Source organism: Pseudomonas sp. LB3P14, from assembly GCF_054898045.1.
The window spans coordinates 3,783,001-4,244,373 of the sequence record NZ_CM142714.1 but is presented as its reverse complement, the minus strand read 5'-3'; the positions used below and the strand labels follow the sequence as shown (position 1 = coordinate 4,244,373).

At 59.0% G+C, this 461,373-nt stretch carries 395 protein-coding genes, 2 tRNA genes and 7 pseudogenes (2 of these 404 cut by a window edge); 220 read left to right on the top strand and 184 right to left on the bottom strand.

The window, feature by feature from the left end; translation table 11 throughout:
- Nucleotides 1-769, top strand: partial view of a thioredoxin-disulfide reductase gene (gene trxB / locus ACYZT5_RS19610; RefSeq protein ID WP_462047015.1) — the 3' portion only. 194 nt of this gene lie to the left of the window's left edge; 769 of the gene's 963 nt are visible here — the last part of the coding sequence; its start codon lies off the left edge, out of view; it ends in the stop codon at nucleotides 767-769.
- 172 nt (nucleotides 770-941) lie between these two features.
- Here trxB and ACYZT5_RS19605 read toward each other — a convergent pair whose 3' ends face one another.
- From ACYZT5_RS19605 to ACYZT5_RS19555, 11 genes are all read right to left on the bottom strand, one after another.
- Complete coding sequence (locus ACYZT5_RS19605) at nucleotides 942-2,225, bottom strand: NAD(P)/FAD-dependent oxidoreductase (protein ID WP_462047014.1); 1,284 nt, start codon at nucleotides 2,223-2,225, stop codon at nucleotides 942-944.
- A gap of 149 nt (nucleotides 2,226-2,374) precedes the next feature.
- The gene (locus ACYZT5_RS19600; protein ID WP_462047013.1) at nucleotides 2,375-3,208 is read right to left on the bottom strand and encodes a transporter substrate-binding domain-containing protein; all 834 of its coding nucleotides are present in this window, start codon (nucleotides 3,206-3,208) and stop codon (nucleotides 2,375-2,377) included.
- Between the two features lie 46 nt (nucleotides 3,209-3,254).
- On the bottom strand, nucleotides 3,255-3,983 hold the full coding sequence (locus ACYZT5_RS19595) for an amino acid ABC transporter ATP-binding protein (protein WP_462052284.1): 729 nt from the start codon (nucleotides 3,981-3,983) through the stop codon (nucleotides 3,255-3,257).
- 69 nt (nucleotides 3,984-4,052) lie between these two features.
- Nucleotides 4,053-5,027 (bottom strand): amino acid ABC transporter permease, encoded by a 975-nt coding sequence (locus ACYZT5_RS19590; RefSeq protein WP_462047012.1) that lies wholly within the window; start codon nucleotides 5,025-5,027, stop codon nucleotides 4,053-4,055.
- 132 nt (nucleotides 5,028-5,159) lie between these two features.
- A complete protein-coding gene (locus tag ACYZT5_RS19585) occupies nucleotides 5,160-6,410 on the bottom strand; it encodes a 2-aminoadipate transaminase (RefSeq protein WP_462047011.1) in 1,251 nt (416 codons plus the stop codon).
- A 123-nt stretch (nucleotides 6,411-6,533) separates the two neighbouring features.
- Complete coding sequence (locus ACYZT5_RS19580; protein ID WP_462047010.1) at nucleotides 6,534-6,872, bottom strand: HopJ type III effector protein; 339 nt, start codon at nucleotides 6,870-6,872, stop codon at nucleotides 6,534-6,536.
- Entirely contained in the window at nucleotides 6,865-7,161 is a 297-nt protein-coding gene (locus ACYZT5_RS19575; RefSeq protein WP_008150700.1) for a DUF1244 domain-containing protein, read from the bottom strand. Before ACYZT5_RS19575 ends, ACYZT5_RS19580 begins: the two co-directional genes overlap by 8 nt.
- Before the next feature lie 68 nt (nucleotides 7,162-7,229).
- The gene (gene folX / locus ACYZT5_RS19570; protein WP_462047009.1) at nucleotides 7,230-7,601 is read right to left on the bottom strand and encodes a dihydroneopterin triphosphate 2'-epimerase; all 372 of its coding nucleotides are present in this window, start codon (nucleotides 7,599-7,601) and stop codon (nucleotides 7,230-7,232) included.
- Nucleotides 7,602-7,603: 2 nt separating this feature from the next.
- Nucleotides 7,604-8,179, bottom strand: coding sequence for a GTP cyclohydrolase I FolE (gene folE, locus ACYZT5_RS19565; protein WP_462047008.1), 576 nt, complete (start codon nucleotides 8,177-8,179; stop codon nucleotides 7,604-7,606).
- A gap of 21 nt (nucleotides 8,180-8,200) precedes the next feature.
- Entirely contained in the window at nucleotides 8,201-8,911 is a 711-nt protein-coding gene (gene folM, locus ACYZT5_RS19560; protein WP_462047007.1) for a dihydromonapterin reductase, read from the bottom strand.
- Nucleotides 8,912-8,983: 72 nt separating this feature from the next.
- Nucleotides 8,984-9,553 (bottom strand): antibiotic biosynthesis monooxygenase, encoded by a 570-nt coding sequence (locus tag ACYZT5_RS19555; RefSeq protein ID WP_462047006.1) that lies wholly within the window; start codon nucleotides 9,551-9,553, stop codon nucleotides 8,984-8,986.
- Between the two features lie 212 nt (nucleotides 9,554-9,765).
- On the opposite strand from ACYZT5_RS19555, the gene ACYZT5_RS19550 reads away from it, so the two are divergent.
- The gene (locus ACYZT5_RS19550) at nucleotides 9,766-10,725 is read left to right on the top strand and encodes a MerR family transcriptional regulator (RefSeq protein ID WP_462047005.1); all 960 of its coding nucleotides are present in this window, start codon (nucleotides 9,766-9,768) and stop codon (nucleotides 10,723-10,725) included.
- 1 nt (nucleotide 10,726) lies between these two features.
- Here the strand turns inward: ACYZT5_RS19550 and ACYZT5_RS19545 are convergent, their stop codons facing one another.
- Nucleotides 10,727-11,332, bottom strand: coding sequence for a hypothetical protein (locus tag ACYZT5_RS19545; RefSeq protein WP_462047004.1), 606 nt, complete (start codon nucleotides 11,330-11,332; stop codon nucleotides 10,727-10,729).
- Between the two features lie 54 nt (nucleotides 11,333-11,386).
- Nucleotides 11,387-11,863 (bottom strand): PAS domain-containing protein, encoded by a 477-nt coding sequence (locus tag ACYZT5_RS19540; protein ID WP_462047003.1) that lies wholly within the window; start codon nucleotides 11,861-11,863, stop codon nucleotides 11,387-11,389.
- 154 nt (nucleotides 11,864-12,017) lie between these two features.
- On the opposite strand from ACYZT5_RS19540, the gene ACYZT5_RS19535 reads away from it, so the two are divergent.
- The 5 genes and pseudogenes from ACYZT5_RS19535 to ACYZT5_RS19515 all read left to right on the top strand — a co-directional run bounded on the left by ACYZT5_RS19535 (nucleotide 12,018) and on the right by ACYZT5_RS19515 (nucleotide 15,667).
- Nucleotides 12,018-12,473: a flavodoxin gene (locus ACYZT5_RS19535; protein WP_462047002.1), complete on the top strand. Its 456-nt coding sequence runs from the start codon at nucleotides 12,018-12,020 to the stop codon at nucleotides 12,471-12,473.
- A gap of 165 nt (nucleotides 12,474-12,638) precedes the next feature.
- Nucleotides 12,639-12,812, top strand: a pseudogene (locus ACYZT5_RS19530) (LrgB family protein); the annotation flags it as partial.
- A gap of 147 nt (nucleotides 12,813-12,959) precedes the next feature.
- Nucleotides 12,960-13,742 (top strand): class II aldolase/adducin family protein, encoded by a 783-nt coding sequence (locus tag ACYZT5_RS19525; RefSeq protein WP_462047001.1) that lies wholly within the window; start codon nucleotides 12,960-12,962, stop codon nucleotides 13,740-13,742.
- Entirely contained in the window at nucleotides 13,742-14,644 is a 903-nt protein-coding gene (locus tag ACYZT5_RS19520) for an alpha/beta fold hydrolase (RefSeq protein ID WP_462047000.1), read from the top strand. Before ACYZT5_RS19525 ends, ACYZT5_RS19520 begins: the two co-directional genes overlap by 1 nt.
- 111 nt (nucleotides 14,645-14,755) lie before the next feature.
- Nucleotides 14,756-15,667 carry an SDR family oxidoreductase gene (locus ACYZT5_RS19515; RefSeq protein WP_462046999.1) on the top strand — a complete coding sequence of 304 codons (912 nt, stop codon included), beginning with the start codon at nucleotides 14,756-14,758 and terminating at the stop codon, nucleotides 15,665-15,667.
- Nucleotides 15,668-15,744: 77 nt separating this feature from the next.
- Here ACYZT5_RS19515 and ACYZT5_RS19510 read toward each other — a convergent pair whose 3' ends face one another.
- Nucleotides 15,745-16,512, bottom strand: coding sequence for an N-acetylmuramoyl-L-alanine amidase (locus ACYZT5_RS19510; protein WP_462046998.1), 768 nt, complete (start codon nucleotides 16,510-16,512; stop codon nucleotides 15,745-15,747).
- 676 nt (nucleotides 16,513-17,188) lie between these two features.
- On the opposite strand from ACYZT5_RS19510, the gene ACYZT5_RS19505 reads away from it, so the two are divergent.
- From ACYZT5_RS19505 to ACYZT5_RS19490, 4 genes are all read left to right on the top strand, one after another.
- Nucleotides 17,189-18,982: a DUF1302 domain-containing protein gene (locus ACYZT5_RS19505; RefSeq protein ID WP_462046997.1), complete on the top strand. Its 1,794-nt coding sequence runs from the start codon at nucleotides 17,189-17,191 to the stop codon at nucleotides 18,980-18,982.
- Between the two features lie 23 nt (nucleotides 18,983-19,005).
- A complete protein-coding gene (locus tag ACYZT5_RS19500; protein ID WP_462046996.1) occupies nucleotides 19,006-20,373 on the top strand; it encodes a DUF1329 domain-containing protein in 1,368 nt (455 codons plus the stop codon).
- Between the two features lie 140 nt (nucleotides 20,374-20,513).
- Nucleotides 20,514-23,060: a LuxR C-terminal-related transcriptional regulator gene (locus ACYZT5_RS19495; RefSeq protein WP_462046995.1), complete on the top strand. Its 2,547-nt coding sequence runs from the start codon at nucleotides 20,514-20,516 to the stop codon at nucleotides 23,058-23,060.
- Between the two features lie 163 nt (nucleotides 23,061-23,223).
- Complete coding sequence (locus ACYZT5_RS19490; protein ID WP_462046994.1) at nucleotides 23,224-26,670, top strand: dermonecrotic toxin domain-containing protein; 3,447 nt, start codon at nucleotides 23,224-23,226, stop codon at nucleotides 26,668-26,670.
- Between the two features lie 17 nt (nucleotides 26,671-26,687).
- Here ACYZT5_RS19490 and ACYZT5_RS19485 read toward each other — a convergent pair whose 3' ends face one another.
- Nucleotides 26,688-27,470, bottom strand: coding sequence for an IclR family transcriptional regulator (locus ACYZT5_RS19485; protein WP_462046993.1), 783 nt, complete (start codon nucleotides 27,468-27,470; stop codon nucleotides 26,688-26,690).
- A gap of 165 nt (nucleotides 27,471-27,635) precedes the next feature.
- Here ACYZT5_RS19485 and hmgA point away from each other — a divergent pair, with 165 nt between their 5' ends.
- Genes hmgA through maiA form a run of 3 tightly spaced genes read left to right on the top strand, consistent with a single transcriptional unit; the run spans nucleotide 27,636 to nucleotide 30,896 of the window.
- Entirely contained in the window at nucleotides 27,636-28,940 is a 1,305-nt protein-coding gene (gene hmgA / locus ACYZT5_RS19480; protein ID WP_462046992.1) for a homogentisate 1,2-dioxygenase, read from the top strand.
- Nucleotides 28,941-28,943: 3 nt separating this feature from the next.
- Nucleotides 28,944-30,248, top strand: a complete 1,305-nt coding sequence (gene fahA, locus ACYZT5_RS19475) for a fumarylacetoacetase (protein WP_462046991.1) — start codon at nucleotides 28,944-28,946, stop codon at nucleotides 30,246-30,248.
- A 12-nt stretch (nucleotides 30,249-30,260) separates the two neighbouring features.
- Nucleotides 30,261-30,896, top strand: a complete 636-nt coding sequence (gene maiA / locus ACYZT5_RS19470; RefSeq protein ID WP_462046990.1) for a maleylacetoacetate isomerase — start codon at nucleotides 30,261-30,263, stop codon at nucleotides 30,894-30,896.
- A gap of 117 nt (nucleotides 30,897-31,013) precedes the next feature.
- Here the strand turns inward: maiA and ACYZT5_RS19465 are convergent, their stop codons facing one another.
- Nucleotides 31,014-31,817, bottom strand: a complete 804-nt coding sequence (locus ACYZT5_RS19465; RefSeq protein WP_462046989.1) for a SirB1 family protein — start codon at nucleotides 31,815-31,817, stop codon at nucleotides 31,014-31,016.
- A gap of 183 nt (nucleotides 31,818-32,000) precedes the next feature.
- Here ACYZT5_RS19465 and ACYZT5_RS19460 point away from each other — a divergent pair, with 183 nt between their 5' ends.
- The 4 genes from ACYZT5_RS19460 (at nucleotide 32,001) to ACYZT5_RS19445 (ending at nucleotide 36,349) form a co-directional block, all read left to right on the top strand.
- Complete coding sequence (locus ACYZT5_RS19460; protein ID WP_462046988.1) at nucleotides 32,001-33,020, top strand: Glu/Leu/Phe/Val dehydrogenase family protein; 1,020 nt, start codon at nucleotides 32,001-32,003, stop codon at nucleotides 33,018-33,020.
- A 114-nt stretch (nucleotides 33,021-33,134) separates the two neighbouring features.
- Nucleotides 33,135-34,229, top strand: a complete 1,095-nt coding sequence (pdhA, locus tag ACYZT5_RS19455) for a pyruvate dehydrogenase (acetyl-transferring) E1 component subunit alpha (protein WP_462046987.1) — start codon at nucleotides 33,135-33,137, stop codon at nucleotides 34,227-34,229.
- Entirely contained in the window at nucleotides 34,222-35,211 is a 990-nt protein-coding gene (locus ACYZT5_RS19450; RefSeq protein ID WP_462046986.1) for an alpha-ketoacid dehydrogenase subunit beta, read from the top strand. The genes pdhA and ACYZT5_RS19450 overlap by 8 nt, the downstream gene beginning before the upstream one ends.
- A 28-nt stretch (nucleotides 35,212-35,239) precedes the next feature.
- On the top strand, nucleotides 35,240-36,349 hold the full coding sequence (locus ACYZT5_RS19445; protein WP_462046985.1) for a dihydrolipoamide acetyltransferase family protein: 1,110 nt from the start codon (nucleotides 35,240-35,242) through the stop codon (nucleotides 36,347-36,349).
- A 168-nt stretch (nucleotides 36,350-36,517) separates the two neighbouring features.
- Here the strand turns inward: ACYZT5_RS19445 and ACYZT5_RS19440 are convergent.
- Nucleotides 36,518-36,772, bottom strand: a pseudogene (locus tag ACYZT5_RS19440) (YebG family protein); the annotation flags it as partial.
- A gap of 309 nt (nucleotides 36,773-37,081) precedes the next feature.
- On the opposite strand from ACYZT5_RS19440, the gene ACYZT5_RS19435 reads away from it, so the two are divergent.
- Entirely contained in the window at nucleotides 37,082-37,582 is a 501-nt protein-coding gene (locus tag ACYZT5_RS19435) for a phosphate-starvation-inducible protein PsiE (protein ID WP_462046984.1), read from the top strand.
- Here the strand turns inward: ACYZT5_RS19435 and ACYZT5_RS19430 are convergent.
- From ACYZT5_RS19430 to ACYZT5_RS19420, 3 genes are all read right to left on the bottom strand, one after another.
- Nucleotides 37,579-37,896: a DUF3509 domain-containing protein gene (locus ACYZT5_RS19430; RefSeq protein ID WP_462046983.1), complete on the bottom strand. Its 318-nt coding sequence runs from the start codon at nucleotides 37,894-37,896 to the stop codon at nucleotides 37,579-37,581. The two genes, ACYZT5_RS19435 and ACYZT5_RS19430, sit on opposite strands and share 4 nt — an antisense overlap.
- Nucleotides 37,897-38,111: 215 nt before the next feature.
- Complete coding sequence (locus ACYZT5_RS19425; protein ID WP_462046982.1) at nucleotides 38,112-39,413, bottom strand: serine/threonine transporter; 1,302 nt, start codon at nucleotides 39,411-39,413, stop codon at nucleotides 38,112-38,114.
- Nucleotides 39,414-39,472: 59 nt separating this feature from the next.
- Nucleotides 39,473-40,849, bottom strand: coding sequence for an L-serine ammonia-lyase (locus tag ACYZT5_RS19420; RefSeq protein WP_462046981.1), 1,377 nt, complete (start codon nucleotides 40,847-40,849; stop codon nucleotides 39,473-39,475).
- A gap of 136 nt (nucleotides 40,850-40,985) precedes the next feature.
- Here ACYZT5_RS19420 and ACYZT5_RS19415 point away from each other — a divergent pair, with 136 nt between their 5' ends.
- The 8 genes from ACYZT5_RS19415 to ACYZT5_RS19380 all read left to right on the top strand — a co-directional run bounded on the left by ACYZT5_RS19415 (nucleotide 40,986) and on the right by ACYZT5_RS19380 (nucleotide 49,311).
- The gene (locus tag ACYZT5_RS19415) at nucleotides 40,986-41,933 is read left to right on the top strand and encodes a LysR substrate-binding domain-containing protein (RefSeq protein WP_462046980.1); all 948 of its coding nucleotides are present in this window, start codon (nucleotides 40,986-40,988) and stop codon (nucleotides 41,931-41,933) included.
- A 213-nt stretch (nucleotides 41,934-42,146) separates the two neighbouring features.
- Nucleotides 42,147-42,557: an HPF/RaiA family ribosome-associated protein gene (locus ACYZT5_RS19410; protein WP_462046979.1), complete on the top strand. Its 411-nt coding sequence runs from the start codon at nucleotides 42,147-42,149 to the stop codon at nucleotides 42,555-42,557.
- Between the two features lie 342 nt (nucleotides 42,558-42,899).
- Nucleotides 42,900-43,205, top strand: a complete 306-nt coding sequence (locus ACYZT5_RS19405; protein WP_462046978.1) for a DUF3649 domain-containing protein — start codon at nucleotides 42,900-42,902, stop codon at nucleotides 43,203-43,205.
- Nucleotides 43,202-44,782 (top strand): PepSY-associated TM helix domain-containing protein, encoded by a 1,581-nt coding sequence (locus ACYZT5_RS19400; protein ID WP_462046977.1) that lies wholly within the window; start codon nucleotides 43,202-43,204, stop codon nucleotides 44,780-44,782. The genes ACYZT5_RS19405 and ACYZT5_RS19400 overlap by 4 nt, the downstream gene beginning before the upstream one ends.
- On the top strand, nucleotides 44,783-45,109 hold the full coding sequence (locus ACYZT5_RS19395) for a DUF3325 domain-containing protein (protein ID WP_462042820.1): 327 nt from the start codon (nucleotides 44,783-44,785) through the stop codon (nucleotides 45,107-45,109). It begins immediately after the preceding gene.
- A 4-nt stretch (nucleotides 45,110-45,113) separates the two neighbouring features.
- On the top strand, nucleotides 45,114-45,677 hold the full coding sequence (locus tag ACYZT5_RS19390) for an RNA polymerase sigma factor (RefSeq protein WP_462046976.1): 564 nt from the start codon (nucleotides 45,114-45,116) through the stop codon (nucleotides 45,675-45,677).
- Nucleotides 45,674-46,663, top strand: coding sequence for a FecR family protein (locus tag ACYZT5_RS19385; protein WP_462046975.1), 990 nt, complete (start codon nucleotides 45,674-45,676; stop codon nucleotides 46,661-46,663). The genes ACYZT5_RS19390 and ACYZT5_RS19385 overlap by 4 nt, the downstream gene beginning before the upstream one ends.
- 218 nt (nucleotides 46,664-46,881) lie before the next feature.
- Complete coding sequence (locus tag ACYZT5_RS19380; protein WP_462046974.1) at nucleotides 46,882-49,311, top strand: TonB-dependent siderophore receptor; 2,430 nt, start codon at nucleotides 46,882-46,884, stop codon at nucleotides 49,309-49,311.
- Between the two features lie 118 nt (nucleotides 49,312-49,429).
- Here the strand turns inward: ACYZT5_RS19380 and ACYZT5_RS19375 are convergent, their stop codons facing one another.
- Nucleotides 49,430-50,305, bottom strand: a complete 876-nt coding sequence (locus ACYZT5_RS19375) for a helix-turn-helix domain-containing protein (protein ID WP_462046973.1) — start codon at nucleotides 50,303-50,305, stop codon at nucleotides 49,430-49,432.
- A 138-nt stretch (nucleotides 50,306-50,443) separates the two neighbouring features.
- Between ACYZT5_RS19375 and ACYZT5_RS19370 the strand changes: the two genes are divergently transcribed.
- On the top strand, nucleotides 50,444-51,346 hold the full coding sequence (locus ACYZT5_RS19370; protein WP_462046972.1) for a DMT family transporter: 903 nt from the start codon (nucleotides 50,444-50,446) through the stop codon (nucleotides 51,344-51,346).
- A 27-nt stretch (nucleotides 51,347-51,373) separates the two neighbouring features.
- Here the strand turns inward: ACYZT5_RS19370 and ACYZT5_RS19365 are convergent, their stop codons facing one another.
- The 4 genes from ACYZT5_RS19365 to ACYZT5_RS19350 all read right to left on the bottom strand — a co-directional run bounded on the left by ACYZT5_RS19365 (nucleotide 51,374) and on the right by ACYZT5_RS19350 (nucleotide 54,792).
- Nucleotides 51,374-51,883 carry a DUF2165 family protein gene (locus tag ACYZT5_RS19365; protein ID WP_462046971.1) on the bottom strand — a complete coding sequence of 170 codons (510 nt, stop codon included), beginning with the start codon at nucleotides 51,881-51,883 and terminating at the stop codon, nucleotides 51,374-51,376.
- 141 nt (nucleotides 51,884-52,024) lie between these two features.
- Nucleotides 52,025-52,999 carry a 2-hydroxyacid dehydrogenase gene (locus tag ACYZT5_RS19360; protein ID WP_462046970.1) on the bottom strand — a complete coding sequence of 325 codons (975 nt, stop codon included), beginning with the start codon at nucleotides 52,997-52,999 and terminating at the stop codon, nucleotides 52,025-52,027.
- Nucleotides 53,000-53,220: 221 nt separating this feature from the next.
- The gene (locus ACYZT5_RS19355; protein ID WP_462046969.1) at nucleotides 53,221-53,673 is read right to left on the bottom strand and encodes a hypothetical protein; all 453 of its coding nucleotides are present in this window, start codon (nucleotides 53,671-53,673) and stop codon (nucleotides 53,221-53,223) included.
- Nucleotides 53,674-53,823: 150 nt separating this feature from the next.
- Nucleotides 53,824-54,792: a LysR family transcriptional regulator gene (locus tag ACYZT5_RS19350; RefSeq protein WP_462046968.1), complete on the bottom strand. Its 969-nt coding sequence runs from the start codon at nucleotides 54,790-54,792 to the stop codon at nucleotides 53,824-53,826.
- Nucleotides 54,793-54,973: 181 nt separating this feature from the next.
- Between ACYZT5_RS19350 and ACYZT5_RS19345 the strand changes: the two genes are divergently transcribed.
- The 4 genes from ACYZT5_RS19345 to ACYZT5_RS19330 are packed head-to-tail and all read left to right on the top strand — an operon-like array spanning nucleotide 54,974 to nucleotide 59,778.
- Nucleotides 54,974-56,485: an efflux transporter outer membrane subunit gene (locus ACYZT5_RS19345; protein ID WP_462046967.1), complete on the top strand. Its 1,512-nt coding sequence runs from the start codon at nucleotides 54,974-54,976 to the stop codon at nucleotides 56,483-56,485.
- A 10-nt stretch (nucleotides 56,486-56,495) separates the two neighbouring features.
- Nucleotides 56,496-58,700 carry an FUSC family protein gene (locus tag ACYZT5_RS19340; protein WP_462046966.1) on the top strand — a complete coding sequence of 735 codons (2,205 nt, stop codon included), beginning with the start codon at nucleotides 56,496-56,498 and terminating at the stop codon, nucleotides 58,698-58,700.
- Nucleotides 58,690-58,890 (top strand): DUF1656 domain-containing protein, encoded by a 201-nt coding sequence (locus tag ACYZT5_RS19335; RefSeq protein WP_007896379.1) that lies wholly within the window; start codon nucleotides 58,690-58,692, stop codon nucleotides 58,888-58,890. The genes ACYZT5_RS19340 and ACYZT5_RS19335 overlap by 11 nt, the downstream gene beginning before the upstream one ends.
- A gap of 39 nt (nucleotides 58,891-58,929) precedes the next feature.
- Entirely contained in the window at nucleotides 58,930-59,778 is an 849-nt protein-coding gene (locus ACYZT5_RS19330; protein ID WP_462046965.1) for an efflux RND transporter periplasmic adaptor subunit, read from the top strand.
- 41 nt (nucleotides 59,779-59,819) lie between these two features.
- On the opposite strand, the gene ACYZT5_RS19325 is transcribed toward ACYZT5_RS19330, so the two are convergent.
- From ACYZT5_RS19325 to yaaA, 16 genes are all read right to left on the bottom strand, one after another.
- Complete coding sequence (locus ACYZT5_RS19325) at nucleotides 59,820-60,218, bottom strand: DUF4440 domain-containing protein (protein ID WP_462046964.1); 399 nt, start codon at nucleotides 60,216-60,218, stop codon at nucleotides 59,820-59,822.
- Nucleotides 60,215-61,042, bottom strand: a complete 828-nt coding sequence (locus tag ACYZT5_RS19320; RefSeq protein WP_462046963.1) for an SDR family oxidoreductase — start codon at nucleotides 61,040-61,042, stop codon at nucleotides 60,215-60,217. The genes ACYZT5_RS19325 and ACYZT5_RS19320 overlap by 4 nt, the downstream gene beginning before the upstream one ends.
- A 34-nt stretch (nucleotides 61,043-61,076) precedes the next feature.
- Nucleotides 61,077-61,541 carry a multidrug transporter gene (locus ACYZT5_RS19315; RefSeq protein WP_462046962.1) on the bottom strand — a complete coding sequence of 155 codons (465 nt, stop codon included), beginning with the start codon at nucleotides 61,539-61,541 and terminating at the stop codon, nucleotides 61,077-61,079.
- A 261-nt stretch (nucleotides 61,542-61,802) separates the two neighbouring features.
- The gene (locus tag ACYZT5_RS19310; protein ID WP_462046961.1) at nucleotides 61,803-63,254 is read right to left on the bottom strand and encodes a mannose-1-phosphate guanylyltransferase/mannose-6-phosphate isomerase; all 1,452 of its coding nucleotides are present in this window, start codon (nucleotides 63,252-63,254) and stop codon (nucleotides 61,803-61,805) included.
- A 106-nt stretch (nucleotides 63,255-63,360) separates the two neighbouring features.
- Nucleotides 63,361-64,014 (bottom strand): alginate O-acetyltransferase AlgF, encoded by a 654-nt coding sequence (locus tag ACYZT5_RS19305; RefSeq protein WP_462046960.1) that lies wholly within the window; start codon nucleotides 64,012-64,014, stop codon nucleotides 63,361-63,363.
- A 14-nt stretch (nucleotides 64,015-64,028) separates the two neighbouring features.
- The gene (locus ACYZT5_RS19300) at nucleotides 64,029-65,204 is read right to left on the bottom strand and encodes an alginate O-acetyltransferase (RefSeq protein ID WP_462046959.1); all 1,176 of its coding nucleotides are present in this window, start codon (nucleotides 65,202-65,204) and stop codon (nucleotides 64,029-64,031) included.
- 11 nt (nucleotides 65,205-65,215) lie between these two features.
- Complete coding sequence (locus ACYZT5_RS19295) at nucleotides 65,216-66,781, bottom strand: MBOAT family O-acyltransferase (RefSeq protein WP_462046958.1); 1,566 nt, start codon at nucleotides 66,779-66,781, stop codon at nucleotides 65,216-65,218.
- Between the two features lie 198 nt (nucleotides 66,782-66,979).
- Nucleotides 66,980-68,104: a mannuronate-specific alginate lyase gene (locus ACYZT5_RS19290; RefSeq protein WP_462046957.1), complete on the bottom strand. Its 1,125-nt coding sequence runs from the start codon at nucleotides 68,102-68,104 to the stop codon at nucleotides 66,980-66,982.
- Nucleotides 68,105-68,111: 7 nt separating this feature from the next.
- Nucleotides 68,112-69,572, bottom strand: coding sequence for an alginate O-acetyltransferase (locus ACYZT5_RS19285; protein ID WP_462046956.1), 1,461 nt, complete (start codon nucleotides 69,570-69,572; stop codon nucleotides 68,112-68,114).
- Nucleotides 69,573-69,582: 10 nt separating this feature from the next.
- A complete protein-coding gene (gene algG / locus ACYZT5_RS19280; protein WP_462046955.1) occupies nucleotides 69,583-71,172 on the bottom strand; it encodes a mannuronan 5-epimerase AlgG in 1,590 nt (529 codons plus the stop codon).
- Nucleotides 71,173-71,198: 26 nt separating this feature from the next.
- Nucleotides 71,199-72,686 carry an alginate export family protein gene (locus ACYZT5_RS19275; RefSeq protein ID WP_462046954.1) on the bottom strand — a complete coding sequence of 496 codons (1,488 nt, stop codon included), beginning with the start codon at nucleotides 72,684-72,686 and terminating at the stop codon, nucleotides 71,199-71,201.
- On the bottom strand, nucleotides 72,683-74,089 hold the full coding sequence (gene algK / locus ACYZT5_RS19270; protein WP_462046953.1) for an alginate biosynthesis TPR repeat lipoprotein AlgK: 1,407 nt from the start codon (nucleotides 74,087-74,089) through the stop codon (nucleotides 72,683-72,685). Before algK ends, ACYZT5_RS19275 begins: the two co-directional genes overlap by 4 nt.
- 11 nt (nucleotides 74,090-74,100) lie before the next feature.
- Complete coding sequence (locus ACYZT5_RS19265) at nucleotides 74,101-75,270, bottom strand: PilZ domain-containing protein (protein ID WP_462046952.1); 1,170 nt, start codon at nucleotides 75,268-75,270, stop codon at nucleotides 74,101-74,103.
- A 35-nt stretch (nucleotides 75,271-75,305) separates the two neighbouring features.
- Nucleotides 75,306-76,787 carry a mannuronan synthase gene (alg8, locus tag ACYZT5_RS19260; RefSeq protein ID WP_462046951.1) on the bottom strand — a complete coding sequence of 494 codons (1,482 nt, stop codon included), beginning with the start codon at nucleotides 76,785-76,787 and terminating at the stop codon, nucleotides 75,306-75,308.
- A gap of 122 nt (nucleotides 76,788-76,909) precedes the next feature.
- Complete coding sequence (locus ACYZT5_RS19255; RefSeq protein ID WP_462046950.1) at nucleotides 76,910-78,226, bottom strand: nucleotide sugar dehydrogenase; 1,317 nt, start codon at nucleotides 78,224-78,226, stop codon at nucleotides 76,910-76,912.
- 806 nt (nucleotides 78,227-79,032) lie between these two features.
- A complete protein-coding gene (yaaA, locus tag ACYZT5_RS19250; RefSeq protein ID WP_462046949.1) occupies nucleotides 79,033-79,812 on the bottom strand; it encodes a peroxide stress protein YaaA in 780 nt (259 codons plus the stop codon).
- Nucleotides 79,813-80,060: 248 nt separating this feature from the next.
- On the opposite strand from yaaA, the gene ACYZT5_RS19245 reads away from it, so the two are divergent.
- The 12 genes from ACYZT5_RS19245 to cyoE all read left to right on the top strand — a co-directional run bounded on the left by ACYZT5_RS19245 (nucleotide 80,061) and on the right by cyoE (nucleotide 91,619).
- Nucleotides 80,061-81,185, top strand: a complete 1,125-nt coding sequence (locus tag ACYZT5_RS19245) for a polysaccharide deacetylase family protein (protein WP_462046948.1) — start codon at nucleotides 80,061-80,063, stop codon at nucleotides 81,183-81,185.
- Between the two features lie 351 nt (nucleotides 81,186-81,536).
- Complete coding sequence (locus tag ACYZT5_RS19240; protein WP_462046947.1) at nucleotides 81,537-82,931, top strand: PhoH family protein; 1,395 nt, start codon at nucleotides 81,537-81,539, stop codon at nucleotides 82,929-82,931.
- A gap of 103 nt (nucleotides 82,932-83,034) precedes the next feature.
- Nucleotides 83,035-83,508 carry a cyclic pyranopterin monophosphate synthase MoaC gene (moaC, locus tag ACYZT5_RS19235; RefSeq protein ID WP_033061025.1) on the top strand — a complete coding sequence of 158 codons (474 nt, stop codon included), beginning with the start codon at nucleotides 83,035-83,037 and terminating at the stop codon, nucleotides 83,506-83,508.
- Entirely contained in the window at nucleotides 83,505-83,747 is a 243-nt protein-coding gene (moaD, locus tag ACYZT5_RS19230; protein WP_462046946.1) for a molybdopterin converting factor subunit 1, read from the top strand. Before moaC ends, moaD begins: the two co-directional genes overlap by 4 nt.
- A gap of 3 nt (nucleotides 83,748-83,750) precedes the next feature.
- Nucleotides 83,751-84,203, top strand: coding sequence for a molybdopterin synthase catalytic subunit MoaE (gene moaE / locus ACYZT5_RS19225; RefSeq protein WP_462046945.1), 453 nt, complete (start codon nucleotides 83,751-83,753; stop codon nucleotides 84,201-84,203).
- Between the two features lie 282 nt (nucleotides 84,204-84,485).
- Nucleotides 84,486-85,262 (top strand): ABC transporter substrate-binding protein, encoded by a 777-nt coding sequence (locus tag ACYZT5_RS19220; RefSeq protein ID WP_462046944.1) that lies wholly within the window; start codon nucleotides 84,486-84,488, stop codon nucleotides 85,260-85,262.
- Nucleotides 85,263-85,448: 186 nt separating this feature from the next.
- Nucleotides 85,449-85,958: a disulfide bond formation protein B gene (locus tag ACYZT5_RS19215; protein ID WP_462046943.1), complete on the top strand. Its 510-nt coding sequence runs from the start codon at nucleotides 85,449-85,451 to the stop codon at nucleotides 85,956-85,958.
- Nucleotides 85,959-86,775: 817 nt separating this feature from the next.
- The gene (gene cyoA, locus ACYZT5_RS19210; RefSeq protein WP_462046942.1) at nucleotides 86,776-87,720 is read left to right on the top strand and encodes a ubiquinol oxidase subunit II; all 945 of its coding nucleotides are present in this window, start codon (nucleotides 86,776-86,778) and stop codon (nucleotides 87,718-87,720) included.
- Nucleotides 87,721-87,723: 3 nt separating this feature from the next.
- Entirely contained in the window at nucleotides 87,724-89,754 is a 2,031-nt protein-coding gene (cyoB, locus tag ACYZT5_RS19205) for a cytochrome o ubiquinol oxidase subunit I (protein ID WP_462046941.1), read from the top strand.
- Between the two features lie 3 nt (nucleotides 89,755-89,757).
- On the top strand, nucleotides 89,758-90,384 hold the full coding sequence (locus ACYZT5_RS19200; protein WP_462046940.1) for a cytochrome o ubiquinol oxidase subunit III: 627 nt from the start codon (nucleotides 89,758-89,760) through the stop codon (nucleotides 90,382-90,384).
- Nucleotides 90,385-90,720 (top strand): cytochrome o ubiquinol oxidase subunit IV, encoded by a 336-nt coding sequence (cyoD, locus tag ACYZT5_RS19195; protein ID WP_462046939.1) that lies wholly within the window; start codon nucleotides 90,385-90,387, stop codon nucleotides 90,718-90,720.
- A gap of 11 nt (nucleotides 90,721-90,731) precedes the next feature.
- On the top strand, nucleotides 90,732-91,619 hold the full coding sequence (gene cyoE / locus ACYZT5_RS19190) for a heme o synthase (protein ID WP_462046938.1): 888 nt from the start codon (nucleotides 90,732-90,734) through the stop codon (nucleotides 91,617-91,619).
- Nucleotides 91,620-91,862: 243 nt separating this feature from the next.
- Here the strand turns inward: cyoE and ACYZT5_RS19185 are convergent, their stop codons facing one another.
- Nucleotides 91,863-93,281: an aminotransferase-like domain-containing protein gene (locus ACYZT5_RS19185; RefSeq protein WP_462046937.1), complete on the bottom strand. Its 1,419-nt coding sequence runs from the start codon at nucleotides 93,279-93,281 to the stop codon at nucleotides 91,863-91,865.
- 149 nt (nucleotides 93,282-93,430) lie between these two features.
- Here ACYZT5_RS19185 and ACYZT5_RS19180 point away from each other — a divergent pair, with 149 nt between their 5' ends.
- The 10 genes from ACYZT5_RS19180 (at nucleotide 93,431) to ACYZT5_RS19135 (ending at nucleotide 102,714) form a co-directional block, all read left to right on the top strand.
- Entirely contained in the window at nucleotides 93,431-94,531 is a 1,101-nt protein-coding gene (locus tag ACYZT5_RS19180; protein ID WP_462004106.1) for a hypothetical protein, read from the top strand.
- 42 nt (nucleotides 94,532-94,573) lie between these two features.
- Nucleotides 94,574-95,854: a biotin carboxylase gene (locus ACYZT5_RS19175; protein ID WP_462046936.1), complete on the top strand. Its 1,281-nt coding sequence runs from the start codon at nucleotides 94,574-94,576 to the stop codon at nucleotides 95,852-95,854.
- A gap of 48 nt (nucleotides 95,855-95,902) precedes the next feature.
- The gene (locus ACYZT5_RS19170) at nucleotides 95,903-96,397 is read left to right on the top strand and encodes a RidA family protein (protein ID WP_462046935.1); all 495 of its coding nucleotides are present in this window, start codon (nucleotides 95,903-95,905) and stop codon (nucleotides 96,395-96,397) included.
- An 84-nt stretch (nucleotides 96,398-96,481) separates the two neighbouring features.
- Nucleotides 96,482-96,967 carry a cupin domain-containing protein gene (locus tag ACYZT5_RS19165; protein ID WP_462046934.1) on the top strand — a complete coding sequence of 162 codons (486 nt, stop codon included), beginning with the start codon at nucleotides 96,482-96,484 and terminating at the stop codon, nucleotides 96,965-96,967.
- A gap of 205 nt (nucleotides 96,968-97,172) precedes the next feature.
- Nucleotides 97,173-97,817 (top strand): glutathione transferase, encoded by a 645-nt coding sequence (gene yfcF, locus ACYZT5_RS19160; RefSeq protein WP_462046933.1) that lies wholly within the window; start codon nucleotides 97,173-97,175, stop codon nucleotides 97,815-97,817.
- 31 nt (nucleotides 97,818-97,848) lie between these two features.
- Complete coding sequence (locus ACYZT5_RS19155; protein ID WP_462046932.1) at nucleotides 97,849-99,189, top strand: KamA family radical SAM protein; 1,341 nt, start codon at nucleotides 97,849-97,851, stop codon at nucleotides 99,187-99,189.
- Between the two features lie 31 nt (nucleotides 99,190-99,220).
- Entirely contained in the window at nucleotides 99,221-100,093 is an 873-nt protein-coding gene (locus ACYZT5_RS19150) for a branched-chain amino acid aminotransferase (protein ID WP_462046931.1), read from the top strand.
- A 21-nt stretch (nucleotides 100,094-100,114) separates the two neighbouring features.
- Nucleotides 100,115-100,873 (top strand): TauD/TfdA family dioxygenase, encoded by a 759-nt coding sequence (locus ACYZT5_RS19145; RefSeq protein WP_462046930.1) that lies wholly within the window; start codon nucleotides 100,115-100,117, stop codon nucleotides 100,871-100,873.
- 67 nt (nucleotides 100,874-100,940) lie between these two features.
- Nucleotides 100,941-101,900, top strand: a complete 960-nt coding sequence (locus ACYZT5_RS19140; protein ID WP_462046929.1) for a diiron oxygenase — start codon at nucleotides 100,941-100,943, stop codon at nucleotides 101,898-101,900.
- A 13-nt stretch (nucleotides 101,901-101,913) separates the two neighbouring features.
- Nucleotides 101,914-102,714, top strand: coding sequence for an N-acyl homoserine lactonase family protein (locus ACYZT5_RS19135; protein WP_462046928.1), 801 nt, complete (start codon nucleotides 101,914-101,916; stop codon nucleotides 102,712-102,714).
- A 126-nt stretch (nucleotides 102,715-102,840) separates the two neighbouring features.
- Here ACYZT5_RS19135 and ACYZT5_RS19130 read toward each other — a convergent pair whose 3' ends face one another.
- From ACYZT5_RS19130 to ACYZT5_RS19115, 4 genes are all read right to left on the bottom strand, one after another.
- Entirely contained in the window at nucleotides 102,841-104,271 is a 1,431-nt protein-coding gene (locus ACYZT5_RS19130) for an aminotransferase-like domain-containing protein (protein ID WP_462046927.1), read from the bottom strand.
- Between the two features lie 300 nt (nucleotides 104,272-104,571).
- Nucleotides 104,572-105,276 carry a hypothetical protein gene (locus tag ACYZT5_RS19125; protein WP_462046926.1) on the bottom strand — a complete coding sequence of 235 codons (705 nt, stop codon included), beginning with the start codon at nucleotides 105,274-105,276 and terminating at the stop codon, nucleotides 104,572-104,574.
- A 189-nt stretch (nucleotides 105,277-105,465) separates the two neighbouring features.
- Nucleotides 105,466-106,983, bottom strand: coding sequence for a sensor histidine kinase (locus tag ACYZT5_RS19120; RefSeq protein WP_462046925.1), 1,518 nt, complete (start codon nucleotides 106,981-106,983; stop codon nucleotides 105,466-105,468).
- A complete protein-coding gene (locus tag ACYZT5_RS19115; RefSeq protein ID WP_462046924.1) occupies nucleotides 106,980-107,696 on the bottom strand; it encodes a response regulator transcription factor in 717 nt (238 codons plus the stop codon). Before ACYZT5_RS19115 ends, ACYZT5_RS19120 begins: the two co-directional genes overlap by 4 nt.
- 151 nt (nucleotides 107,697-107,847) lie before the next feature.
- On the opposite strand from ACYZT5_RS19115, the gene msrB reads away from it, so the two are divergent.
- The 3 genes from msrB to msrA are packed head-to-tail and all read left to right on the top strand — an operon-like array spanning nucleotide 107,848 to nucleotide 110,921.
- Complete coding sequence (msrB, locus tag ACYZT5_RS19110; protein WP_462046923.1) at nucleotides 107,848-108,366, top strand: peptide-methionine (R)-S-oxide reductase MsrB; 519 nt, start codon at nucleotides 107,848-107,850, stop codon at nucleotides 108,364-108,366.
- Nucleotides 108,367-108,409: 43 nt separating this feature from the next.
- On the top strand, nucleotides 108,410-110,185 hold the full coding sequence (locus ACYZT5_RS19105) for a cytochrome c biogenesis protein DipZ (RefSeq protein WP_462046922.1): 1,776 nt from the start codon (nucleotides 108,410-108,412) through the stop codon (nucleotides 110,183-110,185).
- 31 nt (nucleotides 110,186-110,216) lie between these two features.
- Entirely contained in the window at nucleotides 110,217-110,921 is a 705-nt protein-coding gene (gene msrA / locus ACYZT5_RS19100; RefSeq protein WP_462046921.1) for a peptide-methionine (S)-S-oxide reductase MsrA, read from the top strand.
- A 107-nt stretch (nucleotides 110,922-111,028) separates the two neighbouring features.
- Here the strand turns inward: msrA and ACYZT5_RS19095 are convergent, their stop codons facing one another.
- Nucleotides 111,029-111,934 carry a LysR family transcriptional regulator gene (locus ACYZT5_RS19095; RefSeq protein ID WP_462046920.1) on the bottom strand — a complete coding sequence of 302 codons (906 nt, stop codon included), beginning with the start codon at nucleotides 111,932-111,934 and terminating at the stop codon, nucleotides 111,029-111,031.
- A gap of 102 nt (nucleotides 111,935-112,036) precedes the next feature.
- Here ACYZT5_RS19095 and ACYZT5_RS19090 point away from each other — a divergent pair, with 102 nt between their 5' ends.
- A complete protein-coding gene (locus tag ACYZT5_RS19090) occupies nucleotides 112,037-113,212 on the top strand; it encodes an acetylornithine/succinylornithine family transaminase (RefSeq protein WP_462046919.1) in 1,176 nt (391 codons plus the stop codon).
- A gap of 151 nt (nucleotides 113,213-113,363) precedes the next feature.
- On the opposite strand, the gene ACYZT5_RS19085 is transcribed toward ACYZT5_RS19090, so the two are convergent.
- The 9 genes from ACYZT5_RS19085 to ACYZT5_RS19045 all read right to left on the bottom strand — a co-directional run bounded on the left by ACYZT5_RS19085 (nucleotide 113,364) and on the right by ACYZT5_RS19045 (nucleotide 122,909).
- Nucleotides 113,364-113,783: a bleomycin resistance protein gene (locus tag ACYZT5_RS19085; RefSeq protein WP_462046918.1), complete on the bottom strand. Its 420-nt coding sequence runs from the start codon at nucleotides 113,781-113,783 to the stop codon at nucleotides 113,364-113,366.
- A 24-nt stretch (nucleotides 113,784-113,807) separates the two neighbouring features.
- The gene (locus ACYZT5_RS19080) at nucleotides 113,808-114,308 is read right to left on the bottom strand and encodes a P-loop NTPase family protein (protein ID WP_462046917.1); all 501 of its coding nucleotides are present in this window, start codon (nucleotides 114,306-114,308) and stop codon (nucleotides 113,808-113,810) included.
- Nucleotides 114,309-114,465: 157 nt separating this feature from the next.
- Nucleotides 114,466-116,388, bottom strand: a complete 1,923-nt coding sequence (locus tag ACYZT5_RS19075; protein ID WP_462046916.1) for an alkaline phosphatase D family protein — start codon at nucleotides 116,386-116,388, stop codon at nucleotides 114,466-114,468.
- 170 nt (nucleotides 116,389-116,558) lie between these two features.
- Entirely contained in the window at nucleotides 116,559-116,780 is a 222-nt protein-coding gene (locus tag ACYZT5_RS19070) for a formate dehydrogenase subunit delta (protein WP_462046915.1), read from the bottom strand.
- On the bottom strand, nucleotides 116,777-119,659 hold the full coding sequence (gene fdhF / locus ACYZT5_RS19065; protein ID WP_462046914.1) for a formate dehydrogenase subunit alpha: 2,883 nt from the start codon (nucleotides 119,657-119,659) through the stop codon (nucleotides 116,777-116,779). Before fdhF ends, ACYZT5_RS19070 begins: the two co-directional genes overlap by 4 nt.
- Entirely contained in the window at nucleotides 119,656-121,218 is a 1,563-nt protein-coding gene (locus tag ACYZT5_RS19060) for a formate dehydrogenase beta subunit (RefSeq protein ID WP_462046913.1), read from the bottom strand. Before ACYZT5_RS19060 ends, fdhF begins: the two co-directional genes overlap by 4 nt.
- Nucleotides 121,215-121,691, bottom strand: coding sequence for a formate dehydrogenase subunit gamma (locus ACYZT5_RS19055; protein WP_462046912.1), 477 nt, complete (start codon nucleotides 121,689-121,691; stop codon nucleotides 121,215-121,217). Before ACYZT5_RS19055 ends, ACYZT5_RS19060 begins: the two co-directional genes overlap by 4 nt.
- A gap of 328 nt (nucleotides 121,692-122,019) precedes the next feature.
- A complete protein-coding gene (locus ACYZT5_RS19050; protein WP_462046911.1) occupies nucleotides 122,020-122,244 on the bottom strand; it encodes a DUF7683 domain-containing protein in 225 nt (74 codons plus the stop codon).
- A gap of 353 nt (nucleotides 122,245-122,597) precedes the next feature.
- On the bottom strand, nucleotides 122,598-122,909 hold the full coding sequence (locus tag ACYZT5_RS19045; RefSeq protein ID WP_462046910.1) for a DUF3077 domain-containing protein: 312 nt from the start codon (nucleotides 122,907-122,909) through the stop codon (nucleotides 122,598-122,600).
- A gap of 36 nt (nucleotides 122,910-122,945) precedes the next feature.
- Between ACYZT5_RS19045 and ACYZT5_RS19040 the strand changes: the two genes are divergently transcribed.
- From ACYZT5_RS19040 to ACYZT5_RS19030, 3 genes are all read left to right on the top strand, one after another.
- Nucleotides 122,946-123,422: a hypothetical protein gene (locus tag ACYZT5_RS19040; protein ID WP_462046909.1), complete on the top strand. Its 477-nt coding sequence runs from the start codon at nucleotides 122,946-122,948 to the stop codon at nucleotides 123,420-123,422.
- 338 nt (nucleotides 123,423-123,760) lie between these two features.
- Nucleotides 123,761-124,828, top strand: a complete 1,068-nt coding sequence (locus ACYZT5_RS19035; protein ID WP_462046908.1) for a colicin-like pore-forming protein — start codon at nucleotides 123,761-123,763, stop codon at nucleotides 124,826-124,828.
- Nucleotides 124,829-124,953: 125 nt separating this feature from the next.
- On the top strand, nucleotides 124,954-125,514 hold the full coding sequence (locus ACYZT5_RS19030) for a hypothetical protein (RefSeq protein ID WP_462046907.1): 561 nt from the start codon (nucleotides 124,954-124,956) through the stop codon (nucleotides 125,512-125,514).
- A 112-nt stretch (nucleotides 125,515-125,626) separates the two neighbouring features.
- Here the strand turns inward: ACYZT5_RS19030 and ACYZT5_RS19025 are convergent, their stop codons facing one another.
- Together ACYZT5_RS19025 and ACYZT5_RS19020 are read right to left on the bottom strand one after the other, a co-directional pair.
- On the bottom strand, nucleotides 125,627-125,956 hold the full coding sequence (locus ACYZT5_RS19025) for a hypothetical protein (RefSeq protein WP_462046906.1): 330 nt from the start codon (nucleotides 125,954-125,956) through the stop codon (nucleotides 125,627-125,629).
- A 150-nt stretch (nucleotides 125,957-126,106) separates the two neighbouring features.
- Nucleotides 126,107-126,191, bottom strand: a tRNA-Leu gene (locus tag ACYZT5_RS19020).
- A gap of 107 nt (nucleotides 126,192-126,298) precedes the next feature.
- On the opposite strand from ACYZT5_RS19020, the gene queA reads away from it, so the two are divergent.
- From queA to ACYZT5_RS18985, 7 genes are all read left to right on the top strand, one after another.
- Nucleotides 126,299-127,348 carry a tRNA preQ1(34) S-adenosylmethionine ribosyltransferase-isomerase QueA gene (queA, locus tag ACYZT5_RS19015; protein WP_462046905.1) on the top strand — a complete coding sequence of 350 codons (1,050 nt, stop codon included), beginning with the start codon at nucleotides 126,299-126,301 and terminating at the stop codon, nucleotides 127,346-127,348.
- 14 nt (nucleotides 127,349-127,362) lie between these two features.
- Nucleotides 127,363-128,478 (top strand): tRNA guanosine(34) transglycosylase Tgt, encoded by a 1,116-nt coding sequence (gene tgt / locus ACYZT5_RS19010; RefSeq protein WP_462052283.1) that lies wholly within the window; start codon nucleotides 127,363-127,365, stop codon nucleotides 128,476-128,478.
- 43 nt (nucleotides 128,479-128,521) lie between these two features.
- A complete protein-coding gene (gene yajC / locus ACYZT5_RS19005) occupies nucleotides 128,522-128,857 on the top strand; it encodes a preprotein translocase subunit YajC (RefSeq protein ID WP_008147715.1) in 336 nt (111 codons plus the stop codon).
- A 63-nt stretch (nucleotides 128,858-128,920) separates the two neighbouring features.
- Nucleotides 128,921-130,789: a protein translocase subunit SecD gene (secD, locus tag ACYZT5_RS19000; protein WP_462046904.1), complete on the top strand. Its 1,869-nt coding sequence runs from the start codon at nucleotides 128,921-128,923 to the stop codon at nucleotides 130,787-130,789.
- 9 nt (nucleotides 130,790-130,798) lie between these two features.
- Nucleotides 130,799-131,713, top strand: coding sequence for a protein translocase subunit SecF (gene secF, locus ACYZT5_RS18995; RefSeq protein ID WP_462046903.1), 915 nt, complete (start codon nucleotides 130,799-130,801; stop codon nucleotides 131,711-131,713).
- A 119-nt stretch (nucleotides 131,714-131,832) separates the two neighbouring features.
- On the top strand, nucleotides 131,833-132,381 hold the full coding sequence (locus ACYZT5_RS18990; RefSeq protein ID WP_462046902.1) for a glycine zipper 2TM domain-containing protein: 549 nt from the start codon (nucleotides 131,833-131,835) through the stop codon (nucleotides 132,379-132,381).
- 125 nt (nucleotides 132,382-132,506) lie between these two features.
- A complete protein-coding gene (locus tag ACYZT5_RS18985; RefSeq protein WP_462046901.1) occupies nucleotides 132,507-133,838 on the top strand; it encodes an IS4 family transposase in 1,332 nt (443 codons plus the stop codon).
- Nucleotides 133,839-134,069: 231 nt separating this feature from the next.
- Here the strand turns inward: ACYZT5_RS18985 and suhB are convergent, their stop codons facing one another.
- Entirely contained in the window at nucleotides 134,070-134,885 is an 816-nt protein-coding gene (suhB, locus tag ACYZT5_RS18980) for a type III secretion system regulator SuhB (protein WP_008147729.1), read from the bottom strand.
- Nucleotides 134,886-135,031: 146 nt separating this feature from the next.
- On the opposite strand from suhB, the gene trmJ reads away from it, so the two are divergent.
- The 21 genes from trmJ (at nucleotide 135,032) to ACYZT5_RS18875 (ending at nucleotide 153,909) form a co-directional block, all read left to right on the top strand.
- On the top strand, nucleotides 135,032-135,802 hold the full coding sequence (gene trmJ / locus ACYZT5_RS18975) for a tRNA (cytosine(32)/uridine(32)-2'-O)-methyltransferase TrmJ (protein WP_461977264.1): 771 nt from the start codon (nucleotides 135,032-135,034) through the stop codon (nucleotides 135,800-135,802).
- A gap of 2 nt (nucleotides 135,803-135,804) precedes the next feature.
- The gene (gene cysE / locus ACYZT5_RS18970) at nucleotides 135,805-136,581 is read left to right on the top strand and encodes a serine O-acetyltransferase (RefSeq protein ID WP_462046900.1); all 777 of its coding nucleotides are present in this window, start codon (nucleotides 135,805-135,807) and stop codon (nucleotides 136,579-136,581) included.
- Nucleotides 136,582-136,749: 168 nt separating this feature from the next.
- Nucleotides 136,750-137,241 carry a Fe-S cluster assembly transcriptional regulator IscR gene (iscR, locus tag ACYZT5_RS18965; RefSeq protein ID WP_007941394.1) on the top strand — a complete coding sequence of 164 codons (492 nt, stop codon included), beginning with the start codon at nucleotides 136,750-136,752 and terminating at the stop codon, nucleotides 137,239-137,241.
- Between the two features lie 50 nt (nucleotides 137,242-137,291).
- On the top strand, nucleotides 137,292-138,506 hold the full coding sequence (locus ACYZT5_RS18960; RefSeq protein WP_462046899.1) for an IscS subfamily cysteine desulfurase: 1,215 nt from the start codon (nucleotides 137,292-137,294) through the stop codon (nucleotides 138,504-138,506).
- A gap of 84 nt (nucleotides 138,507-138,590) precedes the next feature.
- On the top strand, nucleotides 138,591-138,977 hold the full coding sequence (iscU, locus tag ACYZT5_RS18955) for a Fe-S cluster assembly scaffold IscU (protein WP_003443374.1): 387 nt from the start codon (nucleotides 138,591-138,593) through the stop codon (nucleotides 138,975-138,977).
- A 34-nt stretch (nucleotides 138,978-139,011) separates the two neighbouring features.
- Nucleotides 139,012-139,335 carry an iron-sulfur cluster assembly protein IscA gene (gene iscA, locus ACYZT5_RS18950; protein WP_007903589.1) on the top strand — a complete coding sequence of 108 codons (324 nt, stop codon included), beginning with the start codon at nucleotides 139,012-139,014 and terminating at the stop codon, nucleotides 139,333-139,335.
- A gap of 8 nt (nucleotides 139,336-139,343) precedes the next feature.
- Nucleotides 139,344-139,865, top strand: a complete 522-nt coding sequence (gene hscB, locus ACYZT5_RS18945) for a co-chaperone HscB (protein WP_462052282.1) — start codon at nucleotides 139,344-139,346, stop codon at nucleotides 139,863-139,865.
- A 51-nt stretch (nucleotides 139,866-139,916) separates the two neighbouring features.
- Nucleotides 139,917-141,779, top strand: a complete 1,863-nt coding sequence (hscA, locus tag ACYZT5_RS18940) for a Fe-S protein assembly chaperone HscA (protein ID WP_462046898.1) — start codon at nucleotides 139,917-139,919, stop codon at nucleotides 141,777-141,779.
- 2 nt (nucleotides 141,780-141,781) lie between these two features.
- Nucleotides 141,782-142,123, top strand: coding sequence for an ISC system 2Fe-2S type ferredoxin (fdx, locus tag ACYZT5_RS18935; RefSeq protein WP_449644200.1), 342 nt, complete (start codon nucleotides 141,782-141,784; stop codon nucleotides 142,121-142,123).
- Nucleotides 142,124-142,137: 14 nt separating this feature from the next.
- Nucleotides 142,138-142,338 carry a Fe-S cluster assembly protein IscX gene (gene iscX / locus ACYZT5_RS18930; protein WP_462046897.1) on the top strand — a complete coding sequence of 67 codons (201 nt, stop codon included), beginning with the start codon at nucleotides 142,138-142,140 and terminating at the stop codon, nucleotides 142,336-142,338.
- Between the two features lie 92 nt (nucleotides 142,339-142,430).
- Nucleotides 142,431-142,856, top strand: a complete 426-nt coding sequence (gene ndk / locus ACYZT5_RS18925; protein WP_007916882.1) for a nucleoside-diphosphate kinase — start codon at nucleotides 142,431-142,433, stop codon at nucleotides 142,854-142,856.
- 28 nt (nucleotides 142,857-142,884) lie between these two features.
- Entirely contained in the window at nucleotides 142,885-144,033 is a 1,149-nt protein-coding gene (rlmN, locus tag ACYZT5_RS18920; protein ID WP_059403385.1) for a dual-specificity RNA methyltransferase RlmN, read from the top strand.
- A 12-nt stretch (nucleotides 144,034-144,045) separates the two neighbouring features.
- A complete protein-coding gene (gene pilW / locus ACYZT5_RS18915) occupies nucleotides 144,046-144,804 on the top strand; it encodes a type IV pilus biogenesis/stability protein PilW (RefSeq protein WP_462046896.1) in 759 nt (252 codons plus the stop codon).
- Nucleotides 144,804-145,829 (top strand): RodZ domain-containing protein, encoded by a 1,026-nt coding sequence (locus tag ACYZT5_RS18910; RefSeq protein WP_462046895.1) that lies wholly within the window; start codon nucleotides 144,804-144,806, stop codon nucleotides 145,827-145,829. Before pilW ends, ACYZT5_RS18910 begins: the two co-directional genes overlap by 1 nt.
- 3 nt (nucleotides 145,830-145,832) lie before the next feature.
- On the top strand, nucleotides 145,833-146,942 hold the full coding sequence (gene ispG / locus ACYZT5_RS18905; protein WP_149418278.1) for a flavodoxin-dependent (E)-4-hydroxy-3-methylbut-2-enyl-diphosphate synthase: 1,110 nt from the start codon (nucleotides 145,833-145,835) through the stop codon (nucleotides 146,940-146,942).
- Between the two features lie 37 nt (nucleotides 146,943-146,979).
- Nucleotides 146,980-148,269: a histidine--tRNA ligase gene (gene hisS, locus ACYZT5_RS18900; RefSeq protein WP_462046894.1), complete on the top strand. Its 1,290-nt coding sequence runs from the start codon at nucleotides 146,980-146,982 to the stop codon at nucleotides 148,267-148,269.
- 40 nt (nucleotides 148,270-148,309) lie between these two features.
- A complete protein-coding gene (locus ACYZT5_RS18895; protein ID WP_129438184.1) occupies nucleotides 148,310-148,951 on the top strand; it encodes a tetratricopeptide repeat protein in 642 nt (213 codons plus the stop codon).
- On the top strand, nucleotides 148,944-150,095 hold the full coding sequence (bamB, locus tag ACYZT5_RS18890) for an outer membrane protein assembly factor BamB (RefSeq protein ID WP_462046893.1): 1,152 nt from the start codon (nucleotides 148,944-148,946) through the stop codon (nucleotides 150,093-150,095). The genes ACYZT5_RS18895 and bamB overlap by 8 nt, the downstream gene beginning before the upstream one ends.
- 260 nt (nucleotides 150,096-150,355) lie before the next feature.
- On the top strand, nucleotides 150,356-151,825 hold the full coding sequence (der, locus tag ACYZT5_RS18885; RefSeq protein ID WP_046046039.1) for a ribosome biogenesis GTPase Der: 1,470 nt from the start codon (nucleotides 150,356-150,358) through the stop codon (nucleotides 151,823-151,825).
- A gap of 156 nt (nucleotides 151,826-151,981) precedes the next feature.
- The gene (locus tag ACYZT5_RS18880) at nucleotides 151,982-153,130 is read left to right on the top strand and encodes a pyridoxal phosphate-dependent aminotransferase (protein WP_462046892.1); all 1,149 of its coding nucleotides are present in this window, start codon (nucleotides 151,982-151,984) and stop codon (nucleotides 153,128-153,130) included.
- Nucleotides 153,118-153,909 (top strand): amidohydrolase, encoded by a 792-nt coding sequence (locus tag ACYZT5_RS18875; protein ID WP_462046891.1) that lies wholly within the window; start codon nucleotides 153,118-153,120, stop codon nucleotides 153,907-153,909. The genes ACYZT5_RS18880 and ACYZT5_RS18875 overlap by 13 nt, the downstream gene beginning before the upstream one ends.
- A 158-nt stretch (nucleotides 153,910-154,067) precedes the next feature.
- Here the strand turns inward: ACYZT5_RS18875 and leuA are convergent, their stop codons facing one another.
- Nucleotides 154,068-155,747: a 2-isopropylmalate synthase gene (gene leuA, locus ACYZT5_RS18870; RefSeq protein WP_033061480.1), complete on the bottom strand. Its 1,680-nt coding sequence runs from the start codon at nucleotides 155,745-155,747 to the stop codon at nucleotides 154,068-154,070.
- On the opposite strand from leuA, the gene ACYZT5_RS18865 reads away from it, so the two are divergent.
- Nucleotides 155,740-155,970: a hypothetical protein gene (locus tag ACYZT5_RS18865; protein ID WP_462052281.1), complete on the top strand. Its 231-nt coding sequence runs from the start codon at nucleotides 155,740-155,742 to the stop codon at nucleotides 155,968-155,970. The two genes, leuA and ACYZT5_RS18865, sit on opposite strands and share 8 nt — an antisense overlap.
- 174 nt (nucleotides 155,971-156,144) lie before the next feature.
- Nucleotides 156,145-156,501: a hypothetical protein gene (locus ACYZT5_RS18860; protein WP_462046890.1), complete on the top strand. Its 357-nt coding sequence runs from the start codon at nucleotides 156,145-156,147 to the stop codon at nucleotides 156,499-156,501.
- A gap of 120 nt (nucleotides 156,502-156,621) precedes the next feature.
- Here the strand turns inward: ACYZT5_RS18860 and ACYZT5_RS18855 are convergent, their stop codons facing one another.
- Together ACYZT5_RS18855 and xseA are read right to left on the bottom strand one after the other, a co-directional pair.
- On the bottom strand, nucleotides 156,622-157,443 hold the full coding sequence (locus tag ACYZT5_RS18855; RefSeq protein ID WP_462046889.1) for a peptidoglycan DD-metalloendopeptidase family protein: 822 nt from the start codon (nucleotides 157,441-157,443) through the stop codon (nucleotides 156,622-156,624).
- A gap of 3 nt (nucleotides 157,444-157,446) precedes the next feature.
- The gene (gene xseA, locus ACYZT5_RS18850) at nucleotides 157,447-158,826 is read right to left on the bottom strand and encodes an exodeoxyribonuclease VII large subunit (protein ID WP_462052280.1); all 1,380 of its coding nucleotides are present in this window, start codon (nucleotides 158,824-158,826) and stop codon (nucleotides 157,447-157,449) included.
- Nucleotides 158,827-158,980: 154 nt separating this feature from the next.
- On the opposite strand from xseA, the gene ACYZT5_RS18845 reads away from it, so the two are divergent.
- From ACYZT5_RS18845 to guaA, 4 genes are all read left to right on the top strand, one after another.
- Nucleotides 158,981-159,748, top strand: a complete 768-nt coding sequence (locus ACYZT5_RS18845; protein ID WP_462046888.1) for a sulfite exporter TauE/SafE family protein — start codon at nucleotides 158,981-158,983, stop codon at nucleotides 159,746-159,748.
- Between the two features lie 61 nt (nucleotides 159,749-159,809).
- The gene (locus ACYZT5_RS18840) at nucleotides 159,810-160,358 is read left to right on the top strand and encodes a sugar ABC transporter ATPase (protein ID WP_462046887.1); all 549 of its coding nucleotides are present in this window, start codon (nucleotides 159,810-159,812) and stop codon (nucleotides 160,356-160,358) included.
- Between the two features lie 198 nt (nucleotides 160,359-160,556).
- Entirely contained in the window at nucleotides 160,557-162,026 is a 1,470-nt protein-coding gene (guaB, locus tag ACYZT5_RS18835) for an IMP dehydrogenase (protein WP_462046886.1), read from the top strand.
- Nucleotides 162,027-162,125: 99 nt separating this feature from the next.
- Nucleotides 162,126-163,703 carry a glutamine-hydrolyzing GMP synthase gene (gene guaA / locus ACYZT5_RS18830; protein WP_266016673.1) on the top strand — a complete coding sequence of 526 codons (1,578 nt, stop codon included), beginning with the start codon at nucleotides 162,126-162,128 and terminating at the stop codon, nucleotides 163,701-163,703.
- Between the two features lie 98 nt (nucleotides 163,704-163,801).
- Here guaA and ACYZT5_RS18825 read toward each other — a convergent pair whose 3' ends face one another.
- The 3 genes from ACYZT5_RS18825 to treR all read right to left on the bottom strand — a co-directional run bounded on the left by ACYZT5_RS18825 (nucleotide 163,802) and on the right by treR (nucleotide 172,193).
- Nucleotides 163,802-168,115, bottom strand: coding sequence for a membrane-targeted effector domain-containing toxin (locus ACYZT5_RS18825; RefSeq protein WP_462046885.1), 4,314 nt, complete (start codon nucleotides 168,113-168,115; stop codon nucleotides 163,802-163,804).
- Between the two features lie 192 nt (nucleotides 168,116-168,307).
- Nucleotides 168,308-171,328, bottom strand: a complete 3,021-nt coding sequence (locus tag ACYZT5_RS18820) for a membrane-targeted effector domain-containing toxin (RefSeq protein ID WP_462052279.1) — start codon at nucleotides 171,326-171,328, stop codon at nucleotides 168,308-168,310.
- A 160-nt stretch (nucleotides 171,329-171,488) separates the two neighbouring features.
- Nucleotides 171,489-172,193, bottom strand: a complete 705-nt coding sequence (treR, locus tag ACYZT5_RS18815; protein ID WP_462046884.1) for a trehalose operon repressor — start codon at nucleotides 172,191-172,193, stop codon at nucleotides 171,489-171,491.
- 237 nt (nucleotides 172,194-172,430) lie between these two features.
- On the opposite strand from treR, the gene treP reads away from it, so the two are divergent.
- The 7 genes from treP to tadA all read left to right on the top strand — a co-directional run bounded on the left by treP (nucleotide 172,431) and on the right by tadA (nucleotide 181,942).
- Entirely contained in the window at nucleotides 172,431-173,873 is a 1,443-nt protein-coding gene (treP, locus tag ACYZT5_RS18810; RefSeq protein WP_462046883.1) for a PTS system trehalose-specific EIIBC component, read from the top strand.
- Between the two features lie 115 nt (nucleotides 173,874-173,988).
- Nucleotides 173,989-175,635, top strand: coding sequence for an alpha,alpha-phosphotrehalase (gene treC, locus ACYZT5_RS18805; protein WP_462046882.1), 1,647 nt, complete (start codon nucleotides 173,989-173,991; stop codon nucleotides 175,633-175,635).
- A 105-nt stretch (nucleotides 175,636-175,740) separates the two neighbouring features.
- A complete protein-coding gene (locus ACYZT5_RS18800; RefSeq protein ID WP_462046881.1) occupies nucleotides 175,741-176,964 on the top strand; it encodes a carbohydrate porin in 1,224 nt (407 codons plus the stop codon).
- A 62-nt stretch (nucleotides 176,965-177,026) separates the two neighbouring features.
- Entirely contained in the window at nucleotides 177,027-179,555 is a 2,529-nt protein-coding gene (ptsP, locus tag ACYZT5_RS18795; RefSeq protein ID WP_462046880.1) for a phosphoenolpyruvate--protein phosphotransferase, read from the top strand.
- Between the two features lie 2 nt (nucleotides 179,556-179,557).
- A complete protein-coding gene (locus ACYZT5_RS18790) occupies nucleotides 179,558-179,848 on the top strand; it encodes a PTS transporter subunit EIIB (protein WP_462046879.1) in 291 nt (96 codons plus the stop codon).
- A 223-nt stretch (nucleotides 179,849-180,071) separates the two neighbouring features.
- On the top strand, nucleotides 180,072-181,448 hold the full coding sequence (locus ACYZT5_RS18785; RefSeq protein ID WP_462046878.1) for a multicopper oxidase family protein: 1,377 nt from the start codon (nucleotides 180,072-180,074) through the stop codon (nucleotides 181,446-181,448).
- Nucleotides 181,448-181,942: a tRNA adenosine(34) deaminase TadA gene (gene tadA, locus ACYZT5_RS18780; protein ID WP_462046877.1), complete on the top strand. Its 495-nt coding sequence runs from the start codon at nucleotides 181,448-181,450 to the stop codon at nucleotides 181,940-181,942. Before ACYZT5_RS18785 ends, tadA begins: the two co-directional genes overlap by 1 nt.
- Nucleotides 181,943-182,057: 115 nt before the next feature.
- On the opposite strand, the gene cmoB is transcribed toward tadA, so the two are convergent.
- The 5 genes from cmoB to lon form a co-directional block, all read right to left on the bottom strand.
- Nucleotides 182,058-183,014 (bottom strand): tRNA 5-methoxyuridine(34)/uridine 5-oxyacetic acid(34) synthase CmoB, encoded by a 957-nt coding sequence (cmoB, locus tag ACYZT5_RS18775; protein WP_462046876.1) that lies wholly within the window; start codon nucleotides 183,012-183,014, stop codon nucleotides 182,058-182,060.
- Nucleotides 183,011-183,790 (bottom strand): carboxy-S-adenosyl-L-methionine synthase CmoA, encoded by a 780-nt coding sequence (gene cmoA, locus ACYZT5_RS18770; protein WP_462046875.1) that lies wholly within the window; start codon nucleotides 183,788-183,790, stop codon nucleotides 183,011-183,013. Before cmoA ends, cmoB begins: the two co-directional genes overlap by 4 nt.
- A 114-nt stretch (nucleotides 183,791-183,904) precedes the next feature.
- Nucleotides 183,905-184,549: a lysoplasmalogenase gene (locus tag ACYZT5_RS18765; RefSeq protein ID WP_462046874.1), complete on the bottom strand. Its 645-nt coding sequence runs from the start codon at nucleotides 184,547-184,549 to the stop codon at nucleotides 183,905-183,907.
- Nucleotides 184,550-184,551: 2 nt separating this feature from the next.
- A complete protein-coding gene (locus ACYZT5_RS18760) occupies nucleotides 184,552-184,944 on the bottom strand; it encodes a protease inhibitor I42 family protein (RefSeq protein WP_462046873.1) in 393 nt (130 codons plus the stop codon).
- Nucleotides 184,945-185,156: 212 nt separating this feature from the next.
- Nucleotides 185,157-187,574 carry an endopeptidase La gene (gene lon, locus ACYZT5_RS18755; RefSeq protein ID WP_462046872.1) on the bottom strand — a complete coding sequence of 806 codons (2,418 nt, stop codon included), beginning with the start codon at nucleotides 187,572-187,574 and terminating at the stop codon, nucleotides 185,157-185,159.
- 466 nt (nucleotides 187,575-188,040) lie between these two features.
- Here lon and ACYZT5_RS18750 point away from each other — a divergent pair, with 466 nt between their 5' ends.
- Nucleotides 188,041-188,232 (top strand): hypothetical protein, encoded by a 192-nt coding sequence (locus ACYZT5_RS18750; RefSeq protein ID WP_462046871.1) that lies wholly within the window; start codon nucleotides 188,041-188,043, stop codon nucleotides 188,230-188,232.
- A 123-nt stretch (nucleotides 188,233-188,355) separates the two neighbouring features.
- Here ACYZT5_RS18750 and ACYZT5_RS18745 read toward each other — a convergent pair whose 3' ends face one another.
- Together ACYZT5_RS18745 and ACYZT5_RS18740 are read right to left on the bottom strand one after the other, a co-directional pair.
- Nucleotides 188,356-190,767 carry a glucose/quinate/shikimate family membrane-bound PQQ-dependent dehydrogenase gene (locus tag ACYZT5_RS18745; protein ID WP_462046870.1) on the bottom strand — a complete coding sequence of 804 codons (2,412 nt, stop codon included), beginning with the start codon at nucleotides 190,765-190,767 and terminating at the stop codon, nucleotides 188,356-188,358.
- Between the two features lie 217 nt (nucleotides 190,768-190,984).
- The gene (locus ACYZT5_RS18740; protein WP_462046869.1) at nucleotides 190,985-192,367 is read right to left on the bottom strand and encodes a carbohydrate porin; all 1,383 of its coding nucleotides are present in this window, start codon (nucleotides 192,365-192,367) and stop codon (nucleotides 190,985-190,987) included.
- A 364-nt stretch (nucleotides 192,368-192,731) separates the two neighbouring features.
- Between ACYZT5_RS18740 and ACYZT5_RS18735 the strand changes: the two genes are divergently transcribed.
- Together ACYZT5_RS18735 and ACYZT5_RS18730 are read left to right on the top strand one after the other, a co-directional pair.
- Nucleotides 192,732-192,962 carry a VF530 family protein gene (locus ACYZT5_RS18735; RefSeq protein WP_462046868.1) on the top strand — a complete coding sequence of 77 codons (231 nt, stop codon included), beginning with the start codon at nucleotides 192,732-192,734 and terminating at the stop codon, nucleotides 192,960-192,962.
- 2 nt (nucleotides 192,963-192,964) lie between these two features.
- On the top strand, nucleotides 192,965-193,636 hold the full coding sequence (locus tag ACYZT5_RS18730) for a Pr6Pr family membrane protein (protein WP_462046867.1): 672 nt from the start codon (nucleotides 192,965-192,967) through the stop codon (nucleotides 193,634-193,636).
- A gap of 119 nt (nucleotides 193,637-193,755) precedes the next feature.
- On the opposite strand, the gene ACYZT5_RS18725 is transcribed toward ACYZT5_RS18730, so the two are convergent.
- Entirely contained in the window at nucleotides 193,756-194,541 is a 786-nt protein-coding gene (locus ACYZT5_RS18725; RefSeq protein WP_462046866.1) for a siderophore-interacting protein, read from the bottom strand.
- Nucleotides 194,538-195,113 carry a PadR family transcriptional regulator gene (locus ACYZT5_RS18720; RefSeq protein WP_462046865.1) on the bottom strand — a complete coding sequence of 192 codons (576 nt, stop codon included), beginning with the start codon at nucleotides 195,111-195,113 and terminating at the stop codon, nucleotides 194,538-194,540. The genes ACYZT5_RS18725 and ACYZT5_RS18720 overlap by 4 nt, the downstream gene beginning before the upstream one ends.
- Before the next feature lie 506 nt (nucleotides 195,114-195,619).
- Here ACYZT5_RS18720 and ACYZT5_RS18715 point away from each other — a divergent pair.
- The 7 genes from ACYZT5_RS18715 (at nucleotide 195,620) to ACYZT5_RS18685 (ending at nucleotide 203,152) form a co-directional block, all read left to right on the top strand.
- Nucleotides 195,620-196,111 (top strand): CS1 type fimbrial major subunit, encoded by a 492-nt coding sequence (locus ACYZT5_RS18715; RefSeq protein ID WP_462046864.1) that lies wholly within the window; start codon nucleotides 195,620-195,622, stop codon nucleotides 196,109-196,111.
- A gap of 109 nt (nucleotides 196,112-196,220) precedes the next feature.
- Nucleotides 196,221-198,743: a CS1-pili formation C-terminal domain-containing protein gene (locus ACYZT5_RS18710; protein ID WP_462046863.1), complete on the top strand. Its 2,523-nt coding sequence runs from the start codon at nucleotides 196,221-196,223 to the stop codon at nucleotides 198,741-198,743.
- Nucleotides 198,744-198,745: 2 nt separating this feature from the next.
- Nucleotides 198,746-199,969: a hypothetical protein gene (locus tag ACYZT5_RS18705; RefSeq protein WP_462046862.1), complete on the top strand. Its 1,224-nt coding sequence runs from the start codon at nucleotides 198,746-198,748 to the stop codon at nucleotides 199,967-199,969.
- A gap of 43 nt (nucleotides 199,970-200,012) precedes the next feature.
- Complete coding sequence (locus ACYZT5_RS18700; RefSeq protein ID WP_462046861.1) at nucleotides 200,013-200,756, top strand: molecular chaperone; 744 nt, start codon at nucleotides 200,013-200,015, stop codon at nucleotides 200,754-200,756.
- A 32-nt stretch (nucleotides 200,757-200,788) separates the two neighbouring features.
- Nucleotides 200,789-201,289, top strand: coding sequence for a CS1 type fimbrial major subunit (locus ACYZT5_RS18695; RefSeq protein WP_462046860.1), 501 nt, complete (start codon nucleotides 200,789-200,791; stop codon nucleotides 201,287-201,289).
- 45 nt (nucleotides 201,290-201,334) lie between these two features.
- Entirely contained in the window at nucleotides 201,335-201,838 is a 504-nt protein-coding gene (locus ACYZT5_RS18690) for a CS1 type fimbrial major subunit (RefSeq protein ID WP_462046859.1), read from the top strand.
- A 51-nt stretch (nucleotides 201,839-201,889) separates the two neighbouring features.
- Nucleotides 201,890-203,152, top strand: a complete 1,263-nt coding sequence (locus tag ACYZT5_RS18685; RefSeq protein WP_462046858.1) for a hypothetical protein — start codon at nucleotides 201,890-201,892, stop codon at nucleotides 203,150-203,152.
- A 79-nt stretch (nucleotides 203,153-203,231) separates the two neighbouring features.
- Here ACYZT5_RS18685 and ACYZT5_RS18680 read toward each other — a convergent pair whose 3' ends face one another.
- Nucleotides 203,232-206,348 (bottom strand): transglycosylase domain-containing protein, encoded by a 3,117-nt coding sequence (locus ACYZT5_RS18680; RefSeq protein WP_462046857.1) that lies wholly within the window; start codon nucleotides 206,346-206,348, stop codon nucleotides 203,232-203,234.
- A gap of 639 nt (nucleotides 206,349-206,987) precedes the next feature.
- On the opposite strand from ACYZT5_RS18680, the gene ACYZT5_RS18675 reads away from it, so the two are divergent.
- Nucleotides 206,988-208,409 carry an amino acid permease gene (locus ACYZT5_RS18675; protein WP_462046856.1) on the top strand — a complete coding sequence of 474 codons (1,422 nt, stop codon included), beginning with the start codon at nucleotides 206,988-206,990 and terminating at the stop codon, nucleotides 208,407-208,409.
- A gap of 732 nt (nucleotides 208,410-209,141) precedes the next feature.
- Here ACYZT5_RS18675 and ACYZT5_RS18670 read toward each other — a convergent pair.
- The gene (locus ACYZT5_RS18670; RefSeq protein ID WP_462046855.1) at nucleotides 209,142-210,266 is read right to left on the bottom strand and encodes an OpgC family protein; all 1,125 of its coding nucleotides are present in this window, start codon (nucleotides 210,264-210,266) and stop codon (nucleotides 209,142-209,144) included.
- A gap of 255 nt (nucleotides 210,267-210,521) precedes the next feature.
- Between ACYZT5_RS18670 and ACYZT5_RS18665 the strand changes: the two genes are divergently transcribed.
- Genes ACYZT5_RS18665 through ACYZT5_RS18655 form a run of 3 tightly spaced genes read left to right on the top strand, consistent with a single transcriptional unit; the run spans nucleotide 210,522 to nucleotide 213,344 of the window.
- Nucleotides 210,522-210,896: a GtrA family protein gene (locus tag ACYZT5_RS18665; protein WP_462046854.1), complete on the top strand. Its 375-nt coding sequence runs from the start codon at nucleotides 210,522-210,524 to the stop codon at nucleotides 210,894-210,896.
- Nucleotides 210,893-211,834 (top strand): glycosyltransferase family 2 protein, encoded by a 942-nt coding sequence (locus tag ACYZT5_RS18660; RefSeq protein WP_462046853.1) that lies wholly within the window; start codon nucleotides 210,893-210,895, stop codon nucleotides 211,832-211,834. Before ACYZT5_RS18665 ends, ACYZT5_RS18660 begins: the two co-directional genes overlap by 4 nt.
- 1 nt (nucleotide 211,835) lies before the next feature.
- Nucleotides 211,836-213,344, top strand: a complete 1,509-nt coding sequence (locus tag ACYZT5_RS18655) for a glucosyltransferase domain-containing protein (protein WP_462046852.1) — start codon at nucleotides 211,836-211,838, stop codon at nucleotides 213,342-213,344.
- A gap of 25 nt (nucleotides 213,345-213,369) precedes the next feature.
- Here ACYZT5_RS18655 and ACYZT5_RS18650 read toward each other — a convergent pair whose 3' ends face one another.
- Nucleotides 213,370-214,989 (bottom strand): FMN-binding glutamate synthase family protein, encoded by a 1,620-nt coding sequence (locus tag ACYZT5_RS18650; protein WP_462046851.1) that lies wholly within the window; start codon nucleotides 214,987-214,989, stop codon nucleotides 213,370-213,372.
- Between the two features lie 135 nt (nucleotides 214,990-215,124).
- The gene (locus tag ACYZT5_RS18645) at nucleotides 215,125-215,925 is read right to left on the bottom strand and encodes a helix-turn-helix transcriptional regulator (RefSeq protein ID WP_462046850.1); all 801 of its coding nucleotides are present in this window, start codon (nucleotides 215,923-215,925) and stop codon (nucleotides 215,125-215,127) included.
- Here ACYZT5_RS18645 and ACYZT5_RS18640 point away from each other — a divergent pair.
- From ACYZT5_RS18640 to ACYZT5_RS18630, 3 genes are all read left to right on the top strand, one after another.
- On the top strand, nucleotides 215,924-216,052 hold the full coding sequence (locus tag ACYZT5_RS18640; RefSeq protein ID WP_449644250.1) for a hypothetical protein: 129 nt from the start codon (nucleotides 215,924-215,926) through the stop codon (nucleotides 216,050-216,052). The two genes, ACYZT5_RS18645 and ACYZT5_RS18640, sit on opposite strands and share 2 nt — an antisense overlap.
- Nucleotides 216,049-216,870, top strand: coding sequence for a carbon-nitrogen hydrolase family protein (locus ACYZT5_RS18635; protein WP_462046849.1), 822 nt, complete (start codon nucleotides 216,049-216,051; stop codon nucleotides 216,868-216,870). The genes ACYZT5_RS18640 and ACYZT5_RS18635 overlap by 4 nt, the downstream gene beginning before the upstream one ends.
- A 171-nt stretch (nucleotides 216,871-217,041) precedes the next feature.
- Nucleotides 217,042-218,367, top strand: a complete 1,326-nt coding sequence (locus ACYZT5_RS18630; protein WP_462046848.1) for an APC family permease — start codon at nucleotides 217,042-217,044, stop codon at nucleotides 218,365-218,367.
- Here the strand turns inward: ACYZT5_RS18630 and ACYZT5_RS18625 are convergent.
- From ACYZT5_RS18625 to ACYZT5_RS18600, 6 genes and pseudogenes are all read right to left on the bottom strand, one after another.
- Nucleotides 218,360-218,683, bottom strand: a complete 324-nt coding sequence (locus ACYZT5_RS18625) for a sensor histidine kinase (RefSeq protein WP_462052278.1) — start codon at nucleotides 218,681-218,683, stop codon at nucleotides 218,360-218,362. The two genes, ACYZT5_RS18630 and ACYZT5_RS18625, sit on opposite strands and share 8 nt — an antisense overlap.
- Before the next feature lie 408 nt (nucleotides 218,684-219,091).
- A pseudogene (locus ACYZT5_RS18620) lies at nucleotides 219,092-219,178 on the bottom strand (hypothetical protein); the annotation flags it as partial.
- A 590-nt stretch (nucleotides 219,179-219,768) separates the two neighbouring features.
- Nucleotides 219,769-221,577: a DAHL domain-containing protein gene (locus ACYZT5_RS18615; protein ID WP_462046847.1), complete on the bottom strand. Its 1,809-nt coding sequence runs from the start codon at nucleotides 221,575-221,577 to the stop codon at nucleotides 219,769-219,771.
- A complete protein-coding gene (locus ACYZT5_RS18610) occupies nucleotides 221,574-222,533 on the bottom strand; it encodes a cytochrome-c peroxidase (RefSeq protein ID WP_462046846.1) in 960 nt (319 codons plus the stop codon). The genes ACYZT5_RS18615 and ACYZT5_RS18610 overlap by 4 nt, the downstream gene beginning before the upstream one ends.
- 44 nt (nucleotides 222,534-222,577) lie before the next feature.
- Nucleotides 222,578-224,452, bottom strand: a complete 1,875-nt coding sequence (locus tag ACYZT5_RS18605) for a putative bifunctional diguanylate cyclase/phosphodiesterase (protein ID WP_462046845.1) — start codon at nucleotides 224,450-224,452, stop codon at nucleotides 222,578-222,580.
- On the bottom strand, nucleotides 224,449-226,755 hold the full coding sequence (locus ACYZT5_RS18600; protein ID WP_462046843.1) for a GGDEF/EAL domain-containing response regulator: 2,307 nt from the start codon (nucleotides 226,753-226,755) through the stop codon (nucleotides 224,449-224,451). The genes ACYZT5_RS18605 and ACYZT5_RS18600 overlap by 4 nt, the downstream gene beginning before the upstream one ends.
- Nucleotides 226,756-227,013: 258 nt before the next feature.
- Between ACYZT5_RS18600 and ACYZT5_RS18595 the strand changes: the two genes are divergently transcribed.
- The 4 genes from ACYZT5_RS18595 to ACYZT5_RS18580 all read left to right on the top strand — a co-directional run bounded on the left by ACYZT5_RS18595 (nucleotide 227,014) and on the right by ACYZT5_RS18580 (nucleotide 230,076).
- Entirely contained in the window at nucleotides 227,014-228,378 is a 1,365-nt protein-coding gene (locus ACYZT5_RS18595; protein WP_462046842.1) for an HD domain-containing phosphohydrolase, read from the top strand.
- 90 nt (nucleotides 228,379-228,468) lie between these two features.
- A complete protein-coding gene (locus ACYZT5_RS18590; protein WP_462046841.1) occupies nucleotides 228,469-228,903 on the top strand; it encodes an NUDIX hydrolase in 435 nt (144 codons plus the stop codon).
- A gap of 25 nt (nucleotides 228,904-228,928) precedes the next feature.
- A complete protein-coding gene (locus ACYZT5_RS18585; RefSeq protein ID WP_462046840.1) occupies nucleotides 228,929-229,567 on the top strand; it encodes a LysE family translocator in 639 nt (212 codons plus the stop codon).
- A gap of 2 nt (nucleotides 229,568-229,569) precedes the next feature.
- A complete protein-coding gene (locus tag ACYZT5_RS18580) occupies nucleotides 229,570-230,076 on the top strand; it encodes a GNAT family N-acetyltransferase (protein WP_462052277.1) in 507 nt (168 codons plus the stop codon).
- A 125-nt stretch (nucleotides 230,077-230,201) separates the two neighbouring features.
- On the opposite strand, the gene metR is transcribed toward ACYZT5_RS18580, so the two are convergent.
- Entirely contained in the window at nucleotides 230,202-231,119 is a 918-nt protein-coding gene (gene metR, locus ACYZT5_RS18575; RefSeq protein ID WP_076028480.1) for a transcriptional regulator MetR, read from the bottom strand.
- 107 nt (nucleotides 231,120-231,226) lie between these two features.
- Here metR and metE point away from each other — a divergent pair, with 107 nt between their 5' ends.
- Nucleotides 231,227-233,539 carry a 5-methyltetrahydropteroyltriglutamate--homocysteine S-methyltransferase gene (gene metE / locus ACYZT5_RS18570; protein ID WP_462046839.1) on the top strand — a complete coding sequence of 771 codons (2,313 nt, stop codon included), beginning with the start codon at nucleotides 231,227-231,229 and terminating at the stop codon, nucleotides 233,537-233,539.
- 75 nt (nucleotides 233,540-233,614) lie between these two features.
- Here metE and ACYZT5_RS18565 read toward each other — a convergent pair whose 3' ends face one another.
- Nucleotides 233,615-239,197 carry a dermonecrotic toxin domain-containing protein gene (locus ACYZT5_RS18565; RefSeq protein ID WP_462046838.1) on the bottom strand — a complete coding sequence of 1,861 codons (5,583 nt, stop codon included), beginning with the start codon at nucleotides 239,195-239,197 and terminating at the stop codon, nucleotides 233,615-233,617.
- Nucleotides 239,198-239,403: 206 nt separating this feature from the next.
- Here ACYZT5_RS18565 and ACYZT5_RS18560 point away from each other — a divergent pair, with 206 nt between their 5' ends.
- Both ACYZT5_RS18560 and ACYZT5_RS18555 read left to right on the top strand, forming a co-directional pair.
- Nucleotides 239,404-240,438, top strand: coding sequence for an alpha/beta fold hydrolase (locus ACYZT5_RS18560; RefSeq protein ID WP_462046837.1), 1,035 nt, complete (start codon nucleotides 239,404-239,406; stop codon nucleotides 240,436-240,438).
- A 99-nt stretch (nucleotides 240,439-240,537) separates the two neighbouring features.
- Nucleotides 240,538-241,203 (top strand): DsbA family oxidoreductase, encoded by a 666-nt coding sequence (locus tag ACYZT5_RS18555; RefSeq protein ID WP_462046836.1) that lies wholly within the window; start codon nucleotides 240,538-240,540, stop codon nucleotides 241,201-241,203.
- Between the two features lie 117 nt (nucleotides 241,204-241,320).
- Here the strand turns inward: ACYZT5_RS18555 and ACYZT5_RS18550 are convergent, their stop codons facing one another.
- The 15 genes and pseudogenes from ACYZT5_RS18550 to ACYZT5_RS18480 all read right to left on the bottom strand — a co-directional run bounded on the left by ACYZT5_RS18550 (nucleotide 241,321) and on the right by ACYZT5_RS18480 (nucleotide 257,718).
- The gene (locus ACYZT5_RS18550; RefSeq protein ID WP_462052276.1) at nucleotides 241,321-241,650 is read right to left on the bottom strand and encodes a GlpM family protein; all 330 of its coding nucleotides are present in this window, start codon (nucleotides 241,648-241,650) and stop codon (nucleotides 241,321-241,323) included.
- A gap of 8 nt (nucleotides 241,651-241,658) precedes the next feature.
- Nucleotides 241,659-242,939 carry a two-component response regulator AauR gene (gene aauR / locus ACYZT5_RS18545; RefSeq protein ID WP_462052275.1) on the bottom strand — a complete coding sequence of 427 codons (1,281 nt, stop codon included), beginning with the start codon at nucleotides 242,937-242,939 and terminating at the stop codon, nucleotides 241,659-241,661.
- 44 nt (nucleotides 242,940-242,983) lie between these two features.
- Entirely contained in the window at nucleotides 242,984-244,885 is a 1,902-nt protein-coding gene (aauS, locus tag ACYZT5_RS18540; protein ID WP_462046835.1) for a two-component sensor histidine kinase AauS, read from the bottom strand.
- A gap of 165 nt (nucleotides 244,886-245,050) precedes the next feature.
- Nucleotides 245,051-245,785 (bottom strand): amino acid ABC transporter ATP-binding protein, encoded by a 735-nt coding sequence (locus ACYZT5_RS18535; RefSeq protein WP_462046834.1) that lies wholly within the window; start codon nucleotides 245,783-245,785, stop codon nucleotides 245,051-245,053.
- The gene (locus tag ACYZT5_RS18530; RefSeq protein ID WP_462052274.1) at nucleotides 245,782-246,453 is read right to left on the bottom strand and encodes an amino acid ABC transporter permease; all 672 of its coding nucleotides are present in this window, start codon (nucleotides 246,451-246,453) and stop codon (nucleotides 245,782-245,784) included. Before ACYZT5_RS18530 ends, ACYZT5_RS18535 begins: the two co-directional genes overlap by 4 nt.
- Nucleotides 246,453-247,199 carry an amino acid ABC transporter permease gene (locus ACYZT5_RS18525; protein WP_462046833.1) on the bottom strand — a complete coding sequence of 249 codons (747 nt, stop codon included), beginning with the start codon at nucleotides 247,197-247,199 and terminating at the stop codon, nucleotides 246,453-246,455. Before ACYZT5_RS18525 ends, ACYZT5_RS18530 begins: the two co-directional genes overlap by 1 nt.
- 351 nt (nucleotides 247,200-247,550) lie before the next feature.
- Nucleotides 247,551-248,465, bottom strand: a complete 915-nt coding sequence (locus ACYZT5_RS18520) for a glutamate/aspartate ABC transporter substrate-binding protein (RefSeq protein ID WP_462046832.1) — start codon at nucleotides 248,463-248,465, stop codon at nucleotides 247,551-247,553.
- 268 nt (nucleotides 248,466-248,733) lie between these two features.
- Nucleotides 248,734-250,001 (bottom strand): annotated as a pseudogene (gene mtr, locus ACYZT5_RS18515) (tryptophan permease).
- 113 nt (nucleotides 250,002-250,114) lie between these two features.
- Nucleotides 250,115-251,452 carry an amidase family protein gene (locus ACYZT5_RS18510; protein WP_462046831.1) on the bottom strand — a complete coding sequence of 446 codons (1,338 nt, stop codon included), beginning with the start codon at nucleotides 251,450-251,452 and terminating at the stop codon, nucleotides 250,115-250,117.
- A 44-nt stretch (nucleotides 251,453-251,496) separates the two neighbouring features.
- Nucleotides 251,497-253,206, bottom strand: a complete 1,710-nt coding sequence (locus ACYZT5_RS18505) for an NAD(P)/FAD-dependent oxidoreductase (protein WP_462046830.1) — start codon at nucleotides 253,204-253,206, stop codon at nucleotides 251,497-251,499.
- 17 nt (nucleotides 253,207-253,223) lie between these two features.
- A complete protein-coding gene (locus ACYZT5_RS18500) occupies nucleotides 253,224-253,709 on the bottom strand; it encodes an aromatic-ring-hydroxylating dioxygenase subunit beta (RefSeq protein ID WP_462046829.1) in 486 nt (161 codons plus the stop codon).
- Nucleotides 253,687-254,991, bottom strand: a complete 1,305-nt coding sequence (locus tag ACYZT5_RS18495) for a Rieske 2Fe-2S domain-containing protein (RefSeq protein WP_462046828.1) — start codon at nucleotides 254,989-254,991, stop codon at nucleotides 253,687-253,689. Before ACYZT5_RS18495 ends, ACYZT5_RS18500 begins: the two co-directional genes overlap by 23 nt.
- Before the next feature lie 13 nt (nucleotides 254,992-255,004).
- Complete coding sequence (locus ACYZT5_RS18490) at nucleotides 255,005-255,952, bottom strand: flavin reductase family protein (RefSeq protein WP_462046827.1); 948 nt, start codon at nucleotides 255,950-255,952, stop codon at nucleotides 255,005-255,007.
- A 7-nt stretch (nucleotides 255,953-255,959) separates the two neighbouring features.
- Nucleotides 255,960-256,370 carry a DUF4440 domain-containing protein gene (locus tag ACYZT5_RS18485; protein WP_462046826.1) on the bottom strand — a complete coding sequence of 137 codons (411 nt, stop codon included), beginning with the start codon at nucleotides 256,368-256,370 and terminating at the stop codon, nucleotides 255,960-255,962.
- On the bottom strand, nucleotides 256,351-257,718 hold the full coding sequence (locus ACYZT5_RS18480) for an MFS transporter (protein WP_462046825.1): 1,368 nt from the start codon (nucleotides 257,716-257,718) through the stop codon (nucleotides 256,351-256,353). Before ACYZT5_RS18480 ends, ACYZT5_RS18485 begins: the two co-directional genes overlap by 20 nt.
- Nucleotides 257,719-257,823: 105 nt before the next feature.
- Here ACYZT5_RS18480 and ACYZT5_RS18475 point away from each other — a divergent pair, with 105 nt between their 5' ends.
- A complete protein-coding gene (locus ACYZT5_RS18475; protein WP_462052273.1) occupies nucleotides 257,824-258,711 on the top strand; it encodes a LysR family transcriptional regulator in 888 nt (295 codons plus the stop codon).
- Nucleotides 258,712-258,773: 62 nt separating this feature from the next.
- Here the strand turns inward: ACYZT5_RS18475 and glpD are convergent, their stop codons facing one another.
- The 4 genes from glpD to ACYZT5_RS18455 all read right to left on the bottom strand — a co-directional run bounded on the left by glpD (nucleotide 258,774) and on the right by ACYZT5_RS18455 (nucleotide 263,896).
- On the bottom strand, nucleotides 258,774-260,312 hold the full coding sequence (glpD, locus tag ACYZT5_RS18470; protein ID WP_462046824.1) for a glycerol-3-phosphate dehydrogenase: 1,539 nt from the start codon (nucleotides 260,310-260,312) through the stop codon (nucleotides 258,774-258,776).
- A gap of 299 nt (nucleotides 260,313-260,611) precedes the next feature.
- Nucleotides 260,612-261,367: a DeoR/GlpR family transcriptional regulator gene (locus ACYZT5_RS18465; RefSeq protein ID WP_007916700.1), complete on the bottom strand. Its 756-nt coding sequence runs from the start codon at nucleotides 261,365-261,367 to the stop codon at nucleotides 260,612-260,614.
- 95 nt (nucleotides 261,368-261,462) lie between these two features.
- Nucleotides 261,463-262,968: a glycerol kinase GlpK gene (glpK, locus tag ACYZT5_RS18460; protein ID WP_462046823.1), complete on the bottom strand. Its 1,506-nt coding sequence runs from the start codon at nucleotides 262,966-262,968 to the stop codon at nucleotides 261,463-261,465.
- 76 nt (nucleotides 262,969-263,044) lie between these two features.
- A complete protein-coding gene (locus tag ACYZT5_RS18455; protein ID WP_462052272.1) occupies nucleotides 263,045-263,896 on the bottom strand; it encodes an MIP/aquaporin family protein in 852 nt (283 codons plus the stop codon).
- A 368-nt stretch (nucleotides 263,897-264,264) separates the two neighbouring features.
- Between ACYZT5_RS18455 and ybaK the strand changes: the two genes are divergently transcribed.
- Both ybaK and ACYZT5_RS18445 read left to right on the top strand, forming a co-directional pair.
- Nucleotides 264,265-264,735 carry a Cys-tRNA(Pro) deacylase gene (gene ybaK, locus ACYZT5_RS18450; RefSeq protein ID WP_007971306.1) on the top strand — a complete coding sequence of 157 codons (471 nt, stop codon included), beginning with the start codon at nucleotides 264,265-264,267 and terminating at the stop codon, nucleotides 264,733-264,735.
- A gap of 106 nt (nucleotides 264,736-264,841) precedes the next feature.
- Nucleotides 264,842-265,624, top strand: coding sequence for a PhzF family phenazine biosynthesis protein (locus tag ACYZT5_RS18445; RefSeq protein ID WP_462046822.1), 783 nt, complete (start codon nucleotides 264,842-264,844; stop codon nucleotides 265,622-265,624).
- Between the two features lie 108 nt (nucleotides 265,625-265,732).
- Here ACYZT5_RS18445 and ACYZT5_RS18440 read toward each other — a convergent pair whose 3' ends face one another.
- Nucleotides 265,733-266,842 carry an ABC transporter ATP-binding protein gene (locus tag ACYZT5_RS18440; protein ID WP_462046821.1) on the bottom strand — a complete coding sequence of 370 codons (1,110 nt, stop codon included), beginning with the start codon at nucleotides 266,840-266,842 and terminating at the stop codon, nucleotides 265,733-265,735.
- Complete coding sequence (argF, locus tag ACYZT5_RS18435; RefSeq protein WP_462046820.1) at nucleotides 266,839-267,759, bottom strand: ornithine carbamoyltransferase; 921 nt, start codon at nucleotides 267,757-267,759, stop codon at nucleotides 266,839-266,841. Before argF ends, ACYZT5_RS18440 begins: the two co-directional genes overlap by 4 nt.
- 417 nt (nucleotides 267,760-268,176) lie before the next feature.
- On the opposite strand from argF, the gene ACYZT5_RS18430 reads away from it, so the two are divergent.
- From ACYZT5_RS18430 to grxD, 3 genes are all read left to right on the top strand, one after another.
- Entirely contained in the window at nucleotides 268,177-268,455 is a 279-nt protein-coding gene (locus ACYZT5_RS18430; protein WP_462046819.1) for a hypothetical protein, read from the top strand.
- Between the two features lie 134 nt (nucleotides 268,456-268,589).
- Nucleotides 268,590-270,695, top strand: a complete 2,106-nt coding sequence (locus ACYZT5_RS18425) for a molybdopterin oxidoreductase family protein (protein ID WP_462046818.1) — start codon at nucleotides 268,590-268,592, stop codon at nucleotides 270,693-270,695.
- A gap of 97 nt (nucleotides 270,696-270,792) precedes the next feature.
- The gene (gene grxD / locus ACYZT5_RS18420; RefSeq protein ID WP_462046817.1) at nucleotides 270,793-271,134 is read left to right on the top strand and encodes a Grx4 family monothiol glutaredoxin; all 342 of its coding nucleotides are present in this window, start codon (nucleotides 270,793-270,795) and stop codon (nucleotides 271,132-271,134) included.
- A gap of 176 nt (nucleotides 271,135-271,310) precedes the next feature.
- Here the strand turns inward: grxD and bfr are convergent, their stop codons facing one another.
- Nucleotides 271,311-271,784, bottom strand: a complete 474-nt coding sequence (bfr, locus tag ACYZT5_RS18415; RefSeq protein ID WP_008155586.1) for a bacterioferritin — start codon at nucleotides 271,782-271,784, stop codon at nucleotides 271,311-271,313.
- A gap of 198 nt (nucleotides 271,785-271,982) precedes the next feature.
- A complete protein-coding gene (locus ACYZT5_RS18410) occupies nucleotides 271,983-272,201 on the bottom strand; it encodes a bacterioferritin-associated ferredoxin (RefSeq protein ID WP_008155585.1) in 219 nt (72 codons plus the stop codon).
- A 302-nt stretch (nucleotides 272,202-272,503) separates the two neighbouring features.
- Here ACYZT5_RS18410 and ACYZT5_RS18405 point away from each other — a divergent pair, with 302 nt between their 5' ends.
- Nucleotides 272,504-273,106 carry a peroxiredoxin gene (locus ACYZT5_RS18405; protein WP_064679479.1) on the top strand — a complete coding sequence of 201 codons (603 nt, stop codon included), beginning with the start codon at nucleotides 272,504-272,506 and terminating at the stop codon, nucleotides 273,104-273,106.
- A 73-nt stretch (nucleotides 273,107-273,179) separates the two neighbouring features.
- On the opposite strand, the gene rnt is transcribed toward ACYZT5_RS18405, so the two are convergent.
- A complete protein-coding gene (gene rnt / locus ACYZT5_RS18400; protein WP_123368467.1) occupies nucleotides 273,180-273,857 on the bottom strand; it encodes a ribonuclease T in 678 nt (225 codons plus the stop codon).
- On the bottom strand, nucleotides 273,854-274,900 hold the full coding sequence (pyrC, locus tag ACYZT5_RS18395; protein ID WP_462046816.1) for a dihydroorotase: 1,047 nt from the start codon (nucleotides 274,898-274,900) through the stop codon (nucleotides 273,854-273,856). The genes rnt and pyrC overlap by 4 nt, the downstream gene beginning before the upstream one ends.
- Before the next feature lie 159 nt (nucleotides 274,901-275,059).
- Here pyrC and ACYZT5_RS18390 point away from each other — a divergent pair, with 159 nt between their 5' ends.
- Together ACYZT5_RS18390 and ACYZT5_RS18385 are read left to right on the top strand one after the other, a co-directional pair.
- Nucleotides 275,060-275,968 carry a flagellar protein MotY gene (locus ACYZT5_RS18390; protein WP_462046815.1) on the top strand — a complete coding sequence of 303 codons (909 nt, stop codon included), beginning with the start codon at nucleotides 275,060-275,062 and terminating at the stop codon, nucleotides 275,966-275,968.
- 129 nt (nucleotides 275,969-276,097) lie between these two features.
- Nucleotides 276,098-277,315 (top strand): argininosuccinate synthase, encoded by a 1,218-nt coding sequence (locus ACYZT5_RS18385; RefSeq protein WP_007898502.1) that lies wholly within the window; start codon nucleotides 276,098-276,100, stop codon nucleotides 277,313-277,315.
- Nucleotides 277,316-277,496: 181 nt separating this feature from the next.
- Here ACYZT5_RS18385 and ACYZT5_RS18380 read toward each other — a convergent pair whose 3' ends face one another.
- Nucleotides 277,497-278,129: a hypothetical protein gene (locus ACYZT5_RS18380; protein WP_462046814.1), complete on the bottom strand. Its 633-nt coding sequence runs from the start codon at nucleotides 278,127-278,129 to the stop codon at nucleotides 277,497-277,499.
- Nucleotides 278,130-278,705: 576 nt separating this feature from the next.
- Here ACYZT5_RS18380 and ACYZT5_RS18375 point away from each other — a divergent pair.
- On the top strand, nucleotides 278,706-279,332 hold the full coding sequence (locus ACYZT5_RS18375; RefSeq protein WP_008155570.1) for a response regulator transcription factor: 627 nt from the start codon (nucleotides 278,706-278,708) through the stop codon (nucleotides 279,330-279,332).
- 89 nt (nucleotides 279,333-279,421) lie between these two features.
- On the opposite strand, the gene ACYZT5_RS18370 is transcribed toward ACYZT5_RS18375, so the two are convergent.
- From ACYZT5_RS18370 to metG, 8 genes are all read right to left on the bottom strand, one after another.
- Nucleotides 279,422-279,601 (bottom strand): PA3496 family putative envelope integrity protein, encoded by a 180-nt coding sequence (locus ACYZT5_RS18370; protein ID WP_007898493.1) that lies wholly within the window; start codon nucleotides 279,599-279,601, stop codon nucleotides 279,422-279,424.
- Between the two features lie 106 nt (nucleotides 279,602-279,707).
- Complete coding sequence (gene nth, locus ACYZT5_RS18365) at nucleotides 279,708-280,346, bottom strand: endonuclease III (RefSeq protein ID WP_462046813.1); 639 nt, start codon at nucleotides 280,344-280,346, stop codon at nucleotides 279,708-279,710.
- A 25-nt stretch (nucleotides 280,347-280,371) separates the two neighbouring features.
- The gene (locus ACYZT5_RS18360; RefSeq protein WP_462046812.1) at nucleotides 280,372-280,959 is read right to left on the bottom strand and encodes an Rnf-Nqr domain containing protein; all 588 of its coding nucleotides are present in this window, start codon (nucleotides 280,957-280,959) and stop codon (nucleotides 280,372-280,374) included.
- A complete protein-coding gene (locus tag ACYZT5_RS18355) occupies nucleotides 280,952-281,563 on the bottom strand; it encodes an RnfABCDGE type electron transport complex subunit G (protein ID WP_462046811.1) in 612 nt (203 codons plus the stop codon). Before ACYZT5_RS18355 ends, ACYZT5_RS18360 begins: the two co-directional genes overlap by 8 nt.
- Complete coding sequence (locus tag ACYZT5_RS18350) at nucleotides 281,560-282,552, bottom strand: RnfABCDGE type electron transport complex subunit D (protein ID WP_462046810.1); 993 nt, start codon at nucleotides 282,550-282,552, stop codon at nucleotides 281,560-281,562. The genes ACYZT5_RS18355 and ACYZT5_RS18350 overlap by 4 nt, the downstream gene beginning before the upstream one ends.
- Nucleotides 282,539-283,549 (bottom strand): electron transport complex subunit RsxB, encoded by a 1,011-nt coding sequence (gene rsxB / locus ACYZT5_RS18345; protein ID WP_462046809.1) that lies wholly within the window; start codon nucleotides 283,547-283,549, stop codon nucleotides 282,539-282,541. The genes ACYZT5_RS18350 and rsxB overlap by 14 nt, the downstream gene beginning before the upstream one ends.
- Nucleotides 283,546-284,115, bottom strand: coding sequence for an electron transport complex protein RnfA (locus tag ACYZT5_RS18340; RefSeq protein ID WP_462046808.1), 570 nt, complete (start codon nucleotides 284,113-284,115; stop codon nucleotides 283,546-283,548). The genes rsxB and ACYZT5_RS18340 overlap by 4 nt, the downstream gene beginning before the upstream one ends.
- A 129-nt stretch (nucleotides 284,116-284,244) precedes the next feature.
- The gene (gene metG, locus ACYZT5_RS18335) at nucleotides 284,245-286,296 is read right to left on the bottom strand and encodes a methionine--tRNA ligase (protein ID WP_462046807.1); all 2,052 of its coding nucleotides are present in this window, start codon (nucleotides 286,294-286,296) and stop codon (nucleotides 284,245-284,247) included.
- Between the two features lie 195 nt (nucleotides 286,297-286,491).
- On the opposite strand from metG, the gene apbC reads away from it, so the two are divergent.
- A complete protein-coding gene (apbC, locus tag ACYZT5_RS18330; RefSeq protein WP_449646056.1) occupies nucleotides 286,492-287,586 on the top strand; it encodes an iron-sulfur cluster carrier protein ApbC in 1,095 nt (364 codons plus the stop codon).
- 93 nt (nucleotides 287,587-287,679) lie between these two features.
- On the opposite strand, the gene ACYZT5_RS18325 is transcribed toward apbC, so the two are convergent.
- The gene (locus ACYZT5_RS18325; RefSeq protein WP_462046806.1) at nucleotides 287,680-288,438 is read right to left on the bottom strand and encodes an SDR family oxidoreductase; all 759 of its coding nucleotides are present in this window, start codon (nucleotides 288,436-288,438) and stop codon (nucleotides 287,680-287,682) included.
- Between the two features lie 169 nt (nucleotides 288,439-288,607).
- Between ACYZT5_RS18325 and ACYZT5_RS18320 the strand changes: the two genes are divergently transcribed.
- From ACYZT5_RS18320 to groL, 4 genes are all read left to right on the top strand, one after another.
- Nucleotides 288,608-289,339, top strand: coding sequence for a HugZ family pyridoxamine 5'-phosphate oxidase (locus tag ACYZT5_RS18320; protein ID WP_462046805.1), 732 nt, complete (start codon nucleotides 288,608-288,610; stop codon nucleotides 289,337-289,339).
- Between the two features lie 66 nt (nucleotides 289,340-289,405).
- Nucleotides 289,406-289,885, top strand: a complete 480-nt coding sequence (locus tag ACYZT5_RS18315; protein ID WP_462004240.1) for an FxsA family protein — start codon at nucleotides 289,406-289,408, stop codon at nucleotides 289,883-289,885.
- Between the two features lie 248 nt (nucleotides 289,886-290,133).
- A complete protein-coding gene (locus ACYZT5_RS18310; RefSeq protein ID WP_047532658.1) occupies nucleotides 290,134-290,427 on the top strand; it encodes a co-chaperone GroES in 294 nt (97 codons plus the stop codon).
- A 49-nt stretch (nucleotides 290,428-290,476) separates the two neighbouring features.
- On the top strand, nucleotides 290,477-292,120 hold the full coding sequence (groL, locus tag ACYZT5_RS18305; protein WP_129438004.1) for a chaperonin GroEL: 1,644 nt from the start codon (nucleotides 290,477-290,479) through the stop codon (nucleotides 292,118-292,120).
- Between the two features lie 173 nt (nucleotides 292,121-292,293).
- Here groL and ACYZT5_RS18300 read toward each other — a convergent pair whose 3' ends face one another.
- Both ACYZT5_RS18300 and ACYZT5_RS18295 read right to left on the bottom strand, forming a co-directional pair.
- Nucleotides 292,294-293,037, bottom strand: a complete 744-nt coding sequence (locus ACYZT5_RS18300; RefSeq protein WP_462046804.1) for a phosphatase PAP2 family protein — start codon at nucleotides 293,035-293,037, stop codon at nucleotides 292,294-292,296.
- A 54-nt stretch (nucleotides 293,038-293,091) separates the two neighbouring features.
- Nucleotides 293,092-295,041, bottom strand: coding sequence for an LTA synthase family protein (locus ACYZT5_RS18295; RefSeq protein ID WP_462046803.1), 1,950 nt, complete (start codon nucleotides 295,039-295,041; stop codon nucleotides 293,092-293,094).
- A gap of 205 nt (nucleotides 295,042-295,246) precedes the next feature.
- On the opposite strand from ACYZT5_RS18295, the gene colR reads away from it, so the two are divergent.
- The 5 genes from colR to ACYZT5_RS18270 all read left to right on the top strand — a co-directional run bounded on the left by colR (nucleotide 295,247) and on the right by ACYZT5_RS18270 (nucleotide 298,982).
- Nucleotides 295,247-295,930: a two-component system response regulator ColR gene (colR, locus tag ACYZT5_RS18290; RefSeq protein WP_123368483.1), complete on the top strand. Its 684-nt coding sequence runs from the start codon at nucleotides 295,247-295,249 to the stop codon at nucleotides 295,928-295,930.
- Entirely contained in the window at nucleotides 295,920-297,203 is a 1,284-nt protein-coding gene (locus ACYZT5_RS18285) for a sensor histidine kinase (RefSeq protein WP_462046802.1), read from the top strand. The genes colR and ACYZT5_RS18285 overlap by 11 nt, the downstream gene beginning before the upstream one ends.
- A 162-nt stretch (nucleotides 297,204-297,365) precedes the next feature.
- The gene (locus ACYZT5_RS18280; RefSeq protein ID WP_462052271.1) at nucleotides 297,366-298,034 is read left to right on the top strand and encodes a class I SAM-dependent methyltransferase; all 669 of its coding nucleotides are present in this window, start codon (nucleotides 297,366-297,368) and stop codon (nucleotides 298,032-298,034) included.
- Between the two features lie 4 nt (nucleotides 298,035-298,038).
- Nucleotides 298,039-298,752: a lipopolysaccharide kinase InaA family protein gene (locus tag ACYZT5_RS18275; protein ID WP_462046801.1), complete on the top strand. Its 714-nt coding sequence runs from the start codon at nucleotides 298,039-298,041 to the stop codon at nucleotides 298,750-298,752.
- A 2-nt stretch (nucleotides 298,753-298,754) separates the two neighbouring features.
- The gene (locus tag ACYZT5_RS18270) at nucleotides 298,755-298,982 is read left to right on the top strand and encodes a hypothetical protein (protein ID WP_462046800.1); all 228 of its coding nucleotides are present in this window, start codon (nucleotides 298,755-298,757) and stop codon (nucleotides 298,980-298,982) included.
- A 172-nt stretch (nucleotides 298,983-299,154) separates the two neighbouring features.
- Here the strand turns inward: ACYZT5_RS18270 and ACYZT5_RS18265 are convergent, their stop codons facing one another.
- The 10 genes from ACYZT5_RS18265 to ACYZT5_RS18220 all read right to left on the bottom strand — a co-directional run bounded on the left by ACYZT5_RS18265 (nucleotide 299,155) and on the right by ACYZT5_RS18220 (nucleotide 313,825).
- On the bottom strand, nucleotides 299,155-302,187 hold the full coding sequence (locus ACYZT5_RS18265) for a multidrug efflux RND transporter permease subunit (RefSeq protein WP_462046799.1): 3,033 nt from the start codon (nucleotides 302,185-302,187) through the stop codon (nucleotides 299,155-299,157).
- 13 nt (nucleotides 302,188-302,200) lie between these two features.
- Nucleotides 302,201-303,349 (bottom strand): efflux RND transporter periplasmic adaptor subunit, encoded by a 1,149-nt coding sequence (locus ACYZT5_RS18260; protein ID WP_462046798.1) that lies wholly within the window; start codon nucleotides 303,347-303,349, stop codon nucleotides 302,201-302,203.
- A gap of 207 nt (nucleotides 303,350-303,556) precedes the next feature.
- The gene (locus ACYZT5_RS18255) at nucleotides 303,557-304,654 is read right to left on the bottom strand and encodes a DUF1513 domain-containing protein (protein WP_462046797.1); all 1,098 of its coding nucleotides are present in this window, start codon (nucleotides 304,652-304,654) and stop codon (nucleotides 303,557-303,559) included.
- 14 nt (nucleotides 304,655-304,668) lie between these two features.
- Nucleotides 304,669-305,733, bottom strand: coding sequence for an imelysin family protein (locus ACYZT5_RS18250; RefSeq protein WP_462046796.1), 1,065 nt, complete (start codon nucleotides 305,731-305,733; stop codon nucleotides 304,669-304,671).
- Between the two features lie 26 nt (nucleotides 305,734-305,759).
- Nucleotides 305,760-307,187, bottom strand: coding sequence for a di-heme oxidoreductase family protein (locus ACYZT5_RS18245; protein WP_462046795.1), 1,428 nt, complete (start codon nucleotides 307,185-307,187; stop codon nucleotides 305,760-305,762).
- A gap of 247 nt (nucleotides 307,188-307,434) precedes the next feature.
- Nucleotides 307,435-308,784, bottom strand: coding sequence for an imelysin family protein (locus ACYZT5_RS18240; protein ID WP_462046794.1), 1,350 nt, complete (start codon nucleotides 308,782-308,784; stop codon nucleotides 307,435-307,437).
- A gap of 209 nt (nucleotides 308,785-308,993) precedes the next feature.
- Nucleotides 308,994-311,042 (bottom strand): putative bifunctional diguanylate cyclase/phosphodiesterase, encoded by a 2,049-nt coding sequence (locus tag ACYZT5_RS18235; protein ID WP_462046793.1) that lies wholly within the window; start codon nucleotides 311,040-311,042, stop codon nucleotides 308,994-308,996.
- Between the two features lie 998 nt (nucleotides 311,043-312,040).
- The gene (locus ACYZT5_RS18230) at nucleotides 312,041-312,637 is read right to left on the bottom strand and encodes a superoxide dismutase (protein WP_462046792.1); all 597 of its coding nucleotides are present in this window, start codon (nucleotides 312,635-312,637) and stop codon (nucleotides 312,041-312,043) included.
- A gap of 176 nt (nucleotides 312,638-312,813) precedes the next feature.
- Nucleotides 312,814-313,416, bottom strand: coding sequence for a LysE/ArgO family amino acid transporter (locus tag ACYZT5_RS18225; protein ID WP_461999703.1), 603 nt, complete (start codon nucleotides 313,414-313,416; stop codon nucleotides 312,814-312,816).
- 7 nt (nucleotides 313,417-313,423) lie between these two features.
- A complete protein-coding gene (locus ACYZT5_RS18220; protein ID WP_033057513.1) occupies nucleotides 313,424-313,825 on the bottom strand; it encodes an ACT domain-containing protein in 402 nt (133 codons plus the stop codon).
- A gap of 96 nt (nucleotides 313,826-313,921) precedes the next feature.
- Here ACYZT5_RS18220 and ACYZT5_RS18215 point away from each other — a divergent pair, with 96 nt between their 5' ends.
- From ACYZT5_RS18215 to ACYZT5_RS18205, 3 genes are all read left to right on the top strand, one after another.
- A complete protein-coding gene (locus tag ACYZT5_RS18215; protein ID WP_462046791.1) occupies nucleotides 313,922-314,815 on the top strand; it encodes a LysR family transcriptional regulator ArgP in 894 nt (297 codons plus the stop codon).
- Nucleotides 314,816-314,884: 69 nt separating this feature from the next.
- A complete protein-coding gene (locus ACYZT5_RS18210) occupies nucleotides 314,885-315,877 on the top strand; it encodes an NAD-dependent epimerase/dehydratase family protein (RefSeq protein ID WP_462046790.1) in 993 nt (330 codons plus the stop codon).
- Nucleotides 315,878-315,995: 118 nt separating this feature from the next.
- On the top strand, nucleotides 315,996-316,868 hold the full coding sequence (locus ACYZT5_RS18205) for an ATPase (protein WP_462046789.1): 873 nt from the start codon (nucleotides 315,996-315,998) through the stop codon (nucleotides 316,866-316,868).
- A 130-nt stretch (nucleotides 316,869-316,998) separates the two neighbouring features.
- On the opposite strand, the gene ACYZT5_RS18200 is transcribed toward ACYZT5_RS18205, so the two are convergent.
- On the bottom strand, nucleotides 316,999-318,516 hold the full coding sequence (locus tag ACYZT5_RS18200) for an MDR family MFS transporter (protein ID WP_462046788.1): 1,518 nt from the start codon (nucleotides 318,514-318,516) through the stop codon (nucleotides 316,999-317,001).
- An 80-nt stretch (nucleotides 318,517-318,596) separates the two neighbouring features.
- Nucleotides 318,597-319,781, bottom strand: coding sequence for a 4-hydroxybenzoate 3-monooxygenase (pobA, locus tag ACYZT5_RS18195; protein WP_462052270.1), 1,185 nt, complete (start codon nucleotides 319,779-319,781; stop codon nucleotides 318,597-318,599).
- Between the two features lie 188 nt (nucleotides 319,782-319,969).
- On the opposite strand from pobA, the gene ACYZT5_RS18190 reads away from it, so the two are divergent.
- Complete coding sequence (locus ACYZT5_RS18190; RefSeq protein WP_462046787.1) at nucleotides 319,970-320,866, top strand: helix-turn-helix domain-containing protein; 897 nt, start codon at nucleotides 319,970-319,972, stop codon at nucleotides 320,864-320,866.
- 9 nt (nucleotides 320,867-320,875) lie between these two features.
- Here ACYZT5_RS18190 and ACYZT5_RS18185 read toward each other — a convergent pair whose 3' ends face one another.
- The gene (locus ACYZT5_RS18185; protein WP_462046786.1) at nucleotides 320,876-321,052 is read right to left on the bottom strand and encodes a hypothetical protein; all 177 of its coding nucleotides are present in this window, start codon (nucleotides 321,050-321,052) and stop codon (nucleotides 320,876-320,878) included.
- A gap of 209 nt (nucleotides 321,053-321,261) precedes the next feature.
- Nucleotides 321,262-322,167, bottom strand: a complete 906-nt coding sequence (locus ACYZT5_RS18180; protein WP_462052269.1) for a LysR family transcriptional regulator — start codon at nucleotides 322,165-322,167, stop codon at nucleotides 321,262-321,264.
- A 114-nt stretch (nucleotides 322,168-322,281) separates the two neighbouring features.
- Between ACYZT5_RS18180 and ACYZT5_RS18175 the strand changes: the two genes are divergently transcribed.
- Together ACYZT5_RS18175 and ACYZT5_RS18170 are read left to right on the top strand one after the other, a co-directional pair.
- Nucleotides 322,282-323,163, top strand: a complete 882-nt coding sequence (locus ACYZT5_RS18175) for an MBL fold metallo-hydrolase (protein WP_462046785.1) — start codon at nucleotides 322,282-322,284, stop codon at nucleotides 323,161-323,163.
- Nucleotides 323,164-323,313: 150 nt separating this feature from the next.
- Nucleotides 323,314-323,928, top strand: a complete 615-nt coding sequence (locus ACYZT5_RS18170) for an NAD(P)-dependent oxidoreductase (protein WP_462046784.1) — start codon at nucleotides 323,314-323,316, stop codon at nucleotides 323,926-323,928.
- A gap of 122 nt (nucleotides 323,929-324,050) precedes the next feature.
- On the opposite strand, the gene ACYZT5_RS18165 is transcribed toward ACYZT5_RS18170, so the two are convergent.
- Entirely contained in the window at nucleotides 324,051-324,932 is an 882-nt protein-coding gene (locus tag ACYZT5_RS18165; RefSeq protein ID WP_462046783.1) for a LysR substrate-binding domain-containing protein, read from the bottom strand.
- Nucleotides 324,933-325,091: 159 nt separating this feature from the next.
- Here ACYZT5_RS18165 and ACYZT5_RS18160 point away from each other — a divergent pair, with 159 nt between their 5' ends.
- The 6 genes from ACYZT5_RS18160 (at nucleotide 325,092) to ACYZT5_RS18135 (ending at nucleotide 332,476) form a co-directional block, all read left to right on the top strand.
- Nucleotides 325,092-326,729 (top strand): 5-guanidino-2-oxopentanoate decarboxylase, encoded by a 1,638-nt coding sequence (locus ACYZT5_RS18160; RefSeq protein WP_462046782.1) that lies wholly within the window; start codon nucleotides 325,092-325,094, stop codon nucleotides 326,727-326,729.
- Nucleotides 326,730-326,737: 8 nt separating this feature from the next.
- Nucleotides 326,738-328,186 carry an aldehyde dehydrogenase family protein gene (locus ACYZT5_RS18155; RefSeq protein WP_462046781.1) on the top strand — a complete coding sequence of 483 codons (1,449 nt, stop codon included), beginning with the start codon at nucleotides 326,738-326,740 and terminating at the stop codon, nucleotides 328,184-328,186.
- A gap of 218 nt (nucleotides 328,187-328,404) precedes the next feature.
- On the top strand, nucleotides 328,405-329,508 hold the full coding sequence (locus ACYZT5_RS18150; protein ID WP_462046780.1) for an ABC transporter substrate-binding protein: 1,104 nt from the start codon (nucleotides 328,405-328,407) through the stop codon (nucleotides 329,506-329,508).
- Nucleotides 329,509-329,651: 143 nt separating this feature from the next.
- Nucleotides 329,652-330,560 (top strand): ABC transporter permease, encoded by a 909-nt coding sequence (locus ACYZT5_RS18145; RefSeq protein WP_462046779.1) that lies wholly within the window; start codon nucleotides 329,652-329,654, stop codon nucleotides 330,558-330,560.
- A complete protein-coding gene (locus ACYZT5_RS18140; protein ID WP_462046778.1) occupies nucleotides 330,557-331,405 on the top strand; it encodes an ABC transporter permease in 849 nt (282 codons plus the stop codon). Before ACYZT5_RS18145 ends, ACYZT5_RS18140 begins: the two co-directional genes overlap by 4 nt.
- 15 nt (nucleotides 331,406-331,420) lie before the next feature.
- Nucleotides 331,421-332,476: an ABC transporter ATP-binding protein gene (locus tag ACYZT5_RS18135; protein ID WP_462046777.1), complete on the top strand. Its 1,056-nt coding sequence runs from the start codon at nucleotides 331,421-331,423 to the stop codon at nucleotides 332,474-332,476.
- Between the two features lie 153 nt (nucleotides 332,477-332,629).
- Here the strand turns inward: ACYZT5_RS18135 and ACYZT5_RS18130 are convergent, their stop codons facing one another.
- Nucleotides 332,630-333,559 (bottom strand): AraC family transcriptional regulator, encoded by a 930-nt coding sequence (locus tag ACYZT5_RS18130; RefSeq protein WP_462046776.1) that lies wholly within the window; start codon nucleotides 333,557-333,559, stop codon nucleotides 332,630-332,632.
- 334 nt (nucleotides 333,560-333,893) lie between these two features.
- Here ACYZT5_RS18130 and ACYZT5_RS18125 point away from each other — a divergent pair, with 334 nt between their 5' ends.
- Together ACYZT5_RS18125 and ACYZT5_RS18120 are read left to right on the top strand one after the other, a co-directional pair.
- Nucleotides 333,894-334,247, top strand: a complete 354-nt coding sequence (locus tag ACYZT5_RS18125; RefSeq protein ID WP_462046774.1) for a putative quinol monooxygenase — start codon at nucleotides 333,894-333,896, stop codon at nucleotides 334,245-334,247.
- 41 nt (nucleotides 334,248-334,288) lie between these two features.
- Nucleotides 334,289-334,519 carry a hypothetical protein gene (locus ACYZT5_RS18120; protein WP_462046773.1) on the top strand — a complete coding sequence of 77 codons (231 nt, stop codon included), beginning with the start codon at nucleotides 334,289-334,291 and terminating at the stop codon, nucleotides 334,517-334,519.
- Here ACYZT5_RS18120 and ACYZT5_RS18115 read toward each other — a convergent pair whose 3' ends face one another.
- Together ACYZT5_RS18115 and ACYZT5_RS18110 are read right to left on the bottom strand one after the other, a co-directional pair.
- Nucleotides 334,520-335,149 carry a flavin reductase family protein gene (locus ACYZT5_RS18115; RefSeq protein ID WP_462046772.1) on the bottom strand — a complete coding sequence of 210 codons (630 nt, stop codon included), beginning with the start codon at nucleotides 335,147-335,149 and terminating at the stop codon, nucleotides 334,520-334,522. It abuts the gene before it with no gap.
- A 215-nt stretch (nucleotides 335,150-335,364) separates the two neighbouring features.
- Nucleotides 335,365-335,556: a hypothetical protein gene (locus ACYZT5_RS18110; protein WP_462046771.1), complete on the bottom strand. Its 192-nt coding sequence runs from the start codon at nucleotides 335,554-335,556 to the stop codon at nucleotides 335,365-335,367.
- 209 nt (nucleotides 335,557-335,765) lie between these two features.
- Here ACYZT5_RS18110 and ACYZT5_RS18105 point away from each other — a divergent pair, with 209 nt between their 5' ends.
- Nucleotides 335,766-336,521, top strand: coding sequence for a COG4705 family protein (locus ACYZT5_RS18105; RefSeq protein ID WP_462046770.1), 756 nt, complete (start codon nucleotides 335,766-335,768; stop codon nucleotides 336,519-336,521).
- Between the two features lie 149 nt (nucleotides 336,522-336,670).
- On the opposite strand, the gene ACYZT5_RS18100 is transcribed toward ACYZT5_RS18105, so the two are convergent.
- The 7 genes from ACYZT5_RS18100 to ACYZT5_RS18070 all read right to left on the bottom strand — a co-directional run bounded on the left by ACYZT5_RS18100 (nucleotide 336,671) and on the right by ACYZT5_RS18070 (nucleotide 353,219).
- Complete coding sequence (locus ACYZT5_RS18100; protein WP_462046769.1) at nucleotides 336,671-337,993, bottom strand: MFS transporter; 1,323 nt, start codon at nucleotides 337,991-337,993, stop codon at nucleotides 336,671-336,673.
- A 276-nt stretch (nucleotides 337,994-338,269) separates the two neighbouring features.
- The gene (locus ACYZT5_RS18095; protein ID WP_462046768.1) at nucleotides 338,270-339,601 is read right to left on the bottom strand and encodes a sigma-54-dependent transcriptional regulator; all 1,332 of its coding nucleotides are present in this window, start codon (nucleotides 339,599-339,601) and stop codon (nucleotides 338,270-338,272) included.
- Nucleotides 339,595-341,361 (bottom strand): sensor histidine kinase, encoded by a 1,767-nt coding sequence (locus tag ACYZT5_RS18090; protein WP_462052268.1) that lies wholly within the window; start codon nucleotides 341,359-341,361, stop codon nucleotides 339,595-339,597. Before ACYZT5_RS18090 ends, ACYZT5_RS18095 begins: the two co-directional genes overlap by 7 nt.
- A gap of 85 nt (nucleotides 341,362-341,446) precedes the next feature.
- Nucleotides 341,447-344,275 (bottom strand): RHS repeat-associated core domain-containing protein, encoded by a 2,829-nt coding sequence (locus ACYZT5_RS18085; RefSeq protein ID WP_462046767.1) that lies wholly within the window; start codon nucleotides 344,273-344,275, stop codon nucleotides 341,447-341,449.
- A complete protein-coding gene (locus ACYZT5_RS18080) occupies nucleotides 344,268-347,072 on the bottom strand; it encodes an RHS repeat-associated core domain-containing protein (protein WP_462046766.1) in 2,805 nt (934 codons plus the stop codon). The genes ACYZT5_RS18085 and ACYZT5_RS18080 overlap by 8 nt, the downstream gene beginning before the upstream one ends.
- Complete coding sequence (locus tag ACYZT5_RS18075; protein ID WP_462046765.1) at nucleotides 347,069-351,511, bottom strand: SpvB/TcaC N-terminal domain-containing protein; 4,443 nt, start codon at nucleotides 351,509-351,511, stop codon at nucleotides 347,069-347,071. The genes ACYZT5_RS18080 and ACYZT5_RS18075 overlap by 4 nt, the downstream gene beginning before the upstream one ends.
- Before the next feature lie 184 nt (nucleotides 351,512-351,695).
- Entirely contained in the window at nucleotides 351,696-353,219 is a 1,524-nt protein-coding gene (locus tag ACYZT5_RS18070) for a fumarate hydratase (protein ID WP_462046764.1), read from the bottom strand.
- A gap of 513 nt (nucleotides 353,220-353,732) precedes the next feature.
- On the opposite strand from ACYZT5_RS18070, the gene ACYZT5_RS18065 reads away from it, so the two are divergent.
- From ACYZT5_RS18065 to ACYZT5_RS18055, 3 genes are read left to right on the top strand one after another with little or no spacing between them, the layout of a single operon-like run.
- Nucleotides 353,733-354,839: a GGDEF domain-containing protein gene (locus ACYZT5_RS18065; protein WP_462046763.1), complete on the top strand. Its 1,107-nt coding sequence runs from the start codon at nucleotides 353,733-353,735 to the stop codon at nucleotides 354,837-354,839.
- Nucleotides 354,832-355,767: an iron-sulfur-binding ferredoxin reductase gene (locus ACYZT5_RS18060; RefSeq protein ID WP_462046762.1), complete on the top strand. Its 936-nt coding sequence runs from the start codon at nucleotides 354,832-354,834 to the stop codon at nucleotides 355,765-355,767. Before ACYZT5_RS18065 ends, ACYZT5_RS18060 begins: the two co-directional genes overlap by 8 nt.
- Before the next feature lie 28 nt (nucleotides 355,768-355,795).
- Nucleotides 355,796-356,545 carry an enoyl-CoA hydratase-related protein gene (locus ACYZT5_RS18055; RefSeq protein ID WP_462046761.1) on the top strand — a complete coding sequence of 250 codons (750 nt, stop codon included), beginning with the start codon at nucleotides 355,796-355,798 and terminating at the stop codon, nucleotides 356,543-356,545.
- A 174-nt stretch (nucleotides 356,546-356,719) separates the two neighbouring features.
- Here ACYZT5_RS18055 and pyk read toward each other — a convergent pair whose 3' ends face one another.
- Nucleotides 356,720-358,171 (bottom strand): pyruvate kinase, encoded by a 1,452-nt coding sequence (gene pyk / locus ACYZT5_RS18050; protein ID WP_462046760.1) that lies wholly within the window; start codon nucleotides 358,169-358,171, stop codon nucleotides 356,720-356,722.
- Between the two features lie 231 nt (nucleotides 358,172-358,402).
- Here pyk and ACYZT5_RS18045 point away from each other — a divergent pair, with 231 nt between their 5' ends.
- The 3 genes from ACYZT5_RS18045 (at nucleotide 358,403) to ACYZT5_RS18035 (ending at nucleotide 359,834) form a co-directional block, all read left to right on the top strand.
- The gene (locus ACYZT5_RS18045; RefSeq protein WP_462046759.1) at nucleotides 358,403-358,681 is read left to right on the top strand and encodes a hypothetical protein; all 279 of its coding nucleotides are present in this window, start codon (nucleotides 358,403-358,405) and stop codon (nucleotides 358,679-358,681) included.
- 145 nt (nucleotides 358,682-358,826) lie between these two features.
- On the top strand, nucleotides 358,827-359,210 hold the full coding sequence (locus tag ACYZT5_RS18040) for a tetratricopeptide repeat protein (protein WP_462046758.1): 384 nt from the start codon (nucleotides 358,827-358,829) through the stop codon (nucleotides 359,208-359,210).
- Nucleotides 359,211-359,474: 264 nt separating this feature from the next.
- A complete protein-coding gene (locus ACYZT5_RS18035; RefSeq protein WP_462046757.1) occupies nucleotides 359,475-359,834 on the top strand; it encodes a PilZ domain-containing protein in 360 nt (119 codons plus the stop codon).
- Between the two features lie 146 nt (nucleotides 359,835-359,980).
- Here the strand turns inward: ACYZT5_RS18035 and ACYZT5_RS18030 are convergent, their stop codons facing one another.
- On the bottom strand, nucleotides 359,981-360,370 hold the full coding sequence (locus ACYZT5_RS18030) for a DUF6124 family protein (protein WP_462046756.1): 390 nt from the start codon (nucleotides 360,368-360,370) through the stop codon (nucleotides 359,981-359,983).
- A 448-nt stretch (nucleotides 360,371-360,818) separates the two neighbouring features.
- On the opposite strand from ACYZT5_RS18030, the gene ACYZT5_RS18025 reads away from it, so the two are divergent.
- The 6 genes from ACYZT5_RS18025 (at nucleotide 360,819) to ACYZT5_RS18000 (ending at nucleotide 376,662) form a co-directional block, all read left to right on the top strand.
- Nucleotides 360,819-364,067: a hypothetical protein gene (locus ACYZT5_RS18025; protein WP_462046755.1), complete on the top strand. Its 3,249-nt coding sequence runs from the start codon at nucleotides 360,819-360,821 to the stop codon at nucleotides 364,065-364,067.
- A gap of 132 nt (nucleotides 364,068-364,199) precedes the next feature.
- A complete protein-coding gene (locus ACYZT5_RS18020) occupies nucleotides 364,200-367,814 on the top strand; it encodes a Tc toxin subunit A (RefSeq protein WP_462046754.1) in 3,615 nt (1,204 codons plus the stop codon).
- A gap of 54 nt (nucleotides 367,815-367,868) precedes the next feature.
- Nucleotides 367,869-369,914 carry a neuraminidase-like domain-containing protein gene (locus ACYZT5_RS18015; RefSeq protein WP_462046753.1) on the top strand — a complete coding sequence of 682 codons (2,046 nt, stop codon included), beginning with the start codon at nucleotides 367,869-367,871 and terminating at the stop codon, nucleotides 369,912-369,914.
- Entirely contained in the window at nucleotides 369,896-371,962 is a 2,067-nt protein-coding gene (locus ACYZT5_RS18010; RefSeq protein WP_462046752.1) for a Tc toxin subunit A-related protein, read from the top strand. Before ACYZT5_RS18015 ends, ACYZT5_RS18010 begins: the two co-directional genes overlap by 19 nt.
- Complete coding sequence (locus ACYZT5_RS18005; RefSeq protein ID WP_462046751.1) at nucleotides 371,955-375,683, top strand: Ig-like domain-containing protein; 3,729 nt, start codon at nucleotides 371,955-371,957, stop codon at nucleotides 375,681-375,683. The genes ACYZT5_RS18010 and ACYZT5_RS18005 overlap by 8 nt, the downstream gene beginning before the upstream one ends.
- Entirely contained in the window at nucleotides 375,676-376,662 is a 987-nt protein-coding gene (locus tag ACYZT5_RS18000) for a hypothetical protein (protein WP_462046750.1), read from the top strand. The genes ACYZT5_RS18005 and ACYZT5_RS18000 overlap by 8 nt, the downstream gene beginning before the upstream one ends.
- A 168-nt stretch (nucleotides 376,663-376,830) precedes the next feature.
- On the opposite strand, the gene ACYZT5_RS17995 is transcribed toward ACYZT5_RS18000, so the two are convergent.
- Genes ACYZT5_RS17995 through ACYZT5_RS17970 form a run of 6 tightly spaced genes read right to left on the bottom strand, consistent with a single transcriptional unit; the run spans nucleotide 376,831 to nucleotide 383,547 of the window.
- Nucleotides 376,831-378,162: a DUF58 domain-containing protein gene (locus ACYZT5_RS17995; RefSeq protein WP_462046749.1), complete on the bottom strand. Its 1,332-nt coding sequence runs from the start codon at nucleotides 378,160-378,162 to the stop codon at nucleotides 376,831-376,833.
- Nucleotides 378,159-379,160: an AAA family ATPase gene (locus ACYZT5_RS17990; RefSeq protein ID WP_462046748.1), complete on the bottom strand. Its 1,002-nt coding sequence runs from the start codon at nucleotides 379,158-379,160 to the stop codon at nucleotides 378,159-378,161. The genes ACYZT5_RS17995 and ACYZT5_RS17990 overlap by 4 nt, the downstream gene beginning before the upstream one ends.
- On the bottom strand, nucleotides 379,157-380,320 hold the full coding sequence (locus ACYZT5_RS17985; protein ID WP_462046747.1) for a DUF4350 domain-containing protein: 1,164 nt from the start codon (nucleotides 380,318-380,320) through the stop codon (nucleotides 379,157-379,159). Before ACYZT5_RS17985 ends, ACYZT5_RS17990 begins: the two co-directional genes overlap by 4 nt.
- A complete protein-coding gene (locus ACYZT5_RS17980) occupies nucleotides 380,317-381,861 on the bottom strand; it encodes a DUF4129 domain-containing protein (RefSeq protein ID WP_462046746.1) in 1,545 nt (514 codons plus the stop codon). Before ACYZT5_RS17980 ends, ACYZT5_RS17985 begins: the two co-directional genes overlap by 4 nt.
- Complete coding sequence (locus ACYZT5_RS17975; RefSeq protein ID WP_462046745.1) at nucleotides 381,848-382,825, bottom strand: stage II sporulation protein M; 978 nt, start codon at nucleotides 382,823-382,825, stop codon at nucleotides 381,848-381,850. Before ACYZT5_RS17975 ends, ACYZT5_RS17980 begins: the two co-directional genes overlap by 14 nt.
- Entirely contained in the window at nucleotides 382,822-383,547 is a 726-nt protein-coding gene (locus ACYZT5_RS17970) for an RDD family protein (protein ID WP_462046744.1), read from the bottom strand. The genes ACYZT5_RS17975 and ACYZT5_RS17970 overlap by 4 nt, the downstream gene beginning before the upstream one ends.
- 183 nt (nucleotides 383,548-383,730) lie before the next feature.
- Here ACYZT5_RS17970 and sbcB point away from each other — a divergent pair, with 183 nt between their 5' ends.
- Nucleotides 383,731-385,161, top strand: a complete 1,431-nt coding sequence (sbcB, locus tag ACYZT5_RS17965; protein WP_462046743.1) for an exodeoxyribonuclease I — start codon at nucleotides 383,731-383,733, stop codon at nucleotides 385,159-385,161.
- 101 nt (nucleotides 385,162-385,262) lie between these two features.
- On the opposite strand, the gene mvaT is transcribed toward sbcB, so the two are convergent.
- Nucleotides 385,263-385,640 carry a histone-like nucleoid-structuring protein MvaT gene (gene mvaT / locus ACYZT5_RS17960; protein WP_007933316.1) on the bottom strand — a complete coding sequence of 126 codons (378 nt, stop codon included), beginning with the start codon at nucleotides 385,638-385,640 and terminating at the stop codon, nucleotides 385,263-385,265.
- A gap of 339 nt (nucleotides 385,641-385,979) precedes the next feature.
- On the opposite strand from mvaT, the gene purU reads away from it, so the two are divergent.
- Nucleotides 385,980-386,828 (top strand): formyltetrahydrofolate deformylase, encoded by an 849-nt coding sequence (purU, locus tag ACYZT5_RS17955; protein ID WP_074879520.1) that lies wholly within the window; start codon nucleotides 385,980-385,982, stop codon nucleotides 386,826-386,828.
- 56 nt (nucleotides 386,829-386,884) lie between these two features.
- On the opposite strand, the gene ACYZT5_RS17950 is transcribed toward purU, so the two are convergent.
- Nucleotides 386,885-388,054, bottom strand: coding sequence for an IS4 family transposase (locus ACYZT5_RS17950; RefSeq protein ID WP_462046742.1), 1,170 nt, complete (start codon nucleotides 388,052-388,054; stop codon nucleotides 386,885-386,887).
- A 235-nt stretch (nucleotides 388,055-388,289) separates the two neighbouring features.
- On the opposite strand from ACYZT5_RS17950, the gene ACYZT5_RS17945 reads away from it, so the two are divergent.
- A complete protein-coding gene (locus tag ACYZT5_RS17945; protein ID WP_462046741.1) occupies nucleotides 388,290-388,466 on the top strand; it encodes a hypothetical protein in 177 nt (58 codons plus the stop codon).
- On the opposite strand, the gene ACYZT5_RS17940 is transcribed toward ACYZT5_RS17945, so the two are convergent.
- The 5 genes and pseudogenes from ACYZT5_RS17940 to ACYZT5_RS17920 all read right to left on the bottom strand — a co-directional run.
- A complete protein-coding gene (locus tag ACYZT5_RS17940) occupies nucleotides 388,453-389,448 on the bottom strand; it encodes a lysylphosphatidylglycerol synthase transmembrane domain-containing protein (RefSeq protein ID WP_462046740.1) in 996 nt (331 codons plus the stop codon). The genes ACYZT5_RS17945 and ACYZT5_RS17940 overlap by 14 nt on opposite strands.
- Nucleotides 389,445-390,221 carry a DUF2334 domain-containing protein gene (locus tag ACYZT5_RS17935; RefSeq protein WP_462046739.1) on the bottom strand — a complete coding sequence of 259 codons (777 nt, stop codon included), beginning with the start codon at nucleotides 390,219-390,221 and terminating at the stop codon, nucleotides 389,445-389,447. Before ACYZT5_RS17935 ends, ACYZT5_RS17940 begins: the two co-directional genes overlap by 4 nt.
- Nucleotides 390,214-391,335 (bottom strand): glycosyltransferase family 4 protein, encoded by a 1,122-nt coding sequence (locus ACYZT5_RS17930; RefSeq protein WP_462046738.1) that lies wholly within the window; start codon nucleotides 391,333-391,335, stop codon nucleotides 390,214-390,216. Before ACYZT5_RS17930 ends, ACYZT5_RS17935 begins: the two co-directional genes overlap by 8 nt.
- A 190-nt stretch (nucleotides 391,336-391,525) precedes the next feature.
- Nucleotides 391,526-392,290 (bottom strand): methyl-accepting chemotaxis protein, encoded by a 765-nt coding sequence (locus tag ACYZT5_RS17925; RefSeq protein WP_462052267.1) that lies wholly within the window; start codon nucleotides 392,288-392,290, stop codon nucleotides 391,526-391,528.
- A 141-nt stretch (nucleotides 392,291-392,431) separates the two neighbouring features.
- Nucleotides 392,432-393,271: pseudogene (locus ACYZT5_RS17920) on the bottom strand (HAMP domain-containing protein); the annotation flags it as partial.
- A 332-nt stretch (nucleotides 393,272-393,603) separates the two neighbouring features.
- Here ACYZT5_RS17920 and ACYZT5_RS17915 point away from each other — a divergent pair.
- Nucleotides 393,604-395,091, top strand: coding sequence for a helicase HerA-like domain-containing protein (locus tag ACYZT5_RS17915; protein WP_462046737.1), 1,488 nt, complete (start codon nucleotides 393,604-393,606; stop codon nucleotides 395,089-395,091).
- A 123-nt stretch (nucleotides 395,092-395,214) separates the two neighbouring features.
- Here the strand turns inward: ACYZT5_RS17915 and ACYZT5_RS17910 are convergent, their stop codons facing one another.
- On the bottom strand, nucleotides 395,215-395,670 hold the full coding sequence (locus ACYZT5_RS17910; protein ID WP_008147416.1) for a DUF721 domain-containing protein: 456 nt from the start codon (nucleotides 395,668-395,670) through the stop codon (nucleotides 395,215-395,217).
- A 307-nt stretch (nucleotides 395,671-395,977) separates the two neighbouring features.
- Between ACYZT5_RS17910 and secA the strand changes: the two genes are divergently transcribed.
- The 4 genes from secA to ACYZT5_RS17890 all read left to right on the top strand — a co-directional run bounded on the left by secA (nucleotide 395,978) and on the right by ACYZT5_RS17890 (nucleotide 401,787).
- Nucleotides 395,978-398,710 carry a preprotein translocase subunit SecA gene (gene secA, locus ACYZT5_RS17905; RefSeq protein ID WP_462046736.1) on the top strand — a complete coding sequence of 911 codons (2,733 nt, stop codon included), beginning with the start codon at nucleotides 395,978-395,980 and terminating at the stop codon, nucleotides 398,708-398,710.
- A 122-nt stretch (nucleotides 398,711-398,832) separates the two neighbouring features.
- Nucleotides 398,833-400,050, top strand: coding sequence for a bifunctional glutamate N-acetyltransferase/amino-acid acetyltransferase ArgJ (gene argJ, locus ACYZT5_RS17900; RefSeq protein WP_462046735.1), 1,218 nt, complete (start codon nucleotides 398,833-398,835; stop codon nucleotides 400,048-400,050).
- A 157-nt stretch (nucleotides 400,051-400,207) separates the two neighbouring features.
- Nucleotides 400,208-400,840: a glutathione S-transferase family protein gene (locus tag ACYZT5_RS17895; protein ID WP_462046734.1), complete on the top strand. Its 633-nt coding sequence runs from the start codon at nucleotides 400,208-400,210 to the stop codon at nucleotides 400,838-400,840.
- A complete protein-coding gene (locus tag ACYZT5_RS17890) occupies nucleotides 400,837-401,787 on the top strand; it encodes a Nudix family hydrolase (RefSeq protein WP_462046733.1) in 951 nt (316 codons plus the stop codon). The genes ACYZT5_RS17895 and ACYZT5_RS17890 overlap by 4 nt, the downstream gene beginning before the upstream one ends.
- 113 nt (nucleotides 401,788-401,900) lie before the next feature.
- Here the strand turns inward: ACYZT5_RS17890 and ACYZT5_RS17885 are convergent, their stop codons facing one another.
- From ACYZT5_RS17885 to ACYZT5_RS17875, 3 genes are read right to left on the bottom strand one after another with little or no spacing between them, the layout of a single operon-like run.
- Entirely contained in the window at nucleotides 401,901-402,482 is a 582-nt protein-coding gene (locus ACYZT5_RS17885; RefSeq protein ID WP_462046732.1) for a cob(I)yrinic acid a,c-diamide adenosyltransferase, read from the bottom strand.
- Nucleotides 402,483-402,484: 2 nt separating this feature from the next.
- Nucleotides 402,485-404,521 carry a sensor histidine kinase gene (locus ACYZT5_RS17880; protein ID WP_462046731.1) on the bottom strand — a complete coding sequence of 679 codons (2,037 nt, stop codon included), beginning with the start codon at nucleotides 404,519-404,521 and terminating at the stop codon, nucleotides 402,485-402,487.
- Between the two features lie 45 nt (nucleotides 404,522-404,566).
- A complete protein-coding gene (locus tag ACYZT5_RS17875; RefSeq protein WP_462046730.1) occupies nucleotides 404,567-405,484 on the bottom strand; it encodes a putative 2-dehydropantoate 2-reductase in 918 nt (305 codons plus the stop codon).
- A 141-nt stretch (nucleotides 405,485-405,625) separates the two neighbouring features.
- On the opposite strand from ACYZT5_RS17875, the gene ACYZT5_RS17870 reads away from it, so the two are divergent.
- Nucleotides 405,626-406,111, top strand: coding sequence for a YajQ family cyclic di-GMP-binding protein (locus ACYZT5_RS17870; protein WP_048379301.1), 486 nt, complete (start codon nucleotides 405,626-405,628; stop codon nucleotides 406,109-406,111).
- A gap of 188 nt (nucleotides 406,112-406,299) precedes the next feature.
- On the top strand, nucleotides 406,300-407,142 hold the full coding sequence (locus tag ACYZT5_RS17865; RefSeq protein WP_462046729.1) for a mechanosensitive ion channel family protein: 843 nt from the start codon (nucleotides 406,300-406,302) through the stop codon (nucleotides 407,140-407,142).
- Between the two features lie 77 nt (nucleotides 407,143-407,219).
- Here ACYZT5_RS17865 and ACYZT5_RS17860 read toward each other — a convergent pair whose 3' ends face one another.
- On the bottom strand, nucleotides 407,220-408,581 hold the full coding sequence (locus ACYZT5_RS17860) for an OprD family porin (protein ID WP_462046728.1): 1,362 nt from the start codon (nucleotides 408,579-408,581) through the stop codon (nucleotides 407,220-407,222).
- Between the two features lie 915 nt (nucleotides 408,582-409,496).
- Between ACYZT5_RS17860 and ACYZT5_RS17855 the strand changes: the two genes are divergently transcribed.
- Together ACYZT5_RS17855 and ACYZT5_RS17850 are read left to right on the top strand one after the other, a co-directional pair.
- Nucleotides 409,497-409,922 carry an HIT domain-containing protein gene (locus ACYZT5_RS17855; protein WP_462046727.1) on the top strand — a complete coding sequence of 142 codons (426 nt, stop codon included), beginning with the start codon at nucleotides 409,497-409,499 and terminating at the stop codon, nucleotides 409,920-409,922.
- A 3-nt stretch (nucleotides 409,923-409,925) separates the two neighbouring features.
- Complete coding sequence (locus ACYZT5_RS17850; protein ID WP_056741397.1) at nucleotides 409,926-410,132, top strand: SlyX family protein; 207 nt, start codon at nucleotides 409,926-409,928, stop codon at nucleotides 410,130-410,132.
- Nucleotides 410,133-410,205: 73 nt separating this feature from the next.
- On the opposite strand, the gene ACYZT5_RS17845 is transcribed toward ACYZT5_RS17850, so the two are convergent.
- Nucleotides 410,206-410,808, bottom strand: coding sequence for a cold-shock protein (locus ACYZT5_RS17845; protein WP_008147390.1), 603 nt, complete (start codon nucleotides 410,806-410,808; stop codon nucleotides 410,206-410,208).
- Nucleotides 410,809-411,116: 308 nt separating this feature from the next.
- On the opposite strand from ACYZT5_RS17845, the gene ACYZT5_RS17840 reads away from it, so the two are divergent.
- The 19 genes from ACYZT5_RS17840 (at nucleotide 411,117) to nadA (ending at nucleotide 426,288) form a co-directional block, all read left to right on the top strand.
- Nucleotides 411,117-411,587, top strand: a complete 471-nt coding sequence (locus tag ACYZT5_RS17840; RefSeq protein WP_129437851.1) for a Dps family protein — start codon at nucleotides 411,117-411,119, stop codon at nucleotides 411,585-411,587.
- A 270-nt stretch (nucleotides 411,588-411,857) separates the two neighbouring features.
- A complete protein-coding gene (locus tag ACYZT5_RS17835; RefSeq protein WP_462046726.1) occupies nucleotides 411,858-412,196 on the top strand; it encodes a ribbon-helix-helix domain-containing protein in 339 nt (112 codons plus the stop codon).
- Between the two features lie 138 nt (nucleotides 412,197-412,334).
- Entirely contained in the window at nucleotides 412,335-412,556 is a 222-nt protein-coding gene (locus tag ACYZT5_RS17830; RefSeq protein WP_010457489.1) for an FmdB family zinc ribbon protein, read from the top strand.
- 122 nt (nucleotides 412,557-412,678) lie between these two features.
- Nucleotides 412,679-414,454: an aspartate--tRNA ligase gene (gene aspS, locus ACYZT5_RS17825; RefSeq protein ID WP_462046725.1), complete on the top strand. Its 1,776-nt coding sequence runs from the start codon at nucleotides 412,679-412,681 to the stop codon at nucleotides 414,452-414,454.
- A gap of 123 nt (nucleotides 414,455-414,577) precedes the next feature.
- A complete protein-coding gene (locus ACYZT5_RS17820; RefSeq protein WP_283181444.1) occupies nucleotides 414,578-415,324 on the top strand; it encodes a YebC/PmpR family DNA-binding transcriptional regulator in 747 nt (248 codons plus the stop codon).
- A 128-nt stretch (nucleotides 415,325-415,452) separates the two neighbouring features.
- On the top strand, nucleotides 415,453-415,977 hold the full coding sequence (gene ruvC, locus ACYZT5_RS17815; RefSeq protein ID WP_462046724.1) for a crossover junction endodeoxyribonuclease RuvC: 525 nt from the start codon (nucleotides 415,453-415,455) through the stop codon (nucleotides 415,975-415,977).
- 116 nt (nucleotides 415,978-416,093) lie between these two features.
- A complete protein-coding gene (ruvA, locus tag ACYZT5_RS17810) occupies nucleotides 416,094-416,708 on the top strand; it encodes a Holliday junction branch migration protein RuvA (protein ID WP_462046723.1) in 615 nt (204 codons plus the stop codon).
- Nucleotides 416,709-417,770: a Holliday junction branch migration DNA helicase RuvB gene (ruvB, locus tag ACYZT5_RS17805; RefSeq protein WP_462046722.1), complete on the top strand. Its 1,062-nt coding sequence runs from the start codon at nucleotides 416,709-416,711 to the stop codon at nucleotides 417,768-417,770. It abuts the gene before it with no gap.
- Nucleotides 417,771-417,897: 127 nt separating this feature from the next.
- Nucleotides 417,898-418,365 (top strand): tol-pal system-associated acyl-CoA thioesterase, encoded by a 468-nt coding sequence (gene ybgC / locus ACYZT5_RS17800; protein WP_462046721.1) that lies wholly within the window; start codon nucleotides 417,898-417,900, stop codon nucleotides 418,363-418,365.
- Complete coding sequence (tolQ, locus tag ACYZT5_RS17795; RefSeq protein WP_462046720.1) at nucleotides 418,355-419,050, top strand: protein TolQ; 696 nt, start codon at nucleotides 418,355-418,357, stop codon at nucleotides 419,048-419,050. The genes ybgC and tolQ overlap by 11 nt, the downstream gene beginning before the upstream one ends.
- A gap of 23 nt (nucleotides 419,051-419,073) precedes the next feature.
- The gene (gene tolR / locus ACYZT5_RS17790; protein WP_305506911.1) at nucleotides 419,074-419,526 is read left to right on the top strand and encodes a protein TolR; all 453 of its coding nucleotides are present in this window, start codon (nucleotides 419,074-419,076) and stop codon (nucleotides 419,524-419,526) included.
- Nucleotides 419,526-420,605 (top strand): cell envelope integrity protein TolA, encoded by a 1,080-nt coding sequence (gene tolA / locus ACYZT5_RS17785; protein ID WP_462046719.1) that lies wholly within the window; start codon nucleotides 419,526-419,528, stop codon nucleotides 420,603-420,605. The genes tolR and tolA overlap by 1 nt, the downstream gene beginning before the upstream one ends.
- 29 nt (nucleotides 420,606-420,634) lie before the next feature.
- Nucleotides 420,635-421,903 (top strand): Tol-Pal system beta propeller repeat protein TolB, encoded by a 1,269-nt coding sequence (gene tolB, locus ACYZT5_RS17780; RefSeq protein ID WP_462046718.1) that lies wholly within the window; start codon nucleotides 420,635-420,637, stop codon nucleotides 421,901-421,903.
- Nucleotides 421,904-421,955: 52 nt separating this feature from the next.
- Nucleotides 421,956-422,453: a peptidoglycan-associated lipoprotein Pal gene (pal, locus tag ACYZT5_RS17775; RefSeq protein WP_003178634.1), complete on the top strand. Its 498-nt coding sequence runs from the start codon at nucleotides 421,956-421,958 to the stop codon at nucleotides 422,451-422,453.
- A gap of 6 nt (nucleotides 422,454-422,459) precedes the next feature.
- Nucleotides 422,460-423,311, top strand: coding sequence for a tol-pal system protein YbgF (gene ybgF / locus ACYZT5_RS17770; RefSeq protein ID WP_462046717.1), 852 nt, complete (start codon nucleotides 422,460-422,462; stop codon nucleotides 423,309-423,311).
- Nucleotides 423,312-423,477: 166 nt separating this feature from the next.
- Nucleotides 423,478-424,125 (top strand): 7-carboxy-7-deazaguanine synthase QueE, encoded by a 648-nt coding sequence (gene queE, locus ACYZT5_RS17765; RefSeq protein ID WP_462046716.1) that lies wholly within the window; start codon nucleotides 423,478-423,480, stop codon nucleotides 424,123-424,125.
- 1 nt (nucleotide 424,126) lies between these two features.
- On the top strand, nucleotides 424,127-424,819 hold the full coding sequence (gene queC, locus ACYZT5_RS17760; protein WP_462046715.1) for a 7-cyano-7-deazaguanine synthase QueC: 693 nt from the start codon (nucleotides 424,127-424,129) through the stop codon (nucleotides 424,817-424,819).
- Nucleotides 424,820-424,882: 63 nt separating this feature from the next.
- Nucleotides 424,883-424,958: transfer RNA gene (locus ACYZT5_RS17755), tRNA-Lys, on the top strand.
- A gap of 271 nt (nucleotides 424,959-425,229) precedes the next feature.
- On the top strand, nucleotides 425,230-426,288 hold the full coding sequence (nadA, locus tag ACYZT5_RS17750) for a quinolinate synthase NadA (RefSeq protein WP_462046714.1): 1,059 nt from the start codon (nucleotides 425,230-425,232) through the stop codon (nucleotides 426,286-426,288).
- Between the two features lie 60 nt (nucleotides 426,289-426,348).
- On the opposite strand, the gene ACYZT5_RS17745 is transcribed toward nadA, so the two are convergent.
- From ACYZT5_RS17745 to ACYZT5_RS17710, 8 genes are all read right to left on the bottom strand, one after another.
- Nucleotides 426,349-426,837 (bottom strand): RDD family protein, encoded by a 489-nt coding sequence (locus tag ACYZT5_RS17745; RefSeq protein ID WP_462046713.1) that lies wholly within the window; start codon nucleotides 426,835-426,837, stop codon nucleotides 426,349-426,351.
- 96 nt (nucleotides 426,838-426,933) lie between these two features.
- The gene (locus ACYZT5_RS17740) at nucleotides 426,934-427,146 is read right to left on the bottom strand and encodes a cold-shock protein (protein WP_003227496.1); all 213 of its coding nucleotides are present in this window, start codon (nucleotides 427,144-427,146) and stop codon (nucleotides 426,934-426,936) included.
- Between the two features lie 401 nt (nucleotides 427,147-427,547).
- Entirely contained in the window at nucleotides 427,548-428,672 is a 1,125-nt protein-coding gene (gene gcvT / locus ACYZT5_RS17735) for a glycine cleavage system aminomethyltransferase GcvT (RefSeq protein ID WP_462046712.1), read from the bottom strand.
- Between the two features lie 42 nt (nucleotides 428,673-428,714).
- Nucleotides 428,715-430,091 (bottom strand): L-serine ammonia-lyase, encoded by a 1,377-nt coding sequence (locus ACYZT5_RS17730; protein WP_462046711.1) that lies wholly within the window; start codon nucleotides 430,089-430,091, stop codon nucleotides 428,715-428,717.
- A gap of 167 nt (nucleotides 430,092-430,258) precedes the next feature.
- Complete coding sequence (gene gcvP / locus ACYZT5_RS17725; protein ID WP_462046710.1) at nucleotides 430,259-433,111, bottom strand: aminomethyl-transferring glycine dehydrogenase; 2,853 nt, start codon at nucleotides 433,109-433,111, stop codon at nucleotides 430,259-430,261.
- A 12-nt stretch (nucleotides 433,112-433,123) separates the two neighbouring features.
- Nucleotides 433,124-433,507 (bottom strand): glycine cleavage system protein GcvH, encoded by a 384-nt coding sequence (gene gcvH, locus ACYZT5_RS17720; RefSeq protein ID WP_449643494.1) that lies wholly within the window; start codon nucleotides 433,505-433,507, stop codon nucleotides 433,124-433,126.
- A 429-nt stretch (nucleotides 433,508-433,936) separates the two neighbouring features.
- Nucleotides 433,937-435,445, bottom strand: a complete 1,509-nt coding sequence (locus tag ACYZT5_RS17715; RefSeq protein ID WP_462046709.1) for a sigma-54-dependent transcriptional regulator — start codon at nucleotides 435,443-435,445, stop codon at nucleotides 433,937-433,939.
- 191 nt (nucleotides 435,446-435,636) lie between these two features.
- Nucleotides 435,637-436,002, bottom strand: coding sequence for a DUF5064 family protein (locus ACYZT5_RS17710; protein WP_462046708.1), 366 nt, complete (start codon nucleotides 436,000-436,002; stop codon nucleotides 435,637-435,639).
- A 190-nt stretch (nucleotides 436,003-436,192) separates the two neighbouring features.
- On the opposite strand from ACYZT5_RS17710, the gene ACYZT5_RS17705 reads away from it, so the two are divergent.
- Nucleotides 436,193-437,056 carry a DNA-3-methyladenine glycosylase family protein gene (locus ACYZT5_RS17705; RefSeq protein ID WP_462046707.1) on the top strand — a complete coding sequence of 288 codons (864 nt, stop codon included), beginning with the start codon at nucleotides 436,193-436,195 and terminating at the stop codon, nucleotides 437,054-437,056.
- A 111-nt stretch (nucleotides 437,057-437,167) separates the two neighbouring features.
- On the opposite strand, the gene ACYZT5_RS17700 is transcribed toward ACYZT5_RS17705, so the two are convergent.
- From ACYZT5_RS17700 to gap, 5 genes and pseudogenes are all read right to left on the bottom strand, one after another.
- Nucleotides 437,168-438,496: a CoA transferase gene (locus tag ACYZT5_RS17700; RefSeq protein WP_462046705.1), complete on the bottom strand. Its 1,329-nt coding sequence runs from the start codon at nucleotides 438,494-438,496 to the stop codon at nucleotides 437,168-437,170.
- Between the two features lie 139 nt (nucleotides 438,497-438,635).
- Nucleotides 438,636-439,163: pseudogene (locus ACYZT5_RS17695) on the bottom strand (methyl-accepting chemotaxis protein); the annotation flags it as partial.
- Nucleotides 439,164-439,541: 378 nt separating this feature from the next.
- A pseudogene (locus tag ACYZT5_RS17690) lies at nucleotides 439,542-440,633 on the bottom strand (methyl-accepting chemotaxis protein); the annotation flags it as partial.
- 479 nt (nucleotides 440,634-441,112) lie between these two features.
- Nucleotides 441,113-441,577 carry a methylglyoxal synthase gene (locus tag ACYZT5_RS17685; protein ID WP_462046704.1) on the bottom strand — a complete coding sequence of 155 codons (465 nt, stop codon included), beginning with the start codon at nucleotides 441,575-441,577 and terminating at the stop codon, nucleotides 441,113-441,115.
- Nucleotides 441,578-441,607: 30 nt separating this feature from the next.
- Nucleotides 441,608-442,609 carry a type I glyceraldehyde-3-phosphate dehydrogenase gene (gap, locus tag ACYZT5_RS17680; RefSeq protein WP_140676771.1) on the bottom strand — a complete coding sequence of 334 codons (1,002 nt, stop codon included), beginning with the start codon at nucleotides 442,607-442,609 and terminating at the stop codon, nucleotides 441,608-441,610.
- Between the two features lie 220 nt (nucleotides 442,610-442,829).
- On the opposite strand from gap, the gene edd reads away from it, so the two are divergent.
- The 11 genes from edd (at nucleotide 442,830) to ACYZT5_RS17625 (ending at nucleotide 456,200) form a co-directional block, all read left to right on the top strand.
- On the top strand, nucleotides 442,830-444,656 hold the full coding sequence (edd, locus tag ACYZT5_RS17675) for a phosphogluconate dehydratase (protein WP_462030798.1): 1,827 nt from the start codon (nucleotides 442,830-442,832) through the stop codon (nucleotides 444,654-444,656).
- Entirely contained in the window at nucleotides 444,653-445,606 is a 954-nt protein-coding gene (locus tag ACYZT5_RS17670) for a glucokinase (RefSeq protein WP_462046703.1), read from the top strand. Before edd ends, ACYZT5_RS17670 begins: the two co-directional genes overlap by 4 nt.
- Before the next feature lie 154 nt (nucleotides 445,607-445,760).
- A complete protein-coding gene (locus ACYZT5_RS17665) occupies nucleotides 445,761-446,492 on the top strand; it encodes a response regulator (protein WP_008155851.1) in 732 nt (243 codons plus the stop codon).
- Nucleotides 446,482-447,951 (top strand): ATP-binding protein, encoded by a 1,470-nt coding sequence (locus tag ACYZT5_RS17660; RefSeq protein ID WP_462046702.1) that lies wholly within the window; start codon nucleotides 446,482-446,484, stop codon nucleotides 447,949-447,951. The genes ACYZT5_RS17665 and ACYZT5_RS17660 overlap by 11 nt, the downstream gene beginning before the upstream one ends.
- A gap of 111 nt (nucleotides 447,952-448,062) precedes the next feature.
- Nucleotides 448,063-449,322 (top strand): D-mannose isomerase, encoded by a 1,260-nt coding sequence (locus ACYZT5_RS17655; RefSeq protein ID WP_462046701.1) that lies wholly within the window; start codon nucleotides 448,063-448,065, stop codon nucleotides 449,320-449,322.
- Between the two features lie 116 nt (nucleotides 449,323-449,438).
- The gene (locus ACYZT5_RS17650) at nucleotides 449,439-450,740 is read left to right on the top strand and encodes an ABC transporter substrate-binding protein (protein ID WP_462046700.1); all 1,302 of its coding nucleotides are present in this window, start codon (nucleotides 449,439-449,441) and stop codon (nucleotides 450,738-450,740) included.
- A gap of 152 nt (nucleotides 450,741-450,892) precedes the next feature.
- Entirely contained in the window at nucleotides 450,893-451,801 is a 909-nt protein-coding gene (locus ACYZT5_RS17645; RefSeq protein ID WP_046056150.1) for a carbohydrate ABC transporter permease, read from the top strand.
- Entirely contained in the window at nucleotides 451,794-452,639 is an 846-nt protein-coding gene (locus ACYZT5_RS17640) for a carbohydrate ABC transporter permease (protein ID WP_462046699.1), read from the top strand. Before ACYZT5_RS17645 ends, ACYZT5_RS17640 begins: the two co-directional genes overlap by 8 nt.
- Before the next feature lie 2 nt (nucleotides 452,640-452,641).
- Nucleotides 452,642-453,802: an ABC transporter ATP-binding protein gene (locus ACYZT5_RS17635; RefSeq protein WP_046056152.1), complete on the top strand. Its 1,161-nt coding sequence runs from the start codon at nucleotides 452,642-452,644 to the stop codon at nucleotides 453,800-453,802.
- A gap of 88 nt (nucleotides 453,803-453,890) precedes the next feature.
- The gene (locus ACYZT5_RS17630; protein ID WP_462046698.1) at nucleotides 453,891-455,237 is read left to right on the top strand and encodes a carbohydrate porin; all 1,347 of its coding nucleotides are present in this window, start codon (nucleotides 453,891-453,893) and stop codon (nucleotides 455,235-455,237) included.
- 108 nt (nucleotides 455,238-455,345) lie between these two features.
- A complete protein-coding gene (locus ACYZT5_RS17625) occupies nucleotides 455,346-456,200 on the top strand; it encodes a D-hexose-6-phosphate mutarotase (RefSeq protein WP_462046697.1) in 855 nt (284 codons plus the stop codon).
- 114 nt (nucleotides 456,201-456,314) lie between these two features.
- On the opposite strand, the gene ACYZT5_RS17620 is transcribed toward ACYZT5_RS17625, so the two are convergent.
- The gene (locus ACYZT5_RS17620) at nucleotides 456,315-457,175 is read right to left on the bottom strand and encodes a MurR/RpiR family transcriptional regulator (RefSeq protein WP_177318169.1); all 861 of its coding nucleotides are present in this window, start codon (nucleotides 457,173-457,175) and stop codon (nucleotides 456,315-456,317) included.
- Between the two features lie 239 nt (nucleotides 457,176-457,414).
- Between ACYZT5_RS17620 and zwf the strand changes: the two genes are divergently transcribed.
- From zwf to ACYZT5_RS17600, 4 genes are all read left to right on the top strand, one after another.
- A complete protein-coding gene (gene zwf, locus ACYZT5_RS17615) occupies nucleotides 457,415-458,884 on the top strand; it encodes a glucose-6-phosphate dehydrogenase (protein WP_462046696.1) in 1,470 nt (489 codons plus the stop codon).
- On the top strand, nucleotides 458,871-459,584 hold the full coding sequence (gene pgl, locus ACYZT5_RS17610) for a 6-phosphogluconolactonase (protein WP_462046695.1): 714 nt from the start codon (nucleotides 458,871-458,873) through the stop codon (nucleotides 459,582-459,584). The genes zwf and pgl overlap by 14 nt, the downstream gene beginning before the upstream one ends.
- Nucleotides 459,585-459,601: 17 nt before the next feature.
- Complete coding sequence (locus ACYZT5_RS17605; RefSeq protein ID WP_462046694.1) at nucleotides 459,602-460,267, top strand: bifunctional 4-hydroxy-2-oxoglutarate aldolase/2-dehydro-3-deoxy-phosphogluconate aldolase; 666 nt, start codon at nucleotides 459,602-459,604, stop codon at nucleotides 460,265-460,267.
- Nucleotides 460,268-460,527: 260 nt separating this feature from the next.
- Nucleotides 460,528-461,253, top strand: a complete 726-nt coding sequence (locus ACYZT5_RS17600; protein ID WP_462046693.1) for an intradiol ring-cleavage dioxygenase — start codon at nucleotides 460,528-460,530, stop codon at nucleotides 461,251-461,253.
- A 2-nt stretch (nucleotides 461,254-461,255) separates the two neighbouring features.
- Here the strand turns inward: ACYZT5_RS17600 and ACYZT5_RS17595 are convergent, their stop codons facing one another.
- Nucleotides 461,256-461,373 carry the 3' portion of an aminotransferase class V-fold PLP-dependent enzyme gene (locus ACYZT5_RS17595; RefSeq protein WP_462046692.1) on the bottom strand. 1,064 nt of this gene lie beyond the right edge of the window, so 118 of the gene's 1,182 nt are visible here — the last part of the coding sequence; the start codon falls outside the window, past its right edge — the gene reads right to left on this strand; its stop codon occupies nucleotides 461,256-461,258.

Sequence of the window (461,373 nt, the reverse complement as noted above, 5' to 3'; positions counted from 1 at the left end):
GATGGAGCGCATGAAAGAGCACGCCGAGCGTTTTGAAACCGAAATCGTCTTCGATCACATCAATGCCGTGGACTTCGCTGCCAAGCCGTACACCCTGACCGGCGACAGCGCGACCTACACCTGCGACGCCCTGATCATCGCCACCGGCGCTAGCGCTCGTTACCTGGGCCTGCCGTCGGAAGAAACGTTCATGGGCAAAGGCGTTTCGGCCTGCGCCACCTGCGACGGTTTCTTCTACCGCAACAAGCCAGTGGCCGTGGTCGGTGGCGGCAACACCGCTGTCGAAGAAGCTCTGTACCTGGCCAACATCGCCAGCCAGGTCACCCTGATTCACCGTCGCGAAACCTTCCGCGCCGAAAAAATCCTGATCGACAAGCTGAATGCCCGGGTTGCCGAAGGCAAGATCGTCTTGAAGCTGAACTCGACTCTGGACGAAGTCCTGGGCGACAACATGGGCGTGACCGGTGCCCGCCTGAAGAACAACGACGGCAGCTTCGACGAGCTGACAGTCGACGGCGTGTTCATCGCCATCGGCCACACCCCGAACACGTCGTTGTTCGAAGGTCAGCTGACGCTGAAAGACGGTTACCTGGTGGTGCAGGGCGGCCGTGACGGCAACGCCACTGCCACCAGTCTGGAAGGCATCTTTGCTGCCGGTGACGTGGCTGACCACGTTTACCGTCAGGCCATCACCTCGGCCGGCGCCGGCTGCATGGCGGCACTGGACGCCGAGCGTTACCTCGACGACCTGCAGAACGCCTCGTTCTGATTGCGTAGCAATGAAAAAACCGGCCTCGGCCGGTTTTTTTTACTCGCAGAAAAGTCCGATCAACCCTGTGGGAGCGAGCCTGCTCGCGAAATCGGTGTGTCAGTCGACATCAATGTTGAGTGGTAAATCGCCTTCGCGAGCAGGCTCGCTCCCACAGGTTCGCCGGCGTTCATCAGCCTTTTAGCCGCTCCTGCACAAAGTCCATGACCTTCAACGATTGATAGATGGCATTGGCGGCAATCCGTCCGAACGGCCCACCATTCCAGTCCAGCAGGTACGGTTTGAACAACTGATACCGTGCACTTTCTCCGCACACCGCTTCAGCGATCACCCTGCCGCCAATGGACCCGGTATTCAAACCATGTCCACCAAACGAGGTGCAGGCCCAGACGCCCGGTTCCAGCAGCCCAAGGTTGGGCATTTTGTTGGTGGAGTAACCCATCAGGCCGGACCAGGCGAGTTCGATGTTGACCGGGGCCAGTTGCGGATAGACCGAAACCATATCCGCCTTGAGCATCGCCGCCAGGGCTTTCTCGTTCTGTTCGTTGCGGGTGGTGATGCGTCCGCCCCAGAGCAGGCGGTCACCTTCGACCACGCGGTAATAGTCCGAGGCGCGGCGGTCGTCGGAGAACGCGGCGCCGGAGTCGAGGACGTTTTTGATCGAGTCGCCCAAGTGTTCGGTCAGCACCACATAGGTAGCGATGGGCAGGTAGGCGCGGCTGAGTTTTTGCAGCTCCGGGCCGCCGTAACCGCCGGCGCAGAACACCAGGTCCTTGCAGCACACGGTGCCGTTGGCGGTCTGGACAATTTTGTCGGCGCCGTCGCGCCGCCAGGCCAGCATTTTTGAGTGTTCGAAAATCCGGCCTCCCGCCGCTTCGATGGCGAGGGCCAGACCCAGGCAATAATTCAGCGGGTGAAAGTGCAAGGCGTTCGGATCCTCGATGCCCTGGAAATAGCGCAGGGTGTGGGCCCGTTCGCGGACCTGGGCGGTGTCGAGGTAGTTGAGTTCATAGCTGAAGTCACGGCGCATCGTGTCGATGTGGTTTTTCACGCCAGCACTGTCGTCGTAGCGCTTGACCTGAATCGTGCCGGCGGACGGATCGCACCCGGTCAGAGCCAGTTCGGCAATGTTATGGCGGACAATCTCCACGCCCTCGACCGACATCTGGAATAGCGCCCTGGCCTGTTCCAGTCCAAGTTTTTTGCGGATCGCCCCCGACCCTTCAGCCCAGCCCGGCGAGACCACGCCGCCATTACGGCCGGACGCGCCCCAAGCGACTTGATGGGCTTCGAGGATGATTACGCGTTTGCCGCGTCGGGTCAGTTCCAGGGCGGCGGTGAGGCCAGCGATCCCGGCGCCGATGATGCAGACGTCGCAGGTTTCGTTAGTGCGCAGTTCGGGCCTGGCTGCTCGGGGTAGCGAGGTTTGGGAATACCAGGTGGTGGGGAAGGACATGGTCGATCCTTGAGAAATTGCCAGTTAATTAAGCGTACGTCGGACATTGTGGGAGCGAGCCTGCTCGCGAAGAAGCCGGCACATACAACATCAATGCAAGCTGACCCACCGCTTTCGCGAGCAGGCTCGCTCCTACAGGGTTCAGGTGTTTACTTGATGGTCGAATAGTCGATGCCATACCACTTGGTCGACAGCTTGGTCAGCGTGCCGTCCTTGTGCATGGCGGCGATGATTTCACCGAGCTTGGCCTTTAACTCCGGGTCACCCTTGTCGGTGGCAATGGCCAGCGGTTCGAAAAACACCACGCCGTTGTCGACGGCTCGCAACGGGTAGTTTTTCTTGATGGCTGCTTCCAGTGTGCTGCGCTGAGTGAGGATCGCGTCCAGACGGATACCGTCGCCCAGGCGCAGGTCATCCAGCGGCCCGAGGGAGCCGGCGTAGGTCTTCATTTTCTTGGTCTGTACGTCGTAGGCAACGGGAGGCAGGTCAGTGGCTTCGATGGCCAGCGCCTGGTTGAGGTAGTCCTCGGACGTGGTGCCACCTTCGACGCCGATGGTCTTGCCATTGAGGGCCTTGTGGTCGGTTACCGTGGATTTGTTGTGAACTGCAAACACGTAGGGCACGTAGTAATAGGTCCCTGGGAAATCGAGGATTCGTGCGCGACTCCTGGTCGCCGTCATTGAACCGACGGACACGTCCCAGCGCCCGTTCCATTTGCCCGCAGTGATCACATCCCATTCGGGCGTGATGAACTTGGCCTCGACGCCGAGACGCTTGGCGATCTCCTTGGAAACGTCGATATCAAAACCATCGATTTCATTTTTGTCGTTGATGAAACCCTGGGGTGGCCAGGTCGCCGAGGTAGCGACGGTCAATGTCTTGCTGCTCTGGATCTTGTCCAGCACGGCACCGGCATTGGCGGCACCGACGAACAACAGCGATATTGCGGCGGCGAGGGTGATTGCGCGTTTACTTCTGACCATGTCCATCTCCATGTCTCGTTATTGTTTTATGGGGGCAAAGCGGTCTTCAGTGACCGATGATCTGTGACAGGAATTTCTGCGCACGCTCGGTCTGTGGGTTGTTGAAAAACTCGGCAGGGGTGGCTTGTTCGATGACCTGGCCCTGGTCCATGAACAGCACACGGTCGGCGACCTTGCTGGCAAAACCCATCTCGTGGGTCACACAAATCATGGTCATGCCATCGGTGGCCAACTCGCCCATCACGTCCAGCACTTCGTGGACCATTTCCGGGTCCAGCGCCGAGGTCGGCTCATCGAACAGCATCACTTTGGGGTTCATGCACAGCGCCCGGGCAATCGCCACGCGCTGTTGCTGGCCACCGGACAATTGCGATGGGTACTTGTGCGCATGCTCGGCAATTCGCACCCGTTCCAGGTAAACCTGAGCGCGTTTTTTCGCCTCGGCGCTCGACACGCCTTGCACCAGTTGCGGCGCCAGGGTCAGGTTGTCCATCACGCTCAAATGCGGGAACAGGTTGAAGCTCTGGAACACCATGCCGATTTCCCGGCGCACGGCGCTGACACTTTCTGCCTCGCTGGTGAGGGTAATGCCGTTGACCTGGATGTGGCCTTTCTGGAAGTTTTCCAGGTGATTGATGCAGCGAATCATCGTCGATTTGCCCGAGCCCGACGGCCCGCACACCACCAGAATTTCGCCGGCGGCGACGTTCAGATCGACATCGCGCAAGGCGTGAAAATCGCCGTACCACTTGTTCAAACCGATGATGGAAATCATCGAAGGGCTGGCCTGCGCAACAGGTGCCAGGTCGAGTAGCTCAGCGGTATTAGTTCGAGTCATCACGCATCAACCCCTTGCGATGGATCGGTTGACCCGTTTTTCGATCCGCGCCTGCACCCGTTCGAGGATGAACGACAGGGCCCAGTAAATCATCGCGGCGGTGATCAGCATTTCCAGGTGGCGGAAGTCCGCACGACCCTGGGTCTTGGCCAGGTACATCAGTTCCCAGACGCCGATCACCGACACCAGCGAACTGTCCTTGAGCATGGCGATGAACTGGTTGCCGGTGGGCGGGATGATCACCCGTAAGGCTTGCGGCATGATCACCCGGCTCAGGGTCTTGAACGGGTTGATGCCCAACGCTCGTGAAGCTTCCCACTGGCCCACCGGAATGCTCTGGATACCTGCACGGAAAATCTCGGTCATGTAAGCGCCGTAACACAGGGATAACGCGAGGATGCCGGCGGGAACCGCGTCGACCACATAGCCCAGTTGCGGCAGCCCGAGGTAAATCAGGTAGACCTGGATCAACAGCGGAACACCGCGAAAGAACGAGGTGTAGAACGAGGCGATGGCATTGGCCAAGCCGTTGTTCGACAGCTTGGCCACCGCCCCGATCAACGCCAGCACGAAGGCAATCACAATCGCCACGGCGGAGATGTACAGCGTGGTTGCAGCGCCCTGGATGATCAGGAAGCCGATCTTGTCGAGGATGAAACTGTAGGAGAGGTCGAAAGTGTCGAAGAACGCCAGGAACAGGACCAGCAGTTCGATCCAGACCACGGTGGTCTGCACCTTGAACTTCAAGCGTCCGAGGGCGTGGAAGTTCAGCGTGCCCAGCGCGGCAATCGCCAGGCCGATGGCGACATTGCGAGCGGTAAGGCTGTCTGGGGCATTGCCCAGCAGCGGATGCAGGAAATGACTGAGGGCGCTGTTACCCAGGTTCATCAGGTAGGAGCCGAGAAACAGCACTACGGCTACGCCAAACAGGAATTGAGGATCATTGGACTTCTTTTTATAAATTATATTGTCGTGATACATGAATGCCTCAGGCTTGTAGGTAGTAGTGATCTCGCTTGGTAAAAAGGGGTATTTGGCCAGTATTGCGACGCAAAATCAGGGACTACAAGCGAACATAATTCGCTATGTCAGTCCCTGATCGTAGTTTGCTTTTCAGGATAGCTTCGCGAGGCATGCCTCAAGAATGTCCAGCCCTTCCTCCAGCACCGCCGCCTCGGTGGTCAACGGCGCCAATAGCCGAATAATGTGGCGCGCCTTGCCGCTGGGCATCAGCAACAAACCTACGTCGCGTGCCAACGCCAGTAGCTGCGTCACCTGCGCCGATGCCGGTGTGCCGTCGGCATTGATCAACTCGATGCCACGCATAGCGCCAACGCCGGTCAAGCGCCCCAGATACGGCGACAACTTACTGGTGCGCCAGGATTCGTAGCGGCTGACAATCGCTTCTTCCTGTTGTGCGCCCCAGGCTTGCAAGTGCGCGTCAGTCATTTCGTCCAGGGTCGCCAGCGCCGCGGCGCAGGCGATGGGATTGCCCGAATAGGTGCCGCCCAGTCCGCCCTTGGGCAAGGTGTCGAGCAATGACTTGCGCCCGACAACCGCACCCAGCGGCACGCCGCCGGCAATGCTTTTACCCAGCAGGATCAGGTCCGGCTCAATGCCCAATCGCGAGAACGCAAAGCGCTGGCCGGTGCGACCGAAGCCGGACTGGATTTCATCAGCGATCAGCAGGATGTTTTTTTCATCACAGAAGCGTCGCAGCGCCTGGGCGAACTCCACGTCCATCGCCAGGAAGCCTGCTTCACCCTGCACCGGTTCGACAATAAAACAGGCGACGTCGTCGACGTCGATCTCGACGCTGAACAGTCGCTCCATGGCTTTCAGAGCCTCTGCGCAGGTCACGCCGTTGTCCTTGCTCGGGAAGGGCAGGTGGTACACCGGACCAGGCAGCGCGCCGACTTTCTGTTTGTAGGGCGCGACTTTACCGTTGAGGTTGAGAGTGGCGAGTGTACGACCGTGGAAGGCCCCGTCGAAGGCGATGACGGCCGTGCGACCGGTCGCGCCACGGACGATCTTCAGGGCGTTTTCCGCCGCTTCCGCACCGCTGTTGGTGAGCATGCCACTGACCGGGTAATCCACCGGAATAAACGCGGTGAGACGATCCATCAGTTCGATGTAGGGCGCATGCGGGGCGGCGTTGAACGCGTAGTGGGTCAGGCGAGTGGCTTGTTCGCGAATGGCCTCGACGATGCGCGGATGGCAATGGCCGAGGTTCAGTACCCCGATGCCGCCGACGAAGTCGATGTAGCGTTTGCCATCGGTGTCCCAGACCTCGGCATTTTTGCCGTGGCTCAGCGTGACGGGATGAACGATGTTGATCGACCGGCTGATGGTTTCGCTGCTCATGGATACCTGACTCAGAAGAAGGGATGCTTCTTTTTATCTAAGCCGTGAGCAGCGGTGCCCGGCAAATGAAATAAAGTTGCCGGGTCAATCTTAAAAGTCGGGATGTGCCGGGTGGGCGTTGAATCAGCGACGAGTCAGCGGCTGCTGAGTGAACTTCACACCCGCCAGACCATGAGCAATCAACGCGCGGATATTGCCGTGGTCGCTGCCTTCAGGCGTGGCCACCACCGAGCGGTAGTGCTCGCCGAACGCCAACAGCGCTTCTTCATCGCTCAAGCCTTCCAGCAGCGCCAGACCCAGGGTCTTGCACGAGCCTTCGTTCTGCCCGGCTGCGTTTTCCACGCCGCCGTTATTGAAGGCCTGTGGCTGGTAGTCGTAGCCGGCGGCGATGAAGGCCAGGGTGTCGGCAAAAACGTGTTCACCGCTCTGGAGGCGGGTGCGCAGGGTGTTCAAATCACTCATTGGGTTTTCCTTTGGCGAACGCCGCTTGTTGTTCAGCGTTGGCTTCTTGCTGGTATTGGGCTTTCCACTCGGCGTACGGCATGCCGTAAACCACTTCGCGGGCGTCATCGAGGCTGACCTCGATCTGGCGTTCGTCAGCGGCGGCCTTGTACCACTTGGACAAGCAGTTGCGGCAGAAACCGGAGAGGTTCATCAGGTCGATGTTCTGCACATCCTTGCGGCTGTCCAGGTGGGCGACCAACCGGCGAAAGGCGGCGGCTTCGAGTTCCAGGCGTTGTTGATCGGTCATGGCGGGCTCTGTGCAATCGAATCGTGGCGGGGATGATAAAAGCCTGGCGCACAATGCGCCAGACGCGGTCAGCGGCTCGCGGCCAGGGTAATCGACACCGATTCGGCAAAACGCAGGGCGTGTGGCTTGTCGACTTCGACCTCGGCGTACAGCACCGATTCGTTGGACATGACCAGATCGAGAATTTCCTGAGTCAGGCGCTCAAGCAGAGCGAACCGATTGCCTTCCACGTGGGCGATGATCGCCTTGGTGATGGTGCGGTAATTCAGCGCGTGATCGATATCGTTGTCACGCACCGCTTCCTGAGCCGCATACAGGATGGTCAGGTTGATCAGCACATCCTGCTTGTTGAGGATTTCATCCTCGTTGATGCCGATGAAGGTCCGCAGGCACAGGTCCTTGACCCGGATGCGTGCCGTTCCTGGTTGAAGTTGTGGCATTGCTACTTGCTCCGTCCAATCAATTGCAGGAACTCCTGGCGGGTGTTGCTCGACTCGCGGAAGGCGCCGAGCATCACCGAGGTGTTCATGGTCGAATTCTGTTTCTCGACGCCGCGCATCATCATGCACATGTGCTTGGCTTCGATGACCACCGCGACGCCCGCCGCGCCGGTCACTTGCTGCACCGCGTCGGCGATTTGCCGGGTGAGGTTTTCCTGGATTTGCAGGCGACGGGCGAACATGTCCACCAGTCGCGCAATCTTCGACAGGCCCAGCACCTTGCCCGTTGGAATATAAGCCACATGCGCCTTGCCGATGAAGGGCAGCATGTGATGTTCGCAGAGCGAGTACAGCTCGATGTTGTCGACGATGATCATTTCATCGTTGTCGGAAGCGAACAGCGCGCCGTTGACGATCTCTTCGACGCTTTGCTCGTAACCATGGCAGAGGTACTGCATGGCTTTTGCCGCGCGGGCCGGGGTGTCTTGCAGGCCCTCGCGGTCGGGGTTTTCACCGAGGCCGATGAGGATCTCGCGGTAGCTTTGGGACATGGAGTTCTGGGGCAGGGATAACGTCATGGAACATCCTCGCGGGGCCGCTTATTTGATGTGCCGTCCGCCGTTGACGGTCAGGGTCGTGCCGGTGACATAAGGGTTGTCGAGCAAATAGCGCAAGCTCTGGTAGATCACTTCGCTGCCGGGTTCGATACCCAGCGCGGACTTGGCCAGTGCCTTGGCGCGGTACGCCGCGTCGTCGTCAGGATTGAACAGTAGCAGGGCTGGCGCGATGCCGTTGACCTTGATGCCCGGTGCGTATTTCGCCGCAAACGACAGCGTCAGGCTGTCGAGCCCGGCTTTGCTGGCACAGTAGCCAATGTGCTTGCTGCTGCCCTTGCGGGTCACGTCGTCGCCGATGTGCACGATGTCGGCGGGGGTTGAGCGTTGCAGCAAGTCGGCACAGTGCAGGTTGATCAGGTAGGGCGCCAGCATGTGTACGTTGAACATGCGGGTGAAGGCCGCAGCGTCGGTGTCCGGGGTTTCGGCCAACCATTCGGAGGCGTTATGGACGATCGCCCGCAGGCTGTCGGTGTGGTTTTTCAGTTCGCTGATGAACGCGAAGATCCCGGCTTCAGTGGAGAAGTCTGCAAAGACCGCGGTCGCCCCCAGGTCGCGCAGGATTTGCACGCCGGGGCGTTCACTGCGGTAGCTGAAGATCACCGGCTGGCCATCCTCGAGCAAACGCTGCGCACAGTGCAGGCCAACACGTTGGCCGGCACCGGTGATGAGGATCGGGGCTACGGAAGAGGTCATGAACGGCTCGCGTCGCGGTAAGAGCAAAACTATACCAGCGACGGGAGGCGTACACCTATTGTGGTGGCAGGCTTAGCGATTCTGCGTTGAAGGTTCGGCGGGCAGCGGCCGTTGCGGCGTGGTGTTCAGCCAGCTGGCCAGCAGGCGGGTCGACAGTGGAATGAAGAAGTAGACCATCAGCGGGGTCAGGCACAAGGTGCTGATGAACACACGACTCAGCAGGCTCGTTTCCGCCAGCAACGGTCCCAGGACAACGTTGAACAGCAGGGAAACCGGAAAGAACGCCAACCAGATCGCCACGGCCTGTTTCCAGCGTGGTGGGCGCTGGCCGGCCGCGCCGAACCAGCCTTCGATGCCGCTGACCCGATGTTCCGTTGGATGGGCGAACAAGTCGCTGCCGCGTCCGAGCCAAGCGGTGCGCGACACAGAATGCTCCCAGGCGTGCAGGGTCTGCTCGTCGGCGAAGCGGAAAATAATCTGGAATTCGTCATCATCGGGTGGCGGAGCGAGCACGCCAGAGCCGAGATAGCCGGGGAAATCGGTAGCCAGTTGTTCGCCTTCACGCAACCAGGCGATCAGGTCTTGATAACGCCCATCGGCGACGCGGCGCGCAACCATCAGCGTGACGGGTGAGGTAGACATTGTGTATCTCCATATGACTATCGCGTCGCTCCGGATAGGAGTTTCGCCAGGCGCAGCGCCGGGGTGGTGGGCTGCGTCTCAGAACAAGCAAGGATTATTCCTGATTCTGCCATGTACGTCAGTGACATTCGTCGCCATCAACGTCTTGAATGGTATGGGGGCAGGAGAGGTAGAATGGGATCCAATTTGCACATGGACGTAAAATTTTAAAGATGCCTGTCCTGACTGACGTTGTCCCTGGATTGCAGACTGGTCCTCCTCTCGAGCAGGAAGAACTGTTTCCGATTCGCGAAGTGGCGCGCCTGACCGGGGTCAACCCGGTCACGCTACGCGCATGGGAACGCCGCTATGGGCTGATACAGCCCGCGCGCACCGAAAGTGGGCACCGCCTGTATTCGATGACCGATATCGATCGGGTCCGCAGCATCCTTGGCTGGATCGAACGCGGCGTTGCTGTCAGTAAAGTCGGCAAGATACTGGCCAGGATTGCACCGCTTCAAACGCTGTCGCACATCATCCCGAATGAGCTCGTGCAAGCTGACTATACGCAATGGCAGCAGCAAGTTCAGGCGGTGGTGAGTGCCTTTGACGAGGTTCAATTGGAGCATGTCTATGGACAGATTTTTTCCACTTACCCTCTGACTGTCGTGTTTCAGGACATTCTGCTTCCACTCTGGAAGCAATTGCTGCAGCGCCATGAAGCATTCGGCCAGGCCAGCGAGTGGCTTTTCCTGGATGGGTTTCTGCGTTCTCGAGTGTTGCAGCGCCTGCTACTGGTGCGTGTCATGCAGCCGCGACGGGTAATTGTCTGCGCCCTGAACGATCAGTGTCGTGAACTCGAACTGCTGGTAACGGCGCTGTTACTGAGCAGTGTCGATTCGGCCATTCAAGTGCTGGCTATCGGTCAGCCATTCGATGAATTGACCCTGGTCTGTGAGAGAGTCAAGCCCCAGGCGCTGGTGCTGTTTTCCAATCAAGCGCCTGCGCTCGAGCTGCCACGGCGTTTGAATCGCCTGGCCTTGAGCCTGGATTGTCAGTTGATGCTGGCGGGGGATGCGTCCGATCTGGCGCAGGAGTACCTGGCTGGATCGTCGATTGGATGTCTGGGTAACGAGGGAGTGGTCATGCGTCAGCGTCTGAAACAGTTCCTGACAAGCAACCTGGATACTTGAATCAGAGATGCATGGCCGGATGCGTCAGCCGATGCTGCTGAAGGATGTATTGGCGCAGACGCTCGGTTTCGTCCTTGTCATCCTGATTCAACTGATAGGCATAGAAGCCGTTCTCGGTTTCTTTCTCGAAGGAGCCGCGCAACGCAATTCGCTCATAGCCTGACGGGCTGAACCACAAGGCGAAATGTTTGGGTGGTTTGGTCTTGTTGCGAACTTCCACCAAAACCCCTTTGAACGACACTTCGTGCACCCACATCGTACCGGGTTGGCCACTGGCATTCTCCAGTGCAACCGGTTCTTCGAGTACCAGGCGCCATGGCCGGATCATCGGTCCGTCTTCATAGATGCTGGGAACGCCGAGGCGCAAGTGCATCGCGTGAAACTCGTCTTCCACCAGGTGCAGCGGGAAGGTCATTTGCTGATTTTCGAAGTTGGCCTGGATGGTGACTTGCTCATGAGCGGCAAGGCGCGTGAGCAAATCACGGATCTGTGAACCACCGTTGACGAGCAGGCTCGACGTCGCATCCCGCACATTGAGTTGCGGGTTATGTTGCATGGTCTGGATAAAATCCAGCTCATCCTGGGTCAGGAGTGTGTCGCGTTGCATGATCTGCTCGACAGAATTAGTTACACAGTCATCGGTGATTGTAGTTAATGACAATTAATTCTTTGTTTTGTTTTCACCGTTCGTCGCTTTTAGTACGGCAAGCTCGGCCTGGACCTGAGCCAACTGCGCCTCAAGCTGCGCGACTCGCTGCTGCGCCTTGACCTGAACGGTGACGTCTTTCTGCACACCGACAAAATAAGTCTGCCCGTCGCTCGGGTTCTTCACCGTCGAAAGGGACAGCTCGTTCCAGAACGGCGTACCGTCCTTGCGGTAATTCCTGAGGATTTCCCGGCAGGAACCGCCACTGCTCAACGCCTCGCGAATCAACGGCAGAGCTTCCTGGTCGCGGTCTCCGGACTGAAGAAAACGGCAATCCTGGTAGAGGATTTCTTCGCTGGTGTAACCCGTCAGGCGTTCGAATGCCGGGTTGACGTAAATCAGGATGTTGTCCTGCTCGCCTTCCTTTTCGGCAATCACGATGCCGTCGTTGGAAGCGTTGATCACCAGTTGCAGCAGTTGGGCGTTAATCATCGGAGAGTCCTTTCCAATTTGATTGTGGAATGCATTTTAAAAGAACACGGAGCACTGTCTACTGGCCATCAGCGTTAATTGAGAGTCAATCGCAGCTTTTTCGCCATGGCTGTTAATATCCCCCGTCTTTTTACTCAGCTTCAGGATCAGATTGATGAAAGTCGCCATCCTTTCCGGCTCGGTGTACGGCACGGCTGAAGAAGTCGCCCGCCACGCCGCTAATATTTTGAAAGCCGCGGGTTTCGAAGCCTGGCACAACCCGCGTGCGAGCCTCGCCGATGTTCAGGCCTTTGGCCCCGAAGCCTTCCTGGCGGTGACCTCGACCACTGGCATGGGCGAGTTGCCGGACAACCTGCAGCCGTTGTATTTCACCATTCGTGACCAGTTACCGGCTGCCTGGCGTGGCTTGCCGGGTGCCGTGATTGGTCTGGGCGATGCGAGTTACGGCGACACGTTTTGCGGCGGCGGCGAGTTGATGCGCGAATTGTTCGGTGAACTGGGCATACGCGAAGTCCTGCCCATGTTGCGCCTGGACGCCAGTGAAAGCGTGACGCCGGAAACCGACGCCGAGCCTTGGCTGGCGGAGCTGGTCAGCGCTCTGCGGAGCTGACCGGACGCTCGCGCAGCAAGGCTGGAAGGCGAACTGCGGGTCCTTCCCTGAGTAAAACCACCCTGATGCATCACTTCGACGAAGCTGCGTAGCTGTTTGAATTCCATGCGCCTGATTCCATTTTGAATGTCGTCGAGTCTAACAATTCGCTTTGAGATAGCAGCGCGGCTGCGCAGTGCCTTGGCTCGAGGGGCGTTGTTTGGCGTCGGCGCGCATGGCGCCGGGGTCAGTCGAGCGCATGAAGTGGGAGGTGAGGAGGGCTCGGTGGCGGGGTTGGTCATGGTTCTGACGGGGCTGCTGAACCTGTTCGCCGCACCATTGTTGGCGGCAGTACTTTGACATGGATCCAGGTTCGTTGGCGTACTGACTCGCTAGGCCATCAAGCTGGCTGCCAATGCAACTACACGATTCCCGGGGCGTGACTAGACTGCTGTAACGTCGGTAAACAATAGAAACCCCAAAAATAAAAATTAGAGGTTCCTTGCCGTGAATGTAGCCCCCGCCCAATCACCACACAGTGTCAAAGACCAGGTCAGCGCCGCCGAATGGCAGACCCGCGTCGACCTCGCTGCCTGCTATCGCCTGGTCGCCCTGCATGGCTGGGATGATCTGATTTTTACCCACATCTCGGCCAAGGTGCCCGGCACCGAAGACTTTCTGATCAATCCGTTCGGGTTGATGTTCCACGAGATCACCGCGTCGAGCCTGGTCAAGGTCGATCAGGCTGGCAACAAGCTGATGGACAGCCCTTACGAGATCAACCCGGCGGGTTACACCATCCACAGCGCGGTGCACGAGGTTCGTCACGATGTCGTCTGCGTGCTGCACACCCATACCGCGGCGGGTGTTGCGGTATCGGCGCAGAAACAAGGCATTTTGCCGATCAGTCAACAGTCGTTGTTTGTCCTGTCCAGCCTGGCTTATCACGCCTACGAAGGTGTTGCGCTAAACCATGAAGAGAAGGCGCGACTGCAAGCCGACCTCGGCGAAAACAATTTCCTGATGCTGCACAACCATGGTCTGTTGACCTGTGGCGCTACCATCGCCGACACGTTCCTGATGATGTTTACCTTCCAGCGTGCCTGCGATATCCAGGTGCTGGCGCAGAACGGTGGCGCCGAACTGATCGCCATCGAACCGCAGATTCTGGCGGGCGCCAAGGCGATGATCGCCGGTGTCACCAAAAGCGCTCAAGGGATGGGCGGCGCACTGGCCTGGCCAGCGCTGCTGCGCAAACTCGATAAACAAGACCCGGGTTATAAACTCTAATGCCTCTCGCCGAGATCCCCCTGAGTGTCTGGCGCAAACGCGGCCAGACGTTTGTATTCCGTGGCCAGACCATCCGTTACTGGACGGCGGGGCAGGGTGAGCCATTGTTGCTCATTCATGGCTTCCCCACCGCCAGTTGGGACTGGCATTTCTTGTGGCAGCCGCTGACCCAGCGCTATCGAGTGATTGCCTGCGACATGCTCGGCTTCGGTGATTCCGCCAAACCGGTGGACCACGAATACAGCCTGCTGGAGCAGGCCGATCTGCAACAGGCCTTGCTGGCACACGTGAAAGTCGAGCAGCCGGTGCACCTGTTGGCCCACGATTATGGCGACAGCGTGGCCCAGGAACTGTTGGCCCGGCATTACGAAGCGCGCATTGATGTCGCCAGTTGTGTGTTCCTCAATGGCGGTCTCTTTCCCGAAACCCATCGCCCGATATTGATGCAAAAACTCCTGCTCAGCCCCTTGGGCTGGATGATCGGGCGAGCCTTTTCCCGTGGCGGTCTGGTGAAGAGTTTTCGGCAGATCTTCGGTCCGCAGAGCCGTCCCACCGAGAGCGAAATGGATGATTTCTGGAGCCTGATCGAGAGCAATCATGGGCCGCGGATCATGCACAAATTGATCGCCTACATCCCTGAGCGGCGTGCCCAGCGCGAGCGTTGGGTCGCAGCCATGCAGCGTGATGAAGTGCAGTTGCGGGTGATCGATGGTGAAGTCGATCCGATCTCCGGCGCGCACATGGTCGAGCGCTATCGGGAACTGATTCCGAATCCGGACACGGTCTCGTTGCCCGGCATTGGCCACTACCCTCAGACCGAGGCACCGGGGCAGGTGCTCAAGCATTATCTGGAGTTTCGCGATCAGCTGGTTTCACCGCCGCGCAGGGTCGCCTGCTCCTGATTATCCCCCTGCCTTATTGCGCACCATTCAGCCTCACCCCAGTTCATTGTGACCCGCATCGTCGTGCCTGACACTCGAACTTATAATCCCCTGGCCTGCTGGAGTCCCCCAATGAATGAGTCTGTGCGCTTCGAAGATAAAGTGGTGATCATCACGGGTGCAGGCGGTGGCCTGGGCCGGGCGCACGCGCTGCTGTTCGCCAAACAGGGCGCCAAAGTGTTGGTCAACGATCTCGGCGGCTCGGCTCAGGGCGAAGGCGCAAACGCTTCGGCGGCAGACCGGGTGGTGGCCGAAATTCGCGAGGCAGGTGGCATCGCCGAGTCCAACCATGACTCCGTCACCGACGGCGACAAAATCGTTCAGAACGCCCTCGACGCTTTTGGCCGTGTCGACGTGGTAGTCAACAACGCCGGGATTCTGCGGGACAAGACTTTCCACAAAATGGAAGACGGCGACTGGGACCTGGTTTATCGCGTCCACGTCGAAGGCGCTTACAAAGTCACCCGCGCCGCCTGGCCGCACCTGCGCGAGCAAAACTACGGCCGCATCATCTTCACCGCTTCGACCTCGGGCATTTACGGCAACTTCGGCCAGTCCAACTACGGCATGGCCAAACTCGGCCTCTACGGCCTGACCCGCACACTGGCCATCGAAGGTCGCAAGAACAACATCCTGGTCAACGCCATCGCCCCCACCGGCGGCACCCGCATGACCGAAGGCCTGATCCCGCCGCAAGTCTTCGAACAACTCAAACCGGAACTGGTCAGCCCGCTGGTGGTGTACCTCGCCAGCGAGAACTGCCAGGAAACCTCCGGGTTGTTTGAAGTTGGCGGCGGCTGGATGGGCAAGGTCCGCTGGGAACGAAGCCTGGGGGCCGGGTTCGATCCGCGGGTTGGTTTCTCCCCGGAAGAGGTAGCGGCGCATTGGCAGCAGATCTGCGATTTCGAAGGCGCGGTGCATCCGAAGGACAACATTGAAGCGCTGAAGGAAATGATGGGGAATTTGCAGAAGTACTCGGGTTAATGGAAATCAGCAAAGTCGCCGTTCTTGACCTTGCTGGTTCTTAACCTTCGGACCTGAAGCCTGGTTTGCAGCGGCTCTCAAGGAAAATACTTGTGAACCAATGCCGCCAGATTCGCTGTCGTTTGCGCATCCATGATCCCGTCGTACGTTTCCGGGCGAAAGTGCAGCTGAAATGCCCGAACAAGGTGTGTGAAGCCTTGTTCCGTTGACGCGCCGGAAACGTCATACCCATAAGTCTTGAACAGTTTGAGCAATTCGGTTCGGGCTGGAATGCCGGTCTCGTTGTATTGCTGCAGATAGGTGTCTCGGGTGGCATCGTCGAACCAGGCACCTACGCCTTTCAAGTAAAGGGCATGCCAGGGGAGTCTCGGCCCTGGGTCACTCTTTCGTCCAACCGCAATATCAGAGTGGCCCAGAACATGGGTCGGGGTGATATCCGGGTAGCGTTCAAGGATGTTCATTGCCAACTCTTCAATGGCGGCAATTTGTTCTGGCTGATACGGCGGGAAGTTGAAAACCCCTTGGCTAAACGTCGCAAGATTGACGATTTCAACGCCGATAGACGTGTCGTTCAGATTGCTTCGGTTGCCCCAGTGGCTGACGCCCGCATGCCACGCGCGCTTGGTTTCGTCGACGAGATTGAAGACTTCCTGCCCGGTATAACCTGCTTTCAAGTAGCTCGGATCGGTGATGTCGGGAACCAGATAGTGGGCGCTGACATTTGGGCCGGTCAGTGCATTGACCGAACTGGAGAAGTTACCGGCCGTGTAGTGAAAAATCAGAAAGCGTACTCGGCTGTTGAAACTTTTAGTGGCGCGGTACTTGTTGTAATCAATAGGTTTCATAAAAAGAATGCTCGCAGTGAATTAGGTTGAAGTCAGTACGTGATTACAAATGAATGTCTGACTTGTTATTAACCTTAATCGCCGGGGCGCTTCGCGTGATTACAGAACTGTGTAGTCGGTTTCCGAGAAGTGTGTAGGTGGTGGAAGGTCAGAGTTGGATTAAGTAATGGGCGCCAACTTTTGCTTCATGCAAGTCTTCGCCACCGTCACAAAACCAGCGCCCATAAAAAAGGCCGCTGCAAAAGCAGCGGCCAAAGTAAGACGATTGATCAGGAGCTATAAATCAACGTCAGTGAACACGGGGCGATGAGTCGAAAATTTTCAATTCATCTGAAATCTGTCGCCAATGGCGTGGACGGGGCGCTTGCCATCGCTTCGTGCTTTCTGGCCGTTTGCCGTGAAAGCCCGGCAAGAATAAGCGTTTGAGCCCAAAGGAAATATAGCCATTCATGACATGAACTGTTGCAGCATGAGTAACAGTGGCGGCGGGCTCCGCAAACACGCCATGCGTTGCGTTGATAATCCCCCATCCAGCCCGTCCATAACCCGCGAAAATCGCCGTCCCATGCGGGCATTCATCCTTTGGAGGTACATCGCGAATACCTCCTTGGTGCGCTTATCGCTCCCAACGTGTGGCAGTAGGGTGGGCCCTTCTGTCACTCACCGGGGAAGACGCATGACAAAAACAACAATGCGCGCCATCTTCACGCCGCAAGCGCTGGCCGCTGCGGTTGCCTTGGGTTGCTGTGCCCAGGCGCAGGCTGTTTCATTCAACATTGGCGAAATCGAGGGGACATTTGACTCTTCGCTGTCCATCGGTGCGAGCTGGGGCATGCGCGATGCCGACAAATCCCTGGTGGGCGTCGTCAATGGCGGGACCGGCCAGTCTTCGACCGGGGATGACGGGCGGCTGAACTTCAAGAAGGGCGAAACTTTCTCCAAGATCTTCAAAGGTATTCACGACCTCGAACTGAAGTACGGCGACACCGGGGTATTCGTGCGTGGCAAGTACTGGTACGACTTCGAACTCAAGGACGAGGACCGCGAGTTCAAGCCGATCAGTGACAGCGGTCGTAAAGAAGGCGCCAAGTCCTCCGGAGCGCAGCTTCTCGACGCCTTCGTCTATCACAACTATTCCATCGCCGATCTGCCAGGCACTGTGCGCGCCGGCAAGCAGGTGGTCAGCTGGGGTGAAAGTACCTTCATCGGCAACTCGATCAACAGCATCAACCCGATCGACGTTTCAGCGTTCCGCCGTCCTGGTGCCGAAATCAAGGAAGGCCTGATTCCGGTGAACATGCTGTTCGCCTCCCAAAGCCTGACCGACCAACTCTCGGTGGAAGGTTTCTATCAACTGGAATGGGATCAGACCGTTCTCGATAACTGCGGCACCTTCTTCGGCGTCGACGTGGCGGCCGATGGCTGCAACAAGAACTACACCGTTGCCAGCCCGGCGATCGCACCGTTGCAACCGATCGCTGCAGCGTTTGGCCAAGGCTTCGAGGTCAGCCAGGAAGGCGTGATCGTCCCGCGCGGTGGTGACCGCGATGCCCGCGATTCCGGGCAGTGGGGTACGGCGTTGCGCTGGCTCGGCGACGACACCGAGTACGGTCTGTACTTCATGAACTATCACAGCCGTACCCCGACGGTCGGCACCACCACTGCCGGCTTGACCACGCTGGCACGGATCCCGGCCATCGTCGCTGCCGCCAACAGAATCGCGCCCGGCACCGGTTCGGCCCTGGCCCAGAGCGTGATGCTCGGTCGCGGCCAGTATTACCTTGAGTATCCGGAAGACATTCGCCTCTACGGCGCGAGCTTTTCCACCACATTGCCTACCGGCACGGCGTGGACCGGCGAGATCAGCTATCGCCCTAACGCGCCGGTGCAAGTCAACACTAACGACCTGACCCTGGCGTTGCTCAACCCGATCGCAGGCGGCGCGGCATCGCCTATCGCGACCACGCCAGGTGCCGACAACAAAGGCTACCGCCGCAAGGAAATAACCCAGATCCAGAGCACCCTGACGCACTTCTTCGACCAAGTGCTGGGTGCCCAGCGGCTGACCCTGGTAGGCGAAGCGGCGGTGGTGCACGTCGGTGGCCTGGAGTCTCGAACCAAGCTGCGCTACGGCCGTGACTCGGTCTATGGCCAATACGGTTTTGGCGGCGATACCGACGGTTTCGTCACCTCGACCTCCTGGGGCTATCGTGCCCGGGCGATCCTCGATTACGCCAACGTGATCGGCGGGATCAACCTCAAGCCCAACCTGTCCTGGTCCCACGACGTCGCCGGCTACGGCCCCAACGGGCTGTTCAACGAAGGCGCCAAGGCGGTCAGCGTCGGCGTCGATGCCGACTACCGCAACACCTATACCGCGAGCCTCAGTTACACCGATTTCTTCGGCGGTGACTTCAACACCCTGGAAGACCGCGACTTCCTGGCGCTGAGCTTCGGCGTGAACTTCTGATCTGGCTGAGAAGGATGAATTTGATGCGCAAGATGATTCTGCAATGCGGCGCCCTGGCGCTGAGCCTGTTGGCTGCCAACGTGATGGCGGCGGTGTCGCCTGACGAAGCGAACAAACTGGGCACCAGCCTCACTCCGCTGGGCGCCGAGAAGGCCGGCAACGCCGACGGCTCGATCCCGGCCTGGACCGGCGGCATCCCGAAAAACGCCGGTGCGGTGGACAGCAAGGGTTTCCTGGCTGACCCGTTCGCCAGCGAAAAACCACTGTTCGTCATCACCCCCGCCAATGTCGACAAGTACAAAGACAAGTTGTCGGAAGGTCAGGTGGCGATGTTCAAGCGCTACCCGGAAACCTACAAGATCCCGGTCTACCCGACCCATCGCACCGTGGCCGTGCCGCCGGAGATTTACGAATCGGCCAAGCGTTCCGCGCTGAACGTGAACAGTATCAACGACGGTAACGGCCTGGCCAATTTCACCGGCAACCGCTACTACGCCTTCCCGATTCCGAAGACCGGCGTCGAGGTGCTGTGGAACCACATCACCCGCTATCACGGCGGTAATCTGCGACGCATCATCACTCAGGTGACCCCGCAAACGAACGGCAGCTACACGCCGATCCGCTTCGAGGAAGAGATCGCCGTACCGCAACTGATGAAGGAACTGGACCCGGAAAAAGCCGCCAACGTGCTGACCTTCTTCAAGCAATCGGTGACGGCACCTGCGCGTCTGGCGGGTAACGTGCTACTGGTGCACGAAACCCTCGATCAGGTGAAAGAGCCGCGTCTGGCGTGGATCTACAACGCCGGCCAACGCCGTGTGCGTCGCGCACCGCAAGTGGCCTATGACGGGCCGGGTACTGCCGCTGACGGCCTGCGCACTTCCGACAACTTCGACATGTTCTCCGGTGCACCGGATCGCTATGACTGGAAACTGGTCGGCAAGAAGGAAATGTACATTCCCTACAACAGCTACAAACTCGACTCGCCGAGCCTCAAGTACGATGACATCGTCAAGGCCGGGCACATCAACCAGGACCTGACCCGCTATGAATTGCACCGGGTCTGGGAAGTGATCGGTACGGTCAAGCCGAGCGAACGGCACATCTACGCCAAACGCCACATGTACCTCGACGAAGACAGCTGGCAAGTGGCGCTGGCGGACCACTACGACGGTCGCGGTCAACTGTGGCGGGTGGCCGAAGGTCACGCTCAGTACTACTACGATCACCAGACCCAGGCCTACACCCTCGAAGCGCTCTACGACATCATTGCTGGCCGATACATTGCCTTGGGAATGAAGAACGAAGAGAAGCACAGTTTCGAATTCGGCTTCGAAGCCAAGGCTGCCGACTACACGCCATCAGCGTTGCGTGCCGAGGGTGTTCGGTAAGGGTTTTGATACATCGACAGTACAAAAGGCGACCGGTTGGTCGCCTTTTTTATGGCTGCCAATCAGCGTGCTGAATACTTCTCAACAAGCGGGTTCGAGAGGACTAGGGTTGCCGGACAATTATAAAAAGGCACGCCGCAATGACCGCCATGATCCCGTGTCTCGACCGTTCTGGATTCTTGCCTCGTCTGTCCTCACATCACCTGTCGCGTGATCGCCTCAGTGCGCCGTTACTCGCATCCTCGGCGCGTGTGAAATTACTCTGCTCACCGGCCGGCAGTGGCAAGACTGCGCTGCTCGCCGAATGCCTGTTACAGGCACCGGCGCAGTGCCGGGTGTGCTGGTTGCCATTGTCTGGCGTGGTGTTGAGCGCGGTGGATTTTCGTCAGCGTCTGGCAGAGACATTCGGGTTGGCCTCCTCAGGCGAATCCGAGTTGCTGGGGTATCTGGCCCGATTGCAGAGGCCGACCTGGCTGTTTCTCGATGACTATTGCCGCGTCCCGAACCCCGAGTTGGACCTGTTGCTGGATCGCATGCTAACGGTCAGCAGCCCAATGTTGACCTGGTGGTTGGGCACTCGTCGTCGCCCGCAATGCAACTGGCCGCGTTTGCTGCTCGATGATGAGTTGTACGAGTGCGAGCGCGCCACGCTGGCTTTTACTTCAGGAGAAGTCGAGCAACTGTTGCAGCCCTGGGTACCGGATCAGGCGGGTAAGGTGGCCAGTCGGATCATCCAGCGCACCGGCGGCTGGTGTGCCGGTGTGCGGATAGCGCTGCTGCAGAAATGCGACTGGTCGCGTCAGGACAAACCCCAGGGGCGGGCGGACACCTTGCTCGATTACCTGGAGCACGAGTTGTTCAGCTCGCTGACGCCAGAGTTGAGCGAGGCCTGGCGTGTGCTGGCCCACTTCCCACGCTTCAATGCCCGACTGTGCGATCACCTGTTCGGGGCCGGGGAGGGCGCGCAGTACCTGCGGACCTTGCAAGCGCTGGGCTGTTTTATCGAACCCTGGCGGGACTCCACCGACTGGCTGCAGATTTTCACCCCTTTCACCCAGTTGTTGCGCGATGAGCAATGGCCGGCGGGACGCTCCTGGCATCGGCGTGCCTGTCAGTGGTTCTGTGCCGAGCAGGACTGGAAATCGGCCTTCGAACAGGCATTGCTCGCCGAGGAGTACGAAGTGGCGGTCAGCCTGTTGCAGCATTTCAGTTTCGAGCATTTGTTCGAGGAACAGACGGTGGTGCTCTTGTTGCGTTTGCATGAGCAGCAAGGCGAGGAACTGACATTGGGCAGCCCACAGTTGGTGGGATTGATTACCGCCGCGCTGTTATTTGCCGGCCGTTTCGAACAGGCGACCACCTGCATCGCCCGTTTGGCGCATTTCACGCCTCAACCCTCAGCGGCGCTTCAGCGTCGATTGATTGCACGCTGGCAGGCCCTGCAGGGTTGGTTACTGCATTTGCAGGGGCGAATGGACACTGCGCATGCACACTTTCTGGACGCGTTGAGCGCACTCGATCCCGAATGCTGGACGGCGCGGCTGATGTGTTTGTCCGGTCTGACGCAACAGGCGTTGCTAAGGGGCGAACTCGACATGGCGCAAGCCCATAACCGCGAGGCCTTGTGCCTGGCGCGGGCGCAAGGTTCGCTGGTGTTCGAGGGTTTGATGGAACTCGATCATGCGCAATTGCTGGAGCAGAGGGGCGCGGCGGCGCGGGCTGAAGGTGTGCTCGCCGGTCTGCACGAGTTGCTCTGCCAGTCTGTCGACCGACCGACGCCACTGCTCGGCCGCATTGCCCTGCGACGCGGGCGACTGGCGCTGAGCATGGGGCAGCAAGCGCGGGCCGCCGAGTTCTTTCAACGTGGTCTTGACGACTGTCTGCGCAGCCACGATAAACGCGTGCTCTACGGCTTTCTCGGCCTGGCGCGACTGGCCGCCGATCAGGGTGATTTCGCGCAGGCCTTCATGTGTTTGCGTGACGCCGAACGGTTGATGCAACAACGGCAGATTCCAGACACGGTTTACCGGGGGGCGCTCTTGCAACTGAGTAGTGATTTCTGGCTGCAACAAGGAAGGCCCGAACTGGCCTGTGAGGCGTTGGCCCGGGTACTCAAACACTATCGCGGGCCCCACGCGCGGCAGGCACCACCGGCTACCCTGGAGCTGATTCCGCGCATCGAATATTTGCTGATTCTGGCCGAGACCCGATTGCACCAGGCGCAGCAGCCGTTGGCGCGTTTGCACCTATTGCTCGAGCAAGCGCACGCAAGCCGGATGTTCAGCCTTGAAGCCGAGCTTCTGCTGGCGATGACCGAAGTGGCATCAATGCTGAACGAACGGGAATCTGCCCGGCAGTTTTTCGACAAGGGCAGAGCATTGGCAAGCTGTTTTGATTTGCAGCGGTTGCTGATGCAGTTTGATAAAAGTTGCCCGGATAACGTGTCTGAATCAGACGCCGTCAATCATTTTTCTGACAAGAGTGATAATGAAGGCTCGCTGAGTTCGAGAGAATCGCAAGTACTTGAGTTGATTGCATCGGGAAATTCCAATCAACAAATAGCCGATAAGTTGTTCATCTCATTGCATACGGTTAAAACTCATGTCAGACGAATTCATGCAAAGTTGGGCGTTGAACGGAGGACTCATGCAGTGGCAAGGGCGAGAATGCTGGGTTTGTGCGGTTAATTGTTTTTTAATAATGTTGTGAATCTGTTTTGATGTCCTGAGTTTTTAATTTTTTGCAAAGTGTGGAGTGTTTTTATTGGTTTTACTTGCGTTAAGTTAATTGCACTTGTTCAGGCGGTGTTTCGTTGTCTGATTTTTTAAAGTGCATTAATGGAATATATATATGAATGTTCAGGAAACTTTGTTGATACAGGAAGACCTAGGAAGGGTGGTTGAATGTTTTACCACGCTGGAAGAAACGCTGAAGAAAACCCCGCCGTTTAAATCAATCCTGCAAGACGTTTTGTTAAACGAACTTCAGCAGCTGTTGCCGGAGGTCTACATCAGCAAAACTTACATCAATGCCCAACGTCCAGGCATTGAGAATCAGGAGCCGACCGGTCTGTTCATGGACGTGTTCATGGAATGTCTGAATCGTGGGCGTGCCCCTGTTTATGACACGAGCGAGTACGGCGTCTATGACTGGCGCGACTCCACGGATGAGCAGGACCGGGTCGACGGCCTGGACGTGGTTGCCTTGGGGGCATTGATCGGCGATGTGCTCGATACGCTGGAGCAAAAATACACGCAAGTTCTGGATCGACATTGGGCAACGCCTCTGGGCAAGGATGCCAAAGGGCGTGAACTGGCCTCTCGCAGCAGTGAGCTGCGGGATTTGTATGCGGCGCTTTTCTGGCAAGAGTTGAAAGCAACGATACACGTGCAAGGGGTGATACCGGAGGTAGATCTCAGTCTAGAAGCTTTTCTCAGGGGCAAACCCCAGACGCCGGCTTACACTCTTTCATTGCAACTGGAAAGCGGACGATTCGCAACGCTGGCCTGTAGTTTCGTCATGCGTCTGGATGGCCAAACCAGCGACGAGCTTGTGCCAGCCAACGATCATTGGTTCATCCTTTACACCCCCGCAAAAGGGCTGGAAACGTTTCGGACGTCGGCAATGATGCACAGCTCGCTGGAGCAGCGCCTGAGCGACGCGAACAGCCGGGCGCAGTTGCTCAAAGGTCTTTCACTGGAGGATGCCGAGCACATCAGAAGTGCTCCTAATATCCGTTACTTGAAAATCCATGGCGAACTCTTCCAGGTGTTCATCGCCCATCTGCTTGATAAACAACGGCGTGACATTACTTACGGTCTTCGCCAATTACAGGAACCGGGCGCGGATCTGCATAGCATCGTCCGTTCAATTGAGTCGGCTCAACGTCTGGATGAGTTGATCGACGATGCCAAGGGGCGCACCGCCAGACTGCTCGCATTGATTTCAAAAAACGCCCGGCCGCAATGGCTGAAGGACACTGGCGAAACTAATCAGGAAGTATTTGCCTCTCTGGAACAGGAGTTGCTCAAAAGCCAGGTGGCATTGCATGAGGCGATGGGAGGGCTGTCCTCCTTTCAGGAGTATGTGCGGCGTGTCGTCGAAGAACATATCTCCCAGGGCGATGCCAATCGCGTTGATCCCGATACCGTTTGGGTGTCGGTAAAGCATTCGGTACGTATGGGCGCAAGGAACATTGAGCATGTCCAGCGTAAAACCTTGACGCAGTTGTTCATGTACGGTGTGCATGATGTCGCAGGGCGATACTCGATTCAGCTCGAAGCCTTCCACAATAATCCACGACTGACAGCTTCCAATATCGAATACGCCGTCCGGCAATTTGATCTTCGTTTGAAATACGCCAGTGAGCGACGTCATCGCCTCAGCGTTCCGCAAGTTAAAGAAGCCATGCGGGAAGTATTGGGTCAGCAGACCGCGCTTAGTAACTTCGCAGCGTTCCTTCAAAAACATATCAGCCCGAAAGCACAGGACATCGTGCAGCGCTATCTGTTTGGCGATCCGGGAATGGAGGCAAGCGGGGTTGCTTTTCGCAGCTATTACCGACCGTTCAAAGACATGATCGTTTATCGTGCCAGAGGCGCAATGCCTGATCGTTTGATGCATGTGCTCTACGCTCCTGGTGCACCGACGGGGCAGCAATGGTATGAGTTCTCCGATCTGACGGCATTGAAGAGACAGTTCATCAAGTGGGGTTTCGAGCAGCGCGATCGTGATTTCCTGATCGGGCAGGCTTTCAGCATGGATCGTGCGGAGTTCGTGAAGAACGATCTCTCCTATGTCGAGCCGGGGCCGGTGTTCCAGCAGTGGTGGTGGGACGGCGTCACTTTGGTGCAATGGGCGAGCGGGATGGAAGACGGGCCGTTGATGGGCGCCATCCATAACATTGTCGGCTGGGAAATTGCTGAAGAACAGGTGGTCACACCCGGCTGGTACAGGAAGGCCGCGGCGCAAGATCGCGAACTTTTCACAAGGCTGAACACAGATTTCAAAGCCATCTACCAAGTATCAAAAGAACCACTGCAGATCGAAACGCTTGCTGTCTTCTCACGAAAACTGGTCATGAAGGCGTTGAACGATTATCTGCGTCGATCCGGCCCGCATCCGGAAATCGACCCGGATCGGGTGAACGTCAAGTTGCGTGGACATGACTGGATGACGCTCACCCATCTATTTATTCAGTGGCAGATTTGGCGTGCTGATGATCCGGTGGCGTTCAGCTCCCTGGATAACTTGCCGCTGGGGCGCTTGAATGCGGCCGTTGTCACTGCGTTGATCAACTTATTGCCGGGCGAGAAATATGAGCAATATCTGCGGCAGGATTTCCTGGCAACGCCTTCTTACGATCTCAAGGCGAAGCTTTACTGCAAAATCGTGCAGAACCAAATGCTCAGGGCTGCATTGACGCAAAAAATGCAGGGTTCTCTTTCCGGTGAACGCTTCAATTGGCTGAAGGGGCTGATCGAGGATCTGGATCATGATCGTCCTCACAATCTGCTCCCGTTCCAGCCGGGTGTCGCGCCGGGCGAAGGCGTTTATACACTGGCGCTCGAGGGGCGACGGCTGGAGGGCGCCTATACGTTCGGGCGCAAGGTGGCAGGCAGGTTGGAATACCTGATCTACATTCCGAAAGCGCCGGACGGCCTGGCATTTCGTCCCATTGAGTCGTTGACTCAGGGATTGAAGGAGGCTGCACTGGGTCGCCATGTCGTCGGACTTGTCAGGTTGGCAGACAGAGGTGTGGTGCAACGTTATGTCGACAACTGCCGCAACGCTTCAGGTGCCTTGCCGACGCCAAGGTTGCAGGACAGTGACCCTGTGACTCACTTCAGGTTCGAATACGACAGGATGGTGTCGCGGCTTATCTACGATGTCGATCATCAGACGAGCACGCATGCGGAAATCTTCTGGCGTAACGTGTTGATTGGCGCGGAACTGGTGGTGGATGTCATCTCGCTGTTTGTCCCTCCAGTTGCTCTGGTGGCCAGCGTCCTGCGTATCACGCGTTCGATTGTTCAGGGTGTGATTGCTTACAGCCTGGGCGATGAAGAGGCCGGCAAAGCCTATCTCGCCTCGGCCTGGAGAGGCGCAATCCTCTTGTATGTGGGCATCGTCGCGGGGGTCGGCACATCGACTTCGGCGGTGGGCCTGTTATCGCGGATCAAGGACATCTCGGAAATCGTGTCGACCGCGACCGGCGTTCCGGTGGGCGTCGGCTATGTTACTGCGATGACGTCCACGTACCTGATCCAGGACAGTGAAACCCGAATCACAGGTTGATCCTGCGGGGTCAGCCGTTACTCGGGCTGATACCCCATCCGCCAACTCACGGCCCGCGTCGCCGCCAGTAATCGCTGCGCCGCCGGGCCGTTTTCGTCTGCGTGAAACAATGAGGCCGGGCCAACAATGGTCATGACCGCCGCTACATTCCCGACCGCATTGAAAACCGGAGCCGATAACGCATCGACCCCCGGCATCAGCAAACCATGCACGTGATGCAGACCGCGTTCGCGGATCTGTTCGCACAACGTTGCATAGGCTTGATCGTCCGCCAGCGCATGGGGCGAGCTGCTTTGCAATTCCTGCTCGCGCAAGTCCACGGTTTCGCGTTTGGGCAGGTATGCGCCGAACACCAGACCTGTTGATGAACTGAGCAATGGCAACACCGAGCCCAATTGCGTCACCACCGTCACCGCGCGGACCGCCGGTTCGATATGCACCACGGTTGCGCCCTTATTGCCCCACACCGCCAAAAAGCAGGTTTCGTTCAGTTCATCGCGCAGTTCGGCCAGGGGCAGGGCGCCGACTTTCAGCACGTCCATACTGTTGAGTGCGGCGAGACCGACGCGCAAGGCCTCGCGGCCCAGACCGTAATGGTTGGTGGCAGCATTCTGTTCAGCAAAACCACTGGCAATCAGTGCCTGTAAATAGCGATGAACCTTACTGGCCGGCATCTGTACGTGTTCGGCCAGGCGCGACAGTGAAGTCGATGGCGACAACTCGGCCAAAGCTTTGAGGATGTCGGTGCCGACCTCGGCCGAGCGGACTTTCTGTTTATCGTTGCTGCGCGGCGTTTCCATGGAGGCGGTCTGATCCCGGGACGAATGGGCGTCTTTATAGCTTGACGGTCAATACCAATCAAATTACGTTGTGCGTAATCGAATTACGATAAAAATAACCCGGGCGTGCCGAGACCTCTCAAGCGGAGTGACAGGCCATTGCCTACTCCCTGTTCAGGAGGCTCCATGAACCTCGATTCAACGGCGCCCGCGCTGGCTTATCAGTCCGGCTTCGGCAACGAATTCAGCAGCGAAGCGTTGCCCGGCGCACTGCCCGTCGGCCAGAACTCCCCGCAAAAAGCCCCTTACGGTCTCTACACCGAATTGTTCTCCGGCACGGCGTTCACCATGCCTCGCAGCGAAGCGCGGCGCACCTGGATGTACCGCATTCAGCCATCGGCCAATCACCCTGCGTTCGTCAAACTGGATCGGCAACTGGCCGGCGGTCCCTTGGGTGAAGTGACCCCCAATCGCCTGCGCTGGAACCCGCTGGATATTCCGAGCGAACCCACCGATTTCATCGACGGGTTGGTCAGCATGGCCGCCAACTCGGGTGCGGAAAAACCGGCCGGGATCAGCATCTATAGCTACCGCGCCAACCGCTCCATGGAGCGCGTGTTTTTCAACGCTGACGGCGAACTGTTGCTGGTGCCGGAACTGGGGCGCCTGCGCATCGCCACCGAATTGGGCGTGCTTGAATTGGAGCCGCTGGAAATCGCCGTGCTGCCACGCGGTCTGAAATTTCGCGTTGAACTGCTCGACCCACAAGCCCGCGGCTACATCGCCGAAAACCACGGTGCGCCGCTGCGCCTGCCGGACTTGGGACCTATCGGCAGCAACGGCCTGGCCAACGCACGGGACTTCCTGACGCCGGTCGCCCATTACGAAAACCTCAAACAACCGACCACCCTGGTGCAGAAGTTCCTCGGTCAGTTGTGGGGCTGCGAGCTCGATCATTCGCCGCTGAACGTGGTCGCCTGGCACGGCAATAACGTGCCGTACAAATATGACCTGCGTCGTTTCAACACCATCGGCACGGTCAGCTTCGATCACCCGGATCCGTCGATTTTCACCGTCCTGACCTCGCCAACCAGCGTCCACGGTCTGGCCAATCTGGACTTCGTGATCTTCCCGCCACGCTGGATGGTCGCCGAGAAAACCTTCCGTCCGCCGTGGTTCCACCGCAATCTGATGAACGAATTCATGGGCCTGATCAAGGGCGAGTACGACGCCAAGGCCGAAGGCTTCGTGCCCGGCGGCGCGTCCTTGCACAGCTGCATGAGCGCCCACGGCCCGGACGGCGAAACCTGTACCAAGGCGATCAACGCCGAACTTTCGCCAGCGAAAATCGACAACACCATGGCGTTCATGTTCGAGACCAGCCAGGTGCTGCGCCCGAGCCGTTTCGCCCTGGATTGCCCGCAACTGCAAAACAACTACGATGCCTGCTGGGCCACGCTGCCCGCCACTTTCGACCCGACCCGGAGATAACCCATGACTCAGACTTCCATCACTCGTAGCTGGGTTGCCTCCGCCAACGGCCATGCTGACTTCCCTCTGCAGAACCTGCCGCTGGGTGTGTTCAGCGTGAAGGGCTCCGCACCCCGTAGCGGTGTGGCCATCGGCGACCACATCTTTGACCTCGAAACAGCATTGGGCGCGGGTTTGTTCGACGGTGCGGCGAAAGCGGCAGTCGAGGCCACCCGTGGCGGTCAGCTGAATGCGTTTTTCGAGCTCGGCCGCGAGGCTCGCGTTGCCCTGCGCGAACGCTTGCTCGAACTGTTCAAAGAAGGCAGCACCCTTCACGGCAAGATCGAGGCCCAAGGCGCAAAACTGCTGCCACTGGCGGCGAATTGCGAGATGCACCTGCCGGCGAAAATCAACGACTACACCGACTTCTACGTCGGCATCGAGCACGCGCAGAACGTCGGCAAACTGTTCCGTCCAGACAACCCGCTGCTGCCGAACTACAAATACGTGCCGATCGGTTATCACGGTCGTGCCTCGACCATTCGCCCGTCCGGTACTGACGTTCGTCGTCCGAAAGGCCAGACCCTGCCAGCCGGCCAAACCGAGCCAACCTTTGGGCCGTGCGCACGTCTGGATTACGAACTGGAACTGGGCATCTGGATCGGCCAGGGCAACGACATGGGCGACTCGATCGCCATCGGTGACGCCGCCGATCACATCGCCGGTTTCTGCCTGCTCAACGACTGGTCCGCACGGGATATCCAGGCCTGGGAATACCAGCCGCTGGGGCCGTTCCTGTCGAAAAGCTTCATCACCAGCATCTCGCCGTGGGTGGTGACTGCCGAAGCGCTTGAGCCGTTCCGTCGTGCTCAACCGGCACGTCCGGACGGCGATCCGCAGCCGCTGCCGTACCTGCTCGACAAACGCGATCAGGCCGCTGGCGCCTTCGACATCGAACTGGAAGTGCTGCTGCTCACCGAAGCCATGCGCGAGCAGAACCTGCCGGCCCATCGCCTGACCCTGAGCAACACCCAACACATGTACTGGACCGTGGCGCAAATGGTCGCGCACCACAGCGTCAACGGCTGCCAGTTGCAGGCCGGCGACCTGTTCGGTTCGGGCACTTTATCTGGCCCGGAAAACGATCAGTTCGGCAGCCTGCTGGAAATCACCGAGGGCGGTAAAAAGCCGATCGAACTGGCGTCCGGCGAGGTGCGTAAGTTCCTTGAGGACGGCGACGAAATCATCCTGCGCGCCCGTTGCAGCCGCGACGGTTTTGCCTCCATCGGTTTCGGTGAATGCCGCGGTAAAGTGCTGCCGGCGCGCTAAGAGGATCGGGTCATGGAACTCTATACCTACTACCGTTCGACTTCGTCCTATCGGGTGCGTATCGCGCTGGCGCTCAAGGGGCTGGATTACCAGGCGCTGCCGATCAACCTGATCGCGCCGCAAGGTGGGGAGCATCGACAGCCGCCGTATCTCGCCGTCAACCCGCAAGGTCGAGTGCCGGCCTTGCGCACTGACGACGGTGAGCTGTTGATCCAGTCTCCGGCGATCATCGAGTACCTGGAGGAACGTTATCCACAGGTGCCGCTGCTGTCCAAAGACCTCGCCGCTCGCGCCCATGAGCGTGGCGTGGCGGCGGTGATTGGTTGCGATGTGCATCCGCTGCACAACGTCAGCGTGCTCAACAAGCTGCGGCAGTTGGGGCACGATGAACCGCACGTGGTGGAGTGGATCGGGCACTGGATCAGCCAAGGGTTGGCGACGGTTGAACAGTTGATTGGGGATGAGGGTTATTGCTTTGGGCCGCAGCCGGGCCTGGCGGATACCTATCTGATCCCGCAACTGTACGCCGCCGAGCGTTTCAACATCTCACTGGAGCCGTATCCACGGATTCGCCGGGTAGCGGCGTTGGCGGCCACACATCCGGCGTTCATCAAGGCGCATCCGGCGAATCAGCCAGACACCCCTTAACACCTCACACCGGCCCTGTAGGAGCGAGGCTTGCCCGCGAAGAACGATGATGCGGTATTGCTGATGGACCGAGGCGCCTGGTTCGCGGGCAAGCCTCGCTCCTACAAAAAGCCGGGGTTAGTGGACGATGGAGTTTGGCGGCAGGTGCCCTAATCGTTCCGTCAGGCGAATCCGCTGAATCGGGTCGTCGCTGAGCAGCAGCGCATGTTCGAGGTCAAAGCGCTCGGCGTTCGGGCAGTCCAGCCGTTGATAGAGGCTGGCCCGGGCCAGGTAGTCGGAGGCACTGGCGTTGCCCAGTTCCAGCACCCGTTCGGCGTCGATCAGGGCGCCGATGTAGTCATCGTGAGAAAGGTGTAACTGACGCAGATTGCGCGACAGTCGCTGCAGCATTTGCATCGGCTCGGCGGTGAGCAAATGCTCGGCGCTGAGCTTCATGTTCGGGCCGTACTGGCGTTGCAGCAACTCCCGGCAATCGTTGGGGTACAACCGGCGCCCGCCGCACGGGTCCAGCAGGTGATCGGCGCCCGGTACTCGCAGCAGGAAATGCCCGGGAAAGTTGACCCCGACCATGGGGATCTCCAGACCTTTGGCCAGCTCCAGGGCAATTAACCCCAGACTCAGCGGCTGCCCACGCCGGCGTTCCAGCACGTGATTGATCAGCGCGACGTGCGGTCGCAATGGCGTGAAGTCGTCCTGGGCAAATCCCAGGTCATTCATACGACGTAACAACGGTTGGGCCAGTTCGCTCACCGGCAACATCGGCAAGCCATAACTGACCCGCTGTTGCAGGCTCTTGAAATCCGCCAGCGACGCCTCTGGATTCACCTCGTTGTCGTGCTCGACGGCAATCCACAGCGCCGCCTCGAACAACGCGGGCGGAGTTCGTTGTAAACAGTCGAAAAAGCGTTGGCGCGGGGTCATCAAAATCTCCGGGGAATGCCTCGTTTTAGCCCCGTCTTCGGCATTCGTCCAGTGCCGCACATAGGCGGTTACAGGTTATGTCCGAAAGTCTGCATGGCGGCGTCGCTTATTCCCGTGCGCTTCTGCAATTTTTGGGCGCAAGCCTATACTGGCGACTACAAGAAGTCTTTCGGGAGCCCTACGATGTTCGCTCTCATGCAAAGCACTCGCCTTGAATCGCTGCATCTGAGCGTCGACTCGGTCACCGGGTTGAAGGCGGTGATTGCCATCCATAACAGCCGTCTGGGGCCTGCCCTGGGCGGGTGTCGTTACCTTGCCTATCCCAGCGACGAGTCCGCCGTCGAGGACGCGGTACGCCTTGCTCAAGGCATGAGTTACAAGGCGGCGCTGGCCGGCCTGGCTCAGGGTGGCGGCGTTGCGGTGATTGTCCGCCCGGTCCATGTGGAAAACCGCGCGGCACTGTTCGAAGCGTTCGGGCGCTGTATCAATCAGCTCGACGGCCGCTACATCACCGCCATCGACAGTGGCACCTCCGTGGCGGACATGGATTGCATCGCCCAGCAGACTCAACACGTCACCAGCACCACCTCGGCGGGCGACCCTGCGCCGCACGCGGCGATGGGGGTGTTCACCGGCATTCGTGCCACCGCCATGGCCCGTCTGGGCAGCGATAACCTCGAAGGCCTGCGAGTGGCGATTCAAGGGCTAGGCAATGTCGGCTTTGCCCTCGCCGAACAGCTGCATGCCGCCGGAGCCGAACTGCTGGTCAGTGACATCGATCACGGCAAGGTCCAACTGGCGATGGAGCAACTCGGCGCTCACCCGATTGCCAACGACGCGCTGCTCAGCACCCCTTGCGACATTCTCGCGCCCTGTGGACTCGGCGGCGTGCTCAACAGCCACAGCGTGACGCAATTGCGCTGCGCAGCGGTGGCCGGTTCGGCGAACAACCAATTGACCCATCTGGAAGTCGCCGATCAACTGGAGCGACGGGGCATTCTGTATGCGCCGGATTACGTGATCAATTCCGGCGGGCTGATCTACGTTTCGCTCAAACACCGTGGCGAAGAGCTAACGACCATCACCGCACACCTGTCGAAAATCAGCTCACGGCTGACCGAAGTCTTTGCCCATGCTCAGGCGGAAAAACGCTCGCCGGCCCGAGTGGCAGACGAATTGGCGGAGAAAGTGCTGTATCGATGAAGTGAACCGATGAAGGAGTGAGGGCCTACCCGGCAGACTTGCTCCCAAGGCCTGGCGCCACAAGCGTCAGGCTTGACTGACGCACGCTGACGAGGCGTGCCAGGAGCCCCTGGGATGCTTCACAAGGTTGAGCTGCCTTACACCCGATTTTTATCCCCTGACGGCCAATTGCTCGGCGAACTTCCTGCCTGGGCCGACGATTTCAATTTGCTGACGCGCCTCTATCGGCAGATGGTCCTGACCCGTCTTTTTGATCAGAAAGCCGTCGCCCTGCAACGCACCGGGCGCATTGGCACTTATGCGCCGACGTTGGGCCAGGAAGCTATCGGTGTCGCCGTCGGCAGCGTGATGCACGCCGAAGACGTGCTGGTGCCGTATTACCGTGACACCGCCGTGCAGTTGATGCGCGGGGTGCGCATGGAAGAAATCCTCCTGTACTGGGGTGGCGACGAGCGCGGCAGCGACTTTGCCGAACCGGCGGCGGCCCAGGACTTCCCGATCTGTGTGCCGATTGCCACCCAGGCCTTGCATGCCTGCGGCGTCGCCAGCGCCTTTAAAATCCGCGGCGAACATCGGGTCGCCGTCACCACCTGTGGCGACGGCGCCACCAGCAAAGGCGATTTCCTCGAAGCCCTCAACGTCGCCGGTGCCTGGCAGTTGCCGGTGGTGTTCGTGGTCAACAACAACCAATGGGCGATCTCGGTACCACGACGGATTCAGTGCGGTGCCCCGACCCTGGCGCAGAAAGCGATCGGCGCCGGGTTCCACGGTGAGCAGGTCGACGGCAATGACATGCTCGCGGTATACGACCGAGTACAAGCAGCCCTCGAACGGGCACGCCACGGTAAAGGCCCGGTGTTGCTGGAATGCCTGAGCTATCGCCTCGGCGACCACACCACCGCCGACGATGCCACACGCTACCGGCCGGCGGACGAGGTCAAGCAGGCCTGGCTGGAAGAACCGGTCAAACGCCTGCAACGTTTCATGGTCGGGCAGGGCGTCTGGGACGAAGGCCGCGAGCAGGCCCTGATCAGCGAATGCCAGGGCCTGGTGCAGCGTGCTGTGGATAACTTCGAAGCAGCGGGGACTCAGGCACCCGAATCGGTCATGGATTACGTCTACGCCCAATGGCCGGAGTCCCTCGCCGGGCAGCGTGAAGAGTTGCTCGAAAGGGCGGCGCGCCGCGCGGGAGATTCGAGCCATGAGTAACGGCAAAGTCACGTTGCTGGAGGCGGTGAACCTGGCGCTGCATCGGGCCATGAGCGAAGACGAAAACGTCATCGTCCTCGGTGAAGACGTCGGGGTGAACGGCGGCGTGTTTCGCGCGACTCAAGGGCTGCGCGACAGCTTTGGTTTCAAGCGAGTGATTGACTCGCCGCTGGCCGAAACCATGCTCGGCGGACTGGTGGTCGGCATGGCCGCTCAGGGCCTGAAACCGGTGGTGGAAATCCAGTTCATGGGCTTCATCTACGCGGCCATGGAGCACCTGGTGTCCCACGCCAGCCGCATGCGTAATCGCACTCGCGGGCGGATCACTTGCCCGATGGTCATGCGCACACCGATGGGCGCGGGGATTCGGGCGCCAGAACATCACAGCGAAAGCACTGAAGCACTGTTCGCGCACATTCCAGGTCTGCGGGTGGTGATTCCGTCATCGCCGGCCCGGGCCTATGGTTTGTTGCTGGCGGCCATCGATGACCCTGATCCGGTGGTGTTTCTCGAACCGACCCGGCTTTATCGCATGAACCCGCAACCTCTGTTGGACGATGGCAAGCGCCTGCCGCTGGACAGCTGTTTCACCCTGCGCGAAGGCAGCGACGTCACGCTGATCAGCTGGGGCGCCTGTGTGATGGAAACCCTGCAAGCCGCCACCGCATTGGCCGAACGGGGCGTCTCGGCGGAAGTGATCGATGTCGCGAGTATCAAGCCGCTGGACCTCGACACCCTGGAAGCCTCAGTGCGCAAGACCGGTCGCTGCGTGATCGTCCACGAGGCTCCGCGCTCCTGTGGCGTCGGTGCGGAAATCGCCGCGAGTCTCTACGAACGGGTGTTGCTGGACTTGCAGGCACCCATTCAACGAGTCACCGCGCCGGACATTCCGCCGCCGCTGTATCGACTGGAGTCGCTCTATATGCCCAACGTCGAGGACATTTTGCTGGCCTGCGACAATGTACTGCTGCACTACCTCTAAAAAGACGCCTGAACCCAAGGAGGCCGCAATGAAATATTTCAAACTGCCGGATCTGGGCGAAGGTTTGCAAGAGGCGGAAATCGTCCGCTGGCACGTCAACGTTGGCGATGCCGTCAAGGCCGATCAACTGCTGGTGTCGGTAGAAACCGCCAAGGCGCTGGTGGATATCCCTGCACCCTATGACGGCGTGGTGGCAAAACTCTACGGCGGCGAGGGCGACATTATTCACGTCGGTGAACCCCTGCTCGGTTACGAAGGCGAAGCAGACGCCGGCACCGTAGTGGGGCGACTCGAAGGTGGCGGCAGCAGTCACGAAGACTCGTTTTACATCGGGGCTGCCCCCTCGACCCGAGAGCACCTGGCGACTCGCGCCACGCCGGCCGTGCGGCAACTGGCTCGGCAACTCGGCGTGGAATTGAGCGGGTTGACGGGCTCCGGCCACGAGGGGTTGATCACCCGCACGGATGTGGAAAACGCGGCTCAAACTGAGCGCGAGCGCTTCGGCGGCGAACGGTTGCGCGGTGTGCGGCGCAGCATGGCGCTGAACATGGCCCGGTCCCATGCGGAAGTCGTGCCGGTGACGATTTTCGGTGACGCCGATCTGCACCGCTGGGGTCAGGCACGCGAACCGCTGATTCGTCTCGCCAAGGCGATGGCGGCAGCGTGCGCCGTGGAACCGGTGCTCAACAGCGCCTTCGATGGCAAAAGCCTGTCGCTCAAACAGCACGAACGGCTCGATCTGGGCATCGCCGTGGACACCCCGGACGGCCTGTTTGTACCCGTGCTGCGCGATGTCGGTCATCGCACCTCGGCTGATTTGAAGGAAGGGGTCATGCGATTAAGAGCCGATGTGCAGGCGCGATCGATTCCGCCCAAGGAAATGATGGGGGCGACCCTGACGTTGTCGAATTTCGGCACCTTGTTCGGCCGCTACGCCAACCCGGTGGTGGTGCCACCGCAAGTGGCAATCCTCGCCGCTGGCGCAATTCGTGACGAACCGGTGGCGGTCGACGGCGTGGTGGTGGTGCATCCGGTCCTGCCGCTTTCCCTGACCTTCGATCATCGCGTGGTGACGGGCGGCGAGGCGGCGCGTTTCTTCAAGGCGCTGGTCGAGGCGCTGGAACAACCCGACGCTTAGGTTTTTCGCAGACATGAAAAAGGCCCTGAGTCATTTGACTCAGGGCCTATTCAATTCGGGTGTTGCTTACTTGGCAGCCTTGGGGGCTTTAGCTGGCTTGGTCGGCTCAGCGTCTGCCACTTCAACAGGTGCAGGCGCTTCAACAGGTTCAGACTTTTCAACAACTTCAGCCGGTGCATTCAGCAATTCGGACAACGCGTCCGGCTGGCTCTTGAACGCCTTGGCGAACACATCGCGATTCTTCGCCATGTAGATCCCGGCTTCTTCCACTTGCTGTTCGGTCAGGGACGGAACGGCTTTTTGCAACACTTCGGCCAGCAACTCGGCCAGTTCGAGCATTTTGTCATGACGGTCAGCTTCGGCTTTATCCATGAACAAGCGCTCCAGATCTCGGCTGCTGCGGTATACCACTTCGACGGCCATTCACCACCTCACATGCCTTCACATTAAGTTGTCTTATTCGACCACTGTATTTATATACAGCGAAAAGGATAAGCGAATCCCTGCGCTTTGGGTAGTGGCTTTTTAATGTAGACCGAATTCAGGTGGTCTGCGCAAGACCTGTGGGAGCCGAGCTTGCTCGCGATGAGGCCCTCGAAATTCTCCACAAAAGTGTCCAGTGGCAGCCTATCGCCATCTCACCCAACAGCCCCTGGCCTTTTTACTGCATGCAGAACAACCGTCACGTCAAACCCGCATCATCCGCTCGAACCGAGCTAAGGAAGAATCATCGTGAAAATTAACTGGGCCGAGAACCTGCGGCAGAACGTGCACCAACTGGCCGAGTCCCTGGGCAACCTGTTCGTCGAGACCTTCCACTATCTGGCGCTGTTCGCCATCGGTGCAGTCACCGCGTGGGCGGCGGTGATGGAGTTTTTGCAGATGATCGAGGCGGGGCACATCAAGATCGATGACATCTTGCTGCTGTTCATCTACCTGGAACTGGGGGCGATGGTCGGGATTTACTTCAAGACCAACCACATGCCGGTGCGTTTCCTGATCTACGTGGCGATCACCGCGCTGACGCGGCTGCTGATCTCCAACGTCTCGCACCACAATCCGCCGGACGTGGGGATCATCTACCTGTGTGGCGGGATTCTGCTGCTGGCGTTTGCGATTCTGGTGGTGCGTTACGCCTCGTCGCAATTTCCTTCGGTGAAGATCGAACACCCGCAACGCAAGATCGGTGCGGGTTCCGGTGAGCATCCCGACGTCGAGAAGGGCGAGATTTAAAGCCCCATGGCTGGCCGGCTGTGGCCCTTGACGTGTGGCGGTGGCGGGGTGTGATTGTCGCCGTCGGTCATGGCTTCAAGGATGGCCACGGCGCTGTGGCCTTGTTCGATGGCGATGCCGAATTGAATGCTTTGCACCAGGCGTTTGAGGCGCTGGGGGTCGTTGCGTTGTTCGGCGCTGATCATCCGTTTGGCGACCACGCGGCCGCTGTTGGAGAGGCTCAGCATGATGCTGCCATCCAGACCCTGAATGCTCAGGTTGATCTGATAATCCGGTGCAAAGGCATCGGTAATGAGCTGAAAAGGGTTGTCCATGATGCGTCACCGCTTGATTGAACGTGCAGTTGTTGACCGGACTTGATCGGGTTGGTTCGCAATACCAGACCATCGGCAGGCCGTTCGCTGAGATGTAAAAGTCCTTTTTGCCTCAGCAGTGACGTAGCAAGTGGCATGCCGGAAAAATTGTCGAACAATAGACACGGAAAAAAAGAGGCGGGCACCGAGGCCCGCCTTCTTTTTTCCTGCCCGTTTCAGGGCATGAATGAATAGATGATCGCAGACAGTGCAATCAAACCGATCAGCACCACGAACACGTTCGAAGCCTGACCCGAGTACTGGCGCAAGGCCGGCACGCGGCGGATGGCGTACATCGGCATCAGGAACAACAGGCACGCGATGATCGGCCCGCCAAGGGTTTCGATCATGCCGAGGATGCTCGGGTTGAAGGTCGCCACGGTCCAGCAGCTAAGGATCATGAACAGCGCGGTCACGCGGTTCAGCGAACTGGAAGACATCACCCGGCCACGACCGCGCAGGCTTTTCACGATCAGGCCCTGAAAGCCTTCGCTGGCGCCGATGTAATGGCCGAGGAAGGATTTGGTGATCGCCACTAGCGCAATCAACGGCGCAGCGTAAGCGATGACCGGGGTCTGGAAGTGGTTGGCCAGGTACGACAGGATCGAGATGTTCTGCGCCTTCGCCGCCGCCAAATCAGCCGGGGACAGGGCCATCACGCAGCTGAAGCAGAAGAACATCACCGTCACCACCATCATCGCGTGGGCGATGGCGAGGATGCCGCTGCTCTTGGGTTCGGCCTGTTCGCCGTAGCGTTGTTTCTGATCGACGGCGAAGGCGGAAATGATCGGCGAATGGTTGAACGAGAACACCATCACCGGAATCGCCAGCCACAGCGTTTTGAAGAACAACGGCATCGGCATCCCTTCACTGGCGGTGGCGAAGAACGCGCCATTCCAGTTCGGGATCAGGCTGAAACCGAGCAACAGCAACGCCGCGACGAACGGATAAACCAGCACGCTCATGCATTTGACGATGACGCCCTGGCCGCAACGCACGATCGCCATCAGACCGAGGATTAAGCCCAGCGACAGAATCGCCCGCGGTGGCGGAGCGATGTGCAGCTGATGCTCCATGAAGCTGCTCAGGGTGTTGGTCAGCGCGACGCTGTACACCAGCAGAATCGGGAAGATCGCGAAGAAATACAGCAGCGTGATCAGCTTGCCGGCGCCGATGCCGAAGTGTTCTTCCACCACTTCGGTGATGTCGCCGGAACGCCCGGACAATACGAAACGGGTCAGGCCGCGGTGGGCGAAGAACGTCATCGGAAACGCCAGCACCGCCAGGATCAGTAATGGCCAGAAACCACCGACCCCGGCGTTGATTGGCAGGAACAGGGTGCCGGCACCGATCGCGGTGCCGTAAAGACCGAGCATCCAGGTGGTGTCGTGTTTGCTCCAGCCTTTGTGGGTTATTTCTTTATTGCGTGTCAGGTCTACAGCGGGATTATCGGCAGCAGGTGTACGTACATCGGTCATCGGTATCGCCTCGTTATTGTTCTTGCTCGGGCTCACGCGAAACGGTCAGGGAATGCTCCTCAGCACTCCACCCAGCTCACCGCCAGGCCGCCCCGTGAAGTCTCTTTGTATTTGTCATGCATGTCGGCGCCGGTATCGCGCATGGTGCGGATCACCCGGTCCAGGGAAATGAAGTGTTTGCCGTCGCCGCGCAGGGCCATTTGCGTGGCATTGATCGCCTTCACGGCGGCGATCGCGTTGCGTTCGATACACGGCACTTGCACCAGCCCGCCGACCGGGTCGCAGGTCAGGCCGAGGTTGTGTTCCAGGCCGATTTCGGCGGCGTTCTCCAGTTGCTCCGGCGTGGCGCCGAGCACGTCGGCCAGCCCGGCAGCGGCCATGGCGCAGGCCGAGCCGACTTCGCCCTGGCAACCGACTTCGGCACCGGAGATCGATGCGTTTTTCTTGCAGAGAATGCCTACGGCCGCCGCGCCCAAAAAGAACGCCACGACGTCATCGTCCGACGCGTCCGGGTTGAATTTCATGTAGTAGTGCAGCACCGCCGGAATGATCCCCGCCGCGCCGTTTGTAGGCGCGGTGACCATTCGTCCGCCCGCTGCGTTTTCTTCGTTCACGGCGAGGGCGAACAGGTTGACCCACTCCATGGCCGACAGCGTGGAGGTGATGACATTCGGCTTGCCGATTTCCAACAGGCTGCGGTGCAATTTCGCGGCGCGGCGCGGAACATTCAGACCGCCGGGCAGGATGCCTTCGTGGCGCAAGCCTTGCTCGACGCACTCGCGCATCACCGACCAGATGTGCAGCAGGCCCTGGCGGATTTCGGCTTCGCTGCGCCAGGCCAATTCATTCGCCATCATCAACTCGGAAACGCGCAGGCCGTGCTGGTTGCAGAGCTTGAGTAATTCGGCGGCGCTGGAGAAGTCGTACGGCAGCACCACCTCGCTGGTTGGCGCGATGCCGGACTCGGCTTCGGCCGCTTCGATGATGAAACCGCCGCCGATCGAGTAGTACGTTTGCTCCGACAACTCACCGGTTTCGCCAAAGGCTGTCAGGGACATGGCGTTGGGGTGGTAGGGGAGGCACTCGTCGAGCAACAGAAGATCGCTCTGCCAGTTGAAGGCAATGGTGGTTTTGCCTGCCAGAGACAGTTCGCCGGTTTCACGCAGGGTCTGGATTCGGCTGTCGATGGAAGTGGGATCGATGCTGTCCGGCCATTCGCCCATCAGGCCCATGACACAGGCGCGGTCGGTGGCGTGGCCGACGCCGGTGGCGGAAAGGGAACCGTAAAGACGGATTTCCACCCGACGTACGGCGTCCAGCAATTGCTGGTCAATCAGTGCCTGGGCGAAAGTCGCAGCGGCGCGCATCGGGCCGACGGTATGGGAACTGGACGGACCGATACCGACTTTGAAGAGATCGAAAACACTGATAGCCATGCTAAAGCCTATACAAGCAATGGAAGAGGAATCGCTGCCATGTTTTGTAGGACAAGCGCAATGTCGGCGATACTGCCTACCTCGGTCCTACGTGACCAACGAAACTTCCTAAGACAGCCTTTAGCAGGACTAAACGATGAGTCGTCAATTGCATGCCCAGACCTACGTCTGGCTGCACGTGTTTTCGTGTGCCGCGCGGCACTTGTCGTTCACCCGATGTGCCGAAGAGCTGCACATCACACCGGGTGCGGTCAGTCAGCAAATCCGACAACTGGAAGAACGTCTGGGGTTTCGACTTTTCCACCGTCGCGCTCGGGGTGTGGAATTGAGTGCCGAGGGCCAGCGACTGGCCATCACGGTCAACGAGGCTTACGGCAGCATCGACGCGGAATTGCGACGGCTGGATGCGGGGATGATCAGCGGGATTTTACGGCTGCGCTCGATTCCGTCGTTCCTGAGCAAGTGGCTGACGCCGCGCCTGCCGCGATTGCAGCAGCGCTTTCCGGACATTCAATTGCGCCTGGTGGCCGAGGACAGCAGCGTGCCATTGCATGAAGGCGACTTCGATTTGGCCATCGACCTGAATGACGGCAGCTATCCCGGACTTTTATCCACTGCCTTGCTCGACGAACAAATCTTCCCCGTCTGTGCCCCGAGCCTGTTGCGCGGCCGCCCGCCGCTGCATGGCCCGGCGGATCTGATGCACTTTCCGTTGTTGCACGACATCACTGCCTGGCGCGGCAGTTACGAGTACGCGGAATGGGAGTTTTACCTCAATGCCATTGGCTTCGAAGGTGCGGACGTGCGGCGCGGGCATACCTTCAATCGCAATCACCTGACCATCGAAGCGGCGATTGCCGGGATGGGCGTGGCGATTGCGCGGCGAACGTTGCTCAACGATGAGCTGGAGCGGGGGACGTTGATCGTGCCGTTTGGCCTGGCGGTGCCCAATCACAAGCGTTACGTGCTGCTCTATGCGCCGGGTGCGCTGAGCCATCCGGGCGTGCGAGCGGTGCATGACTGGCTGGTAGAGGAGGCGGGGATTTTCCGGAGTCTGCACCCACTGGCGGAGCGGCAAATGTGAGCAATTATGACAAAGAAGCGAGGCGACCCAACTCCCGACCTTAACAGCGCTTTTGCTCCTTGTCCGGCTTTTTTTGCGAATCAAAAATTATCTTTTTTTAGGGGTTGAATTGTTCTGCGAGCAGACCGATTGTGTAAGTAAGAGGTCACGGTGATGACGCCCAAGGGCCAGCCGATGCGCCTCTCGCGAGCTAGCTGAAATAAGGGATGAACTATGCAAATCCAAGTCAACAGCGATAACCATATTCAAGGCAGCATCCGACTGGAGGAGTGGGTACGTACTACCATTGAGAGCACGCTCGAACGTTATGAGGAGGACCTGACACGCGTCGAGGTTCATCTGCGGGACGAGAACGGCGACAAGCCCGGTCCCCATGACATGCGCTGTCAGCTGGAAGCGCGGCCAAAAGGCCACCAACCGATTTCTGTAACCCATAAAGCCGCAAACCTGGAACTGGCGATCGACGGGGCGGCCGAAAAACTCGAACATGCGCTGGAACATCTGTTCGGCAAACTGCGGGGCAAACCACGTGCCGCTGTGGTGCCGTTCGAGAGGGGCGCTCATGCTGATGTGCTGCTGGAAGAAGAGTTTCTCGAGAACGAACAGGCTGCGCAAAACGGCTGAAGCCTGATTAATTTTTCACCTTCCCACTGAAAACGGGCCTGCAAACGCAGGCCCGTTTTGGTTTGTGGGGTTGATCGTTCCCACGCTCTGCGTGGGAATGCATCCCGGGACGCTCCGCGTCCCAGCATCCACAGCGGACGCAGAGCGTCCATTGAGGCATTCCCACGCGGAGCATGGGAACGATCAGGTGGTGGTAGGAACGATCATCACCAGGCCCGTGTTTCGGCAGGTAGGCATCCCTCCCATCGCAACTATTTTGCATATGAGAATATTTATCATTAATATTGCGGCCTTGTTGGTCCTGTGACGTTCACGAGGCTTCACCCGTTTCAAGGTCGAAACATGAAAGGCAAAATCACCGCGCTCCCCGTTTCCTACCGGCTGGCTGTCACTTCCCGAGTACTGGCCGCCGTGCTGGGGGGGTACCTCGTCGCAGCATTGGCGAGTGTCAGCCTGACGATGTGGCTGCCGATGGCCCGCGCCGAAGCGGTGGTCACCGGGATGATGAGCTCGTTTCTGGTCTATCTGGTCGCCGTACTCTGGTGCTTTGCCTGTCGCAGTGCGTGGCAAGCCTGGTTCGGATTAATCGTGCCAAGCGCCGTTTTGGCGGCGGTGTCGGGGTTGGCGTACTGGATGGGCCACTCATGAAAGAGGGCTTTCGTCAGGCCATGGCCTGGCTGCACACCTGGGCCGGGCTGATCTTCGGCTGGCTGCTGTTCGCGATTTTCCTGACTGGCACACTCGCCTATTTCAAGGATGAGATCAGCCACTGGATGCAGCCGGAAATTCCCGCCCGTTCGGTGTCCCCCGAAGCCAGTCTGACCCTGGCCCAGCACTATCTTCAGCAGCACGCCGCCGGTGCCTCGCGATGGCTCATCGATTTGCCTGATTCTCGCGAACCCGCGCTGTCGGTGCGGTGGCAGCAAGCACCGGCCAAGCCCGGCACGCGGGGTCAATTCACAGAAAAACTCCTCGACCCGCAAACCGGCGCGCAAGTGCAGGGCCGGGACACACGCGGTGGCGAGTTCTTTTACCGCTTCCACTTTCAGTTGCAGATGCCCTATCCGTGGGGTCGCTGGCTGTCGACCCTCACAGCGATGGTGATGTTCGTCGCGCTGATCAGCGGGATCATCACCCACAAGAAAATCTTCAAGGACTTCTTCACCTTCCGCCCGCGAAAAGGCCAGCGCTCCTGGCTCGACGGGCACAACGCGGTGGGTGTGCTGGTGTTGCCGTTTCACCTGATGATCACTTACAGCAGCCTGGTGATTTTCATGTCGATGGTGATGCCGGCGAGCATCGTTGCCTCTTATGGCAGTGACATCGATACGTTTTACGATGAAGTGTTTCCTGTTTCCAATACCCCCGAACTTTCCGGTGAACCAGGCCAGTTGGCGCCGTTGGCACCGCTGCTGGAACGGGCTCGCGAGCAGTGGTCGGGCGGGCGAACCGGGCGGCTGACGGTGAACAATCCGGGCGATGCGAATGCCTCAGTCATTCTTGCGCGTGACGGCGCCGACCGAGTGGTCCACGACTTTGGCAGCGCGTTGACATTCAACGGGGTGACCGGGCAATTGCTTGGCGTCACGGCGGGACAACCCTTGCCAATGGCCATTGCCGGCAGTTTCTACGGCTTGCACATGGGCCATTTCGCCGGTCCGGTGCTGCGCTGGCTGTACTTTATATTTGGTTTGGCGGGCACCGCGATGATCGGTACCGGGCTGGTGGTCTGGCTCGGCAAGCGTCAGCTCAAACAGGCGAAGAGCGGTGTGATGCCGTTCGAGTTACGGCTGGTGGAAGTGCTGAACATCGCCGGCATGTCGGGGTTGATGGTCGCGGTGGTGGCGTTCTTCTGGGCCAATCGATTGTTGCCGGTCGGGATGGACGGGCGGGCAGATTGGGAAGTGAACGGCTTCTTCATCGTCTGGGGCTTGAGTGTGTTGCATGCCATGGTCCGCCGTGGTCGCGCCGCGTGGGTCGAGCAGTTGGCGCTGGCGGCGTTGCTGTTCTGTGCGGTGCCGCTGCTGAACGCGCTGACCACGCCTTATCACTTGGGCGTCACAGTGGCGCAGGGCGATTGGGCCATGGCCGGTTTCGATCTGGCGTGCCTGGGCAGTGGTCTGTTTTTCGCCTGGGCTGCGTGGAAAATGCAGCGCTCGGGGCAGGCTGGAATCGTCACCCGAGCGCGTGGGAAATCGATAATGCTTGAGCAAGAGGCGCACTGAATGTTTCTGGCCTTGCTGCTGTGCTACGGCGGTTTCACCGCGCTCTGTTTATCCATGGATCGGCATCACGCCGAACTGCTGGGGCGCAAGCCCTCGGCCCGTCGCCGCCAAGGAATGAAACTCAGTGGCTGGCTGTTGCTGGCGTTGTCGTTGTGGGCCGCGGTGTCGTCGACGGGGTGGGGACTTGGATTGGTGGAGTGGTTTGCGGTGTTGATGCTCAGCGCTCTGGTGCTGGTGCTGTTGATGCCATATCGCCCGCGCCTGGCCTTGGTGCTGGCGGGTTTGAGCCTGCTCGCCAGCCCCGTTGCCGCGTTTGCAAAGGGCTGAGCTGATGATCACCAGCCCCCCCGAACCCCATGACGATGAGCATCGCGGTGCGCGCGCGCATTTCCTGCAGGTGTTCCTTTCTCAGCGTTCACAAATGGAAGCACTGGTGAGTCGTCGTGTCGGGTGTCGGGCGACGGCCGCGGACTTGGTGCAGGACTTGTTCCTGCGCTTCTGGCGTCGGCCACTGGTGCAGGTCGAAGAGCTCAGCACTTACCTGTTGCGCTGCGCCGGCAACATCGCCATCGACCATTTGCGCAGCGAAGGCACGCGGGTGCGGGTCAATGAGTGCTGGATGCCGGATCAACCGGACAGCCACGGCAGCGAACCGCAAGCGGCGTTGGAGGCGGGCAACGATTTGCGTCACGTCGAAGCGGCGTTGCGCGCGTTGCCTGAGCGCACGCGACAGATCTTTTTGCTCAACCGTATCCACGGCCGCAAATACGCCGAGATCGCGAAGGCCATGGGTTTGTCCCAAAGCGCCGTGGAAAAACATATGATGCGCGCCCTCGAGGCTTGCAAGGCCAGCCTGCGGGAGCCCGAACCGCGCACGCCTGGGAAAGCACTGTGAACAACACCGAACGCGTCACCCCGACGCTCGCGCAGGAGCAGACGGCCTTCGCCTGGCTGAGCCTGTTGCATGATCAGCCCAGCAGCGGCGATCAACTCACGTTCAGTCGCTGGTTGCAGGCCGACCCCGCCCATGCCGAGGCTTACGCCCAGGCGCAAGTGGTGTGGGAGTTGAGCGAAGTACCGGCCCGAACGCTGGCCGATGAAGACGCGTTTGCCTTGCAGGGTTACCTCAATGCCATGAACCAGTCTCGGCGCAACAATGTGCGACGCTGGTCTGGCGCGTTGGCCATGGCCGCGTGCCTGTTGTTGATGATCGGACTTGGCACGGGTTGGCAGCCAACGCGCTGGGTCGATGATCTGGGCGCGGACTATGTGTCGGCGCCGGGGGAAATTCGCACTGTCACGCTGGCCGATCAGTCGCAAGTCACTTTGGATGCCGACAGCGCGATTGCGGTGGATTTCAGTCGTGGCGAACGGCACGTTCAGCTGCGTCGCGGAGCCGGATTTTTCAGTGTGACCCACAACGGCGAGCCGTTTATGGTGGACGCTGAACAGGGCCAGGCGAAGGTGCTGGGGACTCAGTTCGAAGTACGCCTGCAACCGCACGGTGCGCAGGTTACGGTGTTGTCCGGGCGCGTCGGTGTGACGGCGGACAAGAACGCCGCGCAGCAAATCCTGACGGCTGGCCAGCAAGTGGCTTATGGCGATGGTTTGGCGGAAAAACTCCACAGCGTCGACAGCGAAGCGCAATTGGCGTGGCGTCAGGGTTGGCTCAATTACTACAAGGCGACACTCGCCGAGGTGGTGCAAGACCTGGGACGTTATTACCCGGGGCGGATTGTGCTGCTCAACGATGAACTGGCGGCGCGGCGAGTCAGTGGCAGTTTTCCGAGCAAGGACCCGCAGGCGGTGTTGAGTTCGTTGCAAGGGGTGTTGGGGTTTGAACAGCACCAGGTTTTGGGGCATCTGATTATTTTGCGCTGAAGCTACCGGCCCCATCGCGAGCAGGCTCGCTCCCACAGGGGAATGCATTCCAAAATGTGGGAGCGAGCCTGCTCGCGATGACGGCCGATCAAACACCCCATCACTCGAAATAAAGATATTTTCAAAATTTCTGGTGAGGTAAACCCCGACGCCATCCGTGTAGTGACTGAAACTGCGAGTCATTCGCATCCGCAGCGGTTCTACACAGGTCATGAGCAATGAAGTCCAGGGCAAAATCGGGTTCGGTCAAACAGTGGTTGGGTACGTGCGCATTGAGCTTTTCGGCGTTGGCGTTGCTGCCGTTGAGTGTGGCGGTGGCCGCTGAGGCCGGCAGTGCCCGACAGAGTGCGCAGTTCAGCTTCGCAATGGCCGCCAAACCACTGCCCCAGGCCTTGAGTGACTTCAGCCGGATCACTGGCATCAGCGTGGTCTACACCGATGAGGCGCCGTACGGTCTAACCGCTCCGGCGATCAATGGTCAGTTCAACGCCGAGCAGGCAATGCAGCGTTTGCTCAGCGGTTCGGGGTTCACCTTCCGTCGTACCGACGGCCACACGCTGGTCCTGGAGCCGTTGCCCACCGAAGGCACCTTGAACCTGAGCGCGACCACCATCACCTCGGTGGCCGATCAATCCATGAGCTATCAACCGCCGCCCACCAGTTCGGTGATGCGCTCTTCAGCCTTACTCCAGGAAATCCCCCAGACCGTCAACGTGATCCCGGCCCAGGTCATTCGCGATCAGGCGCCGCGCAATCTGGACGATGCATTGGCCAACGTCAGCGGCATTACCCAGGGCAACACGCTGGCGAGCACCCAGGATTCGGTGATGACGCGCGGCTTCGGCGACAACCGTAACGGCTCGATCATGCGCGACGGCATGCCGCTAGTGCAGGGCCGTGGCCTCAATGCCACCGTGGATCGGGTCGAAGTCCTCAAAGGCCCGGCCTCTTTGCTTTACGGCATCCAGGACCCGGGCGGCGTGGTCAACATGGTCAGCAAGAAGCCTGAGCTTGAGCAGTACAATGCCTTGACCTTGCGCGGCTCGACCTACGGCGACGGCAAAAATGGCAGCGGTGGTGGCCTCGACAGCACCGGCGCACTCGGTACTTCCGGCCTCGCTTACCGCATGGTCCTGGACCACGAAGACGAAGATTACTGGCGCAACTTCGGCACTCACCGCGAGACGCTGGTGGCGCCGTCACTGGCATGGTTCGGCGAAAGCACCCAGTTGTTGTTCGCCTACGAACACCGCGAGTTCCTGACCCCGTTCGACCGTGGCACGATCATCGACCCGCGTGACAACCACCCGTTGGACATCTCCCGTGAGCGTCGTCTCGACGAACCCTTCAATAACATGGAAGGGCGCTCGGATCTGTATCACTTCGAGGCCGATCACGAACTCAACGACAACTGGAACGCCCACTTCGGCTACAGCTGGAACCGTGAAACCTACGACGCCAGCCAAGTGCGCATCACGGCCATCGACACCAAGAAAGGCACGCTGACCCGCAGCATGGATGGGACGCAGAACGCCATCAGCACCGACCGTTTCACCACCGCCAGCCTCGAAGGCAACGTCAACGTTCTGGGCCTGCAACATGACCTGGTGTTCGGCATCGATGACGAGTACCGCAAGATCTACCGCGAAGACCTGATCCGCCAGAAAAGCCTGAGCACCTTCAGCTACGTCAACCCGGTCTACGGCCGCGAAGTCGCCGGCACCACCGTCAGCCCTTCGGACAGCGCGCAGACGGATGAACTGCGCAGCGATTCGGTATTCCTCCAGGACTCGATCCACCTGACCGATAAATGGATTTTCGTCGCTGGCGGGCGTTTCCAGGAGTACGACCAGTACGCCGGCAAAGGCGTGCCGTTCCAGGCCAACACCGACAGTAACGGCCAGAAATGGGTGCCTCGCGCCGGTCTGGTGTATCGCTACACCGATGAACTGTCGTTCTACGGCAGCTACACCGAGTCGTTCAAACCCAACTCGACCATCGCGCCGTTGAGCGGCAGCAGCACCGTGCTTGACGGCAGCATCGCGCCGGAGGAAGCCAAGTCCTGGGAAATCGGCGCCAAGCTCGACATGCCGGGCCGCGTCACGGGTAACGTCGCGCTGTTCGACATCAAGAAACGCAATGTGCTGGTGGCCAACTCCGAAGGTCCGGTGACGATCTACAGCGCCGCCGGTGAAGTGCGTTCCCGTGGGCTGGAAGTGGACTTGACCGGTCAGCTGAGTGATCGCTGGAGCATGATCGGCAGCTATGCCTACACCGACGCCGAAGTCACTGAAGACCCGACCTACAAAGGCAAAAAACTGCAAAACGTCGCCAAGAACAGCGGCTCGCTGTCGGCGGTCTACGACTTCGGCACCCTCGTCGGTGGCGATCAGCTGCGGGTCGGCGCGGGGGCGCGGTATGTCGGTGAGCGAGCGGGTAACGCCGTGAATGATTTCGACCTGCCGAGCTACACCGTGGCCGATGCCTTTGCCACCTACGACACCAAAGTCGAAGGGCAGAAGGTCAAGTTCCAGCTCAACGTGAAGAACCTGTTTGATCGCACCTACTACACCTCGGCGGCGAGCCGGTTCTTTGTGTCGATGGGCGATTCGCGGCAGATTTCGTTGTCGAGCACGTTGGAGTTCTAACGGTCGACCGCGTCATCGTTCTTCGCGAGCAGGCTCGCTCCCACAGGGCTAACGCGCTCAAAATGTGGGAGCGAGCCTGCTCGCGAAGGCGTCTGCACAGACGCCGAATATCTCAGGACTAACGCAAAAACGCCTGGCGGTATTCGCCAGGCGTCCCACCCAAAGCCTGCCTGAACCGATTAGTAAAATGACTCGCACTGGCAAACCCGCACGCCAATGCGATCTCCCCCAACGGCTGCGACGTCGAGCGCAGTAACGCCCGTGCCCGGCTCAGTCGTCGCGACAGCACATACTGATGCGGCGGCAATCCGAAACTCTCACGAAACATCCGCGCAAAATGGTATTCCGACAGCGCACACAACCCCGCCAATTGCCCCAGGCTGATGGCTTCGGCCAACTGACTGTCGATGAACTCGATCAACTGCCGGCGTTGATGCGCTGCCAATCCCCCCTTGAGCCGCAGCCCCTCGCGCATACCGACCTGGCCAAGCAAAACGTGACTGAGCATTTCATGGGCCAGGCTGCTAGTGAGCAGGCGTTCGCCGGGCTCGTCCCAATTCAGCGTGATCAACTGTCGAAAGCGCCGAGCCTGTGTTGGGTCCTCCAGAAAGGTGCTTTCGCGCAACAGCAGTTCGCGAGGTTCGCGGTCCAGCAGCGTGACGCAACCGAGGGCGAACTGTTCGGGGCTGAAATAAACGTGGGCCAGGCGAATGTCGCCGTTGATCACCCAGGCTGACTGATGTTCAGCGGGCAGGATGCACAGCTTGTCGGGGCCGCCCTTGGTGCCGGGCTGGTCGCGGCGAAAAGTCCCGGTGCCGCCCGCGATGTAGCAGGACAGGGTGTGATGGCTCGGCGCTTCGTAGTCCTGAGCATCGTGATGATTGCTCCACAAGGCTGCAGCCATGCCGTCACCGAGCTCGGCGCTGTGCTCCAGACGAGCATTGGGCGAGCGGTTGAGGGCTTGAAAGACTTGCAGGGTTTCCAGTGCGGGCATGATCGCTTCTCTCCAACGCCTTGCATCCTACTCCGTAGACGTTGGCCTGCCAGCCCACCGGCTGACAAAAGCGCAAGTTTATGCAAGTGCGGCGAGGCTTGGCGCGGGACACTGAGCCCCTATTGAGGAGTGATTGCCATGAACCTGTCGTTGTACTTGCTGACCGTGCTGATCTGGGGCACAACCTGGATTGCCTTGAAATGGCAACTGGGCGTGGTGGCGATTCCGGTGTCGATCGTCTATCGCTTCGGCCTCGCGGCGTTGGTGCTGTTTGTCATGCTGCTGCTGAGTCGCCGCCTGCAAGTGATGAACCGTCGGGGGCATCTGATCTGCCTCGCGCAGGGTCTGTGCCTATTCTGCATCAACTTCATGTGCTTCCTGACCGCCAGCCAGTGGATCCCGAGTGGTCTGGTTGCTGTGGTGTTTTCCACCGCCACCCTGTGGAACGCCCTCAATGCGCGCGTGTTCTTCGGCCAGAAAATCGCGCGCAATGTGCTGATGGGCGGCGCGTTGGGCTTGCTCGGGCTTGGCCTATTGTTCTGGCCGGAGCTGGCCGGTCACACCGCCAGCCCGGAAACCTTGCTCGGGTTAGGTCTGGCATTGCTCGGAACCTTGTGCTTCTCGGCGGGCAACATGCTCTCGAGCCTGCAACAGAAGGCCGGTCTCAAACCCCTGACCACCAACGCCTGGGGCATGGCCTACGGCGCGGCGATGTTGTCGGTGTGGTGCCTGGTCAAAGGCATCCCGTTCGACATGGAATGGAATGCACGTTACATCGGCTCATTGTTGTATCTGGTCATTCCCGGCTCGGTGATTGGCTTCACCGCTTACCTGACGTTGGTGGGACGTATGGGCCCGGAGCGCGCCGCCTATTGCACGGTGTTGTTCCCAGTGGTGGCGCTGAACGTTTCGGCGTTTGCCGAAGGTTATCAATGGACGGCGCCGGCACTGGCTGGGTTGGTGCTGGTCATGCTGGGCAACGTGTTGGTGTTTCGTAAGCCCAAGGCGCCAATGGTGCAAGGGAGCGGCAAGCTGGCGTGAAGGTTTGGATAGTCGAACGCTGAAACTTCAGCGTTCGACGTTGAGCGTGATGTAAATCAGCAGCGGAAACATGACGTCCACGATGTGCCGAGCCCAATCCTTGGCGTTCCAGGTTGCAGATTCATCCATGTTGAACCATTCGGTACCGATCACTTGCAGGCAGATGTAATAGACAAAAATGCCGATCAATAGTCCCACGATTGCAAACTTCTTCGCTTCGTGAAAAACGGCTGCAGGTGTATTGATGTTTCGATAAAGATGGTAGGTGCCCAGCAAGCAGAAAGCCGTATAAACAACTTCCAGAGTGATGATGAGCCAATAGATGCGGTGGTGGAGCATGGGCGAAGTGATTGCTCTGTAGCTCAGGTTCAGGTTTTCTCGGGTGGTGTCCATGCTGAGAATGTGGCTGACGTATTCGTAATTGGATGCGTAGTCGGTAAAGTTACTGTACATCACCATCAAGCCAAAGAAGCTTATATAGGCCATTAGTATTACTTTGCTGTATCTAATAAGTTTGTCGGTCGTAAGGTAGTTCAATGTCAGTGCTCTCCATAACTAAAGTCCGTCAGTTCGACTAAGCAATGGCGAGTCTATAGTGAGTATCTTTTTTTTAGCAGTGAACTGAATTGCAAGGTGTGTATGTAACGGGCAGGCGGTTAAAACGCCTGCCCGTTGGAATCAACCTTTCCAAACTTGTGGGTTCACCAGATCCTGCGGTCGCTCACCCAGCAAAGCGCTGCGCAAGTTGGCCAAGGCACGGTTGGCCATGGCTTCGCGGGTTTCATGAGTGGCCGAGCCGATGTGCGGCAATGTCACCGCGTTTTTCAGCTGGAACAGGGGTGACTCGGCCAGCGGTTCTTTCTCGTAAACGTCCAGCCCGGCGCCGCGAATCTGGTTGTTTTGCAGCGCTTCGATCAGCGCCGGTTCGTCCACTACCGGGCCTCGGGCAATGTTCACCAGAATCGAGCTCGGCTTCATCAACGCCAGTTCACGGTGGCTGATCAGGTGTCTGGTTTTCTCGCTGAGCGGTACCACCAAGCAGACGAAATCGGCTTCGGCGAGCAGTTGATCAAGGCTGCGGAACTGCGCGCCGAGTTCTTGCTCCAGCTCGGTCTTGCGGCTGTTACCGCTGTAGATGATCGGCATGTTGAAGCCCAGCCGCCCGCGACGGGCGATGGCTGCGCCGATGTTGCCCATGCCGACGATGCCCAGGGTCTTGCCGTGCACATCGCAACCGAACAACGGTGCGCCGACGGTGGCTTGCCATTGGCCGGCCTTGGTCCAGGCGTCCAGTTCGGCCACGCGGCGGGCGCTGCTCATGATCAGGGCGAAGGCCAGGTCGGCGGTGCTTTCGGTGAGGACGTCGGGGGTGTTGGTGAGCATGATGCCGCGTTCGTTGAAGTAGGCGACGTCGTAGTTGTCGTAGCCGACCGAGACGCTGGAGACGACTTCCAGTTTGGCGGCGTTTTCAAGTTGAGCGCGACCGAGTTTGCGCCCGACGCCGATGAGGCCGTGGGCGTGGGGGAGGGCTTCGTTGAATTGGGCGTGGATGTCGCCGTTTTTTGGGTTTGGCACGATGACGTCGAAGTCTTGCTTGAGGCGTTCGATCATTGGAGGGGTGATGCGGCTGAAGGCGAGGACGGTTTTTTTCATGGGGTGAAGGCTCGTCGGGCGACTGGATTGCCAAGCAAGCTAACATTCTTTTTAGGTGATAGGCGAGTTGTGGGGGGCGCTCAAACCGGCTCTTATCCGGAAGGAGCAAGAGCCGGACAAAGGGCGTTTGACCCTGAATTGAACGCGTTCCATCCTTTCTTGAACGGGAGTGGTTGCCGTCCGCCAGTACCGTGCGGGTGAAATTTCCAGTCAATAGATTCCTACGGCACTAAGGCCATATTCGCCAAATCGATATTGAAAACGACTTGATGTTTAGTGTCGTTCTCGTGATCAGTGAATGAAAAATTCCCGTTTGCTTTCAGGGTTCCTTTATCGATGCTGAAGGTTTCGACAGCTATATGTCCTTCGTTTGCCTTGGATATGTAGCCGGTTAGGTTGCCGCCTTGGATGATTGAAATTTTTGGCGGGTTAGGGGAACCAGTTTGTCCGAAAAAGTAAGTCTTTTGCTCAATGCTCGCAGAAAATCTCATCAGGAACTCGATTTTTGAAGTTACCCCAGTTGGCCCGCTCACGCGCAAATAAACTTCCTTGCCGTTGCTGAGAAATTCCTCTGGCGTGCAGGGGAAGTTCTCATCCCTGAAGCCCAGAATTGATGCTGCCCAAGTACCTGTTCCCGATTGTTTATTACTCGCCGCCAGTGTGTTGACAGTCATGATGCTCATTCCTTGCAAATAGTTGAGGTGATGAACATGTCATGAAAAGGCACAAGCAACTACTGTCAAATCTGACAGGTTGTATAGAACAATTGGCTATTTCTGCATCTTGTTAGCGTATCTTCGCTATATGGGTTCTGCTCCCCTGTATCAATTCGCCACCCGAACCCCACCCAAACTCCCGCTCAACTCATAAGCCGCCAATTCCGCCTGATGCGCTGCCAATATCTCCGGCAATGACCCGCGTAAATACTCGACCCACGTCTTGATCTTCGCATCCAGATACTGCCGCGAAGGATAAATCGCATACAGATTCAGTTCCTGCGACCGGTAGTTCGGCATCACCCGCACTAGCGTACCGTTGCGCAACCCTTCAATCGCTGCATACACCGGCAAAACCCCAACCCCCATGCCGCTGGTGATCGCCGTCTTCATCGCATCGGCGGAGTTCACCAGAAACGGCGAGCTATTAATGGTGACCATTTCCTGGCCTTCCGGGCCGTCGAAGGTCCATTTCTCCAGCGGAATCACCGGGCTCACCAGCCGCAAACAGGCGTGGTTCAGCAAGTCGCTGGGCTTCTGCGCGCAGCCGTTGGCTTTTACATAGGCAGGCGAGGCGCAAACGATGCTGTAGGTGATGCCCAAACGTTGGGAGACGAACCCCGAGTCCGGCAGTTCGCTGGCGAGCACGATGGACACGTCGTAGCCCTCGTCCAGCAGGTCCGGCACGCGGTTGGCCATGGTCAGGTCGAAGGTGACGTCGGGGTGGGTCTTGCGGTAGCGGGCGATGGCGTCGATCACGAAGTGCTGACCGATGCCGGTCATGGTGTGCACCTTGAGCTGCCCGGCCGGGCGTGCGTGGGCGTCGCTGGCTTCGGCTTCGGCCTCTTCGACGTAGGCCAGGATCTGCTCGCAGCGCAATAGATAGCGCTTGCCGGCCTCGGTCAGGGCGATGCGTCGGGTGGTGCGGTTGAGCAGGCGGGTTTGCAGGTGGGCTTCCAGGTTGGAGACCGCGCGCGAGACGTTGGCCGTGGTGGTGTCGAGTTGCACGGCGGCGGCGGTGAAGCTGCCAGCCTCGGCCACGTAACTGAAGGCGCGCATGTTTTGCAAAGTGTCCATGGGGTGCTCTCGGGTTCGATGGCAAATTGTGACACGAAGTTTCAGAGTCTGAGACCCCGACCAACGGATTATCGCGCTAACGGTAACAAAGATTCACAGGATTCCCAGCTTATCGCCAACAAAGCCGCCCCCTAGAATTGCCTACCTCAGGAACAACTCCCCACCTCAGGAAATCGCAGCAGTGCCGCGTCGCATCAGCAGAGCGCTTCAGACGCTCAGTGTTTTGACTTTTACCCTGGCAATCAGCGGCTGCATCGGTACCGGAGGTATTGCCCCACAGGGCAAGGCACTCGAGGCCAATTCATTGGCCACCGACGAAGCTATTCAGAGCGCCGCACAGGACGCTCACTGGCCTACCGTCCAATGGTGGCAGGCGTATGGCGACCCGCAACTGAACCGCTGGATCGACCTCGCCCTGCAAGGCAGCCCGACCATGGCCATGGCCGCCGCGAGGGTGCGCCAGGCCAAGTCCATGGCCGGCATTGCCGAGTCCGCCGAGTCGTTACAGATAAGCGGCGAATCCACGCTCAAACGCCACAACTGGCCGACCGATCAGTTCTATGGGCCGGGCGAGTTGGCGAACACAACGACTTGGGACAACAACGCCGCGCTGGGTTTCAGCTACGCCCTCGACCTTTGGGGCCGCGAAAGCAACGCCACCGAGCGCGCCGTGGACATGGCCCACATGACGGCAGCCGAAGCACGGCTGGCGCAGCTCGAATTGCAGAACAACATCGTGCGCGCCTACATCGAGCTTTCGTTGCATTACGCGCAACGGGACATCGTCGCCGCGACCCTGAAACAGCAACAGCAAATTCTCGACCTGGCGCAAAAGCGTCTCAACGGCGGCATCGGCACCCATTTTGAAGTCAGCCAGGCTGAAACGCCGTTGCCGGAAACCCATCGTCAGATCGATGCGCTGGACGAAGAAATCGCCCTGAGCCGCAATCAACTCGCAGCCCTGGCAGGTTTTGGCCCGGGGGAGGGCGCGCAGTTGCAGCGGCCGACGCTGTCGTTGGGCGCGCCGCTGAAGTTGCCGTCGTCCTTGCCAGCGCAGTTGCTCGGGCAACGCCCGGACGTGGTCGCCAGTCGTTGGCAAGTGGCAGCCCAGGCGCGGGGCATTGATGTGGCCCACGCCGGGTTCTATCCCAACGTCGATCTGGTCGGCAGCCTCGGCTACATGGCCACCGGCGGTGGAGCGTTGGAGTTCCTGACCGGCAAGAAGCTCAACTACAGCGTCGGCCCGGCCATTTCGTTGCCGATCTTCGATGGCGGCCGTTTGCGCTCGGAGCTGGGCGAAGCCTCGGCCGGTTATGACATCGCCGTGGCCAAGTACAACCAGACGCTGGTCAACGCGCTGAAAAACATCTCCGACCAGCTGATCCGCCGCGAATCCATGGACAAGCAGCAAACCTTCGCCGCCGAGTCGGTGGCCACCGCGCAGAAGACTTACGACATCGCGATGATCGCCTACCAGCGCGGCCTCACCGATTACCTCAACGTGCTCAACGCCCAGACTTTGTTGTTCAAACAGCAGCAGGTCCAGCAGCAGGTTCAGGCCGCGCGTCTCAGTGCCCATGCCGAACTGGTGACCGCTTTGGGCGGTGGACTGGGTGCGGGCAACGATGCGCCGAAAGACAGTCGAACCCAGGCGCCGAAAACCCCGGCCATTCTCCAAGCCCTCAATCATTGAGCAGGACGCCATGACTCCCTTGCCCGCACCGTTGCGCTGGCTGTACTCCCTTGAATGGCGCAGGGGTTTCTTCGACTGGGCGCGCAGCGATGGCGTGACCTGGGTCTACATTTTCAAGGTGCTGTTCGCGGCGTTCCTGACCCTGTGGCTGGCCATGCGTCTGGAGTTGCCGCAACCGCGCACGGCGATGATCACCGTGTTCATTGTCATGCAACCGCAAAGCGGGCACGTGTTAGCCAAGAGTTTCTATCGCTTCCTCGGCACGTTGGCCGGCTCGGCGGTGATGGTCGCGCTGATTGCCTTGTTCGCGCAGAACACTGAATTGTTCCTCGGATCGCTGGCGATTTGGGTGGGCATCTGCTCGGCCGGCGCGGCGCGGTATCGCAACTTCCGCGCCTACGGTTTCGTGCTCGCCGGATACACCGCGGCGATGGTCGGTTTGCCCGCATTGGCCCACCCGGACGGTGCGTTCATGGCCGCCGTGTGGCGGGTGCTGGAAATCTCCTTGGGGATTATTTGCTCCACGCTGGTCAGCGCCGCAATCCTGCCGCAAACCGCCAGCGCCGCGATGCGCAACGCCTTGTATCAGCGCTTCGGCGTGTTCGCGCTGTTCGTCACGGATGGCTTGCGCGGTCGCAGCAAACGGGAGGCTTTCGAGGCGAGCAACGTGCGCTTCATCGCCGAGACCGTGGGACTGGAAGGGTTGCGCAGCGTGACCGTGTTCGAAGACCCGCACATGCGTCGGCGCAACGGTCGGCTCAGTCGACTGAACAGCGAGTTCATGGGCATCACTACGCGCTTCAACGCCCTGCACCAATTGCTTGAACGCTTGCGCAGCAGCGGCGCCGATCACGTGGTCGCGGCGATCAAACCGGGTTTGCAAGACCTCGCCGAATTGCTCGACGGCTTCAGCGGCCGTGCCCTGACCAACGCCGATGCGGGGCGTCTGGTCATCGCGCTGACCACTTATAAAGAAGGTTTGCCGGCGCGAGTTCGCAGCCTGCGAGCGACCTTTCAGGACAACAATCCGAGCGACGCCGAGCAGCTGGATTTTCATACCGCGTACGAGTTGCTTTATCGCTTCGTCGATGACCTGCACAGTTATGCACAGACCCACGCGTCCCTGGCTGATCACAGCCATGCGCGCGAGCGTTGGGATGAGCCGTTCACCCCGCAAACCAACTGGATGGCGTCGGCCGCGTCGGGGATTCGCGCGGCGTTCATTCTTGTCGTTCTGGGCAGCTATTGGGTCGCCACCGCGTGGCCGAGCGGCGCGACCATGACGCTGATCGCCGCCGCGACCGTGGGCCTTTCAGCGGCGACACCGAATCCAAAACGCATGGCGTTTCAGATGGCTTGCGGGACGTTCCTCGGGGCACTGATCGGCTTCGTCGAGATGTTTTTCATCTTCCCCTGGATCGACGGTTTTCCGTTGCTCTGCGTGATGCTTGCGCCGGTGATCGTGCTCGGTTCGTTCCTGACTTCACGGCCGCAATATGCGGGCGTAGGGCTCGGCTTGCTGATCTTCTTCAGCACCGGCTCGGTGCCGGACAACCTCACCGTTTACAACCCTTACGCCTTTATCAACGACTACGTCGCCATGGTGCTCGGCATGCTGGTCTGCGCAGCCGCCGGGGCGATCATTCTGCCGCCCAACAGCCGCTGGTTGTGGCGTCGGCTGGAGCAGGATTTGCGCGGGCAGGTGGTGTATGCCATCAGCGGCAAACTCAAGGGTTTGGCGTCGAGTTTCGAAAGCAGCACCCGCGACCTGCTGCATCAGGCCTACGGTCTCGCCGCAGGACAACCGCAGGTACAACGAGACTTGCTGCGCTGGATGTTTGTGGTGCTGGAAGTCGGTCACGCAATCATCGAGTTACGCAAGGAACAGGCGATCCTGCCGGTGCATCCGGCCTATGCCGAATCTCAACCCTGGCGTCAGTCAATCAGGGTGATGGGCCGCTCGTTGGTGCGGCTGTTTCTGCAACCGAGCCAGAACAATCTGGAGCGTGGACTGATCGCCGTCGATCACGCGATCAGCCGCGTGCAAGCCACCGACGAGCCTTTCGCACCGCACTTCGACACCTCGGCCCTGCGCCGGGTGAAGAGCTACCTGCACTTCATCCGCACCTCGTTGCTGGACCCGCAATCACCGCTCGCCGTCTACATAAATGCCAACGCCACCGCCAAGCCCCAAGGACTTGAACATGCCTCGTGAAATCGCCTTCCACGGCGTGTACATGCCGACCATGACCCTGATGTTTTTCATCGCGGCGGCGCTGGCCTGGGCACTCGATCGGTTCCTGTCCGGGTTCGATCTGTACCGCTTCTTCTGGCACCCGGCGCTGTTGCGCCTGAGTTTGTTTACCTGTCTGTTCGGCGCCTTGGCGCTGACTGTTTACCGTTGACTCTCTATCACTGACTCTCTATCACTGAAGAAGGCCCTGATGAAAAAGCTTTTCAGCCTGCTCGCCACTCTGTTGGTGCTGGCCCTTGCGATATGGATCGGCCGGACCCTCTGGGTGCATTACATGGACACGCCGTGGACCCGCGACGGCCGGGTGCGCGCCGACATCATCAACGTCGCCGCCGACGTTACCGGTGAAGTGGTGGACGTGCCGGTGCGCGACAACCAACGGGTGAAGAAGGGCGATTTGCTGATGCAGATCGACCCCGAGCACTACCGCATTGCGGTCAAACAGGCACAGTCGCTGGTAGCGTCTCGCAAGTCGACGTGGGAGATGCGCAAGGTCAATGCCCACCGCCGCGCCGACATGGACAACCTGGTGATCTCCAAGGAAAACCGCGACGACGCCAGCAACATCGCTGACTCCGCACTGGCCGATTACCAATATGCACAAGCGCAACTTGAAGCCGCCGAACTGAACCTCAAACGCACCGAGGTCCGCGCAGCGGTGGACGGTTACGTGACCAACCTCAATGTGCATCGCGGCGATTACGCGCGCATCGGTGAAGCGAAAATGGCCGTGGTCGACATGAACTCGTTCTGGGTCTACGGCTTCTTCGAAGAAACCAAATTGCCCCACGTGCGGGTCGGCGATAAAGCCGACATGCAGTTGATGAGCGGGGAAGTGCTGAAGGGGCATGTGGAGAGTATTTCTCGCGGTATCTACGACCGCGATAACCCGGAAAGTCGCGAGCTGATTGCGGATGTGAACCCGACCTTTAACTGGGTGCGGTTGGCGCAGCGGGTGCCGGTGCGGATTCACATTGATGAAGTGCCGGAGGGTGTGCTGTTGGCGGCGGGGATTACGTGCACGGTGGTTGTTAACTGACTATAAGACCAAGTCGTGCCCTTCGCGGGCACGACTCGGTCTCACTCCTTGCAAAACGTCTCATGCAAATGCCGCCAAACCACCTTGCCATCCGCCTGCTTCTCAAACACCACCGTCGACCGCCGATCAGAGTGCAACCCCGTCGCATCCGTCTGCTGCTCGCGATAACTCACCGTTGCACCACCGTCGTACAGAGCGATGCCGCGCAACTCGCTGAGCTCAATTCTGAACCCGAGCTTCTTCCCGCCCGCCAGCAGAAACAACTCATTCAGCGCCTCAAAATCCAGCACCCGCCCCAATGGCGAGATCATGGAAAACTGTGGCGAAAAACGCGTCAGCAAGTGTTCAAGTTCGGACTCGTCTTTTTCCTCGGCCAACCACTGCTCGATGGCAACGTGCGCCTGGATCACTTCGTCAAAGTATTCGGTGTAGTCGGTCATGGGAGCTGCCCCTTTAATCCAAACCGCTTCATTAATCCCGCTTCCAGCCAGGCTTTAGGCAACAACCCCGCCAACAACGGCAACGCCCGACTACCATTGCCCAGACGAATCAGGCGCGGTGGTTTGCTCTGCTGCACAGCTTTGAGCAAGTCCTCTGCAAACTCCTTGGCTGGCGTCGGCTTGTCTTGAGAGGCCTTGGCCCGCGCGCGTATACCTTCACGCAGCGGAAACCACGGCGATTGCTCGGTGATCAACTGTTCAGCCTCATGACCGGCATTCTTGGCAAAACTGGAGGCGATGGCGCCCGGCTGGACTTCCATGACCCGTACGCCAAACGGCGCCAGTTCCATACGCAACGCATCGGTCAAGGCATGCACTGCCGCTTTCGAGGCGCAGTAGGCGCCGGCGAATGGCGTGACCAAAACCCCGGACACGCTGCCGATGTTCACCACCAGACCCTTGGCACGGCGCAGCACCGGGAACAGGGCGCGGGTGACGCCGACGATGGCGAACACATTGGTTTCAAATTGCCGTTGCATGGCCGGTACACCGCCGTCGAGCAACGGCCCCATGGCGCCGTAACCGGCGTTGTTGATCAGCACGTCGAGGCCGCCATGGTGCTGGTTGATCCGCTCACTCAAGTGTTCGAGTGCCGCACCGTCGTTGACATCCAGTTGCACGGCGGTGAAACCGGCAGCGGCCAGAGCCACCACGTCTTCAGCCTTGCGGGCGCTGGCCCAGACTTCGTAACCGGCACTTTTGAACACCTCGGCGAGGGCGCGGCCAATGCCGCTGGAACAACCGGTAATCAACGCAACAGGCATGGCGCGGTCCTTGTGCAAAAAGAGGAAGGGAAGATCAATCGGAGAAACTACCTTGCAAACGCTCGGCGCGAAACTCCAGCGTTTGCGCACGATAGCCAGGACGCAGCGGCGGCAGCGGCAAACAGTCCTCCCAGTTTGCGCCGGCCTGCAGTTCGCCGGGACCGCGGTAACGTGGGGCGGCGTATTGATTGTCGGCCAGATTGACCGTGTCGCCCGGCGCATAGGCTGCGATGCGCCAGCGCAGTTCGGTCAGCGGCACGTCGTTGCCGTTGTTCATTTTCAGTTGCAGTGGGCGATCTACCGGGCACTGTTCGGGCGCGTAAGTGATGCGCAGTTCAAGGCGCGCCAGTTGCTTGACCTCACGGTTATCCAGCCAGATCACCCATATCGCCACCAGACCCAACCCGATGGCCGCCGCCACCGAGACGGGCAAGGCTTTTGCCGGGTAGCGCAGCAAAAGGATCAGCCAAGTAATGACCAGCAGGACGCCGATGAACATGACGCAAAACCTCGGGAGGGGAGAAGGTCATCCTACCTAAGCGTGGGTGCGGTTGGCGATGGGCTTGCGAGGTAGATCGTTCCCATGCTCTGCGTGGGAATGCCTCTTGTGACGCTCTGCGTCACGCTTTGGGACGCAGAGCGTCACGGGCTGCATTCCCACGCAGAGCGTGGGAACGAGAAATAAAAAAGCCCCCACCCAACCCGCTGCGGATAGGGAAACGCAGCGGGTTGGACGGGGGCTTCTTGTGTTACAGAGCAATCACTGCGCGATGGTTTTCACCGATACGCCGCGTTCGATCGGGGTAGAGCGACCGTAGATATCTTCAAACCGCTCGATATCGTCTTCGCCCAGGTAGCTGCCCGATTGCACTTCGATGATTTCCAGCGAGATCTTGCCCGGATTGCGCAAGCGGTGGACCGAGGCGATCGGGATGTAGGTCGACTGGTTTTCAGTCAGCAGGAACACGTTTTCGTCGCAGGTCACTTCAGCCGTGCCGCTGACCACGATCCAGTGTTCGGCGCGGTGGTGGTGCATCTGCAGTGACAGGCAAGCGCCCGGTTTGACCGAGATGCGCTTGACCTGGAAGCGGCCGCCCATGTCCACCGAGTCGTAGGAGCCCCACGGACGATAGACTTCGCAGTGATTCTGGGTTTCGCTGCGGCCCTGCTCGTTGAGGGTGTTGACCATCTGTTTCACGCCTTGGACCTTGTCCTTGTGGGCGATCATCATGGCGTCCTTGGTTTCGACGACCACGATGTTTTCCAGGCCAATCACTGACACCAGTTTGCCGTTGCCATGGATCATGCAGTTTTTGCTGTCCTGGATGACCACGTCGCCTTTGGTGACGTTGCCGTTGGCGTCTTTTTCATTCACTTCCCACAACGACGCCCAGCAGCCGACATCGCTCCAGCCCGCGGTCAGCGGTACGACGCAGGCGCGCTGGGTTTTTTCCATCACTGAGTAGTCGATGGAATTGTCCGGGCAGCAAGCGAAGGTGGCGGCGTCGAAGTCGACGGTGTCGGCATCCTGCTCGCTGCGTTCCAGGGTCAGCAGGCAGGTATCGTAGATGTCCGGATCGTGTTTTTTCAGCTCTTCGAGGAAACGGCTGGCGCGGAACAAGAACATGCCGCTGTTCCAGAAATAACCGCCGGACTCGACGAACTCGGTGGCGCGCTTCACGTCCGGTTTTTCGACGAAGTGCGAGACGCGGCTGACGCCTTCCGGCAGCAGCGAATCATTGGTCGACTTGATGTAGCCATAGCCGGTTTCCGGTTTGGTGGCCGGTACGCCGAACAGCACCATTTCGCCGTTTTCTGCAGCGACGGTGGCCAGGGCCAGCGCGCGTTGCAGGGCTTTCTGATCTTCCAGCACGTGGTCGGCCGGCAGCACCAGCATCAACTCGTCGCGACCTTCGTTGACCAGCATCATTGCGGTCAAGGCCACGGCCGGTGAGGTGTTGCGGCCGAACGGTTCCATCAGGATGCGCTGAACGTCCAGTTTACGAGCGGCCAGTTGCTCGTTGACGATGAAACGGTGTTCTTTGTTGCAGACCACGATCGGGGTGTCCATGCCTTCGAACACCAGGCGTTCCAGGGTTTGCTGGAACAGGGTTTGTTCGCCGGTCAGGGCGAGGAATTGCTTGGGGAATTGCTTACGCGAAAGCGGCCAAAGACGTGAGCCGCTACCACCTGACAAGATCACCGGAATCATGTTGTTACTCCTTGAAAATCGTATGGGTCAGAGCTACTGCGTTCTGTCGTTTCACTCTTGTTCTTATTCCGTGTCCGGGTAGCCCGTGGGCTACCCGACAAAATGATTAGCGCGTCGAAACCGGGCGTTTTACCCAGACTGGTGCCAGGCTGCTGCCGGTACCGGTGACGTACAGCACGGCGGCTTCACCGCGTTCCAGGGCAACCGGTTTCACGTCGCCGACTTTCTTGTCGCCGTCGTACAGCGCCAGGCTGACTTTCACCGGGTTGATTTCACGTTCGCCGCGGCTCTTGGCGGCCACGGTCGGGACCACTTCGGTCTTGCCGTCGGCAGTTTTCAGGGTCAGGGCCTTGTCGCTGAGGTTCTGTACGCGAACCAGGGATTTCTGCTTGTTCTTGAACGGCGGCTCTTCGATCAGTTGTGGCGCACCGCTGGCGTTGCTGACCAGGGTGTAATAGTGATCACCGGCCAGTTTCACCGGCAGGGTCTGGCTGCCGACCTTGGCGCTGTAATCGCCGCCCGGCATGAAGCTGAAGTCACTGCTGGACAGCGGCGCGACTTCGCTCAGGTTAGTGGTGCCGACGGTGGCGCTGACTTCAGCGTTACCGGCGTTGTAGACCCGTACGAAGCTAGAGCCTTTTGGTGCGGTCGGGCCGTAGAGTGCGGCGTCGCCAGCGAAGGCGGACATCGACAGAACGCTCATGCCTGCAACGAGGGCAAAGGTCTTGGCGAGACGGCGAGGAGTAGTAGTGAAAGTCATGGTGTACCTCTCTTTCAGTTTTGCGCCCGGTCGGGCGTCTCGGATTTAGTGTTTGCGGCTACGTTTTGTTGGCGAACGCCGGCTTCTTTGAGCTCTGCGACCCACTGCGGGTCGGCGTCACCGATTTCGTTGTTCACAGGCAGATAACGTTCAGGAAACTCCCAGATCAGCACCTGTGGCGGGCTGTTCTTGAAAGCATCGCTTTTCAGGTAGGTGAGCATCGGCAGAATCGGGCCGTGGCCGTCTTCGGCGTAATTGACCACGTCGCTGTTCAGCGCTTGTTTCAGCGCACCGACGAAGTTCCAGTTGGGGTTGGCGCTGTAGCTGGTGCCGATCAGGGCCACCGGCACTTCAGTGTTGGCGAACAGGGCGTCATCACCGGCAGGCTGGTCTTGTGCCGCAACGGTATTGCGCTTCTGCAAAGGCTCAGTCTTCGGCATCAGGTTTTCGAACAGCGGGTCCAGCGGCAGGAACAACCGCAGGTCGCCCTTGTGAGTCACCTTCTCCGCAGGTTCAGTGACGAAATGCTGCGGCTCGCCACTGAGCGGGGTTTTCTCGGCAATGGTTTTGGCCAGGGTCTCGGCGGCGATTTGTGCGCCTTCCGGGGTCCAGTGGGTGTCGGTGCGCAGGAACACTTGCTGACCGTCCAGCTTGGCCTTTAACAGCGGGCCGAACAGGTCGGGTGCGAGGATCTTGTTGGCCGCCACACGAGCGTGGAAGTCCTCATAGAGATTGGCGTGGATGCTCGAAGGCTTCACTTCACCCAGGTGTTCCGGGTACAGGCGAGTCTTGGCCGGCACGATTGCCATGACCAGTTTCACGCCTTTCGCTTTCAGTTCCTGGCGCACGCCTTCAACCAGCGCGTAGTTGCCTTGCAGGTTCAGCTCTTCGTTGACGATCGGGTTGAATTCCTCATCGCTGTACAACCACTGATCGCGACCGAGCACGACGCCCGGACGACCTTCGTTGAACAGTTTGAAATCCAGCGCAGCCCAAAGGTTGGTGCCCAGACGCTTGATCGGGAACTCGTCGTCGTAATGCGTCTCCACAGCTTTGGTCCAGCGGCCGTTGAGCACCGTCGTTTCGGCGCTGGTGTTAAAGCCGAAGAAACTGCGCGTGGACCACAGGCCCAGCACCAGCAGGGTCAGCAGGAACAGGCCGATGTAGAGGATGCGTAATGAGCGGGTCATAGTCAGATCCCTCAGAACTGGAAGTAAAGGAACGGCGAGAAGCTTTGCGCCGAGAGTTTGAAAATCGAGGCGATGAACAGCACCAGTACCAGCGTGCGCATCACGTAACGAGACCAGTCCGCCGTCCAGTAGGCCGGTTGCACAGTCGCTTCAACGCCGACGGTGTAGCCAGGCTCGTGGATGCTGCCCGGGTTGTCGCCCGGTACGGCTTTGATCATTCCAGGCGTAGCGGCAGCCGGGCCATCGGCCTCGACGTTCACAACAGGCTTGGTCTTCTCAGGCGGCAGATTGGTGTAGAAGTCACGAATGCCGAAGAACGCCAGGGTCATGTAAGCCACCACCAGAGTCGCCACTTGCAGGCCGGTGAGGCTGGCCGCGTTGAGTTCCGACAGTGACCATTCGCCGAAGCTGAACATCGCGCCGTACATACGACCGGCGACGTGCAGGTTTTCCGAGCGGAAGATCACCCAGCCCATGACCACGAGCAGGAAAGTCAGTGCCCAGCGGATCGGGTTGATGCTGCGCGGCGAGGTGTTCAGGCCCAGGGCCTTTTCGATCGCCAACCACATGCCGTGCCACGCACCCCAGACGATGTAGGTGATGTTCGCGCCGTGCCACAGACCACCTAGCAGCATGGTCAGGAACAGGTTGCGATAGGTCATCAGCGTACCTTTACGGTTACCGCCCAGCGTGATGTACAGGTAGTCACGCAACCAGGTGGACAGGCTGATGTGCCAGCGACGCCAGAACTCGGTGATCGACTGGCTGATGTACGGCTGCTTGAAGTTTTCCATGAAGCGGAAACCCATCATCAAGCCCAGGCCGATGGCCATGTCGCTGTAACCGGAGAAGTCGAAATACAGCTGCGCGGTGTAGGCCAGAGCGCCGAGCCAGGCGTCGCCCGTGGTCGGGGCCTGCAAGGCGAAGCAATGGTCGGCCACCACCGCGAGGGTGTCGGCGATGAAGACCTTCTTGATGAAACCCTGCATGAACCGCGTGGCACCCTCGGAGAACTTGTCGAGGGTGTGGGTGCGGTTGTTGAACTGGTCGGCGAGATCGCGAAAACGCAACACGGGACCAGCGATCAGGTGCGGGAAGATCGCCACGAAGGCGGCAAAGTCGATCAGGTTGCGGGTCGCCGGGGTGTCACCACGGTAGACGTCGATGATGTAGCTGATGGACTCGAAGATGTAGAACGAGATCCCGATCGGCAACAGCACGTGGGTCAGGATGAACGGCGACAGACCGACCGAGGTCATCATCGCGTTGATGCTGTCGACGCCGAAGTTGGCGTACTTGAAGTAGCCGAGAATGCACAGGTCGACAGCCACGCCCAGGAGCAACCAGCGCTGTGCCGGTTTGGTCCGAACGCCTGCGGCACCGACTTTGAGGCCGATCCAGTAGTTCCACAGCGTGACGGCTGCGAACAGCGCAAGGAAGTCCACACGCCACCAGGCATAGAACACGTAGCTGGCGATCAGCAGCAGCAGGTTGCGATAGCGTATTCCGCTTAAGTAGTACATGCCGAGAAAGATCGGCAAGAACAAAAACAGGAACACGTTGGATGAAAATACCATCCCGGTCTCTCCATGTTTAACCAACAGTCAAGGGCCAACGGCCCCCCCTAACCCCCCACCGAAATCCGGGGGATACATGATCGTTCCCACGCTCTGCGTGGGAATGCCTCACTGGACGCTCTGCGTCCGCTTCGGCATGTGACGCGGAGCGTCACGGGCTGCATTCCCACGCAGAGCGTGGGAACGATCGCCGATGACTCAACTACCTTTTTTGCCTTTTTCATTCGCCGGGTCGTAGACCTTGGTCAAATCCCCACCGAGGCGGAAGGTCTTGAACGGCTGCATCTCGTGCTTTTTCTCAAGTACATCCGGCGAGCAGGTGTAGAGCGTGCAGAACGGTTCAAGCCAGGCGAATTTCGAGTCGACTTTCAGGTCGGTCATGTCCTGTTCCTTGCCGTTCTTCTTCTCGAATTCTTCCGGGTCTTTGACACCCGAAAGCACTCGATCACCGAGGCGTTTCAATGCGCCGTTGTTTTCCTGACGCAAGTCCACACCGTTGACCTGAGCGAAACTGGCGATCATCGCCAGGGGCGGCAGGGCGTAGTTGTGATAGGAGAGGGCGCGTTGCTGGCGCTTGAGTTCGTTAGGCAGGAAACCCTGGGCGTCGATTTGATTAGCGCCGACCTTGAATTCCTTCACCGACCAGTCGAACAGGTCGCGGCGGTTGGTGGCGATGGACGTTGCCATCACCGACCAGGCGGACCAGTACGAGTGGTTGTTGGTTTGTTCCAGCGGCAGGTTGTCCCAATCGCTGACCACTTGATCAGCCATTTTGCTGAACCAGGCTTCGATCAGTTGCGACTCTTGCTGATGGTTCGCCAACGGATGCGAGTCGGAGAACTTCAGGCGGATATAGGACGAGGCCATGCTGCCCAACGCCCATTTGCGCATGGACTTGCCGGTGTGGTTGAAGTCCTTGGACATCAACGCATCGGCCTTGGCCCAAGCGGTCAACCAATTCAGCGTGCATTCCAGCTGTTCCGGACGACCATCACGCATGTACTGCATCACGCGCTTGCTGGTGCCGCGCTCAATCTTGGTGATGTCGGCAGTCGTGTCACGGAAGGCTTTTTCCGATACCTCGTTCAGGGTCGAACGGGCCTTGTCGGAGCCTTCGTACTTGCTGCGAAATTGCAGCGAGCCGGTGTACGGCGTTGGCATCGCATCACAGCCTTCGCTCTTGTCGCCGGTTTTGACTTTTTCAATCGGCGCGAAGTAACCCTGGGGCGGACGAAGTGGCGCGGCGGCCTGAGTCGCACCGGCAAACATGGCCAGGCTCAACAGGGACGGTGCGATCAATCTTTTCAAAGTTCGGGTTTGCATAGTTGCCTCATTGCCCGGCCTGAGCGGTACGCTGCCCAGCGCCAGGGAACACGTTGCGTTTGCAGATTTTCGCTTCGACTTTCTGTGGCGCGGCACCTGCTTCAGGGCCCTGGACTTCGACGGCCAGCAGATTCTGCGAGGCCCAGTCTTCGTCCGTGCGCAACTCAAAGGCGAAACGCCCGTCGGTATCGGAGGTTTCCGGTTTCTCGATCTTGATGTCCTCGTGGCGACCGTTCATGTACCAGAGGGTGGCTTGCAGAACTTTCACCGACGGATCGGCGAAGCGAATGTCAACCTGGTGGCTGCTGTTTTGCAGGTTCAGGTTCTTGCTGTTGACCATCAATTCGTTCTTGCCCGGTTTCAACGTGGTGCTGCCGGTCATCTGTGCCTCCTTTCCTTCGCAACCGTTGTCCAGCAGCGCCATCATCTGGCGGTAGATGGTTTCCTGGTCGAGGCGATAGAGCGGCGAGAATTCCCAGATCAGAATCTTCGGCGGCTTGGTCTGGAACTCTTCGCTGCCCAGGTACTGCAGCATCGAACCTTCCAGGCCACCACCGGGGAACGCCACGTTGAGGATGTCGGCGCCGATGGCCTCTTCGAGGAAACCGGCGAAGTTGTAGTTCTTGCCACTGTGGCTGGTGCCGACCAGGGTGACTTCCGGATTGCCGGAATCACTGAACAGATCGCCATCAGCTGCTTCGCCTTTCGGCTCGGTGGTGAACTGATCCATGTACTGGATCGCGTAGCTGGTGCCACAGAGTTGACCGGCCATATTGTGTAACGTTCCGGTCTTGCCCATGCGACCCGACTTATGGCTCTCGAATTCGCGTTTCGGCACGTCGGCAAAGGCCGGCATTTTCTTGATTTGCTCACCGACGATTTTCGCCGTGCGCTGGGCGCCATACGGCGTCCAGTGTTGGTCGCCTTGGAAGTAGAAGTCGTGGGCCGGCAGGGTGTCAGGCAGCGACTCGTTGGTCAGCGGCGACAGGTCCGGCACGGTGTAGCCCATGGCGGCGAAACGCCCGAGCATGGTCTTGTAGTTCTTCAAGGCCTTGTCGAAATCGTACTTGGCCTTGTCTTCCGGGTTGAGCTTGTTGCGGTTCACCAGGCCACGGGTCGGCTGGTAAACCACGACCAGTTCCACGCCTTTGCTCTTGAACGCATCGTGCAGTTCTTTCATGCGTTTGTAGCCGGCGGGGGTGGTGTCGAACTCGGTGCGCAAGTCTTCTTGCGTACGGAACAACCAGTCACCCTGGGCCTGTACCAGCGTGGTGAAGTTCTGCTGGTAACGCGTGGTGTAGTTCTTCGCGTCGTGGGCTTCCGGGCACAGGTTGCAGCACGGTTCGGCGTCGAAGCTGGGTGGCTTTATGTTGCCGGCATCTTCATCGGCACGAGCGCCGGCGCTGGCCGCGAGAATGCCGACGGTCAGGGCCGACAGGCTGAGTAATTTGATCAAGTGTGAGTGCATAAAATTATCCTCAGTCCCGCATTTCGGTCTGGCGTTCGACAGGGTCGATCAGCACGGCTTTCTGCTGGCGCACCAGCAGGTCGAGAATTTCATCCTGGCGCTCGCCGAGAATCCCCGAGAAGCTGATGCCGCTGGATTTGGTCGGTGCAAGCATGGACACGCGATACAACTCGACGCTCAGCGGCGAGTCGATGGACAGCGGTCCGCTGCCGTTGCTGGCCAGTTCGCCGCCGACCACGATCAGGGACACCTGGGCGTCGAACGGGTCGAGCTTGATGTCACGGTCGGTGTCGGTCAGGTCCTTGATGTGCCCGTAGACACCGGTCAGGCCGTTCGCCAAGGAGAGGTTTTCGTAGAGGCGGATGTTCACGCTGTTACGAATCCGGATGCCGTGACGACGGTTGCTGATCACCTTGTTGCCCCACAGCAGGTTGTCGCCACTCTCGTAGAGGGTGATGCCGTCGGTGTGGTTCTTGTAGATCTCGTTGTAGGCGATCAGGTTGTTCACGCTGTTACGGTCGATCACCAGGCCCGACAACTTGTTGTCGTAGCTGCGGTTGTTGAAGATGAAGCTGTCGTTGACCTCACGGGAAATAATGATCCCGTGCTTCTTCTTGGTCCCGAACACTGTGTTGTCGGCGATGATCAGACCGTGGGAACGGTCATGCGGGTCAATGCCGTAGACGATGTTGTCTTTGTAGGTGTTGCCCTTGACCACAAAGTCGCGGGTTTCATAGCAGTAGAAGCCGTACCACATGTCCGAGAACTCGGAGCCGACGATCCAGCCGGTCGGTTCAGGGCGCTTGAGCACCTTGGCCATGTTCGGCGTGTATTGGGAAATACTCACGCCGTAAGACTTACTGTTGGCGTAGCCGAAACTGGCGATCTTGCTGTTGGCGATGTAGGTCTCGGTGCCGCCCCAGGCCAGCAGGAACGGACGGAATTCCTTTGGATCGCGGAAGGCGGCCGGGGCATTGTTCTTCTCGCTCCACCCGGTGATTTTGGTATCACGCACAAACAGCTGACCGTCGTTGACCAAAAACGAACCGGCCTCTTGGGACAGGCGCAATTCCTGGGTCTGCTTGTCGATTTCCAGGATGCCGTGTTTACCGACCACGATCGGCAACTTCGCCAGGAACACACCCGGCGAGGTTTCGCTGAAGTACTGCTTGGGCAGCTTCTTGGCCAGATCCTTGAGGTTCATGTAGCCGTCGTCGACAAAGATGGCCTGCGGGATGCCGTGCTGACGCACCACCCATTCAGCCATCTTGTTGTCGCCGCCGATGAAGTCCTTCAGCGCGTCTTCCTGCATCATCCGGCGTACGCTGATTTTGCCGGCCTTGGTGCGCACGATTTTCGCGGCGATGGCTTCGGCGGTGTAGCCGGAAGTGTCCGGCAGTTTCGGTTTGGCCAGCTCCAGCGGCGCGGTCGGTGCGCTGCTGACGGTGTAGGTCTTGGCCTGTTGCAACCCTTTGGCAATGGTCGCCGGCTGCCCTTTTTGAACGGGCGCGGCCGGCTCCACCGTGGCGAAGGCTGCCGTGCTGGCCAGCAACATCGCGCCGGCCAGCAAGGTTATCGAGCCTCTCTTCGGACTGTTCATGTCAGGAACTCCCTTAGCGGTTCGCATCAGAAGCGCCAGATCACGTCGACAAACGCGCGGTGCATGTACGAGTCGACGCCTTTGCCATACGCATCACCAGGCTTGAACACACCGCCACGCAGACGCACCAGGGCCGAAGGCTCATCGATCGATTGGCTCAAGGCTGCGGGCAGCAGGCCTTGCTTGAAGTACTTGGTGACGACCACGTCCATTTCCTGACCGAGGTCTTTGTTGCCATCTTCCAGTGGCAGGGACGTGCTGGAAAGAATCGCGCCAGTCGCGTCGTCGGTGTTGTTCTCGACGGCGTTGATGCCGTTGCTGCCGACCGGCTTGTTGCCGTCGACGCGCCAGAATTTGTGGTAGATCACACTGGCGTCGTATTCGTCGTTGAGCATCCACGAGCCGAACAACGTAGCGGATTGCATGTTGTTCGTTTCGCCGCGGAAGGCCTCGCCGAAACGGTGAACCCGCGAGCGAGTACCGGTGTAGTTCGAGCGGTTGCTTTGCAGGCCGTTCTGTTCGTAATCGGCGCTGGCGCGGGCATAGGCTGCACCGACTTGCCATTGCGGATCGAGGCGCAGACGCACGCCCAGGTCAGTGGCCCAGCCATCAATATTGCCACTGGTTTTGGCTTGTGCTGGTGCGGTGCCATCGGCATTCAGCGGGTTGACCTTGTCGCGGTCGCCGCTCATGCCGGTGACGCTGCCCCAGTAATTGACGGTGTTGGTGTTGCGCCAGTTGTAGGCATCGCTGTCGGCGGTGAGGCCGAGCCAGCTGATATCGCCATTCTCTTTCTTGTCCAGAGAATCGGCGGGAACACCTGGCTGCGCGGTATCGAGCTTGCCGTCATCGTGGGTGTGGTGACCACGAATGCCGACCCAGTTGCCCGGGTTCCACTGGTACGCCGCATCGGCGTAGGCGTGCAGGCGATCCTTGTCCTTGGGCGCGAGTTCGGTGAGGTCGGTGCGGTATTCGCTGAAGCGCTCGGCAACACCGGCGTTGGCGCGCAACAGGGTGGTGTCGAAGGTCCAGTTCAGGGCTTCGATGTTGGTGTCGCGCCATTGGCCGTCGTCATTGCGCAGGCGCTGGCGACCGAGTTTGAGCATCTCGCCGGGGTAGGGCGTAAGGCCGCTGTAACCGACCCAGAACTCGCGCATCGCCAGGTAGTTTTTCTTGGTCTTGCGATCACCGCTGTCGGTGGCCTGGGTGCCGTCGCTGTCGGACTGTTGCAGGGTGTCCGTCTCGATGATGTCGGTGGACGTCACGGCCTGACCCATGGCGTAGGCGCTCCACGCGCCGCTCTCGCCATAGACCCACGGACGCAAGTCGAGGCCGACGCCATTGACGTCACCGCCATTGGCAGTGCCGAGGTCGGCGTCGTCTTCGGACTGGGCGGTGACTTTCACGTCAAGGCCGTAGTTCTGGTTTTCAGTCAGGGCCGCCAGGGTCGGGCACGACCACAAGAGGGCGAATGACAGGCCAATACCGGCCTTAACGAATGGATTCAACTTCATAGGGATTCCTCGCCGTCTTCTTCTTCCAGGGCATGCAGGTCCAGAGTGTTCTGGCTCGAGGCACCGCGAACGGCCTGTTCTTGTTTCAACAGGCGTTGGGCCTCGGCGAGCTGGGCAGGCGGCAGTTGGGCTTCGAGTGTTTGCGCAAGCTCAGTGGCTTGCGGGGTGTTCTGTGCCTTGGCCAATTGGCTGAAGACGTAAGCGTTGAGCGGGTCGGGCCTGGTGCCCTTGCCTTGGGAGAACAGTTGGGCAATGGCGAAGTCGGCGCTGTTCTGGCCGTTACGCGCAGCCTTGAGCAGGTGATCCAGCGCTTTCTGCGAATAGACTTTGCCCAGGTAACCACGGCGGTAGATCTGGCCTAGGTAGTAATCGGCGGCCACTTCCTTGTCGACGGCTTTCTGGAAATGTTCTTCAGCGACCTTGGCGTCGGCCGGCACCCATTTGCCTTCGTAGTAGAGCTTGCCCAGCAACAGTTCGGCACGCGGCTGGTCAGCGGCGCGGCCGTTGTCCAGGTACTTCATCATCTTGTCGACGTCGCCGAGTTCAGGGAAGTCGTAGAGCAATTGCGCGAGGCTGACCCAGGAAGCGGGGTAGCCCGGAGCGATGCCTTCGAGCAGCGACTGAGCGGTTTTTTCGTCGGTCTTGCCCAGGGTTGCATCACCCAATACGCGAGCGACGCTGTCCACGCGCTGAGCGGAAACGGTGCCGCGGGCGTGAGCCGCTTGCATCTGCTTGATCAGCTCGGCCTGTTGCTCTGGCTGGGCTTTTTTCTGATAGACCGTGGCCAGCTCGACGTAGCAGATGTCGGTGGTGTTCAACGCGGCTTTGCAGATGGTTTCGACTTCGTCCAGGTGCTGGTCGTAAGTGCCCTGGGTGCGATAGAGCAGCACTTGGGCCAGACCCGCTTCCGGTTTGCCTTCGGCGCGCCATTGGCTGATCTGCTGTTGCGCATTGACGTTCGGGAAACTGTGCGGGTATTGCAGGTACAGCATCGCCAGCGGGATCAGGGTGTTGCCTTCGCCATTGGCCGAGGCTTTTTTCAACAGGCCTTCGGCTTCGTGCTGTTCGGCTTCGGTGGAGCCGGGTTTGGCCACCAACAGACGACCCAGGCGGGCCTGAGCCCGTGGCGAGACGCCGGCCGCGGCGCGGTAAGTCGCTTCGGCACGTTTGATCTGCTCCGGGTCACGGCTGTCGACCTGGATATCGGCCAGGCCAACCTGTGCTTCGCTGTAGCCCAGGTCTGCCAGTTGCTGGTAATTCTGCGCCGCCAGCGTGGTATCACCGCGCTTGAGGGCTTCGTTGGCCAGACGCTGGTCGGGCAGGCCGGCGCATCCGGCCAGGGCAATTGCCATGGCCAGAGTCAGCGGGACTGGCAGGATTCTGAGTGGGCTAGTCACGGGCATGTCCTCTGTTGTTAACGACCGGCGGCCATGGCTTTATCGATCAGCCAGTTCAGGTTCGGACCACGAGTGGCGTTCACTTCAACCGGGCGACCGGCGAAAGTGCTGTCCAGCGGCTCGTCAGGCTTGATCAGTACGCGGATGTCGGACGACAGGTCGGCGCTTTTCAGGCTGGTGCTGCTGACGATCGTGCCGCTGCGGGTTTTGTCTTCGCCGGCGATCTGGAAGCTGACGGTGCTGCCTGGAAGCACATCGCCGAACTGGCGATAGGAGAAGCGCGCTTCAACATTGGCTTCACTGTTACGCGGCACCAGTTGGAAGATCACGTCGCCCTTGCTGGCGTACTGACCGTTGGCGACCATTTGCTGCGCCACGGTGCAATCGCACGGCGACGTCAGGGTGCCGGTCATTTGCTTGCCGAACAGTTCTTCAACCTTGGCTGGTTGCAACTGGTCTTCGTCCAGATGGCCCTTGAGTACGTCGAGCATGCTGGTGCTGAATGTCGCCAGCGGGGCGCCTTTGGCCGCAACGCCGTCGGTTTTCACCAGGCTCTGCACAGTGCCGTCGCGCGGCATGGTGATGTTCATGCCCGCCACGCTGACCAGACCTGCCTGGGCGTGGCTGACGAAGTACATGCCGTACACCGACTTGAAGATGAAGCCGAAAGCCGTCAGACCAACGAGGAAAATCGCGAAGCTGAAGGTCACTGCGCGCAGACGACCGAACGGGGTCATGCCGTGGCCGCCATCCTTGACCTTGCGCGCCTTGGTGAAGTTGTCGCGCTGCAGGGTTGCCAGCATTTCACCCATGCTGACGATGTCGCCGGCCAGGTGCGAGGTGATCAGGTGGCGCAGGGTGGAAATGTCTTGAGGTTCGAGGTTCTGGAACTCGCAACCGGTACGGCCGGTTTCGCGGTCGTGGGAGCGGACCAGTAACTCGACGTCCATGGCCAGGCCGAGGTTATCGATGACGAACTGCAGGCGGGCCTTGTACTTGTCGCCGATCTTCAGTGGCAGTTGACCGGCGTTGAAGGCCAGGCCGCCAGCGGAGAGGTCGAGGACCCGAGCTTCTACCGGGGTCCGGTCAGGACCGAAGAAGCGCAGCTTGGCCGGGATTTTCACTCGGGCGTGCTGGCGCTGGGCTTCTGATTCATGCACTACGTTGGCGTTGACGGCGGTATTCATATGGACGATTTCCTAGTTAATTCAGGCGAGTTCGGTCAGACCATCATCAGCAGCACGGCAACAAAGACGCTGCCGGCGGAGAAGGTCATGGTCCGAGACGACCAGGTGTTGAACCAACGTTGAAAGCTGGCGAGATCACGGGTCAGTGAAGTGGGCTGGCGAGTCCAGGACTGTTGGTCGAGGCGGAAGAACACGTAGATCTTCACCAGCGCGCCGACGATCTGGTTGTAATAGAGAATCGCCGGGTAGGCCGGACCGATCGTGTGACCGGACAAGGACAGCAGCAGAGTCAGGATCAGGCGGGTAATGCCGATCCACAGCAGGTAAACCAGGATGAACGCGGCGCCGTACTTGAAGGTGGCGATAATCGCGACCGTCAGGCCCAGCAGCGATGTCCACATCGATACACGCTGGTCGAACAGCACCACCGAAGTGAACAGGCCGAGGCGTTTCATCCCCAGGCCCAGGGCGCGGGAGTTCTGGCGCAGGTTGTTGCCGTACCAGCGGAACATCAGTTTGCGACTGGCCTTGATGAAGCTTTTTTCCGGCGGGTGTTCCACGGTGTGAATGGCGGCGTCCGGCACGTAGAACGTGTCGTAGCCAAGGCGCATCAAGCTGAACCAGCTCGACTTGTCATCACCGGTGAGGAACTTGAAGCGGCCCAGGCGCCAGTGTTGCAGCGAGTCGCTTTCCACGTCGGCGATGAAGTCCGGGTTGGTCACCACGGTGGCGCGAAATACCGACATCCGCCCGGTCATGGTCAGCACGCGCTTGGACAGGGCCATCGAGCACATGTTGATGTGGCGCTGGGCGAAGCGCAGTTTGTGCCACTCGCTCATGATGTAGCCGCCGCGCACTTCGCAGAACTCGTTGGTGGTCAGGCCGCCGACATTGCCGAACAGCTGGAACCACGGCACGGTCTTGAGCACTACGCCTTCGGCGAGCACGGTGTCGCCATCGATCACTGCAACCACTGCGCGGTCGTCCGGCAGGTGGCGGGAGATGGCGCGGAAACCGTAGGCCAGGCCATCGCGTTTGCCGGTGCCGGGAATGCGCACGAAGTCGAGCTTGACCCGAGCCGGTGGGTTCATCCGGGCCCAAAGGCTTTTCACCAGCTTCTCATCGGACATTTCCACGATGGAGCAGACCATGGTGGTCGGCAGGCCGCAGTCGATCGCTTCGCGAATTACCGAGGCGTAGACCTGGGCGGTGGTCAGCGCGTCGATACGAAAACTGGTGACCATCAGGAACACATGGGACGGGTCTGCCGCTTTACCCAGCTTGCGCACTTTGCGCCGCAGGTGCGGGTAGACCACGTACAGAAACAGCATGCCGCGCAGAAAGTGCGTGGCACCCATCGAGTAGCGCCAGATACCGACGATACCGATCAGGAAGATGAAGTCCTTCGACTCGGAGTCGAACGTGGACGCAGGCAGCGCCAGGGCGATGCCCATCAATAAACTTAGGTAAAACAGCCAACCGGCGACCTGAAGTAGGCCGTGCTTTAGCCTGTGCATAATCTGCATCCGTCTCTATCTCGGGCGAGCCTGTGGGGTGGCCCGATGGGGTTAAGGCAGGCGAAAAAGCCGGGAGGGTTTGCTGGCGATATGAGCGCCGCAAACCCTCCCGATGCCGCTTGTTACCAGCAGATGCCTTCAGTCCGGCCACTCACGTTGGTGGCTTGGGACATGAAACCGACCAGGTCGATCACTTGCTTGCCGTGTGGAGCTTGTTGCGCCAGAGCGCGGAACTTCTCGTCACGGTTGCCGAGGATGATCACGTCGGAGTTGTTGATCACGTCGTCGAAATCGGCGTTGAGCAAGGACGAGACGTGAGGGATCTTCGACTCGATGTAATCCTTGTTCGCGCCGTGAACGCGGGCATATTCGACGTTGGTGTCGTAGATGCTCAGGTCGTAGCCCTTGCCGATCAGCATTTCCGCCAGATCAACCAGCGGGCTTTCGCGCAGGTCGTCAGTACCGGCCTTGAAGCTCAGACCCAGCAGGGCGACTTTGCGTTTTCCGTGGCTGGAGACGATGTCGAAAGCGTTCTGCACCTGGGACTCGTTACTGCGCATCAGCGAGTTGAGCAGCGGTGCTTCCACGTCCAGCGAACCGGCGCGGTAGGTCAGGGCGCGAACGTCTTTCGGCAGGCAGGAACCGCCGAACGCGAAACCAGGACGCATGTAGTACTGGGACAGGTTCAACGTCTTGTCCTGGCAGACCACTTCCATCACTTCGCGACCATCGACGCCGACAGCCTTGGCGATGTTGCCGATCTCGTTGGCGAAGGTCACCTTGGTGGCGTGCCACACGTTGCAGGTGTACTTGATCATCTCGGCTACTGCGATGTCCTTGCGGATGATCGGAGCATCGAGCTCTTCGTACAGCGATTGCAGAACGTCGCCCGAAGCCTTGTCGAACTCGCCGATGACGGTCATTGGCGGCAGGTCGTAATCAGCAATCGCGGTGCTTTCACGCAGGAACTCTGGGTTCACTGCTACGCCGAAATCGACGCCGGCTTTTTTGCCGGAGCAGTCTTCGAGGATCGGGATGACAACGTTTGCGACAGTGCCCGGCAGAACGGTGCTGCGAACCACGATGGTGTGGCGGGTAGTCTTGTCACGCAGGACAAAACCGATCTCGCGGCACACGGCTTCGATGTAGTTCAGTTCCAGGTCGCCGTTCTTCTTGCTCGGCGTGCCAACGCAGATCATCGACAGGTCGGTGGCGCGAATCGCCTCGGCGAAGTCGGTCGTACCGCGCAGGCGGCCCGTCTCGATACCCTTCTGCAGAAGTTCGCCCAGACCCGGTTCAACAATCGGCGATTTGCCGGCGTTGATCATATCGATCTTGTCTTTGGCAACATCGACGCCAACGACGTCATGGCCCCGTGCAGACAGGCAACCGGCACATACTGCACCGACGTAACCCAAACCAAATATGCTGATGCGCATCGCATTTACCTCTGTTTTATCAAGCCATAACATGGCCGGAGTTAATGGTGTTCAGCGGTCGTAGTGCACTCGGAAGTGCGCCTTAAAGGCGCAACAATGCCGCGTGCAGGCATATAAGTTCCGAGTGTCTAAATAAGTTCACTCAAAATGTGCGCAACTAGGCTTTATTGTTATGGCTTGCCCTGTTATGCAGCAGATCTTCTAATCAGAAGACATTCGTGCAAAGGTCTTGCGCGCTCAATGCCAGGTCAGAAGCCCGTCAATCAAGCGGTTGAGTGCTCAGGTGAGCACGTTTATAGGGGCGCAGCCTTGGCCTTGTAGGGGATATTTATGATGCTTATCTCCTGTCCTTCATGTGTTGCCCAAATTAGGGACCCGTTCGCGGAAGTTAATGTGACAACTTGGCTACGTGAATCTCTTCTCTGCGTAAGTTATCTCGTACAAGCGCCGAGAGAATGGTTACCGGTGGTATGAGCGACGCATTTGGACATAGTTCCTGTCCGCCCATCGCGAATTCTGAAATTTCTTGAAATATTGGAAAAGATGGCACTGCTTTCATATTGATAGCACTTGCCCTTTGGCCCTTTATATATAGGCTTATTATCGAATGAGATAGTTTTGTGCCACTACTGATAAAAAATTTCAGTGCCACTACTGAAAAAAATCATCAAAGTCGAGTGAAACTAAAGTTAAAAAAACGAGTGATTGTTTTTTGGCGCCAATAAGTCGGCGAATTGAGCGGGGAATTGTTGGACGATCGGACGTCGGCGCACGACCCGTTAATGAGGCGTGCACCGATCGGGTGCTTACTCTGGCGCGTAATCGCGCAGGAACACCAGATTGTCCGGTTTAGACTGCTCGGCGCTGTAGCGATAGCCTTGTACATCGAACTGCTTGAGGGCTGCCGGGTCGTTGATGCGTTCTTCTATAACGAAGCGACTCATCATGCCGCGGGCCTTTTTCGCGTAGAAGCTGATGATTTTGTACTGGCCGTTCTTCAGGTCCTTGAATTCGGTATTGATGATGCGCGCGTTCAGGGCGTTGCGTTTGACCGCCGAGAAGTACTCGTTGGAGGCCAGGTTCAGCAGCATGTCATCGCCTTGATCGGCCAGGGCTTCGTTCAGCCATTCGCTGATCCGCGTGCCCCAGAAGGCATACAAGTCCTTGCCACGGGCATTCGCCAGTTTGGTGCCCATCTCCAGTCGATACGGCTGCATCAGGTCTAGTGGGCGCAGCAGGCCGTACAAGCCGGACAACATGCGCAAGTGCTGCTGGGCGTAATCGAAATCGGCCTCGCTGAAGGTTTGAGCATTCAACCCGGTGTAGACGTCGCCCTTGAATGCGAGCAAAGCCTGTTTGGCGTTGGCGGGGGTGAACGCTGGCGTCCAGCTGCCGAAACGCGCGGCGTTGAGCCCGCCGATCTTGTCGGAGACGTGCATCAACTCGCTGATCTGCGCGGGGGTCAGCTCGCGCAGCTGCAGGATCAGCTCCTGGGAATGGTCGAGGTATTGCGGCTGGGTGAAGCGCTGGGTCGCCGGCGGTGTTTCGTAATCGAGGGTCTTGGCGGGGGAAATCACCATCAGCATGAAGTCGTCTCCTTTAATCGTGGGGGCGATTCTAGGGGGTTGTCCGTGTTGACTCCAGCTATCACCGCGACAGGCGCCAGACGGTGATCGTTCCCACGCTCTGCGTGGGAATGCAGCCAGTGACGCTCCGCGTCACCGCCAAAGCGGACGCGGAGCGTCCGGGGAGGCATTACCACGCGGAGCGTGGGAACGATCAGGTGGTGGGATCAGCTATAGTGCCGCGCGGGTTTTGTTATGGAGACATCCCATTGCGTATCGTTTTTCTAATCACGTCCTGGCTCTTGAGCTTCGGTGCCATGGCCGCTCCGGGCGAGGTGGCGTCGCTTGATCGCAGCACCTGGCCGGAACAGCTCAGCAGCCCGACCCTGTTTGATGTTGCTTCACGGGCCGAGATCCTGATGTTCGCCCGTGTTCTGCTGGCCAGCGAATCTCTGGATGAGGTGAGCCTGGCCCAGCGCCTGGGATTGCGCACGGTCAATCTGGAGTCGATCAACAACCTGCGCCAGCGCATGTGGCAGCGCCTGTTGGTCAACTACAACTTCGCCCAGCAGAGCTGCGATCAGGATGCCTCCTTCTGTTTCCTGGTCGAAGACATGGACACCCTGCGCCAGCAAGCCGCCAAGTTTCAGGTCAGCGATGAGAGCTACTACATAAAGTGGGCCGAGCCGAGCCGACTGTTCCATGCCCAGTACCTGGACGAGCAATTGCGCAAGGCGGCGCTGTTTCCGCAAACCAGCAGTGAAGTTGATCGTTTTGGCGACTATGAGCGCAATGGCGATGAGATGCATGACCGGCTGTTTTTGCTGACTTTCGACAGCGCCGCCAATGCCACGCCCGATAACACTGCCTGGGCCACGGAATACCTGCGCAAGTCGAACATGAGTGGCACGTTCTTCGTCCTCGGCAAGGACATCCAGGCCCGTCTGGCCGATCGCTCGGTGGCCAGCCTGCAAGCGACTTACTCAAAGCAGTGCATCGGCGTGCAAGGCTGGGAGTTCCGCTCCCACAGCCACTGGCAGGACTGGCAGGATTCGGTGCGACGCAGTGTCGAGCTGGTTAAAAGCAAACTGCCTGAAAACTACGTGCCATTGTTTCGGCCGCCCGATGGTCAGCGTCGTTCTGATGCTGAAGGCTTCTTCAAATCCCAGGGCTTGCAGGTGGCGCTCTGGGATATCGATGCCCAGGACGGTGCCGGCAAGCTAAAAGCCCATCAGAGCGCCCAACGAGTGTTGAGTCTGATGCTGTTGTGGCGACACGGGGTGATCAACTTCAACGTGAAGCAGGATGCACTGAAAACGGCGATGCCCTGGCTCATCACGCAAACGGCGCAAAGCGGAATCGGCTGGGAAGACTGTCAGGACGCGTTTCGCTGAAAAGGGAGAAAGGCCGTAAACATTGGGTGAAGGGCGATTTTTGGCGAGGATTCGATGCAGGCGGACTTCCGACTTTAACGGGGTGATGGCAATCCGCCTAGTGCTATTGGTCACTCTGAAAAATAAACTTCAAAAAAACGTCAAAGTACTTTTTTCTGTCACAGGTTTTGGAGTATTACGAAGACAGACCGCCGAAACCTGCAGACAGGTGGCGTCTTCCAAGACCCCCATTGTGTGCAGTTCACTTGCATTTCGCTTTTTGTAGGTAGTGCGGGGTGAATTCGGTGGCCACTTCGAGGCGCAGCACTGTAACGGTATTGCGTCGACTGGCTCCCACAAAGGTGACCGAGTATGGATGATCACGGACGTAGTTCTTCCTCCAACCAGCCAATCCTTTATGTACTCGATACCAACGTATTGATTCACGATCCAAACGCCCTGCTTAACTTCGAAGAACACCACGTCGCCATCCCGATGACCGTGCTTGAAGAGCTCGACAAGCTCAAGAGCGGGCATCACAGCGTCGCTGCAGAATGCCGTCAGGCCATACGCCTGATCGACAAGACCCTGGGCGAAGCCAGCCCTGAAGACGTAGAACTGGGTGTGCCGATCCAGCGTGGCAAAAGTGGGCCGAAGGGTTTGCTGTCAATTCTGATGAGCAAGCGTGCCGAGCCGAACCTCATTCTCCCCGAGCATCTGAACGACAACATCATCATCAACCAGTTGATCGACCTGCACGCGCGCGAGCCCAAGCTGCCCGTGGTGCTGGTCACCAAAGACATCAACATGCGCCTCAAGGCCCGGGCGTGCGGGATCGCGGCCGAGGACTACAGCACCGACCAACTGGTTGACGACGTGTCGCTGCTGCCCAACGGTTATCACAACATGGACGGTTCCTTTTGGGACCGCGTGAGGAATGTCGACACCCGTCAGGACCATGGCCGCACCTGGCACCAGGTGCAGCTGATCGACAACCTGCCGGCGGTGCATGTCAATGAGTTCATCATCGACGAACAGGGTTTTGTCGGCTGGATCAAGGAGATCGAGGAAGACAAGCTGCTGATTCTCGACCTGCATCAGGAACCGCTGCTGCATCAGGAAGCCTGGGGCCTGAAACCGCGTGATATCTATCAGAGCCTGGCGCTGTTTGCCTTGCTTGATCCGGACATCCACCTGGTCAACCTGACAGGGGCAGCCGGCTCGGGTAAAACCATCCTGGCACTGGCGGCGGCAATCGAGCAGACCATGGTCAGCAAACGTTACCGGCGCATCATCGCTACCCGTAGCGTGCAGGGCCTGGACCAGGAGATCGGCTTCCTGCCCGGCACCGAAGCGGAAAAAATGGAGCCTTGGCTGGGCGCCATCACCGACAACCTTGAAGCCTTGCACATGGATGACGAAAACACCCATGGCAGCGTCGATTACATCCTCAGCAAAGTACCGTTGCAGTTCAAATCCCTCAACTACATTCGAGGCCGCAGCTTCCAGCAGAGTCTGATCCTGATCGATGAATGCCAGAACCTCACGCCGCACCAGATGAAAACCATCATCACCCGTGCTGGCGCCGGCTCCAAAGTGGTGTGCCTGGGCAACCTGGCACAGATCGACACGCCATACCTGTCCGCGACCAGTTCCGGGCTGACGTACCTGACAGAGCGCTTCAAGGATTTCCCCAACGGGGTGCACATCACCCTGCAAGGGGTGCCACGTTCGATTCTGGCCGAATACGCCGAATCGCATTTGTAATCGCCTCAACAGAACCGGGTGGCCTGCTCAGGCCGCCCGGTTTTTTATGGCCGAAATTTGACCCGCAGGTTTACAATCGGTGCTCCTGATCAGGAGTATCCCTGTGCTGACTCATCTCGATTCCCAAGGTCGCGCCAATATGGTCGACGTCACTGAAAAAGCCGTGACGTTCCGTGAAGCAACGGCCCAAGCGCTGGTGCGCATGCTGCCCGAAACCCTGCAGATGATCGTCAGCGGCGGTCACCCCAAGGGTGATGTGTTCGCCGTGGCGCGTATTGCCGGTATTCAGGCCGCGAAGAAAACCAGCGATCTGATCCCTCTGTGCCATCCGCTGCTGCTCACCGGCGTCAAGGTCGAGCTCAGTGCCGAAGGCGATGACACCGTGCGTATCGTCGCGCGCTGCAAGTTGTCTGGGCAGACCGGCGTCGAGATGGAAGCCCTGACCGCCGCCAGCGTCGCGGCGCTGACTATCTATGACATGTGCAAGGCCGTGGATCGCGGCATGACCATCGAAAGCGTGAGGTTGCTGGAGAAACTCGGTGGCAAGAGCGGCCATTTCCAGGCGGATCAGCCATGAACGTCACCGTGAAGTTTTTTGCCCGTTACCGTGAAGCGCTCGGCGTGGAGTCTGTGAGCGTCGAAGGCAACTTCGCCACCGTCGACGATGTGCGTGCACTGCTGGCCCAGCGTGACGGCGCCGATGTGCTGAGTGAACAGAACCTGATGTGCGCCCGCAACGAGGACCTGTGCCAGCTCGATGAGCCGGTGAGCGATGGCGATGAAGTAGCATTTTTTCCGACCGTGACCGGAGGCTGAACCATGGCGATTCGCGTGCAATCCACCGCGTTCGATCCGGGTGCTGAGGTCAACGCCATGCACGCCGCCCATGTGGGCGTCGGTGCGGTGGTGAGTTTTGTTGGCTATGTTCGCGATTTCAATGACGGGCTCGACGTCGCCGGGATGTTCCTGGAGCACTACCCGGGCATGACCGAAAAGGCCCTCGGCAAGATTGCCGCAGAGGCTGAGCAGCGCTGGCCGCTGCTCAAACTTGAAGTGCTGCATCGCATCGGCGCCCTGGAGCCGGGGGAACCGATTGTCTTCGTCGGCGCCGCCAGCGCCCACCGCCAGGCCGCGTTCGATGCCTGTGCCTTTGTCATGGACTACCTGAAAACCCGCGCACCGTTCTGGAAGAAAGAAAACACCCGTGACGGGGCACGTTGGGTTGAAGGGCGTGACAGCGATCATGCGGCGGCGGATCGCTGGAAGCAGTAAGATCTTTGGCGCTCGCAAATACGCCTTCGCGGGCAAGCCTCGCTCCTACAAGATCACGCGCAATACCGTAGGAGCGAGGCTTGCCCGCGAAGAGGCCACCCGCAACACTCGATCTCCTCCTGACCCACCTCCCGACCACCGGCCAGCACATCTCCATTTCCCCGAATTGACGAATTGTACATAAAAGTCCAGTATGGAATTACAAGTACAAAAAAGGCCTTGCCCTGTTTCAGCTCTTTCTTCTGTCTTGCCAAACCAACAACAACCCGCGAGAGAACGAACATGAAGAAACTCCCCCTCATCACCGGTCTGGCTCTGAGCCTGTTGGCGTGCAGCTCCCTGTTCGCCGCCGATAAAACTCTGCGTATCGGCATCGAAGCAGCTTATCCACCGTTCGCGTCCAAAACCGATAAAGGCGAGATTGTCGGTTTCGACTACGACATCGGCAATGCCCTGTGCGCGCAGATGAAAGCCAAGTGTCTATGGGTCGAAGGTGAGTTCGACGGTCTGATTCCTTCCCTTAAAGTGAAGAAAATCGACATGGCACTGTCGTCCATGACGATCAACGAAGACCGTAAGAAGTCTGTGGATTTCACCCACAAGTACTACTTCACCTCATCGCGTCTGGTGATGAAGGATGGCGCGGTCGTGGATGACCAGTACGCGAGCCTCAAGGGCAAGACTGTTGGCGTGCAGCGAGCAACCACCACCGACCGTTACGCCACCGAGGTTTTTGAACCGAAGGGTATTAACGTCAAGCGTTACGGCAACAACGAAGAGATCTACATGGATCTGGCAGCCGGTCGCCTCGATGCCATTTTTGCCGACACCATTCCACTGAATGACTTCCTGACGATGCCCCGTGGCAAAGGCTATGCGTTTGTCGGGCCCGAGCTCAAGGATCCGAAATACGTGGGCGAGGGCGCCGGGATTGCGGTGCGCAAGGGCAACACTGAGTTGGTCAGCGAACTGAACACTGCCATCGACGGCATTCGTGCCAGTGGCGAATACCAGAAGATTTCAGAGAAGTACTTCAAGTCTGATATCTACGGCGACTGATCAATCGCTTGCGGGGGGGCTCATGAGAGCCCCCGCGCGGTTCCGATTTTTGAAAAATACTTCAAAGTTAATCCCTTCTTAACCGGCTCGTCGTCTATTCCCCGATACCCAGCTGTGCGCGCCGGACTCTCAAAGGTCGGGCCAGCGTGTAGACTTCGGGCAATCGATATTCAGAAGGGAAACGCAATGAGCGAGGAAACAATGCGGTTGGGCCGTGAACGGCGCTATCTGGTGTTGCTGGGCATCATCTGCCTGGCGCTGATCGGCGGCGCGCTGTACATGCAAATTGTTCTGGGCGAGGCGCCGTGCCCGCTGTGCATCCTGCAGCGTTATGCGTTGCTGCTGATCGCGCTCTTCGCGTTCATCGGCGCGGCCATGCGCACCCGCCGCAGCATCACGGTATTTGAAGCCCTGGTGGTGATCTGCGCCCTGGCAGGCGTCGGGGTGGCCGGGCATCACGTCTATACCCAGTTCTACCCGGCGGTCAGCTGCGGCATCGATGTGCTGCAACCGATTGTCGACGGTTTGCCACTGGCGAAGATCTTCCCGCTGGGCTTCCAGGTCGACGGCTTCTGCTCCACGCCGTACCCGCCGATCCTCGGTCTGTCCCTCGCTCAATGGGCGCTGCTGGCCTTTGTGCTGGTCGTGGTGCTGGTGCCGCTGCTCACCTCACGTAACCGCAAAGCGCTGCGCTGAGGTCATCCGCCGCATCGCTGCGTCACACAAAAAAACGCCCCGGTCCTCATTGCGAGGGCCGGGGCGTTTTGCATTTCGGGGCGCAGGTAAAATGACCTTGATGCGCGACAAGTCTGGGTGCGGCACATGTGCGACATGTTGTCACAGCAGGAGTGTCGCAAGGCATTTCAACGCGCCGAATTGGTACCGTGTCACGCAACAAAATTGGTCTTTTTCAGCGTCGGGCGACTTCAACCCAAAAAATCTGCAACAGGCAGTTTTAACAGGCCTTGGCAAATTGCCAGAGCCCTTGTCGCATAGGGGCTTGGGCGGGGTCGAGGAAGAGGGCAGAGCCATCGATACTGTCTGAACTACCTGAGGTAGACCTACAATTTTTGGTGTTTTTGTTGAGAATGAATTTCGATACCATGACGCACTTTTGCAAATACCGTTAATGATTGTTGCTGGAATGGATAAAAATTATTTCGGGATGAGACATGGTTTATAAAACGCTACATATCTACAATCGCCCGCACTGAATTCCCGGCACTGCTCATCCCTGAGCAGGAATAGGGCGTCGAGAGGCCAAATGGCTTCATGCGACTCCCAGGTGTCGGTGCCTTCCAATTATCCGCACCAAATGGAATTGGTCTGTAACAAGGCCTTTGACCACGAATTCGAATAAGAACTCGACGCTAGCCCAGGATTTGTCGAACAGCGTCTGACGCGCGACGGGCAGCCACTTATTCAATCCAAGAAAAATGCCAACCCTTGGCAGGGTGAAGTGTTGGCGATCAAAACCCAACTGCATTGCGCAAGCTGCTTTAGAGGTCGTGAGATGAGTAAAAACAGGTACCCCAGACTACTAGGCTTATTGCCGCTGCTCGGCACGCTGTTGCTGGGAGGCTGCAACATGACCTTGCTCGATCCCAAGGGCCAGGTCGGCCTGGACGAGCGCAACCTGATCATCACCGCAACGCTGCTGATGCTGTTGGTCGTGGTTCCGGTCATCGTCATGACCTTCCTGTTCGCCTGGAAATACCGCGCGTCCAACACCAACGCCGTTTACACGCCGAAGTGGTCGCACTCCACCAAGATCGAAATCGCGGTGTGGGCTGTACCGGTACTCATCATCATTGCCCTGGGTTATGTCACCTACAAGTCGACCCACGCGCTTGACCCTTACAAGCCGCTGGAATCCGACGTCAAGCCGATCACCATTGAAGTGGTCGCGCTGGACTGGAAGTGGCTGTTCATCTACCCGGAACAAGGCATTGCCACGGTCAACAAGATCGTGTTCCCGGCGCACACACCGATCAACTTCAAGATCACTTCGGACGCCGTGATGAACTCGTTCTTCATCCCTGCTCTGGGCGGCCAGATCTACGCGATGGCGGGCATGCAGACCAAATTGCACCTGATCGCCAACCAGAACGCTGAAATGGACGGTATTTCCGCCAACTACAGCGGCGCGGGTTTCACCGGTATGAAGTTCAAAGCTATCGCCACCTCTCAGGAAGATTTCGATGCCTGGGTCAGCGAAGTCAAAAAGGCACCTAAACAGCTTGAAAAAGCTGAATACGAAGCCCTTGCCAAGCCAAGCCAGAACAACCCAGTCGAGCTCTACTCCTCGTTCACGCCGAACCTGTTCCAGACCATCGTCGACAAGTACGAAGGCATGAATCCGGGCAAGCCAATGCACCACGAGAAGAAAGAGCACGAAATGGCCGCCATGGAAGGGATGGACATGAGTTCGCATTCAGCTGCCGGGGCAGAGGAGTAAACGATGTTTGGTAAATTAAGTTGGGAAGCGGTCCCGTTCCACGAACCGATCGTGATGATAACCATCGCCATGATCGCGCTCGGCGGTCTGGCACTGTTCGCGGGTATCACTTACTTCAAGAAGTGGACCTACCTGTGGACCGAGTGGCTGACGTCGGTCGACCACAAGAAAATCGGCGTGATGTACATCATCGTCGCCATGGTCATGCTGCTGCGCGGTTTTGCCGACGCCATCATGATGCGTACCCAGTTGGCCATGGCCACCGAGGGTTCGCCTGGCTACCTGCCACCTGAGCACTATGACCAGATCTTCACCGCTCACGGTGTGATCATGATCATCTTCATGGCGATGCCATTCTTCACCGGCCTGATGAACCTTGCAGTGCCGTTGCAGATCGGCGCGCGTGACGTGGCCTACCCATTCCTGAACTCCCTGAGCTTCTGGCTGCTGGTGTCCGGCGTGGTGCTGATTAACCTGTCCCTGGGCGTTGGCGAATTCGCCAAGACCGGCTGGGTTGCCTATCCGCCGCTGTCGGGCCTGCAATACAGTCCGGGCGTGGGGATGGATTACTACATCTGGGCGCTACAGCTATCCGGGCTGGGTACGACGCTGACCGGGGTGAACTTCCTGGCCACCGTGCTGAAAATGCGTACTCCGGGCATGAAGCTGATGGACATGCCGATCTTCACCTGGACCTGCACCTGGGCCAACGTTCTGATCGTCGCTTCCTTCCCGATTCTGACCGCTACCCTGGCGTTGCTGACGCTTGACCGTTATATGGATTTCCACATTTTCACCAATGAACTTGGTGGCAATCCGATGATGTACGTCAACCTGTTCTGGGCCTGGGGTCACCCTGAGGTTTACATCCTGATTCTGCCGGCGTTCGGGATCTTCTCCGAAGTCATCTCGACCTTCTCCGGCAAGAAACTGTTCGGCCACCACTCGATGATCTACGCCAGCGGCGCGATCTCGATCCTGGGCTTCATGGTCTGGCTGCACCACTTCTTCACCATGGGTTCGGGTGCCAGCGTCAACGCCTTCTTCGGTCTGGCGACGATGCTGATTTCGATCCCGACGGGGGTGAAGCTATTCAACTGGCTGTTCACCATCTACCAGGGCCGTCTGCGTTTCACCAGCCAGGTTCTCTGGACCCTGGGCTTCATGGTGACCTTCGCCATCGGCGGCATGACCGGCGTACTGCTGGCCATCCCGGGTGCTGACTTCGTTCTGCACAACAGCCTGTTCGTGATCGCGCACTTCCACAACGTGATCATCGGCGGCGCGGTATTCGGTTACATCGCAGGCTTCGGCTTCTACTTCCCGAAAGCGTTCGGCTTCAAGCTGCACGAAGGTTGGGGCAAGGCCGCATTCTGGTTCTGGATCACCGGCTTCTTCGTCGCGTTCATGCCGCTCTATGTACTGGGCTTCATGGGCATGACCCGTCGTCTGAACAGCTCCACCAACCCTGAGTGGGTGCCTTACCTTTACGTTGCGTTGTTCGGTGCGGTCCTGATCGCCTGCGGTATTGCCTGTCAGCTGATCCAGCTCTACGTGAGCGTGCGTGATCGCAACAAGCCCGAGAACATGTGCGAACACGGCGACCCGTGGAATGCCCACACGCTGGAATGGTCGACCTCGTCGCCACCACCGTTCTACAACTTCGCTGTGCTGCCAAAAGCGGAAACCATCGACCCGTTCACCGAAGCCAAGGAAAACGGTACGGCGTACCAGGCTCCAGCCCGTTACGAACCGATCCACATGCCAAACAACACCGCGACCGGTCTGGTCATGGGTGCTCTGTTGACCGTGTTCGGTTTCGCGATGATCTGGCACATCTGGTGGCTGGCCATCTTCGGTCTGGTCGGTACCGTCGTGTACTTCGTGATCCACGCTGCCCGTGATGATCAGGGCTACATGGTGCCGGTCGATGTGATCGAGCGCATCGAAGCCGAGCAGCACAAACGTCTGGTAGCGGCCGGAAAAGTTCCAGCCACCGCCACCCGTGTTGAAACCTCGTTGGAACAGGCTTAAACCATGTCGAACTTAGTGACCACTGCTGGACACGCCCATGGCACGGACCATGGGCACGACGACCATCACCACGACTCGGGCGAGATGACCGTATTCGGTTTCTGGCTCTACCTGATGACCGACTGCATTCTGTTTGCGTCGATCTTCGCGGCATACGCGGTACTGGTTAACAACGTAGCGGGTGGCCCGTCGGGCCACGACATCTTCGAGCTGCCGTACGTGCTGGGCGAAACCGCTCTGCTGCTGTTCAGTTCGATCACCTACGGCTTCGCCATGCTGGCGTTGTTCAAGGGCAAGAAGACTCAGGTCCTGGGCTGGCTGGCCATGACCTTCCTGTTCGGCGCCGGCTTCATCGGCATGGAGATCAACGAGTTCCACATGCTGATCTCCGAGGGCTTCGGTCCTAACCGAAGCGGCTTCCTGTCCGGGTTCTTCACCCTGGTCGGCACCCACGGTCTGCACGTGACCAGCGGTCTGATCTGGATGGCGATCATGATGTACCAGGTGCAGAAAAACGGCCTGACGGCGACCAACAAGACCCGTCTGAGCTGCCTGAGCCTGTTCTGGCACTTCCTGGACGTGGTGTGGATCTGCGTATTCACCGTTGTTTATCTGATGGGGACTATGTAAATGGCTAACGCTCATTCCCACGATAGCCACGACGCCGGCCACGGCAGCGTCAAGTCCTACGCTATCGGTTTCATTCTGTCGGTGATCCTGACGGTCATTCCTTTTGGCCTGGTGATGTACCCGTCGCTGCCGAAAGCCATGACCCTGTGGATCGTACTGGCCTTCGCAGTGATCCAGGTGCTCGTGCACCTGGTGTACTTCCTCCACCTGGACCGCTCCGCCGCCCAGCGTAACAACGTGATTGCGTTTGTGTTCGCTGCGATGGTGATCGTCCTGCTGGTTGGCTTGTCGCTGTGGATCATGTTCAGCATCCACACCAACATGATGGCGCACTGAGGTAAATCCGGATGTCCTTGAAGCACTTTATCCAAATCACCAAACCGGGGATCATTTTCGGTAACGTGCTTTCTGTGGCGGGCGGATTTTTCCTGGCCTCGAAAGGGCATGTCGATCTGGCCATTTTCCTGGCCGCCATGATCGGCACGTCGCTGGTGGTGGCTTCCGGTTGCGTGTTCAACAACTGCATCGACCGCGACATCGACCTGAAGATGGAACGCACCAAGAACCGGGCGCTGGTCCAGGGCTTGATCTCCCTGAAACTGGCCCTGGCTTTTGCGACCGTCCTGGGTGTTTTCGGCGTTGCACTGTTGTACAAAGTGGCCAACCCGTTGGCCGCTTTGTTCGCGGTGATCGGCTTTGTCATCTACGTCGGCTTCTACAGCCTGTACCTCAAGCGCAAGTCGGTTCACGGCACGCTGGTGGGCAGTCTGTCGGGCGCCATGCCGCCGGTGATTGGCTACGTGGCTGTGACGAACAGCTTCGACATGGCCGCACTGACGTTGCTGGTGATGTTCAGCCTGTGGCAGATGCCGCATTCCTACGCCATCGCCATCTTCCGCTTCAACGATTACCTGGCCGCATCGATTCCGGTGTTGCCCGTGAAGCGCGGGATTGAAGTGGCCAAGAAGCACATCCTGCTCTACATCCTGGCGTTCCTCGTAGCGACCTTGATGCTGACCTTCAGCGGCTACGCCGGCATGAGCTACCTCGCCGTCGCCGCGGCCATGGGCATGTACTGGTTGTACATGGCCTGGACCGGCTACAAGGCAGTGGATGACACGGTCTGGGCACGCAAGCTGTTCGTGTTCTCGATCTTCACCATTACCGCGTTGAGCGTGATGATGTCGTTGGACTTTAAAGTGCCGAGTGAGCTGTTGCTGACTTACGCGCCTTAAGATTCAGATGCTGTAAAAAAAGCCCCGCCTTCGAGAGAAGAGCGGGGTTTTTTGTTGGGTGTTTTCTGGTGGATCGGGTCGCCCCATTCGCGAGCAGGCTCGCTCCCACATTGGATCGGCGTTGCCGCCAATTTTGAGTACGACACTGAACCCCTGTGGGAGCGAGCCTGCTCGCGATGGCGGCCTGACAGACGCCAAATGAACGGAGGTACGCCCCGTCGCCACAGGAATGGTGTCAGTCGGTTACTGCTTTTGGGAGTCAAGCAATCGGAAAAACCGTTCGCGCACCTGGGTGTTATCGCTATGCGCCACGTTGAAGCGCAAAAAGTGGCTAGCGTCCGGCGCTTTGCTGAGCAGGGTGCCGGGAGCCAGCACAAGGTCGTTTTCCAGACCTTTCCTCGCCAGCGTTTCGGCATGCAGTCCTTCGGGCAATCGCGTCCAGATGAACAAGCCTTCCCCCGGCAGCGACGACGCCGAGCACCCGGCCTCTTCCAGCCAACCCGCCACCCTGCTGTTGGACTCGTACAGCCTATCCACCGTACGCCGCGCGTGTTTGGCGTAGCTGCCGTCGCTGAGCATGGTGCAGGTGATATGTTCGGCCAGTTCCGAGGTCACGCCGCCGCAGGCCATTTTCAGCGCGACCAGGCGCGCCGCCAGTTGTGGCGATAGCACGGCATAGCTGACGCGGCTGTTGGCGGTCAGGGTTTTGGAGAAGCCGGAGATATAGCTGACATTGTCCAGCCCGCTCGCGGCCAGTCTTGGCGTGCGGCGTTGCTGAATGTCGGCGTACAAATCGTCTTCCAGAATGTGGAAGTTGTGGCGATGGCTCAGTTCCAGCAAGCGGTACACCTGCGCCGGGGTGAACGAGTGCCCGGTGGGGTTATGCAGGGTGCTATTGGTCATGTAGAGCACCGGTTTGTGGGCGATCACCAATTGTTCGAAGGCTTCAAGGTCCATGCCGTCGCAATCCCGGGCGATGGTGATGACCTTGGCGCCATGCAGCGCGAGGTTGGTGTGCATGTTGAAGTAGCAAGGGTCGTCGAGCAGCACCGTGTCGCCGGGTTTGATCAGCAGGCGCATCAGCAGGTCGATGGCCTGCATGGTGTTGGCGGTGGTGATGATCTGATCCACCGGGACTTCGATGCCGAAGGTCGACAGCTTGACCCGCAACGCCTGGCGCAGCGGCAGGTAACCGCCGGCAACGCCATATTCGCCCATGCGCAGGCTGGTGGCGCGCAAGGTGCCGCGCACGGCTTTGAGCAATTCGTCGGCAGGCAGCCACGAGGTCGGCAGGAATCCGCAGCCGGGGCGCAGGGCGCCGTTGTCCAGCAGCAATGCGCGGCGGACCACGCTGAGGGTGTCTTGAGGTTGCAGATCCGGGCCGGTGCCGGTGTGCAGCGTGGTGCTGGTGCGGTGCACGTAATGCCCGGAACCCTGGCGTGAAACCACCACGCCCTTGGCCCGCAAGCGGTCCAGTGCATCGACTACCGTGGATTTGCCCACGTTCATCAAGTCGGAGAGTTCGCGAATCGGCGGCAGCTTGGCCCCGTGAGGCAACCCGCCCTGGGCGATCGCCAGCGACAGCTGATCGACGATCTGCTGGACCAGCGGCACGCCGGGCTGGAATTCGATGGCGGCAATCACTGCACGTTGAACCTGCATTTTACTGGTCTCTCCGGCAGTAAAGTTCGTTTGATTCTATACGAACTTGCTCTGATCAGAACAAGCGTCTCTCTCTACCATCGCCTTAAAGACTTTTCTGATTGTCGGCGTCCTGTGGCCCCCGCAATCGCTCGGTTCAGAGGTGTTGCATGAGTGTTCAAACAACGGTCGCCATCGCCAAACCGGTGATCAACATCCGCCTGTTCACAATCCGGATCATCACCGCCGTGTCGCTGTTCGCCGTGCTGGGCAAGGCCAACGTCTGGCTCGACACCGCTACCAACAGCATTCTCGCCCTCGGTTATCGGGCCTTGTTGTTGCTTTTGCCGCTGACTTTGCTGGTGCTGGGCCGCCGCTCCCTGAGCGTCACGCTGCTGTGTGCAGCCCTCGGGCTGGTGTTGCTCGCGGTCACCAGCAACCAGGGCATGGTGATGTTTGCTGCGGCGTTGTTTGCCTACGGAATCGCGATTGCCGGGTACCTGATCAAGAGCGAAGCCGCCCAGACCAAAGAGGGCGCGGCGTACAACCGGGTGGCGATGAACATGGGTAGCCTGCTGGCGGGCCTGATCTTGCTGTCGCCGCTGCTGACCCCAACGATGTTCTTCCTCGGCGCAGCGAGTTTCGTCCTGCTGTGCCTGCCCATCGCCATGGGCGCCACCTTCACCACTGATGCAGTGGTTGCCCGCCCGGCGAGCCAGGATGGCAGCGGCTGGCGCAACAAACTGCCGTGGGTGATCGCCGGCATCATCATGGGGATCAAACTGTTTGGCGTGTTCTCGATCCTGCCACAAGCCATCCTGCTCGAAACCGGTGAATTACCGGCCTGGTATGGCCTGATGCTGATCCTCAACAGCGCGGTGGTGGTGTTCGCTCAGGTGCCGGTGATGAAACTGATCGAGCGCACCGGGCGCTTCAAGGTGGTGGCTGTGATCGGGATCATTGTCGGCGGCTTTGCGGTGCTTTCGTCTCCTGCCGCTTTCCACGTCGAAACTCTCGCCGGTGCGCTGATCTGGGTGGCGCTGCTGTCCCTCGCCGAATGTGCGTTCAGTTACCTCGATTACTTCTCCGTCAAACAAAACAACATGTTCGTCAAGGAAGTCTCCCTCGGCGTTGGCGCCGGGCTGACGGTGCTGATCATGCGGGTCGTACCGGCGCCGTACAACGCGCTGGTGCTGGCTGCCATTGGCGCGGGCGGGATCCTGGCCTGGTACTACCTCAACCGTAAATCCAATGCGTCGCTGCACGACTGAGTCATCGCGTTTGCGTTTTTCACTTCACAGGTCGGGGGCTTCATGAATACGACTTCATGCGTAGTAGTGGTCGGGTACAACGGCAATCGGGTTCACGATATCCAGAAACTGCGCGAGCTCTGCAAGACGCTTTATAACGCCCGGCTCATCCTGCTGGTCGAGAAGATTCAGCCCGATGACGATCAGGTGGCCGATCACGTCTGCAGCACTTCACTGGCGCCCGAAGACGTGGCAGCCTCCCTCGAACTGGTGGTGGGTTGTCTGAACGCCGATCGCTGGAAGCTGATCGGGGTTTTGCCTTTTTCCGACCGTGGCGTGCTGCTCGGCGCCGCGCTGGCCACCCATTTCGGCCTGCCCGGCATCACCCCGGGCGAGGCGCGGGCGGGGCTGGATAAACAGATTTTTCGCAAGCTGGAGGCGTCTGCCGACACGTCACCGCAGGATTACCGTCCGGTGTTTTCCGCACGCATCGAGAGTCTGCCCGAATTGCGTCAGAGGGTCGTCGAACTGGGCGGCAAAGCATTCATCAAGCCAGCCTGCGAAGGCGCGAGCAGAGGTTGTCGGGTCATCCATCATCCGTCCGAATGCGACGAGGCCTGGCAGGCACTCAAGCCGTATCGCGAAGGCGGGATCGTGCTCGAAGAGCTGATCCAGAATGCCCGGGAATACAGCTGGGATTACGTCGCGGGCAGCACCTGGGTCACCGAGAAAACCACCACTGAAGGCGCCTATCGCGCGGAAATCCAGCAAGTGGTGCCTGCGCCGTTGACGGCCGACGTGCAGGCTCGATTGGCGGCTGCGGGTCGGCACATGTCCGGGTTGGTTTCGCTGGATAACGGCGCTTATCACAACGAAGTGTTCCTGCGCAGCGACGGCCTGACGTCGGCGGTGGAAACCAACATGCGCCCCGGCGGCATGCACATCTGGGACTTGGCCCGGCTGGCGTTTGTGGATTTCGATCCGTGGGAACGCTGGGTCAGATGGGCGGTGGAAGGCCAGACCGAACATCACGATCCTGTCGCCCGGGGCTATTGCGGCATCCGTCTGCTCAGAGCACCGGCCGGTGGTCTTTTGCGCGCCGCGCCGGACATCGAATCGCTGGCCCTGGAACTGAACATCGAACTGGTGGAAGCGCTGTATGCCAAGCGCGCTGGGGATTCGGTCACGGCATTGGTAACAGACAACACTTCATTCATCGGCCACATCGTGTTGTTCAGCGAAGACTACGGGCAGCTCAGCAACAACCTGCTGCGACTGGCAGAAGCGATCGAGTCACGCGTCGAAGTCACTTGCCTGGCACCGGCGACGAGGGCGTGTGGTTGAGAAGTGGGGCCTGTGTTTTTTGCATTATTGATTCAGAGGGTTTGGTAAATGATTGAGCAAAAGAGCTGTGATGAGCGTTTCATCGACCTGGCAAAAGAGCTCGGCTATGACATCTACGGCGAGAACACCGCCGGCGGGCATTATGCCCCGCTGATTCGGCATCACGACGAACTGTACGTCAGTGGTCTGGTGCCGCGCATGAACGGCAAAATTCAGTACCCCGGAAGAGTCGGCCTGGAATTGAACATGGCGGATGCTCAAACGGCAGCCAGTATCAGCGCGATGCGCGGGCTGGCGCTGATCGTCGATGCCATTGGTTCGCTGGATAAAATAAAGTCGCTGATACGGGTCACGGTCTATGTGAAATCCACGGCAGATTTTGTTGATCTGAGCGAAGTGGCCAACGGAGCGTCGGATGTATTCAGTCATGTGCTGGGCGATGCCGGTAAACATACGCGAACGACAGTGGGTGTTTATCAGTTGCCGAAAAACGCTGCGATAGAAGTGGATATGATTGTCGCGTTGCGGCCCTCACTTTTATAAGTATTAGTTGTTCGGCTTTACAGTGCTGAATTGTTCATCTAAGGTTCGGTCACTCAAGTCGGAAGAATAAGTTGGAACTCGCGGATGAATAATGTTCAGGGTGCGTTTTTTTCATACAAGGACTTTCGTCAGAGTTTGCATCATCAACCGGTAAGTCCGCGAGTTTGGAAAGGTGCGGAGCTAACGGATTTGCGTCAGACGCTGGAGGCCAGTGACGTCGATATCGTCGCATTGGCCCACGACAAGAGCATCGAAGGGTGTGAGGTGACGCCCGGCATGGCGGTTGCCATGCAGTGGTTGAAACCCGGCGTGGTGCTTAACGGGCACTCCCATTCCTGGTGGCACCTGTTCATCATTCAGTCCGGCAGCGGCGCGTTAACCCTGGGCAACGCCGATGAGGTGAACGTCAACACCGGCGATGTCTTGCTGGTGCCGGCCTGGACAAGACACGGCTTCGTCAACACTAGCACCACCGAGCCGCTGGCCATGCTGAACATGAGCAACATGCCGCAAATGGCGCTGCTCTCCAATTTTGCCGACAGCCACGGGCTGATCACCCTCCAGCCGTAATCGCCCTTGCGTTTTACTTCAGGGAGTCAGCGTTCGCTGACTCCCTTTTTTTTCTGCCCCCCAGAACCCGCCTGACGAATTGCGTTTTTCAACTTTCTGTATCGATAGAATCAGATAATTTCTGTATCTGTTCAGCGCTTAATCAACTAACTACGATCGCTTCCAATGCAAAGGATTTATGGGGTTAATGCAAAGGGAGTGTTCTATGGAAAGTACAAAACTTAAACTGTATGTTGGCGCAGATTTTGTCAGTGCCTTTGCGATGTCGGCATTCGTGGCGCTAAAAGAAAAGCAACTTTCTTTTGAGGTGGTGACTGTGGATTTGAAAGGTCGCGAGAACTATTTGCAGCCTTATCATGGTGTGTCGCTTACATGCAAAATTCCAACGCTAGTGCATGAAGAATTTGCGTTGTCGGAATCTTCGGCCATTGCCGAATACCTGGAAGAAATAGCGCCGGGGCATAAAAAATTATTGCCACAGGACATCCAACAGCGAGCACGCGCCCGTCAACTCCAGGCCTGGTTGCGCAGCGATTTGTTGGTCATTCGCAAAGAACGCCCGGCGGATCTTATCTATTTCGGCAAGAAAGATAATCCGCTGTCCGACGATGCCCTGGCCGCCGTCGACCGGTTGTTCTTTGTCGCCGATCGATTGCTGGAGGGGGGTGCCGAGCATCTGTTCGGTGACTGGAGCATTGCCGACACCGACCTGGCAATCATGCTCAACCGACTGGTCGCCAATGGTGATCAGGTTCCCGCCCGACTTGCCGCTTATGTCCGCCGCCAATGGGATCGCGACAGTGTTCGGGCATGGATGGACATAGAGCGCAAAGCGCCGGCCATCCAGTAAGAACCGCCAGGAATTCACCAGGAGCGCTGCCATGCAGGGAATGTCGGAGCAGGAAAGATACAAGCCCTATAACTCACGCACCATTCGAGACACGCCGTACTGGCAGAAACTGACGCCAGCGTTGCAGGAAGCCATGACCGTCGTGGCCCGGGTCATGCCGTTTCGCACCAATGAATACGTACTGGGCACGTTGATCGACTGGAACAACATCCCGGACGATCCGATTTTCCGCATGACCTTTCCCCACAAAGACATGCTGCTGCCGGACGAGTACGCGTCGCTCAAGCAACTGATCGAACGGGATGATGCCGTCGCCATCAAGCGTCGGATCGAGGCGATCTGGCTGCGCATGAACCCGCATCCGGCCGGGCAGCTGACCCATAACGGCGTGACCCTCGACGGAAAAGTTCTACCGGGCATTCAGCACAAGTACCGTGAAACCGTACTGTTTTTCCCCGGTGCCGGTCAGACCTGTCACGCCTACTGCACGTTCTGTTTCCGCTGGGCACAGTTCATCGGCGAAGAAGAACTCAAGTTCAATGCGCGCGAATCCCAGGAGCTGGTGAGTTACCTGCGCGTGCACCCCGAAGTCACCGACGTGCTGATCACCGGTGGCGATCCGATGATCATGAACACCCGCTCGCTGGCCGGGTACATCGAACCGTTGCTGGCATTGCCTCACCTGAAAAGCATCCGCATCGGCACCAAATCCGTGGCGTATTGGCCGCAACGGTTTGTCAGCGACAAGGACGCGCCTGAGCTGCTCGAGCTGTTTAAGCGGATCGTCGCGGCGGGGAAAAATCTCTCGATCATGGGTCACTACAACCACCCGGTGGAGATCCGCCAGGACATCGCCCGCCAGGCCATCGAACGCATTCGTTCCAGCGGCGCAACGCTGCGCATGCAGGCGCCGGTGATTCGGCACATCAACGAGAACCCCGCCGATTGGGCGGCGCTCTGGACCGAAGGCGTGCGGCTGGGCGCGGTGCCTTATTACATGTTCGTCGAGCGTGATACCGGCCCCAGCCATTACTTCGCGATGCCGCTGGCCCGGGCGTTCGAGATCTTTCAGGCGGCGTACCGCACGGTGTCCGGATTGGCGCGCACGGTTCGCGGTCCGTCCATGAGTACCTTCTACGGCAAGGTGTTGATCAACGGCATCGAAACCGTGGCCGGGGAAAAAGTCTTCGTGTTGCAGTTCCTCCAGGCTCGCGATCCGCAATGGGTGTTGCGCACCTTCTACGCGCGCTTCGATCCCCGGGCGACCTGGTTCGATGAGTTGCGGCCGGCGTTTGGTGAGCGGTCGTTCTTCTTTCAGACCGAGCCTGTGGCGGTACCCGAATTGATACCGGTCCTGCTCGAGACCGCGTAGGACCTTTCATAAAAATTGCGGAGATAAGGACATGAGTGGCATTCCGTTTGATCAGCGAGAAGGATTTATCTGGCTCGACGGCGAGTTCGTCGAGTGGTCCCAGGCCCGGTTGCATGTGCTGACCCATGGTCTGCATTACGCGAGCACGGTGTATGAAGGGGAGCGTGTCTACAACGGCAAGATCTTCAAACTGCGCGAACACAGCGAGCGTTTGTATCGCTCGGCGACGTTGATGGATTTCGTCATTCCCTATGAGCTTGCCGAACTGGAAGCGGCCAGCCATGAGCTGCTGCAACGAAACAACGTGGTCGACGGTTATCTGCGGCCGGTGGCCTGGCGTGGCAGTGAAATGATTTCCACCTCGGCCCGCTTCAACCGCGTCCATGTGGCGATTGCCTGCTGGCAATGGCCGAGTTATTTCGACCCGGCGGGGCACATGGCGGGCATTCGTTTGAAGACCGCCGAGTGGCGTCGTCCGCCACCGAGCTGCAGTCCGTTTGAAGCCAAGGCATCCGGGCATTATCAGATTGCCACGCTGAGCAAGCACGATGCTGAAAACAACGGTTACCACGACGCCTTGATGCTCGACTGGCGCGGCCATGTTGCCGAAGCCACCAGTGCCAACGTGTTCTTCGTCAAAGGTCGGACGTTGCACACCCCGGTGCCGGATTGTTTCCTCAACGGCATTACGCGTCAGACCGTCATCGAACTGGCCAAGGCGCTGGATTACCAGGTAGTCGAGCGAACCATTGTTCCTACGGAACTTGGCGACTTCGACGAGTGCTTTCTCACCGGCACCGCTGCCGAAATCACGCCCGTGCAACTCATCGATGAGCAGCGCTATCGACCGGGCAACGCCTGCCGCGAATTCATTGCCGCTTACACCTCAACCGTTAACGCCTGATAAACCGCCAGGAATTTCACCATGTCAGATCAAGGGATTGTTGCGTATACACCTTACGTTGCACTGGGCCACCGCCATGAAGAATTGTCGGCGCGAGGCTGGGCGGTGCTGACGCCGGACGAGTTCGCCGATGATGTGCTCGGCACGCTGCATGAGTTCGGCCCGGTCATTCCGCAATTCAATGGGCAGACCGCGTTCGCCATTACCCGCAAGCCGGGGTACGAAGACTTGCCGTATTCCCAGAGCATGAACGGCATCGGCCCACACACCGAAGCGCCGGTGTACGGACCGCCGCCGCGCTACCTGGCGTTGCATTGTCATCAACAGGCTAAGTGCGGTGGCGGGCATACAGGGTTGGTGGATGGTTATGAATTCCTGGCGTTCCTCGAACGCACCGAGCCCGAGCTGCGTGAATGGATCGACGACACGCCTGTGGAATTCGTCGCTACCGCCAAGCCTGGCGAAGCGGCTCAGCGCCGGGTCAAGGAATACATCCTGACGCCTACAGAGGACGGGGACATTTTCCGCTTCAGCTACAACCAATTTCACTACGGCGACGTGAATCCTTCCAAGGAAGATCTGCTTCACTCGCAAGTCGCCAATAGCTCGTCGCCACTGGCCAGGTTTGCAGTCTTGGGCGAAGCGTATTTCGTGCAGCACAACACACCGGTGCTGATTCCCGACGGATGCCTGCTGATTTGGGACAACTGGCGAATGATCCACGCCCGCAGTCGATACACTGACCCGGCGCGAAACCTGACCCGCTATTGGCTGGCCTGATTCATCCGTCGCCCTTAATTCTATTGGCGTACCCGTCATCGGGTACGCGTCCTACAGGTATCGCGTCATGCAAACAGCAATCGAGATCGCCAAGGTCGATCATCAACTGGTCGTGCGGCTCAATCAGGCCTGGACCAAAAGAGCCACGGTATGTGCACCGGACAAGGCCGAGACCAGCGAAGCGTTCGATCCGGCTCGCCCGGATTACCCGGAGTGCATGGTGCCGTTTTTCCATCATCCGAAATTCCAGGCCCTGAGCGATGAACTCAAAAGCACCGTGGTGACCTGGGGCTGGATCGGCTACAACCTGCGCACGGTGACCGCGGAAGAACACGTGGTGAACCCGGCGTTGAGCGTCATCGCCAATCAGTACCTGGGCAAGGACGACTGGCATTTTCGCGAGGCCATGCAGCAGACGTTGATCGACGAGCACTACCACACGCTCATGCACCTGCGGGCCATCGAACGGACCAAGGTGGAACGGGCGCTCGATCAGGATCTGGATTTGCCGCCGTCGGTCACCTATCTGCGGCTGATCGCCCTGCGCGACGAACTGGCCGAGCCGTGGCAGCGCGACTTGGCAGCGATCACTTTTGCGGTGGTGGCCGAGATCAGCGTCAACGCCTATCTGGATTTGCTGGCCGACGACCAGAGCATTCAACCGCAAAACCGCCGTGTGGCCGAACTGCATAACCGCGACGAGTATGCCCACAGCAAGATTCTCGCCGAAGTGGCGAAGGTCATGTACGCGAACATGCAGCCGCCACAACGGGTGTTTTTCGCTCGTACGTTGTCCGTTGCTCTGAGTGCCTTTGTCGCCCAGGACTACTCGATGTGGGAGGCGATTCTGACGCAGCTGGGAGTAGAAGAGGCCGAGCTGATCATCGCCGACACCCGGGAGAGCAACAAGAACGCCACGATCATGCGCGACTACAGTGGCCTGCATCGTCTGGCCCAGGATCTGGGCATCAGCGACGAGATCGATTTCGACTTCCGTCCGACCCTCAAAGCCACCGTAGCGGCCTGATCAGGAGGTGAATATGTCCGTTCCTGTGTACGAAGTGTTCGCCATCCGTGTCGGTGCCAATGCCCAGCGCACCGCCCGGGAAAACTTTCTCTACGACGCCTGCTGTGGTGATCCGAATGCGTCGATGCCGCTGGATTACTACTTCTGGGTCATTCGTAATGAGCAGCAGGTGATCGTGGTTGATACCTGTTTCCAACCGGCCACGGCAGATCGGCGCAACCGTCAGATGTATCGCCTGCCGGAAGAATCCCTACGCCAACTGGACATTGATCCGGCACAGGTCGACAACCTGATCCTCACCCATTTGCACTGGGATCACGCCGGCAACCTGGGGCTTTTCCCGAAGGCCACGGTGCATTTGCAAGAAGCGGAACTGCGCTTCTGCACTGGGCCGAAAATGGCCCATCACACGGTGAACAAAACCTACGAGGTCGACGACGTGATGTCGGCGCTTCCACCGCTGTTTGAAGGCCGGATGCGTTTGCACACCGGCACTGTGGAGGTGGTTCCCGGTGTGACATTGCACCCGGTGGGCGGGCATACACCGGGTAGCCAAGTCGTGCGGGTGAATACCGCGCGGGGGTGGATTGTTCTGGCCTCGGATGCTGCGCATTTGTGGGCCAACATCCGTCAACGCAGTCCGTTTCCGATTATTGATGATCTGGCGCAGACGCTTGAGGCGTTCAGTCTCATCGATAGCCTGGCTGACGGCGAAGACCATGTCATTCCCGGCCATGACCCTTTGATCGCCGAACGCTTCCCGCATTGGAATGACGATCCGCACATCATCTGCCTGCACAGCCATTCCATCTGATGTTCCGAATCCTGTAGGAGCGAGGCTTGCCCGCGAAGCAGGCACCACGGTTCGTCAGACGGACCGCGTTATCGTTCTTCGCGGGCAAGTCGGATCGCCGCACCGCTCGCTCCTACAGGGTATGTGTCAGCCCTGGTTTTTGAGGAGTTGGCCGAGGGTCGCCAGCGCGTCATCTATGCGCGGTGAATACGGCGCTCCGCAACCAATGCGCACAAAGTGGTCGAAGCGCTTGGCGTTGGAAAAGATATCCCCAGGTGAAATCTGGATGCCCGCCTTCAACGCCTCATGGAAAAACGCCATGGACGAATGGGGGTGAGGCAGTTCCACCCACAGCAACGTACCGCCCTGAGGATTGGTCACGCAGGTGCCCACAGGAAAGTAGCGAATGATCGCTGCGCTCATTTGCTGGCGTTGTTGAGTCAGGATTTTCCTCAACCGGCGCAGGTAACGTTCGTAGGACGGTGTCTTCATGAACGCACTGACGGCCAGTTGCGACAACGCCTCACATCCCCGGGATTGAGTGTGTTTGAGCATTTCCACGCGGTCGTGCCATTTCCCTGCGCTGATCCAGCCCAGGCGTATGCCCGGTGCCAGGGTTTTGTTCAGGGATGCGCAATGGATCACGTTGTCGGTGCGGTCCCAGTGCTTGAGCGTGGACAGCGGCTGCTCGGTATCCACCAGATCGCCATAGGTGTCGTCTTCGATCAGCACCGTCGCGTGCTCGGCACACAGTTGCACCAGCCGCGCCTTGTTGGCGTCGGGCATGACGCTGCCCAGCGGATTTTGCAGGTTGGGAATGACGATCAGCGCCTGAATTCGTTCAGGGCCTTGTAGCAGTTGTTCGAGGGCGAACAGATTGATTCCCGCGTGCGAAGTCGCCGGAACTTCCAGAACCCGCAGGTTCAGGCTTTCAAGAATTTGCAGCAAGCCGTAAAAGGTCGGTGACTCCACAGCCACGGTGTCGCCGGGTTGGGTGACCGCGCGCAACGCCAGGTTGATCGCTTCGGTCGCGCCGTTGGTGATCACAATCTTCTCCGCTGGCAGGTTGGCCTTTGTGGTCAGCGCCCGTCGGGCAAGGATATTGCGCAATGTGCTGTTGCCGCAGGTGGAACCCGCCGCGCCGAGCAAGTGCGGATCGTGCCGCAGCGCCTTGATCATATGGTCTTGCAGAGTCTTCAACGGATAAAGTTCCGGCGCACAGAAGGCACTGGCGAAATTGACCTTGATCGTCGCGCGTTGACTGGCCTTGAGTACCGATGACACCTGTTCATGAATGCCGACGTAGACGCCGGTGTCCAGCGGCGGGGGAGGCGCGATCGGGACGGGTTTGCGCAACGTATCGGGCTGACGAATGTAGTTGCCGGAGCGCGGACGGGCTTCCAGCACACCACAGTCCTCGAGTTCCCGACAAACCTGCACCGCGGTCGACAGGCTGACGGCGTGTTTTTCCATCATCAGCCGAATGGAGGGAAACCGTTCCCCGGTTTTCAAGGTGCCGCTGCGGATCGCGTCGAGGTAGTGGTTGGCTAACTGACGGTAGAGGGGCGTTGTGTTCATGATGACCTCAGCAATCGCACCACTGAAGTCTTGGGCTGGAAAGTGAGTTGACGCTCCCTGCAGGCGGACCCGTGGTGCTGAAGGGTTAAGGAAAAGTGTTTTTCTGGCGCCGAATCACCGTGGCATGAGTGCCTTTGGGCATTGATTGCCGAACGGAGTGGCACTTTGCAACTGTCTCGGTGTGGGCGACGACGACGGGAAGGGAAATTGTGGGTTTTTAAAATCACGGGCAATAAAAAGCCCCGCTCTAGGGCGGGGCTCTTAGGTCAGGGGCGCCCGAAGCGCCGCTGATGGATCTTGTTACTGCGCGGCGATGCTGTAGCCATCGAACGCGGTTTGCTGCTGAAGCGCGGTGATGATGTTCTTGCGGTTAACCGCTTGTTCGGCGCCGGCATTGTCCAGGAACGTCTCGCTGTCCAACTCCGCTTCTTCGCCTTCGCCGACGAAGGTGAAGCCCAGGAACTCCAGCGCTTCACGGTCAACGTTCAGTCGTGAACGCGGGGTGCGCAGCGGCAGCGTGACGCTGATGCCGTCTTTGCTGATGGTGAACACTTCGACATCTTTCTTGGCGCGAGCAGCCTTGCTCTTGCCACTGCTTGGGTTGCTGATGGCTTGGTGGGTCTGGTTCAGCACCTTCAGTGCGAGGCCGTAGACCAATTCCTGAAACGCCGGATCGTCCTTGAAGCTGGAGAGAATCCGGCTGATCGGGAATTTGCTGCTCAAGTCCTCCAGGGCTGCAATGTCGGCAGCCTCAGCGTCCTTGAGTTGCTTGAGTTCGCCCATCAATTCGTAGGCTTTATCGTCGTCGAAGCTGTCGTGAGCCTGGCGAATCGCGGCGCGCAGCTCGCGGATCTGGTCGCTTTCCCGGGTGGACTGGAAAGCGTCCAGGACCATCTCGCTGATGGTCTTGGCCTGGGGCACGTGCTGTGAAAGATTGATGGAGTTTTCGTATTCCGCTTTGGACGACAAGGTGACTACGGATTCAGCGGTATTGGAATCGGACATTGAAATTTCACTACTTCTTTTAACTTGGGTTGAGGCGAGAAAGCTCTGGGCCTTTTCAGGCCGCCTAATCTATTGGACCGAGGCGGCGTTGTCACGAATGAACAGGCGGCTGGTCATCATTTTTGGCACAGCGGCTTTTAACCGGCGGCTATCTGGGGGCGTTTTGCCTGAAGTGTCAGCAGCAGTCGACTATTTCCCCAGCGTATTCAGATTCATCGACCGAACCGCCAATTGGTCGGCCGTTTGCTGATCCACCGCCAACGAAAACCGGAAGGTCGCGCCGCGTCCGGGAACGTCAATCAGATGGATCTCACGGCCGTGCAATTGCAGGATCCGGTGCACGATCCGCAACCCCAGTCCGCCATCACGCCGTGCGCCGCCTATGTTGAATGGGCGCAGGAACAGACCTTCGCGCAATTCGGCGGCAATGCCGGGGCCGGTGTCGCTGACAGTGACTTCGATAAAAGGCCCTTGAGGGCGCAGGCCAAGTTCGATTTCTCCACCTCGGGGGGTATGGCGCAGGGCGTTGTCGAACAGGTTGGTCAACACCCGCTCGATCAATCCAAGGTCGGCGCAGGCGGCCGAAACGTTGGGTGCGAAGGTGGCCTTGAGTTCGACCTGGCGCGCCTCGGCCGTCAGTTCGAATTTCTGGAAGATGTCCTGCACCAGATCGGTCAGCGAGAAGCTTTCCAGTACCGGTTGCACGAAACCATGCTCCAGACGCACCAGCTCCAGCAGCGATTGCGCCAGACCACCCACCTTGCGGCTTTGATCCAGCGCGATGCCCAGGTAACGACGGCGGTCGTCGGGGGACAACGTGGCGTCCTTGAGTGACAAGGTTTCCAGGTAACCGTGCAGCGAAGCCAGAGGTGTGCGCAGGTCGTGGGAGATGTTTGCCACCAGTTCGCGGCGTTCCTGATCCTGGCGGGTCAATGAACGCCATTGCTCACCGAGGCGCGCTTGCATCTGCCGGAAGGCCGCGTCGAGGATGGCAATTTCATCGTGGCTGGCGGCCTTTTCCATCGGGACTGATGCAGGCGGCGTTACCGGCGCGCCATCAATGTCGAACTGGCTGACGGTTTCGGTCAAACGACGCAGAGGGCGAGTGATGAGGGCGAATGCCGTGAGACCGGCAATCAGGCACAGCAACGCCACCAGCCCAATGGACAACAGTGCGGTATTCAGGGCGGCGCTGGTGGCGCCGCGTTCGGCGAAGCGGTCGTGCTCTTCGCTGAGCAGCACCACGTAGAGATAGCCCGCCGGTTTGCCGTTGACCTGTAATGGCGCGGCGCTGAACACTTTTCGGCCATCGACGCTGCGCGGATCGTCGCCGAGAATCGGCAGGGCATCGCCCTTGAGCAGGCGCTGGACCGGCGCCAGATCGACCCGCTCCCGGTGTATCCGACCCTCGGGCGCAGCACTGCCGACAATCCGGCCCTCGGTGTTGAGCAGGTACACCTCGACACTGGGGTTGACCAGCATCAGCTGGCTAAACAGGTCGCGCACGGCGTCGGGCATCAGGCCTTTGGTGTCCATCAGCACGGTGTCATGGGCGATGTGCCGGGCCAGATCCCGCGACAGCCCTTGCACCACTTCCAGCTCATGCATCTGGTTGGAGCGCACCTGCATCCATGCCGACGTGCCGCAACACACCAGCAGCAACACGGCGAAAACCAGAGACAGGCGCTGAGTCAGGGTCAGTCTCACGGCTGCTCCTCCTTGACCGCGAATTTGTAGCCTCGACCCCACACCGTGAGGATGCGCGCCGGTTGTGCCGGATCTGCTTCGATCTTTGCCCGCAGGCGGTTGATGTGTGTGTTGACCGTGTGCTCGTAGCCTTCATGGCTGTAGCCCCAGACCGCGTTGAGTAGGTCCATGCGCGAGAACACCTTGCCGGGCTGACGGGCGAAGAAATACAACAGGTCGAACTCCCGTGGAGTGAGGTCAAGGCGACGACCATCAAGGGACACATCGCGAGTGATCGGGTCGATGGAGAGGTCGTCCGTGATCAGGCTGCCGGCGTCCATTTTCAGGTTGCGGGCCATGGCGTCTACCCGTCGCAACAGCGCTTTGACCCTGGCAACCAGTTCGAGCATGGAAAAGGGCTTGGCCAGGTAATCGTCGGCACCGAGTTCGAGCCCGAGAATCCGATGCACTTCGCTGGAGCGCGCACTGGTAATGATGATCGGTGTGTAGCGGGCCATGGCGCGGGCGCGGCGGCAGATTTCGAGGCCGTCGACGCCGGGCAGCATCAGGTCGAGGATCAGTGCGTCCCAGCTTCCTTGCTGCAGCAGTCGCATGCCTTCATCGCCATCGGCGCAGTGCACCACCTCGAACTGCTCATCGCGTAGATGCAGGCAGATCAGGTCGGCGATGTGCAGGTCGTCCTCGACCACGAGGACGCGTTTGGTCTGTTCCATCAAGCTCAATCCTTCGGCGCAATGAGCGCATTGTGCGGGTTTTCCGGGGCCGGAGTTATCACGAATTGTTTAACTTCTCGTGAGGATTTGGCGATCAACCCAAGCCTAGGCTGTGTTCCATGTCAGGCACCTGGATTTTTCGGAGACGACCATGTTTTCACGGCGACAGTTTCTCGTAGCAAGCGGCGGGCTAGGCGCTGCAGCCCTGGTCATCGGTGTATTGCCAAAATTTGCCGCCAGTTCTGCGCTGGTCAGTGACGCCAGCGCAGCGGAGGTATTCGAGGTGGCTCACAGCGACAGCGAATGGCGCGCCATGCTCAGCGCCGAGCAGTACGAAATCCTCCGCGAAGAGGGCACCGAACGGGCTTACAGCAGCCCGCTGAACAACGAGCACCGTGAAGGTACTTTTGCCTGTGCCGGTTGCGCCCTTCCGTTGTTTTCTTCCGCGACCAAGTTCGACAGCCGCACCGGTTGGCCGAGTTTCTGGGCACCGCTGGACAAGGCAGTGGCCACTCGTCAGGACCGCTCCTTCGGGGTGCTGCGCGAAGAAGTCCACTGTCGGCGTTGTGGCGGTCATTTGGGCCATGTCTTCGACGATGGGCCAAAACCCACTGGCTTGCGCTATTGCATGAACGGCCTGGCGATGACGTTCGAGCCGCAGGCGGCTTGATCCATGGTCACTCCTTTTCACTCACTTTATGCAGGTCGACGTTATGTGGCTTCTGGTCCTCGCTTATCTCGGTGGTGTGCTGACGATTGTCAGCCCGTGCATCCTGCCGGTACTGCCCTTTGTCTTCGCTCGCACCGGGCAGCCGTTTATGAAGAGTGGGTTGCCGCTATTGGCGGGCATGGCACTGACCTTCGCGCTCGTCGCCTCGTTGGCGGCGGTGGGCGGCGGTTGGGTGGTTCAAGTCAATCAGTACGGTCGCTGGCTCGCGTTGCTGTTCGTTGCACTGTTCGGGCTGACGCTGTTGCTGCCTCGATTGGCCGAGCGTCTGACCCGGCCGCTGGTGGCGGCTGGCAGCCGGCTGTCGGAAGCTGCGGGTGCCGATGCCCGGCCGCGTCCCGGCGCTTCATTCCTGATCGGCGTCGCCACGGGCCTGCTCTGGGCTCCGTGCGCCGGGCCGATTCTGGGGTTGTTGCTGACAGGGGCAGCGCTGCAAGGGGCAAGCATCGCAACCACCTTGTTGTTGCTGGCCTACGCCGCGGGTGCCGCAACCTCCCTCGCTGTGGCGCTGCTGCTGGGCGGTAAAGTCTTCGCGGCGATGAAGCGTTCCATCGGCGCAGGCGAATGGCTGCGTCGAGGTTTGGGTGCTGCGATGCTGGCCGGTGTTGCGGCGATCGCCCTGGGGCTCGACACCGGGATTCTGGCGCGGGTTTCGACGGCGTCCACCGGCGGTATCGAGCAGGCGTTGGTCGGGCGGTTGGCCGGTAAATCACCGAACGTTAGCGGGGCGATGATGGCGCAGGTTCCGGCCTCTGGAAGTGCAATGAAAGCGGCTGACAAAACACCGGGTGCATTGCCGATTGAAGGCAACCTTCCACCGCTGGACGGCGCGGTGCAATGGCTCAACTCGCCACCCCTCACTGCGCAGGCTTTGAAAGGTAAAGTCGTGCTGGTGGATTTCTGGACTTACTCCTGCATCAACTGCCTGCGCACGCTGCCCTATGTGAAGGCTTGGGCCGAGAAGTACCGCGATCAGGGATTGGTGGTGATTGGCGTCCATGCGCCCGAGTTTGCTTTCGAGCGAGACGTAGGCAATGTCACCAAAGCCATGAGGGACCTGGGCATTAACTACCCGGTGGCCATCGATAATGACTACAAGATCTGGCGAGCTTTCAACAACGAATACTGGCCGGCCCACTATTTTGCCGACGCTCAAGGTCGCATTCGTTATCACCACTTTGGTGAGGGCCAGTACGCCGAATCAGAGCGGGTGATCCAGCAACTGCTGCGCGAAGCAGGCGCCGCGAAAGTCGCGGACGGTCTGATCAATGCCAGTGCCGAGGGTGTTCAACTGGCCCCGGACATGAACGAAGTGCAATCGCCGGAAACTTATGTCGGCTACCAGCGTGCGGAGCATTTCGTCCCTGAAACCAGCCTGGTACCGGACAAGGTGGCCGCCTACAACCCACCGCCACAATTGGCGCTCAACGACTGGAGCCTGGACGGTCAATGGAAAGTCGGCCCGGAGCGGGCGACTTCAAGCGCGCCGGCCAGTCGCATCGTCTACCGCTTCCATGCCCGCGATCTGCATCTGGTGCTGGGGCCTGGCGCTGACGGTAAACCGGTGCGCTTCAAAGTGTTGGTTGACGGAAAAGCCCCCGGCGATGCCCACGGTACCGACGTGGCGCCCGACGGCAGCGGCAGCGTGACTGAACAACGCTTGTATCAACTGGTGCGCCAAACCGGCGGCGTGACGGATCGGACCTTCAGTATCGAGTTTCTCGATTCCGGAGTGTCGGCGTATGCGTTTACGTTCGGTTGATCGTCATTCCATTTATTCAGGAATCAGCCTCATGAAAACCCTATTCACCTGGCGTCGCGCCTTGTTGGGCCTGGCCGCTGCCGGCGTCATCGGCCACTGCTCGGCGTTCTCTTTCGGTGCCGAAGACGCGGTCATCATTCCTCCTCCCACCCTCGACGCAACCAACCAGGCCCACAGCGAAACCGCAGTCTTCGCCGGCGGTTGCTTCTGGGGCGTCCAAGGCGTGTTCCAACATGTAAAAGGGGTGAAGAAAGCTGTCTCCGGTTACGCCGGCGGTGCAGCCAACACCGCTCAATACGAGCGGGTCAGCGAGGGCGATACCGGTCATGCGGAATCCGTCGAAGTCACCTTCGACCCCCGTCAGGTCAGCTATGGTACCTTGCTGCAAATCTACTTCTCGGTGGCTCACAACCCTACCGAACTCAACCGTCAGGGACCTGACAGCGGCACTCAGTATCGCTCGGCGCTTTTCCCGGAAAACAGCGAACAGCAACGTGTCGCTCAGGCCTACATCGCCCAGCTCGACGCCGCCCATTCGTTCAACAAACCCATTGTCACCAAGCTGGAAACCTACAACGGTTTCTACCCGGCGGAGGAGGAGCATCAGGACTTTCTGACCGAGCATCCGACCTATCCCTATATCGTGATCAACGATCTACCGAAGGTCGCGCAGTTGAAGCAGCTGTATCCGGATCGGTATCAGGAGAAACCGGTGTTGGTGAAGGCGGGGATGTGAGAAGTGAAGGGCATAGCCATTACCCAGAAATCACATTCTTGCCCGCGATCTTCGACCGATACAGCGCTTGATCGGCCCTGGCCAGCAACGATGGCGAATTGAGCCGGCTAGTGCTTGCCCCATCTCTGCAAGGCAAAGTCGACAAAACTACGCAGTTTTGGCAAACGGTAGCGATCCTGGGCATACATCAGATTCATTGGTCGGCTCGGCGGCAGGTAATCCGGCATCAATGCCACCAGTTTTCCGTCCTTGAGATCTTGCTCCATCAACGCATCAGGCAACACCACGATGCCCATACCGGTCCGCGCCGCTTGATGCAGTCCTGCCGAACTGTTGATCAACATCGGTCCATTGACCGCTACCGCCACTTCGCCTTCGGGACCGGTCAGGCGCCAATGTTTTTCCACCGACTGCCAGTCATCCCCGGCCGGATAGGCAAAGGACAGACAGTCGTGGTGTTGCAGCTCATCAGGTTTCTGCGGTGTGCCTTTGCGCGCCAGGTACTCCGGTGATGCACACATGGTCAGGGTGTAGTCGAGGAGTGGACGGGCGATCAAGTGGGTCTCCTCGGTATTGCCCAGGCGAAACGCCACGTCGAAACCGTTTTCGAGCAGGTCCGGGCGGCGATTGGTGAGGACCACATCCAATTTGACGCGTGGACACAGCAGGGCGAATTCACTCAGGGCGGGTGCCAGTTTTTCGCTGCCAAACGTCAGCGGTGCGGTGATGCGCAAGGTGCCGCTCGGCTCGTCGAGGGCCTGCTCGGCCAAGCGTTCGGAGTCAGCCACCAACCCCAGGACTTCGAGGCAACGTTGATAGTAAGCCGTGCCGAATTCCGTCAACCGCTGGCGCCGCGTCGTGCGGTTGAGCAAGCGCACGCCCAGTCGTTGTTCCAGCGCCCGTAGGTGATTGCCGACCATGGTCGTGGACATTTCGCACTGGAAAGCGGCGGCGGTCATGCTCCCAGTTTCCACCACTTTGACGTAAACGGTCATTGCCTGGAATAAATCCATTATCAAGCCCAGCTTTAAAATGATTGAAGTGTTGCAGCGTTTATCTAGCTCAGGTGGCTAACCATACTGCAAAAACACTGACTATTGATGGAGCTTGATGTCATGACCGCCGCCTGCCTGATGACCACTTATCAACCCTTGGCCTTGAGTTTCAGCAAGGGCCTGGGCACGCGCCTGTGGGATCAGGCCGGTCGTGAATACCTGGACGCGGTGGCGGGGGTGGCAGTGACCAACGTCGGTCACTCCCATCCGAAAATTGTCTCAGCCATCAGCGAACAGGCCGGGCTGCTGTTGCACACCTCCAATCTTTACAGCATCGACTGGCAACAGCGGCTGGCGCAGAAACTGACGCGGTTGGCGGGCATGGAGCGGGCGTTCTTCAACAACTCCGGTGCTGAAGCCAACGAAACCGCGCTGAAACTGGCGCGGCTATATGGCTGGCAAAAAGGTATCGAACAACCGCTGGTGGTGGTTATGGAGAACGCCTTTCACGGCCGGACTCTGGGTACCTTGTCCGCCAGTGATGGCCCGGCCGTGCGCCTGGGTTTCAACGAGTTGCCGGGGGACTTCGTCAAAGTGCCATTCGGCGACCTGAAGGCGCTGGACAAGGTGCAGCAAGCCCATGGCCCGCGCATCGTGGCGATCCTGATGGAACCGATTCAGGGTGAAAGCGGTGTCCAAATGGCCCCGCCCGGTTACCTGAAAGCCATTCGCGAACTCTGCAATCGGCGCTCGTGGCTGCTGATGCTCGACGAAATCCAGACCGGCATCGGCCGCACCGGCCAGTGGTTTGCCTTTCAGCACGAAGGCATCGTCCCGGACGTCATGACCCTGGCCAAAGGGCTTGGTAACGGCATTCCCATCGGCGCCTGCCTGGCCAGGGGCAAAGCCGCCGACCTCTTCACCCCCGGCAGCCACGGCAGCACCTTCGGCGGCAATCCACTGGCCTGCCGGGTCGGTTGCACCGTGCTGGAGATCATTGAAGAACAAGGGCTTCTGGAAAACGCCAAACTTCAGGGCGAGCGTTTGCTCGCCAGATTGTCCATCGAATTGGCGGACGACCCGAACGTCCTGGAGATCCGCGGCCAGGGTTTAATGATTGGCATCGAACTCAAACAGCCGATTCGCGACCTGACCCTGATCGCCGCACGGGATCACGGCTTGCTGATCAACGTGACACGGGGCAAGACCATTCGCTTGCTGCCGCCGCTGACGATTGATGAGCGGGAAGTGGAGATGATTGTGAGAGGGGTTTGCAGGGCGCTGAAAGTGGCCTGATGCACAATTGATCGTTCCCACGCTCCGCGTGGGAATGCCTCTTGTGACGCTCTGCGTCACGCTTTTTGGGACGCGGAGCGTCCCTGGCTGCATTCCCACGCAGAGCGTGGGAACGATCGTAAATGCACGGCCTAGGCATCGGCTCAGTGTCTTACGGCCGCTCGCCCAAACTCTCCACCAATCGAACCAGATAACCGTCCGGGTCCTGCACCAGAAATTCGCGTTGGCCGACTTCCACCGTATCCGCGCGATACCAGACATCGGCGCAGGGACGAAACAACGGCCACTCAACTTCGGTCAGGCGCTGGAGTATCGGTTCGACGACATCAACGGTGATTTGAAAGTTTATGCCTCGACCAAACGGCGCTTGCAGTGGGCCGGTTACCCACTGGCCTTCGGCCGGGTCGTACTGCTCCAGCATGATTTGAACGCCGTTTTGATCGAGGTAGGCAAAACCGACTTCGGGGCGTTCATAGGCGATTTGAAAACCGATCAGGGAGGTCCAGAAGTGAAGGCTTTTCTTGATGTCCGTGACCATTAATTCGGGGACTGACTTGCTCCGTGCAAACATACGTATCCTTGGTAAACAGTGTGATTAGTCGGCGTGTAGCAGGGTGTTCGCAAATGCCGTGATTTCGGTTCGATCCCTGAGTTTGATTTTTGAACCGCCGAACCCTTCGAACAGTTGCTGATGCGCGGAAAATCCACTGGAGTCTTCGCGGGTACGGTAACTGCCGGCCCATTCCAGCAACATTATCAGCAACGTGTCGTCGTCCTGTTTGTTTTCTCGCTGACGAACATTGGCCACGCAGTTTTCGTCTTCAACACACAGCCAGATCAATGTCGTAGCGCGGTGGATAAGTTCGCTGACTATCCCGCCGTAAACGCCTTCGATCACCCAGCGCTCTTCACCGGCCAGCACCCGCGCCATGCCCAACGCCTCGGCACGGGGGCGGGGGATGCTGTGTTCGTCGGACAACCAGTGAATCGAGTCGAGATCGACCCATGGTATTTGCAGGTGCTCGGCCAGCCGTTGGGCCAGCCAGCTTTTGCCGGAGCCAGAGTTGCCGATGATCAGGGTTCGGGTGAGGTTCATGAGCGACACCGATCAAATAATGAAATGGCTACCCCCTCCGATCGTTCCCACGCTCTGCGTGGGAATGCAGCCCGGGACGCTCCGCGTCCCTTTCGAGAGCTGGAACGCGGAGCGTCCCTTGAGGCATTCCCACGCAGAGCGTGGGAACGATCAGCCTTCAGTTGTCGTTTTCAGGCGCAACCATCCGCGTCTTCGGCGAGCCGTTTGAGTTGTGCTGATAAATTTCTTGCGGCTGTCCTTTTTCATTAAAGAACACCTGCCCGATCCCCGCCGAATTCCACAGCCGTTCACCCGCTTCAGCATGTTCCGGGACATGCGGAACAATGCGCATGCGTCGACGTTTAGTCAGCCAGTTGAGTGGTGAGCGCGGTGAGTAGAGCCAGCGATTGAGGCGGTCGAACCATTCGAGCAGGGCCGGAGGGAATTCGTTTTTGATACCGCTGCTGGTGATCTGCCAGATTCGCGGGCCGGCCTTGCGGTGTCGGATCAGTACTTCGTAGACGAAGGAATAATGCACATCGCCCGACAGCACCACGTAGTTACCGGGTGTGCGCGAGTGTCGGAAAATGTTCAGGATCACCTGGGCTGCGCCGCGATGGGCCATCCAGTTTTCGGCGTCCACCAACAGAGGGTAGCCGCACCAGCTGAAGACGCGCTGCACGGTTTCGATCAGTTTGACGCCGAAGATCGGCGCCGGTGAAACAATGATCGCCGAGGGGTGATCGAGCAGTTCCTGTTGCAGTTCGCTGAGGGCTTCCCAGTCCAGCAAACCCGAAGGCTGCTTGAGGGTCATCTCACTGCGCCAGCGCCGGGTGCGGGTGTCGAGCACGACGATGGCCGGGCTAGTGGGCAGCACGTAATGCCAGTTCTGAAACCTCAGCAGCTCATCGATCAAACCGTCCTGAACGTCGCTGTCGAGATAATGGTCCTGCCCTGTGGCACTCAATAAACGGGTTTTTTCCAGCACGCCGTCGAATGCATCCGGGTTGTTGCCCCAGCCCTGACACACCATATAAGCAATCAGTGCGTTGCCGATGATGCGCTTGGAGAACGGATGACCGTAGGCCGTTTCCTCCCATTGCGCGGAAAGATTCCAGTCATCGGTAATATCGTGATCGTCGAAAATCATCAGGCACGGCAGATGCGCGAACGCTCGGGCGACACCCCCCAGGCCAGCTTTGAAATCATCAATGCGCGTTTGCTCAAGCGCATAACGCTCGCGTCTTTCGGGAATCAATTTTGGCGGTTTTGGAGCGATCAACGTCCAGGGCGTCGGTGACCACACCAGCAGGTACATGGCCATGACCTCGGCGAACGTCACCAGATGATTGTCGGCGCTGCTGCTGGTGAAAATTGGCTTACGCACCCCGCCGAAAAATCGCTCGCGCAGGGTTTCGTTGCTCTGCAGCGCCGGTAACAAATCCGCACGGTGGTAGTAACTGGCGGGATCCTCATAGAGTTTGGCGCTGTCGCTGACCACCGCACCTTCGAGGTGTTCGCCGAACAATCCCAGCCGCGCGATCAAGGCATGGATGGCTCGCAACATTGGACCTGCGACATCGTCTGCGTACACCTGATCGCCGCTCATCATCAGCAGCGCCGGGCGTTTGTGCGCATCCGGCTCGGTCTCCAGCAAACGATCGACACACAGCAAACCGTCCGGGGCCGGATGGTGAGGTTTCCGGCAAGAACCATGCAGCAGCTGATCGACCCGTTTACGCAGGACGAAGTTTGGGCAACGCGCGTCGCCATACAGCAAGTGCGGGGCCCAATCGGCGATGCCTGCGCCTGCGTCATCAATCAGCAGGTCGTATTCGATTAACGTGTCGCAGGGCAGGGCGGCGTCCAGCGGCACATCGATCAAATGAACAAAGGCCTGGGTGCCCACCGCAATGATCGTGCACTGACTCGCGTCGAGGTGGATGTCGTCGCGATCTTGCAGACGCAACGTCAGCGACAACGCCCGCGACCCCACCAACCACATCACCAGTCGCGTGGGCTCCAGCCGCCGCAACAACGGCCCGACCAGGACAGGGGGCAAGGATTGATGATCGTCTGGCAGAGGCAAAGACATAGACATCCGGGTGCTTGGAACAGAGAAGCGCAGGATGATAACGCAGCTGATGTCAATGAATGGCAACTGGCTTGAATCCGACAGTCAAGGCGACAACAGACCGCTTGCCCGCCAAGCACCGCACAATTGAAAGCCCCGAAAAACTCGGGGCTAATCCCAAGGGATCGTGTGTGAACCTAAGCCTCCCAGCCCGCCCCACTGACCGCCGCCTGCGCCAGTGGGTGCAAGTCTGCCCCTTGATGCGCCGTCTGCCAGGCCAGCAACTCCTTGCGCATGCCGGGCGTCCAGTACATCTGCAGGTGATTACGTACGCCGAGCACGGCCTGTTGCTGGTCCGGTTCGTTGGCAAAGTACTGGGCGATCTGGTTGACCATTTTGATCAGGTTGGCAGTGCTCATCGGCGTACCTCCGCTTTAGCGCCACGCGCCTGACGGCGTTCTTTGAGCAGACGGTGCTGTTCGTCACTGAACTCCTGGTAGCGTTTTTGCCACTCGGAAGGGTGGTAGACGCGGCTGACTTCCACGGCGGTGACCTTGTACTCCGGACAGTTGGTGGCCCAGTCGGAGTTGTCGGTGGTGATGACGTTGGCCCCCGATTCAGGGAAGTGGAAGGTGGTGTACACCACGCCTGGGGCGACCCGTTCGGTGACTCGCGCACGCAGTACGGTCTGTCCGGCGCGACTGCCGATGCCGACCCAGTCACCTTCGTTGATGCCACGGCTCTCGGCGTCGGTCGGGTGGATTTCCAGGCGGTCTTCGTCGTGCCAGGCGACGTTGTCGGTACGCCGGGTCTGGGCGCCGACGTTGTACTGGCTGAGGATGCGTCCGGTGGTCAGCAGTAGTGGATAGCGATTGTTGACTTTTTCCTCGGTGGGCACGTAGCCGGTGAGCATGAAACGTCCCTTGCCGCGCACGAATTCCTCGATGTGCATGGTCGGCGTGCCGTCCGGTGCCGCGGCGTTGCACGGCCATTGCAGGCTGCCGTGGCGGTCCAGTTCGGTGTAGCTGACGTTGGTGAAGGTCGGCGTCAGGCTGGCGATTTCATCCATGATTTCTGACGGGTGCTGGTAGTTCATCGGGTAACCCAGGGCATTGGCCAAGGCCACCGTGCCTTCCCAGTCGGCCTTGCCGCCCAGAGGCTCCATGACCTTGCGCACCCGGGAGATGCGTCGCTCGGCGTTGGTGAAGGTGCCGTCTTTTTCCAGGAACGAGCAGCCCGGCAGGAACACATGGGCGAACTTGGCCGTTTCGTTGAGGAAAATGTCCTGCACCACCACGCACTCCATGGCCGACAGCGCCGCGGTGACGTGCTGGGTATTGGGATCGCTCTGGGCGATGTCTTCGCCCTGGCAATACAAGCCCTTAAAGCTGCCGCCCAGGGCTGCCTCGAACATGTTGGGGATGCGCAGGCCCGGGTCGGGTTGCAGGGTGACGTTCCAGGCCTGTTCGAATTGTGCCCGTACCACCTCGTTGGAGATGTGCCGGTAGCCGGGCAGCTCGTGGGGGAAGGAGCCCATGTCGCAGGAGCCCTGAACGTTGTTCTGCCCCCGCAGCGGGTTCACGCCCACGCCTTCGCGGCCGATGTTGCCAGTGGCCATGGCCAGGTTGGCGATGCCCATGACCGCGGTGCTGCCCTGGCTGTGCTCGGTGACGCCCAGGCCGTAGTAGATCGCCGCGTTGCCGCCGGTGGCATACAGGCGGGCGGCGGCACGGATGTCGGCAGCCGCTACGCCGCAGATGGGGCCAAGGACTTCCGGCGAGTTTTCCGCGCGGCTGACGAGCTCGCTCCAGCGGGCGAAATCGCTGCCCTCGCAACGGGCGTCGATAAAGGCTTGGTCGAGCAGGCCTTCGGTGACGATGACGTGGGCCAGGGCGTTGAGCATGGCGACGTTGGTGCCCGGACGCAGGGCCAGGTGCAGTTCGGCGCGGGCATGCACCGAGTCCACCAGATCAATGCGTCGTGGATCGATGACGATCAGCCGCGCGCCTTCACGCAGGCGGCGTTTGAGCTGGGAGGCGAACACCGGGTGGGCGTCGCTGGGGTTGGCGCCCATCACCAGGATCACGTCGGCCTGCATCACCGAGTCGAAACTCTGGGTGCCGGCGGACTCGCCAAGGGTTTGTTTCAGGCCATAGCCGGTCGGCGAGTGGCAGACCCGCGCACAGGTGTCGACGTTGTTGTTGCCGAAGGCGGCGCGCACCAGTTTTTGTACGAGGTAGGTTTCTTCGTTGGTGCAGCGGCTGGAGGTGATGCCACCAATGGAGTCGCGGCCGTACTTTTGCTGCAGTCGACGGAATTCGCTGGCGGCGTAGGTCACCGCTTCATCCCAGCTGACTTCCTGCCAAGGGTCGTTGATGTGCTGGCGGATCATCGGCTTGGTGATGCGATCCGGGTGGGTCGCGTAGCCCCAGGCAAAGCGCCCTTTGACGCAGGAATGGCCATGGTTGGCCTGGCCGTTCTTGTCTGGAACCATGCGCACCAGCTTGTCGCCTTTCATCTCGGCGCGGAACGAGCAGCCCACGCCGCAATAGGCACAGGTGGTGATCACGCTGCGTTCGGGCTGACCCAGTTCGACCACGCTTTTTTCCATCAAGGTCGCAGTGGGACAGGCTTGCACACAGGCGCCGCAGGACACGCATTCCGAGTCGAGGAAGTTCTCGCCTCCGGCGGCCGCGACCCGGGATTCGAAACCGCGCCCGGTAATGGTCAGGGCAAAGGTGCCCTGGGTTTCTTCGCAGGCGCGCACGCAGCGGTTGCAGACGATGCACTTGCTCGGGTCGTAGTCGAAGTAGGGGTTTGAGGTGTCCTTCACGTCGGCCAGATGGTTGTCGCCCTCATAGCCGTAACGCACTTCCCGCAGGCCGACTTGGCCGGCCACGGTTTGCAGCTCGCAGTTGCCGTTGGCCGAGCAGGTCAGGCAGTCCAGCGGGTGATCGGAGATGTACAGCTCCATGACGTTGCGGCGCAGGGTCGCGAGCTTCGGCGTCTGGGTGTGCACGCTCATGCCTTCGGTGACCGGCGTGGTGCAGGACGCCGGGTAGCCGCGCATGCCGTCGATCTCCACCAGGCACATGCGGCAGGAGCCGAAGGCTTCCAGGCTGTCGGTGGCGCACAGTTTAGGAATGGTGGTGCCCAGCAGCGCAGCGGCGCGCATCACCGAGGTGCCTTCGGGCACGCTGATGCTGCGCCCGTCGATGTTCAGGGTGACTTGCACCTGGCTGTCGCGGGCTGGAGTGCCGAGATCGATATCGGTGTTCGGGTCGAAAATAGTGATCATTGCTCGGCCTCCGAAGATTGCAGACCGAAGTCGGCGGGGAAGTGCTTGAGGGCGCTGGCTACCGGAAAGGAGACCATGCCCCCCAACGCGCACAGCGAACCGTATTGCAGGGTGTCGCACAGGTCCTTGAGGATGATCACCTGCTCATCACGACCGCTCTGGTCAGGCGCGGCTAGCAGTCGGTCGATCACCTCCACGCCCCGGGTCGAGCCGATGCGGCATGGCGTGCATTTGCCACAGGATTCTTCTGCGCAGAACTGCATGGCGAAGCGCGCCATGTGGGCCATGTCCAGGCTGTCGTCCGCCACCACCACACCACCGTGACCGAGCATCGCGCCGATGGCGGCGAAGGCTTCGTAATCCAGCGGCGTATCGAATTGCGACGGCGGCACCCAGGCACCGAGCGGGCCGCCAACCTGGGCGGCCTTCAGCGGCCGGCCACTGGCGGTGCCACCGCCGTAGTCTTCCACCAGTTCCCGCAGGGTCAGGCCAAAGGCCCGTTCCACCAAACCACCATGACGAATATTGCCTGCCAACTGGAAAGGCATCGTGCCGAGGGAACGGCCCATGCCGTAATCGCGATAGAACTGTGCGCCCTTGGCCAGAATCAGCGGCACCGAGGCTAGGGTCAGCACGTTGTGCACCAGCGTCGGCAGGCCAAACAGGCCCTTCAACGCAGGGATCGGCGGCTTGGCACGAACGATCCCGCGCTTGCCTTCGAGCGAGTCCAACAGCGCGGTTTCTTCACCGCAGATGTAAGCGCCGGCACCGACCCGCACTTCCATATCGAAAGCCTGGCCGCTGCCGCCGACATTGGCGCCGAGGTAACCGGCGGTCCGAGCAATGTTCAGCGCCTGGCGCAGTGTGGCCACGGCGTCTGGATATTCCGAGCGCACATAGATGTAGCCGTAACTGGCGCCGACGGTGATGCCGGCAATGGCCATGCCTTCGATCAGCAGGAAGGGGTCGCCTTCCATCAACATGCGATCGGCGAAGGTGCCGGAGTCGCCTTCGTCGGCGTTACACACAATGTATTTCTGCGCCGCCTGGGTGCCGCGTACCGTGCGCCATTTGATCCCCGCCGGGAACGCCGCGCCGCCTCGGCCACGCAGGCCCGAATCGAACACTTCCGTCGCGGTCTGCTCGCCGCCCACTGCGATGGCGCGGGTCAAGCCCTCGAAGCCGCCGTGAGCCCGGTAATCATCCAGGGACAACGGCCGGGTAATACCGGCGCGTGCGAACAGCAGGCGTTGTTGAGTTTTCAGATAAGGCAATTCTTCCACCAGGCCCAAGGCCAGTGGATGCGCGGACGGCTCGCCTTGCAGGGCTTCGAGCACGGATGGCACATCGGCGGCGGTCAGCGGGCCGAAGCCGATCCGGCCTTGCGGGCTGTCCACTTCCAGCAGCGGTTCCAGCCAATACAGGCCGCGAGAGCTGGTGCGCTGCAACTCTAGGGGCAGATTGCGTTCCTGAGCCGCAGTGATAAGCGCCACCGCGACTTCATCGGCACCCACGGCACGGGCCAGAGAATCACTGGGCAGATAAAGAGCCGGCATCATGCGTCCTCCCGGCAAGCGTCGAGCAATGCATCCAGACGCTCGGCGCTAAGCCGCGCATGTACCCGGCCATCCAATTCCAGAGCGGGCGAGCAGGCGCAGGCGCCGAGGCAATACACCGGGCGCAAACTGATGCTGCCGTCGGCACTGCTGCCGTGGTCGTCCAGTTGCAGACGTTCGCGCAACTGCGCCGCGAGCTCCTCGGCGCCGCGACTCTTGCAGGACTCAGCCCGGCACAGACGCAGGATATGCCGGGCTGGAGGCGCGGTACGGAAGTCATGGTAAAAACTGATCACCCCGCGAACCTCCGCCTGACTCTGATTGAGGGCGTGAGCAATTTCGGGGATGGCCACATCGGGGATGTAACCGATGCGTTCCTGAATATCATGAAGAATGGGCAACAGTGCGCCGGGGGAGCGCTTGTGGCGCTCCAGCAGACTGTTGACCATCGGCAGGTGCAACATCTCATCAGGCATTCAGCATTCCTCACGGTCACGGACAAACCAGGCGGTTGTCGGTCGTCCGAAAGTGTCGGCTGCGGCATTCACACCACGTCACAGTATCGTGGCATTTTCAGGCCGTTGGCCAGGGCACCCTGAGCGGGCATCTTGTTGTGCCCGGCGCGGTCTTCGCCGCACCTCTACTGGGCATAAAGGGCAGCTTGCCACGCTGCTTTTGATTGAACTGCACCAAAGCGACGTGTTCGGTTCTGCCTACGACTATCCATTAAGTCTAGATGAGCGTGGCACGGGGCGTTCACTCACTGGCCTAATGCCCTGCGGGCCTGTCGATGCCTGATATATATCAAGCATTACAGGTAATAAAAAGCATCAGATCCGTGGGCAATTCTACGGAGCAGAGCTGTTCTATCGCGTTGATTTGTTCCGCTGTAAGCCAATAGTCATATACGCAGTCATCGTCCTTCGCCCACCCCATGATCGGCTTGAAATCCTCGACAGAAACCGGGATTTCCTTTTCATAGGAAGCGAAATCCTCGCCTTCAGAAACTCCCCTAATCACATGCCTCATGGCTCTACTTTCCTTGTCGAGTCTGCTGGTTTGTTCCGAATTCCAGTTTCGTAGTCGAACTCTCAGCATCTGCCCTGAGCAGACCATCGAAAGCCCCAAATACCCGAGACCAACCCCAAATCCCCATCAACACACAAAACCCCTGTGGGAGCGGGCTTGCCCGCGAAAGCGCCAGATCAGCCACCACAAAAAGTTGAACTGAAACACAAACCCATGTAGGAGCGAGCCCGCTCGCGAAAAACGCAAGCCAACCACCATCACGCTGAATACCCGCCATCCTCGCAAGCAAGCCCACCCCTACAACTGCCATACGTAGCGTCGAACGCCAGACAGAGTCCGGCCTTTTTTACCCGCTACCCCTCAGCCATCCCCTCCGCCCGCTTGGACGCCAACTCATTATCCCGATCCCGCGTCAGCACCTTCACCGCATCATCCACCACCGCCTTACTCATCGCCGTCAAATAATGCGCGGCCCAGGCGTGGCGGTCGGTGTCACTGGCGTAAGCAGCATCTTCGGTAAGCTTCTTGGCGAGGAACAGAAAATCAGAAGCCATGGCTAACGCATTACCGAGGGGAACGCCGCAAGTGACATGGAACAGCGGTTTATTCGCGCAGTAGATGGCAGGTGTAAGGCCGACGGTTGTGAGTTCGGGTTGGTCGGTCATTTGCCACCTCCGATGACGGAGAGGCGGTGGGAGAGGGTGGATGTTGATGTGCTATGCGATTGGGAATTGCGTAGAGGGAAAAGCCAAATTTCGTACGGATTGATGCTGCGCATTATCAGACTCCTTGATATGGGAGCTGCCACATTCGTTTCCACACGAATGGGTGACAGCTGTGCGCAGGGTGGAAAACCGGGAATCAAGGAAACCGGCACGCCCGAAGACGTCCCACGCACAGCCGCCATAACTCACGCCGCAGGCATAAAAAAAGCGCCGGCAGACGTGATGGGGGCGCTGTTGCGCCTTGAATTACACGGATTTCCACACCCGGTCGCTGATTTGGCAGCGACGGTGCGAGAGTATCGTGGGGCACCTGTTCCTGCAACAAGTGAAGATGAGCAACATTCCCTAACGAAGATCTGTGACGCAAGGCCATGTTCACACCTATGCTTTTTTTGCAGCTGTTTCAAAAAAGAAAATATGACCGTGATTGTTACATTCATTGCTTGCTCGTGACGTTCTAAGCGATGTCAGCAGGCGGTCTGAAGATGGCCTGTTTAAGACTTTGAATCAGGATCGATTCAGAAGGGCTGTCTGTTCCACAAACCATGGAGAAAATAAATGCCACAAGGAAATATCACCCTTCCACCTATCGTTGTAACTCCTGATCTGCCACTGCCCAAGCCCCCGGGGCCCCTTCCCGGTAGTGGTGTGATTGGCAAACCATTGCCGTGGGACGGTAAATTTGCAAGCGGTATCGAAATCGATATGTTCTTCAGTCAGAAGGGCATTAGGTTTAACGATCGATATACGATATACGATATACGATATCCGTAATAGTAACTGTCACAACAATGCAACGAAATATCGAACAATCCTACGCCGCTTATTTATCACAATTACCCGCCGACATTGACACGGAAATTGTAGATGCAGTCGGTCCTCATTCCCCCTACAGGCTGGAAAACCTCAAAGCAGAAAAATTTGTTGTGGACAGTCTGATCATGAAGAACAACGCACAAATGTCTGAGAGCAATGCCGCTGCCAATGCCTTTTTTGGTAGGGATGTGCTGGCGGTAGAAGTCAAAAAAAGTGCGGTAGATTTTGTGAACATATTTCAGAATCGCGGTGTTTCCGGCACGGCTCTCGGTATTTACAGAGCCTGGGAGGTATCCGCTATGGCCGCTTACAGAGCAAAAATACTGGCGGAAAAAATTCGAATTCTCACGGAGAAATCTTCAGTTCTCACGCAGGCCGTCGCCACTGCTCAAGCGGAAGAGGACGCACGCCAGGCTGTGGAGGCTGAAGCCATTAGGTTGGCAGATGAGGCTGCTCGCGTTTCAGCAGAGCAGGCCGCCTATAAAGCGGCAGTGACATTCCTCTCCGACGTCAATAAAGATATTTTGAGCAAGTACGGCGAACACATGAGCAAGGTCGCCCTTGGTCTGCAGGAGAATATTTCGGGGAAGAAGGTGCGAAGCTATGCCGAAGCCATGCAAACGTTCGAGAAGGTGCGGATAAATCCCAACGCCAAGCTTAATAAGCAAGACGCGCAAGCTGTGGCGAGCGCGCTCAAGGCTCTTGATCAAGCCTCAATGGCCGACAATTTCACACGATTGGGCAAGGTTTTCGGTTTAGTAGGCAAAGCTGTCCAGATCAACACCGTTCGTGAGCAGGCTATCGTCGGTGTGGAGACCGGCGACTGGAAGCCCCTCGGTCTTGAGCTGGAGAGCATAGCTGTTGGCTTGGGAGCCGGGGCAGTGCTTGCTGGAGTCATGGTGCTGATCATGCCGGTGTTTGTCGGGTCTGCAGCCGGGTTAGTCACGGTGGCAGTATTAATGGCTCTGGCAGGCGCTTATTTTGATGCAAAAAAGGTTGATGAGATCAATACCGCTGTCCTCAATACACTCCCCCAGCAGTAATCGAACAAGCTTGTTACGATAAAATGGCCCGGTGCTTCGTTGCATCGGGCTTAATGCCAAAAGCATTCACATCGCAAAGTCTACAAAGTTTTTTTCGATTCGCACCTAAAGACAGGGCAGCTTCAATGAAAAAAAAAGTTACTCAAGTTATCCCCATTCCTTATTTGCTGATCTTATTTAGCCTTCTACCTTTATTTTTGCTAACCAATCTTCTGCCTGCGCATGCCGATGCGGGGATTTATTTGCGTGTCGATAATTTTTTAAATCAATATCTATTTGGAACGGTAGGGTTCTGGTCTTCGCTTTTTCCGTTTAGTTCAAGATTGAGTACTAGCTATGTAAGTCTATTTGGTCCGGTTTTCGCTGTAATTGCCATCTATATGGCTCGCGCTAAACTAGTTATAGATCCAGATCAATATAAAAATTTGACGCTAAAAAAGTATTTATTTGCATTGTTGGTGTTGGCGATGTTGCTGGCGATGTTTATCTCAATTAATTATTTTGAAGCAGTAGACTTAGCCGGGCATAATCATAAATTTCGCATTTTTGGGCAGAGTACCTTTATGTATTCGATATTCGCTTCGGCCATGTTTTTGAGTTTCTATGTGATTGCATTATATGGGTATGTCGCGTGCTATTACATTCCTCGTTTATTGATACAGCGCTGGAGGAATTGCAACGTCTGAAGGGGCCGCCTTCCTCATCAGGGAACAGGGGGAAGATTGAACATTTATTTACATATGACGACAAGAATCAGTACGTCAATCAGGCATACCTATTTTCAGTAGTTCCCTTTATTCACTGAATGTCTTTCAGATAATCCTTGAGCGCGATGAGCGGGTAATCTAGCTGTTCCATCGTCTGCGCAGCACTGAAATCTGCCGCCAACCTGTGCAGCTCGCGGCCCAGGACTGTATCAACACCACCTATGGCATTCAGCGCCAAACCCAGACACTCATCCACTTTCAACTGGATCGTCTCGACATCGCCCTTGCGCACCAACAACCCAAAAACCTCCCGCTCATAATCCCCCATCACCAAATCATCCCGCAGAATCGGACTCGACCCCTCCGTCTCATAAGCCAGCTTGAGACAGAACAGAGCAACAGTTTCCAGCAGCAGTTCCATGGGATGAATCCTTGTGAATTGTCGTACCAATCGAGAACGTGGAGATCAAAAGATCGCCAGTTCAAGCCGGCTCCTACAGATCGGTGGGGTGTCAGGTGCTTTTCTGCGGGCGAAAAAAAAGGCCTTGCAAAGCAAGACCTTTCTTAATTTTGGTGCCCCGAGGGAGACTCGAACTCCCACTCCTTTCGAAAACGGATTTTGAATCCGCCGCGTCTACCAATTCCGCCATCAGGGCTCAATGGCGGCGAAGTATAGAGATGAGATAACCGTCGGTCAATCAGGTACATGGAGAATTTTTGATATTTCCGCTAGACTTCCCGGCCCTGCTAGACGAACCCCATCATGCGCGTTGCTGACTTTACCTTCGAGCTCCCTGATTCGCTGATTGCTCGCCATCCTTTGGCCGAGCGTCGCAATAGTCGCCTGTTGACCCTGGATGGGGTCAGCGGCGCCCTGGCACACCGTCAATTCACTGATTTGCTTGAGCATTTGCGCCCGGGCGATTTGATGGTGTTCAACAATACCCGGGTGATTCCGGCGCGGCTGTTTGGCCAGAAGGCTTCCGGCGGCAAGCTGGAAATCCTGGTGGAGCGGGTGCTCGACAGTCATCGCGTGCTGGCCCATGTGCGGTCCAGCAAGTCGCCGAAGCCGGGTTCGAAGATTCTTATCGACGGTGGTGGCGAAGCTGAAATGCTCGCGCGTCATGACGCGTTGTTTGAGTTGGGCTTCACCGAAGAGGTGTTGCCGCTGCTCGATCGCGTCGGGCACATGCCGTTGCCTCCTTATATAGACCGCCCGGATGAAGGCTCGGACCGCGAGCGTTATCAGACGGTCTACGCCGAGCGATTGGGTGCGGTTGCGGCGCCGACGGCGGGGCTGCATTTCGATCAGCCGCTGATGGAGGCGATTGCCGCCAAGGGCGTCGAGACGGCGTTCGTGACGTTGCACGTCGGCGCTGGCACCTTCCAGCCGGTGCGCGTCGAGAAGATCGAAGACCACCACATGCACAGTGAGTGGCTGGAAGTCAGTCAGGACGTGGTCGATGCCGTCGAAGCCTGTCGCGCGCGCGGTGGGCGCGTGATCGCCGTGGGGACGACCAGTGTGCGTTCCCTGGAAAGTGCCGCACGCGATGGCGTGCTCAAGCCGTTCAGTGGCGACACCGACATCTTTATCTACCCGGGCCGCCCGTTTCATGTGGTCGATGCCCTGGTCACCAACTTTCATTTGCCCGAATCCACGCTGTTGATGCTGGTTTCGGCGTTCGCCGGTTATCCCGAAGCCATGGCCGCTTATAAAGCCGCCGTCGAGCATGAATACCGCTTTTTCAGCTACGGTGATGCGATGTTTATCACCCGTAATCCCGCGCCACGTGGCCCAGAGGAAACAGAATGAGTCGCACCAGTCGTATGTCTTTCGAGCTACTTGCCACCGACGGCAAGGCTCGTCGCGGTCGTTTGACCTTCCCGCGCGGTACCGTCGAGACCCCGGCGTTCATGCCGGTGGGCACGTACGGCACGGTCAAGGGCATGCTGCCGCGGGATATCACTGCCACTGGCGCGGAAATCATTCTGGGTAACACCTTCCACCTGTGGCTGCGTCCTGGCACTGAAGTGATCAAGAAGCACGGCGACCTGCACGATTTCATGCAGTGGAAAGGCCCGATTCTTACAGACTCCGGCGGTTTTCAGGTGTTCAGCCTGGGCGCCATGCGCAAGATCAAGGAAGAGGGCGTGACCTTCGCTTCTCCGGTTGATGGCGCCAAGGTGTTCATGGGCCCGGAAGAGTCGATGCAGGTCCAGCGTGATCTGGGCTCGGACATCGTGATGATCTTTGACGAATGCACGCCTTACCCGGCCGACGAAGACGTCGCGCGGGTGTCCATGGAGCTGTCGTTGCGTTGGGCCAAGCGTTCGAAAGAAGCCCATGGCGACAACACGGCGGCGCTGTTCGGTATCGTTCAGGGTGGCATGCACCAGGATTTGCGCATGCGTTCGCTGGAAGGTCTCGACAAGATCGGCTTCGACGGCCTGGCCATCGGCGGTCTGTCGGTGGGCGAGCCGAAACACGAGATGATCAAGGTGCTCGACTACCTGCCAGGTCAGATGCCGGCTGACAAACCTCGTTACCTTATGGGCGTTGGCAAACCGGAAGATCTGGTTGAGGGTGTGCGCCGCGGTGTGGACATGTTCGATTGCGTGATGCCAACCCGTAATGCCCGCAATGGGCATCTGTTCATTGATACCGGCGTGCTGAAGATCCGTAACGCGTTCCATCGCCATGATGATTCGCCGCTGGATCCGACCTGCGATTGCTACACCTGCCAGAACTTCTCCCGTGCTTATCTGCACCATCTGGACAAGTGCGGCGAAATGCTGGGTAGCATGTTGAATACCATCCACAATTTGCGCCATTACCAGGTGCTTATGGCTGGTTTGCGCGAGGCTATTCAACAGGGTACATTGGCCGCCTTTGTCGATGCCTTCTACGCCAAACGCGGGCTTGCTGTTCCGCCTTTGGACTGAGTTTTCTGACCCCAAGATTCAACATTTGCAACTGGAGTGCTAAATGAGCTTTTTTATCTCTAATGCCATGGCTGACGCTGCTGCACCTGCGGCAGGCCCAATGGGTGGTGGTTTTGAGTGGATTTTCCTGGTCGGTTTCCTGGTCATCTTCTACCTGATGATCTGGCGTCCACAGGCCAAGCGCGCCAAAGAGCAGAAGAACCTGCTGAGCAGCCTGCAAAAAGGCGACGAAGTTGTGACCACCGGTGGTATCGCCGGCAAGATCACTAAAGTGGCAGACGATTTTGTTGTTCTGGAAGTTTCCGACACCATCGAAATGAAGTTCCAGAAAGGCGCCATCGCCGCCACGCTGCCAAAAGGCACGCTGAAAGCGATCTAAGTTTCAACTTCTACTCAATCGACGGGGCGCGCAAGGCGCCCCGCGTCATAAGCGGGCGGCGTGATGCTGAACAAATACCCTCTGTGGAAATACATTCTGATCCTGGCGGTGCTAGCGGTCGGTCTGATTTATTCCGCTCCCAATCTATATCCTGATGACCCGGCCATTCAGGTCAGTGGTGCAAGCACTGCGCTGCAAGTGACTCAGGCTGATCTGGATCGTGTGGGCACAGCGCTCAAGGAATCCGGGATCAACATCAAGGCTGCCACCCTGTCTGCGAACGGCAAGGGCGGTCTGATTCGTCTGACCAAGGCTGAAGACCAGCTGCCTGCCAAGGATGTCGTGCGCAAGGCATTGGGTGATGACTACGTCGTTGCACTGAACCTGGCACAAACCACACCGCAATGGCTGCGCAGCCTTGGCGCGCACCCGATGAAGCTGGGTCTGGACTTGTCCGGTGGTGTGCACTTCCTGCTGGAAGTGGACATGGACAAAGCCCTCGACGCACGCTTGAAAGTCTACGAAGGCGACGTCAAGAGCCTGTTGCGTAAAGAGAAGCTGCGCTATCGCAGCCTGCCGCAACTGGGCGGTGCCATTCAGCTGGGCTTCACTGATGAAGCAGCCCGCGAACAGGCCCGTGCGCTAATCCGCAAGAGCTTCAACGATTTCGACATTGTTCCGGCCGACCTCAATGGCCAACCGGTGCTGCGTCTGGCGATGACCCCGGCCAAGCTGGCGGAAATCCGTGAATACTCCATCAAGCAGAACTTGACCACGGTACGTAACCGCGTCAACGAGCTGGGTGTTGCCGAACCCATCGTTCAGCGTCAGGGCGCCAACCGCATCGTGGTTGAGCTGCCGGGCGTGCAGGACACCGCAGAAGCCAAGCGTATCCTCGGCAAGACGGCCAACCTTGAGTTCCGTCTGGCTGCTGAGCCTGGCGCTTCGAAAGCGACTTCCGAAACCTTCGAATTCCGTGAAGGCAATCGTCCGCCGGCACAGATCGAGCGTGGCTTGATCATCACCGGTGACCAGGTGACTGACGCCAAGGCTGGCTTCGGCGAACACGGCACGCCAGAAGTGAACATCCGTCTGGATGGCCACGGTGGCGAGCTGATGAGTCGTGCGACTCGCAGCAACGTCGGTCGCAGCATGGCGGTGATCTTCATCGAGCAGCGTCCGATCACCACTTACACCAAGCAAGTGGTCAACGGCGTCGAGAAAGACGTGCCGGTTCAGACGTTCAAGGAAGAGAAGAAGATCATCAGCCTGGCGACCATCCAGTCGCCTCTGGGTGCTCAGTTCCGTATCACTGGCCTGAACGGCCAGGGCGAGTCGTCCGAACTGGCGCTGCTGCTGCGTGCCGGTGGTCTAGCTGCACCGATGTACTTCGCTGAAGAGCGCACCATTGGCCCGAGCCTGGGTGCCGACAACATCACCAAAGGTATTGATGCATCGCTGTGGGGCATGCTGTTTGTTTCGCTGTTCATCATGGCCATCTACCGCTTCTTCGGCATCATCGCTACCGTCGCGCTGACGGTGAACATGGTGATGCTGCTGGCCCTGATGTCACTGCTGGGTGCAACGCTGACCCTGCCGGGTATCGCCGGTATCGTATTGACCATGGGTATGGCGGTCGACGCCAACGTTCTGATCTTCTCGCGGATACGTGAAGAGATCGCGGCGGGCATGACCGTGCAGCGGGCAATTAACGAAGGCTTCGGCCGGGCATTTACCGCGATTCTCGACGCCAACCTGACAACTCTGTTGGTCGGCGGGATTCTCTTTGCGATGGGCACAGGTCCAGTCAAAGGTTTCGCAGTGACTATGTCCCTCGGGATCTTTACCTCGATGTTCACGGCCATCATGGTGACCCGCGCGATGGTCAACCTGATCTTCGGCGGTCGTGACTTCAAGAAGTTGTGGATTTAAGGGGCTGCCATGTTACGTACAATCAACTTCATGGGCGTTCGCAACTTTGCGTTCGGCGTCACATTGTTCCTTACTGCGCTGGCATTGTTCAGCGTCGCCACCAAGGGCATGAACTGGGGCCTGGACTTCACCGGCGGTACGCTCATCGAGCTGACCTACGAGCGTCCGGCCGATGTCACCAAGGTGCGTGAGCAGCTGGCCACTTCGGGTTATCACGAGGCAATCGTGCAAAGCTTCGGTGCAACCACCGATCTGCTGGTGCGCATGCCGGGTGAAGATCCGCAGCTGGGCCATCAAGTGGCAGAAGCGCTGCAGAAAGTCGGTGGCGACAACCCGGCCGTGGTCAAGCGCGTCGAGTTCGTTGGCCCTCAGGTGGGTGAAGAGCTGCGCGACCAGGGCGGCCTCGGCATGCTGATGGCGCTCGGCGGTATTCTGATCTACCTGGCTTTCCGCTTTCAGTGGAAGTTTGCGATCGGTGCCATTGTCTCGCTGATCCACGACGTGATCGTGACCATCGGTATCCTGTCGTTCTTCCAGATCACCTTCGACCTGACGGTGCTGGCGGCGGTGCTGGCGATTATCGGTTACTCGCTCAACGACACCATCGTGGTATTCGACCGGGTTCGTGAGAACTTCCGTGTCCTGCGCAAGGCCAGCCTGATCGAGAACATCAACATCTCGACCACGCAAACCCTGCTGCGGACCATGGCGACGTCGATCTCCACCTTGCTGGCGATCGCGGCCCTGTTGTTCTTCGGTGGCGACAATCTGTTCGGCTTCTCCATCGCGCTGTTCATCGGTGTTCTAGCGGGTACTTACTCGTCGATCTACATCGCCAACGTCGTGCTGATCTGGCTGAACCTGAGCACCGAGGATCTGATTCCTGCAGTGGCTACCGATAAGGAAGTCGACGACCGCCCATAACGGCTATCGTTTTCCAGTTGTCTGCCAAAAAAGGCGCGAGTTGAACTCGCGCCTTTTTTTATGCTCCAAGGCTGGGAGAAGCGCGGGTATGTCCCGCATGTGATGGTCAGGAGGTTCATGTGAACAAGTCGTTGCTGGTTGGTGCGGTATTGGGTGCTGTCGGTGTGACTGCCGGGGGTGCTGTTGCCACCTACAACCTGGTTAAAAGCGGCCCTGAGTATGCGCAAGTTCTAGCCGTTGAACCGGTCAAGACACAGATCAAGACGCCACGTGAAGTGTGCAAGGATGTCGCAGTAACCCGGCAAGCGCCGGTGAAAGATCAACACCAGATCGCCGGTACCGTATTGGGTGCAGTGGCGGGTGGTTTGCTCGGTAATCAGATCGGTGGTGGCACCGGCAAGAAGATTGCCACCGTTGCAGGTGCGGTCGGCGGCGGTTATGCCGGCAACAAGGTGCAGGAAGGCATGCAGAATCGTGATACCTACACCACGACTCAAACTCGCTGCAATACGGTGAATGACATCAGCGACAAAGTCGTCGGCTATGACGTTCGTTATTCGCTGGATGGCAAGGAAGGCAAAGTGCGGATGGATCGCGATCCGGGTAACCAGATTCCGGTCGACAAGGAAGGTAAGTTGATCCTGTCGCAGAACGAACCGGCTCAATGAGTAGCTGAAATTCAGATTCAAAAAGAAGCACCCTGCGGGGTAATGCCGATCAGTTAAGCCCTTTCGCTTGACCTTTGGCCGCAAGAAATCAAAATCCGATGCCTGTACTGGCATCGGATTTTTTTATGCGTCTCGCTCGGGCACTGGAACTGACCCACACCATCGTCTCCACTCCAAACTCAATCGAGGGATTGGACTCCTTGCTCGACCCTTCTTTGGTCGAGCAAGCACTTGAACAGGCAGGCGTAGCGACCCTGCGCAAGCGGCGCTTGCCGTTGGAAATGATGCTTTGGTGCGTGATCTCCATGGCGTTCTTTCGGCGCATGTCGGCGTGGGATGTGGTCAGCCGCATGAATATCATGCTGCCGGGCCAGCGCCCGCTGGTGGCACCCAGCGCCGTGGTTCAAGCCCGTCAGAGATTGGGCCGCGAGGCTGTACGACAAGTCTTCCATCTGACTCAGAAAAGTTGGCATGAAGCGGCCTCTCATCCAACTTGGGCCGGTTTACGTTTACTGGGGGTCGATGGCGTTGTCTGGCGAACGCCCGATACGCTGGAAAACCGTGCGCGTTACGACTCCGCCAGCAACCAGCATGGCGACACCGGTTTTCCTCAGGTACGCATGGTCTGCCAAATGGAGTTGACCAGCCATTTGCTCATCGGCAGTGCGTTTGACGGCTATCGCAGCAACGAGATGAAACTGGCGGAGCAGTTGATCGAAACCACCCCTGATCACTCGCTGACGCTGTTTGATCGTGGTTTTTATTCGTTAGGTTTACTGCATCAATGGCAGCAGGCAGGGATCGAGCGTCACTGGCTGATGCCGCTGAAAAAAGGCTCGCAGTACGAAGTGCTTCAGCGTTTGGGGCGCCAGGATGCGGTTGTCTCATTAAGCACTTCGCCGCAGGCCCGCAAGCAATGGCCGGGGCTGCCGGAGCGCCTGACCGCGCGGCTCCTGAGCAAAACGGTCAAGGGCAAGGTGTGTCAGATCCTGACGTCGATGGCCGATCCGCTGCGCTTTCCGCCCGACGAAATCGTCGACCTGTACAGCCAGCGATGGGAGATCGAATTAGGATTTCGGGAGATGAAACAGACTTTGCTCAACAGCAGTTACACGCTGCGCAGCAAGACGCCGGAGATGATCGAGCAGGAGCTGTGGGGAGTACTGCTGGGCTACAACTTGTTGCGCTATCAGATGGTGGAAATGAGTCGTCACTGTCCAGGAATTTACCCATGCGAAATGAGCTTTAGCGCGTGCACCTGGGCGATTCTCGGGTTTATCAACAGCGTCTCCGCCGACCGTTCCGGGAACATCCCCAAGTACCTGGCCGAGCTTCATGCCTCAGCCATGCATTACGTCCTGCCTCATCGGCGGGAGGAACGCATTTATCCTCGGGCTATTAGGCTCAAATCCCCGAAGTATCCGATCAAAAATAAAAATGCCAGTCAGCTTAACTGACTGGCATTAACCCTGCGGGGTGCTTTTTTTGTGCCCGGGATCTATGCGCCACCACCAATCCCCTGTGGGAGCGAGCCTGCTCGCGAAAGCGTCGTCACATCCAGCAATGGTAGTGGCTGATACACCGCTTTCGCGAGCAGGCTCGCTCCCACAGTTGATCGGTGGTGGTGTTGAACTCAAATTTCAGACATAAAAAAGCACCCCGAAGGGTGCTTTTTTGTGGCCGGGCGCTTAGCGCTTCAGCGAGGCTGGCAGGTGTGGCTGGATGGCCGTCAATACTGCTTTGAAGCACTTGGTGTTACCGGCAACGACGTGGCCTTTCTCAAGGAAATCGTGACCGCCGGTGAAGTCACTCACCAGGCCGCCTGCTTCCTGGATCAGCAGGGCGCCTGCAGCCATGTCCCACTCGGACAGGCCCGACTCCCAAAAGGCGTCGAAACGGCCAGCAGCCACGTAGGCCAGGTCCAGGCTCGCCGAGCCAGCGCGGCGGATGCCGGCAGTCTGGCCCACCAGGGCGCGGAACATGCCCAGGTAGTTGTCGAGGTTGTCCATTTGGTCATCGCGGAACGGGAAGCCGGTACCCAGCAGGGCGCCGTCCAGGCTGGTGCGGCCGCTGACGCGCAGACGACGACCGTTCAGTTGAGCGCCACGACCACGGCTGGCGGTGAATTCTTCCTGGCGAACCGGGTCCAGAACAACAGCGTGTTCCAGGCGACCGCGGTATTTGCAGGCGATGCTGACAGCGAAGTGAGGAATGCCGCGCAGGAAGTTGGTGGTGCCGTCCAGCGGATCGATGATCCACAGGTATTCTTCGCCTTCGCCGCTACCAGGGTGCATGCCGGTTTCTTCGCCGAGAATGCCGTGGGTAGGGTAGGCCTTGCGCAGCGCGTCGATGATTTTCTGTTCGGCGGCGCGATCCACCTCGGATACGTAATCCTTGGCGTCTTTTTCGTCGACCTTGATGGTATCCAGGCGCTCGATGGAGCGGAAGATCAATTCACTGGCGCTGCGGGCGGCGCGCAGCGCGATATTCAGCATGGGCTGCATGGATGTGTCACCTAAGGTTGTTAAAGAAAGCCGGGCATTCTATCAGAAAGTTTCTACAGGTGAAGGTCAGTGTTCGCTTTCATAGCTTAACGGTAGGTTGAGCTGTAAGATTCTGCTCCCCATTAAAGTGTTCGAGAGCGCCTCCCTTGCTGCATAACATTCGTGTCGTCCTGGTCAATACCAGCCATCCCGGCAACATCGGCGGGGCTGCGCGTGCCATGAAGAACATGGGCCTGTCGCGGCTGGTGCTGGTCGAACCGCGGTTGTTCCCGCACCACGAGGCTGATGCTCGTGCCTCCGGCGCCGGGGACATCCTTGAAAATGCGCAAGTCGTCGCCACCTTGGAAGATGCCTTGGTCGGCTGCAATCTGGTGCTCGGCACCAGCGCTCGCGACCGGCGTATTCCCTGGCCGTTGCTCGATCCCCGCGAATGCGGCGTGAAAGTGGTCGAGGAAGCCGGGCAGGGCGCCGAGATTGCCTTGGTCTTTGGTCGTGAAGATTCCGGCCTGACCAACGAAGAGCTGCAGCGATGTCATTATCACGTGCACATCCCATCAGACCCTGAGTTCAGTTCGCTGAACCTTGGGGCAGCGGTGCAGGTGTTGAGCTATGAAGTGCGGATGTCCTGGCTCGCGGCCCAAGGGCAGCCGAGCAAGGTCGAGAAGGATGAAGTGGCGTCCACCAAAAGTGGTGAGCTGGCGACCATGGATGAACTGGAGCGATTCTATGAGCACCTGGAACAAACCCTGGTGGCCATTGAATTCCTCGATCCGGAAAAACCACGGCACTTGATGGCGCGCCTGCGCCGGTTGTACGGACGTAGCTCGGTCAGCCGGGCGGAAATGAATATATTGCGTGGCATCCTCACGGAAACCCAGAAAGCGGCCCGTGGCGAGCTTCTTAAGCGGAAGGATTAAAAATGTTCGAGCGTTTGCGTGAAGATATCCAGAGTGTTTTCCATCGTGATCCGGCAGCGCGCAACGCCTTTGAAGTTCTGACGTGCTACCCGGGCATGCACGCCATCTGGATCCATCGCCTGTCATCGGCTCTGTGGGGCATGGGCTGGAAGTGGCTGGCGCGATTGGTCTCGAACTTCGGTCGCTGGTTGACCGGGATTGAGATCCATCCGGGCGCCAAGGTTGGTCGTCGTTTCTTTATCGACCATGGCATGGGCATCGTCATCGGTGAGACCGCCGAGATCGGTAACGACGTCACCCTTTATCAGGGCGTGACCCTGGGTGGCACCAGCTGGAACAAGGGCAAGCGTCACCCGACTCTGGAAGATGGCGTGGTGGTCGGGGCGGGCGCCAAGGTGCTTGGCCCGTTCACGGTCGGCGCCGGAGCCAAGGTCGGTTCCAATGCCGTGGTCACCAAGGCTGTTCCGGCCGGTGCAACGGTGGTGGGGATTCCAGGGCGAATCATCGTCAAATCCGACGATGAGCAAGATGCCAAGCGCAAGGCCATGGCCGAGAAGATCGGCTTCGATGCCTACGGTGTCGGCGAAGACATGCCCGACCCTGTGGCTCGCGCCATTGGTCAGCTGCTTGATCACCTGCAGGCAGTCGATGGCCGTCTGGAGGGCATGTGCGGCGCGTTGAAGGATCTGGGCAGCAACTATTGCGCCAAGGATCTGCCTGAACTGCGTGAAGAAGACTTTGCCTGCGTCAAGGACAAAGACGAAAGCAAGGCCGGCTAAATCCGGGCTGGTCCTTCGCGAGCAAAGGCTGGCTGTTCCCGGCCAGCCTTTGCTATGATGCGCGCGCTCTTTTGTGGGTAATCCTGACTAAAGTACTAGGTCTTATAGTTGACTTAAATACTCGGGAATTGCATACTCGCCCCATTCTGAACTCCGTGGTAATTGTCCATGCGACTGACTACAAAAGGCCGATACGCCGTGACCGCCATGCTTGACTTGGCGTTACATGCGCAGCACGGGCCGGTGTCCCTGGCCGATATCTCCGAGCGCCAAGGCATCTCCCTGTCCTACCTCGAACAGCTCTTCGCCAAATTGCGCCGCAGCAATCTGGTGTCCAGTGTTCGTGGCCCAGGTGGTGGCTACCAGCTGTCCCGCGACATGCAGGGCATCCAGGTCGCCCAGGTGATCGATGCGGTGAACGAATCGGTCGATGCAACCAAATGCCAGGGCCAGGGCGATTGCCATTCCGGCGACACCTGTCTGACCCACCACTTGTGGTGTGATCTGAGCCTGCAGATTCACGAATTTCTGAGCGGTATCAGCTTGGCTGACCTTGTCACTCGCCGTGAGGTACAAGAAGTAGCCCAGCGTCAGGATCAGCGCCGTTGCAACAGCAAGACGCCACGCCTGGACAAGATTGAAGCGTCCGCCGTCGAATGACAGCCAAAGAGCTAGCGGCACGCCAGCCAGCCTGATTTAGGAGATAGTCCATGAAATTGCCGATTTACCTTGATTACTCTGCGACGACCCCGGTTGATCCACGTGTCGCGCAAAAGATGAGTGAATGCTTGCTGGTTGACGGAAACTTCGGTAACCCGGCGTCCCGTTCCCACGTGTTCGGCTGGAAAGCTGAAGAATCCGTCGAAAACGCTCGTCGCCAGGTCGCTGACCTGGTCAACGCCGACCCGCGTGAAATCGTCTGGACCTCCGGTGCCACCGAGTCCGACAACCTGGCAATCAAGGGTGCGGCACATTTCTATGCCACCAAAGGCAAACACCTGATTACCACCAAGATTGAGCACAAGGCTGTCCTCGACACCATGCGCCAACTGGAGCGTGAAGGCTTCGAAGTCACCTACATCGAACCTCGCACTGATGGTCTGGTCACGCCAGAGATGATCGAAGCCGCCCTGCGCGACGACACCATCCTGGTCTCGGTCATGCACGTGAACAACGAAATCGGCACCATCAACGACATCGAGGCCATCGGCGAACTGACCCGTTCCAAGGGCATTCTGTTCCACGTCGACGCTGCTCAGTCCACCGGCAAGGTCGAGATCGACTTGTCGAAGCTGAAAGTCGACATGATGTCGTTCTCTGCCCACAAAACCTACGGCCCTAAAGGCATCGGCGCACTGTACGTGAGCCGCAAGCCGCGTGTTCGCATCGAAGCGACCATGCACGGCGGCGGTCACGAACGTGGCATGCGTTCCGGTACCCTGGCGACCCACCAGATCGTCGGCATGGGTGAAGCTTTTCGCGTAGCCAAAGAAGACATGGCTGCCGAGAACGTGCGTATCAAAGCCCTGAGCGACCGTTTCTTCAAGCAGGTCGAAGGCCTGGAAGAGCTGTACATCAACGGCAGCATGACCGCCCGCGTTCCGCACAACCTGAACCTGAGCTTCAACTACGTTGAAGGCGAGTCGCTGATCATGGCGCTCAAGGATCTGGCGGTTTCGTCCGGTTCGGCCTGCACCTCGGCATCCCTTGAGCCTTCGTATGTACTGCGCGCCCTGGGCCGCAACGACGAACTGGCCCATAGCTCGATTCGCTTCACCTTCGGCCGTTTCACCACCGAAGAAGAAATCGACTACGCCGCGCAGAAAGTCTGCGAGGCCGTTACCAAGCTGCGCACTCTGTCGCCGCTGTGGGACATGTACAAAGACGGTGTCGACATTTCGAAAATCGAGTGGGCGGCACACTGATTTCAAGTCGCCGCAAACCGGCCCTGCAGGATTTCGATTCGCAGGGCTTAAGAGCGACTCTCTGATGAGTGAGGATTAAGAATCATGGCTTACAGCGAAAAGGTCATCGACCACTACGAGAACCCGCGCAACGTCGGCAAGATGGACGCGGAAGACCCTGATGTCGGCACCGGCATGGTCGGCGCTCCAGCGTGCGGCGACGTGATGCGCCTGCAGATCAAGGTTAACGAGCAAGGCATCATCGAAGACGCCAAGTTCAAGACCTACGGTTGCGGTTCGGCTATCGCCTCCAGCTCCCTGGCGACCGAGTGGATGAAAGGCAAGACTCTGGATGAAGCAGAGACCATCAAGAACACTCAGTTGGCCGAAGAACTGGCCCTGCCGCCAGTAAAAATTCACTGCTCCGTACTTGCTGAAGACGCTATCAAAGCGGCCGTTCGCGACTACAAGCAGAAGAAAGGCTTGATCTGACTTTCAAGATTTGGCGACGAGTAAGGAGTCACCGATGGCTATCAGCATGACAGAAGCGGCTGCTCAACACGTGCGACGCTCCCTCAACGGGCGCGGCAAAGGTGAAGGGATTCGTCTGGGTGTTCGCACCACAGGCTGTTCCGGCCTTGCCTACGTGCTGGAGTTTGTCGACGAGGTGGTTGCAGAGGATCAGGTGTTCGAAAGTCACGGCGAGAAAGTGATCATCGACCCGAAAAGCCTGGCCTACCTGGACGGCACCGAACTCGATTTCGTCAAGGAAGGGTTGAACGAGGGCTTCAAGTTCAACAACCCCAACGTACGCGGTGAATGTGGCTGCGGCGAAAGCTTCAATATCTGAGGCTACTCGTGGGTACTCCTTGTCATTTCGCTTTATTTGAGCTGCAACCGAGCTTCGATCTGGATCTCGATCAGCTGGCTACGCGCTACCGTGAGTTGGCGCGCAGCGTTCATCCGGACCGCTTTGCAGACGCTTCCGAGCGAGAGCAACGGCTGGCGCTAGAGCAATCCGCGAGCCTCAACGAGGCCTACCAGACGCTCAAAAATCCTCCCAAGCGCGCGCGATATCTGCTCGCCCTGGGTGGTCACGAGCTGCCGCTGGAGGTCACGGTGCATGATCCGGAGTTTCTTCTGCAGCAGATGGAGCTGCGTGAAGAGCTCGAAGACCTGCAAGACAGCGCCGACATGGCGGGTATTGCCGTGTTCAAGCGCCGCTTGAAGACGGCTCAGGATGAACTGAACCAAAGCTTCGCAGCCTGTTGGAATAATGCAGCGCAACGTGAACAGGCCGAACGCCTGATGCGGCGCATGCAGTTCCTCGACAAGCTCACTTACGAAGTGCGCCAGTTAGAAGAGCGCCTCGACGATTAACCCAGTGCCGCTCCGGTCGCACGCCTGATATACAGATAAGTCCTGATAACGATGGCCCTACTGCAGATCGCCGAACCCGGCCAAAGTCCTCAACCGCACCAGCGTCGTCTGGCTGTGGGGATCGACTTGGGCACTACCAATTCGCTGGTCGCTGCGTTGCGCAGTGGTCTTTCCGAGCCTCTGGCTGACGCTGACGGGCAGGTTATCCTGCCGTCTGCCGTGCGCTACCACGCCGATCGTGTCGAGGTCGGCGAGTCGGCCAAACTGGCTGCCGCCACCGATCCTTTGAACACCGTGCTGTCGGTCAAGCGCTTGATGGGTCGTGGTCTGTCCGACGTCAAGCAATTGGGCGATCAACTGCCGTACCGCTTTGTCGACGGCGAATCGCACATGCCGTTCATCGACACGATCCAGGGCCCGAAAAGCCCCGTCGAAGTCTCCGCCGATATCCTCAAGGTGCTGCGTCAGCGCGCCGAGGCCACGTTGGGCGGTGAGCTGGTTGGCGCGGTGATCACCGTTCCGGCCTATTTCGATGACGCTCAGCGTCAAGCCACTAAGGATGCGGCCAAACTGGCTGGTCTGAACGTGCTGCGTTTGCTCAATGAGCCGACTGCTGCCGCTGTGGCTTACGGTCTGGACCAGCATGCCGAAGGCCTGGTTGCTATTTATGATCTGGGCGGCGGCACCTTTGATATTTCGATTCTGCGCCTGACCGGCGGTGTGTTTGAGGTGTTGGCTACCGGCGGCGACAGTGCCTTGGGCGGCGATGACTTCGACCACGCAATCGCTGGCTGGATCATCGAGAGCGCCGGTTTGTCGGCCGACCTTGATCCGGGTGCACAACGCAATCTGCTGCAAACCGCTTGTGCGGCCAAAGAGTCCCTGACCCACGCCGCGGCCGTTGAAGTCGCTTATGGCGACTGGAAAGCCGAGCTGACCCGTGAGGCCTTCAATGCGCTGATCGAGCCGATGGTTGCTCGCAGCCTGAAAGCCTGCCGCCGCGCTGTGCGTGATTCCGGTATCGAGCTGGACGAAGTTCACGCGGTGGTCATGGTCGGCGGTTCGACTCGCGTGCCTCGCGTTCGCGAAGCGGTTGCAGAAGCCTTCGGTCGCGAGCCGCTGACCGAAATCGATCCGGATCAAGTGGTGGCCATTGGTGCTGCGATCCAGGCCGATACGCTGGCTGGCAACAAGCGTGACGGCAGCGAGCTGCTGTTGCTTGACGTGATTCCGTTGTCCCTGGGGTTGGAAACCATGGGTGGCCTGATGGAGAAAGTGATTCCACGCAACACCACCATCCCCGTTGCCCGCGCTCAGGACTTCACCACTTACAAAGATGGCCAGTCGGCCATGGCGATCCATGTGTTGCAGGGCGAGCGCGAGCTGATCAGCGACTGCCGCTCCCTGGCACGCTTCGAATTGCGCGGTATTCCGGCGATGGTGGCGGGTGCGGCGAAGATTCGCGTGACCTTCCAGGTCGATGCCGACGGTCTGCTCAGTGTCTCCGCTCGCGAGCTGGGTTCAGGCGTCGAGGCCAGCATTCAGGTCAAACCGTCCTACGGCCTGACCGACGGCGAAATCGCCAAAATGCTCAAGGATTCGTTCCAGCACGCCAGCGACGACAAGGTCGCTCGTGTGTTGCGTGAGCAGCAAGTCGATGCCCAGCGCCTGATCGAGGCGGTGCAAGGCGCCCTCGATGTCGACGGCGAACGCCTGCTCGACGCTGAAGAGCGCATGGTTATCGAGTTGCAGATGCAGGAACTGACCGAATTGATGAAAGGTACCGATGGTTACGCCATCGAGCAGCAGACCAAGCGTCTGTCGCAAGTGACCGATGCCTTTGCTGCCCGCCGCCTGGACTCGACGGTGAAAGCCGCGCTGGCGGGGCGCAACCTGAATGAGATTGAGGAATAACGATGCCGCAGGTCATTTTTCTGCCACACGAAAGGTTTTGCCCGGACGGCATGGTCGTGGAGGCTGAGACCGGTACGTCCATCCTCGAATTGGCTCATGAACACCATATCGAGATGGAAAGCGCTTGTGGCGGCGTCTGCGCCTGCACCACCTGCCACTGCATCATCCGCGAAGGTTTCGACTCGCTGGATGAGGCGGATGAGCTGGAAGAAGACTTTCTTGATCGGGCCTGGGGTCTGGAAGCGCAATCGCGTCTAGGCTGTCAGGCGATCGTCGGGACTGAAGACCTGACCGTCGAAATTCCGAAATACTCGGTCAACCATGCAGCCGAAGCGCCGCACTGATTCAAGGAACTGACATGAGTCTGAAATGGGTTGATGTGCTGGAAATCGCGATCCAGCTGGCTGAATCCAAGCCGGATACGGACCCGCGCTACGTGAACTTCGTCGATCTGCACCAATGGGTGCTGGCATTGCCGGAGTTCAGTGATGATCCGACACGCGGTGGCGAGAAGGTGCTTGAAGCCATTCAGGCCGCCTGGATCGAAGAAGCAGACTGAGTCTGCGCCGTACGCAGTTAGGCAATACCAAAGAACCCGCGTATAATTCGCGGGTTTAATTTTTAACAAATTACCGTTTCTGGAGTTACACCATGGCTGTTCAACGTACTTTCTCCATCATCAAGCCTGACGCTGTTGCAAAAAACGTTATCGGCGAGATCACCACTCGTTTCGAAAAAGCTGGCCTGCGCGTTGTAGCTTCGAAACTGAAGCAACTGTCCAAAGCCGAAGCTGAAGGCTTCTACGCTGAGCACAGCGCTCGTGGTTTCTTCGGCGACCTGGTTGCTTTCATGATCTCCGGTCCGGTTGTTGTTCAGGTTCTGGAAGGCGAAAACGCTATCGCTCTGAACCGTGAGCTGATGGGCGCTACCAACCCTAAAGAAGCTGCTGCCGGCACCATCCGCGCTGACTTCGCTGATTCCATCGACGCCAACGCTGTACACGGTTCGGACTCCGAAGCCGCTGCTGCTCGCGAAATCTCGTACTTCTTCGCAGCTACTGAAGTAACCACTCGCTAAGCATTGGCTTAAGAGTGAAGGTGAATCCATGACTACATCGACTGTAAAAACCAACCTGCTGGGTCTGACTCAGCTGGAAATGGAAAAATTCTTCGACTCAATCGGGGAGAAGCGTTTCCGTGCCGGTCAGGTAATGAAATGGATTCACCACCTTGGCGTCGATGATTTCGACGCCATGACGAACGTCAGCAAAGCCTTGCGCGACAAGCTCAAGGCCATTGCTGAAGTCCGCGGCCCCGAAGTGGTCAGCGAGGACATTTCCACCGACGGCACCCGTAAATGGGTGGTGCGCGTGGCGTCCGGTAGCTGCGTCGAGACCGTGTACATTCCCCAGGGCAAACGCGGCACTTTGTGCGTTTCGTCCCAGGCAGGCTGTGCCCTGGATTGCAGTTTCTGCTCCACCGGCAAGCAAGGTTTCAATAGCAACCTCACCGCCGCCGAAGTCATCGGTCAGGTGTGGATTGCCAATAAATCGTTCGGCAGCATCCCGGCGACCGCCGACCGTGCCATCACCAACGTGGTGATGATGGGCATGGGTGAGCCGCTGCTGAACTTCGACAACGTCGTGGCCGCCATGCATCTGATGATGGATGACCTGGGTTACGGGATCTCCAAGCGCCGTGTAACCCTGTCTACTTCGGGTGTGGTGCCGATGATCGATGAGCTGTCCAAGCACATCGACGTCTCCCTGGCGTTGTCCCTGCACGCACCGAACGACGCATTGCGTAACCAATTGGTACCGATCAACAAGAAGTATCCGCTTAAGATGCTGCTCGAGTCGTGCCAGCGCTACATGTCTTCCCTGGGCGAGAAGCGCGTGCTGACCATTGAGTACACGTTGCTCAAGGACATCAACGACAAGGTTGAACATGCGGTCGAAATGATCGAGTTGCTCAAGAACATCCCGTGCAAGATCAACCTGATTCCGTTCAACCCGTTCCCGCATTCCGGTTACGAGCGCCCGAGCAACAACGCGATTCGCCGTTTCCAGGATCAGCTTCACCATGCCGGCTTCAATGTCACCGTACGTACCACACGCGGTGAAGACATCGATGCCGCGTGTGGCCAATTGGTAGGGCAGGTGCTGGATCGCACCCGTCGCAGCGAACGTTATATCGCCGTGCGCGAGTTAAGCGCCGAAAACGATATTGCGCAGAACGCTGCGAACAATAATTAAGAGAGGATCTCTATGTCCCTGCGCTTCGCGCTGCTTTTGCTATTGGCCAGCCTGTGTGCTGGTTGTGTCCTGTCGGGCGATTTCAACCCGATGAAGACCAGCAAGGGCCGCGATGAAGCGCGTGTTGCCTATGTGCAACTGGGCTTGGGGTACTTGCAACAGGGTATGACCGAACGGGCGAAAGTACCGTTGAAGAAAGCGTTGGATCTGGATGACTCGGATCCAGACGCCAACGCTGCACTGGGTCTGGTATTCCAGGCCGAGATGGAGCCGGAGCTCGCCGACCAGCATTTTCGCAAGGCGCTGTCTTCGCGTCCCGCCGATGCGCGAATCCTGAACAACTACGGTAGTTTTCTTTTCGAAGAGAAACGGTACAAAGAGGCGTACGAGCGCTTTGAACAGGCTGCCGCCGATACCTTGTATCCTGAGCGTTCGCGGGTGTTCGAGAACCTCGGCATGACTGCTTCGAAGCTGGGGCAGCGCGATCTGGCGCAGCAGCAGCTGGAAAAATCCCTGCGTTTGAATCGCCAACAGCCACGTGCATTGCTGGAAATGGCTGAGTTGTCCTTCGAAGACAGGCATTATGTGCCCGCGCGTGACTATTACGACCGTTTTAGCCTGCTCACCGAGCAAAATGCACGTAGTCTATTGCTCGGCGTTCGGCTGGCAAAAGTGTTTGAAGATCGCGACAAGGCCGCCAGTTTTGGCCTGCAACTAAAACGACTCTATCCCGGTACGCCGGAATATCAGCAATACCTGTCGGAGCAATGATGAAAGCGGCGCATCCCGAAGTTGTAGCAGCGAATCGCGTTAACCCCGGTGAGACCTTGCGCCAGGCACGCGAAAGCAATGGCTGGTCGCTGGCTGAAGTGGCCCTCAAGCTCAACCTCACCGTCAATTCCCTGAGCAATCTGGAAGCCGGCGCTTTCGACAAGTTGCCTGGGCATACGTTTGCTCGGGGTTATATTCGCGCCTACGCGAAATTGCTGGGCATGGATCAAACCGTACTGGTCCAGCAGTTCGACCAATCCACCGGCACCGACTCCCAGGGCAGCAACGTTCATAGTCTGGGACGTATCGAAGAGCCGGTTCGGGTTTCCCACACCATTTTGCGAATTGTCAGCCTGCTGTTGCTGATCGCAGTGATTGGTGGTGGTTTTGTCTGGTGGCAGGATCAAACCTCGCTGCGCACCAAAGACCTGATCAGCCTGAGCCCGGAACACGTTGAAGTCGAAGGCGCTGACGGCACCACCCAGATCCATCCGCTGGACGAGCCGGAAGACCAGGCTGTCGCGGAAGGTCAGGCTGAAGGCTCGACTGCGCTGGCGTTGCCGCAAGCCGAGACTTCGGCTGAAGCGCCGGCTGAAGCGGAAGCCACTGCGCCTGTTGCCGCTCCGACTGCACCGGCTGCCCCAGCGCCTGCAGCACCGACGCACAGCACCGCGCCGGTTGTCGCAACTCCGGCCCCGACTGCTCCTGTGGTATCGACCCCGCCTGCAACCGCTTCGGTCACGCCGACCATTCCCGCTCCAGCGGCGGCTGCCCCGGTTGCTGGCCAAGGCCATGTTCAACTGCAATTCATCGCCGATTGCTGGACGCAAGTGACCGATGGCACCGGCAAGGTGTTGTTGAGCGGTCTCAAGCGTAAAGGCGAAAATGTTTCTGTCAGCGGCAAACCACCCATTTCCGTGCGTCTGGGCTTCGCCCGTGGCGCGCAGGTCAGCTACAACGGGCAGGTGGTTGATGTCGCTCCGTTCACCAGTGGCGAGACTGCTCGCCTGAAGTTGGGTCAATAAGTCATGCACGGCGAATCTCCAATCAAACGTCGCGAATCGCGCAAGATCTGGGTCGGTAACGTGCCCGTCGGCGGCGATGCGCCTATCGCTGTGCAGAGCATGACCAACAGCGACACCAATGACGTAGCCGCCACCGTTGCCCAGATCAATCGTCTGGAAGCCGCTGGCGTCGATATCGTGCGGATTTCCGTGCCGGACATGGACGCCGCCGAAGCCTTCGGCAAGATCAAGCAACTGGTCAAGGTTCCACTGGTTGCCGACATCCACTTCGACTACAAGATCGCTCTGCGCGTAGCCGAACTGGGCGTTGACTGCCTGCGGATCAACCCGGGCAATATCGGTCGCGAAGACCGCGTGCGTGCAGTCGTCGATGCCGCCCGTGATCGCGGGATTCCGATTCGCATTGGTGTGAACGCCGGTTCCCTGGAAAAAGACCTGCAAAAGAAATACGGCGAGCCGACCCCGGCTGCACTGGTTGAATCCGCCCTGCGTCACGTCGAGCACCTTGAACGCCTGAATTTCAAGGACTTCAAGGTCAGCGTCAAAGCCTCTGATGTGTTCATGGCCGTCGCCGCTTACCGCTTGCTGGCCAAGGAAATCGTTCAGCCGCTGCACCTGGGCATCACCGAAGCCGGTGGTTTGCGCTCAGGCACGGTGAAATCCGCCGTGGGCCTCGGTATGCTGCTCGCCGAAGGGATTGGCGATACTATTCGCATCTCGTTGGCGGCCGACCCGGTCGAGGAAGTGAAAGTCGGCTACGACATTCTCAAATCCCTGCACCTGCGTTCCCGTGGCATCAACTTCATCGCCTGCCCGAGCTGCTCGCGGCAGAACTTCGATGTGGTCAAAACCATGAACGAGCTGGAAGGGCGCCTTGAAGACCTGCTGGTGCCGCTGGATGTCGCGGTCATCGGTTGCGTGGTCAACGGGCCAGGCGAAGCCAAGGAAGCCCATATCGGCTTGACCGGCGGCACGCCAAACCTGATTTATATCGACGGCAAGCCGTCGCAGAAACTGACGAATGACAATCTGGTGGATGAGCTCGAACGCTTGATCCGTCAGAAAGCGGCCGAAAAGGTCGAAGCCGACGCAGCTGTTATCGCGCGCGGCTGAGCCCGACTGAAGAGCCGAACGAATTTAAGGATTTATAGTGAGCAAGTCTCTGCAAGCCATACGTGGCATGAACGACATCCTGCCCGAGCAGACTCCCCTGTGGCGTCATTTCGAGGGCACCGTCTCGCGTTTGCTGGATAACTACGGTTACAAGCAGATCCGCATGCCGATCGTCGAGTTCACCGAACTGTTCAAGCGCTCGATCGGTGAAGTGACCGACATCGTCGAAAAAGAGATGTACACCTTCGACGACCGCAACGGCGACTCTCTGACCCTGCGCCCTGAAGGCACGGCGGCCTGCGTGCGTGCGGTGCTTGAGCACGGCATCACCGGTGGTGGCCAGGTGCAGAAACTCTGGTACATCGGCCCGATGTTCCGCCACGAACGTCCGCAGAAAGGCCGTTATCGCCAGTTTCACCAGATCGGTTGCGAAGTCTTCAACCTCGACGGTCCGGACATCGATGCCGAGCTGATCGTACTGACCTGGCGCCTGTGGGGCGAGCTGGGCATCCGTGATGCGGTCAAGCTCGAACTCAACAGCCTGGGCACCGCTGAGTCCCGTGGTCGCTATCGCGAAGCGCTGGTCGAGTTCCTCTCGGCCCGCCTGGACAAGCTGGACGAAGACAGCCAGCGCCGTTTGAAGACCAACCCATTGCGGGTTCTGGATACCAAGAACGCTGACACTCAAGCCGTGCTGGTCGACGCGCCGAAAATGGCCGACTACCTCGACGAAGAGTCTCGCGTGCACTTCGAGGGCCTCAAGGCTCGCCTGGACACCGCCGGCATTCCTTACGTGATCAACCCGAAGCTGGTACGCGGGCTGGATTACTACAGCAAGACCGTTTTCGAATGGGTCACCGACCAGTTGGGCGCTCAAGGCACCGTGTGTGCCGGTGGTCGTTACGATGGTCTGGTAGAGCAGATGGGCGGCAAGCCGACCACTGGCGTTGGTTTCGCCATGGGCATCGAGCGCCTGGTGCTGTTGCTTGAAACCCTGGAGCAGATCCCGGAAGAAATCTCCCGTCAGGTCGACGTCTATCTCTGCGCCTTCGGCGAAGCCGCCGAGTTGGCGGGTCTGGCCTTGAGTGAACGTGTTCGTGATCAATTGCCCAACCTGCGCCTGCAAGTGAATGCCGGCGCCGGCAGCTTCAAAAGCCAGTTCAAGAAAGCCGACAAGAGCGGTGCGTTGTACGCGCTGATCCTCGGTGACGACGAAATGGCCCAGCAAGTGGTAGGTTTCAAACCCCTGCGTGGCCAGGGCGAACAACAAAGCATTGCCTGGGATGCGCTTGCTGCACACCTGGCCACCTGCGTCGTGCAGGGTTGAAGCTGTCAAACAGCCGATTTAGCGATTAAGGAGTATTGGGGTGTCGAGTACCGAAGACGAACATCTGGCGGATTTGAAGGACTGGTGGACACGCAACGGCAAGCCCCTGGTCACTGGCGGCCTGTTGGCGCTGGTCATCGTGTTCGGCTGGCAGGCCTTTCACAAGTATCAGAGCAATCAGTCGCAAGGCGCCTCGATGCTCTATCAGCAACTGCTGGAAACCACGTTGACGCCTGACGGCAAGCCTGATGCCGCCCGTGTTGCGGACCTGGCCGGCAAGCTCAACAGCGAGTTCGGCGGTAGCGCTTACGCGCAATACGGCAGCCTGTTCGTGGCGAAAGTCGCGGTCGACAGCGGCAAGCTGGATGACGCAGCCAGCGAGCTGAAAGCCATCGTCGCCAAACCGGCCAACCCGGCGCTGGGCGAAATTGCTCGCCAGCGTCTGGCGCAGGTGCTGGCCGCGCAGAACAAGGCCGATGAAGCCCTGAAACTGCTCGAAGGCGATGCCGATAAAGCATTCCTGGCCACTCGCGAAGAACTCAAAGGCGACCTGCTGGTGCAGCTGGGTCGTACCGATGAAGCGAACACGGCGTATCAAAAAGCCAAGGCGGCACTGTCGGATGAAGCGGCAGTGGGTGGCCTACAAATCAAGCTGGACGACCTGGCCAAAGGGGATGCGTGACGTGATTCGTTGGAAACATGCAGCATTGCTGGCTCTGGCCATATTGGCCGCGGGTTGCAGCAGCAACAGCAAAAAAGAACTGCCACCGGCCGAATTGACCGACTTCAAAGAAGAAGTGGTTCTGCAAAAGCAGTGGAGTCGTTCGATCGGTGACGGTCAGGGCGAAACGTACAACATGCTGGTTCCGGCGATCGATGGCGATACCATCTATGCCGCCGACGTCACCGGTGTGGTGATGGCGATGGATCGCAGCAATGGCGACGTCAAATGGAAGAAAGATCTCGAGCTGCCTGTTTCCGGCGCCGTTGGCGTGGGTTACGGTTTGCTTGTGTTCGGTACGACCAAGGGCGAAATTGTTGCCCTGGACGCCAGCAGCGGTGAAGAGAAATGGCGCGCTCGCGTGTCCAGTGAAGTCCTCGCACCGCCGGCAAACAACGGCGACGTGGTGGTGGTTCAGACTCAGGATGACCGTCTGATCGGTCTGGATGCCGCTACCGGTACCCAGCGCTGGTTGTATGACAGCACTCCAGCGGTATTGACCCTGCGCGGCACCAGTGCGCCGATCGTCACCAACCGCCTCGCGGTGGCTGGCCTGTCGACCGGTAAAGTGGTCGCTCTCGATATTTCCAACGGCGTGCCGGTATGGGAACAACGTGTAGCGATTCCACAAGGCCGTTCGGAACTGGAGCGCGTTGTCGATATCGACGGTGGCCTGCTGCTGTCCGGCGGTACGCTGTATGTCGCCAGCTATCAGGGTCGCGTTGCGGCGCTGGATCTGGAAAGCGGTCGTCAGCTCTGGCAGCGTGATGCTTCCAGCTATGCCGGTGTCGCCCAGGGTTTTGGCAGCGTTTACGTGAGCCTGTCTTCGGGCACCGTTGAAGGCGTCGACGAACGTTCCACCACAGCCTTGTGGAGCAACGATTCGCTGGCCCGTCGTCAACTGTCGGCTCCGGAAGTGTTCTCCAGCTATGTTGCAGTCGGTGACATGGAAGGTTACCTGCATCTGCTGAGCCAGGTTGACGGTCGTTTCGTCGGCCGCGAGCGCATCGACAGCGACGGCCTGCGTGCCCGTCCGCTGGTGGTGGGTGACACGATTTATCTGTATGGCAACAGCGGCAAACTGGAAGCCCTGACCATTAAGTAGCATTATTTTCTAAAGGAGCCGAGCGAAGTTCAGGCAAGGCAAAAATCAGCGAGGGAGCGGAGTTGACTTTAGTCAATGAGCATCCTGAGCTGATTTTTAACGCAGCATGAGCGAGCGCAGGCCCTTTAGCTATGCTTGGGGTTAAACCCCAGGCAGCCCCGTTTTACGGGGTTCGCAGCACTCCCAAGTGCTGCCCCGAGCACCAGCCGCTGCCTCGCAGCGGCTTTTGTATTTTCTGAAATAACGAAGTGGAGAGCCGCATGGTTCCCGTAATCGCCCTGGTGGGCCGACCGAACGTCGGCAAGTCCACCTTGTTCAACCGCCTGACCAGGACTCGCGACGCCATCGTCGGCGACTTGTCCGGTCTGACCCGTGATCGCCAATACGGTGAGGCCAAGTGGCAAGGGCGTTCCTACATTCTGGTCGACACCGGCGGTATCTCCGGTGACGAGCACGGTATGGACGAAAAAATGGCCGAGCAGTCGCTGCTGGCCATTGAAGAAGCGGATGTCGTTCTGTTCCTGGTAGATGCCAAGGCCGGTTTCACCGCCGCCGACCAGATGATCGCCGAGCATTTGCGCAAACGTAACAAGCGTTCTTACGTGGTTGCCAACAAGGTCGACAACATCGACCCTGAAATGGCCCGCGCCGAATTCGCCCCGTTGGGCATGGGCCACGCGATCCCGATCGCCGGTGCTCATGGTCGTGGCATCACCCAGATGCTGGAAATCGCTCTGAGCGACTTCCCGAAAGACGATGACGAGCTGGAAGAAGGCGAGGAAGAGATCGTTGCCGAAGGCGAGGAAGCCAAGCGCATTCCTGGCCCAAGTGAAAAAGACGGGATCAAGATCGCTATCATCGGCCGTCCAAACGTCGGCAAGTCGACCCTGGTCAATCGCATGCTCGGTGAAGACCGGGTAATCGTCTATGACGAGCCCGGCACCACCCGCGACAGCATCTACATCCCGTTCGAGCGTAACGACGAGAAGTACACGCTGATCGACACCGCCGGTGTGCGCAAGCGCGGCAAGATCCATGAAGAAGTCGAAAAATTCTCCGTGGTCAAGACCCTGCAGGCGATCAAAGACGCCAACGTGGTGATCTTTGTGATGGACGCCCGCGAAGGCGTGGTCGATCACGATCTCAACCTGCTGGGCTTCGCCATTGAGTCGGGTCGTGCGCTGGTTATCGCGATCAACAAGTGGGACGGCATGACGCCGAGCGAGCGCGACTTCGTGAAGGTCGAGCTGCAACGTCGACTGTTCTTCGTCGACTACGCCGACATTCACTTCATCTCGGCCCTGCACGGCACGGGCGTGGGCAACCTCTACGCCTCCGTACAGAACTCGTTCAAGTCTGCGGTCACCCGCTGGCCAACCAACCGCCTGACCACGATTCTGGAAGATGCAGTTGGTGAGCACGCGCCGCCGATGGTCAACAACCGCCGGATCAAGCTGCGTTATGCCCACTTGGGTGGCGCGAACCCGCCGATCATCGTGATTCACGGTAACCAGATCGAGAAGGTGCCGAAGTCTTACGTGCGTTATCTGGAAAACACTTACCGTCGTGTCTTGAAGCTGGTCGGTACGCCGATCCGCATCGAGTTCAAGGGTGGCGAGAACCCGTACGAAGGCAACAAGAACTCGCTCACCGACCGTCAGGTCAACAAGAAGCGTCGCATGATGTCGCACCACAAGAAAGCCGACAAGAAGCGCCGCGACAAGCGTTGATTCAAGGCTGCCGATGATCGTTCCCACGCAGAGCGTGGGAACGATCGATATAGAGAAGGGTGCCAGTTGGTACCCTTTTTTTATGGGCGACGGATGGGCTATCCTCGGACTCTCCCGCGCCGCCGTTAGCGCCGGGTGTAGAGCAGGGAATCACCGATGATCACCAGTAAGCTGCCGAATGTCGGCATCACTATCTTCACTCAGATGTCTCAGCTCGCGGCGCAAACCGGGGCGCTGAATCTGTCCCAGGGTTTTCCCGATTTCGATGCCCCGCAGGCCCTGTGCGATGCTGTTGGTCGGCATATCGCCAATGGCCACAACCAGTATTCGCCGATGACCGGCCTGCCGGCATTGCGTCAGCAGATTGCGGCGAAGATCGCCCGCAGCTACGGCGTCAATGTGGATGCCGACCATGAAGTGACAGTCACTCCCGGTGCAACCCAGGCGATCTTCTGCGCCATTCAGGCCGTTATCCACAGCGGCGACGAAGTGATTGTCTTCGATCCGGCCTACGACAGTTACGAGCCGTCGGTTGAGCTGGCCGGAGGTCGCTGCGTCCATGTGCAGTTGGGCCTGAATGACTTCGCCATCGACTTCCAGAAGCTGGGTGAAGCCATTACCCCACGCACGCGGATGATCATCCTCAACGCCCCTCATAACCCAAGCGGCGCACTGATCAGCCGTGCCGAACTGGATCAGCTGGCGGTGTTGATTCGCGATCGCGACATCTATGTCATCAGCGATGAGGTCTACGAACACCTGGTGTTCGATGGCGTGCCCCACGTTAGCGTGCTGGCTCATGAAGAGTTGTATCAACGGGCATTCGTCGTCAGTTCCTTCGGCAAGACTTACCACGTCACTGGCTGGAAAACCGGCTACGTGGTCGCACCGCCGGCCCTCACCGCCGAGCTGCGCAAGGTTCACCAATACGTCAGTTTCTGCGGCGTAACACCGCTGCAATATGCCTTGGCCGACTTCATGGCCGAGCACCCGGAACACGTCGAAGAACTGCCGGCGTTCTATCAGGCCAAGCGCGATCTGTTCTGTGATCTGCTGACGCCGTCGCGTTTCAGCTTCACCCGAGTGGCCGGTACTTATTTCCAGTTGGTCGATTACTCGCAGATTCGTCCGGACCTCAACGATGTCGAGATGGCGTTGTGGATGACCCGCGAACATGGCGTGGCGAGCATCCCGATCTCGGTGTTCTACCAGACTCCGCCCGAAGGCCAGCGCCTGGTGCGCCTGTGCTTCGCCAAACGTGAGGAGACCCTGCGTGAAGCAGCGGCAAAACTATGCGTGATCTGAGCGCGCTACCCAATCTGAACATCGCACTGATCCAGACCACCCTGGCCTGGCACGATCGTCAGGCCAATCTGGAGCATTTCGAGCCGTTGCTGGAACAGGCTCGCGGCGCTGACCTGATCATCCTGCCGGAGATGTTCACCACCGGTTTTTCCATGGAGTCGGAAACCCTCGCCGAGCCGGAAAATGGTCCGACCAGCAAATGGCTGCGGGTTCAGGCTGCGAAACTGGATGCGGTGATCACCGGCAGCGTGATCGTCCAGGCGGCTGACGGCAGCCATCGCAATCGCCTGTTGTGGGCGCGGCCGGACGGGGAGGTGTGGCACTACGACAAGCGCCATCTGTTCCGCATGGCCGGTGAGCACAACCACTACACGCCGGGTGAACGCCAGGTGCAGTTCGAGCTCAAGGGCTGGCGAGTGCGGCCGCTGATTTGCTACGACCTGCGCTTTCCGGTCTGGAGTCGCGATTCTCAGGATACCGACCTGTTGCTGTACACCGCCAACTGGCCGGGTGCGCGGCGTCAGCACTGGAACCGTTTGCTGCCAGCGCGGGCGATCGAAAACCTCTGCTACGTGGCGGCGGTGAATCGCATCGGTACCGATGGCAAAGGCTTTGCCTATACCGGTGACAGTCAAGTGCTGGACTTCCAGGGTGAGACATTGCTCAGCGCTGGCGAAGCGGATGGCGTGTTCAAGGTCGTTCTGGACGCGGCGGAACTGGCGGCTTACCGCACACGCTTTCCAGCGAACCTGGATGCCGATACTTTCGAGTTCACGTAACCGATCGTTCCCACGCTCTGCGTGGGAATGCCTCAAGGGACGCTCCGCGTCCAGTGACGCGGAGCGTCACGGGCTGCATTCCCACGCAGAGCGTGGGAACGATCAACAAAAAGGCCCCGAGGTTCTCACCCCGGGGCCTTTTGCATTTCAGCGAAGGCTTACGCCGCTTTCGCTTCCGGCTGGCTCAGCGAGCGGTTCAGTGCGCTGAACAGGGCCTTGAAGCTGGCAGTGGTGATGTTTTCATCGATACCCACACCGTGCACCGCACGCTCACCGTTCACGCGCAGTTCAATGTAGGCCGCAGCCTTGGCATTGGTGCCCGCGCCGATGGCGTGTTCGTTGTAGTCCATGATTTCCACCGGAATCGGCAGACCGGCCACCAGCGCTTCCAGGGCACCGTTGCCCTTGCCACGCCAGTGCAGGTTGGTTTCGCCCTGGCCTTTACCAGAGACTTCCACTTCCACGGCGCTGTGACCGTTTTCTTCTTGCAGGCGATGGCTGACCAGCGCGTACGGCGTGTTGGCTTGCAAGTACTCGCTGTGCAGCAGCGCGTGGATCTGCTGAGCCGTCATCTCGAGGCCCAGACGGTCGGTTTCCCGCTGCACAACCTGGCTGAATTCGATCTGCATGCGACGCGGCAAGCTGATGCCGTATTCCTGTTCCAGCAGGTAGGCGATACCGCCCTTGCCCGACTGGCTGTTGACGCGGATCACCGCCTCGTAGCTGCGGCCGATGTCGGCCGGGTCGATCGGCAAGTACGGCACTTCCCACAGAGCGTCCGGTTTCTGCTGGGCGAAGCCCTTGCGGATGGCGTCCTGGTGGGAGCCGGAGAACGCGGTGTGAACCAGGTCGCCGACGTACGGGTGACGTGGGTGCACTTGGATCTGGTTGCATTCTTCGACGACTTTACGCACGCCGTCGATGTCGGAGAAGTCCAGCTCAGGGTGAATGCCCTGGGTGTAGAGGTTCAGTGCCACGGTCACGAGATCGACGTTACCGGTGCGCTCGCCGTTGCCGAACAGGCAGCCTTCGACACGGTCGGCGCCGGCCATCAGGCCCAGCTCGGTGGCGGCAACACCCGTGCCACGGTCGTTGTGGGTGTGCAGGCTGATGATCACGCTGTCACGACGGTTGATGTGACGGCCGAACCATTCGATCTGGTCGGCATAGATGTTCGGGGTCGCGCATTCGACGGTAGCCGGCAGGTTGAGGATCACCTTGTGCTCAGGCGTCGGGTTCCAGACTTCAATCACCGCGTCGCAGACTTCTTTGGCGAACTCGAGCTCGGTGGCGCTGAAGGTTTCTGGCGAGTATTCGAAAGTCCACTCGGTGTTTGGCTGTTGGGCGGCATATTTGACGAACAGCTTGGCCGCGTTCACGGCAATGGCCTTGACCCCTTCCTTGTCCTGGTTGAAGACAATGCGGCGGAAAGAAGGGGAGGTGGCGTTGTACAGGTGAACGATGGCTTTCTTCGCTCCGCGCAGGGATTCGAAGGTGCGCTCGATCAAATCTTCACGGCCCTGGGTCAGCACCTGAATGGTGGTGTCGTCCGGGATGTGGTTGCCTTCGATCAGGGTACGCACGAAGTCGAAGTCGGTTTGCGAAGCCGCCGGGAACGACGCTTCGATTTCTTTCACGCCGACCGACACCAGGGTTTTCCAGAAACGCAGCTTCTTGACCGCGTCCATTGGCTCGATCAGCGACTGGTTACCGTCACGAAGGTCGGAGCTGCACCAGATCGGCGCGGCGGTAATGGTCTTCGACGGCCAGGTGCGGTCCGGGATGTCGATGGTCGGGAACGCGCGGTATTTCGAAGACGGGTCTTTGAGCATGCTCATCGGGAAATCCTTATTGTGTGGGCCGAAAAAAGGCGGCCTGCCGGTGGATCAAATGTTCTTGGGGGAAAGCGTAGGGCGAGGCACCGCAAATTCAGCCCGGCAGTCGTGCACTGACAAGGCACAGGCTGCGGTGCTGGCGAAGCTGAATGAGGGTGTGAGAGGTTTTCATGCCCTCAACCCTAACCGCGAGGGTGAAGGATGGCAAGCGGTCGAAAAAAATTGAGAGGAATCCTCTAAAAGTCTTCTTTATCGAGATTTTATTGCGGTGAGTGGTGGTGATTGTTTTTATGTTTGCGCGAGGTTTGAACGATGCGCAATTGAAAGTTGGCGGCTGCGGCTCGGTCAGGGCGGCTATTCTTAAAGACTCAACAGGACTACTGGCAGGCAGGAGTCGGCGATGAACGAGTCAGATTGGAAGCTTTATAGCGCGTTGCGTCCGTTGGCCCATGAGCGCATGTGTATCCGCATCATGGAGGAGGTCGAGCGTACGGTGCTGGATAAAAGTCTGGTGCCCTATGAGCGGATAGAAGCCAGCGAGGAACTGCTGCAGGCCGGGCAAAAAGAGCTGTATTGGGCGTTTGGTGTTTTCAGGTTCTCACGACATGAGGCCCGCTCTCACTTGCTCGGGCTGTGTGCCCGAGAGTTGATCACGTCTGAGGAATTGACCGGCTTCTCGGAGGACACTCAAACCTGGGTCAAAGAGTGTCTGGCACACAGGGAAGTCCATGGGATTGAAGACCTTGAGGCTGAATAAGCGGCGGCAGTGATGGCCTCTTCGCGAGCAGGCTCGCTCCCACAGTGGATCTTCGGTGCGACAAAGATCAAATGTGGGAGCGAGCCTGCTCGCGAAGAGGCCGGACGCCACAACGACAATTTATGGTTGAAACGCCCCAATGAAAATCGCTGGATCAACCCGCGCATCATTCAGGCTGACGTTCCAGTGCATATGCGGCCCGGTCGCGCGCCCGGTGGAACCGACTTTTCCTACCACTCCACCATGGGCCAATGGCTGGCCCACCTTCACGTCGATTTTCGACAGGTGGCAGAACATGCTGATAAAGCCCTGCCCGTGATCGACGAACACCGTGTTGCCGTTGAAAAAGTAGTTACCGATCAGGATCACCTTGCCGGCAGCCGGGGTCTTGATCGGCGTACCGGCAGGCACGGCGAAGTCCAGGCCGGCGTGAGGATTACGCTCTTCACCATTGAAGAACCGGCGCACACCGAACTTGCTCGACAGCGGGCCGTTGACCGGTTTGTCCAGCAGCAGGTTGCTCGGGGTAATCGGGCTGAAGCTGCGATAAGCCTGGATCTGTTCGGCCAGTTCGCCTTCGATGCGCTTGAGATTCTCCGGGTTCGGATTGACCTGTTGCGTATTCTTCAGGGTGATGTGCTGTTCCGGGTATTTCTTGCTGCCGACCGTGAAACTCAGATTACGACCGCCGCTACTGACTTGCTGTGTGCCCGGTTTAACCGTCAACGGCACGCCGACAATCGCCAGCCAATTGTTCTGTTCCTTGACCACCAACACCGGTTTGCCTTGATAGCTGGCCTTCGGTGCTTGGGCGGATGTGCCGAGATCGACCACCGCCACGCCGCCCGGCACCGGTTTGTCCAGCAGGCGGGTGATGTAACTGTCGGCGTGGGCGTTGAAGGTCAGGCACAGCAACAGCAGCGGAGCTAAAAAACGCGGCATGGATCAATCCAGTAAAGAAAGGGTGACGGGCGTCAGGTGATTGTCTTCAACCCGAACGTGTAGCTCGCCGTTGCCGAGTTTGGCTTTCAGGCGCTGACCCGTATGGGTTTGCTCGGCGCTGCGAATCGCGTTGCCGCGTTCATCCAACAGAATGCTGTAGCCACGGGCGAGGGTCGCAAGAGGGCTGACCACCTGCAGCGTCTGCACCTGACTTTGCAGTTGCAGGCGACGGGACTTGAGCCCTTCGCGCATGGCACGCGGCAGGCGCTCGGCGAAGCTGTCAAGGCGCTGACGAAGCATTGCCAGTTGCCGTCCCGGATGTTGCCCGGCGAGGCGGGTTTCCAGACGGATCAAGCGTTCGCGGCGGGTATTGAGGCTGCGTTCGAACGCGCGGCGCATGCGCATGTCCAGGTCATCAAGGCGTTGCGCTTGCTGGCGCAGACGTTCGCCGGGATGACGAAGGCGACGAGACATGCCTTCCAGGCGCAGTCGATCACGCATCAAACGGTCGCGGATGCGCATCACCAGCCGTCGATGCAGGCTTTCGACCCGACGAACCAGGTCGCTGGAATCCGGTGCGAGCAGTTCGGCGGCGGCGGAAGGCGTCGGGGCGCGGACGTCGGCCACGAAGTCGCTGATCGATACGTCGGTTTCATGGCCGACGGCGCTGACAATTGGCGTCACGCAAGCATCCACGGCGCGGGCCACGGCTTCTTCGTTGAAGCACCATAGGTCTTCCAGCGAACCGCCGCCACGGGCCAGGATCAGCGCGTCGAAACCGCGGGCGTCCGCCAGTTTCAGTGCGCGGACAATCTGCGCGGTGGCTTCGCGGCCCTGCACGGCAGTGGGGATCAGCGTCAGCTGCACTTGCGGCGCGCGGCGGCGGAATACGCTGATGATGTCGCGGATCACCGCGCCAGTCGGCGAGCTGATGATGCCGATGCGTTGCGGATGCGCCGGCAGCGGTACTTTGCGCTCGGCACTGAACAGGCCTTCGGCGCTGAGTTTTTCCTTCAACGCATCGAAGGCCAGACGCAGCGCACCGTCACCTGCAGGCTCCACGGTATCGAGGATCAGCTGATAGTCGCCGCGGCCCTCGAACAGCGAAACCTTGCCGCGGACCTTGACCGCCAGGCCATCCTTCAATGCCTGACGAACCCGCGCCGCGTTCTGCCGGAACAGTGCGCAACGCACCTGGGCACCGCTGTCCTTGAGGGTGAAATACACATGGCCGGACGCCGGGCGGGCGAGGTTTGAGATTTCGCCTTCAACCCAGATGTTGCTGAACACGTCTTCAAGCAACACCCGCGCGCGGCCGTTGAGCTGGCTGACAGTCAGGACTTCACGGTCCAGGCCGAGTCTTGCAAAGGGATCTTTAATCATGGGGCGCATGATAAAGGCAATCTCCTACGCAATGCACGATCCCCTGTAGGAGCTGCCGAAGGCTGCGATCTTTTGATATTGATTTTTAAGATCAAAAGATCGCAGCCTTCGGCAGCTCCTACAGTGATCACAGGTATTCAAGGAAGATGTTTAGATGAACGTGCTTGAGTTGTTGCACCAATGGCCATTCGGCGCGACGGATTGGCTGGTGATCGGGTTGGGCATCGCCTTGGCCTACATCGTGTTCGGTATCGCCGGTTTCGGCACCGCGTTGGTGGCGGGGCCGATTCTGATCCTGTTCATGCCGCTGTCGAAAATCGTACCGCTGCTGGTGCTGCTGGATTTCGTCGCGGCGTTCGGCAATCTGCTGCCGTCGCGGCGGGATGTGGCGAAGCCCGAGTTGCTGCGGCTGCTGCCATGCATGGCGCTGGGCTGCACGCTGGGGGTGATCTTTCTGCTGAACCTCAAATCCGATCTATTGTTGCTGTTGATGGGCTTGTTCATCAGCCTCTATGCGGTTTACAGCCTGTGGGTCAACGCCCGGCCGACGCAATTAGCCGCCGCTTGGGCAGTGCCGATGGGCACGGTAGGCGGGATGTTCGGGGCGTTGTTTGGTAGTGGCGGCTTTTTATATGCGATCTATTTGAACAGTCGACTGCCCAAGGATACCGCCCGGGCCACCCAGAGTGCGCTGATCAGTTGCAGCACCGTGGTGCGCTTGAGCCTGTTTGCTGTCGCGGGTGTGTATGCCGAGCTACCCTTGTTGGTATTGGCGCTGTGTTTGTTGCCGGCCATGGCATTGGGGCTGTGGATAGGCCGGCGATTGACCATGAGATTGTCCCGCGAGGAGTTTGTGCGGCTGGTGACCTGGTTGGTGCTGGCCAGTGGGATTGCCTTGATCGGACGATATTTGAGTACTTGACCTCTGAAGCCGGGTGCTTAAGCTGCCGGGCTTCTTTAAAGTGTTCGCAGCAGGCCGCACCATGAATTCGCAAAGCATCATCGTCCCGAAAATCTCCACACTGCCGGTACACGAACCCCGGGCTCGGGCGGTCGTGCGTTGGCTGGTGCGCAAGAACATCATCAAGGAAGAACTGACCACCTGCGGCCGCACCGGCAACCGCATGGCTCATGCCATCGGCGATGGTGCCCGCGCTGTCGTGCTGCATCCTGAAGCGCTGCCGTTCGGCGAACCGATCAATGGCCTGGAAATCATCACCAAGCGCTGCATCTATACGCCGGCCAAGGGTTTCCTTGAGGAGGCGGGCTGCGCCGAGTGCCGCAAGGAAGTCGGCGAAGCGCTGTTCGAAAGCCTGGAAGAATGGATGCCGGGGCGTACCGATAACTTCACTTGTCCGGAATGCGGACATGAAGATGACATCAACGGCTTTCTTTTCCTGCAGGAATGCGGCTTTTCCAACCTGGGTTTTATCTTCAACAACTGGGCCGAGGCCGGATTCAAGCAGAGCTTTATCGACGAATTTGCCGATTGGCTCGATCAACCCGTTAGCTGGGTGAAAGTCGAACTGTAAATGTAGGAGCGAGGCTTGCCCGCGAAGCTTTTAGCGTCAGTGATGACGCCTTCGCGGGCAAGCCTCGCTCCTACGGGATTTGTGCGCAAAATCCCCGTCGATCGACCGCATCGATAATAGACAGAGTTTTACATTGAACCCGAGGGGGTGTCTGACTATAATGGCGCGCTTCCATTTTCCCGCTCGGGAGCCCCCGCGATGCTGCGTATCAGCCAAGAAGCTCTGACATTCGACGACATTCTCCTAGTGCCTGGTTATTCCGAGGTGCTTCCTAACGAAGTCAGTCTCAAGACCCGCCTAACCCGTGGCATCGAGCTGAATATTCCTCTGGTTTCTGCCGCCATGGACACCGTCACTGAAGCCCGTCTGGCAATCGCCATGGCTCAGGAAGGTGGCATCGGCATCATCCACAAGAACATGACCATCGAGCAGCAAGCTGCCGAAGTGCGTAAGGTCAAGCGTTACGAGGCCGGCGTGGTCAAGGACCCGATCACCATCGAGGCTGACGCCACGGTTCGTGAGCTGTTCGAACTGACCCGCATGCACAATATCTCCGGCGTTCCGGTACTGCACGACGGCGACCTGGTCGGCATCGTCACTTCCCGTGACGTGCGTTTCGAGAACCGTATGGACGCCTCGGTCCGTGAAGTGATGACGCCTAAAGAGCGTCTGGTCACGGTCAAGGAAGGCGCCGACAAGAACGACGTCCGCGAGTTGTTGCACAAAAACCGTATTGAACGCGTGCTGATCGTCGACGACAAATTTGCCCTCAAAGGCATGATGACCGTCAACGACATCGAAAAAGCCAAGGCTTACCCATTGGCCAGCAAGGACGATCAAGGTCGTCTGCGTGTTGGCGCTGCAGTCGGTACCGGTAAAGACACCGGTGATCGCGTAGCCGCCCTGGTCAATGCCGGCGTTGACGTGGTGGTGGTCGACACCGCTCACGGCCACTCCAAAGGTGTGATCGACCGCGTTCGCTGGGTCAAGCAGAACTTCCCTGAAGTGCAGGTCATTGGCGGCAACATCGCCACCGGCGCTGCCGCCAAGGCTCTGGCCGAAGCAGGCGCCGACGCCGTCAAGGTCGGTATCGGCCCAGGCTCGATCTGCACCACCCGTATCGTTGCCGGTGTCGGTGTCCCGCAAATCAGTGCCATCGCCAACGTCGCCGCTGCCCTTGAAGGCACAGGCGTTCCGTTGATCGCCGACGGCGGCATCCGTTTCTCCGGTGACCTGTCCAAGGCCATCGTTGCCGGTGCTTCCTGCGTGATGATGGGCTCGATGTTCGCCGGTACTGAAGAAGCACCAGGCGAGATCGAACTGTTCCAGGGTCGTTCGTACAAGGCTTACCGTGGCATGGGTTCGCTGGGCGCCATGTCCCAGGCTCAAGGTTCCTCCGACCGTTACTTCCAGGACTCCTCGGCAGGCGCCGAGAAACTGGTTCCGGAAGGTATCGAAGGGCGTGTTCCTTACAAGGGCACCCTGAGCGCCATCATCCACCAACTGATGGGCGGCCTGCGTTCCTCGATGGGCTACACCGGCAGTGCCGACATCGAAGAAATGCGCACCAAGCCTGAGTTCGTGCGGATCACCGGCGCTGGCATGGCCGAATCCCACGTTCACGACGTGCAAATCACCAAAGAAGCGCCAAACTACCGCGTAGGTTGAGCCTTCTAGCAAAAAGTTAAGTAACCGGGGCTGTTTTATTCAGCCCCGAGTTGTTTCTGAATCACGACTGTTTCTGAATTACTAAGACGAGACTGAATCATGGCCCTCGACATTCACGCTCACCGCATCCTGATCCTCGACTTCGGTTCCCAGTACACCCAGCTGATTGCTCGCCGCGTGCGTGAAATCGGCGTGTACTGCGAACTGCATCCGTTCGATATGGATGAAGACGCGATTCGCGAATTCGCTCCAAAAGGCGTCATTCTCGCCGGCGGCCCCGAGTCCGTGCACGAAGCCAACAGCCCTCGCTGCCCGCAAGCGGTGTTTGACCTGGGCGTACCGGTCTTCGGTATCTGCTACGGCATGCAGACCATGGCTGAACAGCTGGGTGGCAAGGTTGAAGGTTCCGAGCTGCGTGAGTTCGGTTACGCCCGTGTCGATGTGGTCGGCAAGAGCCGCCTGCTCGACGGCATCGAAGACCACATCGACGCCGATGGCCTGTTCGGCCTCGACGTATGGATGAGCCACGGTGACAAGGTCACCAAGATGCCTCAGGAATTCCACATCCTGGCCAGCACCCCGAGCTGCCCGATCGCCGGCATGTTCGACGACGCTCGCGGCTACTACGGCGTGCAGTTCCACCCGGAAGTGACCCACACCAAGCAGGGCGGTCGCATCCTCTCGCGTTTCATCCTCGACATCTGCGGCTGCGAAGCCCTGTGGACGCCTTCGAAGATTGCTGAAGACGCCATCGCTCAAGTCCGCGCTCAGGTCGGCACCGACAACGTACTGCTCGGCCTGTCCGGCGGTGTGGACTCCTCGGTGGTTGCGGCACTGCTGCACAAAGCCATCGGCGACCAGTTGACCTGCGTCTTCGTCGACAACGGCCTGCTGCGACTGCACGAAGGCGAGCAAGTGATGGCCATGTTCGCCGAGAACATGGGCGTCAAGGTGATCCGCGCCAACGCTGAAGATCAGTTCCTCGACAATCTGGCAGGCGAAAGCGACCCAGAGAAGAAGCGCAAGATCATCGGCCGTACCTTCATCGACGTCTTCGATGCCCAGTCCAACAAACTGGACAACATCAAGTACCTCGCCCAAGGCACCATCTACCCGGACGTGATCGAGTCGGCTGGCGCCAAAAGCGGCAAGGCTCACGTGATCAAGTCGCACCACAACGTGGGTGGCCTGCCGGAAGAAATGAACCTCAAGCTGGTTGAACCCCTGCGCGAGCTGTTCAAGGACGAAGTTCGTCGTCTGGGCCTGGAACTGGGCCTGCCGTACGACATGGTCTACCGTCACCCGTTCCCGGGCCCTGGCCTGGGCGTGCGGATTCTCGGTGAAGTGAAAAAGGAATACGCCGATCTGCTGCGTCGCGCCGACCACATCTTCATCGAAGAACTGCGCAAGGCCGACTGGTATCACAAGGTCAGCCAGGCCTTCGTGGTGTTCCAGCCGGTGAAATCGGTTGGCGTTGTCGGCGATGGCCGTCGTTACGCCTGGGTGGTTGCCCTGCGTGCCGTGGAAACCATCGACTTCATGACCGCGCGTTGGGCTCACCTGCCTTACGAACTGCTGGAAACCGTTTCCGGCCGCATCATCAATGAAATCGAAGGTATCTCCCGCGTCACCTACGACGTGTCGAGCAAGCCGCCAGCGACGATTGAGTGGGAGTGATCCCGCGCAAGCCTTAATGGCTTGAATGCAGGTTCGACAAAAAGCCGCGTGAAACGATGTTTCACGCGGCTTTTCTTTTTTTTAATTATAGGGAGTGGTTACAGGGGTTTGGACCAACCGGCCAGTTTCATGCCTCGCTGATCCAGTGCCTTGAGCAGCGCTTCGACGCTGTCGAAGCGTTTCTCATGAACGGTCGGCCAGGCCGGACGCTCAATGTAAACGCGGCCGGATTCGAAGTGGATCTCGGTCTGTACGATCGCATTATCGCGCCCGCGATGAACCAGATCAGTGCCGCGCAGTTCCTTTTTCAACGTGTACATACCCGGTCGGGAGAGTATCCGTTCAATCTCTGAGGTCGATCGTGTGTACCACGGCGTTTCAACTTGCAGGCGCAGATCGCCTTTGACCAGAGCCTCATTTTTGCCCATTTGATCGGAAAGACTTTTGCCCGGATCAGGTTCGATGCCCTTGGATTGACCTTCGGCAACATCTTCGGCGCGCAGGCCAACGACGCCTTCGAGTTCACTGACACCGGCAACACCTTCGTACGTGTTCGAGTGGGAGTTCCCCATCAGTGCCACCCAGTTATGCGGCCCGCGTGCTGTCTGGTCGGCCTCGATCACGGTGTGGGCATAGAAATTCATCATTTTCTGACGTGCCGTCGGGTCGGCGATTCTCATCCCTTCAGTTCGGTAACTGGCCATACAGTCGATGGCCTGAACCCGTATGCCGTTGCGGTTTGCCTCCTTGACCAGGTTGAGAAAAGTGTAGCGTTGCAGCGGATCGGTCATGTGCCCGTCGTCGAGTTGGCGCAGGTACAGCTCAAGATCTCGGGGCATCACAGACGTCCTGGCGAAATTGTCCAGTGCGACCTGATGGAAATCCGTAAGCAGGTGTTCGGAGTAGAGGGTCTTCACGCCCTTGTTGGCCAATGCTTGCATATTGTCGATGAGCCATTGCTTGCTGCCGATATTGGCATGGCTTTCGCCGATGACCAGCCCGCGGAATTGCTCAAACAATCGCTCGATGACCGCGTGCGCCGGCAATGCTGGATCCATGGGCGCAATCGGTGGACGCGCCGCAAGGCGCCGTTGGGAATAAAAGCGCGCCGCAGCCTCATACAATTGTTTGCGTATCGCCTTGAACGTGTCATAGGACGAGTTCTTCTCGCTGCGCGTAACGGCAGTATCCTCCAACAGACGGCCCTCATTGCCCCTTGCAGCGCTTTTCAGGTCGGCTCGCGTCTCCATCGGGATCTCATAGGGCGAGGTGATTCGAGGCGGGTCCGTCATCGCCAGGTCGGGGATTTCCGGTGCTCGAGTACCGGGGGCGGATGCGGGCGGTTCGATATCCGGCAGCGTGCCGGGGGCGGCCGATGGGTCAATGCGCACCTGCCTCTGTGTCAGCCCTTCATCTTCAAGGGCTGCGGCCAGCTCATGCACACTGTCGAAGTGACGGCCGCTGACCGCTGCCCATCTCGGGCGGATGATGGAAAAACCTGCCCCATCCTGCTGGATCGGCGTATGAATCAGGCTGCCATCGCCACTGCGGTGAACAAGACTGGACGGCTCCTGCAGCATGAACATGCCGGGCTTGGGCAACGCCTCCTCCAGGGTGCGGGCCGTCATGGTCACAGGCGGGGCGCTCAATTGCAGGCGCAGGTCGCTCTTCAGTTCATCGAAGGGTCGTCCCAGGATGTCCTTGACCTTTTTCCCTGGATCAGTGGTCAGTCCCTGAGCCTGGCCGAACGCGCTTTCGTCGACGCGCAGCGCCACGGCACCTTCTAATTCACTCAGTCCGGCGACTTTCTCGATAGTGCTGGCGCGCTCTTCATCCACCAGCGCCACCCAGCGATGAGCGCCCCGGATGGTCTGATCGGTCCGCAGGATCGTGTTCGAATAGTAATTCATCATTTTTCGATTGCTGGCCTGAGTGGTCGCTTCCATCTGCGGAAAGCGACGGCTGGCCATGCTGTCGATGGCTTGCACGCGAATGTGGTTTTTCTGCGCGGTTTTCACCAGCTCGGTGTAGGAATAAGGTCCGGCCGGGTCAGTATTGAACCGGATGTCCAGGGCCTTCAGGTAACGTTCGAGTGCGGGCGGCATCTTGCCGGTCTTGTGGAAAACATCCAGATCCGCTTGATGGAAGTCCGTGAACAGATGATCCATGTACAGGGTTCTGATCTTTTGCTTGTTCAGAGCCTTGAGGTTGTCGATCAGCACCTGCCTGGCGCTGGTGCCGGAACTGCCTTGCCCTATCACCAGACCAGGGTTCTCGCTGAACAGGCGCTTGGTCATTTCAGCAAACGGCGTCGTCGGTTTGAAGACCGGTACGAGCGGACGCGGCGGTAATTCAGGGGCGACATAGAAGGTGATGGCGTCGTCGTAGAGAGTGCGGCGTGCTGTCTTGAAGTCTTGATAGAAACGGTCGCTGCTGTCCTGCGGGTCCAGCGGAAAATCATTGACGTCAGCTTCGGCCACCGGTTGCAGCGCCGGTCTCGACGCTGGCGGCACGTCGTACGCCAGCGGCTGTGCTCCCACCTCTGGCAGGGGATCGGCCGTGTGACCCCAGGGGAATTTTCCAAATATTTTCATCCCGCCCTTGAGGCCAGCGCGGGTGGCGGGCTGCCATTCCAGGTATTCGTTCAAACGCACCGGAACATTGCGGTAAAACGAAAAGGGATTATTTGGATCGATAATCACCCAGCCACGCAGTTGCTCGACATAGCGAACCTGGTAATAGCCGCCGCTCCCCGCGCGGCGCATGTAGATGTATTGTCTGCCTGACGGGGTCTGGATAATTTCCTTGAACTTGGGGTCGCCGGCCTCGATGCGGGAGGCCTCAGTCATCTCGGTCTTGAACGACGCGAGAAAGTCCTCCGGCTCCGCGGGCAGGATGCGTGTCGGCGCGATATCTTCCAAGGCGGGCAGCGGCGTGCGGGCAATCGCCGCTTCGGCGAGTTTTTCTTCCGGTGCGAAGAAAGTATTGGCTTCGGCAATTTCCGGCAGACGGCCACTGCCCTTGATAAAGGTTGCGTTGAACAAGGTATCGATCGTCGCGAAAATCGCGCCCGTCACCGCGGCCTTGCGTGCGCCACGGGTCTTGCCGTTAACCGCCTGATCAATCTGCAAGCCGACGTTGGCGATGCCGGCACCGACGACCGCCAGTGCCACCGGCCAGCCGACGGCTGCCATGGGGCCAAACATGCGGCCGAAGGCATTGAGATAGCCGACCCACAACTTTTTCCGCAGATCGCCATTGGTGTGCATCATGAAGGTGGCGTCGCTGAGCATGCGCACATGGGTGGCGCTTGCGAGGAACGTGAAAGCATCCTCGTTGAACGCTTCGCTGGTGTGTTCGATCAGGGTGTGATCGGCGCTGTCCCAGGTGCTGACCAGTAGGTCCAGAACGTGGTTGAGCCCGACATTTTCGATATGCGGTGCGCGCCATAGCGTCGAAGCCAAACCCACCACTGGCCCGAGTAGCCAGAGCCATTTTCTTTTTGCCACGGCGCGCCAGGAGGTGTCTTCCATGATGTCGTGGTCGGCGACCTGGAAGTGCGCCAGGAAGCGCTTGCGGTCAGCGGGTTTCCTGGTTTGCGACAATACCCACCAATGCAGATCGCGGTAAGACTGGAAGGCGTGCAGCCCCCAGGTTTCACCGGGTACGTAGAGAATCTCTCTGCCATGACCATCGTGGATGCACAGGATATCTGTCGCCACGAAGTCGCCAATCTTCAGCAAACTGATTCGTAGCCCATCGACCGGCGGCGCGTCCTCTTCCAGCATCTGCAGCGTCACCGGCCAGCTCACATTGCTGGCCACGGCTTTGATCACGGTTCGGAAATTATCATCCGACAACCGGCCGCCCTCGCGGTCCTCCATGGCTTTGGCGAGAAAGGTGCATTTGGCCAGGGTGCGGAATGTCTTGCTGTGCTTGGTCCAGAACGAAGCGACCTTTTGATCGAAGAGATCAGCAAAGTTAATCGCCCAGAAATCCTTCAGCACCTCGTTGCCATGCATCCGCACTTCATTGGTTTCGTCAAAACCTTCAGTCTCCGGCCCGGCCGTGTAGAAGCCTCCATCGACGTCCAGCATATCGGCGTCGTCCTGATCGCCGACGCGGAAACGCTGGATCACCAGTTGCGGCAAGGTCATGGACTCAGTGGGTTTTGCGCCATGGTGTTCCCAGCCCGTGAAGGCTTTCCAACTGCTGTTGGAGTATTTGAAACGGTGCCAGTAAACCTGTTCGGGTTCGAGGTGGGTTACGCCATGTTTGAGCAGAATATCCTTGGCGAACTCGCCTGCCATTTCGTACATGTCGGGGCAGGCCTGGATCAACGCGGGTACCAGGCCCTTGAGCGCCAGTCTGTCGGCGGCGTTGGGTAATGCGGTGCTTTCTGAGGTGTCCACAGTCTTTCCTTGATCGTGGTGTGGGAAGAATTGCGATCATTTCAGGAGGCGCACGGCAGGTCTGTCAGGCATCGGGTTGATCGGTTGTCGTATCAATAGGTGGGGGGCATGGGAAAACGTCCCGAGGCGGGTGCGACTTCCGGTGCGGGCGGGGCGCCTGAGCCCCACCCGCGGTCTCGGGGGAATTGCAGGTCAAGCCGGGATGCGACTTTGCAGGCTCAGGCCCATTTGATTCATCCTCCCGGACAGTTGCTTCAGACTGTCAAAGGGAACGCCGCTGACCTGACCCCATGACGGACGATCAACGTAATAGCGCCCGTCGACCAAAACCTGCACCGGAGTCCGCACAAGCTGTTCGGTCTGACTGCGGTGAAACAACGTGTAGTTGCCCTCTGACTGCTCAAAGCAATACATGCCCGGACGGTTCAGCAGTCTTCTTAACTGCTGATCGTTGCGGCTGACCGGCGCTGCCTCCATCTGCAGGAGCAGATCGGCGTAAAAGGTTTCGACTTTTCCGTGTGCCGTCCCATCCTGAGCGAAGGGCCCCCTTTCGATGGCGATGCCGGGGTCTACCGAAATACGCTCGCCTTGTCCCGGATTGACTTCTTCTATCCGCAATCCGATGCCGCCTTCCAGTTCGCTGATGCCTGCCAGTTCTCTGAACGTGTTGGTGTTTTCGACACCGGTCAACACGACCCACTTGTCGACGTTATTAACGGCTTTATCCATATCCATGATGTCGGTTGTCAGATGGTTTGTACTCATCTGCTCTTCAACCCGTGTGAACGAGACTGTCTTCCTGTAAGTCGCCGCGCAGTCGGTGGCCTGAACACGAATTCCGTTTTGCCTTGCGACTTTTACCAGCGCCAGTTCATTGAACTGCCCTGAGGGGTCGGTACCGAGGCGGGTCAAATAGTGTTCCAGATCTTCGGACATGACGCCGCTCTTGAAGTAAGCGTTCAGGTCAGCTTGGACAAAATCATTGAGCAGGCGTCGCACATACAAGGTCTTGACGCCTTGTTTCGCCATATCAGCCAGGTTCTCGATCATGAATCGCATGCTGGTAATGCGCCCCAGGGTTTCACTGATGACCAGCCCGGGTGAGTTCTGGAAGACCTGGGTAAGGAGGTCCGTGATGGTGGTTGACGCATTGACGACGGGTATCTCCGGGCGCGGCGGTAGGTTGGCCCACGGCAGGTTTCTGTAAAAACGCAGGGCGGAGGTCAACAGCGCTCTGGCTTTGTCGGCGAAGTGCAGGGCATACCGATCCGGAGCGATCAAGGCGCCATCGGGCCCGATCTGCACGCGAATGTGTGTTTCCCGTAGTTGCAAGGCCCATTTTCTCAGTGCCGATCGATGCGCCAATGCGACGTCATAGGGTGTTTTCACCAAACCAATGCGGGTCGATGACGAGGGCTGAGGATCGGTGACCGGCGGGGTAGGCGACGTGCCGGCTTCAGGCGCAGGCTGCTCGGGTTCGCCTTGTGTGGGTTCGCGAACGTCCAGTTCCAGCTCCACCGTGCATTCCTTGCCCATGCACTGGCCTCCACCCTTGAGTCCCAGCCGTGTCATGCGCTCCCAGTTACCTTCGGCATTCAAGCGTACCGGCAGTGAGTGAATGAACTGGTTCGGCCTCTCCGGATCGACGATCGCCCAAAAACCGTCGCCTTGTGAGGCGTCGAAGTAACGCACGTAATAGGCGCTGTCGTTCATCAGAATGGCGTAGGGAGGATCAGAGTCCAGCCGGTAGATACCCTCAAACTTTCCAGGTTCAGCGACGGGCGTGTAGCCGTCCAACAGCTCGTTGGATTGAAACGTTTGCGCGATCTCGGCTATTTGCACCGTTTCAGACGCTGTCGGGGACACTTGTTCCAGCGCGGGCACTATCCAGTTCGATTCTTCGGGTTCCAGTTCGCCCGCCGTGGCTTCCACTTCTCCTGCTGCTTCGCTGGTCTCGGCGACCTCCGCCAGTGACCCCGTGCCTTTCAAAAACGGCAGGTTGAACAAGGCATCAATGCCACTGAGGATCGCGCCGATAACGCCTGCCTTGCGCTCGGTAGTCGTCTTGCCGTTGACGGCCTGGTCGATGTTCAGTCCCATGCTGGCGAGGCTGGCGCCAATCACCGGCAGCGCGACTGGCCAGCCAACGGCAGCCATCGGACCAAACACCTTCAAACCGGCGCTCAGGTAGCCGATCCACAATTTTTTCCGCAGATCGCCATTGGACGTCAATGACAGATCCGCCTCGGCGGACATCGCCGCCTGGGTCGTGTCTCGCACCCAGCTAAAGGCATCGTTCGTCACGTGCTGGTCTTTCTGATTGATCATGTGGTGATCGGAATGGCCCCAGGTGCTGACGAGCCGATTCATCAGATCTGTGATGTTTTCGTTGATGTCATGACGGTCGGCCAGTGGGAAATGGCTGAGAAACAGTTGGCGAGGGGCTTTTTCGTTCATCTGTTGCAAGAACCACCAATGCACGTCGGTAGGGGTTTGCAGCACATGAAACGATTCGGTTTCACCCGGCGTATAAAGGATTTGCCGGCCTTTCAGATCGATGATGCGCAGGATATTGGTCGCCACATGACCGTCGATATCCAGCGCGCCAACGTTCAGCCCGTGGCCGGCCGGGTTCTCGGATTGCAGCATTTGCAGACTGACCGGCCAACTCAGCGGGCCGATGACCGCGCTGGCCACCGTTTGAAAGTCATCGTCAGTCAATACGCCGCTATCCCGTGCTTCAACGGCCTTGCTGAGGAAGTTGCACTTGGCCAGGGTGCGGAAGTCGTGGGAGAAGTCGTTCCAGAACGCTTGTAACTTATTGCGGTAAACGTCGCTGAAATTGATGTTCCAGAATTCTTTCAGAACCTCATCGCCATGCAGGCGGATTTCATTGGTGTGATTGAACTCGTCGGCCTCCGGCCCTGCCGAGTAGAAGCCTGAATCGACGTCCAGCATATCGGCGTTGTCCTGATCACCAACGCGGAACCGGTGGATCACCAGTTGCGTCAAGGTCATGGATTCAATGGGTCTTGTGCAACAGTGATCCCAGCCAGTGAATGCTGTCGAACTGCTGCTGGAGAACTTGAAACGGTGGAAGTAGACCTTGTCGGGGTCGTGGCCGACGACACCGAATTTGACGAGTAGCTGACTGGCGACCTCATGAGCGGTGTCCTGCAGACTCGGGCAAGCCGTGACGACTTTGACGGCGATGGCCTTGAGGGCGGCCTTGTCAGCCGCATTGGGCAGTGGACGGGTTTCAATCGGGTTATGTGCTCTCGATCCTTGAGAAATGGCCGTTGAGAATGGCTCATTCGCTCAAGGGGAGTGCACTACATATGTACCGCAGAACCGCGTTCGAGGTTGTGTATTGTCAGCGCCGGGCCACGTCCGAAAAGTAGAACTTGTCCAGGGTATGCCGTGATTCGGTGTACTCGAACTGCCGACCGTCCTGCAAAAACGTCTGGTTGCTGACCACGATCACATGGCTTTGGCCATCGAGGTCCAGGTGTTGCTGGTCGTCCTTGCTCCGGGGCACGGCTTCAATGGTGCGCTGGGCATAGGCGATTTGCAGTTGCAGCGTCTGCTCGATGAAGGCGTAGATTGAGTGCTCGGCAATGTCGCGGGACAGGCCGGGGATCACGCCGCTGACGAAATGGTTGATGTCCAGGATCACCCGTTTGCCATCAATCCGCCGCACCCGTTTGATTCGCGTGATCAGGCTGCCGGCATCGGCCTGGATGTGTTCCAGCAGCGCACCTTCGAGGGGGATCTGATCGAATTCGACGACCTCGGTGCTGACGTCGTTGCCCAGGCGTGGATAAGTTTCCTGAAAGCTGACGATGCCGCCGAGCTGGAATTCGATCGGGTTTGTCGACAGCACGAACGTGCCTTTGCCATGGACTTTCTGAGCGAAACCGCGCTCCTGCAATTGTTCGATGGCCTTGCGCACGGTGCCGCGACTGGCCTGGTAGCTGTCCATCAGTTCGGTTTCGGAAGGCAATCGGGCGCCGCGTTCCAGACGTTCGGTCGTGATGCTGGCAAGCAGATCGCTGTAGATCTGGTTGTATTTACTCATGGGGATGGCTCTGTACTGCGCTGTACTCAAGGTTTCGAACCTTAAGGGCAGGGTAGGGGTTTGTCCATGCGGCTTTGGGTTTCATCGACTTCAAAGGTAGGAAATGTCGCCGCCGGTCGGGTTCAGAGTAAACAAAATCAAACTCGTCTGTACGAGTTGTTGCTTTAACTCGTACAGACGAGTAATTTTCGCTTCGGCGTGCTGCCAATAACAAAAAACTACAGCGGAAGATCAAGCATGAGCCACGACTATCCGAACATCGCCAGCGAGCTGCTGCAAAGCCTCGGTGGCAGCGACAACCTCGAGCAGGCTGCGCATTGCGTCACACGGCTGCGCCTGGCCCTCAAGGACCCGAGCCTGGTCAACAGCGGCAACTTGAACCAGATCGATCTGGTCAAAGGCTCGTTCTTCACCGGCGGCCTGTTTCAGGTGGTCATTGGCCCCGGCGAGGTTGAAAAGGTTTACGCCGAATTGCGCCGTCAAACCGGTCTCGCGGCTTCAACTATCGCCGACGTTAAACAAAAAAGCGCCGACAAGATCAACGCCATGCAGCGTCTGGTGCGGGTGTTTTCCGACGTCTTCATGCCAATCCTTCCGGCGCTGATCATTGCCGGCCTGCTGATGGGCATCAACAACCTGATCGGCGCCAAGGGCATGTTCATCGAGGGCAAGACCCTGCTGGACGCCTATCCGAAGCTTGACGGGCTCTGGAGCCTGATCAACCTGATGGCCAACACCTCGTTTGTATTCCTCCCGGCGCTGGTGGGCTGGTCGGCGGCGAAACGGTTTGGCGGCAGCGAAATCCTCGGCATCGTGCTCGGCCTGATGCTGGTACACCCGGATTTGCTCAATGCCTGGAACTACGGCAAGGCAGTGGCTGGCCTCGATGGTCAGAGCCTGCCGTACTTCGATATTTTCGGCTGGTTCAAGATCGAGAAGGTCGGTTATCAGGGGCAGATCCTGCCGATCCTGATGGCGGCCTACGTGATGAGCGTCATCGAGAGATGGCTGCGGGCGCGGGTGCCGAACGCGGTGCAATTGCTGGTGGTGCCGATCACCACCATCGTCGTCACCGGCGTGTTGGCGCTGGCGGTGATCGGCCCGGTGACCCGGCATCTGGGGATTCTCATCACCGAAGGCGTGGTCATGCTGTTCGACCTCGCGCCGATGGTCGGCGGTGCGATTTTCGGTTTGCTCTACGCGCCGCTGGTGATCACCGGCATGCACCACATGTTCCTCGCGGTCGACTTGCAGCTGATCTCCACCCAAGGCGGCACCTTCATCTGGCCGATGATCGTCATGTCCAACCTTGCACAGGGCAGCGCGGCATTGGCGGTGTTCTACATGACTCGTAATGTGCGGGATAAAAGCATGGCCTCGACCTCGGCGATTTCTGCTTACTTCGGCATCACCGAGCCGGCCATGTTCGGGGTCAACCTGCGCTACAAATTCCCGTTCTACGCGGCCCTGATCGGCTCGGCCCTGGGCTGCATCTTCCTGTCGCTGAACAAGGTCCAGGCCTCGGCGATCGGCGTCGGCGGCTTGCCCGGTTTCATCTCGATCATTCCGCAGTTCATTCCGATGTTCGTGATCGGGATGGTCATTGCCATGGTTGTGCCGTTTGTTCTGACCTGCGCGTTGAGCATGAAGATTGTTCGGCCGGGGTATCGGGTCGCCTGATAGACCCATTCGCGAGCAGGCTCGCTCCCACATTGGAATGCGATCACCTGTGGGAGCGAGCCTGCTCGCAAAGGGGCCCTCAAGGCCTGTACAAAACTTATTGAAGGAATCAGTCATGCAAGACTGGCAACGTTCGGTGATCTACCAGATCTACCCGAAAAGCTTTCACAGCCACGCTGGCAACCCTACCGGGGATTTGCTCGGCGTCGTAGCCAAACTCGACTACCTGCACTGGCTGGGTGTCGATTGCCTGTGGATCACGCCATTCCTGCGCTCGCCCCAGCGCGACAATGGCTACGACATCAGCGATTACTACGCCATCGACCCGAGTTACGGGACCATGGCCGATTGCGAATTGCTGATCGCCGAGGCCGGCAAGCGCGGGATCAAGCTGATGCTCGATATCGTGGTCAACCACACTTCCATTGAGCACACCTGGTTCCAGCAGGCCCGCAGCAGCCTCGACAACCCGTACCGGGATTTCTACATCTGGCGCGACCAGCCGAACAACTGGGAATCCAAGTTTGGTGGCTCGGCGTGGGAGTACGAGGCCCAGACCGGTCAGTATTTCCTGCACCTGTTCGATCACACTCAGGCCGACCTGAACTGGGACAACCCCAAGGTGCGCGCCGAAGTCTTCAAGATGATGCGTTTCTGGCGTGACAAAGGCGTGGGCGGTTTCCGACTGGACGTGATCAACCTGATCTCCAAACCGGCGGATTTTCCCGAGGACAACAGCGACGGTCGGCGCTTCTATACCGACGGCCCGAACGTCCACGAATACTTGCAGCAAATGCATCGCGAAGTCTTCGAAGGCCATGACCTGATCAACGTCGGCGAGATGTCGTCCACCAGTCTTGAGCACTGCATTCGCTACTCGCGGCCGGAGTCGAAAGAACTGTCGATGACCTTCAATTTCCATCACCTGAAGGTCGATTATCCGAACCTGCAAAAGTGGATTCGCGCCGATTTCGACTTCCTCGAACTGAAGCGAATCCTTTCCGATTGGCAAATCGGCATGCAGGCCGGCGGTGGCTGGAATGCGCTGTTCTGGTGTAACCACGACCAGCCACGGGTGGTCTCGCGGTTTGGCCATGACGGCGAGTATCGGGTGCTCTCGGCGAAGATGCTCGGCACGGCGCTGCACTTCCTCCAGGGCACGCCGTTCGTGTACCAGGGCGAGGAACTGGGCATGACCAATCCGGGTTTCGATCACATCGATCAGTACCGCGATGTCGAGACGCTGAACATCTTCCGGCTCAAGCGCGAGGCGGGAGCGAGCGACGCCGACAACATGGCGGCGATCATGCAGAAGTCCCGGGACAACGGCCGTACGCCGATGCACTGGAACGCCGAGCCTAACGCCGGTTTCAGCGCTGTCGATCCGTGGATCGGGGTGCCAGCCAACGCCGCGCAGATCAACGTCGCGACCCAGCTCGACGACCCAGATTCCGTGTTGCATCACTACCGTCAGTTGATCGCCCTGCGTCGCACTGAGGCGCTGATGTCCGATGGTGTCTATCGGCAATTGTTGCCGGAGCACACGCAAATCTGGGCGTATGTGCGTGAGGGTAGTGGCGAACGGTTGCTGGTGCTGAACAACTTCTACGGCACGCCATGCGAATTCATGTTGCCGGATGAAGTGATCAGCGAAGCGATGGCCCAACGTCTGGTCATCAGCAATTACCCGGACTGTCCGGCGCGAAATTCGCAGGTCCTCTTACGGCCTTATGAGTCATTCGTGCTGCATATGACCGACTGACCGACCGAAAAAAAACACCGAATTAAAAAACACGCAGAACGCTGCGCGGGGGAGTTTTGCGCGCCGATTTTGCCGCTGCACACAATAAAAATAATGGGGTAGCTCTTGAAAACAACAATAAATCGCAGCCTTGCAGCCGCGAGTGTATGCCTGGCGTTGCCACTGTCGGCACAAGCCCTGGAATTCGGGGGGTACTTGCGTAGCGGCGTCGGCACTTCGGTCAACAGCAGTAAACAGCAGTGTTTCCAGCTGCCGGGCGCGCAGACCAAATATCGGTTGGGCAACGAATGCGAGCAGTACGGCGAGCTGGAGTTGCGGCAGGATTTGTACACGCTGGATGACGGTTCGGTATTCAGCGTCGACGGCATGGTTTCGTTGTACAACCAGTACGACAAGGACCTGACCTTCAACGGTGATAACGGCTCGGTGCGCCTGCCGCAGCTGTACGCGCAATGGTCGAACATGCCCGCCCTCAACGGCGGTTCACTGTGGGCCGGGCGGCGTTACTACAAACGGAACGATATTCACATTTCCGATTTCTACTATTGGAATCAGAGCGCCACCGGTGGTGGTATCGAAGACGTGCTGATCGGCGATCTGAAATACAGCTACGCCTTCTCGCGCAAGGACAACCTGTACCAGAAGGACTACATCAACCGACACGATTTCAACATCGCAGGCTTCAACACCAACCCCGGCGGTGAACTGGAGTTCGGCCTGAGCTACATCGACAAACCCGACAGCCGAGAGGCTCATCGCGGTTGGGCGATCACCACCCAGCATGTGCAGAAAGGTTTTCTGGGCGGCAAGAACAAACTGGCCTTCCAGTACGGCGAAGGTCCCGGCACCGGATTGGGCTATACCGGTAACGTGAAGCTGGACGACAGCAACAAAAGTTACCGGGTGGTGGAGTTCTTCGACTGGCAAGTGACGCCGCGATTTGGCGGGCAAGTCGAGGCGGTTTATCAAAAGGACATTCGCCCCGGCGGATCGGACCAGAACTGGATTTCCCTGGGCGTTCGCCCGGCCTATGCGCTCACCGAGCAGTTCAAACTGGTGGCCGAACTGGGTCACGATCAGGTCGAAGCCACAGGCGGTACGCGCAAGCTGAGCAAATTCACTTTTGCTCCGACGTGGTCGCCCAAGGGCCCCGAATTCTGGGAACGCCCCGAGGTGCGTCTGTATTACACCTATGCGAGCTGGAACGAGGCGGCCAAACGGGCGGCCAATGAACTGGCGGCGGGTTCGGCGTTGTCCGATACCGGAGCCTTCGGCACCGCGCGACACGGTTCGAAAGTCGGATTGCAGGTCGAGTACTGGTGGAAATAAGCGATGCTGTCGGAGCCTCGCGCTCCATCGGCACTTCAAAGAACAAAACAGCAGGTGACGTCATGGCCACATCTCAACAATTGCAACTGCTGGCTCCTTTGTCCGGCGTGCTGATGCCGCTGGATCAGGTGCCGGACCCGGTGTTCTCCAGTCGTGTGATCGGCGACGGTCTGTGCATCGATCCGACCACGCAAACCCTGTGCGCACCGCTGGCCGGGGTTGTCAGCAATGTGCAGGCCAGTGGGCACGCGGTCAGCATCACCGACGACCACGGTGTTCAGGTGTTGATGCACATCGGGCTCGACACCGTGAACCTGGCCGGCCAGGGCTTCACCCGGTTGGTGGAGGAAGGCCAGCGGGTTGAAGCGGGTCAGGCCCTGATCGAGTTCGATGCCGATTTTGTTGCGTTGAATGCCCGCAGCCTGCTGACGTTGATGCTGGTGGTCAGCGGTGAGCCGTTCATTTGGCTGACGCCGGAAACGGGTTTGGTAGAAAGTGGTCAGCCGCTACTGAGTTTGAATCCCGTCGAGCAGACAACTGATGAGCCGGTGCCGGAAGAGGGCGAAGCACTGTTTTCCAAACCGGTGACACTGGCCAACCCGAACGGCTTGCACGCCCGTCCGGCAGCGGTGTTTGCCCAGGCGGCGAAATGTTTTTCGGCGAGCATTTACCTGCATAAACAGCAGGCGAGTGCTAACGCGAAATCCTTGGTGGCAATCATGGCGTTGCAGACGGCTCACGGTGACGTTTTGCAAGTCAGCGCGGCCGGCCCGGACGCTGAAGCGGCGATCAAGGCACTGGCCGAATTGCTGACCGCCGGATGTGGCGAGACGGTAGCCGTGATGGCACAGGTTGAGACGATTGAAGCGTCATCGCTGAAGGTTTTGCGCGGAGTCTGTGCCTCGGCGGGTTCGGCGTTTGGCCAGGTGATGCAGATCGCCGAGCAGACGCTTGAAGTGAGCGAGTTCGGCGTCGGTCCGCAGGTTGAGCGAGAGCACCTGTCTCGGGCCTTGGCTCAAGCGGTGCTGGCCTTGCAGCAGCTGCGTGACAACACCACCAGGGATGCCCAGGCAGAGATTTTCAAGGCGCACCAGGAACTGCTTGAAGACCCGAGTCTGCTGGATCAGGCCGAGGCGCTGATCATCGAAGGCAAAAGTGCCGGGTTCGCCTGGCGCGCGGCCACCGAGTCGGCGGCAACCTTGTTCAAAAGTCTGGGCAATGCCTTGCTGGCGGAGCGGGCGGCGGATCTGGCCGATGTCGGCCAGCGGGTGCTCAAGCTGATCCTCGGCGTACAGGATCAGGCGATGGAGCTGCCTGAAGGGGCGATCCTGATCGCCGAACAACTGACGCCGTCACAGACCGCCGGGCTAGATACCCGCAAGGTACTGGGTTTCGCCACGGTCGGTGGCGGGGCTACCAGCCACGTCGCGATCCTCGCTCGGGCGTTCGGTTTGCCGGCGATCTGCGGGCTGCCCGTTCAGGTGCTGGCGCTGGCCAACGGCACCCAAGTGTTGCTCGACGCCGACAAGGGCGAGCTGCATCTGGACCCGGATCTGGCGGCTATCGAGCAGCTGCAAGCCAACCGTCAGCGTCAACAGAAGCGCCATCAATATGAGCTGGCGCACGCTGCGCTGGCGGCTTGTACCCGCGATGGTCACCCTTTTGAAGTGACGGCCAACATCGCCTCGCTGGCTGAAGCGGAGCAGGCCATGGCACTGGGAGGCGAGGGCGTCGGTTTGCTGCGTTCGGAGTTTCTTTATCTGGATCGAAATCATGCGCCGAGCCATGACGAGCAGGCGTCCACCTACAGCGCCATCGCCAAGGCACTCGGGCCTACGCGTAATCTGGTGGTGCGTACACTGGATGTCGGCGGTGACAAACCGCTGGCCTATGTACCGATGGCCAGCGAAACCAACCCTTTCCTCGGCATGCGCGGGATTCGTTTGTGCCTGGAGCGCCCGCAGCTGTTGCGCGATCAGTTCAAAGCGATCCTGAGCAGCGCCGGGCTGGCCCATCTGCACATCATGCTGCCCATGGTCGCGCAGCTGTCGGAGTTGCGACTGGCCCGGCAGCTGCTTGAGGAAGAGGCGCTGGCATTGGGCCTTACTGAACTGCCGAAACTGGGGATCATGATCGAAGTGCCGGCAGCGGCACTGATGGCGGATCTGTTTGCGCCCGAGGTGGATTTCTTCTCTATCGGCACCAACGACCTGACCCAATACACCCTGGCCATGGATCGCGATCATCCGCGCCTGGCCAGTCAGGCCGACAGCTTTCATCCGTCGGTGTTGCGGCTGATCGCCAGCACCGTAAAGGCCGCCCATGCCCATGGCAAATGGGTGGGTGTGTGCGGCGCCATGGCGTCCGAGACGCTGGCGGTGCCGTTGTTGCTGGGACTTGGGGTGGATGAACTGTCGGTGAGTGTGCCGCTGATTCCGGCGATCAAGGCGGCGGTTCGCGAAGTGGATCTGGTGGACTGCCAGGCCATCGCCCAGCAAGTGCTGGGCCTGGAAAGCGCCGAGCACGTGCGCGAGGCGTTGCGGCTGTATCACGAGGCGACGGTCGATACTTCACTGGTACTGGAGAACTGAGCATGTTCGAGAAAATGCAGCGGACGTTCTGGAAAGCATTGACCCCGGATTTGATAGCGGATGAGCCGAAGGTGGGTGCCACGCCTGTTTCTGGTCTGGCCCCGGATGTCGTATCCGCGCTGGGCGGTGTGGATAACCTCAAGTCGCAGCAGCCGGTGGCGCTGACCCGGGTTCGGGTGGAGTTGCGGGATGTGGGGCGGGTGGATCGGCAGGCTTTAAGTAGGGCAGGTGTGGCGGGAGTCATGCCGCTGGAGGGTGGCGTGGTCCACTTGATTACCGGCCTGCAGCACTGATCGTTCCCACGCTCTGCGTGGGAATGCATCCTGTGACGCTCTGCGTCACGCCAGCGAAGGGACGCGGAGCGTCCCGGGCGGCATTCCCACGCGGAGCGTGGGAACGATCACCTCTCCTGCGGCCATCCGCCACCCCGCCCTTACTGTTTCTCAACCGCAGGTGTATCGTATTCGCCTTTTACAGGCCCCGCGCCTGTCGCTGATACGTGAGGTAGTTGAGTTCATGTCCTTTACCCGTCGCCAAATCCTCGGTGGCCTGGCCGGTCTTGTTGTCGTTGGTGTCGGAGCGGGGGGGGCGTCGCGGTACTGGTTGGGCAAGATGGCCGACGCCGATGCGGGCCACGACTATGAGCTGATCGCCGCACCACTGGACGTTGAACTTGTGGCCGGGCACAAGACCGAAGCCTGGGCGTTCGGCCCGTCGGCGCCTGGCACCGAGTTGCGCGTGCGCCAGGGCGAATGGCTGCGGGTGCGGTTCGTCAATCACCTGCCGGTCGCGACCACCATCCATTGGCACGGCATTCGCCTGCCGCTGGAGATGGACGGCGTGCCGTACGTCTCGCAACTGCCGGTGCTGCCGGGCGAATATTTCGATTACAAATTCCGCGTGCCCGACGCCGGCAGCTACTGGTATCACCCGCACGTGAACAGCAGCGAAGAACTCGGTCGCGGACTGGTCGGCCCGTTGATTATCGAAGAGCGTGAGCCCACCGGGTTCAAGTTCGAAAAAACCCTGAGCCTCAAGAGCTGGCACGTGGATGAGGAAGGTGCATTTGTCGCGTTCAGCATTCCGCGCGAAGCCGCACGTGGCGGCACGGCGGGGCGCTTGTCGACGATCAATGGCGTCGCGCAAGCGGTGATTGATTTGCCCGCCGGGCAGATCACCCGCGTGCGTTTGCTCAACCTGGATAACACGCTGACGTATCGCCTCAACATTCCCGGCGTCGAAGCGCAGATCTACGCGCTGGACGGCAACCCGATCGAGCCTCGCCCGTTGGGCAAGGAATACTGGCTCGGCCCGGGCATGCGTATTTGTCTGGCAATCAAGGCTCCGCCGGCCGGTGAAGAGCTGTCCCTGCGCAATGGCCCGGTACGACTGGGCACATTGCGCTCGGTGGCGAACACCGATGCACCGACCGAGTGGCCGCCCGCGCTGCCCGCCAACCCGGTGGCAGAACCGGACCTGGCCAATGCCGAGAAACTCAACTTCAATTTCGAATGGGTGGGTTCGGTGTCAGTCAACGTCGACAACGGCAAGCCACCGAGCCTGTGGCAGATCAACGGCAAGGCTTGGGACATCACTGACAAGACCTGCGCCGACCGCCCGATTGCCAAGCTCGAGAAGGGCAAAAGCTACATTTTCGAATTGAAGAACATGACTCAGTATCAGCACCCGGTTCACCTGCACGGCATGAGCTTCAAAGTCATAGCCTCGAACCGGCACAAGGTCATTCCGTACTTCACCGACACTTATCTGTTGGGCAAGAACGAGCGCGCGCAAGTGGCGCTGGTGGCGGATAACCCAGGGATCTGGATGTTCCACTGCCACGTGATCGATCACATGGAAACCGGCCTGATGGCCGCCATCGAGGTGGTGTGATGCGTCAGATTCGTCCCGCCGCAATCATCGACCGCAGCCGCGATCGCGACTTCATGCGCGAAGCGTTGGCGCTGGCCGCACAAGGCGCGGCGCTGGGTGAAGTGCCGGTGGGCGCGGTGCTGGTGCAGGACGGTGAAATCATCGGCCGGGGGTTCAACTGCCCGATCAGCGGCAATGACCCGAGTGCTCACGCCGAGATGGTCGCGATCCGTGCTGCCGCGTTGGCGGCCAGCAACTATCGTCTGCCCGGCAGTACGCTCTACGTGACGCTTGAGCCGTGCAGCATGTGCGCCGGGCTGATCGTGCATTCGCGGATTGCGCGGGTGGTGTATGGGGCACTGGAGCCAAAGGCCGGGATTGTGCAGAGTCAGGGGCAGTTTTTTACCCAGGGCTTTTTGAATCACCGGGTGCTCTATGAAGGCGGGGTGTTGGCCGAGGAGTGCGGGGCGGTGTTGAGCGAGTTCTTCAAGGCCCGAAGAGCTAGTAGAGACTGATCGTTCCCACGCTCCGCGTGGGAATGCCGCCCGGGACGCTCCGCGTCCTTACGCAGGCGTGACGCAGAGCGTCACAGGATGCATTCCCACGCGGAGCGTGGGAACGATCGATCACCTACTTCTTGGCGACGATCACCGCACGCATCGGCGCCGGCAGCCCTTCAACCGTCTTGCTGTGATCTTCCGGATCAAGGAAATCGCTCAGCGACTGATACTTCATCCACTCCGTACCGCGTTGTTCCTCGACGCTGGTGGTGCTCACGTCCACACAGCGAACATCCGTGAACCCGGCCCGACGCAGCCACAATTCCAGCGCCGGCACCGACGGCAGGAACCACACGTTACGCATCTGCGCATAACGGTCTTCCGGTACCAGCACCTGCTGCTGATCGCCCTCAATCACCAGCGTCTCCAGTACCAGCTCACCGCCCTTGACCAGGCAATCCTTCAGCGCCAGCAAATGCTCGATCGGCGAGCGGCGGTGATAGAACACGCCCATGGAAAACACGGTGTCGAAGCCTTCCATGTTCGGCGGCAGGTCTTCGAACGGGAACGGCAGGTGCCAGGCATTGGGTTCGGACAGGTAACGCTGCACCGCCTGGAACTGGCAGAAGAACAGCCAGTTCGGGTCGACGCCGATCACGCTGTCTGCGCCCGCGCCGAGCATGCGCCACATGTAGTAACCATTACCGCAGCCGACATCGAGGATGCGTTTGCCCTTCAGATTCAGATGCGGTGCGACCCGCGACCATTTCCAGTCCGAACGCCATTCGGTGTCGACATGCACGCCAAACAGATCGAACGGCCCTTTGCGCCACGGCGACAGGCCCATCAGCGCGGTACGCATTTGCGCGCGGGTTTCATCATCGCAATCGGTGTCCAGCGTCAGCCCATTGAGCAGGTCGACTTCGCTGGGCTGAATCTTCGGCAAGGCGTCCAGCGCACTCTGCCAGCGCTCCAGGTCGCCATGACCCTTTTCCATTTTCTTGTCAAGTTGCGCTTGCAGGGTGTTGGCCCAATCGGCCAGCGGTGTGCCGGCCAAACGGCGGGCGAGGGGGGACAGATCAATCATGGCAAGGCAATCAACGAGGCAAAGTTAAGACACTGGAACCACGGCACGACTTTCGAGAACCCGGCAGCCAGCAGGCGCTCGCGGTGTTCTTCGAGGCTGTCGGGCTTCATGACGTTTTCGATGGCGCTACGTTTCTGGGCAATCTCCAGTTCGCTGTAGCCATTGGCGCGCTTGAACGCGACGTGCAGGTCGGTGAGCAGCGCGTGTTCTTCGGGGTCGTTGAAGCGCAGTTTCTCCGACAGGATCAGCGCGCCGCCGGGCAACAGCGACTGGTGGATACGCGAGAGCAACGCGGTGCGCTGCTCCGGGGCGATGAATTGCAGGGTGAAGTTCAGCGCGACCACCGAGGCTGGCTGGAATTGCAGGGCCAGGATGTCGCCTTCGATCACTTCCACCGGCAGCAGCTCCTGGAACATCGAGTCCTGACCGTTGAGGTATTCGCGGCAGCGCTCGACCATCGCCGCCGAGTTATCCACAGCGATCACCCGACAGCCGTCGGTGCGTACGTGACGGCGCAGGGCCTGAGTCACGGCGCCGAGAGACGAGCCCAGGTCGTAGAGCACGCTGTTGGGCTGGGCGAATTGCGCGGCGAGCACGCCAAGGTTTTCAACGATGGTCGGATAACCCGGCACCGAGCGCTTGATCATGTCCGGGAACACCCGCACCACGTCCTCGTTAAAGGCGAAGTCGGGCACCTGGGCCAAAGGCTGGGCGAAAAGGCGATCGGGTTCTTTGCTCACGGCGGTTCCGGCGGTGTCGGTGGAAAAGGCCGGCATTTTAGCCAAATTGACGGGGGGATGCGCGGGTTGTCTGATAAACCGCTGGGGTGACGCATTGATCGTTCCTCACGCTCTGCGTGGGAATGCCGCCCGGGACGCTCCGCGTTCCTTCTATTGGGGGCGGTGAGCAGATTGAGAAAACGCCGACGCCGTAATCCCCCATTGCCCCAGCCAGTAGCTGAGGATGATCACGTAAGGTGCGGCATGAAACGGCGCGACGAATCGATTGATGCCAATCACGCTGTCGGAAAACACAAACGCCACCGCGCCCGCCGCCGCCAGCAGCGCCGAGCGTTTGGGCACGTCGGTACCGAGTCGGGCCAGCGCCCTCCAGAGCATGGCGCTGATGGCCAGACCATAGACGATGACCGGGATCAGCAACGGACCCAGCCCATTGGAAATCAAGATCCCCAGCAATACCGCGCCGACGCCCAAAGCGATGATCAGCGGCAACAACGCCAACCGCCGACAATCACTCAGGTAAGCCTTTAGATACGCCAGATGCGCGACCAGAAACGCGCCAAGACCAAACACAAACAAATCCCCCGGCCACGCCAGCAGCACGTCGCCGAGCAGGGAGAAAATCAGTCCGAGGCTGATCCAGCGTCGATACTCGGTGGGCGGTGCGTCGTGCAACCAACCGAGCAGCGCCAATACTGGCAGCGGTTTGACCAGCAGGCAGAGCAGCGCGGCGTGCACGCTCACGCCGTAGAGAAAGGTCACCGCGCCCATCAGCGCCAGAATCAGCCAGCCCACGATCAGTTAACAGAGATTGCGCAGTCGAAGGTTTCCACTGCCGGTACTTCCGGTGCCCATGGCTGTGAGTAGGTCAGGCGCAAACGGCCCGTGCCAGCGGTGAAGGACTGGAAGCGCCAGGTCGAGATGCCGGCGCTGCCGACGATCCCCGCATCTTCCGGGTTGCTGTAAACCTCGGGGCTGAGCGCGCGCAACACGCCACCGGCCGAATCCTGGATTGCCCAGCGGTAACCGGTGGTTGGGTTGCTTGGCAAGGTCACAATCAGGTTTTGCCCGCTGTGCAGTTTCACCGGGCATTCGCTTTGTTTTTCCACGGTCACGTTGTGTTTCGGTTGCGTGGCGCAAGCGGCCAGCAGGGCGAGGGACAGAGGGACAAACAGGCGGGTGGGGGACATAAGGTCAGTGGCTCCGGCGTTCACGACGAACGGCGAGCATAACTGAAGATGAGACAAATTGTGACGAGGAGGAGAGATCGTTCCCACGCTCTGCGTGGGAATGCATCCTGTGACGCTCTGCGTCACGCTTGTGAAGGGACGCAGAGCGTCCCGGGCGGCATTCCCACGCGGACGGTTCGACGCCTCGACGTGGGAATGATCAGGTTAGAGAGTCAGAACAATATCTTCGCCACATCCGCAAAGCGTTTGGCGAAGTGCACGGTAATCCCTTCTTTCAGATAATCCGGCAACTCTTCAAAGCTTCCACGGTTTGGCTCCGGCAAGATCAACTCAAAGATCTTCTGCCGCCGCGCAGCAATCACTTTCTCGCGCACGCCGCCAATAGGCAGCACATGCCCGGTCAGCGTCAGCTCGCCGGTCATCGCCACGCCTTTTTTCGGCGCCTGATTGCGTGCGAGCGAGAGCAGGGCGCTGGCCATGGTCACGCCCGCGCTCGGGCCGTCTTTCGGGGTGGCGCCTTCCGGTACGTGCAAGTGTACGAAAGCTTCGTCGAAGAATTTCGGATCACCGCCAAACGACTTCAGATTGGAACTGACGTAGCTGTAGGCAATTTCCGCCGACTCTTTCATCACATCACCCAGTTGCCCGGTGAGTTTGAAGCCTCGGTTGAGTGTGTGAATCCGCGTCGCTTCAATCGGCAGGGTCGCGCCGCCCATGCTGGTCCAGGCCAGCCCCGTGATGACGCCGGTGCCGGACAGTACCTGCTCGTTGCGAAACACCGGATGACCGAGCGAGGCTTCGAGGTCTTTCGGGCCGATTTTGATCACCGCTTGCGGCTCGTCGATCAATTTCACGACGGCCTTGCGCACCAGTTTGCCCAGCTGCTTTTCCAGCTGCCGCACGCCGGCTTCACGGGCGTAACCGTCGATCAAGGCTTTCAACGCGGTGTCGCTGATGGCCAGGTTACCTTTCGATACGCCGGCCTTTTCCAGTTGCTTGGGCCACAGATGACGCTTGGCGATGGCGATTTTTTCTTCGGTGATGTAACCCGACAGGCGAATCACTTCCATCCGGTCCAGTAATGGGCCGGGAATCGAATCCAGGGTGTTGGCGGTGCAGATGAACAGCACTTTCGACAGGTCCAGGCGCAAGTCCAGGTAGTGGTCGAGGAATTCGACGTTCTGTTCCGGGTCGAGGGTTTCCAGCAGCGCCGAGGCCGGGTCGCCCTGGTAGCTTTGGCCCATCTTGTCGATCTCGTCGAGCATGATCACCGGGTTCATCACTTCGACGTCTTTCAACGCCTGCACGAGTTTGCCCGGTTGCGCGCCGATGTAGGTGCGGCGGTGGCCCTTGATTTCGGCTTCGTCGCGCATGCCACCGAGGCTGAAGCGGTAGAACGGCCGGCCGAGGGATTCGGCGATGGATTTGCCGACACTGGTTTTACCCACGCCCGGTGGACCGACCAGCAGCACAATGGAGCCGCTGATCTCGCCTTTGTAGGCGCCGACCGCGAGGAACTCGAGGATGCGGTCCTTGATGTCGTCGAGGCCGGCATGGTGTTTGTCCAACACTTTGCGTGCGTGTTTGAGGTCGAGTTTGTCCTCGCCGAACACGCCCCACGGCACCGATGTCGCCCAGTCGAGGTAGTTGCGGGTGACCGCGTACTCAGGCGAACCGGTCTCGAGGATCGACAGCTTGTTCATTTCCTCTTCGATGCGTTTTTGCGCCTGAGCCGGCAGGACCTTGTCTTCCAGGCGCTGCTCGAATTGCTCGATGTCGGCGCTGCGGTCGTCCTTGGTCAGGCCCAGCTCTTGCTGAATGACCTTAAGTTGTTCCTTGAGGAAGAACTCGCGCTGATGCTCGCCGATCTTGCGGTTAACTTCGGCGGAAATCTCTTTTTGCAGGCGCGCGACTTCGACTTCCTTGCGCAGCATCGGCAGGACTTTTTCCATCCGCTTGAGCATCGGCACGCAGTCGAGCACTTCTTGCAGCTCGCTGCCGGTGGCCGAGGTCAGGGCCGCAGCAAAGTCGGTCAGCGGCGACGGGTCGTTGGGGCTGAAGCGGTTGAGGTAGTTTTTCAGCTCTTCGCTGTAAAGCGGGTTGAGCGGCAGCAGTTCCTTGATCGCGTTGATCAGCGCCATGCCGTAGGCCTTGACCTCGTCGGTCGGCTCGGTGGGCTGGTGCGGGTATTCGACTTCGACCAGGTACGGCGGGCGATGGTGTTTGAGCCAGGTGCGAATGCGTACGCGAGTCAGGCCTTGGGCGACGAATTGCAGTTTGCCGTTTTCGCGACTGGCGTGATGCACCTTGACCAGGGTGCCGTAGAGCGGCAGGGCCGAGGTGTCGAAATGACGCGGATCTTCCTGGGGCGTGTCCATGTAGAACAGGGCCAGGGAGTGGTGATCGGATTTGCTCACCAGGTCGAGGGTTTCGGCCCACGGTTCTTCATTGACGATGACCGGCAGCACTTGGGCCGGGAAGAACGGGCGGTTGTGGATCGGGATGATGTAGACCTTGTCCGGCAGGTTCTGGCCTGGCAGGGCGAGGCCTTTGCCGGTGGAGTGGTGTTCGGCGTTCTCTGGGTCGGCGTATTCGCTCGGGTCTTCGGGGAATTCTTGCTGGTCGCTCATGGGGCACCTGCGCAATTGGGTATGGGTGTTAGATGGGGCGGGTGGGGGGTGGTTTCAATGGCTCGGGATATTTCTGGGTGTGTGTTCAGGGTTTGGACAGGTGTGTTCGACTTGGCGGCCTTTGGGCCGACCATGTTCCTGTTGATGGGGTACATATCCATTCCTGCGGTAACGGCGGCTGGCGGTTTCGTCCTTACGACGAGGCACTTTTTTCAAACGCCAAAAAAGTACCCAAAAAGGCTCGCCCCAAGCGTCCGGCCCCTCGCCTAGGCTCGGCGTTCCTTCGTTCCGGCATTCATCTGGGGGCATCGCCTCCGGTCGGCTGCGCTTCGACCTCCTCTCGATGTGTTCGACTGCGTCGAACGGCGCTACGCGCCTACCCCCCAGATGAACACCTCCACTCAGCCTCCCGATAGGGGCGGGTGGATCAAGATCAAGAGCTGCAGGCGAGCTAACGCTCGGCCTGATGAGTGGTGAGAAGCGGGTTTACGCCTATCCATTTGTAGGAGCGAGCGGTGCGGCGATCCGACTTGCCCGCGAAGGCGGCCTGACAGCCGACCAATATTTCGCTGATGTCACCATTCCATTGTGGGAGCGACCCGGCTTCGGGCGGCGTTCCGACGAAGGCTTTTTAACATTCAACATCAATGTCGGCTGACACTCCGTCATCGCGAGCAGGCTCGCTCCCACAGGGGGATGTGTGGTGTGGCGGGAAATCCAGCGGCCACAAAAAAGGCGACCCCCTCACAGGAGTCGCCTTTCCTTTAACCGCCGCTAAAGCTTACTCGGACAGTTTGTACGCAATCACATAGTCACCTTGCTTGGTGCCCAGCGACCCATGACCACCCGCAACGACGAGCACGTATTGCTTGCCGTCCTTGCCGGTGTAGGTCATCGGCGTGGTTTGCGCGCCGGCTGGCAGGCGGCCTTCCCACAGCTGCTTGCCGTTTTTCACGTCATAGGCGCGCAGGTACTGGTCAAGGGTACCGCTCAGGAAGGCGACGCCACCCGCGGTGGTGAAGGTGCCGCCCAGGCTAGGAACGCCCATGCTCAGTGGGATCGGAACCGGTGAGCTGTCGCGCACGGTGCCGTTTTTGTGTTTCCAGATGATTTTGCTGGTGGTCAGGTCGACCGCTGTCACGTAACCCCAGGCCGGTGCCTGGCATGGCAGGCCCATTGGCGACAGCAACGCTTCGAGGACCACGCCGTAGGGAGCGCCTTTGTTTGGCTGCACGCCTTCGGTTTCGCTTTTACGCGGGCCTTGGGCAGCGATTTCGGCGGCCGGGATCAGTTTCGATTTGAACGCCATGTAGTCCGGGTTCATGAAAGCGATCTGACGCACCGGGTCAACCGAGATACCGCCCCAGTCGAACACGCCGAAGTTACCTGGATACACGATCGAACCTTGCAGCGATGGCGGGGTGAACGGGCCGTCGTAGCGCAGGGATTTGAAGTCGATCCGGCAGATCAGTTGGTCGAACGGAGTCACGCCCCACATGTCGCGTTCTTTCAACGGCGGCGGCATGAGGTTGAGGTCGGATTTCGGTTGGGTCGGCGAGGTGTGATCACCTTCGACAGCGCCTTGCGGCACTGGCACTTCGTTGATTGGCACGATCGCCTGGCCGGTGCTGCGGTCCAATACGTAGATGCTGCCTTGCTTGGTGGACGCGAGTACCGCTGGCTTCACGCCGTTTGCGGTTTTCAGGTCCATCAGGGTTGGCTGGCCGCCGACGTCCATGTCCCACAGGTCGTGGTGGGTGAACTGGAAGTGCCAGCGCACCTTGCCGGTGCCGATGTCCAGCGCGGTCAGGCCGGCGGCGTGCAGTTCCGATTCAGGGGTGCGAGCGCCACCGAACTGGTCCGGGGTCTGGTTGCCCATCGGCAGGTAGAGCATGCCGAGTTTTTCGTCGACGGCGAACATGGACCACATGTTCGGCGAGTTGCGGGTGTAGACCTTGCCTTCGGCAATCGGCGTGGTGTCGTCCGGGTTGCCGCTGTCCCAGTTCCACACCAGTTTGCCGGTGTGCACGTCGAACGCGCGGATCACGCCGCTTGGCTCGTCGGTGGAGACGTTATCGGTGACGTGGCCGCCAATCACCACCAGGTCTTTAGTGACTGCTGGAGGCGAGGTGGAGTAGTAACCACCGGCGTTGAAGCCGCCGATGTTGGCGCTCAGGTCGACCTGGCCACCGTTACCGAAGTCTTCGCACATCTTGCCGGTGTCGGCGTTCAGGGCGATCAGACGGGTGTCGGCAGTCGGCAGGAAGATCCGGCGCGGGCAGACGTTGCTGGCCGGCGCAGGGCTGGCAGTGCCCGTCGGGCTTTGCTCGGAAGCGTAAGCGGCGTCATCGTGATACGACACGCCACGGCAGGTCATGTGCGCCCAGCCCTTGAAGTTCGCCGCGTTTTGCGTGGAGAGCTTCGGATCGAAACGCCAGAGTTCCTTGCCGGTGTCCGGGTCCAGCGCGATCACCTGGCTGTGTGGCGTGCAGACGTAGAGCATGCCGTTGACTTTCAGCGGGGTGTTTTCGGCAGTGGTTTCGCCCGGGTCATTCGGCCCTGGCAGGTCGCCGGTGCGGTAGGTCCAGGCCGGCACCAGTTTGTTCGCGTTTTGCGGCGTGATCTGCGCCAGTGGCGAGTAACGATCGCCATGAGCGCTGCGGCCGTAGGAATTCCAGTCACCGTCCGGCATGGCCGGGGCGGTGTTGGTCATTCCCGGCACGCTGTCGCGGTCCAGTTGGCCTTTGATTTCACCTGGATTGGTGAATTGGCTGGCCAGAGCAGCAACGCCAGCCAGTACTACGGCGACGCTCAGTGCGCCAGTGCCCATCGGCGCAGCGCCTTCGCGTAGCAGCGGACGGCGGAACCACGGCAGCAACATGACGATGCCCAGCGCAAACAGCATGGCCAGACGCGGCACCAGTTGCCACCAGTCGAGGCCGACTTCCCACAAGGCCCAAACGGTACTGGCGAACAGCACCAGCGCGTAGAGGCCCAGTGCTGCGCGGCGAGCGGCAATCAGCAACACGCCGGTCAGCGCCAGGCCGATACCGGCCAGCAGGTAATACAGCGAGCCGCCGAGCATGCTCAGCTTGATTCCCCCGGCCAGCATGGCCAGGCCCATTAGCAGAAGCAGGATGCCGAGCAGGCTCGGCAACAGACGGCTTCGACTCAAAGCACCATCAGTGCTCATAGTGTGGTTCTCCGTGACGTTTTAAGTAGTCCCGCGCAGGTTCACTGTAGATGATGATCTGGCGTGGGCATGGTTCAGATAAAAAAGTGAAACTGTTGACGCGGTCGCTGTAGGAGCATGGCTTGCCCGCGAAGAACGATAACGCGGTGTATCTGGCAGACCGCGTTATCGTTCTTCGCGGGCAAGCCATGCTCCTACAGGGGGTTTGCGGTGCTGGTTAGAACTGCGACTGGATTTTTATTCCGCCAATCAGCGCGTCATCGACCTTGTCTACGCCACCGGGATGACGGATGTATTGCAGGTTCGGGCGCACGGTCAGCCAGTTCGTGACGTGCACGCCGTAATAGAGTTCGGCGCTGTATTCGGTGTCCTGCGGTGGCAGGAAGGACGGATCGTCGTAGTCGAAGACCGCGCGGGCCTGATTGGTCGCCTCGGCGTTCTTGCGATAGGCCGGGTTGACGTGGACGCGAGCCAACGCGAAACCGATGTCGTCCTTGGCGCGTGCATCGAACAAACCTTTGTAGACGACGCCAGCCTGGACGTAGTTGTCGATGGCGTTGGTCTTCTTGTCGTGCATCGTGCCGTTGGCGAACACGCTCAAGCCGCGGGAGTTGTCGCTGGCGCGGCTGGTGATCTGCTGCTGCACACCCAGCCACACGCCGTGTTTGCTCGACGCGCTGCGGTAAGCCTCGCCACTCAGCGCTGCTGGCTGGCCGTTGCTGTCCTTGTAGGCATCAGTGGCCTTGGCGTTGCTGTAGTAATAACCGGCGCGGTATTCACCCGGCAGACCATTGAGCTTCGGCGACCACACCAATTCCACCGGCAAGATCGCGCCCTGGGTGCCGCTGCCGCTGAGCTTGAAGCCATTGTCACGATCGAGGTTCGACGGGTTCTGCTCATAGGCGCCAACTTGCGCGTACAGCTCCGGCGTCAGGTGATATTTGACCCGCATCGCCCACTGGCTGACCGGCCAGTTGTACCAGATGCCGCCGACCCAGTTGCCGACCTGCGAGCCGCAGAACGCCAGGTTCTGGAAGTCGCAGGGGAAGCTGTTGAAGTCTTCGCCTTCACCGAAGCGGCCGACCTTGATGTCGAGCTTCTGATCGAAGAATTTTTGTTGATACCACATCTGCGTCAGTCGCCAGGTCTGGCCACGGCCCCAGACTTCCTGGGCCGAGGTGAAACCGCCGACCCGTGGGTCGTTGATCCGGTCGTTGCTGATGTTATTGCCGTTGCGCTCGGTGATGGTCAGCTGAAACTCTGCGTCGTCCCAGCCCAGAATCTTCTGCAAGTCCAGATGGGTGCCGAGGCCGAACTGGTCGCTGTAGCGAGCGGTGCGGTCATGGTCGTAGCCGCCGTGCAGATTACTGCCCATTTCGCCGGTGTAATCGACTTTGAAGTCGTAGCCTTTTTCCGAAAGTTCGGTGCGCGTGCCGTTCCAGTCGCCGAGCATCCACGGCGACTCGCTATCGAAGGCCGGAGCGGCCTGGGTGCAAGTGGCGAGGCCCAACGCGGTGAATCCGCCGATCAGGTTCAGGGCTTTTCGGCGGGCAATAGCGGTGCAGACAGCGCTGTCTCGCGGAGTTTGAAAATAAGGCATAGGAGAAGTAATTCTTGGTCTTTTTCTGGGGAGTGAACTGAAGCGGCAGTATGTCGCGGGCAGCGGAAGCGTTTCAGCTTGACGGGCGCAAGGATAATGTCCTGTTACAAATAGAGAAAGCGCTTTTAACGACATGAATTCTTTCGTATTCGGTAACAGTCCATGGGAAAAGATCGCAGCCTCGTTTTACTCGACAGCTCCTACAGGTGAACGCATTCCAATGTAGGAGCTGTCGAGTGAAACGAGGCTGCGATCTTTTGTGTTTCACCTACATTTAACTGACCGCACACAGATCGCTTCCCCCCAATGAAGCCCTCGGCTAAGGTGCGCGGCTTCTCATTCTTTCACCGCTCGAAGGCCCGGCATGACCGAACAGAACAACAACCTACTGCACGGCGTGACGCTGGAGCAAATCCTCAACGCGCTGGTTGAACACTACGAATGGTCGGGGCTGGCCGAGCGCATCGATATCCGCTGCTTCAAGAGTGACCCGAGCATCAAGTCGAGCCTGACATTCCTGCGCAAAACCCCGTGGGCACGGGAGAAGGTCGAGCGCTTGTACGTGAAGTTGATGCGCACCAAGCGCCCGGTCTGAATATGGTTAACCAACCGACGCCAGGTTCTGCCGTGAGGCGTCGTGTTGTTGCCGTGGCTGCGGTGCTGGGCTGGGCCGGTCTGGCCATTCAGCTGTACCTGATTTTCTACTCACGCTGGACCCTGGCGGCCAGTCTGCTCGGTGGGCTGGTCAGCTTCTTCAGCTACTTCACCGTGCTGAGCAATACGCTGGTGGCGACCGTGCTGACGTGCGAGCTGACGTCCCGCGAGTCGGCGGCGCGACGCTGGTTCTTGCAGCCATGGGTGAGCAGCGGGATTGCCGTGAGCATCGCCGTGGTTGGCCTGGCGTATAACGTGTTGTTGCGCCATTTATGGCATCCGCAAGGCTGGCAATGGCTGGCCGATGAACTGATGCATGACGTCATGCCTCTGCTGTTTCTGGCTTATTGGTGGTTCTGTGTGCCGAAAGGCACGTTGCGACTGCGGCATATCGCTGCGTGGGTGATCTATCCACTGGTGTATTTCGCGTACGCGTTACGGCGCGGGCATCTGCTGGCGGTTTATCCCTATCCATTCATTGATGTCGACAAGCTGGGTTATCCACAGGTGTTTGTGAATGCCGGGGGGTTATTGGTGGGGTTTGTGGTGGTTGCGCTGATAGTGATTGGGTTGGATCGGTGGCTTGGGCGTCGTGCAAAGGATCTGGATTTTTAGTGATTGAGCTATCGCCTTCGCGAGCAGGCTCGCTCCCACAGGTCAATTGTTCACAATCGATCCAATGTGGGAGCGAGCTTGCTCCGGGCGGCGATCCGACGATGGGGCCCAGGAGTAGGTCACTCCTCGTCGCTGTCATCCAGCCGCCAGTAACCGACGGCTTTGACGAATTGCTCGTTAAGCCCGTGCTCATCCAGTAACACCCGGCGAATTTGCCGCGACACTTTGGATTCGGTCGCCACCCACGCATACAGATTGCCGCTCGGCACTTGCAGTTGCTTCACGGTGGTCAGCAAATTGTCTTTGCCACCCTCGCGCAGTACCCAGATCACATTGACCTGCGCGGCACTTTCCAGACGTTGCTGCTCGGCGCCGTTTTCCACTTCGATGATCACCAGTGCCCGGCGATTGTCCGCCAAGCCTTCGAGACGACGAGCGATGGCGGGCAGGGCGGTTTCGTCGCCGATCAGCAAGTAGCTGTCAAACATGTCCGGCACGATCATCGAGCCCCGTGGCCCGCCGATGTGCAGGAACTGACCGGGTTTGGCCTGCTCCGCCCACGTCGAGGCAGGGCCGTCGCCGTGCAGTACGAAGTCGATGTCCAGTTCCAGCGCATTCAGGTCGTAACGGCGCGGCGTGTAGTCACGCATCGCCGGCAATGGCCCGTTGTCTTTACCGGCACCGAGCACCAGGGTTTCCAAGGCTGCTTGTTCCGCTGCGTTTTGTGGGAAAAGCAGTTTGACGTGGTCGTCCGTTCCGAGGCTGACGAAGCCGGCCAACTCCGGTCCGCCCAGCGTGATCCGGCGCATGCGCGGCGTCAGGTCGACCACCCGCAACACTTCCAGACGACGGCGTTTGATTTCATGCATGACGCGGTGAATGGTGTGCTCGATCACTACAGTCATTCGGCTTGCTCCTGAACGGGTTGAACGGCGGGGCCGTCGACGATGGCTTTGGCGGTGTCGTTGAGCAGGGCAGCGACGCGCAGGATTTCTTCGGGGCTCCAGCGACCGTGGTGCAGTTGCAGCGCATGACGCAGGTTATGCACCGCTTCATGGATCTCGGGCGGGCGATCGTGCCCACGCAACGAGCGCTTGCTGACATCGATGCGCATGCGCACGCCGTCCAGGGCAACCGCCTGCTCGCTCAACGACAGACGTCCGGCATCGGTGATGTTGTAGCGTTTTTTTCCGCCCTCGGCGTCGCCCTGAATCATTTCGCTCTCTTCCAGAAACGTCAGGGTCGGGTAGATCACGCCGGGGCTGGGGCTGTAGGCGCCGTCGAACATGGTTTCGATCTGGCGGATCAGGTCATAGCCGTGGCACGGCTGTTCGGCGATCAGCGCCAGCAGCAGCAATTTCAGGTCGCCGGGGGCGAACACTCGGGGGCCGCGACCGCCGCGTTCGCGGCCAGGCCGTTTCTCAAAACCGTCGCGGCCGTCGCCGTGTTCGCGGTGGGGGGAATGATGGTCTCTCATTTTTTGCTTTCTCTGGTCATGTTTAGACATAACTTAAGATATATCTTAAGAGCCGGGCAAGATGTTTTTTGAGCGCTCTGTGCCTTGGCCGACGAGTGGTGATGAGCGGCCACCTTGTCATTGGACGCGCTGGCGAACGCTTTTTTCTTGTCGGCATTCATAACGGGAAAGTTAAAGCTATTGCTCTAATATTATTTGAACTTATATTCTAAAACGCTCGAAGTGCCCGTGTTATCAAGTTGAAATCACTGTGTGGTTTTTTCACAAAAACTGTATGTAAGGCATAACTTACAGTCACCATTTCGTATTTCAATTATTTGCACTTTTTTCTTTCCAGTCATGGAGTAGTTGAACTACGAGCCCGTCGGAAGTTGCCTGCTTACTTTCCAGAATGAACAGTCGATCATGCCCCGGCATTGAAAGTACAAACTCATACACCTCGTTGGGGTAAGTGTTGTTTGAACTTTCAATGAACCCGATCCTTTCAAGCAAACAGGTACTGAACGATGTTCAAGAAATTCGCAATCGCTACTCCACTGGCTGTTCTGGCTCTCAACTCCTCCATGGCGTTCGCTGCGGGCGAAGCTACTCATTCCATCAGCCTCATTGCTCACGTGCCGACCAATGGCTTCTACGTGGTACCGACTGACTCGGATCTGGTCAACAAGGACCAGGACATGAGCTTTCAGCCGAGCACCGGCAAGATGCGTGAAGTCACCGGTTTCTTCGACGTGCGCAACAATAACGGTTCGGTTCACGCCAGCCTGGAAAGTGCGCCGAAACTGATCTCTGGTGCCGAAGCCATTGATTTGAAAGTCGAGTTCAACAACAAGGAACTGACCCTCACTCCACAACTGGTGGTGGGTGAAGCTGACTCCGACGTGAACTACCGCGCGCCGCTGAAAATCAGTGCCAAGGGTACAACTTTCCAGCCGGGTGACTACACCGGTGTGGTCGCAATGACCTTTGACGCTGTGCCTCCTGTCGCTGTCCGCTGATCGAGCGTTCAGGCAATAAGCGCTAACTCTTGAAGTGGCGTTATCCGGCGGACGACCAGGCTGGCGTGTCCGCCGGACTTCAACTTGTTCCAAATCAGAGTACGAGTTCATGTTCCCGATGACACCCATCGCGGCAGCGTTTGCGCTGTTGTTTTGTGCCAGTGCCGTGGCGGCTCCCGATTCCGCCGGTACGACACCGCGAAGTCTGTTGGCCCAGGCCAAAGGTTTGCCAGCGGATTTCGAGGAGCATTTCTTTGATGTGCCTTTGGCCGTGCGAGTGGAGCTGGATCAACAGCCATTGGGAGAGGCCATGGTGGTGTTGTCCCGTGACGATCGCATCACCCTGCTCGAATTCACCGATACCAGCGAAAACCGCTACGGCCCCGCCGAGCGGGAGAAGTGGGCCAGTTATCTCAAGCCTGGCGTGCCGCTGGGCACTTGCACCGGTTCCTGCCCGGATCAGGTGCTGGCTGTGCACTACAACCTGGAAAACTCGCTGGTCTCGATCCTCACCGAAAACGCTGAGCGCGATCTTGAAGCCAAGCGCTACTACGAGCAGCCCGATGGCGGCAGCAGCGGCCTGATGGTGCGTAACCAGCTCAATCTCAATGGCGGCCAGGATCAGGATCTGGGCGGACGTTTTGGACTTGAGGCCAGCGGCAGCCTGGGCAACTGGAGTCAGACCTTCAACATGCAAATGGCCCGCCTCGGCGGTCAGGACGACAAGCTGTACCACGCCGTCCATGAGCTTTACACCCAGCGCGAGTTGCAAGGCAATTTCTTTCGCCTGGGCTATTTCACCCCCAATTCCGAAGGGCTGACCCGCCAACCGCGCACATTCGGCACCAGCCCCGACACCGCGGTCGGCGTCATGTACGGCAGCTCCGACAGCCTGGCCATCAACAGTCCGATGCCCAGCGTCTACCCGATTTACGTCACGGCCAATCGCCAAGGCTCGGTGGAGATCTATCGCGACGGTCTGTTGATCAATACCCAGTCGGTGCCTGCCGGTTTGCAGACCCTCGACACCCGTCCGTTGCCGGGCGGCATTTATGAAGTGGAAGTGCGCCTGATCGAAGACGGCCAGATCACCTCCACCACCCAGGAGCTGGTGTACAAGCCCAGCAACTGGCGCAACCTCGACGAGCGCTGGCGCTACAACCTGTTCGCCGGGGAAGAAAGCAAACTGCTCAGCAATTGGGATCAACAGGCCAGCGGCAGCACCACGGCCGGTGCGTCGATCAACTACCTGATGCACCCGCGGGTGATTCTCGGCCTGTCGGCGCGGCAGATTCGTGAAAAGCTGCAATACGGCACGTCCATCGACTGGACCCTGGCCAATCACATCAGCCTGTACGCCAACGTCTACCAGACCCAGGACCACGGCACCGGTCTCGACCTGCAAAGCCTTTACAACTACGGCTCCGGCAGCCTGGTGATCAGCCACAACCGTAGCTGGCTGGACACCACCGACCTGTACGAAACCCTGCCGGACGGCACGCGGGTGCGGCAACGCAATGTATTCAAAGGCGAAACCAGCAACTCATCGCTGGCGATCAACCATCGGCTGAGTAGTAAGAATTCGCTCAACGCGCGGGTGTCCCACAGCGAGGGCAACGTCGAAGGCGTCGGCGTGGATCTGGGTTGGACCCGGCGTACCGAACTGTTTGGTAGCGACGCCAACTGGCGCCTGTCGCTGTTCGACCGGCCGGGCAGTTTCAGCAGCGGCAATGATCGCAATCGCGGGGTCGATTTGAGCATCAACGTGGCACTGGGCGCGCCCGGCGAGCAGATCACCGGCAGCATCGGTTCACGCACCGCCCGCGAGGGCGGCCGCGACAATAACGCGTCCATCGGTTGGCGCAAGGACCTGAAGGACCATGTGCTGCAAAACGTCTCGGTCACTGCACTGACCGACACCTATGGCGTCGGCGTGTCCAGCCTGGCCAACTTCCGCACCGACGCGATCAACGGCGACGGTTTCATCCAGCGTTCGTCCTACAACGGCAACTTCACCGGTGGCCTGAACCTCGACAGCACCCTGGTGCTGGGCGGTCAGCAAATGCTCATGACCAGCCAGTACGAAATGCGCGGCGCCGGCATGATCGTCGACGTGGAATCGGACATCGAAGACATCGCCCTGCGCGCCGACGACTTCAGCGGCGGAACGGCAGCGTTGAAGCCGGGGCGCAACTTCATCCCGATCACGGCGTACCAGAACAGCTCGGTGAGTTTCGATTTCGAGGGCAATCATGTGCCGGCGGCCACCATCGAGCCCGCACGCACCCGCTATCACTTGAACAAGGGCGGAGTGGACTACCGCAAGATCCGGGTGATGAAAACCCTGACCGTGCTCGGTCGGCTGGTCAATGAACAAGGACAACCACTCAAGGGCCACCACGTCATCAACCACGCCAGCCGCGGGGTGACCGAGGTCGACGGTTTCTTCTCGATGGAAATGAACGCCGGCTCGCCGACTCTCGAGGTGCGTCAGGATAACCGGCTGCTGTGCCAGTTCCGCCTCGACGCGAACCAGCACCGCAGCGAAAACAACGTGTTGATGATCGGTGATCTGCGTTGCACGCCGGACACCCTGGCCGATGCGACCTTTACCGATCAGAAGGCGGGTTGACCGTGAAAAAGCTAACCAGTTGTCTGGGCTTGCTCGCGGCACTGAGCATGCCTTCGGCCGAGGCGATCAATCAGGAAATCCGCGCGTTGTTCCAGCCGGATCCGTCGCAGCCGAACAAGAATGTATTCGTCAACAAGACGCCTAACAGTGGGTATTGCGCCAGTTACCCTGGCCAATGCGTCGAAAACAATATGTTCAGCATTCAGTTACCGGTCCGGTTCAACTCCACCCGCCCGATCGTGCCCGGCGCACCCGCCGATGCTCTGAGGTTGAAGGTGCCGGCCAACTGGCGGCAATTGACGGTCACCAATCACGACACCGGCGAAAGTGAAACCGTCGAGGTGCGAATCATTGGTATCGGTTCAAAATTCACATTGAGCGATACGGCCGCCAATCTGGTGGGCGTGAGCGACATACTTGAGGGTCATCAGCGGCTTTGGGCCAACCAGAGCTGGGTCTATGCACCGGAGCCCTGTAGGTACAGCGGAGTTGGTTTTTACACGTCCAATACATTTGGATTTTTCTGGAAAGCACCAGTTGAGGCGTGGTGCACCAAGGTGGCCGCGTACCGCATCCCGGCGATGTCTTTCAACTACCTCGACTTCGCCTACGAACTACGCACGTCCAACCCCTTGAGCATGTCGTCCGGCCTGTACACCGGGTCCCTGTCCTACACCCTCGGCCCCAGCGGGGATTTTCAGATGGGCTCAATGATGGTGCCGGATGACGGCAACCTGGCCCTGGACTTCGTGCTGGACGTGCAGCACACCCTGAAAGTCGAACTGCCACCCGGCGGGGACAAGATTGCCATGGAGCCGGTGGGGGGCTGGCAACGCTGGATCGACGGTGGTCGCATGCCGACCGAGATCTACCGTGACCAGCCGTTCTACATTTCGGCGTCGTCGCGCTTCAAGGTCATGATGATCTGCAGCTCCCTGGGCGGCTCCGAATGCGACATAGGCAACAACCAGGTGGGTTATTCCAAATTCGAAGTCAGGCTCACCATGCCGAATGGAATAGTCGGTCCGGGTGGTCAAGACGGCTGGTCCAGCACGCTGAGACACAACACCTGGATCGGGCCGTTCGAACCGTCCCGTTACGTCGATCGAAAAACCGGCATGTTGCGATTTCAGATGCCCCGAAAATGGATCGAGTCGCTACTCAAACCCGGCATGAACGGCACGCTCTGGGGCAACGTCACCATCATTTTCGACTCGGAAGTCTGAACGTCCGGGACTGGCCATTTTTCATTTCACGAGGTTGAAGACGATGACACGTCTGTTTTTACTGTTGATGTCCGGTGTGTTTTGCATGACGGCCAATGCCGGGCCGCAGATCAATGTCGGCACGGTGTACGACTATCTCGATGGCGACAAAAGTACCTACCTCAAGCGGGTATTCAACAGCGGTGACAGCACCGCGTTCGTCAAGGTCAACGTGCTGGAAATCGTCTATGACGCCGACGGCAAATCGCGGGAAATCCCGATTGAAAACGCCGCCGACGGTGCTTCGCGCAACGGCATCATGGCCAGCCCCGCACGGCTGATCGTGCCGGCTCAGGGCATGCAGGGCACTCGCTTGCTGTACATGGGCGAACGTGACCGCGAGCGCTATTTCCGAGTGCGGTTCGTGCCGGTGGTGCCGGAAAAGGAAGACGAATTCGTGGTCTCCCAGGAGGAGCGTGAAGACTACAAGAAGTCCCTGTCGGCCGGGGTCAACGTGATGACCGGCTTCGGCATCGTGTTTTTCGTACGGCCGAAGGATGCCCGTTTCGATACGGCCATCAACGAGACTCAAGACCGCTACGAAATTCGCAACAACGGCAACACGGTGATGGTCGTCGACGAGTTCAAAAGCTGTTCGCTGACCAAGGAAACCGATTGCGGCGCGACGACCAAACATCACGTCATGGCCGGCAGAACCTTCGCCTTCGACAAGGAGCCGGGCCGTGAATACCGTTTCAAGCTGATCGAAGGCGACAGCAAAAAAGACCTGAAGGTGGCGCGCCGCTAAGGCCGCCGCCCATGACGCGCCAGGTATCGATCATGAACAAGCAATGCGCCGTCGCCGCACTGATGGTTTTCGCCACACTGATGAGTGTCCCGAGCTGGGCGGCCCGGGAGGAGCTCAATTTCGAGGTCACCCTGACCATCCCCAGTCGGCCGTTTTACATCATTCCGGTGGAGCCGGACTGGATTCACCGCCCGCAGCGGCTCATCTGGGATTACCCCACCTCGACCATGCGCGGGTTGCGCAAGTATTTCGACGTAAGGCACGACACCAGTGCAATTGAAGCGCGCCTGGATCGCACCGCTTACCTGTCGAACGGCAGGCCGGGCGAGGAGATTTTGTTGCACGTCAAATTCAACGGCGTGGTATTGGGCCAGGATATTCGCCCCCGGGAAGTGGTGTCACAGGCCGAGGCTGCCGTGGGCACCCGGGTGCTGCTGGAAATCGACCCGATCAAACCACTCGGCGGCTACAAGCCAGGTGATTACGACGGCAACGTGTTGCTGCTGTTCAACGCCAAGGCACCGGGGGAATGATCGGCTGGTGGCGCCTTACTTGTTATCGACTCCGAGGTACCTGACATGATCAAGCAAGCGGTCATCGCGTTGTGCGTGAGCATCCCGACGTCGATCCATCCGTCGGCATTCGCGGCCCAGGAAAAACACATTTTCGAGGTGTCGGTGGATATTCCGACCCTGGGTTTTTACGTGATTCCGAGCGAAGCCGACTGGATTCACCGCGAACAGACACTGCCGTGGGATATCCACGCCTCGACGCTGGGCGGGTTGCGCAAGAGCTTCGATGTGAAAACTGACGGCAGCGCCATCGAGGCGCGTCTTGAGAGTTTTCCTTACTTGTCCAGCGGCGGTGATTCGCGCGACAACATCGTGTTGCGCGTCAGATTCAACGGCAAGGAGTTGAGTCACGACCCGATACCTCAAGAGGTGGTGTCGGTCGAGGACGCGATGGCCGGCAGTCGTGTGCACCTGGAGATTGATCCCAGGGAACAGGCTGGTGGCTACAAGCCGGGTGAGTATTACGGCACCGTCAATATTGTTTTCAACGTGGCGGCGCCTGCGGGGTGACCATCGAAGGTTTGAAAGGACATCCAACTAACCGGGGCAAGGAAATAGCCAATGTTTTCAAGCGTGCGCGAGTGCAAAAAGGTCATCAGGGGAGCACTGCTGGCTTACCTGTGCGGTGGAATGTTTTCGGTGTCGGCGCTGTCGATCACTCAGGAGATCCGCGCCGTTTATGTCCCCGATCCGGCTAACCCGCAGACCAACAAGTTCATCAATCAGACGCCGCAAAGCGGTTACTGTGGCCAGTATCCGAATGATTGCCTACGCCAGAACCTGATGGGCTTTTCGGCGCCGATACGCTTTGCGTCGGTGCAGGCGATCAGGCCGGGAGCCTTCGAGCGTGACGGTGGGATGTTCAAGATGCCGGCCCAATGGCGCAGCCTGACGGTGCGCAACATCGTCACCGGTGAAGCGGAAACGGTGGAGATTCGGATCGGCGGATTTGGTACACGCTATGTGCTCAGTCATACGGCGAGCGAGCTGACTGGCGTACCGGGGGGGCCGGAGGCGCATGAAGCGCTCTGGGTGGGGCGAGGTTGGGGACTTGCGCCCAGGCCTTGCGAATCTGGAGCGATGGCATCCTACGGGCCTGACTTTTTCCGGTTTTTCTGGTTTACCCCCGCTGAGGCAGTGTGCGGAAAACAGACGGCGTTCCTGATCCCGTGGATGTCCTACGACTACCTGGATGTGGCCTATGAACTGCGCACCCCGAACCCGATCGGCATGTCGTCGGGTATTTACGCGGGTGAACTCACCTACAGCGTAGGTCCGGGTCAGGACATCGATGCCGGCGACAACCTGTTGCCGGACACTTCGAGCCTGACCTTCAGGGTACTTCTGGATGCCCAGCATGTGCTCAAGGTCGACATTCCTCCCGGCGGCAACAAGATCGCGCTGGTGCCGCAGGGTGGCTGGCAAGCCTGGCTGCAGCAAGGAAGCAAACCCACCCGCCTATTTCGCGATCAGACCTTCAACCTGTCGGCATCCTCACGCTTCAAGATGTACTTTGAATGCGAATACGCCGGCGTCGGCGCATGCGCATTGCGCGACACGGCCAACGGCGCGACGAATGCGCAGGTCTACCTGAGCGTGAGCCTGCCCGACAGCATCACCGACACGGCGGGCCAACCGGTGAAGCGCCGCCCCTTGAGCAACAACCCGGAGGGCACGGCCTTCCAACCGGCGCGGTATCTGGATCGCGCGCCAGCGACGTTGCACTTTGAAATTCCGAGCGTCTACGTGGAGCAGATGTTGCAGCCGGGTCAGGGGAAGCGATATACCGGCAATGTCGCGGTGATCTGGGACTCAGAAGTCTGAGCACCTGTTGAAAACCGTCCAATGGTGGCCGGGCGGTTTCATCTGGTGCACTGTGCTTCAATCCTTTCAGGTAACGCCATCAACGCCTCGCAACTTCAACAGGAAGGCACTGCGTGTGACTGCCAGGTTGCAGATAAGGCGTAAGAATCGGCGCCATGCCCTTGAGCACTTGCACCGGCAACGCCGAAGTGAACTTGAAGGCTTCAGCCGTGCGCCCCGGCACGAACGCGGTCAAGGTGCCGAAATGGGTATCGCCGATGTAGAACACGAAAGTCGCCGTCCGGTTGATGGATTTCGAGCTCAGAATCCGTCCACCCGAACCGATGGCTTCAATACGGTTATCCCCGGTCCCGGTTTTGCCACCCATGGCCAACGGTTTGCCATCCGGCGTGATGAAACTGCCAGAAACACGTTTGGCCGTACCGGCGTCGACCACTTGCGACAAGGCTTCGCGCATGGCCGTGGCGACCTCGGAAGGCATCACCCGTTTACCAACATCCGGGTCGTTGATCAGCGTGGTTTCATACGGCGTGTTCGCCGCGAAGTGCAGGCTGTCGATACGCAGTGTCGGCATGCGCACGCCGTCATTGAGAATGGTGCCGATCAGTTCAGCCAACGCCGCCGGGCGGTCGCCGGAGCTGCCGATGGCGGTGGCCAGCGACGGCACCAGGTGATCGAACGGATAACCGACTTTCTGCCAGCGCTGGTGAATGTCGAGGAACGCTTCGATCTCCAGCATGGTGCGAATGCGGCTGTCGCGCGCACCTTTGTGACGGCTTTTGAACAGCCAACTGTAGACTTCCTGACGTTCGAACTGGCTGGCTTTGACGATCTGGCTCCACTTGGCATCCGGGTTGTTCAGCAGGTAGCCCATCAACCACAGATCCAGTGGGTGAACCTTGGCGATGAAGCCCTGGTCCGGCAGGTCGTAGGCGCCGGGGCCGTAATTTTCGTAGAGCCGTTGGAGGCGTTCATCCGTGAGCTTTTCGGTGAGCTTGGCGCCTTTGAGGTGTGAACGCACGAAGGTGTTGAAGCTTTCCTGACTGGCTTGCGGCAGCAGATAACGATGCACGGCGGCCATGCGAATCGGCGTCGGGCGCATGCTGTCGAGGAAGGTTTCGAGCCGTGCCTGGGTGTCTTTGTTTTTGTATTTCTTCCAGAACTTCAGCAGGAACGACGTGCCCTCGCGGTCGGCGAACTCGGCCAGGTATTCCTGACGCCGAGGGTCGCGGTCGTCCTTGAGCAATTCGGCGCTGCTGTTGGGGCCGGAATACGTGGTGTAACGCACCAGATCCCTCATCAGCCGAATGAATGGCAGGTTGATCGACTCACGTATTGCATCGCGCAGCGTCGGCATGCGGCCGTTGTCTTCGTTGCGAAAGTTATGGAACACATGCAACCCGCCACCGGTAAAGAACGCTTCGCCGGGGCTGGCGGAGTATTTGCGGTCCAGCGCGGCGCCAAGCATTGCCAGCAGGTTGCGGTCTTTATTCTGGATCAGGTAATCGACGGCCCAGCGGCTCAGACGGTCCTGGTCCGGGACATCGACTTTCTTCAGTTCCGGGACGGTCATCGTTGCGTATTTATCGTGCAGCTCGGAGATGATCTGCAAATACGTGGTGAGCACGCGCATCTTGGCAGTGGAGCCCAGTTCCAGCTTGCTGCCTTCATTGATATCGAACGGCTGGTCGGTGCTGTCGGTCTGCACCCGCACCCGCGAGCCGTCCGGGGTCAGTTCGAACAGCGTGAAGCTGTAGCGCACTTGCGTGGTGCTGGTGGGGGTGAGCAGGCGTTCGCCCATCAAGCCGATCTGCGCCGCAAAAACCGGGTCGGCCAGATGTTTGAGGTACTCGGTGGCCTTGGTTTGCAGCTCGCCCTGCAGGGTGCTGGTGGCGGAGAGATCAAGGCGGTCGAGGTCGTACAGCGGACGGTTGAGCAACCCGCCCAGACGACTGCGCGCCACGCTGATGCCCTTGTTGGTTTCGATCGGCTGGATGGTGGGCTGGGTTTGCCAGTCGCGGTAGGTCACTGTGCTGGCCAATGCCGCTTCCGCGAGGGGCGCATCGATCACGCCATTCTGTGCCAGCAGGCGAATGTGGCTGTCGGTGAGGTCGGCCAGTTCCTCGTGACCCTTGGTCAGGTAGTGGGAAGGGCGGCGCTGGGCAATCATCAACGAGAGCATCTCACGCAGGGCCAGGCCTTTTTCCGCCATGGCCTTTGGATCCGTGTCGGTGCTGGCCAACCGTTCGTTGGCCTTGTTGAAGTCGGCGCCGTACCAGACGCGCAACCCTTCGGCCATGCCGTGCACTTCACCGTGGCCCGGTACTGCCGACAGGGGCACGCTGTTGAGGTAATCGCGAACCACGTTCTGCCGGGCTTCGAGGGTCTCCGGTCCAGCCTGATAGGCGCGCACGCTGGCGGAAATCATCTGGCGGATTTTTTCCCCACCCGACACCGTCAACCCATCGGGCGAATGCCGGTACTTCTCAAGTTGCGTCGCCAGGGTACTGCCGCCCGCCGACTGGCCAGGCATGTGCAGCAACTTGGCGACCTGCGACCATACCGCCATGCCGAACCGCGGCCAATCCACCGCGGGGTTGGCCCGGGGTTGACGGGGATCGAGCAGGAAGCGGTTTTCGATGAACAGCAAACTGTTGACCACCACGGGCGGGATTGCCGCAAAGCTTGAATAAAGCTGTTGTGGGTATTTGTACTGGTAAAGCGGTGCCGCTCGGCAATCAGTGATCGACAATCCAGCCTGGATTTTCTCCGCGTAGGGCACGAAAAAGCCCTTGTCGGTGTAGTCCATCAGCTTTTGGGAAAACCGGGTTTGTGACGCAACAACGTAATCGCGCTTGATCAGGCGCGGCAGGAATTCATCCAGGGAGCTGTAGCCCAGACGCAGGTCGAAAGGGCCTGCGCCCGGATAGCGAATGGCATCGCTGGGACCGGGTTTCAGGTCATAGGTCAGGGAGGCGGCAAATTGGCTGACTTCCCGGGATTGAAATTTCGAGGTGCGCATTTCCTTGGCGGCAGCCAGACCCAGGACAATCAGAATAATCAGCAACAACAGCCAGAACGCCCCCCAGCCGTGTTTCGTGCGGCTGCTACGAGGTTTTTCAGGTAAAGGCGCTTCATCCACACGTTCAGTCGGAACCACATTTTTACTCGAATCGGTTCGCCATAAAGCGCCCATAGTCGACTGATCCATTCACGCAGATTGATCGGGCTTGTCTGAAGCTTAGACGGTGGTTGGCGTTGGTGAAGAAATTGTGAACTTGGTTGTTACGTATTTTTTCTGGATCCAAGCAAGCCCCTGTAGCAGCTGGCGAAGCCTGCGTCCGGCTCTGCGAAGCAGTCGCCAATTCAACCCACTCGGTCTACCTGAAACACGGCGGTGTCTGGTTTTACGACTGCTGCGCAGAGCCGGACGCAGGCTTCGGCAGCTGCTACAGGGGGGGCGGCGGGGTGCTTGTTGGAGAGGCTTGGATTAGAGCCATCCAGCGGTAAATGCTGCGTAGATAGGAACATGACGATGCACCACTACCGTGCAATACTTCGCGCCGTTTCAATAAGGAATAATCGTGCTTGAGCCAGGTAATGCCCCTCCGCAGACCGGGCTTTTCCCGAGAGTTCTGGCTGAATGTTGTGATTTATAGAGTGAAAAGCCCTGTAGGAAGCTTTTTATACTGCACGCCCCGCTGATCTTGCAGGTTTTGTCCTACAAGACGGGTTTGCTCACGAAGCAGGCCCGGTTTCTCAGAAGCAATGGCTTACCGGTCAGCGCTTCGAGACTCGGTGGTCATATCCAATAACAAGACGAGGTTGTACCCCTATGCCAGTTGGCAATCACCAGTCCAATGGCGAGACCGCTCAAGGCGGCCCGCTCAAACGCGAACTCGGCGAACGGCATATTCGCTTGATGGCGCTCGGTGCCTGTATCGGCGTCGGTCTGTTCCTCGGTTCGGCCAAGGCCATCGAGATGGCCGGTCCGGCCATTATGCTTTCCTACATCATCGGCGGTCTGGCGATCCTGGTGATCATGCGCGCCCTTGGCGAGATGGCGGTGCACAACCCCGTCGCAGGCTCTTTCAGCCGTTATGCTCAAGACTACCTCGGCCCATTGGCGGGCTTCCTGACCGGCTGGAACTACTGGTTCCTGTGGTTGGTGACCTGCGTCGCGGAAATCACCGCGGTGGCGGTGTACATGGGCGTCTGGTTCCCCGATGTGCCGCGCTGGATCTGGGCGCTGTCGGCGTTGATCAGCATGGGCACCATCAACCTGATCGCGGTGAAAGCCTTCGGTGAATTCGAATTCTGGTTCGCCCTGATCAAGATCGTCACCATCATTGCGATGGTGATCGGCGGTGTCGGCGTGATCGCGTTCGGCTTCGGCAACGACGGCGTGGCGCTGGGGATTTCCAATCTCTGGGCTCATGGCGGCTTCATGCCAAACGGTGTGCAAGGCGTGCTGATGTCCTTGCAAATGGTGATGTTCGCCTACCTCGGTGTCGAGATGATCGGCCTGACTGCCGGTGAAGCGAAGAACCCGCAAAAGACGATTCCCAGTGCAATTGGCTCGGTGTTCTGGCGGATTCTGCTGTTCTACGTCGGCGCATTGTTCGTGATCCTGTCGATCTACCCGTGGAACGAAATCGGCACTCAGGGCAGCCCGTTCGTGATGACGTTCGAGCGTCTGGGCATCAAGACCGCCGCCGGCATCATCAACTTCGTGGTGATCACTGCCGCACTGTCGTCCTGCAACGGCGGCATCTTCAGCACCGGGCGCATGCTTTATAGCCTGGCGCAGAATGGCCAGGCCCCGGCCGGCTTCGCCAAGACCTCGAACAACGGCGTGCCACGTCGTGCGCTGCTGCTGTCGATCGGCGCGTTGTTGCTGGGTGTGCTGCTCAACTACCTGGTGCCTGAGAAAGTCTTTGTCTGGGTGACGGCGATTGCCACCTTCGGCGCGATCTGGACCTGGGTGATGATCCTGCTGGCCCAGCTCAAGTTCCGCAAAGGGCTGAGTGCCAGCGAACGTGCCGGCCTGAAATACAAGATGTGGCTGTACCCGGTCAGCTCGTATCTGGCGCTGGCGTTTTTGGTGCTGGTGGTCGGCCTGATGGCGTACTTCCCGGACACTCGCGTGGCGCTGTATGTCGGCCCGGCGTTCCTGGTATTGCTGACGGTGTTGTTCTATGTGTTCAAGCTGCAACCGACCAATGTGTCGCAAGGTGCGGTGCGTTCGGCTTCGTAAGGCGTAACGCCTGAAAGAAAAAGCCCCGGTCCATTGGCGGTAAGGCTGTTCACTTAAGGTTGGGGTACATATCCGTTTCTGCGGTCACGGCGGCTTAGGGTTCCGCCCTGACACCGGGGGAAGTAACCAAAGGGTTCTTGCCCGGTTCTTGCCCCTTTCGTTCGGTGCCTCGCCTAGGCTCGGCATGCTCTCGCTCCGGTCCTGCTCCGTGGGCCCGCCGCCATCGGCCATCCATGCCGGGTTGCCCACTGCACAGAACCGGAACGAAGCCTCTCGAGGGGCGTGCACCGCAAAAGCGAGGCGGCCTACCGGCCGGCCTGGGCTCAAGCGCATGCGTTCGCCTATCTGATCGTTCCCACGCTCCGCGTGGGAATGCATCCCGTGACGCTCCGCGTCACCAGTGCGCAGGACTCAAGTCAAGCGTCGAAAGCGGAACGCGGAGCGTCCCCGGCGGCATTCCCACGCGGAGCGTGGGAACGATCGGTGGGTGAGCGCTGAGTGCCGTTGATCTTGCTTTGGTTTTGGCTTTTGATCTTGATCTGCTTGCCCCTTTTCCAGAGGCCGAACGCTGGCGAGGCACCGAATGGCGGGGCAGAAGCCCTTGGTTACTTGGGGCTTTCCAAGTGACTCGCCGTAAGGGCGGCCCCCTAAGCCGCCGTTACCGCAGATACGGATATGTACCCCAACCTTAAGCGAACAGCATTGCGGTCCATTGGCCGGGGCTTTTGCATTTCAGGCAGTCGCGGTTTGCACTGATCGATTCAGGCGCTTGTTGAAGTCCAGCCACGCCCCCAGCAACGCCATCACCCCGGCACCCACCAACGCTGTGAAAACCTGCATGGCAAACGCATCGTCGGTCAGGGCGTTGAGCATGTCCGCCAAGGGCGCCAACAGCACACCGAAGCAGAAAACTTCCAGTGAGTAGCGCCCCATGCGACAGCATTGCTGCGCCAGCCAGTTTTGCGTCCAGCCGTTGCCGGGCAAGAGCCTGGCGGTGACATAGGCCAGCGCCAGGAAGTGCAGCAGACGGACCGGCGACAGATCGGTCTTGCTGATCGGGTACAGCAGGTTGCTCAGGCTGGCTGGCATCACGGCATCGTGTATTTCCGGCCAGCGCCAGGAGACAGTAATCACGCCGGTCACCACCACGTACACCGCCGCGCTGACAAACAAGGGCTGGCGCAACAGCGGGCGAGTGTCGGGCAACCGTGGCCGCTGCCCGTGAATTGCCGCAAAGCCACCGAGGACAAACAGCAGTTGCCAGGTGACGGGGTTGAAGTACCACACACCGTCCTTGATGGCCGCCAGGTTCCAGCCAAACCGCGGTGCCAGCAGGTACACCGCCAATGACACCGCTACGACCGCCCACGGCTTGCGCACCAGCAACGGCAGGACCAGTGGCAATCCCGCGAGCAGCACGATGTACAGCGGCAGCGGGTCCATCAGGTTCGGCTTGAAGCGCAGCAGTAACTCATCCGTCAACGCTTGCTGGGGGTTGGTGATGAAGTGATGCAGGCCCATTTCCTCCACCAGATCGCGGGTTTCCACATGACTGTTGGCGAAGAACACGATGCCCATCAGCATGGCCAGCAGGAAAATATGGACCACGTAGAGCACCCAGGCGCGCCGCAGAATCTTCACGCAGGCGATCAGGTAGCCATCGCGCGCAAGTATTTTGCCGTAGGCCAGAACGGCCGCGTATCCGGCGAGAAACACGAATATTTCTGCGGCATCGCTGAAACCGACGTTGCGCAGGGTGATTTGGCCAAGGGGGTTGTGAGGCACGTGATCCCAAAAGATGAAGATCAGTGCCAGGCCGCGAAAAAAGTCGATTCGGTGATCGCGCTCAAACGTCATGACGGCGGACTCGTGAACGGGTGTGAAATGAGGAGTAGCCGAAAACGCCAAAGGTTGCGCGCCGCATATCGGCGGCGCGCAGGGTGGCGTGATTTGCAGGCAATTGCAAAACCGGGGTATTACGGGATGTCTCCTGGCATGGCAGTGGGCCTTACCGCTGGTCATAAAGAACCGCTGGTCTGAAAGGCACTCGAACCTGTGATTTCTGACAGTGGTCAGGTTCAAAGTTTTATGACGTGAAACAGGAGGGTCACCATGAAACTTTTGTGGAAAGGATTTTCCAGCTACACGGTGGTCGGGGTCGCCAACACCCTGATCCACTGGCAAATCTTTTTCCTGCTCAGTGTGGGGGCTGACTTGAGTCAGGCGGTCAGCAACCTGGCAGCCTTCTGCGTTGCCGCCTCATTTTCCTTCTACATGAACGCGCTCTACACCTTCGATGCCAAGGCGTCGGTCGGCGGCTATCTTCTATTCTTGGGAGCCATGGGGGCGCTGAGCCTGGGCGTCGGTCATGCAGGAGACGTGTGGAAACTTCACGGGCTGCTGACGGTGGCCCTGTTTTCGGCATTGAGCCTGGTGCTTGGCTTTCTGTTTTCAAAGTACGTGGTCTTTCGCGAGCGTAACGCATGAAAGTCTCGTTGATCGTTCCGGTATTCAATGAAGAACAGGCGATCAGCCTGTTTTATCAGGCAGTGCGTCGCGAGTTGAGGCTTGACCAGGCAGAGGTCGAGATCGTGTTCATCAACGATGGCAGTTCCGACCGCACGGCTGAGGAGGTCAAGGCCCTGGCGCAAGCCGATGAACAGGTATTGCTGATCAACTTCTCGCGCAACTTTGGCAAGGAACCGGCGTTGTTCGCCGGCCTGGAATATGCGACCGGCGATGCGGTGATTCCCATGGACGTGGATTTGCAGGACCCGATCAGCGTCATCCCGCGGTTGATCGACCAATGGCAAAAAGGCGCGGATGTGGTGCTCGCCAAGCGCCGGGATCGCACCGCCGATAGTTACCTGAAACGTCACAGCGCGTCGCTGTTCTACCGTGTGCTCAACCGTATCGCGTACACCCGGATCGAAGAAAACGTCGGGGATTTCCGGCTGATGGATCGCAAGGTGGTCGACGTTATACGTGCGCTTCCCGAGCATCAGTTGTTCATGAAAGGCGTGCTGTCATGGGCCGGGTTCACCACCGTGGTCGTGGAATACGAGCGAGCCGAGCGAGTGGCGGGCACCAGCAAGTTCAATGGCTGGAAGCTCTGGAACCTGGCACTGGAAGGCGTGACCTCATTCAGTACGGTGCCGTTGCGCTTATGGACTTACGTCGGTGGCGGTATTTCGATCTTCGCGGTGCTCTACGCGGTGTACATGGTGCTGGACAAGATTTTCTTCGACAACAGCGTCCCCGGTTACCCGTCGTTGATGACGGCGATTCTGTTTCTCGGCGGTGTACAGCTGATCGGCATCGGCATCCTCGGTGAGTACGTCGGCCGAATCTACATCGAAGCCAAGCATCGGCCGCGCTATATAGTCAAAGACGTCGTCGGCGGCAAAGACCGGCTCGGGATTTAGCATGGGCAGGTTCAGCGACTTTTTCAGCAAGGAACTCGGGCGCCGCGAGGTCTGGCTGTTTTTTCTGTTGGCGACTTTTGTGTATGTCGTTCCGCTTATTCTCGCGGACTATCCGTATATCGATGACAACTGGCGATCCCTGTCCGCCGGTACAGCCTGGGCGGGGCAGGGGCGGCTATTCACCGAGCTGTTCTACAACCTGCTCACCTTCAGCGATGCCGCGCCGAACATCTTTCCGTTGCCGCTGTTGATCGCCACGCTGGCCATGGCCGCGGCGTTGAAGAGCTTGACGTTTCATTACTACCCGCAGCCAACGATGTCCCGCTGCCTGGTGCTGTTGCCGCTCTGGTACAACCCATTCTTTCTGCAAAACCTGTCCTATCAATACGACGGCCCTGCCATGGCTTTGAGCCTGGTGGCGGTCATCTACGCCATCACGTTTCGTCACCCTTCGCGCATTCTGCAGTGGCTGGTGCCGTCCTTCCTGATTGCCTTGGCGATAGGGCTGTATCAGGTGACCTTTAATGTGTTTCTCGGGTTGTGTTGCCTGGAGGTGCTCAGGGGCGCCAATGACAAACTGGCCTGGCCGCAGTGGTGCGGGTTGATCGGCTGGAAAATCGCTCAGGCCTTCCTGGGCTGCCTGATTTACGCCGTCAGTGCTTATCCGTTCACTCAACAGAATCGTACCCTGCTGCTGAACTGGACAGCGGAGCCGTTGCTGCAACTGCACGTCAACATCGCCAGGGTGCTGGAAAAAGTCGTGCTGCTGTTTCACGGCGGATTTGCCTGGGTGTTCGCCGGATTGTTGCTGTGTGCCATTGCCGGCGCGGTTCGCTTGGGGCTCAACGTCGTGGCGCGTCAGGACAGCACAGCGAACAAAATTCTGATCGGCCTGATCTGTGTGCTGGCATTACCGGTAGTGACCTTGCTGGTGTCGGGTATGGCGCTGTTTTTCCGGGACTTCAATGAAGGTGCCAGAACGCTGATGGGCTTCGCGGTCCTGTTGGTGCTGTTGTTCTATTTGAGTCAACTGGCGTTGGCACGAATCCACGAGCGGCTGCCGCTGGTGCTGGTGGTTCCATTGCTGGCGATGCTTTCGCTGTCGTACGCCTATGGGCGGGTGCTGACGGTGCAGAAAGCCTTCACGTCCAGCGCACTCTTTAGTCTTGAGCACGACATAGCGTCGAATCGACAACTGCGCGAAGCCAAGCGCATTTACATGTCGGTGACTTATTCCGACCACTGGCTGCTGGGGGCGGCGGGCTCGTTCAAGCAGATGCCGGTGTTGCACTATCTGCTGAACATCGACTTTTTCATGCTGGCCGAGAACCTGCCGAAAGTAGGCATCACCAATGTCGTTGCGGAGAAGGAGCGACGTAACGCGACCCGAGTGGGTTATCTAGGTTATCTACCGGTGGTGGATAACCCGTACTACCGGATTTATCTGCTGGGTGATTACGGTTTTATCGTCATGAAAGAGCCGGCCCCGATCAAGGCGCTTCGCTGGTGAAACGCGATGACAGGGGCCGTGGGGTTCAGGCCGCCGCGACTTCGTTCGGCTCAAAACTGTCCGCCCGCGCCATCTGCCACATCCGCGAGTAAAACTCGCCATTCACTTCACCGGTCAGCAATTCCCCCGGTTTCAAGAACACATGCAACTGCGAGAACAGTTTGATCTCGGTCGCCGACATGCGTCGTACCAGGTGCTTGGCCGATAGCTGCGAAGGATGGTCGAGGCCGGCGGCGGCGAGCATTTCGGCCAGGGCCTTGAGGGTGTTGCGGTGGAAGTTGAAGACGCGTTGGGCCTTGTCGGGCACCACCAACGCTCGTTGGCGCAGGGTGTCCTGGGTGGCGACGCCGGTCGGGCATTTGTTGGTGTGGCAGCTTTGCGACTGGATACAGCCGATAGCGAACATGAAGCCGCGAGCGGAGTTTGCCCAGTCGGCGCCGATGGCCAGGACGCTGGCAATGTCGAAGGCGCTGACGATCTTGCCGCTGGCGCCGAGTTTGATTTTGTCCCGCAGGTTCAGGCCGACCAGGGTGTTGTGCACGAACAGCAGGCCTTCACGCATCGGCACACCAATGTGGTCGGTGAATTCCACAGGCGCGGCGCCGGTGCCGCCTTCCTTGCCATCGACAACGATGAAGTCTGGAAGGATGCCGGTTTCCAGCATGGCCTTGGCGATGCCCATGAATTCCCACGGGTGGCCCAGGCAAAACTTGAACCCCACCGGTTTGCCGCCGGACAGTTCGCGTAACTGCGCGATGAAGTGCATCAGTTCGATCGGTGTGGAAAATGCACTGTGCCGCGATGGCGAGATGCAGTCTTCGCCCATCAGGATGCCACGGGTTTCGGCGATTTCCTTGGTGACTTTGTGCTTGGGCAGAATCCCGCCATGACCGGGCTTGGCGCCCTGGCTCATCTTGATTTCGATCATCCGCACCTGGGGCGTCTGCGCTTGTGCGGCGAAGCGCTCCGGGTCGAAGCGCCCGTCGGCGGTGCGGCAGCCAAAATAACCGCTACCCAGTTCCCAAGTCAGGTCGCCGCCGTTTTCCCGGTGATAGGCGCTGATGCTGCCTTCGCCGGTGTCATGGGCGAAGTTGCCGAGCTTGGCGCCCTGGTTCAGCGCGCGTATGGCGTTGGCGCTGAGGGAACCGAAGCTCATGGCCGAGATGTTGAACACCGACGCTGAGTACGGTTGCGTGCACTGCGGGCCGCCGACGATGGTTCGAAAGCTGCTCGGGTCGCTCAACAGCGCCGGGCGCATGGAATGGCCGATGAATTCGAAACCCGACTGATACACGTCGATCAACGTGCCGAAGGGTTTGTCGGCGCTTTCGTTTTTGGCGCGCGAATAGACCAGCGAACGCTGGGCCCGGGAGAAGGGCAGGGCGTCGCTGTCGGATTCGAGCAGGTACTGGCGGATCTCCGGGCGAATGCCCTCTACCAGATAACGGATATTGCCGAGGATCGGGTAATTTCGGCGTACGGCGTGAGGGATTTGCAGCAGATCGAACAGGCCCATGAGGCTGAGAATGCCGGTGATGGCGGTGATTGGCCAGAGCCAGTCATGCTCCAGAAAGGGCAGGCTGGCGAGGGTAAACATCACACAGACGGCAAAGAAGGCGTAGCGGCTGAGGAGTGACAGGCTCATACGGTTTCCTTGGGTTCGGACTCTGCTTCCTGTAGGAGCAGAGCTTGCTCGCGAAAGCGGTGTGTCAGCCAGCATCAATGTTGAATGTGATGGCCTCTTCGCGAGCAAGCTCTGCTCCTACAGGAAAGCGGTGTGTCAGGCATTTTGTGCCTGGAGAAAAATCGAAAACAACTCGGACTGGGACTTGATCCCCAGTTTGCTGTACATGTGTTTCTTATGGACTTTCACGGTTTCGACAGAGATTTCCAGTTTGCGGGCGATTTCTTTACTGGAGCAACCGCTGAGCATCAAGCGCCCGACATCCAGCTCCCGAGCGGTCAATTGCGCGCCTTTGAGTTGTTGCACCGACGCTTCCAGCTGCACGCGCCAGTCGGCTTGCGGCGGTGCTGGCGCGAGGGCCACGACTTCGTTGATTTCGTAAGGCAGACGCTGGCGCAACAGGCCGAGCACCCAGGGCTGGATCAGCGACAACAAGGCGATCTGCTGGCCGCTGAAACGTTGCTTGCTGCCCAATGACAGGCACAGCGTGCGGTCACCTTCGAGCTGGCAATTAAACTGGATTTCGTCGGCCACCACATTCAGACGAAAGTAGCGCTGGTAGTACTCGGTCAGCTCGAAATGCTCCGGCGCCACTTCCGACAGGCGATAGAGCCCGGTGCGAGACTGCTCGCGACAGGCGATGTAGAACGGATCAAGCAGATACAAGCCGCGCAGATAGTCCTGGAACAATTGATCGGGACTGCCATCCGCGCCCGGGCATTCGGCGAACACTTGCGGGTGCTGATCGGCGCTGAAAAGCAGCGCCACCCAGCTGTCGAAGGTCACGTACTGATCCAGCAACCGAACCAGCTGCGTCCAGAAATTGGGCTTGTCGAGGGCGTCGATCAGTTGCCCGACCGAGCGGTGCCAAGCGATGTCGTCTAACGAGAGTGTCATGCCTCTACCCCTATCGGGTTACCCCAGCGGCGTGATTCCCCGGCCGGTGGCTTGCTGCGCATACTGGCGCACAGACACCGACCGGGCAATCTTTCTGCCAGGCGTCAAGAACAAGGAATACCCATGAAAGTCGAACTCGCCCAGTTGGCGGGCCGTGACAACGACACGGCATACAACCTGGAACGCGCTCTGAAGGCGATTGCTGCCTGTGCTGCCGATACGCAGCTGATTGTGTTTCCCGAAACTCACCTGATGGGCTTTCCGTCCCTCGAAGCGTTGGCCGAAACTGCCGAACCGCTGAACGGTCCGACCGTCAGCGCGGTGCTGGCTGCGGCCCGTGAACGCAACATCGCCGTGGTGATCGGCATGGCCGAGACCGACAACGGCCGCTTCTACAACACCACGTTGCTGATTACCCCCGAAGGTATCGCGCTGAAATATCGCAAGACGCACCTGTGGGCGTCGGATCGTGGTGTGTTCGAGGCCGGAGACCGTTACGCGACCTGCGAGTGGAACGGTGTGCGGGTCGGCCTGTTGATTTGTTACGACATCGAATTCCCGGAAACCGCCCGTGCACTGGCGCAATTGGGGGCTGAACTGCTGATCGTCACCAACGGCAACATGGACCCGTACGGCCCGACTCACCGCACCGCGATCATGGCCCGCGCCCAGGAAAACCAGGCGTTTGCGCTGATGGTCAACCGGGTAGAAGAGGGCGATGGCGGGTTGGTGTTTGCGGGCGGCAGTGCGTTGGTGGATCCGCTTGGGACTTTGTTGTTCGAGGCCGGGCGGGAGGAAGGACAGTTTGCGGTTGAGCTGGATCTGAATCAGCTGACGGCGGCGCGGCAGGATTATCGGTATCTGGATGATCAGCGGTTGCGGTTGCCGGGGGAGATTGTTGAGCATGCTTGTGGATTGCGGGAGCTGATGATTCCTGCGCGTTAACCGTTAAACCCGATCGTTCCCACGCTCTGCGTGGGAATGAATCAACGGACGCTCCGCGTCCGCTTTTGGGACGCGGAGCGTCCCCGGCTGCATTCCCACGCAGAGCGTGGGAACGATCATTTTGCCGAACTCGGCTCTGCCATAAATCTAATAAATTCGGAGTAGTCGCTCATGGCTCATTTGCAACGCACCCTGTCATTGGGTTCGGTGGTGCTGTTCGGCATCGCCTACATGACGCCGATCATTGTGCTCGGCACCTTTGGCATCCTCGCTCAATCCACCGCCGGCATGGTGCCGGCCGCTTATCTGGCGGCGCTGGTGGCGATGTTTTTCACCGCCATGAGTTACGGCCGAATGGCCTCGGCGTTTCCTGTCGCCGGTTCAGCCTATAGCTATGTACGCAAAGCGATCAGCCCGAAACTTGGTTTCATCGCCGGTTGGGCCGTGCTGCTCGATTACCTGTTCCTGCCCATGGCGATCTGGCTGATCGGCGCGGCCTACCTCAACTCCGCTTTCCCGGCCGTGCCGCAGTGGATCTGGGTGCTGGCGTTCATTGGCATCACCAGTGCGATCAACATCGTCGGCCTGAAGCTGGCCAACGGCATCAACGCGTTACTGATGTTGGTGCAGTTCCTGGTGCTGATCGCCTTCGTTGCGTTGTGCGTCCATTACGTCGGTGGCGATGCGAGCACGCCGTTGTGGTCGGTCAAACCGTTCTTCAACGGTGACATGCAGATGCCGCTGATCATGAGCGGTGCAGCCATCGCCTGTTATTCATTCCTGGGGTTCGACGCGGTCAGCACCCTGACCGAAGAAACCCGCGACCCGCGCCGCACCATCCCGCGAGCGATCATGCTGATTACCCTGATCGGCGGGTTGATCTTCGTCGGTGTGTCGTACTTCGTGCAGATCGCGCATCCGTCGTTCCAGTTTGACAGCGTCGACTCGGCGGCCTATGAAATTGCCCGCAACATTGGTGGTGACCTGTTCGTGTCGATCTTCCTGATCGGTCTGATCGTCGGCCAGTTCGCGTCGGGCCTGTCGGCTCAGGCCAGTGGTTCGCGGTTGCTGTTCGCCATGGGCCGCGACGGCGTGCTGCCAAAATCGTTCTTCGGCACCTTGCACGAACGCTTTGGCACACCGGTCAACAGCATCCTGTTGTGCGCCGTGGTCGCTTTGCTGGCATTGAAACTGGATGTCACCACTTCGACCTCGTTCATCAACTTCGGCGCGTTCCTGGCGTTTAGCCTGGTGAACCTGTCGGTGATCTTTCATTACTGGATCGGCGGTGAGAACAAAGGGCTGCGTGAATTCGTGTTGTTCCTGCTGTTCCCGTTTATCGGTCTGGTGGCGGATTTGTGGCTGATGGTCAGCCTCGATCACCTGGCGATCTATCTGGGCTTGAGCTGGTTGGCGATTGGCGTGGTGTACCTGGCGGTGCTGACCGGCGGTTTCCGTCGTCAGCCACCTGAGATGGATTTCCAGGAAGCTACATAGTCAGAAGTGGTTTGGATTGGTGAATCGGTAACACGACCCGAAACGTGGTCCCCACGCCGACTTCACTGCGCACCGTAATATCCCCCCGGTGTTTTTTCACGATGCCATAGGACAGGGACAACCCGAGCCCTGTCCCCTGGCCCACCGGTTTGGTGGTGAAGAACGGGTCGAAGATTTTTTGCAGGTTGTCCGGCGCAATGCCGGCGCCGGTGTCTGCGACCTCGATCCACACCGTTTCAGCTTCAAGCCCGGTGCGCAGGGTGAGGGTGCCGCGCTCCGGGCCGATGGCCTGAGAGGCATTGACGATCAGGTTCATGATCACCTGGTTGATTTGCGAAGGCAGGCATTCAATGTCGGGCAGGTGCTGATATTCCTTGAGCACATCGGCCTTGTACTTGAGTTCGTTGGCGACAATGTTCAAGGTCGATTCGATGCCCTGTTGCAGATTGGCCCACTGCCATTCCTGATTGGAGTCCGCCCGGGAGAAGTCCTTCAGGTCCTTGACGATCTGCCCGACCCGGTTGATGCCGTCCTTGGATTCCTTGATCAGCAGCGGAATGTCCTCGCGCAGGAACTCCAGCTCGACCCGTTCGCGCAGTTGGTTCAAACGCTCGATGAGCTCGCTGGAGCCGATCGCCTCTTCCGCATCCCGATAGGCGTCGAGCATTTCCTGCAGTTGTTTGAAGTAGCCATCCAGGGTGCCGAGGTTGGAGGAAATGAAGCCGATAGGGTTGTTGATTTCATGGGCGACACCGGCCGCGAGTTGCCCCAATGAGGCGAGTTTTTCCGATTGCACCAACTGACTTTCAAGCTGTTTGCGCTCGTCGATTTCCCGCTGCAATTCAACGCTGGCCTCTGTGAACTGCCGGGTTCGGCGTTCGACCATTTGCCCTAAATGGTCCATCTGCACACTGGCCCGTTCGGTCATGTCCCATTTGGTCAGCAGGGTATTGGCCATCTGCTGGACTTCAATATTGTCGAACGGCTTTTTCAGGATCAGCAGCCGGTCATGGGCCTGCAATCGATCGAGCAGTTCATCCCAGGAATAGTCGGAATAGGCGGTGCACACCACCACTTGCAGGCGCGGGTCGGCCTGCCACAAATGTTCAATGGTCTGCGCACCGTCCCAACCCTCGGGCATGCGCATGTCGACAAAGGCCAGGGCGTAGGGGCGGTTTTCCTGCAAGGCTTCATTCAGTTTGCCCAGGCCTTCCTGGCCGCCATAGGCCGAGTCCAGCTCGAACAGCGCACGGGTTGATTTCACTTCGCTGCCAAACAGCGCAGCTTCCATCTCGTCCAGTTCGACGGTCTGCTCCGGCATGGGCGTGAGGATCTTGCGAAAATCCACGTGAATGGACGGCGTGTCGTCTATCAGCAGAATGCGTCGGTTCGAAAGCTCGCTCATGCTTCCTCCTTGACGGTCTTCAGCGGGATCTGCAACGTGAACAGCGCGCCCTTGCCCGGTCCGTCGCTATGGGCGGTGAGGTGGCCGTTCATTTCGATGGCGGCCAAGGCGCAGCTGTGCAGGCCGAAGCCATGGCCTTCCTTGCGGGTGGTAAACCCGTGGGCAAAGATTCGCGTCATGTTTTCCTCGGCGATGCCTTCGCCGTCATCCTTGACGCTGACTTGCAGGGTCGTGTCTTCGACGATTTTGACCCCCAGGGTCATTTGTCGCGGGCGGTTGCTGAGGTCGGACATGGCGTATTTGGCGTTGCTGATCAGGTTGATCAGGATCAGCAGCAACCGGTGTTTGTCGCCCATGACCTGCGGCACATCGCTGTACTCCTTGACCACCGTGACGTGGTGTCGGGTCAGCGCGCCGGAATTCATGCGCAGGGCGTCTTCCAGCAATTCGCTGATGTGCAGCGGTTCCATCAGGCTGTTGGCGCCCGCGTAGGACTGCTGGGTGGCGACGATGTCCTTGATGTGGTCCACGCTTTTGGTCAGCTGGGCCAGTTCGTCGGTCATGCCTTGTTGTTCCAGGGCTATCGCGTCCACCAGTTGATTCAGGTAACCCGGTAGCAACTTGCCTTTCGCGTCCTCGGTCAGAAAGGTGCCGAGGTCGCCTTGGTGTTCGTTGATCAGTTGCATGGCCTTACCCAGGCCCTGAGCTTTGCTGGCGCGCAGTTTGCGGGTCACCAGGTCGGCCGAAATGTTCACGCTGTTGAGCACGTTGCCGACGTTGTGCAGCACATTGGTGGCGATCTCGGCCATTCCGGCCTGGCGTGCGGTGTCGAGCAGTTCACTCTGCGTATCCTTGAGTTCGCGGGTGCGCTCTTCAACCCGCATCTCCAGGTCTTCATTGGCGGTTTGCAGGGCTTTGTTGACGCGATTGATCACGGTGAAACTGCGCATCAGGTGAATCGCCAGGTACACCAGCAGCAACACCAGCAGCACCGAAAACAACAGCATGTAGAAGTGATAGCGCTGGTCGACCCCATCGGTCCGCTGCTGGTCGGTGTTCAGCAGGTTGGTAATGTCGTCCAGGCGTTCGGCCACGGGAACGGCCTCGATGTTTTCCAGCAACCGATTGACCAAGGGTTGTTCGCGCAGGATCAGCGCGATGTGGTTGCTCAGAATATCGATCGGGCTGTGGAACGGTTCCGGCAGTCGCAGTTTGTTCACCCCCAGTTTATTCAGCCCGAGCAGGATGTCGGCGGCTTTGTCATCAGAGGTGACCTGAGCGAACTCCAGGCTGCTGAGCAGCAAGTCATAGGTGTCGGTGGCGATGTTCTGCAATTGCAGCGGGTCCCCATCCACCCGGGCCAGCTGTTCCTGAATGTCGTCCTCGGCGGTGGGCAGGAACGCCAGCGAGTTGCGTAGCACGGCGTTGTGCGACTTGAACTGCTCCACCAACCGGGTCTTTTCCTGGATGGCGGTCAGGTACGCATCATGGCTGGCACGCCAGACGGGCGAGTCGTTGCGGCCGTGGTTCGACTCCATTGTGTCAAACCGCTCCCACAGGTTCGTCAACTCGGTCAGCGGTGCGACCAACGGATCGTAGTTGTGACTGATGGCGATCCTGGCCTTGAGAATCTCGGTTTCCCATTGTGCGTTCAGCTGCTTGATCCGGCCGATCAAGTCCCGGGATTCGGTGTAGGTCGTCGTCTGGTTCGAGCTGGATTTGAGGTACAGGAACAGCAGCACCGAAGCCAGCATCACGGCCACGATGCTGAGCAACGCCAGGTTGCGGCGGTTAGATGTTTTCATAAGGGCTTGCCTCCCCATTCACCGGTCAGGGTCTTGAGGAATTTGATGATCAGGGTCTTGTCGTCGGCAGAGGGAATACGACCGAGCTGGAACTTGAACATCACGTCCACCGCCTCTTCGAGGGTCTTGGCCGAACCGTCGTGAAAGTACGGCGCGGTCACGGCGACGTTGCGCAGGCTCGGGACCTTGAACACGTTGCGGTCCTCTTCGTCCTTGGTGACCAGATAGCGGCCCAGGTCGGCTTCGGTGGGGTTGCCCCGACTCTTGAAGTAGTCGCCCATGACCCCGAACTTCTGGAACATGTTGCCGCCGATGTTTACGCCCTGATGGCAGGCGATGCAGCCGTAGTCCTTGAAGCGTTGGTAGCCGTACTTCTCGTCGATGGTGAGAATGTCGGTATTGCCTTGCAGGTATTGGTCGAAACGCGAGTTGGCGCTGATCAGCGTGCGTTCGTAGGAGGCCAGGGCATTCTGCACATTGTTCATGGTCACGCCATCCGGGTAGGCGTTGACAAACGAGGTCTGATAAGCCGGATCGGCAGTCAGCGTCTGCACCACATGTTCCCAGTTACTGCCCATTTCACTGGGGCTCTGCACCACTCCGTGGACCTGGGTTTCCAGGGTGTCGGCGCGGCCGTTCCAGAATTGCCGGAAGTTCAGGCTGGAGTTGAACACGCTGGGGGTGTTGATCGTCACCGGCAGGCCGGCGAAACCGATGGAAAACGCCTTGTTGTCGGCCCCGCCGTTTTCCAGTCGATGGCAACTGGCGCAGGACAGACTGTCGTTGACCGACAAGCGCTTCTCGTTGAATAACTGGCGGCCGAGTTCGACCCGCAGCGGATTCTGCTGTGGCACCGCCGGCAGTGGTTTGAGCGGTTCATCCAGCGGTTCGGCGCCGGCGCTCAGGCATAACCCGAACAACGGCACCCATAGCAGGCGGTGAAAGGAGGGCGACATCTGATGACTCCTTGGCTGGGGGCCCGTGTGTCGTTGCGCATCGTTCACGTGGCTGCGGATGAAGAGGGATTCACCGACCCCAGATACCGGACGAAGGCGTCCGGCTCCACGGCTTTGCTGAAGTAGTAACCCTGGCCTTCCTCGCATTGATGGGCCTTGAGGAAATCCAGTTGTTCGAGGGTTTCGACCCCTTCGGCAATGATGGTCAGCTTGAGGCTCCGGCCCAGGCTGATGATGGCGCTGACCAGGGCGGCGTCGTTGCTGTCGCTGCTTAAGCCGCGAATGAATGACTGGTCGATTTTCAGCACATCGATGGGAAAACGCCGCAAGTAACTCAGGCTGGAATAACCGGTCCCGAAGTCATCGATGGCCAGTCGCACTCCCAACGCCTTGATTCGGTTCAGGGCGCTCACCGTGGTTTCGACGTTCTGCATCAGCACGCCTTCGGTGATTTCAAGCTCCAGCTGGGTCGGGTCCATCCCTGTTTGTTCGAGGATCAGTTCGATGCCTTCGACAAAGTCCCGCTGACGGAAATCGATGGCCGACATATTCACCGACATACAGATCTTCGGCAGCCCCGCGGCCTGCCAGGCGCAGGCTTGTCGGCACGCCTCGGCCAGCACCCATTTGCTCAACGGCACGATCAAACCGCTGTCTTCGGCCACACTGATGAAGTCCGATGGGTAGACCAGACCGTGCCCCGGTTTTTGCCAGCGGATCAGCGCCTCGGCGCCGACCACCCGGCCACTGCCCAGGTCCAGTTTGGGTTGGTAATGCAGGACAAATTCGTTGCGCTCCAGCGCCAGGCGAATGCCGGACTCGATGCTTTGCTGATCCCGAGCGCGCTGGTTCATCTCGTCGATGAAAAAACTGAAATCGTTCGGGCCGCTTTCCTTGATGTTGCGCATCGCGGTTTCGGCTTTCTTGATCAGCGCGATGGCATCGAAGCCGTCGTCCGGGTAAATGCTGATGCCCAGGCTGGCGGTCACGCTCAGGTCGTGGCCGGCAATGTGCTGGGGCGCGCGGATGGCATTCAAGAGTTTTTCGGCGATGCCCTTGGTCTGCTGAGGGTGGCGGACATCGGCGAGGATCACCACGAATTCGTCAGAGCCGTAGCGAAATACCGAATCGGACTCGCGAATGGTCGCCACCAGATTGCGGCCGACCTGTTTGAGCATCTCGTCACCGGCCGGATGGCCCAGGGCGTTGTTGATGCGCTTGAAGCGATCGAGGCCCAGAAACATCACGGCCAGTTGCTTGTCATGGCGCCGGGACAGGGCCAGAGACTGGTTCAGCCGGTCACCGAGCAACGTGCTGTTGGGCAGCTCGGTCAGTACGTCGTACTGCAACAGGTGCGAGACCTTGAGCAACTCGTGGACCCGCGCCTCGATGGTTTGCTCCAGGCTCAGGACCTTCATCGCTGCGTCCTGCGCCATCTGCCATTTCCAGGTCAGGGCACTGGCCATCTGGCGGATTTCCAGGCTGTCGAAGGGTTTTTTCAGCACCAGCAACTGGTCGCCGAACTCCAGCCGTTCGGCCATGTCTTCCCAGGTGTAATCGGAAAAGGCCGTGCACAATGCGATTTGCAGGTGAGGGTCGGCCTTCCACAGTTGCTCGATGGTTTCCAGACCGTCCCAGCCCGGTGGCATGCGCATGTCAGTGAACGCCATGGCATAAGGACGACCTTCGGCCCGTGCACGCGTGACCAGTTCGAGGGCTTCCTGGCCCTGATAGGCCGAGTCGAGCTGGAACGTCAGCCGATCAAGCTGCAGCGTACCGAACAGGGCTTCTTCAGCGCCGGCCAGGGTCTGTTCACCTTCGATCTCAGGGCCAAGAATCTTGCGAAAATCCACATGAATCGAGGGCGTGTCGTCGATGATCAGGATGCGCCGGTTGGTCCGCACGAAAGGCGTTTTCATCCTTTGTCCTCCGTGAAGCGTGGCGGGTTATCCCGGATCGACCCGATGTCATGGTTCGGGGGCACGATGCTGCCGGCTTTCAGCAGCTCGGCGGCCTGCCGGCTGCTGACCGCTTTGCTGAAGAAGTAACCCTGGGCGTTCATCGGTGAACCGGTGGCCATCAGCGAGCTGCGCTGCTCCTGGGTTTCGACGCCCTCGGCAATAATGCCGATCCCGACTTCACGGGCGAAGTTGATGATGGCGCGCAGGGTGTTCGCGCTGGCCGGATCGCGGGCGGCGGTGTCGATGAAGGCTTGCGCGAGTTTCAGGTGATTGACCTGGTAGGTCTTGAGGTAGTCGAACGAGGAGTACTCGGTGCCGAAGTCGTCGATGGCGATCTTCACCCCCAGCTCACGCAGGCGCGGCAGCACATCGTTGTGGGTCCATTTGGTCTGGGCCAGCGTCGCTTCAGTGACGTCGAAGCGCAAGTCCCAAGGGCAGAGTTCCCAGCGTGCGGTGGTGCGCAGCACGTCATAGATCAGTTCGGGACCACTTTTGAGTTGGGCCAGGGACAGCTTGATCGCAATCACCGGCGGCGCCATGCCTTCGTCGCGCCATTGGCGCATTTGCTGGCAGGCGCGATCCAGCACCCAGTGACCGAGCGCGACGATGGTGCCGGTCTTTTCCGCAGCGGGCAGGAACGCCGGGGCTTCCAGTAAACCGCGCTCAGGGTGGTTCCAGCTGACCTGAGCTTCCATACCGAGGATTTTGCCGCTGCTCAGGTCGACTTCCGGCCAGTAATGCAGTTCGAGTTCTTTGTGTTCGATGGCCGCTCTCAATTCGCTGGCGATGGTCATGCGTTCGACCACCTCCTGATTGATCTCGTCGGAGTGGAAATGGTACTGGTTGCGGCCTTTTTCCTTGGAGCGATACAGCGCCATGTCCGCCTGGGTCAGCAGGCCGTCGGCGCTGGTGCTGGCCGGGCTGTAACTGCTGATGCCGATGCTGACCGAGACCCGCACATCATTGCCGGCCAGGAAGTAGGGCAGCACCAGCGCATCCCGGACCTTGGCCGCCAGCCCCGCGGATTGGGTCGGGTCACTGACGTCCAGCTGCAAAATCGCGAATTCGTCACCGCCGAGGCGGGCGACCACATCGTTTTCGCGCACACAGGCCTTGATCCGGCGCGCAACCTCTTGCAGCAACAGGTCGCCCACCGGGTGGCCAAGGGTATCGTTGATCCGTTTGAAGTGATCCAGGTCCAGATAAAAAATGGCGAACGGTGTCGCACCCCGACGAGCAGCGGCGAAGGCCTGGTGCAACCGCTCGATCAGCGTCGCACGGTTGGCCAGCCCGGTCAGGCCGTCGGTGCGGGCTAGCAGGGCGATTTTCTCTTCGGCCAGTTTGCGTTCAGTGATGTCGATGATGATGCCTTCGACTTCCAGCAAACGGCCTTCATCGTCGCGCACCGGGATGTAGCGGTTTTCCACCCAGCGCCAGTCACCGTTGCCGGTGCGCATCCGAAATTCAATGGAAGCGCCCTCCGCATGACGATCCAGCACCCGGGCCATGGCGGTGTCGACCTTCGTTTGATCATCGGGGTGGATCAGTTCCTGGGCCCAGTTGGGCGAGGCCACGAGGTTCGCTGCGATGTGACCGTACTTGGTGATGTTGTGCGAGATGTACATCAGCGGAAACGACGGCTCGCCCCGCAGCCGATACAGAATGGTCGGGCTGTTCTGCACAATGATGTTGGCATCGGACAGCTCCCGTGTGCGCTCCTCGACCGCCTGTTCCAGCAGCGACATTTTCAGCGCCGCGTCTTCGGTCATTTGCCACTTGGCGGTCAATGCACTGGCCATCTGGCGGATTTCGATGGCATCGAAGGGTTTTTTCAGAATCAGCAGGCGATCGCCCAGTTCGAGGCGTTCGTCGATGTCTTCCCAGGAATAGTCGGAATAAGCGGTGCAAAGTGCCACTTGCAGCTTGGGATCGACCTGCCACAGCCGTTCGATGGTTTCCAGCCCGTCCCAGCCCGGCGGCATGCGCATGTCGATGAAGGCCATTGCGTAGGGCATGTCGTTGGCCAGTGCCGTCTCGACCTTGTCCAGCGCTTCGAGGCCCTGAAACGCCGAGTCGAGTACGAAACTTTGCAGCGTTAGCGCCGCAGGGGTGCCGAACAGGGCGTTTTCGGCACTGATCAGGCTGTCGTCCTCGATCGATGGGGGACTGAGGATCTTGGCGAAGTCCGCATGAATGGAGGCGGTGTCGTCGACGATAAGAATCCGTCGATTGGTCCGTGCCAGCAGCGTATTTATCGACATACGCTGGTACCGGCAGCAGTGTGGTGCGGTTTATGCATAGGGGGCATCCTTTCCCTGATCAACTGGCCGAACGTACAGATTATGGATCCGAGTCAGCTGAGCATAGTCGTCTGTCCAGCACTTCGCGCAACTGAATGAGCTGAATCATTTCTATCGGAGGGCTGAAAATCATCTAGCCTGTAGGTCAGGCTCCGGCAATAGGGGATGTTTGCCTCGGAGCCTGTCACAAGATGTGCCCGTTTCACTTGAGGTGACGCCATGGAAGAGCAACTCCCCACGACTTTGAACGATAAACCCAAGGTGCTACTGGTCGATGACGAGGAGTCAATCCTCAACAGCCTGCGTCGTCTGTTACGCGGCCAGCCTTACGAGGTGCTGCTGGCCACCAGCGGGGCCCAGGCGCTGGAGATCATGAAGCAACAGCGCATCGACCTGGTGATGAGCGATGCGCGCATGCCCAATATGGACGGCGCTACGCTACTGGCCCAGATCCAGCAGCGCTACCCCGACACCACCCGGATCATGCTGACCGGTTATGCCGATCCGTCGGCCATTATCAAAGCCATCAATGAAGGGCAGATTCATCGTTATATCAGCAAGCCTTGGCACGATGAGGAAATGCTGCTGACGTTGCGACAATCGCTCGCCTATCAGCATTCCGAGCGTGAACGGTTGCGCCTGGTGCAGGAGACGTGGGATCAGAACGAGCAATTGAAACTGCTCAATGCCACCCTGGAAAAACACGTCGCCTCCCGCACTGCCGAACTCCAGCAGACCGCCGACATGCTCGATCTGGCCTACGAAGAGCTCAAGCACAGCTATGTCACTGGCACCGAGGTGTTCTCGCTGCTGGCCAACTTGCGCTTGCCACCAGCCAAACAGACCAACCGCCAGATCATCGAACTGGTGCGGGTGTATTGCAGACTCCACGGACTGGACGAGGGCACGAGCCGCGACCTGACCATGGCCGCGGCGCTCTACAACATTGGCAAGCTGAGCTGGACCGACAGCATGATGACCGCGCCCGCGGATCTACTGCACCACAATGATCGGGAGCGCTATCGTGGTTATCCCAAGCAGAGCGAATCGCTGTTGATGACCCTCGACCCGATGAAGGACGCCGCCCGTCTGATTCTTCATCATCAGGAGCGCTGGGACGGAAGCGGTTTCCCTGGCCGGCTCAAGGGCGAGGCGATTCCGTTCGGTTCGCGGCTGCTGAAACTGGCGGTGGATTTCATCGAGTTGCAGCGCGGGCTGATTCTCGAGCGGCAGATGAACAGTGATGAAGCACTGGTCTACATCCGTAGTTATGCCGGGCGGCTCTACGATCCCGATCTGGTGAAGGATTTCATCCAGGTCTGTGCCACGTACCTGAGCGATGTATCGTTGGCCGATCCGTCGGTCAAGGTGCTGACCACACGGGAAGTGGCGGCGGGCATGATCCTGGCGCGCAACCTCAATGCCGACAACGGCATGCTGCTGCTCAATGCCGGCAAGGTGTTGAATGGGCCGTTGGTGGAGAAGTTGATCGCCTTCGAAGCCATGGAAGGCGCGAAATACAGCATTTTTGTGACGGTGCCGGAAGAAGTGGAGACAGCGCTGCTGGAACGCGTCACTACATAGACGTTGGCGCAGGATGTGATCTTTTCGGGGTGACGAAGCAGCGGCGGCCATGTGATCCTTGCGCCTTTTCCCCAAGGCCGATCCTGATCCATGACGCTTTCATCCGCTGCCTCGCCCCGCCTCATCCGCATCGCCGCCGCCCTGTTGATTGGCCTGGACGGTCGAACGCTGTTGGTCCGCAAGCGCGGCACCGAGGCGTTCATGCAGCCGGGGGGCAAGATCGAAGCCCATGAGCAACCGGTTCACGCCCTGGCCCGTGAACTGGAAGAAGAACTGGGCCTGGTCATCGATCCGGCACACGCCACCTATCTCGGACAATTCTCTGCACCGGCCGCCAACGAGCCGGGTTTTGTCGTCCAGGCAGAACTCTTTCAGCTGACCATCGATTCAGATGTAGCGCCTGCAGCGGAGATTGAAGAGGTGCGCTGGATCGACCCGGCCACCGACGGCGATGTCACGCTGGCGCCATTGACACGGGACCTGATCCTGCCGTTTTATCGAGCCTCGTTAACCGCGACCGCTTGACTATCTCTGGACTAAAGGACTGCCCATGATCCCGCTTCAAGACTTGCTGATCTTCGCCGCTGCCGCGTTACTGATGGTGCTGACGCCGGGGCCGAATATGATCTACCTGATTTCCCGTTCGATCTGCCAGGGGCGCAAGGCCGGCGTGACCTCGTTGCTCGGCGTGGTCGCGGGGTTTTTCGTGCACCTGTTCGCGGCCGCTGCCGGTTTGACCGCTGTGTTTCTGGCGGTGCCGATGGCCTACGAAGTGCTGAAGTGGGCCGGCGCGCTGTACCTGGTGTGGTTGGCCTGGCAGGCCGTCAAACCGGGTGCGCGTTCACCCTTCGAGGCGCAGCAATTGCCGCCGGATTCGTCCCGCAAACTGATCACCATGGGCTTTCTGACCAGCGCCCTGAACCCGAAGATCGCGGTGTTTTATTTGTCGGTGTTTCCACAGTTCATCACCCCTGAGCACGGTGCGGTGTTCACCCAGAGCATCATTTTGGGCCTGACCCAGATCAGCGTCAGTTTCAGCGTCAATCTGCTGATCGCGCTGTTCGCCGCGGGCATCGCCTCCTGGTTCGTCAACAACCCGAGCTGGCTGGCGGTGCAGCGCTATTTCATGGGGTTCGTGCTGTCGGCGCTGGCGGTGCGACTGATGCTTGAACAACGACGGATGGCTTGAACATGTGGATTGAGCGGCTTGATGCCAGTCACGCCCTGGACTATCGGGCGTTGATGCTCGAAGCCTACGACCTGCATCCCCAGGCGTTTACCTCCAGCGTGCGCGAACGCGCCGTGATGCCGCTGAGTTGGTGGGAATCACGCCTGACCAGCAAGCTGGACGTGGTGTTCGGCGCGTTCGAAAACGGTGAGTTGGCGGGCATCGTCGGCCTGGCCTTCGAACCTCGGGAAAAGGCCCGGCACAAGGCGACGTTGTTTGGCATGTTTGTGTCGGGCAAGGTCCGGCAACGCGGGTTCGGTTATCACCTGGTGCAGGCCGCCCTGGCTGAAGCGCAGGCCCGCCAGGGCCTGCGGTTGATTCAGCTGACCGTCACCGCCGGCAATGAAGCCGCGTTCAACCTGTACCAGCGTTGCGGCTTTATCCAGTTTGGCCTCGAACCTCTGGCGGTACGGTTGGGTGAAGACTACTTCGACAAGATCCATATGTGGCGCGAGATCACTCAGCCCTGATCGTTCCTCACGCTCCGCGTGGGAATGCCTCAACGGACGCTCCGCGTTCGGCTCTCGAAGGGACGCGGAGCGTCCCGGGCTGCATTCCCACGCGGAGCGTGGGAATGATCGGTAGCGGAGGGTGCTTAGCGAACAGCGCTGACGCCGTCGAGTGTCGAGAACGACGTGTCTTTAGCCGTCAGCAAAAAATCGCGCATATACGGCGCATCCAGCATATCGGCGCGAATCCCGGCGTACAGCGTCGCAAACAAACCCTTCTCGCCCAGCCGCTTGGCCTTCACATAACCCCGTGAGCTGTATTCATGCAGCGCCCAGTGGGGCATGCCACACACGCCGCGTCCGCTGGCCACCAATTGCATCATCATCACCGTCAGTTCCGACGTGCGGACCTGAGCCGGTTCGATATCGGCCGGTTCGAGGAAGCGGGTGAAGATGTCCAGCCGATCACGTTCCACTGGGTAGGTGATCAGCGTTTCGGTGAGCAAATCCTCCGGAACGATGTAGGCCTTGTTCGCCAAACGGTGCTGGTTGGCCACCGCGAGCATCGCTTCGTAGGTGAACAACGGCACGTAAGTGATCCCGGCCAGTTCCAGCGGATCGGAGGTCACCACCAAATCCAGATCGCCACGGGCCAGGGCCGGCAGCGGGGCGAATGAGAACCCTGAGGCCAGGTCCAGTTCGACTTCCGGCCAGGCATCGCGGAACTGGTCGATGGTCGGCATCAGCCACTGAAAGCAACTATGGCACTCGATTGCCATGTGCAAGCGCCCGGCGGTGCCACCGGCCAGCCGCGCGATATCGCGCTCGGCACCCCGCAGCAACGGCAGGGTGGCGTCGGCCAGTTGCAGCAGGCGCAAACCGGCGCTGGTGAAGCGCACCGGTTTGGTCTTGCGCACGAACAGCGGCATCCCCAGCCGTTCCTCAAGCTCCTTGAACTGATGGGACAGGGCCGACTGCGTCAGGTGCAGGCGGTCGGCCGCATCCACCAGGCTATCGGCTTCGCGCAAGGCGTGCAGGGTCTTCAGGTGACGGATTTCAAGCACCGGGGGCTCCATGAGGAAAACTTGTGATCAACACGAAAAGGTTGAGTTTGTCTCATGTTGGGTTGGCTGTCGACAATAGGGCCATCTTTTACAGGGAGAAACTCACCATGGCTCTGGCCCACACTTTAGGTTTTCCGCGCATCGGCGCTGACCGCGAACTGAAAAAAGCCCTCGAATACTACTGGAAGGGCGACCTGGATCAGGACGCGCTGAAAAGCGTCGGCCGCCAACTGCGCGCCACCCACTGGCAATTGCAGAAAGACGCCGGCATCGACCTGCTGCCCGTGGGCGACTTCGCCTGGTACGACCAGGTCCTCACCCATTCCTTGACCTTCGGTGTGATCCCCGAGCGTTTCGACAGCGCCAAGGACTCGCGCGGCCTGCCGACCCTCGACACCCTGTTCGCCATGGCCCGTGGCGCCACGGCGGCCTGCTGCGGCGGTGAACACAGCAAAGCGCAATACGCCCAGGAACTGACCAAGTGGTTCGACACCAACTACCACTACCTGGTCCCGGAGTTCACCGCTGACCAACAGTTCAAACTGAGCTGGGAACAGCTGTTCGACGAAGTCGACGAAGCCAAGGCCCTGGGTCACAACGTAAAACCGGTGATCATCGGCCCGCTGACTTACCTGTGGCTGGGCAAGGCTAAAGGCAACGACTTCGACAAGCTCGATCTACTGGAACGCCTGCTGCCTATCTACGGCGAAATCCTCGGTCGTCTCGCCGCTCAAGGCGTGGAGTGGGTGCAGATCGATGAACCGATCCTGACCCTTGACCTGCCACAGGCCTGGAAAAACGCCTTCGAACGCGCTTACCACATCCTTCAATACTCGCCGCTGAAAAAACTCGTGGCGACCTACTTCAGTGGGCTGGAAGACAACCTCGGTCTGGCCGTCAGTCTGCCGGTGCAGGGTTTGCACATCGATGCGGTGCGGGCGCCGGATCAACTCGGCCAAGTGCTGGATCGTCTGCCGACTTACAAGATTCTCTCGGTGGGTTTGGTCAACGGCCGCAACGTCTGGCGCTGCGAATTGGAGCAAGTCCTCGCTCAACTGCAACCGGCCCAGGAGCGTTTTGGTGACAACCTGTGGGTCAGCAGTTCCTGCTCGCTGTTGCACAGCCCGGTGGACCTGGATCGTGAAGATAAACTCGATCCTGAACTGAAAAGCTGGCTGGCCTTCGCCGTACAAAAGTGCGGTGAAATCGCCGTGCTGCGCGATGCCCTGAACGACCCGCAATCGCCCAAGGTGCAAACCGCCCTGGCCGAAAGCCGTGCCATTCAGGCCAGCCGCGCCGAGTCGCCGCGTATCCACAAAGCTGAGGTGCAGGCGCGCATCAACGCCATCGGCTCGGCGGACAGCCAACGCCATTCGCCGTTTGCCAAACGTATTGAGCAACAACGTGCGCGGTTAAAACTGCCGGCATTCCCGACCACCACCATCGGCTCATTCCCGCAGACCGGTTCGATTCGTCTGGCGCGGCAAGCGTTCAAGCAAGGCAAGCTGTCGGCCAACGATTACACCGACGCTATGCACCACGAAATTCGCCACGCCGTGCAAGTCCAGGAACGCCTGGGTCTGGACGTGTTGGTGCACGGTGAAGCCGAACGCAACGACATGGTCGAGTACTTCGCCGAGCAACTCGATGGCTATCTGTTTACCCGGTTCGGCTGGGTACAGAGCTACGGTTCGCGTTGCGTCAAACCGGCGGTCATCTACGGCGACCTGAGTCGTCCAAAAGCCATGACGGTCGACTGGATCACGTATGCACAGAGCCTGACCGACAAGGTCATGAAAGGCATGCTGACCGGTCCCGTGACCATGCTGATGTGGTCGTTCCCCCGCGAAGACGTCTCGCGTAAAGTCCAGGCGCAGCAGTTGGCGCTGGCCCTGCGTGACGAAGTGGTCGACCTGGAAACCGCCGGCATCAAGATCGTGCAGATCGACGAAGCCGCGTTCCGCGAAGGCTTGCCGCTGCGCCGTGCGCAATGGCAGGAGTATCTCGACTGGGCGGTGGAAGCGTTCCGCTTGAGCGCATCCGGTGTGCGGGACGAAACGCAGATCCACACCCACATGTGCTACAGCGAATTCAACGACGTGATCCAGTCCATCGCGGCGATGGACGCCGATGTGATCACCCTCGAAACCTCGCGCTCGGACATGGAATTGCTGGAGGCTTTCGAAGCGTTCGACTACCCGAATGACATCGGCCCGGGGGTCTATGACATCCACTCGCCACGGGTGCCGGACACGGTCGAAATGGTCAAATTGATGAGCAAAGCCGTGAAGCGGATTCCGGCGGAGCGGTTGTGGGTGAACCCGGATTGCGGGTTGAAGACCCGGGCGTGGCCGGAGACAGAAGCCGCGTTGGTCAACATGGTGGCGGCCGCCCGGCAGCTGCGCAGCCAGTTGGCTTAACGCAGAACCCTGTAGGAGCCCGGCGTGCCGGCGATGGCGATTTCACGGGCGCCATCGCAGGCTCCTACAGAGGGCTCAGAGATTTTCGAAGTGCGGTAGCACCGCCGATCTTTTGCCAATGTCGGCATAAGGCAGGTCGGCGTTGTCAGCGTGGGTCAGGAACTGGTGTTCCGGCAATTTCAAGTGGGCTTTCTCGAATTCGCTGAAACCGGGCGTAGCCCTGGAATAGTGGAAGTGGGCGTACCACAAAACCTCTGGAGGCGTTTTCGTCAGGTCCCAGACCTCATATTCCTGCATATAGTCGATTCGGCCATCCCGGCGTTTGCCCAGGTTTTTGATCGGGCTGGTTTTACGAATCTCGACAACTCCTTGCGTGACGAGGTCGTCCAGCATGCCATCGGTAGGTTTTTTGGTCAGCAGCGATTGACGGGTGCGCAGGGCGCGCCCGGTGGCGATCAGTTCGGTGGCCTTGTCGCGCAGCTGTGCAATCAGCGCGTCTTGTGGGGAAAGTGCTTCGATGCCACGAGCGCGATGGGTGAGTTCGTTCGCTTCTTTGAGCATCATGTCCTCCAGGTCGACAGGGAGCATGCCTTGGGTCGCGTAGGACTGAACCTTTGTTTGATAGGCGTCTTGCATCTCCAGTTTCTGACGGGCTTCGGTTACTAATGATTCAAGGTTCCTTCGGGCGGAAGCGACCGGCTGTTGTTGCGGGTTTTGCAGACGAAACCTGCCATTCGTAGCGGGCTCCCAAATTTCCTTGTAGCCGTCTTGACCGGTCAGCGTGTATTGGCGCTGTTGAGTCGCCGGCTCCCAGCGCTCCACCCCGATCAGCAGTTGGTCGTTTTCGGTGGTAAACACTTTTTTGCTGATTGTGCCCCTTGGGGCGGCCGGTGGCGTGATGTCGAGCGCCTTGCGTGCTCGCTCGCCCATCTTTTCGATGCCTTCCAGCAGGGGTGGCACGGCGTCCAGATGGAAGTGCTGTGGATAGCTGGCGGTCCAGGCATTCATGGCACGACGAAATTGATCGTATTGCTCGATGCAGTCTTGAAGTATCTGGTTGCGTTGAGTCCTGGTTGCGGTCACTTCCAGCAGACTGTATTGCGTGAACAAAGCCCGGTCGACTTCTGTTCTTTTGACTCGCGTCTGGCCTTGAAGGATGAACCAGGACACATCGTTGGTGGTGTCATAGCGTGTGACCGTTTCCAGCAAATTGCCCGTTCTCAAATAGAGAATATTTGCCTCACTGAGGCGCCCGTTCAACAGGGTGACTTCCGGGGTCAACTGCGCTTTTTGCAGACGGACGCTGATGCGTTGATACCAATGGTTGAGGTCGCGCAAAAGGGACTCGATCGTGTCGAAGGCTGTCAGCATTTCCAGCCGTAGCTTGCGGATGTCCTCCAGCACGCGCAGCCGCTCGGGGAGCGCGGTTGGAGGTATCGCATCCAGATTAACCGTCAACGCATCAATACGGTTCATCAAGGGTTCGACCTGATGATTGGCGATGTACAGCCGTTGCTTGTACCGGTCGGCCATCAACAAGGCGCCATTGCTTTGGAAATCCAGGAGTACGCGCCGCTTGTTGCCGTGGGTGAGTGGAAGCAGGTCAGACAATGTTTGAAAGTGCCGGTTGGCTAGCTCGATATCGGCGATGCAGGCTGAATCAGCTGCCTGGAGCAGATTTGCAGGCCGATCCGGAGGCGCAGCGTTATAGGCGGCCAGGGTGGCGTCTGTTTGCTTCACCCGAGTATCGATTTGCAGGGCGATGTCATCGGCGGCCTCGGTCAGTGCATGATGACGGCGATGAGCCCGATCAACCCACCAACGCGGCAACCGTTCACGGATGGAGGCGGGCCACATCGGGTCCAGTGCATCGGCCATGTGCCCAAGCACGCCCCCGCCGCCGAGGCCGCCGCCTTCGAAGGTCGTCCCGTAGACTCCGAACCAGGTATCCCATTTGCCTGCTTCATCCAGGGCAAGGGGTTGCTTGTAGGTTTTGCGGCTGTTGCCGGTCAAGCGCCAGTTGCGCGAGTCGTTGCTCCATTCAACCTGAAACACGCGGCCCTGACGGACGATGAAATCACCGTCGGCATGGCGGTAGACGTTGCGGTAAACGCCATGGGTCGCCGGTTGCAGCCCGGTCAGCGAAAGGGTTTTTTCGTATTCGTATCCCGCGAAGCGCGCGACCACATGCCGGGCTTGGCGCGTGGACGGCGCGTGCAAAGCGGCAGCACTGAGGCTCAGCGCACGAAGCTGGCGGGTGCGTGTCAAGGTGCGAGCGCCCGAGCCGAGTGCGGAGACAATAGCCTCCCCCGGCAGCAGATCCATCGCCGCATCAATCAATGACAACAGCACCGAGCCCAGCTCGGCTATGCCGTCCCCCACGTCGCCGCGCAAAAAAGCGGCCGCCGCCTGATTTGCAGCGGTCCAGGCGTCGTAGAGGGCGACGGCCGTACCGATAAAGGGCAGCAAGCCGAGGGCCATTTTGATGTAGGCAAACGCGCGCGGGCCTTGCAGCGCATAACGCTCCAGGTACAACGCATCATTGGAACGCGACGTGCCGCGATGGGCTTCGATCAGGCGCCCCCGATGCGCATCGAGCAAATGGGCCGCCAGCGAAGTGCTGGTCGGCCAGCGTGTGCCGACACCGATCAGGGCGTCGAAGTGTTTGAGCTGCGCCTCATTGATCCGGCTGACATGGGCCCGGACGTTGCCCTGTAAGGCGCGACCGGCCAGATAGTCGATCATCGAATCTTGCGCGCACAGATTGAACAGCGCCCTGCGTGCGGCTTCCAGGCTGTCGTATCGCCGCAGGAACCGGTCGTCAGGGCTGTCCGGCGTATAAAGCAGCGTGACTCCGCTGACCTGTTCCTGAATGAAGGTCACGCCGGAGAGGGTGACCCCGCCTTCGTTCGGCGTGTCTTTGCCGCCCACGCTGAGGTAGGCCGGCAGTATCGCCACGCGCTTGCCTCCGGCGAGCCAGGCTTGCGGGGTATTGGCATCGATGGCGATGTTGAGGATGTGCAAATCGTCATGGCTGATGTGTTTTTGCAGGCGTGCAAACTCGCCCTGCAACTTGAGCATCAGGCGCCAGGGTTCGATCAGGCATTCGCGCCGATGCTCACTCACAAACGCCAGGTCGTCCGCCGACCCCATGAACGCGCGCTGGATCTTCTGTTCGTAGGCCTTGGGCAGGTCCAGTTCCGGGAGGATCTTGCGCAGATAGGTCAGGTTGATGCCATTGAGCAGCGTGATACGTTCCTGCGCAACGGCCGCCGTAACCTCTAGACGCATGAAGATCAGTCGTTGCTTGAAGGCGTCCTGTTGCACCGAATGGACCTTGTCGATGTTGAGCTGGGCCAGGTCCGCAAGCGACATTTTGCTGCGCTTGGCGCTGGCCACCATGACCGACGTTTCTACCTTCCCTGTTGGCGTTGCGGAGTATTGCTTTTCCCACGTGACGGAATCGGGCAGTTCCAGTTGCACATCGAAATGGCCCTTGATGTTGAAGTCTTTGCGCAGTCGGGCTTGCAGGTGTCGCCGAGTGAAGTCATCGCGCGGCTCAAGGATGACCGTCATCAGATCATGACTGCGGTGCATGGCCCCGATGTACGCTTGGATCAGGCTTTTCAGCCCTTCGCGTTCGGTCCGTGACAGTTTGGCCAGCCAGTCCGGACGGAGGATGGCCAGGGCGGCGCTGCGGGTTTGCTCCAGCCCATGTGCGAAGGCCAGGCTTCTGGCGGCATGCACCGGCACCTGCAGGGTGGCCAGTGTTCGTTGGTGCAACGCTTCAAGTTGCTCGGCCCGCTGTGTCTGTTGGTCCGTCCCGGCATTGCGTTGACGTATCCCCGCGGCTTGGCCTTCGAAATCAATGTGCACCTGATTCAGCGCGTAGTGCAGCGGATCGCCGCTGATTTTTTTCAGCTGCAGTACGAGGTTGTTGTCGTTGTCGCCGATCTTGAACAGCTGTCGTTCAAGCGCCCGTCGGTTGGCGAACCGTTGCAGGCCGCCCCCAATCCCGGGCCAATAAAGCAGCACGCTGTGGGGGGAAGAGACATCAAGCAGCGCATCTGCGTGGGTCATCAAAAACGCACCGGTGAGCTCCTGGGTGTTGACCTTGGGTTGCTCGCCGTCCTGTTCAGTCAGCGACAGGGTCAGGCTGGCCGCCACCCGGTCGGCACCCGGATCGTCAGGCGTGTCGAGCAGCGCCTTGAGCAGGCTGGATTCTTCATCGCTCAGTTGCTTGAGCGCCAGTTGAATTCCGCCCTCGGCGTGCAGCCCGTCTTTGTGGGCGTGTTGCAGCGCTGTGAATTCGCGGTTCCAGGTGACGGCATCGAGCGACCGTTCACGGTAGAGCATGGCGGACGCGGTCTTGTCGGCAGCGTCTTCGGCAGCTTCCAGTGCCTTTTGCAGATCCTTGAGCGGCTTCAGGTCATCGTTATCGCCTGCCTCTTTTTGCAATGCTTCAAGCCTGTCGCGTTGCGCGTGTGAGGCGGCCTGGCGCAGGGGCCAGGGAATATCGGCGTACAGACTGCCGAACAAAGACTGTTCGTCACTGTCGCCCGCAGCCGTGCCGGCTTGCGCCGGTTTTAGACTTGGCGGTGCGGCAAACACCGGGCTATCGCTGCGCTGCCGATCGATTGTGTCCACGTCCACCATGGCCCGGGAGCCCTGTTCGGCGAGTCCGGGCTTCTGCGCGGATCCGTTGCGCAAGGCTGCGAGTTGAGCCATCTGCTGAAGGTCGAGCAGCTCGCTCATGCCCGCCGACAATGGCAGGGCTCGGCGGGTGTATTGAAAAACCATGTCAGCGCTGGGCAGGCCGATGGGGACGAGGGCCTGCTCAGTCAGCCATGTTTGCATGTCACTGCGCGTGGCGAAGGCTTTGAGCGCCATCGACCGGCATGGCAGGTACAACAATTGTTCGACCGGTGCTGTGTCGCCGACGCTGATGACCCAGGCGGCGGGAAATCTCACTTTAGAGTTGTCGCTCAGGAGCACATTGAGTTGCTCGCAGTTAATGGACTTGTTATCCAGGCGCATGACTGTGGCTGTCGCATCCATTAGCAACGACAGCGGTTTCAGTTGATCGGCATTTAGCGTGCGTTCGGCGAAAGCCCGTTGAGCCGTCGCCTCGAAATGATTGCGGTACAGCCGATTGGCCCGTTCACGGCGAGATACGGGCGTGCCGGGGGCGCGAGCTTCCCAGTACGCATTCCAGCGCTCGCTGATTAATTCCTCCACATCCAGCGCCTTGAGGCGTGCGAGCAGTTGCAACGGTGTGAGGGCGAAGAGGGCATGGGAAGCGGCCAGACCGATGACCCGACAGCGTTGATCCAGCGTGTTTTCCAGCTCCGGATGCTGGAAGACAAACGCAAAGACATCCGTGAGCAGGATGAAGCGTTCGGAATGTTCATCGGTAGCGTAGAACATCAGTCCCACCCCGTGACCGTCCAGGTCCAGCTGTCGTTTCAGCAAACGTTCAAGCGAAGCACGAATGGACGGTACGCCGGCGAACAGCTCACGCAAGCCCTCGCTGCTCTCGCGCCAACGAGCCGATGCGCTGTGGAGGAGACTTTCGTCGTAAGTTTTGGGCAGGGGCGATGAGGTCGGCAGGACGATTGGTACGGGGGAGGGGAGGTCGGCGAAAAGTCTATCGGTCATTGGGTCATGGCTCGGTGTGAGGGAGCGGTAAGTCCACTCCTCGAACGAGCCATTTAAGAAAACTCTGGTGGAGCTGTGGCACTACATAGTTACCGCATCGACCATTCAGCGATATTCATCAAACTGTCACGCAACTGTGGCGGCGCGCTTGAACAAACTTCATCAGACTCGCGCTCTACTGGGGTTCTGCGTTTCGGTGTTTTTTCATGTGTGCACGATTTTTTTCGACAGCGGTTTTTCTGGCCGCGCTGTTGTTTGGCCTGCCGTCCTTGGCGGCGTCTCGTTGCGATATCAATGTTCCGACCGAGCGGGTCGATCTGGCACAGGTGAGCCTGGCGTACCAGAGCATTGGTCGTGCTTCGGATCCGGCGTTGTTGCTGGTGATGGGCCTGGGCGGGCAGTTGATTCACTGGCCGGACGAGGTGGTGGTTGCGCTGTGTCAGCAGGGGTTTCGGGTGATTCGCTATGACAATCGCGATGTCGGCCTGTCGACCTGGCGGCAAGCGCCCGTCGACGCCAACCTGACGTTCGAAGTGCTGCGCTACAAACTCGGTTTGCCGGTGTCGGCGCCGTACACCCTGACGGATATGGCTGACGATGCTTTTGGATTGATGGATGCGTTGCATGTCGAGCAATTTCACGTGCTGGGCGCCAGCATGGGCGGGATGATCGCCCAGCATATGGCGGCCATGGCGCCGCAACGTGTGGAAAGTCTCACTTTGATCATGACCAGCTCCGGGGCCGAAGGCTTGCCGGCACCGAGTGCGGCGTTGGTGCAGTTGTTGTCGCGTCGTGGCGCGCCGAATCGCGAAGCGGCGCTGGAGCAACAGGCCGATTTGCTGGCGGCGCTGGGCAGCCCGACGGTGAGCGATGATCGGCAGGGGCTGCTGCATCAGGCGGCGCTCTCTTATGACCGTGCGTTCAACCCCGAAGGCGTGAAGCGCCAGATTATGGCGATCCTCGCCGAGCGCAGTCGTGTCGCGCTGCTCAATCAACTGCGCGTACCGACGTTGGTGGTCCACGGCACCGCCGATCCGCTGTTGCCGGTGATGCACGGTGTGCACCTGGCGGCGCATATCCGCGGCAGTCAGTTGAAGCTGATTCCGGGGTTGGCGCATCGTTTTCAGGAGGCGTTCAAAGCGCCGTTGCTGGCGGCGGTGTTGCCGTATTTGCAGGCCCACCGCGAAGACACCTCGCATTGGGCGCAGATTGATCCGGTGGCCACCCCGAACCTCCTGTAACCCCCGCTCCCACAGGGATTGGTGGAACGGCTGCCACCTCGGCCTCGTCGGGTGTATCGTTCGAACTTTCCGGCGCAATTCAAGCCTGCGAGGTGTGTGATGAGTACCCCCCTGAAAATCGATTTCGTCAGCGACGTGTCCTGCCCCTGGTGCGTTGTCGGCCTCTACGGCCTGACCCGAGCGCTGGATTTGCTAGGCGACGAGGTGCAGGCCGAGATCCGTTTCCAGCCGTTCGAACTGAACCCGAAGATGGGCCCGGAAGGGCAGAACATCACCGAACACATCACGGAGAAGTACGGCTCGACACCTGAGCAATCGCAGAAGAATCGCGAGATGATCCGCGCGCGCGGCGCCGAGGTCGGGTTCGCCTTTCGCACGGACGGCAACAGCCGCATCTACAACACGTTCGATGCCCATCGCTTGCTGTTCTGGGCGGGGCTGGAAGGGCTGCAGTTCAATCTGAAAGAGGCGCTGTTCAAGGCGTATTTCACCGAGGGCGGCAATCCGTCCGACCCTGTTCAGTTGGCGCAGATTGCACAAAGCGTTGGGCTGGATCGGCAGCGGGCCGAGGCGATTCTGGCGTCGGACGAGTTCGCCAAAGAGGTTCGCGAGGAAGAGCAGTTGTGGCTGTCGCGAGGCGTCAGTTCGGTGCCGACCGTGGTGTTCAACGGACAATACGCAGTCAGTGGTGGCCAGCCGGTGGACACCTTTGTCGGGGCGATTCGGCAAATCATGAGCGAGGTGAAAGGCGGAACCGTGACCTGATCTGAGATCGTTCCCACGCTCCCGCGTGGGAATGCCTCTAGGGACGCTCCGCGTCCAGTGACGCGGAGCGTCACGGGCTGCATTCCCACGCAGAGCGTGGGAACGATCAGCTAGGCGTCAGCCGTGAAGACGGACCCACACCGAAACCAGAACTGTGGCCGCCATCAACCAAGCCACCGCCGCCACCGCCAACGAAGCCTCCAACCGCATCCGGTCCACCATCACATACAACGTCGCCAAGTAGATGAAGTAAGGAATAATCGACCACATCCCAAACACGATGGTGGTCTTCAAGTCCTCCACCGAACGCCCCTTGCCGACGATGTAATGCGCAATCAACGCAAAGGTCGGAAACAGCGGCACCAATCCTGCGATGTAATAGTTTTTTGTCCGGGCGAGGGCAGCGAGGATCACCACCACGGCCGCGCCCAGGGTTGCTTTGAGAATCAGATCCATCAGTGGCTCAGTCCGTACTTCTTCACTTTGTCGAACAGCGTGGTCTTGGCCATGCCCAGTTCCAGACTCGCCTGGGTCAGGTTGCCGCCGCTGCGTTGCAAGGCGTCGCTGAGCAGGTTGCGTTCGAATGCTTCTACCGCTTCGGCGAAGGCCAGGCCCTGATTGCTACCGCTGGCGCCGGATTTCTTGAAGGCCGGCAGGCCGAGGGCAAAGCGCTCGGCGACGTTGCGCAATTCGCGCACGTTACCGGGCCAGTCATGGCTCATGAGATTCGACAGGGTCTGGTTGTCCAGGTCCGGCACCGCGCGGTCGAAGCGCAGGGACGACTGCTGCAGAAAGTGTTCGAATAATTGCAGGATGTCTTCGCGTCGTTCGCGCAGCGGTGGCAATTCGAGGGTCACCACGTTCAAGCGGTAATACAGGTCGCTGCGAAACTCGCCAGCCTTGCTCGACTCATCCAGATCGGACTTGGTCGCCGCGATCACCCGACAATCCACCGCAACGCTCTGGTTCGAGCCAAGGCGTTCGAGGGTGCGTTCCTGCAACACCCGCAGCAGTTTGATTTGCAGCGCCAGCGGCATGCTTTCCACTTCGTCGAGGAACAGCGTGCCGCCGTCGGCGTGTTCAATCTTGCCGATCCGCCGTTTGCCCGCGCCGGTGAAGGCGTTGGCTTCATGGCCGAAGATTTCGCTTTCGAACAGGTTTTCCGGCAGACCACCGCAGTTCAGCGCGACGAACTGCTTGGTGTGCCGTCGACTGAAATCATGCAGGCAGCGCGCGACCAGCTCTTTACCGGTGCCGGTCTCGCCTTCAATGAGCACGTTGGCTGACGTGTCGGCGACGTTGGCGATCAATTCACGCAGGTTTTGCATGGCTGGCGAGCGGCCGATGATCCGGCCTTCGAGGGAATCCCGTTCCGCCAGTTGCCGACGCAACGAAGAGACTTCGCGCGCGAGGCTGCGTTGCTCCAGCGCACGCCGCGCCACATCGACCAGACGTTCGGGGGAGAAGGGTTTCTCCATGAAGTCATAGGCGCCTTTCTGCATCGCGCCGACGGCCATGGAGATGTCGCCGTGGCCGGTGATCAGGACCACCGGCAGACTGCGGTCGCGGGCCTTGAGCCGGGTCAGCAACTCCAGACCGTCGATGCCCGGCAGACGGATGTCGCTGATGACGATGCCTGCAAAATTGTCGCCGACCCGCTCCAGCGCTTCTTCGGCGCTGCCGACGCCCACGCAGGGAATGTCTTCCAGGGTCAGCGCCTGTTGGCAGCCGAGCAGCACATGGGGGTCGTCTTCGACGATCAGCACACTAAGGTCGTTGTTCATATTGGCTCGGCGTGAGTGGGGCTTACCAACGGTAAACTGAGGACGAAGGTGGTACCACCGCTGGCCGGGTGTTCGACACCCAGATGACCGCCGGTGGCAGCGGCCAGGCTCGCTGACAGGGTCAGGCCGAGGCCCAGGCCCTGTTCGCCGGGCTTGGTGGTGAAGAACGGTTCGAATAGATGTTTGCGTGCTTCGGGGTCGATGCCGTGGCCATTGTCGCGTACACGAAGGCGATATTTGCCATCGAACGCTTCGCCTTCGAGCCACAATTCTGGCAGCGGCTGTGCCTGCATGGCGTCGAGGGCGTTGCCGATCAGGTTGACCAGAATCTGCTCGAGTCGGGTCTGGTCGATCTGCACCTGGAGATCGGCGAAGCCTCGGTGCAGTTGCAGATGAGCGCTTTCCACGCGACCACCGAGCAGCTGAAAGGCTGCATCCACCGCTTTGCCGAGGCTGGCCTGACCTTTGTCGTCGCCGCGGCGAGCAAACGAACGCAGGCTGGCGGTGATCCGGCCCATGCGGTCGATCAGTTCGTTGATGGTCTTGAGGTTGGTGCTGGCAACGTCCAGCTGGCCACGCTCGAGGAAACGCACGGTGTTGCCGGACAACGTCCGCAGCGCTGCCAGTGGCTGGTTCAATTCGTGGGCGATGCTGGTGGACATCTGGCCGATGGCCGCGAGTTTTCCGGCCTGCACCAGTTCATCCTGGGCGCGGCGTAGCGTCTCTTCGGCCAGACGCCGTTCGCGGATCTGACCCTTGAGCCGTTCGTTGCTGGCGCGCAGATCGGTGGTGCGTTCGGTAATCCGACGCTCCAGTTGATTGTTGGCTTCCTGCAAGGCTTCCCGGGCGGCGAGGCGCGTGGCGATCACCTTGCGCCGCTCGTTCCAGGCGATCAGCAGAAACGCCACCAGGGCAAACGCCACCGCCACCAGAATCCCTTGATTGATCGCTTCACGCCGCAAATCCTGCAGGGGCGTGAGCAACGTGAAATTCCACGGTGTATCGCTCAAGGGGCGGGTTTGCGACAGGTAGCTGATGTCCTCTTCATCTGATTCCACTTCACTGTTGGCGGGGAACGTCAGTTTTTCCTCACCTTCGGCCAGTTGTTCCCGGGCCAGCGGCTGCAGTTCGTTCAGTGGAAACCAGTAGTACTGAAGGCTGCGGGCCAGTTTTTCCTTGGTCTCGTCGCTCAGCGGCACAACCGATTTCAGGCGCCGTGCCGGATCGCTGGAGAGAATGATGATGCCGTTCTCGTCGCTGACGAAAGCTTCCAGCCGCGCACGCTGCCAGCGTTCTTCCATGGCTTCGAGGCGGACCTTGACCACCGCGACGCCGATGATCTTGCCGTGTTCTTCCAGGCCATGAGCCAGGTAATAACCAGGCTCACCGTTGGTACTGCCGATGCCGTAGAAGCGCCCCGGCTGACCGCGCACGGCATTTTGGAAGTAGGCGCGAAAGGACAGGTCTTCGCCCAGGTAACTGTCGACATCGCGCCAGTTACTGGTGGCCATGACACGGCCGGTGGTGTCCATCACATAGATAGCCCGACTGCGGCTGCGCCGGTTCAGGCCTTCGAGGTATTCATTGACCGTCTGCCGGTGTTCCGGTGACGGGTCGGCCAACAGCTTCGAAACACTGGATTCGAGTTCCAGCAGGCTGGGCAGGTAGGTGTACTTGCTGATTTCGCTCTCGACGGCGCGGGCGTGCAATTCGAGCTGACGCTGGCCGTTCTCGCTGAGGCTGCGAATCCCGTAGTGTTCACTGACCCAGAAGCCGATATAACCCAATCCGATCATCAGGGCGATGACCAGCGGCGGGAGGAGCAGATGGCGAATCAGACGGGGTTTCACGGCGAGTGATGGCGGCGCGGCGCGATAGAGAGTGGGGTCGCATTTCATCACAGATGCCTTGGGTCAACCACAACACTTGCTTGTGAATCGCCGCCGGCCCTTGTGGGAGCGAGCCTGCTCGCGAAAGCGGTGGGTCAGTCAATGTCGATGTCGACTGTTAAGCCGTCTTCGCGAGCAGGCTCGCTCCCACAGGGGTGGAAGCGGTGGCAGGACTTAGTGCTGCAGAATCTTGTTAAGGAAATGCTGTGTACGCTCGGCGCGGTGGGTGATGTCGCCGAAGAAATCCTCTTTCTTGCAGTCTTCGATGATCTTGCCCTGGTCCATGAAAATCACGCGGTCCGCGACTTTACGGGCGAAGCCCATTTCGTGGGTCACGCACATCATGGTCATGCCTTCGTGGGCCAGTTGCACCATCACGTCGAGTACTTCGTTGACCATTTCAGGGTCCAGCGCCGAGGTCGGTTCGTCGAACAGCATGACGATCGGGTCCATCGCCAGCGCACGGGCAATCGCCACACGCTGTTGCTGGCCGCCGGAGAGCTGGCCCGGGTGCTTGTGGGCGTGAGCCGAGAGGCCGACACGCTCAAGCAATTGCAGGCCTTTCTTGTTGGCTTCTTCCTTGCTGCGGCCCAACACCTTGATCTGCGCGATGGTCAGGTTTTCGGTGATGGTCAGGTGCGGGAACAGTTCGAAATGCTGGAACACCATGCCAACGCGTGAACGCAGTTTCGGCAGGTCGGTCTTCGGGTCGGCGATGGACGTGCCATCGACCACCACGTCGCCTTTCTGGAACGGTTCCAGGGCATTGACGCATTTGATCAGGGTGGATTTGCCGGAACCGGACGGCCCGCACACCACAATCACTTCGCCTTTTTTGACCTCGGCGCTGCAGTCAGTCAGTACCTGGAAGTCGCCATACCACTTGTTGACATTCTTGATAGAGATCATACGGCAAACCTTTTTTGCAGACGCTTGACCAGCAGCGAGGCGGCAAAGCTGATTGTGAAGTACGTGAGCCCTGCGAAAATCAGGAACTCATTGGAGCGGCCAATGATGTCGCCACTGGCACGCGAGGCATTGAGGAAGTCCACCAGACCGACCGCGTAGACCAGCGAGGTGTCCTGAAACAGGATGATGCTCTGTTGCAGCAGCAGCGGGGTCATCTTGCGGAACGCCTGCGGCAGGATGATCAAACGCATCATCTGGCCATACGTCATGCCCAAGGCTTGGGCAGCACCCATCTGGCCCTTGGAAATCGACTGTACGCCGGCCCGGACGATTTCGCAGAAGTACGCTGCTTCGAACATCATGAACGCCACGATACAGGATGCGAATGCGCCGATCGGGGTGTCTTCGCCGGTGATCCAGCGCAGTACGAACGGCACCGCCAGGTAGAACCAGGTGATGACCAGCAGCAGCGGGATCGAGCGGAAATAGTTAACGTAGGCGCCGGCAATGTTCGACAGCAGTTTGCTGTGGGACAGGCGCATCAGTGCCAGGATCGTGCCGAGGATGATCCCGCCGCTGACGCCCAGTGCCATCAGTTGCAGGGTCATGATCATGCCGTTCCACAAACCCGGCAGGGACGGGATGATGCCCGAGAAGTCGAATTCCATCATTTACCCCCTACGGAGATCAGGCCCGGTACGGCCACTTTCTTCTCGACCATACGCATCAGCAGCATCAGGCCCATGTTCAGCGTGAAGTAGATCAGCGTTGCCAGGGTGAAGGCTTCGAACAGGTTGGCGGAGAACTCGGCGGTCTGTTTGGTCTGCGCGAGCAACTCCATCAGGCCGATCAGCGACGCAACGGAAGAGTTCTTGAACACGTTCAGGAATTCCGAGGTGAGTGGCGGAATGATGATCCGATAGGCTTGGGGCAGCAGCACGTTCCAGTAAATCTGCGGCAGTTTGAAGCCCATGGCGCGAGCGGCGGCTTCCTGGCCGCGAGGCAGCGCCTGGATGCCGGTACGCACTTGTTCGCAAACGCGAGCAGCGGTGAACAGGCCCAGGCAGACGACGACACTCAGGTAGGCCGAAGTGGTCGGGTTCAGGTCCTGTTTGTACCAGTCCTGCAGGTTCTGCGGCAGCAGATCGGGCACCAGGAAGTACCAGATGAACAGCTGAACCAGCAGCGGCACGTTACGGAAGAGTTCGACGTAACAGGTCGCGATGCCCGATACGATGCGGTTCGGCACGGTGCGCATGACGCCCAGAATCGAGCCCAGCAGCAGGGCAATGATCCAGGCCACGACGGCGATGGCGATGGTCCAGCCCAAACCGGCGACGTACCAGTCGAGATACGTCTCGCTGCCCACGCCGGTGGACTTGAAGAACACGCCCCAGTCCCAGTTGTAATTCATTAGGGTCTCCCCTCAGATCGTTCGATATACAAATGCCCGCCTGGGGAAGCTCCGTTCCCGCCCGATCTAGGTGGCCTGTGTGGTCAGTTCTGTCAGCTCAACTCCGGCCCCGGAAGTCCATCTCCTGCGTTGCTGTTCCTCGCCATAGCGGGCTATGACTCGTCACAGCGCCTTGGATATGAACTTCCGGCACCGAATTTGAGCTAACGAACTGACCGTACAGGCCACTACGATCAGGCACACACGAGCGGCTCGACAGCCACCGGTTCGAGTGTTTCCAGAAATGCCAGCAGGGAGTGACTATCCCCTGAAAGGGCAGTGGCCCTCTCAGGAGATAAGGTTAGTCAGAAATCAGGACTTCTTGTCGTCAGCCGCTTTGTCGGTCGGATTGGCGATCAGCTTCTTGAGCTCGTCGCTCATCGGGAAGTTCAGGTTCAGGTTCTTCGGCGGGATTGGCTGCATGAACCATTTGTCGTAGATCTTGTTGATCTCGCCCGACTTGTAGGTGGCCACGATCGCGTCGTCGACAGCCTTCTTGAACGGCTCGTCGCCCTTGCGGACCATGCAGCCGTAGATTTCGTAGGACTGTGGAGTACCGGTGACGGCCCAGTCATCCGCCTTCTTGGCTTTGGCTGCTTCACCGGCCAGTAGGGCGTCGTCCATCATGAACGCGACGGCACGGCCCGATTCCAGCATCTGGAAGGATTCGCCGTGGTCTTTGGCGGAGATGACGTTCATGCCCATCTGCTTATCGGCGTTCATCGACTTGAGGATGCGCTCGGACGTGGTGCCGGCGGTGGTCACGACGTTCTTGCCTTTCAGATCGGCGAAGTCTTTGTAGGGCGAATCTTTCTTGCTCAGCAGCTTGGTGCCGATTTCGAAGATGCCGACGGAGAAGTCAACTTGCTGCTGACGCTCGACGTTGTTGGTGGTGGAGCCGCACTCGACGTCCACGGTGCCGTTCTGCACCAGCGGGATACGGGTTTGCGAGGTCACCAGGTTGTATTTGACCTGGAGGTTTGGCAAGTCGAGGTCTTTCTTGATGGCTTCGACGATTTTCAGCTGGATATCGTGGGAGTAGCCAACCGGTTTGCCGGAAGCGTCCGCGATATAGGAAAACGGAATGGAAGCGTCACGATGCCCGAGGGTGATAACGCCGGACTCTTTGATCTTCTTCAGGGTGCCGGTGAGTTCGGCGGCGAAAACTGGAGTGCTGATCAGAGCGGCAGCAATGGCTGCGCCCAGGATATGGGGAACGATGCGCATCAAATTTTCCTCGACATTGTTTTTTTTATGGAGCCAGTTCATCGGCCCTTTTGTGCTTCGAATGTGTGGCGGCACCTGAAGGGTGGATACGACAGTACATTCGTCCAAGAGTGTAGAGCATGACTCGTGCCAGGCCAGGTTGAATAGGTCAACTTATTGATTTTTAATGATATTAAATATTTATGGCGTGGTTTTTGGCGTTGGAGAATCCGGTTAACCGAATTGACCGACAGGTCGCGTTCGGAAAACCGAATGGTGTTTGGGGCCGCTAACGCCACACCGGCAACAAGCCCAGTGAAAACAGGACATGTGAAACTGCACTGATCGCGCCGAAAAACAGCACCAGGGCAATCATTGGCTGGCCTCCCCACACGCGATACCGCGGGCTGCCAAAGCGTTTGCGTGATGCGCTGGCCAGCAATGCCGGGGTAATCACGGCCCAGAGGGTCGCCGCCAGACCGGCAAAACCGATGGCATGGATAAACCCTTCGGGCCACAACAACCCGCAGAGCATGGGCGGTAGGAAGGTGGTGACTGCGGTTTTCAGGCGACCTCGCGGGCTGTCGTCAAAACCCAGCACATCGGCCAGATAATCGAACAGCCCCAGGGTCACGCCGAGAAAGGAGCAGGCGACGGCGAAGTTGGAAAAAAGGGTGAGGAACACGTCGATTTTCGCGCTATTGAGCATCGCCCCCAATGCGCTGATCAGTACGTCGATATTGCCGCCACGCTGAGCGATGTCCTTGAACCCGTCCCGGGGAATGTTCCCCATGCTGCAAACCATCCAGACGACGTGAGACCCAGTGCGATGAGGGTGCCGCTGACCAGGCAGGCACGGATGCGCTGCGGGTCTTTGCCGAAGTGTTTCATCAGGCTGGGAACATTGCCGTGAAAGCCGAAGGACGTCAGGCAGAAGGGCAGGGTCATCAGCAGGTAAGGGAGGTAGTGGCTATTCGTGGCATTTCGATTGAGCAGCGTCGCCGGTTGCACATGATCGAGCAGCCCGCCGAAGGTCAGGAAAAACGCGATGATCTTTGCGCCGAAAATCACCGTGGTCACCCGGCTCACCGCTGCCGTGCTCAGCCACACAATGACCGCGACCGTCAGGGTGAAATACAAGCCACCGGCACGTGCCGACAGATTCAATCCCAATGACTGGGCGCTGTGATGAATGACCGAACCGCTGGCCGAGATGTAGGCGTAGGTCAGCGTGTACAGGACAAAGACGATGCTCAAGCCGTTCAACACATTCCAGTGACGACCCAACAGGTCTTTGGTGATCGTTGAAAAACTGGCGCCCGGACGATAGTTGAGGTTGGCCTCAAGAATCATCAGGCCGGAATGCAAGGTGCAGAACCAGGCAAACAACAGGACCGCGACGGAGCCATAAAACCACAGGCCGGACATGACGACCGGCAGCGAAAACATGCCGGCGCCGACTATGGTGCCACCGATCATCATGGCGCCGCCGAGCACCGAGGGCGATCGTTCGAGTGTGACGGGGGGAGCGGAAGAGGACGTAGAAGTGCTGCGCATGGCAAGGCCTGCATCTGAATTATTAGAGGGCTGTTCTTTCAGCGGACGCAGAGGTCGGCGTACGAAAGGATCAGCGCCATTCATCGTTGCTGATGAATGGCGCCGACAGCGGGTTAGTGCATGGCCAGCAAGCTTGATAACTGACGGGCTCTGTGCAGCAGCAGGCTGTCCTGCCCTGGTAACGCGTCGAACGAGAGTCCGACCGGCAGCGAATGTTTTTCTGCTACGGGAACGGTGACACTGGGGGCGGCCAGGTTGCTCGCCGGGTCGGTGTTGCGCACGAATGTTTCGAAGTTGCTTTCTGCCTCGCAATCCGTGAGCAGCGGTGCCGTGCAGCTGACGGTGGGGTACGCAATCACATCCAGGTGATGGGCATTGAACAGACGGCTGTATTCACGACCCAGCTGCAGTTTGCTCATCAATGCCTGTACATAGTCCGTGTAGGAAATCGCCGGGCTCTCGAGTTGCGCCGTCAGTATTTTCTTGATGCCCGGGTCCTGGATCTGCGCCAGGATGCTCAGGAAATGGTCGCCCCAGCCTTCTTTCATCAAGAAGCGCGGGAAGTCGATAAAGAACTCATAAATCGGCAGTGGGAACTGAATGCTCTCATTGATTTCCCCGATCAACAGGTCATCGACCGGAACCAGCTCCACGCCCCGATCTGCCAGTACCTCGATCGCCGCGAAGCAGTCGCGTCGGACTTTTTCGTCGAGGTCGGCCCAGAGGAATTTTTCCGGTATGCCCACCCGTAGCGGTCTGTTGTCGTCCGGGGCCGCGGGGCGGGCCCCGGTCAGATGATGGTGAATGAACTGGCAGTCTTGCAGTGTGCGGGTCAGTAGCCCCGGCGTGTCCTTGGTCTGGGAGACGGGCACGATGCCGTCGACCGGGTAACAACCCGTGGTGGGGCGAAACCCGACGATCCCGCAGAACGCTGCCGGTATGCGCACCGAGCCGCCGGTGTCGGTGCCCACGGCGCAGGGCACAAGACCGGCGGCGACGGCTGCCGCACAACCACCGCTGCTACCACCTGCGCTGTAGCGTTCGTCGGCCGGGTTGACCACGACTCCGTGGGTTCGGTTGGCCGACGTCACCCCGAACGACAGTTCATGCATGTTGTTTTTACCAACGACCCTTGCCCCCAGCGCCTTGAAGCGCTCGACAATCCCGGCATCGGACAACGGGTAATAAGCGGCCATCCCCGGCGTTCCTGCGGTGGTCGGCATGCCGCTGACATTGATGTTGTCCTTGAAGGAAACGGGAATGCCATACAGGCCCGCCTCTCGGTCGGCCCCGGGGGCGCCCTCGAACGCCGCCGGGTCGAACGTGATGAAGCTGTTCAGGTGTTGATGATCAAACTGTTTGTCGCGCAGGGATTGGTGCCAGGTGTCCAGGCAGTGGCGACCACTGCGAAATCCGCTGACGAGTTCTTCAATTGAAAGCTGGCTGTACATAAAACGGGTCTCGGCTATAGGGAGGGAGGCTTGCGTTGAAGGCATCAGCAATAACGGTATTGAGCGTGCAGTCCGTCCAGCGGATTGTCGGCAATCAAGTCGCCACCCAGACTGCTGATCACCGCACAGGCACTATTGAGCGCTGTTTGAATGGCGCCTTCCGCCCAGCCACCGGTGAAAGAGCAGCCGCACCCGGCGAGGTACAACCCCGTGTCCTGTTGTGGGTCAAGGGCCGTTTTGAATTGGTAGAACAAGCGCTCCGAGTAAATATCGTCACCCGGAAAGTTGAGTTTGAAGGCACCCAGCGAATGCTTGTCGGTGAGCCAGTCATACTCCAGGACGTATCGCTGGTAGTTACCATTGAGCGGTAGAAGGTGGCTGGCAAACGTGGGTGCGCTCATGGCCAGTTCATCGACAAGACGCAAGCAGCGTTGAACTTTGTCGGTCATTGAAACCATCTTGTGGGAGTCGTCTTCCCAGGTATAACTGATCAGTACCACGCCCCAGGACTCAGGGTCCTGCGGCGCGTAATCCAGGCAATAAACGCCCTTCACCAAGGTGTCTGTCTGGATGTTCTGTGGCAGACCGTGTTTCAACCAGAACTTGTCTTTGGTCAGGATGAACAGCTTGGACGAACCGACCATGTGGGTTTCGTTGATCGCCCGCGCCACATCACGATTCACGAATGCCTGGTTCTGCGTGAGCTTCATGTTCACTTGCAGCGCCCGGGTGGTGGTCGTGGTAATCACCCGGTCGCAGGCATAGGTTTCGCCATTGCTGCCGGCCAGCAGGATTTCACCGTTATTGCCCTTGTTGATGGACTCGATGCGGGTGCGGCAGATTCGGGCGCGCAGTGGCATGCCGTTGAATGATGTATTGGCAATCAACTCCGACAACGACGAGATGCCCATGGGCACCAATCGTTGATTGACTTCGAGGCCATTGACCACGAGCCGCAGAATCTCGGTAAAGGAGGCGCGGTATACCGATTGGAAACCGCCCGAGCCAATCCCCAGCGACCCGAATAGATGGAAGTCTTCGGGTTTACGCCACGGTTGTCCGCCGGGCGGGTTGCTGTCGGTGAAAATCCGCACCATGGCCGAATAGAACGAGCTGTCGCCGAAGCAATCCAGATAGCGCTGCCATTCCGGCTGCACTTCCGCGTAATTGTGTTGCTTTAGTAACTCGGTCAGTAACAACGGTGGCGCCAGGCAGGTGCCGTCATCGAAGGTCACGCCCTCTTTCAAAAAGGCATTCCAGCCCCGATGGACCGTGCTGAAAATGGCCGGTGGCGGCTGCATGGCCGCCCAGTGATGAGTCTCACCGCGGTAGTGGATTTCGGTGTCCACGACACCGGGATCAGGAAACGCTTCAGTGGTTTCGATGCCGAAACGGTTCAGGTAGTGAAACAACCCGACCTCGCTGGGAGGAAAGCGCATCGCGCCCATTTCGGCGATGAATTGCGGGTGCTCATCGTCAAAGCGCTGGGTCAGCAAGCGGCCGCCCAAGTGTTCTTCGGCGGCCTCGAACAGCGTGACCCGCTGGGCACCGGCACGGAGTAGTTCGTAGGCGGCGACCAGCCCGGTCAGCCCGGCGCCGACAATGCCAATGTGTTTGTTGGCCACTTCGGGTGGCAAGTAACCGATCGCATCGATGGCATTGCGCAAAAACTGGCCGTAGTCGTACAGCAGGTCGACATACGGAAAAGAACAAGAAAATGTGGCTTCGTCGAAGCCGGTACTCATAACGTTCACGTGTGATTCTCGATAAATCAGATGATTAACTGCAGGCTTTCAATCGCTCGGGAGGGATTGAGCAGAAGTACTTTTTTGCCTTTGATTTTCCAGGTGCCTTCGACGTTAATCAGTTGATGCTCGACGGTGACCGGGTAATGCCATTCGCTGTCCCCTCGGGCTTCGCAATAGAGCATGTTGGTGCTGGCCGATGCGCTCAGTTCGTCGTCTTCCATGCGGATCAATGAAGACTGGGCGATATGCAAACTGCGACTCTTTGGCTGTTGCGAATAGTTGCGCGCGTTGGCCAATCGGTTGATGCGCAACGTGGTCAGGAACCGGTCTTCAAACAGCAGCGAGGACTCATGAAGGGGGCTGGTCTGTTCTCGTCTCAACGGTATCCAGTAGGTGTATTCGGGGGTCAGCAGTTGTTGCCAGGCACTGAAATCCTGTTGGTCCAACAGCTGGATTTCGCTGGCGATCAACTGTTCGATGGCGTGTTTATTGTTCTGATGGAGTTGCATGGTTTTCCCGCATCAAGTGCTGCCAGCTGTTGTAAAAGTTGCGCATCGCCATTTCGCTGGTGCCCGAAACCACTTGGGTCCGCTCATAGGATTCGTTCGATTCAAAGAGTCGCGCCACGTTGACCCACTCATTGGAATCGCTGCGCAACCCCTCCGTCGCCCGCTCGTACATTTCCACATCGTCGTGGGCAACCATCGAGCAGGGGGAATTGATCAGGTTGTTGTACTGGACGGTTCTTTCCAGCAGCTGGATGGGGGCACCCAACAATTCGAAGATCCACGACTCGACGACCGTCTCCTGGGCGTTGATCGGCTTGATCACCCGCAACGTCTGGATCGGTCCCTTGACCATCAGGTTCGGGAAATAAACGGTGTTGTGTCGGGTGTCTTCGAGAATTTCGGTGGCCTGGCGTTCGCCATAGCTCTGGACCATCAGGTCCCAATAACCCGGGATATCGGCATAGGCTTTATGGATTGAGTTGCTGACGCCGGTATGCCCATGGCCGTTGGGCCAGACGCGAATGCCCATGTTGGCGAAAAACTCGTAGGACGCCATGAACGGTGAAAACAGCTCGACCGCCATGGGTGAAGGGCTGGTCTGGTCGCTGGTTTCCTTCCACAAGCGAATCGCTTCGCCCGCCGAGGATTCATGGGCAATCATCGGGTGACAGGTGTCGGTCTGGTTATCGACAACCATTTTCCAGTTGCAGCGATGGCGGTGCAGGAGCGGCTGGCCAACGATGCGCAGCTGACCCAGGGGCGAGCGCAGCACCATGTTGTCCAGCGTCGATAATGACTCGCCGAAAAAACCGTTGAAGTCGATGCCTTCTGCCTGGAGGCGGACAAACACAAAACCGCGATAATTCTCCACCGCCGCGACGGCTTGCATGCCTTTGTGGGCAGAGCACGCGCTGAGGTCGCACTCGTCGTATTCCTTTTTCACCGGAATACTCAGCAGTTCGCCATCGGTCTTGAATGTCCACGCATGGTAAGGGCAGCGGATAAACCGGCCGACGTTGCCGCGAGGCTCGGCCAGTACTTTCACGCCTTTGTGCGGGCAGCGGTTATGCAGAACAACAATCTCACCATTTTTTTGCCGGACCATCGCCAAGGGTTGTTGGGCAATGTCGGTGGTGAAAAAGTCGCCGGGCTGCGGGATCAGGCTGTCGTGCCCCACAAAACACCAACTGGCGGCGAAGACGCTGTGTTGTTCTTGGTCGAAGAGCTGTTGATCAAGGAAGAGCGATTTGTGCACTTCTCTGCCGTTGAAGTAATTGTCCAAACGGTTTTCCTCGTTAGATCGCCAGCTTCAGGCGTTGGCTTTTAGCCCGCGAGACGCAGGGATAAATCCTTGCGCTACAGGCCGCTTCTTTTTCGCTCATGATGAAATCGCGATGGTCGACTTCGCCCTCAAGGACCTCCAGCGCGCAGACGCCGCACTCGCCGCGTCGGCAGTCGTAGAGCGGGTCCAGGCCGGCAGCCTCCAGCGCCTCCAGCAAGGTTTGATCCTGATTGACGTTGACGCTGATACCCGACTCGACGGCGTCAATCACGAAGGCCGACGCCTCGTCTTCCCGGACCACATTGAAGATTTCAAAATGAATGCGTTCGCGCGCCAGGCCATTGGCCTCGGCATGGCAAAACACGTCGTTGAGCATCGACTGAGGACCGCAGACGTAGAGCCGGTCCTGTGGTGCCAGATCCGCCAGCACTTGGCTGACAGACCGGCGGCCGTCGGGCTGACTGGAGAGGTGCAAGTGCAAGCGATCCTGCAGCAGTGCCTGCATTGGCAAGGCATAGGCCGCGTCGTCGTCGCTTCTGGCGAAATAGTGCAGGTGGGCGCTTCGATTCAATGACGTCAGGTGGTGAAGGATCCCGGTCAGCGGCGTAATGCCGATGCCGCCGGCAATCGCAATGTCCCTGCCGACGCCTTCAATGATCGGGTAGGTGAATGTATTGAACGGGCCATCGAGCTGCACCGTGTCGCTGACGGCCAGCGAACGAATGTAGCGACTGCTGACCGAGTCGGTAGTGAGTCGGATGGCAAAGACGACGCGGCCTTGCGGCGTAGTGCGGTCCGCTAGCTGTACCGCCGAGTAGTGCCGCCATTCATTCAGATCGGGGATGAACCATTTGAAATGCGCGCCCGCTTCCAGTGCTGCACACCCCGGTGTTTGCGGGCTGACGGTGATTGCTTTGATAGAGGCCGAGAGCATTCGGCAATCAGTGATTGTGTAGTTCATACGAAAATCAGCTTTCCTGGCTTAGCGGCGTTTCATGCAGGTAGATCCATTGGGCGTTGTGGTGATGCAGGCCAATGATCGCCACCGAAATTCGTGAGCTTTCGCGCTGGTCGAGGCGATGGGTTTCCGTGTAGCGGATCGCCACGCTGTGGCCTTCCTGCCAGACCGTCTGCAGGTCGCTGATGACGATTTCCAGGCCCGGCTTGGCGCCGACTGCACCCTTGAACATCTGTTCGACCATCGCCCGGCTGACGATGGCGGCCGAGGTGGTGACCATGGTGAAGTGCTCGGCGAACGCCGACATGAGCGGCTCGAGCGCGGCCTGCCCCTGACCGTTTGCGTCGGTGAACAGGGTGTGGATCAGCTCGTGCACGTGATGAATGCTGAGGTGCGCCTGTTCAACTATTTTGTTGTGCATGACAGTCCTTTTGAGTGTTCAACTGACTCAGTTGAAAGAGTGGGAACAGGCCCACCAGCGCCGCGATGGCGAAGGTCACGTGGTAGGCCTGGGTGGTATCGAAATGCTTCAAGAGCAGGTTGAAAACCATCAGGAAGAGCGCGGCGCCGATGCTGAATGACATCTGTCGGTTGATGTTCCAGATGACACTGGCCTTGTGGGTATCACTGCCCTCAAAGTCCATCAATGACGTGGTTTGTGCTGTGTTGGCTCCGATGCCGCCGCCGATTCCCATCAGGCAGTAGGCGATGACAATCACCAGAAGGTCTGAGGGATCGTTCACCAGTAACAGGGTGGCGATGCCGGCGCTGTGCAAGAGCATGCCGAGGGCAAACAGCCGCTTCGCGCCCATCCGGTTATAGACCCGGCCACAGATCAGCATCGCGATGAACGCGCCGATGGCGTACAGAATCATGAACATCCCTGTCAGTCGGGCGCTGAAGTGCAGGGTGTTTTGCAGGAAGAAGATGCTCATCAAGTTGACCCCCGTGAACACACCGGGAATCGCGTAATAGATAAAGATGGAGGTGCTGAGTTTTTTGCTTTTGAGCAGGCTCAGCTCAATGATCGGGTTTTTGCACGTGCGGTAGTGCCGCCCGTACAGCACGACAAACGTGACGCCGGCCATGACGAAGAGGGCGGCCACCCACGCCGGAGCGTCGCCGCCATACAACGACATACCCATCAGCAGGCTGCCGAGTGCCGCGCTGACCAGCAGCAAGCCCTTGATGTCGGGCCGGGACAAATTCGTTGGCCGCGCTTCGTTGATCCAGAACCAGGACAGCAATGCCGCGATCAGCGAGAACGGGATGTTGCTGTAGAACACCCAGCGCCAGGAGCTGCTGTCGACGATGATGCCGCCGATGGTCGGTGAAATGGCGGGCGCTATCAGGGCAACGGCCATGACCAACGTGGATATTTTCGCCCGCTGCTCACCCTTGAACAGGTTGAACGTCAGCGCCTGGCCGACTGGAATCAACAGGCCGCCGCCAATCCCCTGGACGAAGCGCCAGATCACCAGCTCGTTGAAACTGTTGGCCAGCCCACACATCCACACGGAAGCTGTGAACACTATCATCGAGGCGGTGAGGATTTCCCGGCTACCAAAACGACCGGCCAGCCAGGTGCTGACCGGGATGATCAGTGTCAGCCCCAGAATATAAGCGTTAGCCACCCAGGCAACGTCTGAAGTACTCACGTGCAACGCCGCCGATATACTCGGTAATGCGACCGCCGACATAAAGATGTTAATGCAGTCTATAAAAAAGCCGATCAGAAATATCAGCGCAACTTTGTAGCGATAGGTCATGTTGTTTCCCCTTTGCCGCAAAGCATAGGGGCGGTGGACTTGAACTGTCGATACGACTATCCTTGAAACAATGTTTGACGGGATTTAACAGTGAGCCATCTTGCTATGCACACTCATCTTAATCGGGTCCAGACATTTCTGGCCGTGGTCGATTTTGGTTCTTACACCAAGGCCGCCAATTACCTGAGCATCAGCAAAGCCATGGCCAGTCTGCATGTCAAGGCGCTGGAGGACGTGCTGTCAGCGACGTTGTTGATTCGAAATACCCGAAATATCTCCCTCACCGAAATAGGTCAGGATTTTTATGAGGAGTTCAAAGGTATTGTTGCGAACATCGATAATGCTTTTGATAATGTATTAAAAGGTCATAATCGCGTTTCCGGAAAGTTGCGCTTCAGTTCCACCAGCGAATACGGTGAGGCGTATATTCTGCCGTTGATACCGCAATTTGTAGAACGCTATCCGGAGATAAAACTCTGTTATAACTTTAACTCGTCACTCAATGATCTGGTGGCGGAAAAGTTAGACCTGGTTATCCGTTTAGGCAACTTGGCAGACTCGGCTTTCAAGAGTCGTAAACTGGCGGATTATGAAATTGTCCTGGTGGCTACCGAGACGTTTCTTGCACGTCACCCGGTGCAGAATCCTCAGGACCTGAGTTCGGTGCCGTGGATCGCCAACAGCAACCTGCAAGCACCGACCCAGTGGACGTTGCGCCATCCGCAATTGGGGACTGTAGAGATCAACGGGATCAATCAGTTTGAATCCAATTCCTCCACGGCCATCCGCTCCATGACGTTGTCGTCGCTAGGCGTCTCGGTGCTGCCCGCCTGGGTGGTCAAGGACGACATCGCCAGCAAGCGACTGATCCGCCTGTTGCCCGACTATTCGCTGCCCTCGCAGTCCGTCAACGTGGTGTTCCCCAACAGCCCGCATTTGCCTCACAAATCGAGGGCGTTCATTGATTTCCTGTTGCTGCATCTGGCGCAATGAGCACCTAAAAAAAAGCCCCTGACTCGTGAGATTCAGGGGCTTTCGTTTAAGCGGATTGGCGATCAGGCCGCTTCGATCTTGCTGCGGTTCTGCTCGACCTTGCTCAGGTAGTCCGCCAGTTTCTGCTGTTCGGCCGGAGTGGTGAACAAGCCCAGCTTGCTGCGACGCCACAGAATGTCATGCGCCGTGGTCGCCCACTCTTCGCTGCACAGGTAATCGACTTCGCGGGTGTAGAGACCGCCACCGAGGTGTTCGCCCAGGTCGCTGAGGTTTTGCACGCCTTCCATCATGCGCCAGGTACGGCTGCCGTAGGTGGTGGCCCAGCGGCGGGAGATTTCGGTCGGGACCCAGTCGAACTTGTCGCGGATCAGCGAGCTCAGCGCCTGCGGGGTGGTCATGTCTTCGCCGCCCGGCAGGGTAGCGCTGGCGGTCCAGCTTGGCTTGATGTCTTTGAAGTACGGAGCCAGTTGCGCCAGCGCCGACTCGGCCAGTTTGCGGTAGGTGGTCAGCTTGCCGCCGAACACCGACAGCAGCGGTGCTTCTTCGCCAGTGCCCGACAACGCCAGGGTGTAGTCGCGGGTGACGGCCGAAGGATTGTCGGATTCGTCGTTGCACAGCGGGCGAACGCCGGAATAGCTGTGCAGAATGTCGTCGCGGCTGATGCGTTTCTTGAAATGGGAGTTGACCACTTTCAACAGGTAATCGGTTTCACCTTCGGTAATCGCCACTGCAGCCGGATCGCCGGTGTACTCGCGGTCGGTGGTGCCGATCAGGGTGAAGTGGTTCAGGTACGGAATGGTGAACACGATGCGCTGATCTTCGTTTTGCAGAATGTGCGCATGTTCACCTTCGTACAGTTTCGGCACGATCAGGTGGCTGCCCTGGATCAGACGGATGCCGTACGGCGATTCCATCTTCAGGTCATCCCGAATGAACTTGGCGACCCATGGGCCAGCGGCGTTTACCAGTGCCTTGGCACGGATCGAAAACAGACTGCCATCGGCGCGTTCCAGGTGCAGGTGCCAGAATCCCTTGGTTCGACGAGCGTTGACGCAACGGGTCTGGGTGTGAACGTGGGCGCCTTTTTCTCGGGCGGCCATGGCGTTCAGTACCACAAGACGAGCATCGTCGACCCAGCAATCGGAGTATTCGAAGCCTTTGGTGATTTCGCTTTTCAACGGGCTGTCCGGGCCGAACTTCAAGCTTTTCGAACCTTCGAGTTTTTCCCGCTTGCCGAGGTGGTCATAAAGGAACAGGCCGGCGCGGATCATCCAGGCCGGACGCAGGTGTGGGCGGTGCGGCAGCACGAAGCGCATCTGCTTGACGATGTGCGGGGCCTTGGCCAGCAGCACTTCGCGTTCGGCCAGGGCTTCACGCACCAGGCGGAATTCGTAATGTTCGAGGTAGCGCAGGCCACCGTGGATCAGCTTGCTGCTGGCCGACGAGGTGTGGCTGGCCAGGTCATCCTTTTCGCAAAGAAACACCGAAAGACCGCGACCAGCGGCATCCGCTGCAATCCCCACGCCATTGATCCCACCACCGATGACGGCGATATCGTAGACCTCAGCGAGAGGGGGCGTAGGCAAGGTAGAAGTGGGCATCGGCTGGCCTCGGGCTTTTATGGTTTTCGGTATTGGAATTCGAACATTAATGTTCATTTACGAAAATGGTAGCCCATAAAGTCGCGCACGGCCAGTCAACTTTGATTGAAAATACTGATCGAAGGGCGGTTAAAGGAAAATTTACGAACATTCGCGCGCAGATCGTTCCCACGCTCTGCGTGGGAATGCATCAATAGACGCTCTGCGTCAGTGCTTGAGGCGGGACGCGGAGCGTCCCAGGCGGCATTCCCACGCGGACGGTTCGACGCCTTGACGTGGGAACGGTCTTACGGAGGGGGTTAAACGACTTCGAGCCGAATCTTGTGCTGACTCAACAACTGCGCCAACGCCGGCACAGGCTGCTGATCGGTGACCAGGCAATCAATCAGGCTGATAGGCCCCAGGCGAATCATGGCGTTGCGCCCGAATTTGCTGGAGTCAGCCGCGAGGATTACCTGTCGGGCATTGGCGATGATCGCTTGGGATACCCGAACTTCCTGATAGTCGAAGTCCAGCAGGCTGCCGTCTTCATCGATACCGCTGATGCCAACCAGGGCGAAATCAACCTTGAACTGGTTAATGAAGTCGACACTGGCCTGACCGACCACACCACCATCACGCCGCACATTGCCACCGGTCAGCAGAACGTCGAAGTCGTCCTTGGCGCTGAGCATCGAGGCCACGTGGAGGTTGTTGGTGATGATTTTCAGGTGATTGTGATTGAGCAACGCCCGGGCAATCGATTCGGTGGTGGTACCGATATTGATGAACAGCGAGGCGTGATCGGGGATCTGCGCGGCAATGGCTTCGCCGATACGCTGTTTTTCATCGCGCATCTGGTCGGCACGCATGGCGTAGGCGGTGTTTTCGACGCTGGAATCGTAAGCGGCGCCGCCATGGTAGCGACGCAACAAATTAGCTTCCGCGAGCTGATTGATATCGCGGCGGATGGTTTGCGGTGTAACGACGAACAGCGTAGCCATTTCCTCGATGCTGACATAGCCGCGTTCGCGGACCAGTTCGAGGATTTGCTGCTGACGGGGAGGCAGATTCATGGGGCTTCCTTTGGGCTGCCGTGCAAAATTTGCCCATGATGCCGCAGGAATCTGCTCCCGACCAGTTACAACCCTATTCGTGTACCGGGCTTGGCTTATTCAGCGCCTTCGTGTGGTTCCCAATCGCGGGTGCGGCTGACGGCTTTTTTCCAGCCAGCGTAGAGTTTTTCCTTGGCGGTTTCGTCCAGGTTCGGTTCGAATTCGCGCTCGATCACCGCCTTACCGCGCAACTCATCCAGGCTGCCCCAGAAGCCACACGCCAGACCGGCCAGATAGGCGGCGCCCAGTGCAGTGGTTTCGCGCATTTGCGGACGCTCCACCTGAGTGCCGAGGATGTCGGCCTGGAACTGCATCAGGAAGTTGTTCGCCACCGCACCGCCGTCCACGCGCAGGGATTTCAAGCGTTCGCCGGAGTCCTGTTGCATGGCGTCGAGAACGTCGCGGGTCTGGTAGGCAATCGACTCCAGAGCTGCACGAATAATGTGATCCACACGTACGCCGCGAGTCAGGCCGAATAATGCACCACGGGCATACGGGTCCCAGTACGGAGCGCCCAGACCGGTAAAGGCTGGCACGAGGTACACGCCGTTGCTGTCCTTGACCTTATTAGCGAAGTATTCGGTGTCGTGGGCGTCGTTGATGATCTTCAGTTCGTCACGCAGCCACTGAACAGTGGAACCGCCGTTGAACACTGCACCTTCCAGTGCGTAAGCCACTTCGCCGCGCGGGCCGCAAGCAATGGTGGTCAGCATGCCGTGCTTGGACTTCACAGCTTTGTCGCCGGTGTTCATCAGCAGGAAGCAACCAGTGCCGTAGGTGTTTTTCGCCTGGCCTGGCTCGACGCACATTTGGCCGAACAGGGCAGCCTGCTGGTCACCGGCGATACCGCCGATGGCAATGCCGCTTTTGGTGTGGCCGTAGATTTCGGACGACGACTTCACTTGCGGCAGCATCTCGCGCGGAATATCCAGCACCTCCAGCATCTTCGCGTCCCACTCAAGCGTATGGATGTTGAAGAGCATGGTGCGCGAGGCGTTGGTGTAGTCGGTGACGTGTACCTTGCCGCCGGTAAATTTCCAGATCAGCCAGCTGTCGATGGTGCCGAACAGTAGCTCTCCCTTGCGTGCGCGCTCGCGGCTGCCTTCGACGTTGTCGAGGATCCACTTGAGCTTGGTGCCGGAGAAGTACGGGTCGGTGACCAGGCCAGTGGTGTCGCTGATGTATTGCTCGTGGCCATCGCGCTTGAGCTGCTGGCAGATCTCGGTGCTGCGGCGGCACTGCCAGACGATCGCGTTGTAGATCGGGCGGCCGGTGGTCTTGTCCCAGACCACCGTAGTTTCGCGCTGGTTGGTGATGCCGATGGCGGCGACCTGGTCGTGATGCAGGCCGGCTTGAGCCAGGGCCTCGACCATCACGGCGCTTTGGGTGGCGAAAATTTCCATCGGGTCATGTTCAACCCAGCCGGCTTGCGGGTAATGCTGTGCGAATTCGCGCTGGGCGGTGCAGACCACGTTCGCGTCGCGGTCGAAAATGATCGCGCGGGAGCTGGTCGTACCCTGATCGAGGGCAATGATGTAGTTCTTATTCTGAGTGTCGGTCATGTCGATTGCCTTGGACGAAAAAAGGGAGTGAGGTCCGGCGCGCGCTCTTGATGGGCAGGATCACGCGCCAACGGTATCAAGAAGTTCTTGGTTTGCCGTCAATGGCCGGTGCTGCATCCTTTGTAGCAGGTATGGCGCTGGGCAGATGACGGGCAATCAGCCCGCGATACGCTGCAGCACCGAGGCAGGCACCGACAATCGGTGCAAAAATCGGAATCAGGAAATACGGGATATCGCGCCCGCCGGTGAAGGAAATTTCACCCCAGCCAGCGAAGAAAGTCATCAGTTTAGGACCGAAGTCGCGCGCCGGGTTCATCGCAAAACCGGTCAGCGGCCCCATCGAACTGCCAATCACGGCAATCAGCAGGCCGATCAGCAGCGGAGCGAGCGGACCCTTTGGCAAGCCATTGTTGTCATCGGTCAGGGACATGATCACGCCCATCAGGATGGCGGTGATGATCACTTCAACCAGGAAGGCTTGTGCCGTGGACAAGACCGGGTTGGGGAAGGTGGAGAACACCGACGCCAATTCGAGGCTGGCTTGAGTGCCACGAACCATATGGTGGGTTTGTTCGTAATCGAAGAATAAATTGCTGTAGAGCGTGTAAACCAACAACGCTCCACAGAAGGCTCCCGCTACCTGGGCGAGAATATAGAAAGGCAGTTTGCGCTTTTCGAAGTCAGCGAAAATGCTCAGGGCAATGCTGACGGCGGGATTGAGGTGAGCCCCGGAAACGCCGGCGGTCAGGTAGATCGCCATGCTCACGCCGATGCCCCAGATGATGCTGATTTCCCAAAGGCCGAAGCTGGCGCCCGCGACCTTGAGCGCGGCAACACAACCCGTACCAAAAAAGATCAGCAGCGCAGTACCGAGGAATTCGGCCATGCATTGGCTGGAGAGCGACGGTTGTTGTAAAGCAGTTGTCATTGAAAACCTCGTTTTTGTTGTTGTATGGCGCTTTTTCATCAGGGTCAAAGCGCGATTTTCACCGAGGCACAATCCCCATCCTGTTCTCGGCCTGCTGCTAGGTGCTGCGGTAAGACATTCGTACAGTATTCAGATTCGAAAAAATATAGACAAGAAACGCTGCTGTCAAAGGTCGAAAGTGAACCGTCAGTCACAATCGAACTATTAGTCACATGAATGTCCACATCGTTCACGCGTCAGGCTGAACGTGGACGAACGGCAGAAGGCGTGGCCAAGCCTTTGAAATAGCGCCGTAATAGAGCCTTTTATTGATCAATGACCTAGAATTCAGCGCAGATTTTTCTTCTTTCGCCAAGCTTGGAGCTGCCATGACCCCCGCATTGGATTTGTTGAAAAAAGTTCGTGCCGAACATCGCGTGCACAGTTACGAACATGATCCGAAGGCAGCGTCCTATGGGCTGGAGGCCGCGGAGAAACTGGGATTGGACCCGGCTCAGGTATTCAAGACCTTGCTGGCAGCCAGTGAGAAAGGTGAATTGCTGGTAGCTGTGGTGCCGGTCGTCGGAAGTCTGGACTTGAAGGGCCTGGCTCATGCTGCGGGCGTGAAAAAAGTCGAAATGGCCGATCCTGCCGCTGCGCAACGATCCACCGGTTACCTCTTGGGTGGGATCAGTCCGCTGGGACAGAAAAAGCGCTTGCGCACCTTCATTGATAATTCAGCTCAGCCTTTCGCCAGCATTTTTGTCAGCGCGGGGCGACGTGGGCTGGAAGTCGAATTGGCCCCCGCGGTGCTGGCCGAACATACCCAGGCGAAGTTCGCTGATATCGGCCGCGCCTGACGAGGGCTATCGGCCGGGCGCTGTATGGTGCAAATTAGCTGGCTCTGTCACTGGTGCCGCGTAGTGGGTAGCTGCATGCTCGGTGACCTGACATAGGGAGATGGTTATGCAGCTTGAATTTCACCAGGTTGATGCGTTCAGTGATCGGCCGTTCAGTGGCAACCCGGCGATGGTCTATCGCCTCGATGCCTGGCTTGCCGATGAGTTGATGCAGAAGATCGCCGCCGAGCACAACCTCGCCGAAAGCGCCTTCGTGGTGCGCGAAGGGCAAGGCTGGCGCATCCGCTGGTTTACCCCGGCCACCGAAGTGCCGTTGTGCGGTCATGCGACGCTGGCCAGCGCTTACGTTCTGTTTGAAATCTATAAAGAGCCGGTCGAACGACTGGACTTCGTCTGCAACTCCGGCCCGCTCAGTGTGAGCCGTGAGGGTGAGCGCTTGTGGCTGGACTTCCCGGCCATCGTACCGTCGGAAGTGGGCGTGACCCTGGATGTCGAGCGCGCGCTGGGTGTGGAAGCGGTTGATGTGCTGGGGTCGAACGAGTTGTTCGTGGTGCTGGAGTCCGAGCAGGCGGTGCTCGAATGTCAGCCGGACATGGCGGCGCTGGCGAAACTGCCGTGGCCGGGGGCAATTGTCACGGCCAGGGGCAGCAAGCATGATTTTGTGTCCCGCTACTTCGCCCCGGCGATCGGCATCAATGAAGACCCGGTGACCGGCTCCACCCATTGCAGCCTGATTCCGTACTGGTCGAAACGCTTGGGCAAGTCGAGCCTGACGGCTTATCAGTGTTCGGCGCGGGGCGGGGAGTTGTTCTGTCGACTGGAAGGGGATCGGGTGAAAATTGGCGGGAATGCGACGCTCGTTGCGAGCGGAAAATTATTACTCGGATGATTTCTCTGTAGGAGCGAGGCTTGCCCGCGAAGGCGTCGTGTCAGTCGACATCTTCATTGGCAGGCCTGATGCCTTCGCGGGCAAGCCTCGCTCCTACGGATTCGGGTGTCAGTTAGTGGTGCTGTAACGGCGGACGCCAGACTCGACGACCGGAATCTGCGCCGCCGTACTGCCCGATGCCTGAAACAACACCAAGTGTTCAGCCGCGACACGAATGCCAACCTCTGAACCCACCTGATGATCAGCATGACTCGGAAATATCGACTCTAGCTGCGCACCGGTCGGCATCTGCAAGCGATACAAGGTCGATGCACCCTGGAAAGACTTGCCGACGATCCGCGCTTTCAAACCGTTGTCCGGTGCATAAACGATATCGTCCGGACGCAGCAACACATCCACCGCACCGCCAACCGGCCAGGTGTAGGCACGATTACCGCGTAACTCACCCAATTCGGTTTGCACCGACTCGGGGCTGCTCAGCTGACCGCGAATGAAATAACCCTGGCCGATGAAACTGGCCACAAACGGCGTCCGCGGTTCGTGATACAGGTTGTAGGGCGTGTCCCACTGTTCCAGACGACCTTCCTTGAAAACCCCCACATGATCGCTCACCGCGAAGGCTTCTTCCTGGTCATGGGTCACCAGAATCGCGCTGGTGCCACGTGCCTTGAGGATGTCGCGCACCTCATGGCTGAGCTTGCGTCGCAACTCGCCATCAAGGTTGGAGAAGGGTTCGTCGAGCAGCAGCAGTTGCGGTTCCGGTGCCAAGGCGCGGGCCAGTGCGACGCGCTGCTGTTGACCACCGGATAGCTCGTGCGGGAAGCGCTTGCCGAGGTTTTTCAGATTGACCAGCTCCAGCAACTCTTCGGTGACGCGATCCTTCTGCGGATGTTTACGGATCCCGAAGGCGATGTTCTCGGCCACGCTCAAATGCGGAAACAGTGCGTAGTCCTGGAACACCATGCCGATCCGGCGTTTCTCCGGCGCGAGGGTGAAACCGGCGCGGGAGATCGTCTCGCCCGCCAACTGGATTTCACCTTCGTGCACCGGTTCGAAGCCGGCAATGGCCCGCAAGGTGGTGGTTTTGCCGCAACCTGAAGAGCCCAGCAGGCAACCGATGTCGCCGGCATTCAAATGCAGGTTGAGGTTCTGCACGACCCGCTGGTCTTGGTAGCCGCAGGCGAGGTTGCGCAGGTTAAGCAGTAATGGATGGCTCATGCGTGGTGGTACGAAGGCGGGACGAGAAACTCGAGCAGGGCCTTTTGTGCGTGAAGACGGTTTTCGGCTTGATCCCAAGCAACGGAGCGCTTGTCATCGAGCAAGTCGACACTGATTTCCTCGCCACGGTGGGCCGGCAGGCAGTGCATGAACAGCACGTTCGGAGCGGCCAGGTCGAGCAGGGCGCGGTTGACCTGGAACGGTGCAAACAGCTTCAGGCGTTTGGCGGTTTCTTCTTCCTGGCCCATGGAGGTCCAGACGTCGGTGCTGACCAGGTGGGCGCCGCGTACGGCATCCTTCGGATCGCGGACGATGGTGACCCGATCACCCGCCTTGGCCACGAACTCAGGGTTGGGTTCAAAGCCTTCCGGGCAAGCGATGCGCAACTGGAAGTCGAACTGCATCGCCGCTTCTATATAGCTATTGCACATGTTGTTGCCGTCGCCGATCCAGGCCACGGTTTTGCCCTGGATCGAGCCACGGTGTTCGAGGAACGTCTGCATATCGGCCAGCAACTGGCACGGGTGCAGGTCATCGGACAGGCCGTTGATGACAGGCACGCGGGAGTTGGCCGCGAATTCGGTCAGGGTGCTGTGGGCAAAGGTACGGATCATCACGGCGTCGAGCATGCTCGACATCACGATCGCGGAGTCGCAGATCGGCTCGCCACGGCCCAGCTGGGTGTCGCGCGACGACAGAAAGATCGCCTGGCCACCGAGCTGGATCATGCCGGCTTCGAACGAAATACGAGTGCGGGTCGACGATTTCTCGAAAATCATCCCGAGCACGCGGTTTTTCAGAGGCTCGAACAGTACGCCGCGGTTACGCAGGTCTTTGAGCTCAACGCCTCGACGGATCACGCTGACCAGCTCTTCGGGCGTGCAATCCATCAGGGAGAGAAAGTGCCTTGCGCTCATCATTGACTACCTTTTTGCAACAGACCGCAGATACTCAAAGCCTTGTTTAACTGAAAAACGGGCGAGACCTGCGGCGTAAGCCGCACGGGGCGACGAAATAGGGGAAGGCGCGATCTTATAATTAAATGTCGCGTCTTACCAATAGGGCTACGGTTTTTAGGGGATTTCAGAGGGGCTACGGGATGACCGCAGTAGCGCTTTTGAAGCCTGTTTCCTGACAGCAGCCCGTCATTTGTACACCGGGGTCACGGGGATTTGCAATCAAACGGGGTGGGAACGGCTTAGCAGCGGTCGGTTTCTGACCTGCGTTTTGACACATTTGTGTTCAGGATCGATGGATGTGTCTGGTCTGAAACATTTGCTTATGCAAAGTGGCGGGTTATAACTAATCCACGAACGATGCAGGAAGCCTTCGAAATGGAATCGAAAGAACAACAGTTAATGGAATTACTCGGCCTTACAGCCCGCTCACTGACCCATCTCACCGCTTCCATGACCTCGATGTCCTTCGAGTTGATGCGCAGTGAAGACGAAGTGACCAAGGCCGCCGGCCGGCGGATGATTGACCGCATGGCAACCATCAGTGCCGGGCTCGATGAGCACTGGCGACTGATCGGCGAACTCACGGGTGTCCATATCGCTCATGAGCAGATCGAAACCATTCAGGAGATCCAGTTGCAGGCGCCGCCGAATTGATCCCCAGCGGTCATCGGCTGGCCTGATGGTCGCCGATTCACAAGACGAACGTCGCTGGCGCAGCAGTGGGTCAGGCGCCATAGTTTTGTTCCCGCGGCCGATATTGCCCGCCCAGATCAAGACAGAGACTGGCCATGACCAAGACTCTCCATCACCGTGCGTGCCACTTGTGTGAAGCCATCTGTGGCCTGACCATCGAAACCACCGAGGTCGAAGGCGCTGTGCAGATCACTTCGATCAAGGGTGACCCTCAGGATACATTCAGCCGCGGACACATCTGTCCCAAGGCTGTTGCCCTGCAAGATATTCAGAACGATCCGGATCGTTTGCGTCAGCCGATGCTGCGGGTCGGCAGCGAATGGCAACCCATCGAGTGGGAAGATGCCTTCAGCGTTGTAGCCGAACGTCTGGCGGCGATTCAGGAGCGTCACGGGCAGAATGCGGTGGCGGTCTATCAAGGCAACCCCAGCGTGCACAACTACGGGCTGATGACCCACAGCAATTACTTTCTCGGCCTGTTGAAAACCCGCAACCGGTTTTCTGCGACTTCGGTTGACCAATTGCCCCATCACCTGACCAGCCATTTGATGTACGGCCACGGTTTGCTGTTGCCGATCCCGGACATCGATCACACTGATTTCATGCTGATCCTCGGCGGCAATCCGCTGGCCTCCAACGGCAGCATCATGACCGTGCCGGATGTGGAGAAGCGCTTGAAGGCCATTCAGGCGCGCGGCGGCAAAGTGGTGGTGGTTGATCCGCGCCGCAGCGAAACGGCGGCGATTGCCGACCAACATCTGTTCGTGCGCCCGGGTGGCGATGCCGCGTTGTTGTTCGGGTTGCTCAACACCTTGTTTGCTGAAGGCCTGACCCGCGACAGTCATTTGCCGGTGGAGGGTCTGGATGAGGTACGGGAGGCGGTCGCAAGTTTCACCGCCGAGGCCATGAGCCCGCTGTGTGCAGTGCCCGCCGAACAGATCCGCCAACTGGCGCGGGACTTTGCGGCAGCGCCGACGGCGGTCTGTTACGGCCGCATGGGTGTCTCGACCCAGGCGTTCGGTACCTTGTGTCATTGGGTTGTGCAGCTGATCAACCTGGTCACCGGTAATCTCGATCGTGTGGGTGGTGCGTTGTGCACCGAACCTGCGGTGGACTTGGTGGCGTCCACTTCAGGCGGGCATTTCAATCTGTGGCAGAGCCGGGTGTCCGGGCGTCCTGAATATGGTGGAGAACTGCCGGTGTCGGCGCTGGCCGAAGAGATGCTTACCGAAGGGGAAGGGCAGGTCCGCGCGCTGATCACCGTGGCGGGTAATCCGGTGCTCTCGACGCCCAATGGCCGGCAACTCGAACACGCACTGGACGGTTTGGAGTTCATGGTCAGCATCGACCTGTACATCAATGAAACCACGCGCTATGCCGACCTTATTCTGCCGTCCACATCGGCCCTGGAAAACGATCATTACGACACGACTTTTAATATGTTTGCGGTGCGTAATGTCACTCGGTTCAACCGCGCGATCCTGGCCAAGCCCGAAGGTGCGTTGCATGACTGGGAGATCTTCGTGGGGCTGGCCAAGGCCTTTGCTACGAAGACCGGCAAGGAGCTGAAACCGACGATCCCGCCAGCGCAGATGATCGACCGTGGCTTACGGATGGGGTTGTATGGCGATGCTTCGGAACAGAAATTGTCGCTGGCGACCTTGTTCGATCATCCTCATGGTGTCGATCTCGGGGCGCTGAAATCTAACCTGGCGCCACGCCTGAAAACCGCCAACCAGCGCGTCCAGGCTGCGCCGCCGGCGATCCTTGCCGACCTGGCGCGCTTTGCAGCCTTGCAAGCACCAGCGGCCGATGAGTTGCTGATGATTGGCCGCCGTCATGTGCGCAGCAACAACTCTTGGATGCACAACTATCACCGCTTGGTGAAGGGCAAGCCGCGCCATCAATTGCTGATGCACCCGGATGACCTGGCCAGTCGTGGGCTCAATGACGGGCAGCGAGTGCGGGTCAGTTCGCGGGTCGGTGTGATCGAAGTTGAAGTGCTCGGCAGTCTGGATATGATGAAAGGCGTGGTCAGCCTTCCTCACGGTTGGGGACATGCACGGCCGGGTGTGCAGATGACAATTGCCAGTGGCCAGCCGGGCTCCAGCGCCAATGACTTGACCGACGAGTGTCAACTCGATGAGTTGTCGGGCAATGCGGCGTTGAACGGTGTGCCAGTGACCGTGGCGGCGGCTTGATCAAGTCTGTCGGGGAGACCGAGCAGGGTGCTCGGGTTTCCGTTACAATGCGCCACCGTGCCGACCACTGAGTCGGAAAGTTCAGCCGAGGTGCTCCATGGATATCATCGAAACGATTAAAGAGCAGATTGCTAACAACACCATTCTGCTTTACATGAAAGGCTCGCCGAATGCCCCACAGTGTGGCTTCTCCGCGAAAGCCGCGCAGGCCGTGATGGCGTGTGGCGAAAAGTTTGCTTACGTGGACATCCTGCAGAACCCGGAAATCCGCGCCAACCTGCCAAAGTACGCCAACTGGCCAACCTTCCCGCAACTGTGGGTGGGTGGTGAGCTGGTCGGCGGTAGCGACATCATGACTGAAATGTCTGCTGATGGTTCGTTGCAGGCCACGATCAAAGCGGCTGTTGAAGCCGCTGCTGCTGCCAAGACCGAAGCCTAAGACGATTGGCTCCCCTGTAGGAGCTGTCGAGTGAAACGAGGCTGCGATCTTTTGATCTCCAGCAACTAAAAAGCCCCGCCTCTCGAAAGAAGGCGGGGCTTTTTATTGCACTTATAAGTTATTGCGATGTCGCCGCTGCCATCGCCAAGATCGCAGCCTCGTTTCACTCGACAGCCCTACTCTTCGCCCATCTGCGATTGCAGATAGTTCTCAAGACCGACTTTATCGATCAGGCCCAGTTGGGTTTCCAGCCAGTCGATATGTTCTTCTTCGGATTCCAGAATATCTTCAAGCAGTTCACGGCTGCCAAAGTCGCCAACGGTTTCGCAATGAGCGATAGCCACTTTGAGATCCGCGTGACCGGTGCGTTCGATACGCAGGTCGCACTCAAGCATTTCCTGGGTGTGTTCGCCGATCTGCAGCTTGCCCAGGTCCTGGACGTTCGGCAGGCCTTCAAGGAACAGGATGCGCTTGATCAGCTTGTCAGCGTGCTTCATCTCGTCGATGGATTCGTGGTACTCGTGCTTGCCGAGCTTGTTCAGGCCCCAATCTTCGTACATGCGTGCATGCAGGAAGTATTGATTGATCGCGACCAGTTCATTGGCAAGGATTTTGTTGAGATGCTGGATGACTGTAACGTCGCCTTTCATGATGGGGTCCTGCCCTAAGTAGCTGTCTATAAGGCAGAGTTTGAGCCGCGTAATTAAGAGTGTCAAACCTAAGTTATTGAAACTTAAATGAAAATTAATCGGAATAAGAATGTTTGTGTTCCGCGTCTAGAGCGTAAGCGATTGATTTTCAGATATAAAAAAACCGGACATCAAGTCCGGTTCTTTGGAATAGGGTATTTACGCAGCTGTAAATTCTACAGGATAGGGAATCGCGGCCTGGGCCGATTGCAGTTTGGTCAGGGTTTCGCGGACCACTTCCTTGGCAAGGCAGGCACATTTGCCGCATTGGCTGGCTACGCCGGTGGCCTGACGGACTTCTTTATAGCTGCAGCAACCTTCATAGATTGCTTCGCGGATTTGACCGTCGGTGACGCCAGTGCAGAGGCAGACATACATAAGTGAAAACCGTCGCTGGTTGTGACTCAATTGCGATGGATCTTAATGTTAACGAGAATGATTGTCAAAGTGGTTTCAGAAAGCTTTGGTCAGGGCTGACGAACGGTTTCCCCTCAGCGTCGATGACAAGGAAAACCTGTCGACAGCATTTCCCTTGGCAAAAAAACCGTTAAGGACAGGTCAAAAACGCAGTGTATGATGGCCGGTCCTTATGAAGCGGGTTCGTGTCACAGGGCTGTCGCCTGAAGGTGGCAGGCTGATACGAACCCAGTTCTTCACGTTTTTACACCAGGAGATATCCAATGAGCGTACTCGTAGGCAAACAAGCCCCTGACTTCACCGTACCGGCCGTACTCGGTAATGGCGAAATCGTAGACAGCTTCACCTTGTCGTCGGCCATCAAAGGCAAATACGGCCTGGTGTTCTTCTACCCACTGGACTTCACCTTCGTTTGCCCGTCCGAGCTGATCGCTCTGGACAACCGCATGTCTGACTTCAAGGCACGCAACGTTGAAGTGATCGCCGTTTCGATCGACTCGCACTTCACCCACAACGCCTGGCGCAACACCCCGGTCAACAATGGTGGTATCGGCGAAGTTCGTTACACCATGGCTGCCGACCTGAAGCACGAAATCGCCAAGGCCTACGACGTTGAGTCCGAAGGCGGCGTGGCTTTCCGTGGCGCATTCCTGATCGACGACAAAGGCGTTGTCCGTTCGCAGATCATCAACGACCTGCCGCTGGGCCGTAACATTGAAGAGCTGATCCGTCTGGTCGACGCTCTGCAATTCCACGAAGAGCACGGCGAAGTTTGCCCTGCCAACTGGAAAAAAGGCGACAAAGGCATGACCGCTTCGACCGAAGGCGTCGCGGCTTACCTGACCGAGAACGCTGCTGCGCTGTAAGGCACGTTTGAGGCATAAAAAAACCGGCCGTTGAGGCCGGTTTTTTTATGGGCGAGATAAACCCCACGACGGATCAGTCGTTGTAGTCTTCCCAGCCGCCCATTTGTTTCCAGCGATTGACGATGCCGCAGAACAGCTCGGCCGTCTTCTCGGTGTCGTAGCGAGCCGAGTGAGCCTCACGACCGTCGAAGTCGATATCGGCTGCCTGGCAGGCCTTGGCCAGTACGGTTTGGCCGTACGCCAGACCGGCCAGGGTTGCAGTATCGAAGCTCGAGAATGGATGAAACGGGTTGCGTTTCATGTCGAGGCGCGCGACGGCGGCGTTGAGAAAGCCCAGATCGAAGCTGCTGTTGTGCCCGACCAGAATCGCCCGTTTGCAACCATTGGCTTTAAGCGCCTTGCGGATGCCGCGGAAGATATCGGTCAGCGCTGCTTCCTCACTCACTGCCATGCGCAGCGGGTGATCGAGTTTGATCCCGGTGAACTCCAGGGCGGCCGCTTCGATGTTCGCGCCTTCAAAAGGCTCTACCCGAAAAAAGTAGGTGTGATCGGCGTACACAAACCCTTTTTCGTCCATGCCGATGGTGGTGGCGGCAATTTCCAGCAAGGCGTCAGTGGCAGAGTTGAAACCACCGGTTTCAACGTCGACAACGACTGGCAGGTACCCACGAAAGCGTTCAGCCATCGGGTGGCGTGAACCACCTCCGCCGCCTTGACCGTCCTGTTCGTCGTCGAAATGGTCTTCACTCACGCGTGTTCCTCCAGCAGGCGCCAGCGCAGTTTTTCACCGGCGCGCAGCGGGATTACGGTCAGCTCGCCAAATGGCAGGCTGGTTGGGGCGGTCCACTCATCGCGGACCAGGGTGATGCGATCGGTGTTCACCGGCAGGCCATAGAAACGCGGGCCGTTCACGCTGGCAAAGGCTTCGAGCTTGTCCAGCGCGTTGCGTTGTTCGAAGGCTTCGGCATACATCTCGATCGCTGCATAAGCGGTGTAGCAACCGGCACAGCCGCAAGCGGCTTCTTTGGCGTGCTGGGCATGGGGCGCCGAGTCGGTGCCGAGGAAGAACTTGTCGCTGCCGCTGGTGGCGGCGTCGAGCAGGGCTTCCTGATGGGTGTTGCGCTTGAGGATCGGCAGGCAATAGAAGTGCGGCCGAATCCCGCCCACCAGCATGTGGTTGCGGTTGTACAGCAGGTGATGCGCGGTGATGGTCGCGCCAACATTGGCCGAAGCCTCGTTGACGAACTGCACGGCGTCAGCGGTGGTGATGTGTTCGAACACCACTTTGAGCGTCGGGAAACGCTCGACCACACGGCGCATGTGCTCATCGATGAAGAATTTTTCGCGATCGAAAACGTCGACATCGCCACGGGTGACTTCACCGTGAACCAGCAAAGGCATCCCGACTTCGGCCATGGCCTCAAGTGCAGGGAAAATCTTGTCGATGCTGGTGACACCGGAGTCCGAGTTGGTGGTCGCGCCAGCCGGGTACAGCTTGGCGGCGTGAATGAAGCCGCTGGCCTTGGCCTCGCGAATTTCTTCGGGCTGTGTGCGGTCGGTCAGGTAGAGCACCATCAACGGTTCGAAGCGACTGCCGGCCGGGCGTGCAGCGAGAATCCGCTGGCGATAGCCGTCGGCTTCCGCGGTGTTACGCACCGGAGGTACCAGGTTGGGCATGATGATGGCGCGACCAAAGGTGCGCGCGACATCCGCAACGGTATTGGTCAACACGGCACCATCGCGAAGATGTATGTGCCAGTCGTCGGGACGCAGCAGGGTCAGGCGGTCGGACATGAGGGGATTCCAGGCGGGTCAAACTGAGGGGAATGCTACCGGAAAAGACTCTCTCAGGCACTCGCTATCAAGTTTTGCAGGAAGCTTCCGATATCCAACAGGTATGCCGTAAACAAGTGTGTGTCGGTCTTTTTGTTGTAGAAGCCAGTGGAGCCTCCCGTGCGCCAGCGTTATTTAGCCTTGCTCAGCGTCTTTGCCAGCCTTCCTGCGATGGCGCTCACTTTCCAGACCCGTCTGGAGAGCATCGAGTGGACAGTCGAAGGAGACAAGTTCGAGTGCCGCCTGACTCAGCCGATCACCGATTTTGGTTCCGGTGAGTTCGTGCGCCGCGCCGGCGAGCAAGCGACGTTTCGTCTGAAGGCCTACAACTCGATGATCGGCGGCGGTTCGGCGACCTTGCTGGCGGCGGCTGCCCCTTGGCAGCCGGGGCGTGGCGACATTAACCTTGGTTCTGTGCAAATTGGCAGCGGTAATGTGCTGTTCAATAGTTCGCAAGTTCAGGCCGGGCGTTTGATCAGTGGCCTGATGGATGGCCGCAGTCCGGTTGTTCGACATTACTCAGGCGATGGCCGGATGTCGGAAGTGCGTCTGTTGCCGGTCAAGTTCAGCAAGGCCTTCAACGACTACCAGGGCTGCGTGGCAAAACTGCTGCCGAAGAATTTCGAGCAGGTCAAACAGTCCGAGATTGGCTTCCCCGGCGAAGGCATCGATCTTGACCCGCGGGCCAAGGCGCAGTTGCAGGTGATGCTGGATTTCATGAAGGCCGATCCGACGGTCAACCACATCGAACTCGATGGCCACTCCGACAACAGCGGCAACCGCCTGACCAACCGTGACCTGTCGCGCCGCCGGGCCCTGGCGGTCATGGACTTCTTCAAGGCCAACGGTATTCAGGAATCGCAGATCACCCTGCGCTTCCACGGCGAGCGTTATCCGCTGGCGCCCAATACCAATTCCGCCAACCGGGCGAAGAACCGTCGGGTCAATGTGCACCTCGCGCGGGTTGCGCCCACCGAAAAGCCAGCCTCTCAGGCCACTGCATCGGCAAGCGCCGCGTCGACCTCCTGAACCCGCTGTAATCGTCGCCCACTCGACATAATCTGTCGCTTCGTCGTCATAAGCTGTCGCGCCTCTGTAAATTATCCTGCATGAGCGGTAGACTTGACGGCTTTCCGTAGAACCCCGTGGAGTGATGGCATGGCGGACGTAAACAAGGTCGTTCTGGCGTATTCCGGCGGCCTGGACACTTCGGTGATCCTCAAGTGGCTGCAGGATACTTATAACTGTGAAGTCGTGACCTTCACCGCTGACCTGGGTCAGGGCGAAGAGGTCGAACCTGCACGCGCCAAGGCACAGGCCATGGGCGTGAAAGAGATCTACATCGACGACTTGCGCGAAGAGTTCGTGCGCGATTTCGTTTTCCCGATGTTCCGCGCCAACACCGTTTACGAAGGCGAGTACCTGCTGGGTACTTCCATCGCTCGTCCGTTGATCGCCAAGCGCCTGATCGAAATCGCCAACGAAACCGGCGCAGACGCCATTTCCCACGGCGCCACCGGCAAGGGCAACGACCAGGTTCGTTTCGAACTGGGCGCGTACGCCTTGAAGCCAGGCGTGAAAGTGATTGCTCCGTGGCGCGAATGGGACCTGCTCTCCCGTGAAAAGCTGATGGATTATGCTGAAAAGCACAACATCCCGATCGAGCGTCACGGCAAGAAGAAATCCCCGTACTCGATGGATGCCAACTTGCTGCACATCTCCTATGAAGGCGGCGTGCTGGAAGACACCTGGACCGAGCACGAAGAAGACATGTGGAAATGGACCGTCTCCCCGGAGAAGGCTCCTGACAAAGCGCAATACCTGGAACTGACCTACCGCAACGGCGACATCGTCGCACTGGACGGCGTCGAAATGACCCCGGCCACCGTGCTGGCGACCCTGAACCGTATCGGTGGCGAACACGGTATTGGCCGTCTCGACATCGTCGAGAACCGCTACGTGGGCATGAAGTCCCGTGGCTGCTACGAAACCCCTGGCGGCACCATCATGCTGCGCGCTCACCGTGCGATCGAATCGATCACCCTGGACCGCGAAGTGGCTCACCTCAAAGACGAGCTGATGCCTAAATACGCCAGCCTGATCTACACCGGTTACTGGTGGAGCCCTGAGCGTCTGATGCTGCAACAGATGATCGACGCGTCCCAGGCCCACGTGAACGGCGTTGTGCGCCTGAAGCTGTACAAGGGCAACGTGATTGTCACCGGTCGCAAGTCCGACGAATCGTTGTTCGATGCCAATATCGCGACCTTCGAAGAAGACGGCGGTGCTTACAACCAGGCCGACGCGGCGGGCTTCATCAAGCTCAACGCCTTGCGCATGCGTATTGCGGCGAACAAAGGTCGGAAGCTTTTCTGAGGTTTTTGACGCCGTAGTGGAACGACCGTAGTGGAACGACGGTAATAGAGTTGTGGCCTTGTCGGTGACAAGGCCACACATCTGAATAGGGGAAATTTCCTGCCGGACATCGTTTTAACAGCGTTCTTTTGCTTCTGTAATACCTTCCTTCTGTTTCCTCTCTCTGAATGCTCTTCAAGCGTTACCTGCTGCATGTCAGGTAAAAAGAGTGATCAAGAATCGTCAGGCCATGTGAATTCAAATTGTAAGCAATGCAGAGCGTTGGGCCGTTGCGGTTCTTTGTCTGTTTTGAATGCTTGATGGCGCTTTCCTTCAGTAGTGCCTCCGAATCGGTACAGGTGAGAAACACGATCACTTGCGCAGGGCTTCCCTGTGGGTGCAGATTTTTTTCAATCCAGGCGCCAAATTCCATTTTTTTGTTTAACCATCGCGCATCGACGATGTGCAGGTTCTGTAGCTGCTCGGTCAGGCACACGTGCTGTAGCGCCGAGAGGCTCGTCTGAATTCCGATCCGGGCGGGAGGGTCCTTCAGGTTATCGGGTCGCTGACCGCGGTCAGCGTTGTCCATCACTTTTATAAAATGCTTTCCTTTTCCAAAATCGGAGGGCGCGTACAGCGATCGGTAGTTGAAGTTGAGTGTGGCGAAGAAAAGAAAAAGCAAATAAAAGGGAAAACTGATCAGGAACCAGACATAGAGCTCCCGCTCCTCGTTGTCGAGAAAGGGCAGTGAGACGGCGGCCGATGTTTCAGAAATAGCGGCAAATATGGCAATCACTGTCATGGGGTTGATGATTTTTTTCTTGGGTTTGTTCATGTTTTCTGCTCATGGAAGTATTGTCTTTTCTCGATTGGTTAATGTTTTTGGTTTTGATTTTAATAACTAAGTGATTGGTGTTTTTGTTTGTGTAGTGCTCCTTTAAAGATTGGATTTTCAATGGGAATAGTAACGGCAATGAGTGCGGGTCGGGTATGTCTGTTTTTGATGTTTAAGGTTGTGTTGGATTGAATTTGCTGTTGAAGTGTTGCCTGGTGTGATTTTTTCTTAATCCTTGATGTGCAGTGTTTGTGGTATGGGTTTTCAGGATGATAACATCCGTTACTTTTAAGCGTAGCTCAATAGTCTGTGTTCGTTGGATCGCTTGCGACGGACCCTGTTGTTTGGCTTTCTGGTTGTAAATAGAAACAAAAAAGCCGCGGAATATATAAATACCTTCAGGTCTATAAAGTTGTTAATCCCCGGTATTTTTGGATATTTTGTAAGACAAATCTCTAATGTCTGTAGGGAATGTCTCTCGGTGCAGGTGGCCGAGGGGGGCGGCATGCCATGGGTGAAACGACTAGGCTATTGTGCGGGCTCTAAAAATTCGAACAGCGAAAATTGGACTTGCCCATGAATAAAGTGCTGATCGTGGATGATCACCCTGTCATTCGTCTTGCGGTACGAATGCTAATGGAGCGTCATGGCTACGAAGTCATTGCAGAGACAGATAACGGCGTGGATGCGTTGCAACTTGCCCGTGAGCATATGCCGGATATTGTCATCCTGGATATTGGAATACCGAAACTTGATGGGCTGGAAGTCATCGCGCGTTTAACATCGACAGCAATGCCCATGAAAGTACTGATACTGACTTCTCAGGCACCTGGGCATTTTTCCATGCGTTGCATGCAATCGGGTGCCGCCGGGTATGTCTGCAAACAACAGGATCTCACCGAATTACTCAGTGCAATAAAGGCAGTATTGTCAGGCTACAGTTACTTTCCCAATCAAGCCTTGCATACCGTACGTTCCAGTTTGGGGAACGCCAGTGAAGCCGATATGGTGGATCGTCTGTCGGGACGGGAAATGATGGTCTTGCAACAGTTGGCCCGAGGCAAGACCAACAAGGAGATCGCCGACGGAATGTTCCTCAGCAATAAGACTGTCAGTACTTACAAGACCCGCCTGTTGTTGAAACTCAATGCTCGCTCCCTGGTCGACCTGATCGAATTGGCTCAACGCAATGGTTTGGTGTGACTGCCTCAACGTTTGACGAGGCGCAATGAGCGGGGGTATCAGGGGTTGGCACTTAGTAAAAAGCCTCCGTTTCGGGAGGCTTTTAGGTGTCATAGATCAAAATCGTAATCGGCCAATTGCTTTTGCAGTCGGCGCTCCTCCAACAGATTGTCGATGGTACGGCGTTTGCTCAGGTTGGTCTTCGCCACTTCAACCACCGGCTCAGCGTCATCAGCCTCAACGGGGGTGAAGTCGTCTTCTACGTCCAATTGCTCTTTGCCAGTGCTCATAGTGTTACTCCAGGCTAAGACTGCCTTTGGCGCTCCTTATATCGATAATCTCCCGGCGGGTAAAAAAGATTTTTTCAATCGATAAATCAAAAAACCTAATAGCGCCTCAATCGTCCGAAGTCTTTTGCTTGTATTCGCACAAGTCTTCGATCCGGCAACTGCCGCAGCGAGGCTTGCGGGCCAGGCAAACGTAGCGTCCGTGGAGGATCAGCCAGTGATGGGAGTCGAGCAGATATTCCTTCGGCACGAACTTCATCAGTTTTTTCTCAACCTCGACCACATTTTTGCCTGGAGCAATGCCGGTACGATTGCTGACCCGGAATATATGCGTGTCAACGGCCATGGTCAGCTGACGGAATGCGGTATTGAGCACCACGTTGGCGGTCTTGCGGCCGACGCCAGGTAACGCTTCCAGCTCTTCACGGGTCTGCGGCACTTCGCCTCCATGACGTTCCACCAGTAGGCGGCAGGTCTCGATCACGTTTTTCGCTTTGCTGTTGAACAGGCCGATGGTCTTGATGTATTCCGACAGTCCCTCGACACCCAAGGCATAAATCGCCGCCGGCGTATTGGCCACCGGATAGAGTTTGGCAGTGGCCTTGTTCACGCCGACATCGGTCGACTGGGCCGAGAGAATCACAGCGATCAGCAATTCGAACGGCGAGGTGTAGGCCAGTTCGGTCTTCGGTTCCGGGTTGTCTTCGTGAAACCTGCGGAAAATTTCCAGACGTTTTGCGGCATTCATGGGCAGTGCATTTCCTCGAAGGCGGTCAGTGTGAGGGTGGCGAGCGGGTCCAGGCCTGACGTGCGGCGATCAGCAGTCCCAGCAGAATGAATCCGCCAGGGGCCAGGGTGGCCAGGCGCAAACCACCGTCGGCGGTCAGTACCCAGCCTTGCCAGTCCGCTTGCGCAGTGCCAGCCAGCCATGGCAGATGGCTGCCGAGTGTCCCGTTGCCGATGAGTTCGCGCAGCAAGCCAAGGCCTGCCATCAACGCGCCGAACAAGCCACACAGGCGCAGGCGATCACGCCGGGCGCTCTGAAAAAAACCGGTGTTTTCCAGCACGACGCATTGCAAGGCGATCAATCCTGCATAGAACCCCACATGTTGGTGCCATTGCAGCGACCAGAGTTGCGCGGCGAGTTCCGCGCAGCTGGTCAGCGTGGCCGCCAGCAGGACGGCGGCCAGCAGGTGTGTCACCGGGAGAAGTCGGGATCGCAAGGCGCCCATGCACACACCAAAGGCATTGATCACCACGATGAACATCAGCCACAAGCCCAAAGCGGACACCAGTGAGTCCGTGGCGCCGATCAGCGGCGCGAGCATCAGCGAGTTCTGCAGAGACGATGACTTATTCATGGGGGCTGCTCCCGATCAACTGTTGCCGGCGTTCATCGAAGTAGCGCAACGCGTCATGGATGGCGTTGATGACTGCTCTCGAAGTAATGGTTGCCCCCGACAATTGATCGAATTGCCCCTGATCCTTTTTCAAGGCCCAGCCAGCATCGGCAGGTTCGGTTCGAGATTTACCGACGAACACCTGAAACCAGGCATTAGGCCAGTCGGCAATCTTGCCACCCAGCCCCGGGGTTTCTGATTGCTGGAGCGTTTTGACGCCAAGCAACTTGCCGTTTGCGTCGATGGCGATCAGCAATTCGATGGCGCCCTCATAGCCTAAGGTCTGGCTGCGCAGCAACACGGCGCTGGGTTGGCCAGTCTTGGTCGCCAGATAGCCACCCAGCAGCGTGCTGTTGGCCAATCCAGTGTTTTCGAGGGTGAGCGGCTGTTCCAGTGGCTGATTGTCGTAGCGCTCGGCGGGAAGCAGATCCAGCAGGTTACGGCTGTCGATCAGGCGCTGTTCGGCCGCAATGCGTGGCGCGCTGATGTGCTGGACCAGGTGCGTCACGCCAATCCCCAGGCCTGCCAGTAAAACCAGGACCACAGTGCTCGATGCTCGGCTCATGGTGCACCCCGTTCCTGTCTGGAGGCGACAAACCGCTCCAGCGCCGGCACACAGAGGTTCATCAACAGCACGGCAAAGGCGACGCCGTCCGGATAACCACCCCAGGTACGAATCAGGTACGTCAGCAGCCCGACGCCCACGCCGAAAAGCAGTCGCGCGCCGGGGCTTTTTGCGCCAGACACCGGTTCCGTGACGATGAAGAATGCACCCAGCATGCTCGCGCCAGTGAGCAGATGAAACAGCGGCGAGCCATGGGAGTCGGAGCCTGAGCCGTTCCAGCACAGGAGGCTGATGATGAACAGGCTGACGAGCATGCCGACCGGCGCATGCCAGCTGAATACCTGTCGTTGCAGCAGAAACGCGCCGCCCGCCAAAAAGGCCAGGTTGACCCATTCCATGCCTCGGCCGCCGAAGTGACCGAACGCCGGGTTAGCGGCAAACAGTTCGTCCATGGTCAGGCTTTTGTTGATCCGCAGGCTGTCCAGCGATGTCGCCTGGACCCAGGCATCCGGAGTCTGGCTGAGGCTGAACCCAAACACCTGCTGCAAGCCGCCGAGCAGGTCCAGTCCATGGGGCGACGGCCAGTGGGTCATCTGTTGGGGAAAGCTCACCATCACGAGGGCGAAACCAAGCATTGCCGGGTTGAACGGGTTCTTTCCTACGCCGCCATACAGGTGTTTGCCAAACACCATCGCGAACACCGCGGCACAGACCGTCAGCCACCATGGGCAATAAGGCGGCAAGGCCAGAGCCAACAGCGTCGCGCTGACCAGCGCGCTGCCGTCGCTCAAGGTCGGCTTGAGCGGTCGCTTGCGCAGCTGCAATACGGCGGCTTCAACGGCCAGTGCGGTAATGCCCGTCAGAATCAGGTTGATCAACCCCCCCCAACCATATAGCCAGAACAACATCAGCATTCCCGGCACGGTGGCCAGCAATACCAGCTTCATGGCCTGCTGAAGGCGCTCGTCGACCGATTCAAGGGGCGACATAGGCATCCACCTGGCGCTCGGCTTCATTCACCGCGAGTTCCAGTGCTTCGATCTGCTCAGCCGGCGCTTCGCTGGCTTGGGCTTTCTTGAGTTCGGCGCGGCGCATGGCCAACTGGATCTTTGCCCGATTCAACTGCGCATTTTTCGCCGGAGCGACGGGCGCCGGGGCTGGCGGTGCAGTGCTTTCCAGTTTCGCCAACGCCTGTTCGGCAGCCTCGAACTGTTGTTGCAGGACGATCAGTTGCGACTGCTGTTCGAAGGTCGGCGGATGCCCGAACGCCTTGAGAGACTTGTTCAGTTGCGCCCGACTCATCGCCAGATCGATCTTGGCCTTTTTCAACGCTGCATCCGCATTGGCTGCCTTCTGTGCGCGGACTCGCTCAAGAGCGGCCTGAACCGGGTCGAGCGTCGTCACTTCGCTCTGCCGCACTGCGCGTTGGGCACGGGCCTGACGTTCAGCGAGTTTGTGTTCTTCTTCACGACGCAGGCGAGCGTTGCGCTGTTCGAATCGGCGCCGTGCGTGATCGCGCTTGGCCGTCCGGGCGCGTTGTTCCTCAAGGCTGAACGCCAGGCCGCCGACAATCGGTAGTACCGTGGCTAGCGGCAACGGGCGCATCTCGATGCAATCCACCGGGCAGGGCGCCACGCACAGGTCGCAACCGGTGCATTCATCGACGATCACCGTGTGCATCAATTTCGCCGCGCCGACAATGGCATCCACCGGGCAGGCCTGGATGCACTTGGTGCAGCCAATACACTCCGCTTCACGAATGTAGGCGATCTGTGCCGGTGCCGAGCCGCGACTGACGTCCAGTTCCAGCACCGGCACTTTCAACAGCTCGGCCAGGGCCGCGATGGTTTCGCTGCCGCCCGGCGGGCATTTGTTGATCGGCTCGCCGCTGGCAATGCCTTCGGCGTACGGTTTGCATCCGGGATGGCCGCACTTGCCGCATTGGGTCTGCGGCAAGAGCGCGTCGATGCGTTGAATCAGACTCATGTTTTGATCAGTCCACTGAATCCGAGAAAAACCACTGCGATCAGTCCGGCGCCGATCAACTCGATCGGCAGGCCACGAAAGGGCAGGGGGACATCGTTATCGAGAGTGCGCTGGCGCAAATCGCTGAACAGGCACAGCACTAGCCAGAACCCCAGCCCGGCGCCGAGGCCCAGAAACGTTGCGTGAAAAAATCCTTTGTTGTCCTGGGCGTTGAGCAATGTCAGCCCCAGCACGCCAGCGTTGCCCAACAGGAGGGGCCAGAGGCCGTCGAACGCAAGCTTGGGAAGTCCCCGCGCCAGCAGCTTCAGCAGCGGGCCAATCAACAGAACGCTCAACGGCAGGAACACGAAAAGGCGCAGCGAGGTCAGCTCCAGCGGCATTAGCAGCCAGTGGTAAAGCGCGTAGCCCAGCATGCCAACGATCAGCATCAAGCACGCGGTCGCCATACCCAGCGCGTGGACCTGATGACGCTCGGAGCCCAGCAGCGGATCGACGCCCAACGGCCAGTGCAACACGAGGTTGTTGATCAGGGCAGTGCTGATAAGCGTAAGAAGCAGTTCGGTCATGATCGTGCCGGAAAGAGCAGGCCTGTCTAACAAGGTTAGGCATTATCCGGCAAGGGCGGAGGGTGGGCCAGATATGAAAATCCCACAGTCGCGCCAGGCACGACTGTGGGATGGGTTTACCGCAGAACCTTACTTGATGCGCTGGCCCGGCTTGGCGCCGCTGTCAGGGCTGAGCAGGTAGATTTCTTCACCGCCAGGGCCGGCTGCCATGACCATGCCTTCGGAGATGCCGAACTTCATTTTCCGTGGCTTGAGGTTGGCGATCATCATCGTCAGACGACCATTGAGCTTGGACGGATCCGGGTAAGCACTCTTGATCCCGGAGAACACGTTGCGTTGCTCGTCACCGATGTCCAAGGTCAGGCGCAGCAGTTTGTCAGCACCTTCCACGTGTTCGGCCTTGAGGATCAGGGCGACGCGCAGGTCGACAGCGGCAAAGGCATCGAACTCGATCTCTGGCGACAGCGGATCCTTGGCCAGTTCGCCATTGCCGGCAGGCGCAGCGTCACCGGTGTCGGTCTGGCTGGCGGTCAGGTCTTCTTTCGAAGCGTCGCTCATGGCTTGCACTTTTACCGGGTCGATACGGGTCATCAACGGTTTGAACTCGTTCAGCTGATGGTTACTGAGCAAGGTGGCGTGGTCGTCCCAGGTCAGTGGCGCGACGTTCAGGAACGCCTCGGCGTCGGCGGCCAGCAACGGCAACACCGGCTTGAGGAAGATCACCAGCTGGCGGAACAGGTTCACGCCCAAGGCGCAGATGGCCTGGACTTCGTCCTGCTTGCCTTCCTGTTTGTTCAGCGACCACGGTGCCTTGTCGGCGATCCAGGCGTTGGCACGGTCGGCCAGGCCCATGATTTCGCGCATGGCACGGGCGAAGTCGCGAGCCTCGTAGGCCTCGGCAATGCTTGGCGCTGCGGCAAGGAACGCTTCGGTCAGTTCCGGCGCGGCATTACCCGCCACCAGCACACCGGCGTTGCCTTTATGGATGAAACCGGCGCAACGGCTGGCGATGTTGACGACTTTACCGACCAGGTCGGAGTTGACCTTCTGCACGAAGTCTTCGAGGTTCAGGTCGAGGTCGTCGACACCACGGCTCAGCTTGGCCGCGTAGTAGTAGCGCAGGTATTCCGGCGACAGGTGGTCCAGATAGGTCCGGGCCTTGATGAAGGTGCCACGGGATTTGGACATTTTCTGACCGTTGACGGTCAGGTAGCCGTGCACGTTGATGCCGGTCGGCTTACGGAAACCGGCGCCTTCGAGCATGGCTGGCCAGAACAGGGCATGGAAGTTGACGATGTCCTTGCCGATGAAATGGTACAGCTCGGCGGTGGAATCCTTGCCCCAGAACGCGTCGAAATCAAGTGTAGGCGTGCGGTCGCAGAGGTTCTTGAAGCTGGCCATGTAGCCGATCGGCGCGTCCAGCCAGACGTAGAAATACTTGCCCGGCTCGTCGGGAATTTCGAAGCCGAAGTACGGCGCATCGCGGGAGATGTCCCACTGTTGCAGGCCGGCGTCCAGCCATTCGGCGATTTTGTTCGCCACGGCTTCTTGCAGGGTGCCGCTGCGGGTCCAGACTTGCAGCATTTCCTGGAAGTCCGGCAGCTTGAAGAAGAAGTGCTGGGAATCCTTGAGCACCGGGGTGGCGCCGGAGATCGCCGACTTCGGATCCTTCAGGTCAGTCGGTGCGTAGGTCGCACCGCATTTTTCGCAGTTGTCGCCGTACTGGTCTTCGGTGCCGCATTTCGGGCAGGTGCCCTTGATGAAGCGGTCGGCCAGGAACATTTTCTTTTCCGGGTCGAAGTACTGAGTGATCGACCGCGTGGCAATGTGCCCGGCGTCGCGCAGCTTCAGGTAGATCTGGCTCGACAGCTCACGGTTTTCTTCGGCGTGAGTGGAGTGGAAGTTGTCGAAGTCCACCAGGAACTCGGCAAAGTCGGCGCTGTGTTCAGCCTGGACGTTGGCGATCAGTTGTTCCGGAGAGATGCCTTCCTTTTCCGCGCGCAGCATGATGGCCGAACCGTGGGCGTCGTCGGCGCAGACATAAATGCATTGATTGCCGCGGTGCTTCTGGAAGCGCACCCACATATCGGTCTGGATGTATTCCAGCATGTGGCCAAGATGGATCGAACCATTGGCATAGGGCAGGGCGCTGGTGACGAGGATCTTGCGTGGCTCGGACATGGGGCTCGGCTACTTGATGAAACGGAGGTCGGCCACTATAAAGCGCCGGCGCATATTTTTCACCCCCGAGGCCAGCCTCCACGAACCTTTGCGTCTGGTCATAAAGCATTTGTCACATCCTGAAAGCATGCCGTCCAGACTTTAGAACAGGTACGATACCCGCCTGATTTTCCAGTCTTGCTATCGGAGTTGCCCATGAGCGTCGTCAATCGCGCAGCGGTGGAAGCCGTCCTTCGCCAATACACCGACCCTTACCTGAACCAGGACCCGGTCAGCGCCGGGTGCGTGCGCGGCATCGACATTCAGGGTGATCGCGTCAGCGTCCAGCTGGAGTTGGGTTACGCCGCCGGTCTGTTCAAGAGTGGCTGGGCGCAGTTGCTGCAAATGGCCATTGAAGGGCTGGACGGCGTGACCATCGCCCGCGTCGAGATCACCAGTGTCATTGCCGCGCACAAGGCTCAAGCGCAGATCCCGGGGCTGGCCAACGTCAAGAACGTGGTGGCCGTGGCGTCCGGCAAGGGCGGTGTGGGCAAATCAACCACCGCCGCCAACCTGGCCTTGGCCCTGGCCCGCGAAGGCGCCAAGGTCGGGATTCTCGACGCGGACATTTACGGACCGAGCCAGGGCATCATGTTCGGCATCCCCGAAGGCACCCGACCCAAGGTCAAGGATCAGAAGTGGTTTATTCCGATCGAGTCCCACGGCGTCGAAGTCATGTCCATGGCGTTCCTGACCGATGACAACACGCCGATGGTCTGGCGCGGGCCGATGGTTTCCGGTGCCTTGTTGCAACTCGTCACTCAAACCGCCTGGGGCGACCTCGATTACCTGGTCATCGACATGCCACCAGGCACCGGCGACATCCAGCTGACCCTGGCGCAGAAAGTCCCGGTGGCCGGCGCGGTGATCGTTACCACGCCGCAGGACCTGGCATTGCTGGACGCGCGCAAAGGCGTGGAAATGTTCCGCAAGGTCAACATCCCGGTGCTGGGCGTGGTGGAAAACATGGCCGTGCACATCTGCTCCAATTGCGGACATGCCGAGCATCTGTTCGGTGAGGGCGGTGGTGTGAAGCTGGCCAACCAGTACGGCGTCGAGTTGCTGGCTTCCTTGCCACTGTCGATGATCATCCGCGAGCAGGCCGATGGCGGCAAGCCGACGGTGATCGCCGAGCCTGACAGCCAGATTGCGATGGTTTACCAGGAACTGGCCCGCCATGTCGGCGCACGGATCGTGTTGCAGGAAGCGGCGACACCGGCCATGCCGAACATCACGATCAGCGACGATTAAACCGCTTTTGTAGGAGCCAGGCTTGCCGGCGAAGGCGTCTTCAAGGCCGCTTTCGCCGGCAAGCCTGGCTCCTACAAGGGCCGTGGTGTGGCTTTAGATCCGCAACCCGCCATCCAATTCCAGAATCCGGCCGGTGTAGTAGTCGTTCTCGAAAATGTAGGCCGCCGAATGGGCGATCTCTTCAGGCGTGCCCATGCGCTTGAGTGGAATCCCGGACGTTATCTTCTCCAGCGCCTCAGGCTTCATGCTCAGCGCCATCTCGGTCTCGATAAAGCCCGGTGCAATGGCCGCCACACGAATACCGTAGCGTGCCAGTTCCTTGGCCCAGGTCACGGTCGCGGCAGCGACACCGGCCTTGGCGGCGGAGTAGTTGGTCTGACCGACGTTGCCTGCGCGGGAGATCGACGAGATATTGATGACTGCGCCGCTGTTGTTCAGCTCGACCATTTTGGCCGCGACTTCACGGGTGCACAGGAATACGCCGGTCAGATTGACGTCGATGACCGACTGCCACTGGGCCAGGCTCATCTTGGTCATCTCGCCGTCCTTGACCTTGATCAGCAGGCCATCGCGCAGAATCCCGGCGTTGTTGATCAGGCCATGGATCGCGCCGAAGTCCTCGGCCACCTGGGCGACCATGTGGGTCACTTGCTCTTCATTGGCGACATTGCACAGATAAGCGCGAGCATCAACGCCCTTAGCCCTGCAAGCGGCGACGGTGTCGTCGAGCTTTTCCTGGTTCAGGTCCACCAGCGCCAGCTTCGCGCCTTTGCTGGCGAAATACTCGGCCATGGAACGGCCTAAACCCTGGCAACCGCCCGTGATAATGATTACTTTGTCAGTGAGTTGCATTCGCATGCCCCAATAGCAGGTCAGAGGAGTGGTTTCCTTTTAGAGAGTAGCCTCTCGATCTGCACCTGATGCGGCCTGGCTGCACATGAGAACTGCCCCAATGGCGGACTGGAACGTATCCCAGGCGCCTGTCCGTATTTTAGACGGATTCTATTTAAGGAGTCATAAATTGAGCGTTGAAGCGGCCAAGAATGCCCGAGAATTGCTTCTCAAGGAATACCGTGGAGTGCTCTCGACGCACTCCAAGGCGATGCCCGGTTTCCCGTTTGGCTCCGTGGTTCCTTACTGTCTGGACGAACAGGGCCGGCCGCTGATCCTTATCAGCCGTATCGCCCAGCACACGCATAACCTGCAGAAAGATCCGAAATGCTCACTGTTTGTGGGCGAGCGCGGGGCCGAAGACATGCAAGCCGTTGGTCGCCTGACCTACCTCGCCGAGGCAGAAAAGCTCGAGGACGAGGCCGCCATCGACGCGGCGGCTGACCGCTACTACCGCTATTTCCCGGATTCGCAGAGCTACCACAAGGCCCACGATTTCGATTTCTGGGTGCTCAAACCGGTACGTCACCGTTACATCGGCGGCTTCGGCGCGATTCACTGGGTCGATCAGTTGACCCTGGCCAACCCATTCGCCGGAAAGGCCGAAGCGAGCATGGTCGAGCACATGAATGCCGATCATGCCAAAGCCATCGCCCACTACGTCGAGCTGGCGGGCCTGCCGAAAACCGAGCCGGCGCAATTGGCGGGTATCGACACCGAAGGCATGCACCTGCGCATTGGTCAGGGACTCTACTGGCTGCCGTTTCAAGCGCCATGTAATACGCCGACACAAGTACGCGAAGCCTTGGTTTTCCTGGCTCACGCCGAACATTGGCCGAAAAATGAAGTGGCCGACGCTTGAATTCACGAAAGGGCGACGTCATCTAGAGGAGACTGGCAAGGCATTCTTGCGTTGAGGAACCATTTGATGCGCCCTTTTTTATTGCTCTTTGTACTGTTCCCGGTGTTGGAGCTGTTCGTATTCGTCAAGGTCAGCGGGGCGATCGGGTTTTTCCCGGCCCTGCTGCTGGTGATTCTCGGCTCGATGCTCGGCGTGTTCGTGCTGCGTATCGCCGGTCTGGCCACTGCGCTGCGTGCTCGTGAAAGCCTGAACCGTGGCGAGCTGCCGGCCCAGACCATGCTTGAAGGTTTGATGCTGGCGCTGGCGGGTGGTCTGTTGATCCTGCCGGGCTTCGTTACCGACGTGCTGGGTCTGATCATGTTGCTGCCGATCTCTCGTCGACTGTTGGCCAATAAAATGCGCCAGCGGGCCGAAGAGCAGGCGATCCGTCAGCGTGCATTCGCCGATGACCTTCAGCCACGTGGCGGCGGCCCTGCGACCCGCGAGCCGCTGGGCCGCGAACCCAATGTGATCGAAGGCGAGTTCGAACACCGCGATTCCAAGTAAATCGTTTCACCTGCACGGCACCTTCGGGTGCCGTGTTCGTTTGTGGGGCAGCAACATGAAAAAATTTGCTCACTCGCCCTTGTAATAAGCTTATGCGCCCTTATGTAACGGTCACCGCAAGGTTTCTGGCGATTACGCCAGACAGACTTCCGCGTCTCGCTTGTCGAGCCGCACCCGGCACTGCCGGATTTGTTAAACCCGCCGGGAATACACCGGCCGATGAAAACCACAATTAGGAGAGATCGACAATGAAGCTTCGTCCTCTGCATGACCGCGTCGTCATCCGTCGCAGCGAAGAAGAAAAGAAAACCGCTGGCGGTATCGTCCTGCCAGGTTCGGCTGCTGAAAAAGCCAACAGCGGCGAGATCCTCGCTGTCGGTACCGGCCGCGTGCTGGACAACGGTGAAGTGCGTGCACTGGCCGTGAAAGTGGGTGACAAGGTTGTGTTCGGCCCTTACTCCGGCAGCAACACCGTGAAAGTCGACGGCGAAGACCTGTTGGTAATGAGCGAGAACGAAATCCTCGCTGTTATCGAAGGCTGATTCCCCGCTCATTTTCCCGCTACTACAAAGTATTTAAGGAATATCGATCATGGCTGCTAAAGAAGTTAAATTCGGCGATTCCGCCCGCAAGAAAATGCTCGCCGGTGTCAACGTCCTGGCTGACGCAGTGAAAGCGACCCTGGGCCCTAAAGGCCGTAACGTGATCATCGAGAAGAGCTTCGGCGCTCCGACCATCACCAAGGACGGCGTGTCCGTTGCCAAAGAAATCGAGCTGAAAGATCGCTTCGAAAACATGGGCGCGCAGCTGGTCAAAGACGTTGCCTCCCGTGCCAACGATGACGCAGGCGACGGCACCACCACCGCTACCGTTCTGGCTCAATCGATCGTCAACGAAGGCCTGAAAGCCGTCGCTGCCGGCATGAACCCGATGGACCTGAAGCGCGGTATCGACAAAGCGACCATCGCAATCGTCAAAGAGCTGAAAGCCCTGTCCAAGCCTTGCGCTGACACCAAGGCAATCGCTCAGGTCGGCACCATCTCGGCCAACTCCGACAACTCCATCGGCGACATCATTGCCGAAGCCATGGAAAAAGTCGGTAAAGAAGGCGTGATCACCGTTGAAGAAGGCTCGGGCCTGGAAAACGAACTGTCGGTTGTTGAAGGCATGCAGTTCGACCGTGGTTACCTGTCCCCGTACTTCGTCAACAAGCCAGAGACCATGACTGCCGAGCTCGACGGTCCGCTGATCCTGCTGGTCGACAAGAAAATCTCGAACATCCGTGAACTGCTGCCAGTACTGGAAGCCGTTGCCAAAGCAGGTCGTCCGCTGCTGATCGTGAGCGAAGACGTTGAAGGCGAAGCCCTGGCGACTCTGGTTGTGAACAACATGCGCGGTATCGTCAAAGTTGTTGCCGTCAAGGCTCCAGGCTTCGGCGACCGTCGCAAGGCCATGCTGCAGGACATCGCTGTCCTGACCGGCGGTACCGTTATCTCCGAAGAGATCGGTCTGAGCCTGGAAAGCGCTACCCTGGAACACCTGGGTAATGCCAAGCGCGTAGCCGTAACCAAGGAAAACACCACCGTCATCGACGGCGCCGGCGTTGAAGCTGATATCCAGGCTCGCGTCCTGCAAATCCGTCAGCAAGTGGCCGACACTTCGTCCGACTACGACCGTGAAAAACTGCAAGAGCGTCTGGCCAAGCTGTCCGGCGGCGTTGCAGTGATCAAGGTTGGCGCGGGTTCCGAAGTTGAAATGAAAGAAAAGAAAGCCCGCGTTGAAGACGCCCTGCACGCTACTCGTGCAGCCGTTGAAGAAGGCGTGGTACCTGGCGGTGGCGTAGCGCTGATTCGCGCTCTGCAAGCCATCAGCGAACTGAAAGGCGACAACGCTGATCAGAACGTCGGTATTGCTGTACTGCGTCGCGCTATCGAATCGCCACTGCGTCAGATCGTTGCCAACTCCGGCGACGAGCCAAGCGTAGTCGTCGACAAGGTCAAGCAAGGCTCGGGTAACTTCGGTTACAACGCTGCTACCGGCGAATACGGCGACATGATCGAAATGGGCATCCTCGACCCTACCAAAGTGACTCGTTCTGCTCTGCAGGCTGCGGCGTCCATTGGTGGCTTGATGCTGACCACCGAAGCCATGATCGCTGATGCTCCGGACGACAAACCAGCTGGCGGCGGCATGCCAGACATGGGCGGTATGGGCGGCATGGGCGGCATGATGTAAGCCAGCCTTACCCTCTACGAGCTTACCCCTATAAAAAAGCCCCGCCTGCGATAAGCAGGCGGGGTTTTTTATTGCCCTCTATAAAGTCAAAAGATCGCAGCCTGCGGCAGCTCCTACGGTGGATTGCGAACCTCTGTAGGAGCTGGCGAAGCCTGCGATCTTTTGATCTTGCTTCAGGCGCTAACCGGTTCTGCCTTGGCAACCGGCTCAGCCTTGGAAGCCGGGCGATAAAGGATGTAGTAATACGACCCCAGACAAATCAGCCAGCAGAAAATCGCCGTCCACACGTTGTGCGAAAAGAAGTGCGCCCCTTGCATCATCCGGCTTATGGAAAACACCGTGCCCAATGCGAAAGCGAACACAAACGCCTTGCGTGCCAGACGAGGACGACGGTCACGCAGGACAAAGAACAGCGCAAACAGTGTGAAACCGGTCGCCGCATGACCGCCGGGCCAGCAACGGCCAGGTTTATCGGTGTGTGGGCGAGGGCTGAGCAGTTCGCTATAGGTTTCGTGACCGCCGAACTGCTCAAGGCTCCATGGGCATTGAACGGCCGTTACCGCTTTGACTGGCGTGACAAAGGAGGTCGCCAGAGCCAGAGACAGCACCAGGCAGCCCAGTTCCCGTTTGATCGGTTTGAGCCTGTCCATGAAAAAGGAGGCGATGAAACCGAAGATGGCCAACACCGAGAAGGCGATGACCACTTGCTTGGCGCGGTCATGCAGGATGTTTTCGAGGAAGTAACTGTGCCGCCCGACGAAGTCGCCCGCGACCGGGTCATAAAACAGCTTGGCAAGGTCCATGTCCAGGGACGTCAGTTCGAGCAGCACCAGAATGATCGCTGCAACGGCGGGAACTCCCAGGCACACCCAAAAGTTGAGTGGGCGAGAGATGGGACGGACAACGGTTGATGACATGACGGATCCTGAGCATTAGAAATAGCCCCGGGGCATCAGCCCGGGGCTACTCGGTTAACGTTCGCTGACTTGGTCGGTGCCCTCCATGGGCGCCCTCCAGCCAAGCAGCTGTTGCTTGAAGCCATAACTGGCGGTTTGGTAATAGGTGATCGCACGGGTGATCAGTGGATCACTGGCGGTGGTCCGTGACTCGCGGCTCTCGGTCAATGCCTCATCGTGTCGACGCAGCCCCTGGCGTGGACTCAGGATCGCCAGGTTTTTGCCGTCGAACAACCCCAGATGCTGATAATTGCCAACCACCACTCGCGGGGGCAAGGGATTATCTTGCAACAGGTTACGCCCGAAGAACGTCGACTGATAATCCAGGTTCAGCAAGCCCAGTAAGGTTGGCGCCAAATCGATCTGGCTGGCCAGTTGCGCGGTCTCCCGGGCATCGATCAGTTTCGGTGCATAGATGAACAGCGGAATCTGATAGTTGCTGATCGGCAAGTCCTCTTTGCCTGCACTTCCCGCTGTGTGGTCGGCGACGAAGACGAAAATTGTATTGTCGAACCAGGGCTTTTTCCGCGCCTGATCGAGGAACTGGCCAATGGCGTAGTCGGTGTACTTCACCGCACCGTCGCGTCCGTTACCAGACTTGATGTCGATCCGGTTGTCCGGGTAGGTATAAGGACGATGGTTGGAGGTCGTCATCAGTTGCAGCAGAAACGGCTGTTGCTTTGCGTAATCGGCGTCGGCCAGTTTCAGTGTCTGTTTATAGAGATCTTCGTCGGCCATGCCCCAGGCGTTCTTGAAGTGAATCTGCGCTTCATCAACGCTGCTTTGGTCGACCACACGGTAACCGTTGCCGCTGAAGAACGCGTTCATGTTGTCGAAGTAACCGCGTCCACCATAGACGAACACGCTGTCGTAACCCACAGCGCTGAGTTGTTGGCCGAGGCTGGCAAACCCGCTTTCACGGCCCACGCGCTTGACGATCGAGCGTCCCGGCGTTGGTGGGATCGCCAGGGTAATGGCTTCCAGACCGCGGTCGGTGCGAGTGCCGGTGGCGTAGAAGTTATTGAAGTACAGGCTTTGCTTGCGCAGGGTATCGAGGTTCGGTGTCAGGTTGCGCTCGTCGCCGTTGCTGCCCATGTATTTGGCGCTGAAGCTTTCGATGGTCACCAGCACGATATTGGGTGTGCGCGCAGTGCCGGGATTGTCGATCATCCTACGGATGTCTTGCGGGTCTTCGCCGACAAAGCGGGCATTGGGTTCGCTCAGCTCGGCGCGAATTTGCTGTGCAACGACCGCAGGCGGCAGGCTGCTGTAGAACTGTGGGTAATCCAATTCATTGTTTCGGAAGGCGGCGAAGAACTGATACGGGCCATTGCTCGCCAGTTCATTCTGATAGGCATTGCCGCCCTGAGCGCGCGGCGCATCCTGGCTGAGCAGTTGCAAACTCAGGCCGGTGACGAGCAACAGAGCCAACGCATTCAACAGCCGCCCGCGCAGTGGCGGCAACGGTGCGTCCAGCGCAGCATTGAAAGGTTTACGCAACGCGAAACTCAAGGTCACAGCCAGCACCGCGAGCATACTCAGCAGTGTTCCGATCGGGTAAGACTCCAACAGGTTATTCAACACTTCATCGGAATACACCAGGTAGTCGACGGCGATGAAGTTGAAACGCACACCGAATTCATCCCAGAACAGCCATTCGGCCACCGAGGTAAATAACATGGCGAACAGACTGACGGTCAGCAGCCCCTGAAGAAACCAGCGATGGCCTCGGCGACGCCACAAGGCCGGCGGGCAGAGCAGCAAGTAAAGGCCCATGGGCAGTGCCGCGTAGGCAATGAAACCCAGGTCGTAGAGCAGGCCAATACCAAAAACCAATAGAAAACCGCTCCCGGCCTCATCCAGATGAGTGAGCAGCAGAACCGTTCGGGTCAGAGAGAAAATGACTAGCCAGGCAAACGTAATGAGCAGCAGAAAGCGCATGGGTGCAGTTTTGAAAACGTCCATTGTGTTTACATTCCTTAGTATCAATTGCGCGAGAGTCTCGCCCGGTCACTGTAGTCACGTTGTGAACCGATAGTGAAAAACATGTTAACGCCTTCATTTGGTTGAGCGAATTCATTCTGGCGTTTCTCGGCCCTAGCCCTCAGACACACTTGGCCTTAAGCTGCGCGGGCCAAGACGGCCGTTACTGTGTACGGAGGAGATACCCATGCGAATTCTATTGGTGGAAGACAACCGCGATATCCTGGCCAATCTGGCCGATTACCTGGGGCTCAAAGGCTATACCGTGGATTGCGCGCAGGACGGATTGTCAGGCTTGCACCTGGCGGCCACCGAGCATTACGACTTGATCGTACTCGACATCATGTTGCCGGGAATCGACGGCTACACCCTGTGCAAACGCCTGCGCGAAGACGCGCGTCGCGACACGCCGGTGATCATGCTCACCGCTCGCGATCAACTGGACGACCGGCTGCAAGGTTTCAAGTCCGGCGCCGATGACTATCTGATCAAACCCTTTGCCCTGTCTGAATTGGCGGCGCGTATCGAGGCGGTCATGCGTCGCGCCCAGGGTGGCGGCCGCCGCACCTTGCAGGTCAGTGATCTGATTTACGACCTCGATACCCTGGAAGTGACCCGCGAAGGACGTCTGCTGAAACTCAACCCGGTGGGCCTGAAGTTGCTGGCCGTGCTGATGCAAAAAAGTCCTCACGTACTGCGCCGCGAAATTCTCGAAGAGGCTCTGTGGGGTGATGATTGCCCGGACAGCGACAGCCTGCGCAGCCACGTCCATCAATTGCGCCAGGTGATCGACAAGCCGTTCGCCAAACCGCTGCTGCAAACCGTGCACGGTGTGGGTTATCGCTTGGCCGAGGGCCGTGATGGAGTTTAAACAGAGCCTTGCTCAACGGATCATCATCGCCTTTGCCCTGATGAGCGCACTGGTTGCGGGAGCCTTTGCCATGGGCATCGTGGCGACCGTGCACCTGGTGGAAGAAAAACTGATATCGGCGGGGCTGGGTGGCGATTTACAACGTCTGTTGCTGATGGACAGCGTGTCGGACTGGAGTCACCGTCCCGAGCCGGACCAGCTGTTCTATTTCAGCGGCGGGCCGGGCGACTTCGAACTCCCCAAGGACCTGCGGCACCTGGACCCGGGCTTTCACGAAGTGTTTCGCGAGCAGCTGTCGTATCACGCGATGGTCGAAGTCGTCGACGGCCGGCGCTACGTGCTGTTGCAGGATCAGAGCGATTTCGAAGAGCGTGAACGGGTGCTGTTTGCCGTGGTGCTGGTGGGCTTCGTCCTGAGTCTGGCGTTGGCGGTGTTTCTCGGCTGGGTACTGGCGCGCAAAGTGATGGCGCCCGTGGTGCGACTGGCCCGCCAGGTCCGTCACCGTGATCAATTATTAGGTCTGGCGCCACCGCTGGCGCCGGATTACGCCGCTGATGAAGTGGGCGAGTTGGCCGTGGCCTTCGACGCCACTCTCGGGCGCTTGCGCCAGGCGTTGACCCGCGAACGGTTGTTCACCAGTGACGTCAGTCACGAACTGCGCACGCCATTGATGGTGCTGGCCAGTTCCTGCGAGCTGCTGCTGGAAAACCCCGGCATCGATCAGCGTGGACGTGCTCAGGTCGAGCGAATCGCCCGCGCCTGTGAAGAGATGCGCGAGCTGGTGCAAACCTTCCTGATGTTGGCCCGCGCACAACGTGAAGACGCCAGCATGTCGCCCCAGCAGACCCTGAACCAGATAGCCGATGGACTGCTCAATCTATGGCGCGAGCCGATCGAGGCCAAGGGGCTGGCGCTGATCTTTGAGCCAGGCAATCCGGCAAACACTTGCTACAACGCAACCTTGCTGCACGCGGTCATGGGCAACCTGCTGCGTAACGCGCTGCATTACACCGAGCACGGGTTCATCCGCCTGACCCTGACGGCCAAGGGTTTCATCGTCGAGGACAGCGGCGTGGGCATTCCAGAGGAAAAACGCGAGGCGATGTTCGAGCCCTTCGTGCGGGGCAATGAGAAACGCGGCGAGGGCCTGGGCCTGGGATTGTCGCTTGTGCAGCGGATCTGTGAAAACCAGGGCTGGAACGTCAGCCTGACGAACATGGAACCCAATGGTTGTCGTTTTCAGGTGGAGTTGTATTCGTCGGATATGAACTGATCGACCTCTTGAAACGCGGAAGCCCGGAGCAATCGTTATCGCCCCGTAAAACCTCGAAATAATTCGGGTTTTTACATAACACTTTTTTCACAAAGGCATGACCTGACGCTGACACGGCGCTACCTATCGTGGGGGCCATCAGCGGCTCAGGAGACCTGGATGATGGACGGCCCGATCAAACTTGATTTTTCCGAAAAATACGATGATCAACACGCTCAACGATACTTGCGCAAACATAAGGATGGCCTTGGCCGCCGCCTGTCCCACTGGCGTGACGAGCAACTGGCGCGCAAAGCGCTGGCACTGGTCGGTGAGCCGGGTCTGGTCCTCGATTTGCCCTGTGGTGCGGGACGTTTCTGGCCATTGCTGGCGGAAAAAACCAATCGTGCCATCATCGGGGCTGACAACTCAGAGTCCATGCTGAAGATTGCCATGCAGGCGCAACCTGCCGATGTGGTGAAACGGGTACAACCCTTGCACACTTCTGCATTCGACATTGCCTTGCCTGATAACGCCGTCGACAGCATTTTCTGCATGCGTTTGCTCCATCACATCGGTGAAGCCGAGCATCGACTGGCTATTTTGCGTGAGTTCGAGCGCGTCACCCGCGACAGCGTGATCCTTTCTTTGTGGGTGGACGGCAATTTCAAAGCGTGGAAACGCAAGCGCGCCGAGAAAACCCGTGGGCAGCAAGGTTACCAAAATCGATTTGTGTTACCGGCGGCTACGGTTGAAAAGGAATTCGAGCAGGTGGGTTTCCGTATCGAGGAACAACTGGACTTTTTACCGCTCTATGCCATGTGGCGGGTCTACGTATTACGCAAGAGGTAACAGAATGGCAGTGCAATGTGCAGCAGAAACGGACGTCGCTCCTCAGGAACGCTTCGACTACTTCTGGAATCAGCGCGGTGAATGGGTAGAAGAACCCAACGTCCGTCGCGGAGGAGAAAGCGGCGTGCAGCGCGTCGTGAGCAGCAATGGACAGCTGCTTTACGTTAAACGTCAGACCGGGCATATCTATCGCAGCTGGCTGCACCCGTTCGGTCGGCCGACGGTGTTGCGCGAGCGCGATGCGCTCACTGGCATGCACCGGCTCGACGTTCGTGTTCCCGAGATCGTTTTCTGCGGTGCTCAGCGCGATCCTGTTCACAAATGGCGCGCATTGCTGGTGACCAAGTCGCTGGACGGCTTTGAGGAAATCGAGCACTGGTATGCTGGCGGCGGTCGCGAGCGTCACGGTGAGGACGTGCATGATCGAGTGTTGAAGGATCTGGCCGAGAATCTGGCTCGGATGCACAAGAGTCGATGGCAGCACAGCTGCCTCTACAGCAAGCATGTATTCGTGCGCGTCACCGGCGAAGGCGAGGCTGCCAAAGTCGAAGTGGCGTTGATCGATCTAGAGAAAAGCCGGCAGCGTTTGACCGCCCGTCGCGCAGCGTCCCATGACATGAAGCAACTGCGTCGCCACTCGTCATTCAGCACGACGGACTGGCAAAAACTCGTCTATTTTTATGAGACGGCGTTTGGCAGCGCTATCAAAGGTTTATAGCAATGAAACTCGAAATTGCACGAGGTGTATTTTTAATAGGAGCCTTGGTAGTTGCTTCACTGGCGGTGGCGGCTTGGGAGCAGCCCCGCACGCAAGTCCTCAGTTCAGTGAATGGCGACGCGCACTGTCCGTTGCCACGCGTTGCGAAGGCATCCGTGGCATCCCAACCCGATCATGATTTATTGCTGTTCATGTTCGGTCTTTCTCAAGGATTGAGGCCACAAAGTTGAACAGATTGAAACCCAAATAAAAGGCCTCGCTAATGCGAGGCCTTTTTATTCCCGATAATGAATGATCGTTCCCACGCTCTGCGTGGGAATGCAGCCCGGGACGCTCTGCGTCCCCTCAAAAGCCGAACGCGGAGCGTCCATAGAGGCATTCCCACGCAGCGTGGGAACGATCTTAGCGCGAGGGTTTGTCGGGTTTGGCCAGCACCGTGTAAACACATGGCAACACGAACAGCGTAAACAACGTCCCGATCGACATCCCCGTGGCGATCACCGTACCAATGTCGAACCGGCTGACGGCACCCGCACCCGTGGCGATGATCAACGGCACCATACCGAACACCATCGCAGCAGTGGTCATCAACACCGGACGCAGACGAATGGCCGCCGCTTCCTCCACAGCTTCGCGCGGTGTCAGGCCTTTGTCCTTGCGTAACTGGTTGGCGAATTCGACGATCAGGATGCCGTGCTTGCTGATCAGCCCGATCAACGTCACCAGGCCGACCTGGGTATAGATGTTCATGCTCGACCAGCCCAGGAACAGCGGGATCAATGCGCCACAGATCGATAACGGCACGGTCACCAGAATCACCAGCGGATCGCGGAAGCTTTCGAATTGGGCGGCCAGTACCAGGAAAATGATCGCCAGCGCCAAGGCGAAGGTGACCCACAGCGCACTGCCTTCCTGGACGTATTGCCGTGATGCGCCGGCATAGTCGAAGGCATAACCCACCGGTGCCTCTTCCCGAGCGATCTGGCGGACGGTGTCGATGGCTTCACCCATGCTGACCAGCGGCACCCCGGACAGGATGCCCGAATTGAGTTGCTGGAACTGGTTCAACTGCCGTGGTCGCGCCCGGTCAGTCACCGTGATCAGAGTCGACAGGGCCAGCAATTCGCCTTGGGTGTTCTTGACGTAATAATTGTTCAGCCAGTCGGGGTTATCCCGGAAAGGCCGTTCGACCTGAGCGATGACTTTGTAGCTGCGACCTTCAATAGTGAAACGGTTGATCTCCGCCTCACCCAGCAACGTCGCGAGTGTCCCGCCAAGATCCTGCATGGAAACACCCATCTGTGCGGCCTTGGCGCGATCGATATCCACCACCACTTCGGGCTTGTCGAACGCCAGGTCGAGGTCGACGAAGGCGAACTTGCCGGATTCCATTGCCCTCTTTTTCACTCGGTCGGTCACTTGCAGCAGTGACTCGTAATCGTTGGCGGAATTGATGACGAACTGAAACGGCAGCCCCTCGCCGGTGCCGGGCAGGGAGGGCAGGTTGAAGCCGAAGATCTGCAGCCCGGAAATGCTCTCCAGTTTGCGCTGGACCTCGGGCAGGATTTCCATCTGAGTGCGGCTGCGTTCGTTCCACGGTTTGAGCAGGAAGCCGCCGATTCCCGATTGCACGCCGTTGAAGCCATTGATCTGGAACGAGGAGTAGTACTCGGGAAACGCCTTGAAGATCGTGACGAACTCGTCGGTGTAGGTGCTCAGGTAGTCGAGGTTGGCCGGTTGCGGGGCGTTGGCCATCATGAAAATGATGCCTTGGTCCTCGTCGGGCGCCAGTTCCGACTTGGTGAACGTGAGCAGCACCGGAATCAGGCACAGCACGATCACCGCGAACACCAGCACCACCGGCCGGGTGGTCAAGGTTGCGTGCAGCATGCTTTGGTATCGGCGCTTGAGGCCTTCGAATATCAGGTCCAGTCGATGGGCCAGGCCGCTGGGGTTTTCGTCATGACGCAGCAAGAAGGCGCACATCATCGGCGACAGGGTCAGGGCGACGATGCCGGAGATCACCACCGCCCCGGCCAGGGTCAGGGCGAACTCCTTGAACAGTGCCCCCGTCAGCCCCGTCAGGAAGCCGATCGGCGCATAGACCGCCGCCAGGGTGATGGTCATCGAGACCACCGGCATGGCGATTTCCCGGGCGCCTTCGATGGCCGCATCCAGCGGCGTCTTGCCTGCTTCGATGTGCCGGTGAATGTTCTCCACCACCACGATGGCGTCGTCCACCACCAGGCCGATGGCCAAAACCATGGCCAGCAACGTCAGCAGGTTGATCGAGTAGCCCATCATCTGCATGAAGAACATCACGCCGATCATCGACAGCGGGATGGTGACCACCGGGATCACCACCGAACGCAGCGCGCCGAGGAACAGGAACACCACCACGATGACGATCAGCACCGCTTCGAACAATGTTTTGATCACCTCGTTGATCGAGGCCTGGATGAACAGCGTGGCGTCGTAGGCGATTTCACCTTTGAGGTTCGGCGGCAGTTGAGCTTCCAGGTCCGGCATGATCTTGCGCACTTCCTTGATCACGTCCAGCGGGTTGGCGCCAGGCGTGGCCTTGATGCCGATGTACACCGAAGGCGTGCCGCCGAAAGAACTGATCGAGTCGTAGTTTTCAGCGCCCATTTCAACGCGCGCCACATCGCTGAGCAGCACACGACTGTCGCCCTCGACCTTGAGCGGAATCGCGGCGAAGGCTTCAGCGGATTTGAGCTCGGTGTTGGCGTTGATGCTGGTGACGACGTACTCGCCTTTCACTTCGCCGGCGGCGGAAAGGAAGTTGTACTTGCGCACCGCATCGGTCACGTCGCTGGCACTCAGGCCGAAACCGGCCAGCTTGACCGGGTCCAGCCACAGGCGCATGGCGAACACCTGGTTGCCGAGAATCTCGGCTTCGGCCATGCCCGGCAGGGTCGCCAGTTTCGGCTGGATGACCCGCGACAAGTAGTCGGTAATCTGCGGATTGCTCAGCTCCTTGCTGAAGAAGCTGATGTACATCAGTGCCGAGGCGTCGGCCGCTTCCTTGCTCAGTACCGGGTCTTCGGCGTCCTGAGGCAGCTGGTTTTTCACCTCGTTGGCCTTGGCCAGCAATTCGGTGAACAAGCGGTCGCTGTTGGCGCCAATGCGCGCGTAGATCGAGATCACCGAGAAGTTCTGGCGACTGACCGACGTCATGTAGTCGATGCCCTCGGCGCTGGCCAGACTCTGTTGCATCGGTTGGGTGATGTAGCCCTGGATGGTCTCGGCGTTGGCCCCGGGGTAAGCGGTGGTAACCGTGATCAGGGCGTTTTCCATTTGCGGATATTGGCGCAGCGGCAACTTGCTCCAGGCTTGGAAGCCCAGCAGCACAATCAACAGGCTGACCACGGTGGCGAGCACCGGGCGGCGGATGAACGGGTCGGTAAACGCCATGGGGATTCCTTGATCAGTCAACGCGAGGCTGACTGCTCTTCTCGGCTAGTGTCTTGTCATCGCTGATCGCGATATGTGCGCCGTTGTCCAGTTTGATCTGGCCGGCCGTGACCACTTTTTCACCGTTCTGCACACCTTTGGTAATCATCACCAGGCCGTCGCGGCGCTCGCCGGTTTCAATGAAACGCCGTTCGGCGATCAGAATGGGCTCGCCCTTATCGTCCTTTTCGACGCTGCCGTCTTCGGCTTTTTTCTGCGCGACGACATAGAGCGAATTGCCGTAAAGCGTGTAGGTGATTGCACTTTCCGGCACGACGATGCGCGGCTGCGGGTCGGGCAACAACACTTGCAGGCTGGCGAACATCCCCGGCAACAGTTTGCCGTCGGGGTTGGCCAGGGTCGCGCGGACCTGGACGTTGCGAGTGCTGTTTTCAACTTTCGGGTTGATCGCGCTGATGGTGCCGGGGAAGGTTTGTGTCGGGTAGGCCGCGACAACGATCTGCACCGGTTGGCCGAGGGCGATCTTCGGCACCGACTGCTCGGGCACGAAGAAGTCGACGTAGAGACTGCTGAGGTCTTGGAGCGTGGCGATCATAGTGCCGCTGGCCACGTAGTCACCGACGTCCACCTGACGAATGCCGATGGTTCCGCTGAAGGGCGCGACGATGCGTTTTTTCTCGAGCGAAGCCTTCAGCTGATTGACCGTGGCCTTGTTCTTTTTGAAGACCGCCGAGAGTCGGTCGAACTCGCCTTTGGAAATCGCCTGGCTGCCCACCAGCTGGCTGCCACGGTTGTAATCCACTTGGGCCAGTCCGAGGTCGGCTTGGGCGGTTTCCAGCAAGGCGGATTCCACGGCGCTATCGAGTTGGACGATCGGCTGACCGGCCTTGACCTTCTGCCCTGACTCGAACTGCACATCCGTGACGGTGCCGGCGATCTCCAGGCTCAGGTCGACGCCTTGCAGCGCCTTGAGGGTGCCGACGGTTGGCAGGCGGGCTTGCCACGGCCGTTCGGTGGCAGTGGCCACGGCGACACTGATCGGTGGTTTCGGCGCAGCAAAGCCCTGAATCATCGTGTAGATGGAGAAGGCTTTGTAACCGGCCAGGACCAGCACGATCAGCAAAACAACACCCAACATGATCAGCATGCGGCGACGCAGCATATTTCCACTTCCTTGGAGAAAATCAGGTGAGACAGTCGGGCACATTACTCCGAGAATGGCAGTGAATCCAACTGCCACTTATTACAGGATGGCGCAAAACCTGTAGGAGCGAAGCTTGCTCGCGAAAGCGGTGTGTCAGCCAACTGAAATGCCGACTGATACACCGCTTTCGCCAGCAAGCTCGGCTCCTACAAGGGCAGGGCGAGATCAGATGAGATGCAGGTGGTTGTCCCAGAGCCCTGCAGGAAGCTCCAGTGGTTTTGCAACAAGGCTTGTCTGGCGGCAATCGTAGTAGCGGCATCGCCCCTGACCCGAAGTCACGACAAAGCCATCGGCTACCGCGCCGACCCCGGCGCAATCGGGAAGCGGCGCGTCCAGTCGCACTTCACCGCTGTCCAGGTCCCAGATGAAAAAGCGGTTGCCCCGTGGCGCGGTCAACGCGACCAGGCGCAGTTCGCTGTGCACCGCGACGCTGGCGGTGTAATGCCCCATGGCCTGCAACTGATGCTCAGGCACCGGGAAGGCCACGAACGGCTGGCCGGGCCGCTTGACCGCCAGCAGCTCCGAAGACTCGTGAGACGGCCCCATGAACTGCTGACCGGCGACGATGGTGCCGTCGCTGGCGATCCCCAAATGACGCACGCTGTTCATCTGTTGGGCGAGGGTTTCCTTGCTCAGCAGGGTGCCGTCCCGTTGCATCAGGACCAGGCTCGGTTCCATGGCGTTGAGGTTCATCTCGACGCGGCTTTCGGCCTCGGTGCGAATGCCGCCGTTGGCCACCACCAGGGTTTCGCCATCGGGCATCCACGACACCTGATGCGGGCCGACGCCGTGGGTGGGGATCTCACCGCTGTGGATAAGTCGCTCACCTTCGAACTTATACACACCCAGCAAGCCTCGACCCGGATCGGACGTGTCGTTCTCGGTGGCGTACAGCCAGTCGCCGCTCTTGTGAATCACCGCGTGACCGTAGAAGTGCCGGTTCGGCCGTGAGACCACGGTTTGCAGCAGCGTGCCGTCGCGCAGGTCGATCAGGTAACTCTCGGTGCCAGGACGACGGGCGACAAACAGCGCAATCGGCAGCATCGGGTGGTTGATGATGTCGTGGCAACGCTGGCCGACCTGGGTGGCAAACACCCGGGTGCCGTCCAGCCGATACCCGACGGCGTAATGTTTGCCGTCGGTATCGTCCCGCGCCGAGAGCAGCAGCGGGCTTTTGTCCTTCTGCTTGAACAGCGTCCAGCCGCCGAGTGTCACCGCACCCAGCAGCAAACTACCTAACGTCAGAGCCTGGCGTCGCAGCATCGAACTTGCCCTCATCAGTCACCGTCGTTGGCGTTGAAGCCCAGTTGGATGCCCAGCGCCTTGGCCAGTTCGCCTTCGTGCAGGCGGTGGACGACGTTGAGGCTGTCGTAGATATCGTTGAGTTGCTGGCGACCGGCGTCATCGCCGAGCATTTCGGTCAGCGAGCGCTGGTTGCTGGCGAACAGTTTCAGGGACGCGGCGTAAGCGGCGTCGATCTTGTCGGCCAAGGGTTTTTGCTCGTTCGGCAACAGACCGCGCAGGCCTTTGTTGTCGACACCGACCCAGACGGTTTGCGCCGCGGCCAGGCTGGCTTCCAGACCTTGCAGCGAAGACTTGCTGCGCCAGGCATCGGCCTGGAACGGCTGAGGAATGCCCTTGCTCTGACGGCCCATTGGCGTGCCGAGTTTTTTCTTCAGAGAGTCCAGCGCGGTGACTTGCACGCGTAGCAAGTCCGCGATCGCTTCGTGGGAGTCGGCGTAGCGCTGGTTGGGGAATTTGCTCATCTGCGCGAGCATGCCGTCGTTGGTGTTCCAGCGTGACAGGATCTCTTCGGCCAATTGTTTCTGACGTTCACCGATGGCGGTCAGCAGCGGGCAGTACTTGGCTTTCTGGGTGGCATCGGCCATGTCGATCTTGCTGTCGAACAGGATGTATTCATAGGCGGAGAGGCCCTGAACCACAACGCTGGACTTGGTCAGGGCGGCGGCATCGATCTGCGGCTGCGCGGTGACCAGTTGCTCGACCTGACGGCCCACGAGGTTTTTCTTGTCCGGCCAGAACTGCACCTGCCACGAACGGTTGCCCTCGGCCAGCGGGCCGATCAGCAGCGGTTGCAGCTCGGCCCAGGCTTTCTGCGCATGCAGGAAGTCGGCACGGGCGGTTTCGAGGTTTTCCTTGCCTTCGCAGAAGGCCAGGGCGCTGACCGCCAGTTGACGGTCGGCTTCTACCCAGCGGCTGTAGGTCGGCAGGATCACTTGCTTGGCGATGGCCGCCGAGGTAACGGCCTGCGGATCCTGAGGTGAACAGGCACCCAAGGCTAGCGCGGCAAGGCTGGTGAACAACAATTTGGGACGGAACATGTCGGGCTCCCGCTATGGAATACGTATTAAAGGGAATTCAAAAACGCCAGCAACGCAGCGCGCTGCTCGGCGTTGAAAGACAAAACCTGTTGCTGCGCTGCTGTTGCTTCGCCGCCATGCCAGAGCACGGCTTCGAGCAAATTGCGGGCGCGGCCATCGTGCAAAAACTGGGTGTGGCCACTGACTGCCTGCGTCAAGCCGATGCCCCACAACGGCGGGGTACGCCAGTCGCGGCCGCTGGCCTGGAATTCGCTACGGTTGTCGGCCAGACCGTCGCCCATGTCGTGCAGCAGCAGATCGCTGTAAGGGCGAATCACTTGATTGGCCAGTTCAGGTTCGGCGGCGTTGGCGGCGGTGGTGTATTTCGGGGTATGACAGGACTGGCACCCGGCCTGGAAAAACAGATTCTTGCCGGCCAGCACGTCGGGCGCGCTGACATCCCGACGTGCTGGTACAGCGAGATTACGGCTGTAGAACAACACCAGACGCAGGATGTTATCGCTGACTTCCGGCTCGCCATCCGGACCATTGCCGTTGGGCGCCTGCTTGCAAGCGGTTTGCGTGTCGGTGCAATCGTCGACAGTTTTCAGGCTGGTGGTGAGGCCCATGTCACCGGAAAACGCATGAACATTTTGTTGATTGAGGTTCGGTTGCCCGGCCTTCCAGCCAAATCGCCCGAGGACGGTTTTCTGCTGCGTGTCATCCCAGACCCGATTCGGGCGTCCGGCGATGCCGTTTTTGTCTTTTGCCTGAGCTTGTGCATTGGCCAGGATCGCCTCGTCGGGGATCGCTTCCAGCAGACCCAGGCCAATCATCGGCGGTGCAACACGCGCCGAGAAACGGGTATCAGGGTGCATCGGGCCGTAGCCGAGCTGGGTGATCTGCAACGTCGGCTTGCGCAACTCGACTTCGGTGCCGTCCTTGAAACGAATCGGGACGGGCGTGTAATCGACACGCACTTTGCCTTCCGGGATGACACCGGGCACGGCCATGTCCTGGAATTGTCCGCCGTAGACCGGCTCCGGGACGACACCGAGTTGCTCGATGACGTTGGCATACGCCGGCGCATCGGGAATCGACAGGCGCACCAGCATCGACACGGCGTTCTGCGCATCAGGCGTGGGCGGATGACCGCGGCCGTCCTTGATGTGGCAGTTCTGGCAGGCGTTGGTGTTGAACAATGGGCCGAGGCCATCCCTGGCAGTGGTGGTCGACGGGGCGATCACCCAGGGATTGCGGAAGAAGCTGTTGCCGACGCTGAAGTCCACGCGCCTTGACGGTGGCAGATTGGCGGACGACAGGGAAAACGAGTTCTGATCGGTCTTGCGCACGGTCGCGCTGCCACCGGACCGGGCTTCACCGGGTTCGGCCTGGGTGAACTTCGGGGCGTCATCGCAGGCACTCAGGCCCAGGGCCAGCAACAGTGCGGACAAGCGAAGAGGCAGCGAGGGCATCAGACATCCTGCAAGACGAGCAAAACAAGGGCGCAAAGTCTAACAGGGCAGGGGAGATTGAATAAGAGGAATTATCGTTTGGTTGATGTGTGTCAGATGATCGTTCCCACGCTCTGCGTGGGAATGCAGCCCGTGACGCTCTGCGTCACATCAAAAGCCGAACGCGGAGCGTCCGTTGAGGCATTCCCACGTAGAGCATGGGAACGATCGGCGACCCGAAGGTCGCCTCTTTATTCAGACAGCTTGATCAGAACTCGTGATCAGCGTTGTCCGGATTCAGGTCGCTGATGCCGAGTTTGCCAGCGGCGGCTTCGATCGAACCGGTCTGCTTGACCAGGGAAGCGATAGCGTCGCGCACGATCTGGTTGCCAGCCGTGTTTCCGGCAGCGATCAGCTGGTCGTAGTGTTCACCCTTGTTGGCGTGATCGACGATAACCTGCATCTTCGCTTCGGTCGCAGCCAGGTCGGCTTTCAGCGCGGTGTCGGCAGCCGAGTCAGCCTTGGCGACCAGGGACGACAGGCTGGCGCCGGTCATTTTGGTGCCGTCGACGCGGGTGTACTCGCCCAGGTACACGTTACGAACGCCTTTGGCATCGTAGAACTGCGAGTTGTGGGTGTTGTCGCTGAAGCAGTCGTGTTCGTCTTCCGGGGAGTTGGCTTCCAGGGAAACCTTCATGCGCTCGCCCGCCAGTTCGCCCAGGGACAGGCTGCCCATGCCGAACAGCATTTTGCGCAGGCCGCTTTCGGCAGGCTCGGCTTCCAGGGTGGCGCGGTAGTTGTCGGCCACGTTCGGCTTCCAGTTACCGACCATTTCTTCCAGGTCGCTGACCAGCAGTTGGGTCACGGACTTCAGGTAGGCGCGACGACGATCGTTATGACCGCCGGTTGCGCCTTTGCCTTCCAGGTAGTCGGAAGCTGGACGGTTGCCGGCGCCAGGGCCGGTGCCGTTCAGGTCCTGGCCCCAGAGCAGGAATTCGATGGCGTGGTAGCCGGTGGCAACGTTGGCCTCGGAACCACCCAGCTCGTTCAGGCTGGCGAGTTTTGCCGGGGTGATGTCTTTCACGTCGATCTTGTCTTCGCCGACCTGAACTTGAGTGTTGGCGATGATGTTGGCCGTGGCGCCCGGGTTACCCAGTGCGTGCTCGTAGGATTTGTCGACGTAGTCGATCAGGCCTTCGTCCAGTGGCCAGGCATTCACCTGACCTTCCCAGTCGTCGATGATGGTGTTACCGAAGCGGAACACTTCGCTCTGCAGGTAAGGAACGCGGGCAGCAACCCAGGCAGCCTTGGCGGCTTTCAGGGTGTCGGCATTCGGCTTGGCGAGGAAGGCGTCGACGGCGGTTTGCAGGGTCTTCGCGGTGGATTCGGCATCGCTGTAAACGGCGAAGACGATGTCGGCGTAATGCGCGACAACGGCTTTGGCAGCTGCTTCGTCGACTTTACTGGCAGCGGCAGGCGCAGCAACGGCCGGGGCTGTGGTGCTGGCGGCCGGAGTCGGCGCCTGCGCAGCGACAGCTTTGTCTTTGCCTTCGCCACAACCGGCGAGGGAAATAGCGATGGCCAACAGACTGGCGGTAGCCAGAGGCATACGAATCATGGCGAACATCCTGCTTCGAGAGGGGGTGGAAGGGCGCAGCACGCGCGCAAAACTGCGACATAATGCAAATCTTTCGCATTATGTGTAAAGGGTTGTACCTGGAAATATTTCTTATTCGCGCAGGGTTTGTGTCGTAGATCAAGAGATCGCAGCCTCGTGTCACTCGACAGCTGCTACAGAGTGAAACGAGGCTGCGATCTCTTGATCTTTTACAAAATAGCCGCGTTACTGCGCTGAGCCTGTTTCAAATACGCGCTCAATTCCCGCGCCGGCAGCGGCTTGCTGTAGAAATAACCCTGACCTTCGTGACAGCCTTCGGAGATGATGTAGGCCTCTTGCTCGGCGGTTTCCACGCCTTCGGCAATCACCTGCATGCCCAGGCTCTTGCCCAGCTGGATGATGGCCCGAACGATGGTCGCATCGTCGTCGTCATCGAGCAGATCCTGAACGAAGCTCTTGTCGATCTTGATCTTGTCCAGCGGCAGGCTTTTCAGATAGCTCAATGACGAGTAACCGGTGCCGAAGTCGTCGATCGCGATCAGTGCGCCGGAGCGGCGCAGGCTGAGCAGGTGCTGGGCTGCCGTGCTGATGTCTTCCATCAGGCCGGTTTCGGTGACTTCCAGCTCCAGGCTGCGGGGCGGCAGGCGGTACATCTGCAGCAGGTTGTTGACCACTCGTGGCAACTCGGCGTGGTGCAACTGCACCGTGGACAGGTTCACCGCCATGCGCAGGTCGAAACCCTGGTCATGCCAGTCGCGCAATTGCTTGCATGCCTGATCCAGCACCCATTCACCGATGGCGATGATGGTGCCGTTCTGCTCGGCCAGGGGGATGAACAAGTCTGGCGGAACCAGCCCGTGCTCGGGATGCTGCCAGCGAATCAGCGCCTCGACACCCACCACCCGGTGATCGCGATAGCTGATCTGTGGCTGGTAGACGAGGTAGAACTGCTCACGGGCCAAGGCGTCGCGCAGGTCTTTTTCCAGCTCGCGACGGCGGCGCATCTCGGTGTCGACGCTGGCGATATAGAACTGATAACGGTTGCGCGAGCGAGTCTTGGCCAGGGTCATGGTCTGCTCGGCTTTTTGCAGCAGTTTCTCGGTGCTGTCACCGTCCTCGGGGAACAAGGTGATGCCGATGGTGGCGCGCAGGCGAATCTCTTGATGATCGAGGGCGAACGCCGCTTCCAGGTCATCGAGAATGCTTTGGGCCAATTCGGCCGCTTCGTAGGGTTGTTCGATATCGGCCTGAACCAGGGCGAACTGGTCACCACCAAGGCGGGCGAGGGCGCCGAGACGTCCGCTGTGAGCCCGCAGGCGATCGGCGAGGGCCAGCAGCAGTTGGTCACCGGTCTGGTAGCTGAATTGTTCGTTGATGCCCTTGAAGTCGTCCAGACCGACCACCAATACCGCGACCCGACGTTGCAACCTGCCGGCGTCTACCAGGATTTTGTCCAGTTGCTGCTGCAATTGCTGGCGGTTCGGCAGACCGGTGAGGAAGTCGTACTGGGCCATGCGAAGCAGGCTGTTTTCCGCTTCGTGGCGCAAATGGGTGTTGCGCTCGATGGACTCGAGCAACTGGTTGGCGGTGTTGATCCAGATCCCCAGTTCGTTCTTTTCATGCCCCTTGAGCAGCGGGATTTTGTGTTCGCTGGGGCGATCCGGATTGATTTCCGTGAGGTGCTCGATGATCCGCGACAGCGGTTTGGTCAGCAGCCAGTGATAGACCAGGTACAGCACCAGCCCCATGGCCAGGGCGCGCAACACGCCTGAGATGAAGATGATCACCGAACTGACAATGAAACCCTGGCCATAGGTGGCGGTGTCGAGCGTAATGCTCAGGTCGCCGTAATACTCGCTGTAAGGGCCGCGACCCACCAGTTGGGTGGTGAAGGTGCGTTCCTTGCCGAGGATCAGGTCGGTCAGCCAGCGACTGCCGGAATGCTGCAATACGCGAGACTTTTGCGCGAGCATGGCCTCGTTGGGATGGCCAATGGAGGCCTTGCGGACAGCGTCGTCCTGAAACAGGCCTTCGATAACCTGCATGCCCATCTCGCGGTCCAGGCTGTAGACAGCCTGGGTCGAGGGGTCGCGGAACATGTCGAGGATGCGTTGGGCATCGCTGGCCACGGCCTGGCGTGTTTTATAGGCATCGAAAACGATCTGCGCGCAGCTCAAGACCACGCCGACGATCAATGCCGACAGGAGCACGACCCGGAGCAACTTCACCGACAAGCTGTTCTTGAGTTCCAGCTTCAAAGAGTCATTCCTTGTTCCGTGCGGGTAGCGTCAAGTTGCCATGAGTATTGGCAATCCGGTGATGCCAGTCAAAGGGACAATCAATCACATAGGGTTTTGCCTGTGGCTTGGCCGAAATGCTGTCGTTTGGAGTATTTGCGCTATTTGTACTGTGTCGGTTGTTGAGTCCTTCAACTTGAGGGGGATTTGGACATATTTTCTGTTTGGTTGATGTTAGACGGCTGTGGCGATGGGGCAAGGAGCTGAACGCTGGTTTTAACGCAGCGCGGATCCACATTGATAGAGGCGCCGATGGAGGTATCTACGGGTTGACGGTAAGGCTCAGGGCGTGAAGGGGCGGGTGGATCAAGATCAAGAGCTGCAGGCGAGCTAACGCTCGGCCTGTTGAGTGGTGGGTGTACGCCGATTAGTTGTGGGAGCTGTCTTGTCGGGTCGCCGCATCGCTGCGATGGCGGCCTGACAGCCGACCAATCTCCCGCGTCTCTACGCTGATCGTTCCCACGCTCCCGCGTGGGAATGCCGCCAGGGACGCTCCGCGTTCCGCTTTTACATGTTTAAACACATGCGAAAACGCCAGACCTTTCCCACGCAGTTTTCAGGTTGCCTGTCGGAAGCGGAGTCAATAGCCTCTGACTGTCGCTGAAAACTCAGCGATCGGGCGTGAGAACCCGGCAACTTATGGTCATACAGAGCTCGTACACGCATAATTGCCGCCAGCTTATCCTGTCGTAAATGCGTTATGGCGGCTGTGTGCGGGCAGACTTTGTCTGGCCCGGGTGTCCATACCGGTTTTCTCACCTCGCACATAGCTGCCACCTCTGTACCGCGTGAGAACGGTAAGTGGTGGCCCTCAACGACGAGCAGGCTCGCTCCCACTGGATTCAGTGGTGTCCTTGTGAGAGCGAGCCTGCTCGCGAAGACAGCCTGACAGGCAACACATTTCCAGCGCCCATAAAAAACCCGGCAAAAAGCCGGGTTTTTTTTGACTGGCGTCGATCTTAAGCGGTGAAGGTTTTACCTTCGAACTGCTCAGCCACGAATTTCCAGTTGACCAGGTTCCAGAACGCTTCGACGTATTTTGGACGAAGGTTGCGGTAGTCGATGTAGTAAGCGTGTTCCCAGACGTCGCAGGTCAGCAGCGGGGTGTCGCCGTTGGTCAGCGGGTTGCCGGCGCCGATGGTGCTGGCCAGGGCCAGGGAACCGTCAGCCTTTTTCACCAGCCAGCCCCAACCGGAACCGAAGGTGCCGATGGAAGTCTTGCTGAACTCTTCCTTGAACTTGTCGAACGAACCGAAGGCTGCGTTGATCGCTTCAGACAGTGCGCCGGTTGGTTGACCGCCGGCGTTTGGCGCCAGGCAGTTCCAGTAGAAAGTGTGGTTCCAGACCTGAGCGGCGTTGTTGAAGATGCCGCCCGAGGAAGTCTTGACGATTTGTTCCAGGGTCTTGCCTTCGAACTCGGTGCCTGGCACCAGGTTGTTCAGGTTCACGACGTAGGTGTTGTGGTGCTTGTCGTGGTGGTATTCCAGAGTTTCCTTGGAAATGTGCGGCTGCAGGGCATCGTGTGCGTAAGGCAGCGGCGGCAATTCGAAAGCCATGATGATTCTCCTAATCAGGTCAGTTGCGGTGAGCGCAAGGCCGATCACGGGCGGCCAGACAAGCGCCGGGGAGTTTGTACTCTTTGCGGCGCATCGGATCGGATCATAGCACCGGGGGTGCGGCATAACCACGCAACAACTGTGTGGAATAGAGGTTCCAGAGCCTTTTGGAATAATCAGCCAGCGACGATTAATTGAAAGGCCACGGTAAACATCATCACCGCCACCAGCAGATCAAGGATTCGCCAAGTACTTGGCCGGGCCAACCATGGCGCCAACCACGCCGCGCCCAGCGCCAGGGTGAAAAACCACAGCAACGACGCACTGGCCGCCCCTACGACATAAGCGCCGGGCTCTGTTTGCTGGGCGCCGAGAGAGCCGATCAGCAGCACCGTATCCAAATAAACGTGCGGGTTGAGCAAGGTTACGGCCAGAGCGCTGAGCATCACCGCGCGCAGCGAGCGCACGGTCTGGTTTTCACCTTGTTGCAGGCTCTGTTTCGAACAGGCCCGACGCAACGCCAGGCTGCCATACCAAATCAGAAACGCCGCGCCACCCCAACGGGCGACAGCCAGCAACGTCGGGTTCTGCGCCAGCACTGTCGCCAGGCCGAATACCCCGGCGGCCACCAGCAACGCGTCGCAGGTCACGCAAAGTGCCGCCACGGGCAAGTGATGTTCGCGCCGAAGGCTCTGGGCCAACACAAACGCATTCTGAGTACCGATCGCCATGATCAGCCCCGCGGCCACCAACAGGCCGTTCACATAGCTTTGCCACATAAGATGTTTACTCCGCGTTGGCCGCCAGATCCCGCAGTACGTGCAGGGCGCGTTCGGCATCGGCCTGGCCGACGAATAAATGGTCGTGGTAATAGCCGGCAATCACGTTGCAACTGATGCCGGCCTGGCCTAATGCCGTGGCGAACGCGGCAGTCAGGCCGACGGCTTCGAGGGCCGAATGCACGTTCAAGGTGATCCAGGCCGCGACGTAGTCGAAACTGAAGCCGGCCTTCTCGGCGTGGGAACGTTCCAGAATCACTGTCAGACCTTCCTGCTCGCGAAAGCTGCCGACAATCTCAAGGCCTGCCGGCAACTTGCCGTCGCGCAGGGTGCAGAACACGTATTCGCCGACGTTAAGTTGCGGGCTCATGCTGCGCAGCAGGGTTGCCAATGAAGTTTCGCCAGCCATGTCGATGATCCTTGTTCAAGAGTTCTTGCTGGCCATTTTCCGGTGCAAAGCTGTATAAGAAAAACCAATCATGCTGATCGCTCATTAGGAAAACTGATGTTCGACTATAAATTGCTTTCTGCCTTGGCTGCGGTGGTTGAGCAGGCCGGGTTCGAACGGGCTGCGCAGGTGTTGGGTTTGTCCCAGTCGGCGATCTCTCAACGCATCAAATTGCTGGAGGCGCGGGTCGGTCAACCTGTGTTGGTGCGGGTTACACCGCCGGCGCCCACCGAAATCGGCCGGCGACTGCTCAACCATGTGCAGCAGGTGCGTTTACTTGAACGGGACTTGCAGACACTGGTGCCGGCCCTCGACGAAGAAGGCCTGCCGGAACGCCTGCGCATCGCTTTGAATGCCGACAGCCTCGCCACGTGGTGGGCCGTGGCGGTCGGGGATTTTTGTGCGGAACAGCATCTGCTGCTCGATCTGGTGGTCGAAGACCAGACTGTCGGCCTCAAACGCATGCGCGCCGGTGAAGTCGCGGCGTGTGTCTGCGCCAGTGAGCGACCGGTAGCCGGCGCGCGAAGCGTATTGCTGGGGGCCATGCGCTATCGTGCGTTGGCCAGCCCGGCATTTATTGCCCGGCATTTTCCTGAAGGTGTGCGCGCCGATCAGTTGTCGAAAACGCCAGCGCTGGTCTTTGGCCCGGACGATTTCCTACAGCATCGCTACCTCGCGTCCCTGGGCGTCGATGGCGGATTCGAACACCATCTATGCCCCTCGTCCGAAGGCTTCATCCGCCTCACAGAAGCGGGACTCGGTTGGGGCCTGGTGCCTGAATTGCAGGTGCGCGAGCAACTGGAGCGCGGCGTATTGGTGGAGCTTTTGCCAGATAAGCCGATCGATGTGCCGCTGTACTGGCATCATTGGCGCAATGGCGGTCAGTTGCTGGGGTTACTGACCGATCAGTTGGTGCGCTCGTCAAAGCAATGGCTGGTGCCGTTGGACTGATGGGCAGCGTCAAGTCCTCACGCCCTACGCAATATACAAAACGCAAAAACGAAATATTCGGAGCAATTCATGAAGATTCTGGTCACCGGCGCAAGCGGCTTCATTGGCGGGCGCTTCGCGCGTTTCGCCCTGGAGCAAGGCCTGGACGTGCGGGTCAACGGTCGCCGGGCCGAAAGTGTGGAGCATCTGGTGCGCCGTGGCGCCGAGTTCATCCAGGGAGACTTGAGCGACCCGGAACTGGCGCGCGACCTGTGCTCAGACGTCGAAGCCGTGGTGCATTGCGCCGGCGCGGTCGGCTTGTGGGGGCGTTATCAGGACTTCCATCAAGGCAACGTGCAAGTCACCGAAAACGTGGTCGAGGCCTGCCTGAAACAGCGGGTTCGGCGACTGGTGCACTTGTCATCGCCGTCGATCTACTTTGATGGTCGCGATCACCTGGGGCTCACCGAAGAACAGGTGCCCAAGCGTTTCAAGCATCCCTACGCCGCGACCAAATACCTGGCCGAGCAAAAGGTTTTCGGCGCCCAGGAGTTCGGCCTCGAAACCTTGGCTCTGCGCCCGCGTTTCGTGACGGGGGCTGGCGACATGAGCATCTTCCCGAGATTGCTGAACATGCAGCGCAAGGGACGGCTCGCCATCATCGGCAACGGCCTGAACAAAGTCGACTTCACCAGCGTGCAAAACCTCAATGAAGCGTTGCTCAGCAGTTTGCTGGCCAGCGGTTCGGCCTTGGGCAAGGCCTACAACATCAGCAACGGCACGCCGGTGCCGTTGTGGGACGTGGTCAATTACGTGATGCGCAAGATGGAAGTCCCACAGGTCACCCGCTACCGTTCCTACGGTTTGGCCTACACCGTGGCGGCGCTCAACGAGGGGGTGTGCAAGGTGTGGCCCGGTCGTCCCGAACCGACCCTGTCGCGACTGGGTATGCAGGTCATGAACAAAAATTTCACCCTGGACATCAGCCGCGCCCGGCATTATCTGGACTACGATCCGAAAGTTAGTCTCTGGACCTCCCTCGATGAATTCTGCGGCTGGTGGAAGGCCCAGGACATTCGCTGACGCGCAGGTTAGCGCCGCAACACTGAACCGGTTTCGGGGTTCAGGGTCAATCGATGCGGCAGTGAGGGTTATACTGCGCCGCATCAAGCCATCACCGCGTTCCACAAAGGTTGACTCAATGTCCATGCGTAACGATGCCAACGACGACTTCGACGATGTACCGAGCCTGCGTGCCGACAACCTCGACGACGATGATTTTCCGACCACCGCTCGCACCTCCGTGCATTCGCGGACCGCGCCAGTCGTCAAAGTCAAAAGCGCGAGCACCGGCCCGCTGTGGGCGCTGGTCGGCGCCTTGATCTTTGCTTTTGCAGGCCTTGCCTGGTGGAGCTTTCAGCAGCTCTCGCTGATGGAACAGCAATTGGTGGCGACCCAGGAAAGTTTCGCGCGTATCAGTGAAGATGCGGCGGGGCGCTTGCAGGACATTTCCGGCAGGGTTGTAGCCAGCCAGACCAATGTCAGCAGCGACAGCGAAGCCTTGAAGCTGCAAATCAAGCAGCTGGAAAGCAAACTCCAGGATCAAAGCAAACAGCAACAAGGCGTTGTCGGCCAGACCACCGATCTGGACAAGCGTCTGGCGCAGATGACCGCCCAAACCATCGATCTGGATAAGCGCTTGGCGCAGATGACCACCCAGAGCACCGAACAACAGACCGCCAACACTCAATTGCAGGCGCAGGTCAAAGTGCTGAACAACGAGCTGGCCGCGCTGAAAAGCGCGCCGGAGGACACCAGATTCGACGCGCAACTTAAAAGCCTCGGCGCCGACATCGTCGCACTGAAGAAACAAGGCAACCCGAGCGCCGCCATCGAGCGTCTGGAGCAGGAAGTCATTGTGCTCAAAAGCGAACAGGACAATCGCCCGGCCGCGACGCCAGGCGGGACCAACACCGCCGAATTCGACGCCTTCCGTGGCCAGGTCACCCGCAACATCAACACCCTTCAATCGCAGATCCAGAATCTGCAGCAGCAGCTGCGCGCAAGGCAGTGACCTTGATTTGATCGTTCCCACGCTCTGCGTGGGAATGCCTCAATGGACGCTCTGCGTCCGCTTCGGCAGGGACGCGGAGCGTCCCGGGCTGCATTCCCACGCAGAGCGCGGGAACGATCGGTCGCAGAGATCAGCGGACTTTGTCCTCACGCCCACGCAACACCCTGTTCGGCATCGCAATCGCTGCCGCCAGCCCCAGCAGCGACACCGCCGCGCTGACCATCAACAAATGCCGGAAGGTCAGCAGCAGTTCGGCGCGCAAGGCGTTCTGCGCATCCCCCGGCGCGGCGTTCAAGCCGTCGAGCAAGACGTTCCCCGAGCTGCCCTCGGCAATCATCGAAGAGCCTGCCAAGTGGGCGAAACTAGAGTCCTGCAACAACGCCAGCAGCAGTGCTGACATCAACGCCACACCCACCGCGCCGCCCAGGGAGCGGAACAGGTTGGTGGTGCTGGTGGCGACGCCGATATCTCGCTGTTCTACCGAGTTCTGCGTTCCGACCAGGGAGGTTGGGAATTGCATGCCGCTGGCGATCCCGCTGAGCAACATAAACAGACTACTGAGCACAAATGCCTGGGGAGGACTGAACGCCATACCGAGAATCGAGATCGGCATGAGCAGGGCGCCGGTCAGGATCATCGGTTTGTAGCGCCCGGTCACTGAGGTCCGGCGGCCGGCGAAATAGGCGCCGATCGGCAAACCTATCGCCAGCGGCAACAGGTGCAACGCGGCGCTGTCGGCCCCGGCGCCGGTAACGCTCTGGAAGCGCAGCGGCATCAGTACAATCAGCGAGATCGCCTGGAAACTGGTGAAGAAAATCGTGCACCAGCACAGGATCGCATTGCGGTTGGCGAACAAATGCATCGGCAACAAAGGCTCCCGCGCCCGGCGTTCATGCCAGACAAACAGCGCCAGCACCAACACCGCGCAACCGAGCAGGCCCAGCACTTGTGCGCTGCGCCACGAATGGCCCTGACCGACCTGGGTGATGCCCAGCAACAAGGCGGTCAAACCGATGATCATCAGCAATGTGCCAAGGTAATCGATGATCGGTGTGCGTTGTGGCACTGGCAAACCCACCAACGTGCGATTGGCTACCAGCCAGGCACCTAGGCCCAACGGAAGGTTGATCAAAAACACCCAGCGCCACGACAGGTACTCGGTCATGTAACCGCCGAGCACCGGCCCGGCCACGCTGGCCACGGCGTACATGCTGCTGAAATAGCCCTGATAGCGGCCGCGTTCCCGGGGCGGGACGATGTCGCCGATGATCGCCTGGCTGACCGAAATCATCCCGCCAGCACCAATGCCCTGAAGAATCCGCGCCAGCACCAGTTGCTCCATGCTCTGGGCCATGCCGCAGAAAAACGAAGCGACCGTGAACAACCCCATGCCAAACAGCATCAACGTGCGGCGACCGTACAGGTCGCCCAGTTTGCCGTAGATCGGCACGGCCACTGTCATCGCCACCATGTAGCCGGAAATCACCCAGGCCAGCAGGCTGACGTCCTTGAATTGTGCGGAAATGGCCGGCATCGACACGGCGACGATGGTCTGGTCCAGCGCGCCCAGAAAGATCGCCAGCATCAGGGCGGTCAACACGCTGCGAATGGCCGGTTTGGGCGTTTCAGGCTGGTTGAGATTGGTCACGGGTTAAAACCTGCGGGCAGTGATTGACCCGCAAGGAGCAAGGCGAGCGGGGATGCTCGCCAGTGTAAGTCGGTAGCAGGCTATTCGATAGCCTCATAAGGAAGGCCGACGTAATTTTCTGCAATGGTTTTTCTGCCGGCCTCGGAGTCGACGAAGTACGCCAGTTCTGACTCAGCGATGCGCTGGCTGAAGGCGTCGTGATCATCGAAGCGGTGCAGCATCGAGGTCATCCACCAGGAAAACCGTTCGGCTTTCCACACCCGGCGCAAACAGACCTCGGAGTATTTCTCCAGCAAATCCACACGGCCCTCTCGGTAGACCTTCAGCAAAATAGTGAACAGCGTACTGACGTCGCTGGCCGCCAGGTTCAGGCCCTTGGCGCCGGTGGGCGGGACGATGTGCGCGGCGTCACCGACCAAAAACATCCGCCCGTACTGCATCGGTTCGACGACGAAACTGCGTAAGGGGGCGATGCTTTTTTCGATAGACGGCCCCGTTACCAGGGTATCGGCCAAGGCGTCAGGCAAGCGGGACTTGAGTTCATCCCAGAAGCGTTGGTCGGACCAGTCCTCGACTTGATCAAAGGCAGGCACCTGAAGGTAGTACCGGGTGCGGGTCGCCGAACGCATGCTGCATAAGGCAAAACCGCGCTCGTGGCGGGCGTAGACCAGTTCTTCGTGAACGGGCGGCGTGTCAGCGAGGATGCCGAGCCAGCCAAACGGATAGATCCGCTCAAAGACTTTCAGGCACTCGGCGGGAATCGACTGTCGAGCCACGCCATGGAAACCGTCGCACCCGGCGATGTAGTCGCAGTCGAGTCGATACAGCTCGCCGTCCTTTTCAAAAGTCACGAACGTCTCTTCGGTTTTCATCCCATGGGGAACGACGTTGCCTGCTTCATAAATCGTCTGCGCACCGGCCTCCCGACGAGCGGCCATGAGGTCGCGGGTGACCTCGGTCTGGCCGTAGATCATCACCGTTTTGCCACCGGTCAGGGCTTGCAAATCGATGTGTACCCGACGCCCGTCGAGGGCCAGTTCGAAGCCTGCGTGGACCAACCCTTCGGCGTCCATGCGCTGACCCACCCCGGCTTGGCGCAACAGCTCTACCATGCCTTGTTCGAGGACGCCGGCACGGATTCGTCCGAGCACATAATCCGGGGTCTGGCGTTCAAGAATGAGGGAGTCGATGCCGGCGTTATGCAGCAATTGGCCGAGCAGTAAACCGGAGGGGCCAGCGCCGATGATGGCGATTTGGGTTTTCAGCGTTTTCATTGTTTTCAGGACTCGCAAGCGCCACGCGACCAAGGCCGGTGAATTATTTTTATGGATCGAGTACTTGCATTTTTCCCCCGCGAGTCTGTCAATTGAAGGGGAAAACTGAGCCGATACCTGTACATTCTGCCAATCGGTGCGATTATCGCCCGCCTACCCCCGAGGCCTGGATTGAAGTGATGAACAAGCCTGACCTACCTTCGATTCCAGTGTTCAAGCTCTACGGTGAAAGCCTGGATTGGCCGACCCCGGACTTGCTGCACTGTGAAACCATTTCCAAACGCAGCCGCGAACATCAATGGGAAATCAAACCCCACCGCCACGCCGATTTGTGCCAGTTGCTCTTCGTATTCAAAGGTCAGGCAGAGCTTGAAATCGAAGGCAAACGTACGCAACTGACCGAGCCGGCGATCCTGGTTTTGCCGCCGTTATCGGTGCATGGCTATCGGTTTTCCGAGGACGTCGAAGGGTTTGTGGTGACCCTTGCCGCGCCGCTGGTCGCCCATCTTCAGGCGCAACTGGGCAATTCTTTGAACGCCCTGGCCCAGGCCGAAAGTTATCCGGCGGGCAAGGAAGGCGAATACCTCAACAGCCTGTTTTCAGCGCTGCAAGACGAATACACCGGCCACCAACCGGCTCGCGAAATGCTCATGCATTCGCTGGTCAGCGTGATCATGGTGTGGGTCAGCCGCCAGGTGATTTCCCGCCGCAACGCCAGCCAGCGTCCGCAGCGTGCCCGGGAATACCTCAACGGTTTTATCCAACTGGTGGAAGAGACCTATCGCCAACACGTCAAGGTCGAGGACCTGGCCCATCGGCTGGGGATTTCCGTGTCCCACCTCAACGGCACCTGCCGTGAGCTGGCGGGACAACCGGCGTTGCAGATCATGCACGAGCGTCAGTTGCTGGAGGCCAAGCGCTTGCTGACCTATACCAGCATGACCATTTATGAGATGTCCGACGTGTTGGGGTTCTCTGATCCGACCAACTTCACGCGCCTGTTCAGACGTCGAGTGGGGATCTCGCCCAAGGCATTTCGCGACCGTTTGAAGGCCGATCAGGGCAACGAGGCCTGATCCCCTTCGTTACCGGAGGGCGTTGAGGGTCGCGTTGTGGGGAATGCAGCGCTCGAAGTTGCAGCTCGCGTATTCACGGGGCAGTTGTCGCAACTGCTCGACGCGCCAGGCCGCTGTGCCATACAGCGCGAGCGTGGCTGCGCAGGTGATGAAAATGGTGAGGTATCTTCTTGTTTTGATGTTCATGGCGTTGACCTCTGAACGAATACCCTTCGGTACTACTTTCAGCATAGGTCAGCGTCAGTGAGTTGCCAGCCAGTCGGGCCCTGTATGCCCGATCGTTCCCACGCTCCGCGTGGGAATGCCTCAAGGGACGCTCTGCGTTCCAGCTCTCGAAAGGGACGCGCAGCGTCCCGGGCTGCATTCCCACGCGGAGCGTGGGAACGATCATCTGGTTACAGGCCGATATCCCACGCCGGCTCTTCCGGAAATCTGAGCACCAGAAAATCCAGCATGCTGCGCAGCGTCGCCGGCATGTGTTTGCGTGAGGCATACACCGCGTAAACGTTCATTTTCCGAGGTTCGGCGTGGGGCAGCAGGCGGATCAGTTCGCCGCTGTGGATATGCACGCCGGCCTGATAACTGGGCAACATCGCCACCCCGGCGCCGGCCAGCGTCGCGCGCAACAGCGTGCTGGCTTCGTTGGCGCTGATGTTGCCCTGCACCGGCACTGACACCTGCTCACCGTCCTCCTCGAAATGCCAGAGGCTTTTGCCGAAGTAAGAGTGGGTCAGGCAATTGTGCTGGCTCAGGTCCTCGACCCGCAGTGGCGTCGGATGCTCGAGCAGATAAGCGGGGGAGGCACAGATCATCGAGCGGCAGACCGTCAGCCGCCGCGCGATCAGGTTCGGGTCCAGGTCGTTGCTGGTGCGAATCGCCAGATCGATGCGCTCATCCACCAGGTTCACCGTGCGGTCGAGCATCTGCAGGTCGATGCTGACGCCGGGGTAACGTTTGACGTAAGCGGCCATGGCATCCGCCAGTTGTGCCTGACCGAACGAAGTACTGACGCTGATCCGCAGCAGGCCGCGCGGCGCATCGTCCGGTTCGCTGACGGCGGCTTGCATGTCCGTGGACAGGTCGAGCATCTGCCGACAACGGGGCAGGATTTCACTGCCGGCGGCGGTCAGGCTCAACTTGCGCGTGGTGCGGTGCATCAGGCGTGCGCCGACCCAATCCTCCAGCTCCGCCAGATAGCGCGAAACCACGGGCCGCGACAGGTCCAGGTGATCGGCGGCGGCCGACTGGCTGCCGAGGTCAACCACCGTGACGAATACCCGCATGGCTTGTAGACGATCCATCATTTGCTCACTTTCAGAAACAAACTATGTCCCAGCATCGCATTTTTTGTACTGAGTCATGCAACTAAGCTCTGTCCCATCGCCAAGCATGGCATTCGGACAACGGAGCAACAGATGATCGGCTTCACCTCGCTTAAACGTATTTTGCTGGCCACCGCCACCCTCGGTTTTGCCGCCCACGTAGCGGCGGCATCGACCCTGACCCTGGATGTCTACAATCCGGGCGACAAGGCGATCTTCCCGGTGACCTCGGTGTTGGTCAGCGGCGAGAAAGACGCGATTTTGGTGGATGCACAATTTGGCAAATCCCAGGCCGAACAGGTGGTCGAAAAAATCCGCGCCAGCGGCAAGCAACTGACCACCATCTACATCAGCCACGGCGACCCGGATTACTACTTCGGCCTCGACACCCTGACCGCCGCCTTCCCCAAAGCCAAAGTGCTCGCCTCGCAGCCGACCGTGGATCACATCAAAAAAACCGTCGACGGCAAACTAGCGTTCTGGGGCCCGAAAATGGGCACCGACGTACCCGCCAAAACCATCGTGCCGGATGTACTCAAGGGCGACAGCCTGATGCTCGAAGGGCAGAAACTGCAGGTGGTGGGTCTTGAGGGCAAACAACCGGATCGCACCTTTGTCTGGATCCCTTCGATCAAGGCCGTGGTTGGTGGCGTCGTCGTCGCAGAAAACATTCACGTGTGGATGGCCGACACCCAGACGCCGCAGTCCCATGCCGATTGGCTGACGACGCTGCACGCCATCGAAACCTTGAAGCCGACAACCATCGTGCCAGGTCATTACCTGGGTGAGAGCGCCCGTTCGCTGGCCGCTGTGCAGTTCACCGCCGATTACATCAAGGCTTTCGACGAAGAAACCGCCAAGGCAAAAGACGCTGCCGCGCTGATCGCCGCGATGAAAAAACGCTACCCGACACTGGGTGAAGAAAGCTCCCTGGAACTGAGCGCCAAAGTCGCCAAGGGCGAGATGAAGTGGTAACCCGCCGTACCTGATCGTTCCCACGCGCAGCAAAGGAATGCAGCCCGGGACGCTCCGCGTCCCATTCAAAAGCCGAACGCGGAGCGTCCGTTGAGGCATTCCCACGCAGAGCGTGGGAACGATCAATACCCAAGCCAACTGGAGAACGTCATGAGCAAGATCGCAATCATTGGTGCCACCGGTCGTGCCGGTAGCCAACTGCTGGAAGAAGCCCTGCGTCGTGGTCACAGCGTTACGGCTATCGCCCGCGACACCTCGACGATCGGCCAGCGTGCCGGTGTGGTCAGCAAAAATGTCGATGCACTCGACGCCGAAACCTTGCAAGCGGCAGTCGCTGGCCATGACGTGGTGATCAGCGCTGCGCACTTCACGACGCTTCCTGCCAGCGCCGTTGTCGGTCCGGTGAAAAAGGCCGGCGTGAAACGTCTGCTGGTGGTGGGCGGTGCCGGTTCGCTGTCGTTGCCGGACGGAACCCGCGTCATCGACAGCGAGGGTTTTCCGCAGGCGTATAAGGCTGAGGCGGGTGCCGGCGCTTTGTTTCTTGAAAACCTGCGTCAGGAAAAGGAGCTGGACTGGACCTTTCTGTCGCCGTCGGCGGAGTTTGTTGAGGGTGAACGCACGGGGACGTTTCGGAGGGGTACGGATGATTTGTTGGTGAGTGGTGCAGGGCGGAGCTGGATTAGTTTTGCTGATTATGCGATTGCGATGATTGATGAAGTGGAAGTGCCGAAGCATTCTCGGCAGCGGTTTGCTGTGGGTTACTGAGTTTGACTGATCGTTCCCACGCTCTGCGTGGGAATGCAGCCCGTGACGCTCCGCGTCACTGGACGCGGAGCGTCCCTAGAGGCATTCCCACGCAGAGCGTGGGAACGATCAGCTACCCGGCATTACCGTGCCTGAGCCTGCTCCACCAACCATCCCATCAATTCCCTCAACTTCGGCGAAGGCCCAGGTTTCTCGGGGAAAACCAGGTAATACGCCAACCCGGTCTTCACCTTCAAGTCAAACGGCATGACCAGCCGCCCGGCACTCAAATCATCACCAATCAACGACCAATCCCCGATCGCCACGCCTGTCCCCTGGGACGCCATCGACATCGCCAGGTCCAGCGTTTCGAAATGCTGACCTTTGCCGACATTGCTCAGGCGAACATCAGCCGTTGCCAGCCAGGCCTTCCAGTCTCGTTCATCCCGGGTCGGGTGCAGCAGCATGTGCTGCTCCAGATCCTCCGGTGTCAGCAGCGGCACCGGACCTTCGAGCAACGGCTTGGAACAGACCGGCGTCAGCTGTTCATCAAACAGATGTTGGGACACCAATGAACTGTCGGGCGGTGCGCCGTACATCACCGCTGCATCGAATTGCTCGCGATGAAAATCCACGCCGTGTTTGACCGTGGTGGTCAATTCCACCGGCACGTCCGGGCGCTCCCTTTGCCACTGCAACAGCCGCGGCAACAGCCAACGCATGACACACGTCGGGGCCTTGAGTTGCAGGGTTTCGCGCTTCTCGCCGATCTGCTCCACCGCCTCATCGATCAAGCCGAAAATCTGCTGCACCCGAGGCAGCCACTCCCGTCCTTCGGCGGTCAGGTCAAGGCCCCGGGCCTGGCGGATGAACAGTTCATAACCCAGATGTTCTTCCAGCCCGGCGATCTGCCGACTCACCGCACCTTGAGTGATGTACAGCTGTTCGGCAGCCCGGGTGAAGTTGCAGCACTGCGCGGTGATCAGAAAAGTGTGCAGCGCCGGGAGGGGAGGCAGTCGTTTCATTGGGATCCAAGGTATGACGTGAGGACATGGCTAGTATGACTTTTTATCCATTGTTGCGGCTACGTGTCGCCCGTTCCAATGAGGCCATCCCTGGACCTGCCCACTCATCATAAACACTGCGCAGGCCCGGCGTCTCAAACGAACAAGAAGGGCAAAGACATGGCGACGTGCGGCGAAGTATTGGTCAAGTTACTCGAAGATTACGGGGTCGAGCAGGTGTTCGGCATTCCGGGGGTTCACACCGTGGAGCTGTATCGCGGGCTGGCCCGTTCGAGCATCAACCACGTCACTCCGCGTCACGAACAGGGCGCCGGCTTCATGGCCGACGGTTACGCTCGCACCAGCGGCAAGCCGGGTGTGTGCTTCATCATCACCGGCCCTGGCATGACCAACATCACCACCGCCATGGGCCAGGCCTACGCCGACTCGATCCCGATGCTGGTGATCTCCAGCGTGCAATCGCGCAGCCAGTTGGGCGGCGGTCGCGGCAAGCTCCACGAGCTGCCGAACCAGAGCGCATTGGTCGGAGGCGTGGCGGCGTTCTCCCACACCTTGATGTCGGCGGCTGAATTGCCGGGCGTGCTGGCCCGTGCCTTTGCCCTGTTCCAGGCAGGTCGTCCGCGTCCTGTGCATATCGAAATTCCGTTGGACGTGCTGGTAGAAGAGGCCGACGACCTGCTCAGCAGTCTTCCGGTGAACATCGACCGCGCCGGTGCCTCGCCGAGCGCCATCAGCCGCATGACCGCGCTGCTGGCCGGTGCCAAGCGCCCACTGATTCTCGCCGGTGGCGGCGCCATCGATGCCGCCGCCGAGTTGACTGAACTGGCCGAACTGCTCGACGCCCCGGTGGCCCTGACCATCAACGCCAAAGGCATGCTCGAGTCCAACCATCCGTTGCTGATCGGCTCGACCCAGAGCCTGGTCGCCACTCGCGCTTTGGTGGCCGAAGCTGACGTGGTATTGGCGATTGGCACCGAGCTGGCCGAGACCGATTACGACGTCACCTTCGCCGGCGGTTTCGAGATTCCCGGCGTGCTGCTGCGTGTGGACATCGACCCCGACCAGACCGTGCGTAACTACCCGCCGAAAGTCGCCTTGGTGGCTGACTCGCGCAACGCTGCCCAAGCCTTGCTGAGTGCGCTGTCCCACAAGTCGCTGGTCGAGCGCCGTAACGATTGGGGTCAGGTCCGTGCCGCACGCCTGCGCGACGAACTGGCCGCCACCTGGGATGCGCCGACACTGGCCCAGACCCGTTTCCTGGAAACCGTCCTGCACGAATTGCCGGACGCCGTGTTCGTCGGCGATTCGACCCAACCGGTGTACACCGGCAACCTGACGTTCAACCCGGAACGTCCGCGTCGCTGGTTCAACTCGTCCACCGGTTACGGCACCCTCGGTTATGCCTTGCCGGCAGCGATCGGCGCCTGGCTCGGCGGTAGCGTCGAAGGTGGCGTGCGTCCTCCGGTTGTTTGTTTGATCGGCGACGGCGGCCTGCAATTTACCCTGCCGGAACTGGCCAGCGCCGTTGAAGCGCGTACCCCGGTGATCGTCCTGCTGTGGAATAACCAGGGCTACGAAGAGATCAAGAAATACATGGTCAACCGCGCCATCGAGCCGGTGGGCGTGGACATCTACACCCCGGACTTCATCGGTGTCGCCAAGGCGCTGGGCTGTGCAGCCGAAGCCATCAACGGTGTCGAGCAACTGCGCAACGCACTGCGTGCCGCCACCGATCGCCAGGGCCCGACCCTGATTGAAATCGATCAGACCCAGTGGATGAAGGCGGTGTCGAAATGACTTTCCGCATGACTTTCCCAACGGCACTGGACGGCCTGTTCATCGATGGCCAATGGTCGGCTGGCAACGAACATTTGCGTGTGATCAACCCGGCGACCGAAGCCTTGTTGACCACGGTTAATGGCGGCGATGAGCGGGCGGTCGATCAAGCCGTCACTGCCGCGACCAACGCTTTCAAGGAGTGGTCGAAAACCACCGGCGCCGAGCGCGGAGCGATCCTGCGCAGAATCGCTGCAGGGGTGCAGGCCGGTCGCGAACAGTTGATGAACTTGCAGTCGAGCAACAACGGAAAACCACTGTTCGAAGCGGCCATCGACGTCGATGACGTGATCGCCACGTTTGACTATTACGCAGGTCTGGCCGAAGGTCTGGACGCCAGGCAGGACAGCAATGTCGAGCTGCCAACCGACGACTTCAGCGCTCGTGTGCGCCGTGAACCGTGCGGTGTTGTCGGTTTGATCGTGCCGTGGAACTTCCCGATGGTCACCACCGCCTGGAAACTTGCCCCGGCCCTGGCCGCGGGTTGCTGCGTGGTGCTCAAGCCTTCCGAAGTGACACCGCTGCCAGAACTGGAACTGGCGGCGATCATCGCCGAGGCCGGTCTGCCCAAGGGTGTGTTCAACCTGGTCTGCGGCACTGGCCTGGCCGTCGGCGCGCCGCTGTCGGCTGACCCGCGCGTGGCCAAGATTTCCTTCACTGGCAGCAACGCCGTCGGCGTGCAGGTCATGCAACGCGCGGCGGAAACCGTCAAAGGCGTGAGCCTGGAACTGGGCGGCAAATCCTCGCTGTTGGTGCTCAAAGACGCCGACATCGAACTGGCTGTGGAAGTGGCCTGTGGCGGTGGTTTCTTCAACGCCGGGCAGATGTGTTCGGCCACCAGCCGTGTGCTGGTCGCTGATGAACTGGCCGATGAATTCCTCAGCCGTTTGAAGGCCCGCGCCGAAGCCATTCGCGTGGCCGACCCGTTCGACCCGAACGTGGAAATGGGCGCACTGGTCAATCAGGCGCAATATCAGCGCGTGCTTGGCCACATCGATCGCGGTTTGAGTGCTGGCGCCAAGCTGATGTGCGGCGGCAATCGTCCGGCAGACCTGCCGCGCGGCTATTTTTTGCAGCCGACGATTTTCACTGATGTGCCCCTGGACAGTGCGTTGTGGTGTGAAGAGATCTTCGGGCCGGTGATCTGCGTGCGCAGTTTTGCCACCGAAGCCGAGGCGATTGCCCTGGCCAACGACAGCCAGTTCGGTCTGGTGGCCAGCGTGGTCACTCGCGACGCCGAAGCTGCAGATCGGGTCGCCAACGCCTTGCAGGCGGGGCTTGTGTGGATCAACGCGCCGCAAGTGATCTTCCCGCAGACCGCCTGGGGTGGCTACAAACAGAGCAGCATCGGCCGCGAGTTGGGGCCGTGGGGTTTGCAGGCTTTCCAGGAAATCAAACATGTGATTCGGGCGGTCTGACGGCTCGAAATCGGTCAGTGCATGCCTCTTGATGAGGCATGCACTGACGTCATGGCTTCAATGAGTTTTTTTCGATAGTCAGGTGTTTTGCACGACCTCAGGATGAAGCTGTCAGTTCAGCTCAACCCCTTTGAAACCGGGGGCTTTAAGCCGATCTGACCGCGCGGATGCAAGGGTTGCGACCAACCTCATACTTACAAAAACAAAGGGAGTCCTTCATGGGCGAGCATGATCTAAACAGACGTCAATTCATTAAAACCGTAGGCGTGGCGTCGGTAGCTGCGGCGGCCATGAGCATGCCCTTCATCCGGGCCAACGCCAGTGACACACGCTTCCAGGGCAAGACCCTGCGTTTGCTGACCTGGTCGGATGACACCGGCCTCGCGGCACTGCGCAATATCGCGGCAACCTTCGAGGACAAGTACGGCTGCAAGGTCATCGCTGACCGCACCGGCAGCACCTCGGAAATGGTTGCCAAACTCAAGGCCGGCGGTGATCGTCCGCAGTACGACATCATCACCCTGGCAGGCGTCGGCGCCGAAGGTCTGGCCGCGGCCAACCTGCTGGAAAAACCCGACCTCAACCGCATCCCCAACCTGGTCGATGTACCGGAGAAATACCGCACCGGCGCCAATGGCCACGGCATCGGTTACCTGCTCTGGTGCAACAGCCTGGTCTACAGCACCCGCACGATAAAAGAGGCACCGGACAGCTACGCCGCGATGTGGGACGCCGACCTGGCACCGAACATCTTCCTGCCGCCGCCGAACTGGACCGAAGCGATGGACCTGATCATCATCGCCGCCAAACTGGCCGGTGGTGACGAACACAACATTGAACCTGGCTTCAAGAAACTCGCCGAGCTCAAGGATCGCGTGGTGACCCTGGGTGAAAACCCGAACCAGATCGCCGAACTGTTCCGCACCGGTTCCCTGGACATGGGTGGCCTGTACGCACCGGCATTCTTCCCGAAACAGATCCGCGACCCGGCTTACGGTCTGGGCGCTACGTTCGGCATGAAGGAAGGTTTCTACACCGACTTGATGCTCTCGGTCATGCCGAAGAATCGTCCGGGCGATACCGACCTGGCCTACGCCTTCATCAACCACTCTCTGGACCCACTGGTGCAGGGCAAGATGGCTGAGGACATCTACAACGGTCCGGTCAACGCCAAGGCGATCATCTCTGCCGAAGCGCGCAAGAGCCCGTACATCCTCACGCCGGAGCAGATTGCCGAGAAGGCGATCATGCACGACAACGCCTTCCTGGCCTCCGTGCATGACCAATGGATTCGTCGTTACACGGAAATCTTTTCTTCCTGATCTGAATCGCAGGGAGGTTCTTCGAACCTCATTGCGGGCAAGCCTTGCTCCTACAAGAGCAGCGCCTTACCTGTAGGAGCATGGCTTGCCCGCGATCGAGTGCGCAGCACTCGCCAAGATCTTCCATTGACGAGACCCTTGCTATGGAACACCAACCTTTGACTCATCCGGTAAGCGCCGTTCCAGTGCGCACCAATCGGGGTGTTTCGCCGACGACGCGTGCCTGGTTTTTCCTCTCGCCGTCGATGCTGTTTCTGGGCGTATTGATCGCCGCCAGCCTCTTGGTACTGCGCATGAGCGTGGGCACCAAGGGCGCGGAATGGACCGGGTTCAGCCTGGCCAGTTACGCCCAGCTGCTGGAACCGTATTACCTCAAATCCTTGCTGCTGACCCTGCGTCTGGCGCTGATCAGCGCGGTGATCGCGGTCGTGTTGGCGATCCCGGTGGCCTACACCATGTCGCGGCTGACCTCGCCCTTCGTGCGACGGATCTTCCTTGCCGCGGTGCTGCTGCCATTGCTGGTCAACCTGCTGCTGCAAAGCTACGGCTGGCTGGTGATTCTGGGCCCTGGCGGGATGCTCAATCAGGCGCTGATGGGCCTGGGCCTGATCAAGCGACCGATCATGCTGCTCTACAACCAGAACGGCGTGCTGATGGGCCTGGTGCAAACCGCGTTCCCGTTGGCCGTGCTGCCGATTGCCAGCGCCATGCGCGGCGTCGCTCGCACTTATGAAGAAGCCGCTGCAACCCTGGGCGCGAGTCGCTTCCAGGTGTTCCGCCAAGTGGTGCTGCCGATGAGCATGCCGGGGATCATCACCGGCGCGACGTTGGTGTTCGCCTACAACGCCAGCAGCTTTGTGGTGCCTTTGCTGCTCGGTGGCCGACGCGTGCCGATGCTGGCCGTGATGGTCCATGACCAGATCGCCCCACTGATGAACTGGCCCGCCGCATCCGCTGCCGGTGTGGTGTTGATTGTCACCACGCTCGCGATCATGACCTTGTCCGAATACATCACTGGCCGTCGTCGGCGCATGCTGGAGGCTTCCCAATGAGCACCCTGATCAAGAAACGTTATGGGCTGCTGCCCGGCGAGACCGGCAAGTTTGCCGGCATCCTTTCCGGCTTCATCCTGCTGCTGGCGGTGTTGCCGATCCTGACCATGATCGTGATGTCGTTCAGCGGTGCGTCGAACCTCGACTTCCCGCCGAGCAGCTACAGCCTGCAATGGTACAAGGCCGCCTGGCACACCTTCGTGTCGCCGGATTCCAGCGACGTGCTGAGCCTGGGCAAAGCCATGACCACCAGCTTGATGGTGGCGTGCCTGACCATGGTTTTCGCCACGATCATCGCGGTGCCGGCGTCGTACGCGCTGACCCGTTGCGAGTTCCGCGGCAAAGCCGTGGCGCTGCAACTGATGTCGCTGCCGTTGGTGTTTCCGATGGTGGTGTTGGGGCTGGCGTTGCTGCTGGTGTTCGACAGCCTGCCATTCCAGATGACCACCTCGCGGCTGGTGATTGCTCACGTGATCCTGGCGTTACCGTTTGTGGTGAAAAACTGCACCGCGGCGATGCTTTCCATCGGCAGCGAAGTCGAAGAGGCCGCGCAGATGCTCGGTGCTTCGCCGACCCGGGCGATTATCGATGTGGTAGTGCCGCTGATGAAGTCGGGGATTCTGGCGGGCATGCTGCTGGCGTTCATCGTCTCGTTCAACGAATTCACCGTGACCTACTTCCTCTACACCATCGACGTCATGACCGTGCCGATCTGGATGTACAGCCGCACCGTGTCTTCGCTCGACCCCACCGTTTTCTCGTTTGCCGTGCTGATCGTGCTGATCGACTTCGTCCTCATATGGGCGCTGGAGAAGCTGGTCGGTGAAGGTGGCGTTTCGTTCTGATTCTTGAGGTGCAACATGACTGGTCTGATTCTGGAAAACGTCGAGAAACACTACGGCTCGGCCTGCGCGGTAAAAGATGTAAACCTGCATTTGCCCGAGGGCAAACTGGTGTGTTTTCTCGGCCCTTCGGGCTGCGGCAAAACCACTCTGCTGCGCATGATTGCAGGGCTCGAAACCCTGAGCGGCGGCGAGATTCGCCTGGACGGTGAAGACATCGGCCACACCCCGGCGCATCAGCGTAATTTCGGCATGGTGTTTCAATCGCTGGCGCTGTTTCCGCACATGACGGTGGGGGAGAACATCGCCTATCCGCTGAAATTGCGTGGTGTCAGCAAGGCTGATCAGCAGGCGCGGGTGGTGGAGTTGCTGCAGCTGATTCAGTTGCAGGAAATGATCGATCGTCCAGTGTCGAAACTCTCCGGCGGTCAACGCCAGCGCGTGGCGATCGCCCGGGCGATTGCCAATCACCCGAAAATTCTGCTGCTGGATGAACCGCTGTCGGCGCTGGACGCCAAGTTGCGCGAGTCGATGCAGGTGGAAATCCGTCAGCTGCAACAACGCTTGAACATCACCACCATCATGGTGACCCACGACCAGCGTGAAGCCATGACCATGGCCGATATCGTGGTGGTGCTGGGTGAGCATCGGGTGCAGCAAGTGGGCACGCCGATTGAGATTTATCGTCACCCGGCCAATGAATTCGTCGCGGACTTCATTGGCTCGGGGAATATCTTCCCGGCCACGGCGCTGGGCAACGGGAAGATTGGGTTGCCGGGTGGCGATGCGCTGCAAGTGCCAATCTGCAGCAGCATTGTGGTGGGTGAGAAAGTGAAGATGCTGATTCGCCCTGAAGACCTGCAACTGTCGCACCCGCAGGCGACGGCGGGGAATCGGTTGCTCGGTAAGGTGACGTTCGTACGCGATATTGGCGCGACGATTGAGACCACGGTTGAGTGTTCCGGGGTTTCGTTTACGGCATTGAGTACGCCGTGTCAGGGGTTTGGGTTGAGCATTGGCAATCCGGTTTCGGTGACGTTACCGGCTGAGTCTTGTCGGGTGCTCGGCGCCTGACTCTAAGAAATTGGTTGGCGCTGCTGGCCTCATCGCGGGCAAGCCAGCTCCCACAGGGTTCGGTGGTGTTTACACAATTTTGTGACCACCAGTAATCCCTGTGGGAGCGGGCTTGCCCGCGAAGGCGTCAGTAGCCGCACCGCTAATTCCGGATCAGACCGTCAACCGCAACCGCGCCAAATCCCGCAACGGCGGCGCCCCAAACAACCGACTGTACTCCCGGCTAAATTGCGAAGGGCTTTCATACCCCACCCGATACCCCGCCGCCGAAGCCTCCAACCCCTCCGCCAGCATCAACCGCCGTGCTTCTTGCAGGCGCAGTTGTTTCTGATACTGCAACGGACTCATCGCCGTCATCGCCTTGAACCGGTGATGCAACGTCGACACGCTCAAGTTCACTTCCTTGGCCAGATCATCGATGCGTAGCGGCTGTTCATAGTTGCCGTTGAGCCATTTGATCGCCTGGCTGATGCGGTGGCTCTGGCTGTTGGCGATGGCGATTTCATACAGTCGATGCCCCTGTTTGCTGCGCAACAACCGATAGAGGATCTCCCGACGAATCAGCGGTGCGAGCATGGCGATGTCTTTCGGGGTCTCGAGCAACCGGGCCAGACGCAGCACAGCGTCGAGCATTGCCGTGTCGATCCTTTCGACATACAAACCGCGCCCCGTTGGACGTGTGGGCACACCGAGAGGGCCGGCGTCGGCGATCAGCGCGGTGATTTCCGCCGGATCGATGTCCAGTCGCACCGAGAGGATCGGTTCTTCAGAGGTGACGTTCACTATCCGCCCGCTCAGCGGCATCGAGACCGACACCACCAGGTAATTCAGCGGATCGTAATTGAAGTATTCGTTGGCCAGCCTGACCTCTTTGCGCCCCTGCGCCATGATGCACAACGCCGGTTGCGCCAGCACCGAGGCAAAGTCATGGGACTTGCTGTGTTTTGCCATGAACAGCGAGCCGACGGCAGTCGCATAATTGCCATCCTCCATCGTGTTACGGCGGATGATAGCGGCCAGTTCCGCGCGCTGTTTCTCCATGTCGGCGTCCAGCGGGGCTTGAAAATGATCGAGCGACGACATGCAAGGCATCCTCGGTGGGGCGTTGATAATGAGCCGAGCTTAAGTTTGTGCAAGACAAAGCGGTAGACACATCCTGCCTCAAGCTTGCCTGATTCTGCATGGAGTGAATTAACGGTGCCTCAATGGCTGCATCAAACAGAGAAAACTTGCTTGAAAGTCGTGTTTCAGTCCTGTGACAGGATTTACACGTTGTTACAGGTGCGGGATGCAGCCTCGCAGGATTGTGCAACAAGCCGGCAGGAATCGACTAACGACGCGGCGTCCGGGCGCTTAACCTTGGATCCTGTCGCAGCCCGTCCCACGGCTGCCACTCGAGTACCTGGGAGGGTTAACCATGTCTACGCAGATCCCCGTCAGCCATATGGCCTTTGTCCGCGCCCGCGTCGGGCGTTCGGCGGAGCTCGGCGCGCGCCTCAGCGCGTTGATCGAGCCGTCTCGCAGCGCACCGGGGTGCCTGAACTTTGCCCTGCAACACTCACAATGCGATCCGGAGTTATGGCTGGTGTCCGGTTTCTGGATGAACCAGCAGGCCATGACCGCTTACTTCAGCACCCCGGCCATGCAGATTTTTGCCGAGTTGGTGCAAGACCTGGTGGTCAACAGCCTGGATTTTCATACCTTCAAGGACGTATCGGCCGCCCAGGCGCTGGGGCAGTCTCAGTCGTGGGTACACAAAATGGCGGGTTGAGGGTTTAATGGCTCAACTCTCAATCAGCCAGGATCCGCGACATGGCACGCAAAGCCTTTGAAACCTTCGAAGCCGTATCTGCCGTAGTACCCCGTGAAGGCGGTTATCACGCCGCAATCGCCACCAAGGCCATCAGTGGTTCGGGTGCACCGCGCTTTCACAAGCTGCTCGAAGAGCAAACCTTCAAAACTGCCCGCGAGGCCGATGAAGCCGCCGCGCTGCAGTTGACACACCTCAAAGGCGTCAGCGAAGACGGCGACCTGATCTGGTAATTACTTGACCGCCCTCGGGCGATACATCTTGAACAACGCCTCAGGCCCCAGCTGGAAATAATCCGCTGGCCCGCCGCCGCGCAGAATCGGTTCTGCCGCGGCGGTGTCGTACACCCCATCCTTCAATAGCCACTTGGCGATATGCACGGCGACCACCTCGCCGAGAACCAGCCAGCTCGGCACCACTTCGCCGTCGGCCCGCTGCAACTGAATGATCTGCGTGACCTTGCACTCGAAGGACACCGGGCTTTCGGCAACGCGCGGCACCTGAATGACTTTCGACGCGACCGGCGTCAGCCCGGACAGTTCGAATTCGTTGGTGTCGGGTGGGACCATGGCAGAGCACTGGTTCATCTGCTCGGCCAGCGGACGGGTCGCCAGGTTCCAGGCGAATTCGCCGGTTTGCTCGATGTTGTTCAGGCTGTCTTTGCGCCCGACGCTGGAAAACCCAATGATCGGCGGAATGTAGTTGAAGGCGTTGAAGAAACTGTAAGGCGCCAGGTTCAGGCGACCATTGCCATCCTGGGAGGAAATCCAGCCAATGGGACGCGGACCGACGATCGCATTGAACGGGTCATGCGGCAGGCCGTGGCCGTTGGCGGGTTCGTAGAAGTGGATGTCGTCGGGCATGAAAGGTTTTCCTGGGGCTTCAATCGGGATCGGGCCATAGTGCAGGGACGAACGCGCTATTTCCAGTCGCCTCGATTCCTGTAGGAGCGAGGCTTGCCCGCGATGGCGGAGTATCAGTCGATATCAATGTTGAATGTCAGTCCGCAATCGCGAGCAAGCTCGCTCCCACAGGGTTTTTTGTCGATCCCGGGGTTTGTGGGCTTTTCCTCCCACGATCAGCCGATAGCTTCTGCGGTGCCGGTTTTGTCGAAGCCGTCAGCGGCATAGCTGCCAGAGTGCGAGCGTTCGATGGAGGCGCTGGCTCCGGACTCGAAGGTAGCCGAGCCGGTTTTGTCGTAACCATCCGCCGCGAACGAATTGGCGGCCAGTACGGAAAGGGTCAGGGCGAGGATCAGTTTGATGTTCATGTGGATAACTCCAGGTGCGTTTGCACGATGCAATGAATCAGGCACCTGGAGGATCTGTGGAGCGCATTAACCGCTGATTAATTCGGACTTTTGCCTATGTGACAGTTTTTTCATACAGCACTTACCTATTTTTCACCGCCCCCTCTCCAGTCTGCGCAACGGCCAAAAGTCTTCAAACGGCCGCCATGAACACTGGAGATCTACCCTCGATGAACAAACTTCCTCAAATCACCCTGGCGTTCTGGGTGATGAAAATCTGCGCGACAACCTTGGGGGAAACCGCGGGGGATTTGCTGTCGATGACCCTCAACGTTGGTTACGCCATCAGCTCGCTGATTTTGATCAGCGTGTTCGTACTGACGCTGATCACGCAGTTGATGTCCAAAACCTACAAGCCGGTGCTGTACTGGATCGTGATTTTGTCGACCAGCACGGCCGGCACCACAATGTCTGATTTCATGGACCGCACCCTTGGGTTGGGCTATGCCACGGGCTCGATGATCCTGATTGCGATTTTGATAGGGATTTTTGCTGCGTGGCGCTTGAGCGGCGATTCGCTGAACGTCACCAAGGTCCAGACCTTTCGCGGCGAGATGTTCTATTGGATGGCGATACTGTTTTCCAACACCCTGGGCACTGCGCTTGGCGACTACCTGGCCGATGACTCGGGCCTGGGCTTTGCCGGTGGCGCACTGCTGATCGGCTCGACCATTGCGGTGGTGGTGTTGCTCAAATACTTCACGAAGATTTCGTCAGTGCTGCTGTTCTGGGTGGCGTTTGTGCTGACGCGGCCGTTCGGCGCGACGCTGGGCGACTTCCTGACCAAGCCCCATGAAAAGGGAGGTCTGGATTTCGGTACCATCGGTTCGTCGTTGGTGTTGACGGGGATTTTGGTGGTGTTGATTGCGGGGGCTTCGTTCGCTCAGAACAAATATGGGAAGCAGACGGCTCCCGAGTTGACTTAATACCGAGGCGCGGCCATCGCGGGCAAGCCTCGCTCCTACAAGAGCAGCGCAATCCCTGTAGGAGCGAGGCTTGCCCGCGAAGAATTCCCCACGATGGGTCTGACAAAAACGCGCATAGGTTTTGCACCTTTGCGCGTTTTTTATGGCTGTCAGTCCGTCTCGATCCGCGAATGCTTGCGGGTGTCTTTCATGGTCACGTAGACCAGCAACGACACGGCGATGCACGCAGTGACATACCAGTAGTAACCGGTTTCCATGCCGATGCTCTTGAACCACAGCGCGATGTATTCAGCGGTGCCGCCGAAGATCGACACGGTCAGCGCATACGGCAAACCAACGCCCAGTGCACGAATCTCAGTCGGGAACAGTTCGGCTTTGACCACCGCATTGATCGAGGTGTAACCGCTGACGATGATCAGCGCCGCCATGATCAGGAAGAACGCGCCCCACCAGGTCTGGACCGTGTGCAGGGTGGTCAGGATCGGCACGGTGAAAAGGGTGCCGAGCACGCCGAAGGCAATCAGGATCGGCCGACGACCGACTTTATCCGACAACCCGCCAATCAGCGGTTGTAGGCACATGAACAGAAACAGCGTAGCCGCCGAGATGCTGGTGGAGTCGGTGATGCTCATGCCGACGGTGTTCACCAGGTATTTCTGCATGTAGGTGGTGTAGGTGTAGAACGCCAGGGTGCCGCCCATGGTCAGGCCGACCACGGTCATCAGTTCCTTCGGATGGCGCATCAAGGTGCGCATCGCGCTTTCTTTCTTCTCTTTCTTGACCTTGTTGAACGACTCGGTCTCTTCCATGCCACGACGCAGATACAACGCCACGACTGCACAGAGCGCGCCGATGGCGAACGGGATGCGCCAGCCCCAGGCGTACAGTTGCTCGGTGGTCAGGGTCTGTTGCAGCACGATCAGCACGGCCAGCGCGATGAGCTGACCGGAGATCAGCGTCACGTACTGGAAGCTGGAATAGAAGCCGCGACGTTCCTTGGTCGCCATCTCGCTAAGGTACGTCGCCGAGGTGCCGTACTCGCCACCCACCGACAGGCCCTGCAGCAGGCGCGCGAACACCAGCAGGATCGGCGCACCGATACCGATGGTTTCATAATTGGGGCTCAGGGCGATCAGCAGCGAGCCGAAGCACATCAGGTACACCGAGGCCATCAATGCACGTTTACGACCGGCGCGGTCCGCGTAGAGGCCCATCAGCCAGCCACCGATCGGGCGCATCAGAAAGCCCACGGCGAAGATCGCAGCAGTGTTCATCAGTTGCGCGGTGGAGGACCCGGCGGGGAAAAAGGATTTGGCGAAGTACAGGGAGAACGCGGCGTAGACGTACCAGTCGTACCACTCGACCATGTTGCCGACAGAGCCGCTGAAGATCGATTTGATGCGACTGGCAGTGGTTCTTTCTTTGGCAGGCGAAGCTGCCGACCCAAGAGGCAAGGTTTGTGAGTTATCCATGACGGATCCTTCATTTAATTGTTTTTGTGGAGCGCGTTGAAACGCAGCCTGCTTGGGGTATAGCAGGAGGTGTGCCAAGGGGAGGAGGGCCGGTTTAGAGGGGGTGAGGGGATTCAGTGAGCGGATAGTCGCTCAGGATTCATGTGTGGATGAGCGGATTCCCGCCTATTGATCGTTCCCACGCTCTGCGTGGGAATGCCTCAACGGACGCTCCGCGTTCGGCTGTTGGGACGCAGAGCGTCCCGGGCTGCATTCCCACGCGGAGCGTGGGAACGATCATTCGCCGAGGAACATCTCGCGCGTTAATCCATGCCGCTGCATCTTTTCATTAAAGGTCCGGCGCGGCAGTTGCAGCTCTTCCAACACCGCTTTCACATCGCCCTTATGCCGGGTCAACGCCGCGCGCAAACAATGCGCTTCAAACGCTTCCTGCTGCGCCGCCAGCGACTGCCCGGGATCAATTCCCACCGGTTCCGGCTCGCCCAGTCCCAACACCTGACGCTCGGCCACGTTCGCCAGTTCACGCACATTGCCCGGCCAGTCGTGGCTCAGCAGATGACTCAACTGCGGACCACTCAGCGGTGGAAAGCTGCGGCCCAAACGCTCGGCTGCGTTCTGCGCAAACGACTCAAACAACAACGGAATGTCTTCACGCCGTTCGCGCAGCGGCGGCAAACGCAACTCGGCCACGTTCAACCGATAGGCCAGATCCTCGCGAAAACGTCCGGCCCGGGCTTCGTCCAGCAAGTCGGGTTTGGTCGCGGCGATGATTCGCAAATCCACGCGGATGCTTTGATTCGAGCCCAACCGCTCCAGCTTTTGCTCCTGCAACACCCGGAGCAATTTCACCTGCTGGGCCAACGGCATGCTTTCGATCTCATCGAGAAACAGCGTGCCGCCGTCGGCGTATTCGAGCTTGCCGATGCGTTTGCCCGACGCGCCGGTGAACGCGCCGCTCTCATGGCCGAACAACTCGGCCTCGAACAGCTGCTCGGGAATCGCCGCGCAGTTCAGCGCCACAAACGGTTTGTCGGCGCGTGGCCCGAAGTCGTGCAGGCAACGGGCAACCAGCTCCTTGCCGCTGCCGGTTTCACCGCGAATCAACACATTGACCGGCAGCGTCGCCAGGTCCAGCACTTGCCGACGCAGCGTCTGCAAACCACGGGACACGCCCAGCAGCGTCGCATCGAGTTTGGCGCGGTTGTCTGCCTGCTCGTGCAGGGCGTGGTTTTCCAGCACAAGCCGCCGCTTGTCCAGCGCGCGGCGCAGACTGCCGAGCAGGGTTTCGGGGCTGAAGGGTTTTTCGAGGAAGTCGTAGGCGCCATCGCGCATGGCGTCGACCGCCATCGGCACATCGCCGTGACCGGTCAGCAGAATCACCGGCAAGTCGGCATCGCGGCGCTGAACCTCGGCCAGCAGTTCCAGGCCGGTCATGCCAGGCATGCGCACGTCGCTGAGGATCACACCGGGGAAATGCTTGGGCAGCTGCGCCAGGCATTCATCGGCGCGGCTGAACAACTGCACCTCGAACCCCGACAGGCTCAGCCATTGTTCGACGGCGCTGCGAATACTGCTTTCGTCGTCGACCACCATCACTGAATTCAGCATGAGCCAGGCGCCTCCAGGTCGATGGGCAACGTCACGGTGAACACCGCGCCGTTTGCATGATTGTCGGCGCTCAGGCGTCCGCCCGATTCATGCACGATGGCAAAGGATACGGCCAGCCCGAGGCCCAGGCCATCCCCCACCGGTTTGGTGGTGAAGAACGGATCAAACACGTTCGCCAAGTGCTCTTCGGCAATGCCGCCACCGTTGTCGGTGACCGTCAGGCGCCAGAGTTGTTCGTCGGCTTCGAGGCGGATTTCCAGGCGTTTGCAGGGTTTGTCCTGCAGGGCGTCCAGAGCATTGCGCAGCAAATTGATCAGCACCTGTTCCAGACGAATCGCATCGCCACGCACCCACGCCGGGCGCGTCAGGTGCAGCACCGTGCTGATCTGTTCATCGCGCAACCGTGTGTCGAGCAGCTGCAACGATTGGTCGATCACCGCCGCCAAGTCCAGGCGTTCGCGTAAACCGCTGGGGCTTTTGCGGGCGAAGGTTTTCAGGTGGCCAGTGAGGGCGGCCATGCGCGTCAGCATGTCATCCACCGGTTTGAGCGCCTTGTAGGCGTCATCGACCCGACCGTGATCGAGCAGCAGCCTCAGAGTAGCAAGTTGCATGCGCTGGGCGGTCAACGGCTGGTTGATTTCATGGGCCAGCGCGGCAGACATCTGGCCGAGTGCGGCGAGTTTGGCCGATTGCACCAGACCGTCCTGAGCAGTGCGCAGGTCGCGGGTGCGTTCTTCCACCAGTTGTTCGAGCTCTTCGCGACTGCGCTGGCGCAGCTTGGCCAAACGCCAACGCTGATTGAGGAACAACAGCAGAAATACCAGCGCCAGCCACACCCCGGCGGCGGCGAGCCCGGCGTTGCGACTGTCTTCGAACGCAACTTGCGGGCGGCGCAGCAGATGCAACGTCCAGCCTTCAGTGCTCAGCGGCAGCGATTCCCACAGGTAATTCGCCGTTCCGTCAGGCCCCACGACCCGCGTCAGATCACTGTTGTCGTCGAAGCGCCGAACTGATTGATACTCAAGCGGTGTCAGCGGTTGTTTGTCGTATTGGCGGGTAGCCTTGAGTTCGGCGTGATCGCTGTCACTCAACGGTTTCAACGCGCGATAGCGCCAGCCCGGCTGGTTGGCGATGAAGATAATCCCGCGCGCATCACTGACCAGCAGTGTGTCGCTGCCCTGACGCCACTCGCGTTCCAGTTCTGGAAACTCGAGTTTCACCACCATCGCGCCGAGGAACTGGCCGTTGTCATCGGTGACCGCGCTGGACAGGAAGTAACCGGGAATCCCGCTCGTCACGCCCACCGCGTAAAAGCGCCCGGTGCCCTGAGTGCGGGTCTGGCTGAAGTAGGGGCGAAAGCCATAATTGTGGCCGACATAACTGCTGGGCAAACGCCAGTTGCTGGCGGCGACTGCCAGACCGGTGTGATCGAGCAGTTCCAGGGTCGAGGACTGCGCCGCGCCGTTGATCTTTTCCAGTTTCAGGTTGAGCGCCGCTTGCTGTTCGGCGTCGACCGGGCCAGCCAGCGCCGAACGCAGTTGCGGATCCAGCGCCAGCACGGCGGGCAGGGCGCGGTAGCGGTCGATCAGGGTGTGCAGAGAAGTGGCGTACAGCGCCAGTTGCTGATTGGCCCGCGCGGCGTCTTCTTCCAATGCCTGGCGTTCGGCGTGGCGGATCGCAAGCGTCGCGGCGAGGGCGGCACCGGCGACGATCAGCAGGGTGTACAGCGTCAGGCGTAACGTCCGGGAAGTCGCAAGCATGGCGTGGTAAACAGTCAGCACTACGGGCGCGCACCATAGCATGCCGCCGTGCGTGGGCACTGTTGCCCGTGTAAAACTTATCTGTTTACGCGGCTTTACGGCTGCTTCTGTGATCTCGGATTGTGTTCACGAAGCTGTACAGCATGCCGGTGATTTTGCCCGTTTCTTCGTCCAGACTTTTAATATCAATCCCGTTTATGCTGTTGACGGACAGTGCGCCGGCATACTCGTGAATACTATCCATACTTGATTCAATAGCCTCTGCGAGTCCGAGAATTCCGCTTTCAAACGCATCCATTTTTTCGCTTGATTTCCCCTTGCTGGCCCCTATTGCTTCATTGAGTATTTCCGGTAGCCCCAGTATGACGCCCACGCCACTACTGATTGCGCTCACTGCTTCCGAAGGAAGCCCGGTCAGCGTTGCCTTCAACAGTTCACTGGAGGCGAGAGTCGTGGCTTCTTTTGTAAGTTTCAACTGCGACTTTTGAGAGCTGAAGTTCATGTTTTGATATTTTGCTTTTATATATTCACCCGGCTCCATCTGCTTATATTCAGCTTTTTTGATTATTTTTTCCGCGCTCAGTTTATTGGTTTTCAAGTTTACTGACGCGCTCAGGCCTGTTCTTTCGGCAACGTAATCCACGAGGCCGCTGACTGCGATTTTGGCGCCGAACCCTAACCCTGCACCCACCACGTTACCGACACCCGGAGCCACTGCGCCCAACGCCTGGGCTCCGATACCTACGGCAAGCCCCACGCCATAGCTGAGGGCTTTACCTGTCACCAACACCATCGCCCTGCGCGTCGCCGCAAGAGCTACGTCTGAACCTGAGCCCATCGTTCTGAGCTGTTGACCTGCATCCTGCACCCGGCGCTTGGTGATCCCGAGTATTTCTATTTGACGAGTCACCTGTTTATTCATTTGGACCTTTAAACGCCTTGTCGCTGATGCCTGGCGGTTTTTGGCGTAGCTGGCGTTTTCCGAGGCAATGACTCTGTCTATTCCAGCGTTGACATCAGCCACAGTGGGCCATTTGATCTCGCCATTGACGTCTATGTAACCGATTGGATTGTTTCCCACAAACGCATACAGATTCAGCCCGTCCACATTCCCGGCCGGATCGGCGCTGATCCAGCGTCCCAGCCACGGCGCGTAATACCGCGCGCCGTAGTAACACAGGCCGCTGACATCCATTTCCTTGCCCGAATAACGCACGGTCTTGTAATCGGCCTCTACCGCCGAACGTGCCGTCAGCGAAGCGGTTGCACCGTACGGGAAATACTTTTCGTCACTGATCAATTGCGCCTGTTGATCCAGTTCCATCACGCTTGAGCCCAGGTGATCAGTCACCGTGTAGCGCAGTTGATCGTTAGCGATGCCAGACGGTTTACCGGTCAGCCAATGCAGGCAGCGCACCTCGCCGACACCCAATCCCAGGGTGATGACGTGCAGCTCTTCGCCGTTGTCTTTACTGCGGATTTCCAGCCCCGACAAATAGCGCACCTCAAGAAAGTGGCTGACTTTTGCGGTGTGGGTATCGTGGCGTTTGTAGACCCGTTCGCCCTGGCTGTAGCGGTAATACTCGTCGTCGTTGGCGCCGCTGCCATTGCGGTCGACGAGGGTCACTTTTTCCAGTTGACCGCGGCTGTTCCACGCCATGGGCTGGCCCGGTTGCAGGGCCAGCAGGTTGCCGGCGCGGTCGAACAGCGTGCCGAAATCCGGCGGCGGATCACCCGGTTTCCAGCGTACGCCCCGGTTGCTGGCAGGGGCGATGGCCATCTCGCGGGTATGGTTGGCGCCATCGCGGACGTGGGTGGTTTTGACCAGGTTGTCGCCGCTGTCGTACTCGTAGATTTCCGTGTAATTGCGTCGGTCGTTGGGGTCGGTCGGCTGTGGTCGTCCGGGGTTGTCCGACGGTATGGCATCGGCAGGTCCGGTTGCGCTGTGTAAGCGGTACCGCGAGTCATAGGTGAATGCGCGGTGGCCATCGACCCGCTGGTTGGCAAAAAACGTGGGCGTGAAGGCATGGTCGACGATGGCGGTGATGTTGCCCATCCGGTCGTATTGATATTCGAGGTCCTGAAGAACCGACGATGGATCCTTTTGCGCGATTTGCCGGTGCAGGCGACCGTCGGCCGGATGGTAATGCCAGCGGCTGGTGACGCCATTGCCGGCCCGTTGCTCAATGATCTGGCCGGCGGCGTTGTACTGCGCATGCTGCAGCACTGTTTGCCAGTCGGCTTCGTCCTTGAGCTGCAAGATGACGTGCTGAAGTTGTCCGGCCACGTCGTATATTGATTGTTGCGTGTGCTCGCCGGCATCGATCTGTTCCAGCACAGTCCCCAAGGGGCTGAACGTGCGCTGGCTGACAAAGGCCTTGGCATCGTGAAAGGTGCGGATTTCGCGCAGCGCCGCGCCGGTCAGGCCGAAGCTGTGAAAAACCACCGTGCCCGACGGGTCTTTCAACTCGGTCATCTGCCCGCGCAGGTTGTGGTCAGGGTCGGCCGTGGCGTCGGCGTACGTGAGGGTTTCGACGTCGGGCACCGCGTTCTCTTCGATGGCAACCGGGCGCAACTGATCGTCGTAGGTTGTACGCCAGTGATTGCCACGAGCATCCCAACGCTGGCGTTCCTCCCCGGCCAGCCCCGGCAGAACCAGGCTCGGGCCGTCGTCGACGCTGTCGACCTTGAGCGGCTGGCCGCCCAACTGGAAAACGGTCACCAGGTTGGGGGCGGACAAACGCGAATCCTGCTGCTCGACCAGGCGCCCGGCAACATCGTGGCGCAAGCGTGTGATGAGTCCTTCCACCGGCCCGTCGGCGACAGTGCGCAAATAGGCGACATGTCTGATTGGCAGGCCCCGGCTGCCATTGGCAGTGAGCGAGGGTGTGCGCCGGTGGACCGAGCTAGGCACTTTTGGTCCACCAGTTGCTGGAGTGTGGTTTGGTCGGATGAGCTTGTCGTCTTAAATACTGATTATCCGTGGTGCCCATTTCTTTGTAGGCGGCTAAACCTCGTTGGGCATGAGCTATGTCGTAAAGGGCGGCGCTGGTTTGCTGGCGCAAGCCCGATCGGCTGATCGGTGCCAACACTTCTTTCGGGGTCGTGCCGTTGACGTTGGGGAGCACATCGCCCGGATAGAGAACTTCTTTACCCAATGCATTGAAAGCGTTTTCGGCCCATGCCGAACGTTCCTCGAGAGCGGTTTGCCAGTCGCTAAGCATCGTCTCGATCTTGCCGATCTTGACCGGATCGAGCCGGTTCTTGATGTCTTCGCCTTCTATCGCCCGGGCAAACATGTTGATAGTGGCTGGAATTATCGATATCCATGAGGCCATCACCCTGTTCATCATGAAATCGGGGTTGAGGACAGAGTCGAGCGCCGGATGCATGCTCTGATCCTTGAAATCGCTCCAGTTGCCGATTTCCTTGACGGCATCAGTGATGCCCAAATCGCTATCGATCGCCGAAACGGACATTTTCGATGTTTGCGGGATCAGCGGGCCGACACTGAGCCCGATCGAGTTCAATGGCGGGTCTGCCATCGCGCCAGCCACGTCGCCGCCGATGTTACCTCCGACCAGTCCTCCGGGCGTTGTGTAGGGCGTTGTGAAGGGGGCGTTTGGAACTGCCAGATCAAATTGTCCGCCGCCGATCACTCCGCCTTCATAGCCAGCGATCCCTCTGACGGTTTCTCCCGCCAGATTGGTCGCCAGACTTTTTACGATGCCCTTTTGCTGGATGATGTTGTGAAGCTGTCCGAGTAACTGCTCGGCGTGTCCACCCACTTGGGAAACAAAACCTGAGTAAAGCATGATCACGGATTCCGCTCTGGCCCCTCCCGTAGGGTCCACATATCCCATCGGGTTGTTCCCGACAAACGCATACCGATTCAGCCCGTCCACATCCCCGGCCGGGTCGGCGCTGATCCAGCGACCCAGCCACGGCGCGTAATACCGCGCCCCGTAGTAGATCGACCCGGTGACATCCGTTTCCTTGCCCGAATAGCGCAGGGTTTTGTAATCGACCTCGACAGCGGAACGCGCGGTCAGAGAGGCAGTGCCGCCGAACGGCAGATACGTTTCCTCGCTGATCAGTTGCGCCTGTCCATCCAGCTCCTTGACCGCCGAACCCAGATGATCCTTCAGGGTGTAGCGCAGTTGATCGGCATCGATGCCCGCCGGTTTGCCGGTCACCCAGTGCAAGCAGATCACGCTGCCAATTCCAATGGCGAGGGTAATGACATGCAGCTCTTCGCCGGTGTCCTTGTTGCGGATTTCCAGCCCCGGCAGATAGTGCACTTCATGGAAGTGACTGACTTTTGTGGTGTGGGTTTCGTGGCGTTTGTAGACCCGTTCGCCCTGGCTGTAGCGGTAATACTCGTCGTCGTTGGCGCCGTTGCCATTGCGGTCGACGAGGGTCACTTTTTCCAGTTGACCGCGGCTGTTCCACTGCATGGACTGGCCGGGTTGCAGGGTCAGCTGGTTGCCGGCGCGGTCGAACAGCGTACCGAAATCCGGCGGCGGATCACCTGGTTTCCAGCGTACGCCCCGGTTGTTTGTAGGGGCGATGGCCATCTCGCGGGTATGGTTGGCGCCATCGCGGACGTGGGTGGTTTTGACCAGGTTACCGCCGCGGTCGTACTCGTAGAATTCCGTGTAATTGCGCCGGTCGTTGGGGTCAGTCGGCTGTGGCCGGCCGGGGATGTCCGAGGGTGGCGCGTCGGCAGGACCGGTTGCGCTGTGCAACTGGTACAACGAGTCGTAGGTGAATGCGCGATGGCCATCGACGCGCTGGTTGGCGAAAAACGTGGGCGTGAAGGCGTGGTCGAGGATGGCGATGATGTTACCCACCCGGTCGTACTGGTATTCGAGATCCTGAATGACTGACGCTGGATCCTTTTGCGCGGTTTGCCGGTGCAGGCGTCCGTCGGCCGGATGGTACAGCCAGCGGCTGGTGACGCCATTGCCGGACAGTTGTTCAATGATCTGGCCGGCGGCGTTGTACTGCGCATGCTGCAGCACTGTTTGCCATTCGGTTTCGTCCTTGAGCTGCAAGTTGACCTGCTGTAGTTGTCCGGCCACGTCGTACATCGATTGTTGCGTGTGCTCGCCGGCATCGATCTGCTCCAGCACAGTCCCCAAAGGGCTGAACGTGCGCTGGCTGACAAAGGCCTTGGCATCGTGAAAAGTGCGGGTTTCGCGCAGCGCCGCGCCGGCCAGGCCGAAGCTGTGAAAATCCACCGTGCCCGACGGGTCTTTGAACTCGGTCATCTGCCCACGCAAGTTGTGGGCAGGGTCGGCCGTGGCAGTGGCGTAAGTGAAGGTTTCGACGTCCGGCACGGTGTTCTCTTTGATGGCCGTCATGCGCAGTTGATTGTCGTAACTCATGCTCCGGTGATTGCCATGCGCGTCCCAGGTCTGCACGATTTGCCTGGCCAGTCCCGGCAGGATTGTGCTCATCCCGGCATCGACACTGTGAGTATTGAGCGCCTGGCCGTTCAGATTGTGAACGGTGGTGGTATTCGGCGTAGGCAGGCGCGGATCCCGTTGCGCTACCGGCCGACCGGAAACGTCGTGCTGCTGACGAGTGATGAGCGTCTGTACTTCACCACCCGCTACCTTGCGCAGGTATTCGATTTGCCTGATGTGCAAGCCTTGCGGGTTGGTGACGGACACCGAAGGCGTGCGCCAGTGCAGATTGCCGTTCATGGCTTGGCCTTCTTCGCAGGTTTGGCAGTTTTCGCTGGCGGTGTGTCGTCGGTGTCGTTGAAGTCGTAACTGCATTTGAACCAGGGATGCAGGATGTCGAAGGCCCAGTGTTTCAGAGCATTGATCGTCTTGATCGGTCGCCCCAGCGCGTCATAGAAAAGCTGGTCGTGATACCCGTGTTGGCGCATCGAGCTGTCATTGATGTAGCGATGGGTATTGAGGAAATACGGCTGGTAGACCCGGATAGGTTCGCCTTTATGGTTGTACTCGACGCGCCCGCTGGCTCGCCAGCGCGGATCGGCTGGCGCTTCTATCGGCTTGCCTTCTTCGTCAACCTCGAGATTGCCATCGGGCGTGGACACATACGCAGGCCCCGGTGGAACCCATTGTTTGCTTTGCAGCTCACGGCCGAAGCCATCGAGGTAGCTGATGATCATCTGGATCAATTGCAACGGGTCGTAGTGGTAACGGTCGGCTGTGAGAATGACGCTGTGCACCGGTTCGCGCGAGGCGGTGCGGATGTGTTTGAGCAGGGTCTGTTCGCTGGCGGTGCGCTTTTTGAGGTGGGTCAACCAGCGCAGGGCTGTTGCCCGGATACGCCCGTTGGGCAGCATCAGACCCCTGGCGATCCATTCCTTTCGTTTGCGTGGCAGCATTTTTGGTGGAAGCGGAGTCATCCAGCTGAACAGATCGGTACGCACTACACTGGCGGCGCACGCCAGTACTTCTTTCGGATTTTCGATGGCGTATTTGGGGCTAAAGTCGAACTGTGGTGGGTATTCCGAAATCGGCTTGAAGCCGTCCTCCTTCCCGTCTTCGGTACCATAAAAGCTGTTCGCTATGGGCTCACCTCCTGGTCCATACAGTACTTCCTGAATGTTGTCGTTGGCGTCCTTGATGCTCAGCGGCAAGAGGGTGTGATAGTCAGGCGTGACTTTGGTTGTGCATCCGTCCGGCGTGGTGATCGCGATGACCAGCAGATGGTAGGCGTCGTGGGTGATTTGCGTCACACCATGGCTGGCGGTCTGCTGCACGGCATTGATCTGGTAAAAGTCGCTGGCACCGGCGTAGGTGAAAAAGCCGCTCAGGGCCGACCACAGATTTTCCCGCCCGTCTTCATCCGGGGCATCTGGAAAAAACAGTTTCATGGGCGCGTAGCCGATTGTTCTCAGCTCGTCACGAATAATAATCGCAACGTCGTCATAGGCTGCCAGAGCCTTTTTGTCGAACACGGCCTGTTCCGTCGGCCCCGCCAGCGGCGGGTAAAGGATCTTGCCTTCGGCGTCCTCCAGATACGTTTGCCTGAAGAGCGATGTCAGGGCGCGCTGAGCTTGCCACTCGGGGCTGGCCTGATGCTGCAGGAATTTTTCGTAGCTGATCTGAGCTTCGGTCAGCCCCAGCGGCAATGCTCCCTTGGATAACATCAGCGCATTACTGCGTTGGCGCGAGGGTAACCCGAGCAACCAATGGGGCTCGTCGATGAAGTGAATGAAGTCGGCGAGGGCTTCTGCCAGATAAAACCCTCGCTGTTGATCATCAAGGCTGTCCAGCCAGGCACGCCGCTGATCTTCCTCCTCGAACGGCGGCTCGTCGGTTTCCGTGCGGCGTCGTGCGCAGTCGACAGTGAAACTGTGGACGACATGGCCGAACAGATCCCACTGCATATTGACGACATGCTGACAACGCGGGTCATCCGTGAAGCGCTCGTACGCATAGCTGCGTGCTTCCTGTTCCAGCACCAGCAGGCTGGAAGGTCTGCTGCTGGTTTGCCGGACCCGAGAGCGATGCTCGGTCAGGGAAAACAGGCGGGCGGGCTCGGGATCGTCGGCCTGTGACACTTCGGTACGCAGCAATCGACCACTGAGGGCGTAGGCGATTTCATTTTTGTCGACTGGATAGGGCTTGCGGATCAGATCGGTGCCCTTGATCTCGTTGAATCTGGAATACAGGGTGCGACCAAGCGGCTCAGCATCAGTGTCGAGTTGGCAAGTACCCTTGAGTTCGGGGTCGATCTTCTCCCCCTTATGAAACCAGTTTTTCACTAGCATCGGCGCTGTATGTCCGCTTTCAGCCTTGCCCGGCTCCAGCTCACTGTCCGTCTGATACACCCGCCCGAAACCGCGAAACTCTCGTTCCAGACCGTCGTAATAACCCTCGAAATACTTTAGAAACTGCATCAGGTAATTGCCGGTGATCTCATCGTCCTGGCGCAACCAGGCGAGCACTTGCTGGGAAAACGGCAAGTGGCAGACCGGCTTTTCCCCGGCCGCCAGCACTTCTTGTTTTTCATCCAGCCAGCATTGCGCACTGCTGACATACCCGAGCGTGGCGCTGTAACCCATGTTGTTGTTGCAACCGTTGAGCAGGTACGGCCGCTCGCTGACGAAGTGATACACCCAGTGCTGCGGCGTCATGTGCGGCACCGTCAACAGCAGGCTGGCGCAACCCAGGCCTTGCAGGTCGGCGAAGGTCACCTGGCAGAGGTTGTCGTAGCGAATGCCCACGGGCCATGGGACTTTCACCGGTTCCTGCGCCAGGCCATTGCCGCCGTGGTTGAACCAGATCTCGAAGTAATCCGAGAACAGGTAAATGAAAGCCGGAGCACCGGAACCGTCCAGATCAGCGAGACGCACCTGATCGGCATTGAACTCGCCATACTTGAACGGCAAGTCGCTCAGCTTGAAACCTGTGCCGAACCGGCCGTGGCCCAGGCTGATCCAGCATCTGATTTCATCTTCGCGAATCCGGCATAGCTCAGTGCCGCTTGCGCCCATACCGCTGATAGTCACCAGTTCGCTGCGGGCATCGCTGAACAGCGGCAATCGGTCCGGGCCATGGGGTACATCTTTCCCGGGCGCAAAACCCTTTTCCCGCAAATTGGCATACATCCGCACACTGTTCGGGCCGACCAGTCCCAGGGAGGACAGACCATCCCCGCTCAAGTCGCCCAATTGCGCCAACGGGTGGAAGAATTCCAGCGGAAACTGGCTGAACGGCTTGAACGGCGACCAGGTTTGATCCGGATTGAGCGTGTAGTAGCCGCTGCCGCCCGGTTGCGCGACGATCCAGTTTAGATTCCCGTTGCCAGTGAGGTCGGTGAGGATCTGCACCACCGGTTTGCTGCTGTCCGCGGTCGGGATCAGCGGTAGCAAGGTCCACGGGCCGTAAACGATTTCATGAGTGCCGGGCTCGCCCCGCAAGGGCTCGCGGTAGTACCAGGCGCCGTCGTACTGACACAGGATTCCAGGCACACCTTCGCCGTAGAGGTCGACGCAGTGGTAGGGCTGGCCGTCGTTGAGGCCGGGCATGTGATCGAGTGGCAAGAAGGGTTGGGGCAGGGTATTGAGTTCGAACAGCGAATAGAAGTACTCAAGCGGTGGTGAGTATTTGACTTGGCCCTCGGCGTCGTAACTCATGTAGTGCGCCGCTGTCAGCTGGTTGTAGCGTTGTGCCGTGGTCTTGTATTCCAGCAACAGACGATTGACCAGCACCTTCTCGGGGCCAATGTTGTTGTACATCAGAAATTGCCGGCACAGGCGCCGGGTGCCTACTTCGAAACCGTAGCGATGCATGCGTGAAGGGTCGGAGCGCAGTGGCCAAGCGTTTTCATCCGGGGCGTCAAACGGCGGGACTGCGGCCAGACCGGCGTCGCGTTCACCGTAGTCCACTACCATCCGGAAATACCAATCCAGATCCTGCGGTTTTGCATTATCAAGACACAGCAGTTCGGCACTGGCGGTTTTGTTGCCGTAGCAGATCTGACGCAGGTAGCGCTGAGCCCGATAGTCAAAACGGTCGTCGGGGGTTATGTCGTCGTGCTTGAACTCGAAGAAAACATGCTCACCCACGGCGTTCATGATTTCCGTCAGTAACCACACGGCAATGTGGTCTGGGGTATCAGGGTCGTAGCTGCACGAAGCCGGGCTGTTGCCGTAGCAATGCTGCGTGCCGTCGGCGCCATGCACCAGCCAGTATCCGGGGCCACCCTCGGTGGGCGTCCAGAACTCGTAACGACTGAACGTACCTTCCAGACGCGGGAAGTAGCGCACCACCGAATACTTTTTGGCCGCCCGGCCTTTGCCGCGCGCGCGCCTGGTCGCCTTGATCTTGCCCCGGGTGGTCAGCTCGGGCCTGAGCTCGGTGCCACTGGCTAGCATGACATCGGATGCCTTGTATTCCGGTACGCCTTTGCTGGTCTTACGGGAGATGGAGGGCAGATTCAAATCCCAGCCGAGGCCGCACTTGCCGTTGCCCGAATTGCTGTCATAGGACAGCAGCAGCTCGGGATTCAGCGTGCGCGCCGCCAGGAAAGGCAGCGGCAGAGTGTAAGACATTTGACCGGTCGCACCGATTTTCCCCCAGCTGCGGCCATGGGTGGCAATGGACGCCGTTTTGGCGATAGAGGGCGGGGTAACGAGCGCATCTGCATCATTGGCCATGGCAGCGAACCTGTGAACCGGGGGCAGGGAAGCGTGGAATACCGGTGAGATCCCACGCTAGCAGAGCTCGTGCGAGTCGTAACCTGTCATATATGACAGGTGCCAACCGCGCCGCCGTATGACAGGCGAAAAAAAGCCGGGCGGTCATTGCTGACCGCCCGGCTTTTTCTGTCGAAGGAAACGCTTACTGCACTTCCACCGCCAGGCTTTCACTGATCTTTTTCTGCCAGATGGCAGGACCGGTGATGTGTACCGACTCACCCTTGCTATCAACCGCAACGGTCACCGGCATGTCTTTCACGTCGAACTCGTAGATCGCTTCCATGCCCAATTCGGCAAAAGCAACAACACGGGATTTCTTGATGGCTTGCGCCACCAGATAAGCCGCGCCGCCGACAGCCATCAGGTAAACGGCTTTGTGGTCCTTGATCGCTTCGATCGCGGTAGGGCCGCGCTCGGATTTGCCGATCATGCCCAACAGGCCGGTTTGCTCGAGGATCTGACGCGTGAACTTGTCCATCCGCGTGGCCGTGGTCGGACCGGCAGGGCCAACCACTTCTTCGCGCACCGGATCAACCGGGCCGACGTAGTAGATGAAGCGACCTTTGAGGTCCACCGGCAGGGTTTCACCCTTGTTCAGCATCTCGACCATGCGCTTGTGCGCAGCATCGCGACCGGTGAGCATCTTGCCGTTCAGCAGGACGGTTTCGCCCGGCTTCCAGCTCTGCACGTCTTCCGGGGTCAGGGTGTCGAGGTTGACGCGACGAGCCGACGGGCCAGCTTCCCAGACGATTTCCGGGTAGGCGTCCAGCGGTGGCGCTTCAAGGGAGGCCGGGCCGGAACCGTCGAGCACGAAGTGCGCGTGACGGGTAGCGGCGCAGTTCGGGATCATGCACACCGGCAACGAAGCGGCGTGAGTCGGGTAATCCATGATCTTCACGTCGAGCACGGTGGTCAGGCCACCGAGGCCCTGGGCGCCGATGCCCAGTTGGTTGACCTTCTCGAACAGCTCCAGACGCATCTCTTCGATACGGTTGGACGGGCCGCGCTTTTTCAGCTCGTGGATGTCGATGGATTCCATCAACACTTCCTTGGCCATCACCGCGGCTTTCTCGGCGGTGCCGCCGATGCCGATGCCGAGCATGCCCGGTGGGCACCAGCCGGCGCCCATGGTCGGAACGGTCTTGAGCACCCAGTCGACGATCGAGTCGGACGGGTTGAGCATGGCCATTTTCGACTTGTTCTCGGAACCGCCGCCCTTGGCTGCCACGTCCACTTCCACGGTGTTACCCGCAACGATGGAGTAGTGGATAACGGCCGGGGTGTTGTCCTTGGTGTTTTTACGAGCGCCCGCCGGGTCGGCGAGGATCGAGGCACGCAGAACGTTTTCCGGCAGGTTGTAAGCCCGGCGCACGCCTTCGTTGATCATGTCGTCCAGGCCCATGGTGGCGCCATCCCAACGTACGTCCATGCCCACGCGTACGAATACGGTGACGATGCCGGTGTCCTGGCAGATCGGGCGGTGGCCGGTGGCGCACATGCGCGAGTTGATCAGGATTTGCGCCATCGAATCGCGAGCTGCCGGCGATTCTTCGCGCAGGTAGGCCTCGTGCATCGCCTGGATGAAATCAACGGGGTGGTAATAGGAAATGAACTGCAGGGCGTCGGCAACGCTCTGAATCAGGTCGTCTTGCTTGATCACGGTCATGAGTCGCGCTCCTCTAAAAGACGGGAACATTCAATAAGGTGCTTGCAGCTTGGGTGCATCGGTCGGTTGCAAGCACCTTTCAAGGCACGCCGGGCATGCTGGCGCGACGCTAAAAAGGCGCGGCAGTATAACGCGCCTCGGGGGCGGGTACACCCGCCGGTAGTCAATCGTTGGTCGCATAGGGTTGGGGGTGGTTGGGGGAGCGACCCCTCACCCCAACCCTCTCCCCAGAGGGGAGAGGGGGAAAGGGAGCTGATTTGTGTGGTTTTCGAAGCCTGAGTTCGACTCGGTAATTCAGGTCGATGTATGACTGAAGAAACCCTCGGTCAGTCCCCTCGCCCCTTGGGAGAGGGTTAGGGTGAGGGGAAATGGTTCACACACGGAGTCATGTCATTGACGCCAGTTTTCCGCCCTGAAAATTGAATGGTCATTTATCAGGCACGCTACTAAAGTGGCAATCGGTCTGTAGAGTAGGACACTCAAGCAGCCTCCTTTCGCACGGTGAGTCAACGATTGACCCATAACGCCATCCAGCGCTTGTTACTCAAACGCTTTGCCCTCGCAGCCGGCACCTACGCCCTGGCTTTGCTGCTGCTGTGGCTGGCTTTTTTCACGGGTCATTACGATCAACCCTTGGACAACGTGGCCATCGGCAGTGCGCTGGTGGTGATCAGCCAGGCGGCGTTGTTTGCGGTGTTTTACAGCGGCTGCAACCTGCGTTTTTCCGACCCCAGCCTGACCGAAGTGCAAGTGTTGCTGGGGCTGGGCTGGCAAACCTGGCTGATCGCCCATCTGGATGAGGCACGCGGCGCGTTTCTGGTGTTCTACGTGCTGATTCTGCTGTTCGGGTTGTTTCATCTTTCGCGCCTGGCCTTTCTACGGTGCGCGCTGTTGGTGTTCACAAGTTTCAGCGCCATTACGCTGTGGGGGGGTTACCAACTCCAGTTACCCGACCCGGCGTTGGCCGCGTTGCAGGTGTGCGTGCTGCTCATCGTGTTGGTCTGGCTGGAGCTTTATGCCCGTTACGTCCAGACCTCGCGTCAACGCATGCGTCAGCGCCGATTTGCCTTGCAGGCGCATCAGGACACCCTGCGCGGGATGATGCGTCAGCTTGAAGACCTGGTGGCCACCGACGAATTGACCGGGCTATTCAATCGCCGACATTTCCTGCGCCTGGCCTCCCGAGAACTGAACGCCATGGACGCCGATGTCGTGCATGGCCTGGCGCTGATCGACCTCGACCATTTCAAACGGATCAACGATGTGCACGGCCACGCCGCCGGCGATCAGGTGCTGCAAGCCTTTGCCGCCGTGGCCACCGCTTGCTTGCGTGAGGGTGATGTTCTGGCCCGTTATGGCGGCGAAGAATTTGTCGTGCTGTTGCCCGATTGCAACGCCGAACGCCTGACCTCTTGTTGCGAGCGGCTGCGCATCGCGTTCACCGATGTCGAACTGATCGGCCTTAACGTCAGCCATCTCAGTTTGTCGGCGGGCATGACGTTGCTGGAGCTGGGCGACGATCTCGACGAAGCTTTGCAGCGCGCCGATCAGGCGCTCTATCGCGCCAAGCGTGACGGTCGCAATCGTTGCGCGGCGGCGTGGGAGAACGTCGATGCCTGAGTTACGGGTCGGCGAACGCCAATGGTCGGTGGCGGCGGGCAGCAATTTGCTTGATGCGTTGAATCAGAACGGCGTGTCTGTGCCCTACAGCTGTCGCGCCGGCAGTTGCCATGCCTGTCTGGTGCAATGTGTACAAGGGCTGCCCAGCGATAGCCGACCCGATGCCCTGAGCGCAGACCAACGTCAGCAAGGCTGGCGCCTGGCGTGTCAGTGCCAGGTGGTCGAGGACTTGCAGGTGCACACCTTCGATCCGCAACAGGACGGTCGCCCGGCCGAGGTGGCGGCTGTCGATTGGTTGAGCACCAGCGTGTTGCGTTTGCGTCTGACCCCTCAGAGTCCTTTGTGCTACAGCGCCGGGCAGCATCTGGTGTTGTGGGCGGGCAACGTGGCGCGCCCGTATTCGTTGGCCAGCCTGCCGGATGAAGACCGTTTTCTGGAGTTCCATCTCGATTGTCGCCAGCCGGGGGCGTTCAGCGATGCTGCCCGTCAATTGAGCATCGGCGACTCGATCCGTCTCGGCGAGTTACGCGGCGGGGCATTACAATACGACCCGGACTGGAACGCCCGACCCCTGTGGTTACTGGGGGCCGGTACCGGGTTGGGTCCGTTGTTCGGCATCTTGCGTGAAGCGTTGCGACAGGATCACCAAGGCGCCATCCGTGTTATTCACCTGGCCCATGATGCCGATGAGCACTATCTGGCCAAACCGCTGCAGGCCATGGCAGCCAGCCGCCCGAACCTGAGCATCGAGCTTTGGACGGCGGCCGAGTTGCCAGAGGCTTTGGCGCAACTGCGGCTTGTCTCCCGGCAAACCCTGGCCTTACTCTGCGGGGCCCCCGACAGCGTCGATGCCTTTGCCCGGCGCTTGTACCTGGCGGGATTGCCGCGCAATCAACTGCTGGCGGATGTCTTTGTTCTCCGTGGTTGAGCGCTGAAATTCAGACGCGAGACCCTCCATGAGCGATGCCATCCAATTTGAGCGCGAACGCGGCCTGCTGACGCTGCGCCTGAACCGCCCCGACAAGAAAAACGCTTTGACCCGCGCCATGTATAGCCACTTGTCCGAAGCGCTGAAACAGGCCGATACCGATCCTGAAATCAATGCAGTGCTGATCACCGGTAGCAGCGAATGCTTTACTGCCGGCAACGACATCGGCGACTTCCTGCAACAACCACCGAGCAACCTCGACAGCCCGGTGTTTCAGTTCATGCTCACCTTGCTCGAATGCCGCAAACCGGTGATCGCCGCCGTGGCCGGTGCCGCGGTGGGCATTGGCACGACGATGTTGCTGCATTGCGATCTGGTGTATGTCAGCCGCGATGCGCGCCTTCGCATGCCTTTCGTCAATCTTGGATTGTGCCCTGAGTTCGGTTCCAGCCTGATCCTGCCGCGCCTGCTCGGGCAGGCCAAAGCCGCTGAGTTGTTGCTGCTGGGCGAAGGCTTCAGTGGTGAGCAGGCTGCGCAGTGGGGGATTGCGACTGAAGCGTTGGGCAGTGGCGAAGCGGCGTTGGCCAAGGCGCGGGAAATGGCATTGCGATTTGAGTCGCTGCCGCCGGAAGCGGTGCGCATCAGCAAGCAATTGATGAAAGCCCCGGACCGGGAGTTGCTGCGCAAGGCAATAGAAGAAGAGAGCGCGCTGTTTACTCAGCGGCTGCGTTCACCGGAAGCGATTGCGGCGTTGTCGGGGTTTATCAACAAACACTAGCCGATCATTCCCACGCTCCGCGTGGGAATGCTTCAACGGACGCTCCGCGTTCGGCTTTTGGGACGCGGAGCGTCCCGGACTGCATTCCCACGCGGAGCGTGGGAACGATCATCGGAAACCAAAAAAGCCCCGCCATTCACATGGCGGGGCTTTTGTTTTTCAGCGCATTGTCACTCAGACCTGCGGATCGCCAACATGCAGGATCTTCATCCCGTTGGTGCCGCCGGTGGTGTGGTAGCTATCACCCTTGGTCAAAATCACCCAGTCACCCTTCTCGACAACGCCACGCTTGACCAGCTCGTCGATCGCCTTCTGGCTCACTTCGTGCGGCTCCAGCGAAGCCGGGTCGAACGGCACGGTGTACACGCCACGGAACATCGCTGCGCGCGCCTGAGTCTCGCGGTGCGGCGAGAAGGCATAGATCGGCACCGAGGAACGGATGCGCGACATGATCAGCGGGGTGTAGCCACTTTCGGTCAACGCGATGATCGCTTTCACGCCCGGGAAGTGGTTGGCGGTGTACATGGTCGCCAGCGCGATGCTCTCGTCGCAACGCGTGAATTCGGTGCCGATGCGGTGGCCCGAAGTCTTACCGGTCGGGTGCTTTTCAGCGCCGATGCAGATACGCGCCATGGCTTGCACAGCTTCCAGCGGATACAAACCGGCAGCACTTTCAGCCGAGAGCATCACGGCGTCGGTGTAGTCGAGCACGGCGTTGGCCACGTCGGACACTTCGGCACGGGTCGGCATCGGGTTCTGGATCATCGACTCCATCATCTGGGTCGCGACGATCACAGCCTTGTTGTGGCGGCGTGCGTGCAGAATGATTTTCTTCTGAATGCCCACCAGCTCGGCGTCGCCGATTTCCACACCCAGGTCACCACGGGCCACCATGACGGCGTCGGAAGCCTTGATCAGCGCGTCGAGGGTTTCGTCGTCGGCCACAGCTTCGGCGCGTTCGATCTTCGCCACCAGCCAGGCAGTACCGCCGGCTTCGTCGCGCAGTTGACGGGCGTATTCCATGTCGGCGGCGTCACGCGGGAAGGACACGGCGAGGTAATCGACTTCCATTTCTGCGGCGAGCTTGATGTCGGCCTTGTCTTTTTCAGTCAGGGCCGGTGCGGTCAAGCCGCCACCGCGACGGTTGATGCCTTTATGGTCGGACAACGGACCGCCGATCAGTACGGTGCAATTCAGCTCCGTGGCATTGGCGGTATCAACGCGCATGACCACGCGGCCGTCGTCGAGCAACAGCTCATCGCCTACGCCGCAGTCCTTGACCAGGTCCGGGTAGTCGATACCGACGACGGTCTGGGTGCCTTCGGTCAGAGGATGGCTGGTGGAGAAGGTGAATTGATCACCGATCTTCAGCTCGATCTTCTTGTTGGCGAATTTGGCGATACGGATTTTCGGGCCTTGCAGGTCACCCAGCAGAGCGACGAAGCGGCCGTGCTTGGCAGCGAGGTCACGCACCAGCTTCGCGCGAGCCTTGTGCTCGTCGGGGGTGCCGTGGGAGAAGTTCAGGCGGGCGACGTCCAGGCCAGCCAGAATCAGCTGTTCGAGAACTTCCGGCGAGTTACTGGCCGGGCCAAGGGTAGCGACGATTTTGGTGCGACGGACGGACATGCATAGACTCCTGAGTTCAAGCGCTGAGTGAGGCTACTATGGTCTTGGGGTGTAGTCATTGTTCGTTTGCACTACTTATTGGTTTCTTTATTGAACGTGGGTGGGGCAGTTTTTCTGCGAGTGACATCGACCGTTTGTCTGGACTGTCATTTCTATCAGGTAGGTTTGGGCCGATCGAGATGTTTGAATGCTTGGAGTGTCGTCAACAGGTGACGCACCAAGGAGATGAAGATGACCACACAGACTTTGATTTCCATTCCAGTCATCGAAAAACCGTTGGAAGGATCAACGGTTTCCGATCCAGTCACTATTGCAGGTATGGGAAAACTTGGCGCGACTGTTGAGGTTTACGTAGGGAGTGTTCTGCAGCTTTCGATCACCGTGGATTCTGCTGGCAAGTGGCAGGGGCAGGCCAATCTGCCAAAAGGCGTGCACAAGATTACTGCGCGTCAGCGACTTGGTGGTTCCACTTCGGCACCGTCACCCGTTCGAACATTCATTGTCGCTTGATCAGGTGTTTTTGTTGCTTTGAACACGCGCCGACCCAGGTCGGCGTTTTTCATACACAGCTTTGGGCGCAACGTTTTTTCAATATGGGTTTGCTGAAGATTTCCGCCAACGGGTCGATACAGAGCTCAAGACAGGAGAACTCCCCATGCGATTCGTGCTCATAGCCGCCCTTGCCATCAGTGCCCTCAGCGTCACGGGCTGCACCCGTTGGTCGATGAACCATCATTTGAATAACGCCTACAGCGCCTATGACCGCGGCAACTGCGAGCAGGTGACGCTTGAACTGTCCAAAGTCGAGCGCGCAAGCAGAGCGAGGCCTTATGTGTGGCCGGAGGTGTCGATGATGCGCGGGCTGTGTCTGGAGCGTCAGAAACTGTTTGTCGATGCGGCTCAAACCTACCAGTTCATCATCGCCTCGTACCCGCACAGTGAATACGCCTTCCGCGCCCGCGCCCGCCTGGAAACCTTGCAGTCGCTGGGCCACTATCCGATCCGCAGTGCTGCAGTCGTGCGTCCGACCCAGTTCTGATGACGGTGGTCATTCAGAGGCTGGCTCACCTGCGGTGGTGAGCTATAGTCGAATAGATCGGTTTCAGAGCCTCGTCTCTAATCGACGTAACACCTGTGATCGGCAGGAGTAAGCGGCAGCGGTTTTGTGGACTGTCGCACCGGGATCGGGGAGAGCGCGCCTTTGTCTATGCCTATCTATAAGAAATAGAAGCAGAAATAGAAACAGGCCCGTTCCGAAGCATTAGTGCGGCCCTGCTTAAGGGCCTTGCTGGGCCAATTGCGCATGTTCACTAACCGCCGGATCGAGCGGCATCAATTGCCGTATTTTCTAAGAGTGTTCAACAGCGTCACCGACAAACCCATCGGCTTTCTGGGCAACGTGTCCGAAGACGGGTTGATGCTGATCAGCCAGTTGCCGATGATGATCGGTGCCGATTTCGATTTGCGCCTGAAAATCCCCGCCAGCGATGGCTGCATGCAGGTCATTGATCTTCAGGCGTGTTGCCTGTGGTGCCATGAAGACACGACCCCTCACCACTATGACGCCGGCTTCAGCCTGCAACGGGCACCGCCGGAGTATGGGCAACTGGTCGAGGCGTTGAAGCAGTACTTCAGTTTTCAGCCGTTGCCTGCCTCTGCCTGAGCAATGCGGCGCACTCACTATAGCTATCGCGAGCAGGCTCACTCCCACAGGTATTGCGTCGATCACAAATGCTGTGAACATCGCAGATCATTGTGGGAGCGAGCCTGCTCGCGAAGGCGTCAGCCCAGACAACCAATAACTAACAGCTAAGCCGTAGCAATCGCCCGCTCATTCTCCAGCGCCTTCTCCGCCAGCAACAACCCCATCTCGCTCAACTGATAGATCGCCATCGCCAGATGCCGCGGCCTGTCGTCCAGGCTGTCGGCCAGATCAAGCAGCAGAATGCTGACCGAAGAAAAGGTTTCGAAGGTCTGGATTGCCACGGCTTCGGGGTTCATGTCGGGGGCGACGATGAACATCTGCATGCCGCGATCCACAGAATTGTGCGATGGCTCGACGTCGGGTTTGAGGTAGTAGTCGAGGGCCTTTTGAGCGGCCTCGTGGAGTTTTTTTGAATCGATAGAGGCGTAGGGGGAGACCGGATCGGGTTGATCGGTTGGGTCGGTTTCTGGTGGGTTCGGTGTTGGTTTGATCATGTTTTCGTACTCGTCGTTGGGGCCTTCACCCGTCTCGCGACTAAACGAAAGGGTGGCGGCTGTAAACAGGTTAGTCGACCGGGAGTACGTACCGGCGCGCCCGGAGGCGCCCTGCGAACAGCCACCATCGAGTGCGGGGATAGGGAATACCCGACTGGATGACGCTTATACGCAACGTACTAAAACCCCAGGCGACTAAACCCGGACGCTGATTGGCAGCGACGGGGAACAAGTTACGGGGCAACGCCAAGGCGCACAAGCCGGCGGATTCTGAGGGATTTGTAGGTAACGGCGCAAGGCATCGTAGCCGCCTGTTACCGCTTGCAGGACACCGCCGGATTGGTCTGTGGGAAAGGTTACCGCTCGTCGGGACTGTCAGAACTGTCAGGTGTTTGAGCGCATCGATTGGGCTTTCAATGGAGTAAGAGCACCACTTGAGGAATCAGTCATGGATACAAACGACGGTGACGAAAAACAAACGCCTGGCGATCCTTCGCAAGAGCTGGCCACTGTTGGGGAAATTAATACGAAAGACCAATTTGTTGATGTAGGGTCAGGTAGTCAAATAGTTGGCAATCTTGAGGAAAGCGAGGGGGAAGTATTCTCGCTATTAACCTTGGAAGTTGGGTTTACGCTCTGGCCTGGTATTCCAGTAACAGCGGAGTTGGAAGTGGAGTATGCGTGGAGTGCTGACGGTACTTCGTTTTCTTGCAATGCAAAGCGATACAGAGTTTCCCATTTTGGTGGCAACTCTGGAAATATACACCTAGGCTTTAGTTCCGCAGAGCATTGGCTGTTAAGAGAAATTACCAATGATGATGCTATCCAAGACGGTTATTGGCATCCGATAACTGGCGGCTCAAGTGTTACAGGTAACACTTCGGAGGCAGAGATAATATTCCTGTATGTTTATGATGTCAGCGGAGCCGATGATCCTACTAATTCCACGCGACAAAAATTGTATTTCATTCCTCCTCCCTTTTTCGCCGAGCCCGGTGTCGTTCCGACGACCTTCAATGCGAGGGGAACTGGGAGGCCCGGTGCTGAACTGACTGTTTACAGTTTCGGTGATGTCCGGCGCGGTAGCGGGTCGGTGCTTACCAATGGAGACTGGACAGTCAGTATCAGTCTTCCTACAGGTGCTAGTTCGTTTGATTACTATGCCAGGCAAAAAAATAACGCTTTAGAGTCCGCAAACTCCGCGCAGGTCACCGCCACGCTGGAGATGGCGTCCGTATTCATAGATTCCCCACGAGACAATGAAGTGGTACGCGAGCTAAGGCCGCGAGTCTCCGGGAGAGGCCAGCGCGGAGCGTCGATAAGAATATACAAGGCTGGAAACAGTACTGTTGAATATGGGCAGACGACAGTACAGAACGGAGGTGACTGGATCGTAACGCTGACTAGAGATCTGCCCGAGAGTGCATTTGTCTTGCACGCCTTGCAAACGTACAACTCTGTAGGAAGGTGGTCGAACCAAGTAACCATCACGGTACGGGTTAAGCCTTTAACCCCACTCATCACCAGTCCGCCAGCCGGGTCAATTCAGAACTCTTCGTTCCCGCTGGGCGGTACGGGGGGAGACACCGGTGCCATCATGGGGGTGTTCCTTGACTTGGATCACACCCAAAAAGTCGGTGAAGCTCGTGTCACGGATAACAGCTGGAGTGTGCCCGTGACTGTTAAACCCGGACGGGTATCACTGGTCGCCATACAGACCTCGAGCCTTGGCACATCCGAACCAAGCAGCGCCCGAAGTTTCGACATCCCTCCTCCCGCATTGACTGCGGTCGACGTCACTTATCCATCAGGAACTTCGGTGAAGTTTTCAGGTGCCGGCTACACCACCGCGATAGTGGTGATTGAAGTTGTCAGCGGCCCCGCTGGAACGGCGCCGCCGCCCGCGCAGGTGGCGGGTGGTGTTTGGGAAACGATGGTAACGAACTGGCCGAACGGCACTTATGGCCTGAGGGCGATTCAGCAGGTTTCCGACAACGCCGATGGCTGGATTGATTCTGCGCCATACCTGTTCACACTCGTACACAAGTTGCCAGATCCGCACGGCGTGACCTCCACATCGGACTATCAGCCGACCCTCTCCGGCCAAGGTGTTCTTAATGCTTCGGTGTCGTTTTATGACGCCGACCAAACCACCAAAATCGCCCCTGATGCGAAGGTGGATTTCGATGACAATTGGTCTAGCCAGGTGTTAGCGGAATGGGGTCCGACGTTCAAACGAGCCGTCCATCTCCGGCAATCCTTGAATAACCAGCACTCGGACTGGGTCGTGTACCTGGTCACCATCGCGCCCAAAGCGGCCGTCATTGAAACGGTGGAAGAGGACGGACTGTCGCCCCTGATCTCTGGCACCTGTTGGTTGGACGCTGTGGTTGAACTCGTGTTCAGCGACAACACCACAAAGCATCCTGCAACGGTTATCGGTACGACCTGGTCCTACCAGCGTCCTACACCGTTCGCCGAGGGCGTCTCCCACACCGTTACGGCGACCCAAACCGCCGCTCAGCAAACCTCACCTCCAGCCTCTGCAACCTTTACGGTCTTCCGGCCCATGATTGCGCCGGTCATCACTGAGCCCAAGGAAGCTACCGAGGTCAGCCGCGATGTGACCGTTCGAGGCAAGGACGGTATGAAAGGGGCCACTGTTCGATTGTTCGATGTCAGGTTCACCAAAGAGTTGGGCTGCACAACGCCGTCTGAGGACGGCCAGTGGGCAATCGACCTAAAGACCCTGGCGTTCGATCTTCACACCGTCGAGGCAATGCAGGAAATCGATGGGCGGGAGTCAACGCGCAGTGAGCGCCACACATTCACCGTGGTGCTGATGCGACCGGACGTCACATCGCCGTTGCCAGGCCGTAGCCTGACGCGAACCGCTGAGATCGAAGGGAGGGGACTGCCGGAAGGGCGGGTCGACGTTTTCCTGGGGAACGCTCCCGAGCCGTTGCTCAAGGATGTTCCGGTGGACCGAAACGGCTATTGGCGGGCCGGGGTGACATTGCCGGTGGGAACTACAACCATCTGGGCCAGACAGTATTTCGACAATCAGATATCCAAAGACGGCTTACCGATCATCTACCGCGTCGTGCCGGCGCCACCGTGGCTCGAAACACCCGCTCTGGGTGAGCACGCCGGTCGGCGCACGGTAGTGTCAGGCTTCGGCGTGAAGGGCGACACGGTGACGGTCATGCTGGGCGACGCCACGAGTACGGTGCTGGGACAAACCTCGGTGGAGGATGACGGCACCTGGTCAATCGTGGTGGAAATTGATTCCCCGGGTAGAGGCATTGAACTCGTGGTAGTGGCCTCGCTCGACGGCTTCGATTCCGACGGTTCGCCTGGGCGGCCAGTGATACTGGGCACATTCCGGCCCGCTATTGATCTTCCAGCCGAGGGGCAGTGGGCCGACAACCCGGTTCATTTCGCAGGCCAGGGCCAACCGGGCGTCGGGCAGGTTGCGAGCTGGTACAACCCCGACGAAGTCTGGGCGCCAAACCTTTCCGTCTCCGGGATCTGGCAAGGCGATGCAACCCGTCAATTGCCTGCTGGCGGTAATTGGTGCGTGTTTTGGCAAACCCTCACGGATGATCCGGGCGGCGCGACGCTGTCCGACAAAACACAGAGCCAGCGATTCGAGGTCGACCCTGTGCCGTCAAAACTAACAAAGGGTACCCGATGAACGGTCGTCATGACTGTCATTTATGACAGTAGACGACTCCTGTCCTCTGGCGCCAAATGTAATCAACCGAACGCATGCCCCGACGATTTTGTCGGGCCATTCAGGGCCGCTATTGCCGTAAGGAATGTCAACATGGCAAAGACCATCACGCGCGCTGCCGAGCAAATGTATGACCAGCTGTTCAGTACGCGCACGCGCCGTAAAAAATACCCCGGCCTGCAAGCCTACCTGAGCAAAGGTGGGTCGATTTTCCCGTTGGTCGAAATGGGTGAGCACGGGTTGGTGAAGGATTATCGGATGAGCCCTGCGGACGCGAAGGCGTTCCTGCGTCAGGCCAGCAGCATGGCCATTTACATCAGGCGTCAGTTTATCGAGCACACCTTGAACGGCGGCGAGCAAGGGGAAACCGGTAAAGCGCTGAAAAAAGGTCCATCAAGCGGGATGCTGTCGATGGTCGATGGGCCCAGCTACGCGAAATTGTTCAAAACCGACTTTGACACCTTATGTCTTCCGGATGACCTGAGGGGCTGGTGGTCACCCGTGGCTTATCTGGTCGACCTGTTGCAATGGATCAGCGAACGTATCGAGCCCTATGGCGATGCGACTAAATTGCCGCTCCATGATCGGCGCAAAGACTTGAAAAAGTTGGTCGTCGACTTCAACGCGGTTTACCAATCGATCTCTTCGGTCGACATCATCATCAAGGTTCTGGAAACGTTTGCCGGGTATGGGCCGGATCAAGATCTGGTGGATGCCTTGCTCGATGCGCGTTACCCCAATGACCTGCCTTACTACCAGCATTGGGTCACCGTTGACGCTATTGCCCAGCATTTGAGTATGTCGGTGGGGAATTTTGCGCACACGGTCGATCCGCACTTTCCGTATTTTCTGCAAGCCAACGCCTGGGATGCCGACGCCGGGCGTGCCCTGGCACATGCATCACGAATGGGGCCTTATCAGCGAACGTTGTTGACCGAAGCCGGAGCGGATTTTACGGCCCGGAAAGTGTTCTTCGAAAAAAACTTCGGTTTCAACGATGCCGATGAGGATAAGTACCCGACGTTCAAGCTGGTGAAGTTTTTTGGTGAGCGGGCCGCGCTTGAGGCCGCCGGTGTCGAGGCGCTACTGTCGATTCGCGCTTTCGCACCGGTGCGTTCTCCCTATGTGACATATACCGATGAGCCGCCAGCCGACCCGGAAAGCGAACGTTCCGGGTCGGTTTACATTAACGCGGGAACCGCTCCGCCTATCCGTATTACGGAGGACTCTGGTGCGCTTCAAACACTGAATCTGGATCCCGACAAGGAAGCGGATTTCAAGCGTTGCGACCGGATCAACCGCAAGGTGCGTCTGGACAAATCGCTGGGGCTGCGCAGTCACGAGGTGGATGCGGTGCTAGTGGCCGCCATCCGTGCCGAAGTGCGCGGTGGTGCAAAGGACGGCGACTGGTGGATAACAAAAAACGTGACGCATGCATTGGGCCTGTTCCAGTTAATGCACGAACGTTATGGCTGCACGGCGCTGGACTTCGCAGCATTTATCGACGAAATGTCGGTTTACGGGCATGGCGAAGAGCTCTCACTGTTTGATCAGGTCTTCAACAGACATGGCAACTATCGCCAACCCTTGAACCTCGATGGCGGGGATTTTCCGGTGATGCCCGTAGCGGGCAGTACCGACCTGACGGTCAATCAATTGTGCAGCGGTCTGAACATCGATCTGTTGACTTACGGTTACCTGGCCCTCGTGATAGCCCAGGCACACGGTCTTGGCGACAAACTGAAACGCAACACTGCGATCGTGTCGAGTTTTTACCGGCTGGTGAAGCTGTCGCGCCAGTTGGGCATCACACCGGCAGAAGGGGTCCTGATGCTGGGATTGCTGGGCGGTGAGGCCTGGCTCAAGGGGCTGGCCGGTGTGCCTCAGATCAATACGACTGCGGGCGGCCCACCGGATGTATTGAATCTCATCTGTGCCCTGCATTCCTGCGTAGGCTGGTGCAAGGATCGCGACCTGCCGGTGCTGTGGATGCTGGAGCAGGTTGCAGAGCCACGGGCCAATGGCACAGCCTCCGAGGCGCAACTGCAATTGTTCGAGAAGGTACGCAATCTGTTGCCGGCGGCCTTGCTGACCAATTCCGGATTCTTGGTGGCCGGCGTCTCGCCCCTGCCGGCTGGCAACTGGCTGAATCTGTTGAGCGAATTGGCTGACGTCGATGGTTTGGTATTGGCATTTTCCGGGACCGAAGCCGGTTATTTGAACTACGCCCGGCGGCAACTTGACCTGGCGGTGAGAGATGGCCTCCCGGACATGGACGGTACATCGCGAGCTGCCATTGTCGAGAAAATGCTGGGTGTACTCCTGCAAGCCAGGGATGCTCAAATCTCGGTGGCCAAGGAGGCTTTGGCTGTATACACCAGCCTTGATGGGGAGCGGGCACTGTGGGTGCTCGCCTGGACCGATACATCGGTCTATCAACTGTTGTGCTCAATGTTCGAGGGAACCAGCCCGGACACTGCGACCGTTCGGCGGGCACATGGCGTCGAGCCGGACCCATTGCTCCAGGTGTTGGCCGATGTGCAGCGCCGCAGTGCGGTGGTGAAGACACTGGAGCTGAGCGCTGACCTGTTGCAGGATTTTCTGGAATACGGCTACAAGGCCTGGCTGGACCAGGTGAGCCCATACACATTCTCGATGGGAACGCTCTATTACCTGACCACGCTCACCCGCGCGTTCGGGATGAGCGAACAGCCGGCGCAGGTTCTGCTCGACTACCTGAGGGATGTCAGCAAGCTGCCGACTCTAACCGGTGATGCATTGGATCTGGCCCAGAAGGCAGCCGCCATCAGGCTTGCCGGGTTTTTCAGCTGGAGCGTTCAGGAGGTACGCGAGTGCATCAGTCATATCGATTCGTCCCCCATCAATATTTTGACCAACCTGCGGCAGCTGGATCTGCTGATGCGTATCCGCACGCTGTCGGAGCACAGCGGCATGAATGCCCGGACGATTTTTCTGATTGGAAACCTGTCGGAGGCCACTGACAAGGCAGCCTATTCCGACGCCGCCGAGCACGCCTTGCTGAGCCAATCCGAAACGCCAGCACCTGTTCTCCAACCTCCTGGCGAGGTGGAGCAACTGGTCGTCATGACCTGCACAGTAGTGGACAACAACTATGCGGTGGCCAACAAGCCAGAGGAGAAAATCACCTTCAAGGTGACACTGACCGATGCCAAAGACGTGCCATTGAAGGGTGTCAACGTGTACTGGCAAACCAGGCTGGGCAGCGTCGCCACACAAGCAACCCAAATAGACGGCACGCTCGAGGCGATATTTTATCCGGGGACGGTGCTGGGCACAGAAACGCCGAGGTTCTGGCTGGATCTGTTCGAACCGGTCAATGCTCCCGAAATTAACATTGTTCCGGATCCGGATACGCTGTCCTTCCCGCCCGCTTTGAAGTCTCCAGTCCCGCTGGGCACCGTGCGATCAGGCGAGGAGGTCCAGTTGTACGCCGTGCTGAGGGACGAATTTAAAAACCTGGGGCCAAACCAGCTCGTTGATTGGTATTCCGAACCCAGCGCAGGAATCGTCATCCGGCCAATGCGGCAGACGTTCACTGATCCGCAAGGCCTGACGAAAGTGTTTGTGTCCGCGACTAAAGGTGGAGAGTTCGTGATTTTTGTCCGCAGCCAGTCCAGCGATATCAGCACCTATTTCGACCTCATCACGTTCGAACCGTCGGTGTGAGCGGGATCGCTCGCTGGACGTGCGATCCCGGTTAGTGCCTCAGGAGCAAGGATCATGGCATCAATTGACAACATTGGCGGGCTACAGGAAAAACGTCGTCGGGCGCTGGTCGCGTACTGCATCGGGCAAATCCCGAAAAGCAATCCGAAGTACCGGTTTATGAGAACGGCGCAAGATCTGTCCGAGGTCCTGCGCCTGGATACGCAGGATAGCTACGCGGTGCAAAGCTCCTGGGTTGCCGAGGCGACGAGCTGTTCGCAGCAGCTCATTCATGGGGCCTATCGCAAGCTGGAGCTAGGCTACGAGAAGGTCGATTTCGACAGCCAGGATCTGGCGGCATGGCGTTTCTCCAGTAATTACTCGGACTGGGCCGCGATGGAGATGATCAAGGCCTACCCGGAAAACTTCATTGACTCGTCCATACGCTTGGGCGAGACCAGCCTGTTCAAAACCCTTAAAAACAACCTCAACCAGACGCGTTTGACGACAGACAGCGTGCGCTCAGCCCTGCATGTTTATCTGGAAGCGTTCGCGAAAATCTGCAATCTGGACTTGGTCAGTGGCTTCATGGACGGTAGTTCACCTGGGCTGGCGCGCTATTACTTTGTCGCCCGCACGCGCAGCGATCCTCGCAAATACTTCTGGCGCATGGCCGATGTGGAGCTGGGTGACAAAGAACCGGCCATAAATCCTGCCGCGTGGACTGAATGGCTGGAAATGGAAATTCCTGCAGACGGACAAATCCTGGATCTGCGCCCGGTGTTCTGGAATGGACAGCTGTGTGTGGTGTGGGCCCTCTGGCGTGACAGAGTGGAGGGTCCAGCGAATGAGGAACGGTTACCGGACAAGCTGGACATTTGCCTTGCCTTCAAGCGGCAGAACGATCAGTGGTCAGCGCCGACGATTCTGCTCACCAAGGAATATGCAGAACAAACACCTCCCGTCGGCACCCGGCTGATCGCGACCGTATGTGCCGACTACGAAAACCCTAAAGGCAAACTCGGGGTGATGCTGACCAACGACAAAATGGGCGCGGGCGCCCTGAAGGAACCCGTCGTGCGCGATGTGTTTTTGCGCGCCTTGCCCCACGACAAAGGTTCCTGGCTGGAGTACGCGGCACTTCATCGCTTCAAGAGCGGCGACATGATCCAACATTCGCTGCGCGATCAGCCGACAGTGATCGCCGGTGATAATCCGGCAGGGACGTTGACGCCTTACCTGGGGCTGCACGCCACGGCCTTCCGCGAGGGTACAAACGACGTACTTGTGGTTCAGGGCTATTGCTGGCTGACGGGGCTGACCGCGGGAGGCAACGTTGCGTTGACGTTGACCTTGCAAGATAGAGTTCCCGGAGAGGACCCAGAGCCGATTACTGAACAGCTTGCGCTGGCAGGTGGCTGGAGCACCAGTTCGTTGGTTTTTAAACGGCCTGCAGGTGCCTGGACGAACCCAGCCATTTTCACATTTGGGAATGCCACGGGCGCCGGAAGCAAAAAATTTGCGCTGACGATCAAGAATGTAACCAGTTTCAACCTTCCGAAATTGCACAAAAACGCCCGCAATGCAGCGCAGTTTCTATCTCTCAATCAGCCCAATCTCGATCTCAAATTCACCCGGCTCAATACCCTGTTCGCTCCCGAACTGTTGAGTCGTGCCAGTGTTTCCGTCGAGGCCGTGCTGGAGTGGCCCGCACAGTTCCTGCCGGAACCAGTGCCTGACATTCCTGGATCTTTCAGTGAGCTGAACGGAGCGTTCGACGGTGCCAACGGCCGCAATTTCTGGGAACTGTTCTTTCATCTGGCGCATCTGGTCGCCACACGCTTGCGCGATGAAGACCGTTTTCAGGAGGCGCAGGACTGGTGGCACCACCTATTTGATCCTCAGGCGCCGGCCGCTGACGCGACGGCCCCCGCAAAACCAAAACCGCGGTACTGGCGTTGCCGTCCATTGGACACCGACGGAAATCCGGGTGGTGAAGCCTTGGCCCCGTTGGATCCTGATGCCATTGCCTATGCAGCACCTACGCATTACAAAATTCTGGTGTTCTGCGAATACGTCCGGACCCTGATGGCCCAAGGTGATTGGCACTATCGCCACTGACCCGCGACAGCCTGGTGGCGGCCAAGCTGTGCTACGTCCAGGCCGAATTTCTGATGGGCAAGGCACCCTCGGTCAATGCGGTAAACCGCTGGGAACCGGTCAAGCTCGATGAACTTTTGAACGCTGGCCAGTCGCGCATGGCGCTCGAGGCATTTGAAAAACAAATGGTCTTGAGGCTTGGGGATTTCCCGCTCGCTACCAATGCCGATGCAAGGTCAGGGCAAATTGGCTCCGCCATTTTCACAGCGCCCATCAACGACCGTTTGCTCCAATTGTTCGCTTCGCCCGGCGAGCGTCTGGACAACTTGCGCAACAATCGCACGCTCGACGGCAAGCCGCTGAACATTGACCTTTTCAGTCCGCCGGCAGACCCCAAACAGTTGCTGCGCGATCTGGTTGGCGGTGGGATTGGTGCGCCCAGAACAATGGGCGGGCGAGTGGTGGTCAAAGCTTTCCGCTGGCGAGTGTTGTTCGATGCCGCGATGCGCGCGGCGCAGACTCTGCAGGAGTTCAGCAATCAGGTATTGAGTTTGCAGGAGCGCAGGGACCAGGCCGAGCTTGTGGAAACACAGCAAGCGCACCTGGTGGAACTGGGAACGTACGCCCACACCTTACAGGTACAGGCCATCGACCAGTTAGGCATGCAGGTCACTGCGCTGGAGCAGAGCAAGGTCGTGGCGCAAGAGCGCGCTGATGCGTATTCGCTGCTGTTTGACGAGGACGTATCGACGGCCGAATACCAGGTCATGGATAAAATACAGTCATCCAAAGAACTCGCACTCTTATCGACCAGCATCAACGCGGTTGGCGCAACGCTTGCCGCGCTACCCAATATTTTTGGTGTGGCCGCTGGCGGGGGGCGGCTCGATGCAATCCCCGCCGCAGTAGCGTTCGGATTAAACATTGCCGCATCGGTCTCCCAAATGGAGGCCGAAAAAGAAGCGACTACCGAAGCCTACCGCCGCCGCCGTGCCGATTGGGGGCTGCAGCGCAATCAGGCGAGTGCCGAAGTCAGGGCGATCAAGGAGCAGATCAAAGCGCAGGAGCAGGCGTTACGGGCAGCCCAGACCAATCTGGAACAAACCCTCCAGGCCAATCGCCAGGCGCTGACGGTTCACAACTTCCTCAAAAAACGTGCGACCAGTGCCGAACTCTTCAACTGGGTGCTGGGCCAGGTCAAGGCGCTGAACTATCAGGTTTACGATGCGGTGGTCAGTCTCTGCCTCAGCGCACTCGCATCCATGCAAGCTGAAACCGGCGATTACGATTGGCAAACCCCGTTGCCCCAGGCCTGGCTCGACAACCGCAACGGCCTGACGGCAGGCGACCACCTGCTGGTCTGGTTGCTGCGCATGGAACAGGATTACCTGAATCGGCTCGAGAGACGGCTGGAACTGGTCAGGACCGTCTCCTTGCGCCAATTGTTCGACGACACCATAAGGCCCCAGCCTGGCATTCACAGCTGGGCCGAGGCGTTGGTGCAGTTGCAGACAAAAGGAACGCTGGAATTCTGTCTTACCCAATTGCTGTTTGATCAAGATCATCCGGGGCATTACTGCCGGCAGATCAGTTCGGTCGAGGTCGATGTGCCAGTGGTGAAAGGGCCTTTCCAGGATGTGCGGGCCACTCTGCTACAGATCAGCAGCAAGATTGCAACCAAGCCAACGGCTGCATCGGTGAAGCATCTGCACAACCCTGAAAATTCTGTCGCACCGCCCGATGTGCAAACCAACTTGCGCAGCGGTCAGGCGATTGTCGTGTCGACCGGGGTCGCGGACAACGGCATGACAGCACAGAAGCCGGATGAAGGTTTGCTCCACTACTTCGAAAACACCGGGGCAGTTTCAAGCTGGCAGTTGAAATTCCCATGGCCGGGAAAAGAGCCGCAGAATGCCATGCTGGACTCGCTGACCGACGTCATTTTGCGCATTCGTTATACCGCCAAAGCCGGGGATGCGACTTTCACGCGCCAGGTTGAGGACCTTGTGACCATCGCCGAGACACCCGGCACGAACAAAAAAGGCAAAGGAGCGGGCAATCATGCGTAAAGAGTCTGTTCGCGCTAATCAGAGTCTGCTGATCAATGGACAATTCACCGACAGATTGACGGGGTGGAAGAGGGGGCCGATCAACGACGATTGGATTTCGGTCGAGGGACTCACTTACGACGGTGTGGAGATTAAGGTGGTGTCTACCGGCAACGGGGCATCGGTCAGCCAGGACTTCGTCGTACCCAAGGACCCTGGCGCGAACGCTGAGTATGTTTTGAAGTTTTGGTGTGAATCGCGGCATATCGACCCGGGGTGGGTGCACATCAGCGGGGGGAGTTTGCCCGAGCCACTGGAAATTGAGATTTCTCCCGGCCGACGGCGTGTTGACGCGCAGCCGCTGGACTACGAGCCGGTCAAATACGAAATCCGGCTGGACCTGGCGTTCAAACATCTCGACGTTCTGACATTTAGTGTGACCAGCCCGAGGAGCGGAGCTGATGATTATCAGCAGGTGCTTCATACCACCAAAATCGGCATCGAGTTGCACCTGGAACCGTTGGTGCTACCGGAGCTGACGCTCGACCAGCAGTCACACTCGCCGACGGCACCGTTGCCGCTATGCCTTGGGGCGGACGGGAGTTTTTTCCATCAACTTGGATTCGAAATCGCACAGGGTAATGCCTGGCTGGGTACTCAGGCATCCTTGACCATTGATGGCAACCCGCAGGAAGCGATTGTCGCGGAACCTGACTGGGAGGTTGACCAGTCGTTGGAGAAACGCTGGTCACTCCGATGCCCGCTGGTCGACGACGAGAATCCACACCTGCTGACGATAAAGCTGTGGAACCAGTACACCGCCGATCCCTTTCCCATTGCGGTTTCGCTGTGGCATCACCGATTGGTGTTTCGTGATGCGCAGAAGCCGGCTTACTTTCCGGTCGTTGAGGACGGCCAATCGGTTCGAATGGGCGTGCAAGTGGGGTCGTATTACATCAATCAGCCCCGCGAAGGACACACCGTCACCTGGACGGTCGCAGGGGCAGGGATCCAGGTCACCGCCGTCACCGATACCAATGGCTGGGCGTACTTCGACTACGCACCGTTTGTTGCGGGGATCTTCACCATCGTGGCTTCAGTCGTCAGTCTTTATTACACGACGGGCGTTGTAACGCAGAGCTTCGACGTGCAGGCGCTGGCGAAGAGTCCGTGGCCAGAGGTCATGGCCCTTGTCGGTAGCGAATCGGCGCGTTGGGAGGCTAAGACGGGCTATCCCAATCGAGGCTCGACCTACCCTCTTTGGGTAAAACTGCCATCGATGTTTGCGGGAACGAGCCTGTCGCTGCACTGGAGGGGCGATTCCGATACGCAACTGGGGGTTGAGGTCAATCCGGTGCTTGATGAACCGGTGCCGGTGCCGGACAACCTTGAGATGCTTTGGGAGTTGAAAAGCGCGGATGATCTGGACGGCAGGTTCGACCTGTGGTTGAGCTGTTCGAACCTGCTCTTGCCGTCGCCGGAAAAGCCTATGCGGCTGGCACGTAATGAAGTCGTGGTCGGAGGAAAGCGCGAGGCCGACAAGTCGCCGGTTGTGGATGAACAGGAACGTGCCCTGATGCTGGTGCAGGCGGTGCATTTCGTAGCGAGCGGCGCCGGTGATCCGGTGCAAAATGCATTGGTCGAATTTGAGGATCCGGACGGAACCAGAACTGCCACTACCACGGGCGCCGGGGGCTGGGCCAGTCACTGGTATCAGCCGGACAGCGCCGGAGATCACGTTGTCACTGCCTACATCAAGGCCCACCCAGACGCCTTGCCGATTGAGGAGACTTTCGCCGTGAAGGCGATCGCGACCAGTCTCTGGAATAAGGAAGTCAAGATTCTGCTCGACGGCGTTGAAGTCGAGCGCAAGACGCTTGGCGTGCTCTGTCGCCGTGGACAGACACAGACCCTGAAAGTCGTGCCGGTTCTCAACAGCCCGTGGATCGGTGGAAAAGTCAGTTTGCACTGGCGCGGTGCAGATCCGCAGAACGGGCTGACAATCAGTGATTTGGGTACATCCAAACTACTATCGGCAGAAGGTGTTGAATGGACGTTCTCTTCCGAGGAAACCACCAGTAAAAGCAGTCTGTTTGAACTTCAGCTACGTCGCGAAGGCGAAGCCATTGTCCGGGAGCTGTCCGGGCGTTTGATGTTCGCGGATCCCGCGAAAGAACTGAGCCTGATGCTCGACCAGGTTTGCGCGCCGCTCAGCGGTGAGAAGCTCCATCCCTGCCTGGCTGCGCTGCATGATTTTACAGTTCTGCCCAATGAGTTGAGTCCGTTAGTGGGCCTGATGCTATCGCTGGCGTGGACGGAGACGCCTGCCGATGAATTGGATGCAACGGTGCAGCCTCCTGTTGACACGCTTCAATCCGTGACCGCTGCTGGTGTGACTTATGCGCTGAACTTCACCGCCAGTGCCCGAGCAGGTAGGTTCAAACTGACGGTTTCTATGCCTGACCTGAAATTTACAGCCGCTGCCACGCCTATGTTTCTGGATCACAACAAGGTCAGGTTGGAGGTGCTGCGCGATTCGGCGGTGGACCCGGTCCTTGGGCTGGACACAGCCTGGATATGGGCGTGGGTGGTTTCACATTTCATCGGGGAGCGGGTTTCAGGTGCGACGGTGACATGGACTGCCGAAGGGAAAAGCACTGAAGTCAAATCCGATGCCGAAGGCTGGAGCGGTTTCGCCTATGACGCGACAACTGCGGGGCCGCAACCTGTCGAGGCTTCGACGTTCAGCCTGTATGACAACTCTGAAGACAAACGCAAGACATCGGTCAACGTGTTGGGCGTCGATCCATGGAAAGTGGTGTCCGCCATTTTTGATGGTCAGACGCCACATATCCTGGGGACGAAAACCTTCTTCCCGCGCCGTAAGTCCGGGCACGTGTTCGAAGTGACGGCGGACGATGGCAATCCCTTGGTTGGACGCACACTGACACTCGGGATGATCGGAAACGGGCCTTCAGCGCTGGATATCAGATTCACTCAGAGCAACATCCTTGGATTAGCGCAGATATTCGCCGGCGTTGTGCAGTACCCGTTCAAGGTGGGGGATTTGAGGGATGGTAGCTGCGCGTTTCACCTGGGGGCCGAGCGGTTGGCGCGTTTGTCACCGGAAATTCGGATGTCGGTGGGGCCCGGGGCGCAAGTGTGGAGAATCAGCGTAGTCACTCGGGCCGCCCCGACGCTGTACTGGGGAGAATGGTTTAAAGGAGAAGTGAAGGTCATATCGTCCATCAGCGGGAAGGCGATGGTCGGTGTGGAAGTGAGATGGCATGGAGGAAACGGAGAGGCATTTACGTCTGTCACCAACTATTACGGGGTGGCGACATGGTGGTTTGTCCCGACGATTCCCGGTGCGACCGAAGTGACGGCGACGGTGGGGGAGGGAGCGTTTTCAGATTCGGTCAAGTTGCAGTATGAATTGCTTGAGCCTCGGGAAATTGCGTCGCTCACTAGTCCGAATCAAAGTGTTAAACCGGGAGAAAAAATTTCAGCGGATATTACTGTGGTGTCGGCCCTGGATGGTAAAGCTTTGCAGGGCGTCGTGGTTGATTGGGAATTCCTCGACTTCAATATTCCTTCGACAAGTACGGACGCTGAAGGGAAAGCGCGGGTGGAGTTTACGTCGCCTCCAATTATCGGGGAGCTACTTATAGCGACTGTGGAAGGCGGGAATCCTGGATGGCAGGTCAAACATATCCAATTCAAAGGAGTGCCAAATGTCTAGTTCCGTTATACATTCAACTTGGTTGCTGCATTTCAGACTTTACATTAATGATCAGAAAGTAACGTGGCTTGGCTTGCATCTGCACCTGGCAGCGGGAAAAAGTTGCAAGGTGACGCTGGAATATGAACACAGTCCTTTTATAGGTACGGATGAAGGTGCTCTTGCTCTGCACTTAGAATCAGGTGCAGAGGTGCCAGGTATTACCTGTGAGCCACTTTTCGAGCAGTTGGTCGAGATGACAAAGGGGACTATAAGCAAGACGTGGTTGATATCTACCAGTCAGGCGAATAGCTCCGAATTTAAATTGTATTTTACAATGCCTCGTTATGATGTCATGCCGAAATCACCGGAAATAAACGTATCGATCATTAATTTCGCGCAAGAGGTGGAAGTTAAATTCGATAAGTTTCCGTTGTTGCTCGGGCCGAGCAAGCATGCCTACCCCTGTCGTGGGGCGAAGCACACGGTTACCGTAACTCCCCTCCTTCCAAGCCAGCTTCTGAACAAGAAAGTAAAACTACTGTGGAGTGGGTCGTCTGCCGCAAATCTCGGTATCAGGGTCGAGCCTGCGGTGGCGAGAGAACAATTGCTGACGCAGGAAGGAGTGACGTGGGAAGTGGATTGCGTCACCGCTATCTTAGACGGATGGTTTGCCTTGCAATTGGTAATCGTGGAGTTGGGAGCAGAGTCCTTGCCATTATCCTTCTCCTTAGGGGATAACTTGCTAGGAGCGTATGCCTGGACGGAAAAACCTGCGGCAGACCGGTGGGAGGATCACTGTACAGTATTCTCCAAATTTTCGAGGTTGCCTGTGTCTGGAGTTATAGTGAAGGTCACGCAGCACGGATCGGTCGGTGATATGGTTACCGACTCTCAAGGCCTGTGTAAGGTGGGCTATTACCCATCCTGGGATCCAAATATCAGTTTTAAGCTTGAGAACCCATATGATGGAAGTCTTGTTAATACGAGTGCTCCATAATCCGTTCAAAAAATATATTGATGCCGTCGGAGAGTTAGTCCTGATTGAACAGCGTTCCAACGGGTTTTGATATTCACGATAAGTACGATGATGGCGTCGATTGATGGCTTCAGAAAAGTGTGTCTGGCATTGTATTTACACCGGTAATGAAGGTGCGTCGTCAAAGGTTCAAGAAGTTCCTTGTTTCTTCCAGGCTAAATATCGGGTCACCAAACCGGTCCCCAGGTCTGAGGGTCTTTCATCCATCACCAGAACTCCCTGAGCCTTCAATTGCTCATGGAGTTCTGCCCGGGCATTCAGGTAATCCACCGTCGCGCAATAGGTCAGTGCATCGTCCAGCGTCTGCACTGGGCGTTGGCGTAGGTCGTCCAACACGGTTTCCCGCAGGCTCGCTACCAATACGCGATGTTGCAGGCTCAGGCGTTTAACGGCAGTCAGCAGTTCTTCATCATCCTCATCCCGCAAATTAGTCACCAGCACCACTAATGCCCTGCGTTTTTGCCGAGCGAGCAGTTGATTGACGGCGGCCGGATAATCCGCAGGACGTTGCGTGCTATCGAGATCGTAAACACTGTTGAGCAACACCTTGAGCTGCCCTGAGCCTTTGACCGGTGCGAGATAACGCGGCTGATCGCTGGCGAAGGTGCTCAAACCCACCGCATCGCCCTGTCGCAGCGCTACATAACTGAGCAGCAAGCAAGCATTCAGCGCATGGTCGAAATGCGCCAGTTCGCCATCCTGACTGCGCATCCGCCGACCGCAATCAAGCATGAAAATAATCTGCTGATCGCGCTCGTCCTGATACTCGCGAGCAATCGGCGTGCGGTGCCGGGCGGTGGACTTCCAGTCGATCTGGCGCAGGCTGTCGCCTTCGCGGAATTCGCGCAGTTGATGAAATTCCAGGCCTTGGCCGCGACGTTGGCGTTGGCGCACGCCGAGCTGGCTGAGCCAGTTGTCGACCGCCAGCAACTGGCCGCCATAGAGGCGGGCGAAGTCGGGGTAGACGCGGGTGTGATCCGTGATGTCGATCAGGCGTTTGCCTGACCACAGGACCAGGGGGCTTGGCAGATTAATTTCGCAGTGTTCGAAGCTGAAATGGCCGCGCTTGAGTGGGCGCAGGCGATAGCCGATCAGGCTGCGTTGGCCGGGTTGCAGCTCGACTGACAGCGGCAGGTTTTCGAAGCTCAGGCCATTTGGTACGTGGTCGAAGATCTGGAGGGTCATGGACTGAGCGAAATCGTGTTCGACCTCCAGCCGCACTTCGCTCCAGCGACCAAGCGCCAGACTGCCGGGCATCTGTCGTTGCACGCGCGGCGAGGGCAGGCGTTTGAGGCGGATGGCGTCGAGCGTCGCCAGCGCCAGCAGCGCGAGGAGCAATCCCCAGTTGATCGACAACAGGCTCGAAGGCACCTCGACATCCAGCGCCTGCAAAGTGCCCAGCACAATGCCGATGACCAGCAGGACCGCCAGCCAGATCAACAGCAGGCGCGAGGGTTTCACAGACGCGGCGCCGGGACTTGATCGAGCAGTTGCTTGAGCACCTGATCGACGTCCAGCCCTTCAATGTCCAGCTCCGGCGCAATGCGCACCCGATGGCGCAACACCGCCAGGGCGCAGCCTTTGATGTCATCCGGAATCACGAAGTCGCCACCGCGCAACAAGGCTCGTGCCCGAGCGCAGCGCACCAGCGCGATAGAGGCACGCGGCCCGGCGCCGAGGGTAAGGCCTGGCCAGGTGCGGGTGGTGCGGGCCAGGCATACGGCGTAATCGAGGACCTGATCGTCAAGCGGCAGATCACTGGCAATGCGCTGCAAGGCCAGTACGTCTTTGGCCTGCAACACGGTGCGCAACGGTTGCACGTCGAGCATGTCAGCCCGGGTCGAGCGGCTGACCTGGCGGACCATGTTCAACTCCTGATCGGCGTCGGGATAGTCCATGCGCACCTTGAGCATGAAGCGATCGAGCTCGGCTTCGGGCAGTGGATAAGTCCCTTCCTGTTCGATGGGGTTTTGTGTGGCGAGCACCATGAACGGTTGCACGATGGGCAGGGCGCGCCCTTCGAGGGTGACTTGGCGTTCCTGCATGGCTTCGAGCAGCGCGGCCTGGGTTTTCGCCGGGGCGCGGTTGATCTCGTCAGCGAGCAAAAGGTTGGTGAACAATGGGCCTTTGCGCAGTTTGAACTGCTCGGTTTGCAAGTCGTAGACCGCGTGCCCGGTCACGTCGCTGGGCATCAGGTCGGGGGTGAACTGGATGCGTGCGAACTCGCCACCGAAGCAGCGGGCGAGGGCGCGCACCAACAAGGTTTTGCCCAACCCCGGCACGCCTTCGAGCAGTACATGGCCGCCAGCGATCAGGGCGGTGAGGACGTCGTCGATCACTGTGTTTTGGCCGATCACGGCTTTCTGCAATTCGGTTCGCACCGCCTGGGCCAACTGACTGGCGCGCTGGCGTTGCTGGGCGGCGTGGGATGGCACGCCGGGCTCGATCTGTTCACTCATAGCGTGTTCCTCAAGGTTTGCAGGTGGGCGACCTGACGGCTGAATTCAGCGCTGGACAGCCGCTGTTTCGGTCGCGGGCTCATGGCCTGGCTGATAGCGCGTGTGGGTTGGCCGGTCAGGCGGGCAAGCACCAGCCATTGCTCGGCAACGCCGAGTTGTTCGAAACCGGGATGACGGCGCCGCACACGACGCAGGATGTCTTGCTGCAAGGCTTGCAGCAGGTGCTGCTGCCCGTTGCGGCGCAACATGAAATCGGCGCTGGCGCGCAGGTGTTCCTGAAGTTGCCGGCGACCTTTCGGCGCAGGTTCCAGCAGCGGACCATTGCGCACTCCGACATGCCAGAGCGCAAGACCGATCAGGGCGATGAGGGCGACCAACGCCTGAGGGAAATTACGCAGGAGCAAGGTCAGCAGACTGTCGTGATCGGTGTTGAACAGCAGGGTCACGCTCGTGTCGGCGGTCAGGTACCAGAGCAGCCAGGCGTTGTCGTATTGGTCGATGGCCGGGGTTTTCCACAGGTCGGCGTCGGTGACCACGGTGATCGAACCGAGCCCGTGGTTCAGCTGCATCATGTGCGTGGCCTTGCCACTGTTGGCCCAGGCTTGCGCGAGGTTTTTCGGGTCTTCGAGATGGAACGCGGTATCGAAACTGGCGTAGGCCGGCGCGTCTTCGTCTTCCAGGTACAGCTTGGTCAGTTTGGGGTAAGGGTCGTCGCGAATAGTGGGCGGCGGGTCCTTGAGGTCTTTGCTCAGCGACTGGTGCAACTGCACTCGGTCGAGCAGCAGATCATTGCTCTGGCCGGTCTTTTCATCCCAAAGCGACTGGGCAACAAACAACAGGCGCCCGCCGGCCCGGGTCCAGTTCATCACTTGATCAATCTGGCGCGGGGTCATGTTGTAGCGGTCGCCGAGCAACAACAGGCTGTGTTGACGCGGATCGAGGGTGGGCAGGATATCGAGGCTGTTGGCGTGGCTGACGGTCAGGCCCTGTTTGCGCAGGAAATGCGCTGCGGCCAAATAGGGATTGGCCTGGGCTTCGGGGGATGGACCGTGATCGATTTCTGCCTGATAGGGCGTGGCCTTCAGGTACAGATAAACACTCAGCACGCACACCAGCACGGTGATGAATACGCCGACACAAAGCCACAACCGCCGGCTCAACGGGGCGCTCCCGGGCCGAACAATGTTCGCCAGCCGTCACAGAGTTCCTGTTGCAAATGCGCGGGTGGCAGGCGATGCCCATAGGCCATATTCTGCCAGTGCCCGGTCAGGTTTTTGCTGAAGGCCAGCAAGGCCGGTTGGTGCAATTGCTCGATGCGTTGCAGCACCTCGCCTTCTGTGTCGGCGGGTTTCAGCGCTATGTTTTGGTCGTGCAACAAGTGACTGAGCAGGGCGCGATAGAGCAACCCGAGGGCAGCGCGCGGGTTGGTTTGCCAGAGACTTTCGGCGCTGGCTGCAATGTCAGCGGGCAGGGTTTCGCGATTCAGGTCCAGACCGAAAGCTTGCTGCAGCAATGGTCGTGCGACTTTACGGTTTAACGCCGGCCGACGGCTGACGAACGCCTGCAACCAGTCGCGGTAACGCCAGATCAGCAAGCCGATGGCACCCATCACGGCGCCCCACAGCAGCACTTCAATCAAGGTGGCGAGAAAGCCGAAACGCTGGCTATCGAACAGACTGGCCAAGGCCTTCAACCATTCAGGTGTTTTCCCGTCATCCGGTGTTTGGGTGTCGGGTTTGTCTTCGCCAAACCGATAGCGGGTCACCGTTTCCTTGTTCTTGAACGGGGGCTGATCGAGAATTTTCTTGATGCTGTCTTTGGACGCCTGGCTGGTCAGCGGTTGATCCAGCAGGCGTGGGCTGTCCGGCGTGATCACCGGCTCGTCGGCCCAGACGTTTGGTGCGGCCGGCACCAGCAGTATCGCGGCCAGCAGCAGCGTGACCGCCGTGGTGTTGAGGCGTTGGCGCAATCGGCGGAATACCAATTCGATATCCCAGGCCTCCAGCACCGTGCGCCGATTCAGATAAAGGCTGAAGCCGCAGGCCACATAGATCGGTTCCCAGACAATCAGCACCAGCACGTAAAAGGTATTGGTCAGGTGTTCCAGCCATCGCCAGTCCTGTGTGGCGGCGGTGATCAAGGTCTGCCAGCTCCAGTCGAGTTCGACCTGTTGCGGCAAGAACATATAGAACAGCACCATCAGGCCGATCCATAACGCGCTTTCCAGATGCACGCCGATGATCGTCAGCCACTGCGCCGCGCCGGCGTTGCGCTGTAGCAGCACCCGCAAACGCTGTTGTCTTGCCTGCCCACTCAGCCCTTCGAGTTGCACCACCGGCATCACAAAACTGCGGCTCAGGCTCAGCCGTCGCCAGGTCAGGCTGGCCAGCAGTTGTGGCTTGAGCAGGTGCGGCCATTGGCGCAACGCCTGTTTCAATGTGGGCGTTTCACCGAACATTACTTTGGAAAGAATGTACAACGGCAGTCGCTCGAACGCCGGTTTCAGCCACCAGAAGATGAACACGGCGAGGGAGGGTGAATCCCACAGAATCAAGGTGAGCAGGGCGAAGATCGGCAAGGTGACGATGGCCCAACTGGTCATCAGCAATCGTCGATGGCGCTGGCTCAGCAGCACGCCCAGGTCCATGGCTTCCCAGGTTGTGCGCGGGCGGATCACGACCGTGGCGTCACTCAGGCGCATGGCGGGTTCGTCCGGCAAACAGCAGATAAGTCGCCACCAACAACCAAAGCGCCGCGCCCACCAGATATTTGGTCATGGGCGCCGGCGCGGTCATCGACGACCAGTAGGCTTCGATAAACGCGGCAATCAGCAGAAACAGCATGACGCCGCAGATCAGCAACACGCTTTTGCGTGCCGCCAGTCGCAACGCTTCGGCGCGGGGCAGGCGTCCCGGTGCGATCAATGCCCAGCCCAGTTGCAGACCGGCAGCACCGGCCAGCGCAATGGCGCTCAGTTCGAACGCGCCGTGACCGATCACGAATGACCAGAAGGTTTGCCCGTAGCCGATGTGCGTCAGGTGCCCGGCCACCGCACCGATCATCAAGCCGTTGAAGAACAGGAAAAACGCGCTGCCCAGACCAAACAGCAAACCGCTGGCGAAGGTCTGAAAGGCGATACCAATGTTGTGCATGATGTAGTAACCGAACATCACCCAGTCTTCACTGGCGGCGCGTTCCGCCGAACGCCCCAAATGACCGGCGACCGGGTCGTACATGCTCTGCATCTCGTTGACCTGCTCGGCCGGGATCAGGTTGTAGACCAGGTCCGGGAACAGATACACCAGCAGCGCGAAGCCGATCAGGCTGCCAAAAAACATCAGGCCGGCGGCGAGCACAAAGCGCCATTGTTCGCGCACCAGGCGCGGGAAGTCGGCAAGGATAAAGCTCAGTAGGTTGGCGCCCAGTCGACTGCGATGCCGATAAAGCTGTTGATGCCCTCGCAGCACGTGTTGCTGCAAGAAGTCGATCAGGAAACTGCTGTAGCCGCGTTCCTGAGCCAGTGCCAACTGTTGGCAGAGCCGTCGATAGTCTTTCGGGAAACTGGCGATCCGTGAGGTTTCCTTGCCTCGCTCCAGTTGTTCGAGCATCAGGGAAAACTGCTCCCATTCGGCCTTGTGGCGATTTTCGAAAAGGCTTTGCTTCATGCGGGCCCCAACAAGCCACGGGCGATGCCGTTGAGTTCCGCCACGGCGCGTGGCGCGGAGACCTGCAACGGTTGGGCAAGGATGGACGCAAGTTCGTTCGTCCGCGCTTCGGAGAGTTCGCCCTGGCGTTCGGCAAACCCAAGAATGGCGCGTTGTTCGAGCAGCGTCAGGGCAAAGGCCGGGCGCCGAGGCTGGACGTCGGGCAGTTGCGGTCGGGTCAACGGTTGTTCGCGGTAGATTACCAGCGTGCCGGCGGCCAGGTCGCCGAGGCGTTTGAAGGTGGGGTGTTGCAGGCAGCTGATGGCCCCGAGGAAGTAGCCAAACGGCAACAGGTCGACGAATCGCAACAGGTTGCGCAACAGCGAAGCGGACCAACTAATCGGGGTACCGTCGTCCTGCACCACCCGAAGGCCCATCCACTGTTTGCCCGGCGAGCGGCCCTGATTGAGCACCTCGAACAGCACCATGTACCACCAGCTCACCACGAACAGCAGAATCGAGCCAAGCCCAGCACCGAGTTTGCCGAGAAACGCCAACACGATAAACAGCAGGCCCAGGATCAACCCGCGCAGCCCGAGATCGATGGCGAACGCCAGCGCTCGAACCATCAACCCGGCCGGGCGCAGTGGCAAGTCGATGCCTTCCGGCGTTTCGACTTGATACCGCGTATCCAGTGGCGCGGACAGCGTCGCTTTCCTTGGCAGTGCTGTGGTCTCGAGCATGGGCAACCTTAATGTGGCCTGTTCGGGATTCGATGTCCGGCCGATGCTAGCAGCCTCTCGGGGGAAAACGACATAACTATGTATTGCACGGTAAGTGGCCAGAGGTGGTTGAATGACGAGATTACTGGCCGGGGCGGGATGTGAACGCCTAGACTTCGCCGATCTTCAGTTCAGGAATAGCCCGTGACCTCTATCTTCTGGTACGACTATGAAACCACTGGCATCAACCCCCGTTGCGACCGCCCGCTACAAATGGCGGGGATTCGCACTGACTTCGATCTCAATGAAATAGACGAGCCGGTCAACCTTTACTGCCAGCCCAGTGAAGATATCCTGCCCCATCCGGCGGCCTGTGCGATTACGGGTATTACCCCCGGCCGGCTGGCCGAGCAGGGCCTTAGCGAAGCTGATTTCATGACCCGGGTGCATGCCCAACTCGCTGCGCCCGGTACGTGTGGGGCGGGGTATAACACGTTGCGTTTCGACGACGAGATGACCCGTTACAGCCTGTACCGAAACTTTTTTGACCCCTACGCGCGCGAGTGGCAGGGCGGTAATAGCCGCTGGGACCTGATTGATGTGGTGCGTGCAGCGTATGCCTTGCGCCCCGATGGCATCGTTTGGCCGAAGGACGACGAGGGGCGGGTTACGCTCAAACTCGAACGACTGACCGCCGCCAATGGCATTGATCACGGAAATGCTCACGAAGCACTGTCGGACGTTCGCGCCACCATCACCCTGGCGCGTCTGATCCGGGAAAAACAGCCGAAGTTGTATGACTGGTTGTTTCAGTTGCGCGGTAAACAAAAGGTGATGGATCAGATTCGGCTGTTGCAGCCAATGGTGCACATCTCCGGGCGATTCTCGGCGGCACGCAATTATGTCGGTGTGGTGCTGCCCCTGGCCTGGCATCCGCGCAATAAGAACGCTTTGATTGTCTGTGACCTGCACCTGGATCCTCAGGGCTTGCTCGATCTTGACGCCGAAACCTTGCGCCAACGGCTGTATACCCGCCGCGATGACTTGGCCGACGGTGAGTTACCGGTGCCGCTCAAACTTATCCACATCAACAAATGCCCGGTGGTGGCGCCGTTGTCGGTACTTCGATCTGAAGATCAGCAACGTTTGGGGTTGGATATGTCGCTCTACCAAGAGCGTGCGCTGCGGCTAAGTGACGCACAAAAAGTTTGGCGAGATAAAGTTCAGGCGATTTATGCCAGCGAAGATTTCACCTCGAGCCAAGACCCTGAGCAACAGTTATACGATGGTTTTATCGGTGACCGGGATCGGCGTCTATGTGAGCAAGTCAGGTCTGCCGACCCTGCTCAATTAGCGCAACAACAATGGCCTTTCGATGATGAACGCTTGCCTGAATTATTGTTTCGATATCGCGCCCGCAACTTCCCCGATACGTTGAGTTTCGAAGAGCAAGAGCGCTGGCGAATATTCTGTCAGCAACGTTTGTCAGCACCCGAATGGGGGGCGCCCAATACGCTGGACACTTTTGTAGAGGCCGCCGCCCAATGGAACATTAGTGCTACATCGTTTCAGCGGGAGGTGCTGAATGAATGGCAGAATTATGTCCAGGGATTGCGCAAACGATTGAATCTTTGAAAACGAACATGTCCGGTGCTGAATGCCAGGCATAAAAAAACGCCAGCATCTGCTGGCGTTCTTTTTTTTGTCGCGGATGAGTCTGCGACAAGCTCTGCGGCTTAGCCCAGCAGGGTAGCCCAGCCTTCAACCACGTCACCGCCCCACTTGGCTTTCCACTCTTTCAGAGTTTTGTGGTTGCCACCTTTGGTTTCGATGACTTCGCCGTTGTGCGGGTTTTTGTACTGCTTAACTTTGCGTGCACGCTTGGTGCCGGTAGTTTTTACTGCACCGCCGCGTGGCGCTTTGGTTTTGGACTCTGGATCCAATAGCGCAATGATGTCACGCAGAGACTTGGAGTATTCGCCCATCAGGGTGCGCAGTTTGCCTTCGAATTCCAGCTCGGTTTGCAGTTTGTCGTCTTGGGACAGGTTCTTCAAACGGGCTTGCAGCTCTTTGATAGCTTCTTCGGTGGCGCGATATTCGTTGATCAAGGACATGAGGACTACCTTATGTTGGGGCGCTGGATGGCAGGTGACAGTGCGGCAATAATAGTCAGGGTGTTTCATCAAGTAAACATTAACCGGAGTTTTATTTAAATTAGTTACGGTGAATAGGGCATAAATTGCAGGTGCAGTTAAATAGTGTGATGCAGTCATCACAGATACTCACAATTAGGCACTTGAAGATGGGCAGCAGGAGCACCATCGCGCGGGCAGTGGGTGCCGGCAAAATCTCTGTCGCCCACCTTTGTGCCGGGCAAGGCGTCATCAATACTGCAGTTTTGCTGCGCAATCGCTAGAATGGCCGCCTTTGCGAAGTTCTGGAGTTTGACCCTCATGCGCACTTTTCGGCTGGTGATTGCTTGCCCGGACCGCGTCGGCATCGTTGCTAAAGTCAGTAACTTTCTGGCGTCACATAACGGCTGGATCACTGAAGCGAGCCATCACTCGGACAATCTCAGTGGATGGTTCTTCATGCGTCACGAAATTCGTGCCGATTCGCTGCCTTTCGGTATCGATGCCTTTCGCGAAGCGTTTGCACCGATTGCCGAAGAGTTCTCTATGAACTGGCGCATCACTGATACCGAGCAGAAAAAGCGCGTGGTACTGATGGCCAGTCGCGAGTCTCACTGCCTCGCCGACTTGTTGCACCGCTGGCACAGTGATGAGCTGGATTGCGAAATTTCCTGCGTTATTTCCAACCATGACGACTTGCGCAGCATGGTCGAGTGGCACGGGATTCCGTATTACCACGTACCGGTCAATCCGCAGGATAAAGAGCCGGCCTTCGCCGAAGTATCGCGCCTGGTCAAACAGCACGATGCCGAAGTGGTCGTACTTGCCCGTTACATGCAAATCCTGCCACCCGAGTTGTGCAGCGAATATGCTCACAAGGTCATCAACATTCATCACAGCTTCCTGCCGTCGTTCGTCGGTGCCAAGCCGTATCACCAGGCATCGATGCGGGGCGTGAAGTTGATCGGCGCGACTTGCCACTACGTGACCGAAGAGCTGGATGCCGGTCCGATCATCGAACAGGACGTCGTTCGCGTCAGCCACAGCGACAGCATTGACGACATGGTGCGTTTCGGTCGGGACGTCGAGAAGATGGTGCTGGCCCGTGGTCTGCGTTATCACCTGGAAGATCGGGTGCTGGTGCACGGCAACAAAACCGTTGTGTTCTGATAGCCTGCTGCTGATCGTTCCCACGCTCTGCGTCACTAGTGTCCGGTAAACATGCTTCATAGCGGAAGGCTGCCTTGGGCAGCCTTCAACTTTTCTCGCTCCTGCCTTCGTCGATCCCTCAATACTGGGGTTTCGGGTCGTTCAAACAGGACATGAACTATGCGAACCGTCAGCTCGAACAACGAGCCGGTAAATCCTGAGCGACGATGGAATATTTGCAGTAACAGATAGCTGATCAAGGCACTGTAAATCTGCAAACGCACCGCATTTTCGGAGTAGGCATAAAAGCGTTTGAGCTTCAGATGTTGTTTGATCCACTTGAAAAATAGCTCGATCTGCCAACGATCTTTGTACAAGGACGCGATTTCTTCAGCTGTCCTCGTGAAGTCGTTGGTCACCAGAACTAATGGGGTCGCATGCCCCTCGCGCTCAACCACGACGCGTCTTACCGACTTTTCCCAGTAGTCGTTCAGGCGTTTGCCGGCCAAATGTTTTTTGCCAAACTGGACAACTTCATCGGTCATGACCGAGCTTTGCTCAGTCACGGTCGAGTGCTCATGCAGCACTTTGATATTGGCGTTTTTCTTCAGGCGGGTGACGAAAAAAGCACCTTTGGTCTGCAACTTGTGCCACCAGTTGTAATCGCAGTAGCCCTTGTCGAAAACATACGTCATGCCGGCCTGGATCGGCATTTCCAGTGCATCGCTCAGGTCGTTGACGTTGGCAGGCGTAATGTTCACGTACACCGGGGCCAGTTGCGCCAGATCCAGCCCGACATGCACTTTGAGGCCTTGGGTGATGCGGGTTTTCGTCGCGGCTGTCCAGCCATCGAAGTGAGGTCCGCGCAAGCTGATCGACGTGGAGTCAATCAGGCTAACCATAGCCCCGACCTCCTTGCGCTGCTGGCGGCTGACGGCGCTCATCAGGTACCCGCAAAGGTCCTGTAATGGCCGGTAGTCACGCTTGTTCAAGGCATCGGACATTGTCGAGCGGGCAATAGGGCCGGCTTTGAGATGGTAGCTATGCGGGCCGAAATTTTCGGAGATAGTCGCCAAGGACCGCAGGCTTGAGGCTTGGGTCAAATGGCCGCTGATCAGTGTTACCAGCAATTGCCAGGTCGTGCAGCGTTTGACGTAGCGATCAGCTTGGTGTGTTTCGATGGATTGCTGGAAAAACTGGCGCGGGATCGCACTGAGTAGTTGGGTTAAACGGGTGCTGGAAAACATAAGTCAAAATCGAGTCTGAAAAGTCCGATTATGCCTCACAGCCGCCAACAGCAAGGGGGAGCAAGCTCCCCCCTCGTGTTTTACCGGACACTAGTGACGCTCTGCGTGGGAATGCATCCCGTGACGCTCTGCGTCACTTCCCAACAGCAGACGCGGAGCGTCCATGGCGGCATTCCCACGCGGACGGTTCGACGCCTCGACGTGGGAACGATCTGGGTAAATAGAGGACATGACCATGGCCGATCCACTGGGCAAAGCCACTTCCAGGGCCCCCGCCACGTTGGGGGAGGGCTGTCTGAGTCGCTACGACCCGGATGACATGAACCCCGAAGACGGTACGGAGTTTCCCGGTGCTGCCGAGTTGTGGGATCAGTTGCAGCAAGAACCCGACGACAAGCCTACGCCTGCTTGAATTTCATCAACTTCTTCAGCAGCGGCCGCCCGAGCATCAGCAAAAACACCGGGCCACCCACCACCAGGTAGAAGTAGTAGGTCACCGCCCGCCAGATCAGAATCGCCGCCGCCGCGGTGGATTTCCCCACCATCGGTGCCAGCAGCGCCGCCGAAGTCAACTCCGCTGCCCCGGCACCGCCCGGCAACAGGCTGAATTGCCCCGCGCTCAGCGAAAGCATCTGGATCAGAAAACTCCAGGCCCACTGCAAATCCGCCCCTAGCCCGCGCAACGCCAGATACAACACGCTATAACGCAGGACCCAATGCAGGCAGGTCAGGGCAAACACCGTAATCAACGTCTGAAAGGGCAACTTCAGCGTGTCAGCAAAGGCTGCCAGGAAGTGCAGGAGTTTTCGCGCCCAGCGCAGGCGCGTGGTGGTTTTGACATTGAGGCGAGCGAGCAACCGACCGCTCAGGCGAATCAGCATTCGATGGTAGCGGGCGACCACCACACAACTGAGCAACCCGCCGAACATCGAAATGGCGCTGACGGTCAGCAGCCATTCCATGCGTTGGCTGAGGTGCTGGAACAGCGCATAGATCAAGATCCCACTCAGCGCGCAGAGAAAAAACAGTAAATCGCTCAGTTGATCCATGGCAAACACGGCGCTGCCTCTGGCCGGACGCACGCCATTGCGCGCCAGTAGCGCCATGATGGTCAGCGGGCCGCCGCTACCGCCGGGGGTGGCGCAATAGGCGAATTCGGCGGCCATCACCACCCCGAGACTTTTGAGCGGGCCCACTTTGTCGCGCTGATCCCCTAGCAACAGGCGCAAGCGCATTGTGTTCAGCACCCAGCACAGCAGGATCATGCCGAACATGATCAGCAACCATTTCAGCGGAAAGCTTTGCAGTCGATACCACGTTTCGTTACCGCCCAGCAGCGACGGAATCAACACTGCAGCGAGCAGCGCGACGAGCAGCAGAATCCCGCGACTCATGCGGCGCGACCCATACGGTCACTTTGCAGCGCCAGCCAGTGTGCCTTGGTCATCGGCACTCGTCCCTCGTCGAGTAAGCGCTTGAGGGTTTGTAGCCAGTAAGTGCGCGAGAACTCATGGCGCATATCGACCGGGTGCAGGCCGAGACGAATCACCGGTGCGTGCCGCCAGCGTTGTTCGCGTTGATGGCTGACGAGCTTCGACACCCCCCGGCGCCAGGCACTTCGCGCACTCCAGACCAGGCCTGGAGCATCAACTGCGGTGAAGTCCGGCAGACGATACAGATGCTGCGGATCGCTGGTGTAATTCAGGGGTAACTGGCGCAAGGCCTGGCGCGTCCCTTCGCTCATCAACCAGGCCGGGGCGACAAAACCCTCCAGCGGCCAGTGATAACGGTGGAACACTTCGATGCCGGCCCGCAGGCGGGCAAGGGCGGCTTCTTGAGACAGGCTGTAAAACTCGCCTTCGTGGGTGTAAATCCGGCGCATGAACCAGTCTCGTGGCGTATTGGGAGTGGGCTCTTCATCGCAATGAAAGTACCCGTGCAATGCCAGTTCGTCACCTCGGGCGATACGGCTGGTGAGCAAACGTCGAAATCCCGGATGCTCCTCCAGATCATTGTGCTTGTGCAAATTCGGCACGACCAGCCAGGTCATCGGCACCTCGCCCAGGGCGTCGACGGCTTCGACAAAGGGTTGATAATCGGCCCAGGTTTGCGGTGCGACGTCGTGCAGAACGAGTAACAGGCTGGGCGGGTTCATGGGCTCAACCATTGGCGGTCAGCGGCCAGTGGCTGCCGAGTACGGCGTGATAATGCCCCAGCAGGCTGTTGACCACCGTCTCCCAAGAGTAATGGCGCTCGACATGGCCGCGGGCCTGTTTGCCCAAAACGACGCTGCCCGAGCTGAACAGTTCGCGGACCGCGCTGGCCATCGCCAATGGATTATTCGGCGGGCAGAGCAGGCCGCATTGATCGGTGATGATTTCCTGAAAGGCCCCGGCCGCCACGGCCACCACCGGAATGCCACTGGCCATGGCTTCAAGAATCACCAGGCCGAAGGTTTCCTGATCGCCGGCATGCAGCAGCGCATCGGCGCTGGCCATCAATCGCGCCACGTGTGCCGCCGGACAGAACTCACCGACCACGGTGACGTTGTCGGGCACTGCGGCCGGCATCGACGAACCTACCAGCAACAGGTGATAGCGTCGGCCCAGGCGTTTCATGCAGTCGAGCAGCACCGGCAGGTTTTTTTCCTTGGAACCGCGCCCGGCGAAGATCAGCAAATGAGTGTTTTCATCGATGCCCAATTCGGCCCGCAGGCCCGGGTCTCGGGCATTGGGATGGAAGGTGTGCAAGTCGACGCCCAGCGGTTGAACGAAAACGTTCTTCACCCCCAGCCCGATCAGTTTGTCGGCCATGACCTGGCTTGGCGCCAGAACCCGATCGAAGTTGCCATAGAGCTTGCTGACATAGGCTTCGACATTGGTTGTGACCCAGTTGCCCATGCGATTGCTGACCAGCAGCGGCAGGTCCGAGTGATAAAAGCCTATGACCGGGACATCGAGTTGCCGCCGGGCGTCGAGGGCCGCCCATGCGGTGAGGTAGGGATCGCCGACCTCGATCAGGTCGGGCTGTAAGTCTTGCAGAACATTGCGCCAGGGCGCGAGACGGAGGGGAAAGCGATAGCCTTTGCCGAAGGGCAGGGCGGGGGCCGGAACCGTGTAAACGCCATCCTGTTCACTTAAGTAAGCCCCAGGGATCAGCAGACTGTGGCGAATGCCCGGCTTGATGCTCAGGCGACGGTGTTTTGCATCCAGATAAGTGCGCACGCCACCGCTGGCAGGGGCGTAGAACATGGTTATGTCAGCGATATGCACGATGAACATCCCTCCGGGTCCGTTGTGCTCCCTTGGTTGACCTTTATGAAGGATAGATGTTCGGTTGGGGTTTTGTGGCGGGGGTGTCAGCGAGGTTTGTGATGTTTGAGCAATCGCCTTCGCGGGCAAGCCTCGCTCCTACAGGGGTTGGTGTGAACCTGTAGGAGCGAGGCTTGCCGCGAAAGGGCCAATTCAGACACTAGATACGGAAACTACCTACCAACTGTTTCAACCGCGCAGCCTGCTGCTCAAGGTCCGAACACGCCCGCAACGTCGACTGCAGGTTTTCCACACCTTCCTGATTCAGTGTGTTGATCTCGGTAATGTCGACGTTGATCGACTCCACCACAGCCGTCTGTTCCTCAGTCGCCGTCGCCACCGACTGGTTCATCCCGTCAATCTCGCCAATACGCAACGTCACGCTGTTCAAACGCTCGCCGGCCAGGTTGGCGATTACGACGCTGTCCTGACTGTGGCGCTGGCTGTCGCTCATGGTGCTGACGGATTCACGGGCGCCCACTTGCAGCTCCTCGATCATGGTCTGCACCTGTTGCGCCGATTCCTGAGTGCGGTGCGCCAGGTTACGAACCTCGTCTGCAACCACGGCAAAACCACGTCCGGCCTCACCGGCACGCGCCGCTTCGATGGCTGCGTTGAGCGCCAGTAGGTTGGTTTGCTGGGAGATGCTGGTGATCACTTCGAGAATTTGTCCGATGTTCACGGTTTTGCTGTTCAGCGATTCAATGTTGGTGCTCGAGGCGCTGAGCATGCTCGACAGCTGATTCATCGCGGCAATGCTGCGGTCCACCACTTGCTGGCCGTCTTCGGCGAGGCTGCGGGCATCGCTGGCCTGACTCGATGCTTGCGCTGCGTTACGGGCGATTTCCTGAGCGGCGGCGCCGAGCTGGTTGATCGCCGCGGCCACGCTGCTGGTGCGCGAAGCCTGTTGGTCGGAGTTGAACATCGATGAGTTCGAAGCAGCCACTACACGCAGAGCCACTTCGTTGACTTGCCCGGTGGCCGACGACACTTCGCGGATCGAACCGTGAATGCGTTCCACGAAACGGTTGAACGCGGTGCCGAGGACACCGAATTCGTCGTTGTTCTGAATGGTCAGGCGTTTGGTCAGGTCGCCTTCACCGTCGGCGATGTCGGCCATGGCGCGGGTCATGACGTGCAGCGGCTGGATCAGGATACGGATCAGCATGCCCAACAGGGCGATGATGATGGCCACGGCAATGACCGTCGCGACGACCGCCGAGGCGCGGAATTCGCTGAGCATCGAGAAGGCTTTGTCTTTATCCACCGACAGACCGATGTACCAGTTGACCGATGGCAGGCCTTTGATGGGGGTGAAGGTGACGATGCGGGTTTTGCCGTCGACCTCGACTTCACTGAAGTCGCCGCTGATGCGCGGGGTATTTTTCGGGTACGCCTCGCTCAGGGACTTCATCACCATGGCTTTGTCCGGGTGTACCAGAATCTTGCCGTCGGCGCTCACCAGAAAGGCATAACCCATGCCGTCGAAGTCGCGGGCGCTGAGGGTGTCGATCAGGGTTTGCAGGCTCAGGTCGCCGCCCACCACACCGACGCTTTGCCCGGCCTTTTTCGAGGCGGTGGCGATCGAGATGATGGTCTGGCCGGTGGCCGCGTCGATGTAGGGTTCAGTCAGGGTTGCGGTGCTGCTGCTTTGCGCGCCTTTGTACCAAGGGCGAACCCGTGGGTCGAAGCCATCGGGCATCTTCGCATCCGGGCGGATGGTGAAGTGGCCGGTGGCGTCGCCCAGGTAGGACGCCATGAAGGTCGACGTCAGTGCTTTCTGCTCAAGCAGGCTGGAAACGGTGGCCTGTTCGGGGTTGATGGCGATGTTCTGTGCGAGGTTGTCGATCAGCAGGATACGGCCGGCCAGCCAGGTCTGGATGTTGTTGGCGGTGACGTCTCCCATCTCATTGAGGTAGTTATCCAGGTCTTCGCGAATGGCGTTGCGCTGTAAATAGTCGTTGTACAGCGTGAACGAGGCGAAGGCTGCAATGACGATAAGGGCGGCGGCAAGCAGGATTTTATGGCTGAAGCGCAGATTTTTGTTCATGGCTCGGGGTGTCCGCTAAGGTCTTATTGTTCGGGGCGTGTTGCTGTTAATGCGCGCAAAATGAGTGCGCAATGGAGCGAGTCGGTAATTCCTGCTCTCCATGGGGAATGTCGGACCTTGCTTTCAGTTGGGTCTCTCGCTTATTTCTATCGGCCGTGAAGGATCAAAGATTAACCATGGGTGACCAAATGCCTGATTCATTGAAACTCGTTATCGGTGCCGATCTCGCCGGGCAGCCGATTGCCCAGGCCATGCGTCTGGCGAACCGTCATGGTTTGGTCGCGGGCGCTACCGGGACGGGCAAAACCGTCACCTTGCAACGGATGGCCGAAGCATTCAGCGATGCCGGCGTGGCGGTGTTTGCCGCCGATATCAAGGGTGACCTGTGCGGTCTGGGCGCCGCCGGCAATCCTCAAGGCAAGATCGCCGAGCGGATTGCCGGGATGCCCTGGCTGAACCACACGCCTCAAGCGTATCCGGTGACCCTGTGGGACATTCACGGTCAGTCCGGTCATCCATTGCGTACAACCTTGAGCGAAATGGGGCCGTTGTTGCTGGGCAGCCTGCTGGAACTGACCGACAGTCAGCAGTCGGCGTTGTATGCCGCCTTCAAGGTGGCGGATCGTGAAGGGCTGTTGCTGCTGGACCTCAAGGATCTGAAGGCACTGCTCAATCACCTGCGCGACAACCCCGAATTGCTCGGTGACGACGCCGCGCTGATGACCACCGGTTCCAGTCAGGCACTGTTGCGGCGTCTGGCGACCCTGGAGCAGCAGGGCGCAGAAGCGCTGTTCGGCGAGCCGGCGCTGCAACTCGAAGACATTCTGCAGCCGACCGCCGATGGCCGCGGGCGCATTCACTTGCTCGATGCCAGCCGTCTGGTGCACGAAGCGCCGAAGGTCTACGCGACGTTCCTGTTGTGGCTGCTGGCCGAACTGTTCGAGCAATTGCCAGAGCGCGGCGATTCGGACAAACCACTGCTGGCGCTGTTTTTCGATGAAGCGCATTTATTGTTCGCGGGTACGCCAAAGGCGTTGCAGGATCGCCTTGAGCAGGTGGTGCGACTGATTCGCTCGAAAGGCGTTGGCGTGTATTTCGTCACCCAATCGCCGGGCGACTTGCCGGATGACGTGCTGGCTCAGCTCGGCCTGCGCATTCAGCATGGCTTGCGCGCGTTCACTGCCAAGGAGCAGAAATCCCTGCGAGCGGTGGCCGAGGGCTTCCGGCCGAACCCGGCGTTCGATGCCTTGTCGGTGCTGACCGAGCTTGGGATCGGCGAGGCGCTGGTCGGCACTTTGCAGGAAAAGGGCACGCCGGAAATGGTTCAACGGGTGTTGGTTGCGCCGCCGCAATCGCGGATCGGGCCACTGAGCGAAGCCGAACGTACGGGATTGATCGCCAGTTCGCCGTTGCAGGGAAGTTATGACAAACCGATCGATCGTGAGTCGGCATATGAAGTGCTGATGGGACGCAAAGGTCTGGCGCCAGAGCCTGACGCTGTTCCGGGCAAACCGGCAGCCGAAGAGCCAAGCTTCACCGACAAGGCCGGAGAATTCCTCGGCACCGCGGCAGGGCAGGCACTGAAATCAGCGATGCGACAGGCGGCCAATCAATTGGGCCGACAGTTGGTACGCGGTCTAATGGGCTCGCTACTCGGTGGCAGCAAACGCCGCTGAGTCATTGATCGTTCCCACGCTCTGCGGGGAATGCAGCCAGGGACGCTCCGCGTCCCAAAGCGTGACGCAGAGCGTCACATGAGGCATTCCCACGCAGAGCGTGGGAACGATCGGTAAGAAGGGTCAGGTTTTGGGTTTTGCGTGCGCCGCAAGGCGCTCCAGCGCCGCCCGCAGATTCGGGTCGCTGATCCCATCGGCCGTGGCCTGAATGGTCGCGCCTGCGTCGGTCGACAAGCTGATGGTATGGCCAGCCGCCCCTTGCTGAACGGTCGGCGGTTGAACCTTGAACAGAATCCGCGTCAAACTGGCGAATTCGTCGAACATCTGCAATTGCCGTTGCAGACGTTTTTGTTGATAGCGCAGGCGGGTTGCCCAATGACCGTCGGTCACTATCAGCAACAAACTGCCTTCGCGCCACGACGCCACATGGCAATGCTCGCGGGCGGCGGGCTGCAATTGGCTTTCCAGCAGACGTTGTAAATGACCCAGGCGTTGAGCGTGGCCGAAGATGGCTTTCAGCGGTTTGGCTTCGCGAAGCAGAACGGCGGGTGCTCTGGCCGTAAGAGGGCGAAATGCCATGATCAGACACCTGAAGTAACAGAGACGCCATGGTAGCAGAAAGCACCCCATGCACCCGACCCATTGCTTTGCGAGCGCTTTACCCATTAAATCAACAAGTAACTTGTGCCGTGAATGGCTTGAAGTTCAGCAAAAAGCCCTTATTTTAAGTGAGCCCCGTCACAGCGCTGTGCCAGCATCGTGGAATAACGCCACTTTCCTCACCATCGTTTCCGGGTAGAATGCTCGTTCGCATGCGGCCATGAGGGCTGCACGGGCGACTCACGGGGCCGCCCTCCATCCCTTTAGTGTGGAAGATCCTGCCGATATGTTTGCGCCTTTGTTAAAGAAACTTTTTGGAAGCAAGAACGAGCGTGAAGTCAAACGCATGCTCAAGACGGTGCAACTCGTCAATGCCTTCGAAGAGCAAATGGTGGCCCTTTCGGACGATCAATTGCGTGCCAAGACAGATGAGTTCAAGGCCCGCATCGCCAAAGGGGAAACCCTCGACAAGCTGCTGCCAGAAGCCTTTGCGGTCGCCCGCGAAGCCGGTAAGCGCGTCATGGGTATGCGCCACTTCGATGTCCAGCTGATCGGCGGCATGACCTTGCATGAAGGCATGATCGCGGAAATGCGTACCGGTGAAGGCAAGACCCTGGTGGCAACACTGGGCGTTTACCTCAACGCGCTGTCCGGCAAGGGCGTGCACGTTGTGACGGTGAACGACTACCTGGCCCGTCGTGACGCCAACTGGATGCGTCCGCTCTACGAATTCCTCGGAATGACGGTCGGCGTGGTAACGCCGTTCCAGCCGCCGGAAGAGAAACGTGCGGCCTATGCTGCCGACATCACCTACGGTACCAACAACGAATACGGTTTCGACTACCTGCGCGACAACATGGCGTTCAGCATGGAAGAAAAATTCCAGCGCGAACTCAATTTTGCCGTGATCGACGAAGTCGACTCCATCCTCATCGACGAAGCCCGTACCCCGCTGATCATTTCCGGTCAGGCCGAGGACAGCTCCAAGCTGTACATCGAGATCAACAAACTGATCCCGCAGCTGCAACTGCACGTCGAAGAAGTTGAAGGCGAAGTCACCAAGGCTGGCCATTACACCGTCGACGAGAAGACCCGTCAGGTCGAGCTCAACGAAGCCGGTCACCAGTTCATCGAAGACATGCTGACCCGCGTTGGCCTGCTGGCTGAAGGCGAGAGCCTGTATTCGGCGCACAACCTCGGTCTGCTGACCCACGTTTATGCTGGTCTGCGTGCGCACAAGCTGTTCAATCGCAACATCGAATACATCGTGCAGGATGGCCAGGTCGTTCTGGTAGACGAACACACCGGTCGTACCATGCCGGGTCGCCGTCTGTCCGAAGGCCTGCACCAGGCTATCGAAGCCAAGGAAAACCTGAACATTCAGGCTGAAAGCCAGACCCTGGCCTCGACCACGTTCCAGAACTACTTCCGTCTGTACAACAAGCTGTCCGGCATGACCGGTACCGCTGACACCGAAGCGTTCGAATTCCACCAGATCTACGGTCTGGCGGTGATGGTTATCCCGCCGAACAAACCGCTGGCGCGTAAAGACTACAACGACCTGGTGTTCCTGACCGCCGAAGAGAAATACGCGGCGATCATCAACGACATCAAGGAATGCATGACCCAGGGCCGTCCTGTGCTGGTGGGTACTGCAACCATCGAAACGTCCGAGCACATGTCCAATCTTCTCGAGAAGGAAGGCATCGAACACAAGGTCCTGAACGCCAAGTTCCACGAAAAAGAAGCCGAGATCATTGCCCAGGCCGGTCGCCCAGGCGCACTGACCATCGCCACCAACATGGCCGGTCGTGGTACCGACATCCTGTTGGGCGGTAACTGGGAAGTGGAAGTGGCAACCCTGGAAGACCCGACCCCTGAGCAGATTGCCCAGATCAAGGCCGACTGGCAGAAACGTCACCAGCAAGTGCTCGAGTCGGGCGGTTTGCAGGTGATTGCGTCCGAGCGTCACGAATCGCGCCGTATCGACAACCAGCTGCGTGGTCGTGCCGGTCGTCAGGGTGACGCCGGTTCCAGCCGTTTCTACCTGTCGCTGGAAGACAGCCTGATGCGCATCTTCGCCTCTGATCGGGTGAAGAACTTCATGAAGGCCCTAGGCATGCAGCCTGGTGAGGCGATCGAGCACCGCATGGTGACCAACGCCATCGAGAAGGCGCAGCGCAAGGTTGAAGGCCGCAACTTCGACATTCGTAAGCAACTGCTCGAGTTCGACGACGTCAACAACGAACAACGTAAAGTGATCTATCACATGCGTAACAGTTTGTTGGCCGCCGACAACATCGGCGAAACCATCGCCGACTTCCGTCAGGACGTGCTCAACGCCACGGTCAGCGCGCACATTCCACCGCAATCGCTGCCTGAGCAGTGGGACGTGGCCGGTCTGGAAGCGGCGTTGCAGAGCGACTTCGGTGTGGCGTTGCCGATCCAGCAATGGCTCGACGAAGACGACCACCTGTACGAAGAAACCCTGCGCGAGAAGCTCATGGCCGAGCTGCTAGCCGCGTACAACGAGAAAGAAGAGCAGGCGAGCGCCGAAGCGCTGCGCACCTTCGAGAAGCAAATCGTTCTGCGTGTGCTCGACGACCTGTGGAAAGACCACCTGTCGACCATGGATCACCTGCGTCACGGCATCCACTTGCGTGGTTATGCACAGAAGAACCCGAAGCAAGAGTACAAGCGCGAGTCCTTCACGCTGTTCTCCGAGCTGCTGGATTCGATCAAGCGCGACTCGATCCGTGTGCTGTCCCACGTTCAGGTTCGCCGCGAAGATCCGATCGAAGAAGAACAACGCCTGCGTCAGGAAGCCGAAGCACTGGCGGCGCGCATGCAGTTCCAGCACGACGAAGCACCGGGTCTTGAGCAAGAACTGCTGGGTGAAGAGGTCGATGTGGCCCTTGCCACCGCTCCGGTACGCAATGAACAGAAGCTGGGCCGTAACGAGCTTTGCTATTGCGGTTCGGGCAAGAAGTTCAAGCATTGCCACGGGCAGATCCAGTAAAACCCGTTTCATACGCTGAAATACCCGCGCCGCGACCGGCTTATGCCGTCGCGGCGTTTTGCCATTTAAACCACCGTTCTTCCTGAAAGCGGTGCTGACATCATTTATTAAGGAGCGCATTCATGGCTGTTGGTCTTGGTCCTTTGCCAACGTTGCACCCGGTTGCCGGTTTTGAACTCGGTATTGCCTCGGCTGGCATCAAGCGCCCGGGGCGCAAGGATGTCGTGGTCATGCGCTGTGCCGAAGGTTCCACGGTCGCTGGCGTGTTTACCCTGAACGCCTTTTGCGCCGCTCCCGTGATCCTCGCCAAGCAGCGTGTTCAAGGTCCGGTGCGTTATCTGCTGACCAATACCGGCAATGCCAACGCCGGCACTGGCGAACCAGGCCTTGCCGCCGCCGAGCGCACGTGCGCCAAACTGGCTGAGCTGACCGGCGTCGACGCCAGCCTGGTGCTGCCGTACTCCACCGGTGTGATCGGCGAGCCGCTGCCGGTCGAGAAAATCGAAGGCGCGTTGCAAGCTGCTCTCGACGACCTGTCGGTCAACAACTGGGAAGCTGCCGCCACCGGCATCATGACCACCGATACCCTGCCCAAAGGCGCCAGCCGTCAGTTCCAGCATGACGGCGTGACCATCACCGTTACCGGTATCAGCAAAGGCGCGGGCATGATCCGCCCGAACATGGCGACCATGCTTGGCTACATCGCCACCGACGCCAAAGTCGCCCGCGACGTGCTGCAGAACTTGCTGCTGGACGGTGCCAACAAGTCGTTCAACCGCATCACCATCGACGGCGACACCTCGACCAACGACTGCTGCATGCTGATCGCCACCGGTCAGGCGGCACTGCCGGAAATCACTGAAGCCAGCGGTGATTTGTTCGCCAAGCTGAAACAGGCCGTGTTCGACGTCTGCATGGACGTAGCCCAGGCCATCGTTCGGGACGGCGAAGGCGCGACCAAGTTTGTGACCGTTGAAGTCAACGGCGGCGGCAATCACCAGGAATGCCTGGACGTCGGTTACACCGTGGCTCACTCGCCGCTGATCAAAACCGCACTGTTTGCCTCCGACCCGAACTGGGGCCGCATTCTGGCCGCCGTCGGCCGTGCCGGCGTACCGAATCTGGACGTGAGCAAGATCGACGTGTTCCTCGGTGAAGTGTGCATCGCCAGCCGTGGCGCTCGCGCATCGACCTACACCGAAGCCCAGGGCGCGGCCGTGATGCAGCAGGAAGAAATCACGATCCGTATCGAACTGGGGCGCGGCGATTGCAGCGAAACCATCTGGACCACCGACCTGTCCCACGAATACGTGAAGATCAACGCTGAGTACCGTACGTAATCACCCGTTAGACCGAGTCGCTGCCATCGCGAGCAGGCTCGCTCCCACAGTGGACTGAGGTGTACACAAATCCAATGTGGGAGCGAGCCTGCTCGCGATGGCGATCTGTCAGTCGTTAGCTAGACTGGCCTGCTTCCTTCATCCAAAGGTCCCGAACATGAGCCTTCACCTGATCATCGGCGACAAACTGATTTCCTCCTGGTCCCTACGCGGCGCGTTGGCCCTCGACCTGGCCGGCGCTCCTTACACCGAGGAACTGATCAAGTTGAACCAGCCGGATACGCGTGAGCGCCTGCTCAAGCACTCGCCGACCGCGAAAGTCCCGCTGCTGAAAACTGAACACGGCACCATCGCCGACTCCCTGGCGATTGCCGAGTATCTGGCAGAGCAATTCCCCGACGCCGGCCTCTGGCCCAAAGACACCGCCGCCCGCGCCCAGGCCCGTTCGGCCTGCGCGCAGATGCACAGCGGTTTCTTCGCCATGCGCGGCAACATGCCATTCGACCTGAGCCACGATGCTGCGCTGTCGCCGACGCCGGCTGACGTCCAGGCCGACATTGAGCGCATGTTGGCGTTGTGGGCCGAGTGCCGCGCCGCCGCCACCGAAGCCGGTCCGTTCCTGTTTGGCGGCGCGACCCTGGCCGATGCCTTCTTCGCACCGATCGCCGTGCGCCTGCGCACCTATCAGGTGAGGCTGCCCGCAGCGGAGGCGGCCTACGTCGAAACCATCTACCAATGGCCAGCCTTCAAGGCTTGGCAGAAGGCCGGTCTGGAGGAAGTAGAGCGGTGAAACGAGTCCACGTAGCGGCCGCTGTTATCCGTGATAGCAGTGGCAAGATACTCATCGCTCGCCGTGCCGACACCCAGCACCAGGGCGGCCTGTGGGAATTCCCCGGTGGCAAGGTCGAGGCCGACGAATCCGTGACAACGGCTCTTGGCCGTGAACTTCACGAAGAGTTAGGCATTGTCGTCGATGTCGCGCGACCGCTGATCAAGGTTCAGCACGACTACCCGGACAAACAGGTGTTGCTGGACGTTTGGGAGGTTTCGGCCTTCACCGGCGAACCTCACGGCGCCGAAGGCCAGCCTTTGGAATGGGTCGCGCCTCGCGATCTGTTGAATTACGATTTCCCGGCGGCCAACCAGCCGATCGTCGCTGCTGCACGTTTGCCTGCCGAATACCTGATCACACCCGAAGACCTGGAAACCCCGGCCTTGCTGCGCGGTATTCAAAAAGCCATTGCTGGCGGCATCAAGCTGATCCAGCTGCGGGCACCCAACGGCTACGACCCGAAGTACCGGGATCTGGCGGTGGACGCGGCGGGGCTGTGTGCCGGCAAGGCGCAGTTGATGATCAAGGGGCCGTTCGAGTGGCTGGGAGATTTCCCGTCCGCCGGTTGGCACATCACCTCCGCGCAACTGCGCAAGTACGCGGCGGCTGGCCGCCCGTTACCGGCGTCGCGCTGGTTGGCGGCGTCCTGCCACAACGCTGAAGAGCTGGCGTTGGCCGAGCAGATGGGGGTGGATTTTGTGACCCTGTCGCCGGTGCAGCCGACCCAGACGCATCCGGATGCTCAGCCGTTGGGTTGGGAGCAGGCCTCGGCATTGATCGAAGGTTTCAGCAAACCGGTGTTCTTGCTCGGTGGTGTTGGCCCGGCGGAACTGCAGAAAGCCTGGGAAGCGGGTGCGCAGGGTGTGGCGGGTATTCGCGCGTTTTGGCCGGATTCTTTGGTGTAGCAACCGGCCTCTTCGCGGGCAAGCCTCGCTCCTACAGAAAAAACGCGTTCCATTGTAGGAGCGAGCGGTGCGGCGATCCGACTTGCCCGCGAAGGCGTCCTCGGATGCGCCGACTAAACCTCTGGCTTCGCCGCCGGCTGCCACAAAATCTCGGCAATCCCCTGGCGCTTGGCAATCAACCGCGCCACCACGAACAACAAATCCGACAGCCGATTGATGTACGCCAGGCCAACCCCGGCCAACGGTTCGACTGCATTCAAATGCTGACACCGCCGCTCCGCACTGCGCGCCAGGCATCGGCAGACATGGGTCTGGGCAATTAACGCCGAACCACCCGGCAAGATGAAATTCTCCAACGGCCCCAGCTCTTCATTCCACACGTCAATCGCAGCTTCCAGGCGTTCGATTTCTGCCGTGTTCAGCGCCTGATACACCGGCATCGCCAACTCGCCGCCCAGATCAAACAACCGATGCTGGCAGGGCGCCAATACCTCGATCACTTCGTTCAATCCCGGATACTCGCCACTTTCCGCCGCCAACCCGGCCAATAGCACACCCACCTGGCTGTTCAGCGTATCGACCTCACCAATGGCTTCGATGCGCGGATGGTCCTTGGGCACGCGGCGGCCGTCGCCCAGTCCGGTTTCGCCCTTGTCGCCGGTGCGGGTGTAAATCTTCGACAAGCGAAAGCCCATGGTTACCTCGATAGCTGATTGAGTTCTTGAGAGACGAGCGGTGTGCCCGCCAAGGGCAGGCGCAACGTGAAACACGTGCCTTGGCCCAGGGTCGATTGCACTTCCATCTGACCCTTGTGGTTGTTGGTAATGATGAAATACGAGACCGACAGGCCAAGGCCGGTGCCCTGACCGATTTCCTTGGTGGTGAAGAACGGCTCGAAGGTGCGTTTGCGCACGCTTTCGCTCATGCCGATGCCGTTGTCCTCAACCTGGATTTCCGCCCAGGGCGGATTCAGTTTGGTACGCAGAATGATCCGCCCCGGCTCGCGGTCGTCCTCACGTTGGTGAATCGCCTGAGCGGCGTTTTTCAGCAGATTGAGCAGCACTTGCTCCAGTTCGTTCGCGGTCCCAGGAACCGGGCCCAACGCTGGATCGAACTGGCGAATGATCGCCTGCCCTTTGAAGTCAAAACCAATCGCCAGGTCGAAGTCGTTACCGGCGATTTCCACCGCCTGATCGATCAGCGCCGGCAGGTCGCACGGAGCCATTTGCCGAGTACTGCGGCGGCTGAAGCTGAGCATGTGAGTAACGATCTTCGCTGCCCGGGCGCCAGCCTGTTGGATGCCATCGAGCAACTGCGGCACTTCGCGCGCTTGCAAGTACTGGTTGACCGTCGAAAGCGCGATACCGTTCTGCTCGGCCTGTTCGAGGTTCTTCGGGAGATCGGGTGACAGGCGTCGGCGGATGTTCTGCACGTTGTGCAGGATCGCGCCTAACGGGTTGTTGATCTCGTGGGCCATACCCGCGGCGAGGCCACCGACCGAGAGCATTTTTTCCGACTGCACCATCATTTCCTCCAGCGACAGGCGCTGGGTGATGTCATCGATCCGGATCACTACGCCACGCCCGGCACCGCCCATCAGCGGGTAAAAGGTCAGGGCGTAGTGCTTGGGTTCTTCGTCCTTGAGCCACGTCACTCGTTCAATCTTGGCCACCGTGTGTTGCTCGACGGTTTGCTTGAGCTGCGGCAAGAACGGCTTGAGCGGTTCGAACGCGAGAAAAATCGGCTGGTTCAGCGCTTCGTCGAGGCGCGTGCCAGACAGGGCGCTGGCCTCCTGATTCCACTGGGTCACGTAGAGCTGCTCGTCGAGGGCGATCAGCGCCGACGGCATGGAGTCGATGATGCTGTTGAGGTAGTTCTGGAAACCGGTGAGTTTCTTCTCGATCTTGCTCCGCACCTGGACTTCGAGTTCCAGTTTGCGATTGGTATGGCGGGTTTCTTCGGCCAGGCCTTGGGCCTGGTCATAAGCGGCTTGGGAATCGTCCCGGGCCCGCTTGAGTTGCTGCTCACGGGCCTCGATCCGCGAGAGCATGGTGTTGAACGCCTCAGCGAGACTACCGATTTCGTCGTGGTTGCCACGGGAGGCGCGCAGGGCGTAGTTCTCTTCGCGGGTCACTTGCCGGGATAACTCTTCGAGTTGATGGATCGGCCGGGTAATCAGGCGTTTGATCTGCCGGGCAATCACCAGCCATAGCAGCACGCTGAAGATCAGAATCCCGAGGCTGGCGGTCAGGGTGCCGGTATAGAACGCCACCGGCAGTTCGCTGCTGGCGACCAGTAACAGGTGGCCGGGCGCGGTGCCGGGGCGGGGCAGGGTAATGATTTGATTGCTGCGAAACTCGGTGGCCTGCCAGGATTCAATGTGCCGGTAACGCGCTGGCAGGCTCAGCTTGTCACCATGCTGCAACTGCGCCAGACGCTCACCCTTGCCGTCATAAAGGGCTGCTGCGCGCAGCGGTGAATAGCTGTTGAGTTCATTGAGCAGGCGTTCGGCGCTTTGCGGTGACTGCAAGGCTTCGGACACCAGGCTGGGGTTGGACACCAGGCGGCCGATGGTCTGCAAGGCCTGAGGTGCCATGCTTTCCTGGGAGATGTAGTACGCGGCGCTGATAAAGGTCAGGTTGGCGACCAGCAGGACGGTGGTCAACAGCACCAGCAGGGCGGCCAGCAACTTCTGGCCGACCGGGAGGTTTTCAAGGCGCTGGCGCAATGGCATCAGGTTCATCGCTGAATAGGAACAAGTGGCCAGCGTAGCCGCTGCTCAGTCGCTGGGCAATCCAAGGCTGTGCAGATGGGTGATCAACCTTTGCTCAAGTTGATTGAGGTGCGGCAGGTTCAACTGATGCCTCGCGGCGACTTTGCAGGCATGACCCAATAGATAGCTGATCTCGGTCCGGCGCTGGTTCGCGACGTCCTGATACATCGAAGAATAATTGGCGGCGGTCGCGTGAATCACCCGTTCGACTTCCTGTTGAAGGTCCTCGGCCGCTGCTGGCTGACCGCACCGCTCAAGCAACTCGGTCAGTTCGACGCAGAGGGTGGCGACTTCGCAGTGATGTTCCTGTAAACCGCCATTACGGCAATCATGCAGCACGGTCAGCGGATTGATCGCACAGTTGAGTGCCAGTTTTCGCCACAGCCTTGTCAGAATGTCGGTGCTCCACTCGTGGGGAATACCGGCGGCGCTCACGTCATCCAGCCAGATCGGCGCCACGGGATGCCCGGCATCCCCCAGCCAGGTGTAACCGTGGCCAGCGAACACCACGCGCCAGTCGCCATCGCGAAAGGCGCCTTCGGTGCTCGACGCGCTAATGCAGCGTGCCTGCGGCACCTGTGCAGCGACCGCGTCCTGGCTGCCAAGACCGTTCTGCAACAGAATCAGCTCAGCGTCGGGGGCCAGGCGCGGCGCCAGTTGGGCCACGGCCTTTTCAGCATCGTAGGCTTTGCAGGCCACCAGCAGGCGGTTGATCGGTTCACGGCTGTCGGGCGTCTCGGCGGGCACCGGATAGCGCTGCGCTTTACCGTGTTCGACCAGTGTCAGCCCACCCGCTGCCTCATACGCCTGTAAGCGTGCCGCGTCCCGTACGATCAGTTTGACCGGCACATTTGCCCGCGTCAGACGAGTGGCCCATAAGGTGCCGAGGCTGCCGGCGCCCAGAACATGCCAGGTGGTGGACATCAGCTTTTTGCTCTGTTTGTCGCGCGCATGGGAGGCTCGCAGTGAATGATGGGAAAGACCCGTTATAATCAGCGCGGATTTTAACCGCAAGCCAGGCGTGCTCCATCGTGATCGAGCATGCCCTTTTATTGGAGAGATTACATGCCGTCGTTCGACGTGGTATCCGAACTGGACAAACACGAAGTCACCAACGCGGTCGAGAACGCCGTCAAGGAACTCGATCGTCGTTATGACCTGAAAGGCAAAGGCAGCTTCGAGTTCAAGGAAAAGGACCTGACCGTCAACCTGACCGCTGAAGCCGATTTCCAGCTCGAAGCGATGATTGAGATCCTCAAGCTGGCCTTGGTCAAGCGCAAAATCGACGTGCAGTGCCTTGAAGTCAAGGATGCCTATGCGTCGGGCAAACTGATGAAGCAGGAAGCGGTCCTCAAGGAAGGTATCGACAAAGAGATGGCGAAGAAAATCGTCGCTCATGTCAAAGACGCCAAGCTCAAGGTTCAGGCTGCCATTCAGGGCGAGCAGGTGCGCATTACCGGCAAGAAGCGTGACGACTTGCAGGAAGCTATTGCGGCACTGCGCGCCAAGACTTTCGATTTGCCGCTGCAGTTCAACAACTTCCGCGACTGACCTTTCAGGCGGGAACCCTATGGGAGCGAGCCTGCTCGCGAAAGCGGTGTGTCAGTCACCATTAATGTTGAATGACACATCGCTTTCGCGAGCAGGCTCGCTCCCACCCGGAATGTGTGTAACCCGGCGGCATTTTTTGCCCCTTACTTGTTTCGCGTGCCGTATGGCCGGAAATCAGGAGAAAGTAGATGGATTTGAATGCTGAAGTAGATAACCTGGTCAAGGCGTCTCAAGCCTGGATTCCGATGATCATGGAGTACGGCAGCCGCGTGCTGCTGGCGATCCTCACCCTGGCCATTGGCTGGTGGCTGATCAATAAAGTGACACAAAAGCTCGGCGGCCTGCTGGCGCTGCGTAACGCCGACCTGGCGCTGCAAGGGTTCATCAGTAGCCTGGCGAACATTATTCTCAAGGTTCTGCTGATTGTCAGCGTAGCCTCGATGATTGGTGTTGAAACCACGTCGTTTGTTGCGGCGATCGGTGCGGCAGGCCTAGCCATCGGTTTGGCCTTGCAGGGCAGCCTGGCGAACTTCGCTGGTGGCGTGCTGATTCTGTTGTTCCGCCCGTTCCGCATCGGTGACTGGATCGAAGCCCAAGGTGTTGCCGGCACTGTCGACAGCATTCAGATCTTCCACACTGTGCTGCGTACCGGCGATAACAAAACCATCATCGTACCTAACGGCAACCTGTCGAACGGCATCATCACCAACACTAACCGTCAACCGACGCGCAAAGTTGTGTTTGATGTGGGCGTTGATTACGAGGCGGACCTGCAGAAGGCCCGTCATGTATTGCTGGACCTGGCCAACGATGAGCGTGTTTTGGCTGACCCGGCACCTCAGGCAGTGATTTCTACTCTGGGCGACAGTTCGATTACTGTTTCTCTGCGGGTGTGGGTCAAGACAGCGGATTACTGGGATGTGATGTTCATGTTCAACGAACAGTCCCGTGATCGTTTGAAAACGGCTGGTATCGATATCCCGTTTCCACAGCGGGTGATTCGAGTGGTTCAGGAATCTGCAGTGCAGTAAGCAACAAACAGGCAACAAAAAAAGGCCCATCCGAAGATGGGCCTTTTTGTTTGTTACCGCAAACTAACTGGATGCGATTACAAAACCGACAGCGGGTAGTCGACGATGAAACGGAACTCTTTCACGTCGCCTTCGCCTTCGTCGGAGTTAGCGAAGTGCCAAGCCTGACGGATACGGAAGGACAGATCTTTTGCCGGGCCAGACTGAACAACGTACTTGGCTTCAAAGTTGGTTTCGTTGTGCTTGCCATCGGAACCGTACAGTGGAGCGCCGGTGCTGGTACGGTATTGGCTGTTGGCAGCCAGACCGGTGCCATCGATGTCCCAACCTTTAACGTAACGGGTCATGAAGCTCAGGCCAGGAACGCCGTACTCAGCCATTTTGATGTCGTAACGGATCTGGGCAGACTTCTCGCCAGGGGCGTTGAAGTCAGAGTACTGGATGGAGTTGGCGAGGAAGATCGAGTCGCCGCCACGGTTGTTCTTGCCGATACCGATGTAGTCGAACGGGGTATCGCCATTAACCTTCTGGAAGGCCAGGGTGATGGTGTGTGCTTTCAGGAACGTGAGAGCAGTTGCCAGCGAGAAGGCAGTGTTGCTGATGTCGCCGACTTTCGCGTCACCGGTATCGGTGGTGCGGTAGATGTTGAAGTCGGTGTTCAGCGACGTGTCACCACTGATCGGGGTGGTGAGGTTGACGTTGGCGTAGTACTGGTTCCAGATATCTTCCAGCTTGGCACCGTACAGCGACACGCTCAGGTTGTCGTTGATGCCGTATTTGCCACCGAAGTAGTCGATGCTGTTGGCTTCAATGCCAGAGTAAGTGGAAAACAGGCCGCCGTCACGGGCGTTTTTGTCTTGGCTGGTACCCGAGTAGAAGTGACCGGCTTCGAGGTCAAGGTCTTTGACTTCGCTGCTCTGCAGTTGGAAACCGCTGGCAGTTTGAGGAAGGATACGGGAACCGCCAACAGCAAACACTGGAGCAGTGCTTGGCTGCATGTCACCGAATTTCAGCTCGGTTTTGGAGACGCGGAATTTAACGGCTGCGCCGGCTTTACCCTGGCTGTCGTTGACGTCGCGGCCACCATTGGCGTTGACGGTGTCGCTACGGCTCATGTTACCCGAACCGGAAGTGCCATCGCCGCCATCCAGTTTGATGGCCAGGTAACCGAATGCATCAACGCCAACGCCGATCAGGCCTTGGGTGTAACCGGAGCTGAAATTGCCCCAAATACCTTGGGTCCAGTCTTTCTGGTCGCGGCCGCCGTCTTTGTTATCACGGTTGAAGTAGTAGTTGCGAACCAGCAAGTTCAACTTGGCGTCGTCAACAAAACCCTTGGCTTCAGACTGGTCACTTACGAAAGGTGCGGCCGTAGCCAATTGAGTACTGGCTGCTGCTGCAACGGCCAGTGCGATCATGCTCCACTTCATCACGCGCATCGTGATTTGCTCCTTTGGTTTTAGAAGAGTACTGCCGTCCCACCTGATTTATTATCTGGGCGGCTCTTTCTTTTTGTGTCGGCGCAAACTTATATCACGCCGACCATGTTGGCGATACTTGCGTACCTAACCTTTCAGCTTCTTTACGACCCTGTCGCAAACGGCTTGGTAGATGTCGCAAATTTACAGCCCCGACGCAAGCGGACTGACAACTTTTAGCGTTGTTTTCCAGGGCCTGAGCATCGGTAAAAAGAGTCCCTGGTGAAACGCTTGAATCTCCATCGGGCAACCCTGCCACTGTTTTTATTTGCCTTAAGGTGTCCACTTCCAGCGGACGCTTTAGAGGCGATGTGGGTGTGAATGCAACAAGCGTGCACAAATCAGAATCCTGTTGGTTTTTTTTCTGAAAGCCTGCCTGTCGCTGTAAAAACCTCATAAAACCGGGGTGTTCAAGCACGTTTTGTTCGGGCTTGACGCCATGGTTTGCATCGTGTTGCACCCTTGTGGCCGACTGCATGACAACCAAAAACGTTACCGGTTCACCCCACCAGTGAGTAAATGGCGGATGCCTGACCGACTCAGCGTAGACGCACTGTGCGGTTTTGGTGCAAAAAATTTTTATCGCTGTACTGAATTCATACAGTGCGCCCGTTTGCCAAACACGAACGCTTCATTGTTTATCAGTCATTTCGGCGTTTTTTGCGTGGCTGCTGGTTCTGTAATGGTGCGTCCTGGTCGAAAACGACTCATGTCGGGGCGCGAGTCTGGACGTTTGTAGGTCCTGGGGCGGCTTCGACAAGGGTTCGTCGTGAAGCCTGCGGCGTTCGCAGGTATGCTGCCGTCCTGTCGCTTGGTGCGCCGTCTCTCGGGATGGGCGCTAAGCTGAAAAATGATGACCAGGCGGGAGTGCGCGCAGTGTTCGCTTTAGATCCACGACTTCAACAAGACACGTTACCGATCGGGGATTTCCCACTCTGCCGGTTGCTGCTGTCCAATGATTCGAACTACCCCTGGTTCATTCTGGTGCCACGTCGCGAGGATATCAGTGAGATATTTCAGTTGGGTGTCGCAGATCAACAGCAGCTGTGGCAGGAAACGACTGCACTGGCGGAAATGCTTAAGGACTCGTTCGACGCGGACAAGTTGAATGTCGCGGCCCTGGGTAACGTCGTCAGTCAGTTGCACATGCATGTGATTGTGCGCAAGCGTGATGACGCCGCCTGGCCGGCTCCGGTCTGGGGTAAACACCCAACCAAGCCTTATAGCGCAGAGCAGATCGCGGCGATTCGCGAACGGTTGCGCCTGGTGTTGACCGATGGTTTTACGTTTCTGGAGGGTTGAATCATGAGCCTGGAAGATCGCGTTACCGATCTGGAGAGTCAGTTGGCGTTTCAGGATGACACCATCCAGGCATTGAGTGATGTGCTAGCGACGCAGCAGCGTGCAGTTGAACGTCTGCAGTTGCAAATGGCGGCATTGCTCAAGCGGCAAGAGGAAATGGCCGGCCAGTTCGAGACCTTTGAAGAAGAGGCGCCACCGCCGCATTATTAAGCTGAATTACAAAAAAAGCGGCAATAAAAAACCGCGAACAGCCAGGCTGTTCGCGGTTTTTTTTAGCCTTGAATCAGCGACGCGGCAGAGCGGCGATCACATCTTCGGCTTGCAGGCCTTTGTCACGATTCATGACGGAGAACTCCACGCGCTGGCCTTCGACCAGGACGCGATGACCTTCGCCACGAATGGCCCGGAAATGCACGAAAATATCGTCGCCGGAATCACGGGAAATAAAGCCGAAGCCTTTGGACGTGTTGAACCACTTGACGGTACCGGTATCGCGGTTGCTCATGTCATAGCTTGGCGAGGCGGCGGCCGGTGAAGATTTGTAGAAGCTGATGGCCAGGTGCAGAAGGACGGCAATCAGCGCAGCAACGAGGCTGAACAGAACGGCAGGTTGACCGGCAATGACAGGCATCGGCGCGATCAGCGTCAGGGTTTGCAAGACGACGGTCAGAACCAGCAGGGCGCTGACCAGGTTTTGCAGTTGATGACGCGGGCCTTTGTTCCAGTAGGGGATAACAGGAGCGAGGGTGAGGTTGAGCAGGCCGAAAAAGGCCAGGTACAGCGCATCGGGTTGTTGCAGGTAAGGAACAGCTTCGGATCGCAGGCTAGGGATGAAGGACAACAGCAAGGCTGCTGCGCCCATTAGCAGGTGGACAATTTTCAACATTTTGAGTAACTCACGTTAAGACGGATCACAAGGAAGAGCTGATTGAGCACGGTTCGCTTCAGAACAATAAGAGGCGTTGGACACGTACCCGGTACCAGCCTATGCGCAGCCCCCGGAAAATAGGCGGTAGCGACACACTGCCTATTTAACAGCAAAGCCTGCGGCTACTCAAATCAGGCAGTCCAGCGGTGCGCTGAGGGTCGATTTGTCGCAGGCAACCGGATAATCCGGGGCTGCGAGGTGATGGCAGGCTTGCTAGAGTGGTCCTGCACCTGTTGGATGAATTTCATCACCTTTAGGGGAAACGCATGGCAATCGATATTGGAATCAGTGAAGAGGATCGCAAGTCCATCGTCGACGGACTTTCGCGTCTGCTGTCGGACACTTATGTACTTTATTTGAAAACCCATAACTTCCACTGGAATGTCACCGGTCCGATGTTTCGGACCCTGCACTTGATGTTTGAGGAGCAATATAACGAGTTGGCCCTGGCCGTCGATTCGATTGCCGAGCGAATTCGCGCTCTCGGGTTTCCCGCCCCGGGTGCCTATTCTATTTATGCGCGCCTTTCTTCTATCAAGGAGGAGGTGGGTGTGCCCAGTGCCGAAGACATGATCAAGCAACTGGTCGAAGGTCAGGAGGCGGTTACACGTACTGCACGCGGGATATTCCCACTGCTCGACAAAGTCAGTGACGAGCCAACGGCTGACCTCCTGACCCAGCGTATGCAAGTCCACGAGAAAACCGCGTGGATGCTGCGCTCCTTGCTGGACCAGTGACTATGTTGGTGCGCGGATGGCGTCCATGAGGTGTTGTTCGCGCCCTGTCTTCTCGTAACTTTAAATGTCTTTCCGTTGAATGATATTGCACCCAAGTGTGTAGGAAATTGTCTGGAGTAGGACGGTCTCCATGATCGCCCTTCACTTGTTGGCTTATCCTACGTTGATGGTCATAAAGTCATCTGGATATAACTTTGTGCCTGCGTTTTTATAGAGAAACAGCTTGTTGCTCTTATAAAAAAGCAAGGATGACAAAGGAGTGTCAACGATATGGTTTACGAAGGCAGGCGAAGCGAGGGGATGGGCGGTCCAATTAAGGATGTAAGGATTGATCCATTTGTCAGCGAATTTGATATGGGCCTGGCCCAGCCTTTATCCCGGTCAGTGCGGCTGAATGGCTTTGCAACCTGTTTGCGGCTTGAACAGGTCTACTGGGATATTTTGGGTGACATGGCCAAGGTCAACTGCTGTACGGTCAGTGCGCTGTTGTCCCATGTGGACCGCGAGGTGCATTTGCGTCACGGCGGGGTCAAGAACTTCACCGGGCTGGTGCGGGTTGTGTGCGTTGTGCATAGCCTGAAGGAAGGCGGCTGCGTCGCCATGCCTTAGCCCAACCGCGGTGGAATGGGCAGAGTGTCGGTCTATGCAGTCTTACGGCTGCACAGGCTGCATTTAATGGATATAATCCCGCTCTTTGCCGCAAAACCCAGCGTGTGCGGTAGCAATCTGATCGCCGAGACAACCCCCATGCCGATGTACGACTATCAATGTGCTTCCTGTGGTCATCAGTTGGAAGCCATTCAAAAGATCAGCGCAGCACCGCTGGTCGACTGCCCTGCCTGCCAGGCGCCAGAGCTTAAGAAGATGCTGTCCATGCCGGGCTTCCGCCTCAGCGGCACCGGCTGGTACGAAACCGATTTCAAGACCGGTTCCAAGAAGAATCTGGCCGGCGGCGACAAAGCTGACTAGGGTCTTGGACCTGAGTTGAACGACACGTGCGAGCTCTTGCATCATCTGGCGCCTTTCTTAAGGGCGGGGCTGTTGCAGGGTCTCCAACCGAATTTCGAATTACGAGAAGTGAAACCACTACCATGATGCGCAGCCATTATTGCGGCCAACTGAACGAAAGCCTGGAAGGCCAGGAAATTACCCTTTGCGGATGGGTCCACCGTCGCCGTGACCACGGTGGGGTGATTTTCCTCGATATCCGTGATCGTGATGGTCTGGCCCAGGTGGTGTTCGACCCGGACCGCGCTGAAACCTTCGCCGCCGCCGACCGCGTGCGCAGCGAGTACGTGGTCAAGGTGACCGGCAAGGTACGCCTGCGTCCGGCCGGTGCCGGCAACGCCAACATGGCGTCGGGCATGATCGAAGTGCTGGGCTACGAGCTGGAAGTATTGAACGAAGCGGAAACCCCGCCGTTCCCGCTCAACGAGTTCTCCGACGTCGGCGAAGAAACCCGCCTGCGTTATCGCTTCATCGACCTGCGTCGTCCGGAAATGCTCGAGAAGCTGCGTCTGCGTTCGCGCATGACCACCAGCATCCGTCGTTACCTGGACGAGAACGGCTTCCTCGACGTCGAGACGCCGATTCTGACCCGCGCCACCCCGGAAGGTGCTCGCGATTACCTGGTGCCGAGCCGTACCCACGCCGGTTCCTTCTTCGCCTTGCCGCAATCGCCGCAGCTGTTCAAGCAACTGCTGATGGTTGCCGGCTTCGATCGCTACTACCAGATCGCCAAGTGCTTCCGCGACGAAGACCTGCGTGCCGACCGTCAACCTGAATTCACTCAGATCGACATCGAAACCAGCTTCCTCGACGAAAAAGACATCATTGGCCTCACCGAAGGCATGATCCGCAACCTGTTCAAGGAAGTGCTGGATCTGGAATTCGGTGAATTCCCGCACATGACCTTCGAAGAAGCCATGCGCCGTTACGGCTCCGACAAGCCAGACCTGCGTAACCCGCTGGAACTGGTGGACGTTGCCGACCAACTGAAAGAAGTTGACTTCAAGGTGTTCAGCGGCCCGGCCAACGACCCGAAATGCCGCATTGCCGCCTTGCGCGTTCCTGGCGGGGCGAGCATGCCGCGCAAGCAGATCGACGACTACACCAAGTTCGTCGGCATCTACGGTGCCAAAGGCCTGGCGTACATCAAGGTCAACGAGCGCGCGAAGGGCGTCGAGGGGCTGCAATCGCCTATTGTCAAAAATATCCCTGAAGCAGCGCTGAACACGATCCTCGATCGCGTCGGTGCAGTCGATGGCGACATCGTGTTCTTCGGTGCCGACAAAGCCAAGATTGTCAGCGAAGCCCTGGGCGCGCTGCGGATCAAGGTCGGTAACGATCTGAACCTGCTGACCTGCGAGTGGGCGCCGATGTGGGTTGTCGACTTCCCGATGTTCGAAGAGAACGACGACGGCAGCTTCACCGCCTTGCACCACCCGTTCACCGCGCCGAAGTGCACCCCGGAAGAACTGGAAGCCAACCCGGCGACCGCTCTGTCCCGTGCCTACGACATGGTGCTGAACGGCACCGAGCTGGGTGGCGGTTCGATCCGTATCCACCGCAAGGAAATGCAACAGTCGGTATTCCGTCTGCTGGGTATCAGCGAAGCGGAACAGGAAGAGAAGTTCGGCTTCCTGCTCGACGCCCTGAAATACGGCGCACCGCCGCACGGTGGCCTGGCCTTCGGTCTGGACCGTCTGGTGATGCTGATGACCGGCGCCCAGTCAATCCGTGAAGTGATCGCCTTCCCGAAAACCCAGAGTGCCGCTTGCGTCATGACTCAGGCACCGGGTGTTGTAGATGCCAAGGCATTGCGCGAACTGCACATTCGTCTGCGCGAAACGCCTAAAGCAGAGTAAGGCTGGCCAGAAGGGCGCCTCTTCGGATGCGCCCTTTCTTTATAGACAGGCCAAGATTTTTATTTGTCGGCTGGCGTGTCATGGCGCGGCGGGCAATGTTTCAAAGAAAATTCGGAGCGAGATATGGCGGGTCATTCCAAGTGGGCGAACATCAAGCACCGCAAAGAACGTCAGGATGCCAAGAAGGGCAAGATTTTCACCAAGTGGATTCGTGAACTGACCGTTGCTGCCCGTCAGGGCGGTAGTGATCCGGGTTCCAACCCGCGTTTGCGTCTGGCGCTGGACAAGGCCCTTGGCGCGAACATGAGCCGCGACATCATTGATCGCGCGGTCGCCCGCGGTGCCGGTGCTGCCGACACCGACGACATGGTCGAACTGAGCTACGAAGGTTACGGCCCGGGTGGTGTCGCGGTGATGGTCGAGTGCATGACCGACAACCGCAATCGCACCGCAGCCGCTGTTCGCCATGCATTCAGCAAGTGCGGCGGTAACCTCGGGACGGACGGTTCGGTGGCTTATCTGTTTGAGCGCAAGGGGCAGATTTCCTTCGCGCCGGGCGTCGATGAAGACGCGCTGATGGAAGCGGCGATGGAAGCCGATGCCGATGACGTGGTGACCCACGAAGACGGGTCCATCGACGTGTTCACCTCGTTCGCGGGTTTCTACTCGGTGCGAAACGCCCTGGAAGCAGCCGGTTTCAAGGGTGATGACGCGGAAATCGTGATGCTGCCGACCACCAGTGCCGAGCTCGATCTGGAAGGCGCCGAGAAGGTTCTCAAGCTGATCGACATGCTTGAAGACCTGGATGATGTGCAGAACGTTTACTCCAATGCGGACATTCCTGAGTCGGTGGCCGCGCAGCTTGGTTGATTGATCTGCAATACTCTTGAAGCCGGAAGTGCAGGCCGTGATGATTTCACCGCCACGCACGTCCGGCTTCTGCCTTTACGCCGTGCAAGTGTTTGCCGGCGGGCATCATTTTTGAAGCTGCAGGCGTTATGACTTTAATTCTTGGTATCGACCCCGGTTCGCGCATTACCGGTTATGGCGTGGTGCGTGATACCGGGCGGGGTTGCGAGTACGTGGCGTCGGGCTGCATTCGCACTGGTTCCGGCGAGCTGCATGAACGCCTGCAAATCGTCTATCGCGGTGTGCGCGAAGTTATCCAGACTTACGGCCCGGTGACCATGGGCATCGAAAAGGTCTTCATGGCGCGTAACGCCGACTCTGCGCTGAAGCTTGGCCAGGCCCGCGGCGCCGCTATCGTTGCCGGCGCGGAAGAAAGCCTGGAAATCGCTGAGTACACCGCAACCCAGGTCAAGCAGGCGGTGACCGGAACCGGCGCGGCGAATAAAGAACAGGTACAGATGATGGTCATGCACATGCTGAAATTGACCAGCAAGCCGCAAATCGATGCCTCGGACGCCCTGGCCATTGCCATTTGCCATGCTCACACCCGTTCCAGCCTGTTGCCCCATGGTCTGGGCACGGCACGCAGTCGTGGCGGGCGCCTGCGTCTCTGATAGCATCAGCAATCATTTTTTATGGAATGAGGGTTTTGCGCCTGTGTCGTCGGCGCAAAACCCTTGCTCCGTCAGTCGCCAGCTGCTGAGCTGGCCAACGCTCAAGGATCTGAAACGTGATTGGACGCTTGCGCGGCACCCTGGCTGAGAAACAGCCGCCGCACCTGATTCTGGATGTAAACGGTCTGGGGTATGAGCTGGAGGTGCCCATGACCACGCTTTATCGCTTGCCGTCGGTCGGTGAACCGCTGACCTTGCACACCCATTTGGTCGTACGCGAAGACGCGCAGTTACTCTATGGCTTCTTCGGCAAGCGCGAGCGAGACTTTTTCCGCGAGTTGATCCGTCTCAATGGTGTAGGACCGAAATTGGCCCTGGCCCTGATGTCGAGCCTGGAAGTTGATGAACTGGTCCGCTGCGTGCAGTCCCAGGACACCTCGGCACTGACCAAGGTGCCGGGCGTGGGCAAGAAGACTGCCGAGCGTTTGCTGGTGGAACTCAAGGATCGCTTCAAGGCGTGGGAAACTGTGCCGGCGATGTTCGCCCTGGTGCCAAACCAGCCGGGTGCGCCAGATGCCGTTCCGGTCGCTACCGCCGAAAATGACGCGGTCAGCGCGCTGATCTCCCTGGGCTACAAGCCACAGGAGGCCAGCAAGGCGATTTCTGCGATCAAGGAGAAAGGTTTGAGCAGTGAAGACATGATTCGTCGTGCCCTGAAGGGAATGATCTAAGTGATTGAAGCTGATCGTCTGATTACCGCCACGCCTGGCCCTCGTGACCGCGAGGAAGTCCAGGACCGGGCGATTCGTCCTGTCAGCCTGGCCGAGTACATTGGCCAGCCGACCGTTCGCGAGCAAATGGAGTTGTTCATCCAGGCTGCCCGTGGGCGCAATGAATCCCTGGACCACACGCTGATTTTCGGCCCGCCGGGCCTGGGTAAAACCACCTTGGCCAACATCATCGCCCAGGAAATGGGCGTGTCGATCAAGAGCACCTCGGGTCCAGTGCTTGAGCGCCCGGGTGATCTGGCTGCGCTGTTGACCAATCTTGAGCCACACGACGTGCTGTTCATCGACGAAATCCATCGGCTCTCGCCGATCGTCGAAGAAGTGCTGTACCCGGCCATGGAAGATTTCCAGCTCGACATCATGATCGGCGAAGGGCCGGCCGCGCGCTCGATCAAGCTTGATCTGCCGCCGTTCACCCTGGTTGGCGCGACGACGCGGGCGGGGATGCTGACCAATCCGCTGCGCGACCGTTTCGGGATCGTCCAGCGCCTGGAGTTCTACAGCACCGCTGACCTGGCAACGATTGTCAGTCGTTCGGCGAATATCCTCGGCTTGCCGCTGGACCCGGAAGGCGCCTTCGAAATCGCCCGCCGTGCCCGTGGTACGCCGCGAATTGCCAACCGCTTGCTGCGCCGGGTTCGGGATTTCGCCGAAGTTCGCGCCCAAGGCCACATCACCAAGCCGATCGCCGATCTGGCCTTGAACCTGCTGGATGTCGATGAACGTGGCTTCGATCACCAGGATCGACGTCTGTTGTTGACCATGATCGAGAAGTTCGATGGCGGGCCGGTCGGAGTCGACAGCCTCGCCGCAGCCATCAGTGAAGAGCGCCACACCATTGAAGACGTGCTGGAGCCGTACCTGATCCAGCAGGGCTACATCATGCGTACGCCGCGAGGGCGGGTGGTGACCCGGCATGCGTACCTGCATTTCGGTTTAAACATTCCGACGCGTATGGGCGAGATGCCCGTGGTAGACGAGTTCCTCGATGCCGTGGACGATTAATAACCTTTGCGCGCTGATCTATTCGCAGTTTGTGCGGTCCTAGGACCGTGCTTTCGCCAGAAAGCCGTGAATCAATGAAAAACAGTTGCCTGGCCGGATTGGCAACCTGAGGAGTAAGCACTAGAGTATGCGCGCGCAAAACGGGCTTGAGCCTTTCGCACTTCGTTGTCGCGTTTATTACGAGGACACCGATGCGGGCGGCATCGTGTATTACGTTAATTACCTCAAGTTTATGGAACGGGCTCGAACCGAGCGGCTCCGGGAGCTGGGCTTTGCCCAATCGGCGCTTGCAGGGGAGGACCTGTTGTTCGTCGTGCATTCCAGCGAAGCGCGTTATCACGCGCCGGCGCGACTGGACGACGAGCTGCTGGTAAGCGCTGAAGTAATCGAATTGAACCGTGTCAGCCTGCGCTTCAAACAGCAAGTCAGGCGAGCTACGGATAATGCGCTGCTCTGCGAAGGGCAGTTTTTGGTGGCCTGTGTGCGCACTAACAGTTTGAAACCCCGGGCCATTCCCGAAGCTCTACGTGCGGCCTTTGCCGACGTGAGCGGCGCGGGTACACACTCAAAGCAGGAGATAAAGCGTGGAAGCTAACGTCGTCGACCATTCCTCCATGTGGAGCCTGGTCAGCAATGCCAGTATCGTGGTGCAACTGGTAATGCTGATCCTGGTAGCCGCATCGGTGACCTCATGGATCATGATCTTTCAGCGCAGCAACCTGCTGCGCGCGGGTCGACGTGCCCTGGAGAGCTTTGAAGAGCGCTTCTGGTCGGGTATCGACCTGTCCAAACTCTACCGTCAGGCCGGCAGCAACCCTGATCCGGATTCGGGCGTTGAGCAGATCTTCCGTGCCGGTTTCAAGGAGTTCTCCCGTCTGCGCCAGCAGTCAGGTGTTGACCCGGAAGCGGTCATGGAAGGCGTAGCCCGTGCCATGCGCGTCGCCATTTCCCGCGAAGAAGAAAAGCTCGAGCAGAGCCTGCCGTTCCTCGCCACCGTCGGTTCCGTCAGCCCGTACATCGGTCTGTTCGGTACAGTCTGGGGCATCATGAACTCCTTCCGTGGCCTGGCCGCTGCCCAGCAAGCGACCCTGGCCACTGTGGCTCCGGGTATTGCCGAAGCACTGATCGCCACCGCGATCGGCCTGTTCGCCGCCATCCCGGCCGTTATCGCTTACAACCGTTTTGCTGCTCGCAGCGAAACCTTGCTGGGCCGTTACTACACCTTCGCCGATGAATTCCAGGCGATCCTGCACCGCAAAGTGCACACCAGCGAAGAATAAGCAGGTAATTTCCAATGGCTTTAATCGCTCGAGCTCGCAAAAAGCGCAAGCCGGTTGCCGAGATGAACGTGGTGCCTTACATCGACGTGATGCTGGTGCTGCTGGTTATCTTCATGGTGACCGCTCCGATGCTCAATCAGGGCGTGAAAGTTGATCTGCCCAAGGTTTCCAGCGAAGCCTTGCCGCAGGACAACAACACTCAGGTCCTGACCATTTCGATCAAGGCTGACAAGACCTACTACTGGAACCTTGGCAGCGAAGTCGATACTGATAAACAGCAGGACAAGGCCATGACCTTGCCGCAAATGACCGACGCCGTGAAAAAGATTATCGACGCCGGCAACGGTAACGGTAAGCGCACCCAGGTCTTCATTCGCGGCGACAAGACCGTCGATTACGGTTCCGTCATGGGTGCCATGGGCGGATTGCAGAAAGCCGGGGTCGGTAATGTTGGCTTGATTACCGAGGCACCCTGATGCAGCAAATGCGAGAGCCGTCCGCCTCGGAAAGCTACTTCTGGCCTAGTGTCCTGGCGATTGTCCTGCACGTGCTGGTGTTCGGCATGCTGTTCGTCAGTTTCGCCTTCACACCGGAGCTGCCGCCTGCCAAGCCGATTGTCCAGGCGACCTTGTACCAGCTGAAATCGAAAAGTCGGGCGACCACCCAGACCAATCAGAAGATTGCGGGTGAGGCGCAGAAATCCGCTGCGCGCCAGACCGAAGTCGAACAGATGGAACAGAAAAAGATCGAGCAGGAAGCGATCAAGGCCGCGGAACAAAAGAAGGAAGATGCGGCTCAAAAAGCCGAAGAATCCAAGAAGGCCGACGAGACGAAGAAAGCGGACGAGGCAAAAAAGGCTGATGAAGCCAAGAAAGCCGATGAAGCGAAAAAGACCGCCGAAGCCAAAAAGGTCGAAGAGAAACAATTGGCTGATATAGCCAAGAAGAAGTCTGAAGAAGAAGCCAAGAAAGCAGCTGAGGAAGAGGCCAAGAAAGCGGCCGCTGAAGAAGCGAAGAAAAAAATCGTCGAAGACGCGAAGAAGAAAGCCGCGGAAGACGCCAAGAAGAAATCTGAAGCTGAAGACGCGAAGAAGAAAGTCGCCGAAGACGCGAAGAAGAAAGCTGCTGCCGATGCTGCGAAGAAAAAATCGCAGGAAGCGGCGCGTAAATCCGCCGAAGACAAAAAGGCTCAGGCCCTGGCAGATTTGCTTTCCGACACGCCTCAGCGTCAGCAGGCCTTGGCGGATGAGCAAGGTGATGAAGTCGCGGGTAACTTCGACGATCTGATTCGCTCACGCGCTTCTGAAGGTTGGGCGCAGCCACCGTCGGCCCGCAAGGGCATGAAAGTGATCCTGCAAATCAACATGCTGCCTGACGGAACGATCTCCGGAGTCTCGGTTGCCCGTTCCAGCGGTGATGTACCGTTCGACAGTTCAGCGGTAGCGGCAGTAAAAAATATTGGTCGTTTGACCGAAATGCAGGGTCTGAAGCCAGCTGATTTCGCACCCTATCGTTCATTCAAGATGACATTCACACCTGAGGATCTAGCCTTGTGAGAAACCTTCTTCGAGGACTGCTTGTAGTCATGTTCTGCTTTGCAGGCCTGGCCACCGCAGATGAAAAAAATATCCTGGTAAGCAGTGGTAGCTCCCAGGCAACGCCGATTGCTGTAGTACCGTTCGGCTTCCAGGGCGGCACCGTATTGCCGGACGACATGGCCGAAATTATCGGTAATGACCTGCGCAACTCGGGTTACTACGCGCCGATTCCAAAGCAGAACATGATCAGCCAGCCGAGCCAGGCCAGCGAAATCATTTTCCGTGACTGGAAGGCTGTTGGCGCCCAGTACATTATGGTCGGCAGTATCGTTCCAGCGGGCGGTCGCCTGCAGGTTCAATACGCTCTGTTCAACGTCGCCACCGAGCAGCAAGTGCTGACCGGCAGCGTATCGGGCAGCGTCGATCAACTGCGCGACATGTCGCACTACATCGCCGACCAGTCGTTCGAAAAACTCACCGGTATCAAAGGTGCGTTCTCGACACGTCTGCTGTACGTGACGGCCGAGCGTTTCTCCGAGAAGAACACGCGCTACACGCTGCAACGTTCGGACTATGACGGTGCCCGCGCTGTGACCCTGCTGCAATCGCGCGAGCCGATCCTGTCGCCGCGTTTCGCACCGGACGGCAAGCGCATCGCTTATGTCTCGTTCGAGCAGAAGCGTCCGCGTATTTTCATGCAGAACATCGACACCGGTCGCCGTGAGCAGATCACCAACTTCGAAGGCCTGAATGGCGCGCCAGCATGGTCGCCGGATGGTCAGCGTCTGGCGTTCGTGTTGTCGAAAGACGGTAACCCTGACATCTATGTGATGAGCCTGGGTTCGCGTCAGATCACTCGCGTTACCAACGGTCCTGGCATCAACACCGAACCGTTTTGGGGTAAAGATGGTTCGACCATCTACTTCACCTCGGACCGTGGCGGCAAGCCACAGATCTATAAAACCAGCGTCGGTGGTGGCGGTGCGGAACGTGTGACCTTTATCGGTAACTACAACGCCAACCCTAAGCTTTCGGCTGACGAAAAGACCCTGGTGATGATTCACCGTCAGGATGGCTTCACTAATTTCAAGGTGGCGGCCCAGGATTTGCAGCGCGGAAGCGTAAAAATCCTCACTGATAGCACTCTGGACGAGTCGCCTACTGTTGCGCCCAACGGCACCATGGTAATCTACGCCACCCGCCAGCAGGGCCGGGGAGTCTTGATGCTCGTGTCCATTAATGGGCGCGTAAGGCTCCCGCTTCCTACCGCACAAGGCGAAGTCAGAGAACCTTCCTGGTCCCCTTACCTGAACTGACGCGGCGCTACACGTTGTACTTAACACACTGGGGTTCATTAGGAGTTTCACGATGGAAATGCTGAAGTTTGGTAAATTTGCTGCGCTGGCTCTGGCCATGGCTGTAGCTGTAGGTTGCTCGTCCAAAGGCGGCGACAACGCCGGTGAAGGCGCTGTTGATCCAAACGCTGGTTACGGCGCTAACACTGGTGCTGTTGACGGCTCCCTGAGCGAAGAAGCTGCTCTGCGCGCAATCACCACCTTCTACTTCGAATACGACAGCTCGGACCTGAAGCCAGAAGCCATGCGCGCTCTGGACGTTCACGCCAAAGACCTGAAAGCAAACGGCGCTCGCGTTGTTCTGGAAGGCAACACCGACGAACGTGGTACTCGTGAGTACAACATGGCACTGGGCGAGCGTCGTGCGAAAGCCGTTCAGCGTTACCTGGTACTGCAAGGTGTTTCCCCAGCTCAGCTGGAACTGGTTTCCTACGGCGAAGAGCGTCCAGTTGCTACCGGCAACGACGAGCAGTCCTGGGCTCAAAACCGTCGCGTCGAACTGCGTAAGTAATTCGTCATGCGAACGTGCCGTCGTGCTGTAACTGTTTTGGCTCTCAGCCTCGCACCGCTTGCGGTGTGGGCTGCGGTTCCTGTGGTCGATAACGACTCCGGCTATAACAATAGCGGGACTAGTAATCCGCCTGCGGGTTACGGTACGAACGGCGCCTATGCCGGGGGAGGGGTTTCGGCCCCTGTCTCGGCACAGGGCGAGCTGTTCAACCAACTGCAATCGATGCAGGAGCAGATCTCGCGCCAACAAGGCATCATCGAAGTTCTGCAAAATGATGTAGCGCGCATGAAGCAAGAGAACCTGGAGCGATATCAGGATCTTGATCGGCGCATAGGAACCGGCGTTGCACCAGCCGCGACTCCTGATAATTCTTCCACCGGTGGCAGTTTGAATGCCCCCGGTGCAGCAGCAGGCGCGGGTGCCGGAGCGGCAGCCGCTGCCACTTCCACACAAGCGCCTGCCGCGGGTAGCGAGCCGGCTGATCCAGCGAAGGAAAAACTGTATTACGATGCAGCCTTCGACTTGATCAAAGCCAAGGATTTCGACAAGGCCAGTCAGGCGTTTGCCGCATTTCTGCGCAAGTATCCGAACAGCCAGTACGCGGGTAATGCTCAGTACTGGTTGGGCGAAGTGAACCTGGCCAAAGGCGATCTGCAAGGTGCAGGTCAGGCATTTGCCAAGGTTTCGCAGCTATACCCCAAGCATCCCAAAGTGCCTGATTCGCTGTACAAGCTGGCTGATGTAGAGCGCCGCCTCGGTCACACCGACAGGGTCAAAGGCATTCTGCAACAGGTCGTGTCGCAATACCCGGGCACTTCCGCTGCTCAGTTGGCTCAGCGTGATCTGCAGAAAATGTAAGGCTGCTTGACCTGTTTCGAAGAAACCCGCGCTTGTCGCGGGTTTTTTCGTTAGAATTCACGCCCTTTTTATGAAACACGCTTTTTGGGATCTACGCGGTGGCGGGGTTCCTTGAAGTGCCTGACGGAGGCGGACAGCCTGTTTAGCTGTTATGCCCGTGGCGACTATGCAAGACACATTGAGAATCACCGAAGTTTTCTACTCGTTGCAGGGTGAAACGCGGACTGCCGGGCTGCCCACTGTTTTTGTGCGCCTGACCGGTTGCCCGTTGCGTTGCCAATACTGCGACAGCGCCTACGCGTTCACCGGCGGCACCCTTCGCCCGCTCGATGACATCATCGAGCAAGTGGCCGGTTTTCGTCCGCGCTACGTCTGTGTCACGGGCGGCGAGCCCCTGGCGCAACCCAACGCCATCCCATTGCTCAAGCAGTTGTGTGACGCCGGTTATGAGGTCTCGCTGGAAACCAGCGGTGCCCTGGATATCTCGGCGGTCGATCCACGGGTCAGTCGCGTTGTCGACCTGAAAACCCCGGGTTCGAAAGAAGCCCACCGCAACCGCTACGAGAACATCGAACTGCTCACGCGCAACGATCAGGTGAAGTTTGTCATCTGCTCGCGGGAAGACTACGACTGGGCCGTGTCCAAGCTGATCCAGTACGGTCTGGATCAGCGTGCCGGCGAAGTCCTGTTCTCGCCAAGTCACCATGACCTCAATGCTCGGGACCTGGCTGACTGGGTGGTGGCGGACAACCTGCCAGTGCGTCTGCAATTGCAGTTGCATAAATATCTTTGGAATGACGAGCCGGGGCGCTGAAATGACTGAACAACTGAACACTGTGGAAAAGCGTGCGGTCATCCTGTTGTCCGGCGGCCTGGACTCGGCGACCGTCGTGGCGATGGCCCGTGCTGAAGGCTACAGCTGCTACACCATGAGCTTCGATTACGGTCAGCGTCATCGTGCTGAACTGCATGCCGCCGAGCGCGTTGCTCGTGACTTGGGTGTGGTCGAGCACAAGGTGATCGGTTTGAACCTGAACGGCATCGGCGGTTCGGCACTGACTGATAGCTCCATTGATGTGCCGGAAACACCGAGTGAAGGTATTCCGGTGACTTACGTGCCAGCGCGCAACACGGTGTTTCTGTCCCTCGCGTTGGGCTGGGCTGAAGTGCTCGGCGCGCGTGACATCTTTATTGGTGTGAACGCGGTGGATTACTCCGGTTACCCGGATTGCCGTCCCGAGTTCGTCGAAGCGTTCGAGCGCATGGCCAATCTGGCGACCAAGGCCGGTGTAGAAGGGAATGGCTTCCGTATTCAGGCGCCATTGCAGAACATGAGCAAGGCGCAGATCGTCCAGGCAGGCGTGAAGCTGGGCGTCGATTACGGGCTGACAGTTTCCTGCTATCAGGCCGACGATAACGGCCGTGCGTGCGGTAAATGCGACAGCTGCCGACTGCGTGCAGAAGGCTTTGCGGCGGCCGGAATCAGCGACCCAACACCTTATTTTTGATTTATTTCAAATTAGGTGTTGAATAGTCCTTAAAAATCAGTATTATACGCGCCACCACACAGCGGGTCGTTAGCTCAGTTGGTAGAGCAGTTGGCTTTTAACCAATTGGTCGTAGGTTCGAATCCCACACGACCCACCATTTTTGTAGCAGTTTTAAAAGTCTGGAAGGCCCACGCAAGTGAGGATTTCCGGATTTTTTTTTGCCCGCGATTTGAGCTCACCCAGTTCCGGGCTGCAACCCGTGACGCAGGTCAGAATCATCTTTTGCATCCACTGGATATTCTGTAGCCTTGCGCAGCTTCAACGTTGTCCGTGCCTGATGATACTCACTTTCCCGGCGGTACCCTGAAGGGTCCGGAGCCGGGTGTATACTCGACTTTCGCGCGAAAGCGCCTGCAGGTCTTGCGAACATGACGCAGATTTCCGAACGCCTTCTAGTTCAAGCCCACCTTGACGCCAAGCAGCCCAAGCCGCTGACTGCCGAGGAGGAAGCTTATTACCGTGCCGCCATTGCTGCCGAGCTCAAGGCTCAGGACGCGGTGCTGGTTGCTCACTTCTATTGCGATCCGGTGATTCAGGCCCTGGCCGAAGAAACCGGTGGTTGCGTCTCCGACTCGCTGGAGATGGCCCGCTTCGGTAGCGCTCACCCGGCCAAGACCGTAGTGGTCGCCGGTGTGAAGTTCATGGGCGAGACCGCCAAAATCCTCAACCCTGAAAAACGCATCCTGATGCCAACTCTGGAAGCGACCTGCTCGCTGGACCTGGGTTGCCCGGTGGACGAGTTCTCGGCGTTCTGTGATCAGCACCCGGAACGTACCGTGGTGGTGTATGCCAACACTTCGGCAGCGGTCAAAGCCCGGGCGGATTGGGTGGTGACTTCAAGCTGCGCGCTGGAGATCGTAGAAAGCCTGATGGATAACGGCGAAACCATCATTTGGGGCCCGGACAAACACTTGGGCACCTACATCCAGCGCCAGACCGGCGCGGACATGCTGCTGTGGGACGGTGCCTGCATCGTTCACGAAGAGTTCAAGTCCAAACAGCTCGAAGACATGAAGGCGCTGTACCCGGACGCAGCGGTTCTGGTGCATCCGGAGTCGCCAACGTCGGTGATCGAGTTGGCGGATGCCGTCGGCTCCACCAGTCAGTTGATTGCGGCAGCGCAGAGCCTGCCAAACAAGACCCTGATCGTCGCCACCGATCGCGGCATCTTCTACAAGATGCAGCAGCTGTGCCCGGACAAGGTCTTCATCGAAGCGCCAACGGCCGGTAATGGCGCAGCGTGCCGCAGCTGCGCACATTGCCCGTGGATGGCGATGAACACCCTTGAGCGCCTGCTGAAGAGCTTGAAGGAGGGGGCGAATGAGATCTTTGTCGATCGGGCGTTGATTCCGCAGGCGATTCGGCCGCTCAAACGCATGCTCGACTTTACCCAGGCTGCGCGGATGAAGCTGGCCGGTAATGCCTGATCGTCGGCAGTGAGCAAAAAAACGCCCCGATCTGATCGGGGCGTTTTTGCATCTGGCGGATTACTTGGTTTTCTTCGGAATCCGTACCAGCTGGGTATTGGAATACATGTCATGCCAGCTACGTTTCTGTTTATCGAACAGCGACCAGATGAACCCCAGCCCAACGCACAACAGCGACGCAATCGACACCACAAAGCGCAACAGCGCCTGCCACAGACTGATGGATGAGCCGTCGGTGTTTTGTACGCGAATGCACCACACCTGCATGCCGAGCGTCTGACCGGACCAGGTCCAGAACTTGGCGAAGAAGCCGAACAGCACAAACAGCAGCACCGTTGACAGCAATGGATCGCCATCCAGTGCGCCGGCCTCGGTCAAGGTGCGCATTTTGTCTTCGCCGATGATTGCCATCTGGATCATCTTGTAAATGCCGCTGGTGACAATCAGCAGAGCAGTACACAACAAGAAGTCATAGAACATCGCTGCCAGGCGACGACCCAGGGTGGCGGCGGGGAAGTCGCCCTGGGGTTTGAGCAGGTGTTTCGACATGGCAGCCTCTGGACGGAAAAAAGAAGCCATTTTACGGATTTACGCGCACAAAAAAGCCCCTGATGTCAGCATCAGGGGCTTTTTCGTAACAGAAGATTAGGCTTCTGCTTGTACTTCGTCAGCCTGCATGCCTTTCTGGCCTTGCACAGCAACGAACGTCACTTTTTGGCCTTCTTTCAGGCTCTTGAAGCCGTTGCCCTGAATAGCGCGGAAATGCACGAACAGATCCGGACCGCTTTCTGGAGTGATAAAACCAAAACCTTTCTCGTCGTTAAACCACTTGACGGTACCGCTCTGACGTGTGGACATTTCTTATTCCTTTGACGCAAAAATTAATGACAGCCTCCTTCTTGTGAAAGAGTACTGGGGCTGGTTGCAGGAGAGTAAGAAGACGTCGAACGGGATGTAGCTAACTTGTAGGCTACTGCCCAGGTCACGATTCCAAGCGACCCATGCAAACACAGTGAACAAACTCTACGCCAACTTCGGGAGAAAAAACAAGCCCTGTGGAGGGCCCGTATTTGCTCGTGTCGGTGCGTTTCTGTCGCAACTAGTGCGGGCTTATGCGATAGCGGTGTTCAATTGTTTTCGATTGTTATATGCAACGTTCATAAACGAAGCTTACGGTAAAGTGATGCACTGTTTCATGGCGGTTGCGTTACACATTAGTGCACTGTTAACGCAATCGCGTTACTTATAGAAACAGTCAATCAGCCGCGGTAGTAGCGTTGTGGAACAAATGGCATTTTGCTTACAAGCAAAGGCACCTTTTTCCCACGAACAATCGCCCATACCGGCGTCTCGAGAGCGATGTAAGCGCTGTCGACGTAACCCATCGCCAACGGGCCGCCCAGCGTCGGACCGAAACCGCCACTGCAAACTGCACCAATGATGTCGCCTGCTTCATTGACGATTTCTGCACCTTCGCGCACCGGCGTGCGTTCCTGAGGCAACAGGCCAACGCGCTTGCGGCTGACACCGGCTTGTTGCTGTCCGAACACGGTTTCAGCACCAGGGAAGCCGCCCGCACGTGCGCCATCAGCGCGGCGAGGCTTGGAAATGGCCCACAGCAGGCTTGCTTCGATCGGCGTAGTTTCGGTGTTCATGTCGTGGCCGTAGAGGCACAGGCCGGCTTCCAGGCGCAGGGAGTCGCGAGCACCAAGGCCGATGGCCGCCACTTCAGGCTCGGCCAGCAGGGCGCGAGCCAGGGCTTCGGCGTTGGCGGCTGGTACGGAGATTTCAAAACCGTCTTCACCGGTGTAGCCCGAACGGCTGACAAAACACTCCACGCCCAGCAGCTTCACGCGGGCGAACTGCATGAAGGTCATCTTCGCCACTTCAGGGGCCAGGCGTGCAAGTACGGTGACCGCGGCCGGACCTTGCAGCGCCAGCAACGCACGTTCTTCGAACAGCGGTTCGATGGAGCACTGGTCGCCGATGTGTTTGCGCAAATGCGCCAGGTCCTGATCCTTGCAGGCGGCGTTGACCACCAGGAACAGTTCGTCGTTCCCCAGGTTGGCGACCATCAGGTCGTCGAGGATGCCACCGGTTTCGTTGGTGAACATCGCATAGCGCTGCATGCCCACCGGCAGGTCGATGATGTCCACCGGCACCAGGGTTTCCAGCGCCTTGGCGGCATTGGCGCCGGTCAATCGGATCTGGCCCATGTGCGAGACATCGAACAGCCCGGCCTGATCACGGGTGTGCTGGTGTTCTTTCATCACGCCCAGCGGGTATTGCACCGGCATGTCATAGCCGGCAAACGGCACCATGCGGGCGCCGAGTTCGATGTGCAGTGCGTGCAACGGGGTTTTCAACAGTTGTTCGGTGGACATATCCAGCTCCTGAAAAAGTGTGCAGATGCCAATGCGCGCGCATCAGCACTCGATAATGTTGACCGCCAAACCGCCACGGGCGGTTTCCTTGTATTTGCTTTTCATGTCGGCGCCGGTCTGGCGCATGGTGCGGATGACCTTGTCGAGGGAGACGAAGTGCTGACCGTCGCCGCGCAGGGCCATGCGCACAGCATTGATGGCTTTCACCGAACCCATGGCGTTACGCTCGATGCAAGGCACTTGCACCAGCCCGCCGATCGGATCGCAGGTCAGGCCGAGGTTGTGTTCCATGCCGATTTCGGCGGCGTTTTCCACTTGCTGCACGGTGCCGCCCAGTACTTCGCATAGGGCGCCGGCGGCCATGGAACAGGCCACGCCGACTTCACCCTGACAGCCGACTTCAGCGCCGGAGATCGAGGCGTTTTCTTTATAGAGAATGCCGATCGCGGCCGCGGTCAGCAGAAAACGCACGACGCCGTCTTCGTTGGCGCCGGGGATGAAGCGCATGTAGTAATGCAAAACGGCGGGGACGATCCCTGCCGCACCGTTTGTAGGTGCAGTCACCACGCGTCCGCCGTTGGCGTTTTCTTCGTTGACCGCCAGTGCATAGAGGTTGACCCAGTCCAGTACCGACAGCGGATCGCGCAGGGACGATTCCGGGTTCTTGCACAGTTGCCGATGCAGCGCTGCCGCACGGCGTTTGACCTTCAAGCCACCGGGCAAAATGCCCTCGTTACGGCAACCGGCGTCGACGCAGTCCTGCATCACTTGCCAGATTTTCAGCAGGCCGGCGCGAGTTTCCGCTTCCGGGCGCCAGGCACTTTCGTTGGTCAGCATCACCTGGCTGATCGGCAAGCCATAAGTAGCGCAGTGTCCGAGCAGGTCCTTGGCGCTTTTGAACGGGAAGGTCAGTGGCGTGGCGTCTTCGACGATGCGGTCGGCGCCAGCGGCGTCTTCATCGACCACAAAACCGCCGCCGACCGAGTAGTACTCGCGGCTGCGAATTTGCAGGCCGGCAGCGTCGAAGGCGCGAAAGATCATGCCGTTGGGGTGATAGGCCAACGGTTTGCGAATCATCGCCAGGTGCAGTTTTTCATTGAATTCGATGGAGTGCTCACCGAGCAGGTTCAGACGACCGCTGCTGCGAATCTCTTGCAGGCGGGTGGCGACTGTTTCGGTGTTCACGGTGTCAGGGTGTTCGCCTTCCAGGCCCAGCAACACAGCCTTGTCGCTGCCATGGCCTTTACCGGTGGCGCCGAGTGATCCGTAGAGCTCGACTTTGACGCAGGTGGTCGCTGCCAGCAGCCCTTCACGGCGCAAACCTTCGGCGAAACGCGCAGCAGCACGCATCGGGCCGACGGTGTGCGAGCTGGAGGGGCCGATGCCAATCTTGAACAGGTCGAACACGCTTAACGACATGGTTGTTCTCCGGTTTCTTGTTATAGGCGCAACGCGAAACTGTAGGAGCGAGGCTTGCCCGCGAAGCTTTTGGCAGTCTTTATGGCCTCTTCGCGGGCAAGCCTCGCTCCTACAGGGGAATGTGGTGTTCTTGAAAGTGGGGGCGAGCGAACCCGCCCCTCACTTGTTTAAGCGTAGCTTTCGATCGACGGGCAGGCGCAGACCAGGTTGCGATCGCCAAACACGTTGTCGACCCGACCGACCGGTGGCCAGTACTTGCCTTCGATCAGCGACGCGACCGGATACACCGCTTGCTCACGGCTGTACGGATGCGTCCACTCGCCGACCAGCTCCGCCGCGGTGTGCGGGGCGTTTTTCAGCGGATTGTCGTCCTTGTCCAGGGTGCCGTTTTCCACTGCGCGGATTTCTTCGCGGATGCGGATCATGGCGTCGCAGAAGCGGTCCAGTTCTTCCTTGGATTCGCTTTCGGTCGGCTCGATCATCAGCGTGCCGGCGACCGGGAACGACATGGTCGGGGCGTGGAAGCCGAAGTCGATCAGGCGTTTGGCGACGTCATCGACGCTGATGCCGCTGCTGTCTTTCAACGGGCGCAGGTCGAGGATGCATTCGTGCGCCACCAGGCCGTTGCTGCCGGTGTACAGCACGGGATAGTGCTCTTCGAGGCGCCGGGAAATGTAGTTGGCATTCAGGATCGCCAGTTGCGATGCGCGCTTCAGACCCGCGCCACCCATCATCCGAATGTACATCCAGGTGATCGGCAAAATGCTCGCGCTGCCGAACGGTGCGGCGCAGACCGCGCCTTCTTTGCGTGCCATCTGCGCGTGGCCCGGCAGGAACGGCGTCAGGTGCGACTTGACGCCGATCGGGCCGACGCCCGGGCCGCCACCGCCGTGCGGGATGCAGAAGGTTTTGTGCAGGTTCAGGTGCGACACGTCGCCGCCGAACTTGCCCGGTGCGCAGAGGCCGACCATCGCGTTCATGTTGGCGCCGTCGATGTACACCTGGCCGCCGTGGTCATGAATGATGCCGCAGATGTCGCGGATGCCTTCTTCGAACACGCCGTGCGTCGACGGGTAGGTGATCATCAATGCCGCGAGATGCTCGCGGTGCTCGATGGCCTTGGCGCGCAGGTCTTCGATGTCGACGTTGCCACGGGCATCGCAGGCGGTGACGACCACGCGCATGCCGGCCATGTTGGCGGTGGCCGGGTTGGTGCCGTGGGCGGACGAGGGGATCAGGCAGATGTCGCGACGGTCTTCGCCACGGCTCTGGTGATAGGCGCGAATCGCCAGCAGGCCGGCGTACTCGCCTTGCGAACCGGCATTCGGTTGCAGCGAAATCGAATCGTAACCGGTGGCGGCGCAAAGCATCGCTTCCAGTTCATCGGTCAGTTGCTGGTAGCCGGCGCTTTGCTCGGCCGGGGCGAACGGGTGCAGGGCGCCGAATTCGGCCCAGGTCACCGGGATCATTTCGCTGGCGGCGTTGAGTTTCATGGTGCAGGAACCCAGCGGGATCATGGTGCGATCCAGCGCCAGGTCCTTGTCGGCGAGCTTGCGCAGGTAGCGCATCAGCTCGGTTTCCGAGTGGTAACGGTTGAACACCGGGTGGCTGAGGATCGGCGATTGACGAACCAGTGCCGCTGGAATGGTCGCTTGAACGGAAGCGGCGAGGGCGGCGAAATCTGGCAGCGCTTGGCCGTCGGCCAGCAGGGCCCACAGGGTTTCGACGTCGGCCTGGCTGGTGGTTTCGTCGAGGGACAGGCCCAGACGTTCAGCATCGACCACGCGCAGGTTGATGCGTTGGGCGCGTGCCAGGTCGTGCAGCGTGGCGGTGTGCGCACCGGTTTTAATCGTCAGGGTGTCGAAGAAGCTGGCTTGCTCAACGCTCAGACCGAGGGCGCTCAAGCCTTGGGCCAGAATCGCGGTCAGGTGATGCACGCGCTGGGCGATCTGCGTCAGGCCTTTCGGGCCGTGGTACACGGCGTACATGCTGGCGATGTTGGCCAACAAGACCTGGGCGGTGCAGATGTTGCTGGTGGCCTTCTCGCGGCGGATATGTTGCTCGCGGGTCTGCATCGCCAGGCGCAGCGCCGGCTTGCCGAAACGGTCGACGGACACGCCGACCAGACGGCCCGGCATGTCGCGTTTGAACGCATCCTTGGTGGAGAAATACGCCGCGTGCGGGCCACCGAAGCCCAGCGGCACGCCGAAGCGTTGCGCGCTGCCGATGGCGACGTCGGCACCGAATTCGCCCGGCGGGGTCAGCACGGTCAGGGCCAGCAGGTCCGCCGCGACCGCGACCAGCGCGTTGGCGGCGTGGAAGCGTTCGGTCAACGCGCGGTAATCGAAGACGTCACCGTTGCTCGCCGGGTATTGCAGCAGGGCGCCGAAGAACGGCGTCACGTCGCTCAATTCACGCTCGTCGCCAACGATTACGTCGATGCCCAACGGCTCGGCACGGGTGCGCAGCACGTCGAGGGTTTGCGGGTGGCAGTGCACCGAGGCGAAAAACGCGTGGCTGCCCTTGTTCTTGCTCAGGCGTTTGCAGAAGGTCATCGCTTCGGCGGCGGCGGTGGCTTCGTCGAGCAAGGAAGCGTTGGCGATCGGCAGGCCGGTCAGGTCGCTGATCAGGGTCTGGAAGTTCAGCAGCGCTTCGAGACGGCCCTGGGAAATTTCCGGCTGGTACGGCGTGTACGCGGTGTACCAGGCCGGGTTTTCCAGCAGGTTGCGCAGGATCGGCGACGGCGTGTGGGTGCCGTAGTAACCCTGGCCGATGTAGGTCTTGAACAGCTGGTTTTTGCCGGCGATGGCTTTGATCGAGGCCAGGGCCTCGGCTTCGCTCAGGCCGTCTTCGAGGCCGAGGACGCTGGTGCCTTTGATGCTGTCGGGAATGACGCTGGCGCTCAGGGCTTCCAGCGAGTCGAAGCCGAGGCTGTTGAGCATGGCTTGCTCGTCGCCGGCACGCGGGCCGATGTGGCGCGCGATGAATTCGTTGGCGGTGCTAAGGTTTACTTGAGTCATGTCGGGCGCTCCTCAGGCTTCGGCGTTGGCTTTGATCAGACGGTCGTAAGCGTCTTGATCCAGCAGTTTGGCGACAGCCGAGGCATCACTTGGCTGGAAGCGGAAGAACCAGCCTTCACCCAGCGGATCTTCGTTGACCAGTTCAGGACTGCTGTCCAGCGCCGGGTTCACTTCCAGCACTTCACCGTCCAGTGGCATGTACACGCCGCTGGCGGCTTTTACCGATTCCACGGTGGCGGCTTCAGCGCCTTTGTCGTAGGACTGCAGCTCAGGCAGTTGTACGAAAACCACGTCGCCCAGGGCGTTCTGTGCGAAAGCGGTGATGCCGACTGTGACGGTGCCGTCAGCTTCGGTACGCAGCCATTCGTGATCTTCAGTAAAACGCAACTCGCTCATGGAAACTCCTAAGGGGGGCCAGACTCGTCTGGTGGACGCGATTGAATGCGGGCAAAGCCCTGCTTTATGGATGGCTACTAAGCAAAATCGCGGCCAATGTTTTTTAATCGTTATAAATCAATTGCTTAGGTGTTTTTTCAATGTGCACGACAATAATGGCTGTAGCGAAATCGCTACAGCCAGAAGCAAAGAAAAAAGCCTAAGTGGATCAAAGCCTTGCACAGCGGTGATCGGGAGAGTGTGTAGCGATATCGTTCCACTGTAGCGCTTTCAGTACAGATGGAGGTCGTTTTTAAGCACGATTTTTGAAGCTGACATGATCGTTCCCATGCTCCGCGTGGGAACGCCTCAATGGACGCTCTGCGTCCGCTTTGGGACGCGGAGCGTCCCGGGCTGCATTCCCACGCAGAGCGTGGGAACGATCAAGCTTCAGGGTTTGTTGGGAATGCCGTACTTGCGCAACCGATGGGCAATTGCCGTGTGAGAGGTTTGCAGGCGGCTGGCCAGTTGGCGGGTCGAGGGGTAGCTGACGTAGAGTTTTTCCAGCAGGGTTTTCTCGAACTCTTCCATGGCCTGTTCGAGGCTGTCGACGTCGCTGTCGCTCTGGCGCGCCACCGAGGTGCCAGCGATATCGAGGTCGCCGATATCGACCAGGCTGCTTTCGCAAATGGCGGCGGCGCGGAAGATTACGTTCTGCAATTGCCGCACGTTACCCGGCCAGCGATTGCCCAGCAGTGCCGGATAAGTGCCCGGCGCGAGTCGACAGACCGGGCGCTGAATCTGCGCGCAGGCCTGCTGCATGAAGTAGCGGGCGAGCAGCAGGATGTCCTGGCCGCGTTCGCGCAGGGGCGGGACTTCGACGTTCAGGACGTTGAGGCGATAGAACAAATCTTCGCGGAACGAACCTTCGCTGACCATTTTTTCCAGATCGCGGTGCGTGGCGCTGAGGATCCGTACATTGACCTTCACCTCACGATCCCCGCCGACCCGGCGGAAGCTGCCGTCGTTCAAGAAGCGCAGCAATTTGGCTTGCAAGTACGGCGACATCTCGCCGATCTCATCGAGAAACACCGTGCCCTGGTTGGCCAGTTCCATCAGCCCCGGTTTACCGCCCCGTTGCGCACCGGTGAAGGCGCCGGGGGCGTAGCCGAACAGTTCGCTTTCGGCGAGGTTCTCCGGCAATGCCGCGCAGTTCAGCGCCAAAAAGGGCGAACTGTGTCGAGCGCTGATGGCGTGGCAGGCACGCGCAACCAGTTCTTTGCCGGTGCCGGTTTCGCCCTGGATCAGCAACGGCGCATCGAGGGCCGCAACGCGCTGGGCGCGGGCCTTGAGGGTCCGAATCGACGGAGACTCACCGAGCAGCGCATCGAACCCTTCGGCATGGTCGTGGTGCAGCGCCGAAAGGCGTTCGCCGATGCGGTTCGGTTGATACAGGGTCAGCAGGGCGCCGGCGTCGGTAATCGGTGTGGCATCCAACAGCAACGTCTGGCCGTTGACGGTGACTTCCCGCAGCGGCAGGCGGAAGCCGTTTTCCAGCAGGGCTTCGAGCAGTGTCGGGTCGGCGAACAGGTCAGCAATGCTTTCGCCGTCAGGCTCGCGCCCGTACAAGGCAATCAGTGCCGGGTTGGCCAGCAACACCTTGCCGGCACTGTCCAGCGCCAGGACCGGGTCGGTCATGGCCGCGAGCAACGCATCAAGCTGCAGGTGCCGACGCTGACCGGGAAGAATGTCGACCACCGTCACTGCTTGCACGCCGCGCACGCTGAACAACGCATCGCGCAGCTCTTCGAGGACTTCCGGGCTCAAGGTCGGGGCGTCGATATAGACGTTGGGCGGGACCATTTCCACCGCATCCAGATTGAGATTGCGCCCACCGAGCAAGGCCAGGACTTCCTGGGTAATGCCGACGCGGTCGATGAAGCTGACGTGGATACGCATGGGGCGTTTTTTGGTTCTGGAGTGCGGAGGGTGGCAAGTATGCCTTGGAGGAGAGGGTTAGGTGAAATTCCAGGTCGCTGATCGTTCCCACGCTCTGCGTGGTAACGCCGCCATGGACGCTCCGCGTCCACGCTGACGCGGAACGTCAGGGGATGCATTCCCACGCTGAGCGTGGGAACGATCACAGGCCTTCAGATCCGATCCAAATGCTCAGGTTTCACCGGGTCGCCGGATTTGACGTCGAGCTGCGCCCGCACATCTTCAAACATGGCGTCGTACTCCTTGTGTATCGAGCCGATACTGGCCTCTTTGGGCATCCCGTACTTCTGCGCGATGCGCGTGGCATGCCGGGCGAAGTCGAATGCCTGATCCTTGGGCAAGAAGAACTCTTCCTTCAGGTCCTTACCCTCGACCGAACCATGCATCTTGAAGAGCATGCCCTGACCTTCCTTGGGGTCTTGGCTGACTTCATAGTCGATGCTCAGGCTGTAACTGTAATCATCCTTGTTCAGCGCGTGGCGCTCGATGTGCAGGTGACCGGGCTCGAACGTTGCCATTTGGCGTCTCTCCTTCAAAAAGGCATTGAATCAGGGCAGACCTCAAGCCTGCCCTCGGAGTTTCTTTTATTGATCGCTAATCCGGGTGTCGCCGAGTCCGAGAGTGAACCGATCATCACGACTTTTCCAGTCTGTCGGGCGAACTTAGTTCATCCTGCCCAGCGTGGTCTCATCGGCAAATGGAGGCGTTATGAAGGTGCTGCTGGAGTACCCGCCGCCCTATGACTGGTCGGCGATGCTGGGGTTCTTGTCGGCGCGGGCGATTGTCGGGGTCGAGGCAGTCGTCGATGGCGTTTACTCGCGCAGCATCGGCTTGAAAGGTGTTCATGGCACGATTTCGATCAAGCCTGCGGCGGCGGATGCACTTGAGTTGACGCTGGATTTCCCTGATTCAGCGGCTGTGCCCGAGATCATCGCGCGGCTGCGGCGGATGTTTGATCTGGAGGCGAACCTGGCAACGATTCATCGGCAGCTGGGGGTTGATCCCTTGATGGCGCGATTGATTGCCGAGCGTCCGGGGTTGCGGGTGCCGGGGGCGTGGGACGGTCTGGAACTGGCGATTCGTGCGGTGTTGGGGCAGCAGATTAGCGTGGGCGCGGCGATCAAATTGGCGGGGAAACTGGTGGCGCAGTATGGCGAGCCGTTGGCTTCATCGCTGCCCGGCGTGACCCATGTGTTTCCTCAGGCTGCCGTTTTGGCGTCAGTGGATTTGGCCACGTTGGGGATGCCGAAAAGCCGTGGTCGAACGCTGTCGGGTGTGGCGCAGGCCTTGCTCGATGATCCTTTGTTGTTTGAGCCGGATCGGGAGGGCGGCGTTGCGCGACTGCTGGCGTTGCACGGCATTGGTGACTGGACGGCGCAGTACATTGCCTTGCGACAGTTGCGCGATCTGGATGCGTTTCCGAGCGGGGATGTGGGGTTGATCAATGCGCTGGCGGCGCTTGAAGGTGAGGCGGTGACGGCTCGGGGGTTGTTGCAGCGAGCTGAAGGTTGGAGACCTTATCGAGGATATGCGGCGCAGCTTCTTTGGACTTCACTCTCCCGGCCCGACTGATGATCGTTCCCACGCTCTGCGTGGGAATGCAGCTATGGACGCTCCGCGTTCACTGTGACGCAGAGCGTCACGGGATTCATTCCCACGCAGAGCGTGGGAACGATCAGTGGTTTACCATTGCGCGCGATGTGAACCTAATTCTCCAGCAGCAAGTGCCCACTGCAACGGTGTCCCCGTTATTTTCAATGGCACATGAAGTCGATGCGCCGGCCCCCAAGGGGTCTGTTCAACCAACATCCCTTGATCGCTGTCATCTTCTGCCCGCAACGGCTCATCCGTCCCCGCGCCGTTTTCAATCAGCAACTTCGCCGTACGCGCCAACGATAAGCGCGCCGATCCACCGCGCCCCAATAATCGAATCGCACTGGCCGCCATCAAATACCCGGTAGCGTGATCGAGCGCTTGCAATGGCAATGGCATCGGCTTGTCCGCGTGTTTCCACTGCATGCCGGTGTCGGCGATCCCGCTACTCATTTGTACCAGGCTGTCGAAGCCGCGACGGTTCTGCCACGGGCCGCTCCAACCGTAGGCATTGAGGCTGACGTCGATCAGGCCGGGCGCCAGTTTCTGGCGTTCGGCGACGCCGTAACCCAGGCGTTCCAGTGCGTCCGCGCGGTAGCCGTGGAGCAGAATGTCAGCGTCCTTGAGCAGGCTTTCGAACACCGCGCGATCAGTCTTGTCGTGCAGGTCCAGGCGCGCGCAGCGTTTGCCCAGGGTGACTTCCGGCACCACGCCCGGTTCGTTCCAGGTCGGTGGGTCGATACGTAAAACGTCGGCGCCAAGGCCTGCCAGAAAGCGGCTGGCAATCGGGCCTGCGAGCACTCGGGTTAAATCCAGTACCTTGATCCCGGCCAGCGGTTGCGCCACCGAGCCTTGCCATGGTTTCGCGTTCTGGCGGCTGTTATCAGCAAACTGAATCAGCGGCTCGGCGTTCACGGCCTGACCTTGGGGATGCGCCTGCCATTGCGCCCAGGTACGCATCTCGGCGGCGCAACCACCGGCATCGACCACGGCCTGCTCCAGATCACGTTTGGCCCATTGAGCAACCTTGCTCGCCATCGCTGCACGGTCGGCACAGGCACCGAGCACTTTTTCGGCAGCGGCGCGGTGATGGGGCGCGTTGGTGTGCAGGCGGATCCAGCCATCCTTTGTGACGTAGTCACCAGCGACCGGGTCCCAGAGCGGCGGGATGCTCCAGCCTACCGGGCGGATTGAAGTGGCGAACCAGAATGAGGCCAGGCGGCGGTCGACCTCAAGGGTGGGTAAGCGACCGGTTTGTTGCTGGAGCCATTCGCTGACAGTCTGGCCGGCAGCGGCAATGCTGGCGCACGCCAGGTCGGTGACGGCAAACGCCGAGGGCAGGGCACCGCTCGAGGTGAACTTGACCTGGGTGTGAGGCAAGCCGAGTGCGGCTTGAATGGACGTGAGTAAATCAGTCATCGAAGGCCCTCCGGGAAGAGGGCTTCATGATAGATCGTTCCCACGCTCCGCGTGGGAATGCCTCAATGGACGCTCTGCGTCCGCTTTGGGACGCGGAGCGTCCCCGGCTGCATTCCCACGCAGAGCGTGGGAACGATCATTACACCCGAAACTGATCCATCAATTTCATCTGATGGGTGGTCAACGAGTTGAGCTGGCTGCAGATCTGCGCTGACTCGGTGGCCTGCCCGGTCAAGGTTTCGGTGACGGTGCGGATCGCCGAGACGTTGCGATTGACCTCTTCGGCCACGGCGCTTTGCTGTTCGGCGGCGCTGGCGATTTGCAGGTTCATGTCGCTGATGACCGTCACCGCGTCGCTGATTTTGCTCAAGGCCTGCACCGCCTGCTGGATCTGCCCGGCGTTGCTGTGGGCCTGGGTCTGGCTCGAATGCATGGTGGCAACCACGCCGCGGGTGCCGGTCTGGATGCGTTCGATCACGATGCGAATTTCTTCCACCGAGTCCTGTGTGCGTTTGGCCAGGTTGCGCACTTCATCGGCGACCACCGCAAACCCGCGACCGCTTTCTCCGGCACGGGCTGCTTCAATCGCCGCGTTGAGCGCCAGCAAGTTGGTTTGTTCGGCGATGCTGCGGATCACTTCCAGCACCGAGCCGATCTGCTCGCTGTTGACCGCCAGCGCTTCGACTTCGGTCACCGCTTTGCTGACTTCGTCGGCCAGTTGATTGATGTCGCGGGTACTGCGTTCGATGATCGACATGCCATCGCGGGCTGATTGATCAGCACCTTTGGCCGCGTTAGCCGCGTTCGAGGCACTGTTGGCGACGTCGTGTGCGGTGGCGCTCATTTCGTTCGACGCAGTGGCGACCTGGTCGATTTCGCGGAACTGCACCTGCATGCCTTCGCTGGTCTGGCGGGCGATTTCCGAGGACTGGTCGGCCGTGCCGCGCGCATCGGTGATGCTTTGTTTGATCTGCGCGATGGTCGGTTGCAGCTTGTCGAGGAAACGGTTGAACCAGCTGACCAGTTCGCCCAGTTCGTCTTTTTTGCTGTAGTGCAGACGTTGAGTCAGGTCGCCGTCGCCACTGGCAATCGCCTTGAGCATCTCGGCCACGCTATTGATCGGCCGAGTCACGCCGGACGCCGTGAGCCAGATCAGCACCAGGCCGACCAGGCCGGCAATGACCGCCACCAACACCGCTTTGAGGGTGCCGCTTTGCTGGGCGTCATCGAGTACGGCTTGCAACTTTACCGAGTCGGCCAGCAGCACTTGTTTCGGCAGGTCGATCACCACGCCCCAGGCTTTGGACTCGGCAATCGGACTGACCGGGTACACCGCGCGAATCAGGTCGCCCTGTTCGAGAATTTTCGGCGTACCACCGCTGAGCAGTTGCAGGACGTCCTTGCCGTCCGCGCCCAGGGTGTCGCCGATGCTTTTACCGACCTTGCTCGCGTCCACGCTGTAACCGGCGAGCACGCCGCTGCCGGAGACGATCAGCATGTGCCCGGCGCTGTTGAACAGATCACGTTGTGAGTCGACAGCCGCCGCTTGCAGCGCGTCGAGGGCAATGTCCACACCGACCACGCCGATGGATTTGCCATCCACCAGCAGCGGTACGGAAATGGTGGTCATCAGCATTTCCTTGCCGGCGACGGTATCGGCATACGGGTCGAGCAGGCAGGTACGCTTGCTGTCGCGAGGGCAGGTGTACCAGCTGTTATAGGGTGTGCCGCTGAGGCTCAAGGTGGTTTTGGTCATGTCATCTTCGACCATGATCGTGTTGATCCCGGCGCCGCCGGCACGGCTCCAGTAGCTGGCGAAACGACCGGCTTCGTTGGACTGGCGAGCCGCATCGTTGGCGAACTCGCTGTCCTTGCCGTCCAGACCATTGGGTTCGAATGCCAGCCAGATCCCCAGCACTTTGCTGTTGCGCTCGAAGGCGGTTTTCAGGCTCTGGTTCAACTCTTCGCGCAGCGCGCCAGCTTCAAGGGAGCGCTTGCTCGCCAGGGTGCGCAAGTCCTTGATCTGATCGGCCAGGGCGGTCACCACCAGCAGGCTTTCACCGAACGTCTTCTGCACCCGCACCGCTTGCTCGGCGGCCTTGGCCTGGAGCAGGTTCTGCACACTGGCGGTGAGCATCTTGCTGCTGGAGGCACTGACCAGCTCATCGTTCTGATCGGTCTGGTAGAAGTTCATGCCGACGATCAAGACGACCACGCCAAGCAGGCACAGACCGGACAGCAGGACGATTTTCAGGCGGATGGAGAGAGAGTCGAACATAGGACGAACTCGCGAATGGATGAGGTGTTGGCTGTGAGTCGGGATCGACCCGGTTCGCCAAGTCCATTCAGCGCCATTTCATGCACATCGGCGGGGGCGCAGGTTGCATGAACGCGAAGCCGACGAACGGTAATAGGTGATCGTTTGCGCAGGAAAATGCCCTGAAAAGGACAGAAATTCAGGAGATTATCGGCAACGATTCCGGTCGCGCGGCAGGGTGAGGCAGGAGGCTCGATCGTCAAGTCCTCCTGCAGGAGCAAGCGCCCACAGAAGGGCGCATTTAGCCAGGCCAGTTCCGGGGTGCTGGCGTAAACCTGTTCCAGCACCACGGTGAAGGTTTAGGCGCGGCCCAGCAGATAGGTTGCGTAATCGGGGATCCGATGTTCGTGCTCCTGCTCCATCATCGGGCTGCTGAGCAGGTAGTCGGCGCTGCATTCGTTGCAGGCGACGGGAATGTTCCAGACCGCCGCGACTCGCAATAACGCCTTGATGTCCGGGTCGTGCGGCTGTGGTTCGAACGGGTCCCAGAAGAACACCAACATGTCGACCCGCTGCTCGGCGATTCGCGCACCGAGTTGCTGGTCGCCGCCCAATGGACCGCTGATCATGCTCTCCACAGGCAGATCCAGGCGTTGTTGCAACAACAACCCGGTTGTGCCGGTGGCGACCAGTTCATGTTGCGCGAGCCTGTCTTTCTGCCGCTCGGCCCAGTCCAGCAAAAACACCTTGCAGTGGTCATGGGCGACCAAGGCAATACGCTTGCGCGCTGCCATGGTCTTTTGCGTAAAGCTGATACCGATCATCGGTTGCTGCTCCTGCTTTTTCACGGCGGGTTATTCAGCGTTGCACAGCGCCAGGCAGTTATCGAGCATGCGGTTGGAGAAGCCCCATTCGTTGTCGTACCAGGCCAATACCTTGAGCAACTTGCCGCTGGACTTGGTGTGGTTGGCGTCAAAGATCGACGACAGCGGATTATGGTTGAAGTCGCTGGAGACCAGCGGCAGGGTGTTGTAGCCAAGAATCTTCGAGTGCTGGCTGGCTTCTTTGAGCAGTGCGTTCACTTCATCGGCCGACGCTTCGCGCTTGAGCTGCACGGTCAGGTCCACCAGCGACACGTTGATCACCGGTACGCGCACCGACATGCCGGTCAGTTTGCCCGCCAGTTCCGGCAGCACCAGGCCCACCGCTTCTGCGGCGCCGGTCTTGCTCGGGATCATGTTCTGGGTGGCCGAACGTGCACGATACGGGTCGACATGATAGACGTCGGTCAGGTGCTGGTCATTGGTGTAGGCGTGGATCGTGGTCATCAAACCGCTTTCGATGCCCAGTTCGCGGTGCAGCACTTGAGCGACGGGGGCCAGGCAGTTGGTGGTGCACGACGCGTTGGAAATAATCTGGTGGGACTGGCGCAGAATGTCGTGGTTAACGCCATACACCACGGTGGCGTCGGCACCTTTGGCCGGGGCCGAGATGATCACTTTGCGTGCGCCGGCCGTGATATGCGCGGCGGCTTTGTCTCGGTCAGTGAACAAACCTGTGCATTCGAACACGACATCAATCTTTTCCGCGGCCCAGGGCAGTTCGGCCGGGTTACGAATGGCGCTGACAGAAATACGGTCGCCGTTGACGGTCAGGCTTTCCAGATCATGCTGGACATCGGCGTCGAACGTGCCGTGAACGGTGTCGTACTTGAGCAGATGAGCGTTCATCGCGCTGTCGCCCAGGTCATTGATGGCAACGATCTGCAGGTCCTGGCGATAACCTTGGGTATACAGTGCGCGCAGGACGTTACGGCCAATTCGGCCAAAACCATTGATTGCGATTCGAAGAGTCATTTAACAGGGCCGCCGTCGTTTTGTTGTTGGAATTACAAGATTATTCGCATAAAAATAGAAAACAAGCCTTTTTAATGGCAATATTTTGTTCAATCTACAACGAGTGACCTGAATCAACTGGTCCGACCGAACAAGAAAACCGTCTGTCATCCCATCGACAACGGTTCTTGCTCAGCATAGACAATCAGGTCGCCATATCCGTTAGCCTGGAGTTCTACACATGCATCCCCGCGTCCTTGAGGTCACCGAACGGCTTATCGCCCGCAGCCGCGCCACGCGTGAGGCTTACCTAGCACTGATTCGTGGTGCTGCCAGCGACGGTCCGATGCGCGGCAAGCTGCAGTGCGCCAACTTCGCCCACGGCGTAGCCGGGTGCGGCACCGACGACAAGAACAGTCTGCGAATGATGAACTCCGCGAACATTGCGATTGTTTCGTCATATAACGACATGCTCTCGGCGCACCAGCCCTACGAAGTCTTTCCTGAACAGATCAAAAAAGCCCTGCGTGAAATCGGCTCTGTCGGCCAGTTCGCCGGTGGCACCCCGGCCATGTGCGATGGCGTGACACAAGGCGAGCCAGGCATGGAACTGAGCCTGCCGAGCCGCGAAGTGATTGCGCTGTCCACCGCCGTGGCGCTGTCCCACAACATGTTCGACGGCGCGCTGATGCTCGGCATCTGCGACAAGATCGTGCCGGGCCTGATGATGGGCGCGCTGCGCTTCGGTCACTTGCCGACGATCTTCGTGCCGGGCGGGCCGATGGTCTCGGGCATTTCCAACAAGCAGAAAGCCGACGTCCGTCAGCGCTATGCCGAAGGCAAGGCCAGTCGCGAAGAGCTGCTGGAATCGGAGATGAAGTCCTACCACAGCCCTGGTACCTGCACTTTTTACGGCACCGCCAACACCAACCAGTTGCTGATGGAAGTCATGGGCCTGCACTTGCCGGGCGCCTCTTTCGTCAACCCGAACACGCCGTTGCGCGATGCCCTGACCCGCGAAGCGGCGCATCAGGTCACGCGTCTGACCAAGCAGAGCGGCGACTTCATGCCGATCGGCGAAATCGTCGACGAGCGTTCGCTGGTCAACTCCATCGTGGCCCTGCACGCCACCGGCGGCTCGACCAACCACACGCTGCACATGCCGGCGATCGCCATGGCGGCGGGCATTCAATTGACCTGGCAGGACATGGCCGACCTCTCCGAGGTGGTGCCGACCCTGAGCCACGTCTATCCGAACGGCAAAGCCGACATCAACCACTTCCAGGCCGCGGGCGGTATGTCGTTCCTGATCCGCGAACTGCTGGAAGCCGGCTTGCTCCACGAAAACGTCAACACGGTTCTGGGCCATGGCCTGAGCCGCTACACCATGGAACCGTTCCTCGAAAATGGCGAACTGGTCTGGCGCGAAGGTCCGATCGAAAGCCTCGACGAAACCATCCTGCGTCCGGTCGCTCGCGCATTCTCGCCAGAGGGCGGCTTGCGGGTAATGGAAGGCAACCTCGGCCGTGGCGTGATGAAAGTTTCCGCCGTGGCGCTGGAAAACCAGATCGTCGAAGCACCCGCCATGGTGTTCCAGGATCAGCAGGACTTGGCCGATGCGTTCAAGGCCGGTTTGCTGGAGAAGGATTTTGTCGCTGTGATGCGCTTCCAGGGCCCGCGTTCCAACGGCATGCCGGAGCTGCACAAGATGACGCCGTTCCTCGGCGTGCTGCAGGATCGTGGCTTCAAAGTGGCGTTGGTCACCGACGGGCGCATGTCCGGTGCGTCGGGGAAAATTCCGGCGGCGATTCACGTCAGTCCCGAAGCGTATGTGGGTGGCGCTTTGGCGCGCGTCCAAGAGGGCGATATCATCCGCGTCGATGGCGTCAAAGGCACCTTGGAGCTTAAGGTGGACGCCGAAGAATTCGCGGCGCGCGAACCTGCCAAGGGCCTGTTGGGCAATAACATTGGCAGCGGTCGCGAACTGTTTGGTTTCATGCGCATGGCCTTCAGCTCGGCGGAGCAGGGCGCCAGCGCCTTTACTTCTGCCCTGGAGACGCTTAATTGAAACTGGCTTTGGTCGGTGACATCGGTGGGACCAACGCACGTTTCGCGTTGTGGAAAAACCAGCAGTTGGAATCGATCCAGGTGCTGGCGACGGCCGACCACGCCAGCCCGGAAGAGGCCATTGCTCTCTACCTGAGCGGGCTTGGCCTGGCGCCGGGTTCGATCGGTTCGGTGTGCCTGTCGGTGGCAGGTCCCGTGAGTGGCGATGAATTCAAGTTCACCAACAATCACTGGCGACTCAGCCGCAAGGGTTTCTGCAAGACCTTGCAGGTGGATCAACTGTTGCTGGTCAACGACTTCTCGGCCATGGCGCTGGGCATGACCCGTTTGCAGCCGGACGAGTTTCGGGTGGTCTGCGAAGGCACGCCGGAACCGTTGCGACCGGCGGTGGTGATTGGTCCCGGCACGGGCCTCGGCGTCGGCACGTTGCTGGATCTCGGTGAAGGGCGGTTTGCCGCGTTGCCGGGGGAGGGCGGTCATGTCGATTTGCCGTTGAGCAGCCCACGTGAAACTCAGTTGTGGCAACACATCTTCAACGAGATCGGCCATGTCAGCGCTGAAACGGCATTGAGCGGCAGCGGTTTGCCTCGGGTTTACCGGGCGATTTGTGCGGTGGACGGTCATGAGCCCGTGCTGGATTCCCCCGAGTCGATTACCGCTGCCGGTCTGGCCGGCGATCCGATTGCCCTGGAAGTGCTTGAGCAGTTCTGCTGCTGGCTGGGTCGTGTGGCCGGCAACAACGTGCTGACCACGGGCGGACGGGGTGGTGTGTACATCGTGGGCGGGGTGATTCCGCGGTTCGCCAATTTCTTCATTGAAAGCGGCTTTGCCCGGTGCTTTGCCGACAAGGGATGCATGAGCGATTACTTCAAAGGCATCCCGGTGTGGCTGGTGACGGCGCCGTACTCCGGCCTTGTTGGCGCGGGTGTGGCGCTCGACCAGACGCAGTAATGATCGTTCCCACGCTCCGCGTGGGAATGCAGCCCGTGACGCTCCGCGTCACTGGACGCGGAGCGTCCCTTGAGGCATTCCCACGCGGAGCGTGGGAACGATCGAAGTTCATCAGGCATAATCCGCCCAATTCAAACAACAAGGATGCCGTCCCGTGAGCTCAGTCAACAAGTCGATTTTGTTGGTCGATGACGATCAAGAGATACGCGAGTTGCTGGACACCTACCTGACCCGCGCCGGTTTCCAGGTTCGTACCACGCCCGATGGTGCAGGCTTTCGTCAGGCGATGAACGAGGCGCCGAGCGATCTGGTGATTCTCGACGTGATGCTGCCGGACGAAGACGGTTTCAGCCTCTGCCGCTGGATCCGTCAGCACCCGCGCCAGGCCCAGGTGCCGATCATCATGCTCACCGCCAGTTCCGACGAGGCCGACCGCGTCATCGGTCTGGAATTGGGGGCGGACGACTACCTCGGTAAACCCTTCAGCCCACGCGAATTGCAGGCGCGCATCAAAGCCTTGTTGCGCCGCGCGCAGTTCGGGCAGGAGCGTTCCGGCAGTGAAGTGTTGGCCTTCGATGACTGGCGCCTGGACATGGTCAGTCACAGACTGTTCCACATCGATGGCGAAGAAGTGATTCTCTCCGGCGCCGATTTCGCGCTGCTGAAACTGTTCCTCGATCACCCCCAGGAAATCCTCGATCGCGACACCATCGGCAACGCCACCCGTGGCCGCGATTTGATGCCGCTGGATCGCATCGTCGACATGGCCGTCAGCCGTTTGCGCCAGCGCCTGCGTGACACCGAAAAACCGCCGCGGCTGATCCGTACCGTGCGCGGCAGCGGCTACCAACTGGCCGCCAATGTGGTTGCCAGCAATGGCCACTGAGTTTTTCCGCAAAGTCGCCGCACGAATCCCCGTGCCGCGTTCGCTGCTTGGGCGGATGTTACTGCTGACGCTGTTGGCGGTGTTGTTCGCCCAGACGCTGTCGAGCGTGATCTGGGTCTCGCAACTGCGCGCCACCCAACTTGCAGGCCTGGTCACCAGCGCCCGTAGCCTGGCCCACTCGATGACGGCCAGCGTCAGTTACTTCCGCTCTTTGCCGGTAGCGTTTCGTCCATTGGTGCTCGATCAATTGCGCAGCATGGGCGGCACCCGTTTCGTGGTGACGCTTAACGACAAGCCCTTGGGCATGGAAGTGCTGCCGATCACCCCGCGCAAGGCCGCCGTGCTCAAAGTGGTGGACGAAGTGCTGCGCGAGTCCCTGGGTCACGACACGGATATCTCGGTGACCTTTGTCAGTCCCGAAGACCTGCGGATCTTCAACAGCGGGCTGAAACTCGATGAATTGCCGCGCTCATGGGCGCATTACGCGCTCACTTTGGAGCCGGTGAACCCGCCGGTATTGGTCACCCAAATCCAGATGGCGCCGGGCGAATGGCTGTACATCGCCTCGCTCTTGCCCGAGCCTTACACCAGTCTTGAAGAGCAAGGCCTGCCGGCGCAGCAAGTCTGGTTTATCGTGCTCACCAGCGGTTTCTTGCTGTTGTTCATTGGCTTGCTGGTGCACTGGCAGAGCCGGCCGCTCAAACGCTTGGCGCGTGCAGCACGGGACATGTCCCTCGGCGCGGAAGTCGAGCCAGTGGCGGAGGGCGGCGGCAGTGAAGTGGTCGAGGTTGGCCGCGCCTTCAACGCAATGCGCGAACGCATCAGCCGCTACCTGACCGAGCGCAGCCAGTTGTTCAGCGCGATTTCCCATGACTTGCGCACGCCGATTACCCGGTTGCGACTGCGGGTGGAACTGCTTGAAGACGAACAGTTGCAAGCCAAGTTCGGTCGCGATCTGGATGAGCTGGAGCTGCTGGTCAAAGGCGCGCTGCAATGCGTGAAAGACACCGACATCCACGAAAACATCGAACCGGTGGACCTTAACCACGTGCTTGATTGTCTGGTGGAGCCGTACCTGGCGCCCAACGGTAATGGTCGCGTCACTCAGCAAGGGCGTGCGCTGGCGGCGTATCCCGGTAAACCGTTGGCGCTCAAGCGTTGCATCGGCAACCTGATCGACAATGCCTTGAAGTATGGGAAGAAAGCGCATTTGCACATTGATGACGACCAGAGTGCGTTCATCCTGCATGTGGACGATGAGGGGCCAGGGGTGCCGGAGCGACGGATGGAGCAGGTGTTCGAGCCGCACTTCCGATTGGCCGGGCAGCAGCAGGGTTATGGGTTGGGGTTGGGGATTGCGCGAAATATTGCGCATAGCCATGGGGGGGAGGTCAGCCTGCAGAATTTGCGTGAGGGTGGGTTGAGGGTGACGTTGCAGTTGCCTCGGTCGGTGGATTGAGTTTCTGGCTCTTTGTCACAGTCCAGTGACAAAACCTGCCCCCTTCGTTACAAGCCCGCCACCCCCTGTTGTTTAGACTGCCCCCAGTCATAACAACAAAAAAGGTACCCCATGGACACCTTCCAACCTGCTTTCAGCAGTTGGCTGAACGCACCTGCCCATCAACAATGGCTCGCCGCCGAAGGTCTGCGCCTGCTGGCGTTTGCCAAGGCTTCAACGCTTCCCGAAGGCTTCGGCAATCTCAATGAAAAAGGCCACCTCCCGGCCAACGCTCAAGCCGAAACCATGAACACCGCCCGCATGACCCACAGCTTTGCCATGGCTCATATTCAGGGCTTGCCGGGATTTGCCGAGCTGGTGGATCACGGCATCAAAGCGCTCAGCGGCCCGTTACGCGATGCCGAACACGGTGGCTGGTTTGCAGTCGCCCATCATCGCGATGACAACACCGGCAAGGCTGCTTACCTGCACGCCTTCGTGGCCCTCGCCGCCAGTTCCGCAGTGGTCGCGCAACGCCCCGGCGCACAAGCGTTGCTCGACGATGCGATCAACATCATCGACACGCATTTCTGGAGCGACGAGGAGGGCGCGATGCGCGAATCCTTTGATCGCGACTGGAGCGGTGAAGAAGCCTACCGCGGCGCCAACAGCAACATGCACGCCACCGAAGCCTTTCTCGCCTTGGCGGATGTCACCGACGATAACCGCTGGCTGGTCCGCGCCCAGCGCATCGTCGAACGGGTGATCCACGGTCACGCCGCCGCCAACGACTACCTAGTGGTCGAGCATTTCGATCGCGACTGGCAGGCCCTGCGCGACTACAACCACGACAACCCGGCCGACGGTTTCCGCCCCTACGGCACCACGCCAGGCCACGGTTTCGAATGGGCGCGGCTGTTGCTGCATCTCGAAGCCGCGCGGGTTCAGGCCGGGATGCTCACGCCGGGCTGGCTGGCGACGGACGCGCAAAAACTCTTCGATAACAATTGCCGCCACGGCTGGGATGTCGACGGGCTGCCCGGGATGGTCTACACCCTCGACTGGGACAATCGCGCGGTTGTCCGCCATCGCTTGCACTGGACCCATTGCGAAGCCAGTGCTGCCGCCAGCGCGCTGCTTAAACGCACGGGCGAGGAGCAATACGAAACCTGGTACCGACTGTTCTGGGAATTCTGTGACAGTCATTTTATCGACCGTTGCGATGGCAGTTGGCACCATGAACTCGACCCGCAAAACCGCCCAAGTGCCGATATCTGGGCCGGAAAACCCGATCTGTATCACGCCTGGCAGGCGGTTTTGATTCCGCGCCTGCCGCTGGCGCCCAGTATGGCCACTGCCTTGGGGCAATTGTCCCGGAGCGCGCCTGTGTAACCATGTGGTGACATTCAAGCGTCCCTTCGTTACCTGCGAAGGGGTAACTCCTGTTTAAAATCCGTGCAGCGCAAGCACCAGACTTGCATGCATAACAACAAGAAAGGTAATTCTAGATGAATGCGATTTCTCGCCTCGCTACTGTCATTTCTCTTGCCTCATTGCTTCCCCTCAGTGCATTTCCCCTCAGTACGCTTGCCGCCGATTCCAAAGGTTCGGTAGAAGTCGTTCACTGGTGGACGTCCGGTGGCGAAAAAGCTGCCGTCGATGTCCTCAAGGCCCAAGTCGAAAAAGACGGTTTCATCTGGAAGGACGGCGCAGTCGCCGGTGGTGGCGGTGCTACGGCCATGACCGTACTCAAAAGCCGCGCCGTTGCCGGTAACCCGCCGGGCGTAGCGCAGATCAAAGGCCCGGACATCCAGGAATGGGCGTCTACCGGTCTGCTCGACACCGACGTCTTGAAAGACGCTGCCAAAACAGAGAAGTGGGACAGCCTGCTCGACAAGAAAGTCTCCGATACCGTGAAGTATGAGGGTGATTACGTGGCCGTGCCGGTGAACATTCACCGCGTCAACTGGCTGTGGATCAACCCGGAAGTCTTCAAGAAAGCCGGCATCGAGAAAGCGCCAACCACCCTTCAGGAATTCTACGCGGCCGGTGACAAGCTCAAGGCGGCGGGCTTCATTGCGCTTGCCCACGGCGGCCAGCCTTGGCAGGACAGCACCGTGTTCGAAGCGGTGGTCCTTTCGGTCATGGGCGTCGACGGCTACAAGAAAGCCCTGGTCGACCTGGACAACGCTGCACTGACCGGTCCTGACATGGTCAAGGCGCTGACCGAGCTGAAGAAAGTCGCGACCTACATGGACGCCGACGGCAAAGGCCAGGACTGGAACCTGGAAGCGGCCAAGGTCATCAACGGCAAGGCCGGCATGCAGATCATGGGTGACTGGGCCAAGAGCGAATGGACAGCGGCCAAGAAAGTCGCCGGCAAGGACTACGAGTGCGTAGCCTTCCCGGGTACCGACAAGGCCTTCACCTACAACATCGACTCCCTGGCCGTGTTCAAGCAGAAAGACAAGGGCACTGCTGCCGCGCAACAGGACATTGCCAAGGTCGTGCTGGGTGAGAACTTCCAGAAAGTCTTCAGCATCAACAAGGGCTCGATCCCGGTTCGAATCGACATGCTGAGCGACATGGGCAAGTACGGTTTCGACTCCTGCGCCCAGACCGCTGCCAAGGACTTCCTGGCGGACGCCAAGTCCGGCGGCCTGCAGCCGAGCATGGCGCACAACATGGCGACCACGCTGGCGGTACAAGGCGCGTTCTTTGATGTCGTGACCAACTTCATCAACGATCCGAAAGCCGATCCTGCCACTGCCGCCAAGCAACTCGGCACTGCTGTCAAAGCTGCCAAGTAACCGTTAGCCGCGCAGACCCTGTGGGAGTGAGCCTGCTCGCGAAAGCGGTGTGTCAGGTAACAGATGTATCAACTGACACGACGTCTTCGCGAGCAGGCTCGCTCCCACAAGGGATGCATAAGTAATCCTTTCTCTTCGTACGGGATCTTCCCATGAGTTCTGTTGCTGTGTTCAGCAAGGCCTCGCCGTTCGATGCACTGCAGCGCTGGCTCCCCAAACTGGTGCTGGCGCCCAGCATGTTCATCGTCCTGGTGGGCTTCTATGGCTATATCCTGTGGACGTTCGTCCTGTCGTTCACCACGTCAACCTTCCTGCCGACCTACAAATGGGCGGGCCTGGCGCAATACGAGCGGCTGTTCGACAACGACCGTTGGTGGGTAGCGAGCAAGAACCTGGCGGTTTTCGGCGGCATGTTCATCGGCATCACCCTGGTGATCGGTGTGCTGCTGGCGGTGTTTCTTGATCAGCGCATTCGTCGCGAAGGTTTCATTCGCACCATTTACCTGTACCCGATGGCGCTCTCGATGATCGTCACCGGTACTGCCTGGAAGTGGTTGCTCAACCCGGGCATGGGCCTGGACAAATTGCTGCGTGACTGGGGCTGGGAAGGCTTTCGTCTGGACTGGCTGATCGACCCGGACCGCGTGGTGTATTGCCTGGTGATCGCTGCGGTATGGCAAGCCTCGGGCTTTATCATGGCGATGTTCCTCGCCGGCCTGCGTGGCGTTGATCAATCGATCATCCGTGCCGCCCAGATCGATGGTGCGAGCATGCCGCGCATTTACCTGAAAGTGGTGTTGCCCAGCCTGCGCCCGGTGTTCTTCAGTGCAGTGATGATCCTGGCCCACATCGCGATCAAGAGTTTCGACCTGGTGGCGGCAATGACCGCCGGTGGCCCGGGTTACTCCTCCGACCTGCCTGCGATGTTCATGTATTCCTTCACCTTCAGTCGCGGCCAGATGGGCATGGGCTCGGCCAGTGCGATTCTGATGCTCGGTGCGATTCTCGCAATCATCGTGCCTTACCTGTACTCCGAGCTGAGGACCAAGCGTCATGACTAGTTTCGCTGCCAAACCTTCCATCAGCCTGAGTCGCATCGCGATCTACGGCGTGCTGATCCTTGCCGTACTCCTTTACCTGATACCGCTGGTGGTCATGCTGTTGACCAGTTTCAAGACGCCGGAAGACATCAACTCCGGCAACCTGCTGAGCTGGCCGACCGTGGTCAGCGGCATTGGCTGGGTCAAGGCCTGGGGCACGGTCGACGGGTATTTCTGGAATTCGATCAAGATCACCGTCCCGGCGGTGCTGATCTCCACCGCCATCGGTGCGCTGAACGGCTATGTGCTGTCGATGTGGCGCTTTCGTGGGTCGCAGTTGTTCTTCGGCCTGCTGCTGTTCGGTTGCTTCCTGCCGTTCCAGACCGTCCTGCTGCCGGCCTCGTTTACCCTCGGCAAGATGGGCCTGGCCAGCACCACCACGGGCCTGGTGTTCGTGCACATAGTCTACGGCCTGGCGTTCACTACGCTGTTCTTCCGTAACTACTACGTCAGCGTTCCCGATGCACTGGTGAAGGCGGCGCGGCTGGATGGCGCGGGTTTCTTCACCATCTTCCGCTTGATCATCCTGCCGATGTCCACCCCGATCATCATGGTCTGCCTGATCTGGCAGTTCACCCAGATCTGGAACGACTTCCTGTTCGGCGTGGTGTTCTCCAGCGGTGACTCGCAACCCATCACAGTGGCGCTGAACAACTTGGTCAACACCAGTACCGGGGCCAAGGAATACAACGTTGATATGGCGGCGGCGATGATCGCCGGGCTGCCGACCCTGCTGGTCTATGTGGTCGCAGGCAAGTATTTCGTGCGCGGGCTGACGGCCGGCGCAGTCAAGGGGTAATCATGGCAACGCTCGAACTTCGCAATGTAAACAAGACCTATGGTCCCGGCCTGCCGGACACCCTCAAGAACATCGAACTGTCGATCAAGGACGGTGAGTTCCTGATTCTTGTTGGACCTTCGGGTTGCGGCAAGTCGACCCTGATGAATTGCATCGCCGGCCTGGAGACCATCACCGGCGGCGCGATCATGATCGGTGATCAGGACGTCAGTGGCATGAGCCCGAAAGACCGCGACATCGCCATGGTGTTCCAGTCCTACGCGCTGTACCCGACCATGAGTGTGCGCGAGAACATCGCCTTTGGCTTGAAGATCCGCAAAATGCCCGCCGCCGACATCGAAGCGGAAGTGGCGCGGGTGGCCAAGCTGCTGCAGATCGAACACCTGCTCAACCGCAAACCCGGCCAGCTCTCCGGTGGTCAGCAACAGCGCGTGGCGATGGGCCGTGCTCTGGCGCGGCGGCCGAAGATTTACCTGTTCGACGAACCGCTGTCCAACCTCGACGCCAAGCTGCGCGTCGAGATGCGCACCGAAATGAAACTGATGCACCAGCGCCTGAAAACCACCACGGTTTACGTGACCCACGACCAGATCGAAGCGATGACGCTGGGCGACAAAGTGGCGGTGATGAAGGACGGGATCATTCAGCAATTCGGCACGCCGAAAGACATCTACAACAACCCGGCCAACCTGTTCGTGGCGAGCTTCATCGGTTCGCCACCGATGAACTTCATCCCGCTGCGTTTGCAGCGCAAGGACGGTCGTCTGGTGGCGCTGCTCGACAGTGGTCAGGCGCGTTGCGAATTGCCGTTGGGCATGCAGGACGCCGGTCTTGAAGACCGCGAAGTGATCCTCGGCATGCGCCCGGAGCAGATCGTGCTGGCGGGCAGCGAGCCGAATGGTTTGCCGATCATTCGCGCCGAAGTCCAGGTCACCGAGCCGACCGGTCCCGACACCCTGGTGTTCGTCAATCTCAACGAAACCAAAGTCTGCTGCCGTCTGGCGCCGGACGTCGCGCCGGCCGTCGGCGAGACCCTGACCCTGCAATTCGACCCATCGAAAGTGCTGCTGTTCGATGCCAAGACCGGTGAACGCCTGGGGGTGGCCGGTCAGCCGAAAACCGAGACTCACAGTGCCAATGTGGCGCAGTTCAAGGGCCGTTGAATCCGTGACGGGCGGACAGTAGCCCGTCGCAACCGATGTCACCGCGTTAGATAAAAACAGTTAATAACAATAAAACGAGGATGTAGGGATGAAGAAGAACAACAACGCTCAGCTTATCTGCCAGTTGTCAGCCATTGCGGCAATGATGCTGGCCGGTAGCGTGCACGCGGCTGACGCGTTCAGCGCCGATTCCGAATGGATGACCGGTGATTGGGGTGGCGAGCGGACCAAGCTGATCGAGCAGGGTATCGACATCAAGATGGACTACGTCGGTGAAGTGGGCGGCAACCTCCACGGCGGGTTTAATGATGACAAGACCGCGCGTTACTCCGACCAGTTTGGCCTGGGCGTGGCGCTGGACCTGCAAAAACTGTGGGGCTGGGATAACACCCAGGCCAAGATCCAGTTCACCAACCGTAACGGTCAGAACATCTCCAATGACCGTGTCGGCGACCCGCGTGCCGGCACCTTGAGTTCGTCCCAGGAAGTCTACGGCCGTGGCCATATGGTCCGTCTGACCCAATTGTGGATCAAGCACCAGTTCCTCGACGGAAAACTGGACGTCAAAGCCGGTTACTTCGGCGAAGGCGAGGACTTCAACACCTTCCCTTGCGAGTTCCAGAACCTGGCGTTCTGCGGTTCCCAAGCGGGTAACTGGGCGACCAACATCTGGTACAACTGGCCGGTCATGCAGGCTGCGGTCCGCGTGAAGTACAACATCTCGCCTGAGTTCTATGCGCAGATCGGCGCGTACAACCAGAACACGTCGCAACTGGAGCACGGTAACGGCTTCAAGCTCAGCGGCAGTGGTACCAACGGCACCGTCCTGCCGGTCGAACTGGTCTGGTTGCCTAACCCTGGCAACCTGCCGGGCGAATACCGTGTCGGTTACTACAAAAGCACGGCCAACGCCGATGACGTCCGTAAGGATGCCGACGGCAATGATGCAGCCACCAGCGGTAATGCCTATCGCAGCCACGATAGCAAACACGGTTACTGGTTCGTTGCACAGCAACAACTCACCAGCCACAACGGTGACGCGTCCCGCGGTCTGAACATCGCAGCCAACGCCACTTTCCACGACAAGGACACCAACTTCGTCGACAACTACCAGTCGCTGATGTTTGTGTACAAGGGCCCGTTCGATGCACGTCCAAAAGATGACATGGGTATCGGTTTCGCCCGTATCCATGTCAACGATGACGTGAAGAAAAACGCTGAGCTGGTCAACGCCTCCAATGGTGTCACCGAGTACGAGGATCCACTGTTCTCGCCGCTGCGTAGCACTGAGTACAACTACGAGATCAACTACGGTTTCCACGTTACCAACTGGCTGACCGTACGTCCTAACCTGCAATACATCACTCACCCGGGTGGTGTTGATGAAGTCGACAACGCGCTGGTCGCCGGTCTGAAAATTCAGTCGGTGTTCTAACGCTGTTGCGATAAGCTCCTCTCTATGTGCGCATTTTTGCGGACAGCCCAGGCTGTCCGCTTTTTTTTGGGGGCGGCGCACCCCGGGTGATTTTCAGGACCGTGGCACATGCATGAGCATCCGCTACAACGCTTCTTCAAATCCTTGCGCGAACGTCCGGTGTTTGCGTGGGAGCGCTATCAGATGCGCGACGTGCTGGTGATCGACCATCCGCTGTGTCAGGCGGTGTTCAGTCGGCAGGGTGCGCAGTTGCTGCACTTTCAGCCAAAGGGCCAGAAACCCTGGCTCTGGTGCGCCGCGAAGTGGCCGCAGGTCGGCGCGATTCGTGGCGGCGTGCCCGTGTGCTGGCCGTGGTATGGCCGTCATCCGAGCGAAAACGCCTGGCCTTCCCATGGTTGGGCACGGTTGATCGACTGGAAACTTCTGGACAGCAACACAGATGACGATGGCGTGCGCCTGCACTGGCAACTTCAGTTGTGCGACTGGCAAGTGGACCTGCACGCGCACTTGGGTGAACGCATGGATTTACGCCTGAGTACCGAGCATCAGGACAGCCTGCCGTGCCAATTGAGTCAGGCGTTGCACGCCTATTGGCGTATTGGCGACGTCGGCGAGGTAGCGCTGTCTGGGCTCGATGGAGCACAGGGTTACGACCAGTTGAACCGTCAGATTTGTCATCAGGAAGGCGAGTTGCGGGTAGAGGGGGGCTGTCAGCGGGTGTTCCAGCATGACGGCGAATTACAGCTCAAGGACCACGCCTGGCAGCGGGAGTTGTGCATCGATACCGGTGATGATGCGGACACGGTGGTCTGGCATCCCGGCTCGCGGCCGTTGCTGGGGGTGAGCTGGAATGAGATTTCGGAGTTTGTGTGTGTGGAGGCGGCGAGCGGTGGGACGGACAGCCTGAGTTTGGCGCCGGGGGAGAGGGCGCATTTGAGTTTGCAGGCGCGGGTAGGTGCTTGAGACCATGATCGTTCCCACGCTCTGCGTGGGAATGCAGCCCGTGACGCTCCGCGTCACTGGACGCGGAGCGTCCCTAGAGGCATTCCCACGCAGAGCGTGGGAACGATCAGCATCCTAATTAAACTCATCCCCAATCGGATACCGACTGGCATTCAAGCTTTCCTTGATCTTGCGCAAATGCGGCTGGAAATCCACGCCCCGACGCAAGGTCATGCCGGTCGCCAGCACATCCAGCACCGTCAGCTGAATGATCCGCGACGTCATCGGCATGTAAATGTCGGTGTCTTCCGGCAGCGGAATGTTCAGGCTCAAGGTGCTGGCCTTGGCCAAAGGTGACCCCTCGGCCGTCAGACCCAGCACCGAAGCGCCGTTCTCCCTGGCAATACGCGCCACTTCCACCAGTTCGCGGGTACGGCCGGTGTAGGAAATGATCACGAACAACTCGCCGGTATGCGCCACCGACGCAATCATGCGCTGCATCAGCACGTCGGCATGGGCGGTGACGGCCAAATTGAAGCGGAAGAACTTGTGCTGCGCATCCAGCGCCACCGGGGCCGAGGCGCCCAGGCCGAAGAAGTGGATCTGCCGGGCCTGGATCAACAGATCAACGGCGCGGCTGATCAGGTTCGGGTCAAGCGCCTGCAACGCACTGTCCAGCGAGGCGATGGCGCTGCCGAAAATCTTTTTGGTATACGCTTCCGGATTGTCGTCGGCTTCAACCGCCCGGCTGACATACGCCGCGCCGCTGGCCAGGCTCTGGGCCAATTGAAGCTTGAGTTCCGGGTAGCCGCTGACGCCGAATGAACGGCAGAAACGGTTGACCGTCGGCTCGCTGACCTTTGAGGCTTGGGCGAGGGCGGCGATGCTGAATCGGGTGGCCTGCTGTGGGTTGAGCAGGATCACCTCGGCGACTTTGCGTTCTGCCTTGTTCAGGTCTTCAAGGCGATTCTGGATCTGTTCCAGTAAATTTCGCACGCGGTCCATATATGTTCCTTAGCTCCGCAAACAAGAGAGCAATGCAAATTAGGGCCCCGGCTATGCAAATTGGGACTTTGATCGGGCCCGTAACGGTGGCCTATCCTACTGATGGCTCCGACCGACCACCACTCGGAATCAGTATTTTGCGAAAATGTTGTGGTTATTACTACATTTTCCCTTGAGTGATGCCTTGAAAAAAGGTATTTGTAGCTTAACTTGATAAAAGAACAAACATCATGCCTTCGATTACGGTTGAACCGTGCACCTTTGCCTTGTTCGGCGCCCTCGGCGATCTGGCCCTGCGCAAGCTGTTTCCTGCCCTTTATCAACTCGATGGCGCAGGCCTCTTGCACGAGGACACGCGAATTATCGCGCTGGCCCGTGAGCCTGGCAGCGAGCAGCAGCATTTGGCGTTCATCGCCTCCGAGCTGCGTCGCTACCTCGTCGCCAAAGAGCTGGACGAAGCCGTGGTCGAACGCTTTCTGGCCCGCCTGAGTTACCTGCACGTCGACTTCCTCAAGGCTGACGATTACGTCGCCCTGGCCGAAATGGCTGGCAGCGCCCAGCGAGTGATAGCCTACTTCGCGACACCGGCAGCCGTTTACGGCGCGATCTGCGAGAACCTGTCGAAGGTCGGTTTGACCGAAAACACCCGCGTGGTGCTGGAAAAACCCATTGGTTCGGACCTGGAATCCTCGCGCAAGGTTAACGACGCCGTGGCGCAGTTCTTCCCGGAGAACCGCACCTACCGCATCGACCACTACCTGGGCAAAGAAACCGTCCAGAACCTGATCGCCCTGCGTTTCGCCAACAGCCTGTTCGAAACCCAGTGGAACCAGAATTATATCTCCCACGTGGAAATCACCGTGGCCGAGAAGGTCGGGATCGAAGGTCGCTGGGGTTACTTCGACAAGGCCGGTCAGCTGCGGGACATGATCCAGAATCACCTCCTGCAACTGCTCTGCCTGATCGCCATGGACCCGCCGGCCGACCTGTCCGCCGACAGCATCCGTGACGAGAAAGTCAAAGTGCTCAAGGCGCTGGCGCCGATCAGCCCGGAAGGCCTGACCACTCAGGTGGTGCGTGGTCAGTACATCGCGGGTTACAGCGAAGGAAAATCGGTCCCCGGTTACCTGGAAGAGCCGAATTCCAACACCCAGAGCGACACCGAAACCTTCGTTGCGCTGCGTGCCGATATCCGCAACTGGCGTTGGGCCGGCGTGCCGTTTTACCTGCGTACCGGCAAGCGCATGCCGCAGAAGCTGTCGCAGATCGTCATCCACTTCAAGGAACCGTCCCACTACATCTTCGCTCCCGAGCAGCGCCTGCAAATCAGCAACAAGCTGATTATCCGCCTGCAACCGGACGAAGGTATTTCCTTGCGCGTGATGACAAAAGAACAAGGCCTGGACAAGGGCATGCAGCTGCGCAGCGGTCCGTTGCAGCTGAATTTTTCCGACACTTATCGCAGCGCACGGATTCCCGATGCCTACGAGCGGTTGTTGCTGGAAGTGATGCGCGGCAATCAGAACCTGTTTGTCCGTAAAGATGAAATCGAAGCCGCGTGGAAGTGGTGTGACCAGTTGATCGCCGGGTGGAAAAAATCCGGTGATGCGCCCAAGCCGTACGCGGCCGGGTCCTGGGGACCGATGAGCTCCATTGCTCTGATCACGCGGGATGGGAGGTCGTGGTATGGCGATATCTGAATTGAAACTGCCTCAGGGCGTCAGCGCCCATGAGTTCAAGAGCCCGGTGCTGCTGGCCGAAGGCCTGGCGCTGAATGTGGCCAAGCAACTGAGTGACGCGATCGACGCGCGCGGCACCGCGACCTTGGTGGTTTCCGGTGGACGCAGCCCGGTGGCGTTTTTCCAGCACTTGGCCAAGCAGACGCTGGACTGGTCCAAGGTCGTCGTGACCCTGGCCGACGAGCGCTGGGTGCCGGTAGAGCACGCCGACAGCAATGCCGGTCTGCTCAAGCGCTATCTGCTGCAAGGTCCGGCGGCCAAGGCTAAATTCCTGAGTCTGTACAGCGCCACCGCCAACCTTGAACAGGCAGCCGAGCAGGCCGACCGTTTGCTCGCCGAGTTGCCGCCGATTGATGTGCTGGTGCTGGGCATGGGCGACGACGGCCACACGGCCTCGTTGTTTCCCAACAGTCCGAACCTGAGCGATGCGTTGAAAGCCGACGGCACACGTCATTGCTACCCGATGCTGGCGCCGACCGTGCCGCATCAACGCCTGACCATGAGTCGCGCGCTTCTGGCCTCGGCCAAGTACACCGTTCTATCGATTTCCGGTCAGTCCAAGCTGACCACCTTGAGTGCCGCATTGGCCGGTGACGATGTCGCCGCCATGCCGATTCGCGCGTTTCTGCAACCTACGTTAGAGATTTACTGGTGCCCATGAACCAAGGATCAGCCGCTATGACAAACACATCCCCGACCGTTTCCATGGCGGACAAAGTTGCCCTGATCGACAGCCTCTGCGCCAAGGCGCGGATTCTGCCGGTGATCACCATTGCTCGCGAGCAGGACATCCTGCCGCTGGCCGATGCACTCGCGGCCGGTGGCCTGACAGCCCTGGAAGTGACCCTGCGTTCACAGTTCGGCCTCAAGGCTATCCAGATTCTGCGCGAGCAACGCCCGGAACTGGTGACCGGTGCCGGTACTGTGCTGGATCGCAACATGCTGGCGGCTGCCGAAGCGGCCGGTTCGCAATTTATCGTCACGCCGGGCATCACCCGTGACCTGCTGGAAGCCAGCGTCGGCAGCCCGATTCCGCTGTTGCCGGGCATCAGCAACGCCTCCGGCATCATGGAAGGTTATGGCCTGGGGTATCGCCGCTTCAAGCTGTTCCCGGCGGAAGTCAGCGGCGGTGTCGCGGCCATCAAAGCCCTCGGCGGCCCGTTCGGCGAAGTGAAATTCTGCCCGACTGGCGGCGTCAGCCCGGCCAACATCAAGAGCTACATGGCGTTGAAAAACGTGATGTGCGTGGGCGGTAGCTGGATGCTTGATCCTGAGTGGATCAAGAACGGCGACTGGGCCCGCATTCAGGAATGCACCGCCGAGGCACTGGCGCTGCTGGACTGATCGGCTATACCAAACACTTCGTTGTGTGTTCTACGGCTTTACGGTGCGCTTGGTCGGTGCACCGTTTTTTTTTGCCCGCAAAAAACCCTGTGGGAGCGAGCCTGCTCGCGAAAGCGGTGTGACAGTCACCTATAGGTTGGATGTGCCTCCGCATTCGCGAGCAGGCTCGCTCCCACAAGGACATCATGCGATACATAGTTACCGCATACCGAATTTCGGCCAATGCTAGCCTGCGTTCATCTTATGGAAGAGAGAACGTCATGGACGACAAGACCCCGATTACACCCGCCCCCCCGGTTTACCAGCTGTCACCCGAACAGATCGCCGGTCCGTATTTTCGAAATCCGAAATTGATCAGACGAAATATCAGCGAAGGTGCCGATGGCATTCCCTTGGTATTGCGGCTGACGATCATCGATGCCATGACCGGTCAACCGGTGACTGATGCTCTGGTGGATATCTGGCATTGCAATGCACGCGGTGCGTATTCGGGCTGGAGCAAGGTCAATCCGGATAAGGAAGTCGACGTCGATGACATCGGCTCGATCCCGCGCACCGACGACGACACCTACTTGCGTGGTGGGCAATTCACGGACAAAAAAGGCGTTGTGCGGTTTACCACGATCTATCCGGGGTTCTATGCCGGCCGTGCACTGCACATTCACGTCGTCGTACGCATTATGGAAGGCAATAACTATCTGGAAGAGCGGCATGTCGCCTGGGTCGGTCAGCTTTATTTTCCCGAGGTGGCCTCGCGCTCGGTACTCAACGCCAGGGAGTACCGCGGTCGATTCGTCTCGCCGCTGACCAACGATCAAGACTTTTTCTATGAAAGCATGGGTGGCAAAGCCTCGACCCTCAACGTTCACACCCTGGGTCGAGACTCGAATGAAGACGGCTTTTTCGGGCACATGACCATCGCTATCGACACGTTCGCGGTGTCGACGCAGATCAAGCCCAAGGACTTCGACAAGTACACTGTGTGACGTCAGCGCAGTTCGGTCAGCGCCCGGGCCAGTAAATCCATGTCTGCAGCCGTGGTGGTGAGCCCCGGCGTTATGCGAATGCACGGACCACTCGCGGCACCACTGCGCGCCACGGTAAAC

Coding starts and splice junctions, on each gene's coding strand:
- ACYZT5_RS18075 (WP_462046765.1), bottom strand. CDS start 351,511: ATGGCCAATGATGCAGATGCGCTCGTTACCCCGCCCTCTATCGCCAAA.
- ACYZT5_RS17630 (WP_462046698.1), top strand. CDS start 453,891: ATGAAGAAGAACAACAACGCTCAGCTTATCTGCCAGTTGTCAGCCATT.
- metE (WP_462046839.1), top strand. CDS start 231,227: ATGGCTCTGGCCCACACTTTAGGTTTTCCGCGCATCGGCGCTGACCGC.
- ACYZT5_RS18455 (WP_462052272.1), bottom strand. CDS start 263,896: ATGACAACTGCTTTACAACAACCGTCGCTCTCCAGCCAATGCATGGCC.
- ACYZT5_RS19215 (WP_462046943.1), top strand. CDS start 85,449: ATGAGCGAGGAAACAATGCGGTTGGGCCGTGAACGGCGCTATCTGGTG.
- ACYZT5_RS19180 (WP_462004106.1), top strand. CDS start 93,431: ATGAGTGTTCAAACAACGGTCGCCATCGCCAAACCGGTGATCAACATC.
- algG (WP_462046955.1), bottom strand. CDS start 71,172: ATGAACAGTCCGAAGAGAGGCTCGATAACCTTGCTGGCCGGCGCGATG.
- cyoD (WP_462046939.1), top strand. CDS start 90,385: ATGGCTAACGCTCATTCCCACGATAGCCACGACGCCGGCCACGGCAGC.
- ACYZT5_RS18700 (WP_462046861.1), top strand. CDS start 200,013: ATGACACGTCTGTTTTTACTGTTGATGTCCGGTGTGTTTTGCATGACG.
- bamB (WP_462046893.1), top strand. CDS start 148,944: ATGCGTGACGTGATTCGTTGGAAACATGCAGCATTGCTGGCTCTGGCC.
- ACYZT5_RS19115 (WP_462046924.1), bottom strand. CDS start 107,696: ATGGAACAGACCAAACGCGTCCTCGTGGTCGAGGACGACCTGCACATC.
- ACYZT5_RS18340 (WP_462046808.1), bottom strand. CDS start 284,115: ATGACCGAACTGCTTCTTACGCTTATCAGCACTGCCCTGATCAACAAC.
- queE (WP_462046716.1), top strand. CDS start 423,478: ATGCAAGACACATTGAGAATCACCGAAGTTTTCTACTCGTTGCAGGGT.
- lon (WP_462046872.1), bottom strand. CDS start 187,574: ATGAGCGACCAGCAAGAATTCCCCGAAGACCCGAGCGAATACGCCGAC.
- ACYZT5_RS19315 (WP_462046962.1), bottom strand. CDS start 61,541: ATGTTCATCGGCGTCCTGCTGGTCATTACTTGGCTGATCCTTTTGCTG.
- pal (WP_003178634.1), top strand. CDS start 421,956: ATGGAAATGCTGAAGTTTGGTAAATTTGCTGCGCTGGCTCTGGCCATG.
- ACYZT5_RS18355 (WP_462046811.1), bottom strand. CDS start 281,563: ATGAGCCGAGCATCGAGCACTGTGGTCCTGGTTTTACTGGCAGGCCTG.
- ACYZT5_RS19510 (WP_462046998.1), bottom strand. CDS start 16,512: ATGAAACCTATTGATTACAACAAGTACCGCGCCACTAAAAGTTTCAAC.
- ACYZT5_RS17635 (WP_046056152.1), top strand. CDS start 452,642: ATGGCAACGCTCGAACTTCGCAATGTAAACAAGACCTATGGTCCCGGC.
- pilW (WP_462046896.1), top strand. CDS start 144,046: ATGTCCCTGCGCTTCGCGCTGCTTTTGCTATTGGCCAGCCTGTGTGCT.
- grxD (WP_462046817.1), top strand. CDS start 270,793: ATGGATATCATCGAAACGATTAAAGAGCAGATTGCTAACAACACCATT.
- ndk (WP_007916882.1), top strand. CDS start 142,431: ATGGCTGTTCAACGTACTTTCTCCATCATCAAGCCTGACGCTGTTGCA.
- maiA (WP_462046990.1), top strand. CDS start 30,261: ATGGAACTCTATACCTACTACCGTTCGACTTCGTCCTATCGGGTGCGT.
- ACYZT5_RS18100 (WP_462046769.1), bottom strand. CDS start 337,993: ATGGATAACTCACAAACCTTGCCTCTTGGGTCGGCAGCTTCGCCTGCC.
- ACYZT5_RS17650 (WP_462046700.1), top strand. CDS start 449,439: ATGAATGCGATTTCTCGCCTCGCTACTGTCATTTCTCTTGCCTCATTG.
- argJ (WP_462046735.1), top strand. CDS start 398,833: ATGGCTGTTGGTCTTGGTCCTTTGCCAACGTTGCACCCGGTTGCCGGT.
- ACYZT5_RS19130 (WP_462046927.1), bottom strand. CDS start 104,271: ATGAACACAACGCCCCTCTACCGTCAGTTAGCCAACCACTACCTCGAC.
- ACYZT5_RS19445 (WP_462046985.1), top strand. CDS start 35,240: ATGAAATATTTCAAACTGCCGGATCTGGGCGAAGGTTTGCAAGAGGCG.
- ACYZT5_RS19050 (WP_462046911.1), bottom strand. CDS start 122,244: ATGAGGCATGTGATTAGGGGAGTTTCTGAAGGCGAGGATTTCGCTTCC.
- moaD (WP_462046946.1), top strand. CDS start 83,505: ATGAACGTCACCGTGAAGTTTTTTGCCCGTTACCGTGAAGCGCTCGGC.
- ACYZT5_RS17895 (WP_462046734.1), top strand. CDS start 400,208: ATGAGCCTTCACCTGATCATCGGCGACAAACTGATTTCCTCCTGGTCC.
- folX (WP_462047009.1), bottom strand. CDS start 7,601: ATGCCACAACTTCAACCAGGAACGGCACGCATCCGGGTCAAGGACCTG.
- yaaA (WP_462046949.1), bottom strand. CDS start 79,812: ATGCTGATGGTGATTTCCCCCGCCAAGACCCTCGATTACGAAACACCG.
- ACYZT5_RS18020 (WP_462046754.1), top strand. CDS start 364,200: ATGGCAAAGACCATCACGCGCGCTGCCGAGCAAATGTATGACCAGCTG.
- ACYZT5_RS17915 (WP_462046737.1), top strand. CDS start 393,604: ATGCCTGATTCATTGAAACTCGTTATCGGTGCCGATCTCGCCGGGCAG.
- ACYZT5_RS18600 (WP_462046843.1), bottom strand. CDS start 226,755: ATGTCGATAAATACGCTGCTGGCACGGACCAATCGACGGATTCTTATC.
- glpK (WP_462046823.1), bottom strand. CDS start 262,968: ATGACCGACACTCAGAATAAGAACTACATCATTGCCCTCGATCAGGGT.
- hmgA (WP_462046992.1), top strand. CDS start 27,636: ATGAACCTCGATTCAACGGCGCCCGCGCTGGCTTATCAGTCCGGCTTC.
- ACYZT5_RS18145 (WP_462046779.1), top strand. CDS start 329,652: ATGGAACACCAACCTTTGACTCATCCGGTAAGCGCCGTTCCAGTGCGC.
- ACYZT5_RS18785 (WP_462046878.1), top strand. CDS start 180,072: ATGTCCTTTACCCGTCGCCAAATCCTCGGTGGCCTGGCCGGTCTTGTT.
- cyoE (WP_462046938.1), top strand. CDS start 90,732: ATGTCCTTGAAGCACTTTATCCAAATCACCAAACCGGGGATCATTTTC.
- ACYZT5_RS18725 (WP_462046866.1), bottom strand. CDS start 194,541: ATGACTGTAGTGATCGAGCACACCATTCACCGCGTCATGCATGAAATC.
- ACYZT5_RS19595 (WP_462052284.1), bottom strand. CDS start 3,983: ATGATTTCCATCATCGGTTTGAACAAGTGGTACGGCGATTTTCACGCC.
- ACYZT5_RS17660 (WP_462046702.1), top strand. CDS start 446,482: ATGGCCACTGAGTTTTTCCGCAAAGTCGCCGCACGAATCCCCGTGCCG.
- ACYZT5_RS19430 (WP_462046983.1), bottom strand. CDS start 37,896: ATGGACAACCCTTTTCAGCTCATTACCGATGCCTTTGCACCGGATTAT.
- ACYZT5_RS19325 (WP_462046964.1), bottom strand. CDS start 60,218: ATGACCGACTACACCGAATACTTTGACGAAGTGATCCAGGCGCACGTT.
- ACYZT5_RS19420 (WP_462046981.1), bottom strand. CDS start 40,849: ATGGCTATCAGTGTTTTCGATCTCTTCAAAGTCGGTATCGGTCCGTCC.
- ACYZT5_RS18045 (WP_462046759.1), top strand. CDS start 358,403: ATGACCACACAGACTTTGATTTCCATTCCAGTCATCGAAAAACCGTTG.
- ACYZT5_RS18240 (WP_462046794.1), bottom strand. CDS start 308,784: ATGATTCGTATGCCTCTGGCTACCGCCAGTCTGTTGGCCATCGCTATT.
- ACYZT5_RS19520 (WP_462047000.1), top strand. CDS start 13,742: ATGCCTCTCGCCGAGATCCCCCTGAGTGTCTGGCGCAAACGCGGCCAG.
- ACYZT5_RS17980 (WP_462046746.1), bottom strand. CDS start 381,861: ATGCGCCTGAGTGACGCCACGGTCGTGATCCGCCCGCGCACAACCTGG.
- ACYZT5_RS18140 (WP_462046778.1), top strand. CDS start 330,557: ATGAGCACCCTGATCAAGAAACGTTATGGGCTGCTGCCCGGCGAGACC.
- ACYZT5_RS19170 (WP_462046935.1), top strand. CDS start 95,903: ATGATTGAGCAAAAGAGCTGTGATGAGCGTTTCATCGACCTGGCAAAA.
- ACYZT5_RS19500 (WP_462046996.1), top strand. CDS start 19,006: ATGCGCAAGATGATTCTGCAATGCGGCGCCCTGGCGCTGAGCCTGTTG.
- ACYZT5_RS18695 (WP_462046860.1), top strand. CDS start 200,789: ATGAACAAGCAATGCGCCGTCGCCGCACTGATGGTTTTCGCCACACTG.
- rsxB (WP_462046809.1), bottom strand. CDS start 283,549: ATGAGTCTGATTCAACGCATCGACGCGCTCTTGCCGCAGACCCAATGC.
- ACYZT5_RS18560 (WP_462046837.1), top strand. CDS start 239,404: ATGTGTGCACGATTTTTTTCGACAGCGGTTTTTCTGGCCGCGCTGTTG.
- iscU (WP_003443374.1), top strand. CDS start 138,591: ATGGCTTACAGCGAAAAGGTCATCGACCACTACGAGAACCCGCGCAAC.
- ACYZT5_RS18615 (WP_462046847.1), bottom strand. CDS start 221,577: ATGAAAACATCTAACCGCCGCAACCTGGCGTTGCTCAGCATCGTGGCC.
- ptsP (WP_462046880.1), top strand. CDS start 177,027: ATGGCCACATCTCAACAATTGCAACTGCTGGCTCCTTTGTCCGGCGTG.
- gcvH (WP_449643494.1), bottom strand. CDS start 433,507: ATGAGCGAGTTGCGTTTTACTGAAGATCACGAATGGCTGCGTACCGAA.
- purU (WP_074879520.1), top strand. CDS start 385,980: ATGCGCACTTTTCGGCTGGTGATTGCTTGCCCGGACCGCGTCGGCATC.
- ACYZT5_RS18325 (WP_462046806.1), bottom strand. CDS start 288,438: ATGCAACTCACTGACAAAGTAATCATTATCACGGGCGGTTGCCAGGGT.
- queA (WP_462046905.1), top strand. CDS start 126,299: ATGCGCGTTGCTGACTTTACCTTCGAGCTCCCTGATTCGCTGATTGCT.
- ACYZT5_RS19265 (WP_462046952.1), bottom strand. CDS start 75,270: ATGAATACCGCCGTCAACGCCAACGTAGTGCATGAATCAGAAGCCCAG.
- gap (WP_140676771.1), bottom strand. CDS start 442,609: ATGACTCTTCGAATCGCAATCAATGGTTTTGGCCGAATTGGCCGTAAC.
- ACYZT5_RS18880 (WP_462046892.1), top strand. CDS start 151,982: ATGATCACCAGTAAGCTGCCGAATGTCGGCATCACTATCTTCACTCAG.
- cmoA (WP_462046875.1), bottom strand. CDS start 183,790: ATGCCGGCCTTTTCCACCGACACCGCCGGAACCGCCGTGAGCAAAGAA.
- ACYZT5_RS19320 (WP_462046963.1), bottom strand. CDS start 61,042: ATGCCTGTTGCGTTGATTACCGGTTGTTCCAGCGGCATTGGCCGCGCC.
- ACYZT5_RS18440 (WP_462046821.1), bottom strand. CDS start 266,842: ATGAGCCATCCATTACTGCTTAACCTGCGCAACCTCGCCTGCGGCTAC.
- ACYZT5_RS17850 (WP_056741397.1), top strand. CDS start 409,926: ATGAGCCTGGAAGATCGCGTTACCGATCTGGAGAGTCAGTTGGCGTTT.
- ACYZT5_RS19410 (WP_462046979.1), top strand. CDS start 42,147: ATGCAAATCCAAGTCAACAGCGATAACCATATTCAAGGCAGCATCCGA.
- ACYZT5_RS19540 (WP_462047003.1), bottom strand. CDS start 11,863: ATGATTAACGCCCAACTGCTGCAACTGGTGATCAACGCTTCCAACGAC.
- ACYZT5_RS18005 (WP_462046751.1), top strand. CDS start 371,955: ATGCGTAAAGAGTCTGTTCGCGCTAATCAGAGTCTGCTGATCAATGGA.
- ACYZT5_RS19085 (WP_462046918.1), bottom strand. CDS start 113,783: ATGTTTGCACGGAGCAAGTCAGTCCCCGAATTAATGGTCACGGACATC.
- ACYZT5_RS19550 (WP_462047005.1), top strand. CDS start 9,766: ATGCCTGTCCTGACTGACGTTGTCCCTGGATTGCAGACTGGTCCTCCT.
- ACYZT5_RS19485 (WP_462046993.1), bottom strand. CDS start 27,470: ATGGAAACGCCGCGCAGCAACGATAAACAGAAAGTCCGCTCGGCCGAG.
- ACYZT5_RS19060 (WP_462046913.1), bottom strand. CDS start 121,218: ATGATGCCGGCTCTTTATCTGCCCAGTGATTCTCTGGCCCGTGCCGTG.
- ACYZT5_RS19075 (WP_462046916.1), bottom strand. CDS start 116,388: ATGTCTATGTCTTTGCCTCTGCCAGACGATCATCAATCCTTGCCCCCT.
- ACYZT5_RS19310 (WP_462046961.1), bottom strand. CDS start 63,254: ATGATTCCGGTGATCTTGTCAGGTGGTAGCGGCTCACGTCTTTGGCCG.
- ACYZT5_RS17975 (WP_462046745.1), bottom strand. CDS start 382,825: ATGAAGCAAAGCCTTTTCGAAAATCGCCACAAGGCCGAATGGGAGCAG.
- ACYZT5_RS18425 (WP_462046818.1), top strand. CDS start 268,590: ATGACCAAGACTCTCCATCACCGTGCGTGCCACTTGTGTGAAGCCATC.
- ACYZT5_RS17940 (WP_462046740.1), bottom strand. CDS start 389,448: ATGAGTCGCGGGATTCTGCTGCTCGTCGCGCTGCTCGCTGCAGTGTTG.
- iscR (WP_007941394.1), top strand. CDS start 136,750: ATGCGACTGACTACAAAAGGCCGATACGCCGTGACCGCCATGCTTGAC.
- suhB (WP_008147729.1), bottom strand. CDS start 134,885: ATGCAGCCCATGCTGAATATCGCGCTGCGCGCCGCCCGCAGCGCCAGT.
- ACYZT5_RS18410 (WP_008155585.1), bottom strand. CDS start 272,201: ATGTATGTCTGCCTCTGCACTGGCGTCACCGACGGTCAAATCCGCGAA.
- ACYZT5_RS17645 (WP_046056150.1), top strand. CDS start 450,893: ATGAGTTCTGTTGCTGTGTTCAGCAAGGCCTCGCCGTTCGATGCACTG.
- ACYZT5_RS19375 (WP_462046973.1), bottom strand. CDS start 50,305: ATGCCCGCACTGGAAACCCTGCAAGTCTTTCAAGCCCTCAACCGCTCG.
- ACYZT5_RS17880 (WP_462046731.1), bottom strand. CDS start 404,521: ATGCCATTGCGCCAGCGCCTTGAAAACCTCCCGGTCGGCCAGAAGTTG.
- queC (WP_462046715.1), top strand. CDS start 424,127: ATGACTGAACAACTGAACACTGTGGAAAAGCGTGCGGTCATCCTGTTG.
- cysE (WP_462046900.1), top strand. CDS start 135,805: ATGTTCGAGCGTTTGCGTGAAGATATCCAGAGTGTTTTCCATCGTGAT.
- secA (WP_462046736.1), top strand. CDS start 395,978: ATGTTTGCGCCTTTGTTAAAGAAACTTTTTGGAAGCAAGAACGAGCGT.
- ACYZT5_RS18405 (WP_064679479.1), top strand. CDS start 272,504: ATGAGCGTACTCGTAGGCAAACAAGCCCCTGACTTCACCGTACCGGCC.
- ACYZT5_RS18680 (WP_462046857.1), bottom strand. CDS start 206,348: ATGGGCGCTTTATGGCGAACCGATTCGAGTAAAAATGTGGTTCCGACT.
- ACYZT5_RS17870 (WP_048379301.1), top strand. CDS start 405,626: ATGCCGTCGTTCGACGTGGTATCCGAACTGGACAAACACGAAGTCACC.
- cyoA (WP_462046942.1), top strand. CDS start 86,776: ATGAGTAAAAACAGGTACCCCAGACTACTAGGCTTATTGCCGCTGCTC.
- ACYZT5_RS18985 (WP_462046901.1), top strand. CDS start 132,507: ATGCGTCTCGCTCGGGCACTGGAACTGACCCACACCATCGTCTCCACT.
- leuA (WP_033061480.1), bottom strand. CDS start 155,747: ATGAGCATGCTCAAAGACCCGTCTTCGAAATACCGCGCGTTCCCGACC.
- xseA (WP_462052280.1), bottom strand. CDS start 158,826: ATGATTAAAGATCCCTTTGCAAGACTCGGCCTGGACCGTGAAGTCCTG.
- ACYZT5_RS18535 (WP_462046834.1), bottom strand. CDS start 245,785: ATGATCTCTATCAAGAATGTCAACAAGTGGTATGGCGACTTCCAGGTA.
- ACYZT5_RS19295 (WP_462046958.1), bottom strand. CDS start 66,781: ATGGTATTTTCATCCAACGTGTTCCTGTTTTTGTTCTTGCCGATCTTT.
- ACYZT5_RS18315 (WP_462004240.1), top strand. CDS start 289,406: ATGCGCCCTTTTTTATTGCTCTTTGTACTGTTCCCGGTGTTGGAGCTG.
- ACYZT5_RS17740 (WP_003227496.1), bottom strand. CDS start 427,146: ATGTCCACACGTCAGAGCGGTACCGTCAAGTGGTTTAACGACGAGAAA.
- ACYZT5_RS18380 (WP_462046814.1), bottom strand. CDS start 278,129: ATGAACAAACCCAAGAAAAAAATCATCAACCCCATGACAGTGATTGCC.
- treR (WP_462046884.1), bottom strand. CDS start 172,193: ATGAGTAAATACAACCAGATCTACAGCGATCTGCTTGCCAGCATCACG.
- ACYZT5_RS17730 (WP_462046711.1), bottom strand. CDS start 430,091: ATGTCGTTAAGCGTGTTCGACCTGTTCAAGATTGGCATCGGCCCCTCC.
- ACYZT5_RS17605 (WP_462046694.1), top strand. CDS start 459,602: ATGACAAACACATCCCCGACCGTTTCCATGGCGGACAAAGTTGCCCTG.
- ACYZT5_RS19165 (WP_462046934.1), top strand. CDS start 96,482: ATGAATAATGTTCAGGGTGCGTTTTTTTCATACAAGGACTTTCGTCAG.
- ACYZT5_RS19025 (WP_462046906.1), bottom strand. CDS start 125,956: ATGGAACTGCTGCTGGAAACTGTTGCTCTGTTCTGTCTCAAGCTGGCT.
- ACYZT5_RS19290 (WP_462046957.1), bottom strand. CDS start 68,104: ATGCAAACCCGAACTTTGAAAAGATTGATCGCACCGTCCCTGTTGAGC.
- ACYZT5_RS19145 (WP_462046930.1), top strand. CDS start 100,115: ATGTCAGATCAAGGGATTGTTGCGTATACACCTTACGTTGCACTGGGC.
- msrB (WP_462046923.1), top strand. CDS start 107,848: ATGTTTTCACGGCGACAGTTTCTCGTAGCAAGCGGCGGGCTAGGCGCT.
- ACYZT5_RS18715 (WP_462046864.1), top strand. CDS start 195,620: ATGTTCAAGAAATTCGCAATCGCTACTCCACTGGCTGTTCTGGCTCTC.
- ACYZT5_RS18375 (WP_008155570.1), top strand. CDS start 278,706: ATGAATAAAGTGCTGATCGTGGATGATCACCCTGTCATTCGTCTTGCG.
- ACYZT5_RS19105 (WP_462046922.1), top strand. CDS start 108,410: ATGTGGCTTCTGGTCCTCGCTTATCTCGGTGGTGTGCTGACGATTGTC.
- ACYZT5_RS19425 (WP_462046982.1), bottom strand. CDS start 39,413: ATGACCGATGTACGTACACCTGCTGCCGATAATCCCGCTGTAGACCTG.
- guaB (WP_462046886.1), top strand. CDS start 160,557: ATGCTGCGTATCAGCCAAGAAGCTCTGACATTCGACGACATTCTCCTA.
- ACYZT5_RS17925 (WP_462052267.1), bottom strand. CDS start 392,290: ATGTTCAACTCCGACCAACAGGCTTCGCGCACCAGCAGCGTGGCCGCG.
- ACYZT5_RS19095 (WP_462046920.1), bottom strand. CDS start 111,934: ATGGATTTATTCCAGGCAATGACCGTTTACGTCAAAGTGGTGGAAACT.
- ACYZT5_RS18215 (WP_462046791.1), top strand. CDS start 313,922: ATGTTCGACTATAAATTGCTTTCTGCCTTGGCTGCGGTGGTTGAGCAG.
- nadA (WP_462046714.1), top strand. CDS start 425,230: ATGACGCAGATTTCCGAACGCCTTCTAGTTCAAGCCCACCTTGACGCC.
- ACYZT5_RS17935 (WP_462046739.1), bottom strand. CDS start 390,221: ATGGTTGAGCCCATGAACCCGCCCAGCCTGTTACTCGTTCTGCACGAC.
- iscA (WP_007903589.1), top strand. CDS start 139,012: ATGGCTATCAGCATGACAGAAGCGGCTGCTCAACACGTGCGACGCTCC.
- ACYZT5_RS18155 (WP_462046781.1), top strand. CDS start 326,738: ATGACTTTCCCAACGGCACTGGACGGCCTGTTCATCGATGGCCAATGG.
- ACYZT5_RS18475 (WP_462052273.1), top strand. CDS start 257,824: ATGCACACTCATCTTAATCGGGTCCAGACATTTCTGGCCGTGGTCGAT.
- ispG (WP_149418278.1), top strand. CDS start 145,833: ATGCACGGCGAATCTCCAATCAAACGTCGCGAATCGCGCAAGATCTGG.
- ACYZT5_RS19285 (WP_462046956.1), bottom strand. CDS start 69,572: ATGCACTCACACTTGATCAAATTACTCAGCCTGTCGGCCCTGACCGTC.
- ACYZT5_RS18840 (WP_462046887.1), top strand. CDS start 159,810: ATGAATTCGCAAAGCATCATCGTCCCGAAAATCTCCACACTGCCGGTA.
- ACYZT5_RS19300 (WP_462046959.1), bottom strand. CDS start 65,204: ATGACCCGCTCATTACGCATCCTCTACATCGGCCTGTTCCTGCTGACC.
- ACYZT5_RS18135 (WP_462046777.1), top strand. CDS start 331,421: ATGACTGGTCTGATTCTGGAAAACGTCGAGAAACACTACGGCTCGGCC.
- ACYZT5_RS19155 (WP_462046932.1), top strand. CDS start 97,849: ATGCAGGGAATGTCGGAGCAGGAAAGATACAAGCCCTATAACTCACGC.
- ACYZT5_RS18710 (WP_462046863.1), top strand. CDS start 196,221: ATGTTCCCGATGACACCCATCGCGGCAGCGTTTGCGCTGTTGTTTTGT.
- ACYZT5_RS18150 (WP_462046780.1), top strand. CDS start 328,405: ATGGGCGAGCATGATCTAAACAGACGTCAATTCATTAAAACCGTAGGC.
- ACYZT5_RS18095 (WP_462046768.1), bottom strand. CDS start 339,601: ATGCTGAATTCAGTGATGGTGGTCGACGACGAAAGCAGTATTCGCAGC.
- ACYZT5_RS18295 (WP_462046803.1), bottom strand. CDS start 295,041: ATGGACGTTTTCAAAACTGCACCCATGCGCTTTCTGCTGCTCATTACG.
- ACYZT5_RS18125 (WP_462046774.1), top strand. CDS start 333,894: ATGTCTACGCAGATCCCCGTCAGCCATATGGCCTTTGTCCGCGCCCGC.
- ACYZT5_RS18385 (WP_007898502.1), top strand. CDS start 276,098: ATGGCGGACGTAAACAAGGTCGTTCTGGCGTATTCCGGCGGCCTGGAC.
- ACYZT5_RS19185 (WP_462046937.1), bottom strand. CDS start 93,281: ATGCAGGTTCAACGTGCAGTGATTGCCGCCATCGAATTCCAGCCCGGC.
- nth (WP_462046813.1), bottom strand. CDS start 280,346: ATGAATGCCGCAAAACGTCTGGAAATTTTCCGCAGGTTTCACGAAGAC.
- ACYZT5_RS19080 (WP_462046917.1), bottom strand. CDS start 114,308: ATGAACCTCACCCGAACCCTGATCATCGGCAACTCTGGCTCCGGCAAA.
- ACYZT5_RS17845 (WP_008147390.1), bottom strand. CDS start 410,808: ATGTTGAAAATTGTCCACCTGCTAATGGGCGCAGCAGCCTTGCTGTTG.
- ACYZT5_RS19070 (WP_462046915.1), bottom strand. CDS start 116,780: ATGAGCACTGCCAACCTGATCAAAATGGTCAACCAGATCGCCCAGTAC.
- rlmN (WP_059403385.1), top strand. CDS start 142,885: ATGACTACATCGACTGTAAAAACCAACCTGCTGGGTCTGACTCAGCTG.
- ACYZT5_RS18485 (WP_462046826.1), bottom strand. CDS start 256,370: ATGCACAACAAAATAGTTGAACAGGCGCACCTCAGCATTCATCACGTG.
- treP (WP_462046883.1), top strand. CDS start 172,431: ATGAGCCACGACTATCCGAACATCGCCAGCGAGCTGCTGCAAAGCCTC.
- ACYZT5_RS19535 (WP_462047002.1), top strand. CDS start 12,018: ATGAAAGTCGCCATCCTTTCCGGCTCGGTGTACGGCACGGCTGAAGAA.
- ACYZT5_RS19340 (WP_462046966.1), top strand. CDS start 56,496: ATGACTCCCTTGCCCGCACCGTTGCGCTGGCTGTACTCCCTTGAATGG.
- ybgC (WP_462046721.1), top strand. CDS start 417,898: ATGCGCGCGCAAAACGGGCTTGAGCCTTTCGCACTTCGTTGTCGCGTT.
- ACYZT5_RS18280 (WP_462052271.1), top strand. CDS start 297,366: ATGGACGGCCCGATCAAACTTGATTTTTCCGAAAAATACGATGATCAA.
- ACYZT5_RS18160 (WP_462046782.1), top strand. CDS start 325,092: ATGGCGACGTGCGGCGAAGTATTGGTCAAGTTACTCGAAGATTACGGG.
- ACYZT5_RS17990 (WP_462046748.1), bottom strand. CDS start 379,160: ATGAGTGAACAGATCGAGCCCGGCGTGCCATCCCACGCCGCCCAGCAA.
- ACYZT5_RS19545 (WP_462047004.1), bottom strand. CDS start 11,332: ATGCAACGCGACACACTCCTGACCCAGGATGAGCTGGATTTTATCCAG.
- ACYZT5_RS18655 (WP_462046852.1), top strand. CDS start 211,836: ATGGGCAGGTTCAGCGACTTTTTCAGCAAGGAACTCGGGCGCCGCGAG.
- ACYZT5_RS18490 (WP_462046827.1), bottom strand. CDS start 255,952: ATGAACTACACAATCACTGATTGCCGAATGCTCTCGGCCTCTATCAAA.
- ACYZT5_RS18910 (WP_462046895.1), top strand. CDS start 144,804: ATGAAAGCGGCGCATCCCGAAGTTGTAGCAGCGAATCGCGTTAACCCC.
- ACYZT5_RS19380 (WP_462046974.1), top strand. CDS start 46,882: ATGAAGTCCAGGGCAAAATCGGGTTCGGTCAAACAGTGGTTGGGTACG.
- ACYZT5_RS17705 (WP_462046707.1), top strand. CDS start 436,193: ATGAAGGTGCTGCTGGAGTACCCGCCGCCCTATGACTGGTCGGCGATG.
- ACYZT5_RS18110 (WP_462046771.1), bottom strand. CDS start 335,556: ATGAACATCAAACTGATCCTCGCCCTGACCCTTTCCGTACTGGCCGCC.
- ACYZT5_RS18745 (WP_462046870.1), bottom strand. CDS start 190,767: ATGAGCACTGATGGTGCTTTGAGTCGAAGCCGTCTGTTGCCGAGCCTG.
- ACYZT5_RS18120 (WP_462046773.1), top strand. CDS start 334,289: ATGGCACGCAAAGCCTTTGAAACCTTCGAAGCCGTATCTGCCGTAGTA.
- ACYZT5_RS18360 (WP_462046812.1), bottom strand. CDS start 280,959: ATGAATAAGTCATCGTCTCTGCAGAACTCGCTGATGCTCGCGCCGCTG.
- ACYZT5_RS19090 (WP_462046919.1), top strand. CDS start 112,037: ATGACCGCCGCCTGCCTGATGACCACTTATCAACCCTTGGCCTTGAGT.
- ACYZT5_RS18255 (WP_462046797.1), bottom strand. CDS start 304,654: ATGCTGCGACGCCAGGCTCTGACGTTAGGTAGTTTGCTGCTGGGTGCG.
- guaA (WP_266016673.1), top strand. CDS start 162,126: ATGGCCCTCGACATTCACGCTCACCGCATCCTGATCCTCGACTTCGGT.
- ACYZT5_RS18090 (WP_462052268.1), bottom strand. CDS start 341,361: ATGCTTGCGACTTCCCGGACGTTACGCCTGACGCTGTACACCCTGCTG.
- folE (WP_462047008.1), bottom strand. CDS start 8,179: ATGACGTTATCCCTGCCCCAGAACTCCATGTCCCAAAGCTACCGCGAG.
- ACYZT5_RS18060 (WP_462046762.1), top strand. CDS start 354,832: ATGCCTGAGTTACGGGTCGGCGAACGCCAATGGTCGGTGGCGGCGGGC.
- ACYZT5_RS18635 (WP_462046849.1), top strand. CDS start 216,049: ATGAAAGTCGAACTCGCCCAGTTGGCGGGCCGTGACAACGACACGGCA.
- ACYZT5_RS18260 (WP_462046798.1), bottom strand. CDS start 303,349: ATGCTGCGTCGCCGCATGCTGATCATGTTGGGTGTTGTTTTGCTGATC.
- ruvC (WP_462046724.1), top strand. CDS start 415,453: ATGACTTTAATTCTTGGTATCGACCCCGGTTCGCGCATTACCGGTTAT.
- tolB (WP_462046718.1), top strand. CDS start 420,635: ATGTTCTGCTTTGCAGGCCTGGCCACCGCAGATGAAAAAAATATCCTG.
- ACYZT5_RS18790 (WP_462046879.1), top strand. CDS start 179,558: ATGTTCGAGAAAATGCAGCGGACGTTCTGGAAAGCATTGACCCCGGAT.
- ACYZT5_RS17820 (WP_283181444.1), top strand. CDS start 414,578: ATGGCGGGTCATTCCAAGTGGGCGAACATCAAGCACCGCAAAGAACGT.
- ACYZT5_RS19555 (WP_462047006.1), bottom strand. CDS start 9,553: ATGTCTACCTCACCCGTCACGCTGATGGTTGCGCGCCGCGTCGCCGAT.
- ACYZT5_RS18035 (WP_462046757.1), top strand. CDS start 359,475: ATGTTCACTAACCGCCGGATCGAGCGGCATCAATTGCCGTATTTTCTA.
- ACYZT5_RS17860 (WP_462046728.1), bottom strand. CDS start 408,581: ATGCGCGTGATGAAGTGGAGCATGATCGCACTGGCCGTTGCAGCAGCA.
- metG (WP_462046807.1), bottom strand. CDS start 286,296: ATGTCCGAGCCACGCAAGATCCTCGTCACCAGCGCCCTGCCCTATGCC.
- ACYZT5_RS18000 (WP_462046750.1), top strand. CDS start 375,676: ATGTCTAGTTCCGTTATACATTCAACTTGGTTGCTGCATTTCAGACTT.
- ACYZT5_RS17835 (WP_462046726.1), top strand. CDS start 411,858: ATGGTTTACGAAGGCAGGCGAAGCGAGGGGATGGGCGGTCCAATTAAG.
- ACYZT5_RS19450 (WP_462046986.1), top strand. CDS start 34,222: ATGAGTAACGGCAAAGTCACGTTGCTGGAGGCGGTGAACCTGGCGCTG.
- ACYZT5_RS19150 (WP_462046931.1), top strand. CDS start 99,221: ATGAGTGGCATTCCGTTTGATCAGCGAGAAGGATTTATCTGGCTCGAC.
- ACYZT5_RS18210 (WP_462046790.1), top strand. CDS start 314,885: ATGAAGATTCTGGTCACCGGCGCAAGCGGCTTCATTGGCGGGCGCTTC.
- tadA (WP_462046877.1), top strand. CDS start 181,448: ATGCGTCAGATTCGTCCCGCCGCAATCATCGACCGCAGCCGCGATCGC.
- ACYZT5_RS19175 (WP_462046936.1), top strand. CDS start 94,574: ATGAATACGACTTCATGCGTAGTAGTGGTCGGGTACAACGGCAATCGG.
- moaE (WP_462046945.1), top strand. CDS start 83,751: ATGGCGATTCGCGTGCAATCCACCGCGTTCGATCCGGGTGCTGAGGTC.
- ACYZT5_RS18585 (WP_462046840.1), top strand. CDS start 228,929: ATGATCCCGCTTCAAGACTTGCTGATCTTCGCCGCTGCCGCGTTACTG.
- ACYZT5_RS18350 (WP_462046810.1), bottom strand. CDS start 282,552: ATGTCGCCCCTTGAATCGGTCGACGAGCGCCTTCAGCAGGCCATGAAG.
- fahA (WP_462046991.1), top strand. CDS start 28,944: ATGACTCAGACTTCCATCACTCGTAGCTGGGTTGCCTCCGCCAACGGC.
- ACYZT5_RS17865 (WP_462046729.1), top strand. CDS start 406,300: ATGGATTTGAATGCTGAAGTAGATAACCTGGTCAAGGCGTCTCAAGCC.
- ACYZT5_RS18040 (WP_462046758.1), top strand. CDS start 358,827: ATGCGATTCGTGCTCATAGCCGCCCTTGCCATCAGTGCCCTCAGCGTC.
- ACYZT5_RS18370 (WP_007898493.1), bottom strand. CDS start 279,601: ATGAGCACTGGCAAAGAGCAATTGGACGTAGAAGACGACTTCACCCCC.
- ACYZT5_RS17885 (WP_462046732.1), bottom strand. CDS start 402,482: ATGGGCTTTCGCTTGTCGAAGATTTACACCCGCACCGGCGACAAGGGC.
- tgt (WP_462052283.1), top strand. CDS start 127,363: ATGTCTTTCGAGCTACTTGCCACCGACGGCAAGGCTCGTCGCGGTCGT.
- ACYZT5_RS19575 (WP_008150700.1), bottom strand. CDS start 7,161: ATGACCGATCAACAACGCCTGGAACTCGAAGCCGCCGCCTTTCGCCGG.
- ACYZT5_RS18265 (WP_462046799.1), bottom strand. CDS start 302,187: ATGGCGTTTACCGACCCGTTCATCCGCCGCCCGGTGCTCGCCACCGTG.
- ACYZT5_RS18070 (WP_462046764.1), bottom strand. CDS start 353,219: ATGACCGTGATCAAGCAAGACGACCTGATTCAGAGCGTTGCCGACGCC.
- alg8 (WP_462046951.1), bottom strand. CDS start 76,787: ATGCACAGGCTAAAGCACGGCCTACTTCAGGTCGCCGGTTGGCTGTTT.
- ACYZT5_RS19125 (WP_462046926.1), bottom strand. CDS start 105,276: ATGTCCGATTCCAATACCGCTGAATCCGTAGTCACCTTGTCGTCCAAA.
- ACYZT5_RS19350 (WP_462046968.1), bottom strand. CDS start 54,792: ATGGACACTTTGCAAAACATGCGCGCCTTCAGTTACGTGGCCGAGGCT.
- groL (WP_129438004.1), top strand. CDS start 290,477: ATGGCTGCTAAAGAAGTTAAATTCGGCGATTCCGCCCGCAAGAAAATG.
- ACYZT5_RS19580 (WP_462047010.1), bottom strand. CDS start 6,872: ATGAGTGATTTGAACACCCTGCGCACCCGCCTCCAGAGCGGTGAACAC.
- ACYZT5_RS18720 (WP_462046865.1), bottom strand. CDS start 195,113: ATGAGAGACCATCATTCCCCCCACCGCGAACACGGCGACGGCCGCGAC.
- ACYZT5_RS18685 (WP_462046858.1), top strand. CDS start 201,890: ATGTTTTCAAGCGTGCGCGAGTGCAAAAAGGTCATCAGGGGAGCACTG.
- ACYZT5_RS17930 (WP_462046738.1), bottom strand. CDS start 391,335: ATGTTCATCGTGCATATCGCTGACATAACCATGTTCTACGCCCCTGCC.
- ACYZT5_RS18030 (WP_462046756.1), bottom strand. CDS start 360,370: ATGATCAAACCAACACCGAACCCACCAGAAACCGACCCAACCGATCAA.
- ACYZT5_RS18960 (WP_462046899.1), top strand. CDS start 137,292: ATGAAATTGCCGATTTACCTTGATTACTCTGCGACGACCCCGGTTGAT.
- ACYZT5_RS19305 (WP_462046960.1), bottom strand. CDS start 64,014: ATGACTTTCACTACTACTCCTCGCCGTCTCGCCAAGACCTTTGCCCTC.
- ACYZT5_RS18105 (WP_462046770.1), top strand. CDS start 335,766: ATGAACAAACTTCCTCAAATCACCCTGGCGTTCTGGGTGATGAAAATC.
- ACYZT5_RS19585 (WP_462047011.1), bottom strand. CDS start 6,410: ATGAGCAGCGAAACCATCAGCCGGTCGATCAACATCGTTCATCCCGTC.
- ACYZT5_RS18590 (WP_462046841.1), top strand. CDS start 228,469: ATGACGCTTTCATCCGCTGCCTCGCCCCGCCTCATCCGCATCGCCGCC.
- fdx (WP_449644200.1), top strand. CDS start 141,782: ATGCCGCAGGTCATTTTTCTGCCACACGAAAGGTTTTGCCCGGACGGC.
- ACYZT5_RS19360 (WP_462046970.1), bottom strand. CDS start 52,999: ATGAAAAAAACCGTCCTCGCCTTCAGCCGCATCACCCCTCCAATGATC.
- ACYZT5_RS19275 (WP_462046954.1), bottom strand. CDS start 72,686: ATGAAGTTGAATCCATTCGTTAAGGCCGGTATTGGCCTGTCATTCGCC.
- ACYZT5_RS18230 (WP_462046792.1), bottom strand. CDS start 312,637: ATGGCTTTCGAATTGCCGCCGCTGCCTTACGCACACGATGCCCTGCAG.
- ACYZT5_RS19255 (WP_462046950.1), bottom strand. CDS start 78,226: ATGCGCATCAGCATATTTGGTTTGGGTTACGTCGGTGCAGTATGTGCC.
- ACYZT5_RS19355 (WP_462046969.1), bottom strand. CDS start 53,673: ATGACTGTCAACACACTGGCGGCGAGTAATAAACAATCGGGAACAGGT.
- ACYZT5_RS18750 (WP_462046871.1), top strand. CDS start 188,041: ATGAGTGGTGAGAAGCGGGTTTACGCCTATCCATTTGTAGGAGCGAGC.
- ACYZT5_RS18555 (WP_462046836.1), top strand. CDS start 240,538: ATGAGTACCCCCCTGAAAATCGATTTCGTCAGCGACGTGTCCTGCCCC.
- ACYZT5_RS19220 (WP_462046944.1), top strand. CDS start 84,486: ATGAAGAAACTCCCCCTCATCACCGGTCTGGCTCTGAGCCTGTTGGCG.
- ACYZT5_RS18665 (WP_462046854.1), top strand. CDS start 210,522: ATGAAACTTTTGTGGAAAGGATTTTCCAGCTACACGGTGGTCGGGGTC.
- ACYZT5_RS18175 (WP_462046785.1), top strand. CDS start 322,282: ATGATCGGCTTCACCTCGCTTAAACGTATTTTGCTGGCCACCGCCACC.
- ACYZT5_RS19465 (WP_462046989.1), bottom strand. CDS start 31,817: ATGACCCCGCGCCAACGCTTTTTCGACTGTTTACAACGAACTCCGCCC.
- hscA (WP_462046898.1), top strand. CDS start 139,917: ATGGCCCTACTGCAGATCGCCGAACCCGGCCAAAGTCCTCAACCGCAC.
- bfr (WP_008155586.1), bottom strand. CDS start 271,784: ATGAAAGGCGACGTTACAGTCATCCAGCATCTCAACAAAATCCTTGCC.
- ACYZT5_RS18115 (WP_462046772.1), bottom strand. CDS start 335,149: ATGCCCGACGACATCCACTTCTACGAACCCGCCAACGGCCACGGCCTG.
- fdhF (WP_462046914.1), bottom strand. CDS start 119,659: ATGATCACTATTTTCGACCCGAACACCGATATCGATCTCGGCACTCCA.
- ACYZT5_RS17715 (WP_462046709.1), bottom strand. CDS start 435,445: ATGCGTATCCACGTCAGCTTCATCGACCGCGTCGGCATTACCCAGGAA.
- colR (WP_123368483.1), top strand. CDS start 295,247: ATGCGAATTCTATTGGTGGAAGACAACCGCGATATCCTGGCCAATCTG.
- ACYZT5_RS19030 (WP_462046907.1), top strand. CDS start 124,954: ATGAAAAAAAAAGTTACTCAAGTTATCCCCATTCCTTATTTGCTGATC.
- ACYZT5_RS19505 (WP_462046997.1), top strand. CDS start 17,189: ATGACAAAAACAACAATGCGCGCCATCTTCACGCCGCAAGCGCTGGCC.
- ACYZT5_RS18730 (WP_462046867.1), top strand. CDS start 192,965: ATGGTTAACCAACCGACGCCAGGTTCTGCCGTGAGGCGTCGTGTTGTT.
- ACYZT5_RS18530 (WP_462052274.1), bottom strand. CDS start 246,453: ATGGAATTCGACTTCTCGGGCATCATCCCGTCCCTGCCGGGTTTGTGG.
- ACYZT5_RS19370 (WP_462046972.1), top strand. CDS start 50,444: ATGAACCTGTCGTTGTACTTGCTGACCGTGCTGATCTGGGGCACAACC.
- ACYZT5_RS18080 (WP_462046766.1), bottom strand. CDS start 347,072: ATGAACGGCAATCTGCACTGGCGCACGCCTTCGGTGTCCGTCACCAAC.
- ACYZT5_RS19395 (WP_462042820.1), top strand. CDS start 44,783: ATGTTTCTGGCCTTGCTGCTGTGCTACGGCGGTTTCACCGCGCTCTGT.
- ACYZT5_RS18025 (WP_462046755.1), top strand. CDS start 360,819: ATGGATACAAACGACGGTGACGAAAAACAAACGCCTGGCGATCCTTCG.
- ACYZT5_RS17700 (WP_462046705.1), bottom strand. CDS start 438,496: ATGACTGATTTACTCACGTCCATTCAAGCCGCACTCGGCTTGCCTCAC.
- ACYZT5_RS19415 (WP_462046980.1), top strand. CDS start 40,986: ATGAGTCGTCAATTGCATGCCCAGACCTACGTCTGGCTGCACGTGTTT.
- gcvT (WP_462046712.1), bottom strand. CDS start 428,672: ATGTCCACCGAACAACTGTTGAAAACCCCGTTGCACGCACTGCACATC.
- ACYZT5_RS19390 (WP_462046976.1), top strand. CDS start 45,114: ATGATCACCAGCCCCCCCGAACCCCATGACGATGAGCATCGCGGTGCG.
- argF (WP_462046820.1), bottom strand. CDS start 267,759: ATGAGCGCAAGGCACTTTCTCTCCCTGATGGATTGCACGCCCGAAGAG.
- ACYZT5_RS19490 (WP_462046994.1), top strand. CDS start 23,224: ATGAATGTTCAGGAAACTTTGTTGATACAGGAAGACCTAGGAAGGGTG.
- ACYZT5_RS18480 (WP_462046825.1), bottom strand. CDS start 257,718: ATGACCTATCGCTACAAAGTTGCGCTGATATTTCTGATCGGCTTTTTT.
- ACYZT5_RS19495 (WP_462046995.1), top strand. CDS start 20,514: ATGACCGCCATGATCCCGTGTCTCGACCGTTCTGGATTCTTGCCTCGT.
- ACYZT5_RS19460 (WP_462046988.1), top strand. CDS start 32,001: ATGTTCGCTCTCATGCAAAGCACTCGCCTTGAATCGCTGCATCTGAGC.
- ACYZT5_RS18740 (WP_462046869.1), bottom strand. CDS start 192,367: ATGCCTTATTTTCAAACTCCGCGAGACAGCGCTGTCTGCACCGCTATT.
- ACYZT5_RS17840 (WP_129437851.1), top strand. CDS start 411,117: ATGGCAATCGATATTGGAATCAGTGAAGAGGATCGCAAGTCCATCGTC.
- ACYZT5_RS18055 (WP_462046761.1), top strand. CDS start 355,796: ATGAGCGATGCCATCCAATTTGAGCGCGAACGCGGCCTGCTGACGCTG.
- secF (WP_462046903.1), top strand. CDS start 130,799: ATGTTACGTACAATCAACTTCATGGGCGTTCGCAACTTTGCGTTCGGC.
- ACYZT5_RS19590 (WP_462047012.1), bottom strand. CDS start 5,027: ATGTATCACGACAATATAATTTATAAAAAGAAGTCCAATGATCCTCAA.
- ACYZT5_RS17625 (WP_462046697.1), top strand. CDS start 455,346: ATGCATGAGCATCCGCTACAACGCTTCTTCAAATCCTTGCGCGAACGT.
- ACYZT5_RS19400 (WP_462046977.1), top strand. CDS start 43,202: ATGAAAGAGGGCTTTCGTCAGGCCATGGCCTGGCTGCACACCTGGGCC.
- ACYZT5_RS18220 (WP_033057513.1), bottom strand. CDS start 313,825: ATGGCTGGCGAAACTTCATTGGCAACCCTGCTGCGCAGCATGAGCCCG.
- ACYZT5_RS18520 (WP_462046832.1), bottom strand. CDS start 248,465: ATGCGCATCGTTCCCCATATCCTGGGCGCAGCCATTGCTGCCGCTCTG.
- ACYZT5_RS18245 (WP_462046795.1), bottom strand. CDS start 307,187: ATGCCCTCGCTGCCTCTTCGCTTGTCCGCACTGTTGCTGGCCCTGGGC.
- mvaT (WP_007933316.1), bottom strand. CDS start 385,640: ATGTCCTTGATCAACGAATATCGCGCCACCGAAGAAGCTATCAAAGAG.
- ACYZT5_RS17640 (WP_462046699.1), top strand. CDS start 451,794: ATGACTAGTTTCGCTGCCAAACCTTCCATCAGCCTGAGTCGCATCGCG.
- ACYZT5_RS18225 (WP_461999703.1), bottom strand. CDS start 313,416: ATGTGGCAAAGCTATGTGAACGGCCTGTTGGTGGCCGCGGGGCTGATC.
- ACYZT5_RS18430 (WP_462046819.1), top strand. CDS start 268,177: ATGGAATCGAAAGAACAACAGTTAATGGAATTACTCGGCCTTACAGCC.
- ACYZT5_RS17875 (WP_462046730.1), bottom strand. CDS start 405,484: ATGTCCACCACCTGGCATGTTCTGGGCGCCGGCAGCCTCGGCACCTTA.
- ACYZT5_RS18645 (WP_462046850.1), bottom strand. CDS start 215,925: ATGACACTCTCGTTAGACGACATCGCTTGGCACCGCTCGGTCGGGCAA.
- ACYZT5_RS18275 (WP_462046801.1), top strand. CDS start 298,039: ATGGCAGTGCAATGTGCAGCAGAAACGGACGTCGCTCCTCAGGAACGC.
- folM (WP_462047007.1), bottom strand. CDS start 8,911: ATGACCTCTTCCGTAGCCCCGATCCTCATCACCGGTGCCGGCCAACGT.
- ACYZT5_RS18465 (WP_007916700.1), bottom strand. CDS start 261,367: ATGAATCTGCCTCCCCGTCAGCAGCAAATCCTCGAACTGGTCCGCGAA.
- ACYZT5_RS17945 (WP_462046741.1), top strand. CDS start 388,290: ATGGCCGATCCACTGGGCAAAGCCACTTCCAGGGCCCCCGCCACGTTG.
- ACYZT5_RS17830 (WP_010457489.1), top strand. CDS start 412,335: ATGCCGATGTACGACTATCAATGTGCTTCCTGTGGTCATCAGTTGGAA.
- ACYZT5_RS18675 (WP_462046856.1), top strand. CDS start 206,988: ATGCCAGTTGGCAATCACCAGTCCAATGGCGAGACCGCTCAAGGCGGC.
- ACYZT5_RS18580 (WP_462052277.1), top strand. CDS start 229,570: ATGTGGATTGAGCGGCTTGATGCCAGTCACGCCCTGGACTATCGGGCG.
- ACYZT5_RS18310 (WP_047532658.1), top strand. CDS start 290,134: ATGAAGCTTCGTCCTCTGCATGACCGCGTCGTCATCCGTCGCAGCGAA.
- ACYZT5_RS18445 (WP_462046822.1), top strand. CDS start 264,842: ATGCAGCTTGAATTTCACCAGGTTGATGCGTTCAGTGATCGGCCGTTC.
- ACYZT5_RS18205 (WP_462046789.1), top strand. CDS start 315,996: ATGTCCATGCGTAACGATGCCAACGACGACTTCGACGATGTACCGAGC.
- ACYZT5_RS18860 (WP_462046890.1), top strand. CDS start 156,145: ATGAACGAGTCAGATTGGAAGCTTTATAGCGCGTTGCGTCCGTTGGCC.
- zwf (WP_462046696.1), top strand. CDS start 457,415: ATGCCTTCGATTACGGTTGAACCGTGCACCTTTGCCTTGTTCGGCGCC.
- ACYZT5_RS17655 (WP_462046701.1), top strand. CDS start 448,063: ATGGACACCTTCCAACCTGCTTTCAGCAGTTGGCTGAACGCACCTGCC.
- ACYZT5_RS19600 (WP_462047013.1), bottom strand. CDS start 3,208: ATGGTCAGAAGTAAACGCGCAATCACCCTCGCCGCCGCAATATCGCTG.
- ACYZT5_RS18625 (WP_462052278.1), bottom strand. CDS start 218,683: ATGAACCTGATCGTCAATGCCTCTCAGGCCATCGGCCCGGAGCGCGGC.
- pgl (WP_462046695.1), top strand. CDS start 458,871: ATGGCGATATCTGAATTGAAACTGCCTCAGGGCGTCAGCGCCCATGAG.
- ybaK (WP_007971306.1), top strand. CDS start 264,265: ATGACCCCCGCATTGGATTTGTTGAAAAAAGTTCGTGCCGAACATCGC.
- ACYZT5_RS19055 (WP_462046912.1), bottom strand. CDS start 121,691: ATGCCTGATGAGATGTTGCACCTGCCGATGGTCAACAGTCTGCTGGAG.
- ACYZT5_RS18015 (WP_462046753.1), top strand. CDS start 367,869: ATGGCATCAATTGACAACATTGGCGGGCTACAGGAAAAACGTCGTCGG.
- pdhA (WP_462046987.1), top strand. CDS start 33,135: ATGCTTCACAAGGTTGAGCTGCCTTACACCCGATTTTTATCCCCTGAC.
- ACYZT5_RS19405 (WP_462046978.1), top strand. CDS start 42,900: ATGAAAGGCAAAATCACCGCGCTCCCCGTTTCCTACCGGCTGGCTGTC.
- ACYZT5_RS18270 (WP_462046800.1), top strand. CDS start 298,755: ATGAAACTCGAAATTGCACGAGGTGTATTTTTAATAGGAGCCTTGGTA.
- ACYZT5_RS19605 (WP_462047014.1), bottom strand. CDS start 2,225: ATGTCCTTCCCCACCACCTGGTATTCCCAAACCTCGCTACCCCGAGCA.
- ACYZT5_RS18670 (WP_462046855.1), bottom strand. CDS start 210,266: ATGACGTTTGAGCGCGATCACCGAATCGACTTTTTTCGCGGCCTGGCA.
- ACYZT5_RS18565 (WP_462046838.1), bottom strand. CDS start 239,197: ATGACCGATAGACTTTTCGCCGACCTCCCCTCCCCCGTACCAATCGTC.
- cyoB (WP_462046941.1), top strand. CDS start 87,724: ATGTTTGGTAAATTAAGTTGGGAAGCGGTCCCGTTCCACGAACCGATC.
- ACYZT5_RS19330 (WP_462046965.1), top strand. CDS start 58,930: ATGAAAAAGCTTTTCAGCCTGCTCGCCACTCTGTTGGTGCTGGCCCTT.
- ACYZT5_RS17600 (WP_462046693.1), top strand. CDS start 460,528: ATGGACGACAAGACCCCGATTACACCCGCCCCCCCGGTTTACCAGCTG.
- pyrC (WP_462046816.1), bottom strand. CDS start 274,900: ATGTCCGACCGCCTGACCCTGCTGCGTCCCGACGACTGGCACATACAT.
- ACYZT5_RS17710 (WP_462046708.1), bottom strand. CDS start 436,002: ATGGCAACGTTCGAGCCCGGTCACCTGCACATCGAGCGCCACGCGCTG.
- apbC (WP_449646056.1), top strand. CDS start 286,492: ATGAGCGTCGTCAATCGCGCAGCGGTGGAAGCCGTCCTTCGCCAATAC.
- ACYZT5_RS18610 (WP_462046846.1), bottom strand. CDS start 222,533: ATGTCGCCCTCCTTTCACCGCCTGCTATGGGTGCCGTTGTTCGGGTTA.
- pyk (WP_462046760.1), bottom strand. CDS start 358,171: ATGTCCGTCCGTCGCACCAAAATCGTCGCTACCCTTGGCCCGGCCAGT.
- ACYZT5_RS18595 (WP_462046842.1), top strand. CDS start 227,014: ATGGAAGAGCAACTCCCCACGACTTTGAACGATAAACCCAAGGTGCTA.
- ACYZT5_RS18605 (WP_462046845.1), bottom strand. CDS start 224,452: ATGAAAACGCCTTTCGTGCGGACCAACCGGCGCATCCTGATCATCGAC.
- ACYZT5_RS18510 (WP_462046831.1), bottom strand. CDS start 251,452: ATGTACAGCCAGCTTTCAATTGAAGAACTCGTCAGCGGATTTCGCAGT.
- der (WP_046046039.1), top strand. CDS start 150,356: ATGGTTCCCGTAATCGCCCTGGTGGGCCGACCGAACGTCGGCAAGTCC.
- yajC (WP_008147715.1), top strand. CDS start 128,522: ATGAGCTTTTTTATCTCTAATGCCATGGCTGACGCTGCTGCACCTGCG.
- ACYZT5_RS19335 (WP_007896379.1), top strand. CDS start 58,690: ATGCCTCGTGAAATCGCCTTCCACGGCGTGTACATGCCGACCATGACC.
- yfcF (WP_462046933.1), top strand. CDS start 97,173: ATGGAAAGTACAAAACTTAAACTGTATGTTGGCGCAGATTTTGTCAGT.
- ACYZT5_RS19200 (WP_462046940.1), top strand. CDS start 89,758: ATGTCGAACTTAGTGACCACTGCTGGACACGCCCATGGCACGGACCAT.
- ACYZT5_RS19135 (WP_462046928.1), top strand. CDS start 101,914: ATGTCCGTTCCTGTGTACGAAGTGTTCGCCATCCGTGTCGGTGCCAAT.
- ACYZT5_RS18190 (WP_462046787.1), top strand. CDS start 319,970: ATGAACAAGCCTGACCTACCTTCGATTCCAGTGTTCAAGCTCTACGGT.
- ACYZT5_RS18865 (WP_462052281.1), top strand. CDS start 155,740: ATGCTCATCGGGAAATCCTTATTGTGTGGGCCGAAAAAAGGCGGCCTG.
- ACYZT5_RS18875 (WP_462046891.1), top strand. CDS start 153,118: ATGCGTGATCTGAGCGCGCTACCCAATCTGAACATCGCACTGATCCAG.
- ACYZT5_RS17970 (WP_462046744.1), bottom strand. CDS start 383,547: ATGCTCGAGACCACAGCACTGCCAAGGAAAGCGACGCTGTCCGCGCCA.
- ACYZT5_RS18845 (WP_462046888.1), top strand. CDS start 158,981: ATGAACGTGCTTGAGTTGTTGCACCAATGGCCATTCGGCGCGACGGAT.
- ACYZT5_RS18300 (WP_462046804.1), bottom strand. CDS start 293,037: ATGTCATCAACCGTTGTCCGTCCCATCTCTCGCCCACTCAACTTTTGG.
- ACYZT5_RS18855 (WP_462046889.1), bottom strand. CDS start 157,443: ATGCCGCGTTTTTTAGCTCCGCTGCTGTTGCTGTGCCTGACCTTCAAC.
- treC (WP_462046882.1), top strand. CDS start 173,989: ATGCAAGACTGGCAACGTTCGGTGATCTACCAGATCTACCCGAAAAGC.
- aspS (WP_462046725.1), top strand. CDS start 412,679: ATGATGCGCAGCCATTATTGCGGCCAACTGAACGAAAGCCTGGAAGGC.
- ACYZT5_RS18180 (WP_462052269.1), bottom strand. CDS start 322,167: ATGGATCGTCTACAAGCCATGCGGGTATTCGTCACGGTGGTTGACCTC.
- ACYZT5_RS19240 (WP_462046947.1), top strand. CDS start 81,537: ATGGATGATCACGGACGTAGTTCTTCCTCCAACCAGCCAATCCTTTAT.
- ACYZT5_RS18165 (WP_462046783.1), bottom strand. CDS start 324,932: ATGAAACGACTGCCTCCCCTCCCGGCGCTGCACACTTTTCTGATCACC.
- ACYZT5_RS18185 (WP_462046786.1), bottom strand. CDS start 321,052: ATGAACATCAAAACAAGAAGATACCTCACCATTTTCATCACCTGCGCA.
- ACYZT5_RS18735 (WP_462046868.1), top strand. CDS start 192,732: ATGACCGAACAGAACAACAACCTACTGCACGGCGTGACGCTGGAGCAA.
- gcvP (WP_462046710.1), bottom strand. CDS start 433,111: ATGACTCAAGTAAACCTTAGCACCGCCAACGAATTCATCGCGCGCCAC.
- ACYZT5_RS17950 (WP_462046742.1), bottom strand. CDS start 388,054: ATGTTTTCCAGCACCCGTTTAACCCAACTACTCAGTGCGATCCCGCGC.
- ACYZT5_RS18760 (WP_462046873.1), bottom strand. CDS start 184,944: ATGTCCCCCACCCGCCTGTTTGTCCCTCTGTCCCTCGCCCTGCTGGCC.
- ACYZT5_RS18640 (WP_449644250.1), top strand. CDS start 215,924: ATGCCTCTACCCCTATCGGGTTACCCCAGCGGCGTGATTCCCCGGCCG.
- edd (WP_462030798.1), top strand. CDS start 442,830: ATGCATCCCCGCGTCCTTGAGGTCACCGAACGGCTTATCGCCCGCAGC.
- ACYZT5_RS18660 (WP_462046853.1), top strand. CDS start 210,893: ATGAAAGTCTCGTTGATCGTTCCGGTATTCAATGAAGAACAGGCGATC.
- ACYZT5_RS18500 (WP_462046829.1), bottom strand. CDS start 253,709: ATGCAACTCCATCAGAACAATAAACACGCCATCGAACAGTTGATCGCC.
- ACYZT5_RS18525 (WP_462046833.1), bottom strand. CDS start 247,199: ATGAATTACAACTGGGACTGGGGCGTGTTCTTCAAGTCCACCGGCGTG.
- ACYZT5_RS19045 (WP_462046910.1), bottom strand. CDS start 122,909: ATGACCGACCAACCCGAACTCACAACCGTCGGCCTTACACCTGCCATC.
- ACYZT5_RS19140 (WP_462046929.1), top strand. CDS start 100,941: ATGCAAACAGCAATCGAGATCGCCAAGGTCGATCATCAACTGGTCGTG.
- ybgF (WP_462046717.1), top strand. CDS start 422,460: ATGCGAACGTGCCGTCGTGCTGTAACTGTTTTGGCTCTCAGCCTCGCA.
- aauS (WP_462046835.1), bottom strand. CDS start 244,885: ATGAAATGCGACCCCACTCTCTATCGCGCCGCGCCGCCATCACTCGCC.
- cmoB (WP_462046876.1), bottom strand. CDS start 183,014: ATGATTGATCTGTCCCCCCTCGCCCGCCGTTTGGCCGGCACACCGCTG.
- ACYZT5_RS18650 (WP_462046851.1), bottom strand. CDS start 214,989: ATGAGCCTGTCACTCCTCAGCCGCTACGCCTTCTTTGCCGTCTGTGTG.
- ACYZT5_RS18630 (WP_462046848.1), top strand. CDS start 217,042: ATGGCTCATTTGCAACGCACCCTGTCATTGGGTTCGGTGGTGCTGTTC.
- ACYZT5_RS17910 (WP_008147416.1), bottom strand. CDS start 395,670: ATGGCATTTCGCCCTCTTACGGCCAGAGCACCCGCCGTTCTGCTTCGC.
- ACYZT5_RS18690 (WP_462046859.1), top strand. CDS start 201,335: ATGATCAAGCAAGCGGTCATCGCGTTGTGCGTGAGCATCCCGACGTCG.
- ACYZT5_RS19035 (WP_462046908.1), top strand. CDS start 123,761: ATGCAACGAAATATCGAACAATCCTACGCCGCTTATTTATCACAATTA.
- algK (WP_462046953.1), bottom strand. CDS start 74,089: ATGCCCGTGACTAGCCCACTCAGAATCCTGCCAGTCCCGCTGACTCTG.
- ACYZT5_RS18130 (WP_462046776.1), bottom strand. CDS start 333,559: ATGTCGTCGCTCGATCATTTTCAAGCCCCGCTGGACGCCGACATGGAG.
- tolA (WP_462046719.1), top strand. CDS start 419,526: ATGCAGCAAATGCGAGAGCCGTCCGCCTCGGAAAGCTACTTCTGGCCT.
- ACYZT5_RS18285 (WP_462046802.1), top strand. CDS start 295,920: ATGGAGTTTAAACAGAGCCTTGCTCAACGGATCATCATCGCCTTTGCC.
- iscX (WP_462046897.1), top strand. CDS start 142,138: ATGAGTCTGAAATGGGTTGATGTGCTGGAAATCGCGATCCAGCTGGCT.
- glpD (WP_462046824.1), bottom strand. CDS start 260,312: ATGCCCACTTCTACCTTGCCTACGCCCCCTCTCGCTGAGGTCTACGAT.
- secD (WP_462046904.1), top strand. CDS start 128,921: ATGCTGAACAAATACCCTCTGTGGAAATACATTCTGATCCTGGCGGTG.
- ACYZT5_RS18250 (WP_462046796.1), bottom strand. CDS start 305,733: ATGTTCCGTCCCAAATTGTTGTTCACCAGCCTTGCCGCGCTAGCCTTG.
- ACYZT5_RS18170 (WP_462046784.1), top strand. CDS start 323,314: ATGAGCAAGATCGCAATCATTGGTGCCACCGGTCGTGCCGGTAGCCAA.
- ACYZT5_RS17685 (WP_462046704.1), bottom strand. CDS start 441,577: ATGATCGGTATCAGCTTTACGCAAAAGACCATGGCAGCGCGCAAGCGT.
- ACYZT5_RS17745 (WP_462046713.1), bottom strand. CDS start 426,837: ATGTCGAAACACCTGCTCAAACCCCAGGGCGACTTCCCCGCCGCCACC.
- ACYZT5_RS19515 (WP_462046999.1), top strand. CDS start 14,756: ATGAATGAGTCTGTGCGCTTCGAAGATAAAGTGGTGATCATCACGGGT.
- msrA (WP_462046921.1), top strand. CDS start 110,217: ATGAAAACCCTATTCACCTGGCGTCGCGCCTTGTTGGGCCTGGCCGCT.